At 35.4% G+C, this 461,373-nt stretch carries 402 protein-coding genes, 8 tRNA genes and 1 riboswitch (1 of these 411 only partly in view); of the genes, 192 read left to right on the forward strand and 218 right to left on the reverse strand.

Annotation, left to right across the window (positions count from 1 at the left end; genetic code table 11):
- Positions 1-221: 221 nt before the first annotated feature.
- The 6 genes from ACZ1AQ_RS00005 to ACZ1AQ_RS00030 form a co-directional block, all read right to left on the reverse strand.
- The gene (locus ACZ1AQ_RS00005) at positions 222-1,490 is read right to left on the reverse strand and encodes a DUF2851 family protein (protein WP_489630923.1); all 1,269 of its coding nucleotides are present in this window, start codon (positions 1,488-1,490) and stop codon (positions 222-224) included.
- A 62-nt stretch (positions 1,491-1,552) separates the two neighbouring features.
- Entirely contained in the window at positions 1,553-2,038 is a 486-nt protein-coding gene (locus ACZ1AQ_RS00010) for a 3'-5' exonuclease (RefSeq protein ID WP_489630924.1), read from the reverse strand.
- Position 2,039: 1 nt separating this feature from the next.
- Positions 2,040-3,401 (reverse strand): pyridoxal-phosphate dependent enzyme, encoded by a 1,362-nt coding sequence (locus ACZ1AQ_RS00015; protein WP_489630925.1) that lies wholly within the window; start codon positions 3,399-3,401, stop codon positions 2,040-2,042.
- Between the two features lie 12 nt (positions 3,402-3,413).
- Positions 3,414-5,291, reverse strand: a complete 1,878-nt coding sequence (locus ACZ1AQ_RS00020; protein WP_489630926.1) for a putative porin — start codon at positions 5,289-5,291, stop codon at positions 3,414-3,416.
- A 218-nt stretch (positions 5,292-5,509) separates the two neighbouring features.
- Positions 5,510-7,048 (reverse strand): RagB/SusD family nutrient uptake outer membrane protein, encoded by a 1,539-nt coding sequence (locus ACZ1AQ_RS00025; protein WP_489630927.1) that lies wholly within the window; start codon positions 7,046-7,048, stop codon positions 5,510-5,512.
- Between the two features lie 17 nt (positions 7,049-7,065).
- On the reverse strand, positions 7,066-10,101 hold the full coding sequence (locus ACZ1AQ_RS00030) for a SusC/RagA family TonB-linked outer membrane protein (RefSeq protein ID WP_489630928.1): 3,036 nt from the start codon (positions 10,099-10,101) through the stop codon (positions 7,066-7,068).
- Positions 10,102-10,299: 198 nt separating this feature from the next.
- Between ACZ1AQ_RS00030 and rnhB the strand changes: the two genes are divergently transcribed.
- Positions 10,300-10,959, forward strand: coding sequence for a ribonuclease HII (gene rnhB / locus ACZ1AQ_RS00035; protein WP_489630929.1), 660 nt, complete (start codon positions 10,300-10,302; stop codon positions 10,957-10,959).
- Between the two features lie 28 nt (positions 10,960-10,987).
- Here the strand turns inward: rnhB and lipB are convergent, their stop codons facing one another.
- The 3 genes from lipB to ACZ1AQ_RS00050 form a co-directional block, all read right to left on the reverse strand.
- Entirely contained in the window at positions 10,988-11,695 is a 708-nt protein-coding gene (gene lipB / locus ACZ1AQ_RS00040) for a lipoyl(octanoyl) transferase LipB (protein ID WP_489630930.1), read from the reverse strand.
- Between the two features lie 10 nt (positions 11,696-11,705).
- On the reverse strand, positions 11,706-12,452 hold the full coding sequence (locus tag ACZ1AQ_RS00045) for a hypothetical protein (RefSeq protein WP_489630931.1): 747 nt from the start codon (positions 12,450-12,452) through the stop codon (positions 11,706-11,708).
- A gap of 143 nt (positions 12,453-12,595) precedes the next feature.
- Complete coding sequence (locus ACZ1AQ_RS00050; RefSeq protein ID WP_489630932.1) at positions 12,596-13,336, reverse strand: hypothetical protein; 741 nt, start codon at positions 13,334-13,336, stop codon at positions 12,596-12,598.
- A 177-nt stretch (positions 13,337-13,513) separates the two neighbouring features.
- Here ACZ1AQ_RS00050 and ACZ1AQ_RS00055 point away from each other — a divergent pair, with 177 nt between their 5' ends.
- From ACZ1AQ_RS00055 to lysS, 3 genes are all read left to right on the forward strand, one after another.
- Entirely contained in the window at positions 13,514-14,749 is a 1,236-nt protein-coding gene (locus ACZ1AQ_RS00055) for a hypothetical protein (protein WP_489630933.1), read from the forward strand.
- Between the two features lie 15 nt (positions 14,750-14,764).
- Positions 14,765-15,772: a hypothetical protein gene (locus tag ACZ1AQ_RS00060; RefSeq protein ID WP_489630934.1), complete on the forward strand. Its 1,008-nt coding sequence runs from the start codon at positions 14,765-14,767 to the stop codon at positions 15,770-15,772.
- 150 nt (positions 15,773-15,922) lie between these two features.
- Positions 15,923-17,626, forward strand: a complete 1,704-nt coding sequence (gene lysS / locus ACZ1AQ_RS00065; protein ID WP_489630935.1) for a lysine--tRNA ligase — start codon at positions 15,923-15,925, stop codon at positions 17,624-17,626.
- 67 nt (positions 17,627-17,693) lie between these two features.
- Here the strand turns inward: lysS and ACZ1AQ_RS00070 are convergent, their stop codons facing one another.
- Positions 17,694-18,620, reverse strand: coding sequence for a glycerophosphodiester phosphodiesterase family protein (locus ACZ1AQ_RS00070; RefSeq protein WP_489630936.1), 927 nt, complete (start codon positions 18,618-18,620; stop codon positions 17,694-17,696).
- Between the two features lie 393 nt (positions 18,621-19,013).
- Between ACZ1AQ_RS00070 and ACZ1AQ_RS00075 the strand changes: the two genes are divergently transcribed.
- The 6 genes from ACZ1AQ_RS00075 to ACZ1AQ_RS00100 all read left to right on the forward strand — a co-directional run bounded on the left by ACZ1AQ_RS00075 (position 19,014) and on the right by ACZ1AQ_RS00100 (position 25,284).
- On the forward strand, positions 19,014-21,122 hold the full coding sequence (locus tag ACZ1AQ_RS00075) for a ribonucleoside triphosphate reductase (RefSeq protein WP_489630937.1): 2,109 nt from the start codon (positions 19,014-19,016) through the stop codon (positions 21,120-21,122).
- A gap of 234 nt (positions 21,123-21,356) precedes the next feature.
- Positions 21,357-21,515: an anaerobic ribonucleoside-triphosphate reductase gene (gene nrdD, locus ACZ1AQ_RS00080; RefSeq protein ID WP_157490620.1), complete on the forward strand. Its 159-nt coding sequence runs from the start codon at positions 21,357-21,359 to the stop codon at positions 21,513-21,515.
- Positions 21,499-22,188: an anaerobic ribonucleoside-triphosphate reductase activating protein gene (locus ACZ1AQ_RS00085; RefSeq protein ID WP_489630938.1), complete on the forward strand. Its 690-nt coding sequence runs from the start codon at positions 21,499-21,501 to the stop codon at positions 22,186-22,188. Before nrdD ends, ACZ1AQ_RS00085 begins: the two co-directional genes overlap by 17 nt.
- Before the next feature lie 113 nt (positions 22,189-22,301).
- Complete coding sequence (nadA, locus tag ACZ1AQ_RS00090) at positions 22,302-23,231, forward strand: quinolinate synthase NadA (RefSeq protein ID WP_489630939.1); 930 nt, start codon at positions 22,302-22,304, stop codon at positions 23,229-23,231.
- Positions 23,231-24,766 (forward strand): L-aspartate oxidase, encoded by a 1,536-nt coding sequence (gene nadB, locus ACZ1AQ_RS00095; RefSeq protein ID WP_489630940.1) that lies wholly within the window; start codon positions 23,231-23,233, stop codon positions 24,764-24,766. Before nadA ends, nadB begins: the two co-directional genes overlap by 1 nt.
- A gap of 71 nt (positions 24,767-24,837) precedes the next feature.
- Positions 24,838-25,284 (forward strand): DUF4890 domain-containing protein, encoded by a 447-nt coding sequence (locus tag ACZ1AQ_RS00100; protein ID WP_489630941.1) that lies wholly within the window; start codon positions 24,838-24,840, stop codon positions 25,282-25,284.
- 56 nt (positions 25,285-25,340) lie between these two features.
- On the opposite strand, the gene hemL is transcribed toward ACZ1AQ_RS00100, so the two are convergent.
- The 4 genes from hemL to ACZ1AQ_RS00120 all read right to left on the reverse strand — a co-directional run bounded on the left by hemL (position 25,341) and on the right by ACZ1AQ_RS00120 (position 29,080).
- Positions 25,341-26,627 carry a glutamate-1-semialdehyde 2,1-aminomutase gene (hemL, locus tag ACZ1AQ_RS00105; RefSeq protein ID WP_489630942.1) on the reverse strand — a complete coding sequence of 429 codons (1,287 nt, stop codon included), beginning with the start codon at positions 26,625-26,627 and terminating at the stop codon, positions 25,341-25,343.
- A gap of 303 nt (positions 26,628-26,930) precedes the next feature.
- Entirely contained in the window at positions 26,931-27,740 is an 810-nt protein-coding gene (locus ACZ1AQ_RS00110; protein WP_489630943.1) for a glucosaminidase domain-containing protein, read from the reverse strand.
- Complete coding sequence (locus tag ACZ1AQ_RS00115; RefSeq protein ID WP_489630944.1) at positions 27,737-28,627, reverse strand: 1-aminocyclopropane-1-carboxylate deaminase/D-cysteine desulfhydrase; 891 nt, start codon at positions 28,625-28,627, stop codon at positions 27,737-27,739. The genes ACZ1AQ_RS00110 and ACZ1AQ_RS00115 overlap by 4 nt, the downstream gene beginning before the upstream one ends.
- A 111-nt stretch (positions 28,628-28,738) precedes the next feature.
- Positions 28,739-29,080: a hypothetical protein gene (locus tag ACZ1AQ_RS00120; RefSeq protein ID WP_489630945.1), complete on the reverse strand. Its 342-nt coding sequence runs from the start codon at positions 29,078-29,080 to the stop codon at positions 28,739-28,741.
- A 101-nt stretch (positions 29,081-29,181) separates the two neighbouring features.
- Between ACZ1AQ_RS00120 and ACZ1AQ_RS00125 the strand changes: the two genes are divergently transcribed.
- The 7 genes from ACZ1AQ_RS00125 to ACZ1AQ_RS00155 all read left to right on the forward strand — a co-directional run bounded on the left by ACZ1AQ_RS00125 (position 29,182) and on the right by ACZ1AQ_RS00155 (position 37,420).
- Positions 29,182-29,373 (forward strand): C1orf53 family protein, encoded by a 192-nt coding sequence (locus ACZ1AQ_RS00125; protein ID WP_489630946.1) that lies wholly within the window; start codon positions 29,182-29,184, stop codon positions 29,371-29,373.
- Positions 29,374-30,214: 841 nt separating this feature from the next.
- The gene (gene hutU / locus ACZ1AQ_RS00130; protein ID WP_489630947.1) at positions 30,215-32,200 is read left to right on the forward strand and encodes a urocanate hydratase; all 1,986 of its coding nucleotides are present in this window, start codon (positions 30,215-30,217) and stop codon (positions 32,198-32,200) included.
- 180 nt (positions 32,201-32,380) lie between these two features.
- The gene (locus tag ACZ1AQ_RS00135; protein ID WP_489630948.1) at positions 32,381-32,917 is read left to right on the forward strand and encodes a DUF4136 domain-containing protein; all 537 of its coding nucleotides are present in this window, start codon (positions 32,381-32,383) and stop codon (positions 32,915-32,917) included.
- Positions 32,918-33,227: 310 nt separating this feature from the next.
- The gene (locus ACZ1AQ_RS00140; RefSeq protein WP_489630949.1) at positions 33,228-33,656 is read left to right on the forward strand and encodes a hypothetical protein; all 429 of its coding nucleotides are present in this window, start codon (positions 33,228-33,230) and stop codon (positions 33,654-33,656) included.
- Positions 33,657-33,666: 10 nt separating this feature from the next.
- On the forward strand, positions 33,667-34,911 hold the full coding sequence (gene ilvA / locus ACZ1AQ_RS00145; RefSeq protein ID WP_489630950.1) for a threonine ammonia-lyase IlvA: 1,245 nt from the start codon (positions 33,667-33,669) through the stop codon (positions 34,909-34,911).
- Between the two features lie 68 nt (positions 34,912-34,979).
- The gene (locus ACZ1AQ_RS00150) at positions 34,980-35,375 is read left to right on the forward strand and encodes a group III truncated hemoglobin (protein ID WP_489630951.1); all 396 of its coding nucleotides are present in this window, start codon (positions 34,980-34,982) and stop codon (positions 35,373-35,375) included.
- Between the two features lie 281 nt (positions 35,376-35,656).
- Positions 35,657-37,420, forward strand: coding sequence for an aromatic amino acid hydroxylase (locus tag ACZ1AQ_RS00155; protein WP_489630952.1), 1,764 nt, complete (start codon positions 35,657-35,659; stop codon positions 37,418-37,420).
- Positions 37,421-37,505: 85 nt separating this feature from the next.
- Here the strand turns inward: ACZ1AQ_RS00155 and ACZ1AQ_RS00160 are convergent, their stop codons facing one another.
- The gene (locus ACZ1AQ_RS00160) at positions 37,506-38,126 is read right to left on the reverse strand and encodes a DUF4230 domain-containing protein (protein ID WP_489630953.1); all 621 of its coding nucleotides are present in this window, start codon (positions 38,124-38,126) and stop codon (positions 37,506-37,508) included.
- Positions 38,127-38,128: 2 nt separating this feature from the next.
- Positions 38,129-39,100: a GSCFA domain-containing protein gene (locus tag ACZ1AQ_RS00165; protein ID WP_489630954.1), complete on the reverse strand. Its 972-nt coding sequence runs from the start codon at positions 39,098-39,100 to the stop codon at positions 38,129-38,131.
- A 59-nt stretch (positions 39,101-39,159) separates the two neighbouring features.
- Here ACZ1AQ_RS00165 and ACZ1AQ_RS00170 point away from each other — a divergent pair, with 59 nt between their 5' ends.
- The gene (locus ACZ1AQ_RS00170) at positions 39,160-39,543 is read left to right on the forward strand and encodes a RidA family protein (protein ID WP_489630955.1); all 384 of its coding nucleotides are present in this window, start codon (positions 39,160-39,162) and stop codon (positions 39,541-39,543) included.
- Positions 39,544-39,603: 60 nt separating this feature from the next.
- Here the strand turns inward: ACZ1AQ_RS00170 and alaS are convergent, their stop codons facing one another.
- A complete protein-coding gene (gene alaS, locus ACZ1AQ_RS00175; protein WP_489630956.1) occupies positions 39,604-42,234 on the reverse strand; it encodes an alanine--tRNA ligase in 2,631 nt (876 codons plus the stop codon).
- 197 nt (positions 42,235-42,431) lie between these two features.
- On the opposite strand from alaS, the gene ACZ1AQ_RS00180 reads away from it, so the two are divergent.
- The 6 genes from ACZ1AQ_RS00180 to ACZ1AQ_RS00205 all read left to right on the forward strand — a co-directional run bounded on the left by ACZ1AQ_RS00180 (position 42,432) and on the right by ACZ1AQ_RS00205 (position 48,718).
- Complete coding sequence (locus ACZ1AQ_RS00180; RefSeq protein ID WP_489630957.1) at positions 42,432-43,409, forward strand: M23 family metallopeptidase; 978 nt, start codon at positions 42,432-42,434, stop codon at positions 43,407-43,409.
- An 81-nt stretch (positions 43,410-43,490) separates the two neighbouring features.
- Positions 43,491-43,823: a MerR family transcriptional regulator gene (locus tag ACZ1AQ_RS00185; RefSeq protein WP_489630958.1), complete on the forward strand. Its 333-nt coding sequence runs from the start codon at positions 43,491-43,493 to the stop codon at positions 43,821-43,823.
- 61 nt (positions 43,824-43,884) lie between these two features.
- Entirely contained in the window at positions 43,885-44,472 is a 588-nt protein-coding gene (locus tag ACZ1AQ_RS00190) for a LemA family protein (protein ID WP_489630959.1), read from the forward strand.
- A 59-nt stretch (positions 44,473-44,531) separates the two neighbouring features.
- On the forward strand, positions 44,532-44,969 hold the full coding sequence (locus ACZ1AQ_RS00195; RefSeq protein WP_489630960.1) for a TPM domain-containing protein: 438 nt from the start codon (positions 44,532-44,534) through the stop codon (positions 44,967-44,969).
- 3 nt (positions 44,970-44,972) lie between these two features.
- On the forward strand, positions 44,973-45,785 hold the full coding sequence (locus ACZ1AQ_RS00200; RefSeq protein ID WP_489630961.1) for a TPM domain-containing protein: 813 nt from the start codon (positions 44,973-44,975) through the stop codon (positions 45,783-45,785).
- Positions 45,786-46,159: 374 nt separating this feature from the next.
- The gene (locus tag ACZ1AQ_RS00205; RefSeq protein WP_489630962.1) at positions 46,160-48,718 is read left to right on the forward strand and encodes a TonB-dependent receptor; all 2,559 of its coding nucleotides are present in this window, start codon (positions 46,160-46,162) and stop codon (positions 48,716-48,718) included.
- A gap of 81 nt (positions 48,719-48,799) precedes the next feature.
- Here the strand turns inward: ACZ1AQ_RS00205 and ACZ1AQ_RS00210 are convergent, their stop codons facing one another.
- The gene (locus ACZ1AQ_RS00210) at positions 48,800-49,588 is read right to left on the reverse strand and encodes an SDR family oxidoreductase (protein ID WP_489630963.1); all 789 of its coding nucleotides are present in this window, start codon (positions 49,586-49,588) and stop codon (positions 48,800-48,802) included.
- Between the two features lie 87 nt (positions 49,589-49,675).
- Here ACZ1AQ_RS00210 and ACZ1AQ_RS00215 point away from each other — a divergent pair, with 87 nt between their 5' ends.
- Together ACZ1AQ_RS00215 and ACZ1AQ_RS00220 are read left to right on the forward strand one after the other, a co-directional pair.
- Complete coding sequence (locus ACZ1AQ_RS00215; protein ID WP_489630964.1) at positions 49,676-50,404, forward strand: DUF2490 domain-containing protein; 729 nt, start codon at positions 49,676-49,678, stop codon at positions 50,402-50,404.
- A 93-nt stretch (positions 50,405-50,497) separates the two neighbouring features.
- Complete coding sequence (locus ACZ1AQ_RS00220) at positions 50,498-51,520, forward strand: hypothetical protein (protein WP_489630965.1); 1,023 nt, start codon at positions 50,498-50,500, stop codon at positions 51,518-51,520.
- Between the two features lie 263 nt (positions 51,521-51,783).
- Here ACZ1AQ_RS00220 and der read toward each other — a convergent pair whose 3' ends face one another.
- Complete coding sequence (gene der, locus ACZ1AQ_RS00225) at positions 51,784-53,094, reverse strand: ribosome biogenesis GTPase Der (protein ID WP_489630966.1); 1,311 nt, start codon at positions 53,092-53,094, stop codon at positions 51,784-51,786.
- Positions 53,095-53,233: 139 nt separating this feature from the next.
- Between der and ACZ1AQ_RS00230 the strand changes: the two genes are divergently transcribed.
- Entirely contained in the window at positions 53,234-53,728 is a 495-nt protein-coding gene (locus ACZ1AQ_RS00230; RefSeq protein ID WP_489630967.1) for a hypothetical protein, read from the forward strand.
- A 9-nt stretch (positions 53,729-53,737) separates the two neighbouring features.
- On the opposite strand, the gene ACZ1AQ_RS00235 is transcribed toward ACZ1AQ_RS00230, so the two are convergent.
- Together ACZ1AQ_RS00235 and era are read right to left on the reverse strand one after the other, a co-directional pair.
- Positions 53,738-53,869 carry a hypothetical protein gene (locus tag ACZ1AQ_RS00235; protein ID WP_489630968.1) on the reverse strand — a complete coding sequence of 44 codons (132 nt, stop codon included), beginning with the start codon at positions 53,867-53,869 and terminating at the stop codon, positions 53,738-53,740.
- A gap of 140 nt (positions 53,870-54,009) precedes the next feature.
- Positions 54,010-54,891 carry a GTPase Era gene (gene era, locus ACZ1AQ_RS00240; protein WP_298298337.1) on the reverse strand — a complete coding sequence of 294 codons (882 nt, stop codon included), beginning with the start codon at positions 54,889-54,891 and terminating at the stop codon, positions 54,010-54,012.
- A gap of 150 nt (positions 54,892-55,041) precedes the next feature.
- Here era and ACZ1AQ_RS00245 point away from each other — a divergent pair.
- Positions 55,042-55,114 (forward strand) — tRNA-Met (locus ACZ1AQ_RS00245).
- Between the two features lie 35 nt (positions 55,115-55,149).
- Positions 55,150-55,222, forward strand: a tRNA-Met gene (locus ACZ1AQ_RS00250).
- Between the two features lie 128 nt (positions 55,223-55,350).
- On the opposite strand, the gene ACZ1AQ_RS00255 is transcribed toward ACZ1AQ_RS00250, so the two are convergent.
- On the reverse strand, positions 55,351-56,169 hold the full coding sequence (locus ACZ1AQ_RS00255; protein WP_489630969.1) for a leucine-rich repeat domain-containing protein: 819 nt from the start codon (positions 56,167-56,169) through the stop codon (positions 55,351-55,353).
- A gap of 179 nt (positions 56,170-56,348) precedes the next feature.
- On the opposite strand from ACZ1AQ_RS00255, the gene ACZ1AQ_RS00260 reads away from it, so the two are divergent.
- A complete protein-coding gene (locus ACZ1AQ_RS00260; RefSeq protein ID WP_489630970.1) occupies positions 56,349-56,837 on the forward strand; it encodes a DUF1761 domain-containing protein in 489 nt (162 codons plus the stop codon).
- 148 nt (positions 56,838-56,985) lie between these two features.
- Entirely contained in the window at positions 56,986-58,134 is a 1,149-nt protein-coding gene (locus ACZ1AQ_RS00265) for an 8-amino-7-oxononanoate synthase (protein WP_489630971.1), read from the forward strand.
- A 53-nt stretch (positions 58,135-58,187) separates the two neighbouring features.
- On the opposite strand, the gene ACZ1AQ_RS00270 is transcribed toward ACZ1AQ_RS00265, so the two are convergent.
- The 4 genes from ACZ1AQ_RS00270 to ACZ1AQ_RS00285 form a co-directional block, all read right to left on the reverse strand.
- Positions 58,188-60,131 carry an OmpA family protein gene (locus ACZ1AQ_RS00270; RefSeq protein ID WP_489630972.1) on the reverse strand — a complete coding sequence of 648 codons (1,944 nt, stop codon included), beginning with the start codon at positions 60,129-60,131 and terminating at the stop codon, positions 58,188-58,190.
- Between the two features lie 14 nt (positions 60,132-60,145).
- A complete protein-coding gene (locus ACZ1AQ_RS00275; RefSeq protein ID WP_489630973.1) occupies positions 60,146-61,057 on the reverse strand; it encodes a PorP/SprF family type IX secretion system membrane protein in 912 nt (303 codons plus the stop codon).
- 55 nt (positions 61,058-61,112) lie between these two features.
- Complete coding sequence (locus ACZ1AQ_RS00280; RefSeq protein ID WP_489630974.1) at positions 61,113-68,960, reverse strand: T9SS type B sorting domain-containing protein; 7,848 nt, start codon at positions 68,958-68,960, stop codon at positions 61,113-61,115.
- Between the two features lie 825 nt (positions 68,961-69,785).
- On the reverse strand, positions 69,786-71,699 hold the full coding sequence (locus ACZ1AQ_RS00285) for an ABC-F family ATP-binding cassette domain-containing protein (RefSeq protein WP_489630975.1): 1,914 nt from the start codon (positions 71,697-71,699) through the stop codon (positions 69,786-69,788).
- Between the two features lie 64 nt (positions 71,700-71,763).
- Here ACZ1AQ_RS00285 and ACZ1AQ_RS00290 point away from each other — a divergent pair, with 64 nt between their 5' ends.
- Positions 71,764-72,147, forward strand: a complete 384-nt coding sequence (locus ACZ1AQ_RS00290) for a DUF983 domain-containing protein (protein ID WP_489630976.1) — start codon at positions 71,764-71,766, stop codon at positions 72,145-72,147.
- Between the two features lies 1 nt (position 72,148).
- Here the strand turns inward: ACZ1AQ_RS00290 and ACZ1AQ_RS00295 are convergent, their stop codons facing one another.
- From ACZ1AQ_RS00295 to topA, 7 genes are all read right to left on the reverse strand, one after another.
- Complete coding sequence (locus ACZ1AQ_RS00295; protein ID WP_489631349.1) at positions 72,149-73,201, reverse strand: NAD(P)/FAD-dependent oxidoreductase; 1,053 nt, start codon at positions 73,199-73,201, stop codon at positions 72,149-72,151.
- 75 nt (positions 73,202-73,276) lie between these two features.
- Positions 73,277-74,266 (reverse strand): type IX secretion system ring subunit PorN/GldN, encoded by a 990-nt coding sequence (gene porN / locus ACZ1AQ_RS00300; RefSeq protein WP_489631350.1) that lies wholly within the window; start codon positions 74,264-74,266, stop codon positions 73,277-73,279.
- A 45-nt stretch (positions 74,267-74,311) separates the two neighbouring features.
- Complete coding sequence (gene porM / locus ACZ1AQ_RS00305) at positions 74,312-75,850, reverse strand: type IX secretion system motor protein PorM/GldM (protein ID WP_489630977.1); 1,539 nt, start codon at positions 75,848-75,850, stop codon at positions 74,312-74,314.
- 50 nt (positions 75,851-75,900) lie between these two features.
- Positions 75,901-76,545, reverse strand: a complete 645-nt coding sequence (gene porL, locus ACZ1AQ_RS00310) for a type IX secretion system motor protein PorL/GldL (RefSeq protein ID WP_489630978.1) — start codon at positions 76,543-76,545, stop codon at positions 75,901-75,903.
- Positions 76,546-76,592: 47 nt separating this feature from the next.
- Positions 76,593-77,993, reverse strand: coding sequence for a T9SS ring complex lipoprotein PorK/GldK (porK, locus tag ACZ1AQ_RS00315; protein ID WP_489630979.1), 1,401 nt, complete (start codon positions 77,991-77,993; stop codon positions 76,593-76,595).
- 108 nt (positions 77,994-78,101) lie between these two features.
- Positions 78,102-79,253, reverse strand: a complete 1,152-nt coding sequence (locus tag ACZ1AQ_RS00320; protein WP_489630980.1) for a formimidoylglutamase — start codon at positions 79,251-79,253, stop codon at positions 78,102-78,104.
- 3 nt (positions 79,254-79,256) lie between these two features.
- A complete protein-coding gene (gene topA / locus ACZ1AQ_RS00325) occupies positions 79,257-81,791 on the reverse strand; it encodes a type I DNA topoisomerase (RefSeq protein ID WP_489630981.1) in 2,535 nt (844 codons plus the stop codon).
- A 316-nt stretch (positions 81,792-82,107) separates the two neighbouring features.
- On the opposite strand from topA, the gene miaB reads away from it, so the two are divergent.
- The 8 genes from miaB (at position 82,108) to ACZ1AQ_RS00365 (ending at position 91,545) form a co-directional block, all read left to right on the forward strand.
- Positions 82,108-83,556, forward strand: a complete 1,449-nt coding sequence (gene miaB / locus ACZ1AQ_RS00330; protein ID WP_489630982.1) for a tRNA (N6-isopentenyl adenosine(37)-C2)-methylthiotransferase MiaB — start codon at positions 82,108-82,110, stop codon at positions 83,554-83,556.
- A gap of 89 nt (positions 83,557-83,645) precedes the next feature.
- Positions 83,646-84,899 (forward strand): sigma-54 interaction domain-containing protein, encoded by a 1,254-nt coding sequence (locus ACZ1AQ_RS00335; RefSeq protein WP_489630983.1) that lies wholly within the window; start codon positions 83,646-83,648, stop codon positions 84,897-84,899.
- Between the two features lie 82 nt (positions 84,900-84,981).
- Positions 84,982-85,485, forward strand: a complete 504-nt coding sequence (locus ACZ1AQ_RS00340) for an LptE family protein (RefSeq protein WP_489630984.1) — start codon at positions 84,982-84,984, stop codon at positions 85,483-85,485.
- 27 nt (positions 85,486-85,512) lie between these two features.
- Entirely contained in the window at positions 85,513-86,370 is an 858-nt protein-coding gene (locus ACZ1AQ_RS00345) for a tetratricopeptide repeat protein (RefSeq protein WP_489630985.1), read from the forward strand.
- Positions 86,371-86,373: 3 nt separating this feature from the next.
- Positions 86,374-86,712 (forward strand): preprotein translocase subunit SecG, encoded by a 339-nt coding sequence (secG, locus tag ACZ1AQ_RS00350; RefSeq protein WP_438060636.1) that lies wholly within the window; start codon positions 86,374-86,376, stop codon positions 86,710-86,712.
- Between the two features lie 142 nt (positions 86,713-86,854).
- A complete protein-coding gene (locus ACZ1AQ_RS00355; RefSeq protein ID WP_024982279.1) occupies positions 86,855-87,130 on the forward strand; it encodes a co-chaperone GroES in 276 nt (91 codons plus the stop codon).
- An 81-nt stretch (positions 87,131-87,211) separates the two neighbouring features.
- Entirely contained in the window at positions 87,212-88,843 is a 1,632-nt protein-coding gene (gene groL / locus ACZ1AQ_RS00360; RefSeq protein WP_489630986.1) for a chaperonin GroEL, read from the forward strand.
- A 284-nt stretch (positions 88,844-89,127) separates the two neighbouring features.
- Positions 89,128-91,545: a hypothetical protein gene (locus ACZ1AQ_RS00365; protein WP_489630987.1), complete on the forward strand. Its 2,418-nt coding sequence runs from the start codon at positions 89,128-89,130 to the stop codon at positions 91,543-91,545.
- 165 nt (positions 91,546-91,710) lie between these two features.
- On the opposite strand, the gene ACZ1AQ_RS00370 is transcribed toward ACZ1AQ_RS00365, so the two are convergent.
- The 8 genes from ACZ1AQ_RS00370 to xrtF all read right to left on the reverse strand — a co-directional run bounded on the left by ACZ1AQ_RS00370 (position 91,711) and on the right by xrtF (position 98,811).
- Positions 91,711-92,382 (reverse strand): DedA family protein, encoded by a 672-nt coding sequence (locus ACZ1AQ_RS00370; protein ID WP_489630988.1) that lies wholly within the window; start codon positions 92,380-92,382, stop codon positions 91,711-91,713.
- Between the two features lie 138 nt (positions 92,383-92,520).
- Positions 92,521-92,865: a heavy-metal-associated domain-containing protein gene (locus tag ACZ1AQ_RS00375; RefSeq protein ID WP_489630989.1), complete on the reverse strand. Its 345-nt coding sequence runs from the start codon at positions 92,863-92,865 to the stop codon at positions 92,521-92,523.
- 20 nt (positions 92,866-92,885) lie between these two features.
- The gene (locus ACZ1AQ_RS00380; protein WP_489630990.1) at positions 92,886-94,895 is read right to left on the reverse strand and encodes a TonB-dependent receptor plug domain-containing protein; all 2,010 of its coding nucleotides are present in this window, start codon (positions 94,893-94,895) and stop codon (positions 92,886-92,888) included.
- 228 nt (positions 94,896-95,123) lie between these two features.
- Positions 95,124-95,531 carry an HYC_CC_PP family protein gene (locus tag ACZ1AQ_RS00385; RefSeq protein WP_489630991.1) on the reverse strand — a complete coding sequence of 136 codons (408 nt, stop codon included), beginning with the start codon at positions 95,529-95,531 and terminating at the stop codon, positions 95,124-95,126.
- Between the two features lie 51 nt (positions 95,532-95,582).
- The gene (locus tag ACZ1AQ_RS00390; protein WP_489630992.1) at positions 95,583-96,938 is read right to left on the reverse strand and encodes an MBL fold metallo-hydrolase RNA specificity domain-containing protein; all 1,356 of its coding nucleotides are present in this window, start codon (positions 96,936-96,938) and stop codon (positions 95,583-95,585) included.
- A 24-nt stretch (positions 96,939-96,962) separates the two neighbouring features.
- Positions 96,963-97,790 carry an ATP cone domain-containing protein gene (locus ACZ1AQ_RS00395; RefSeq protein ID WP_489630993.1) on the reverse strand — a complete coding sequence of 276 codons (828 nt, stop codon included), beginning with the start codon at positions 97,788-97,790 and terminating at the stop codon, positions 96,963-96,965.
- Positions 97,791-97,847: 57 nt separating this feature from the next.
- Positions 97,848-98,288 carry an exosortase F system-associated membrane protein gene (locus ACZ1AQ_RS00400; protein WP_489630994.1) on the reverse strand — a complete coding sequence of 147 codons (441 nt, stop codon included), beginning with the start codon at positions 98,286-98,288 and terminating at the stop codon, positions 97,848-97,850.
- Positions 98,263-98,811 carry an exosortase family protein XrtF gene (gene xrtF, locus ACZ1AQ_RS00405; protein WP_489630995.1) on the reverse strand — a complete coding sequence of 183 codons (549 nt, stop codon included), beginning with the start codon at positions 98,809-98,811 and terminating at the stop codon, positions 98,263-98,265. The genes ACZ1AQ_RS00400 and xrtF overlap by 26 nt, the downstream gene beginning before the upstream one ends.
- A 72-nt stretch (positions 98,812-98,883) precedes the next feature.
- On the opposite strand from xrtF, the gene ACZ1AQ_RS00410 reads away from it, so the two are divergent.
- The 9 genes from ACZ1AQ_RS00410 to rpe all read left to right on the forward strand — a co-directional run bounded on the left by ACZ1AQ_RS00410 (position 98,884) and on the right by rpe (position 107,761).
- Entirely contained in the window at positions 98,884-99,339 is a 456-nt protein-coding gene (locus ACZ1AQ_RS00410) for a GAF domain-containing protein (protein ID WP_489630996.1), read from the forward strand.
- Between the two features lie 104 nt (positions 99,340-99,443).
- The gene (gene rpsO / locus ACZ1AQ_RS00415) at positions 99,444-99,713 is read left to right on the forward strand and encodes a 30S ribosomal protein S15 (RefSeq protein ID WP_438060647.1); all 270 of its coding nucleotides are present in this window, start codon (positions 99,444-99,446) and stop codon (positions 99,711-99,713) included.
- A 243-nt stretch (positions 99,714-99,956) separates the two neighbouring features.
- Positions 99,957-102,092 carry a polyribonucleotide nucleotidyltransferase gene (locus tag ACZ1AQ_RS00420; protein ID WP_489630997.1) on the forward strand — a complete coding sequence of 712 codons (2,136 nt, stop codon included), beginning with the start codon at positions 99,957-99,959 and terminating at the stop codon, positions 102,090-102,092.
- Positions 102,093-102,291: 199 nt separating this feature from the next.
- Positions 102,292-102,687 carry a hypothetical protein gene (locus ACZ1AQ_RS00425; RefSeq protein ID WP_489630998.1) on the forward strand — a complete coding sequence of 132 codons (396 nt, stop codon included), beginning with the start codon at positions 102,292-102,294 and terminating at the stop codon, positions 102,685-102,687.
- A gap of 79 nt (positions 102,688-102,766) precedes the next feature.
- Entirely contained in the window at positions 102,767-104,503 is a 1,737-nt protein-coding gene (locus tag ACZ1AQ_RS00430; protein ID WP_489630999.1) for an ATP-binding protein, read from the forward strand.
- 1 nt (position 104,504) lies between these two features.
- Positions 104,505-105,251: a LytR/AlgR family response regulator transcription factor gene (locus tag ACZ1AQ_RS00435; RefSeq protein WP_489631000.1), complete on the forward strand. Its 747-nt coding sequence runs from the start codon at positions 104,505-104,507 to the stop codon at positions 105,249-105,251.
- A 162-nt stretch (positions 105,252-105,413) separates the two neighbouring features.
- Positions 105,414-105,659 (forward strand): hypothetical protein, encoded by a 246-nt coding sequence (locus ACZ1AQ_RS00440; protein ID WP_438063669.1) that lies wholly within the window; start codon positions 105,414-105,416, stop codon positions 105,657-105,659.
- A 173-nt stretch (positions 105,660-105,832) separates the two neighbouring features.
- Positions 105,833-106,696 carry a sigma-70 family RNA polymerase sigma factor gene (locus ACZ1AQ_RS00445; protein ID WP_007804760.1) on the forward strand — a complete coding sequence of 288 codons (864 nt, stop codon included), beginning with the start codon at positions 105,833-105,835 and terminating at the stop codon, positions 106,694-106,696.
- 399 nt (positions 106,697-107,095) lie between these two features.
- Positions 107,096-107,761: a ribulose-phosphate 3-epimerase gene (gene rpe, locus ACZ1AQ_RS00450; RefSeq protein ID WP_489631001.1), complete on the forward strand. Its 666-nt coding sequence runs from the start codon at positions 107,096-107,098 to the stop codon at positions 107,759-107,761.
- Between the two features lie 49 nt (positions 107,762-107,810).
- Here the strand turns inward: rpe and ACZ1AQ_RS00455 are convergent, their stop codons facing one another.
- The 17 genes from ACZ1AQ_RS00455 to ACZ1AQ_RS00535 form a co-directional block, all read right to left on the reverse strand.
- Positions 107,811-108,230, reverse strand: coding sequence for a CBS domain-containing protein (locus ACZ1AQ_RS00455; protein WP_489631002.1), 420 nt, complete (start codon positions 108,228-108,230; stop codon positions 107,811-107,813).
- 165 nt (positions 108,231-108,395) lie between these two features.
- Positions 108,396-109,163: a zinc-dependent peptidase gene (locus ACZ1AQ_RS00460; protein ID WP_489631003.1), complete on the reverse strand. Its 768-nt coding sequence runs from the start codon at positions 109,161-109,163 to the stop codon at positions 108,396-108,398.
- 70 nt (positions 109,164-109,233) lie between these two features.
- Positions 109,234-109,307, reverse strand: a tRNA-Arg gene (locus ACZ1AQ_RS00465).
- Positions 109,308-109,366: 59 nt separating this feature from the next.
- Complete coding sequence (locus ACZ1AQ_RS00470; protein ID WP_489631004.1) at positions 109,367-109,816, reverse strand: GatB/YqeY domain-containing protein; 450 nt, start codon at positions 109,814-109,816, stop codon at positions 109,367-109,369.
- Between the two features lie 202 nt (positions 109,817-110,018).
- Positions 110,019-111,968, reverse strand: a complete 1,950-nt coding sequence (gene ftsZ, locus ACZ1AQ_RS00475; RefSeq protein ID WP_489631005.1) for a cell division protein FtsZ — start codon at positions 111,966-111,968, stop codon at positions 110,019-110,021.
- Between the two features lie 76 nt (positions 111,969-112,044).
- Complete coding sequence (gene ftsA / locus ACZ1AQ_RS00480; protein ID WP_489631006.1) at positions 112,045-113,442, reverse strand: cell division protein FtsA; 1,398 nt, start codon at positions 113,440-113,442, stop codon at positions 112,045-112,047.
- 6 nt (positions 113,443-113,448) lie between these two features.
- Positions 113,449-114,171, reverse strand: coding sequence for a cell division protein FtsQ/DivIB (locus ACZ1AQ_RS00485; protein WP_489631007.1), 723 nt, complete (start codon positions 114,169-114,171; stop codon positions 113,449-113,451).
- Complete coding sequence (gene murC, locus ACZ1AQ_RS00490; RefSeq protein ID WP_489631008.1) at positions 114,158-115,507, reverse strand: UDP-N-acetylmuramate--L-alanine ligase; 1,350 nt, start codon at positions 115,505-115,507, stop codon at positions 114,158-114,160. Before murC ends, ACZ1AQ_RS00485 begins: the two co-directional genes overlap by 14 nt.
- Positions 115,508-115,539: 32 nt before the next feature.
- Complete coding sequence (gene murG / locus ACZ1AQ_RS00495; protein ID WP_489631009.1) at positions 115,540-116,631, reverse strand: undecaprenyldiphospho-muramoylpentapeptide beta-N-acetylglucosaminyltransferase; 1,092 nt, start codon at positions 116,629-116,631, stop codon at positions 115,540-115,542.
- 44 nt (positions 116,632-116,675) lie between these two features.
- Positions 116,676-117,965 carry an FtsW/RodA/SpoVE family cell cycle protein gene (locus ACZ1AQ_RS00500; protein WP_489631010.1) on the reverse strand — a complete coding sequence of 430 codons (1,290 nt, stop codon included), beginning with the start codon at positions 117,963-117,965 and terminating at the stop codon, positions 116,676-116,678.
- Positions 117,966-117,998: 33 nt separating this feature from the next.
- The gene (murD, locus tag ACZ1AQ_RS00505; protein WP_489631011.1) at positions 117,999-119,330 is read right to left on the reverse strand and encodes a UDP-N-acetylmuramoyl-L-alanine--D-glutamate ligase; all 1,332 of its coding nucleotides are present in this window, start codon (positions 119,328-119,330) and stop codon (positions 117,999-118,001) included.
- A 1-nt stretch (position 119,331) separates the two neighbouring features.
- A complete protein-coding gene (gene mraY, locus ACZ1AQ_RS00510; RefSeq protein WP_489631012.1) occupies positions 119,332-120,561 on the reverse strand; it encodes a phospho-N-acetylmuramoyl-pentapeptide-transferase in 1,230 nt (409 codons plus the stop codon).
- A 75-nt stretch (positions 120,562-120,636) separates the two neighbouring features.
- Positions 120,637-122,100: a UDP-N-acetylmuramoyl-L-alanyl-D-glutamate--2,6-diaminopimelate ligase gene (locus ACZ1AQ_RS00515; protein WP_489631013.1), complete on the reverse strand. Its 1,464-nt coding sequence runs from the start codon at positions 122,098-122,100 to the stop codon at positions 120,637-120,639.
- On the reverse strand, positions 122,097-124,103 hold the full coding sequence (locus ACZ1AQ_RS00520; protein WP_489631014.1) for a penicillin-binding protein: 2,007 nt from the start codon (positions 124,101-124,103) through the stop codon (positions 122,097-122,099). Before ACZ1AQ_RS00520 ends, ACZ1AQ_RS00515 begins: the two co-directional genes overlap by 4 nt.
- On the reverse strand, positions 124,094-124,441 hold the full coding sequence (locus ACZ1AQ_RS00525; protein WP_489631015.1) for an FtsL-like putative cell division protein: 348 nt from the start codon (positions 124,439-124,441) through the stop codon (positions 124,094-124,096). The genes ACZ1AQ_RS00520 and ACZ1AQ_RS00525 overlap by 10 nt, the downstream gene beginning before the upstream one ends.
- Before the next feature lie 5 nt (positions 124,442-124,446).
- Positions 124,447-125,343, reverse strand: a complete 897-nt coding sequence (rsmH, locus tag ACZ1AQ_RS00530; RefSeq protein WP_489631016.1) for a 16S rRNA (cytosine(1402)-N(4))-methyltransferase RsmH — start codon at positions 125,341-125,343, stop codon at positions 124,447-124,449.
- Entirely contained in the window at positions 125,330-125,803 is a 474-nt protein-coding gene (locus tag ACZ1AQ_RS00535; protein ID WP_489631017.1) for a division/cell wall cluster transcriptional repressor MraZ, read from the reverse strand. Before ACZ1AQ_RS00535 ends, rsmH begins: the two co-directional genes overlap by 14 nt.
- Positions 125,804-126,172: 369 nt before the next feature.
- Here ACZ1AQ_RS00535 and ACZ1AQ_RS00540 point away from each other — a divergent pair, with 369 nt between their 5' ends.
- Both ACZ1AQ_RS00540 and yihA read left to right on the forward strand, forming a co-directional pair.
- Positions 126,173-126,946 carry an alpha/beta fold hydrolase gene (locus tag ACZ1AQ_RS00540; RefSeq protein WP_489631018.1) on the forward strand — a complete coding sequence of 258 codons (774 nt, stop codon included), beginning with the start codon at positions 126,173-126,175 and terminating at the stop codon, positions 126,944-126,946.
- A gap of 25 nt (positions 126,947-126,971) precedes the next feature.
- Positions 126,972-127,592: a ribosome biogenesis GTP-binding protein YihA/YsxC gene (gene yihA, locus ACZ1AQ_RS00545; protein WP_489631019.1), complete on the forward strand. Its 621-nt coding sequence runs from the start codon at positions 126,972-126,974 to the stop codon at positions 127,590-127,592.
- A gap of 68 nt (positions 127,593-127,660) precedes the next feature.
- Here the strand turns inward: yihA and gldC are convergent, their stop codons facing one another.
- Both gldC and gldB read right to left on the reverse strand, forming a co-directional pair.
- Complete coding sequence (gene gldC, locus ACZ1AQ_RS00550; RefSeq protein WP_489631020.1) at positions 127,661-127,996, reverse strand: gliding motility protein GldC; 336 nt, start codon at positions 127,994-127,996, stop codon at positions 127,661-127,663.
- On the reverse strand, positions 127,996-128,952 hold the full coding sequence (gene gldB, locus ACZ1AQ_RS00555) for a gliding motility lipoprotein GldB (protein ID WP_489631021.1): 957 nt from the start codon (positions 128,950-128,952) through the stop codon (positions 127,996-127,998). Before gldB ends, gldC begins: the two co-directional genes overlap by 1 nt.
- Before the next feature lie 179 nt (positions 128,953-129,131).
- Between gldB and nadE the strand changes: the two genes are divergently transcribed.
- Together nadE and ACZ1AQ_RS00565 are read left to right on the forward strand one after the other, a co-directional pair.
- On the forward strand, positions 129,132-129,932 hold the full coding sequence (gene nadE / locus ACZ1AQ_RS00560; RefSeq protein ID WP_489631022.1) for an NAD(+) synthase: 801 nt from the start codon (positions 129,132-129,134) through the stop codon (positions 129,930-129,932).
- A gap of 90 nt (positions 129,933-130,022) precedes the next feature.
- Positions 130,023-130,652, forward strand: a complete 630-nt coding sequence (locus ACZ1AQ_RS00565; RefSeq protein WP_489631023.1) for a LuxR C-terminal-related transcriptional regulator — start codon at positions 130,023-130,025, stop codon at positions 130,650-130,652.
- Between the two features lie 60 nt (positions 130,653-130,712).
- Here ACZ1AQ_RS00565 and dnaG read toward each other — a convergent pair whose 3' ends face one another.
- From dnaG to rlmN, 6 genes are all read right to left on the reverse strand, one after another.
- Complete coding sequence (gene dnaG / locus ACZ1AQ_RS00570; RefSeq protein WP_489631351.1) at positions 130,713-132,689, reverse strand: DNA primase; 1,977 nt, start codon at positions 132,687-132,689, stop codon at positions 130,713-130,715.
- 412 nt (positions 132,690-133,101) lie between these two features.
- Positions 133,102-134,145 (reverse strand): hypothetical protein, encoded by a 1,044-nt coding sequence (locus tag ACZ1AQ_RS00575; RefSeq protein WP_489631024.1) that lies wholly within the window; start codon positions 134,143-134,145, stop codon positions 133,102-133,104.
- Positions 134,146-134,187: 42 nt separating this feature from the next.
- Positions 134,188-134,856 carry a hypothetical protein gene (locus ACZ1AQ_RS00580; RefSeq protein WP_489631025.1) on the reverse strand — a complete coding sequence of 223 codons (669 nt, stop codon included), beginning with the start codon at positions 134,854-134,856 and terminating at the stop codon, positions 134,188-134,190.
- Positions 134,843-135,403: an RNA polymerase sigma factor gene (locus ACZ1AQ_RS00585; protein ID WP_489631026.1), complete on the reverse strand. Its 561-nt coding sequence runs from the start codon at positions 135,401-135,403 to the stop codon at positions 134,843-134,845. The genes ACZ1AQ_RS00580 and ACZ1AQ_RS00585 overlap by 14 nt, the downstream gene beginning before the upstream one ends.
- Positions 135,404-135,560: 157 nt before the next feature.
- Positions 135,561-136,538 (reverse strand): polyprenyl synthetase family protein, encoded by a 978-nt coding sequence (locus ACZ1AQ_RS00590; RefSeq protein ID WP_438060674.1) that lies wholly within the window; start codon positions 136,536-136,538, stop codon positions 135,561-135,563.
- A gap of 80 nt (positions 136,539-136,618) precedes the next feature.
- Positions 136,619-137,662: a dual-specificity RNA methyltransferase RlmN gene (gene rlmN, locus ACZ1AQ_RS00595; RefSeq protein WP_489631027.1), complete on the reverse strand. Its 1,044-nt coding sequence runs from the start codon at positions 137,660-137,662 to the stop codon at positions 136,619-136,621.
- A gap of 547 nt (positions 137,663-138,209) precedes the next feature.
- Between rlmN and ACZ1AQ_RS00600 the strand changes: the two genes are divergently transcribed.
- From ACZ1AQ_RS00600 to ACZ1AQ_RS00635, 8 genes are all read left to right on the forward strand, one after another.
- A complete protein-coding gene (locus ACZ1AQ_RS00600; protein WP_489631028.1) occupies positions 138,210-138,776 on the forward strand; it encodes a YceI family protein in 567 nt (188 codons plus the stop codon).
- A gap of 12 nt (positions 138,777-138,788) precedes the next feature.
- A complete protein-coding gene (locus ACZ1AQ_RS00605; RefSeq protein ID WP_489631029.1) occupies positions 138,789-140,153 on the forward strand; it encodes a hypothetical protein in 1,365 nt (454 codons plus the stop codon).
- A 6-nt stretch (positions 140,154-140,159) separates the two neighbouring features.
- Positions 140,160-140,711: a hypothetical protein gene (locus ACZ1AQ_RS00610; protein ID WP_489631030.1), complete on the forward strand. Its 552-nt coding sequence runs from the start codon at positions 140,160-140,162 to the stop codon at positions 140,709-140,711.
- 207 nt (positions 140,712-140,918) lie between these two features.
- Entirely contained in the window at positions 140,919-141,671 is a 753-nt protein-coding gene (locus ACZ1AQ_RS00615; RefSeq protein WP_489631031.1) for a LamG-like jellyroll fold domain-containing protein, read from the forward strand.
- 362 nt (positions 141,672-142,033) lie between these two features.
- Positions 142,034-142,600 (forward strand): YceI family protein, encoded by a 567-nt coding sequence (locus ACZ1AQ_RS00620; RefSeq protein WP_489631032.1) that lies wholly within the window; start codon positions 142,034-142,036, stop codon positions 142,598-142,600.
- A 6-nt stretch (positions 142,601-142,606) separates the two neighbouring features.
- Positions 142,607-143,998: a hypothetical protein gene (locus ACZ1AQ_RS00625; RefSeq protein ID WP_489631033.1), complete on the forward strand. Its 1,392-nt coding sequence runs from the start codon at positions 142,607-142,609 to the stop codon at positions 143,996-143,998.
- A gap of 3 nt (positions 143,999-144,001) precedes the next feature.
- The gene (locus ACZ1AQ_RS00630; RefSeq protein WP_489631034.1) at positions 144,002-144,562 is read left to right on the forward strand and encodes a YceI family protein; all 561 of its coding nucleotides are present in this window, start codon (positions 144,002-144,004) and stop codon (positions 144,560-144,562) included.
- A gap of 57 nt (positions 144,563-144,619) precedes the next feature.
- A complete protein-coding gene (locus tag ACZ1AQ_RS00635) occupies positions 144,620-145,261 on the forward strand; it encodes an O-methyltransferase (protein ID WP_489631035.1) in 642 nt (213 codons plus the stop codon).
- 174 nt (positions 145,262-145,435) lie between these two features.
- Here ACZ1AQ_RS00635 and ACZ1AQ_RS00640 read toward each other — a convergent pair whose 3' ends face one another.
- The 3 genes from ACZ1AQ_RS00640 to ACZ1AQ_RS00650 form a co-directional block, all read right to left on the reverse strand.
- On the reverse strand, positions 145,436-146,005 hold the full coding sequence (locus ACZ1AQ_RS00640; protein ID WP_489631036.1) for a phosphatase PAP2 family protein: 570 nt from the start codon (positions 146,003-146,005) through the stop codon (positions 145,436-145,438).
- The gene (locus tag ACZ1AQ_RS00645) at positions 146,005-146,400 is read right to left on the reverse strand and encodes a Sec-independent protein translocase subunit TatA/TatB (protein WP_489631037.1); all 396 of its coding nucleotides are present in this window, start codon (positions 146,398-146,400) and stop codon (positions 146,005-146,007) included. The genes ACZ1AQ_RS00640 and ACZ1AQ_RS00645 overlap by 1 nt, the downstream gene beginning before the upstream one ends.
- 141 nt (positions 146,401-146,541) lie before the next feature.
- Entirely contained in the window at positions 146,542-147,825 is a 1,284-nt protein-coding gene (locus ACZ1AQ_RS00650; protein WP_489631038.1) for an acetyl-CoA hydrolase/transferase family protein, read from the reverse strand.
- A gap of 197 nt (positions 147,826-148,022) precedes the next feature.
- Between ACZ1AQ_RS00650 and ACZ1AQ_RS00655 the strand changes: the two genes are divergently transcribed.
- From ACZ1AQ_RS00655 to ACZ1AQ_RS00700, 10 genes are all read left to right on the forward strand, one after another.
- Positions 148,023-148,667, forward strand: coding sequence for a leucine-rich repeat domain-containing protein (locus ACZ1AQ_RS00655; RefSeq protein ID WP_489631039.1), 645 nt, complete (start codon positions 148,023-148,025; stop codon positions 148,665-148,667).
- Between the two features lie 14 nt (positions 148,668-148,681).
- On the forward strand, positions 148,682-149,470 hold the full coding sequence (locus ACZ1AQ_RS00660) for a DUF2490 domain-containing protein (RefSeq protein ID WP_489631040.1): 789 nt from the start codon (positions 148,682-148,684) through the stop codon (positions 149,468-149,470).
- Positions 149,471-149,477: 7 nt separating this feature from the next.
- The gene (locus ACZ1AQ_RS00665) at positions 149,478-150,155 is read left to right on the forward strand and encodes a TetR/AcrR family transcriptional regulator (protein WP_489631041.1); all 678 of its coding nucleotides are present in this window, start codon (positions 149,478-149,480) and stop codon (positions 150,153-150,155) included.
- Positions 150,155-151,813: a peptidase domain-containing ABC transporter gene (locus ACZ1AQ_RS00670; RefSeq protein WP_489631042.1), complete on the forward strand. Its 1,659-nt coding sequence runs from the start codon at positions 150,155-150,157 to the stop codon at positions 151,811-151,813. The genes ACZ1AQ_RS00665 and ACZ1AQ_RS00670 overlap by 1 nt, the downstream gene beginning before the upstream one ends.
- A gap of 4 nt (positions 151,814-151,817) precedes the next feature.
- Positions 151,818-153,173 (forward strand): HlyD family secretion protein, encoded by a 1,356-nt coding sequence (locus tag ACZ1AQ_RS00675; protein WP_489631043.1) that lies wholly within the window; start codon positions 151,818-151,820, stop codon positions 153,171-153,173.
- The gene (locus ACZ1AQ_RS00680) at positions 153,173-154,573 is read left to right on the forward strand and encodes a TolC family protein (protein ID WP_489631044.1); all 1,401 of its coding nucleotides are present in this window, start codon (positions 153,173-153,175) and stop codon (positions 154,571-154,573) included. The genes ACZ1AQ_RS00675 and ACZ1AQ_RS00680 overlap by 1 nt, the downstream gene beginning before the upstream one ends.
- Positions 154,574-155,245: 672 nt before the next feature.
- The gene (gene map / locus ACZ1AQ_RS00685) at positions 155,246-156,064 is read left to right on the forward strand and encodes a type I methionyl aminopeptidase (RefSeq protein WP_489631045.1); all 819 of its coding nucleotides are present in this window, start codon (positions 155,246-155,248) and stop codon (positions 156,062-156,064) included.
- A gap of 85 nt (positions 156,065-156,149) precedes the next feature.
- Complete coding sequence (locus tag ACZ1AQ_RS00690; protein ID WP_489631046.1) at positions 156,150-156,524, forward strand: GxxExxY protein; 375 nt, start codon at positions 156,150-156,152, stop codon at positions 156,522-156,524.
- Between the two features lie 88 nt (positions 156,525-156,612).
- Complete coding sequence (locus tag ACZ1AQ_RS00695) at positions 156,613-157,377, forward strand: class I SAM-dependent methyltransferase (protein ID WP_489631047.1); 765 nt, start codon at positions 156,613-156,615, stop codon at positions 157,375-157,377.
- A 210-nt stretch (positions 157,378-157,587) separates the two neighbouring features.
- Positions 157,588-160,494 carry a DEAD/DEAH box helicase gene (locus ACZ1AQ_RS00700; protein WP_489631048.1) on the forward strand — a complete coding sequence of 969 codons (2,907 nt, stop codon included), beginning with the start codon at positions 157,588-157,590 and terminating at the stop codon, positions 160,492-160,494.
- A gap of 56 nt (positions 160,495-160,550) precedes the next feature.
- On the opposite strand, the gene ACZ1AQ_RS00705 is transcribed toward ACZ1AQ_RS00700, so the two are convergent.
- A complete protein-coding gene (locus tag ACZ1AQ_RS00705; protein WP_489631049.1) occupies positions 160,551-163,364 on the reverse strand; it encodes a M16 family metallopeptidase in 2,814 nt (937 codons plus the stop codon).
- 171 nt (positions 163,365-163,535) lie between these two features.
- On the opposite strand from ACZ1AQ_RS00705, the gene ACZ1AQ_RS00710 reads away from it, so the two are divergent.
- From ACZ1AQ_RS00710 to pruA, 3 genes are all read left to right on the forward strand, one after another.
- Positions 163,536-164,798, forward strand: a complete 1,263-nt coding sequence (locus tag ACZ1AQ_RS00710; protein WP_489631050.1) for a type IX secretion system plug protein — start codon at positions 163,536-163,538, stop codon at positions 164,796-164,798.
- A 67-nt stretch (positions 164,799-164,865) separates the two neighbouring features.
- A complete protein-coding gene (gene apaG / locus ACZ1AQ_RS00715; protein ID WP_489631051.1) occupies positions 164,866-165,252 on the forward strand; it encodes a Co2+/Mg2+ efflux protein ApaG in 387 nt (128 codons plus the stop codon).
- A 120-nt stretch (positions 165,253-165,372) separates the two neighbouring features.
- Positions 165,373-167,001 carry an L-glutamate gamma-semialdehyde dehydrogenase gene (gene pruA, locus ACZ1AQ_RS00720; protein WP_489631052.1) on the forward strand — a complete coding sequence of 543 codons (1,629 nt, stop codon included), beginning with the start codon at positions 165,373-165,375 and terminating at the stop codon, positions 166,999-167,001.
- Positions 167,002-167,217: 216 nt separating this feature from the next.
- Here the strand turns inward: pruA and rsmG are convergent, their stop codons facing one another.
- On the reverse strand, positions 167,218-167,847 hold the full coding sequence (rsmG, locus tag ACZ1AQ_RS00725) for a 16S rRNA (guanine(527)-N(7))-methyltransferase RsmG (RefSeq protein WP_315141585.1): 630 nt from the start codon (positions 167,845-167,847) through the stop codon (positions 167,218-167,220).
- 109 nt (positions 167,848-167,956) lie between these two features.
- Between rsmG and ACZ1AQ_RS00730 the strand changes: the two genes are divergently transcribed.
- From ACZ1AQ_RS00730 to ACZ1AQ_RS00750, 5 genes are all read left to right on the forward strand, one after another.
- A complete protein-coding gene (locus tag ACZ1AQ_RS00730; RefSeq protein ID WP_489631053.1) occupies positions 167,957-169,051 on the forward strand; it encodes a fatty acid desaturase family protein in 1,095 nt (364 codons plus the stop codon).
- Positions 169,052-169,101: 50 nt separating this feature from the next.
- Complete coding sequence (locus tag ACZ1AQ_RS00735) at positions 169,102-170,289, forward strand: pyridoxal phosphate-dependent aminotransferase (RefSeq protein ID WP_489631054.1); 1,188 nt, start codon at positions 169,102-169,104, stop codon at positions 170,287-170,289.
- 185 nt (positions 170,290-170,474) lie between these two features.
- The gene (locus ACZ1AQ_RS00740) at positions 170,475-172,349 is read left to right on the forward strand and encodes a peptidase U32 family protein (protein WP_489631055.1); all 1,875 of its coding nucleotides are present in this window, start codon (positions 170,475-170,477) and stop codon (positions 172,347-172,349) included.
- 77 nt (positions 172,350-172,426) lie between these two features.
- The gene (locus ACZ1AQ_RS00745; RefSeq protein WP_489631056.1) at positions 172,427-172,747 is read left to right on the forward strand and encodes a DUF6370 family protein; all 321 of its coding nucleotides are present in this window, start codon (positions 172,427-172,429) and stop codon (positions 172,745-172,747) included.
- Complete coding sequence (locus ACZ1AQ_RS00750; protein WP_489631057.1) at positions 172,748-173,323, forward strand: Crp/Fnr family transcriptional regulator; 576 nt, start codon at positions 172,748-172,750, stop codon at positions 173,321-173,323.
- Between the two features lie 461 nt (positions 173,324-173,784).
- Here the strand turns inward: ACZ1AQ_RS00750 and ACZ1AQ_RS00755 are convergent, their stop codons facing one another.
- Together ACZ1AQ_RS00755 and ACZ1AQ_RS00760 are read right to left on the reverse strand one after the other, a co-directional pair.
- A complete protein-coding gene (locus tag ACZ1AQ_RS00755) occupies positions 173,785-174,483 on the reverse strand; it encodes an aspartyl/asparaginyl beta-hydroxylase domain-containing protein (RefSeq protein ID WP_489631058.1) in 699 nt (232 codons plus the stop codon).
- 3 nt (positions 174,484-174,486) lie between these two features.
- Positions 174,487-174,996: a hypothetical protein gene (locus tag ACZ1AQ_RS00760; protein ID WP_489631059.1), complete on the reverse strand. Its 510-nt coding sequence runs from the start codon at positions 174,994-174,996 to the stop codon at positions 174,487-174,489.
- Between the two features lie 448 nt (positions 174,997-175,444).
- On the opposite strand from ACZ1AQ_RS00760, the gene ACZ1AQ_RS00765 reads away from it, so the two are divergent.
- From ACZ1AQ_RS00765 to ACZ1AQ_RS00785, 5 genes are read left to right on the forward strand one after another with little or no spacing between them, the layout of a single operon-like run.
- Entirely contained in the window at positions 175,445-176,161 is a 717-nt protein-coding gene (locus tag ACZ1AQ_RS00765) for a pirin family protein (protein WP_489631060.1), read from the forward strand.
- Positions 176,162-176,208: 47 nt separating this feature from the next.
- Positions 176,209-176,490, forward strand: coding sequence for a GNAT family N-acetyltransferase (locus tag ACZ1AQ_RS00770; protein ID WP_489631061.1), 282 nt, complete (start codon positions 176,209-176,211; stop codon positions 176,488-176,490).
- A 1-nt stretch (position 176,491) separates the two neighbouring features.
- Positions 176,492-176,899 (forward strand): OsmC family protein, encoded by a 408-nt coding sequence (locus ACZ1AQ_RS00775; RefSeq protein ID WP_489631062.1) that lies wholly within the window; start codon positions 176,492-176,494, stop codon positions 176,897-176,899.
- A gap of 5 nt (positions 176,900-176,904) precedes the next feature.
- The gene (locus ACZ1AQ_RS00780) at positions 176,905-177,132 is read left to right on the forward strand and encodes a (4Fe-4S)-binding protein (RefSeq protein WP_489631063.1); all 228 of its coding nucleotides are present in this window, start codon (positions 176,905-176,907) and stop codon (positions 177,130-177,132) included.
- An 11-nt stretch (positions 177,133-177,143) separates the two neighbouring features.
- Entirely contained in the window at positions 177,144-177,668 is a 525-nt protein-coding gene (locus ACZ1AQ_RS00785; protein WP_489631064.1) for an NADPH-dependent FMN reductase, read from the forward strand.
- A gap of 125 nt (positions 177,669-177,793) precedes the next feature.
- On the opposite strand, the gene ACZ1AQ_RS00790 is transcribed toward ACZ1AQ_RS00785, so the two are convergent.
- Both ACZ1AQ_RS00790 and ACZ1AQ_RS00795 read right to left on the reverse strand, forming a co-directional pair.
- The gene (locus ACZ1AQ_RS00790) at positions 177,794-178,351 is read right to left on the reverse strand and encodes a hypothetical protein (RefSeq protein ID WP_489631065.1); all 558 of its coding nucleotides are present in this window, start codon (positions 178,349-178,351) and stop codon (positions 177,794-177,796) included.
- A 160-nt stretch (positions 178,352-178,511) separates the two neighbouring features.
- Entirely contained in the window at positions 178,512-179,063 is a 552-nt protein-coding gene (locus ACZ1AQ_RS00795; RefSeq protein WP_489631066.1) for a sugar O-acetyltransferase, read from the reverse strand.
- 330 nt (positions 179,064-179,393) lie between these two features.
- Between ACZ1AQ_RS00795 and fabD the strand changes: the two genes are divergently transcribed.
- On the forward strand, positions 179,394-180,266 hold the full coding sequence (fabD, locus tag ACZ1AQ_RS00800; RefSeq protein WP_298298439.1) for an ACP S-malonyltransferase: 873 nt from the start codon (positions 179,394-179,396) through the stop codon (positions 180,264-180,266).
- 135 nt (positions 180,267-180,401) lie between these two features.
- Entirely contained in the window at positions 180,402-180,653 is a 252-nt protein-coding gene (locus ACZ1AQ_RS00805; RefSeq protein ID WP_489631067.1) for a hypothetical protein, read from the forward strand.
- A gap of 39 nt (positions 180,654-180,692) precedes the next feature.
- Here the strand turns inward: ACZ1AQ_RS00805 and ACZ1AQ_RS00810 are convergent, their stop codons facing one another.
- From ACZ1AQ_RS00810 to ACZ1AQ_RS00825, 4 genes are all read right to left on the reverse strand, one after another.
- Complete coding sequence (locus tag ACZ1AQ_RS00810; protein WP_489631068.1) at positions 180,693-181,016, reverse strand: hypothetical protein; 324 nt, start codon at positions 181,014-181,016, stop codon at positions 180,693-180,695.
- Positions 181,004-181,198: a hypothetical protein gene (locus ACZ1AQ_RS00815; protein WP_489631069.1), complete on the reverse strand. Its 195-nt coding sequence runs from the start codon at positions 181,196-181,198 to the stop codon at positions 181,004-181,006. The genes ACZ1AQ_RS00810 and ACZ1AQ_RS00815 overlap by 13 nt, the downstream gene beginning before the upstream one ends.
- Positions 181,199-181,317: 119 nt before the next feature.
- Positions 181,318-182,331 (reverse strand): UDP-glucose 4-epimerase GalE, encoded by a 1,014-nt coding sequence (gene galE, locus ACZ1AQ_RS00820; protein WP_489631070.1) that lies wholly within the window; start codon positions 182,329-182,331, stop codon positions 181,318-181,320.
- Between the two features lie 99 nt (positions 182,332-182,430).
- On the reverse strand, positions 182,431-183,561 hold the full coding sequence (locus ACZ1AQ_RS00825) for a DegT/DnrJ/EryC1/StrS family aminotransferase (protein WP_489631071.1): 1,131 nt from the start codon (positions 183,559-183,561) through the stop codon (positions 182,431-182,433).
- A gap of 142 nt (positions 183,562-183,703) precedes the next feature.
- On the opposite strand from ACZ1AQ_RS00825, the gene ACZ1AQ_RS00830 reads away from it, so the two are divergent.
- From ACZ1AQ_RS00830 to ACZ1AQ_RS00845, 4 genes are all read left to right on the forward strand, one after another.
- Positions 183,704-184,936: a 3-deoxy-D-manno-octulosonic acid transferase gene (locus ACZ1AQ_RS00830; RefSeq protein WP_489631072.1), complete on the forward strand. Its 1,233-nt coding sequence runs from the start codon at positions 183,704-183,706 to the stop codon at positions 184,934-184,936.
- Positions 184,933-185,376, forward strand: coding sequence for a GNAT family N-acetyltransferase (locus ACZ1AQ_RS00835; RefSeq protein ID WP_489631073.1), 444 nt, complete (start codon positions 184,933-184,935; stop codon positions 185,374-185,376). The genes ACZ1AQ_RS00830 and ACZ1AQ_RS00835 overlap by 4 nt, the downstream gene beginning before the upstream one ends.
- Before the next feature lie 31 nt (positions 185,377-185,407).
- The gene (locus tag ACZ1AQ_RS00840) at positions 185,408-187,570 is read left to right on the forward strand and encodes a S46 family peptidase (protein WP_489631074.1); all 2,163 of its coding nucleotides are present in this window, start codon (positions 185,408-185,410) and stop codon (positions 187,568-187,570) included.
- A 163-nt stretch (positions 187,571-187,733) separates the two neighbouring features.
- The gene (locus ACZ1AQ_RS00845; RefSeq protein ID WP_489631075.1) at positions 187,734-187,952 is read left to right on the forward strand and encodes a hypothetical protein; all 219 of its coding nucleotides are present in this window, start codon (positions 187,734-187,736) and stop codon (positions 187,950-187,952) included.
- A gap of 113 nt (positions 187,953-188,065) precedes the next feature.
- On the opposite strand, the gene ACZ1AQ_RS00850 is transcribed toward ACZ1AQ_RS00845, so the two are convergent.
- The 4 genes from ACZ1AQ_RS00850 to mutS form a co-directional block, all read right to left on the reverse strand.
- Positions 188,066-188,413, reverse strand: a complete 348-nt coding sequence (locus ACZ1AQ_RS00850; RefSeq protein WP_489631076.1) for a YegP family protein — start codon at positions 188,411-188,413, stop codon at positions 188,066-188,068.
- 113 nt (positions 188,414-188,526) lie between these two features.
- A tRNA-Leu gene (locus ACZ1AQ_RS00855) sits at positions 188,527-188,612 on the reverse strand.
- A 15-nt stretch (positions 188,613-188,627) separates the two neighbouring features.
- A tRNA-Gly gene (locus ACZ1AQ_RS00860) sits at positions 188,628-188,700 on the reverse strand.
- Between the two features lie 143 nt (positions 188,701-188,843).
- Entirely contained in the window at positions 188,844-191,450 is a 2,607-nt protein-coding gene (gene mutS / locus ACZ1AQ_RS00865; RefSeq protein ID WP_489631077.1) for a DNA mismatch repair protein MutS, read from the reverse strand.
- Between the two features lie 150 nt (positions 191,451-191,600).
- Here mutS and ACZ1AQ_RS00870 point away from each other — a divergent pair, with 150 nt between their 5' ends.
- The 3 genes from ACZ1AQ_RS00870 (at position 191,601) to ACZ1AQ_RS00880 (ending at position 194,897) form a co-directional block, all read left to right on the forward strand.
- Positions 191,601-192,041, forward strand: coding sequence for a DUF1573 domain-containing protein (locus ACZ1AQ_RS00870; protein ID WP_489631078.1), 441 nt, complete (start codon positions 191,601-191,603; stop codon positions 192,039-192,041).
- A 68-nt stretch (positions 192,042-192,109) separates the two neighbouring features.
- Positions 192,110-192,640 carry an RNA methyltransferase gene (locus ACZ1AQ_RS00875; RefSeq protein ID WP_489631079.1) on the forward strand — a complete coding sequence of 177 codons (531 nt, stop codon included), beginning with the start codon at positions 192,110-192,112 and terminating at the stop codon, positions 192,638-192,640.
- Between the two features lie 97 nt (positions 192,641-192,737).
- On the forward strand, positions 192,738-194,897 hold the full coding sequence (locus tag ACZ1AQ_RS00880) for an Ig-like domain-containing protein (RefSeq protein ID WP_489631080.1): 2,160 nt from the start codon (positions 192,738-192,740) through the stop codon (positions 194,895-194,897).
- A 153-nt stretch (positions 194,898-195,050) separates the two neighbouring features.
- On the opposite strand, the gene folK is transcribed toward ACZ1AQ_RS00880, so the two are convergent.
- A complete protein-coding gene (gene folK / locus ACZ1AQ_RS00885; protein WP_489631081.1) occupies positions 195,051-196,193 on the reverse strand; it encodes a 2-amino-4-hydroxy-6-hydroxymethyldihydropteridine diphosphokinase in 1,143 nt (380 codons plus the stop codon).
- Between the two features lie 136 nt (positions 196,194-196,329).
- Here folK and sppA point away from each other — a divergent pair, with 136 nt between their 5' ends.
- On the forward strand, positions 196,330-198,090 hold the full coding sequence (sppA, locus tag ACZ1AQ_RS00890) for a signal peptide peptidase SppA (protein WP_489631082.1): 1,761 nt from the start codon (positions 196,330-196,332) through the stop codon (positions 198,088-198,090).
- A 240-nt stretch (positions 198,091-198,330) separates the two neighbouring features.
- Here the strand turns inward: sppA and ACZ1AQ_RS00895 are convergent, their stop codons facing one another.
- Positions 198,331-199,128: a DUF2797 domain-containing protein gene (locus ACZ1AQ_RS00895; protein ID WP_489631083.1), complete on the reverse strand. Its 798-nt coding sequence runs from the start codon at positions 199,126-199,128 to the stop codon at positions 198,331-198,333.
- A 184-nt stretch (positions 199,129-199,312) separates the two neighbouring features.
- Here ACZ1AQ_RS00895 and ACZ1AQ_RS00900 point away from each other — a divergent pair, with 184 nt between their 5' ends.
- Complete coding sequence (locus ACZ1AQ_RS00900) at positions 199,313-200,827, forward strand: GH3 auxin-responsive promoter family protein (protein WP_489631084.1); 1,515 nt, start codon at positions 199,313-199,315, stop codon at positions 200,825-200,827.
- A 305-nt stretch (positions 200,828-201,132) separates the two neighbouring features.
- Positions 201,133-201,354 (forward strand): hypothetical protein, encoded by a 222-nt coding sequence (locus ACZ1AQ_RS00905; protein WP_489631085.1) that lies wholly within the window; start codon positions 201,133-201,135, stop codon positions 201,352-201,354.
- Between the two features lie 85 nt (positions 201,355-201,439).
- Here ACZ1AQ_RS00905 and ACZ1AQ_RS00910 read toward each other — a convergent pair whose 3' ends face one another.
- Together ACZ1AQ_RS00910 and ACZ1AQ_RS00915 are read right to left on the reverse strand one after the other, a co-directional pair.
- Positions 201,440-201,877 (reverse strand): VOC family protein, encoded by a 438-nt coding sequence (locus ACZ1AQ_RS00910; RefSeq protein WP_489631086.1) that lies wholly within the window; start codon positions 201,875-201,877, stop codon positions 201,440-201,442.
- A gap of 8 nt (positions 201,878-201,885) precedes the next feature.
- Positions 201,886-202,326, reverse strand: a complete 441-nt coding sequence (locus tag ACZ1AQ_RS00915) for an SRPBCC domain-containing protein (RefSeq protein ID WP_489631087.1) — start codon at positions 202,324-202,326, stop codon at positions 201,886-201,888.
- 123 nt (positions 202,327-202,449) lie between these two features.
- On the opposite strand from ACZ1AQ_RS00915, the gene ACZ1AQ_RS00920 reads away from it, so the two are divergent.
- Positions 202,450-202,523 (forward strand) — tRNA-Pro (locus ACZ1AQ_RS00920).
- Between the two features lie 64 nt (positions 202,524-202,587).
- Here the strand turns inward: ACZ1AQ_RS00920 and serB are convergent.
- The 9 genes from serB to ACZ1AQ_RS00965 form a co-directional block, all read right to left on the reverse strand.
- Positions 202,588-203,823: a phosphoserine phosphatase SerB gene (serB, locus tag ACZ1AQ_RS00925; protein ID WP_489631088.1), complete on the reverse strand. Its 1,236-nt coding sequence runs from the start codon at positions 203,821-203,823 to the stop codon at positions 202,588-202,590.
- 218 nt (positions 203,824-204,041) lie between these two features.
- A complete protein-coding gene (gene clpX, locus ACZ1AQ_RS00930) occupies positions 204,042-205,274 on the reverse strand; it encodes an ATP-dependent Clp protease ATP-binding subunit ClpX (RefSeq protein WP_159690330.1) in 1,233 nt (410 codons plus the stop codon).
- Between the two features lie 127 nt (positions 205,275-205,401).
- Positions 205,402-206,076 carry an ATP-dependent Clp endopeptidase proteolytic subunit ClpP gene (gene clpP, locus ACZ1AQ_RS00935; protein ID WP_489631089.1) on the reverse strand — a complete coding sequence of 225 codons (675 nt, stop codon included), beginning with the start codon at positions 206,074-206,076 and terminating at the stop codon, positions 205,402-205,404.
- 210 nt (positions 206,077-206,286) lie between these two features.
- Positions 206,287-207,612 carry a trigger factor gene (locus tag ACZ1AQ_RS00940; protein ID WP_489631090.1) on the reverse strand — a complete coding sequence of 442 codons (1,326 nt, stop codon included), beginning with the start codon at positions 207,610-207,612 and terminating at the stop codon, positions 206,287-206,289.
- A 214-nt stretch (positions 207,613-207,826) separates the two neighbouring features.
- A complete protein-coding gene (locus ACZ1AQ_RS00945; RefSeq protein ID WP_489631091.1) occupies positions 207,827-208,543 on the reverse strand; it encodes a hypothetical protein in 717 nt (238 codons plus the stop codon).
- Positions 208,544-208,752: 209 nt separating this feature from the next.
- Entirely contained in the window at positions 208,753-209,601 is an 849-nt protein-coding gene (locus ACZ1AQ_RS00950; RefSeq protein WP_489631092.1) for an MOSC domain-containing protein, read from the reverse strand.
- 174 nt (positions 209,602-209,775) lie between these two features.
- Complete coding sequence (locus ACZ1AQ_RS00955; RefSeq protein WP_489631093.1) at positions 209,776-210,120, reverse strand: phage holin family protein; 345 nt, start codon at positions 210,118-210,120, stop codon at positions 209,776-209,778.
- A gap of 45 nt (positions 210,121-210,165) precedes the next feature.
- Positions 210,166-210,933, reverse strand: a complete 768-nt coding sequence (locus ACZ1AQ_RS00960; RefSeq protein WP_489631094.1) for an alpha/beta fold hydrolase — start codon at positions 210,931-210,933, stop codon at positions 210,166-210,168.
- An 11-nt stretch (positions 210,934-210,944) separates the two neighbouring features.
- Positions 210,945-211,658, reverse strand: coding sequence for a pyridoxine 5'-phosphate synthase (locus ACZ1AQ_RS00965; protein ID WP_489631095.1), 714 nt, complete (start codon positions 211,656-211,658; stop codon positions 210,945-210,947).
- Between the two features lie 114 nt (positions 211,659-211,772).
- Here ACZ1AQ_RS00965 and ACZ1AQ_RS00970 point away from each other — a divergent pair, with 114 nt between their 5' ends.
- The 8 genes from ACZ1AQ_RS00970 (at position 211,773) to murI (ending at position 220,128) form a co-directional block, all read left to right on the forward strand.
- A complete protein-coding gene (locus ACZ1AQ_RS00970) occupies positions 211,773-212,432 on the forward strand; it encodes a CBS domain-containing protein (protein ID WP_489631096.1) in 660 nt (219 codons plus the stop codon).
- A 69-nt stretch (positions 212,433-212,501) separates the two neighbouring features.
- Positions 212,502-213,386, forward strand: coding sequence for an NAD kinase (locus ACZ1AQ_RS00975; RefSeq protein WP_489631097.1), 885 nt, complete (start codon positions 212,502-212,504; stop codon positions 213,384-213,386).
- 167 nt (positions 213,387-213,553) lie between these two features.
- Positions 213,554-214,240, forward strand: a complete 687-nt coding sequence (gene porG / locus ACZ1AQ_RS00980; RefSeq protein ID WP_489631098.1) for a type IX secretion system protein PorG — start codon at positions 213,554-213,556, stop codon at positions 214,238-214,240.
- Between the two features lies 1 nt (position 214,241).
- On the forward strand, positions 214,242-214,982 hold the full coding sequence (gene uppS / locus ACZ1AQ_RS00985) for an undecaprenyl pyrophosphate synthase (protein WP_489631352.1): 741 nt from the start codon (positions 214,242-214,244) through the stop codon (positions 214,980-214,982).
- Entirely contained in the window at positions 214,915-217,671 is a 2,757-nt protein-coding gene (locus ACZ1AQ_RS00990) for a BamA/OMP85 family outer membrane protein (RefSeq protein ID WP_489631099.1), read from the forward strand. The genes uppS and ACZ1AQ_RS00990 overlap by 68 nt, the downstream gene beginning before the upstream one ends.
- Positions 217,672-217,708: 37 nt before the next feature.
- Positions 217,709-218,743, forward strand: a complete 1,035-nt coding sequence (locus ACZ1AQ_RS00995; protein ID WP_489631100.1) for an OmpH/Skp family outer membrane protein — start codon at positions 217,709-217,711, stop codon at positions 218,741-218,743.
- A gap of 20 nt (positions 218,744-218,763) precedes the next feature.
- Complete coding sequence (locus ACZ1AQ_RS01000) at positions 218,764-219,261, forward strand: OmpH/Skp family outer membrane protein (RefSeq protein ID WP_489631101.1); 498 nt, start codon at positions 218,764-218,766, stop codon at positions 219,259-219,261.
- A 90-nt stretch (positions 219,262-219,351) separates the two neighbouring features.
- Positions 219,352-220,128 (forward strand): glutamate racemase, encoded by a 777-nt coding sequence (murI, locus tag ACZ1AQ_RS01005; RefSeq protein ID WP_489631102.1) that lies wholly within the window; start codon positions 219,352-219,354, stop codon positions 220,126-220,128.
- Here murI and bamG read toward each other — a convergent pair.
- Together bamG and ACZ1AQ_RS01015 are read right to left on the reverse strand one after the other, a co-directional pair.
- Positions 220,125-221,360 carry a BamG family beta-barrel-assembly machinery protein gene (gene bamG, locus ACZ1AQ_RS01010; RefSeq protein WP_489631103.1) on the reverse strand — a complete coding sequence of 412 codons (1,236 nt, stop codon included), beginning with the start codon at positions 221,358-221,360 and terminating at the stop codon, positions 220,125-220,127. The genes murI and bamG overlap by 4 nt on opposite strands.
- Positions 221,360-222,694, reverse strand: a complete 1,335-nt coding sequence (locus ACZ1AQ_RS01015) for a DUF4270 family protein (protein ID WP_489631104.1) — start codon at positions 222,692-222,694, stop codon at positions 221,360-221,362. Before ACZ1AQ_RS01015 ends, bamG begins: the two co-directional genes overlap by 1 nt.
- 227 nt (positions 222,695-222,921) lie before the next feature.
- Between ACZ1AQ_RS01015 and ACZ1AQ_RS01020 the strand changes: the two genes are divergently transcribed.
- The 5 genes from ACZ1AQ_RS01020 to ACZ1AQ_RS01040 all read left to right on the forward strand — a co-directional run bounded on the left by ACZ1AQ_RS01020 (position 222,922) and on the right by ACZ1AQ_RS01040 (position 226,913).
- Positions 222,922-223,740, forward strand: a complete 819-nt coding sequence (locus ACZ1AQ_RS01020) for a DUF6268 family outer membrane beta-barrel protein (protein WP_489631105.1) — start codon at positions 222,922-222,924, stop codon at positions 223,738-223,740.
- Between the two features lie 15 nt (positions 223,741-223,755).
- Positions 223,756-224,751, forward strand: a complete 996-nt coding sequence (locus ACZ1AQ_RS01025; protein ID WP_489631106.1) for a Kelch repeat-containing protein — start codon at positions 223,756-223,758, stop codon at positions 224,749-224,751.
- Positions 224,738-225,097, forward strand: a complete 360-nt coding sequence (locus ACZ1AQ_RS01030) for a DUF4907 domain-containing protein (protein WP_489631107.1) — start codon at positions 224,738-224,740, stop codon at positions 225,095-225,097. Before ACZ1AQ_RS01025 ends, ACZ1AQ_RS01030 begins: the two co-directional genes overlap by 14 nt.
- A 295-nt stretch (positions 225,098-225,392) precedes the next feature.
- On the forward strand, positions 225,393-226,181 hold the full coding sequence (locus tag ACZ1AQ_RS01035; RefSeq protein ID WP_489631108.1) for a sensor histidine kinase: 789 nt from the start codon (positions 225,393-225,395) through the stop codon (positions 226,179-226,181).
- A gap of 9 nt (positions 226,182-226,190) precedes the next feature.
- Complete coding sequence (locus tag ACZ1AQ_RS01040; RefSeq protein WP_489631109.1) at positions 226,191-226,913, forward strand: LytR/AlgR family response regulator transcription factor; 723 nt, start codon at positions 226,191-226,193, stop codon at positions 226,911-226,913.
- Here the strand turns inward: ACZ1AQ_RS01040 and ACZ1AQ_RS01045 are convergent.
- Positions 226,908-227,432, reverse strand: coding sequence for a gamma carbonic anhydrase family protein (locus tag ACZ1AQ_RS01045; RefSeq protein ID WP_489631110.1), 525 nt, complete (start codon positions 227,430-227,432; stop codon positions 226,908-226,910). The two genes, ACZ1AQ_RS01040 and ACZ1AQ_RS01045, sit on opposite strands and share 6 nt — an antisense overlap.
- Positions 227,433-227,451: 19 nt before the next feature.
- A complete protein-coding gene (locus ACZ1AQ_RS01050) occupies positions 227,452-228,450 on the reverse strand; it encodes a PorP/SprF family type IX secretion system membrane protein (RefSeq protein WP_489631111.1) in 999 nt (332 codons plus the stop codon).
- A 156-nt stretch (positions 228,451-228,606) separates the two neighbouring features.
- Between ACZ1AQ_RS01050 and ACZ1AQ_RS01055 the strand changes: the two genes are divergently transcribed.
- The 3 genes from ACZ1AQ_RS01055 (at position 228,607) to ACZ1AQ_RS01065 (ending at position 231,003) form a co-directional block, all read left to right on the forward strand.
- Positions 228,607-229,500: a NifU family protein gene (locus ACZ1AQ_RS01055; RefSeq protein WP_489631112.1), complete on the forward strand. Its 894-nt coding sequence runs from the start codon at positions 228,607-228,609 to the stop codon at positions 229,498-229,500.
- Positions 229,501-229,656: 156 nt separating this feature from the next.
- Positions 229,657-230,100, forward strand: a complete 444-nt coding sequence (locus ACZ1AQ_RS01060; protein WP_489631113.1) for a YtxH domain-containing protein — start codon at positions 229,657-229,659, stop codon at positions 230,098-230,100.
- A 78-nt stretch (positions 230,101-230,178) separates the two neighbouring features.
- Positions 230,179-231,003 (forward strand): mechanosensitive ion channel family protein, encoded by an 825-nt coding sequence (locus ACZ1AQ_RS01065; protein WP_489631114.1) that lies wholly within the window; start codon positions 230,179-230,181, stop codon positions 231,001-231,003.
- A 2-nt stretch (positions 231,004-231,005) separates the two neighbouring features.
- Here ACZ1AQ_RS01065 and tsaB read toward each other — a convergent pair whose 3' ends face one another.
- From tsaB to ACZ1AQ_RS01100, 7 genes are all read right to left on the reverse strand, one after another.
- Positions 231,006-231,671 carry a tRNA (adenosine(37)-N6)-threonylcarbamoyltransferase complex dimerization subunit type 1 TsaB gene (gene tsaB / locus ACZ1AQ_RS01070; RefSeq protein WP_489631115.1) on the reverse strand — a complete coding sequence of 222 codons (666 nt, stop codon included), beginning with the start codon at positions 231,669-231,671 and terminating at the stop codon, positions 231,006-231,008.
- A gap of 76 nt (positions 231,672-231,747) precedes the next feature.
- Positions 231,748-233,043, reverse strand: coding sequence for an efflux RND transporter periplasmic adaptor subunit (locus tag ACZ1AQ_RS01075; protein ID WP_489631116.1), 1,296 nt, complete (start codon positions 233,041-233,043; stop codon positions 231,748-231,750).
- 6 nt (positions 233,044-233,049) lie between these two features.
- Complete coding sequence (locus ACZ1AQ_RS01080) at positions 233,050-234,417, reverse strand: TolC family protein (RefSeq protein ID WP_489631117.1); 1,368 nt, start codon at positions 234,415-234,417, stop codon at positions 233,050-233,052.
- 81 nt (positions 234,418-234,498) lie between these two features.
- On the reverse strand, positions 234,499-235,614 hold the full coding sequence (locus ACZ1AQ_RS01085; RefSeq protein WP_489631118.1) for an efflux RND transporter periplasmic adaptor subunit: 1,116 nt from the start codon (positions 235,612-235,614) through the stop codon (positions 234,499-234,501).
- Positions 235,615-235,648: 34 nt separating this feature from the next.
- Complete coding sequence (locus ACZ1AQ_RS01090; protein ID WP_489631119.1) at positions 235,649-236,914, reverse strand: ABC transporter permease; 1,266 nt, start codon at positions 236,912-236,914, stop codon at positions 235,649-235,651.
- A gap of 2 nt (positions 236,915-236,916) precedes the next feature.
- Positions 236,917-238,161, reverse strand: a complete 1,245-nt coding sequence (locus tag ACZ1AQ_RS01095) for an ABC transporter permease (protein WP_489631120.1) — start codon at positions 238,159-238,161, stop codon at positions 236,917-236,919.
- Positions 238,154-238,855 carry an ABC transporter ATP-binding protein gene (locus ACZ1AQ_RS01100; protein WP_489631121.1) on the reverse strand — a complete coding sequence of 234 codons (702 nt, stop codon included), beginning with the start codon at positions 238,853-238,855 and terminating at the stop codon, positions 238,154-238,156. Before ACZ1AQ_RS01100 ends, ACZ1AQ_RS01095 begins: the two co-directional genes overlap by 8 nt.
- A 169-nt stretch (positions 238,856-239,024) precedes the next feature.
- Between ACZ1AQ_RS01100 and ACZ1AQ_RS01105 the strand changes: the two genes are divergently transcribed.
- The gene (locus tag ACZ1AQ_RS01105) at positions 239,025-240,434 is read left to right on the forward strand and encodes a DUF4403 family protein (RefSeq protein WP_489631122.1); all 1,410 of its coding nucleotides are present in this window, start codon (positions 239,025-239,027) and stop codon (positions 240,432-240,434) included.
- A 41-nt stretch (positions 240,435-240,475) separates the two neighbouring features.
- On the opposite strand, the gene ACZ1AQ_RS01110 is transcribed toward ACZ1AQ_RS01105, so the two are convergent.
- The 29 genes from ACZ1AQ_RS01110 to ACZ1AQ_RS01250 all read right to left on the reverse strand — a co-directional run bounded on the left by ACZ1AQ_RS01110 (position 240,476) and on the right by ACZ1AQ_RS01250 (position 284,484).
- The gene (locus ACZ1AQ_RS01110) at positions 240,476-240,736 is read right to left on the reverse strand and encodes a hypothetical protein (protein ID WP_489631123.1); all 261 of its coding nucleotides are present in this window, start codon (positions 240,734-240,736) and stop codon (positions 240,476-240,478) included.
- Complete coding sequence (locus ACZ1AQ_RS01115; protein ID WP_489631124.1) at positions 240,726-241,268, reverse strand: DUF420 domain-containing protein; 543 nt, start codon at positions 241,266-241,268, stop codon at positions 240,726-240,728. The genes ACZ1AQ_RS01110 and ACZ1AQ_RS01115 overlap by 11 nt, the downstream gene beginning before the upstream one ends.
- A gap of 1 nt (position 241,269) precedes the next feature.
- Positions 241,270-241,956, reverse strand: coding sequence for an SCO family protein (locus tag ACZ1AQ_RS01120; protein WP_489631125.1), 687 nt, complete (start codon positions 241,954-241,956; stop codon positions 241,270-241,272).
- A gap of 1 nt (position 241,957) precedes the next feature.
- Positions 241,958-242,599, reverse strand: coding sequence for a hypothetical protein (locus ACZ1AQ_RS01125; RefSeq protein ID WP_489631126.1), 642 nt, complete (start codon positions 242,597-242,599; stop codon positions 241,958-241,960).
- A gap of 76 nt (positions 242,600-242,675) precedes the next feature.
- Positions 242,676-243,026 (reverse strand): cytochrome C oxidase subunit IV family protein, encoded by a 351-nt coding sequence (locus tag ACZ1AQ_RS01130; protein ID WP_159690219.1) that lies wholly within the window; start codon positions 243,024-243,026, stop codon positions 242,676-242,678.
- Between the two features lie 20 nt (positions 243,027-243,046).
- Positions 243,047-244,024, reverse strand: coding sequence for a cytochrome c oxidase subunit 3 (locus ACZ1AQ_RS01135; protein WP_489631127.1), 978 nt, complete (start codon positions 244,022-244,024; stop codon positions 243,047-243,049).
- A 43-nt stretch (positions 244,025-244,067) separates the two neighbouring features.
- The gene (locus tag ACZ1AQ_RS01140) at positions 244,068-244,655 is read right to left on the reverse strand and encodes a cytochrome c oxidase subunit 3 (protein WP_489631128.1); all 588 of its coding nucleotides are present in this window, start codon (positions 244,653-244,655) and stop codon (positions 244,068-244,070) included.
- A 1-nt stretch (position 244,656) separates the two neighbouring features.
- Entirely contained in the window at positions 244,657-245,556 is a 900-nt protein-coding gene (gene cyoE, locus ACZ1AQ_RS01145; RefSeq protein WP_489631353.1) for a heme o synthase, read from the reverse strand.
- A gap of 104 nt (positions 245,557-245,660) precedes the next feature.
- On the reverse strand, positions 245,661-247,766 hold the full coding sequence (locus ACZ1AQ_RS01150; RefSeq protein ID WP_489631129.1) for a gliding motility protein RemB: 2,106 nt from the start codon (positions 247,764-247,766) through the stop codon (positions 245,661-245,663).
- Between the two features lie 16 nt (positions 247,767-247,782).
- On the reverse strand, positions 247,783-248,526 hold the full coding sequence (deoC, locus tag ACZ1AQ_RS01155; protein ID WP_489631130.1) for a deoxyribose-phosphate aldolase: 744 nt from the start codon (positions 248,524-248,526) through the stop codon (positions 247,783-247,785).
- Between the two features lie 187 nt (positions 248,527-248,713).
- Positions 248,714-249,025: a VanZ family protein gene (locus ACZ1AQ_RS01160; protein WP_489631131.1), complete on the reverse strand. Its 312-nt coding sequence runs from the start codon at positions 249,023-249,025 to the stop codon at positions 248,714-248,716.
- 58 nt (positions 249,026-249,083) lie between these two features.
- On the reverse strand, positions 249,084-249,464 hold the full coding sequence (gene gcvH, locus ACZ1AQ_RS01165) for a glycine cleavage system protein GcvH (RefSeq protein WP_489631132.1): 381 nt from the start codon (positions 249,462-249,464) through the stop codon (positions 249,084-249,086).
- 81 nt (positions 249,465-249,545) lie between these two features.
- On the reverse strand, positions 249,546-256,685 hold the full coding sequence (gene sov, locus ACZ1AQ_RS01170) for a T9SS outer membrane translocon Sov/SprA (RefSeq protein WP_489631133.1): 7,140 nt from the start codon (positions 256,683-256,685) through the stop codon (positions 249,546-249,548).
- 23 nt (positions 256,686-256,708) lie between these two features.
- Positions 256,709-257,290 (reverse strand): Holliday junction branch migration protein RuvA, encoded by a 582-nt coding sequence (ruvA, locus tag ACZ1AQ_RS01175; protein ID WP_489631134.1) that lies wholly within the window; start codon positions 257,288-257,290, stop codon positions 256,709-256,711.
- Positions 257,291-257,377: 87 nt separating this feature from the next.
- The gene (locus ACZ1AQ_RS01180; protein ID WP_489631135.1) at positions 257,378-259,663 is read right to left on the reverse strand and encodes an NADP-dependent malic enzyme; all 2,286 of its coding nucleotides are present in this window, start codon (positions 259,661-259,663) and stop codon (positions 257,378-257,380) included.
- Between the two features lie 141 nt (positions 259,664-259,804).
- A complete protein-coding gene (locus ACZ1AQ_RS01185) occupies positions 259,805-260,230 on the reverse strand; it encodes a CBS domain-containing protein (RefSeq protein WP_489631136.1) in 426 nt (141 codons plus the stop codon).
- 149 nt (positions 260,231-260,379) lie between these two features.
- Positions 260,380-262,257 carry a trehalase family glycosidase gene (locus ACZ1AQ_RS01190; protein WP_489631137.1) on the reverse strand — a complete coding sequence of 626 codons (1,878 nt, stop codon included), beginning with the start codon at positions 262,255-262,257 and terminating at the stop codon, positions 260,380-260,382.
- Positions 262,254-263,468, reverse strand: a complete 1,215-nt coding sequence (locus ACZ1AQ_RS01195) for an MFS transporter (protein WP_489631138.1) — start codon at positions 263,466-263,468, stop codon at positions 262,254-262,256. Before ACZ1AQ_RS01195 ends, ACZ1AQ_RS01190 begins: the two co-directional genes overlap by 4 nt.
- A gap of 15 nt (positions 263,469-263,483) precedes the next feature.
- Entirely contained in the window at positions 263,484-264,416 is a 933-nt protein-coding gene (locus tag ACZ1AQ_RS01200; RefSeq protein WP_489631139.1) for a carbohydrate kinase family protein, read from the reverse strand.
- A gap of 2 nt (positions 264,417-264,418) precedes the next feature.
- Positions 264,419-265,597: an amylo-alpha-1,6-glucosidase gene (locus ACZ1AQ_RS01205; RefSeq protein WP_489631140.1), complete on the reverse strand. Its 1,179-nt coding sequence runs from the start codon at positions 265,595-265,597 to the stop codon at positions 264,419-264,421.
- A 141-nt stretch (positions 265,598-265,738) separates the two neighbouring features.
- Positions 265,739-267,049, reverse strand: a complete 1,311-nt coding sequence (locus ACZ1AQ_RS01210; RefSeq protein ID WP_489631141.1) for an MFS transporter — start codon at positions 267,047-267,049, stop codon at positions 265,739-265,741.
- Between the two features lie 338 nt (positions 267,050-267,387).
- Positions 267,388-267,939, reverse strand: a complete 552-nt coding sequence (locus tag ACZ1AQ_RS01215; protein ID WP_489631142.1) for a transposase — start codon at positions 267,937-267,939, stop codon at positions 267,388-267,390.
- Positions 267,940-268,518: 579 nt separating this feature from the next.
- On the reverse strand, positions 268,519-269,430 hold the full coding sequence (locus tag ACZ1AQ_RS01220) for a GyrI-like domain-containing protein (protein WP_489631143.1): 912 nt from the start codon (positions 269,428-269,430) through the stop codon (positions 268,519-268,521).
- Positions 269,431-269,434: 4 nt separating this feature from the next.
- On the reverse strand, positions 269,435-270,787 hold the full coding sequence (locus ACZ1AQ_RS01225) for a vanadium-dependent haloperoxidase (protein WP_489631144.1): 1,353 nt from the start codon (positions 270,785-270,787) through the stop codon (positions 269,435-269,437).
- A 24-nt stretch (positions 270,788-270,811) separates the two neighbouring features.
- Complete coding sequence (locus ACZ1AQ_RS01230; RefSeq protein ID WP_489631145.1) at positions 270,812-274,069, reverse strand: VCBS repeat-containing protein; 3,258 nt, start codon at positions 274,067-274,069, stop codon at positions 270,812-270,814.
- A complete protein-coding gene (locus tag ACZ1AQ_RS01235; protein WP_489631146.1) occupies positions 274,062-277,370 on the reverse strand; it encodes a VCBS repeat-containing protein in 3,309 nt (1,102 codons plus the stop codon). The genes ACZ1AQ_RS01230 and ACZ1AQ_RS01235 overlap by 8 nt, the downstream gene beginning before the upstream one ends.
- A gap of 167 nt (positions 277,371-277,537) precedes the next feature.
- Positions 277,538-279,070, reverse strand: coding sequence for a RagB/SusD family nutrient uptake outer membrane protein (locus tag ACZ1AQ_RS01240; protein ID WP_489631147.1), 1,533 nt, complete (start codon positions 279,068-279,070; stop codon positions 277,538-277,540).
- A gap of 12 nt (positions 279,071-279,082) precedes the next feature.
- Positions 279,083-282,070: a SusC/RagA family TonB-linked outer membrane protein gene (locus tag ACZ1AQ_RS01245; protein ID WP_489631148.1), complete on the reverse strand. Its 2,988-nt coding sequence runs from the start codon at positions 282,068-282,070 to the stop codon at positions 279,083-279,085.
- Positions 282,071-282,477: 407 nt separating this feature from the next.
- A complete protein-coding gene (locus ACZ1AQ_RS01250) occupies positions 282,478-284,484 on the reverse strand; it encodes a kojibiose hydrolase (protein WP_489631149.1) in 2,007 nt (668 codons plus the stop codon).
- Positions 284,485-284,692: 208 nt separating this feature from the next.
- On the opposite strand from ACZ1AQ_RS01250, the gene ACZ1AQ_RS01255 reads away from it, so the two are divergent.
- The 5 genes from ACZ1AQ_RS01255 (at position 284,693) to ACZ1AQ_RS01275 (ending at position 291,686) form a co-directional block, all read left to right on the forward strand.
- A complete protein-coding gene (locus tag ACZ1AQ_RS01255) occupies positions 284,693-285,601 on the forward strand; it encodes a carbohydrate kinase family protein (RefSeq protein WP_489631150.1) in 909 nt (302 codons plus the stop codon).
- Between the two features lie 301 nt (positions 285,602-285,902).
- Positions 285,903-287,660 (forward strand): glycoside hydrolase family 13 protein, encoded by a 1,758-nt coding sequence (locus tag ACZ1AQ_RS01260; RefSeq protein ID WP_489631151.1) that lies wholly within the window; start codon positions 285,903-285,905, stop codon positions 287,658-287,660.
- 12 nt (positions 287,661-287,672) lie between these two features.
- A complete protein-coding gene (locus ACZ1AQ_RS01265; RefSeq protein ID WP_489631152.1) occupies positions 287,673-289,361 on the forward strand; it encodes a glycoside hydrolase family 13 protein in 1,689 nt (562 codons plus the stop codon).
- Between the two features lie 125 nt (positions 289,362-289,486).
- The gene (locus ACZ1AQ_RS01270) at positions 289,487-290,506 is read left to right on the forward strand and encodes a LacI family DNA-binding transcriptional regulator (RefSeq protein ID WP_489631153.1); all 1,020 of its coding nucleotides are present in this window, start codon (positions 289,487-289,489) and stop codon (positions 290,504-290,506) included.
- Positions 290,507-290,660: 154 nt separating this feature from the next.
- Positions 290,661-291,686 (forward strand): LacI family DNA-binding transcriptional regulator, encoded by a 1,026-nt coding sequence (locus ACZ1AQ_RS01275; RefSeq protein ID WP_489631154.1) that lies wholly within the window; start codon positions 290,661-290,663, stop codon positions 291,684-291,686.
- Here the strand turns inward: ACZ1AQ_RS01275 and queG are convergent.
- From queG to ACZ1AQ_RS01325, 10 genes are all read right to left on the reverse strand, one after another.
- Complete coding sequence (gene queG / locus ACZ1AQ_RS01280; RefSeq protein WP_489631155.1) at positions 291,681-292,604, reverse strand: tRNA epoxyqueuosine(34) reductase QueG; 924 nt, start codon at positions 292,602-292,604, stop codon at positions 291,681-291,683. The genes ACZ1AQ_RS01275 and queG overlap by 6 nt on opposite strands.
- 2 nt (positions 292,605-292,606) lie before the next feature.
- Entirely contained in the window at positions 292,607-293,629 is a 1,023-nt protein-coding gene (ruvB, locus tag ACZ1AQ_RS01285; protein WP_489631156.1) for a Holliday junction branch migration DNA helicase RuvB, read from the reverse strand.
- A 75-nt stretch (positions 293,630-293,704) separates the two neighbouring features.
- Positions 293,705-295,501 (reverse strand): cytochrome c oxidase subunit I, encoded by a 1,797-nt coding sequence (locus tag ACZ1AQ_RS01290; protein WP_489631157.1) that lies wholly within the window; start codon positions 295,499-295,501, stop codon positions 293,705-293,707.
- A 28-nt stretch (positions 295,502-295,529) separates the two neighbouring features.
- Entirely contained in the window at positions 295,530-296,687 is a 1,158-nt protein-coding gene (locus ACZ1AQ_RS01295) for a cytochrome c oxidase subunit II (RefSeq protein ID WP_489631158.1), read from the reverse strand.
- 20 nt (positions 296,688-296,707) lie between these two features.
- Positions 296,708-298,075, reverse strand: a complete 1,368-nt coding sequence (locus tag ACZ1AQ_RS01300; RefSeq protein ID WP_489631159.1) for a quinol:cytochrome C oxidoreductase — start codon at positions 298,073-298,075, stop codon at positions 296,708-296,710.
- A 27-nt stretch (positions 298,076-298,102) separates the two neighbouring features.
- Entirely contained in the window at positions 298,103-298,648 is a 546-nt protein-coding gene (locus ACZ1AQ_RS01305; RefSeq protein WP_489631160.1) for a c-type cytochrome, read from the reverse strand.
- Positions 298,649-298,656: 8 nt separating this feature from the next.
- Entirely contained in the window at positions 298,657-299,181 is a 525-nt protein-coding gene (locus ACZ1AQ_RS01310) for a DUF3341 domain-containing protein (protein WP_489631161.1), read from the reverse strand.
- Positions 299,174-300,577 (reverse strand): NrfD/PsrC family molybdoenzyme membrane anchor subunit, encoded by a 1,404-nt coding sequence (gene nrfD / locus ACZ1AQ_RS01315; RefSeq protein WP_489631162.1) that lies wholly within the window; start codon positions 300,575-300,577, stop codon positions 299,174-299,176. The genes ACZ1AQ_RS01310 and nrfD overlap by 8 nt, the downstream gene beginning before the upstream one ends.
- A gap of 35 nt (positions 300,578-300,612) precedes the next feature.
- Entirely contained in the window at positions 300,613-303,663 is a 3,051-nt protein-coding gene (locus tag ACZ1AQ_RS01320) for a TAT-variant-translocated molybdopterin oxidoreductase (protein ID WP_489631163.1), read from the reverse strand.
- Positions 303,664-303,697: 34 nt separating this feature from the next.
- Positions 303,698-305,032, reverse strand: coding sequence for a c-type cytochrome (locus ACZ1AQ_RS01325; protein ID WP_489631164.1), 1,335 nt, complete (start codon positions 305,030-305,032; stop codon positions 303,698-303,700).
- A gap of 215 nt (positions 305,033-305,247) precedes the next feature.
- Between ACZ1AQ_RS01325 and ACZ1AQ_RS01330 the strand changes: the two genes are divergently transcribed.
- Entirely contained in the window at positions 305,248-305,637 is a 390-nt protein-coding gene (locus tag ACZ1AQ_RS01330) for an SPOR domain-containing protein (protein WP_489631165.1), read from the forward strand.
- A gap of 84 nt (positions 305,638-305,721) precedes the next feature.
- Here ACZ1AQ_RS01330 and infB read toward each other — a convergent pair whose 3' ends face one another.
- The 3 genes from infB to rimP are packed head-to-tail and all read right to left on the reverse strand — an operon-like array spanning position 305,722 to position 310,349.
- Positions 305,722-308,565 carry a translation initiation factor IF-2 gene (gene infB, locus ACZ1AQ_RS01335; RefSeq protein ID WP_489631166.1) on the reverse strand — a complete coding sequence of 948 codons (2,844 nt, stop codon included), beginning with the start codon at positions 308,563-308,565 and terminating at the stop codon, positions 305,722-305,724.
- A gap of 52 nt (positions 308,566-308,617) precedes the next feature.
- Positions 308,618-309,871: a transcription termination factor NusA gene (nusA, locus tag ACZ1AQ_RS01340; protein ID WP_489631167.1), complete on the reverse strand. Its 1,254-nt coding sequence runs from the start codon at positions 309,869-309,871 to the stop codon at positions 308,618-308,620.
- A 13-nt stretch (positions 309,872-309,884) separates the two neighbouring features.
- Complete coding sequence (rimP, locus tag ACZ1AQ_RS01345) at positions 309,885-310,349, reverse strand: ribosome assembly cofactor RimP (RefSeq protein ID WP_489631168.1); 465 nt, start codon at positions 310,347-310,349, stop codon at positions 309,885-309,887.
- 186 nt (positions 310,350-310,535) lie between these two features.
- On the opposite strand from rimP, the gene ACZ1AQ_RS01350 reads away from it, so the two are divergent.
- The gene (locus ACZ1AQ_RS01350; protein WP_489631169.1) at positions 310,536-311,360 is read left to right on the forward strand and encodes a universal stress protein; all 825 of its coding nucleotides are present in this window, start codon (positions 310,536-310,538) and stop codon (positions 311,358-311,360) included.
- A gap of 63 nt (positions 311,361-311,423) precedes the next feature.
- On the opposite strand, the gene ACZ1AQ_RS01355 is transcribed toward ACZ1AQ_RS01350, so the two are convergent.
- Positions 311,424-311,494: transfer RNA gene (locus ACZ1AQ_RS01355), tRNA-Gln, on the reverse strand.
- Between the two features lie 237 nt (positions 311,495-311,731).
- Here ACZ1AQ_RS01355 and ACZ1AQ_RS01360 point away from each other — a divergent pair.
- The gene (locus tag ACZ1AQ_RS01360) at positions 311,732-315,013 is read left to right on the forward strand and encodes a glycosyltransferase family 117 protein (protein ID WP_489631170.1); all 3,282 of its coding nucleotides are present in this window, start codon (positions 311,732-311,734) and stop codon (positions 315,011-315,013) included.
- 81 nt (positions 315,014-315,094) lie between these two features.
- Positions 315,095-315,733 carry a polysaccharide deacetylase family protein gene (locus ACZ1AQ_RS01365; protein ID WP_489631171.1) on the forward strand — a complete coding sequence of 213 codons (639 nt, stop codon included), beginning with the start codon at positions 315,095-315,097 and terminating at the stop codon, positions 315,731-315,733.
- A 58-nt stretch (positions 315,734-315,791) separates the two neighbouring features.
- On the opposite strand, the gene ACZ1AQ_RS01370 is transcribed toward ACZ1AQ_RS01365, so the two are convergent.
- Entirely contained in the window at positions 315,792-316,088 is a 297-nt protein-coding gene (locus ACZ1AQ_RS01370; protein WP_159690082.1) for a thioredoxin family protein, read from the reverse strand.
- Positions 316,089-316,159: 71 nt separating this feature from the next.
- Positions 316,160-317,395: a metallophosphoesterase gene (locus tag ACZ1AQ_RS01375; RefSeq protein WP_489631172.1), complete on the reverse strand. Its 1,236-nt coding sequence runs from the start codon at positions 317,393-317,395 to the stop codon at positions 316,160-316,162.
- A gap of 229 nt (positions 317,396-317,624) precedes the next feature.
- Between ACZ1AQ_RS01375 and polA the strand changes: the two genes are divergently transcribed.
- Complete coding sequence (gene polA / locus ACZ1AQ_RS01380) at positions 317,625-320,486, forward strand: DNA polymerase I (protein ID WP_489631173.1); 2,862 nt, start codon at positions 317,625-317,627, stop codon at positions 320,484-320,486.
- Between the two features lie 57 nt (positions 320,487-320,543).
- Here the strand turns inward: polA and ACZ1AQ_RS01385 are convergent, their stop codons facing one another.
- Positions 320,544-321,569: a LacI family DNA-binding transcriptional regulator gene (locus ACZ1AQ_RS01385; protein ID WP_489631174.1), complete on the reverse strand. Its 1,026-nt coding sequence runs from the start codon at positions 321,567-321,569 to the stop codon at positions 320,544-320,546.
- Positions 321,570-321,895: 326 nt separating this feature from the next.
- Between ACZ1AQ_RS01385 and rplM the strand changes: the two genes are divergently transcribed.
- The 4 genes from rplM to tsf all read left to right on the forward strand — a co-directional run bounded on the left by rplM (position 321,896) and on the right by tsf (position 324,620).
- Complete coding sequence (rplM, locus tag ACZ1AQ_RS01390; RefSeq protein WP_489631175.1) at positions 321,896-322,351, forward strand: 50S ribosomal protein L13; 456 nt, start codon at positions 321,896-321,898, stop codon at positions 322,349-322,351.
- Positions 322,351-322,737: a 30S ribosomal protein S9 gene (gene rpsI, locus ACZ1AQ_RS01395; protein ID WP_071184711.1), complete on the forward strand. Its 387-nt coding sequence runs from the start codon at positions 322,351-322,353 to the stop codon at positions 322,735-322,737. The genes rplM and rpsI overlap by 1 nt, the downstream gene beginning before the upstream one ends.
- Before the next feature lie 171 nt (positions 322,738-322,908).
- The gene (gene rpsB / locus ACZ1AQ_RS01400) at positions 322,909-323,670 is read left to right on the forward strand and encodes a 30S ribosomal protein S2 (protein ID WP_489631176.1); all 762 of its coding nucleotides are present in this window, start codon (positions 322,909-322,911) and stop codon (positions 323,668-323,670) included.
- Positions 323,671-323,795: 125 nt separating this feature from the next.
- On the forward strand, positions 323,796-324,620 hold the full coding sequence (gene tsf, locus ACZ1AQ_RS01405) for a translation elongation factor Ts (protein WP_489631177.1): 825 nt from the start codon (positions 323,796-323,798) through the stop codon (positions 324,618-324,620).
- Between the two features lie 157 nt (positions 324,621-324,777).
- On the opposite strand, the gene ACZ1AQ_RS01410 is transcribed toward tsf, so the two are convergent.
- Complete coding sequence (locus tag ACZ1AQ_RS01410; RefSeq protein ID WP_489631178.1) at positions 324,778-326,019, reverse strand: MFS transporter; 1,242 nt, start codon at positions 326,017-326,019, stop codon at positions 324,778-324,780.
- Between the two features lie 204 nt (positions 326,020-326,223).
- On the opposite strand from ACZ1AQ_RS01410, the gene ACZ1AQ_RS01415 reads away from it, so the two are divergent.
- The 12 genes from ACZ1AQ_RS01415 to ACZ1AQ_RS01470 all read left to right on the forward strand — a co-directional run bounded on the left by ACZ1AQ_RS01415 (position 326,224) and on the right by ACZ1AQ_RS01470 (position 336,681).
- The gene (locus tag ACZ1AQ_RS01415; RefSeq protein WP_489631179.1) at positions 326,224-327,282 is read left to right on the forward strand and encodes a Ppx/GppA phosphatase family protein; all 1,059 of its coding nucleotides are present in this window, start codon (positions 326,224-326,226) and stop codon (positions 327,280-327,282) included.
- Between the two features lie 126 nt (positions 327,283-327,408).
- A complete protein-coding gene (locus ACZ1AQ_RS01420; RefSeq protein WP_489631180.1) occupies positions 327,409-328,062 on the forward strand; it encodes a queuosine precursor transporter in 654 nt (217 codons plus the stop codon).
- A 179-nt stretch (positions 328,063-328,241) separates the two neighbouring features.
- A complete protein-coding gene (locus ACZ1AQ_RS01425; RefSeq protein ID WP_489631181.1) occupies positions 328,242-328,796 on the forward strand; it encodes a hypothetical protein in 555 nt (184 codons plus the stop codon).
- Complete coding sequence (locus tag ACZ1AQ_RS01430) at positions 328,793-329,356, forward strand: DNA-3-methyladenine glycosylase I (protein WP_489631182.1); 564 nt, start codon at positions 328,793-328,795, stop codon at positions 329,354-329,356. Before ACZ1AQ_RS01425 ends, ACZ1AQ_RS01430 begins: the two co-directional genes overlap by 4 nt.
- Positions 329,357-329,448: 92 nt before the next feature.
- Positions 329,449-329,544: riboswitch (TPP riboswitch) on the forward strand.
- Between the two features lie 66 nt (positions 329,545-329,610).
- Positions 329,611-329,817, forward strand: a complete 207-nt coding sequence (gene thiS / locus ACZ1AQ_RS01435) for a sulfur carrier protein ThiS (protein WP_489631183.1) — start codon at positions 329,611-329,613, stop codon at positions 329,815-329,817.
- A gap of 174 nt (positions 329,818-329,991) precedes the next feature.
- Complete coding sequence (gene thiC / locus ACZ1AQ_RS01440) at positions 329,992-331,815, forward strand: phosphomethylpyrimidine synthase ThiC (protein ID WP_489631184.1); 1,824 nt, start codon at positions 329,992-329,994, stop codon at positions 331,813-331,815.
- Positions 331,816-331,887: 72 nt separating this feature from the next.
- On the forward strand, positions 331,888-332,478 hold the full coding sequence (locus ACZ1AQ_RS01445) for a thiamine phosphate synthase (protein WP_489631185.1): 591 nt from the start codon (positions 331,888-331,890) through the stop codon (positions 332,476-332,478).
- On the forward strand, positions 332,460-333,212 hold the full coding sequence (locus ACZ1AQ_RS01450; protein ID WP_489631186.1) for a hydroxymethylpyrimidine/phosphomethylpyrimidine kinase: 753 nt from the start codon (positions 332,460-332,462) through the stop codon (positions 333,210-333,212). The genes ACZ1AQ_RS01445 and ACZ1AQ_RS01450 overlap by 19 nt, the downstream gene beginning before the upstream one ends.
- A complete protein-coding gene (locus tag ACZ1AQ_RS01455; protein WP_489631187.1) occupies positions 333,205-333,843 on the forward strand; it encodes a thiamine phosphate synthase in 639 nt (212 codons plus the stop codon). Before ACZ1AQ_RS01450 ends, ACZ1AQ_RS01455 begins: the two co-directional genes overlap by 8 nt.
- Positions 333,830-334,600 (forward strand): thiazole synthase, encoded by a 771-nt coding sequence (locus tag ACZ1AQ_RS01460; protein WP_489631188.1) that lies wholly within the window; start codon positions 333,830-333,832, stop codon positions 334,598-334,600. The genes ACZ1AQ_RS01455 and ACZ1AQ_RS01460 overlap by 14 nt, the downstream gene beginning before the upstream one ends.
- A gap of 107 nt (positions 334,601-334,707) precedes the next feature.
- Entirely contained in the window at positions 334,708-335,829 is a 1,122-nt protein-coding gene (gene thiH, locus ACZ1AQ_RS01465; protein WP_489631189.1) for a 2-iminoacetate synthase ThiH, read from the forward strand.
- A gap of 141 nt (positions 335,830-335,970) precedes the next feature.
- On the forward strand, positions 335,971-336,681 hold the full coding sequence (locus ACZ1AQ_RS01470) for a HesA/MoeB/ThiF family protein (RefSeq protein WP_489631190.1): 711 nt from the start codon (positions 335,971-335,973) through the stop codon (positions 336,679-336,681).
- A gap of 61 nt (positions 336,682-336,742) precedes the next feature.
- Here the strand turns inward: ACZ1AQ_RS01470 and aat are convergent, their stop codons facing one another.
- The 3 genes from aat to ACZ1AQ_RS01485 all read right to left on the reverse strand — a co-directional run bounded on the left by aat (position 336,743) and on the right by ACZ1AQ_RS01485 (position 338,756).
- Positions 336,743-337,381 (reverse strand): leucyl/phenylalanyl-tRNA--protein transferase, encoded by a 639-nt coding sequence (aat, locus tag ACZ1AQ_RS01475; protein ID WP_489631191.1) that lies wholly within the window; start codon positions 337,379-337,381, stop codon positions 336,743-336,745.
- A gap of 106 nt (positions 337,382-337,487) precedes the next feature.
- Complete coding sequence (locus tag ACZ1AQ_RS01480) at positions 337,488-337,868, reverse strand: DUF3127 domain-containing protein (protein ID WP_489631192.1); 381 nt, start codon at positions 337,866-337,868, stop codon at positions 337,488-337,490.
- Positions 337,869-337,880: 12 nt separating this feature from the next.
- Positions 337,881-338,756 carry a flavin reductase gene (locus tag ACZ1AQ_RS01485; RefSeq protein WP_489631193.1) on the reverse strand — a complete coding sequence of 292 codons (876 nt, stop codon included), beginning with the start codon at positions 338,754-338,756 and terminating at the stop codon, positions 337,881-337,883.
- 89 nt (positions 338,757-338,845) lie between these two features.
- Between ACZ1AQ_RS01485 and ACZ1AQ_RS01490 the strand changes: the two genes are divergently transcribed.
- Together ACZ1AQ_RS01490 and ACZ1AQ_RS01495 are read left to right on the forward strand one after the other, a co-directional pair.
- The gene (locus tag ACZ1AQ_RS01490; RefSeq protein ID WP_489631194.1) at positions 338,846-339,991 is read left to right on the forward strand and encodes a sensor histidine kinase; all 1,146 of its coding nucleotides are present in this window, start codon (positions 338,846-338,848) and stop codon (positions 339,989-339,991) included.
- 63 nt (positions 339,992-340,054) lie between these two features.
- Positions 340,055-340,294 (forward strand): GlsB/YeaQ/YmgE family stress response membrane protein, encoded by a 240-nt coding sequence (locus ACZ1AQ_RS01495; RefSeq protein ID WP_489631195.1) that lies wholly within the window; start codon positions 340,055-340,057, stop codon positions 340,292-340,294.
- 67 nt (positions 340,295-340,361) lie between these two features.
- On the opposite strand, the gene ACZ1AQ_RS01500 is transcribed toward ACZ1AQ_RS01495, so the two are convergent.
- The 3 genes from ACZ1AQ_RS01500 to greA all read right to left on the reverse strand — a co-directional run bounded on the left by ACZ1AQ_RS01500 (position 340,362) and on the right by greA (position 342,490).
- A complete protein-coding gene (locus tag ACZ1AQ_RS01500; protein ID WP_489631196.1) occupies positions 340,362-341,444 on the reverse strand; it encodes a transglutaminase domain-containing protein in 1,083 nt (360 codons plus the stop codon).
- 168 nt (positions 341,445-341,612) lie between these two features.
- On the reverse strand, positions 341,613-342,002 hold the full coding sequence (locus ACZ1AQ_RS01505) for an HIT family protein (RefSeq protein WP_489631197.1): 390 nt from the start codon (positions 342,000-342,002) through the stop codon (positions 341,613-341,615).
- Between the two features lie 11 nt (positions 342,003-342,013).
- Entirely contained in the window at positions 342,014-342,490 is a 477-nt protein-coding gene (gene greA / locus ACZ1AQ_RS01510) for a transcription elongation factor GreA (RefSeq protein ID WP_489631198.1), read from the reverse strand.
- A 252-nt stretch (positions 342,491-342,742) separates the two neighbouring features.
- Here greA and ACZ1AQ_RS01515 point away from each other — a divergent pair, with 252 nt between their 5' ends.
- On the forward strand, positions 342,743-343,156 hold the full coding sequence (locus ACZ1AQ_RS01515) for a Rieske (2Fe-2S) protein (RefSeq protein ID WP_489631199.1): 414 nt from the start codon (positions 342,743-342,745) through the stop codon (positions 343,154-343,156).
- A 253-nt stretch (positions 343,157-343,409) separates the two neighbouring features.
- Here the strand turns inward: ACZ1AQ_RS01515 and ACZ1AQ_RS01520 are convergent, their stop codons facing one another.
- The 6 genes from ACZ1AQ_RS01520 to ACZ1AQ_RS01545 form a co-directional block, all read right to left on the reverse strand.
- Positions 343,410-345,572, reverse strand: coding sequence for a TonB-dependent receptor (locus ACZ1AQ_RS01520; RefSeq protein WP_489631200.1), 2,163 nt, complete (start codon positions 345,570-345,572; stop codon positions 343,410-343,412).
- 248 nt (positions 345,573-345,820) lie between these two features.
- A complete protein-coding gene (gene arfB, locus ACZ1AQ_RS01525; protein ID WP_489631201.1) occupies positions 345,821-346,222 on the reverse strand; it encodes an alternative ribosome rescue aminoacyl-tRNA hydrolase ArfB in 402 nt (133 codons plus the stop codon).
- Position 346,223: 1 nt separating this feature from the next.
- Positions 346,224-348,359: a DUF4301 family protein gene (locus ACZ1AQ_RS01530; protein WP_489631202.1), complete on the reverse strand. Its 2,136-nt coding sequence runs from the start codon at positions 348,357-348,359 to the stop codon at positions 346,224-346,226.
- Positions 348,311-348,943 (reverse strand): nicotinamide riboside transporter PnuC, encoded by a 633-nt coding sequence (gene pnuC / locus ACZ1AQ_RS01535; RefSeq protein WP_489631203.1) that lies wholly within the window; start codon positions 348,941-348,943, stop codon positions 348,311-348,313. The genes ACZ1AQ_RS01530 and pnuC overlap by 49 nt, the downstream gene beginning before the upstream one ends.
- A complete protein-coding gene (locus ACZ1AQ_RS01540) occupies positions 348,940-349,683 on the reverse strand; it encodes a phosphoglycerol geranylgeranyltransferase (RefSeq protein ID WP_489631204.1) in 744 nt (247 codons plus the stop codon). Before ACZ1AQ_RS01540 ends, pnuC begins: the two co-directional genes overlap by 4 nt.
- A gap of 57 nt (positions 349,684-349,740) precedes the next feature.
- Positions 349,741-350,385, reverse strand: a complete 645-nt coding sequence (locus ACZ1AQ_RS01545) for a 4'-phosphopantetheinyl transferase family protein (protein WP_489631205.1) — start codon at positions 350,383-350,385, stop codon at positions 349,741-349,743.
- Between the two features lie 296 nt (positions 350,386-350,681).
- Between ACZ1AQ_RS01545 and ahcY the strand changes: the two genes are divergently transcribed.
- The 3 genes from ahcY to ACZ1AQ_RS01560 all read left to right on the forward strand — a co-directional run bounded on the left by ahcY (position 350,682) and on the right by ACZ1AQ_RS01560 (position 355,383).
- The gene (ahcY, locus tag ACZ1AQ_RS01550; RefSeq protein WP_489631206.1) at positions 350,682-351,998 is read left to right on the forward strand and encodes an adenosylhomocysteinase; all 1,317 of its coding nucleotides are present in this window, start codon (positions 350,682-350,684) and stop codon (positions 351,996-351,998) included.
- A gap of 233 nt (positions 351,999-352,231) precedes the next feature.
- A complete protein-coding gene (locus tag ACZ1AQ_RS01555) occupies positions 352,232-352,834 on the forward strand; it encodes a hypothetical protein (RefSeq protein ID WP_489631207.1) in 603 nt (200 codons plus the stop codon).
- Positions 352,835-353,013: 179 nt separating this feature from the next.
- Positions 353,014-355,383, forward strand: a complete 2,370-nt coding sequence (locus ACZ1AQ_RS01560; RefSeq protein ID WP_489631208.1) for a patatin-like phospholipase family protein — start codon at positions 353,014-353,016, stop codon at positions 355,381-355,383.
- Between the two features lie 55 nt (positions 355,384-355,438).
- Here the strand turns inward: ACZ1AQ_RS01560 and rpmA are convergent, their stop codons facing one another.
- Positions 355,439-355,699: a 50S ribosomal protein L27 gene (gene rpmA, locus ACZ1AQ_RS01565; RefSeq protein ID WP_463338220.1), complete on the reverse strand. Its 261-nt coding sequence runs from the start codon at positions 355,697-355,699 to the stop codon at positions 355,439-355,441.
- A gap of 24 nt (positions 355,700-355,723) precedes the next feature.
- Positions 355,724-356,152, reverse strand: a complete 429-nt coding sequence (rplU, locus tag ACZ1AQ_RS01570) for a 50S ribosomal protein L21 (protein WP_024981940.1) — start codon at positions 356,150-356,152, stop codon at positions 355,724-355,726.
- Positions 356,153-356,401: 249 nt separating this feature from the next.
- Between rplU and ACZ1AQ_RS01575 the strand changes: the two genes are divergently transcribed.
- Together ACZ1AQ_RS01575 and ACZ1AQ_RS01580 are read left to right on the forward strand one after the other, a co-directional pair.
- The gene (locus ACZ1AQ_RS01575; protein WP_489631209.1) at positions 356,402-357,724 is read left to right on the forward strand and encodes a M16 family metallopeptidase; all 1,323 of its coding nucleotides are present in this window, start codon (positions 356,402-356,404) and stop codon (positions 357,722-357,724) included.
- Positions 357,725-357,835: 111 nt separating this feature from the next.
- Positions 357,836-359,884, forward strand: coding sequence for a M16 family metallopeptidase (locus ACZ1AQ_RS01580; protein WP_489631210.1), 2,049 nt, complete (start codon positions 357,836-357,838; stop codon positions 359,882-359,884).
- Positions 359,885-360,027: 143 nt separating this feature from the next.
- Here ACZ1AQ_RS01580 and ACZ1AQ_RS01585 read toward each other — a convergent pair whose 3' ends face one another.
- On the reverse strand, positions 360,028-360,894 hold the full coding sequence (locus ACZ1AQ_RS01585; RefSeq protein ID WP_489631211.1) for a DMT family transporter: 867 nt from the start codon (positions 360,892-360,894) through the stop codon (positions 360,028-360,030).
- Positions 360,895-360,999: 105 nt separating this feature from the next.
- Here ACZ1AQ_RS01585 and ACZ1AQ_RS01590 point away from each other — a divergent pair, with 105 nt between their 5' ends.
- Positions 361,000-361,374, forward strand: a complete 375-nt coding sequence (locus ACZ1AQ_RS01590; RefSeq protein WP_489631212.1) for a cation transporter — start codon at positions 361,000-361,002, stop codon at positions 361,372-361,374.
- Positions 361,375-361,574: 200 nt separating this feature from the next.
- On the opposite strand, the gene gldD is transcribed toward ACZ1AQ_RS01590, so the two are convergent.
- Genes gldD through mutY form a run of 3 tightly spaced genes read right to left on the reverse strand, consistent with a single transcriptional unit; the run spans position 361,575 to position 363,682 of the window.
- Complete coding sequence (gene gldD / locus ACZ1AQ_RS01595) at positions 361,575-362,135, reverse strand: gliding motility lipoprotein GldD (protein WP_489631213.1); 561 nt, start codon at positions 362,133-362,135, stop codon at positions 361,575-361,577.
- 21 nt (positions 362,136-362,156) lie between these two features.
- A complete protein-coding gene (locus ACZ1AQ_RS01600) occupies positions 362,157-362,594 on the reverse strand; it encodes a single-stranded DNA-binding protein (RefSeq protein WP_489631214.1) in 438 nt (145 codons plus the stop codon).
- A 44-nt stretch (positions 362,595-362,638) separates the two neighbouring features.
- Positions 362,639-363,682 (reverse strand): A/G-specific adenine glycosylase, encoded by a 1,044-nt coding sequence (gene mutY / locus ACZ1AQ_RS01605; protein ID WP_489631215.1) that lies wholly within the window; start codon positions 363,680-363,682, stop codon positions 362,639-362,641.
- 104 nt (positions 363,683-363,786) lie between these two features.
- Here mutY and ACZ1AQ_RS01610 point away from each other — a divergent pair, with 104 nt between their 5' ends.
- Both ACZ1AQ_RS01610 and ACZ1AQ_RS01615 read left to right on the forward strand, forming a co-directional pair.
- Positions 363,787-364,107 carry an HU family DNA-binding protein gene (locus tag ACZ1AQ_RS01610; protein ID WP_489631354.1) on the forward strand — a complete coding sequence of 107 codons (321 nt, stop codon included), beginning with the start codon at positions 363,787-363,789 and terminating at the stop codon, positions 364,105-364,107.
- Between the two features lie 384 nt (positions 364,108-364,491).
- A complete protein-coding gene (locus ACZ1AQ_RS01615) occupies positions 364,492-366,036 on the forward strand; it encodes an Rne/Rng family ribonuclease (RefSeq protein WP_489631216.1) in 1,545 nt (514 codons plus the stop codon).
- A gap of 232 nt (positions 366,037-366,268) precedes the next feature.
- Here the strand turns inward: ACZ1AQ_RS01615 and ACZ1AQ_RS01620 are convergent, their stop codons facing one another.
- Positions 366,269-366,712, reverse strand: a complete 444-nt coding sequence (locus ACZ1AQ_RS01620; RefSeq protein WP_489631217.1) for a nucleoside deaminase — start codon at positions 366,710-366,712, stop codon at positions 366,269-366,271.
- 87 nt (positions 366,713-366,799) lie between these two features.
- On the opposite strand from ACZ1AQ_RS01620, the gene ACZ1AQ_RS01625 reads away from it, so the two are divergent.
- Together ACZ1AQ_RS01625 and ACZ1AQ_RS01630 are read left to right on the forward strand one after the other, a co-directional pair.
- Complete coding sequence (locus ACZ1AQ_RS01625) at positions 366,800-368,578, forward strand: 1-deoxy-D-xylulose-5-phosphate synthase (protein ID WP_489631218.1); 1,779 nt, start codon at positions 366,800-366,802, stop codon at positions 368,576-368,578.
- A gap of 24 nt (positions 368,579-368,602) precedes the next feature.
- On the forward strand, positions 368,603-369,673 hold the full coding sequence (locus tag ACZ1AQ_RS01630; RefSeq protein WP_489631219.1) for a DUF3078 domain-containing protein: 1,071 nt from the start codon (positions 368,603-368,605) through the stop codon (positions 369,671-369,673).
- Positions 369,674-369,723: 50 nt separating this feature from the next.
- On the opposite strand, the gene ACZ1AQ_RS01635 is transcribed toward ACZ1AQ_RS01630, so the two are convergent.
- The 9 genes from ACZ1AQ_RS01635 to ACZ1AQ_RS01675 all read right to left on the reverse strand — a co-directional run bounded on the left by ACZ1AQ_RS01635 (position 369,724) and on the right by ACZ1AQ_RS01675 (position 380,979).
- Entirely contained in the window at positions 369,724-372,384 is a 2,661-nt protein-coding gene (locus tag ACZ1AQ_RS01635; protein WP_489631220.1) for a T9SS-dependent M36 family metallopeptidase, read from the reverse strand.
- Positions 372,385-372,476: 92 nt separating this feature from the next.
- The gene (locus ACZ1AQ_RS01640) at positions 372,477-373,820 is read right to left on the reverse strand and encodes a deoxyguanosinetriphosphate triphosphohydrolase (RefSeq protein ID WP_489631221.1); all 1,344 of its coding nucleotides are present in this window, start codon (positions 373,818-373,820) and stop codon (positions 372,477-372,479) included.
- A gap of 55 nt (positions 373,821-373,875) precedes the next feature.
- Positions 373,876-374,595 carry an AAA family ATPase gene (locus ACZ1AQ_RS01645; RefSeq protein WP_489631222.1) on the reverse strand — a complete coding sequence of 240 codons (720 nt, stop codon included), beginning with the start codon at positions 374,593-374,595 and terminating at the stop codon, positions 373,876-373,878.
- A 27-nt stretch (positions 374,596-374,622) separates the two neighbouring features.
- Positions 374,623-374,922 (reverse strand): type II toxin-antitoxin system RelE/ParE family toxin, encoded by a 300-nt coding sequence (locus tag ACZ1AQ_RS01650; RefSeq protein WP_159687520.1) that lies wholly within the window; start codon positions 374,920-374,922, stop codon positions 374,623-374,625.
- Positions 374,922-375,128: an addiction module protein gene (locus ACZ1AQ_RS01655; RefSeq protein WP_159687523.1), complete on the reverse strand. Its 207-nt coding sequence runs from the start codon at positions 375,126-375,128 to the stop codon at positions 374,922-374,924. The genes ACZ1AQ_RS01650 and ACZ1AQ_RS01655 overlap by 1 nt, the downstream gene beginning before the upstream one ends.
- Positions 375,129-375,271: 143 nt before the next feature.
- The gene (locus ACZ1AQ_RS01660) at positions 375,272-376,171 is read right to left on the reverse strand and encodes a hypothetical protein (RefSeq protein WP_489631223.1); all 900 of its coding nucleotides are present in this window, start codon (positions 376,169-376,171) and stop codon (positions 375,272-375,274) included.
- A gap of 363 nt (positions 376,172-376,534) precedes the next feature.
- On the reverse strand, positions 376,535-378,958 hold the full coding sequence (locus tag ACZ1AQ_RS01665; RefSeq protein ID WP_489631224.1) for a ribonucleoside-diphosphate reductase subunit alpha: 2,424 nt from the start codon (positions 378,956-378,958) through the stop codon (positions 376,535-376,537).
- 212 nt (positions 378,959-379,170) lie between these two features.
- Positions 379,171-380,148 carry a ribonucleotide-diphosphate reductase subunit beta gene (locus ACZ1AQ_RS01670; RefSeq protein WP_489631225.1) on the reverse strand — a complete coding sequence of 326 codons (978 nt, stop codon included), beginning with the start codon at positions 380,146-380,148 and terminating at the stop codon, positions 379,171-379,173.
- A 264-nt stretch (positions 380,149-380,412) separates the two neighbouring features.
- On the reverse strand, positions 380,413-380,979 hold the full coding sequence (locus ACZ1AQ_RS01675; RefSeq protein ID WP_489631226.1) for a DUF3109 family protein: 567 nt from the start codon (positions 380,977-380,979) through the stop codon (positions 380,413-380,415).
- 257 nt (positions 380,980-381,236) lie between these two features.
- Between ACZ1AQ_RS01675 and ACZ1AQ_RS01680 the strand changes: the two genes are divergently transcribed.
- The 3 genes from ACZ1AQ_RS01680 to ACZ1AQ_RS01690 all read left to right on the forward strand — a co-directional run bounded on the left by ACZ1AQ_RS01680 (position 381,237) and on the right by ACZ1AQ_RS01690 (position 382,749).
- Positions 381,237-381,815: a MarC family protein gene (locus tag ACZ1AQ_RS01680; RefSeq protein ID WP_489631227.1), complete on the forward strand. Its 579-nt coding sequence runs from the start codon at positions 381,237-381,239 to the stop codon at positions 381,813-381,815.
- 94 nt (positions 381,816-381,909) lie between these two features.
- Positions 381,910-382,113, forward strand: coding sequence for a hypothetical protein (locus ACZ1AQ_RS01685; RefSeq protein ID WP_489631355.1), 204 nt, complete (start codon positions 381,910-381,912; stop codon positions 382,111-382,113).
- The gene (locus tag ACZ1AQ_RS01690; RefSeq protein WP_489631228.1) at positions 382,114-382,749 is read left to right on the forward strand and encodes an FAD-dependent oxidoreductase; all 636 of its coding nucleotides are present in this window, start codon (positions 382,114-382,116) and stop codon (positions 382,747-382,749) included.
- A gap of 2 nt (positions 382,750-382,751) precedes the next feature.
- On the opposite strand, the gene ACZ1AQ_RS01695 is transcribed toward ACZ1AQ_RS01690, so the two are convergent.
- The 3 genes from ACZ1AQ_RS01695 to ACZ1AQ_RS01705 are packed head-to-tail and all read right to left on the reverse strand — an operon-like array spanning position 382,752 to position 385,351.
- Positions 382,752-384,323, reverse strand: coding sequence for a S41 family peptidase (locus tag ACZ1AQ_RS01695; RefSeq protein WP_489631229.1), 1,572 nt, complete (start codon positions 384,321-384,323; stop codon positions 382,752-382,754).
- The gene (locus ACZ1AQ_RS01700; RefSeq protein WP_489631230.1) at positions 384,324-384,755 is read right to left on the reverse strand and encodes a deoxycytidylate deaminase; all 432 of its coding nucleotides are present in this window, start codon (positions 384,753-384,755) and stop codon (positions 384,324-384,326) included.
- A 2-nt stretch (positions 384,756-384,757) separates the two neighbouring features.
- A complete protein-coding gene (locus ACZ1AQ_RS01705; RefSeq protein ID WP_159687484.1) occupies positions 384,758-385,351 on the reverse strand; it encodes a HupE/UreJ family protein in 594 nt (197 codons plus the stop codon).
- A gap of 385 nt (positions 385,352-385,736) precedes the next feature.
- On the opposite strand from ACZ1AQ_RS01705, the gene ACZ1AQ_RS01710 reads away from it, so the two are divergent.
- Complete coding sequence (locus tag ACZ1AQ_RS01710; protein ID WP_315173006.1) at positions 385,737-386,168, forward strand: TerB family tellurite resistance protein; 432 nt, start codon at positions 385,737-385,739, stop codon at positions 386,166-386,168.
- A 243-nt stretch (positions 386,169-386,411) separates the two neighbouring features.
- Here ACZ1AQ_RS01710 and fbp read toward each other — a convergent pair whose 3' ends face one another.
- Positions 386,412-387,425 carry a class 1 fructose-bisphosphatase gene (gene fbp, locus ACZ1AQ_RS01715; RefSeq protein ID WP_489631231.1) on the reverse strand — a complete coding sequence of 338 codons (1,014 nt, stop codon included), beginning with the start codon at positions 387,423-387,425 and terminating at the stop codon, positions 386,412-386,414.
- Between the two features lie 170 nt (positions 387,426-387,595).
- Here fbp and ACZ1AQ_RS01720 point away from each other — a divergent pair, with 170 nt between their 5' ends.
- Both ACZ1AQ_RS01720 and ACZ1AQ_RS01725 read left to right on the forward strand, forming a co-directional pair.
- Positions 387,596-388,072, forward strand: coding sequence for a GNAT family N-acetyltransferase (locus ACZ1AQ_RS01720; protein WP_489631232.1), 477 nt, complete (start codon positions 387,596-387,598; stop codon positions 388,070-388,072).
- A gap of 67 nt (positions 388,073-388,139) precedes the next feature.
- Entirely contained in the window at positions 388,140-389,399 is a 1,260-nt protein-coding gene (locus tag ACZ1AQ_RS01725) for an aspartate kinase (RefSeq protein ID WP_438064506.1), read from the forward strand.
- Positions 389,400-389,471: 72 nt separating this feature from the next.
- Here the strand turns inward: ACZ1AQ_RS01725 and ACZ1AQ_RS01730 are convergent, their stop codons facing one another.
- The 3 genes from ACZ1AQ_RS01730 to ACZ1AQ_RS01740 all read right to left on the reverse strand — a co-directional run bounded on the left by ACZ1AQ_RS01730 (position 389,472) and on the right by ACZ1AQ_RS01740 (position 391,155).
- Positions 389,472-389,834, reverse strand: a complete 363-nt coding sequence (locus ACZ1AQ_RS01730) for a DUF2200 domain-containing protein (protein WP_489631233.1) — start codon at positions 389,832-389,834, stop codon at positions 389,472-389,474.
- Entirely contained in the window at positions 389,821-390,438 is a 618-nt protein-coding gene (locus ACZ1AQ_RS01735) for a CPBP family glutamic-type intramembrane protease (protein WP_489631234.1), read from the reverse strand. Before ACZ1AQ_RS01735 ends, ACZ1AQ_RS01730 begins: the two co-directional genes overlap by 14 nt.
- A 339-nt stretch (positions 390,439-390,777) precedes the next feature.
- Positions 390,778-391,155: a VOC family protein gene (locus ACZ1AQ_RS01740; protein ID WP_489631235.1), complete on the reverse strand. Its 378-nt coding sequence runs from the start codon at positions 391,153-391,155 to the stop codon at positions 390,778-390,780.
- Between the two features lie 240 nt (positions 391,156-391,395).
- Between ACZ1AQ_RS01740 and ACZ1AQ_RS01745 the strand changes: the two genes are divergently transcribed.
- From ACZ1AQ_RS01745 to ACZ1AQ_RS01755, 3 genes are all read left to right on the forward strand, one after another.
- A complete protein-coding gene (locus tag ACZ1AQ_RS01745; RefSeq protein WP_489631356.1) occupies positions 391,396-394,827 on the forward strand; it encodes a DUF8818 domain-containing protein in 3,432 nt (1,143 codons plus the stop codon).
- Between the two features lie 481 nt (positions 394,828-395,308).
- Complete coding sequence (locus tag ACZ1AQ_RS01750) at positions 395,309-395,845, forward strand: hypothetical protein (RefSeq protein WP_489631236.1); 537 nt, start codon at positions 395,309-395,311, stop codon at positions 395,843-395,845.
- Positions 395,846-396,006: 161 nt separating this feature from the next.
- On the forward strand, positions 396,007-397,086 hold the full coding sequence (locus tag ACZ1AQ_RS01755) for a glycosyltransferase (RefSeq protein WP_489631237.1): 1,080 nt from the start codon (positions 396,007-396,009) through the stop codon (positions 397,084-397,086).
- Positions 397,087-397,148: 62 nt separating this feature from the next.
- On the opposite strand, the gene phoU is transcribed toward ACZ1AQ_RS01755, so the two are convergent.
- The 8 genes from phoU to ACZ1AQ_RS01795 form a co-directional block, all read right to left on the reverse strand.
- A complete protein-coding gene (phoU, locus tag ACZ1AQ_RS01760; protein ID WP_489631238.1) occupies positions 397,149-397,817 on the reverse strand; it encodes a phosphate signaling complex protein PhoU in 669 nt (222 codons plus the stop codon).
- A gap of 63 nt (positions 397,818-397,880) precedes the next feature.
- Entirely contained in the window at positions 397,881-398,639 is a 759-nt protein-coding gene (pstB, locus tag ACZ1AQ_RS01765) for a phosphate ABC transporter ATP-binding protein PstB (RefSeq protein WP_159687413.1), read from the reverse strand.
- Positions 398,640-398,795: 156 nt separating this feature from the next.
- The gene (pstA, locus tag ACZ1AQ_RS01770; RefSeq protein ID WP_438060865.1) at positions 398,796-399,743 is read right to left on the reverse strand and encodes a phosphate ABC transporter permease PstA; all 948 of its coding nucleotides are present in this window, start codon (positions 399,741-399,743) and stop codon (positions 398,796-398,798) included.
- Positions 399,744-399,746: 3 nt separating this feature from the next.
- Positions 399,747-400,925 carry a phosphate ABC transporter permease subunit PstC gene (pstC, locus tag ACZ1AQ_RS01775; RefSeq protein ID WP_489631239.1) on the reverse strand — a complete coding sequence of 393 codons (1,179 nt, stop codon included), beginning with the start codon at positions 400,923-400,925 and terminating at the stop codon, positions 399,747-399,749.
- Between the two features lie 74 nt (positions 400,926-400,999).
- On the reverse strand, positions 401,000-401,833 hold the full coding sequence (locus tag ACZ1AQ_RS01780) for a phosphate ABC transporter substrate-binding protein (RefSeq protein WP_438064514.1): 834 nt from the start codon (positions 401,831-401,833) through the stop codon (positions 401,000-401,002).
- A gap of 167 nt (positions 401,834-402,000) precedes the next feature.
- Positions 402,001-403,293, reverse strand: coding sequence for a porin (locus ACZ1AQ_RS01785; RefSeq protein WP_489631240.1), 1,293 nt, complete (start codon positions 403,291-403,293; stop codon positions 402,001-402,003).
- Positions 403,294-403,642: 349 nt separating this feature from the next.
- Entirely contained in the window at positions 403,643-404,761 is a 1,119-nt protein-coding gene (locus tag ACZ1AQ_RS01790) for a sensor histidine kinase (RefSeq protein ID WP_489631357.1), read from the reverse strand.
- 169 nt (positions 404,762-404,930) lie between these two features.
- Positions 404,931-405,614: a response regulator transcription factor gene (locus tag ACZ1AQ_RS01795; protein WP_489631241.1), complete on the reverse strand. Its 684-nt coding sequence runs from the start codon at positions 405,612-405,614 to the stop codon at positions 404,931-404,933.
- 324 nt (positions 405,615-405,938) lie between these two features.
- Between ACZ1AQ_RS01795 and ACZ1AQ_RS01800 the strand changes: the two genes are divergently transcribed.
- The 4 genes from ACZ1AQ_RS01800 to ACZ1AQ_RS01815 all read left to right on the forward strand — a co-directional run bounded on the left by ACZ1AQ_RS01800 (position 405,939) and on the right by ACZ1AQ_RS01815 (position 411,637).
- Positions 405,939-408,722 (forward strand): TonB-dependent receptor, encoded by a 2,784-nt coding sequence (locus tag ACZ1AQ_RS01800; protein ID WP_489631242.1) that lies wholly within the window; start codon positions 405,939-405,941, stop codon positions 408,720-408,722.
- A gap of 189 nt (positions 408,723-408,911) precedes the next feature.
- The gene (locus ACZ1AQ_RS01805; RefSeq protein WP_489631243.1) at positions 408,912-410,093 is read left to right on the forward strand and encodes a hypothetical protein; all 1,182 of its coding nucleotides are present in this window, start codon (positions 408,912-408,914) and stop codon (positions 410,091-410,093) included.
- 105 nt (positions 410,094-410,198) lie between these two features.
- On the forward strand, positions 410,199-410,537 hold the full coding sequence (locus ACZ1AQ_RS01810; RefSeq protein ID WP_489631244.1) for a T9SS type A sorting domain-containing protein: 339 nt from the start codon (positions 410,199-410,201) through the stop codon (positions 410,535-410,537).
- 119 nt (positions 410,538-410,656) lie between these two features.
- Entirely contained in the window at positions 410,657-411,637 is a 981-nt protein-coding gene (locus ACZ1AQ_RS01815) for a LuxE/PaaK family acyltransferase (RefSeq protein ID WP_489631245.1), read from the forward strand.
- A gap of 54 nt (positions 411,638-411,691) precedes the next feature.
- Here the strand turns inward: ACZ1AQ_RS01815 and tyrS are convergent, their stop codons facing one another.
- Entirely contained in the window at positions 411,692-412,984 is a 1,293-nt protein-coding gene (gene tyrS, locus ACZ1AQ_RS01820) for a tyrosine--tRNA ligase (protein ID WP_489631246.1), read from the reverse strand.
- An 81-nt stretch (positions 412,985-413,065) separates the two neighbouring features.
- Here tyrS and ACZ1AQ_RS01825 point away from each other — a divergent pair, with 81 nt between their 5' ends.
- Complete coding sequence (locus ACZ1AQ_RS01825; RefSeq protein ID WP_489631247.1) at positions 413,066-414,058, forward strand: NAD-dependent epimerase/dehydratase family protein; 993 nt, start codon at positions 413,066-413,068, stop codon at positions 414,056-414,058.
- A 1-nt stretch (position 414,059) separates the two neighbouring features.
- Here ACZ1AQ_RS01825 and ACZ1AQ_RS01830 read toward each other — a convergent pair whose 3' ends face one another.
- The 3 genes from ACZ1AQ_RS01830 to ACZ1AQ_RS01840 are packed head-to-tail and all read right to left on the reverse strand — an operon-like array spanning position 414,060 to position 416,557.
- Positions 414,060-414,476, reverse strand: a complete 417-nt coding sequence (locus ACZ1AQ_RS01830) for a DUF4296 domain-containing protein (RefSeq protein WP_489631248.1) — start codon at positions 414,474-414,476, stop codon at positions 414,060-414,062.
- Positions 414,477-414,478: 2 nt separating this feature from the next.
- Entirely contained in the window at positions 414,479-415,819 is a 1,341-nt protein-coding gene (locus ACZ1AQ_RS01835; RefSeq protein ID WP_489631249.1) for a dihydroorotase, read from the reverse strand.
- Positions 415,820-415,831: 12 nt separating this feature from the next.
- A complete protein-coding gene (locus tag ACZ1AQ_RS01840; RefSeq protein WP_489631250.1) occupies positions 415,832-416,557 on the reverse strand; it encodes a polyprenol monophosphomannose synthase in 726 nt (241 codons plus the stop codon).
- 103 nt (positions 416,558-416,660) lie between these two features.
- Here ACZ1AQ_RS01840 and ACZ1AQ_RS01845 point away from each other — a divergent pair, with 103 nt between their 5' ends.
- The 3 genes from ACZ1AQ_RS01845 to ACZ1AQ_RS01855 all read left to right on the forward strand — a co-directional run bounded on the left by ACZ1AQ_RS01845 (position 416,661) and on the right by ACZ1AQ_RS01855 (position 418,694).
- Positions 416,661-417,332 (forward strand): DUF4271 domain-containing protein, encoded by a 672-nt coding sequence (locus tag ACZ1AQ_RS01845; RefSeq protein WP_489631251.1) that lies wholly within the window; start codon positions 416,661-416,663, stop codon positions 417,330-417,332.
- A gap of 12 nt (positions 417,333-417,344) precedes the next feature.
- On the forward strand, positions 417,345-418,094 hold the full coding sequence (locus tag ACZ1AQ_RS01850) for a uroporphyrinogen-III synthase (RefSeq protein ID WP_064715680.1): 750 nt from the start codon (positions 417,345-417,347) through the stop codon (positions 418,092-418,094).
- A gap of 129 nt (positions 418,095-418,223) precedes the next feature.
- Positions 418,224-418,694: an Lrp/AsnC family transcriptional regulator gene (locus ACZ1AQ_RS01855; RefSeq protein ID WP_300977672.1), complete on the forward strand. Its 471-nt coding sequence runs from the start codon at positions 418,224-418,226 to the stop codon at positions 418,692-418,694.
- A gap of 113 nt (positions 418,695-418,807) precedes the next feature.
- On the opposite strand, the gene ACZ1AQ_RS01860 is transcribed toward ACZ1AQ_RS01855, so the two are convergent.
- Both ACZ1AQ_RS01860 and ACZ1AQ_RS01865 read right to left on the reverse strand, forming a co-directional pair.
- Complete coding sequence (locus tag ACZ1AQ_RS01860; RefSeq protein WP_300977673.1) at positions 418,808-419,494, reverse strand: zinc metallopeptidase; 687 nt, start codon at positions 419,492-419,494, stop codon at positions 418,808-418,810.
- 163 nt (positions 419,495-419,657) lie between these two features.
- Positions 419,658-422,696: a leucine--tRNA ligase gene (locus tag ACZ1AQ_RS01865; protein WP_489631252.1), complete on the reverse strand. Its 3,039-nt coding sequence runs from the start codon at positions 422,694-422,696 to the stop codon at positions 419,658-419,660.
- A 302-nt stretch (positions 422,697-422,998) separates the two neighbouring features.
- Between ACZ1AQ_RS01865 and ACZ1AQ_RS01870 the strand changes: the two genes are divergently transcribed.
- Genes ACZ1AQ_RS01870 through truB form a run of 4 tightly spaced genes read left to right on the forward strand, consistent with a single transcriptional unit; the run spans position 422,999 to position 425,704 of the window.
- A complete protein-coding gene (locus tag ACZ1AQ_RS01870) occupies positions 422,999-423,874 on the forward strand; it encodes a cell division protein FtsX (RefSeq protein WP_489631253.1) in 876 nt (291 codons plus the stop codon).
- Positions 423,875-423,926: 52 nt separating this feature from the next.
- Positions 423,927-424,169, forward strand: a complete 243-nt coding sequence (locus tag ACZ1AQ_RS01875) for a DUF3098 domain-containing protein (RefSeq protein ID WP_159689881.1) — start codon at positions 423,927-423,929, stop codon at positions 424,167-424,169.
- A gap of 51 nt (positions 424,170-424,220) precedes the next feature.
- Positions 424,221-425,015, forward strand: a complete 795-nt coding sequence (locus ACZ1AQ_RS01880; RefSeq protein WP_489631254.1) for an undecaprenyl-diphosphate phosphatase — start codon at positions 424,221-424,223, stop codon at positions 425,013-425,015.
- Complete coding sequence (gene truB, locus ACZ1AQ_RS01885) at positions 425,015-425,704, forward strand: tRNA pseudouridine(55) synthase TruB (RefSeq protein ID WP_489631255.1); 690 nt, start codon at positions 425,015-425,017, stop codon at positions 425,702-425,704. Before ACZ1AQ_RS01880 ends, truB begins: the two co-directional genes overlap by 1 nt.
- 355 nt (positions 425,705-426,059) lie before the next feature.
- Here truB and ACZ1AQ_RS01890 read toward each other — a convergent pair whose 3' ends face one another.
- On the reverse strand, positions 426,060-426,674 hold the full coding sequence (locus ACZ1AQ_RS01890) for a thioredoxin family protein (protein ID WP_489631256.1): 615 nt from the start codon (positions 426,672-426,674) through the stop codon (positions 426,060-426,062).
- A gap of 89 nt (positions 426,675-426,763) precedes the next feature.
- Here ACZ1AQ_RS01890 and ACZ1AQ_RS01895 point away from each other — a divergent pair, with 89 nt between their 5' ends.
- The 6 genes from ACZ1AQ_RS01895 (at position 426,764) to ACZ1AQ_RS01920 (ending at position 433,844) form a co-directional block, all read left to right on the forward strand.
- Complete coding sequence (locus ACZ1AQ_RS01895) at positions 426,764-427,549, forward strand: patatin-like phospholipase family protein (protein ID WP_489631257.1); 786 nt, start codon at positions 426,764-426,766, stop codon at positions 427,547-427,549.
- 62 nt (positions 427,550-427,611) lie between these two features.
- A complete protein-coding gene (gene pyrH / locus ACZ1AQ_RS01900) occupies positions 427,612-428,319 on the forward strand; it encodes a UMP kinase (RefSeq protein ID WP_342691198.1) in 708 nt (235 codons plus the stop codon).
- Between the two features lie 70 nt (positions 428,320-428,389).
- Positions 428,390-428,953 (forward strand): ribosome recycling factor, encoded by a 564-nt coding sequence (gene frr, locus ACZ1AQ_RS01905; protein WP_489631258.1) that lies wholly within the window; start codon positions 428,390-428,392, stop codon positions 428,951-428,953.
- A gap of 140 nt (positions 428,954-429,093) precedes the next feature.
- Entirely contained in the window at positions 429,094-430,533 is a 1,440-nt protein-coding gene (locus tag ACZ1AQ_RS01910) for a hypothetical protein (RefSeq protein WP_489631259.1), read from the forward strand.
- A 9-nt stretch (positions 430,534-430,542) separates the two neighbouring features.
- The gene (locus ACZ1AQ_RS01915) at positions 430,543-431,157 is read left to right on the forward strand and encodes a hypothetical protein (RefSeq protein WP_489631260.1); all 615 of its coding nucleotides are present in this window, start codon (positions 430,543-430,545) and stop codon (positions 431,155-431,157) included.
- Between the two features lie 188 nt (positions 431,158-431,345).
- Positions 431,346-433,844 (forward strand): DUF5686 family protein, encoded by a 2,499-nt coding sequence (locus ACZ1AQ_RS01920; RefSeq protein WP_489631261.1) that lies wholly within the window; start codon positions 431,346-431,348, stop codon positions 433,842-433,844.
- 255 nt (positions 433,845-434,099) lie between these two features.
- On the opposite strand, the gene ACZ1AQ_RS01925 is transcribed toward ACZ1AQ_RS01920, so the two are convergent.
- Both ACZ1AQ_RS01925 and ACZ1AQ_RS01930 read right to left on the reverse strand, forming a co-directional pair.
- On the reverse strand, positions 434,100-434,429 hold the full coding sequence (locus ACZ1AQ_RS01925) for a DMT family transporter (RefSeq protein WP_159689846.1): 330 nt from the start codon (positions 434,427-434,429) through the stop codon (positions 434,100-434,102).
- Between the two features lies 1 nt (position 434,430).
- Positions 434,431-436,698, reverse strand: coding sequence for a cation:proton antiporter domain-containing protein (locus ACZ1AQ_RS01930; RefSeq protein ID WP_489631262.1), 2,268 nt, complete (start codon positions 436,696-436,698; stop codon positions 434,431-434,433).
- Between the two features lie 198 nt (positions 436,699-436,896).
- Between ACZ1AQ_RS01930 and ACZ1AQ_RS01935 the strand changes: the two genes are divergently transcribed.
- The 4 genes from ACZ1AQ_RS01935 to rpoN all read left to right on the forward strand — a co-directional run bounded on the left by ACZ1AQ_RS01935 (position 436,897) and on the right by rpoN (position 443,085).
- Positions 436,897-439,317 carry an efflux RND transporter permease subunit gene (locus tag ACZ1AQ_RS01935; RefSeq protein WP_489631263.1) on the forward strand — a complete coding sequence of 807 codons (2,421 nt, stop codon included), beginning with the start codon at positions 436,897-436,899 and terminating at the stop codon, positions 439,315-439,317.
- Between the two features lie 11 nt (positions 439,318-439,328).
- Entirely contained in the window at positions 439,329-439,811 is a 483-nt protein-coding gene (locus tag ACZ1AQ_RS01940) for a SixA phosphatase family protein (protein ID WP_489631264.1), read from the forward strand.
- Between the two features lie 269 nt (positions 439,812-440,080).
- Entirely contained in the window at positions 440,081-441,526 is a 1,446-nt protein-coding gene (gene asnS, locus ACZ1AQ_RS01945; protein WP_489631265.1) for an asparagine--tRNA ligase, read from the forward strand.
- A 95-nt stretch (positions 441,527-441,621) separates the two neighbouring features.
- Entirely contained in the window at positions 441,622-443,085 is a 1,464-nt protein-coding gene (gene rpoN, locus ACZ1AQ_RS01950; protein WP_489631266.1) for an RNA polymerase factor sigma-54, read from the forward strand.
- Between the two features lie 43 nt (positions 443,086-443,128).
- On the opposite strand, the gene ACZ1AQ_RS01955 is transcribed toward rpoN, so the two are convergent.
- Entirely contained in the window at positions 443,129-443,722 is a 594-nt protein-coding gene (locus ACZ1AQ_RS01955; RefSeq protein ID WP_064715865.1) for a thymidine kinase, read from the reverse strand.
- Between the two features lie 102 nt (positions 443,723-443,824).
- On the opposite strand from ACZ1AQ_RS01955, the gene ACZ1AQ_RS01960 reads away from it, so the two are divergent.
- From ACZ1AQ_RS01960 to ACZ1AQ_RS01980, 5 genes are all read left to right on the forward strand, one after another.
- Positions 443,825-444,724, forward strand: coding sequence for a DUF8457 domain-containing protein (locus tag ACZ1AQ_RS01960; RefSeq protein ID WP_489631267.1), 900 nt, complete (start codon positions 443,825-443,827; stop codon positions 444,722-444,724).
- Positions 444,725-444,812: 88 nt separating this feature from the next.
- On the forward strand, positions 444,813-445,523 hold the full coding sequence (gene rsmI / locus ACZ1AQ_RS01965; protein ID WP_489631268.1) for a 16S rRNA (cytidine(1402)-2'-O)-methyltransferase: 711 nt from the start codon (positions 444,813-444,815) through the stop codon (positions 445,521-445,523).
- A gap of 13 nt (positions 445,524-445,536) precedes the next feature.
- Positions 445,537-445,887, forward strand: coding sequence for a HopJ type III effector protein (locus tag ACZ1AQ_RS01970; protein ID WP_489631269.1), 351 nt, complete (start codon positions 445,537-445,539; stop codon positions 445,885-445,887).
- A gap of 241 nt (positions 445,888-446,128) precedes the next feature.
- Entirely contained in the window at positions 446,129-447,820 is a 1,692-nt protein-coding gene (recJ, locus tag ACZ1AQ_RS01975) for a single-stranded-DNA-specific exonuclease RecJ (protein ID WP_489631270.1), read from the forward strand.
- A 2-nt stretch (positions 447,821-447,822) separates the two neighbouring features.
- The gene (locus ACZ1AQ_RS01980) at positions 447,823-449,088 is read left to right on the forward strand and encodes an MFS transporter (protein ID WP_489631271.1); all 1,266 of its coding nucleotides are present in this window, start codon (positions 447,823-447,825) and stop codon (positions 449,086-449,088) included.
- 65 nt (positions 449,089-449,153) lie between these two features.
- Here ACZ1AQ_RS01980 and ACZ1AQ_RS01985 read toward each other — a convergent pair whose 3' ends face one another.
- Genes ACZ1AQ_RS01985 through ACZ1AQ_RS02000 form a run of 4 tightly spaced genes read right to left on the reverse strand, consistent with a single transcriptional unit; the run spans position 449,154 to position 451,408 of the window.
- Positions 449,154-449,915, reverse strand: coding sequence for a UDP-2,3-diacylglucosamine diphosphatase (locus ACZ1AQ_RS01985; RefSeq protein ID WP_159689801.1), 762 nt, complete (start codon positions 449,913-449,915; stop codon positions 449,154-449,156).
- 60 nt (positions 449,916-449,975) lie between these two features.
- Positions 449,976-450,428, reverse strand: a complete 453-nt coding sequence (locus ACZ1AQ_RS01990; protein ID WP_489631272.1) for a 6-pyruvoyl trahydropterin synthase family protein — start codon at positions 450,426-450,428, stop codon at positions 449,976-449,978.
- A gap of 33 nt (positions 450,429-450,461) precedes the next feature.
- On the reverse strand, positions 450,462-450,635 hold the full coding sequence (locus ACZ1AQ_RS01995) for a hypothetical protein (RefSeq protein ID WP_315147805.1): 174 nt from the start codon (positions 450,633-450,635) through the stop codon (positions 450,462-450,464).
- A 5-nt stretch (positions 450,636-450,640) separates the two neighbouring features.
- Positions 450,641-451,408 (reverse strand): enoyl-CoA hydratase/isomerase family protein, encoded by a 768-nt coding sequence (locus ACZ1AQ_RS02000; protein WP_489631273.1) that lies wholly within the window; start codon positions 451,406-451,408, stop codon positions 450,641-450,643.
- Between the two features lie 128 nt (positions 451,409-451,536).
- On the opposite strand from ACZ1AQ_RS02000, the gene ACZ1AQ_RS02005 reads away from it, so the two are divergent.
- Positions 451,537-451,610, forward strand: a tRNA-Ala gene (locus tag ACZ1AQ_RS02005).
- Positions 451,611-451,777: 167 nt separating this feature from the next.
- Here ACZ1AQ_RS02005 and ACZ1AQ_RS02010 read toward each other — a convergent pair.
- Both ACZ1AQ_RS02010 and ACZ1AQ_RS02015 read right to left on the reverse strand, forming a co-directional pair.
- Positions 451,778-452,200, reverse strand: coding sequence for a hypothetical protein (locus ACZ1AQ_RS02010; protein WP_489631274.1), 423 nt, complete (start codon positions 452,198-452,200; stop codon positions 451,778-451,780).
- Between the two features lie 322 nt (positions 452,201-452,522).
- Positions 452,523-453,233, reverse strand: coding sequence for a hypothetical protein (locus ACZ1AQ_RS02015; RefSeq protein ID WP_489631275.1), 711 nt, complete (start codon positions 453,231-453,233; stop codon positions 452,523-452,525).
- Between the two features lie 358 nt (positions 453,234-453,591).
- Between ACZ1AQ_RS02015 and ACZ1AQ_RS02020 the strand changes: the two genes are divergently transcribed.
- Positions 453,592-454,245 (forward strand): carbonic anhydrase, encoded by a 654-nt coding sequence (locus ACZ1AQ_RS02020; RefSeq protein WP_489631276.1) that lies wholly within the window; start codon positions 453,592-453,594, stop codon positions 454,243-454,245.
- A gap of 267 nt (positions 454,246-454,512) precedes the next feature.
- Here the strand turns inward: ACZ1AQ_RS02020 and mtgA are convergent, their stop codons facing one another.
- Both mtgA and ACZ1AQ_RS02030 read right to left on the reverse strand, forming a co-directional pair.
- Positions 454,513-455,262, reverse strand: coding sequence for a monofunctional biosynthetic peptidoglycan transglycosylase (mtgA, locus tag ACZ1AQ_RS02025; RefSeq protein WP_489631277.1), 750 nt, complete (start codon positions 455,260-455,262; stop codon positions 454,513-454,515).
- Positions 455,262-456,374: an NAD(P)/FAD-dependent oxidoreductase gene (locus tag ACZ1AQ_RS02030; RefSeq protein WP_489631278.1), complete on the reverse strand. Its 1,113-nt coding sequence runs from the start codon at positions 456,372-456,374 to the stop codon at positions 455,262-455,264. Before ACZ1AQ_RS02030 ends, mtgA begins: the two co-directional genes overlap by 1 nt.
- Positions 456,375-456,762: 388 nt before the next feature.
- On the opposite strand from ACZ1AQ_RS02030, the gene ACZ1AQ_RS02035 reads away from it, so the two are divergent.
- Positions 456,763-458,664 carry a S9 family peptidase gene (locus ACZ1AQ_RS02035; protein ID WP_489631279.1) on the forward strand — a complete coding sequence of 634 codons (1,902 nt, stop codon included), beginning with the start codon at positions 456,763-456,765 and terminating at the stop codon, positions 458,662-458,664.
- A gap of 58 nt (positions 458,665-458,722) precedes the next feature.
- On the opposite strand, the gene accC is transcribed toward ACZ1AQ_RS02035, so the two are convergent.
- The 3 genes from accC to ACZ1AQ_RS02050 all read right to left on the reverse strand — a co-directional run.
- Positions 458,723-460,069 (reverse strand): acetyl-CoA carboxylase biotin carboxylase subunit, encoded by a 1,347-nt coding sequence (accC, locus tag ACZ1AQ_RS02040; protein WP_489631280.1) that lies wholly within the window; start codon positions 460,067-460,069, stop codon positions 458,723-458,725.
- Positions 460,070-460,154: 85 nt separating this feature from the next.
- A complete protein-coding gene (gene accB / locus ACZ1AQ_RS02045; RefSeq protein WP_489631281.1) occupies positions 460,155-460,634 on the reverse strand; it encodes an acetyl-CoA carboxylase biotin carboxyl carrier protein in 480 nt (159 codons plus the stop codon).
- Positions 460,635-460,657: 23 nt separating this feature from the next.
- Positions 460,658-461,373, reverse strand: partial view of a beta-ketoacyl-ACP synthase III gene (locus ACZ1AQ_RS02050; RefSeq protein ID WP_489631282.1) — the 3' portion only. 283 nt of this gene lie beyond the right edge of the window; 716 of the gene's 999 nt are visible here — the last part of the coding sequence; its start codon lies beyond the right edge, outside the window; its stop codon occupies positions 460,658-460,660.

A 461,373-nucleotide genomic window follows, 5' to 3' on the forward strand; every position in this document is an offset into this window, starting at 1 on the left:
TAACTGACAAAGTCCTAATCGGGGCATAAGTAGCTAACTTTGATGGAAGATAAGGTTCACTTTGTCAGTTTGGTTGTTGATTAAAAGTACTCTAAATTTATTTAGCAAATCTAAAGGATGGGAGTGGCATCCTTTGCCTTTTTCCTTTAAAAAGGCAAAGATATAGCGGACAGCGGGAACAATGAATCCAAGAATTCTGATTGTTTATGATCCAAAAAAGACTATTGCTTAAGTAATTCTGAACCAATAGCACAATCGAGACATCTCCTTTTGTTACAATATTCTGATTTTAATTGAAGTAATGTTTGAGCTTCAAAAGCATTTTTGGTGGAAATTCCAATTGATTTAAACTTGTCTAAAATTGCATTCTTTTCTGAATCTAGAGATTGCATCAAAGCGATTAATTCCTCTGTTATTTCTTTTCCATGATTTTTTGCATACGCAAATTGAACTGGGATTATGGTGTTAATCAACAACAAATCGACAAAAGATTTGGAAAGTTTTTTGCTCTTTTTAGGACTGATTTTATCGAATTGAAAGTGAGTTTGCCAATAATCTGAAGCAGCTACAGCAAAGCGTTCATAAAGTAAGGGTAACGAAAATTCGTTGGTGATTTTAGAAAAAAGATTTTTTTCTTGATGGTACAAACTTGCCAATTGAGCCAATCGAATAGTTGGAAAATTATCGGGTCTGTGCTTGAAAAATTGGAGAGGCTCTATGAACACCTTCTCTATCGAGTACTTTTGGAGTAAGTAATAGAAACGAAATTGTAAGTCATTGTAATAAGTGTCTTCTTTTTTTTGATCTAACAAACCTGCCATTCCGAAAAATAGTGCTTCTAGATTTTGCAAATCTGAGGCTTCTTTTCGAATAACCGAAAAAGGAACGGATTGTGCTATTTTGAAAAAAGAAACTCCATTTGTATTGAGTCCAAAATTCTTAGCTAACAAGAAGAATAAAACCGCTTCCCAATCATTATTGGTAGCGAGCAAACTATCGAAAACATACTGAGATTTTCGTTCTAAGCGTTCAAAAAAGAGGCGTTCTTGCCAATTAGTAATTACAAATTGATTGACTTGTTGTATTTGGTTTTCGCAATAAATCCAAGATTTTTGAGCAAGCAAATGTCTGTAAGAAAGCAATAGGTCTCTCTTTACAAAATCTCGAACCTCCACTACAGGAATTTCGACATTATTAGAACCAAACACATCAGAATCGTGTTCCCAAACTACATGCAAAATAACATTATTATAAGCCGCATCACGCTCATGATTATGCAAATACCAATCTGAAGAATTGACATGTATTTCGATATTGCCAGCCCATTTTTGATTACCAATTATGACTTGAGCATTGAAAAAATCAGGACCTGCAGTTTCTAAATAATACCCTGGATGTAGTATTGAAACAGTTTCTCCTTTGACAGTTTGTAACTCAAGAGAAGTTAACTTTTGGTATTTCCAGACATAATGCAAAAAATCTTCTTTCATATAGTTAGACGATTCAAATGAATTGACTACTAATGTATTAAAAAAACATAAATGAAAGAAAATTATTTCAATAAATACAATTTAGCACAAGCTCTAGCATCGGATAATGCTTCATGATGATCTAATGCAATGTTCATTATCCTGCAACAGTCGCTTAATTTTGCAGGTTTAAATCCTTTGGCTTTATAAATTTTTACGGTGCATTCCCATCGGGAGCCAATATTTAAATCCTCATAATTTAAACCGTGCAATGCCATCGTTTTAGACAACACATTTCGGTCAAAACTTTCGTTATGAGCTACTACTACTCTATTTTTAAGGCGCTTTTCAATCTCTGGAAAAACCTCTAAAAACGTTTTAGCATTTGCTGTATCTCTTGGATAAATTCCGTGCACTTGAATGTTGAATGGATTATAAAAATTATTTGGCGGTTGAATCAAAGTAACAAACTCATCTACAATAATTCCATCTTCGACAGTAACAATTCCAACCGAGCAGGGATTATAGGCCGTCGCCGTTTCAAAATCTATTGCAGTGAAGGTGTTCATTTTATTTTATTGATCCAATTATATCGTATTTAGTAATAATATGATGATTTCCATTCCCAAGATCAATCAAAACAGCCGCATTTTCACGAGTGAATAATTTCGACACTTCCTCAATAGGCGTTCCCAATGGTACAATTGGAAATGGAGCTCCCATAATTTCTCTCAAAGGACGATCGGCCGTATTTTTATCAGTAATATAACTTTGAAACAACAACGACTCATCTACAGACCCAACAAATCCAGTAACATCAACCACTGGAATTTGAGAGATTTTATATTTACGCATACGCTCAATTGCATGCGATACTAGCTCTTCTGTTCTTGCAATAACCAAGGGTTTATCTATGTGATCTTTAATTACATCCTCAGCTTTTGTAATTTCATCTTCTAAAAATCCTCTCTCGCGCATCCAATCATCATTGAACATTTTGCCAACATACCTACTTCCTGAATCATGAAACAATACTACAACAACATCTTCTGGTTTAAAGTGTTCTTTAAGTTGCAATAATCCCTTAATAGCAGCTCCTGCAGAATTCCCAACAAAAATCCCTTCCTCTAGCGCAATTTTTCTAGTATAAACTGCCGCATCTTTGTCAGTTACTTTTGTAAAACCATCAATTAGAGAAAAGTCAACATTTTTTGGTAAAATATCTTCTCCAATTCCTTCTGTGATATAAGAATAGATTTCGTTTTCATCAAAAATACCCGTTTCGTGGTATTTTTTAAATACAGAACCATACGTATCAATACCCCAAATTTTGATATTTGGATTTTTTTCTTTCAAATATTTGGCAACACCAGAAATAGTACCTCCTGTACCAACTCCAACCACAAAATGCGTAATTTTCCCATCGGTTTGTTCCCAAATTTCAGGGCCTGTTTGCTCATAGTGCGCAGTAGCATTCGATGGGTTATCATATTGATTCACATACCAAGAATTTGGTGTTTCTTCAGCTAAACGTTTGGAAACAGAATAATAAGAACGTGGATCTGTTGGCTCAACATCTGTTGGACACACCACCACCTTAGCACCAACTGCACGAAGAATATCCATCTTCTCTTTGGACTGTTTGTCTGAAATTACACAAATTAACTTGTAGCCTTTTACAATGGCCACTAAGGCTAATCCCATACCTGTATTTCCAGATGTCCCTTCAATGATTGTACCCCCAGGTTGCAAACGACCATCGGCCTCGGCATCTTCAATCATTTTTATGGCCATTCTGTCTTTAACAGAATTTCCAGGATTAAAAGTTTCTACTTTGGCTAAAACCAAAGCATCTACTCCATTAACAATCTTGTTCAATTTTACCAATGGTGTATTACCAATAGTGCCTAATATATTTTGTGAAAACTTCATTTGTAAAAAAAATTAATTAAAGAAATTCCAAACCAAACCAAAACGAACCGTAAAATCTCTATATGGCGTATTGGGAGCTGAAAAATATTTATTTGAAGAAAAAAGAGAATTAAAATGCTCTGCTTTTAAATAGATGCGCGTTCGTTGAATTTTAGCATTAACAAAAAAATCAAACAACGGAAAGTTTCCGATTTTCTTGTCGTTTTGTACAAAAAATTCTCCGACAACCGGATTGTAGTCATTAGCAAAGTACGATGTGAAATAGTTCAACACAATTCCGGTTTGCAAATACAAGGCTTTATTTTTGAAATAAGCATCTGAGAAATAAAAGGCACTTCTCAGTGTAAAATCAGGCACGTTCAAAATTGCATCAGATTGACTAACTTTTTGATATAAAAAGGTATTATCGAAACCAAACTTTCCAAAATTGAATTCTCGACTTGCTTTTACTGATAAATAATTGATTGTTTTATCATACTGATTAGGCGCAACAATCTGTTGTCTATCTAATTTTTGAGCGGAAGTCGTTATATCTTTAAAAAATAAAAAATCTTTTAAAATCGTATATTGAGCAGAAAAATTAACCCATTGAGTCGTAGCATTTGCAAAAATGCTATTTGTTTTTTCATTCTTAAAATTATTCGACCAATTGTAGTTTACAAAACTTGATTGATACAAATTATAATTATTATTTGGTAATTTATTCTTGTTTTGATATTCAAAAGAAAACTGATTATCCTCGTCTAAGTCGAAAACCATTTTAGCTTCAAGATTAGACAATGATTGATTAGTTATTGACCGGGAATACAAAAATTTACCGTTCCATTTTCCTTTTGAATAATTGTATTGAGCACCAAAACTATTAATCTTCTCACTTATTACACTCGGGATTACGTCTAAACCTAAAATTAAAATTTGGTTGTAATAATAGTTGCTTCTAAAATCATCAATGAAAAAATTAAACCTACCTAGTATTGTATTTTCATATACAGCGCCTACTCGATTATACATTTTATTGAAATGAGTTTGGTCGTTGATATCGCTAGAAGAATAAGCATCTCCAAATCTCATAACAGAAGAGTTTCCTACTGTTGAAGCTACAGTGGCTTGATTGTATTCAAAGAATTTATTCTCATAATTAAATTGATGATTCAACAATAAATTATTGGCTCCCTTTTTCTTATTGACTCTAAATTCGTGATCCAAAAACAAACGCCTTCCTTTCAAAAAAGATTTTGCATCGGTTAAAAAAACCTCTAAACGAGCGCGATTGTCATAGTTTGGATCCTCACCTTCGAAATCAGAAACGGTTGTAATACCTCCATTTTCTCCATTTAAAATATCTTGATACGTAAAATGTGCGTTGGCTATATATCTAAAATCCTTAGTATGATAACTGGTCGTAAATCTGAAATTTCCTGAACTTGATAATTGGTTGATATACCTTCCTAAGGATCGCAAACCACGATAAGCAAAAGAAAAGTTAAGGTTTTCATTAACATTAACAGCGAAGTACGAATCTAAAGATTGTCCTTGCTGAATAGTTGTTTTAAAATAGAGCTCGGTTACAGGAGTAGCCACAGAAGCATATCGAATTTGATTGGCTTCCATAAAATTGAAGTGCTTGGCTTTAAATCCCATTTCTGGAAAAATATCATTTTTAACTAAACCATAATTAAGGGTATTATAAGTTTGCCCCTCATTCGGAAAAGCCAAAAGACCAAAATTATCTTTTCTTAAATAATTATGCGAGTATTCTTTTCTGATTGTCAAAGAAGTATCAATATAAGTGGTATCTCTATCCAAAGTAATAATACGATACAAATCTATTGGGGCAACTTTGGTTTTGGTCGTATCCACAGACTTAGAACTTTCTCTTTGAGCGTTCATCCTTTTTGGGGCTTGGGGGTAAGCATAAAAACAAACAAAAACGAATACTATAAAAATCTTGTTTTTCATTTATAAATGATAAGAAGATGAAAAATTTAGACAAAGGTAGATTAATTAAAAACAATAAAAAAAAAAGCATCTATAGATTGTTGAAATCAATTCAACAAAAAACCGCCTCAAAATTGAGACGGTTGGTAAGTTACAAATAAAAAATTTTATTAGTACCCAGGATTTTGTTGTATAGTTGGGTTTGCATTTAATTCCGATACTGGAATTGGAAGTGCAAACTTAGTACTTGTCAATGGAAGATTTGCCGGATTTCCACCAGGGTAATTAGAAGAACTAGAACTGTAGTCAGCAGGATCTCGATCAATAGCGGCTCCAGCTAAAGTTCCGATACGTTTTAAATCAATAAACCTGTACCCTTCAAAAGCAAACTCCAAACGTCTTTGATCTAAAATACCTTTCCATGCAGCTGTTGCATTAGCGTATACTGGAGCTGGTTGAGCTACAGGAAAACGACCATCTAAAACAGCTTTAACAGCATTAGCTGCACCAACTAAATCTCCAGCAGCAACTCTCGCCTCTGCACGTATAAAATACATCTCAGATAAACGCATAACTTTAAAATCAGAATTCAAATTTCCAACTGAAGCAGATCCAGGATATTTTGCTAAAACCAAAACATCTGTATTTCTATAATCTGCAGAAGTTGCATAATTAGGATCAATTCTAGAAGTAGCACCAACTATTACGTTTCTTCTAACGTCTGTTGGATTAGAATTTAAAATATTAAACAAAGACCTTCCAACTTCATAAAAAGGAGAACCTGATATCAAACTAGTTACTGAAGCATATCCATTACCAATGTTTGTAGCTTGACTTGATTGTTGAAGGGTTCTCTTTAATCTAAATATAACTTCTGTATTAGCTGGCTCTGCATCTGTAACAAAAATACTTGCATAGTTTGTAGCATTAGCCAAAACCAAACCTGAAGTATTAATTACATTATTAGCCCACGTCTCTGCGTTAGAATAATCTCCTTTATAGGAATATGCCCTAGCCTTTAAACCTTTAGCTAAATTTACGCTAGCATAAAGCTTTGCTGTAGCTCCTGTATAAGGGGAAGCTGTACTATTAAACAATGCAATAGCATCATCCAAATCTTTGTGAATTAAAGAATAAAACTCAGCATTAGTACTTCTTAGCTTTGGAGCATCACTTGATGAAATAATTTTATCAGCAAGAACACCTGCCAATGCTGAATCATTTTTTAAATCTGGTGAAAAATAAGCCATAATTCTAAGATGCAATAAGGCTCTTATAGTCAAACCTTCAGCTTTTAAAAAACGCAATTTAGCTAACTCGGCAGTATTTGCTGGATCTGTTGAAGCGATTATCTTATCTGCAAAAGTAATAACACGATTTGCTCTTGATAAAGCGAAATAGGCTTGTGTCCATATCACATCTGGGGAAGTAGAAGATATGTTCAAAAAGAAAACATAATTATCGTTAATCCCTTGTCCACCATTAGCAAAACCAATTCCACACTCATCAGTAAAAACTGATGAAAAAACAACATCCTCACGATTAGCCACTAAACCATATGTAGAATTCATCAGTCGTTGCAAATCAGTTGAACTAGTATAAGCAACATCCTCCGTCAATGAACCTGGTGTAAAAGGCTCAAGCAAATCATTATTACATGAAACAAAAAAAGTTCCTGCCAACAATGATAATATAAATATTTTTTTCATTTTCATAAGATTATAAATTAAAATTTCAAATCAACTCCAAATGTATACTGTCTAGGCGTTGGATACTGACTTTGATCACCAGTTCTTGCACTCTCTGGATCAAAACCTTGCCATTTTGTGATGTTAAATATATTCTCACCCTGCAAAGTAAATGATAAATCCGTTAGAAAAGTGTTTTTCAAAAATTGCTTTGGAACTCTATAACCTATTTGAGCATTTCTTAAACGTACATATGAAGCATCGCGTAAAAATCTGTCTGACAAAGTTTGAGCTGCAAAATTTGTTGCTCTTAAACTTGGTACATCTGTATTTGTATTAGTAGGAGTCCATGCATTTAATAAATCATCAGTAACATTGAAAACGCCTATACGTCCAGAACTATATAGTCCTGATAAGTCAAAATCAAATCTTTTGACTTTTTGAGCATAAGTAAAAGTTGTAGATGCAAAGAAACCTTTATAAGAAAAATCAAAACCAAATCCTCCTTGGTAAACTGGAATATTGTTTACTCCTAATGCTTTTCTGTCAGCACCTGTTGGAGTTTCAGTTGGATTACCTGAAGCATCTTCAAATAGCAAGTTACCATTAACTGGATTAACACCTAAATACTTATACAAATATGGTTCATTAATCATTCCTCCATTCTCAGTGATGAAGTTACCATTTATAATTCGACCACCATTCGCTTTAATTCCAGAAACAGAATTATCATTCATTGAACCGTTTGCTCTTACTGTAAGTGAAAAATCTTCATCTCTAAAAATATCGTAAGCTAAACTTAATTCAATTCCTTTATTCGTAATTGATGCAGCAGAATTTTTAGTAATAGAAGTAGCCCCTGTAACAGGTACAACTGGTTCACTTAAAAACAAATCAACAGTTTTTCTATTATAGTAATCAAAAGATCCTCTCAAAGCACTTTTGAAAAATTCGAAATCTAAACCTGCATTCCACTGTTCAGTTGTTTCCCATCTCAAATCAGGATACCCCAAAGTCAAACCGTATCCAGTACCATTATTATATGCATTATTTGTACCTGGATAAATGTCAGCAAAAGCAGGTGGATTTATACCTGCATAAATAGTACCGTCAACAATTCTTTGATTTCCTGATGTACCTATAGATCCTCTTATTTTCAATACGTTTATAAAATCCAAAGATTTAACAAACTCAAGCTCCTCAAAATTGAAACGACCTCCTACAGACCAAAAGTTATTGTATTGATTATCTTTTACAAAGCGTGAGGAGCCATCAATTCTATATGATGCAACAACACCAATAAGCTTGTTGTAATCATAATCAAAAGTGCCAAAATAAGAAATCAAATCATTTCTTAATTGAGAAGCGGAAACTGTTGGAACATTAAAATCATTTGCAGAAGTATCAGAAACATAACCAGCTCCAGTATTAGGGACAAATAATTTAGGATCTAAACCGTTCTGTCTAAAATTATTAACATGTAATCTTGAATGATTATATTCTGATGCAACCGCAACATTAAATGTATGATTACCAAAAGACTTGTTATAATCTAGTTGATACAGATTATTAAACAAAAACTCTCTCCTTTGATTTATATCTTCAAAACCACCAAATTGCTGTCCAGGATTAAGAAATAAAAGTGTATTAAAAGAAACTGGATGTTGAGATTGGAAAAATCTATTTGACAAAAATTGACCTGAAGTTCTCATACGACCAGTCAAATTTTCAGTAATTTTATAAGATAGCTCAGAAGCAACATCTAACCTCAACTCATCTGTCAAATTATTGTATGTATTAATTTTATCAATCAACATCAAAGGTGTATATAATAACGTACCGTTAGCTTGATATAACGAGAATAACTGATTAGGATTCTTATACTCATCAGGTGAAACATAAGGCGCAGCCTGATAAGCACCTAAAACATAGTTTTGATTAACTCCACCAGTACCTAAACCTGTAGCTTCATTATTTTTTGAATATCCAATAGATGTATTCAATGAGTATTTAAACTTTTCATTACCTGATTTACCGTTTATATTATTTCTCAATGTAAATCTTTGCAATCCCGTAGTTTTCAACAAACCTTCCTGATCTAAATAACTTATTGATGTAAAAGAATTTAAGTTTTTACCATTGTTTTCTATACTTAGATTATGATTAACAGAACTTGCTGGTCTAAAAAAATAATCAACCCAATCAGTATTAATATTATAACTCGCAATTTGAGCATCAGTTAAAGTTGTACCTCTACCAGAACCAAATACTTTTTCTAGAGTTAATAATTGTCTAGAATTTGCAAATGAGTACTTAGGTGTTTGCAATTCGGAAAGACCAATTTGAGAAGAATACTTAAAGATAGTTTTTTCATCACTGAAATTTCCTTTTCTTGTTTTTATCACAATAACACCATTCGAACCTCTTGATCCATATTCCGAGATAGCAGAAGCATCTTTAAGTACATCTAAACTAGCAATATCATTTGGATTGATTGATCTAAAATTATCACTGTTAGATGGAAAACCGTCAATCACATACAATGGATCCGTATTACCATTGATGGTACCAACACCTCTAATAATAACTGTCGATCTAGCACCAGGTTGACCTGTAGTAGCCGTAATATTAACACCAGCTAACTGACCTTGAACCGTATTCAACACGTTAGCATTAGGTCTATTTTCTATTGTTTTAGCAGTTACTGTTGCTGCAGCAGTTACAGCATTCTTTTTAGTCACAGTTCTGTAACCTTGAATGACTACTGTCTCTAAAGTCTTAGCTTCACTTGTCATTGTTGCATTTAAAACATTTGAAGCACCAACAGTAACCCTTAAGGAGTTCATTCCTAAAAATGAAAACACAAGAACATCACCTTGTTTTGCTTTTATGGAATATTTTCCATCAAAACCTGTTTGAGTACCATTTTTTGTACCGCTCACTACTACATTTACTCCTGGTAAAGCACCAGTTTCATCAGTAACAGTACCAGAAATAGTCTTCTCTTGTGCGAAGACTAATTGCATTGACAGCGCCAATAGCAAAGAAAAAATCCATTTGAATTTTGATCTCATATTATTATTGTTTGAATTAGTTATGCAACAAAAATCACAATAAATTCTTAATATACCAAACAAATAACACAATAAATCCATTAACAAATGTTCAGAAAACAATAGCTAAATGTGAAAATTTTAAATAATTCTCAACAAAAAAGTTCTTAACCGAAAAATAATAACGAATAAAACAATATTTTTGCTAAAAAAAATTCAATGCTAAAACCTTTTTTTTTAACGGAAAATTTAGAATCAGGCTGTGATGAGGCCGGCAGGGGATGTTTAGCGGGGCCAGTTACCGCTTGCGCTGTAATCCTTCCTTTACATTTTAACAATTCTTTACTTAATGATAGCAAACAATTAACAGAAAAAACGCGAGAAAAACTTAGAATTGTAATAGAAAATGAGGCCATAACGTATAATGTAACTCATATTGAGCCACTTGAAATTGATGAAATCAATATCTTGAATGCATCCATAAAAGCGATGCAAGAATGCGTGGTAAAATTGGCCCCAAAACCATCAGCTGTGATAATCGATGGCAATGCTCCTTTTATACCCAAAAGAGGGATTATCAAAAAAGGGATTAAAATATTTACTGAGGAAGAAATTCGTTTTTTAAGCACATTACCCAATGAGAGTATCATAAAAGGAGATGGAAAGTACCTAAGTATAGCTGCCGCATCTGTTTTGGCTAAAACATACAGAGACGAATATATGAATCGCATTCATGAAGAATTTCCCATGTATAATTGGAAAAAAAACAAAGGTTACCCCACTCAAGAACATCGCGAAGCCATAAAAAAATATGGTGTAACCAAATATCACAGAATGAGTTTCAGATTATTGCCTGAACAGCTCAGCTTGGATTTATAAACTTAGAATGATGATTCTTTCTATTCATTTAGTACTGTTCCAAAAACTCACAATCAAATAGCGCGGCAAAGTGCTTTAGGATTTTTGCTTTCACTTCATTCTCATCTACAACTTCTACTCCAAGTTCTACATTCAAAGAGGTAACAGCTTTACCTCGAATGCCACATGGAATGATGTTATCAAAATAACCTAAGTCAACATTAACATTTAAAGCAAAACCATGCATAGTTACCCAACGGGAAGCTCGAACTCCCATTGCACAAATTTTTCTCGCAAAAGGAGTACCAACGCCTAACCAAACACCGGTTTCACCCTCGCTTCTACCGCATTCTAAACCATACTCTTGTAACGTAAGAATAATAGCTTCTTCGAGAAAACGTAAATATTTATGAATATCCGAAAAAAAGTTTTCTAAATCTAAAATAGGATATCCCACAATTTGCCCTGGTCCATGATACGTAATATCTCCCCCACGATTGATTTTATAAAAAGTCGCACCCTTTGCTTCTAATTGTTCTTGATTTAAAAGCAAATTACCCATATCGCCACTTTTCCCTAAGGTATATACATGTGGATGTTCTACAAAAAGCAAATAATTAGGTGTAGAAAAATTTGTTTCCTCTCTCCTATTTTGAACTTTCAAATCAACAATTCCTTTGAACAATTCTTCTTGGTATTCCCAAGTTGCCTTATAATCTTTACTGCCTAAATCTTGAAGTTGGATATTTTTATTCATTTTCTATTTTCTAAAATTCTACTTCAATATTCATTTTTTCAGGGGTATCCATATATTCTGAAAAGGGGTATTGAATGGTAATGGTTTTTCTGTCCTCGCTAAACATAGCGGCAGCATTAGAAACTTTCTTAACAGGTTTTGCAAAATGATATTTAACTATATAATTGGAAGAAGCAAAAATCATTTTATTCATTTCGGCTGCTTCCTCATTTGGTACTACTTTTTTCGAGGTATTCAAAGTAGCTGTTCGTTTAAATTTATTCCCTTTAAAACTATAAGATACAACTGCATTGTTATTCGCAAAACCATCCGCAGGAACTCCCGTGCCAAACTCATTAGTTTTATTGACTTTGTTCTGAAGTGAACTCATCGCATTAATTGCAACCATAGCATCTTGTAATTCTGAGACGTTCTTAAAATTAGTTTGCAACGAAAACAAGAACTGTTTTTGGTCTTGATTCATTTGCATACGCATATTGAAATTTTCTAATTTTTTCAGTTGCTGTTGCTCAGAAATAGGCAATTTCGCAATACTGTCCTTATTATCTGCTAAAAGTTGTTTAAATGTAAAGGTCGAATCAATACTCTTTTCATTTTTCAAAGAATCTTTTGGCATCATAGCCATTAGGCTTGAACCATCTAAATCAACATTGAATTTACCGGAGCCATCAGCTTCTATATATATGTTTTCTGTAACTGTACAACTCGTTAATAACAATATCATACTTAAAACCAAAAACTGGAATATCCCTTTCATATCTAATGTTTTTTTACTGTCTAATAGAAACAAAAGCATACCGTGTTTATATATGTAGGTTTTTGTTTTTATTTTTTGTCAAAGATAACAAAAGCCAACAGATACTTTTCCTAGAAAAGATTCTTTCTTGGATTTATTCTTAATTACTTCTCTAATTCGATTGTTACAGAAGTTGAAACTGGATCCATCAAACTTTCAATCAAACCAAACGTTATTTCAACTGATTTTCGATCAGGACTGATTTTGGCATTAGGGTTTGAAACTGATTTTATCATTTTGACAAAATGATAATGCAAGGTTATTTTTTGATGTAAATTCTTCTGAGGCAAACCTGCTTTGATTGCTGAAATTTTCTCTTGTGTTTTTTTTAACTCCTCTTCATCTGTAACAATTACTATTCTTTTAAATTCATTTTCAGTAAAAACAAAAGCTACTTTATAATAATGTTCTTCGGCACTTAGCGCATAATTATGTACCAAATCACTAACATATTCTTCTGTCTTGTATAAATCAGCGATTTGATTTGCTTGCTGAAAATTTTGAGTTAAGGTGGTTCTAAATTCCTTTTCAAAAGAATTCTTCTTAATGTGCACTTTCACGCCTTTGTATGCGTTAAAAACTGCTTTTTCTTGAGGAGTAAGCTTAGAATAAGTCTCTGAATGTTTTGAAATATAATCATCAAACACATAAGTGGTATCTTCAAAGACTTCGTTTTTATTATACTCCTCTCCTGCCAATTGCTGATAATTTTGTTCTATTCGAAGCATTTCGACAGAGATAGTTCCACTACCATCTTCATTGAAATGAATGGTTTCGGTTACTTGACAGCTCGTACACAAAAGCAATCCAAAAAAATACAATAAAAAAAACTTACATCGACTCATATTATCACATCTAATTTTCAAATATAAAGAAAAATCTTATTTTAAAAACTGCCTTTCATATAAAATCACCTTACATTAACAAGTCTAATAAGAATAAAATTAATTAAAAACACTTCTATTAGAAGAAATAATAAAAGAAAAAATAAATTTGTAAACCCTTAATCTTAAACTTTACCTATGAATCCATTCTTAAAAAAAGCTCCGTTTTGCTTTTTGCTAATGGCTATTTTGTCATTATTCACTAATTGCGAAACCGAAGTAAACTACAAAAACTACCAACCCAATTATTTATCAAGTATTGACGCTACCAATTTACCCGCTGGTAACAAACCTATGACCCTATTTGAAGACAATGAAGACCCAACACTAATGTACAACAAAAAAGATCGTTGGTTTCGAGTTAACGAACCCCTTCAAGTCATACTAAAAGGAAAGGATTCTGTACAAGTTTCATTGTATTCGCCAGTTGCTTTGACAGACGTAAATGTTTATGCTAAACTTCCAAATTACGAGAAAAAATTCGTCCTTTTTCATTTTAGTAAAATTCCAGCTTTTCATCGTTCAGTTCATCAAATTCCATTGGTAATTGGCAAAAACGATTACTTATTAGAAAATGGAAAAACGGTAACCATAGACAAAATTGAAGGATTTTCATCAGGATCTATTGAGTTTTCTATCTCTTCAACAGATCCATTATTTGCTAAATTCAAGAAAATAAAATCCAATCATTTAGTGCAATTTCACGATGGTTATCATATCAATGAACCAGGGAAATTTCTTCCAATGAATCCTGTTCTTGCCAAAGAAGCCATAACAATGATTATAAATTACTCCTATGCCTTAAGTCATCCTTTATACTATCAAACCTTTACCAATTTTGATAAATACAAACAAGACCAAGCCACTTTAGCAGGGACTCCCATAAATGGAGCTTTAAATTGGCACGGCAACACTGATGATTTGAATGGAATTTATGATTATTATACCAAGGAAGAAATAGAGAAAATTTACTGGAATTACTTAGATTCAAGAACCGTTTACCTAGCAATGGTAGGAGGCGGAAGTGCTTGGGGAGGAGGACCTTTGGCTTCTCAATGGGAATCTGGGTATATCACAGGTCATTGGTTAGGTGAAATGTCTGTTTGGTCACACGAATATTCTCATCACATTGGATTTAGCCATAGTAGCAATTTAGCCAATAGTGGTGAAGGTGGAGGACAACAAGAAATGCTCACTCACTTTTATAAATATTTGATTTATCTAAACGACCTTCCTTTTATAGATCCTGAAATACTAAAAGGATGGACAAAAACAGCCTACTTAAACAAAAAAGACTATAAAAAACCCGTCTTCAAAATCAGCCCTAACAACCCTTTCTTACTTAAATATAAAGGAGAAGGAAAATGGAATTAATACCACTTACTTACTATGAAAAAAATTTTATTTATAGCTCTATTCTTTGTTTTTACTTGTTGTAGTAAAGATTCTGATGAAGTTTACGAGCCAACCAACTATCAATATTATTACTTAAGTAACGAAGCAACTATCAAAGTCAATCAAATTATTGGAGGAAAAGGCACTTTAGAAGCTAACGCCATCGCTATCGCAAACAATAAATTATACGTTTGCAACGGCGATGTTCTTGAAATATTTGACGCCACAACTTTATCTTATCTTTCAAGTCTCAAAAGCTATACAAAAGGAACTACCACAATTCCGTTCACAAAGTTATCTTCTATTTCTGTTGACAATGACCGTATTTACCTTGGTAGCATTGACTCGAGGGTTTTTGTTTTGGACGAAAAAACACTATCTGGAATCAACACGATTGGAAATGGACAATGGTGGCAAACTTTTGTTCACGTATTTGGACTAAAAGCAAAAGATGGATTCCTTTTTGTCAAAGAAAAGAACAACAGCATCAAAGTTTTCCAAACAGCACAAATTACCGAAACCAGCAATTGGAACTTAGCTCCAATCGCAAAATTAAATACCCTAAAAGGCTACACCGAAATATATTCGATGGATATCGCTAATGGAAATTTAATCGTAGCTGGACAAAATGCCAACGGATTTTTGCATTACAATCTAAAAGACATAGAGAAAAACGCAACCAGCTCGTTGACTGTTCCTATTTTACCAAATACTAAAACATTAACGGACAACTTTCCATTATCTGTGGTTTTTAGCGATGAATGGGCTATAACAACTGAAAAAATAAAAAACACCAACTATATTCGCCTGTATCCAAAAAACGTTTTTTTAGATCAAAATTACACGCCAACCATCAACAATTCGGATATTATGGGAGAAAATGCGTTTAACTCCATTACTAATTGTGCATTGCTAAAAGACCGTTTGTTTGTAGCCGACAACAGCAATCAGGTGATAAGAGTTTTAAAAGTGAACAAAGCAACTATTGCGGAACAAAGATAAAATGTCTTGATTTTTTCAATATGTTTTATTTATAAAAACTCTTCGTTTTAAAATAACAGAAAGACAAATAGCTGTTCCAAAAAATCTAAAATCTAAAATCTGAAGTCTGCATTCTTTTCTTATCTTTGCGGACTTAAAATTCAGAACATAATGGCCTTATCAGAACAAGAAATAATCCGAAGAGAAAAACTACAAAGCCTACGTAATTTAGGAATTAACCCTTACCCTGCACAACTTTTTCCTGTAAATCATACCTCAAAGCAAGTAAAAGAAAGCTTTGAAGAAGGCAAAAAAGTAATAGTAGCAGGACGTTTAATGAGTGTTAGAGATCAAGGAAAAGCTTGTTTTGCTGAATTACAAGATAGCGAAGGACGTATTCAATTGTACGTAAATCGCGATGTTTTATGCCCAGAAGAAGACAAAACATTATACAATCAAATTTTTAAAAAATTAACCGATTTAGGCGATTTTATTGGTATTGAAGGAGAATTGTTTACTACCAAAGTGGGTGCACAATGTATTCGTGTGGATGAATTTACCTTTTTGAGCAAAACCTTGCGTCCTTTACCATTACCAAAAATAGACGAAGAGGGAAAAATTCACGATGCCTTTAACGATGCTGAATTGCGTTACCGTATGCGTTATGTGGATTTGACCGTAAACCAACACGTAAAAGAAACCTTCATCAAGAGAACGAAATTGTTCACTGCAATGAGAACCTTCTTTAACGAAGCTGGGTACTTAGAAGTAGAAACTCCTGTGTTGCAATCCATTCCTGGTGGTGCAGCAGCGAGACCATTTATAACGCATCACAACTCCTTAGACATTCCATTGTATATGCGAATTGCCAATGAATTGTATTTGAAAAGACTAATCGTTGGTGGCTTTGATGGTGTCTACGAATTCTCAAAAAATTTCCGTAACGAAGGTATGGACAGAACTCATAATCCTGAATTTACCGCTATGGAAATTTATGTAGCCTACAAAGACTACAACTGGATGATGGAATTTACAGAGCAATTATTGGAATATTGTGCAACGGCTGTAAACGGAACTAGCGAAGTGACTTTTGGCGAGCACACTATCAATTTCAAAGCGCCTTATGCTCGTGTAACCATGACCGATGCTATCAAACATTTTACAGGTTTTGATATTTCTGGTAAAAGCGAAGCTGAATTGTTTGAAGCAGCCAAAGGAATGGGAATTGAAGTGGATGAAACGATGGGTAAAGGAAAATTGATTGACGAAATTTTTGGTGCTAAATGCGAAGGAAATTATATTCAGCCAACGTTCATTACTGATTATCCAAAAGAGATGTCGCCATTGTGTAAAGAACACCGCGATAATCCTGAATTAACAGAGCGTTTCGAGTTGATGGTTTGCGGAAAAGAAATCGCTAATGCCTACTCAGAATTGAACGACCCAATTGACCAAAGAGAGCGTTTTGAAGACCAAATGCGTTTGGCCGAAAAAGGAGATGATGAGGCGAACGGAACTATTGACGAAGATTTCTTGAGAGCTCTAGAATACGGAATGCCACCAACCTCTGGATTAGGGATTGGAATGGACCGTTTGATGATGTTCTTGACCAATAACGCGTCTATTCAGGAAGTGCTTTTGTTCCCACAAATGCGACCAGAAAAGAAAAAAGCAACCGTAGAGTTAGAAGCTGATGAAAAAGTAATTGTTGCCATTTTACAAGCCAATGATAATCAAATGGAATTTAGTTTACTAAAAATCAAATCCGAATTGAGTGGTAAAAAATGGGACAAAGCTATGAAAAACCTTTCCGCACTTGGAATGACCGAAGTTGTGGTTGATGGTGATGTTAAAGCTTGTCGATTGAAAGAGTAAACTTTTTGTAAGATAAATACAAACCCGATAATATGACCTATTATCGGGTTTGTTGTTTCTATACAAATTACTTTTTTACTACTTCTTTAATATGCTTCGAGCGTAGCTTGTTGTCTTTCGCATATTTCATCAATTGCATACCAACCTCTTTACTCCTATCCGAAGATAAAACAGTAGCACCATTGGTTATTAATTGATAATACAACCCATCCCCATTTGTAGCAGCGCTTTTATCAATATTGCCCATTGTTCCCAAGATGCAAGCGATTGAACGACTATGTAAATAGGCATATACTTCTGGTTTAGGGTCCGAAGTTCCTACAAAGGCGACCATTTTTTCTGCTTTTACACCCAAAGATTCCATACGTTCTACATCCTCTTTTCCTCTTGCAGAAACAGAAATCATCAAATCGGGAGCCAAACGAGCTACTTCTGCTGCTTGATTGGCATTGTAGGTTATGATTACGGAATACGCTTCTGCCTTATTGCGACGCACCGCATCGATTACTTTTCGCATAGGAACTCCTCGTTTTACATCCAACGTGTAAATTACTTTTCCCTTCCCCCATTGCAATACCTCATCCAAGGTTTCTATTTTGTAGGGAGTTGGATTGCCTTGGGTATCTTCTAGATAGAAATCTTGTAATTCTTTGTACGTATAATTGCCAATCAATCCCGTTCCTGTCGTGGTTCTATCTAACTTATCATCGTGCATCATTACCAAAACCGAATCTTTGGATAATGCAATATCGGTTTCGATTATTGCTGGATTATACTGAATGGTATTAGCAAAAGTTGGAGTGCAATTTTCTGGAAAACCTACTGTTGGTCCTCCTCTATGTGCGCTTACCAAAGGATAGGACTTTTTAGAATACGTCAAGAACTTTTGTAATTCTTTTCCACTTTTAAATTGTATTCGGTATTCCTTAGTTTGAGCAAAAATTCCATTTAAGGATAATAAAAATAAAAAAACTAGTATGACATTCTTCTTCATTGCATAGATTTTGAACCAACAAAAATACCTATTCTTATTCGTTGTCGCGTCTCTTTTTTTTAAAGTTAATAAAAGAATAACAAAGTAACTTATCAACAATCTACCGCAAAAAGCAACTAAAAAGACAGAAAAACAAGGCTTCAGGACAGTTAATAAAAGAGCATAAAAAAACGTAAAATATGATAAATATCAGGTCGGTATTTTGCATTTAAACGTAAAATAGTACTACCAAATACAAATTCCACAACTTACATAAACAACTGATTTTAATTTGTTTACAACAAAAAACAAAATTGGTTGGCTACCTCAGAATTAAACTTCTGAAATCTAACTATTTATTAAAAACACGTATTCATTTATAACAACAAACGCAAACTTAAACTTTCAAAAACTATGGAAAAATATGTAATCAAACGAAACGGAGAATACCGACCTTTTGAGGAATTCAAAATCAAAGATGCCATTGAAAAGAGTTTTAACAGTGTTCAATTGGCAATAGACGAGAAAGTAGTAGATAGTGTTTTCGAACAACTTCTTTCCAAAACTACTTGGGCCGTAGAAGAAATTCAGGATTGCATAGAAAAAACCCTTTTTGAAAAACAATATTTTGATGTGATGCGTTCGTTTATGCTCTTTCGACATACCAGAAAGTTACAACGCGAACACATCAACGGACTCAACGAAGACACCACCTATGTAGACAGCACGCAAACTATTGAAGAATACATTGAACAAACCGATTGGAGAATCAATGCCAATGCCAACACCTCCTACTCCAATGCTGGCTTGGTAAACAACGTAGCTGGAAAAATAATTGCCAACTACTGGCTAGACAAAGTCTACAGCAAACAAGAAGGATATGCGCACCGAAATGGCGATATTCACATACACGATTTAGATTGTCTTACGGGCTATTGCGCAGGTTGGAGTTTGAGAGTATTACTCAACGAAGGATTCAATGGAGTTCGCGGACGTGTAGAAAGCAGACCACCCTCGCATTTTAGAGAAGCTCTGGGACAAATGGCTAATTTTCTAGGAATTCTTCAGAGCGAATGGGCCGGCGCACAAGCCTTCAGCTCCTTCGATACCTATTTAGCGCCTTATGTGTTCAAAGACAATTTATCCTTTGATGATGTGCTGAAAGCCGTTCGCAGTTTTGTCTATAACTTAAACGTGCCAGCGCGTTGGGGACAATCACCGTTTACCAATATTACCTTGGACTGGGTCGTTCCCGAAGATTTGAAAACTCAAATTCCAACCCGAAAAGACATTCATTTTTTTGACAAAATAACCAATGAAGACCTATTACTTCGTGCACAAGCGCGTGGAGTGAAAACGTTAACCGAGTTGCGTTACGAGCATTTTCAACCCGAAATGAACCTCATCAATAAAGCGTATTATACTGTAATGACCGAAGGTGATGCCAACGGACAACCTTTCACTTTTCCAATTCCAACCGTAAATATCACCGAGGAGTTTGACTGGAATGGAGAAAACACCGATTTGCTATTCGAAAATACCGCTAAAATTGGGTCGTCGTATTTCCAAAATTTCATTGGAAGCCAATACATTCTTGACGAAAACGGCAACAAAGAAGAAAACCCCAATGCCTACAAACCCAACGCCGTTCGCAGTATGTGCTGTCGCCTCCAACTCGATTTACGCGAATTACTAAAACGCGGTAATGGCCTTTTTGGAAGTGCCGAAATGACCGGAAGCATTGGAGTTGTGACCATCAATATGGCGCGATTGGGCTATTTGTATCAAGGAAATAAAACCGCTTTGCTAGAACAATTAGACCATCTTTTATACCTTTCCAAATCAACTTTAGAGAAAAAAAGAGTCTTTATTCAAGAAATGTACGACCGCGGTTTGTACCCTTACACCAAACGCTATTTGTCGCATTTCAGAAATCATTTTTCTACCATTGGTGTCAACGGAATCAACGAAATGATTGTCAATTTCACTCAAAATCAAGACCAAATCACCTCTAGAACCGGAATCGAACTGGCAGCCGAAATTTTGGAACACATCCGAAACCGAATGAAAGAATTTCAAGAAAGCACCGGAAACCTCTACAATCTTGAAGCCACACCAGCCGAAGGAACTACTTATCGCTTTGCCAAAGAAGACAAAAAACGCTTCACCAACATCTATCAAGCGGGTGAAGGAGACAATATTTATTACACGAATAGTTCTCAAATCCCAGCCGATTTTACCGAAGACCCTTTCGAAGCCCTTTGCCTGCAAGACGAATTACAATGCAAATACACCGGCGGAACCGTATTACATCTTTATATGAGCGAAAAAATCAGCTCATCTGAAGCCTGCAAACAATTTGTCAAAAAAGTAATCTCCAATTTCAAATTGCCCTATGTCACCGTGACTCCCGTATTCAGCGTTTGCCCCGTACACGGCTACCTAAACGGCGAACACGAATACTGCCCAAAATGCGACGAAGCCCTAATTCTCGAAAAAGAAAAAGAAGCACAAGCCTCATAATTTTTAGGAGCAGAAACAAAAGGTTTTTTCAGGAAACACCGTCCCGCTCTCCGCTACAATCTTTGCTGCCGAACCCCGGCAGCAAAGGATTTTCACTACGATCGGGGCTAAAAAGTCACAAATTACCCTTTTGGAAACATCCAAAAACTTTAAACTTTTAAACAACTTCAAACAATTTAAACCCTTAAACAACTTTAAACCTTAAACTTTTAAACAATCTAAAACCCTTAAATAATGAAAACACATCCCATTCTAGAACAACATCCAGAACGCAGAACCAAATGTTTAGTTTACACTCGTGTAATGGGCTATCACCGTCCCGTAGAAAGTTTCAACATTGGCAAAAAAGGAGAACACAAACAACGCACCCATTTCAATGAATGTAAGTGCTAGCACACCCATTTACAGCATAACGCCTTTTACCTTACTAGATTATCCGCATCAGTCAGCTTGCATTCTTTGGTTTGCAGGCTGCAATATGCGGTGCTTATATTGCTACAATCCAGAAATAGTTTTAGGAAAAGGAAAACTCACCTTCCAAGATGCCTTGGATTTTCTCCACACCCGAAAAAATCTCCTAGATGCGGTTGTTTTCAGCGGTGGCGAATGCCTATTGCATAAAAACTGCCTTGAATTCATTGCAACCGTCAAGAAAATGGGCTTTCTAGTAAAAATAGACACCAACGGTTCAAAACCCAAAGTACTTCATACCCTACTCCATCAACAAACTATCGATTATGTTGCCTTAGATTTTAAATCCTTACCCAACACTTTCGAAAAAATCACCCAATCCAATTTGTTCGATACTTTCGAACAATCCCTCGAATTGCTGCTCTCGCATTCTGTCCCTTTTGAAGTGCGCACCACCATCCACTCCGACTTAATTTCTAAAGAAGACCTCACAGCAATGGTTCGTTTTTTGGAACAAAAAGGCTATCAAGGCCAATACTATATTCAGTATTTCGTAAATGAAGCTACAACTCTAGAAAAAATGGGCTTTTCCCAGCGGGAATTAGATTCGGAATCGCTTTCCACAGCCAACATCAAAATTGTGATTCGGAATTAAACTAACCGCTCTTTTTGAAACACTTCTAAACCTGACATTTATCATTGGCAGTCCAATAGGATTAAAATACTTTTACACGCCCTTTATAAAATGACATACTAAAAAAAGGTAAAATGAAAGAACTCAAAGCAAAAATTGTTGCCCTAAAGAAAGAAAAAAATGCAGTCATTTTGGCGCATTATTATCAAGAGCCAGACATACAAGATATTGCTGATTATGTTGGTGATAGCTTGGGTTTGTCACAAGAAGCGACCAAAGTTGATGCACCTATTATTCTTTTTGCAGGGGTTCATTTTATGGCCGAAACAGCCAAAATACTCAATCCTAATAAGAAAGTAATTTTGCCCGACCTCAATGCAGGATGCTCCTTGGCCGACTCTTGTCCGCCAGACTTGTTTAGAGCATTCAAAGCCCAACATCCCAATCATATCGTGATTACTTATGTTAACTGTTCGGCTGAGATAAAAGCGTTGAGCGATATCGTATGTACTTCGGCTAATGCTTTAAAAATTGTTGCATCAGTTCCAAAAGAAACGCCAATTATCTTTGCTCCAGACAAAAACTTAGGCAAATACATTAGTCAAAAAACAGGACGTGAACTATTGCTTTGGGACGGCTCTTGTGTGGTACACGAAGCTTTTTCTCTAGACAAGTTAGTTGAATTATACAAACAAAACCCTGATGCCGAAATCATTGCGCATCCAGAATCAGAAACACATATCCTAAAAACAGCCCATTACATTGGCTCCACTGCTGGAATGATAAGCTATGTAAAAAATAGTCCAAATACTAAGTTCATTGTTGCCACCGAAGCAGGTATTTTGCATAAAATGCAACAAGAAGTACCGCATAAAATCTTGATTCCTGCTCCATCCGAAGAGGACAATACTTGTGCGTGCAGCGAATGCGGTTATATGAAAGTCAACACACTTCAAAAAGTGTACGATTGTTTGCTCCACGAAACTCCCGAAATTATCGTTCCTGAAGACATCAGAGAACGCGCTTTAGTACCTATAGAACGTATGCTTGAACTCTCCAACTAATGACACAAACCAACTATTTAATTATCGGTTCTGGTGTGGCAGGACTAACTTTTGCCCTAAAAATGGCCACGCGCTTTCCAGAAAAAAAAATCACAATCGTTACCAAAGCCAATGCTGAAGAATCGAACACAAAATATGCGCAAGGAGGTATCGCTATTGTAACCAACAAAATTGAAGATTCGTACGAAAAACACATTCAGGATACCCTAATTTGTGGCGATGGCTTGTGCGACGAAGCCGTGGTTCGAAAAGTCATCACCGAAGGGCCAAAACGACTACAAGAATTAATCAATTGGGGCGCACAATTTGACAAAAATGCACAAGGCAATTTCGACTTAGGAAAAGAAGGAGGCCATTCACAAAATCGAGTAGTACACCATAAAGACCAAACGGGTTTTGAAATAGAACGCGCTATTTTACAGCAAGTATATCTCAAAGAAAACATCACCGTGCTCGACCATCATTTTGCTATCGATTTGATTGCTGAAGACAATTGTTGTTTGGGCGTTCAAGTTTTGAATCAAAAAGACAAAACTATTTTTCCTTGTTTTGCTGATTATACCTTGCTAGCCACTGGCGGCATAGGAAATGTATACGGACATACCACCAATCCCATTATTGCGACAGGCGACGGAATTGCTATGGCAAACCGTATTCACGCCACTATCACCGAAATGGAATTTATCCAATTTCATCCTACAGCCTTATTTCATAATGCATCAGGAACTCAGTTTTTAATCTCAGAAGCTGTTCGCGGTTTTGGTGCCTATCTACGCACCAAAAGCGGCCATCGTTTTATGGAAGATTATGACGAAAGAAAAGAATTGGCTTCGAGAGATATTATTTCGCAAAGTATCGATTTTGAATTGAAAAAATCAGGAGACGCATGTGTTTATTTAGATTGTACCCACTTGGATTCGGAAGCATTTATCGCTCATTTCCCAATGATTTATAGACATTGCAAAAGCATTGGTATCGACATCACAAACGACTGGATTCCTGTAGTACCTGCTCAACATTATCTTTGTGGCGGAATTGTAGTCGATGCTAATGGTAAGACTTCTGTAGAGCGCCTTTTTGCTTGCGGTGAATGCTCTAGAACGGGTTTACACGGAGCCAACAGGTTAGCTTCTAACTCCCTACTAGAGGCGTTGGTTTATTCCAATGCAATTTATGATTACCTTTCTGAAAACCCTGACCTAGAAGTAAGCAAAACACCCGTTTACTCCAAAATCTACAAAGACCGCTTGCCTTTGATTACGAATTCTGTTTTGAGTCAAATAAAAAGTGAATTACAACTTTTGATGCGAAGCCATGCAGGAATCGTGAGAAACAATCACGATTTGAAAAAAGCCAAAAAACAGTTAAAACATTGGCTAAAAGAACTCCTAGAACTTGAACAAAATTATCAAGGGAATACCGCTTTTTATGAATTGAAAAATCTGATTACCATAGGAATCCTCATTGTTCAACATTCTATCTTACGAGAGGAAAATCGCGGTGGTTTTTTCAAAATCAAGTACTTAAGATGCTAATTTTTTGTTAACATTAAACCTTTTTCTTTAAACGTCATCTTATCAGTATAAATCAAAAAAACGAAAGTAAGATGAAAAAAGTAATTATGGCTGCCTTATTGGTAGTAAGTTTAAGCAGTGTGGCACAGCAAAGAAGAGAAAGACCCAATCGTGACGAAATGGAAAAATTGACTCCAGAACAACGTCAGGAGAAACATTTAAAAAAAATGACTACGGATTTGAACTTGAATGCTAAACAACAAGAAGAAGTAAAAAAATTATTAGCAGAACAAAGCGCAAAAGTAGCCGAATTTAAAGCCAAAAGAGAAGCCAAAAAAGACGAACAATTACTGGCTTCTGCTAAAGAAAGAAAAGAAATGGCTAAAAAAATGAAAGCCGAAAAAGAAGCCACTGACGCGAAAATGAAGTCGATTTTAACCCCTGAACAATACACCAAATGGGAGAACGACCGTGAAATTAGAAAAGAAAAAATGCTCGAGAAAAGAGAAGAAAGACGAAGACATAAAGGTGATTATTAATAAAAAAAGGGAGTTTCTACAGCAAGAAACTCCCTTTTTTGTTGTACTTCTATTTCTTAAAAAGTCTTCGATACTTTATCAATAGCTTGAATGGTCACATCTAAATCTTCATAAGTCAACGCATCAGTAATAAACCAAGTTTCATAAGCTGATGGTGCAATGTAAATACCTTCTTGCAACAAACCGTGGAAGAATTTTTTAAAGGTTGCATTATCTCCTTTAGCAGCCGATTGAAAATCGACTACAGGCTCCGCATCAAAATGAACAGAAATCATAGAACCTACTCTATTGATGGTAAACACCACACCATTTGCAGTAAGTACTTTACGAATTCCTGCTTCTAAATAAACGGTTTTCTCTTCCAATCGTTGAAATACTGTTCTGTCGTTGTTTAACGATTCCAACATTGCCAATCCAGCCGCCATCGCTAACGGATTTCCTGATAATGTTCCAGCTTGATACACGGGACCTAGTGGCGCCAAGTAATTCATAATTTCTTCACGAGCAGCAAAAGCCCCTACTGGCAATCCGCCACCAATTACTTTTCCAAAACAAACGATATCTGCTTGAATGCCGTACAACTCCTGAACACCACCTGCTGCCAAACGGAAGCCTGTCATTACCTCATCAAAAATCAATAAAATCCCGTTAGCAGAACACAACTCACGTAAACCTTCTAAGAATCCGTTGAGTGGTGGTACGCAACCCATATTTCCCGCAACAGGCTCTACAATAATGGCTGCAATTTCATTTGGATTGGCAGCAATGAGAGCGCTAACATTTTCTAAATCGTTGTAACGAGCCAGCAAAGTATCTTTAGCCGTACCTTCAGTTACTCCAGGACTATTTGGTACTCCAAAAGTACTTAAGCCACTACCCGCTGCAATCAAAAACGAATCGGAATGACCGTGATAACAACCTGCAAACTTGATGATTTTATCTCTTTTGGTAAAGCCACGCGCCAAACGAACGGCACTCATACAAGCTTCTGTCCCCGAATTCACAAAACGAATTTTATCGATATTCGGAACCATATCAACTGCCAAAGCAGCAATTTTGGTTTCCAATTCTGTAGGCATTCCAAAAGAAGTTCCTAATTTGGCACGTTCCGTTAATGCCTCCACGACGGGTTCGTAGGCGTGACCCAAAATCATTGGCCCCCAAGAATTAATGTAATCGATCAATCGGTTACCATCTTCATCATATAAATACGCGCCTTGCGCTCTTTTTACAAAAATTGGAGTACCACCCACGGCTTTAAAAGCTCGTACTGGTGAATTTACGCCTCCTGGAATTACTTTTTCCGCTTCAGCAAAAAGCTGACTGCTTCTTTGGTATATCATATTTTTTTTATTTTTTTAAATTTACTTATCGACTCAACCCTTGATTTGTGATGAATTCATCAAAATATTTTTGTTCAATTTGGTTTTCTTTTGAAAGTGATTCAAACTTAACATCGGACATTCTAATAGGGGAATAAAAGTACCATTTCCACGTAGGTCGATGTTTAATAAAAAAATTCTTTTCGGTAAATTCATCGTGTTCATACACTCCAAAATAAAACCTTACCAACAAGCTTATAATGGTAACTAAGAACACCACAAAAAAAAACTTCTTCATAAACTGTAAAAACTCAGAATTAAAAATTACTTCACAATCAATTTTTGTCCAATCGAAATGGCGTTGTCAGTTAAGTTGTTTTTGCGTTGTAAATCTTCGACCAAAACATTGAATTTTTTGGAAATGGAATACAAGGTATCGCCTTTTTGGACTTCATACAACGTGCCATCACCGTTTACCACTTGGTTGTCTACTCGATTCGAAACGGGATAATTTACCCCACTTTTGCCCAAAACCTGACTATCGTACTGATGCAAATCATAGCGTTCAATGTAGGCAATCAGTTTTTCTGGATACAACGGGTCGGTAGCGTATCCAGCGGCTCGCAATCCCATAGCCCAAGCCACATAATCTCCTTTGGCTAATGAGAAAAGAGAGGCATATCGCTTTTTGGTTGTCAAAAATTTAGAGTGGTCTTTATACGAACCTGCGGGATCTTCGTACTTTCGGAAACATTCTTTTTCTGAATCATCATCTTGGTGTACAACTTCTCCTTCCCAATCATTATGACATTTGATACCAAAGTGATTATTGGAATTGACTGCCAAACTGCTTTTCCCAGCACCCGATTCTAAGATTCCTTGTGCCAAAATTATACTCGCAGGAATGCCGAAATTTTTCATATTGCTCATCGCAATTCCTTTGTATTGTTCTATGTATTGATTGACTACCTCTAATCTTTTAGTGGCAACACCATTAGTAGATGGCGTCTTAGTATAAACGACTGTTTTCTTAGCAGGAGTTGTGTTTCTTTTATGGGTTTGAGTAACCGGTTTAGTACTGTTACAGCTTACCAAAAACAGCAATACCATCAGGCAGAAAATTTGTTTTATCATAGTACTAAAATCGGTTTGTTTTGTTTTTCTAATTTGGCATTCATCCCAGCAATTCCTTGGAGTCCACCGGTGTGAATCATCAGAATTTTGGATTTTGGTGGAAAATAGTTGCGTTTTATTAAATCCATAACGCCAAAAACCATTTTTCCGGTATAAATTGGGTCTAACGGAATACCCGTTTGCGCATAAAACCAATTCATCCATTCGATAAATTCGGTGGTTACTTTACCATAACCTCCAAAATGATAGTCGGTTTGGAGCTCCCAGTTTTTATTTTGGACAAAATTACGAATTTCATCTTGTAAAAAATCCCCTTTTAACGCTGGAAATCCCAAAACTTTTTGATGTGGCAAAGCACTATTGATAAGTCCAGAAATGGTTCCTCCAGTTCCCACGGCGCTACAAACAAAATCAAAATCAGCATCAAGCTCTGTTAGGATTTCTTCACAGCCTTTGACGGCCAAATCGTTCGTACCACCTTCTGGAACCAAATAAAAAGACCCGAATTGTGCTTTTAGTTGTTCGATAAAAGCACTCTCTGTTTTATGACGATAGGCTTCACGGGTGACAAATTCAAAACGCATTCCGCATTCTTGAGCAAAAGACAAGGTAGGATTTTCCGAAATTTTATCGCGTAATTCATCCCCCCGAATCACACCAATAGTTTCAAAACCTTGCTCTTTTCCGGCATAGGCCACAGCAGCGATATGATTGGAAAAAGCGCCACCAAAAGTGAGCAAAACCGAATGCTTTTCGGCTTTGGCTTGGAGTACATTGTATTTTAGTTTTCGGAATTTATTGCCTGAGACAAAAGGATGAAGTAAATCCTCTCTTTTTATCTCAAGAGTAATTCCTTTGGGCAGGTCGTATGTTATTTTTTGATTCAAAGTGTATAGCTTTTATAAAATTAACCGCAAGGTTCGCAAAGATTTACGCAAAGTTCACTAAGCTTTGCGGTCATTGCGCTTTCTTTGCGAACCTTGCGGTTAAATAGGCTTTTAATTTCTTTTTGTGTGCAAATAGTTTAAAAAACTAAAATATTTCCTCGTTTCAAGGTAACTCAAATTGGATTCGTTGGCATAAGCTTCGCGTTCAAAACTCAGGTTCCGATACGCCAAGTTTTTATCTTTGTATTGGCACCATCGAAGCAAAAACTCAAAACTGTACCAAATAAAAAAAGGAACAATCAGCAATTCGAGTTGTTGTCGTAAATGTATTTTTTCGTGATTGAGGAAAATGTGATTCTCTTTGTATCCTGCTTTTTTAAGGAACACAAACGGAAAAGCAGCGAGGCCACTATATCCTTTTGGAATTAAATATTTAGCAACAATAAGAATCATTTCGCTTTAAAATTTATAGATTTGCAACTGTTGAACCCTTTTATTTAAGGAAAACACGATTCGTTCTATTAGCACGAACATCCCCAAAAAACAAGTCGCTTATGTTAGAGCAAATTAATGAAAATAAATTAATCGAGGGTGAAGATTTTTACTTTACTCCCGAAGGCTATAAATGTTTTACCGAAAAACACCACCTAAAAAGAGGGTATTGTTGCAAAAGCGGTTGCCGTCATTGTCCTTATGGCTATGATAAGAAAACGGGAGGGTTTAAGAAGGTAGAAAGTAGAAAGTAGAAAGTAGAAAGCAGAAGGCAGAAGGCAGAAATTAGTGGTCAGTGCTCAGTTTTTTAGTGTTCAGATTTAGGGCGGTGAAAGCAGAAATTACAAAAAAAACAAAAGATTCGCGTTTTCAATGCAGCTGCTACTCCCCTCTCGAAATCGAAGATTCAACGACTCAAAAAAAAGTAAAAAATGGAGTTATAGGGGCTGGGGGTGTGTTTCTTTGGTGATAAAAGTAGAGAGCAAATTATATTAGACTTACCAAAGTTCACTAGTCTCGATGAAATAATTGAACTCAAAATATAAAAAAACGCTAAGAAATGGATGTCCTTTCTTTACAATACAGAATCAAAATATACAAGTCCTACCATCGGTCGGATATTAGGTATCCTTAGTCGGTTTTTTCCAACTGGAGGGTGAGAAAATAGTCCTAAGTAATTTTGGAAGCCATAAGTCCTTGGTCTACGAGTCGCGAGAGGGATAGGAACTGGCTACCGAAGTAGCGTGGATAGCCCGACCGCAATACCGCAAGTGGCCGCATCACGACAACGCTTCATAGGCCACTTGGGGTATTGGGGGCTCGCCCAAATCTTGCTAAAAAGTATCGCAATTAGCCAATTGGGTGAAATTTAAATAAAATAAAAACTTAACCACATAGAACCATAGATTACTAGCAAATCAACATAGATAAAAAAAGAAATAGCACTATTTCTCACAATAGATTAGCTATGTGAATAGTAAAACGTCTCTTGACTTCTTTTAAAAAACTATAAATTCTATGATTCTATGTGGTAAAAATAATTTCACGAAATGGGTATCACTATTATTTTATTTTCGATTGTAAAAACAAAAAAAGATGACATTTAAAGAACAAATCCAACAAGGAATTCCTGATATATTACCACAACCTAAACCGTATGATGCTGCCATAAATCACGCGCCGAAACGCAAAGAGATTTTGACAGCTGAAGAAAAAAAGTTGGCGTTGCGCAATGCGTTGCGTTATTTTGACCCAAAACATCACGCGGAATTAGCCCCTGAATTCTCGGAAGAATTAGCGCAATACGGACGCATTTATATGTACCGTTTTCGTCCTGATTACAAAATGTACGCGCGTCCGATTGACGAATATCCAGGAAAAAGCGAGCAAGCGAAAGCTATTATGTTGATGATTCAAAACAATTTGGATTATGCCGTGGCGCAGCATCCGCACGAATTGATTACGTATGGCGGAAATGGTGCGGTGTTTCAAAATTGGGCACAATACCTTTTGACGATGCAATACTTATCGGAAATGACCGACGAGCAAACGTTGACGATGTACTCGGGCCACCCGATGGGATTGTTTCCGTCGCATAAAGAGGCGCCGAGAGTCGTGGTGACCAACGGAATGGTGATTCCGAATTATTCGGCACCAGACGATTGGGAAAAAATGAATGCCTTGGGCGTTTCGCAATACGGACAAATGACGGCTGGAAGTTATATGTACATTGGTCCACAAGGTATTGTGCACGGCACGACCATCACGGTTTTGAATGGTTTTAGAAAAATTAAAAAGAATCCAAAAGGAAGTTTATTTGTAACGTCTGGATTGGGCGGGATGAGTGGCGCGCAACCCAAAGCGGGAAATATTGCGGGTTGTATCACCGTTTGCGCCGAAGTGAATCCAAAAATCACCCATATTCGTCACAGCCAAGGTTGGATTAATGAAGTGATTGAAGATTTAGACGCTTTAGTGCAACGCGTAGCCTTGGCAAAAACGAATAACGAGACCGTTTCTATTGCTTATTTGGGTAATATCGTAGACGTTTGGGAACGTTTTGACCAAGAAAATATGCATATCGATTTGGGTTCTGACCAAACTTCATTACATAATCCGTGGGCTGGCGGGTATTATCCAGCAGGCATTTCGTTTGAGGAAGCCAATGAAATGATGGCCAACCAACCGGAACTTTTTAAAGAAAAAGTGCAAGAAACTTTACGTCGTCACGCAGCGGCAATCAACAAACATACCGCAAAAGGCACGTATTTCTTTGATTACGGCAACGCCTTTTTACTAGAAGCTTCAAGAGCGGGAGCCGATGTGATGGCCGAAAATCCAACGCTTGGTAGAGAATTCAAATACCCTTCTTACGTGCAAGATATTATGGGACCGATGTGTTTTGATTATGGTTTTGGTCCTTTCCGTTGGGTTTGTACCTCAGGAAAACCAGAAGACTTGGCCAAAACAGATGCTATTGCTTGCGAAGTTTTAGAAAAAATGATGGAAACCTCTCCTGAAGAAATTCAGCAACAAATGCAGGACAACATTCAGTGGATTAAAGGTGCTCAAGAAAATAAATTAGTGGTAGGTTCACAAGCGCGAATTTTATATGCCGATGCCGAAGGACGTACTAAAATCGCCGAAGCATTTAACCAAGCTATTGCCAAAGGCGAAATAGGCTATGTAGTTTTAGGCCGTGACCACCACGATGTTTCGGGAACCGATTCGCCTTATCGAGAAACGTCGAATATCTATGACGGTTCAAGATTTACCGCTGATATGGCCATTCATAATGTGATTGGCGATAGTTTCCGTGGTGCAACTTGGGTATCTATCCACAACGGCGGCGGTGTGGGCTGGGGAGAAGTTATTAATGGCGGCTTTGGTATGGTTCTTGATGGTTCTAAAGAAGCTTCTAAACGTTTGGCATCAATGTTGTTTTGGGATGTCAACAACGGAATTTCTCGCAGAAGCTGGGCGCGTAACGAGGGTGCAATTTTTGCTATCAAACGCGCTATGGAAGTAGAACCTTTACTAAAAGTGACACTTCCGAATGCTGTTGAAGATTATTTACTGTAACATTAAAATTTGCTTTGAAATCTTGACAACAAATTCGTTTTTGAAAAAGTCTAAATGATTTAAAACAAAACATTTTGATAGTTATAATCTAATGTTAAAAAAATCATCTTGAACTAAAAATAGATTATTTTGCAGCATAAAGCGAGAATCATAATAGATAATAACTTAAACAATATCCATATGAAACCTATATCATTATTTGCCTTAGTGCTAGTTGTTTTTTTTAGTTCTTGTAGTTCCGTTAGAGTGTATTCGGATTACGATAAGAATGTAGATTTTACTCCCTACAAAACCTATGCGTATTACAAACCAGGCATTGACAAAGTAGAGATTTCTGATTTGGACAAAAAACGTATTTTGAGAGCCATTGACCAACAAATGACAGCCAAAGGCTTTACCAAAAGCGAAACGCCTGATTTGTTAATCAATATTTTTACCAAATCAAGAGAGGAAGTTAATGTGAACCAATTCAATGCTGGCTGGGGTTACGGCTGGGGCTGGGGTTGGAACCCTTGGATGATGGGTGGCAACCAAACCACCGTTTCAACGTCTACCGAAGGTACTTTGTTTATTGACCTTATCGATGCTAAAAAGAAAGAAATGATTTGGCAAGGTGAAGGAGTAGGCACTTTAACAAAAAATGTCGACAAAAAAGACGAGGTGGTTGCTGAGTTTGTGGGGAAAATTTTAGCACAATATCCTCCGGTAAAAAAATAAATCGTGGTGAACACCATAATTGTTTATATTTGTGGCCTCACATTTTTTATATGAAAAACAATAACACAATTATTAGCAGTATTTCAATTATCATTCGATGAGAATGTGAGGCGCTGTATAGTATTAACAATAACAATATAGAACCTCCCAATTGGGAGGTTTTTTTTTAGATTATGACACAAAACACTAATATTATTAACATCATTATTATTCGTCTTTGTTGACGAGTTAGGATGTTATGCATAAGTATGAAACCTTTCTCGTCACTTGAGAAAGGTTTTTTTTTGAATAAAAATGAACCACAGTTACAATGAAAGAAAAAATAACCCTTACGCTATTTTGCGAAAAAGAAGCCACGCTAATCAGTAAAATTGTCCTTATATTCTCTCGGAAAAAGCTACAAATCGACCATTTTTGGGTTGACTTTTGTGAGCACACTTCACTATACAAAATCAGGATTGACTATTGGGATGACGAAACGAATAGCAAAACCATAGCGGCTATTTTGGAACGAATTATCGAGGTTTTTTGTTGTTACACTCAAAATGAAAAGGAACTAGAAACCCATCAAATCATACTTTTTAAAATTCCAACCATAGGCAGAGAACAAATCACATACTATCCTATTTCTTTTTTATTTCAAGAAAAAGAGCATTGGATTTGTTGTGGCAAAATTATCAATGAGCACTATTACACACTACAAAACACCCTCAAAAAATCAACATTACAATTCAATTAAAATAAAAAAAATGAACTTATTTCAATCCATACAACAAGCACAACAAGAATTAGCCAACGTAGTTCCCGCTACGCCTTTAACTGAAAACCTCAATCTCTCAGAAGAATTTGGGGCTACTATTTTACTTAAAAGAGAAGACCTTCAAGTCGTGCGTTCTTATAAAATTAGAGGCGCATACAACAAAATAAAATCCTTAAACGAAAGCGAAAAAACAAATGGCATTGTGTGCGCCAGCGCTGGCAATCACGCACAAGGGGTGGCGTACTCTTGCCATCTTTTGCAAATACAAGGCAAAATCTATATGCCCAAAACCACACCCAATCAAAAAGTAAAGCAAGTACAACTCTTTGGAAAAAAATGGGTCGAAATTGTTTTAACTGGCGACACCTTCGACGATGCCTATGCCAAAGCTGTTGCCGACGCCAAGTACAACCAAAAAGCATTCATCCACCCTTTTGATGATGAAAAAGTCATTGCGGGCCAAGGTACCGTAGGACTCGAAATTGTTGAACAACACCAACAAACCATCGATTATGTTTTTGTTCCCATTGGAGGTGGCGGTTTAGCTTCTGGCCTGTCAACTGTTTTCAAACACCTTAGCCCCAATACCAAAATTATTGGCGTTGAACCGCTAGGTGCCCCTTCGATGAAAACATCAATTGCCAATCAAGCCAATACACCCTTAGACGCCATAGACAAATTTGTAGATGGAGCCGCCGTAAAACAAGTGGGTGACAAAACCTTTGCCATTTGTCAAAAAAACCTAGACGATATCGTCCTTGTTCCCGAAGGAAAAGTGTGCACCACTATCTTGCGTTTGTACAACGAAGAGGCGATGGTGGTAGAACCCGCAGGTGCTTTGACCATTGCAGCGTTGGATTTTTACAAAGATCAAATCAAAGGAAAAACTGTGGTTTGCGTGGTAAGCGGCAGCAACAACGATATTGAACGCACCGCCGAAATCAAAGAACGCTCTTTACTTTACGAAGGATTAATGCATTATTTTATGATACAGTTTCCGCAACGCCCCGGAGCATTGAAAGAATTTGTCAATACCATTTTAGGACCAGACGATGACATCACCTATTTCCAATTTGCTAAAAAGAATAGTCGAGAAGTAGGCTCTGTGGTAGTAGGTTTAGAAGTGAAAAATCCAAACGACATTGTAGCCATCAAAGACAATATGAAAAAAATGGGATTTGTGTACCAATACCTCAACGAAAAACAGGATTTATTCACCCAACTCATTGGTTAAAAGAAACTAAAAAAACTAACTCCTTTTCCAGTAAAAAAGTACCTTTGCAACCAAATTTTTAAACAGTTATGACTCCTGCTCAAGACATACAAGACCTAAACGACATCAAAAAAATGGTCGATACCTTCTATACCAATGTTCGCCAAGATGCGGTCATCGGCCCCGTTTTCAACGAAAAAATAGGCAATCGCTGGTCAGAACATCTCGAAAAAATGTACCGTTTTTGGCAAACCATTTTGCTCGAAGTCCACACCTATTCAGGAAGTCCGTTTCCCCCGCACAAACAATTGCCGGTAGACAAAACCCATTTCGACCGCTGGATGGCGATTTTCACCAGCACTATCGACGGCTTGTTTACTGGCCCACTAGCCGAAGAAGCTAAGCTAAGAGCCAAAAATATGGCCGAAATGTTCAATTATAAGATTGAGTATTTCAGACAAGCCGAAAGAGATCAAATAAAATAAATCATCTGCATCAATCTGTGATATAAAAATCAGGAGCGAAACAAAAGGCATTATCAGCCATTATGGGTTCCCGCCATCCGCTATAATCTTTGGTACCGAACCCCGGCACCAAAGGATTTCCACTACTGTCGGGGCTAAAGAGGTTTCAATTGGACATTTTTTAAAAAGTAAACCATTGTTAAAATCCTATAAAAACACATGGTTTACTAAAAATCCCCAATAAAAACCTGAAAATAATCATTCGAAATTGTATTTTTACAAAAAACTATACCGATTTCGATATGAATGCAAAAATAGAAAGTAATCCCCTAATCGAGCGATTACCGAAACATTTGAAACAGTTTATCAAACCGCAAGACTACGAAGACTACACGCCCATCAATCAAGCCGTTTGGCGCTATGTGATGCGCAAAAACGTGGACTACCTATCCAAGGTTGCTCACAGTTCCTACCTCGAAGGGTTAAAGAAAACAGGTATCGAAATCGACTCCATTCCGAGTATGTACGGTATGAATCGTATATTATCCGAAATTGGATGGGCCGCCGTGGCTGTAGATGGTTTTATTCCGCCCAACGCTTTTATGGAATTCCAAGCCTATAATGTGTTGGTGATTGCCTCTGATATTCGTCAATTGGAACACATCGAATACACTCCAGCACCTGATATCATCCACGAAGGCGCGGGACATGCACCAATTATTGCCAATCCAGAATATGCCGAATACTTGCGCCGTTTTGGCGAAATTGGTTGCAAAGCCATCTCTTCGCACAAAGATTACGAAATGTATGAAGCCATTCGTTTACTTTCGATTTTAAAAGAAGCCGAGGGAACCCCACAAAGCCAAATAGAAGCTGCTGAAAAAGCAGTAGAAGATTTGCAAAACAATATGGGCGAACTCTCAGAAATGGCTCAAATCCGAAACTTACATTGGTGGACCGTGGAGTACGGTTTGATTGGCACGCTTGAAAACCCAAAAATTTACGGCGCTGGTTTGCTTTCTTCCATTGGTGAAAGCGCTTGGTGTATGACCGATAACGTAAAAAAACTGCCATATACTATAGAAGCAGCACAACAAAGCTTCGATATTACTAAAGTACAACCTCAACTCTATGTAACACCTGATTTTGCTTACTTGAGTTTGGTTTTAGAAGAGTTTGCCAACACCATGGCTTTGAGAACAGGCGGTTTATCTGGCATCAAAAAACTCATCGATTCCAAAGCTTTGGGAACAGTAGAATTGAGTACTGGTTTACAGATTTCTGGTGTTTTTACCAACGTAATCGAACACGAAGGCAAACCGATTTACTTACAAACGACTGGAAAAACAGCTTTGGCCAATCGTGAAAAAGAATTAGTAGGACACGGAACTGCTGCTCACCTTGAAGGTTTTGGTAGCCCCATCGGGAAACTCAAAGGCATCAATCTGGCTATTGAAGATATGAGTCCACGTGACTTAAAAGCATACGACATTTACGAAGGCGAAACCGCCACTTTGGAGTTTGAAGGCAACATCAAAGTCGTTGGCGAAATCATAACTGGGAAACGAAATCTACACGGTGAAATCATCTTGATTTCTTTCAAAAACTGTACAGTTACGCACGGTGAAACAGTTCTTTTCCGTCCAGAATGGGGAACTTATGATATGGCTGTAGGAAAGAAATTAGTTTCGGCTTTTTCTGGCCCTGCGGATGTGAATAGTTTTGATTTGATTGCTCACGTCCCAAGCAGCAAAACCATCAAAGCTTCAACCTCAGAAGAAAGAGATGCCTTAGAAGTTTTGTATCATACTGTTCGAAATATCCGCGAGACAAAAGATACGACGACCTCATTGGCTCCCATTTTTGAAAAATTAAAAGAAGAACATTCTAATGATTGGTTGCTTTGTGTAGAATTGGCTGAACTTTTAAAAGCAAGAAACGAAACACAATTACTTACCGAGATTCTCTCTCATCTAGAAAATCTTAAAACACAGCGTCCTGAAGTTGCCCAATTAATTTCGAATGGTTTGGAATTGATTTTTGAAAAAGAGGAAACTGTTCACTAAAATTTATAAACACGAATTTCACAAATTAGCACGAATTAAATTCTAATGATTCGTGTCAATTCGTAATATTCGTGTTAAAACAAACTTACAACTTCAAATCCTGTTTTAGCTGCCTTTCATTTTCGATGACTTCACCGTTGTATTGTAGTTTCCAGCCCAAAGAATTCGTTAAGATGAGCATTTTAGAGATTTCGCTTACCAAACGATTTTTAGCATTGGTTTTTAAAGTTGACTTCTCTACTTTTTGAGCCATTCTTGTTTTAACCGTTTTATTGATTTTGTTGTAATCCGCTCCTGTGAATTCATTAAGCTTGCTTTGCTCCACATCATAATATTGGATGTCGGGATAAATCGAAATTTCTTCTTTTGGAATGGAAAGAATCGTAATGGTTTTGTTCTTTTCATCAATATCGTATTTCATTTGATGCAAATCATAAGCCACTGTTACTTTGGCATTCACAATCACAATAGCCTTTTTTTCAAAAGAAATCATATCCAAAAAGTACTTATTCGAATTCTTAAACGTGATGACTTCCGAAAAATGTCCTTCGGTCACCACCAATTTCCCCACATTTAGGATTTGTTGCTGAATGAGATTCGTATTGTAATCGAACTCGTCTTCTTTTTCTTTTTTAAAATCGCAGTATTTGAACAACAACAAGCCAATAACTACTATTCCAACTCCAATTAAAATGCGTTTCAACATAACTAAAATTTCATAAATGAATATTGTGCCTCTAATGTAGCTATTTTTTCTTTCAGATTTGCCTCAAACTTTTGATGGCTTTCTGAATTGGGATTAAAAGGACGATGCGCCAAGCCTTTTTGTATGGTTTGAACCAATTCCATTGTAGCTATTGCATTGTCGTCAATTTGAGTGGCTGCAAAACGTTCCCAGATATATTCAATCGCCAACGAACTAGGATGTATCATATCATCGGCGTAAAAACGATAGTCCCTGAGCTCGTCCATCATAATTTCGTAGCTGGGAAAATAGTTTAATGTTTGTTGTTTAGTGTTTGTTGTTGCATAAATTGCAGCAATCAAATGCGCTTTATTTACCTGATTTTCGACAAAACCGTCTTTGAGATGCCGAACGGGTGAAACCGTAAAAATAAAATTACATTTCGGATTTAAAGTGGCAATCAAAGAGACTGTATTCTGAATCGCTTTTTGGATGCTATCAATGGACAACAACTCTTTGCTGAATTGTTTTTGTGGTACTTTATGGCAATTTGCAACAATAGCGTTGGTTTCAATATGCCGATACACCCAAGAAGTACCATAGGTAATAATGATATGCGTCGCTTGCTGTAATTGCTTTTGGGTGTCTAAAAGAATTTGGTTCAGTTTACTCAAGAATACTTCAGAATCAGCGTCACTCAATTCAGAATGAACTTCATAACAATGCCATCTTTCGTTGAAGAAAAAAATATCTTCCTCGGTGAAATAGCGTTGCACCACCGCTCTCTCTATAAGTTTTGCAATAGAAACGGGGTTGAAAATAATCCCAAAAGGATTCACTTGGGTTTGAAATTTATAATAGAGTAATTTATCCCCCATGTTTTCAGCAAAGCAAGAGCCGAGTAGCATTATTTGTGACGAATAAGCTATCGGAGTATTGGTTTCGGGGATAATTATTTTGGTTTTAAGTTGCAAAATGAATCGTTTTGCTGTCAAATTTAAACTAGTTTTGACAAATAAACTATTATTTTTAGCCTTCAATTCAACTCCCAGTTATGGTACATAAAGAATACATTGACCCCAATGAAGGGTTTTCACAAACCGTAGTGGTCACAACAGGTAATTTCAATACCTTATATATTTCAGGCCAAATTGGCTCTGGAAAAGACTTAGAAAGTCAAACAATAGCTACTTTCAAAAATTTAGAAATGCAGCTATCCAAAGCCAATGCTAATTTTAATGATGTTGTCAAAATGACTACTTACATCGTAAATTTTAATCCGGATATTGATTTGCCCATTTTTAGAAAAGTTAGACAAACCTTCTTAGGAAACGAAAAATATCCAGCAAGCACTTTAGTAGGCGTCTCCAAACTAGGAAACAAAGAATGGCTGATAGAGATTGAAGCAATTGCAGTGATTCCTAAAAAAGATTTTTAAAACAAAAAACCCTTTTAGCACTTAACTAAAAGGGTTCTAATTTCTATATTTTTTTGAAAACTACTTCACAAACTCAATAGCTTTTGCTAAAGCTTCAGGAACACCAGCTGCGTTCTTACCTCCAGCCGTAGCGAAGAACGGCTGTCCTCCACCGCCTCCTTGGATGTGTTTTCCTAATTCACGCACTACTTGTCCCGCATTTAAATTTTTATCGGCTACTAATTCTTTAGAAATATAGCAAGTCAACATAGGTTTGTCTTCATTTACAGTTGCTAAAACAATGAAAATATTGTTACCTAAATTTCCTAATTCATACACCAAATCTTTCGCGCCTTCAGCCGTTAAATCTACTTGTTTCGCTAAGAATTTAACACCGTTTATTTCTTGGAAAGCTGCTGCTAATTCGCCTTTCATATTCTTGGCTTTGTCTTTTAGCAAGGCTTCTATTTGTTTTTTCAATTGTACATTTTCATCTTGTAATCCTTGAATAGCTTTGATTGGGTCTTTTGGATTTTTCAGCACTTCTTTCATTTCTCCAAAAGTAATCAATTGCGATTCAAAGAAATCCTTAGCCGCTTCACTGGTGATTGCCTCAATTCTTCGAATACCTGCTGCCACTGCTCCTTCCGAAACAATTTTGAAATGCCAAATTTCAGAAGTATTCGTCACGTGTGTTCCTCCGCATAGCTCAACAGAATCCCCAAACTTAATCATACGTACTAAGTCGCCATATTTTTCGCCAAACAAAGCAATCGCTCCTTCTTCCAGAGCTTGTTCTTTGGCAATTCCACGCTTCTCAATTAATGGCAAACTTTCGCGAATTCTTGCATTAACAAAATTTTCTACTTCTTTCAATTCTTCGTCTGTTACTTTAGAGAAGTGCGAAAAGTCAAAACGTAAAGAAGCCGAACGCACCATAGAACCTTTTTGTTCAATATGTGTACCCAAAACTTTACGCAATCCTTGATGCAACAAGTGGGTTGCGGTATGATTAGAAGATGTCCTTGCTCTTTGCTTTACATCTACAATCGCTTGGAAAGTATCGGTTAAATTACCAGGTAGTGATTTGGCCAAATGAATGGTCTGATTGTTCTCTTTTTTGGTATCGATTATGTAAGTGATGTCTCCATTACTAGCTTCAAGATATCCTTTATCGCCAGTTTGTCCTCCACTTTCCCCATAAAAAGGAGTAGAATTAAAAACTAATTGAAAGATTTCCCCTTCTTTTACACTCTCTACTCTACGGTATTTTGTGATTTTTACTTGGTGTTGCAAACGGTCATAGCCTACAAACTCCTGAATATCATCTTCTACAATTACATTCCAATCACCCGCAGTAACTTTTGAAGCCGCACGTGAACGTTCTTTTTGCAATTGTAATTGTTCTTCAAAAACTTTTTCGTCTAGTTGCAATCCTTTTTCAGATAAAATCAAAGCTGTTAAATCGATTGGAAAACCATACGTATCATACAATTCAAAAGCTTTTTTACCATCAATAACCTTGCTTTGATTGTTTGTAATCACGGCATCTAGCAAAACCAAACCTTGATCTAGCGTACGCAAAAATGAACTTTCTTCCTCACGAATTACGTTAGAACAAAGGGCTTTTTGAGAGCGAATTTCAGGAAAAGAAGCACTCATTTGAGCACTTAACGTATCTACTAATTTATAAATAAAAGGTTCTTTGGTATTCAAGAAAGTAAAACCGTAACGAATAGCACGACGTAAAATTCTACGAATTACATATCCTGCACCTGTGTTGGATGGCAGTTGTCCGTCGGCGATGGCAAAAGCAACTGCACGAACGTGATCTGCAATCACACGAATCGCAATATTTATTTTTTCTTCTTCTTCATTGGAAGCTTTGATGGTATAGGTTGTCCCAGTAATCGTCTCGATTTCTCTGATAATTGGGGTAAACACATCCGTATCATAATTCGATTGAACCCCTTGTAAAACCATACAAAGACGTTCGAATCCCATACCAGTATCAACGTGTTGTGCTGGCAATTTTTCAAGAGAACCATCCGCTTTACGGTTGAATTCCATAAATACATTATTCCAAATCTCCACCACTTGAGGATGATCAGCATTGACTAATTCTTTACCGTCAATTACTGCTTTTTCTTCGGCTGAACGAATATCTACGTGAATTTCGGAACAAGGTCCACAAGGACCTTGGTCTCCCATTTCCCAGAAATTGTCTTTTTTATTTCCTAATAAAATTCGGTCTTCAGCGATTAAAGTTTTCCAAATATCATATGCTTCTTGGTCGAAAGGAACATTTTCTTCAACGCTTCCTTCAAAAACAGTTACATACAATATGTCTTTATCTATTTTATAGACTTCTGTTAGCAATTCCCAAGCCCAATGAATGGCTTCTTTTTTGAAATAATCTCCAAAAGACCAGTTCCCCAACATCTCAAACATTGTGTGGTGATAGGTATCGATACCTACTTCCTCCAAATCATTATGCTTTCCTGAAACACGCAAACATTTTTGAGTATCGGCAATACGTTGGCTTTTTGGCGTTCCTAGACCCAAAAAATACTCTTTGAATTGCGCCATTCCTGAGTTATTAAACATCAGCGTTGGGTCATCTTTAAGAACGATAGGCGCAGAAGGAACAATTAAATGTCCTTTGCTTTCAAAAAAATCTAAAAATTGCTTACGTACGTCTTGTGATTTCATAATGTTAGATGCGAAATTGGTCTTGAATTGTTTAGATAATTTAGAAAACGCAAGAGTTCCCTGTTATTCAATAGACTACAAAGACTACTTTTTCTAAATATTTTATTTATGGTAAAAAAAAGAAGAACATTTGAAACATTTCTTAAATTTGTTCGACTAACTTTTTTACAGGTTGCAAAAATAGGGTATTTTAAAATATGGCGAAAGTAAAATATTATTACGATTCCGAAAAATTAGCGTATCGAAAAATTACCACTAAAAAAAGGAAGAAATTCGGTTTTGCGATCCTGTTTCTAGTGGCATCGGCGCTTTTTGGTTTCCTTTCATTTGTGGCCTTATTGAATGTTCCTTATTTCAAAACTCCCAATGACAGAATTCAAGAAAGGGAAATTGAAAATTTAAAGTTGAATTATGCTATTTTGAATAAAAAACTAGAGCAATTACAAGGAGTAGCAGAACAAATGGCTGAACGAGATAACAATTTGTACAGAACGTATTTCAATACAGCACCCATTTCTGATGAAGAACGAAAATCAGGCTATAAAAACAAAAATAGATATGCCGCCTTACAAGGATTTAACAATTCAGAACTCGTGAGTAGCACAACCCAAAAAATGGATGTTTTGAGTAAACAATTGGCTATTCAATCTAAATCTTTAGATGCTATTTTGAAATTAGCCGAAGCCAAACAAGTCTTTTTGTCCAGTATACCTGCTATTCAGCCTGTGCGAAATGAAAATTTAAAACATGTAGCTTCTGGATTTGGATATCGTACGGACCCCTTCACCAAAGCACGTAAAATGCATGAGGGTATGGATTTTACAGCAAAAACAGGCACACCAATTTTTGCTAGTGGCGACGGAATTGTAGCTCGAGCAGATAACTCAGCTTCTGGATTTGGAAACCATATCGTAATTCGGCATGGTTATGGCTATGAAACCCTCTACGCTCATTTAAGCAAATACAAGTGTAGAGCCGGACAACGTGTCAAAAGAGGTGACATCATTGGCTATGTAGGAAGCACAGGACGTTCTGAAGCTCCACATTTGCATTACGAAGTACACAAAAACGGTAAAGTAGTCAATCCGTTGAATTTTTATTACGGCAATATCTCTGCGGTTGAGTATGTGGCCATATCTAATTTAGCGAATCAAGAAAACCAATCGCTGGATTAATATTTTTAGAAAAGTGATTCGTATTTCGTCAGATAGTGATTAGTTAGATTTACAAAAGAGCATTCAAAAAAACAAGAAATAATGCATATAGAATTAGCACCAGATAAAAGATATTACAGTATTGGCGAAGTAGCCAAAGCCTTTGGCGTTAATGCCTCTTTGATTCGATTCTGGGATAGTGAATTTGATATTTTAAAACCTAAAAAAAATGCTAAGGGTAACCGAATGTTTACTCCAGAAGATATCAAAAACTTACAACTAATTTATCACTTAGTCAAAGAAAGAGGTTTTACTTTAGAAGGAGCCAAAACTCATTTAAAAGAAGGACAAAAGAAAACCTTGGACAAATTTGAAATTATTCGAAAATTAGAAGCCATTAAAGTTCAATTAACCCAAATTAAAAACGAACTTTAAACACATTAGAAAAAAAGTATTAAAATTAATCACTAATAATAAACCTTAAAATTAAATAAACATGAAAAGATTTTTGCCTTGGATTATCGGAGCTGTCGTGATTTTCGGAATATACAGCTGGGTTAAAGGAATTAACAACACGGCTGTTGGTTACGAACAAACCATCAACGAAGCATGGGGTAATGTCAATACTTCTTACCAAAGAAGAAATGATTTGATTGGAAACTTAGTAAATACTGTTAAAGGTGCTGCTGATTTTGAAAAAAGTACATTAACAGCAGTTATCGAGGCCCGTGCAAAAGCTACTTCGGTTACTGTTGACCCAACCAACATCACACCAGAACAATTATCAGCCTTTAATTCGGCTCAATCTGGTGTTTCCTCTTCACTATCTAAATTATTGGTATCTGTAGAGCGCTATCCTGATCTTAAAGCTAATGCTAACTTCTTGAAATTACAAGACGAACTAGCTAGTACTGAAAATCAAATTTTGACTGCTAGAACTCGTTTTAACGAAGCAGTAAAACCTTATAACACACATATCAAAACGTTCCCTAACTCAATTTTTGCTGGAATGTTTGGCTTCAAAGAAAAAGCATATTTCCAAGCTGTTGAAGGGGCTGATAAGCCGGTTGAAGTAAAATTCTAATCCTTTCTAACCCCTCCGAAGGAGGGGCTTTTTTTATACCAAATAAAAAAACTAAACAAATGTCAAAAGTAGAAGACTTTTTAACTAAAGAAGAGGAAAACGCCATAGTGGAAGCCATTCGCGTGGCCGAAAAAAATACTTCGGGCGAGATTAGAGTTCACATAGAAGCTACCACTTCTCTGGATGCTTATGACCGTGCTATGGAGGTTTTTCACGAACTCAATATGGATGCTACCGAATTACAAAACGGTGTACTCATTTATCTTGCAGTGATTGACAAAACCTTTGTGATTTGTGGTGACAAAGGCATAAACGATGTAGTAGCTCCTGATTTTTGGGACTGCACTCGTGATGCTATGGTGAGCCAATTCAAATTAGGAAATTACAAACAAGGCTTGATTGATGGCATTTTAAATGCTGGAGAACAACTTAAAAAATATTTCCCTTGGCAAGAAGGTGACACTAATGAATTGTCAAACGAAATTTCTAAAGGATAATCTATGAAAAATTCCAAATTAAATGCTTCAAATTCCAACGGGATTTTTCGATTACCTCTTTTGCTTATAGCATTCTTAACGTTTCAGTGCAGCTTTGCACAATTTACTATTCCAGAAAAACCTAGTTTTCAAACATCGGTCTACGATTATGCGAATTTATTTAGCGCTGAAGAAAAAGCACAACTGGAAGAAAAATTAGTTCGCTATTCGGATTCGACTACCACCCAGATTGTAGTAATTTCTATTGAAAGTCTGAAGAATGAAAACGTCAATCAATTGGCTACCAATTGGGCACATACTTGGGGAATAGGACAAGCCAAAGAAGATAACGGTGTCATCATTTTGATTGCTAAAAATGATAGAAAAATAGCCATTAATCCTGGTTACGGACTAGAAGACCGACTAACTGCTGGAATTGGAGGAGAAATCATCCGAAATATCATTACGCCAGAATTCAAGGCAGGAAGTTATTACAGAGGAATTGACAAAGGAACTGATGCCCTTTTTGATGTTTTCAAAGGTAAATACAAAGGAGAACGTAAAAAGTCTTCAGGAAAAAGCTTTCCTATTTTACCTTTGATTTTTATTATTGTCGTCCTGATTATTATTTTCTCTAAAAACAAAGGCGGAGGCAATTCTGGAAACCGAGGCGGTGGTGGCCCTAGCCTACTCGATGTCATCATTTTAAGTAACCTTGGCCGTGGCGGCGGAGGCGGATTTGGTGGTTCATCTGGCGGAGGTTTTGGCGGTGGCGGATTCGGAGGTGGATTCGGCGGAGGCGGATTCTCTGGTGGAGGTTCAAGTGGAAGTTGGTAAACAAAACTTCTACTTTAGCATCAAAACACGTTCACAAAAGCATAAAAGAACAGCGTAATGATAGTTCATTGCGCTGTTTTTATTTTAAAACTAAACCAGAACATCTTATTAATCAGCGCTTTGCTTTTAGAAAAAAATATTTTAATAATTCTACTAATTTTATAGAATTAATAATATATATTTGCTCCCGAAAATAATTCAAATCCAAAATAAGACTACAATGAAAACGAATCAAAAGAATGTTTATTCAAGTGAGAAACTAAAAAAGAAGAAACGATTGTCAACGGTTACGATCAATAATTGTATGATGTGTATGTGCTAGTTCAAAAAAAATTATTATTTAATTCTACTACTTACATATAATTTATATACAAATGAAAAATATCTATACAAAAACACTATCAACCCTACTTTTAATTTTACTATTTTCAACTTCCTATAGCCAAAGCCTTTTAGAGGGAGAAGTTAGAAACGATGACAACGCACCTATAGAAGGTGTCAATATATTTATAAAAGGAACTACCAATAGTACGACTTCAGATGTTAATGGAAAGTTTTCCATTCAATCCAAAGCATTACCATTTACCATTATTGTGCAATACGCTGGTTTTAATACCAAAGAGATTAAAATCACAGAATTACCTACTAATGCAAAACCGTTACAAATAAACATCTCTACTGGAGAAGAAAAAGTATTATCTGAGGTAGTGGTTACCTCAAGACGTAGAATAGAAAAAGCCCAAGATATTCCAATTGCCATTTCAGTTGTAACAGGTAAACAAGCGGAACAAGCTGGGGCATTCAACGTGAATCGTCTTAAAGAATTGGTACCTTCTGTTCAATTGTATTCTTCCAATCCAAGAAATACTGGAATTAACATTCGTGGTTTGGGATCTCCATTTGGGTTGACAAATGACGGTATCGATCCTGGAGTTGGATTCTATGTTGATGGCGTTTATTATGCCAGACCAGCAGCAACTACTCTTGATTTTATAGATGTAGATCGAATTGAAGTATTGCGTGGTCCTCAAGGTTCTTTGTTTGGAAAAAACACAACTTCGGGAGCATTTAACATTACGTCTCGCAAACCTAGTTTTACATCAAGTGCTGATTTTGAAGTAAGTTATGGTAACTACCAGTTCATTCAAGCCAAAGCCTCTGTTACGGGAGCTTTGAGTTCAAAAATTGCTGGTAGAATATCATTCTCTGGTACTCAACGTGATGGATTAATCGAAAATATTGTAACAGGAAGAGCTACTAATACACTGAACAATCAAGGAATTAGAGGTCAATTACTGTATACTCCTTCTGATAGAACAAATATATTATTTGCAGCAGATATCACATTGCAGCGTCCTGACGGATATGCACAAGTAGTTGCTGGTGTTGCTCCAACAAAAAGAGCGGCTTACCGCCAATTTGACGCCATAATTGCCGATTTAAATTATAAACTTCCTAGTTTGAATGCTTTTGACCGTAAGATTGACCACGACACCCCTTGGCGCTCAGGACAAGATTTAGGTGGCGCCTCTTTAAATATTGATACAAAAATTGGCACTGGAACACTTACCTCTACAACAGCTTGGAGATTCTGGAATTGGGATCCATCGAATGATAGAGACTTCACAGGTTTACAAGTATTGGCATTATCTCAAAATCCTGCCAGACATACACAATTTACACAAGAAGTACGCTATGCAGGACAAGTAACCTCATCCTTGAGTGGTGTGGTAGGTCTGTTTTTCATTGACCAAGAAGTAAAGGTAAGAGGAAATGAAGAATCTGGAACGGCACAATGGCGATTTGCACAAAGCACCACTAGCGCATTATGGAGAACTCCAGGTCTTTTTGAAGGATATGGTATAAGAACCAACTCGAATGTACGTTCAACAAGTGCTGCTGTATTTACTCAATTGGATTGGGCAATTACCGAGAAATTACACGTACTCCCTGGTTTACGATATAATTATGACAAAAAAGCTGCCGATTACGACCGTAAAACATACGGAGGTCTTCAGACTACAGATCCTGCATTACTTGCACTTAAAAGACTGGTTTATACAGACCAATCATTTACTTCAAGCACTGATGATACCGACTTTTCAGGAAATTTAACTGTTAACTATAAAGTATCCGATAAAATTAACGCGTATGCTACCTATGCAAAAAGCTATAAACCGGTTGGTGTGAATGTAGCAGGACTTCCGACTATTGCTGGACAACCAGCTCTTGATCTTGCAGTAATTAAACCCGAAAGCGTTAACCATTACGAATTCGGTATAAAAACATCACCTATTAAAAATTCAGTTTTAAACTTCACGTACTTTGATACAGAAATTAAAGATTTCCAAACCAATGTGCAAGCTGCTGAATTAGGGGTAAATCGTGGCTATCTAGCCAATGCCGACAAAGTGAGAGTCAAAGGTGTAGAATTAGACGCAAGTTTTTCACTAAACAAACACTTTAGTTTTAACGCTGCTGCTACTTATAGCGATGGTAAATATGTTAAATTCACTAATGCCCCTTTACCACTAGAAGAAACTGGAGCTGCGGTATCGTTTAAAGATGTTTCTGGAACAGACTTGCCAGGGGTTTCAAAATGGGCAGGAAGCCTTGGAGCTGAATACACTAAAAATGCTAAATTCTTCGGAAGCATTGGTAAGTTCTTCATCGCATTGGACAGTTTTGCTCGTTCTGAATTCTCTTCAAGCCCATCGGCATCAAAATATTTAGTAGTACCTGGTTATGCGATATTTAATGGTCGCCTTGGTTTCCGCGTTACTGATGGCTTGTCAGCTTATATCTGGGGTCGTAACTTATTCGATAAAGATTACTACGAACAATTACTTCCTGCTGGTGGAAATTCAGGGCAATATGCAGCAGTTTTAGGTGATCAAAGAACCTATGGTGTTACCCTAAAATATTCATTATAATTTAGTTAAAAAATTCCTTTTACTTTATTTGATTATGAGCCGTCTGAAATTTATGTTTCAGATGGCTCTTTTCATAAATAATTATCTCACTTTGCTTTCTAAAACAAAATAGTGAAGCATTTTGGGGAAAAATCTTTTCAAATAAACCCCTAAAACTTCTTTACCTCCAATATAAGCTTCAAATTTATTGGCTTCAATGACCTTAATCATTTTTGAAGCAAAGACATCCACGGGCATTCCGTTTTGTGTCGCTTCATCATTTGATTTTTGAGATTCTCCGTTTGCTGTTAATGCATTTATTGCTACATTAGTCTGTACGAAGCCTGGACAAATAAGGGTGACTTTGATATTATCTTTTTCATGTTCCATACGTAAAACATCGAAGAACCCATGTAATGCGTGTTTTGCTCCACAATAACCTGAACGATACGGACTTCCGAACTTCCCCATTAAGCTGGTTACCGTTACAAAATGACCTTTCTTTCGTTGTATAAAATGGGGCAAAAGTGCTTTTGTTAAAGCCACAGTTCCCAAATAATCGACGGCTATCAATTTTTTGTCTACTTCAAAATCCGTTTCGGCAATTAAGGAGCGTTGACTGATTCCACCGTTATTAATCAAAATATCAATGGAACCAAAAAATTGCAAGGCTTTAGAAACAGTAGTCTTGGATGCGTCGAAATTAGACAAATCAAAAGGAAGCACCACAACATCAGCGCTATCACACTTTTCCTTTACTTGCCCTAATGCTTCAAGATTTCGCCCAGACAAAATAAGCTTTGCCTGTTTTGAAGCTAAAGCATAGGCTAATGCCTCTCCTATTCCACTTGAAGCGCCTGTTATCCAAATTACTTTTCCAGTTACATTCATAACATTTTGATTTTTTACTAAGATATAAAATAAAACATTTTTTTTGCACTATTCTATTCGTAGACTTACATTTACAAAAAAAATATTTTGAAAAAAAAGTTCCTTATTCTTCTCTTTTTATCCTACTTTTTTTCCTTTTCGCAATCAGAAAAAAACATCGACCACCAAAGCATTCTTTGGACTCGGTATTATAATCTACTAACTTTAAATGACAATTGGTCCATTCATACAGAGTTTGACAATCGTGTTTTCTTGAAGCCAATTGCCGAAAACCTATTTGTCATTAGAATCCAAGGTAGATACAAATGGAATTCAAATATAGAAACTGGAGCTGGTTTCACTTACTTTTCGGTTTATACACAAGACCCAAAACAAGACTTTGATTTTGAAATTCCTGAATATAGAGGACAGCAAGATGTAACGTATAAGTTCAATCTAAAAAAAATAACCCTCAACCAAAGACTACAGGTTGAAGAACGGTTCGTACACAACGCTTCTAAAACAGGACTTATAGATGGCACCACCTTCAGTTGGCGTTTTCGTTACCGATTGCAAGCAGAATATCCGTTTTGGGAAAAAGATAAACAATATCTCAAAGCAATTGTATACGACGAGATTATGCTAAATGCTGGAAAAAGCATCATCTACAACACCTTCGACCAAAATAGAATCTATGCTGCCTTACAATATGGCATCAACAAAAATATCTCTGTGGAACTTGGGTATCTAAAGAGCTTTCAACAACGTCCTAGCGGGGTCGACTATTTCAATAGAGACATCATAAGACTGAGCATTTTTCATAAAATGCATTGGTAAAGAATTTATTAAGTTTTACTTTTTTTCATAAACAAAGTAGTACAAAAATATTTATTCCTTTATATTTGGACTGATTTTAAACGCCCTATATTTATGAAAATGAACCTATTAAAAACTAGCTACTTCGTTATTTTTTTACAAACCTCATTAACCTTTACCGCTTATGCTCAATTTGGCGGACTTAAAGACAAACTTTTAAGTGCTGGATCGGCTGTCGCGTCAAAAGCATTAGGGGTTGACAAGATTCTGAAACAACCTGCTGCCATAACCACATCATTCGAAGATGTAGACAAAACCGGGTCAAAACTTCCTGATTTTAAAGCCAACGAAAAAGCACAACCGCTTTATTTACTTCCCAAAGCTCCTGATGGTGGCTATGTCCTTTGTGAAGGTTTTTATGAAATGACTACCAAAAGCTACTGCTTGATGGCAGGAACTTTTGCCCCTTCTAGTGGAGATGGTTACATGTATGCCCCGACTTTGGGTCCAAAAGAGGAAATTGTAACTACGATTTTAAAAAATGCTGAAAAACACCCCGAAGTAGACCAACACGATATCCAAATGTTGTTATGGGCTATTATTGCTCGAACTAAATTCGCCGATTATAGCGGTCAAATAAAACTGACAGCTATCACTTTACTTTCTCCACAAGACTTATTGAAATTAGAAGGAGGCGCGCTAGGCATATTACCAGGTAACATAATGGAAAAAGCAAAAAGTAAATTACCGGAAGGAATTCAAACTATTTTTGAAGCCGAAAATCAAATTCGAAAATTAGTTGCTTCAGGAAACTACAGCTATGCCGAGATGGAGAAATATGCCATCATTGCAGGTTTTGCACCACCAAGAACCGACGTCCCTAGTGGCATTTGGACCTTACATCCTGATGGATATTATGTCCGCTATTTTCCTTCAGGCTATTCGATTACCAAAGTACAAATCTATGTTCCCAAAGAATTACTCCTAAACTCAAACGGTAAAAGAATTATTTACGACGCTACCAATGATATTGCTTGCCCAGCGAATGTAGGATCGCAACGTTTAGCACAAACCAATGAACCTCTATACCCTGATTACAAGCTTAAATTGAAACTGTTTTGTGCAGGGATTGAGTAAGTCTTATTTATAAAACACATAATCTCAAGAAAATTATAAAGATGAATAAACAAGTAAATAAAAGTTATCCGACTCTAATAGTATACTTATTCTTAGTAATTGCTTCAATTGTTGATTTGATAAATAACTTCAAAGAAACCAACACATTAGAAATAACGAAAATTATCATATTGATTTTAGTATTACTGCTAGGAATTATCTCTTTTAAAAAATAAAAAAAGCCTCCAAAATTCAACTTTGGAGGCTTTTATGTTCAATTTCTTTTACTTCTCTCTAATATAAATATCAATCGGAACACCAGAAAAATCCCATTGCTCTCTAATTTTGTTTTCTAAATAGCGCTTGTAAGGTTCCTTTACGTATTGTGGCAAATTCGCAAAAAATACAAATTGCGGTGTAGCCGTTGGCAACTGCATACAATATTTAATCTTCACATATTTCCCCTTAGTAGCTGGTGGTGGATAGGCCTCGATAACCTTCAACATAAATTCATTAAACTTAGAAGTAGGTATCCTTTGCTGTCTGTTTTCATACACTTTAACAGTAGCTTCCAAAGCTTTCAACAAACGTTGTTTCGTTAAAGCCGAAACAAAAAGAATTGGCACATCTGTAAACGGCATTAATTCCTTTTTTATTTTTTCTTCGTAATCACGAGTAGACATCGTATCCTTTTCTACCAAATCCCATTTGTTTACTAAAATGATTACCCCTTTTCTGTTTTTCTCTGCCAACCAAAAAATACTTTGATCTTGTCCTTCAAAACCACGAGTAGCATCAATCACCAAAATACAAACGTCTGCGTGTTCAATAGCACGAACAGAACGCATTACAGAATAAAATTCTAAGTCTTCTTTTACTTTGGCCTTACGACGAATTCCAGCTGTATCTACTAAATTAAATTCAAATCCAAAACGATCAAATTTAGTATCAATAGCATCACGAGTTGTACCCGCAATATCCGTCACCATAAAACGATCTTGACCAATCAAAGCATTGATAAAACTCGACTTTCCAGCATTAGGACGTCCGACTACAGCAAAACGAGGCAAAACCACTTCTTCTTTTACAGGTTCAGGTTTCACTGGAAAAGCTTCAATCAAAGCATCCAACAAATCACCCGTTCCACTTCCAGAAATACTCGCAAAGGTAAAGTAGTCTCCCAATCCCAAATTATAAAACTCTACTGCGTCTTTCTCACGCATCGCATTATCTACTTTGTTCACAGCCAATAAAACTGGCTTAGTCACTTTACGCAACAACTTAGCCACCGTCTCGTCCATTGGCGTAATTCCCTCTTCTACATCTACCACAAAAACAATCACATCGGCTTCATCTATTGCCAATTCAACTTGTTTGCGGATTTCTCCCTCAAAAACATCATCAGATCCACGAACATATCCACCCGTATCTATCACAGAAAACTCTTTTCCGTTCCACTCGCTTTTACCATAGTTTCTATCTCTGGTTACCCCAGAAACTGAATCTACAATAGCTTCTCTTCTTTGTATCAGCCTATTAAAAAGGGTCGATTTCCCTACATTAGGTCTTCCTACTATCGCAACAATATTATTCATTTTATTCGTATTCAAATAGTTATCCTTAGCGCACACTTTTGCGGTTAAGGCGTGCAAAGGTAGTGTTTAAAACTATGAGAATCAATTTTTTTGATATATTAGCACAACTAAACTATACCAAACCCAATTTCCCAAAACCATGAACCCTGATAACGAAATTAGATTACGCCTACGATTTTACAAAGACATCAACCAAAACGCGGATATTTTACGCTCTAAATTCGAAAAATTCATCTATGAAAAATCGCCAGATTATTATGCCAAAATCAGAGGTTATCATATTTGGCTCAACATCAAAGGAGACAAAAAAAGATATTGGTCACCCCATTTACATCTCGAGTTAGAAAAAAAATCCGAAAACGAAACCCATATCCGTGGACTCTTCGGTCCAGACCCAACTTTATGGACCTTATTTATGTTTCTGCATTTTATGATTGCTGGCACTTTCATCGTATTTTGCGGTATTGCCTACACGCATTATGTCCTCAAAGAATCCACACAATGGGATTTCATCGTACTTTCTATGATGATTTTTGCTTGGTTTCTACTTTATGTTATTGCCCGTCAAATCCGTTCCAACGGCGAAAAACAAATGAACGACTTAGAAAAAGTGTTTTTAAAAATAATTGAATAACCCTACCTATTAGGAGCTAATCCAGCTCTCCATTACAACTCCTCGTTCCAAAAACTGCGGTTCTAATGCGCTTGCAGGAGCTTCCGCTGGTCGCTCTGCAACCACAAGAACCACTAGTTTTTGGTACTCCGGGGTTTCCATTACGATCTGGGCTAAAAAAAAATCAGTAGTCGAAACAAATTCCACTACTGATTTCACATTTATAGTAACTCAATAAAAAATTGAACAACTTCAATTTGCTTTTTACTTCCGACTTCTAATCTCTCACTTCTAACTTATAGTTACTGATTATACCCGAAACGTTTCAACATATTGGCATTGCTTCTCCAATTTTTATTCACTTTCACATACAATTCTATGTGAATTTGTTTGCCGAAAAACGTTTCCAATTCTGCTCTCGATTCCATTCCTACTTTTTTCAAAGCAGCGCCTTTATGACCAATAATGATTCCTTTTTGCGTATCACGTTCTACCATAATCACTGACCGAATTCGAATGATAGCATCCGTTTCTACAAATTCTTCGGTAACAATTTCAACAGCATACGGAATCTCTTTGCTGTAATTCAATAAGATTTTCTCTCTAATAATTTCATTTACAAAAAAACGTTCAGGTTTATCGGTCAATTGATCTTTAGGATAATATGCTGGCGATTCTGGCAACAAGGCAATGATTCTCTGAAACACTTCTGGAACATTAAAATTCTGTAATGCCGAAATTGGGTAAATTTCCGCATTCGGCACTTTGGCGGTCCAAAAAGCGACTTGCTCTTCCAATTGCTCTTGATTTGAATTGTCAATTTTGTTCAACAACAACAAAACTGGAATTTTAGAATGGATAATTTTATTAAAAAAAGCATCATCTTTCAATTCCTGCTCGCCTATTTCTACCATATATACCAAGACATCGGCATCCTCAAAAGCCGATTTTACAAAACCCATCATCGCTTCTTGCATCTCATATGCAGGTTTAATAATCCCCGGTGTATCAGACAAGATCAATTGGAAATCATCTCCATTTACAATTCCTAAAATTCTATGTCTTGTGGTTTGTGCTTTAGAGGTAATAATGGATAATCGCTCCCCAACAAAAGCATTCATAAGCGTTGATTTTCCAACGTTTGGGTTTCCAATTATATTTACAAAACCGGCTTTATGTGTCATTTTAAATTCATTTAATTTCACTTCGCAAAATTCAAAGCAAAAGATATAGGCTACAAAGGTAGCCATATCAACTCAATAGACGAAATAAAACATTTTTTTAAATTTTGGTTGTATTTCTAGAAAAACGTCGTACATTTGCACCCGAAACAACGCGGGATAGAGCAGTAGGCAGCTCGTCGGGCTCATAACCCGAAGGTCACTGGTTCGAGTCCAGTTCCCGCTACTAAGTTAATTTTACTGAGATTACAAAACGCACATCGCGGGATAGAGCAGTAGGCAGCTCGTCGGGCTCATAACCCGAAGGTCACTGGTTCGAGTCCAGTTCCCGCTACTAAGAAAACACCACTTGAAAAAGCTGGTGTTTTTTTTTTGCTAAAAAAATTATCAATAAGAACTCCACAAAAAAACCTGCTTTTAGCAGGTTTTTTATTAACTAAATTTAAAGCGTATTGATACAAATTATATTGTTTCTAGCAAAACAATTTTTCCATTAGAGGTCAACATCGTCATGTTCAAAGCATCTTTATCTACTAAATTTTTAGATACAGGTCCATTGAACTGATTATATGAAATGTTCAATTCTCTTAATTTTTTCAATGATTCTAATTCTTTAGGAATTAAACCTTTCAACTCATTATCAAACAAACTTAATGTTTCTAAGTCTTTCAATTTAACAATATCAGAGCGTAATTCACCATTTAATCGATTCCCACTAAGCAACATAACTCGTAACGTATGAATAGCATACAATGAAACTGGAATTTTACCTTCTATTTCATTATTATAAATAGACAAAATTTGCAAATGACTTAACTTACCTAGTTCATAAGGCAAACTACCTTTTAACTTATTCATATACAATTCTATTTTAACCAATTGAAGTAAATTACCTACGGTAGGCGGAATAACTCCTGAAAATTGGTTACAAGAAAGATTTAATTTTTCTAAAGATACCAGATTACCTATTGTCTTGGGCAGCGACCCTTCTATTTTATTTTTTGGGAGATTTAATTCTTTTAAGAAAACCAAGTTACCAATTGTTACTGGTAAGTTTCCTGATAAATTGTTGTCTTGCAAATTAATTCCAACAACTTTATCATCCTGAAGTGTTACCCCATACCAAGTACTTATTGGAGCAGCCAAATTCCATTTATTTTTCCATTGACCACCATTAGTCGATTGGTACAAATCTAATAAAGCTTCACGTTCTAAAACAGAAACTGATGCAAACGAACTTGCTGAAAAAGACAAAAACAAGAGGTAAAGTACTTTTTTCATGACTGTTAAATAAAACTTAAATTAACGTTCTAAAAATAGCATACTTAAAGATGAAATACAAATAAAATCGATAAAATACACAAATAAAAAAAACTAACATTATTATCTTACAAATAAAAACAGAAAAGGTCAAACCTTTTTTTTGTACATTTGGTTACTAACCTTTAAATGAATGAATTATGGAAATGAATTTTATAGCACTATTTGTAGCGGCTATTATTACACTTTTTGTGGGTTTCATTTGGTATCACCCAAAAGTATTCGGAACCGTTTGGATGAAAGAAGCCGGATTAACTGAAGATCAGCTCAAAACAGGAAACATGCTGAAAATTTTCGGCTTCACTTACCTATTCTCATTGTTTATTGCTTCTATTGAAATGACACTAACAATTCATCAAATGGGTGCACTTGGAATGGTTGGAGGTCCGGCCAAAGTAAATGAGGCTCTCTCCTCTTATACTGCTTTTATGGCAGATTACGGAACTGCTTTTAGGACTTTCAAACACGGAGCTTTACACGGATTGATGTCGGGTATATTTTTTGCTTTCCCAATAGTTGGAATTAATGGGCTTTTCGAAAGAAAATCTTGGAAATACATTTTAATTCACTCTGGATATTGGATTATTACCCTCACTTTGATGGGAGCCATTATTTGTGGCTGGGTTTAACTAGTTTAAAAATGCGTTTCTTAAGTATTACGAAACGCATTTTTTATTAAAATATATTTCACATCATCATCCCACTGGTTTTTTACCTCAAACTCATAACCTATACCTTTTTAGATTAAATTTGTTCTCTGTACCAATTTTAATCTCTTTGAACACATCTCTTTCCTTCGTTATTTATCAATCTGTAAGCGAACTTCCCGAAAATTGGGATGCTATCGCTAAATCAACTATTTTTTTACAAAGAGATTACTTTAAAATTTTAGAACAATCATGTCCTGCAAACATGAAATGTTTTTTTATCGGTGTGTTTCAAAATAACGAATTAGTTGGTGTTGCTATAAGCCAGTATTTAGATTTAAACAAATTAGAATCTTTTGGAGAACGTGATAAGTGCCTAAAAACAGTTATTAGAAATTTTATTTTCAAACGCTTTTCTTCGCATGTTCTATTTCTTGGCAACTGCATGCTAACCGGAGAAAATGCATATACTTTTTTAGACTTTATCCCTTTTGATGAACAAATAAAAGTGCTTTATGAAGCCCGAAATAGCATCGAAAAAATTTTAAAAAAGGAAGGAATTCGAATTCATTTACGAACCACTAAAGATTTTTCCAAAGCCGAAATAAGCAAAATCAATCAAACGTCATTCGGGTCTATTTTTCAATTTTCTACACAACCCAATATGATTTTTTCAATTCCCGAACATTGGAAGAACGAACATGATTATGTAAACGCTCTATCCAAGAAATATAGAGACCAATACAAAAGGGCACGAAAAAAGGCAGAAGGAGTTTTAAAACATAAGTTGTCGCTTACAGAAATAGAACAAAATAATGAGTTAATTTATGATCTATATTATCATGTAGCAAAAAATGCTCCCTTCAACTCTTTCTTCTTGTCTAAAAACCATTTTACTGAACTAAAGAAAATATGGAAAGATAATTTCCTTTTTTATGGTTATTTCATCGATGATAAATTGATTGGTTTTAATACTCTTATCAAAAATGGCGAAGCCATGGACACTTATTTTTTAGGTTATGACGACACCATTCAGCGAGATAAACTATTGTATTTAAACATGCTATATGACATGATTGCTTATTCTATCAAAAAAAAATTCAAGACCATTATTTTTGCTAGAACAGCTCTAGAAATCAAAAGTTCGGTTGGTGCAAAACCAGAAACTATGTATGGACTTATGGAGCATAAAAACCCAATATTTAATTATTTTTTAACCTATTTTTTTTATTATTTAGAACCTAAAACCGTTTGGAAAAAACGAAATCCTTTCAAATAACTTCATAAAAAAGGCTACTCAAAAAGTAGCCCTTCTCGTTTTGAAAAAAATATTTAAAGCGCTGTTATAATAAATTCACTTCTACGGTTCATTTGATGTTGTTCTTCGGTGCAGTTTGAGGCATTGGTAGGTTCGCAACCACAATCGTTGATGAGTTGTGATTCTCCATAACCTCGTCCGGTAAGCCTAGAGGAATCGATTCCTTTTGAGACCAACCAAGCAATTGTTGCTTTTGCTCTTCTATCTGATAAAGCCATATTGTATTTGGCCGTTTGTCTGCAATCGGTATGAGAACGAATGTCTAATTTCATAGTTGGATTTTGAGTCAAAACATCTAATATTTTGGCTAAATCTAAAGCAGCTTCCTTACGAATATTGGATTTATCCAAGTCAAAATAAATCATTTTGATTCCAAAACATTTACCCAAATCATCACCAACTGCAACTCTACAAATACTACTCTCCAACTGAATATCTAGCTTGGTCTCTCCTGTTACTTCAGCGGTTCTAAGCTTTGTCTCTTTGGATGTATAGTCTTTTTTGTTAGCTCTTACAAAGTAGGTTTTTCTACAATTCACATCAAAAGTATAATAGCCTGAAGCGTCAGATGTGGTCTCTGCTATGACTTTGTATTGTTTATTCAAAAGAACTAGCTGTACGCCTGCTAAAGCCTCACCCGTAGCACTATCGGTTACTATTCCTTTTAAAGTTTGTTTGCACTTGTCTTTACTTATGAACTTATAAATATCATCGGACCCCAATCCTCCATCGCGATTGGAAGAGAAAAAACCTTTGTTGGTCTCACTATCTCTATAGTACCCAAAATCATCTTTGGGAGAATTCACCTCTGCCCCATCATTTTCTACTTCGTCAAAACTACCATCGTTGTTGATTTTGGTGGTAAAAATATCCAATCCTCCTAGTCCAGGATGACCGTCTGAGGCAAAATACAATTGATTGTCTTTGGTTACAAATGGAAAAGTCTCTCTACCTTCGGTATTGATTTCTGCTCCTAAATTGATAGGTTCTCCATAAGTTCCGTTGCTATTAATGGCGACTTTATACAAATCAGATTGCCCAATAGTTCCTGGTCTATCTGAGGCAAAATACAACGTTTGTTCGTCGGGACTCAAGGCCGGATGTGCAGTACTGAAATTATTGCTATTGAATGGCAACTCGGTTACATTGGTCCATCTATTGTTGACCAAAGTGGCTTTATAGATTTTAAGCAACGTAACTTTGTTGGCATCTTTTCCTTTTTTACCGTCCAAATAGTTGTTTCTGGTAAAATACATAGTGTTACCATCTTTAGTAAACACTGGTGTAGCTTCATGAAATTTAGAATTAACATTTGCATCATATCGAACGGGATTACTCGGAATAAGTTCGCCATTGACTCCAGCGGCATACAAATTCGTAAAATGTTCGCCTGTCCAAGCGTGTTTGCGCTGACCTACTCCACCCGTGTCTCTTGCTGAAGTAAAAATCAATTTATTATCAACAATGGCGCTTCCATAATCAGAATATTTAGAATTGATTCCAGCATTTTCAATGGTATAGATGCCAACATTAGCTTTGATTTCTTCTAAATAATCGGTGTTGTTTTTCAAGCGTTTGCTTCGGCTATCGTTTGCAGATTTGCTTTCGAATTTAGCCAATATACTTGCTGCTTCTTTTTCTTTTCCGGTGGCTTTTAATGATTGAGCATAACGGTAATAATACTCTGGTGCTAATTCTGGCTGTAGTTGATAGAGCTTTTCATAGGATTGAGCTGCTTTTTCAAAATCAGAATTAAAATAATAGGCATTGCCCAATTTCTCAAACATTTCTACCGATTGATAGCCTTTTGAAGCAAGTCGTTCGTAGGTTTTAATCGCATCAATGTACGCGTAACTGTTGTATTTTTTATCAGCAGCTGCTATCTTGGCTTTTTGAGCAATACCTGAATTACTCAAAAAAGAGGTTATAGCAAGACAAAGAAGTAACTGTCTTTTCATCGTTTATTTTATTTTTAGAAAAACCTTGGGGTTATTACTTTTTCGTTGTTTTTGAAGATTTCATATCGCAAGAAAATTTCGTGCGAACCTGAATTGTAGTTCTCTAAATTGGTGGTTTCTAAATCGTATCCATACCCAATATACATTCCATCTGTAACTTGAAATCCAACCATCGCACTCATGGCAGCGCTCCAACGATAGGCTACTCCAACGACTACTTTTTCTATGAACATAAAGTTGGCCGAAACATCAACTTGCAACGGAGACCCTTCTACTAATTTGGTTAAAAATGCGGGTTTGAATTTGATATCATTCGACAAATCAAACACATAACCTCCAATTAAATAATAGTTTATTTTCTCTTTAAAAATAGCTACTTGATTATCATCGTATCGATTACTTTGAATAAAATTAGGTACTGACAATCCTAGATAGGCTTTATCTGAATGGTAGTAGATTCCTGCTCCGATGTTTGGAGTGAATACGTTTCTGAGATTTTGAAACTGTGAGTCTCCTTGATCTGCGGGATTAAGTTTGTTTACATTCAAGTTAAATAAATTTGCAGTAGCTTTCATTCCAAAAGAAAGTTTGAAATTCTCTGAGGTGGGAATAGTATATGAAAGGTCTGCAGAAATAGTGTTTTCATTTGTGGGACCAATTTTGTCATTTACAAATGAAACTCCTAATCCTAAATTACTGTTATTAATAGGAGTATTTATAGATGCTGCATTAGTAGTAGGCGCTCCATCCAAACCTACCCATTGAGTTCGGTGCAAAGCAAAGATACTCATAGCGCCTCGGCTCCCTGCATAGGCGGGGTTGATATTTATCGTGTTGTACATGTACTGGGTGAATTGTGCATCTTGTTGGCCATAACTCACCGTAGCTAGTAACATGGTAATGAAAGTGATAATTCTTGTTTTCATTGTATATTTTATTTTAGCCTGAGTTTGTGTCTAGCTCAGGCTATTCTTTTTTAGTTTATCTTGATAAGTATAAATAACCCGCTTTTTGGTTGATGGCTCCACTAATTGGTTTTTTATATTTAACCACATAATAGTAGGTTCCGTTAGGTAGAGCATCGGCTTTGTTTACTGTTACACGACCTTCAGACAATCCAACAAAAACTTTTGAAGCATTATCATAGCCCGACACTTCAAACACCAATACTCCCCAGCGGTTGTAGATTTCAACGGTATTCTCTGGATAGTTCTCTATTCTTTCGATTACAAATACTTCGTTTCTTCCGTCATTATTCGGAGAAAAAGCATTGTGTATCAAAATATCACAAGAAGAGGCACTATCATCAAAATCACAAGGGTCTTTTACCACTATAGTAATCGTAGCTGTGGCACAATTGTTTGTATTAACCACATCACAAATTCTATAGGTTAATACATAGGTTCCAACTGGGGTGCCCGCCGGAATTGTTATTTTCCCTTGTGCATCAACTGTGACACCTGCTATTCCATTTGCATCAACAATAGTAATCACTACTTGAGAAGCACTTACCGTTCCGTTATTCAGTCTGTCATTGGCTAAAATATCCAATACTGTTCCTTTAGAAGAATCAATAGGTTGATTTGAGTAATCATCATTAGTAGCCACAATTACTGGTGCAACAACGGTAACGGTTACTGTAGCAGTTTGACAATTTGATGGGTTGGCCTTCTCACATATTTGATAAGTTAACACATAAGTCCCTGCTGGTGTATTGGCCACAACATCTACTGTTCCATCTGTATTTAAACGCAAATTTGGATTAGTGTTTACTGTGGTCAAATTCACATTCGCTAATGCTAATGGAGCACCATTGAAAGTATCGTTGGCAAGCACATTTATTACATTAGTTGTTACTGAAGTTGAACTTACAATCGGACCAACTGGATCGTTATTGGCTACTATTGTAGCAAACAATTTACATTGGATTCCAAAATCTAATTTGTCATCAACGGGATTCACTACAGATAGTTGAGTATTTTTGGTGCTATTTGTAGTAACACCACACACCACAAAACTTTGAACGGCTGCGCTTTTATCTGTAATAGATCTGTTTAAAGGTGTAGGTAAAACTTTTATCAATCCGGTTGCCGATTTGGCTTGGGCTGCAGCTTCTAAATTAGATTCCATTACTAAGCTAACTTGATAATCACCCCAGTTTCCTTGTGGTGCTCTAGACCTCCAGTAACCTTGGATACTCATCGTGATTTGTCTAGAAAAACCATTTGGCCCTGTGATATAAATATTGGGAACATTAGTAGTGCCATTTCCAAGACCTGCTGCATTGATTTCGCCCTCGTTCTCTTTTCCGGTATATTTTCCATCTCCATTGTAATCAATCCATTCCCACTTACTGTAGTCGATATATCCATTAGCATCTGGTATGTTTTGAGTTACTACTCCATCATTATTGGCATCATACCACTCGTCTTGTAAACCATTACTATTGATATCATACCAAACAAAGTTTCCTAAAACTGGTAAATCTGTTTTATCATAATCGAAATTTCTGACTTCATAGATACATTTTTGAATGTTCAAGAATTGAATACTAGGCCCTACATTATACAAATTTTGCGCACTATTTAAATTAACATCTTGAACTTGTATTATATAATCCCCTGGGGTAAATCCTGTAAAATTATAAGAACCATCTGCTTTGGTTAACATCAACAATACTGGACCTGTGGTTTGTTTATCAGGAATTAAAGTCACAGGTACATTTGCCAATGGTCTATTATTTAACAAATCTCTTACAACTCCAGAAATTTTTGTCGTATTACAAATTACCGTTACTGTCACTGTGGCTTGATCACAAACAACAGGTGTGTTTTTAGTACATATTGAATAAACAAAACTATACGTACCTGCTGGTGTTCCTGCTTTCACATCTACAGAACCGTCAGGATTTAGTATCAAACTACCAGTAGCATCAGGAGTGATGATACTTATGTTTACGTTATTGATTGTGGCTGGTGTTAAGTCAATAAAATCATTAGACAATATGGAAATGACATTTTTAGCACCATTACTTCCATCAATCGACCCAACTGTGTCATCGTCAGCAAAAACAACTGGTGGAGCTGGAGCCGGTAAATTCTGTATCTCTATAACAACAGTTGCTTGATCACATAAAACCGGAGTGCTCTTAGTACAAATTTGATACACTATTGTATAAGTACCTATTGGAGTTCCTGGTGCAACATCAATAGAACCATCTGAATTTAAGGTAAAACCAGTTGGAACTGTTACTCCACTTAAACTAACTGTGCTGTAGGTAGCTGGAGTTAATAATACTCCATTAAAAGTATCATTCAATAAAACACTATTAATTGTTTTTCCAAACAAACTTACTACCTGTTGTAAGCCGTCGTCTACAGCGTCGATAGTGTTTACTACTACTGTAGCTACTGCTGTATCGCAATTCGCTGGGGTGGCACCTACTTCACATAATTCATAGGTAATCGTATATGTGCCACTTGGTGTATTTGGAGCAACAGTAAGGTTTCCATTTGCATCAATACGCAATGGACCGGTAGTTACTGGTGTAACATCAGTGTTAGAGGTCGTTACCGCTACACCATTTAGAGTATCATTTGATAATACATTACCTCCTGTTGAGGCGATAGTGTCGTCATTTGCAACGATTGGATTAGCGACTACTACTGTAGCTACTGCTGTATCGCAATTCGCTGGGGTGGCACCTACTTCACATAATTCATAGGTAATCGTATATGTGCCACTTGGTGTATTTGGAGCAACAGTAAGATTTCCATTTGCATCAATACGTAATGGACCGGTAGTTACTGGTGTAACATCAGTGTTAGAGGTCGTTACTACTAAGCCGTTTAGGGTATCATTTGATAACACATTACCTCCTGTTGAGGCGATAGTGTCGTCAATAGCAACGATTGGATTAGCAACTACTACTGTAGCTACTGCTGTATCGCAATTCGCTGGGGTGGCACCTACTTCACATAATTCATATGTAATTGTATACGTGCCACTTGGTGTATTTGGAGCAACAGTAAGATTTCCATTTGCATCAATACGTAATGGACCGGTAGTTACTGGTGTAACATCAGTGTTAGAGGTGGTTACTGCTAAGCCGTTTAGGGTATCATTTGATAACACATTACCTCCTGTTGAGGCGATAGTGTCGTCATTAGCACAAATTAAATTAGAAATAAATATATCAGCTGAAGCTAATGATATACAACCGAAAGAATTCGTCACTGTATAATTGAAAGTTGTACCTACTGCTAAACCTGTAATAGTGATCGAAGTAGTATTTCCGGTGATATTCCCTGGATTGATTATCCAATTACCTGATGGCAATCCACTCAACACAACACTACCAGTTGCAACTGTACAAGTAGGTTGAATAATTAAATCAACCGTAGGAACTGATGGTGTAGCCAATAGTCCACCTCCATTATAAGTGAAACTAGCTGTAGTAGCCGAACAATTAGAAGCATTTGTTGCTGTGATTGTATACGAGGTTCCATCAATACCGCCTGTGATAACACCTGATGCACCAACTATCAATCCTGATGGTGTAGACGTATAGGTCAAGTTAGCATCGTAAACACTCAGTACATTACTAGCCGCTGATGCGCAAGTAGCTGCGGTTACTGTAACCGTAGGAACTGATGGTGTAGCCAATAGTGCACCTCCATTATAAGTGAAACTAGCTGTGGTAGCCGAACAGTTAGAAGCATTTGTTGCTGTGATTGTATATGAGGTTCCATCAATACCACCTGTGATAACACCTGATGCACCAACTATCAATCCTGATGGTGTTGAAGTGTAGGTCAAGTTAGCATCGTAAACACTCAGTACATTGCTAGCCGCTGATGCGCAAGTAGCTGCGGTTACTGTAACCGTAGGAACTGATGGTGTAGCCAATAGTGCACCTCCATTATAAGTGAAACTAGCTGTGGTAGCCGAACAATTAGAAGCATTTGTTGCTGTGATTGTATATGAAGTTCCATCGATACCGCCTGTGATAACACCTGATGCGCCAACTATCAATCCTGATGGTGTGGACGTATAGGTCAAGTTAGCATCGTAAACACTCAGTACATTGCTAGCTGCTGATGCGCAAGTAGCTGCGGTTACTGTAACCGTAGGTACTGATGGTGTAGCCAATAGTGCACCTCCATTATAAGTGAAACTAGCTGTAGTAGCCGAACAGTTAGAAGCATTTGTTGCTGTGATTGTATATGAGGTTCCATCGATACCACCTGTGATAACACCTGATGCGCCAACTATCAATCCTGATGGTGTGGACGTATAGGTCAAGTTAGCATCGTAAACACTCAGTACATTGCTAGCCGCTGATGCGCAAGTAGCTGCGGTTACTGTAACCGTAGGAACTGATGGTGTAGCCAATAGTGCACCTCCATTATAAGTGAAACTAGCTGTAGTAGCCGAACAGTTAGAAGCATTTGTTGCTGTGATTGTATATGAGGTTCCATCGATACCACCTGTGATAACACCTGATGCGCCAACTATCAATCCTGATGGTGTGGACGTATAGGTCAAGTTAGCATCGTAAACACTCAGTACATTGCTAGCTGCTGATGCGCAAGTAGCTGCGGTTACTGTAACCGTAGGAACTGATGGTGTAGCCAATAGTGCACCTCCATTATAAGTGAAACTAGCTGTAGTAGCCGAACAGTTAGAAGCATTTGTTGCTGTGATTGTATATGAGGTTCCATCGATACCACCTGTGATAACGCCTGATGCGCCAACTATCAATCCTGATGGTGTTGACGTATAGGTCAAGTTAGCATCGTAAACACTCAGTACATTACTAGCCGCTGATGCGCAAGTAGCTGCGGTTACTGTAACCGTAGGAACTGATGGTGTAGCCAATAGTCCACCTCCATTATAAGTGAAACTAGCTGTAGTAGCCGAACAATTAGAAGCATTTGTTGCTGTGATTGTATACGAGGTTCCATCAATACCGCCTGTGATAACACCTGATGCACCAACTATCAATCCTGATGGTGTAGACGTATAGGTCAAGTTAGCATCGTAAACACTCAGTACATTGCTAGCCGCTGATGCGCAAGTAGCTGCGGTTACTGTAACCGTAGGAACTGATGGTGTAGCCAATATTCCACCTCCATTATAAGTGAAACTAGCTGTAGTAGCCGAACAATTAGAAGCATTTGTTGCTGTGATTGTATATGAGGTTCCATCGATACCGCCTGTGATAACACCTGATGCGCCAATTATCAATCCTGATGGTGTAGACGTATAGGTCAAGTTAGCATCGTAAACACTCAGTACATTGCTAGCCGCTGATGCGCAAGTGGCTGCGGTTACTGTAACCGTAGGTTGAGCGGGTCTAGGATTAACTGTAATTATGCCAGAAGTAGAGGCTGGAGTACAACCACCAGTAGTGTTTACTGTATAATTGAAGGTTCCAGCAACCGAGGGAATACCGCTAATAGTAACTACATTTCCAGACCAAGCTCCAGAAACACCAGTTGGCAAACCAGAAAAAGTTGCTCCTGTTGCTCCTGTCGTGGCTAAGGTTATATTAGTAATTGGACTATTAATACAAACTGTTTGATTTGATCCTACTGCAATAGTATTCAAAGGCGTAACAGTTACTGTGACAAAAGCAGTTGGATCTGACTCTCCTAATGTTGTGATTGCAATCCTACGGTATCTAGTAGTTACATTTAAACCCGCTGGGACATCGTAGGTTTCCGAAGTCGCTCCAGATATTGCAGTCCAAGTACTAAATGGACTAACTGCACTTTCCCATCTATAGGTTATAGTTCCGACACCTGTCGCAGATGCTGTACTTGTAAATGCGGTTGGATTACCTCCACTACAAATAGTTTGATTTGCTGCAATCGAACCAGGCAAGACAGTAACCCTTACATAAGCCGTCGCTTTATCACAAATTGTTGGAGTTATACCAGTTGAACATAATTCATATTCTATTGAATAAACTCCATTAACTGTCCCAGATTCAACAGTAATAATACCTGCAGCATTAATTTTTAGTGGACCTTGTGTTTTAGGTGTAACAGTTGTATTTGAGCTTGTCACTGCAATTCCGTCCAAGAGATCATTAGCTTTAACAGAAGTTGTTAAAGTAGATCCCGAAATTACTGTTGCAAATGGTGAGGTTAAACTACCATCATTAACTGCATCGATTGGAATACAATTTACTTGATAAGGAGTTGAAGCAACCGATAAACCACAAGCTTTTGTTCCTGCTACCGAATAAGAACCTGTTTCAGTAGGAACATAAGTTTGACTAGTAGCTCCAGGTATTAAAACATCATTCAAATACCATTGATAAGGCGCCAAACCAGGTTCAGCAGTTAATGCCGTTACACAACCCGCGCCATTGAGTGTTGGAGGGCCTTGCTGTGTAGAATTATCATTATATGAGGATAAATAAGAAGCCATTGAAAAACCACCTCCTTGTTGTACCATACTAATACTCATTCGAACCGCAGAAGTAAATACAAGATCTGTAGGATTTGATAATTGGATATTGGTAAAATCAATTAAATAAAAACCAGAAGTCCCAATTTGTCTTCTTGTCCCAGCAATAGTTTCAAGATCAGTACCATTCATGAAAACCTTTTCTGTTGCACTATTTATCAATACATAACCAAAATAAGGTAAATCGTTGTTATTGTAATGTGTGAATTTTTTGGTCTCAACTCTAAATGATCCAGTACAAGAACTAACCGGAGCTACACAAGCCATATCTACCTCACAACCTTCAGCAGTTCCAGAGTATACCATAATTTTCTTATCCGATGAAATAACAGACGCTGAATATCGAACACCGTCTATTCCATGAAAAATGCTTTGAAAGCTACCCGCTGTCGATAAAGTATAGGTGTTAGTAGCAGTAATAGCTCCAGAAGTATCTACAGTATTTACTACAACCGTGGTATTGTCTTCGGTAGCAATGAATATAGTTTGTTCAGGAAAATTAAGGTTGGTACTAGTACCTCTTGAAGTTCCATTACCCCTTACAACTAAATAATTTGTACCTAAAACGCGAATTGGAGGAATTTGATTTAATACAGCATCTCCACAACCAGGTGCTTGATCCCTCCATTGGCCAGAATTCATCACAACTGGTTTTGTAGCAGTTACCAATGAACCAATAGCTGATTGAAAAAGATACGATTGGCCAGCATTTAGGGTAACCAAAGCGGATCCGTTAACCGAAACTACTGTATTGTTATCGATTGCCATAACAGAGTATACTGGAGCCGCTGAAGCCGCAGGAAAACCACTTGGGGCATAGGCAAATAAACCTGTAAAATTAGAACGGTAATATCCTACTCTAAAAGAAGACCCAATTGCCTCATTACCATAACTAGACAAAGAAGAATTCCCTTTTATTTCAGTAGGACGCCCACCATTTATTGCATCACTCTCTACATTCCTAACAGATACTGCTATGGGTGAAGTGCTAGTAAAAATCAAACCTCTATCATTGTATATAGTGTTGATAGCATTGGCTGGTCTAGTAGCAGGAGCTCCAGTTGGTCGAAAAGAAACTGGTGTTCCAGAAGTTACACTTAAAGTCGTTATAGCAGTACCATCACTCTTGGTAACAGTAACACTAGCTGTCCCTGAAGCAGAGGACACAATAAACTCGTTCGCATTTGAAGAATAATCCCAAGGTGCAGCTGCAATATAATGTTTGGTTGAGTACTGAGAAAAAATCGATTGAGTACAAAAAAATAAAAAAAAGAACAAGAAAAGTTTATTTACACTAAAGTTGAATAAACCAAAAGCATTAAAGCAATGTAGAGTAGAGTTTTTTATCATAAATAAACAGTGATTCAAATTTGTTGATAAGTTCTTTTTACAAGTAATTCTAATCGCCTTTTCTAAAAAAAAATAGGAGAAAAAACTAACAAAAGACTTTACTCCAATTAAGAATTTGTACGTAGAATTAGTACTACAAAAAACAACTCGTTTAATTGGCAAAATTAACAGTATTTTAATCATAACATAATAATTATTAGTGTTTTAAGCAAAAAATCGATTAAATGCATGATTAAATCGACGAAATGCATCTTTTGTTTATAATCCTTCAATTATTTTCACTTTTCAAGAGCAAAAAAAATCGACAAAATGAATGTTTTTTATAAAAATATATTTCTTTTCTTGTTAATAACATTTAATAAAACTCATCAAAAAAGACAGTTATAGGTATAAATACGTGTTTATCCAATTAGCCCATCGTAATGATTATAAATCTGTTACAAAAAACCATCCAATAAAAAAGAAGAAGACAACTAAAAACGAAACATACCTGTATCAATACGAGTTAAGAAAGAAATTAACAACTCGACAATACAAAAGCAAAGACACTGGAACCCTTATAAAACAAGGAAAGAAGAAGTAAAAGGTAAAAAAAAAACAAACTCCAAGATTTCATTTCAAAAGCATGAAACTTTTTTTATTTTTTTTTTCACAATACAACAAAAAAACAAGTAGCTTTTTATTTATTGGAAGTGCTTCCAAAAAATGGAAAAAATAGAATACAAGCAACATTTACATGATACAAATAAAAAACCACTAAAGACTATGGAATAAACACCAAGTCTAAAGTGGTAAATAAATGAAATAAGATTGTATTTTTGGATACTACAACTTATCTATTTCCTCTTGAATAATCTCCCAATCGATAAGCAACTGATCTAACTCTTCCTTCTTTTTGTTGTAAGCGATAAAAAAATTGGCATCTTCAATATGTTTGTCATAATTAGAAGCTAACATTTTGTCATCATGCTGAATATCTTGTTCCAATTGTTTTATTTGATTTTCTATTTTGCTCAACTTATTATGTAATGCTTTATTCTTTTTTTGATCCTCATAGGAAGATTTTGATTTAGCATTGTCTTTGGGAGCAACTTGCTTTTCAACATCTTTTTTCTCAACTTCTCGCATATTCTCTAAATTGCGTTGCTCCAAGAAAAAATTAATATCGCCAAGGTATTCTTTAATTTTTTGATCTTTGAATTCATACACTATGTTTGACATTCCTTGCAAAAAATCACGATCATGAGATACTAATAACAAAGTGCCTCCAAATTTTTGCAGAGCGGCTTTCAAAACATTCTTAGATTTAATATCAAGGTGATTCGTAGGCTCATCCATCAAAAGAACATTTATGGGTTGTAATAAAAGCTTACAGAGCGCTAAACGATTACGTTCTCCTCCAGACAGTACTTTAACCTTCTTCTCAACATCATCTCCTCTGAATAAAAAAGCACCTAACATATCACGAACTTTCATTCTATTCGTATCAGTAGCCGCATTTTCCATTGTTTGTAAAAGAGTTAACTCACCATCTAGATATTCTGCTTGATTCTGAGCAAAATAGCCCAATTGAACGTTATGACCTAACTTTATAGATCCTTCATATTTAAACTCATTTACTATTGCTTTAATAAATGTTGATTTCCCTTGTCCATTTTGTCCAACAAACGCAATTTTACTACCTCGTTCGACCAAAAGATTGATATCTTTTAATATAGTCTTATCACCATAGGATTTAGTAACATTTACAGCTTCAATAACTACTTTACCGGGTTCTTTTGAAACAGGAAAAGAGATACTCATTACAGAGTTATCATCTTCATCTACTTCAATTCGTTCCACTTTATCAAGCTTTTTGATGAGTGATTGAGCCATCGAAGCTTTGGAAGCTTTGGCCCTGAACTTTTCAATTAGTTTCTCTGTTTCTTCAATTTTCTTAGCTTGATTCTTTTGAGTTGCTAACTGTTTTTCTCTAATTTCATGACGCAATTCTAAATATTGAGAATAGGGTTTATTAAAATCATAAGCCTTACCTAATGAAATCTCAATAGTTCTATTGGTTACATTATCTAAAAACATTTTATCGTGAGAAACAATGACCACTACCCCAGGAAAGTTTCTTAAAAAACCTTCTAACCAAATAATACTTTCAATGTCTAAGTGATTTGTGGGCTCATCTAGCAGAAGGATATCATTAGATTGTAATAATAACTTAGCTAATTCAATTCGCATTCTCCAACCTCCTGAGAACGTGTCCGTCTGATTGTCAAAAACTTCTCTTTTAAAACCTAAGCCTAAAAGTATTTTTTCTGTATCACCTACATAATTATAACCACCAAGAAGCTCAAAACGATGAGTGTAATCAGCTAAATCTTCAATGATTTGACCATACTCTTCACTCTCATAATCAGTTCTAGTAACCAATTGATGATTAATTTCTTCAAGTTTTTTTTCAACAATTTTGATTTCAGTAAAGGCTTCATAAGCCTCTTCTAGAACCGTACGCCCAGCTTCAAAATCAATATCCTGACGAAGAAAACCCATTCGCACTTCTTTTTCTTGAGCAATACTTCCTGAATCGGGAGCAAAATCACGAGCTAAAATTTTTAGCATAGTAGATTTCCCTGCTCCATTTTTGCCTACAAGTCCAACTCTATCGCCAGCTCCCAGACGAAAAGTAACTTCTTCAAACAAATACGAACCACCAAAAGAAACGGATAAATTGTGTATATTAAGCATAGAATGTGACTAATGTTACATCGGTAGCAATCTAAAATTGTACCTTTGATAAAATTTTTTGCAAATGTTAAAAAAAGGATCCAAACTAAATAGCATTTTAACAGGAACTTGTCCGAAATGCCAGAATGAAAGCATGTACGAGGATTTAAACCCTCTTAATCTAAGTAAAGTACTAAAAATGAATGAAACCTGCAGTCATTGCGGGTTGAGATATCAAATAGAACCTTCTTTCTTTTACGGTTCTATGTATGTGAGTTATGCCTTAAATGTTGCTGTTGGCATTGCTGCCTTTATTATTTCCTATGTTTTTTTGGGAACTTCAATAAAAAATTCATTTTTCGTGATACTGGGGACTTTACTTCTTTTATTTCCATGGATTTTAAGATGGTCAAGGAATATCTATATCAACTTGTTTATCAGTTATGACCCAACAAGTACAAAAAAGTAGATTATTTTCGATACTTCTTTAAAAATCTAACCCAATTAATTTCTGAATCCAAAGGCATTTTATTTTCTATATGATTATACAATGCCTTTGCCATAGATGGACCAAGCATCACTCCCCTTGTTCCAAGTCCATTTAAAATATGTAATTGAGGATGAAGATCATGAGTACCAATAAGTGGCTTACGATCACGTACAGTAGGTCTGACACCTGCAAAATGTTCAATTATCTCAAAATCACAATTAATAATTTCTTGAATACGCTCCAATAACTCCATTCGTCCTGATTCAGTTGGCAAATCTGTTTTATCTTTCCAATTATAAGTCGCACCAACTTTAAACAAATCGCCTCCAAGAGGCAAAATAAAAACACTAGTATTTACTATAACATCTATATTCAGTTCAGGTGCTTTTATAATAAACAACTCCCCTTTAGTACCATCAAGCGGTAAAAAATTAAAAAAAGGATTGTACTGTAAACCAAAGCCTTCTGCAAAAATTAAATGCTTCGCTTTAATTCCATTATACTCGATTCCATCTTCATTAAAAAAAATTTCAGAATACTTAAAATCTTCTTTATAATAGACTCCTGCCTCATGAAGAAAATTACGATAATGTTGTAAAAGAAGCGAAGTATCAACGTAACCCGTTTGTAATACTTCCCCATATCCATAAGGAGCATGAATCCCATTAAAATTAGAAAATTGTAAAGTATTAGATAAAAAGGGAGAAAGGGCTTTTTTATCAGAAGCTATGAACCAATTATTTTGCTCTTCAACAGAAAAGAATTTTCTATATATAGGCATTTTATGATCAAATGTAATAGAAAATTTATCTTTTAAGCTACTATAAAATTCAGCCATATCTTTCAATTGATTCTCAGCTCCCCACACTTCGGAGAAGCGTTTAAGAATAACAGGATTATACAAACCTCCGGCAATACGAGAAGAATTTTGTGAATCATTGTCAAAAACAATAATTTTTTTATTATTGTTCAAGGCTAATTCTGCAAAAGAAATCCCTGCTAAACCAGCACCCACTATTAAAAAATCAATCATATCAATATACATAAGGTTAAAAACAAAAAACTCTTACCATATAGTAAGAGTTTTTTGGAGAATAGACTAATTGTATTAGTAATTCCACATATCTTGTTCGAAATTACGAATCTTCTCTTTAATTCTTTCAGATTCTAAAAGTTGATTTTGAGAGTTATCTTTCATGTAATCTTCAATAGCTCGATCACCGTAGATATTTTCTTCTTTGTAAACAACGGCATTAAATCTTCTTGAATTCAAAATCTGATCATAAGAAATTGGCATGGATGAATTTTTCTCATTAAAAGTTTTAGCTTCATGCAATACCTCTCTCGCTGCTGGGAAAAAGATCCAAAACAATTCAATATAATCTTTTTCTTCACTGTTCATCGTGTAAACATCAGGTGTCACAGGACAAATTCCAAGCAAACGATATTTCAATTCACTCTGACGCTTATCAAAATACCAAAAACCTTTAATCTTGTATTGACTAACATCCTGTGCTGTAAGATCTTGTTTCAAGATATATTCAGCAGGAATTGATTTAGTTGGACCAACGGTTTCGTCAACATAAGTAACGGTTTTCTTCTTACCTGTTCCAGTTACAACTTTTTTCTTAACCACTCTACTTCTATAAGCATCAGGATCTTGATTTATCAATTCTCTACCTGCATCAGTAGTATCAATACGAGATAAAGAACCTTGTATATCTTTTAGCGATTTTTTGGTATTAAAATAACTATCTGTATATACTTCGGTAATCTTACCTGACTTCATTGCTTTTGTTAATACATCGTATAAAGAACGTCTGTCTGGTCCAATGTTAGCAGTATCTATCGGAAAGTATAAAGGAAAATTGATTTTTTCACTTAAATCAATAATTTCCCATGTAGTTTTCCCCATCAAAATATCTCTATCATGAACATAACCGTAAGCTAATGGTCTGTCGTTATCAGAAATAAGTTGTGCTTTAGTCTTTAGTCCAATTTCACTAGGTTTTTTAGCATTCAAAAGATTGGATTGAGAAAATCCAGTCACACTACCTAATACAGTGACAATAGCTATTAAAAAAAATCTTACATTCATCATGGTGTCCTTATAAATATTGAGTAGTTTATTACAAACGTACTATTATTGTATTTCGTAAATTACTGGAGCTGTTCTTGGTAACAAATAACTACCAGCACCCACTAATTTAGTTTTGATTTCAGAAATCGTAACTTGATCTCCTCTTCCAGCTTTAGATAAAGCAGTGATACATTGCGAATTCAAACGGTTTCCTGAAACTACAACAGTTGGTTGACCAGCAATCTTAAAGTTGAATCCTACAACATCTAATCCTACTTCAAAATCAAAATCTACTAATTTAGCTCCAATTGTTGCCACTTGAAGGTTTGATTTAGGTCCTTTTACAACACCCATTTCCCCTCTAATAGTACCAGCTGGACCAGGAATACCTTTAATTCTATATACTTTCTTATCTGATGCAATTTTACCATCAGACATTTTACCAGTAACATTAATAACAACCTCAGTACCTGTACCTGGACTCATGTTGTATTTACCGTTACCCACTTTTGTCAAACCTGGTGCAGAAGCTACAACATCTTTGTCAGAAATACCAGCAAAAGAAATCGACATTGGATTTACAACTCCACGGTATACAACGTTCATTTTATCAGCAGAGATAGTAGCAGAATTTGGTCTTGGAACTACAACATATTTACCCTCAAACTTCAATGGAATAGTTTTACCATCTTCTAAGAATGTAAATTGACCATTAATGTTTTGTTCACCAACACCTCCTGCAGTAAGAGAGATAACAGCTTGACCGTTTTCTAATTTACCAGGTCCTTGAAAAGAAGTAGGTTTAGTATTTTCGTCATAACGTCCCAAAACTACTTTCCCTTTTACATTTTCTCCTTGAAAATAAGCATTCTTTTCTAATACTACAATCGCTTGATAGTTGCTATATGAAGCTGCTTCAACAGCTGCCTTCCCTAATGCTGAGTTATAAACATCAGTCTCAACTTTCTTAACATCATTTTGCCAAGCCGATAATTTTGCTAAAGAAGCAACAGCAGGAAAACCTTTAAAATGATAATTTAAGTATTTAATTTTAACACCCTCTTTATCTTTAACATCTTCTACATTGAATTTATTTTCAACTTCACGAACGATAGAAGCATATTTTTTATCTGTTCCTAAAGCGGCTTTCATATCTGCTTTATACTTTTCGATCTTAGCTATAATATCGTTCCCTTTTTTGGTATATCCTTCACCAATAAACCAATTGTCAATATTGTCACCTTTGTCCATATTTTCATAAGGAAGTTTACCTGTTTCAGAATCAACTGTAAATCCTTTTAAAACATCAGTTTTCAAGGTAGCAACATAAGCATCAAACTCTTTAGTTATGCTTTCTACTTTATGTGCAGTTGCTGCAGCAGCAACGAAATCACCTTTTGCCTCAGCCGCTTTGGTATCAAGAGACAATAATAAAGATTGGTTAGACTGAGTAGAGGCTGTGTTTGCACTCTCAAATTTTTCATTCATTAATCCAAAAGCAGATAAAACTTCTTTGGACATATTCATTGCTAACATTGCGATGAAAACCAAGTACATTAGGTTAATCATCTTCTGTCTAGGGGTCAATTTTCCTCCTGCCATTTTTTCTAAATAATTAGTTTAATAATTTAATAATTGTAGTTTAAAACTAATTATCCTTTGTTGTTCATTGCAGAAAGCATTCCTCCATAAACATTGTTTAAAGAAGCAATATTTGCAGTCATTGAAGCCATTTGTTCTTTCAATTTACTAGCGTTTTCTGCTATTTCTTTGTTAGCCTCAGCGTTTCTTGAAGCACTTTCTAATTGAACTTTATATAAACTATTTAATGATTCCATTTGTGCAGCAGCCATAGATAACTCTTCGCTGTATTTTTTTGTAGATGCAATAGAATCAACTGTTGGAGAAATAGCTTTAGCCGCTCCTTCAAAGTTTTTGATACTATTTCCTAAACTTGACATCAATTCAGAGTCAATTCTAGCTTCTTTCAACATTGCATCTAATTTTTGAGATAAAATTCCTTGAGCATCAACTGGCTCTTCTTTTTTAGCTTTTGGTTTAGCTTGACCATTGGCTAATTCAGGATAAACTAACGTCCAGTCCAATTCGTCTTCAACTGGTTCGAATGCAGATAAAGCAAAAATTAAAGCCTCAGTTACTAGACCGATAGATAACATCAAAGTTCCTGTAAGTGGTCCAATTTCAAAGTGAGTAATTTTGAATAATGCTCCGATAATTACTACTGCCGCTCCCATACCGTAAGCGAAATTCATTGTTTTTTTGCTTAATAATGCCATGATAATTTGATTTTAGGTTAATTAAAAATATTTAGATTTGGTTTAATTTATTTTCTTCCTTTGGTGGTACCTGTAACTTGAGTACCCATATAATCTTGAACGGTTCTGAAACCGATAAAACTTCTTGCTGAGTCTGCGTATTCAAAATCTCTTGTGCTCACTTGCAAGAAGTAGGCAACATCTTTCCATGAACCTCCGCGAACTACTTTACGTTTGTTTGAAGCGTCTGATACATTAGGATTCATAGTCGAAACATATTCAAATCCGTTTGGATCGTAGGCATCATTAGTCCATTCTGCCACGTTACCTGCCATGTTATATAAGTTGTATCCGTTTGGCTCATATGATTTCGCTTCAACTGTATATAAAGCATTATCTGCTGCATAATCTCCACGACTTGGCTTAAAGTTGGCTAAGAAACATCCTCTGTCGTTTTTAGTGTAAGGTCCTCCCCATGGGTAAGTAGCAGATTCTAAGCCACCTCTTGCAGAGTATTCCCATTCCGCTTCAGTAGGTAAACGGAAAGAGTTTACTAAGTCACGCCCTTTTTGTTTTGACTTGATATAGGTGTTTTTATTTTGTGTTCTCCAAGCACAGAATGCTTTGGCTTGGGTCCATTTCACACCCACTACAGGATATTCACCATAAGCTTTGTGCCAGAAATAATCATTATGCATTGGCTCATTATATGAATACGAATAATCTTTAATCCAAACTGTAGTATCAGGATATACGTTGATTTCTTCTGTTCTAACGAAGTCTTTTCTCGAACCCTTTTTAGCTTTTGCTGCTGCTTGGATATCCATCCAAGTGTATTTGTATTTCAATTTATTGACATCAATTGTTCTAAGACCGTTGTAGGATTGGTCTATTGGCAAATACATTGAATCCATTACTTCAGCGTAGTACTCATCAGGATATTTTTTAGTATCTTTAATCAATTTCACTTTGCGATTCAATTTTTTGAAAGCATAAGGATCTTTCTCGCTACCTACACTATAATAATTATCATACATGTATTTATCGTAAGCGGTCATTTTAGCAGGATCTGAATCATTAAATGCAAAATCTCCAATACTTCCTGCATTTTTTCCTTTGCCAGCAGCAGCTTTTTGCCCACTGTCTTCCGCTAGAATTGCTAAACGCATTCTAATTGTTGAATCTTTTACCCATTCTACAAAAGAACGGTATTCACTATTCGTAATTTCGGTTTCGTCCATATAGAATGAACGCACGGTAACGGTTTTAGTTGGTGCATCGTCAATAGCAGCTATATCATGCTCTGATTTACCCATAATAAAAGAACCTCCTGGAACCAATGTCATTCCGTAAGGTTTTTCTGGGTGCCACTTACCTCCTTTAACACCTACTAATTCTCCTTTATCGCTTGATTTACCACAGCTTATTAACAAAGTTAAAAATGCCGTAAACACAATGATTTTCTTCATATAAATTTGGGGGTTAACTATTCATTATTTAAAGTTTGTAAACCTATTTATTATTTTTTAAATAAACAATTTTTACAAGAAACAAATCGATATTTTTTTTAATTACTTTTAAACACTGTTTTTACGCTGTGCTTTCCACCATCGCTCTGGCAATTCTTGGTTACAAGCTGCCAAATACTCTTCATAAGAACAGGGTAACAACGTATTTCTTTTTAATTTATTGTTGCCATTGGTCAAAAAAGGAATCTCTATCCACCATCTGTCCGTTTTGTTGCTTTTATAAAAAACCAACTCCTCTTCTTCTAGTGGAACAATGTATTTGATATAGTTGTCTTTTGTTCCAAATGGATATTCTCCAGAGCGAAATTGATATCCTTCAATAAAATACCAAATTATTTGCGCAATCAAAACGGCTTCCTGAGCTGTATTGTAATGATTAAAAATACCAAACAAAGACACCTTATCACTTATTCCTGCATAGCGAGACAAAGAACAAATCTCCTTTCCATTAAAACCATTCGGCGCGAAAATATTAAAATTTCCCGAATCCGAAGACTTTACAGCAGTTAAATCTAAACTTACTACATCAGCATCTCTAAAAACAGGCTCTGCGAGTGCAATATTATTAGAAATCTCTCCTAATCTGTAGGCATCAAAATATAATTTTTCTATTATATCAATCTCTTCCTGAGAATTATAATACGTTTGATAACCAATATTACAATAGTTAAAAAGATTATTAGGAGTATCTATTACCATTTTAGTCAAGTAGGAACTATTAGACAAGCGATCCGTTTCCTTACCAAAATCAAATCTGTTATCTATTGCTACTAAATTTACCATTTGCTCTAACTCATCGTAAGCTCGATATAATGCATAAGTAAGATCTTGTGAACCTCCAATTACTATTGGAACAATTCCTTTTTTAATCAAACTTGCTACTACTTTTTTGACAGCAAAATAAGTGTCCATAGCCGAATTACCTGGCAAGATATCACCTAAATCCGTAATTCCCATTTTCCAGTTTCCTATGAACAATCCATAAAACGATTTACGAACTGCTCTCAAATCAACTACGGATTTTACATTATCATCCCCTCTATTCTCAAGCACTCCAATCAGTGCAATTTTAACCTCATTTAAATCCGGAAATGAGTCATCGGTATGCAATGAAATACTTCCACCAATATGTTGAGCGGATAATTCGTTTCTAAAATCTACAATTTCGTTATCAATGGGTACAAGAAAATCAAACTCCATGGTTTACTTTTTTTTAGCGACCGTTTTTTTGGTTGTGGCGGTTTTCTTTGTTGCTGCTTTTTTGGCTGGAGCTTTTTTAGCTGGTGTTTTTTTAGCTGGTGTTTTCTTTGCAATCATCTCCTGAACCTCGGCTAGAGTGAGTTTGGATGCATCAACCTCTTTTCCTAATTCAATTTTTATTTTACCTTTAGTAATAACCGAACGTCCCCAGCGTGCTTTTTCAACCAAAATACCTTCCTCTTCCCAATTGTGAATGACTTTATCAATATTCTTTTGTAATTTATCCTCAATTAAAAACTCAATATCTGCTTGAGATAAATTATCAAAATCAAATTTTTTAGAAACATTGATAAAAATGCCATTCCATTTAATAAAAGGACCAAACCTTCCTGTTCCTTTTTGAACACTTTCACCTTTATAAACAGCAATTGGAGCATCGGCCAATGCCTTTTGATCAATAAGTTCCTGAGCTCGTTCCAATGATACATCTAATGGATCCTCACCTCGGGGCAAAGAAATAAATACCGCTCCGTGACGCACATAAGGTCCGAAACGACCATTACTTACCTCAACTTCTTCTCCTTTATATGTACCTAAATTTTTAGGTAATAAAAATAAATTTAATGCTTCTTCTAAGGTAATGCTTCCAATGTTTTGCTCGTTACGCAAACTAGCAAACTTTTTGTCTTCATCTTCAGCATCTCCTATTTGAGCCATTGGACCAAACTTACCTAAACGAACCGAAACAGGTTTTCCTGAGACTGGATCAATTCCTAAAATACGTTCTCCACTTTCTCTATCCGCATTTTCCTCAACATCTTTTACATTAGGATGGAATTTATCGTAGAACTCTTGCATCATTGTAGCCCATTCGATGTTACCCTCAGCAATCTCATCGAAATCTTGCTCCACTTTTGCAGTAAAATTATAATCCAAAATAGAGCCAAAATTTTTCACCAAGAAATCGGTTACTATGGTTCCAATATCCGTAGGTACTAATTTTCCTTTATCAGAACCTGTATTTTCTTTTAATACTTTTTCAGCTATTTTTCCTGCTTGAAGCGTAAGTTGTGTATAATTACGCTCTTGCCCTTCTAGCGTTCCTTTTTCGACATAATTTCTATTAATAATCGTAGAAATTGTTGGAGCATAAGTAGAAGGACGACCAATACCAAGTTCCTCTAATTTCTTCACCAAAGAAGCTTCCGTATATCTTGCAGCAGGTCGAGAATAACGTTCTGTTGCCGTAATGAATGAGTTCGCTAATGGCTCATTTACTTTTAAAGCAGGCAACATCCCTTCTTGCTCTTCCTCATCATCATCATGTCCTTCTAAGTAAACTTTTAGAAAACCTTCAAAAAGCAACACTTCGCCAGAAGCCACAAAAACTTCACTGTGATTATTCGCTTCAATTTTTACGTTGGTACGTTCTAATTCGGCATCACTCATTTGAGAAGCCAAAGTTCGTTTCCAAATCAAATCGTACAAACGCGCTTGGTCTCTATCTACATTTACGGTATGCAAAGACATGTCTGTTGGACGAATCGCCTCGTGTGCTTCTTGTGCTCCTTTGCTTTTATTTGCAAAAGTTCTTGGCTTAGAAAATTCCTTCCCGTATGATTTTATAATTTCGGCTTGAGCCGCTTCCATCGCTTCTTTAGACAAATTAACACTATCCGTTCTCATATAAGTAATCAATCCCGCCTCATATAAACGTTGTGCTAACTGCATCGTGATTCCAACTGGTAAATACAATTTACGAGCCGCTTCTTGTTGTAAAGTTGAAGTAGTAAATGGTGCAGTAGGTGATTTTTTAGTTGGTTTCGTTTCTAAATCTGAAACCTTATATTGGGAGTTGGTATTTTTATTTAAAAAATCTTGTGCTTCTTGTTTCGTGGCAAAATTTTTAGGCAATTTAGCTTTTACTATTTTTCCTGCTTCATTCGTAAACTCAGCAACAACGGAATAACTAGCTGTAGGAACAAAATTTTGAATCTCTCTTTCACGCTCAACAATCAAACGAACTGAAACAGATTGTACGCGTCCCGCAGAAAGTCCTCCTTTGATTTTTCTCCAAAGTACTGGAGACAACTCATACCCTACTAATCGATCTAAAACACGACGAGCCTGCTGAGCATTCACTAAATTATAATCAATCTCACGAGGATTTTCAATAGCTTTTACTATTGCATTCTTGGTGATTTCGTGAAAAACGATACGTTTGGTTTTTTTTGCATCTAATTTTAGTTCCTCTGCCAAATGCCATGAAATAGCCTCTCCCTCACGGTCCTCATCGCTCGCTAACCAAACCGTTTCTGCATTTTTAGAAAGTGTTCTCAATTTACTCACCAAGGCTTTTTTATCCGAAGACACTTCGTACTTGGGTTTAAATCCATTTGCTACATCTACTCCTATTTCTTTTGAAGGCAAGTCGGCAATATGACCGTAACTTGACTCTACTTGAAAATCACTTCCTAGAAATTTTTCGATTGTTTTGGCCTTTGCAGGTGACTCCACTATTACTAAATTCTTTGCCATATCCCGTTTGTTTGTGTCGGCAAAAGTATATGATTTTTTTAAATTTTAAGATTATTACACTTTAAAAGTAAATTTTATAGTTGAATTACATGTTCTTCAAACTATCAAAAGTGCAGTTTCGTGAATATTCAAAAAAACAAAAAAAACTTTTTAGCCAAAATTAAAGAAACATAAAACACTGTCATTCCGCTACTCCATATGCTATACGTATCTTCATTTATAATATTAAAAAAACTCTAAAAACAATGTTAATTCTTAATCTGACATCTTGTCATCTTTGTCAAATTTCGCTTATATTTGCGGTTTTAAAATACCCATGGAAAAGATTATTGAAGAAAGTAAACAAGGCGAAAGTCTTGTTTTAGAAAATAAACCAGAAAACTCAAAAAAACTCTTTATAGAAAGTTATGGCTGCGCTATGAACTTTTCTGATAGTGAAGTTGTTGCCTCGATATTATCTACTAATGGATACAACACCACTCAAAAACTAGAAGAAGCTGATTTAGTTTTAGTAAACACCTGTTCAATTAGAGACAAAGCCGAACAAACTATTCGTAAACGATTAGAAAAATACAATGCCGTTAAACGACGCCTCAACCCTAAAATGAAAGTTGGTGTTTTAGGATGCATGGCGGAACGTTTAAAAAGTCAATTTTTAGAAGAAGAAAAAATTGTTGACTTAGTGGTAGGCCCTGATGCCTATAAAGATTTACCCAATTTATTAAACGAAGTTGAGGAAGGTCGTGATGCTATTAATGTAATCCTATCCAAAGAGGAAACGTATGGCGACATTTCTCCCGTTCGTTTAATGACCAACGGAATTACTGCCTTTGTTTCTATCACTAGAGGTTGTGATAATATGTGTACGTTTTGTGTAGTCCCATTTACTCGTGGTCGCGAACGTAGTCGTGACCCGCAGAGCATTCTGAACGAAATTAAAGATTTATGGAATAATGGCTACAAAGAAGTAACGCTTTTAGGACAAAATGTAGACAGCTATTTATGGTATGGTGGTGGATTGAAAAAGGATTTTGTCAATGCTTCTGAAATGCAAAAAGCAACAGCGGTAGATTTTGACCAATTACTCGAAATGGTAGCTGTAGGATTTCCAAAAATGAGAATTCGTTTTTCAACTTCCAACCCACAAGACATGCACGAAAGCATTTTGCACGTAATAGCAAAATACCCAAATATTTGTAAACATATTCATTTACCTGTTCAATCTGGAAGCAACCGAATTCTAAAAGAAATGAATCGTTTACACACTCGAGAAGAATACATGGCACTTATCGACAAAATCAATGCAATTATACCAAATTGTGCTATTTCACAGGACATGATTGCGGGATTCCCAACCGAAACAGAGCAAGATCATCAAGACACCTTGAGCTTGATGGAATACGTAAAATACAGTTTCGGTTATATGTACAGCTACTCCGAACGACCAGGTACTTTAGCTGGAAGAAAAATGGAAGATGACGTTCCGGAAGAAACAAAAGCAAGAAGACTACAAGAAATTGTTGATTTACAACAAAGCCATGCTCGATACAGAACAGAACAATACATCGGTCAAACTGTAGAGGTCTTAGTTGAAAAAGTTTCTAAAAAATCACCAAACGAATTCTCCGGAAGAAACTCACAAAGCATCACTGTTGTTTTCCCTAAGGAAAATTATAAAATTGGTGATTTTGTAAATGTACTAGTAGAACGAACTACTGGCGCAACACTTATTGGTAAAGCAATTGGGCTTAGCGAGATGAATTAAGAAAAAGTTTAATAGTTTAAAATGGTTTAAAGTCCGTCCCCAAAACAACTTCAAACCATTAAACACTTAAACCTTTAAACAAAACAATTATGGAAACAGTTCAAGCAATAAAACAACGTTTTGAAATTATTGGGAATGATCCCAAACTCAATCGCGCCATCGAAAAAGCCATTCAAGTGGCTCCAACAGATATTTCGGTGCTGGTTTCTGGTGAAAGCGGTGTGGGTAAAGAAAATATTCCAAGAATTATTCATTCTCTTTCCCATAGAAAACACGGCAAATACATTGCTGTAAACTGTGGTGCCATCCCTGAAGGAACTATTGATAGCGAGCTTTTTGGTCACGAGAAAGGCGCTTTTACTGGAGCAACGAATACCAGAGAGGGCTATTTTGAAGTTGCCGATGGCGGAACCATATTTCTAGATGAAGTGGGAGAATTGCCATTAACAACTCAGGTGCGTTTGTTACGTATTCTTGAAAATGGTGAATTTCTAAAAGTAGGTTCATCTCAAGTGCAAAAAACAAACGTTCGAATTGTAGCAGCCACCAATGTCAATCTTTTTGATGCCATTGAAAAAGGAAAATTCAGAGAAGATTTATACTATCGTTTAAGTACGGTAGACATTACTTTGCCGCCACTCCGTGATCGAAAAGACGACATTCATTTATTGTTTAGAAAATTTGCTGCCGATTTTGCTCATAAATATAAAATGCCACCACTAAAACTCGACGACAATGCCGTTCATGTTTTACAAAAATTCCGTTGGAGTGGAAACATCAGACAGCTAAGAAACGTTGCAGAGCAAATTTCCGTTTTAGAAACCAATCGCGATATTAATGCGACTACTTTACAATCGTATCTCCCAATGGAGAGCAGTAACTTGCCTTCTGTCATCAAAGACAAGAAAAGCGAAAGCGATTTTAATACCGAAAGAGAAATTTTATACAAAGTTCTTTTTGATATGAAAAGCGACTTGCATGATTTAAAAAAACTGACGTTAGAATTAATGCAAAACGGAAGTTCAAAAGTGCAAGAGACCAATCAAAACCTAATTCAAAAACTATATGGTTCAAAATCTGATAGTGAAATTGAATTCGAAGAAGAACCGAGAACAGCAGTAATCACCACTCAAAATATTGACACCAATTATCAAGAACCTGAGGAAAACTATCTTTTTGCCGAAACCATTGAAGAAGAAGAAATCCTCAAACTAGAACAAAAAGAAATTGAGTTGATTAAAAAGTCGCTAGAAAAAAACAAAGGAAAAAGAAAAGCTGCTGCCGATGAATTGGGAATTTCAGAACGTACTTTGTATCGAAAAATCAAACAATTCGATTTATAAAAATGAATACAATTCCAAATTACTATATTTGAATAAATTTGGAATTAAAAACTTAAAATGGTGTTCCTTTCACCACAACTTTATGAGAAAATTATTTTTTTTATTTGCAATCATTTACCTTTTCACACTGAATAGCTGTGGCGTATACAACTTTACTGGTTCTGGTAAAATAGATGCAAAAACATTTCAAGTGAATTTTTTCCAAAACAATGCCGAATTGATCGAACCGGGAATAGACAGAACATTCACCTTACAATTACAAGATTTAATTCAGAATCAAACCAATTTGAACTTGGTAAAAAACGGAGGTGATTTAGTTTACGATGGAGAAATTACCGATTATAGAATCAGCCCAATGACAGCAACGGCCGATCAGCGTGCTGCACAAAATCGTTTGAAAATCAGAATTAATGTTCGTTTTACTAATAAAAACAAAGAAACCGATAACTTTGAAAAATCATTTGAGTTTTTCTATGATTATCCTGCCGATCAACAATTAACGGGTTCAACATTAAGTGCTGGTCTAAAAGAAATTTTTGATAGAATTTCACAAGACATTTTTAATGAATCACTTGCTAAGTGGTAAACCAATTAATCCTATCTTGACTATAAAATGAACGTTACTGATTATACCTTTTTGATAAATAAACCCGACACTATTAATAGTGCTTATACGGATGCGCTTGGCAATATTCTGAATGAGTTCCCATACTTTCAAAGTGCAAGAGCTTTACGTTTAAAAGGTCTTTTCAACCAGAATAGTTTCAAATACAATTTTGCCTTAAAGGTTACCGCCGCACACACCACTGATCGTTCTGTTTTATTTGATTTCATTACTTCAGAAAATTTTGAAACACTTCAAAATGACTTCTATGACAAAAAAAATCTAGAGCTCATGAATATGGAAGTGGTAGATAGTGAAATCGTACATCCAAAAACTATTTTGGAACAGCAACAAAAAGCACTAGAATTATCAATACTCACGTCTATAAAAGAAGCAACTAACAATAACGATAAGAATTCTGAAAGCGAACTTACAACTACATCGGTAATCGATCTTGGCAAACCTATCGATTTCACACCCAATGAAAAACATTCCTTTCAAGAATGGCTTCAGTTGTCCAGAGTACAACCTGTGGACAGAAGTAAAGAAAATTCAGCAAAAATCATGGAAGACAATCTTGAGGAAGAAAGAAAGAAAAAAGCAGCATTGATTGACAAATTCATTGAAACCAATCCTAAAATTTCACCAATCAAACCAGGCTCAGCTCCAGCACCACAATTTGAACTCAATACTTCTGACAATACCCACTTAATGACAGAGACTTTGGCAAGAGTTTACTTGGAACAGAAAAAATATCAAAAAGCAATTCAAGCCTATGAAATATTAATTTTGAAATATCCAGAAAAAAGTAGTTTCTTTGCAGACCATATATCAGAAATAAGGATTTTACAAAATAACAATAATTAAACAATGAGCACATTTTCAATTTTTTTAGTTTTAATAACTATAGTTTGTTTTTTACTAATCGTAGTAATTATGGTTCAAAACCCTAAAGGAGGAGGACTTTCATCATCAATAGGAGGTTCACAAATGTTGGGTGGTGTACAAAAAACAACTGACTTCTTAGACAAAAGCACTTGGACTTTAGCAACAATTTTGATTGCTTTGATTTTACTTTCAAGCTTAAGTTTCACTGGTTCTATGAGTGATACCGATTCTAAAATCATCGAAAAAACTGAAACTGCTGCTCCACAAACAGCACCAGTTCAAAATGCACCTGCAACTCCTGCTGCCCCTGCAACAAAATAATAGAAACAACTATATTATAAAAATGCCAGCCTGTCAAAGCTGGCATTTTTTTTAGGAAAAATTGTCAGTTTATTGGGCTTGGCACAATTTCTGAAATCCAAGAAACCAATTAAAAATTAATTCTTAACAAAAAATAAAAACCATGGCATTAAACATTAAACCCCTATCGGATAGAGTTCTTATCGAACCTGTTGCCGCTGAAACAAAAACAGCTTCAGGGATTTTTATTCCTGATACCGCAAAAGAGAAGCCTCAAAAAGGAACTGTAATTGCTGTTGGTAATGGAACCAAAGACCACGCAATGACAGTAAAAGTAGGCGATACCGTACTTTATGGTAAATATGCGGGTACAGAATTAAAATTAGAAGGAACCGATTATTTGATTATGCGCGAGGACGACATTCTTGCAATAATCTAAAAACACGAACAAATTCAATTAGGTATGGACAAGTCGCGACTTGTCCCTTCAATTTATTAATTATTCTAAAAAAATAAAAAAATGGCAAAAGATATTAAATTTGATATTGAAGCACGTGACGGTTTAAAACGTGGGGTAGACGCATTAGCTAATGCAGTAAAAGTAACACTTGGCCCAAAAGGACGTAATGTTATTATTGGAAAAGCTTTTGGAGGACCAAATGTAACGAAAGACGGTGTAACGGTAGCTAAAGAAATCGAATTGAAAGACCCATTAGAAAATATGGGAGCTCAAATGGTAAAAGAAGTAGCTTCAAAAACTAACGACTTAGCTGGTGATGGAACTACAACTGCAACTGTTTTAGCGCAAGCCATCGTAAAAGAAGGCTTAAAAAACGTTGCCGCTGGAGCTAATCCAATGGATTTGAAAAGAGGTATCGATAAAGCCGTTGAAGCTATCGTTGACGACTTAGCCAAACAAGCTAAAGTTGTGGGAAGCGATTCTGAGAAAATCAAACAAATTGCTTCTATTTCTGCTAACAATGACGAAGTTATTGGTGAATTAATCGCTACTGCCTTCGCAAAAGTTGGAAAAGAAGGCGTAATCACTGTTGAGGAAGCCAAAGGAACCGAAACTTTTGTAGATGTAGTAGAAGGGATGCAATTCGACAGAGGCTATTTATCTCCTTACTTCGTAACGAATCCAGAGAAAATGGAAGCTGAATTAGAGAATCCATTCATCCTTTTATACGACAAAAAAGTTTCTTCATTAAAAGAATTATTACCAGTTTTAGAACCGGTAGCACAATCAGGAAAACCTTTATTGATTATTGCAGAAGATGTTGATGGTGAAGCTTTATCAACATTGGTAGTAAACAAATTACGTGGTGCCTTGAAAATTGCTGCTGTAAAAGCTCCTGGTTTTGGAGATAGAAGAAAAGCTATGTTGGAGGATATCGCTATCTTAACAGGAGGAACTGTAATCTCTGAAGAAAGAGGCTATACGCTAGAAAATACTACTATCGATATGTTGGGAACTGCTAACAGAGTAACTATCGACAAAGACAATACTACTATTGTAAACGGTGCTGGGGATACGGAATTGATTAAAAACCGTGTAAATCAAATCAAAGGTCAAATGGAAACTACGACTTCTGATTATGATAAAGAAAAATTACAAGAGCGTTTGGCTAAACTAGCTGGTGGTGTTGCTGTTCTTTATGTAGGTGCTGCTTCTGAAGTAGAAATGAAAGAGAAAAAAGACAGAGTTGACGATGCTTTACACGCTACTCGTGCTGCTGTAGAAGAAGGTATTGTTGCTGGTGGTGGTGTAGCTTTATTAAGAGCAAAAACCGTTCTAAGCACACTAAAAGCAGACAACGCTGATGAAGCTACTGGTATCCAAATCGTTTCTCGCGCAGTAGAAGCTCCATTGAGAACTATTGTAGAAAACGCTGGATTAGAGGGTTCTGTAGTAGTAGCAAAAGTAGCTGAAGCAACTGGAGATTTTGGTTACAATGCCAAAACCGACGAATATACAGATATGCTAAAAGCAGGTATTATCGATCCTAAAAAAGTAACTCGTGTAGCTTTAGAAAACGCAGCTTCTGTTTCTGGAATGATCTTAACCACAGAATGTGCTTTAATCGATATTAAAGAAGAAAATGCTGGAGGCGGAATGCCAATGGGAGGCGGAATGCCAGGAATGATGTAATTTCAAAAACGAAGTACGATATACGAAGTACGAAGTTCAAAATAAAAAGATCCGAAGTTTAAACGCTTCGGATTTTTTGTTTGTATTCAAAAGAAAATAATTCTTGTTAATTTTTTTAAAAAATATTTTTCATTGAAAATCCTAGCAAACAATAAGATATATCTAATTTTAAACAACAAATACAACTAAAAACCAAGCACATAACAGAAGAACCTGATGTAAAAAATAAAAAATTGGCATATACTTTGATAATTGTAAAATCTACAACCTAAAAGCCAAAAATTATGAAAAATTACACTACAATTATCGCACTTATCTACATTCTGGTTTTTCAAAATGCTCGGTCCCAATCCAATACTCCATCATCAATTGACAAAGACTATATTAAAAAATCGCTCGAGAATTATTTTAACTTAGATAGAGAAAACATCCACCTACATCTAAACAAAAATGAATTCTTAACCTCAGAAAACATTTGGTTTAAAGGCTATATCGCCAATAGAAAACAAACTAATGCGACTATAAAGACTACTAATATACGAGTAGCTTTATTGAATGAAAAAGGAGAAAAAATACAAGAGTATCTATTTTACGCCAATAACAATAGCTTTTCAGGAAATATTAATTTGACTACAAAATATCCTACTGGAAAATACTACCTACAAGTGTATACCAATTGGATGAATAATTTCACGGAAGATGAATCCTCCACCTACCCTATTATCATCACAAACATTGAAGAAAACACTAAATTAATTGCTGCTACTAAACCAAATAGTATAAATACTACTATTTTTCCAGAGGGGGGAATGCTAGTTGCCAACACGAAAAACTCCGTTGGTATAAATGTAAGTAATGAAAACGGAAAAGCATTACCCGACACCAAAGCTTGGTTAGTCAACTCCAAAAAAGAAAAACTAATGTTACTTTCCTTAAATGGGTCTGGAAATGGTCGTTTTGATTTTGTTCCTACAACAGAAGATTTTTTTATTTTAGTAGAAAGTGGAAACAAAGTAGTTGAGAAACAATTACCTCAAGCCAGTACTACTGGAATAGCACTTACAGTCAACAACTATTTTTATGATAAGAAAACTATTGTTTCAGCAATGACCAATAGTGAAACTATCGAAAAACTTCAAAACCAAACGCTCTATTTAGTCATTCACAAAGACGATAAATCGAACATACTTGACCTCAAATTATCCAAAAGCAAAATCGAGGATACTTTTGAAATCCCTAACAATATACTGTTTAATGGTGTAAACTATTTTCGAATTATTGACGGTACTGGAAAACAATATGCCGAACGTATGGTCTACAATAATATGCAGACCATAATGAATACTTTTGAATTTAAGGAGATTACTCAAGATAAAAGCATAACAACTTTAACCGCTCAAACGACACAAAACAACTACAATCTAAGCATAGCTGTCCAACCAGAATATAATAGCCCTGAGGTCCCTGCAAGAAATATAATCGGTGACTTGTTATTAAACCCATATTTAACAAAGCCTATAACATTCGAAACGCAATCCATTTCTAATCAAGCTACGCTCAAGGAGAAACACAGCCTTGATTTATTATTACTAAATCAAAACAAACATAAATACGAATGGAAAAACATAGTGGCAAATCCTCCTAAAAAAATGTATGCCAATGAAAATGGATTAACTATAGTTGGAAATATAAATGAATCATTAAAAAATTACGAAGATTATAAAGTACGCATCTATTCCATTAATAACCTTTTAATGGAATTCGCTGACATCAATAAAAATGGCCACTTTGAATTCAATAATTTATTTTTACCTGATTCGATTCCAGTACATTTCACTTTTTACAAAAAAAAGAATCTTGAAGAAATTAATTTAAAATACAACATCAAAATCAAAACAGAAACTAGGCCATTCCGCCATAGCTTTGCACCAAATCAAAATGACGCTCCGGTTATAATAATTGCCAACAGTTTACCACCTTTATTAACAGAAAAAAGAGCGGTAAAATTAAAAGAAGTACTTGCCCAAAAAAGCAGTTTAAAACACCAATATGAATTTGGTGGATTAACTTATAATCAAAACATGCGCAAAGCATACAAAGTAAAACCTTCTGATTTAGGCCGTACGGTTCTTTCCTATTTGAATTCAAATGGCTTTGTTACAAGTAACACAATTCCCGTAATGATTACAGCCAATAGACAAGCAAGAAAACTTTATGATCCAATGCTAATGCAAATAAACCCATCAGATAGACCCACAGGATCCGTTTTAACAAATAGAACACCTGTATACTTAGACAACCTCCCCTTAATGGACTTAGACAGGCTTTTTAATTTTTTCATGGAAGACCTCGATGAAATTTATACTGACAATAGACCTAATATTATTGAAGGTAGCCTTGGTGTAATCAAACTGTATTCAAAAGTCCCCCAAGATAATAGAAAAAGCATAAACTCAGTGATCATTGCCAATGGATATAACCACTCAAGAGCATTTACTCCCGAAGATACTTTAGTTATTGATGACATCAACTATAAAAATCTTAATTGCATCTTCTGGCAAGATTATATAGAAAGCAGCGCTAATGGAATAGTAAATTTTGACATTCCGAATACAGCATCCAAAAAAGTGAAACTTATTATTGAGGGAATAAGTAATGATGGGCAGTTAATATCTACTTCCAAAATAGTGAACTTAAATTAAATATATTTGACTACTTCTAAATTGCATTAATACAAGTATGAATAACTATAAAAAGAATACAAAAGCCAAAAAAGCCTTTATATTTACTAAAAAAACCGAAGCTTTAAGCTTCGGATTTTTTGTTTGTATAAATCAATTAAGGACTAATCTTTACTATGGACTAAATTATTCTGGTCGCTTTTTCAACATTTTCATAAATACTGGAAAAGTAGAAACCAAAATAATCCCAATTACAATATATTCAATGTGCTTTTTCAAGTCGATACCATATTCAAGAAAAACCCCGTACAAATAATGCCCGGCAAAAATCAAAAGAAATGCCCACATAAACGAACTTAAAATATTGAAGAACATAAATTTCTTTTTATCCATAGAAACAATGCCCGCCACTATAGGCGCAAACGTTCTGAAAATAGGTAAAAATCTAGCATAGATAATGGCTTTTCCTCCATACTTTTCAAAGAAATCTTTCGATTGCAATAAATACTTTTTCTTAAACCAAAAAGTATCTTCCTTTTTGAATAAGTAATAACCACTTTTGGCACCAAACCAGTAGCCTACCATATTCCCTAATACTCCAGCAATAGCAACCATAACAGACAAGAACGTTACGTTGATAAAATCACTTTCAACCACGAAAAGATTTTCAACTAAACTACGACTGTAAATTCCTGAAAGAAAAAGCAAACTATCACCTGGAAGAAAAAAACCTGCGAAAAGTCCTGTTTCGGCAAAAACAATAAACAGAACTACATATAACCCAATTTGAACGCCACCGATACTTAATGTGATATAAAACTCAGGATTTAATAATTGGGTCCATTCAAAATTATTCATATTCGGGCTTAAATTTGGATTTATTAGTTGGTGAAAATAGGCATTTTTTAACAAAGGCGCAAAACAAACCCTTATTTTAAAGTTTTATTAACGGTTTAAAAAAACACCCAAAACAAGAGTCTTGGGTGTTCTAAAAAATTATTCTTTTCTCTCATACAAACAACATGAATGCAACTTGTCGTAATCTTCTTTGGTTGCTTTTACCTCATCAGTATCATGACCCACTTTTGCAATTGCCTTTTTAACATCAAGAAGGGAACACTTTTCTTCATTGAGAATTAAAGATAATTGATGCGAAGGAATATCCCAAGTAGCTGACTTCACTCCTTCTACAGAAAGAGCAGCTTTTTGAATGCGTTTTTGACACAGCCCACAATTCCCGTTTACCTCGGTTACATGTTTAGCATTTTTATTCTTTTTTTCTTGTGCTTGAGCAACAAAACCTACTAAAGCAACTAATACAACTAAAACTATTTTTTTCATGATTTCTATTTATTTAAAGTTTATTTTATTTTAAAACGTAGTCCTGCATAATACATTTGGCCAAAGATTGGCGCATATACAATTGAGGCATCAAAAGTAGGTCCAAATGGAGTTTCCTCTCCAAGTATGGCTTTACTTTGCTTGTAATTACCAATGTTTTCTCCTCCCACATATATTTCAAAATTAGAAGAAAACACATGCGTAACTTGAGCATTAATCAAGTTATAAGATGGAGAAAAATCAGGCAAACGATCTTGAGCAGGATTCGAGGCTGTTACTGGCAATTGCTGTTTGCCTAACCAGTTATAAGTTGCATCAAAACGCCATTGTCTTCCTGATTCACTTCGCCCTGTTTCATATTCTAGATTCCCAAAAAAACGATGCTTCGCTTGCAAGGGTCTTTGGTAAACACCTGACAAATATTGTGTCTGAATATCATAATACTTATAAGCAGAACGCAAACTAAAACGATTCGCTAGTTCATAATTGAATTCGATTTGCAAACTCGTCGCATAAGATTTCCCTTTTAGATTATAAAACAAAACCTGCTGTGGCGATTGCATTACATCCACAACCGCTTGATTTTGAAAATCGGTTCTGTACAGATCAAATCCTGCATCACCGTTTCGGCCAAACAATTGAAATTTTTGATTAAAACTCAAACCATAATTCCAAGCAATTTCTGGATTCAAACCATAGATTTTTCCATCGGTATCCAAAATAGAAAAGGTTCTAGAACTAGCAAACAACGATTGATTTTCAGCAAAAATATTCGCCGCGCGTTTTCCTCTTCCTGCCGAAAAACGAAGCACCGATTTCTCCCAAGGATTGTAACGAAGATGCAAACGAGGGGTTACAAAAGTCCCCAATCGATTGTGATTATCGACTCTTCCTCCTAAAACCAAACTAAAATTATCGTCGTTATCATACGTGTATTCAAAAAAAGCACCTACCGAATTATCTACTCTTCCATAATCTGTCAACCCCACAAACTCATTGTAATTATCGTACGCAAAGTTGATTCCTGTTGCAAACTTATGTTTGGTGTTGTTAATGATAGAGTTGAAAATCAAATTCGAATAAAAGCTACTTTGCTTAATATCGTAAACATTCAATCCATAATACGAATTTTGATCGTGTAACGTAAAAGCATTTTGAAAACCTATACTTTGAAACGGCATATCTTTGAAGACATAGCCCACTTTCGTAGCCAAATCCAATCGTTGCGTATTGATTTCAGAACCCCAACGATTAGTAGTACCTCGGTCTCTATCTGGATTAAAATCAACCTCGCCCGATTGTTTTTTATCATTCATATACCTGAAATTGATAAAACTCACAAGACCTTTTTCGGCATCATAATATTGGTAGCGATTCATAACATTGATTTGCTTTGCCAACGGATTATCCATAAAACCATCGTTATTCTGATCCATTTTAGACACACGAGTGTTACCGTGTACAAACAAACTACTACTCCATTTTTGAGACAATTGTGTGTTAAAATGCGTGTTCAACTCAAATCGAGAATCGGTAGAACCGTAGGCATTCAAAAAGAAAGGAATATCGTTGATCGGCTTGATCAATTCGGTGTTTATTTGACCCGAAATGCTCTCATACCCATTCACTACGCTTCCCGCGCCTTTGGTAATTTGAATACTTTCGACCCAAGTTCCCGGAGTAAACGACAGTCCATACGCTTGGGATGCACCACGAACAGAGGGCACATTTTCTTCCGTAATCATCAAGTACGGACTCGTCAAACCTAACATTTTGATTTGCTTCGTGCCCGTCAAAGCATCCGAAAAATTCACATCGATAGACGGATTGGTCTCGAAACTTTCGGCCAAATTACAGCAAGCCGCTTTAAGCAACTCTTTGCTGGTTACCAAGGTAGTGTTGGTGGTAACCGTGAAGGATTTTTGCAATCCTTTTCGCTTTTTGGTCACCTTTACTTCGTCTAGATTTTCTTGTGAAAAAACTGGAAAAGCGAGTAAAATGGCAGCCAAAAGCACTATTTTTTTATACATTGTTTAATCTGATTTATGCCGTCGTTCCAACATATTTTGGGCGTAACCCCATTTAGTCAAGGGGGCAATAAAAGTAACGTGCTATTCGCCCCCTTGCCTAAATGCGGTCGGGCTATACGCGCTACTTCGGTAGCCAGCTGCTATCCCTTACGCAAACCTGTGCACAAGGAAAAATAGGTTCAAACGACAACTGTTTATAAAATTTTCAAGAAATTAAATAAACAAAAATCAGGCGTAAAAAATGTATTGATGGTATAATTGGTAAAGCGGAGGCGCATTGATAGCGACATAAAAATCGTTGACTACCGCTTTTTGAAAATGAAGTGTTCTAGCAAAAACTGGAACATGTTGCACAGGCACTAAGAAAGGAGCCGAAATGTCAAACAGTACAATTTTCACAGTCGCATTATCCGACTTTTTTTCAAAATGCACCACTTTATCTTTACAGCAAGAATCTTTTTCGACAACTGCTGTTTTCTCACAACAACCATCAGGCTCTGTCAAAGATAAAAGTTCAGAATGCAAACTTATCGCAGCAATAGAGTCGCCACAATAATGCACATTAAAAGCCATTCCTATATTGGAAACCAATAATAGGAGTGCCAAAAATAAACTAGTGCTCTTCTTTACATTCATACTGCGAAATTACTCATTGGATTATTGTAACAATCAAAATATTTGTTAAAATTACAAATCAAACGTTTGTCCCATCATTGGAACTACACATTCAAAACCATAAAGTTCTTGTATCTTAATGCGCAATTCATCAGCCGCTTGATTCTCACCGTGTACCAAAAACACTTTCTTAGGTTTGTTTTCTAAAGCCGATAACCAATATAACAAATCCTTTTGATCACCGTGGGCAGACAAGCCTTCAATCTCCACAATATTGGCTTTGACTTCATAATATCTCCCGCGAATCTTAATTTCTTGAGCCCCTTCTAATAATTTTCTTCCACGAGTTCCTTCGGCCTGATACCCAATTATAATTACTGTTGTTTCTGGCAAACCAATATAGCGCTCTAAATAACTTAAAACCCTTCCTCCAGTTATCATTCCACTCGCAGCAATAACTACTTTTGGCTGTTTGTTGTAAATTATTTCGATAGTTTCTTTATAATCTGAAACCATTGTAAACATTTTACACATTCCAACATACTCTTCTTGCGTTAATTTATGCCATTTCGTATTGTGCTCAAAAAGATCTAGCATACTAATTCCCATAGGCGTATCAATAACATAGGGAATCGAAGGAATTCGTCCTTCTTCTTTCAATTGCCACAATAAAAACATCACACTCTGAGCTCTTTCGACTGCAAAACTTGGCAAAATCACCGTTTCACCTTTGGCAATAGTGTTATTGATATACATTTCCAACTCAAGTTTAGGGTCGGTGTCGGGGTGCAATCTGTTTCCATACGTACTTTCCAAAAACAAATAATCCCCTCGTGTTGGTAAGGTAGGTGGAAATAGCAACACATCATTGTCGCGTCCAATATCTCCCGAGAAAACCAAATACTGATTTTCTAAATGCAATTCGATACTACAAGCACCTAGGATATGTCCTGCATTACTAAAAACAGCTTGAATTTCGGCATCCAAAGGAATAACTGTTTTGGGCTGAATCACTCTAAAATGGGAAAACACTTCTTCGGCTTGAGCCACAGTATAAAGTGGTTCAGCGACTTGATGTTTCGAATACTGGCCTTCATTCGCTTTGTTTGCTTCTTCCTCTTGAATTTTGGCGCTATCTAGTAAAATTAATTTGGCTATAGCTGCAGTGGGACTCGTGCAATAAATTTTTCCCTTAAAACCTTGATTGACTAATCTTGGCAACCAGCCACAATGATCCAAATGTCCGTGAGTCAGCAAAACAAAATCAATGGTTGCTGGCAAAACAGGCAAAGGCTCCCAATTCAATTCTCGCAAGGGCTTGATGCCTTGAAACTGTCCACAATCAATCAAAATCCGAATTCCGTTACTTTCTACGAGGGTTTTCGAACCGGTAACAGTTCCTGCCCCTCCAATACATGTAATTTTCATGAGGAATGTTTTTTAAATTAAATGCTAACTACCACACAATTCTCTTGCTTCTTTGAGCACATTTTGTATTCTATTTGAACTCAAACCAATCGTATTCAATACCGATGAATGAATTAAAATATCTTTGACCAACAACAAATCTTCTTGTAATAAATGTTCCTTTTCGGCAAAAGACAACGTAGTCAAACAGGTAATCGGATATAATTTATTCTGGTCCGTTTTGGACTTCAAACAATTATTTTCGGGATAATTCCAACTCAAAAGTTGCAATCCTGAACAATTTGCAAAAGTGATAGCATCTGCCGTAAATCGATTATTGGTTACTATCCAACACGAAGTCAGAGGACTTTTGGAATCAAAAAAAGGATGCGATTTTGTTTTTAAATCATTGAATCTTGACAAAATGTACATCGGTACTTTTACATCCGAAGCCACTTCTCTACCCGCGTGAAACTTACATTCCACCATTCCCATTTCCGAGTCTTTTTGAATCAAAACATCTATTTCGTGCGTGACACATTTGCCTTGTAAAACTAAATTGGTCTTCGTTAGATAGCCTTCCGATTCAAAAAGGCGGGCAATATATTTTTCAAAATAAAAACCAGCTGGACCTAACATTCGTATGGCTTCACGCAAGTTATAACGCGCTGCGTATGCATTTGAATTTTTCTTTAGCAACGCAAAAGCCATTTTGTAAATTTGCTTGGTCGCCATCCCGTCAAAAAGCTGCGTGCTTATGGTAGAAATGATTTGTTGAGCTTGCTCAGGACTAGCTCCAGCCTTTAAAAGTGATTTCAATAATTTATTGGAATTAAAATCAACTATATCTCCTGAATATTTGACTACTTTCATCGCTTTAGTTTGTATATTCTATATGCAGAAATCACACTAAAGGTACGTATAAATTAGCTATTTAAGGCGCTTTTGATAATAAAATCCGGGGATAAAGAGCAATATAAAAATAGGCTGAATCAAAAACCTTCGTACATAAAAAAGAAGCAAATAATTTTGATTCTGAAAGGAAAGAAGACAAAACAAGGTAACTATGAACAAAACAAAAAAAACTACAAATAGCACACTCGAAAACTGAAACATATCCCAGTCTTCAAAAATAACATACAACAAAATCAAGGATAGCAGTGAATTCAATCCGTATCTGAGCAGTAAACCAAAAAACAATTGAATAGGTTCATATTTTGGCAAAGGTTGACCAGCATAATCGCTTTTAAAAAAAGCCAAAAAAGGATCATAAAACAATTGTGTTTCAAATTCACGGATTACTGCAAAAAGAAAAACAAGCAACAATCCAAGAATAATTTTGCCTTTATTTTGAAGTAGATTTTGTAGCATAAATAGAAAAGTAGTTAACCCAGATAAACCATAAGATAAAAACAACACTATAAATAAAAAGAGGAAAAATAACGCCGTGTAAAAGGTGCTCATAGGCTGGAAAACGATACAAGAGTAGGCTCAAAACAGCAATTCTAATCACGTTGAGCAGATAAATCAATACACTACCACCAATCAAAAACAACAAAGTAGTCCTAACCCTTCCTGCAAAAGCAATTACAAAAGAAACAAAAAGTATCACAACACTAATTGCATTACATCCTTCAATTACGGTAGCCACTTCTTTTTGATGCATCAAAATACTGATTTTGATATTTTGATGATACACAACAGCCGAATTGGAATCAAAAACCTGCAACACTTTTTCAACGTGACTAGCCACAAGCCTAGTGATGCCATCCAATTGATTATTTTCATATCCTGACAAATACCACTGATATAAAAAAGTGAGTAGGATAAATGAAAATAAAAAAGCCCCAATGAATTTCAAAAAAGGCTTGTATTGTATCCAATAGTTTTTCAAAATTGATTTTTTTCAAATTTATGTAATTTTTAAGACTCGCATTAGATACTTTTGTATAAAAACAATTATAAAATGACATTTCAAGAATTACAACCAAAGGTAATTGCCATTACAAGCAACGATACTATTACTAGAGACGAGAAATTACTGGCCATTTGCCAACTTTTGAACGAATCGATTGAATACTACAATTGGGTGGGATTTTACTTCGCCAACCACGATACCAAAACCTTGCACTTAGGACCTTATGTAGGAGCCGAAACAGACCACACCGTTATTCCTTTCGGAAAAGGAATTTGCGGACAAGTAGCAGAATCGAATGCCAACTTTGTAGTTCCTGATGTGTCAGCACAAGATAACTACATTGCCTGCAGCTTTACTGTAAAATCAGAAATTGTGGTACCACTATTTGTAAACGGCGTAAACATTGGTCAAATTGATATTGACAGCCACGTTATCGACCCATTCACAGAAGCCGACGAACGATTCTTAGAGTTTGTAAATCAGGAAATTGCGAAGTTATTTTAACGATTTTAGTAATTTGTATTTATAATTGATAATTATTTTATACTTTTGCACCCGTCTTACAAGAGTTGTAAGTCATACATAAAAATCATTTAAATAATATTAGCATGTATTTAACTAAAGAAGTTAAAGCGGAAATTTTCGCTAAACACGGAGGAAAAGCAGAAAATACTGGATCTGCAGAAGGACAAATCGCTTTATTCACACACAGAATTAGCCACCTTACTGAGCACTTGAAAAAAAATCGTCACGATTATAACACTGAGCGTTCTTTGGTACTATTAGTAGGTAAAAGAAGAGCTTTGTTGGATTACTTGAAAAAGAAAGATATCAACAGATACCGTGAGATTATCAAAGTATTGAATATTAGAAAATAATCAATATACAAAAAAGAGGTGCGAAAGTGCCTCTTTTTTTATTCAAAACATACATTGAACAAATTAAACAAAAACAACTGATAATCATCAGAATAAGTAGTCTAATTTCTATAAATGTATAGCGTCTTTTGCTATATTTGCAATAGGTAAAAAAGTTTGGTTTTTCATTGGGTTTTAGGCAATAACTACACACAACAACTACAACACAACTAAAACCCATTGTTTAATCACAAAAAAATAAGTATGATTCCACAAGTTTCAAAAGAAATTATCGATTTAGGAGATGGCAGAAGCATCTCAATCGAAACCGGAAAATTAGCAAAACAAGCTGACGGTTCAGTAGTAGTTAGAATGGGTGATGCCATGTTATTGGCTACAGCCGTATCAGCAAGAACTTCAAATCCAGGTGTAGATTTTTTGCCCCTAACAGTTGATTACCGCGAAAAATTTGCTGCAGCTGGCCGTTTCCCTGGAGGTTTTTTCAAAAGAGAAGCACGTCCAAGCGACAGCGAAGTACTAACTATGAGATTAGTAGACCGTGTATTGCGTCCACTTTTCCCAGACGATTACCACGCAGAAACACAGGTGATGATTCAGTTGATGTCTCATGACGAAAAAGTAATGCCAGACGCTTTAGCAGGTTTAGCCGCCTCTGCAGCATTAGCCGTTTCTGATATTCCATTTTACAACTTGATTTCTGAAGTACGCGTAGCTCGTGTAAACGGAAAATTAGTAATCAACCCAAGTAGAGAAGAATTAGCAAACTCTGACATCGATATGATGATTGGTGCCTCTAAAGATTCTGTTGCTATGGTGGAAGGCGAAATGAAAGAAATTTCAGAAGCCGAAATGGTAGAAGCCATCAAATTTGCTCACGAAGCCATCAAAATCCAAATTGAAGCACAAGAACGTTTAAGAGCTGCGGTTGGTTCTCCAGCCTACAGAACTTACGAAGGCGAAAAAGAAGATGAAGCTATTTATGCAAAAGTAAAAGCAGCTGCGTATGACAAATGCTACGCTATCGCTCAAGAAGCTTCTGGAAAAAGCGAAAGAGGCGAAAAATTTGCAGCTGTAAAAGAAGAAGTAAAATCATTGTTTACCGAAGAAGAATTAGCCGAAAACGGCGATTTAGTTGGTAAATATTTTTATAAAACAAACAAAGAAGCGGTTCGTAATGTAATCCTAGAAAAAGGATTGCGTCTTGACGGAAGAAAAACTACTGAAATCAGACCTATTTGGTGTGAAACAGATTATTTACCTTCTGTTCACGGATCCTCTATCTTTACTCGTGGAGAAACCCAAGCTTTGGCTACAGTAACTTTAGGAACTTCTAGAGAAGCGAACCAAATCGACTCTCCATCAGAACAAGGTGAAGAGAAATTTTATTTACACTACAACTTCCCTCCTTTCTCTACTGGTGAAGCAAAACCACTAAGAGGAACTTCAAGAAGAGAAGTAGGTCACGGAAACTTAGCACAACGTGCGTTGAAAAACATGATTCCTGCTGACTGTCCTTACACTATCCGTGTGGTTTCTGAAGTATTAGAATCTAACGGTTCTTCTTCTATGGCAACCGTTTGCGCTGGTACAATGGCCTTAATGGATGCTGGAGTTCAAATGGTAAAACCAGTTTCTGGAATTGCTATGGGATTGATTACTGACGGAGAAAAATTTGCTGTATTGTCTGATATTTTAGGTGACGAAGATCACTTAGGAGATATGGACTTTAAAGTAACTGGAACTGCTGACGGAATCACAGCTTGCCAAATGGATATTAAAATAGAAGGTTTACGTTACGATATTATGGAGCAAGCCTTAGCGCAAGCACGTGATGGACGTTTGCATATTTTAGGCAAATTGACTGAAACTATTGCTGCACCTAGAGCTGATGTAAAAGCACACGCTCCAAAAATCATTACTAGAACTATTCCTGGTACTTACATTGGCGCCTTAATCGGACCTGGTGGAAAAGTAATTCAAGAATTACAAAAAGCTACAGGAACTACCATCGTAATCAACGAAGTAGACGAGCAAGGAGTTATCGAAATTTTAGGAACAGATCCTGCTGGAATCGAAGCTGTATTAGCAAAAATTGCTTCTATTACTTTCAAACCACAAGTGGGAGAAGCCTATGAAGTGAAAGTAATCAAAATGCTTGACTTTGGTGCTGTGGTAGAATATACTGCTGCTCCAGGAAACGAAGTATTATTACACGTTTCCGAATTAGCTTGGGAAAGAACAGAAAATGTAGCCGATGTAGTAAAAATGGGCGATATTTTCCAAGTGAAATACTTAGGTATTGATCCTAAAACTCGTAAAGAGAAGGTTTCTAAAAAAGCATTAGTACCTAGACCTCCACGCGAAGAGAAAAAAGAATAACAATTCAAATAAAGGTTAGATTCAAAAGCCCCTTATTCATTTTGAGTAAGGGGTTTTTCTTTGGACAAAAAATCGAGTCTAAATCCAAAGTTATTTATGAATTTCACAATAAAAATCAAAAAAAGTTAAACAACTTTACATTTAATTCATATAAAAAAAATATCTTTAACCTTATTAACCTTATAAACCAATATTAGACATGGCATTTACAGTTATTCAAAACACAAAAATTAACACAACACCTTTTACTTTTTCGAGCCCTGCAACCGTAAACTATCCTGTTGCTCCTTTAGTTTCGGCAAAATTCTACACCCCTGAAGGTGGTCCCTTAACCCTAAAAATTAGAGCTACTTTGTATATGAACTCTGAAGATACCGTAGCCCCAACAGTACAAACGCCAACAGAAAATGGAAACGTACTAACTATGAATTACGATTATAATTTCTCGGAAGAAACGCCTGAAACTTGTGATGTGTATTATATAGAAGTAGATTATACTTCGGACACTGTAGGCGATATAACTACGATTATGTCTTATATGGTAGACTTAGATCCAGAGACTTCTAGAGGGACTGAAATAAAAGTAGGAAACTAATTAATATATATGACATCGTTTAATCTAAAAATGATTAAACGATGTTAGTGTTTTGTATTACAACTAATAAATTTCCAAAATGCCAAAAATTAAATTGTTATTTGTTACTGTATTGTTATTTTCTTCTACTTTTCTTTTTTGTCAAACACCGACACAGTCCTCTACAACCTCTTTAAAACTACTACTACTTAAAAAAGCAGAAGAATTCAAAGAAGAAACTAACTTCAATAAAGCTCAATTGTTTTTTATTAAAAACAATTGGGATTCTACTTTAGTCTACTCAATGAAACAACTAACTATCAGCCAAAATAAAGAAATAGCAGATTTTTGTCATTTTTTCAGAGGTTATAGTTTTAGAGAAAAGAACATATTACAACAGGCTAAACTAGAACTCCATTTAATTTCAAAAAAATTTGAACTTTACCCATTAGTAATTAAAAACTTAGGACAAATTTCATTAGAATTAAAAGAACTTAACAAAGCGATCTATTATTTTAAAGAAGCAGAAAAAATACCGATTTCAAGCAAACAAGGTTATAAAATAAGTGTTATTTATGAAAACCTAGGAAGTTGCTATTTGCTCCTCAATCAATTTAAAAAAGCTGAGGAATACTTTTTTAAAAGTCTTGAAGCTCAAAAAAAAGAAAAAGACAGTGCTTCAATCATTAGATTATATATGGATATTGCTAATTTATACTATATTCAATACAAAGACAAACAAGCCATCCCTTACTTTGAAAAAGCATATAGTTTGTCGACAAAAATAAGAGATATTGACACGAAAAGAGTAGCTTCCAAAAACATGGCCGTTGTTGAAGAAAACAGAGGCAATTTCAAACAAGCCCTAGCCTACCGTAAAGAATCTGAAAAATGGAAAGATTCTCTTAACAACCAAAACAAAATATGGGCGGTTGCAGATTTTGAAAAAAAATATGCGGTGGCTCAAAAACAAAAACAAATCTCGGTACTCAAAGTAGAAAATGAATTAAAAAATACACAACGTAATACTATGTTTTTTTCTACCATAGGTTTGCTACTCCTTTTAACTGGCGGTGTGTATGTTTATGGACAAAAGGTAAAAAATGCTAAAATCATTTTAAGTCAAAAAGAAAAACTAGACGAACTCAACGCGACCAAAGACCAACTGTTTTCTATTGTTAGTCACGATTTGCGTTCGTCCGTCAATGCGCTCAAAACCAGCAACACCAAACTCACTAGTTCCCTAGAATCCAAAAACTACGACGAACTCGACAAGCTCCTGCATCAAAACAGTGCGATTGCCAATGGCGCCTATAGCCTATTAGACAATTTGTTGCATTGGGCGTTACTCCAAACCCAACAATTATATTTTCATAAAGATTCGGTACATTTGTTCTCCATTGTACAGCAAATAGAATACAGCTACAAACCCTTACTGTTAGAAAAAACAATTGCCTTTGAAAACGAAGTATCCAAAAACTGTTTTATCTTCGTAGATCTCGATTCGTTAAAAATAATATTGCGCAACTTGTTAGACAATGCTATTAAATTCTCTCCAGAGCACAGCAGCATTCGTTTTTACAACCTAGACACCCCATCCGAGTTCCATCAATTGATTATTGAAGATCAAGGCATCGGGATGCGTCCAGAAACCATAGCCGAGTTATTGCAAGACAACGAACTATTAGCCAAGAAAAGCAATTCAGAAATCATAGGAACAGGACTTGGAATGCAATTATGCAAACAAATGATTAAGAAAAATGGCGGCACATTGGCCATAGAAAGCGAACTCAACAAAGGCACTAAGATGATTTTATCATTCCCAAAAACCGTATAGTATGGATACCATCAACATTCTAATCATAGAAGATACGCCAGAAGAAAGCAACGCCTTGAGCAAAGTACTTTTGGAAAACAACTACAACATCGTTGGGGTAGCAAGAACATTCAAAGAAGCCTTAACACTGTTTTATAGCGAAAAAGTAGATATTGCCATTATAGATGTTTTTTTGGATGGAAAACCCGACGGCATCGCTTTTGCTGAAGCGATTAGCATAGTGCCCAATGCCGTAAAGCCTTTTGTGTTTTTGACCAGTTCACAAGACCGTCAAATCTTCGAAAGAGCCAAACTTACTAAACCGTTTAGTTTCTTAATGAAACCTTTCAATCCATTAGAAATTTTATATGCTATTGAAATGGCGGTAGAAAAATTTTACGCTCAAAACCAAGTCTTTCAAAGCGAAGAACAAGATACTGTAGTAAGCCATGAGTATTTGTTCATCAAGAAAAAAAATGCCTTAAAAAAAGTAGCCCTAAAAGACATTCTCTACATCGAAGTAGAGGAACGGTATTGCAACATCATTACCGAAAAAGAAAAATTTGTGATTATGATTTCGCTTACCAAAATTAGTGGTTTACTCAACCCCAATGAATTCATCAAAACCCATCGCAATTACTTGGTCAATGTAAACAAAATAGAAGAAATCATCCTCGCCGACAATTTAATCATCGTACAAGGCGGACACAAAGTCAACCTAAGCGATACATATAAAGACTTCATTAAGAAAATGAATATTCTCTCCTAAAAAAATACACTGCAAATAAACAAGTCTCCCAAGCGGAGATTTTTTTTTGATGTCAACTCAAAAAGATGCTTTTATAACAAAAAAAGGGAGACTCATAACAATGCCTTTACTAAATCTTTATATCAAAGGTATTTTTACAGCATAATTAACAAAGCAACTAAAATGAGTATAGCAGCAAAAAACCAATTTGAGATGAAACTTTTGAAACAACTTTTAACTGCCAAACTAAATCCGTGGATTGGGATTTTGGTTTCGTTACTGATAATAGTCCCAAGTTTGTATCAAATTCTAGATGATGTAACTGTTTTAAGAAAAGAATATCTTTTTTTAGCTGTAGGATTTCCTTTGTATGTCAAATCTTTGAAAAATCTTTTTGACGAGATGCTAAAAACTCCTGATGACCTATAAATCAAAGAATTAAAACCATAAAAAATTTTCATTTCATCTATAACCAACCCCTTCTTTCATGGTAAAGTTGGGGTATTTTATTTTTTATCGAAAAAAAATGATAATTATGTAACTTTTTTGAAACACTACTCGTATAAATAGTTGTACACTTAAACAATAAGGAGACAAATACCATGAGACAACTTAAAATCACCAAGCAGGTAACCAATCGTGAAACTGCATCATTAGACAAGTACTTACAAGAAATTGGAAAGGTAGATTTAATTACTGCCGATGAAGAAGTAGAATTAGCACAACGTATAAAAGCAGGTGATCAAAGAGCTTTAGAAAAACTTACCAAAGCCAATTTACGTTTCGTAGTATCTGTTGCTAAACAATATCAAAACCAAGGATTAACCCTGCCCGATTTGATCAATGAAGGAAACTTAGGATTGATTAAAGCAGCACAACGTTTTGATGAAACTCGTGGTTTCAAATTCATTTCGTATGCGGTATGGTGGATTCGTCAATCGATTCTTCAAGCCTTAGCAGAACAATCTCGAATCGTTCGTTTGCCATTAAACAAAATTGGCTCTATCAATAAAATCAACAAAATGTACGCCTTATTAGAGCAATCTAATGAGCGTCCACCTTCTGCTGAAGAAATTGCAAAAGAGTTAGACATGACAGTAAATGACGTTAAAGAGTCTATGAAGAACTCTGGTCGTCACTTATCAATGGATGCTCCACTAGTTGAAGGAGAAGATTCTAACCTTTATGACGTTTTACGTTCAGGAGAATCTCCAAATCCAGACAGAGAATTGATTCACGAATCATTGCGTACAGAAATTGAGCGTTCTTTAGAAACGCTTACTCCAAGAGAAGCAGATGTAGTTCGTTTGTATTTTGGTTTAGGTGATCAACACCCAATGACTTTAGAAGAAATTGGTGAAACATTTGACTTAACTCGTGAGCGTGTACGTCAAATTAAAGAAAAAGCTATCCGTAGATTAAAACACACTTCTAGAAGTAAAATCTTAAAAACCTATTTAGGATAACTAATATAAATTTCAATTTTTAAATTCCAAATTCCAATCAAACACTTGGAATTTGGTCATTTTAAGTTTGGAATTTTACCACAAACAACAGTCTGATTAACTGTTCGTTTTTTGATTGATGATTGAAAACTCCGGCTGATTACCGGAGTTTTGTTTTTTGCAGGGCAAACAAAACACCGGTCAGTTCGCTTCGCTCGGGTTTCCAGAGTTTTGTTTTTTGCAGGGCAAACAAAACTCCAGTCAGTTCGCTTCGCTCGGGTTTCCAGAGTTTTGTTTTTTTTTTGCAGGGCAAACAAAGCTAAAAAAATCCACTTTATCACATATTTTAATCTCTATAAATTCTTTGCAAACTTTGCGATTAAAAAAATTATCTTTGCGAAAAAATAACACAACACAACGATGAGTAAAAACACAATTATAGCACCTTCTGTTCTTGCAGCCGATTTTGCTAATTTACAGCGCGATGTAGAGATGATTAATAATAGCCAAGCTGATTGGTTTCATATTGACATTATGGATGGCGTATTTGTACCTAACATTTCGTTTGGCATGCCCGTACTTGAAGCAATTGCAAAACATGCTACCAAAACAATTGATGTACATTTAATGATTGTAGATCCTGACCGCTATATCAAAACGTTTGCTGATTTGGGTGCCAATGTACTAACCGTTCATTATGAAGCGTGCAATCACCTTCATCGTACCTTACAAGCTATAAAAGCAGAAGGAATGCTTGCTGGTGTAGCCATCAACCCGCACACTTCTATTGACTTATTAGAAGATGTAATCAATGATATCGATTTGGTTTGTATTATGAGTGTAAATCCTGGATTTGGCGGACAATCATTTATTGAGAACACATATAATAAAGTGACCAAATTAAAAGATTTAATCATTCAAAAAGGAGCCAACACCATAATTGAAATTGATGGTGGGGTTACGAATAAAAATGCAAGAGCATTAGTAGAGGCCGGAGCCGATGTTTTAGTTGCAGGAAGCTTCGTTTTCAAAGCTGAAAACCCAACAGCTACTATCGAAGATTTGAAACAAATCACTACTATCTAAAAACATAAAAGAGGCTATATCATTTTAAAAGATAGAGCCTCTTTCTTTTTTAATACTGATCAATTAAATATTGAATTAAATCGGTTGTAGTAATTATACCGACAAGCAAATCTCCTTCGCAAACTGGCAAGGCATGAAAATCATTATGAGTCAAAATCTCAGCAGCCGCCTTTATGCTTGTATCTGGCGAAACCGTGGTTACTTTTTTAACCATAACTTGCTCTACAGAAAACATATTATACACTGTAGTATCAATCACTTCTTCATCGTCATCTATTGCATCTGCAAACGAAATACGCAACAAATCAGTATAGCTCAAAATACCTAAAATCTTATTTCCATTAACAACTGGAATATGTCTAATTTTATGATGTTTAAACAAACTTTCAGCTTTGGTCAAATCGTCATTTAAATGCAATTTCACCAAATGTTTGGACATTATTTTTGAAACGGGGACATTACTTTTCATAACCCTAACTTTTAAATATACCCAAATTTAAAGCAAAAAAAAAGCAAGAAACCTGATGATTATCAGTTAGAAAAACAATTATTAGTGTTATTTTATAACAACTTGTTAATTTCGATTTTTTTAGATATTAGGTAAAATAGTTCTCGTTAAAATTAATCATTCGCTTCACATGAGCATACAATTGAGGATGTATCGTCTTAAAGTCATTCGGCTTTCAAAAAAATGTTCTAACAAAACCGAAATAAATTCAAATTGATTTTCATAAGCATATAAACGAAAATAAGCTTTATCGTTAATTTGCTGAATCAATTCAGGAGAAGTATAAATTGCTACTATTTCTGCATATTCATCCTGAAAAATTGCAGCATTTACATCTCTACTTTTCAAACAATGAAAATGCATAACATGGGTAAATTCATGTAACCCCAAATTAATATTATCTATAGCTATTCCATGACCAGACAAAAAATCTTCCCAAGAAAAAACAACAGTCTTCATCCTTGGATTAAATTCTCCCTTTTGATACAGCTCGTTCAGAGTTGAATAATACACCGTTGGATAAATCAAAATTTTTTGAAACAAGTCGCTTAAATAGTTCCTCATGCCAAAAGTCAACATAACATAAGTCCCTGAGATAAGCACAAGTATTTCGTCCGTAATCTCAATTTCATGGCCTATAAATTCATATTTATCGATAAACTTATTTATCCTGTGTTCAAAATAACGCTTCTTACTAGGAGACAATTTATTGTAAAAGGGAAAGTTTTGCGTCAAAATATTTCTCTGCTCATCAGAAATACGAATTGGAAACAAATGCCAGTGAACCACTATAGACTTGTTATAGAAAAACACGTAAATCGGCTCAATTATATTGAAGAAAATAAACCCCAATCCTAATAATACCAATAAAAATTGCAATAAAAATAACTCCATTTATACAATACTTATAGTGATTATCACATAAAAAAAGGACGAGAAACACAACATTCCTCATCCTTTCACGTGACCACGGCAGGGTTCGAACCTGCAACCCTCAGAGTCGAAATCTGATATTCTATCCAGTTGAACTACGCAGTCAATATCTAGAAATTTTAAAATTCCAAACTCCAAGAAAAATGGAATTTGGAATCAAAAAATTAAGATAATAATTTTTTAACTATGGTTGAAATCGTCTTACCATCAGCTTTTCCAGCTAACTCAGCAGATGCCAATCCCATTACTTTTCCCATAGCTGCCATTCCAGAAGCATCATTATCCGCAATAATTTTTGCTACTACTGCTTCTACTTCTTCTTCACTCAATTGAGCTGGTAAAAACTTCTCAATAACAGCTGCCTGCAACAACTCTGGTTCAGCCAAATCAGCTCTTCCTTGTTGTGTGTAAATAGCTGCACTATCTTTTCTTTGTTTCACCAAACGCTGTAATAATTTGATTTCTTCTTCTTCAGCAATTTCTTCTTTTGCTCCACTTTCTGTCTGCGCTAAAAGAATAGCCGATTTTACTGCTCTTAAGGCCTCAAGAGCCAAAGTATCTTTTGCTTTCATGGCGTTTTTTATTTCGTCCATGATACGTACTGATAAACTCATTATATAGTTTGTTTAATTTATTTTTCTTTTTAAATAATACCACTTGCTTGCTTTTTATTTCAAATCCACAAGCAATAAAAGCAATGCAAATTTAGAATATTTAACTGGTATTAACAACTCCTCAAAAGTTTCTAAAATTGAATAAATAATCAAAAAAAAAGCCTGAAATAGGTTTCAGGCTATTCTTTCTTTTATTTCAAAACTAATCTACATTGTCATGCAAATAAGAATTATTAGAACGAAATTGCAAATCATTATTGCTATCTGTACTTACTGAAATCCTTGAATTCTGATGTCCAGCTTGTGCATTAGTCAAATCTACTCCAAGACGTTTGTATGCAGGCTCGCGCTCTAATTCGTCAATTCTAGTCACATTATTATGAAACTTGTAGTTGAATTCTTTTAGTTTTTTTCTTCTCTCCTCTGCTCTAAAACGAAGGGTTTCTTCGATGGTCATGTCCATTGGCGACACAGACTCAGGAACCACTTCATTAGTTTCAATAGGAGCCACTTGTTTCATGGTTATATTCAACTCTGCCGGAATTTCCTCTTGCTTCGTTTGTGGTTTAGATTGTATAAAATCATTCTCCACTTCCATATACTCTTCTAAAGAATATTTAATAATTCCATTATCTGTTAACTCTGTTACAGGTACGAACTGAATTGGTTGAACTACATTGATATCATGCGCCTCATTTGACAATTCATAAACCACCTTTTCTTCTGAAACTGGTGCTGTTGGAGCTACAAAACTTGGCTTAGGAGTTACAGGCAAATCAAAAGAGAAAGCTGTTTGTTTTTGCTCCTCAATGATATTAGCTTGTGGAATTTGAACTTCTTCTTTTGAAGGTAATGAAATGTTAAAATCAAAATCTTCGATTGGAGAAACGATTTCAAAAGTCACGTCTAGATTTTTGATAAATTCAGACATTACAATCAGTTCATCGTTGTTCATTACAGGTTTTTTCACTTCCAAAACAACAGGCGCTTCTTCTTCAATTTCCTCTTCTAGTTCAAACACTACTCGTTCAGCAGTAACATCTGAAGGAGATTCATTCAAATTAAAAGTTGTCACAGGTGTATTAATCAAATTGTGAACACTTCTTTGTTCTTCTTCTAGGGTATGAATGATTTTCTTTGGCTCTGTATTTACAATTTCATTTTGCTGCTCTACGTCGAAACCAGTTGCAATAATTGTTACCGAAATAGCATCACCTAAAGATTCATCTTCGCCGACTCCCATAATGATATTAGCATTATTACCTGCTTCATTTTGGATATGGTCATTAATTTCACCTATCTCATCAATAGTTATTTCGTTAGTTCCAGAAACGATAAGCAACAATACGTTTTTGGCACCTGTAATTTTATTATCGTTCAAAAGAGGAGAATCCAAAGCAGCAATAATTGCCTCTTTAGCTCTATTTTCACCAACTGCCGTTGCAGAACCCATAATAGCTGTTCCACTATTATACAATACTGTTTTAGCATCTCTTAAGTCGATATTTTGAGTATAGTGATGCGTAATTACTTCAGCAATTCCTCTAGAAGCGGTTGCCAAAACTTCATCGGCTTTAGAAAAACCAGCTTTGAAACCTAAATTACCATATACTTCTCTTAATTTATTATTATTGATAACAATTAAAGAATCTACTTGCTTACGTAATTTTTCAATACCAATAATAGCTTGTTCTTGACGAACTTTTCCTTCAAACAAGAAAGGTAAAGTAACGATACCAACCGTTAAAATATCTCTTTCTTTGGCTAATTGAGCAATCACTGGTGCAGCACCTGTTCCTGTTCCACCACCCATTCCTGCAGTAATGAAAACCATTTTGGTATTACTGTCCAACATTTTTTCAATCTCACCGATACTTTCTATCGCGGATTGATGGCCAACATCAGGATTAGCACCTGCGCCAAGTCCTTCGGTTAAGTTTACTCCCAATTGAATTTTGTTGGGTACTGAACTATTTTGTAAAGCTTGTGAATCAGTGTTACAAACTATAAAGTCAACACCATTAATTCCTTGCTTAAACATGTGGTTTATAGCATTACTACCTCCACCACCTACTCCAATAACTTTAATAACATTTGATTGGTTTTTTGGTAAATCAAATGAAATGCTTCCAAATTCTGAGTTGCTTGTCATCTTATTGGGTTTTTGAAATTCTTATTTATATTATTTGCTCTTTCGGTTGGGACAAAAAGGGCTTTTATTATCTTGTTTATTCTGCGTTATCTAAAAATTCTTTGATCTTATCTACATATTTATCTAAAAAAGATCGTCTTATTTTAGTTTCTGTTGACTCTGCACTTGGCACATGTCTTTCTTCTTTCACCTCTAAATCTACGACCACAGGTTTTTCGATTTCAGGTAGTGGTACTGTTTCGACCACACGTTCTCTATAATAAGGTGTTCTTTCTAGAACAGGACTTTTGTCAATTTTGACAGCGCTTTGAGTTTTTTTCTCGATACTATTCATTACTAATCCTACAGCAGTAGCATATAATGGACTTGAAATTTCCTCATCCGAATTACCTGCTAAATGCTCATTTGGATAACCAATTCTGGTATCTATTCCGGTAATGTATTCAACTAATTGCTTGATATGTTTTAATTGAGCACCACCACCTGTTAATACAATTCCCGCTATCAATTTCTTACGTGGGTCTTCGTGACCATATAATTTGATTTCTGCAAAAACTTGTTCAATAATTTCCACAACTCTTGCGTGGATAATTTTAGATAAATTTTTCAAAGAAATCTCTTTAGGCTCTCTACCTCTGATTCCTGGAATAGAAACAATTTCATTGTCCTTGTTTTCCCCTGGCCAAGCAGAACCAAATTTTACTTTCAACAATTCCGCTTGTTTTTCAACAATAGAACATCCTTCTTTGATGTCATCAGTGATAACATTACCTCCAAATGGGATTACAGCTGTATGTCTAATAATTCCATCTTTAAAAATTGCCAAATCTGTAGTTCCACCACCTATGTCAATCAAAGCGACTCCAGCTTCTTTTTCTTCTTGACTCAATACCGCATCAGATGAAGCTAAAGGTTCTAGAGTCAAACCAGACAACTCAATTCCTGAACTTTGAATACACCTTCCCACATTTCGAATAGATGAAGCTTGCCCCACTACAATATGAAAACTACTTTCCAATCTTCCTCCATACATTCCAACAGGTTCTTTGATATCAGATTGACCATCAATTTTAAACTCTTGTGGAAGAACATGTATAATCTCTTCTCCTGGTAACATGGCTAATTTATGAACTTGACTAATCAATAAATCAATATCACAATCACCAATTACTTCTTCTGGATTATTTCGACTGATATAATCACTATGTTGAATGCTTCGAATGTGTTGGCCGGCTATACCAACTACCACATCCTTAATTTTATATCCTGAATTATTCTCTGCTTCAAAAATAGCTTGTTGAATAGATTGGATGGTTTGAGTAATGTTGTTTACAACACCCCTAGCCACACCTAAACTTTTGGATTTTCCAACACCCAAAATTTCTAATTTCCCGTATTCATTTTTTTTGCCAATCATGGCAACTATCTTGGTTGTTCCAATATCTAGACCTACCGCAATATTCTCTTTTTCCATTTTCTATTATTTAGTACACACTACTTGTTCCGCAAATCGAAGATCAATCTTTTTGTATTTTGTGATTGAACTATCTAAAACTACTTTTTGAAAAAACGCTTTATAATTCTTGAATTTCTGTTCTACATTTATCAACTGACCAAAATCAATTTTAAAATTGTAGTTTCTATTCAGCAGTAAAACGCTACCATTTGGCATAACTTGCATTCCAATGATGTTTTTTTTCAAAAAAACATCGTCGTAAATCACACGAAATAGCTTGGCAAATTTTTCCTTATTTTTATAGTTTATTTCCCCCGAAACAAGAAGAACTCGCGCTGAATAATTGCTTGACAAAGGCATTTTATTTCCTTTATAATCAATATAAAAAGACACACCGCCATCACTAATTCTTGCAATTGGTGTCTTTTGTTTTACTACAGCTTTTAGAACACCATCAACACTCACAGACACTTCCGACTTATCAATCATGGGGTGTGAATCGATGGTTTTCTCGAGTTTATTCAAATCTAAGGCATCTCTACCAATAGTTTTGGGGTCGGTTCTATTTTCTATTAACAATTTATTAACCGCTTTTTGTTTAACAAAAAGCTGATTTTCTCCAACAAAAACAACTTCAGCTTTTGTAATTTTTCGATTCAAATTTCTTTTTCCTGTAAAAGAATATAAAAAAATCACAATGCCAAACATTAAAAATAAACGAATGGATGTCCAATTAAACCGTTTCATTTAGTGCTTGTTTTATTGATGGGACCATTTCTCCTAAATCTCCAGCTCCAATAGTGACAATAACTTTGGCGTCAGAAGATTGAATTGAAGCTATTAATTCTTCTTTCGAAACTAATTTTTTATTAGCATTCGTCATTTTATCCATCAACCATTGAGAGGTAATTCCTTCCATTGGTAATTCACGAGCGGGATAAATATCCAACAACAAAACGTCGTCAAAATTAGACAAACTTGCTGCAAAATCATCGGCAAAATCTTTGGTTCTACTGAATAAATGTGGTTGAAAAACCGCTAAGACTTTTTGTTTGGGATACAATTCTCTAACTGCTTGATGTACTGCATTAATTTCCGTTGGATGATGTGCATAATCATCAATATACACCAAATCCGATCGCTTTATTTGATAAGAAAAACGCCTTCTGATTCCTCTAAATGTCGATAAAGCACTAGCAATAGCTTCAGTTGGGGTGCCGTAAGTTTTAGCCATTGCCAATGCCATCAACGCATTCATTAAATTATGCCTTCCTGGTAAACCAAAACGCAAATTAGTAATTGTTTCTGTAGGAGTTTGTACATCAAACACATAACTTGCCTCTTCCACTCTTACATTATACGCTTTGAATTGTGCGTCTTGATCAATAGCACAAACCAATCCTTCTAATGGAAGTCCATGAGCTACAAACAACTTGTTTTTATCTTCAACTTTTTCAGCAAATTCGACAAACGATGCCTCAATAGCCTCACTGGTTCCATAAATATCTAAATGGTCTGCATCCATTGAAGTCACACAAGCAATATTAGGATGCAAATGCAAAAAAGATCTATCAAATTCATCAGCCTCGACTACAGTAACTGTTTTGCCCATGCCGATTAAATTAGAATTATAATTCTCGACAATTCCTCCAATAAATGCTGTAACATCGGCTCCGCTTTCAAACAAGATATGCCCTAAAATACTAGAGGTAGTTGTTTTCCCGTGTGTTCCCGCTACAGCAAAACTAAAAGTGTCTTTTGTAATAATTCCTAATACCTCTGCTCGTTTTTTTACTTCATAGTTTTGAGCTAAGAAATAATTCCATTCCAAATGCGATTTTGGAACGGCTGGCGTAATAATTACCAACGTATTCTCTGGTTTAAAGCTTGAAGGTATAAGGTCTACATTATCTTCAAAATGAATATCAATTCCACTTTCGATAAGTTCGTTTGTCAACATCGACGGTGTTTTATCATAACCGCAAACTTGTTTTCCAATATTTTTGAAATATCGAGCCAAAGCACTCATTCCGATGCCTCCGATACCAACAAAATAGACGTTATGTATTTGATTTAAGTTCATTTTTCGATTTTAAAAATTAACAAAATAGTATTCTATTTTTTCAATAACTTTTCAATTTCATCAACGATTTGGACCGTTGCTTGAGGCAAGGCTAATTTTTTTAAATTATCCCCCAAGAGTTGTTGTTTGCCTTCATCTTTCAACAAAGCCTCTACCACTAAACCAAATTCATCTTCTAGAGCTGATTCTTTAATCATTATGGCTCCTTTTTTATCAACAATGGCTTGTGCATTTTTGGTTTGATGGTCTTCTGCCACATTGGGTGATGGAATAAAAATGACTGGTTTCCCAACAATACACAACTCTGACACTGAGGAAGCGCCTGCTCTAGAAATAACAACATCTGCAGCGGCATAAACTAAATCCATACGTTCGATAAAAGCTACTACTTGTACTTGGGTAGTATTGTATTTGGAATAATCATCTAAATATAATTTCCCGCATTGCCAAATAATTTGCACCTGCTGTGCCAAAAGGTGATCCAATTCTTTCTCTATCAACTGATTGATACGTCTTGCCCCTAAACTCCCTCCTAAAACCAATATTGTTTTCTTATTTGGATTTAGCCTAAAATAAGTAATTGCTTCGTCTCGTTTTGAAGATACATCAATCAAATCTTGACGAACAGGATTACCCGTTAAAATCATTTTCTCTTTTGGAAAAAAACGCTCTAAATTTTCATAGGCCACACAAATTGTTGAGGCTTTTTTACTTAACAATTTATTAGTTATTCCAGGATAGGAATTTTGTTCCTGAATTAAAGTAGGTATGTTCAAACTATTGGCTACATTCAATAGTGGACCACTTGCAAATCCACCTGTACCAATAACTACGTCAGGCTTGAAGCTTTTAAGTATTTTTCTTGACTCCCACAAACTGCTTAACAATTTCAATGGAAATAATGCATTTTGAAGCGTCAATTTTCTTTGCAATCCTGCTATCCAAAGTCCTTTTATAGCATAACCAGCTTGAGGCACTTTTTGCATTTCCATTTTGTCTTTGGCACCTACAAAAAGAAACTCTGCTTCAGGAAATCGCTTCTTTAGCTCATTTGCAATAGCAATTGCTGGATAGATATGACCACCAGTTCCGCCACCACTCAATATGAATCTTAATTTTGACATCTTAAAAATTTTAGAACAAATAAACAATTTACTACTATCAGATACTATCGATTAAGTACAGCATTCATTGGGTTCGCATGATCTTCTATAGAATATTCTTCTTCCATTTCTTGAGCATCAGATTCGAGTTGTGCATCAATCAATTTTTGCAAAACTTCTTCTCGAATTTGTTTTTCTTTCAATTCTTGAGCAATTTCCTCTTCTTTTTTAGTCACACTCAAAATAACACCAAGAGAAAAACAGGTCATCCAAATGGAGCTCCCTCCACTACTAATTAATGGCAATGTTTGACCTGTAACTGGTAATAGCTCTACTGCTACTGCCATATTAATCATAGCCTGAAAAATCATTGGAAATCCTAGAGCAATCACGATTAATTTTCCAAACAAAGTGTTGGCTTTATGGGATGCGATTACAAAACGAAACATCAATAATAAATATAATCCCAATACAGACAAACCACCAATCAATCCCCACTCTTCAACTATAATGGCAAAGATAAAATCAGAGGAGGATTGAGGTAGAAAATTTTTCTGAACACTTTTGCCTGGACCTAAACCATAAAGTCCACCTGAGGCAATAGCTGTTTTAGCTTTTTCGATTTGATAATTATCTTCGTCTGCTTTATCCGAGGTAAATCGTTCAATACGGCTTTCCCAAGTTCCAACTCTACTAAAAAATCTAGAATCTGGAAATGCTTTTGCAATTAACACAAAGAACATAAGCATTACTATTCCGGAGCCAACTATGAAACCAATGTATTTTATTGGATATCTACCTATAAAAACCAACATCAATACCATCGAAAAAATCAAAGCGGTAGTAGAAAAGTTTGAAGGTAAAATAAAGATTAAGGTTATAAAAACAGGCAACCATAATTCGAGCAAAGACGATTTAAAATCTATTGGTGCTTCTCTTTTTTTGGACAAATAACGAGCAACAAACACAAATAACACAATAGCCGCCATTGTTGAAGGCTGAAAGGTAATTTTGATAAAAGGAATCTGAATCCATCTACTCGCATTCGCCCCCGCTATAACAGTACCTTTGACTAATGCATAAGCCAGCATCACCCAAACAACTGGTAAAGCCGCTTTTGAGATTGCTCTAAAATACAGATAAGGAACTTTGTGAACCCAGTAGATAATTAAAAACCCAATACCAATATGAGCAAGATGTTTCAGCAAATACCCTAATGTATTGCCTTTACCTAAACCAATATAAGCTAGATTACTACTCGCACTAAAAACAGGCATAAACGAAAACAAAGCCAATAAGGCCACGAATGACCATATTACCCTATCTCCTTTTAACTTGTTTACTAGTTCCTTCATTGTTTTTTATATTTTTAGCTGATTTAAATTAATTTATAGATTGTAAACTGCTTGTTTAAATTGACGACCACGGTCTTCATAGTTTTCGAATAAATCGAAACTAGCACAAGCTGGGGATAATAAAACAGCATCCCCTTTCTCTGTGTAACGTTGTGCCATTCTTACAGCATCATTCATAGTGTTAACCTCAATCAAATCGTCTACAACATTACCAAAGGCAGCAATAATTTTAGAATTATCAATTCCCAAACAAATAATTGCTTTTACTTTTTCACGTACCAAAGACATTAATTCATTATAATCATTTCCTTTATCAACACCTCCAACAATCCATACTGTTGGTACATTCATACTATCCAAAGCAAAATAGGTTGCATTTACATTAGTTGCTTTTGAATCATTGATGTATTGTACATTTTGAATTTTTAGAACTTTCTCTAACCGATGTTCTACACCTTGAAAATTGGATAAACTTTCACGAATTGTAGCATTTCGAATTTGCATCAATTTTGCTACAGATGTTGCTGCCATTGCGTTTTTCATATTGTGTTTTCCTTCTAATGCAATGTATTCGGTCTCCATTGAAAATTCTTCTTGATTCATTTTAACTTCCATATTGTTGTCTTTTAAAAATGCTCCTAAATCCAGTGTTTGAGAAATAGAAAAAGGTATTAATTGTGCTTTTGTTGTATTGTTTTTTAACCATTCTTGAGTTGCTTCGTCGTCTGCATCATAAATCAAATAATCTGATGCTGTTTGATTCATGGTAATTCGAAACTTCGAAGCAATATAATTTTCATATTTATATTCGTATCGATCTAAATGATCCGGACTAATATTGGTGAGAATAGCAATATGAGGTTTGTAATTGATTATGCCATCTAATTGAAAACTGCTTAATTCTAAAACGTACACATCATAATCCTGCTCTGCCACTTGCCATGCAAAACTCTTTCCAATATTACCACCTAAAGCCACATTTAAACCCGCTGTTTTTAGTAGATGATAAGTAAGCATAGTGGTAGTTGTTTTCCCATTACTCCCAGTAATACCAATAGTTATTGCATTAGTGAAAGGTGCGGTAAATTCGATTTCCGAAATAACCGAAATTCCTTTCTCGATTAATTTCTTTACTATGGGCGCTTTGTCAGGAATACCAGGGCTTTTCATAACCACAGAAGCATTTAGAATCAACTCCTCAGTATGTTGTTCCTCTTCCCAAGGAATTCCATATTTCGTAAGAACGTCCTTATAATTTTGCTTTATTTTACCAAAATCAGAAACAAATACTTCATAACCTTGCTTTTGTCCTAAAATAGCGGTTCCTACTCCACTTTCGCCTCCACCTAAAACAACTAATCTCATCTTATCTTAATTTTAGGGTTACGATAGATAAAATTGCCAACATGATAGCTACAATCCAAAAACGAGTAACAATCTTACTCTCATGATAGCCTTTCTTTTGATAATGATGATGTAAAGGTGACATCAAGAAAATTCGTCGCCCTTCACCAAATCGTTTTTTGGTATACTTAAAATAACTGACTTGTAATACCACCGAAAAGTTTTCGACTAAGAAAATCCCACACAATAACGGAATCAATAATTCTTTTCGTACAGCAATAGCCAAAACCGCAATGATTCCGCCAATGGTTAAACTTCCTGTATCACCCATGAAAACAGATGCTGGATAAGAATTATACCAAAGAAAACCAATAAGTGCTCCTACAAAAGAGAAAATAAAAACTGTCATTTCTCCAGAATGCGGGATATACATAATATTGAGATAATTTGAAAAAATAATATTCCCAGATACGAATGTAAAAATGCCGAGAGCAAAAACAGACACTGCCGATGTTCCTGCTGCTAAGCCATCAATTCCATCTGTTAAATTGGCACCATTTGAAACAGCTGTAATAATAAAAATCACAACTGGAATAAAAATTAACCAAGCCCATTTTTCGTAACCTTCACCTGTCCATGCTAATAACTCAGCATAATCAAACTCATTATTTTTGAAAAAAGGAATGGTAGTAGCCGTAGATTTTTCCTCAATTGGAGCGGGAAGAATAACGGTTTGTGTAGATGATTTAAAAACATCTATTTTGCCAGTATCCGTTCTAACCGTTACTGCTGGACTAAAATAAAGAACTGACCCCACAATTAAGCCCAAACCTACTTGACCAAATACTTTAAAAATACCTTTTAAACCTTGTTTGTCTTTTTTGAAAATCTTGATATAATCGTCTACAAAACCAATGGTTCCCATCCATAAAGTGGTGACGATTAACAAAACGATATAAATATTTTGAAGCCTTGCAAACAAAAACACTGGTACCAAAGTGGCAAAAATAATGATAAGACCACCCATCGTAGGTGTACCCGCTTTTTCATTTTGACCAGCTAGTCCAAGTTCACGAACCGTTTCTCCCACTTGTTGCCTTCTTAAGAAACCAATGATTCGTTTACCATAAATAGTAGAAAGCAACAAAGACAACATGAATGCCAATGCTGATCTAAAGGTGATATACTGAAAAACTCCCGTTCCAGGAATATCCATTGTTTTGTTTAAATATTCAAATAAGTAGTACAGCATATTTTCTGTTTTAAAAATTTAAATTCAAATTTTAATCTCAGTTAAAAAAAATTGAAGAATAAAATTTAATCTTAGTTATTTCTCTAATTGTTCTAATGTTTCTTTTACAATTTTCATATCATCAAAATCATGACGAACTCCTTTGATTTCTTGATAGGTTTCGTGTCCTTTTCCAGCAATGAGAATAATATCATTGGGTTGTGCCAATTGACAAGCGGTTTTAATAGCTTGTTTTCGATCTGTGATAACTAAAACTTTTTTGAAGTTTTGTGGCGCCACTCCAGTTTCCATTTCGGCTATAATTGTTTCTGGCTCTTCATCTCTTGGGTTATCCGAAGTGAGTATGGCTTTGTCACTTTTCTCAGAAGCAATTCCCCCCATGATAGGACGTTTGGCTTTGTCTCTATTTCCACCACAACCTACCACAGTAATCAATTGTTCATTTTGAGTGCGAACATCGCTGATGGTGTTCAAAACATTCTCTAATGCATCTGGCGTATGAGCATAATCAACAATAGCCGTTATATTTTGAGATGAAACTATAAATTGAAACCTACCAGAAACACTTTCTAATTCAGACAACAACCGAAGTACTTCAAGACTTTCTAGACCTAATTCAACTGCTGTTCCGTAAATAGCTAATAAATTATAAGCATTAAATGTACCTATTAACTTCACCCAAACTTCATTATCATTGATTTTTAGCAATAAGCCCGATAATTGATTTTCAAGAATCAAAGCTTTGTAATCTGCATACGTTTTAAGAGCATAAGTACGTTTGATTGCTTGAGTATTTTGCAACATCACAGTCCCATTTTTATCATCTGCATTAGACAACGCAAAGGCTGTTTTGGGTAAAAAATCAAAAAATGACTTTTTCACATCACGGTACTCAGCAAAAGTAGGATGGTAGTCCAAATGATCATGAGAAAGATTGGTAAACACACCTCCAACGAAATGTAATCCTTCGGTTCTTTTTTGATGAATTCCATGCGAGCTTACTTCCATAAAGCAGTATTCAACACCTGCAGTATGCATTGCCTCCAAATAATAATTGATAGTTAAAGAATCAGGAGTAGTGTGTGTAGCTTTAAACTCAGTATCATCAACTAAAATTCTAACCGTTGAAATCAATCCTACTTTGAACCCCGCTTTTTTGAACAATTGGTATAATAGAGAGGCAATAGTAGTCTTACCATTGGTTCCGGTTATTCCAACTAATTTTATTTTTTGAGATGGATTATTGTAAAAATTAGCTGCCATGTATGCTAAAGCTGCATTAGTATCTTTTACTCTAACATACGTCACATTTTGATGCAAAACTTCAGGAAAAATATCACATACAATAGCTGTTGCACCTAATCCTATTGCTTTCTCAATATAATCATGCCCGTCAGAAACAGTCCCTCTGATAGCCACAAATACATCATTTGGCTCTATTTTTCTAGAATCAAAATGCAATTGACGAACCGCTTTATCGGTAGCACCATTAAGTGCGTCAATAGCTACTTTATAGAGTATGTCTTTTAGTGTTTTCATGATAATTCTAATACTATTGTTGCATTTTTTGCTATACTTTGTCCCGCTTGAAGTGATTGCTTTTTAACTTTTCCAATTCCAATAGCTTTCACTTTTAATCCTAAATTTTCTAATAAAGCAACAGCATCCATACCAGCCATTCCTCGAACATTAGGAATTGATTTTAATTTTTTTTGCGCTCTGACATAATAAGAATTATAGTCATTCTCTTGTTTTTGAATTTTTCGATTCAAATTTTTAATCTCATTGGTTGTTGGCGAATCAGTAAATATTTTTTGTGCAATACGCTTAAAAACTGGTCCAGCAACATCGGCTCCGTAATAATTATTATTGGTTGTATTGGGTTTGTGCACCACTACAATACAAGAATATTTTGGATGATCTGCAGGAAAGTAACCTACAAAAGAAGAAGCATAATACTTCTCCGCTCCGCCAGATTTTGCATAATTAACTTGAGCCGTACCCGTTTTTCCTGCCATAGAAAAATCTTTGGAATACAACTTAGATCCGGTTCCTCTTTTAACCACATTTTCCAGAACTGCTTTAAGTTTTTTAATAGTTTCTTGTGAGCAAATTCTAGGATTCAATACCACTTTATCGTATTTTTTAATGGTTTTGTTCCATTCTTTAATTTCAGAAACAAACAAAGGTTTTACCATTTCACCATTATTAGCCACAGCATTGTAATACGCTAAGGTTTGCAAAGGAGTTACCGAAACACCATATCCAAAAGCCATCCAAGGCAATGTTACTCTTGACCATTTAGCATCCGTAGGTTGTGGAATATAAGGCTTACCTTCGCCATTAAACCCTAATCCTAATTTTTTATTCAGGCCATACGAATTAATATGATTTACAAACTGTGTTGGGTTAGATTTATAATTATTGTAAACTGCTTGAACCAATACGGTATTAGAAGAAACTTCAAATCCTCTCGCTAATGAAATTTTCCCATAGCCTCCTTTGTGTGAATCACGAACTGTTCGTCCGAAGTATTTTATCTCTCCACCTTTGCTGTCAAAAACGGCACTAGTATCTATAAGTTTATCTTCTAACAAAGCCATTAAATCTACTAACTTAAAGGTAGAGCCTGGCTCATGAGATTCTCTGACAGCATAGTTCAAACGCTCAGAATACATGCCTGTTTTTTCATTTCTACCTAAATTAGAAATCGCTTTTACATAACCTGTTTGCGTTTCCATAACCACTACACATCCATGGTCTGCTTGATATTCTTCTAATTGCTTCAACAAAGCGTGATGTGCAATATCTTGAATAAAAACATCAATAGTAGAAATCACATCATAGCCGTCTTGTGGTTCAACTTGATTAACATCACTAATTGGCTTCCATTGTCCTTTGGCAATTTTTTGTTTGAGAATACGACCATCTTTACCATTCAAATATTTACTATATGCTCCTTCTACTCCAACTGGATTGATGTGTCCATTTACATCTCTTCCTATATAACCAATTGTTCTTTCGGCAATTTTACCTATAGGATGCTCACGAACTGTTTCTTGTTCTACTATAATACCTCCTTTATAAGGCCCGAGTTTGAATAATGGAAAGCTCTTTATGGCCATATATTCGGTATAACTCAAGTCTCGAGCTACTAAAAAGTACCTGCTTTTGTTTACTCTAGCTCTTCGTAAATCTCGCTCAAAAGTATCCGAAGATTTATTCAAAAGTTTACCCAAAGAATCTGATAATTGCTTTACATTTTTCTCGAAATCATCAGTTTTAGGTGCAACCGCATCAAATCGAATTTCATAATTAGGTATTGACGTTGCCAAAAGGCTTCCATCAGCCGAATAAATATTTCCTTTATTGGCTGGAATAACAAAATTCTTAACCGTTCTTTCTTTGGCTAATTTTCTATAATAGTCCCCTTCTACCCATTGAATATTCGTTAGCTTCACAGCTATAGCCGCGGCCATGATGAAGAGAAAAAACGCCACTAGATAAATACGATATGATATGTTTTTATCTTCTACTGCCATAATTTTTCGAATATACTCGGGTCTTCTTCTTTTTTTACCTTAATTTTTACTGGAGGAACTGTTGACGGATAAATTTGTTTCGCTTCCATTTTTCTAGAAACAGTAGACTCCATCTTTAACTTCATCAATTCCGATCTTTTATCTACAAATTCAGAACGAAGTTCTTTTACCTCATTATTTAACTCATTGATTTCAAAAACCTTTTGCTCAAATCGTTGGGTATTTGCAATCATAAGAATAGCAAGCAATATCAAGAAAACGATAAAACGCCAATTCTTGATGGCGTCATCATGAATCAGATATTTTGCTTTCAATATGGCGTAAACTCCTTGTTTCATGACCATTATTTCTTTTCTGCAATACGCAATTTGGCACTTCGTGCTCTATTATTACTTTTTATTTCTTCATCAGATGGAATAACCAATTTTCCGATGGTTTTGAAAGGCACTGAATAATTACCAAAAAAATCACGTTCAGGTTCCCCTTCAAACATGCCATTTTTCACAAATCGTTTTACTAATCTGTCCTCTAGGGAGTGATAAGAGATTACGCTTAATCTACCTTCAGGATTCAAAATCTCTAAAGATTGTTCTAAAAATTCTTTTAAAACATCCATTTCTTGATTCACTTCGATACGAATGGCTTGATAGATTTGAGCCAAAACTTTATTTCGAACTTTTTCAGGTAAATATTTCGCCAAAATCAGTTTCAACTCTTCGGTTGTTTTAATAGGATGCTTTTCTCTAGCTTCAATAATAGTTCTAGACAAAGCAGGAGCATTTTTTAATTCTCCATAATCCCAAAAAACTCTTCTCAAGTTCGCATCATCATATTCATTAACCACACGATAGGCACTCAAATCATTCTTTTGGCTCATTCGCATATCCAATTCTGCATCAAAACGCGTAGAAAAACCTCTTTCTGCTACATCAAATTGATGAGAAGAAACACCTAAATCGGCTAGAATTCCATCTACTCCTTTTATACCATAGAAACGAAGAAAACGCTTGATAAATCTGAAGTTCTCATTAATTAAAGTAAATCGTTCGTCTTGCAAAGCATTCGCTAAGGCATCTTCATCTTGGTCAAAAGCAAACAATTTCCCATCAGGACCAAGCCTTCTTAATATTTCGGCCGAATGTCCTCCGCCACCAAAAGTAACATCTACATACACCCCATCAGGCTTGATATTCAAACCGTCTACCGTTTCTTTTAGCAATACAGGATTATGATACTCCATTGTCATTATTATTAAGGTTACCCATAACTTCTTCTGCTAAATCAGCAAAATCAAGATCCTCCCCACTTATCGATTTCTCATACAACTCTTTATCCCATATCTCTACTATAGTTACAGCAGATGAAAAAACCACATCTTTAGCAATACTTGCAAAGCCTACTAAATCCTTCGGAATCAACATCCTTCCCAAAGCATCAATCTCTACCACTTTAACACCAGCTGTAAAACGACGAATGAAATCATTATTTTTTTTCACAAAACGATTCAAACCATTTACTTTTTGCATCATCACATTCCATTCTGCCATCGGATACAATTCTAAACATGGCTGAAACACCGAGCGCTTCAAAACAAATCCGTCTTGAAGAGAAACAGCCAATTGCTTTTTCAAAGGAGAAGGCAACATCACCCGTCCTTTAGCATCGACTTTACACTCATATGTACCAATAATTGCGTCCACCTATTTTGCATAAGATTGTATAAAGCAAAAATATATAAAATATTACCACAATTTACCACTTTATACCACTTTGTTGATAAGTTTACCCACCTTAAGCCAAAAAGCCTTAATTTATGGACTATCAATGAATTAGCTCTGCATATTTTTTTTGTAAGAAAGTTAATAGCGATAAAAAAAACACCAAATAATTCTTATAAAAAAAGAAAAAGGTACAAAGCAAAAAAATCAAATTTTAAACATTGAAAAACACTCGTTATTAGACAAGTAAACAAATGAAAAAGAATAAAATCAGTAAAAAGAGACCCCAACAATTTATTTTAATTTAATAAACCCTATATTTGTCGAAATTGAAATTGAGTTACAAATTACATGGAAAAATACTATAAAATAGATGGCAAGTATAGCTATTATGAAGCTGGGAAAGGAACTCCAATCGTAATCCTTCACGGGCTTATGGGAGGATTAAGTAACTTTGATGCTGTAGCAAGTTATTTTTCTGAAAGAGGATATAAAATTATTATTCCCGATTTACCTATCTATACACAAAACATTTTAAAGACTAACGTTAAAAGCTTTGCAGTTTACGTCAAAAATTTTATTACTTACAAAGGTTTAGATCGTGTGATTCTTTTAGGAAACTCCTTAGGAGGACATATCGCTTTGTACCACACCAAAATGTATCCTGAAAAAGTAGCTGGACTTGTGATTACAGGCAGCTCAGGACTTTATGAAAGTGCCATGGGAGATAGTTATCCAAAAAGAGGAGACTACGAATACATCAAGAAAAAAGCACAAGATGTTTTTTATGACCCAGAAATTGCTACACCAGAATTAATAGACGAAGTATTTGCTACTGTAAATGACCGAATCAAATTAATCAAAACCTTAACAATAGCCAAAAGCGCCATACGTCACAATATGGCCAAAGATTTACCAAAAATGCATGTGCAAACTTGTATTATTTGGGGGAAAAATGATAAAGTAACCCCTCCTGAAGTTGCAGAAGAATTCCATAAACTAATGCCAAACTCAAGTTTGTATTGGATCGACAAATGCGGTCATGCAGCTATGATGGAGCATCCAGAGGAGTTTAATCGAATTTTAGAAGATTGGTTAACTCATACACATTTAGCAGCACATTAATCAAGTACGCGTAGAACAATAAAAAATGAAAATCACATCCGCTGAGTTTGTTATTAGTAATTCTGATGTTAGCAAATGTCCAAAAGATTTCTTGCCAGAATATGCTTTTATTGGCCGATCAAACGTGGGAAAATCCTCGCTGATTAACATGCTGACTAATCATAAAAAATTAGCAAAAACTTCGGCAAGACCCGGAAAAACACAGCTTATCAATCATTTTTTAATCAATAACAATTGGTTCTTAGTCGATTTACCTGGTTATGGCTATGCTAAAGTATCAAAGAAAACAAAATCTATATTTCAAGAATTCATTACAGATTATTTTGAATTAAGAGAACAATTAGTATGTGCTTTTGTACTTATTGATATTCGCCATGAAGCCCAAACTATAGATATTGAATTCATGTCGTATATGGGAGAAAGCGAAATTCCATTTTGTATTATTTTTACCAAAGCAGACAAAATAAGTCGCGTAAAGATTGATTCTCATATTGCTGCCTACAAGAAAAAAATGCTAGCAAACAACTGGGCCGAAATGCCCCAGTACTTTGTCACTTCTTCCACAGAATCAACTGGCAAAGAAGAATTATTACAATATATTGACGAAGTCAATCAAGAAGTCTTCAAAAACAATAATATGTTTTAAACTATAAAATAAGAATCCCAAATCTCAATTAATAAAAAATGAGATTTGGGATTTTATCTTTTAAAAGTTTACTTTTTCAATTCTAACTTTTCGGCAAAATATTCACAAAAGTCCATCATGGTATCTGCCATTTTTTCGTCATTGGTAGCTCTCTTGAAGGTTTCTGACATTGCTACCAAAGTTTGATGAAAGAAAATCTTCATTTCATCGACTGGCATGTCCTTGGTCCACAAATCAATTCGCATACTTTCTTTGTGTTTACTATCCCAGATAGAGAGCATGATTGCTTTTGCCTCTTCGCCCGTTACTCCACCATCTTCAGCAGTCCAAAGAAGCTTCTCTGGCACTCTATTCTCATCTAATTCAACTTGAAACTTAATTTCTGAGGTATGTGTACTTGCCATTATTTTTTAGGTTTATATTTTGATTGTTCAAAAATTTCTTTTGATTTCTTGGTCAACAATTCATTAACAGAGACATCATTATTTTTCATATAAGATCGTACAATTTGCCATCCTATCCATGCTCCAACTTGACCAGGTGATTCATTATCTATTTCTAAATAAAATTTAGAAAAAGGAGCAGGGCTCAAAAAACGAGGAACTAACTTAGCATCAACGCTGTACAGCATTTCTTTATCAATAAAATAGCGCCAAATATAACCTTCGTTTTCAGAACACCAAGTTATTTGTTCAGGCGTATATCCCATTCTAACTGCATCTGAATATTCAGGAAGCAACAACTCTTTTATGTACAACTCTTTACCCAAGTAAATCATCTGTGATAAAAAAGTCTTATCTGCATCAGGTATCACTTTACTTTGGATAAAACTAGAAGCAATATCAGGAACAATCTGTGACGATTCGAAATTTTGTTTGATGTACTCAGGAAACTGGTAAAACTTGTGATTTTTTCCCAAATATAACTCCAGAGAAACTATAACCAGACTATCTGCATAAATGGTCTTTGTATTATAATCCATTTCAGAAATCAAAGTAATCACTTTCGGAGTCTTAGTCTTTGGAAAATAAAACTTAATGTGTTTAAATAAGGTTTCTATTTCCTGATGCACCGGTTCAAAATCAGCATATTTTTTTTGCACTTCGCTATACAATTCTCTCCACTGAGGATGTTGCATTTTCTCAATCCAAACAGCATCATCTGTACCCAAAGGAAAGAAATAAGGATATTTTTGCTTCAATTGATTCAAATCTTCAGGTTTTGTCTCAAAAAAAGCTTTGTCAAATCGATCTATTTTTATTTCAACTGGAATTTCTTCCACAGCTTTTTCAACTTTATTTTTTTTATCACAAGAAAGAAAAAAGAAACAAGTAAGTAATGGGACTAGATAGATTTTCATGTATATAAAATTATTTTATGCTTTATTTGGAAGGCCTTTAAATCATACAGTTTATGTATGGGAATCATGGCTCTTTCATATTTATTATTTAATTTAGCTTTTCAATGTTTTTGAAACAAAAATCTATTTTGAAAACATTTTGCAAATATACATCCCTGCTTTTTAAAACGTAAACTATTATGATTAAAAAAACGTCTTTGTCTCCAGAAAAAGTAAACACCCAAATAGTAAAATGGCTTACTGATTATGCCAAAAGTGCCAAGTCGAATGGATTCGTTATTGGAATTTCTGGCGGTATTGATTCAGCCGTAACTTCTACACTATGTGCGCAAACAGGCTTAGAGGTGCTTTGTATAACAATGCCAATACATCAAGCTCCTTCTCATGTTAGCCGTGCGGAAGAACATATCAAACAATTAAAAGAACGATTCCCAAATGTAAAAAGTGCCACTTCAGATTTGACTTCAGTTTTTGAGGCGTTCAAAAAAGTAGTTCCTGAGCATGCAGATAGTGCTAAAATGAACTTATCATTAGCCAATACGAGAGCCCGATTACGAATGAGTACATTATATTACTATGCCGGAATTCATGGACTATTAGTTGCGGGTACTGGAAACAAAGTTGAAGATTTTGGAGTTGGTTTTTATACTAAATACGGAGACGGTGGTGTCGATTTGAGTCCAATTGCCGACTTATTGAAATCCGATGTATATGCTCTTGGTCATTTTTTGAAAGTCCCCAACTCCATCTTAGTTGCAGCTCCAACTGATGGATTATTCGGTGACGATAGGTCAGACGAAGATCAATTGGGCGCTAGCTATGACGAATTGGAATGGGCCATGCTTCAAGACGAATTAGGGAAAACGATTTCGGAATTTGAAGGAAGAGAAAAAGAGGTTTTTGCCACTTACAAACGCCTAAATACTGCTAACCAACACAAAATGAACCCAATACCAGTATGCATTATTGATAAAAAGTAAAAAAAAAATTAACACAACTGGTATTTATTGTATATTTTTTACTACATTTATGCTATCATTTTGATAGACAACTCTTAAAAAATAAATACCATGATTAAAGTTTGTTTAGCAGATAACTATCCTGTAACCCATTTTGGAGTTAAATCGTACTTTAAAGACCACGATGAAATCTCTATTGTAGCCAATGTTGGTAATTTTTCGATGGTTCGAGACATCCTCCAAAACAAGGAAATCGATGTATTGGTAATCGACTTAGAACTAGAAGGATTGGCGAGTATTTTTGAAATTAAGGCGATGTTGAAAAACTTCCCTAAAACGAAGATTATTATTTTTAGTAGTCTTTCGGAACAAATTTATGCTCCCAATGCAATTAAAGCAGGAGTTTCTGGCTATGTTCACAAATCCGAGAAACTTGAAACATTAGGTCAATCTATTGTAAAGGTGCATCAAGGCAAAATTATTGTGAACGAAAATGTTCGTAAAAACATGGCTCTTATTGCCAAACAAAGTAAAAGCGAACGTTTGTATCGTAAATTATCTAACCGAGAAATTGAAGTATTACGCTATTTGAGCGATGGTAAGAAAAACCACGAAATAGCCGACATACTTACTCTAAACGAAAAAACAATTAGTACTTACAAATTGCGATTATTGACCAAATTAAATGTAACCAACTTGGTTGATTTAGTTAATAAAGCTAAAACATTAGAAATTGTATAGTTTCTAAACCTCTTAACTGAGAGACACAAGATAAAAAAGGAAGCCAATGGCTTCCTTTTTTTATATATATGTAGAACGAATTCTCCCTATAGCTCCTGTCAAATTAACCTTGAGTTTGTTGTAATCGTTAATCATTACCTTCAACTCTTCAATATCTGCCTCGGGATTTGAAGAGAATTCATTCATCAAATCCAGAATTAGTTTATTGATTAAATATTCACGAATGGATATGATAGTTTCCGAAGTGTGCTGACTTACTGTTTCTGTTTTTCGCTTCACAAAAATGTTTTGCCCTTCCCAATTATGAAGCACAATTTGTTCTTCTTCCATTAAAATATCGGTAACTTCTTGTGCAAAATCAGGATTTAAATTTTTTAGATAATTATCGATTCCATCCGTTTCATTTTGAAGATAATACGAAATCAGATCATTAAAAATCGCCCTAAAAAGCGGATGAGCAAGCTCAACCTCATCTTCTTGTAAGCTCAAATAAATTCTCTGAAAAACTTTGTACTCCTTTTTTTCAACCACGTGAACGATATCACCATCGGGATTCGCTTTTAAAAGTACATCTTCAAAAATTTCGGTTTTATTCCCGTAGAGTAATAAGATTTCTATGATCTTCCTTTCTAAACGATACAGTACATCTACTTTCTCTGCTTGAACTAGATTCTCATTTTTAACAACTTCAAAAGCTTTTTGCTCTTGTTTTTGTTTTTTACCAGTCTCTGCAATGTCTTTTTGGACTAACTGAGCCAAGGTACTCACCAAAACTTGCTCTGAGATGTCCATAATTCTGGAGCATTCTTGCAAATAAATCTCTCGTTGAATACGGTCTGGAATTTTGGAAATACTCGTGACCATATCTCGAATCAAATCGGCTTTTTTGATGGGATCATTCTTAGCCTCATTCATTAAAAGAGAAGCTTTGAACTGAATAAAGTCTTTCGCATTATTCTCCAAATAAGCTACCAAATCATCATAGGAGGTTTTTTTGGCAAAACTGTCTGGATCATCGCCATCAGGAAAAGTACACACTTTTACGTTCATCCCTTCTTCCAAAATCAAATCAATTCCTCGAATAGAAGCTCGAAGTCCCGCTGCATCACCATCAAAAAGTACGGTAATGTTTTTGGTCAACCTATTGATTAATCGAATTTGGTCGGGTGTTAAAGCCGTACCTGAAGAAGCCACCACATTTTCGATTCCGGCTTGATGAAATTGAATTACATCGGTATACCCTTCAACTAGATAACAATTATTTTGTTTGGCAATGGCTTGTTTGGCTTGAAAAATTCCGTACAAGACTTTGCTCTTATGATAAATTTCGCTCTCGGGAGAGTTTAAATATTTTGCCGCTTTTTTATCATTTGTTAGGATACGTCCACCAAAACCTAAGGTTCTACCCGACATACTTTGGATAGGGAACATCACCCTTCCTTTGAATCGATCAAAAGGACGGTCGTCTTTTGGAATGGTTAAACCTGTGCTTTCTAAATACTGCAACTGGTATCCTTTACCCAAAGCTTCTTTGGTAAAAGCGTCCCAAGTTTCGGGGGAATAGCCCAAACCGAATTTTTTTATGGTTTCGTTGGTGAAGCCTCTTTCCTTGAAATACGAATAACCAATCGCCTTGCCTTCTTCGCTATTTAATAGTGTGGAATGAAAATAATTCTTAGCGAATTCAGACACCAAAAACATACTTTCACGAACATCAGTATTGGCTTTTTCGGCATCGGTTTGTTCTGTTTCTTCTATTTCGATATTGTATTTTTTGGCTAAATATCGAATGGCTTCGGGATAGGTAAAATGCTCGTGCTCCATTAAAAAAGCCACAACATTCCCCCCTTTTCCAGAACTAAAATCTTTCCAAATTTGTTTTACTGGCGACACCATAAAGGAAGGTGAACGTTCGTCTGAGAAGGGACTCAACCCTTTAAAATTACTTCCTGCTCGTTTTAATTGTACAAAATCGCCAATAACCTCCTCTACACGAGCGGTTTCGAAAACGGTATCTATGGTTGCTTTTGAAATCAATTTATAAGGGAATAAAGTTGGCAAAGGTCAAAGATACAAAGTTAATTTTGGATTATTAAACTTAGTCTTGCTTTGAATTGGCTCCAGCTTTAGCTCGAGTTATGGGAATTGATTGCATTGCCTTTAGTCAAAAAAAAGCAGCTAATTTTGGATAAAGTCTTTAAAACTATCCAATTTCACCTCTCCAACTATAGTTTGAGGCAAATAACATCCAAAAAAATACCTGAATAGTTACAAAACATTATTTATCATTCACACGTTACTACAAAATTACTTCCAAGGAAAAAACCTTGCTAATCCTTTAGCCCCGACAGAAGGGAAAAACCTCGTGAGCTGGGGTTCAGCTCACGAGGTTTAGGAATGATGGCGGGAACGATGTTGCCTGAAAAAGCCAGATGATTCGCTCCTAATTTTAATTGAAATCGAAACGGATTCCCATTGAAATATTGTTTTGATCTACTGCATTGCTTGTAAACAATGGATTCAAATCATATTTTACATAGAAACTAGTTTCTTTGTACCCGATGTATGAGCTTAGACCATAAATGAAATTACTGGTATTGAAATCGGATTTGTTTTTTACGTAATATTTCTCGCCGTTTTCACGGAATTCTAATTTTTGTTTGGATTTTAAATTGATTCCTGCATAGCCTCCTACTCCAAATCGTAGGGATTTGTGTGTTCTAAATTGACGCTTGTCGTCGTTCATTGTACTGCCAGAAAAATCAAATTCTAAATGCATAGGAACTACCAAATAGACGTTTCTAAAACGGGATTCTTTCAAGTCTTTGGAATACACTTCCAAGTTAGTTTGGTCTCCGTTAACCACAAAAGTACGGTTATTGGTTGGACGTAAATTATTATACATAACAGACATACCGTATTTGAAATGCAATAAGTTATTCTCTTTTAGGATTCTGGTGTTGTAGGTAGTTCCCCACTCATAAAAATGTGAACCCATGAATTTAAAATCTTTGTCTTGTAATTTGCCATCAACCATAAGGTTGTTCAAACCGGTAGCAAAAACGAATTGACTTGTGGTTCTTTTTTCACCGAATTTCTTTTCTTTCTTTTTCATTCTATTATCAAAATCATCTTTCCAACTAATGACTATCGTACGAGAAGAATCGCTTTCTTTGATTTTTCCGTCTACTTTTAGCTGTACCAATTCGTTCAATTGTTCTTGTTCTTTGGCTACTCGGGCTTCTATATTGATAGCTCTGGCTTCTGCGAGTACTTTCTTTTTCTCGTCGGCTTGTTCTTTGGTGATTTTACCGGCTTGGAGCTGAAGATTTACGGCCTCAATTTCCTCTTTTAGTGCTGCTTTTTCCTCTTTGGTAATTTTTTCAATTCGCGTGGCGATTTCTTTAGCGCGTTTCTCGAAGGATTCTTGCCCAATCATTTTACTGGCTAAAAGACAAAATAGGGCGGCTAGATAAATGGTAAAATTTCTCATGATTACTAGTTTTTAAAAAATTTGATTGATGATTGATTGTTTTTATTCTTGATTGTTTCTGTTGGCCAAAGCCACTTTTACGGTTTGATAATTTTTATTCACTTTGGCAATTACTTTTTCTCTAAAAGAGAGTTCTAATTCTCCGTCTACTTGCGATAATAAAGCAGAAGGATCGACTTGAATTTTTTGCTTTTTTTGGATTACTGTGGGTACTACTTGAACACTTTCATCTATTGCGACAATTGCTTGATGCGTTGTATTATTCTCGGTGATAGTAGTAATTTGATTGTTGATGGTTGTGATTGGATTGTTGATTGAAAGCTCCTGTTGATTTGTTTTTGTAGTTTTTATTGGATTATTGGTAACCTTAGAGACATTCGTTTCTACAGCGGATTTAGGCTGAACACTTATTTCGTTTACTGTTTTAATAGAAGGTTGTGTCGTAACCGAATCTTTATCCTCAGCAGAAGTCACCACGGTTTCTTGAGATGGCACTATCGTACTATTTTCTTTAGATTGATTAAAAAAAAGCGTTCCTACCAATAAAAATCCCATAAAACTTGCTGCCACATACCACCAATTGATTTTTTTCTTTGGTTTTTCTTGGATAGACAACATCGCGTCTAATCGGTCCCAAGCTTGAGCTGAGGGAGCAATTTCTCGATTGGAAAGCTTCTCTTTGGCTTGTTGTTCAAAATTATTTCGTTCCATTTTGCTTATTTTTTAAGCAGTTGATCTGCTGTTGTAACATTTTTCTAGCGTGCGACAATTGTGATTTTGAAGTACCTTCTGAAATACCAAGCAATTGAGCAATTTCCTGATGTTTGTATCCTTCTATCGCATATAAATTAAACACCATTTTATAGCCTTCTGGAAGTGTATCAATTAAGGTTTGAATTTCTTCTACGGAGAATTGATGTCCTATGGCATCAAAACTTTCTTCTACAAAAAACTCGTCTTCGGTGTATTTCATTTTTTTATTAACTCTCAAAAAAGAAATACATTCATTGACCATAATTCTGCGGATCCAACCTTCAAAACTTCCTTTGTGTTCAAAATTTCCTAGATTCACAAAAACCTTCATAAATGCAGTAATCATTACATCTTCGGCTTGATGAATGTCTTTGATATACTGTCTGCAAACCCCTAACATTTTTGAAGAAAATTTTGAATACAGCTGTTGTTGTGCCTGCCTATTGTTTTCAATGGCAAGTTGAATCAATTTTTGTTCTTCTTGATGTAATGGAATTACTTTCATATACTAAAAACGTATGAGTCAGCAGTTATTGTTTTTGTAAAACCGACTTCTATTAGCATAGACGAGACAAGCTGCAAAAAGGTTGCATGCAGTTGTTTTATTTTATTAAAAAAAATAGAAACACCAACAATGACGGCACTTTACAAACAAAAAAAAATTATTTTTTTCTTTCGATTACATAATTAACCATTAAGGTCAAGGCCGATTTATAATCTGAAGTGGGGAAATTTTCAAGAATAGCTAATGCTTCTTGTTGAAAGTCAATCATTTTTTGTTCGGCATAAGAAAGTCCACCATTATTAACTACAAAAGCAATGACTTCTTTTACTCGCTTTTTGTCTTTGTTATGGTTTTTGATGGAATTAATTAACCAACTTTTTTCTTTTGAAGTGCAGGTATTAAGAACATGAATTAAAGGCAAAGTCATTTTTTGCTCTTTGATATCAATTCCTGTAGGTTTTCCGATAGCTTCTTCGGTATAATCGAACAAATCATCTTTAATTTGAAAAGCCATACCTATAAGCTCTCCAAACTTGCGCATTTGTTCTACGACAACTTCATCATCACTTACAGATCTGGCACCCAATGCACAGCACGCTGCAATGAGTGTGGCAGTTTTTTTTCGGATAATTTCGTAGTACACCTCTTCTGTAATATCGAGTCTTCTGGCTTTTTCTATTTGCAATAATTCTCCTTCGCTCATTTCACGAACTGCAACTGATATGATTCTTAACAAATCAAAATCACCGTGATCGATGGATAACAACAAACCTTTAGATAACAAATAATCACCAACTAAAACCGCAATTTTGTTTTTCCATAAGGCATTGATGGAGAAAAAACCTCTTCGACGATTACTATCGTCTACAACATCATCGTGAACTAATGTAGCAGTATGAATCAGTTCAATTACACAAGCACCACGATAAGTACGCTCTTCTACAGTTCCTCCAGAAATCATCTTTGCAGTAAGAAAAACAAACATCGGGCGCATTTGTTTTCCTTTTCTGTTTACTATATAATAAGTAATTCGATTGAGTAAGGCTACTTTTGAAGACATTGATTCATAGAACTTTTTCTCGAAAAGTTCCATTTCATCAAAGATGGGCTGCTTTATTTGTGAGGTGATATTCATTTAGGATTCAAATATAGCACATAAAATAAAAAAAGACATAAATAGTACTAGTTTAAATTTATATGATTAATTTTCAATTGTTAGGCTTCTTTATTTGCCAATTGACCACAGGCAGCATCGATATCTTTTCCTCTACTCCTTCTCACTTTGACTACGACGCCAATAGCTTGTAGACTTTTTATATAGGCTTCTATCGCCTCTTCAGATGCTTGCTGAAACTCGCCATCGTCAATTGGATTGTATTCTATAAGATTGACTTTACAAGGTACATATTTACAAAATTTCACCAGGGCATCAATTGACACTTTATCATCATTGATTCCTTTCCAAACAACATATTCATAAGACACCTTACTTTTTGTTTTTCTGTACCAATATTCTAAAGCCTCTCTCAAATCTTTTAGAGGGAAATTGGCACTAAAAGGCATAATTTTAGCACGAACTGAATCAATTGCAGAATGAAGCGAAACGGCCAATTTAAATTTTACCTCATCATCGGCTAACTTTTTAATCATTTTTGGAATTCCAGAAGTAGAGACCATAATTCTTTTGGGAGACATGCCTAAACCTTCTGGAGAAGTGATCATTTCAATTGCTTTTAAAACATTATTGTAATTCATCAATGGTTCCCCCATTCCCATAAAAACAATATTTGACAAAGGGTGATTGTAATACAACCTACTCTCTTTATCAATAGCAATTACTTGATCATAAATTTCTGCGGGTTCCAAATTCCTCATGCGTTTCAATCTCGCCGTTGCACAAAAATTACAATCCAAACTACAGCCCACTTGACTTGACACACAAGCAGTAGTTCTGGTTTCGGTAGGAATTAAGACCGATTCGACCACCAATCCATCATGCAAACGAACGGCATTTTTGACTGTCCCGTCTTCACTGCGTTGCATGGTATCGACTTTAATATGATTGATTACAAAATTAGATTCTAAAATAGCTCTTGTAGATTTTGACACATTGGTCATATCCTCGAAACTATGGGCGCCTTTCGTCCACAACCACTCATATACTTGATTGCCACGAAAAGCTTTGTCACCATTATTTACAAAAAAGGTGCGCAATTCCTCTTTAGTTAATGCTCTAATATCTTTTTTTACGATTTCCATGCTGCAAATTTATTCAAAATTTAATGTTTTGAATTCAATTTCATTTATTAATAGTAACTCGTTGGTGAAATTCAAAACAAATTGAAAGACTTAACCTGACTTAGGCATTGAAGTGAAGTAAATAATTATTTCCTTAATAGTTCAATAGTATTCTTTCTAGCAAATTCTCAGAATAAAGAAAGATTAAAAAAACTCATTTCCTAATACCTTTTTTGAATAAACAAGTTTTGATCCACAAAAAAAGAATGATTTCGGAATCAAAAAAAAATTGGAATCAAAAAACAACAGATAAAATATAATCAAAATCTGAATAATTTATTTTTGTTTTTGTTCTTATTGAAACTATTTCTAAATAAAAATCCAACGAAATCGATATAATAATGTTAAAATTTTCTTAAAATTAATAAGTCTGACTTTTATCATATTTCACTCCGCACATTGTTGCGAAATTTGCTATATAAATAATACAAAAAGAATAAAGCTGTAAAAAAACACAAAAAAACCTTGTATTATTAAGAATATAACAATAATCATTAAATTCAAAAAGATGAGGCCAACTAAATTTCAATCCGTTTTTTTAACATTTGCTTTACTATTGATTACAACTACTGCCTTTGCTCAAAAAAATTATACACTAGACAATAAGACTAATTTTTCAGTTTTTGGTACTTCGACATTACACGATTGGGAAATGACTTCTGCATCAAAAACAGGTAGTGCAAATCTTACAGTATCTGATTCAAAAGTTGTTGATATCAATTCCATCACTATTGATTTAGCAGTTGAAACAATTAAAAGCGGAAAAAGCGGTATGGATAAAATCGCTTACGAGACGCTAAATGCTAAAAAATTCAAAACCATAAAATATGTTTTGAAATCAGCTACAAAAGTTAACGAAACTACATGGAATTTAACAGGAACCTATACCATTGCAGGAGTTAGCAAAGACTTAAAAACACAAATAAAAGTAGCTGTTGTAAATGGAGTAGTCAACATTCAAGGCTCAAACAAAATTACTTTTGATGAATTTGGCATGAAAGCCCCAACTGCCTTATTAGGTACAATCAAAACAGGAAAAGATCTTACAATAAAATTCAATCTTAATTACAAATAAAACTAACAACAAATGAGAGTAATTTATTTTTTAGCAGCCGCTTTACTTAGCTTAACTGCTGCACAGGCACAAGACCGATTTGGACAAATACAAAACTTAATTCCAAGAGACAAAACAGGTATTAATCAATTTGATGTAAAAAAAGATTCTGTTGAATTCAAAGGGTTGAGTATCGATTTAGGAGCTGCATTTGCTTTGCAATTTCAAGGGGTAAAATCGTTCAACGACCATAATTATGCACCAGGTCAATACCGATTGAATAATCTAGAAAACAACTTCAACTTACCAACTGCTAATATGACTATTGGTGCTCAATTGTATGATGGAGTTCGCGTTAACTTAGATTTGTACTTAGCTGCCAGACACCACAACGAAACTTGGGTAAAAGGAGGTTATTTACAAATTGACAAATTAGACTTTATCAAAAAAGACTTCTTAAAAGATTTCATGAAATATGCTACTATCAAAATTGGTCAAATGGAGAACAACTATGGTGATGCACACTTCAGAAGATCTGATAATGGTAATGCTTTAATGAATCCATTTGTTGGAAATAATATCATGGATGCGTTTACAACTGAAATGGGAGCTGAACTCTACTACAATAGAAATGGCTGGGTGAGTATGATTGGAGTTACCAACTCTAAGTTGAACCAAAATGTTAAAGAAATTGTCCCAGCAGCACCAGGTAGAAATACTACTATTAGTCCAACTATTTTAGCTAAACTAGGCTATGACAAACAATTGAATGACGATTTAAGAGTACGTTTAACAGGATCTTTTTACCATGTTGCTAACTCTAGTGGAAACTTATACTCTTCAGACAGAGCAGGTAGCCGTTTTTATGGTGTGATGACACATGCAGCTAGCAGCTTTCCTGTAAACGGAAATAATGTAGCAATTGCTGACAACTTCGACCCAACTTCAAACTATACAACAGGTCGTTTCAATCCTGCATTTGGAAACTGGGCTACTTCATATATGATTAACCCTTTTGTAAAATACAAAGGTCTTGAAGTATTTGGAACTATTGAAATTGCTTCTGGTGGAAATAAACAAGGTGACGAAACAAAACGTACAGTAAATCAATATGTAGGTGATGTTGTATACCGTTTTGGTACTAACGAAAAATTCTATGTTGGTGCAAAATATAACTTAGTTTCTGGTAAATTAGCCAACACTGATCTAGAAAAAATTAACATCAACCGTTTTGAAGCAGCTGCAGGTTGGTTTATGACTAAAAACATTCTTGCAAAAGTAGAATATGTAAATCAAAACTACAAAAACTTCTCTCAATTCAATGCAAACGGAACACCTAATGATTTATATGGTGGAAAATTCAACGGTGTAATGTTTGAAGCTGTTATCACTTTCTAATACAAAATGCATAACAAAATAATAATAGGTTTATTGGGTGTTGTACTTCTCTTTACATTGGGAAGTGCAGCACCCAATTTTCATTCTTATGATTCTTCCCTTATCATCAACAAAATTGAAATCAATATAACAGGATTATCCACAGTGGGTAAATACAATTGTAGTACAACTTTTTTTAAAAAGGACACTATTGTACTCAACGTTGCCAATAAAAACTGTATTAAAGCCGAAATCCCCATGGTAAAATTTGATTGCGGGAATAGAATCATGACCAAAGATTTACAATCTACGGTAAAAACTACACAATTTCCTTCAAGCTTTGTTTCCATTACCGATATTAAACCCTATGGCAACCATTACAAATGCAATCTCAACTTTTTGATTACCAATAAAACTTTGAGATACAAAGATTTTCTTTTGACCAAAGAGAATAACAAACTACAAGGAAACATTGCTTTGAATTTCTCAGACATTGGACTTGTTCCTCCTGTAAAAATGGGTGGTCTAATCAAAGTTAAAGATCAAATTGCTGTCAATTTTAGTCTTTACAAACTGTAAATAAACCATAAAATCATTCAATAAATAAGAGTAACCACTTACAAAAAGGTGGTTTTTTTATTTGTATTTAATTTTAAAAATCGAAAACAAAAACCTTCAGCAGTTAAACGAGTTTTCTAACCGTTCATCGTAAAAGTTTTAAATCTGAAAAAAAAGCATCTAGTTTAGCCTAAAATTCAACTAAATCTTTTTATTAAATCTTTTGTTATGAAGAAAACTATACTCTTTTCTTTACTATTCACTACCATTTTTAGCATTGCACAAACACCATTGCACGAATTTAATTTTGACGGAAGTCTTGTGAATACAAACAAAAGCTCTTCATTTTTTGGAAATGCTACATTCTGTAAAGATCGTTCTGGAATAGACAAAAAAGCCATTAGATTGACTAATGAAGGACTGATAGCAAATATTGTAAACTTGCCACAAAGCAATGCCCCCAGAACTGTATCTATTTGGATTAAATTCAACGATATAACAAACTCCAATTATATTTGGGGATATGGAGCCGCGGCCAGCAATCAATTTTGTGGCTTAATTCATCAAGGAACTGATTCAGGAGAATCATTACTTAATGTTGCTGCTTGGGGACACAAAAACGATTTTGTAATGACGCTTCCTTTGGCAAAAGGAATTTGGTACAATTACACCTATGTTTATGATGGAAAAAATGCTGCTATTTACAGAAATGGAGTACTAATTGAAAACTATTTAGCACCCAACAGAAACACTACCGGATTGTTCTTTAAACTAGGAAATATTAATTCATTGATTAGCATAAACGCCGACATAGATGAGTTAAAAATATACGATACTGCATTGTCTCACGAAGAAATTATAACGCAATATAACACAGGTGCTTCATTAATAGTTGCAGAAAATCCGAGCTCCTTAAAAAAAGGAAAAGGAACAGTTAAAAATAAACTTCCAATTTCAAAAGCAATTGCACTAAACAAATAATTTAAAAAATATATAAGGAGTAAGTAAAGTCTTTACCAAAGATTTACTTACTCTTTTTTATTTATGTTAATGATTGGTTTCAACATCATCTTGAATCAAACAGAAGAGTAATTTATTAAGAAAAAACTTTTCATAATTGTAAGTTAAATTAATTTTTATAAATTTACACATACACAAGGAGTTGATTTAAAACAGATTACAATACTTGTATATGTTTTAAACTTATTGAATAAAGCTAGTACATTACCATGTTTCTATTTGTCCAATGCATATTCAATCTTTGCCCCAAGTTAGTTTTTGAACATTATTTAATTAAAGAAAAACCATAAATTCTTATTCACTTAAATAGTAACTAATCAAAAATGAACATGAAAACAATCCCTTACTTTATTTTCAATTGCTTATTTATCTGTACTCTTTGGACAGCAAAAGCACAAAAAAGCTATGTGTTAGACACCAAGACTAACTTCACAGTTTTAGGAACTTCTACAATGCATGATTGGGAAATGAGCTCAACGGCAAAAAATGGAACTGCTACTCTAAGTGTAGCTGATGGAAAGTTAAGCGACATCAAAGCCATTACAATTGATTTACCTGTAGAAACTATAAAAAGTGGTAAAAACGGAATGGATAAAATTGCTTATGAAACCCTCAATGCTAAAAAATTCAAAACAATAAAATACGTTTTGAAAGACGCTACCAAAGTAAATGAATCAACATGGAACCTTACTGGTACTTATACTATCAACGGTGTAAGCAAAGAAGTAAAAACTCAAGTAAAATCGAGTATTGCTGGTGGAATTGTTACACTTCAAGGAACCAACAAAATAACATTTGATCAATTTGGAATGAAAGCGCCAACAGCCTTGTTAGGAACCATCAAAACAGGAAAAGATTTAACATTAAAATTTACACTTAATTTTAAATAACCAACTATGAAACTAACAACCACATTAACCGCAACCTTAATTTTTGTCATTGCGGCAAACGCTCAGGACCGTTTTGGACAAATACAAAATTTAATTCCAAGAGACAAAAATGGAATAAACGTATTTGATGTAAAAAAAGACGATGTAGAATACAAAGGCTTAAGTATTGACATTGGTGCTGCTTTTTCTTTACAATTCCAAGGAGTGAAATCTTTTAATGATCATCCAACTGGGTCATTTTTGAATAGCACTGGTGGACAAATTACCAATTACCGCCTAAACAACCTTGAAAACAATTTTAATTTACCAACAGCTAATATGACCATCGGCGCTCAATTATTCGATGGAGTTCGAGTAAATCTTGATTTATACCTTGCCTCGAGACATCATAATGAAACTTGGGTAAAAGGAGGCTATTTGCAAATTGACAAACTAGACTTTATCAAAAAAGATTTCCTTGCCGATGTTATGAAATATACCACCATCAAAATTGGACAAATGGAAAACAACTATGGTGATGCCCACTTTCGAAGATCCGACAATGGGAATTCATTGGTAAATCCATTCGTTGGAAACAATATTATGGATGCTTTTATCACAGAAATGGGGATGGAAATTTATTATAATCGTGGTGGCTTAGTAAGTATGATTGGGGTAACTAACTCTAAATTGAACCAAAATGTTCAAGAAATAATACCCGCTAACCCTACCCCAGCAGCACCGAACCCAAACACTACCATAAGTCCGACGATTTTAGCTAAACTGGGTTATGATAAACAAATTAATGACGATTTAAGACTACGTATCACAGGTTCCTATTATCACACTGCCAATTCTAGCGGTAACTTATACTCATCTGACCGAGCAGGAAGCCGTTTTTATGGAGTTATGAGCCATGCTGCTTATACTGGACCTGCGGGAGCCGTAACCAATAACTTTGACCCTGCAGCCAATAAAGATACGGGACGTTTCAATCCAGGTTTTGGTAACTGGGCTACATCGTATATGATTAATCCGTTTGTAAAGTTTAAAGGGTTTGAGTTCTTTGGTACACTTGAGTTTGCCTCCGGAGGAGATGGAAGAGGTGTTGATGCAAAAAGAACCGTTAATCAATATGTAGGAGATATAGTGTACCGTTTTGGAGGTAATGAAAAATTCTATGTTGGTGCACGTTACAATGTGGTTGATGGAAAATTAAAAAATGCAGATGCTAATGCTATTTCAATCAATCGATTTGAAACTGCAGCAGGATGGTTTATGACTAAAAATATTTTAGCTAAATTTGTGTATGTAAGTCAAAATTATAAAGATTTCTCTCAATTCGTAAGCGGCAATCCAAATGACTTATATGGCGGAAAATTTAACGGAATATTGTTCGAAGCTGTAATCACATTCTAATAAATGCAACAAAAAATATCCCTATTTTTAATTGGTTTGGCACTTATCTTATTAACGGTAAGTGCCAAACCTTTTTATTTTTATCAAAAACTACCCCGAGTAATCCATAAAATTGAGATTAAAATTAAAGGAAATTCGACCGTTGGGAAATACACTTGTGCTACTATTTTGTACAAAAAAGATACCCTAAATGTCGAAGCATTAGAAAAGAACACCATCAAAGCTACCATTCCAATGACTAGCATAGATTGTGGCAATAGGATAATGACCAAAGATTTACAAAGCACTGTAAAAGTCAAAACGTTCCCGAATAGTTATGTAACCATTGGTAATTTAAAATATTATAGTAACAATACTTACAAATGCACTCTGGTTTTTACTTTAACTAATAAAACACTGACTTACAAAGATTTTGTCTTGACCTATTCCAAATCAACTCAGCAAGCAACTGGTATATTACCGCTTACATTTTCTGATTTAGGTTTAAGTCCACCTGTAAAAATGGGCGGAATCATAAAAGTTAAAAATGAGATTGAGGTAAACTTTGATTTGTTTTTCAAATAAAGAATCAACTTAGCGGGCGAATTAATACCTTTGCGGCTAGAACAAAAAAGACTTCAAATGCATTTTTTATCTCAAGATTTAGAGGATTACATTGAGCAACATTCTGAAAAAGAGCCAGCACATTTAGCGGCCTTGAATAAAGAAACGTACCAGAAAATTTTATTACCTAGAATGCTTAGCGGTCATTTTCAAGGAAGAGTTTTGAGTATGCTTTCTAAACTGATTCGTCCAAAGAATATTCTTGAAATTGGAACTTACACTGGCTACTCGGCTTTGTGTTTGTGTGAAGGAATGCAAGAAAATGGACAACTTCACACCATAGACATCAAAGAAGAATTGGTTGATTTTCAGCGAAAACATTTTGACAAATCGGCTTGGGGACATCAAATTGTGCAGCATTTAGGAGAAGGAATTGATATTATCCCTACTATTGATTTGACATTTGACTTAGTTTTTATTGATGCCGATAAGGAAAACTACTTAAACTATTTTGAACTTATTGTTCCGAAAATGAACAAAGGCGGAATCATTTTATCAGACAATGTTTTGTGGAGTGGCAAAGTTGTTGAGCCTTTGCAAAAGAATGATTTGAGCACCAAAGTTTTATTGGAATACAACCAACTCTTAGCCAACGACCCAAGAGTGGAAACCGTTTTGCTTCCTATTCGAGATGGATTGACGGTGAGCAGAGTACTTTAAATCCCTATACGTCTTATCAAAATACAGTTCCTAGCCCAGATGGGAATGAAAATCCTTTTGGGTTGAACGGTATTTTTTCTTGACTAAAAAAAGCGACTGGAAGAAGCTCTTTTTTGGTCTTAGAAAAAAACTGTTTCGGACCAAAAGATTGTAATGTACAGCTGGATTATGCTCCTAATTGGTAATTGGAAAATACTTTTTTTGAAAGATTTGATACCCTTTATAGGTTAAAAAACCAAAGGTGAAACCACAAAAATAACCTGTAAGAATGTCTAGTGGATAGTGCAAACCAAGGTAAATTCGGCTATAGGCAAAAATCAAAGGCCATAAGAAGAGAAGTCCAAAATACTGAAACTTATTTCGCAACACCAAAAACAAGAAGGTAGCCACCGCCATAGAATTGGCCGCGTGACCTGAAAAAAAACTAAAAGAATTTCTGGATTGCACGACGCGAATTAGGCTATTGATGTCTGTATTATTGCAAGGGCGCAAACGTTGAAACGTATTTTTGACCAAATTGGTTGTCTGGTCTGTGAAAGCGATTAAAACTGCAACAAAAAGCAACAAAAACAGGGTTTGCTTGGCTCCTACTTTTTTGTAAATGATGTATAAAAGCAACAAAAACAAGGGTGTCCAGTTGACTTGCTTGGTGATAAATAACCACAAACCATCGAAGGTCTCAGAACCTAAACCATTTAAAAAAACAAATAACTGAATGTCCAATGCTTCTAGCTTGTCTAACATTACATTTGTCTTTTTATGGGTCCTTCGATTTCGTTAACATCTTCAGTGGTGGTGTCTGTTGGTTTTCCTTCTACCGCGTTTGCCGCATTGTTGATTTCGGAAGTGAAATTAGTGGCAAAACTTGTTATAGAATTGGCGGAATCGCCCAATAGATTTTGTTTGGCTTTATCTATTTCGGAATTGATTCCTCCGGTTAAATCGGATAAGGTTTTCTGATCCAATCCGTTAGCCTCCGCTCCTTTTTGAATTTCATTTTTAATATCGTTTGTCGCGTGTTTTAGCTGCGCCATCGCTTTGCCCATAGTGCGAGCAATTTCTGGTACTTTATCAGAACCGAACAACATCAAAACGATAAACATTATAAAAATTAGTTCTCCTCCTCCTATTCCAAACATAAGGTTGATTTTTTATTGCGACAAATATATTAATTTTAATACAGTTGCTTTTTAAATATTTCATAAAAAAGAGGTGCTGTGTCAATGGTCAGAACACCTCTTTCTGAAATACACCTTAATTGCTATCCTTTTATGTAACTGCTAGAATCGTCTTCCTGTATTTAGCAAATCAAAATAGGCTTTATCTATCCATTCTTGATGATCGGGATGTGCGATTTTTATCATTTCCATCGCTCTATCTTTTAGTGTTTTGCCATACAAATCTGCGATTCCGTTTTCGGTGATGATGTATTGCACGTGCGAACGCGTAGAAACTACTCCAGCACCTTGTTTTAAGAAGGGTACTATCCTACTCGCTCCGTTTTTGGTTACCGATGGCAATGCGATAATTGCTTTCCCGCCTTCGCTTAAAGAGGCACCACGAACAAAATCCATTTGACCTCCTACACCAGAATACATACTTCCGCCAATAGAATCAGCACAAACTTGTCCGGTAATATCTACTTCTATAGCCGAATTAATCGCGACCATTTTTGGATTTCGTCGTATTTTGGCGGTATCATTTACATAGGACGATTCTCTTAATTCTATAAATGGATTGTCGTTTACAAAATCATACAGTCGCTTAGAACCTAGCATAAAAGTTGACAATACACGTCCACGTGTCACTCCTTTGTAATTGCAATTGATAACATCTTTCAAAATTAAATCAATCACACCATCGGAAAACATTTCGGTGTGAAGACCTAAATCTTTATGGTTCATCAAATTGGCCAGAGCGGCATTTGGAATCGAACCAATTCCTAGTTGCAGCGTACTTTTGTCATCGATTAAAGAGGCGATATGTGCTCCAATTTTTGCTTCGAGAGGCGATATTACTTCTTCTTCTTTTTCGTGTATTGGACAATCTACATCGACTAAAAAATCTATTTCGGATACGTGCAGGATTCCGTCACCAAAAGTTCTTGGCATGTTTGGATTTACTTGCGCAATAACCGTTTTGGCACTTTCTATAGCTGCAACTGTCGCTTCTACAGAAACTCCTAAGGAACAATAGCCGTGATTGTCTGGTGGTGAAACGTGTATAAAAACTACATCAAGTGGAACTACTTTTTTTCTAAACAAACGTGGCAATTCACTTAAAAAGACTGGAGTGTAAGAACCATTTCCTGCTGTTAGTGTGTGTCGAACATTTTTGGCAATAAAAAAAGAATTCACGTGGAAGCTTTCTGCTAATTCAGGATTGGCATATGGTGCTGGACCTTCGGTATGCAAATGACAAATTTCTACATTTCTCAATTCAGAAGCTCTATCTGTCAAAGCTTTGGTAAGGACATTTGGTGTGGCTCCAGCGGCGTGAATGTAGACTCTGTCATTTGATTGCACCACTTTTACTGCTTCAGGTGCCGTAACATATTTACCCATATTTTTGTGATTTATGCTTATAAAGATAGCTTTTATATCTTTTAATTGAAAAAAAACATCTAAAAACAATTGCTTTTTTAGAATTAATCAAAGCACAATAAAAAGTTAAAATTTCTAATAATTAAAAGTATTACTATTATTTTTGTAAATAAAATAACTTTTTCGTGATACAATTACTCATTAAAAAAATAGTTACTATGAAAACACTGGCTCATTTTGTATTGGTTTTTGTACTTGGATTACAATTAAGTTGGGGACAACAACAGGATTCACTTCAAACTAAAAAGACATATACTAATTGGGAGCAAGCTGTTAAAGATCCCGAAAAAGTATATCGCTTGAATTTAAGCAATCAATCGCTGATTTTGGATTCTCCTGTTTGGGCAAAATTTAAAAATTTGGAATACCTAAACCTGAGCAACGATCATCTCAAAACATTGCCTAAAGGAATCACAAACTTAAAGAAATTGAAGGTTTTAGAAATTAGCGGTAACGATTTTACTAAAGTACCCGATGAGATAAGCAAAATAGAAAGTCTAGAAGAAGTTTATTTAAACGAATTCAAAAACATCAATTTACCTAAGTCAATTGAAGCGTTGGCAAAGCTTCCAAACCTTACAATGCTCCATTTAGAGAATAATAATCTGGAGCGATTACCTAGTGAAATTGCTTTATTGAAAAACTTAGCCCAATTGTATTTGAATCAGAATCGTTTTAAAGAATTTCCTAAAGAAGTTAGGGGATTAAAACATTTAGAACAATTGGATATTAAAAACAACGCTGTCCCAATTTTGATGAGTCCACAAGAAAATATGAATTTTGGATTTAGAATTAATTTTTAACGAAACCCCATTGCATGAAAAACAAATTATTCCTGCTTTTTTTAACCTTTAGCCAGCTAACTTTTGCTCAAAGCTCTCGAATTACAGATAACAATTCGATTGGATGGCTAAATTACATGGGGACATTCAAACTTAATCCAAAAATAAGCCTTCACACAGAATTTCAATGGCGAAGAGATGAATGGATCAAAGACAAACAACAAAACTTACTTCGCCTAGGTGTTAATTATCAAGTAGATCCCAAAGTCCAATTTCGCATAGGCTATGCCTTGGCAGAAACCTATCCGTATGGAGATATTCCAATCAACGGTTTTGGAAAAGATTTTACGGAACACCGAATGTATGAAATGGTTACCCTTACCGACAAAATAAAAATAGTAGAACTGTCACATCGATTCATGCTAGAACAGCGTTGGGTAGGAAGATATTCTACTGCCAATCATACCAAAGAAGACGATTACTTATTCTCGAGCCGGTTGCGATATATGTTCCGAGCACAAGTTCCTCTAAAAGGTAATACCATTGGTGACCATACGCCTTATGCAGCGATTTACGATGAAATTCTGATTGGATTTGGCAATAATGTTAATGAAAACATCTTTGATCAGAATCGTTTTGGGCTGCTTTTGGGGTACAAATTTGATAACACTTTTAGGCTAGAAGCGGGATACATCAATCAAATTTTACAATTGGGTCGCGAGCTAAACGGACGAAACGTAATACAACACAATAACGGATTTATCATTAACACCATATTCAACTTTGATTTACAAAACAAATCTAAAATAATATCGAAATCATAATTACAACATGGATAGTATTTTAAATAACCTAAAAATCCAAGTAAATAGCAAAATCTATGTAAAAGATCCAGAGACTTCTGCTTTGGGAAAAAAAATCATAGAACATAGCATTTTACTCATCAATGAAATTGGCTTTGAAGAGTTTACCTTCAAAAAATTGGGCGAATTAATAGGTTCAAACGAAAGTTCTATTTATCGCTATTTCGAAAACAAACACAAATTATTAGTATATTTATCTTCATGGTATTGGAGCTGGATGGAGTACCGATTGGTTTTTTCGACCAATAATATTACCAATCCTATTGAAAAATTAGTAAAGGCCATACAAATTGTAACTGAAAAAGTTGAAGACGACCAAGCAACAACTCACATCAATGAGAGCATTTTAAACAAAATCATCATCCAAGAGTTTACAAAAACCCTGCACACCAAGGATGTAGATGAAGAAAACAGAGATGGGTTCTTTTTGATTTACAAACGTTTGATTAATAGAATTGTACAAATGGTTCACGAAGTCAATCCTGAATATCCTTTTGCCAAAAGCTTGATTTCATCAATAATGGAAGGAGCTTCACATCAACATTTTTTGATGAATCACTTAAAAACCATCACCGATTGCAACTCAGAAGTAAGCCCATCTGATTTTTATACGCATTTAATAACGACTCTTTTAAAACAAAAATAATGACACCATTACAACGCTATTACAAATTATTGTTACTAGACAAAAAAGATGTCTACCAAATTATATTTTACGCCATTTTTGCTGGTTTAGTGAGTTTATCACTTCCTTTGGGTATTCAGGCTATTATCAATTTTATTCAATCGGGTAGAGTAACCGTTTCCTGGGTAGTCCTCGTAGTATTTGTAGTGATTGGAGTAGCTTTGGTAGGGATTTTATCATTAATGCAACTTCGAATCACCGAAAATTTACAGCAAAAAATCTTTGTTCGTTCTTCTTTTGAGTTTGCAGCACGTTTACCTAGAATCAAATTTGAAGAATTATACGATTCTTATCCTCCTGAGTTAGCCAATCGTTTCTTTGATACGATGACCATTCAAAAAGGGACTTCAAAGTTATTGATTGACTTTTCGGCGGCTTTGTTACAAATCTTGTTTGGTATCATCTTGCTTTCGTTCTATCATCCGTACTTTATTATGCTGGGCTTTTTACTGCTAATATTGCTTTATTTAATCTTTAAATACTCCTATTTCATTGGGCTAGAAAACAGTTTAAAAGTTTCGAAATACAAGTATAAAGTAGCGGGCTGGTTGCAAGAAATGGCGCGCAACAACTATAGTTTTAGAAAAGAACGCAACTATGATTTTGCCTTGCAAAAAAATGACAAATTCGCTAGTGAATACCTACATTACAGAGAATCGCTTTTTAATGTGCTCAAAAGACAGTTTAGTCATTTGATTGTTTTTAAAATCATTATTACTGCTAGTTTACTTTCAATTGGAGGATATTTGGTAATTTCTCAAGAAATGAATATTGGTCAGTTTGTAGCTGCAGAAATCATTATTTTACTAGTAATCAACTCTGTAGAGAAAATTATTTTAGGATTAGAAACGCTTTATGATGTATTGACTGCGGTAGAAAAAATAGGATTAGTTACCGATCTAAATATGGAGGAAGACACCAATTACGAAGCCAATAAATGTTTTCACGCCATTAGTCTTACTGCAGAAGGCTTAGGTATTCAATTTCCTGGAGCATCAAAGAAAATATTAGACAATATTAATCTGAAAATAGATCAAGGAGAGCGTGTTTTTATAGAAGGGAAAAACGGCTCTGGAAAAACAACGCTAATCCGTATTTTGTCTGGGTTACTACAATCCTCAGAGGGTGCTTTGTACATTAATGATGATACTTTCAAAAAGATTAATCTTAAGCAATATCGCTCTCAAATTGGTAACATTATCCATAGCGAAACTCCTTTTGAAGGAACCATCTTGGATAACATTATCTTCAACAACCCAGATTGTTCCGATGAGGATTTGAAGTGGGCTTTGGATGGAGTGCAACTCACCTCATACATCAAGTCACTACCCAAAGGACTAGAAACGCAAATTTTCCCAGAGGGGCAACAACTATCATCATCGAACGCACAAAAAATTCTGTTGGCAAGAAGTATCATTAACAAACCAAAAGTATTGTTTTATGAAGACCCAACGGATGCTATGGACGAAAAAGTAGCCAATGAAATCATTGATTTCATAACATCAGATGCAAACAAATGGACCATAATAATTTCGTCAAAAAATCCGTATTGGAAGACAAAATGCAACAGATTCCTCACTATGGAAAAAGGACAAATCATTTCGGATATAAAAAAATAAAACCATGTTAAATATTTCAGAAGGCAACAAAACCAGCTTAGAATCATTACAGCGCTACAAAACCGTTAAGGATTTAAGTAATAGACCGCATTACAAAATATTGAATAGAATCATCTGGACAGTTTCGATTTTAGCGGTTATCGCACTATTTTTACCTTGGACACAAAATATTTCGGGCTCTGGAGCTGTAACCACATTAAAACCTAACCAAAGACCACAATCTATTCAGAGTGTGATTTCAGGACGAATTGAAAAATGGTACGTACAAGAAGGGGATTATGTAGAGAAAGGCGACACAATTATGTTCATTTCAGAGATCAAAGAAGATTATATGGACCCAAATTTGGTTGCCAATACCAAAAATCAAGTCAATGCCAAAAAACAGGCTTTGCAATCCTATGGCTCAAAAGTAACCACGCTTTCTTCTCAAATACAAAATATAGAAAACGAGAGAAAACTTAAACTAGAGCAAGCCCAAAACAAAATCAAACAAGGTTTGTTGAAAATAAAAAGTGACTCTACTGATTTAGAAGCAGTAAAAACCCAACTCAAAATCGCCAACACACAATTTAATCGTGCAGTACAACTCAACAAAGAAGGCTTAAAACCACTGACCGATGTGGAGGAAAAAAGATTGAAATTACAAGAAGTTGAAGCCAAAATCATAACACAAGAAAATAAACTTCTGACTAGTAAGAATGAATTTATCAATGCCAAAGTTGAGTTAGGTAGAATAAATGCAGAATATGGAGAAAAAATTGCCAAAGCACAAAGCGATCAATTTACTGCATTGAGTAATCAGTTTGATACTGAAGCACAAGTAAACAAATTAGAAAACCAATACGTAAACTACAGCATCCGAAACGGAATGTATTACATCAAAGCGGTACAAAGTGGCTACATCAACCGTGCGATTCAAGCAGGAATTGGCGAAACCATCAAAGAAGGAACACCAATTGCTACCATTATGCCAGCAAAATATGATATTGCTGTAGAAACTTTTGTAAACCCTGTTGACTTGCCACTAATTAGAAAAGGAGAAAAAATCAGGGTTTGGTTTGATGGATGGCCTACTATAGTATTCTCTGGATGGCCTGATATGTCTTATGGAACATTTGGAGGACAAATTGTAGCCATCGAAAATTTCATTAGTGAAAACGGAAAATTCAGAGTATTAATAGCTCCAGACCCTAATGAAGCGCCTTGGCCTAAACAAATAAGAGTAGGCTCGGGTGCAGAAACTATTGCGTTGTTAAACACTGTTCCTGTTTGGTTTGAAATTTGGAGAACCCTCAACGGATTCCCTCCTGATTACTATAAAACAACCGCTAAACAAAAATCATCCAAAGAGAAAAAATAATGAAGAAGTTCCTACTTATTTTCATACTATATGGTACTTTTTTACAAGCTCAGAACACTACTGCTGTTAGCCCAAGTAACGAATTCAGCTATAATGAGTTTTTGGGCTATGTAAAAAAATACCATCCCTTAGTAAAAAATGCCGATTTAGAAATCACCCGTGCTCAAGCCAATTTGATGATGGCTAGAGGTGGATTTGACCCAAAAATAGAAGTCGATTTTGACAAAAAGCAGTTCAAGGATAAAGAGTATTATTCTATTTTGAATAGTAGTTTTAAAATCCCAACTTGGTATGGTATTGAGGTTAAAGCGGGTTTTGACAACAGTGAAGGGATTTATTTAAACCCACAAAATACGCTTCCTAATCAAGGATTAACCTCTTTCGGGATTAGTGTTCCGTTGGGGCAAGGACTTTTGATTAATCAACGAATGGCTGATGTTCGCAAGGCCAAAATGCAAGTACAATTGAGCCAAGCCGAGAGAAAACTTGAAGCCATTGCGGTTTTGTATGATGCTTCGGTAGCGTACTTCAATTGGAAAAGAAACTATGATGAAGTTCAGTTATACAAAGTCTATCAAAAAAATGCACAAATTCGTTTTAAAGGTATCGAATCCTTAATCCAACAAGGAGACAAACCTGCGATTGATAGTGTAGAAGCTGGAATCATTGTAAAAAACAGAACACTAAGTTTGGAGGATTCTGAATTGAAATTAGCCAAAGCCAAATTGGAGCTTTCCAACTATTTATGGTTGGACAACAGTATTCCGCTAGAACTTTCAGATGCGTTGATTCCAGAAAATAAATTGGCCACTACGATTCAGGAAACCTTACGCACGAATGATTTACAAAATCAAGATTTTTCGATAACAAACCATCCAAAAATCAATGCGTTGGAACGCAAAATAGACATGCTCAATGTAGACCGAAAACTCAAAGCGAATGCCTTATTACCTAAAATCGATTTGAGTTATTCGTATTTATCGGAACCCAGTTATATCGACAATTATCAATTTAATGATTACAAAATTGGAGTGAATTTTGCCTTTCCTTTGTTTTTGAGAAAAGAACGAGGAGGATTGAAATTGGCACAATTTAAAGTACAAGAAACACAATATGCTTTGAGTTTAGAAAGAGTGCAATTGACCAACAAAATTACAGCTCAAAAAACAGAAATCACTTCGCTTACCAAACAACGTAGTCTGATTGAAGGCTTAGTTAAAAATAATGAAACAATGCTGCAATCTGAAGAACGATTGTTCTCGTTTGGAGAAAGTTCGTTGTTCTTGATTAACACGCGTGAGAATAATTTGGTTTCGGCTCAACTGGCGGCGATTGCTTTAGAGAATCGTTTTTTGATTTCGAATTCAGAGTTGTTTAAGATTATGGCAAATCCTGATTGATTTTTTTGAGGTTAAAAAACATATAAGTCATAGAAGTTTTGGAGTAAAACTATGGTTGTTTTTTGAACCATATAAGAAATTGAAGAACATATAAGGTTGATTAAAATCCGTTAAATCTGTGTAATCCGTGGCTAATTTAACCGCAAAGGTCGCAAGGGTTTACGCAAGGGGCGCAAAGACTATAGCAACTTACTTTAAAAACATATAAGCCATTGAAGTTTTGGGATAAAGTTATGGGTGTTTTTTGAACCATATAAGAAATTGAAGAACATATAAGGTTGAGTAAAAATCCGTTAAATCTGTTTAATCCGTGGCTAATTTAACCGCAAAGGTCGCAAGGGTTTACGCAAGGGGCGCAAAGACTAAAGCAGCAATTACATCAATTTACCGATTAAACAATTAACGCTTAACCTTAAAAAAGCACTATTGCTGGCTCTTTAGCCCCGATTGCTTCGCCAGTTCGCTATCGCTCGGGTGCAGTGGAAATCCTTTTTTTCTACCTGCCTTTAGGTAGAAAAAAAGATTGTAGCGGAAAGCGGGAACCTTGTTGCCTGAAAATGCCTATTGTTTCGCTCCTAATTTTTCTGATGGAATTTGTTTTGCTTCTGTAAAAAAAGAAGCGATACAATTATTTTAAAAGTCGTACTTTTGCCCACTGAAAATTTAGCTGCTATGATTATTGTAAAATCAAGAGAAGAAATTGAATTAATGCGCGAAAGTGCTTTGATTGTTTCCAAAACGTTAGGAATGATTGCCTCCGAGATTAAAGAAGGAGTGACTACTTTATATTTAGACAAATTGGCCGAAGAATTCATTCGCGACCACGGTGCAGTACCAAGTTTCTTGGGATTGTACGGTTTTCCGAATTCGTTGTGTATGAGCCCAAACTCTCAGGTTGTGCACGGTATCCCGAACAACAAACCGCTAGAAAATGGCGATGTGATTTCAGTGGATTGTGGGGCTTTCAAAAATGGATTTCACGGTGACCACGCTTACTCGTTTGAAATTGGCGAAGTAGCACCTGAAACGAAAAAATTATTACAAGTTACCAAAGAATCGTTGTATGTTGGAATTCGTGAATTTCGATTAGGCAATCGCGTGGAAGATGTAGGAAATGCAATTCAGAAATATACCGAAGCCCACGGTTATGGTGTGGTTCGTGAATTAGTAGGTCACGGTTTAGGGCAAAAAATGCACGAAGACCCCGAAATGCCAAACTACGGCAAAAGAGGTCGCGGTAAACTTTTTGTTGAAGGTATGGTGGTGGCCATCGAACCGATGATTAATATGGGTACCAAAAACATCAAACAACACAAAGACGGCTGGACCATCACTACTGCCGATGGAAAACCAAGTGCTCACTTTGAACACGATGTTGCCATCATTGACGGAAAACCTGAAATTTTATCGACTTTCAAATACATTTACAAAGCACTTGGCATTGAAAGCGATGAAGAAGAAGAGTTTAGAAAAGTGCCTTTAATTATTTAAACACGAATTGCACGAATTAGCACGAATATAAAACTTGTAAATTATAGGAATTATTTCAATTATTATTTTACCAATAATATAAAAAATGCATCAACTATATTTAAAAGAAGAAGCTTATTCAATTATCGGTATTTGTATGGAAGTCCACAAAATTCTGGGAAAGGGGCACAGTGAAAAAGTATATGGAGATGCATTAGAATATGAATTTAGGAAAAACAAAATCCCATATTCTAGAGAATCCAAGTTCAATATCGAATACAAAGAAATCATTTTACCTACTTATTATTTTGCTGATTTTTTGGTGTATGATGAAATAATATTAGAAATTAAAGCAATACAAGAGCTTACAAGTAGCGAAATAAAACAAACACTTAATTATCTTGCTGCCTCAAAAAACAAACTTGGATTATTAGTGAATTTTGGGGAAGATAGCTTAAAATATAAAAGAATAATCCTTTAATAAATCCATTCATTTTTGGATTTCATTTTTTACACCAAATACAATTAGTGTAAATTCGTGAAATTCGTGTTTTAACAATCAATTTTAAATGAAATCTGCTTTTAAACTTATACTCAATACCATTCCGCGTCCCTTATTAATTCGTTTGAGTTATGTGGCGCGACCCATCATTGCTTTTACCTTAAAAGGTGACAAATTTACGGACCCAATTGATGGCAAAAGCTTTAAATCGATGTTGCCTTACGGATACGAAACGCAACGCAACAACGTGCTTTCACCAAGTACGCTTTCGCTAGAAAGACACCGCTTGTTGTGGTTGTACCTCAACGAACAAACGGACTTTTTTACAGCACCCAAAAAAGTTTTGCATTTTGCTCCTGAACAAGCTTTTTACAAATTGTTTCGCAAACAAAAAAACTTGGACTACACTACTACCGATTTGTTTTCGCCTTTGGCAGATGTAAAAGCAGACATTTGTAATTTGCCGTTTGAAGACAATCAATACGATGTGATTTTGTGTAACCACGTTTTGGAGCACATCCCAGACGACACCAAAGCGATGCAGGAATTGTACCGCGTGTTGAAACCTGGTGGAATGGCTATTTTACAAATTCCGCAGGACTTAAATCGTGAAGTGACCTTTGCCGATGACTCGATTACCGACCAAAAAGAACGTGCCAAAATATTTGGACAATACGACCATGTACGCATTTATGGGCGTGACTATTTTGACAAATTAAGAAGCATTGGTTTTACCGTAATCGAAGAGGATTATACCAGCAAAATTGCTCCTGAATTGGTAGAAAAATACTGTTTGGCCAAAGGCGAAATTATCCCAGTTTGTTTTAAATAAATAATTGACACAGATTGCACAGATTTACACAGATTTATATAAGTGCTAGATAGCATTAAAAAAACTTTGTGGCCTTTGCGGTTAAATTTTTGGACATAGATTCAACAAATCTTTATCAATTATCAAATGCTAATCTGTGATTTGATAAGGCGAAGCAAATTTGTATTTACAACAAACCAAAATCAAAAACAATCTTATAAATAATTGTATTTGGAACCCGAAAATCATTTCCAGTTTTGCTTTGATATCAGTTTCGAAGCGAGACTCAATTACTATATTCCTACTGCCTATGTAGTTGGGCATACGGATACCATTACCTATTTAGAAAAAAAAGCCAGTCCAGAAGTCCTTCAAAGTATGGGGATAACGCTTGAGAACTTAAATACTGCTACACAAAAAATAGTGTTGCTTTGTGAAGTACTCCAACCTGAAGCCCTGTTTAAGAAATACCGAACCAAAAGCAAATCGGCCAAAAATATTGAAGATTTACTGAAGGATGAAAAGTTAAAATTAGGTATTGAGCAGTTTATAAAAATAAGCTTAGCGCAATTTTATACGTTAGTACAAGAGAACGATTTCCCTCTTTCATTGAACTTGGGAAAAGAAAAAGATTTTCGCATTAGCCGTATCACCACTCAAAATCCAGCTTTGGGCACCGAACTGCATTTTGACAAACATGACAACGGGATTTCGTACACCTTGCAACTGAAAGATGCTGATACTACATTTTACCCCTCGAATACTAAAATTACACTTTTATTAGACGAGCCGGCTTGGGTTGTGGCACATCATAAACTGTATCAACTACAAGACATCAATTCGAAAAAAATCACGCCTTTTTTGACCAAAAAAGTGGTGGAAATCCCCTCAAAATTAGTGCCCGATTATTTTGAAAAATTCATCAAAGACATAGCCAAAAAAGTAGACATTACGGCTACAGGATTTGAAGTCATTACTCGCGAAACCATACACCATTGTACACTACAATTGGTCTATGATTTTTTCAAAAACAGCTATTATATTGGACTTTTATTTGATTATGACGGCTATGTGTTTGATGCCACCAAACCCAAAAACACGCACTCAGAAATTGACCTGAAGGATTTGAACAACATCCAGTTGGTACAATACAAACGAAGCGAAGCTGAAAATAATTACAGCCAAGCCTTATTGAATTTGGGTTTAAGCAAAAACGAAAACAATGTATTTGGACTTACTCAAAATACAACAAATCAAGACGCTTTCGGAACCATTCAATGGGCTATCGAAAATAAAGAAAAGCTAGAACACTTAGGTTTTTCATTAGAAAATTTAAAAATAGACGGGAAGAAAATCGATAGCAATGCCGTAACGATTACATTCTCCAACACCATTCAAAACGATTGGTTTGACATCAAAATGACGGTGGTTTGTGATGACTTTGAGTTTAATTTCAGCGAGTTGATTCCGAATATAAAAAACAAAAATCGTCTGTTTGCCTTACCCAACGGAAATTACTTTTTGATTCCATCAGAATGGATGACGCGCTACAGTGCGATGTCAAAATTGGCTAAAATGAAAAATGGAAATCTTGCGGTGCTCAAAAGTAATTTTGCGGTTTTTGAAGACATCCCACAACTGAAACAATCCTTACACGTTAAGGAATCCGTTCAATACCAACCTTCTCCTTTGGTTAAAGCCACCTTGCGACCGTATCAAATAGAAGGCGTGCAATGGCTCTTGGAACATTACAACAACGGATTAGGCGCTTGCTTGGCCGATGATATGGGATTGGGAAAAACATTACAAACCTTATCCACACTGGTCGCGGTACAAGAACAACTAGAGGTTGAAAAAGCCGAAAACATTCAGCTCGATTTGTTTGGCAATGAAATTCCTGTAGCCAAAGAATACTTAAAAGCGTTGATTGTGCTTCCCTCCTCTTTGGTGTTCAATTGGTACAATGAAGCTAGAAAATTTACACCACATTTTCGAAGAATTCAGTATGTAGGTCAGGACCGAAAATTACTATCTAAAAAATTAGAAAAATACGACTTGATCTTTACCAGCTATGCCGTAGTGTCCAGAGATCTTTCGATTTTAGAAAAATACCAATTTCGCTATTTGATTTTGGATGAAAGCCAATACATCAAAAACAAAAATTCGAAAATCTTTAAAGCCATTAATCAACTGCAAACCACTCATAAAATCTCATTGAGCGGCACACCTATTGAAAATTCATTAGACGATTTGTGGTCTCAAATGCAATTTATCAATCCGAATATTTTGGGGAGTTATGCTTTTTTTACTGAGCATTACAAATTTCCGATTGAGAAAAAACAAGACGAAAACAGTCTCGCAGAACTCAAAACCTTAGTCAATCCTTTTATTCTAAGACGTACCAAAGAGCAAGTTTTAAAAGACTTACCGGAACTCTGTGAACAAGTTTTCTATTGCGAAATGGAACCTGAACAAGAGAAATTATACGAAGAAGAAAAGTCGAAAGCGAGAAACGCCCTTTTAAAAACCGATGGCTCAGGCATTGACAAAATCAATATTATCAATACGTTGATGCGTTTGAGACAATTGAGCAATCACCCAAAAATGGTCGATGCCACCTCCGAAATGGATTCTGGAAAATATATGGCAGTGACGCGTTATTTGGAAACCTTGGTACAGTCGAATCAAAAAACGATAGTATTCAGCTCGTTTGTATCGAATCTGGAGTTTTATAAAAAATGGAGCCTCGAAAACAAGATTGATTATTGTGAACTCACTGGCGCTACCCCTCAAAAAGAACGCGCCTACCAAGTCCAGAAATTCCAAGAGCAAGAGCGCACAAAATTGTTTTTCATTTCCTTAAAAGCCGGTGGCGTGGGACTCAATATTACCAAAGCTTCTTATGTCTTGTTTTTGGACCCTTGGTGGAATCCCTTTGCCGAAAAGCAAGGTATCGGTCGTGCCCATCGCATTGGACAATTGAACAAAGTAAATGTGGTCCGATTCATTACCAAAAATACAGTAGAGGAAAAAATCATTCGTTTGCAGGAAAACAAAAAACTGCTTTCGGATGCGTTGCTTGATGAACAGCACATCAGCCCAGAACTTGAAGAAAATTTAGATTTTATTTTAACCTAAAAAACCTGCTACTTCATTGAAATAGCAGGTTTTGGTTTTGTGTTCTCTTTTGTGATTTATGATTTGCTTTCAGGCATCAACATCCCAATTACTTTGTCTTTGGTTAAATACTTTTTGGCCACTTCTTGAATGTCTTTTGCAGTTATAGCATTCACTTCGGCTTCGTATTTCAAGGCATTTTCAGGATTGTTGCCATTGATGTATGATCTAGTAAAATTAGTCAACCAAAAACGGTTTTCTTTACTGTCTTTTCTATAATCAGCTAATTCTCCTTCTTTGTATTTCGCTACATCCTTTTCCTCTGGACCATTGGTAATAATCTTTTGTAACTCGTTCAATGCCGATGCGGTAAGCTTCTCTGCATTTTCAGGACCACAAGGGAAATTAATAGTAAAGTTGTAAGATCCATAAGGCACTTTGTTCATACTACCACGAGCTGAAACCCCATATACCCCACTTTCAGATTCACGCAATTGCTCAATCAATTTGATAGTCAATACTTCACCCAGAGCTTCTATCGCTAATGCTTCTTTTGGAGAATATTTTGCCTCACCATAGAACATAATGTTCACATTACTTTTTGGATCGGTTCCTTTGTTTACCACTTTCTTCAAATCACCTTTTAGCATTCGGTAACCTAAGTCTACTGTTTTCTCTTTGGTTGCTGTTGCAGGCAAAGATGCCAAATATTTAGTAGCCAAAGCTTCAATGGTTTTATCATCTACATTTCCAACGAAGAAAAATTCAAAATCGGCTGCATTAGCAAAACGCTCTTTGTATTTGTCATACGCTAGTTTGTAGTCTGTTTCGGCCCATGATTTATCTGTTGGTAAAATTCCATTAAATCTTGGGTTTTCTTTATTCAAATAGGCATAAAATTCTTGTTGGAAGTAATATTGTGGTTGCGAAGCCATATTTTTGAAGAAACTAGCTTGTTTCTGTTTAAAACCTTCAAATGCCTCTTGATCAAAATTCAAATCAGTAAAATAAGCATGCACCATTTGGAACAAATATTCTAAATCTTTTGGAGTAGTATTCCCTCTAAGTCCTTCTGTTGTCCCTCCAATGTATGGATTGACACGTGCAATTTTTCCTGTCATGAATTTGTTGATGTCATTCAATTTCAATCCAGAGAATCCTGCTTCTGCAAGAGCGCCATTGGCAAATTGTACTTTTTTCATCTCATCATTAGAATACAAATTGCTTCCTCCTAAACTCACAGCTTCAAAAAGCACTTCGTCATTTTTGAAATCGGTAGTTTTGTATACTACTTTTACTCCATTAGATAATACTAACGTTTTAGTACCTAAAGTAGCATTAGCTTCTCTTTTTACTACTGTTCCAGCTTTTACCTCTTTTCTTAGCAAACTAGTCGCTACCGCCTTATCTTCATAAGGTTTCAAATCGGCTTCATTTACTTTTAGGGTTTCTAACACTTCTTGTTCTGTAACTTTCTTCAAGTTTTCTTTTTGCGGTCCTGTAAAAACCACCACGCGGTTATCTTCTTTGATGTAATTTTTAATAAAACCATTTACATCTGCCAGAGCAATAGTAGGCAATAGCTTTTTCATAGTTTCAAAAGTCCATTCTATTCCTGGCACTGGCTCTTTTTCAAGGAAATTCAATTGCATTTCTTCAACAAAATTCTCAGAATCTGTTTTAGCTCTGTCGTTGTAATTCTTTTCAATTTGAGCTAAGAAATCAGCTTTGGCTCTATCCAATTCTCCAGAAGTAAATCCAAATTTTTTGGCTCTTTCATTTTCGGTTACCAAGACTTTCAAAGCACTTAATTGCTTATCCTCTGCCGTCATTGCAACAGATTGATAGGCTTTTTTATTTCTAGCATATGTCCCACCATAATAAGAATACCCAAAAGTAAAAGGTGGTGTAGCAGAATTGGTCAATTCCTCCAAACGATTGTTCAATAAAGTAGTAAACAAGCCTTCAACAAGATAACTTCTAAAATCTCCAACTGTTGTAATTTTCTTTGGTGCATCATAATCCTTGTAAACCAATTGCACTTGTGTATTTGAAGCTTCTTTATCACTTTCTACCGCCACAAAAGTTTCTTTGTGATTGGGTACTTCAAATACGTTTCTCGTTTTTTCGTTGGATGGATTTTTATACGCTGAGAAATGTTCTTTAATTTTCTTTTCCATTTCGGCCACATCAATATCACCAACCACAATGACGCTCATCAAATTAGGACGGTACCAATCTTTATAAAAACGAGTTAAGGTTTCGTATTTGAATTTTTCTAAAATTTCCTTTTGTCCAATTGGTAAACGATTGGCATATTTAGAATTGTGCATCATTTTAGGCAGGTAACGTCCCATCATTCTTTTTTGAGCACCTAATCCTAAACGATATTCTTCTAAAACGACACCACGTTCTTTGTCAATTTCTTCAGGAGTTAAGACCGTATTAAATGCCCAGTCCTCTAAAATTTGAAATCCTTTTTCTAATTTTTCTGGATTATCAGAAGGAATTGGAAGAAAATAAACGGTTTCGTCAAAGCTAGTATAAGCGTTTAGGTGCTGACCAAATTTAACGCCAATACTTTGTAAATAATCTACTAATTGATTCTTCGGAAAACGTTTGGTTCCGTTAAAACACATGTGCTCCATAAAGTGAGCTAAACCTTGTTGGTCATCGTCTTCCAAAATAGAACCAGCGTTTACGACCAATCTAAGATCTACTTTCTTTTCTGGTTTGGCATTCTTTTTAATGTAGTAGGTCAACCCATTTTCGAGTTTACCGGTTTTGACATTCGGATCAAATGGAATAGCTTGTCCATAATCCATAGTTTGGGCTAATATTGTTACTGGAAACAATAATATACCCAATGCGAATTGGTTGATTTTTTTCATAAAAAATGTTTTGTTGATAAAGTAAAACTATAGATTTAACGTCAAATCAAAATCATTATTATAAAAAAATTAACAGAAATTACTTCCAAAAAAAACTCGCCAACGATTTAACTACAAAAAAACGTAATAAACAAAGGGGTTTAGTATATTTACAGTACAAAAAAATCAAAAATGCGATATTGTTTTTTAAAAATATTCATAGGATTGCTTAGTTTTTTATATTGCAAAACTATTGAAGCCCAAGCACTTCAAGAAACAATCCCTCCTTATAACATTAAAACTGTTTCCTTCATGGACAATGGTCAAAATGTAATTCCGGTTTTTAAATTAGGGGAATCTTTTGAGTTGAATTTTGATGATTTATTTGGGAATGAAGCCAATTACTACTACGAAATCATTCACTGTGATTACAATTGGGTGCCTTCGGATATTCCTAAACAAGAATACTTGAGAGGTCTTGATAACCAAAGAATTATAGATTATACCAATTCTTTCAACTGTCTTCAATTGTATTCGCATTACCAATTAAGTATTCCCAATCAGTTCACACAACTGGCTTTGAGTGGCAACTATATGATCAAAATTTTAAATGAAGACAGAGAAGTTGTTTTTTCAAGAAAGTTTATCATCTACGAAGACCTAGCCTCAGTTCGATTGCAAATTAAAAGAGGTAGAAATTTGAGCACTATCGAGAGCAAACAAAACCTAGATTTTTCTATAACGTCTAAAAGCCTTACATTTCAAAATCCACTTCAAAATGTCAAAGTTTTATTGCTACAAAATCGACAATTCAACACAGGTATCAAAAACATTATTCCGCAATATACCATTGGCAACGAATTAATTTACAAATACGATACTGAAACTCAGTTTTGGGCAGGTAATGAATTCCGTTTTTTTGACAACAAAGAAATCCGAAACGCCTCGAATAATGTGGCCAAGATAAGTTCAAGTGGTGGTATTTACAATAGTTACTTGTTTACAGACGAAGCCAGAGCAAACTTTCCTTATAGCTTTACCCTTGATGCCAACGGGAACTTTGTAGTCCGAAACTTGAATGCCACTAATCAAAAAATTGAGGCCGATTATGCTTGGGTTTATTTCAGTTTATCTGCTCCTAGTTTCCGATTAGACAAAGACATCTATATTAATGGAATGTTCAACAATTATGCACTGACTTCAGAAAACAAGATGGAATACAATGAGAAAAAAAACATTTATGAAAAAGCATTGCTAATCAAACAAGGTTTTACCAACTACCAATATGTTGTTGCAGATACTAAAGGTAAAATTGACCAAGAAAACAGCATTGATGGTAATTTTTATCAAACTGAAAATGAATACGAAGTTATCGTATATTACAGAGAAAACACACAAAGATATGACCGTGTAATTGGCTTTGTAACACTGAATTCGGTTAATATTACGAACTAAATAAAAAAATATTTTCCAATACATTTTTTTGTAATTTTGTCATTATTAAGCACCTACTTTTCGCAATATGGTTTCACAAATAACAAGAGGCATAAAAATATCGGTTTTAACTAGTTTTGAAGGAACTTATTTCAAAAACTACAAAATTCATTTTGCCTTTAGTTACCAAATAACAATTGAAAATCACAGTAAAGATTCTGTTCAACTTACTTCACGCCACTGGGAAATATTTGATTCCCTCAATTACAATGAAGTGGTAGATGGTGAAGGAGTAATCGGTAAAAAACCCGTTTTGAAACCTGGAGAACAACACACCTACAGCTCTGGTTGCTTATTATCCTCGCCTTATGGCGCTATGAAAGGATATTTCAATATGATTAATTTTACTACTACTAAAAATTTCAAAGTTTTTGTGCCTAATTTTAGATTATGCGCTTCATTTGCTTTGAATTAATTTGACTTTTATTCTTTGATTTAGAGTAAAAATTTCATTTTAACTTTGTACTTTTGCATCAAATTATCGGCAGTTGCCGAATCATCATTATTTTCTGTTCAATTATTTAATATAAAAAATATGCTAAAAGGATTTTTTAACGTACCCAAAGCGGTTAACGAACCTGTAAAAGGTTACGCCCCTAACTCCCCAGAAAAAGCAGCAGTTCTTGCAGCATACAAAGCCATGTGGAATTCAAAAATTGATGTTCCTTTATACATTGGTAGCGAAGAAATCAAAACGGGTAATACTAGAAATATGACCGCGCCACACGATCATCAACATGTGGTAGGAACGTATCATTTAGCCGAAAAAACACATGTTGAAAAAGCCATTGCGAGTGCTCTTGAAGCCAGAACAGCATGGGCAAATATGGCATGGGAACAACGTGCAGCTATCTTCTTAAAAGCTGCCGAGTTGATTGCTGGACCATACAGAGCTAAAATCAATGCTGCAACGATGATTGCGCAATCTAAAAATATTCACCAAGCCGAAATTGATGCATCATGTGAGTTGATTGACTTTTTACGTTTTAACGTAGAGTTCATGACTCAAATCTACGCTGACCAACCTAAATCGACTTCTGATATGTGGAACCGATTGGAATACCGTCCGCTAGAAGGATTCATATACGCGATCACTCCATTCAACTTTACGGCTATCGCTGCCAATCTTCCAGCAAGTGCTGCTATGATGGGTAACGTTGTGGTTTGGAAACCTAGTGACAGCCAAGTATTCTCTGCAAAAATCATCATCGATGTATTCAAAGAAGCAGGAGTTCCTGATGGTGTAATCAATGTGGTTTTTGGAGATGCTTTAATGGTTACTGATACGGTTCTAGCAAGTCGCGATTTCGCAGGAGTTCACTTTACAGGTTCAACACATGTATTTAAAGATATCTGGGCAAAAATCGGAGCCAACATTCACCATTACAAAACCTACCCAAGAATTGTAGGAGAAACTGGTGGTAAAGATTTCGTGGTGGCGCATCCAAGTGCTAATGTAAAACAAGTAGCGACAGGAATTGTTCGTGGGGCATTCGAATTCCAAGGTCAAAAATGTTCTGCAGCTTCAAGAGCTTATGTGCCTCAAAGTATGTGGCCAGCCTTAAAAGAACAATTGATTACCGATGTAAAATCAATGAAAATGGGATCTCCAGAAGATTTCAGCAACTTCATTACAGCCGTAATTCACGAAGGTTCTTTTGACAAATTAGCTAGCTATATTGATCAAGCAAAAAAAGATGCAGATGCTGAAATTATTGTTGGAGGAAATTATGATAAATCCGTTGGGTACTTTATCGAACCTACCATTATCGTAACCAGCAATCCAAAGTACACGACTATGGAAACCGAATTATTCGGTCCTGTAATTACCATCTATGTTTACGAAGATGCCAATTGGACAGAAACCTTAAAATTGGTGGACACCACTTCTGAGTACGCTTTAACAGGAGCTATCTTCAGTCAAGACCGTTACGCCATCGAAGAAGCGACAGTTGCTCTTCAAAATGCAGCGGGTAATTTCTACATCAATGATAAACCAACAGGAGCTGTGGTAGGTATGCAACCGTTTGGTGGCGCTAGAGCTTCAGGAACCAACGACAAAGCGGGTTCTGCCTTGAACTTATTGCGTTGGGTTTCGCCAAGAACCATCAAAGAAACGTTTGTAACACCAGAAGATTACAGATATCCATTTTTAGGAGAATAATTTTCTAAACACAACTATTTAAAAACCCCACATAAATCAAAATTGATTTTTGTGGGGTTTGTTGTTTACTCTATTTTAGGAACAGCATCAAAAGGCATTTTGGCCAGCAAAGTCCCGCTGTCCGCTATATCTTGCTTGCCGAACCCCGTCAAGCAAGGATGCCGCTACCATCGGGGTTAAAAGGACAAATAGGTGTGTTTTTGTAAGCAATAAAAATTACACTACAAACTTCAACGGTAAGTGCACTACTTTTTTGGTTTCGAAAAATTCATCCTCAAAAATGTCGGCTAAATTGTATTCTGTAGCCTTCGGAAAATCCTTCAACTCCTCGGTCAAATCCCCTCCTTTTAAATACAAAATACCATTTTTCAATTCGTGTTTGTGTTGCTTTTTGATTTTGGTTTTTACCCAAGAAACAAAATCTGGCATATTGGTCACCGCACGACTCACAATAAAATCAAAATCACCTTTTACATTTTCGGCACGAATTTGTTCAGCTTTTACATTTTTCAATTCCAAAGCTTCTGCAACTGCTTTGACCACTTTTATCTTTTTGGCGATAACATCAATCAAATAAAAACGTGTTTCGGGAAACAAAATCGCCAAAGGAATTCCAGGAAAACCACCTCCAGTCCCCACATCCAAGACATAAGTTCCTGGCTCAAACTTGTTTATTTTAGCAATTCCTAGCGAATGCAAAACGTGTTTAGTGTACAAAGCATCTATATCTTTTCTAGAAATTACATTAATTTTTTCATTCCAATCGTGGTACAAAAAATCCAACTTTGCAAACTGCTCTTTCTGCACATCCGTTAGATTAGGAAAATACTTTAGAATTTCATCCATAGCCTTAAATTTTTAACAAAAGTACTTATTTTAAGGCGGAAATTTTTAACTCAATAATGTATATTCAAAAATTTATAATAGTTACATTTGCAATTATTTAAAAATTCCTATGAATACTACTGCACCTACTTTTTCAAAGCAAGACAATTTAAAATTTTTCAGAACACTTAACTCTCGGGTAAACAATTACTTCAAAGAAAACAACATACAAAAAACAGGAAACTGGAAATTGCATTTAAAAACCATTATCTTATTTACTGTTTTTTTAGCACCTTATTTTATTATTCTAACACTTGACCTTCCGTTTTGGGCTTATTTACTGCTTACAATCGTTATAGGAATTGGAATGGCTGGAGTAGGAATGAACGTAATGCACGACGGTAATCACGGTTCGTATTCTACTAAAAGTTGGGTCAACAAATTTATGGGTGGTTCTATTTACATCCTAGCAGGAAATGTGTACAACTGGCAAGTGCAACATAACGTTTTACACCATACTTACACGAATATTCCTGGACACGACGAAGACTTAGACGCAGGTAGAATTATTCGTTTTACAAAAGAAGCAAAATGGCATAAATTCCACCGTTTTCAACACTACTATTCTATCTTTTTGTACGGTTTATTGACCTTTAATTGGGCCATTACAACCGATTTCAAACAAATGAAGAATTATTTAAAACGCAAATTATCGTATGGCGAGCCTAAAAGCCCAAAAATTCTTTGGACCACATTAATCATTACCAAAATGATTTATGTATCTATTTGGATTGTTTTGCCAATGGTAATTGGCATCACTTGGTGGAAAGTTTTGATTGGCTTTTTTGTAATGCATTATACTGCAGGACTTATCCTAAGTGTTGTTTTCCAACTAGCTCACGTAGTAGAAGAAACCACCAATCCATTACCAAATGAAAACGGAGAAATCGAAAACACTTGGGCTATTCACCAATTGTTTACTACAACCAATTTTGCTCCAAAAAACGCCATCATAAACTGGTATACAGGAGGATTAAATCACCAAATCGAACACCACATTTTCCCAAACATCAGTCATATTCACTACGGAAAAATTGCAAAAATTGTGAAGGAAACCGCTCAAGAATGCAATCTTCCTTACTATGAATACAAAACGATGCGTAGTGCTGTAATTGCACACTTCAGACACTTGAAAGAATTGGGAATGAAACCAGAATTAGCCTAAACTTACTACTGCTAAATTCAACACGAACTAATTACTATTTACTATATAAAATGAATCCACTTTCAGACAGAATTAACAACCTTGCCACTTCGCAAACTTTAGCGATGGCAGCATTAGCAAGAGAATTAAAAGCACAAGGAAAAGATATTATCAGCTTGAGTTTGGGAGAACCTGACTTTAATACGCCTGACTTTATTAAAGAAGCCGCAAAAAAAGCGATAGACGACAACTACAGCACTTATTCTCCAGTTGATGGTTATCAAGATTTAAAAGAGGCCATTTGTAGAAAATTCAAAAGAGATAATGATTTAGATTATAAACCTTCTCAAATTGTAGTTTCTACAGGTGCTAAACAATCGTTGTACAACATTGCTCAAGTAATGTTAAACGATGGTGACGAAGTAATTTTACCAGCGCCTTACTGGGTTTCTTATTATGAAATCATAAAATTATCAGGTGGTGTTCCTGTAGAAGTTCCTACTTCTGTAGAAACCGATTTCAAAATTACACCAGAACAATTAGAAGCAGCTATCACTCCTAAAACAAAAATGATGTGGTTCTCTTCTCCTTGTAACCCATCAGGTTCAGTGTACAACAGAGAAGAATTGACCGCTTTAGCTAAAGTATTAGAAAAGTATCCAAATATTTATGTGGTAGCTGACGAAATCTACGAGCACATCAATTTTTCAGGAACCTTTTGCAGTATTGGATCTATTCCAGGTATGTTAGAAAAAACCATTACAGTAAACGGTGTTGCAAAAGCATTTGCAATGACAGGTTACCGAATTGGATATATTGGAGCACCAGAATTCATTGCAAAAGCCTGTACAAAAATTCAAGGACAAGTAACTTCGGGAGCTAACTCTGTGGCACAAAGAGCTACTATTACCGCTGTTGATGCTGACCCAAGCGTATTGAACCATATGGTTCAGGCTTTCCACAGCCGTAGAGATTTAGTAGTAGGTTTATTAAAAGAGATTCCTGGTATCAAAATCAATGTTCCAGAAGGTGCTTTCTACGTTTTCCCAGATGTATCTTCTTTCTTCGGAAAAACACTTAGAGGAACTGAAATTAAAGACGCTAACGATGTATCGATGTATCTTTTGGCAGAAGCAAATGTTGCTACAGTAACAGGAGACGCTTTTGGAAATCCAAATTGTATTCGTTTTTCTTACGCTACTAGCGAAGCTTTATTAACCGAAGCTTTGAAAAGAATCAAAGACGCTTTGGCTGGATAAACCAAAGTGCTATTGCTATAATAAGCCTCAAGAATTATTTCTTGAGGCTTTTTTTGCTTCATAAAAATTGAATCGCTATTGTATTAGTTTTTAAAAAAAATCCTCTTGAATTAGAAATCTTAAATATTTTATTAGACCTTTGCAGACTTTTTTTTGCGAACACTCGAAAAGCTAAAGTTGTAATAATGAAGAAGAAAATAGAAATACTAGCGCCCGCCAAAGATTTAATTCACGGTATGGCAGCTATCAATGCAGGTGCCGATGCCGTTTATATTGGCGCTCCTCAGTTTGGCGCCCGTTCAAATGCTCATAATTCACTTGAAGATGTGGCAGCTTTAGTGCAATATGCTCATTTGTATTATGCTCAAGTTTTTGTGGTTATTAATACGATTTTGTACGACAACGAATTGGAAACCTGTCGCCAAATGATTTGGGAATTGTATGAAATTGGCGTTGATGCCTTAATCGTTCAAGATATGGCCATTATGGAAATGGACTTACCTCCTATCGTTTTACACGCAAGTACACAAGCCAATAACCGCGACCCTCATAAAATTAAATTCTTAAAAGATGCGGGAATGAAACGCGTGGTTTTGGCTCGTGAATTGAATTTACACCAAATCAAAGAAATTGCCGAAACATCAGATGTTGAACTAGAATTTTTCGTGACTGGAGCACTTTGTGTGTCTTTCAGCGGAAACTGTTATATGAGTGTGGCCAATGGAGAACGTTCTGCCAATCGTGGTTCGTGTGCCCAAAACTGTCGTTTACCCTACAACCTCATCGATGGCAATGGTGAGACTTTAATCAAAAACAGTCACTTACTTTCGATTAAGGATTTTGATGTTTCAGACCAAATACCAAATTTAATTGAAGCTGGAATTTGCTCTTTCAAAATCGAAGGACGATTGAAAGATATCGTTTATGTAAAAAATAACGTTTCGTATTTACGTCAAAAATTAGACGCTTTCTTAGAAGGAGATGGTTATGACAAATACACCAAAGCTTCTTCTGGAACGTGCACTTATACTTTTGATTCCGCTTTGGATAAAACCTTCAATCGTGGCTATACCGATTATTTTGTAAACGAAAGACACCAGTCCATAGGTTCTTGGGAAAGCCCAAAATCAAAAGGACAATACATTGGAAAACTCATTAAAACTGTTGGAAAGGGCTACGAAATCGAAAATGGCGAATTCCTTAATAATGGTGATGGCCTATGTTTCATCAACGAAAACAACGAAGCAGAAGGACTTTACATCAACAAAGTTGAAAACGGTTTAGCGTATCCTAATGTTTTAAAAGACATCAAACCTGGAACTTTCATTTATCGCAACAACGATGCCGCTTTCATCAAATTGGTAGCTCGAGAAGATAGCGCCGTGCGAAAAATTAGCACTAGTTTATTACTCACCGAAAACGAACAAGGCTTCGAACTAATTGCAACCGATGAAGATGGCTATGTAAGCACCGTTACTTTAGTTCATGCCAAAGAACGCACCAAAAACAACGAATCCTTAGCAGAAAATTTCAAAGCCAATCTGGCCAAAACAGGATTCACACCTTATAAAGCTGATGAAATCAACGTAATTTTTTCAGACAATTGGTTCCTTCCGATTTCTAAAATCAACGAAATGCGAAGAACCGTTCTAGAACAATTGTCAGAAATACGATTGAAAAATTACCATCGCGAAGAGCAACAATTGGTAAAAACAGACCATCCTTTTCCAGAAACCAAATTGGATTTCACCTATAATGTTTCGAACAAGCTAGCACGTAAATTCTACGAACGTCACGGCGTTACCGAAATCGAAAAAGCCTTTGAATTGCAATGGGACCCTGGAAAATCACGTGTAATGACCACGAAATATTGCATCAAATATGAGTTGGAACGCTGTCCAAAATACCATCGCGAAAATATGGACAAAAAGGTAAAAGAACCTTTGGTCTTAAAACAAGGCGAATTGGAATACAAACTGAAATTCAATTGCAAACCCTGCGAAATGGAGATTTGGGAAAAAGATGCCGAATTCGAAATTGAAGAAGATCATTTTCATTAAAAGAGTACGGACAGGTTGCGACCTGTCCTTTTTTATTTCTATTTTTGAAAAAAACTAACACTATTTTTATAGCACTTATGAAAAAAATAATTACTCTTTTTGTAGCATTATTCAGTTTTGTGGTTTCCGCCCAAGAAAAAAAAGAAACGCCTAAGAAACAAATTGTAGAGGCTTCTTGCGGGCAATGCCAATTTGGTATGGAAGGAAAAGAGTGCGATTTAGCCGTTCGCATCAACGGAAAATCTTATTTCGTAGACGGTACGCATATCGACCAACACGGAGATGCGCACGCCAAAGACGGTTTTTGTGCAGCCGTTAGAAAAGCTGAAGTAATTGGTGAAATCGTAGACAATCGCTTTAAGGTAACGTATTTCAAATTGTTACCCGAAAAAAAGTAAATGGCATTAATTCTTCAAAATATTGCCAAACACGTGGCCTTAACCCCCGAGGAAGAGGCCTTATTTTTGTCTAAAACAACTACTCAAAAACACAAAGCCAAATCAGTTTTGTTGCACGCAGGAAAAGTGGCTGATAGTACTTATTTTGTCAATTCAGGGATTTTGAGAAGCTTCAATATCAACGACAACATTATCGAACACGTATTGCATTTTGCCTGTGAAGGCTGGTGGATGGGCGACATGTACAGTTACATTTCTGGAAAACCCGGCAATCTTTTTATCGAAGTCCTAGAAGATGCTGAAATAGTTACCATTACCAAAGAAAACCATCAAGAACTCTATAAAGCCATCCCAAAATTGGAACGCTTTTTCAGAATACTCGCCGAGAATTCTTTAGTGACCCATCAAGAACGCTTAATGGATAATTTGAGCTTGACCGCCGAGGAACGCTTTGAAAAGTTCTGCAAAAAATACCCCACTTTAATTCACAAACTCCCCCAAAAACACATCGCATCTTATATTGGCGTAACACCTGAATTCTTTAGTAAAATGAAGAGTAGGTTATTGAAGAAGTGATTAATATCGAAGTTACCTCATGCAAATCCCAACTAAACATCATAACAATTTAAATTTTATCTTCGTGGTTTAAATTTCATGAAACATAAACTACAAAATATCATTTAAGGAAAGAACTAGGTTAGGTACGAGATGCTATTCAGGCGATCTTTAATTGCTCTAGACCAAGCAAAAAACCAGAAAAAGGGGGTTAGCAAGAGGAATTGATGCAAATAAAACAGAATCGAATTTAAATTAACCATCCAAACCCTCAGCACTCAAAACGGCATCCTTTTCGAAACCCTATTCAATAACATACTAATTTACCCTAAATAAAAAATAGAGCAAACCATCAACTAGAACTTTGGAATACAATTAGAAAATTTGAATTGAATGATCCGAGGTCTCGCTCCATTTTCGGATTGAGTAGTAAGAGAAAATGGTTGGACTATAGCATATTCGATGTGTGCTATAGCAAAGTATTACAGCTCATTTTTCCATTGTACAATTATAGCATTTGCTGCAGGAGTATTTAATTTTTTAAGTTCTTCTATGATTTGTAGTTTTTGAGCTTTGCTTATTACGGGTTCTGGTTTTATAAATTCTTCTGCTGTAGCATGAGCAAAAAACAAAGCATCGGTCCAATCGTTTCGTATGCCGTCAATTACCAAATGAATTCTATCTTGAGTCCCTTTATTCGCTACTGAATGTGTAAAATTGGCGTCAATATACCAACATTCTCCTGCATTCATGTGTAGGCGTTCATTGTCTAAAATAAATTCGACTAACGGATTTGTAACGATAGGAATGTGCATTCTAAAACAGCCATCTTCATATCCCAAACAATGATCTTGATGCGGTTTTATTATTGCGCCAGCACTTAGTTTTAATAATCTGACCGCAGTTTTTTTAAACAAAAGCGAATCTATAACATGAGTAAAATAAGGACATTGTGCTAAAATTTCAGTAGGGAGTAATTCGCTTGTAGTTTGGTCAAAGGCATAAATGGCATCTGATTTCCCATTGACAGACAGTAAGGCCATCGATGTCCAAGAACCGTCATAACCATTCTTGTTGTAATGCTTCACCCAACTGTTGTCTAGTATTTGTTGCAAATCGTTTTGTAACTTACTGACATCAAAGGAAAGCCCAAATTTTATATATCGTATTAATGCGTCCATACTTTAATCTCTTAACCATTTAACCATCGTGGGAAATGGTTTTTTATTTTCTATCTCCGCTTGTTCTTTTGTCAAACAAAGCCCAGTCCATTCTAAAAGAGGCAATCCAATATAATTTTGATTGCTATAATTTTCAATGAGCCAAGACGCCTCATTTTTATAACCGTTGGGATGAAAAACAAATTCTGCAGGAAAATTTAAATGAATAAGAGCAGCATAAGACCATAACATAGCGATAATTTCTTCTCCATCAGCAGGCCAGTTGTCAGCCATTTTGGGAGTACCTATATTGTTTCGGTCCTCGCTAGTAGTTACGGCTAGATGACCTGCTTCGTGCAAAATATCGCCGGGATACAATAATTTATTGAAATCTATTTGAACACAATTGGCTCCCAAAGCCAAACCAGGTAGAAAGGTGGTATCATCTAATTCTTTTTCAACCACGGCTATTCCTATTGAATCCAAAAAGTGGAGTACTTTAATTACTTCGGGGGTGTTTTTTAAATTTGTCATTTGTACTATTACTATTCGGATACTAAATGTAATAAAAAAATCAAAAATGCTTGAGCCTATTTACTAAAAAGCAAATTCGAAATCGTAACTTTTTTAGATATATTCTGGCACTAAAAAAACTTTATATTTGTGTCAATTAAAAATAGTAGCTGCCAAAAAACTACGATCATTCAAAACCTCATACTTTTCGAAGTCATTTCGGGTAGTAAGTCGTTTGGCTAGCAACCCCAATCTCATAAACTCATACTAATTGGGTTCTGGACTATCTTCATAATAAAAAGCTTGAGTTTGGTAGACTTCACAAGTCTAAAATCAATAGCTGTACTTACTTTATAAAACTACAACATTTGATATTTCTGGCTCATTTTTTTTCTTAATCTAGGTTAAGTGACTTTTGCTCGCAACGAGCATACCTTTGTATTGTAGTAATCACTAAATTTATACGAAGATGAAAAAATCAGTTTTACATACCGCAGATTCAAGAGGACACGCAAACCACGGATGGTTGAATGCTTATCACAGTTTTAGCTTTGCTAGTTGGTACAACCCCGATAGAATTCAGTTTGGAATGCTTCGCGTTTTGAACGATGACACCATTGCTGCTGGAATGGGTTTTGGTACGCATCCACACGACAATATGGAAATCATCACCATTCCGCTAGAAGGCGATTTGGCACACAAAGACAGTATGGGCAATGCTGCAACTATCAAAACAGGCGATGTACAAGTAATGAGCGCCGGAACGGGTATTCAACACAGTGAATTTAATCCCAATGCGGACCAACAAACCAAGCTGTTTCAAATTTGGTTGTTCCCAAAATACCGCAATGTAGCACCTCGCTACCAACAAATCACTTTGGACGTTAACGAACAAAAAAACAATTTTGCTCAAATTCTATCGCCAAATCCTGACGATGCTGGGGTGTGGATTCATCAAGACGCTTGGTTTTATTTGTCTGATTTTGATGCCGATTTTTCTAAAAAATTAGCTTTACAAAAAGAAGGTAACGGTTTTTACATTATGACTATTGAGGGCGAAATAGAAGTCAACGGAGAACGATTAAGCAAAAGAGATGCCCTTGGAATTTGGGATACTCCAGAAATTGACATCAAGGCCACAACAGCTGCTAAATTTTTGGTGATGGAAATCCCGATGGAACAATAAATAAAGTAGTCAGTCGTCAGCACATAGTATTCAGTAAAAAATTAATTATGAACGAAGTACAAGTAAAAATCAACGATAAAAAAGGGAGTTTTTTTATTGAAATTGAGGGAAAACAAGAAGCAGAAATGACGTTTGTTTTTGCCGGAGAAGACAAAATCATAATTGACCACACGGGTGTAAATCCAGGCAATGAAGGAAAAGGTTTGGGCAAACAACTGGTTGCTCAAGCAGTGACCTATGCTCGAGAAAACAACATAAAAATCATTCCGCTTTGTCCGTTTGCCAAAAAAGTATTCGACAAAACTCCAGAATTTAGAGACGTGCTTTAAAATGGAAAACTTACTAGAAAAAGACGTTCAAGGAAGTATTGGTGCACAAAAATACTTGTGCACCATTTCTTGGCGTAACGGCGAATTACTAATGGATGAACCCGAAACTATTGGAGGACAAGATTTGGGACCTGACCCCTACTCTACTTTATTGGCTTCGCTGGCGGGTTGTACTCTTTCTACCTTGCGAATGTACATTGACCGCAAAGGTTGGCACATTCCCGCAATTCAGATTGCGTTGAATTTATCACAAAATAACGAGTCCGAATTAGAGACTACCATTTCGAGAACCATCACTTTTTCTGAAATCATTACCGAAGCACAAAAAGAACGCTTACTTTTGATAGCCGAGAAATGTCCCGTTTCTAAACTATTAAAAAACAAAGTCAGTATTAACACTCAACTATAAATACTATGGATGCCAAAGATTTAACCAAAGAGTACAGCAATGGCGAGGTAACCATTGTTTGGAAAAACAGCTTATGCAAACACGCTGCCGAATGTGTAAAGAACAATCCCGACGTATTTAAACCCAAAGAAAAACCGTGGATAGTTCCCGAAAATTCGACTACCGAAGCCATCATCAGTACGGTAAAAAAATGTCCTTCGGGAGCATTGACATACTATATGAATAAAGAATAAAATTATTTATTATGAAAAAAATACTAGCCTTTGGCGCATCCTCTAGCGCGACTTCTATCAACAAACAATTGGCTACCTATGCCGCTCATCAATTTGCCAACGCAACCGTTGAAGTTTTGGATTTGAACGACTACGAAATGCCCATTTTCTCAATAGATAAAGAAACCAAAACCGGAATCCCACAATTAGCTCACGATTTTTTTGCCAAACAAGGCAGTGCAGACCTTATTGTCATTTCGTTTGCGGAACACAATGGCGCCTATTCGACTGCTTTCAAAAATATTTTGGATTGGACTTCCCGCATCAACGGTAAAACCTTTCAACAAAAACCCACGCTTTTGCTAGCTACATCACCCGGACCAAGAGGAGGTGCTTCGGTTTTGGAAATGGCCAAAAACAGATTCCCTTTCCAAGGAGCCGATGTTAAAGGTGCTTTTTCACTGCCGAGTTTTGCTACCAATTTTGATGCAGAAAAAGGAATCACCAACGAAGAATTGAAAGCCCAATTGCTAGAAATTATTGCTTCAATAGAGTGAGAAGTGAAAAGTAAAAAGTGATTAGTGATTTTATTTCGTAATCACTTTTTATTTAAAGAAGATTATGAGTTAAATTCACAAATGCACAGCTAATAACCGAAAACTGACAACTCATAACTGATAACTTACAACACCCTCTCAATCGCTTCTATGGCTTTGTAAAAATCAATGGGTTTTACTTCTTCAAAAAAGTCGATTTCGTGGGTATGAGGCAAGAAATCTGAAATAATACGCACAATAAAATCCTGTGGTTGCTTGAGATACATAAAAGTATAGTCTTCCATATTCACCACGGTGCGTTCGGCCAAATTAGTCGTTTTCACAAATTTATCCGAAGTCAACGAAGACAAACAAAGCAAGTTAGTTTTGGGTTCCGTTAAAATAGGTTTGCCGTTTTCGAACAATTGTCCTTCGTAACCATAAAGCGAAGCATTGGTGATTTCTATTGGCATTCCTAATTGTAATTCGGCTGGCAAATTTTCAGGTTTTCCTACGATGGCGGCAAAGCCGATTAGCACACACAAATCGTGCGGAGGCAAATGCATCATGGCTTTGGCGGTGGTTTCTCTTCCCACACCTGAGATCATGATTTGGTAGTCATTTTGTAAAGATGGAAAGCGTTGCAAGGCATTTTGCACTTTCTCGGCTTCGATTTCCATTGGGGTAAGTAGGATAACTTTCATTTTTTTATTTTTTTTCGGGATGTTGGCTAATCAAGCCCTTTCTTGCCTTCTAGCCCCGGTAGTAGCGGCATCCTTTGTGGCCGGGGTTCGGCCGCAAAGATACAGCGGATGACGGGACTTTGCCTATAAAAAAGCCCTTTCTTTCTGCTCCTAAAAAGGATTACTGTAACTTTCGAATGACCCGCGCGGGATTGCCTACAGCCAGCGAATGAGGCGGAATATTCTTGGTCACCACCGAGCCGGCGCCAATCGTGCAACCGTCGCCAATGGTCACTCCAGGGCAAATCACGGTATTGCCGCCAATCCAGCAATCATCGCCAATCGTGACGGGTTTAGATACCTCGAAAGTGCGTCTCTCTACGATGTCCAAAGGATGCGAGGCAGCATAAATATGCACGCCTGGTCCAAAAAACACGTTGTTACCAATGGTGATTTTCATCGTATCGAGCACCACACAATTGAGGTTGAAATACACATTTTCGCCCGTGTGAATGTTGTACCCATAGTCGCAATGAAACGGCGGTTCTATATACAAACGCTTGTGGGCATTGGGCAGCAATTGCTTGAAAAGCCCGCGTGTTTTGCCGTTTACGATATACTCGGCATTGATTTGTTGGAGCATTTTCTTGGCCCACAATCGCTCTTGCACCAACTGTTTGTCATTGCTAAGATAGGATTCGCCAGCGAGCATTTTTTCTTTTTCAGAAGGCATACCTTTGAAGTTATTGAATTTAAAATTAAAATGATTTGGGCGTGCCCCGAAGTCTCGTTGAAAAAAACGAGACTTCGGGTCGCGCTGTACGTTCCCGCTTTTTTCCCTTCAATTGCCTATGGTTAAACCATAGACAATTGAAGGGAAAAAAGAGCTCCACTGCCATCGCTCACGCAAAAAACGTCCTCGTAAAGATAAACAATCCATCATTTCACTAAAGGTTCAGTAAAGAAATTCAACTTCAAAAGAGCATTTTGCCAAAAAACACTATTTTTGTTACCCAATTGGTTTACGAAACGACCAATTTTTTAAACATTTAAACTAAAAAAAATGAAAGCATACGTTTTTCCAGGTCAAGGCGCACAGTTCACAGGAATGGGCAAAGACTTATATGAGAACTCTCCTCTAGCCAAAGAATTATTCGAAAAAGCCAACGAAATTTTAGGTTTCCGCATTACCGATATTATGTTTGAAGGTACCGCAGAACAACTAAAAGAAACCAAAGTAACACAACCTGCGGTGTTTTTACACTCGGTTATTTTGGCTAAAACTTTAGAAAATTTCGAACCAGAAATGGTGGCTGGACACTCTTTGGGTGAATTTTCTGCCTTGGTAGCCAATGGCGCATTATCTTTTGAAGACGGATTGAAATTAGTTTCTCAAAGAGCTTTGGCAATGCAAAAAGCTTGCGAAATCACTCCTTCTACGATGGCAGCCGTTTTGAACCTAGACGACAAAATAGTAGAAGACATTTGCGCTTCTATTGATGGAGTTGTAGTTGCCGCAAACTATAACTGTCCTGGACAATTGGTGATTTCTGGTGAATACAAAGCCGTAGAATTGGCTTGCGAAAAAATGAAAGAAGCAGGTGCCAAAAGAGCCTTGATTTTACCTGTTGGTGGCGCTTTTCATTCTCCAATGATGGAGCCAGCTAGAGAAGAATTAGCCGCAGCTATCGAAGCGACTACTTTTGCTACTCCAATTTGTCCTGTGTACCAAAACGTAACAGCAAGTGCGGTTTCTGACCCTAACGAAATCAAGAAAAACTTAATCATTCAGTTGACTGCTCCAGTAAAATGGACACAATCCGTGCAACAAATGATTGCCGATGGAGCAACACTATTTACCGAAGTAGGTCCTGGAAAAGTATTGACCGGACTAATTGGAAAAATCAATAAAGAAGCCGCTACTGCAAATGCTTAAAAATTTGAGATAGCAGATTGCAGCATTTAGGTAGCAATTCTTATCAAGAGAATCCTCATAAACGTAAAGTTTGTGGGGATTTTTTGTTTACCTTTAGTTCTCAAAAAAATAACAACCCATAAAACCCAATTGATTATGAGAAAAGTAATTTTAGGATTGGCATTTTTAGCTGTAGTAAGCGTTTCTTGTAAAGAAGAAACCAAAGAAAAATTAGATGAAGCCAAAGAGGCTGTAACCACCGAAGTAGAAGAAAAAATAGATACTGCCACCGTAAAAGTAGAAAAAGCAGTAGATACTCTACAGGCCAAAACGAGTAAAGTCCTCGAAAAAGGCGCTGAAAAACTAGACAAAGCCGCTGACAAAATGAAAGAAGCTGCTAAAAAGTAACAAAAAAGCCGAATCTCAAAGATTCGGCTTTACTTTTATTTACAATTCTTTCGCTTCTTCGCAATGATTATTACTTATTCCTGTAATCAAAATAGCAGTTGCTTTCTTTTCGAAAAAAATGTACCAAGTAGTTCTTTTATTCGATTTGTAAAAAATATAATAGGTGCCTAAATGACTGATATTTTTCGGAGCTATTTTATGTATGTCGAGCTGACATCTTTCAGAGGTAGCATCGTAAATCCTCGAGACATATTCCTCTGCTGATTCTATAAATCCAAAATACTCTTTTTTGTATAAAATCTGAACAAGATTATCCAAATCAGCAATTACTTTTACGGTGAAAATAACTTTTATTTTCCCCACCACGCTCTAATTCTTCTTTTAGCTTCTTCCTTCGCTTCCTCAGGAGTCAACCCCTTAGCGAACTCCGTATCGAAATCAAATGTTGCTCGATCTATTCCTTTCTGCTTCAGCTGCGAAGATTCATAAACCACGGCTGGTTCTTCCACTTTGGGCGATTTTGAGGATGCTTTTTTAGCACTCATTCCTTTAAATTTTTTCCTAACGAATTTACAAATAGTTCTTTAAAGAAAAAAACACCAAATTATCAATGGATACTTTGGTGTTTTTTACTAATGACCTTTTACTGATGACTGAATACTACTTATGAGCGTATTTTTTGTTCCCATTTCCAGGCACTAGCCATTGCTTCATCAAGAGTAGACTCGGCTTTCCAACCCAAAACGGTGTTGGCTTTGTGGGTATTTGCATAGGCTTCTGTAACGTCGCCTTCTCTTCGAGGTACGATTTTGTAAGGTAGTTTTTGACCACTTACACGCTCAAAACTCTGAATCACTTCGAGTACTGAACTTCCTGTACCTGTTCCTAAGTTAAAAGTCTCTACTTTTTCTGTGTTTTTCTTGTCTAACAAGCGTTCTAGCGCAACAACGTGGGCTTTGGCCAAATCCACCACGTGTATATAATCGCGAACCGCTGTACCATCAGGCGTTGGATAATCATCTCCAAAAACCGATAATTCTTGGCGCAATCCAATCGCCGTTTGTGTAATAAAAGGCACTAAATTTTGTGGCACACCAATTGGCAATTCTCCAATTGCGGCACTTGGATGTGCTCCAATAGGATTGAAATAACGTAACAAAATCGCATTGATAGATGACGCTTTTGCGGTATCTCTGATGATTTCTTCTCCTACTTTTTTGGTGTTCCCGTATGGCGACATCGGTTGTTGTACCGGAGCATCTTCGGTAATGGGCATTTTTTCGGCCTGACCGTAAACCGTACAAGAGGAACTAAATATAAAGGAAGCCGCATCTTTTTGCTGCAATTCTTGCAAAAGATATACTAAGGCTGCAATGTTGTTTTCGTAATACAATAAGGGATTCTGAACACTTTCCCCCACAGCTTTGGAGGCTGCAAAATGAATGACTCCAGCAATATCCGAATATTCTTTGAAGAGTGCTTGTACCGATGCTTTGTCGCGCATATCAATATTTTTGAAATGCGGCGCAATTCCTGAAATGCTTTCGATTCCTTTGAGAACATCGATAGACGAATTGTACAAGTTATCGACGATTAGGACTTCGAATCCTTTGCTTTGCAATTCTACTACGGTGTGAGAACCGATGAAGCCTAAGCCTCCTGTAACCAATATTTTCATAACTGTGTGGTTTGGGTTAGCCCTGATGGAAGCGGCATCCTTGCTTGGAGGGGTTCGCCAAGCAAGATACAGCGTACAGCAGGAAATAGCTCCTAAAAACTATCCTAAAAATTCTAAAACACTATCGGTAATAAATTTAATTTGCTCATCATCAAGCTCAGTATGCATAGGTAAAGATAACACTTCTTGCACCAACTGATTCGTAACTGGGAAATCTTCTTCTTTGTAACGTGGATCCAAATAAGCCTTTTGTGCGTGCAACGGAATTGGATAATAAATAGCACATGGAATACCTTTATCCAACAAATGCTGCATTAATCCATTGCGATCTGCATTGATGATGCGCAAGGTATATTGATGAAAAACATGACAATCGCAGCTATCGCAAATACTTGGCGCAATGATATTAGCGTGACCTTGAAAAGCCAAAGTATACTTACGAGCGGCATCTTGACGTGCTTTATTGTATTGATCTAACAACGGTAATTTAGCATTTAGAACTGCCGCTTGAATACTATCCAAACGCGAATTTACGCCCACTACATCGTGATGGTATCTTTCGTACATTCCGTGGTTTACAATACCGCGTAGTGTGTGTGCCAAAGCGTCATCGTTCGTAAAAATTGCACCACCATCGCCATAACAACCTAAGTTTTTAGAAGGAAAAAATGAAGTCGCTCCTACATGACCGATAGTTCCCGCTTTCTTTTTAGTACCATCTGAAAATTTGCAATTCGCCCCAATAGCTTGCGCATTATCTTCGATTACATATAAATTATGCTCCTTGGCCAAAGCCATAATCGCTTCCATATTGGCCGCACGACCAAACAAGTGTACAGGTACAATCGCTTTGGTTTTTGGAGTAATGGCTTTTTTGATGGCTTCTAGAGAAATGTTCATGTTGTGCATTTCTACATCAACCAAAACTGGAGTCAATTGAAGTAAAGCAATAACCTCTACTGTTGCTGCAAACGTAAAATCGGCAGTGATTACCTCGTCTCCGGGCTTTAAACCCAATCCCATCATAGCAATTTGCAAAGCATCGGTACCATTAGCACAAGGAATGACGTGTTTTACTCCCAAATAGGTTTCTAATTCTTTCTGAAAAGTATGTACTTCTGGCCCGTTGATGTAAGTATTCGTATCTAAAACGTTTTGAATTGAGGTGTTTACAACGTCTTTTATTTTATCATATTGACTCTTTAAGTCAACCATTTGGATTTTTTTCATTGAAAATTAATTTAAAGTTTGAAAACAAAGTAGGTTGACCCAAAATGTTTTCGCAAAAAAGAACAACAAAAATAGTTATTTAATCCCTCTTAGACAATGAAAAAACCATAAAGAAACTGTATTTTAGCCAAAATTTATACTCATGTTTTTTCTGTATAATCAAATCGTTTTTATAGCAGGTTTTTTATTGAAAATCGTAGCCCTTTTTAGCCCAAAAATGGCTCTTTTTATAAAGGGTCGAAAGGATGTTTTTAAGACTTTAGAAGAAAAAATTCAATCTAGCGACAAATCCATCTGGTTTCATGCCGCATCTTTAGGCGAATACGAACAAGGGCTGCCAGTTATTGAAAAAATAAAAGAAAAATACCCTTCCCATAAGATTATTGTCACCTTTTTTTCGCCTTCTGGATACGAGGTGCGAAAAAACAACACTGTGGCTGATTGCACAGTTTATTTACCATTGGATACTCAAAAAAACGCGAAACAATTCATCGAGCTAGCGCATCCCGAACTGGTTTTCTTTATCAAATACGAATATTGGCCGAATTACTTAAACGAACTCAAGAAACGACACATCAAAACCTATTTGATTTCGGGAATTCTGAGAGAAAACCAAGCCTTTTTTAAATGGTACGGCGGTTTTTACAGAAAAGCACTAAAGGCTTTTGATTTCTTTTTTGTGCAAAACGAATCTTCGAAACAACTCTTACAAAGCCTTGGTCATCAAAACGTTTTGGTTTCTGGAGACACGCGTTTTGACCGTGTGAGTACCATTTTAGAGAAAGACAACACCCTTGATTTCATAGCCGAATTCAAGAACAACAAAATCACAGTTGTAGTAGGTAGTTCTTGGCCAAAAGACGAAGAAATTATCGCCCAATACATTAACGAATACAGCAACGAAAACGTAAAATTCATTATTGCTCCACACAATATAAAAGCGCAGCAAATCGCCAATTTAAAAGCACTAATTACCAAACCTACGGTCTTATTTTCAGAAAAAGAAAAGCAATCCTTATCTGACCAACACGTTTTTATCATTGACACTATTGGGATTTTAACCAAAATCTACAGTTATGCCGATATTGCTTATGTAGGCGGTGGTTTTGGAAATCCTGGAGTTCATAATATTTTAGAACCCGCTACGTTTGGAATTTCCATCGTTATTGGACCAAATTATTCGCATTTTGCAGAAGCGACAGCTTTAGTCAAACTAAACGGATGCGTTAGTATTGCAAACCACAAAGATTTACTCGAAACTTTTGACGATTTGATTTACAAACCAGAAATTAGATCTCAAAAAGGAGCCATTTGCCGCCAATTTGTCCAACAAAATAAAGGTGCTACCGCTATCATTCTAAATCATATCTTATGATACAGTTTCAACCACTCGAAAAAAAGGATATCGATGCCGTTACCTCACTAATGAGCGAATTTTATGCGATTGACAACTATCCTTTTGACACAACTAAAGCAACTAATTTGTTTGAGGAATTTTTAGCAAACGACCATCTTGGAAAATGCTGGTTAGTAGTATCAGATCAAGGAATTGTTGGTTATTTGATTCTGACTTTTGTTTTTAGCTTTGAATACCAAGGCAAGATTGCTTTTTTAGATGAATTATACATTCAACCCAAAGCACAAGGTCAAGGAATTGGAAAAAGTGCCGTTGCTTTTGCACAAAAACAAAGCGAAGAATTAAGATTGAAACTACTTTATCTAGAAGTCGAAGAACATAATCTTTCGGCTCAGCAATTGTACCTCAAAAGCGGCTTCAGCATTCATCCTAGAAAATTGATGAAACTCAAATTATAATTTTATTACCTTTTTAAATACTATTACTCCTATGAAATTCTTAAAACTATTCTTATTACTTTTTGTGATCCAAACGCAAGCCCAACAAGGCGGAATGTGGATACCTTCTCTCTTGGAAGGAATGAACGAAAAAGAAATGAAAAGTCTAGGTATGAAAATGACCGCCAAAGACATTTACGACACGAACAAATCTAGCTTGAAAGACGCTGTTCCTCAATTTAACGGAGGCTGTACTTCTGAAGTTATTTCACCAAAAGGACTTTTACTGACCAATCACCATTGTGGTTACGGACAAATTCAATCGCATTCTAGTACAGAACACGATTATTTAGCCAATGGCTTTTGGGCCTATAAGATGGAAGACGAATTACCCAATAAAGATTTGGTGGTTACATTTATTGTAAAAATAGAAGACGTGACCAAACAAGTTTTAGAAGGGGTAAACACGCTATCAAATGAAGCCGAAAAGCAAAAGAAAATTCAAGAAAACATAAGTACTTTAAGCAATTCATTTCCTAAAGAAGCTTGGCAAGAAAACAAAATTCGAACGTTTTACGATGGCAATCAATACTTGCTTTTTGTTACCGAAACCTTCAAAGATGTTCGTTTAGTAGGGGCGCCACCAACTTCAATAGGAAAATTTGGATCGGATACCGACAACTGGGTTTGGCCTAGACATACTGGAGATTTTTCACTTTTCAGAATTTATGCTGACAAAAACAATCGTCCAGCCGCTTATTCTAAAGACAACGTTCCTTACACTCCAAAACACTTTTTACCTGTTTCTTTAGATGGAATTGCTGAAGACGACTTTACTTTAGTTTTTGGATATCCAGGAAGAACCAACGAATATTTACCTGCTGTTGCCATCAACCAAATTGCAAACGAACTGAATCCTGCAAAAATAGAAATCAGAGAACAAGCCCTTAAAGTAGCCGATGGTTTTATGAGAAAAGATAATGCTATCAAAATTCAATATGCTTCAAAATATGCTGGAACGGCCAATTATTGGAAAAAATGGCAAGGCGAAACGTTAGGCATCAAAAAATCAAATGCAATTGCCGTAAAAAAAGAAGCCGAAAAGAAGTTTCAAGAAAAGGTTAGCAAAGCCAAAAAAGAAAAGGAATACGGCAGTCTTTTGAGTGATTTCGAAAAAAACTACACCGAAATCGCACCTTACGCTTTGGCAAGAGACTATTTTAACGAAACCGTACAAAGAAATACAGAACTACTTACTGTAGCTTACAAATTCTATCAATTAGAACAACTTTACAACACCAAGGGAGAACAATCTTTTACCGACAGAAAAAACAACCTGTACAACGGATTGGGTGATTTTTATAAAGATTTCAGCGCCAAAGTTGACGAAAAAGTATTCGAGCAACTTATTGCATTATACGCGACAAAAGTACCTAAGCAATTCTTACCGAACACACTCAACAACGTCGATGTTAACCAACTGACAAAAACTATTTATTCTGTCTCCAAACTCACTTCCTATTCTGGCTCAAAAGAACTACTAACTGGCGACACAAAAACGGTGTTAGAAAACATCAACCGTGACCCTGCTTTTGTTCTAGTAAAAAGTATGGCCGATATGTATCTAAAAGAAGTAAATCCTACATACGAGTCTTTAAATTTAAAAATAACAGAATTGCAGCGCAATTACATGAAGGCTCAACTGGAACTTAGCGAAAATTCAAGAATATTCCCAGATGCTAATAGCACCTTGAGAGTAACCTATGGAAAAGTAAAAGGATATGAGCCAAAAGACGGTGTATATTATAACCCAATTACCTACTTGGATGGTGTAATGGAAAAATACATTCCTGGTGACTACGAATTTGACGTTTCTCCAAAATTAATTGACTTGTACAAAAACAAAGATTTTGGAAATTATGCTGAAAACGGGAAAATGCCCGTATGTTTTATTGGTACTAATCATACCACAGGCGGAAATTCAGGAAGTCCAGCGCTAGATGCCAAAGGAAATTTAATTGGATTGAACTTTGATCGTGTTTGGGAAGGCACGATGAGCGACATCTACTACGACCCGAGCATTTGCAGAAATATCATGGTCGATATTCGTTATGTATTATTTATAATAGACAAATACGCAGGGGCAAAAAACTTGATTGAAGAATTACGATTAGTACATCCTAAAAAAACCAAAAAGGGAAACGTTAGTAACTAACTGTTACTATTTTAGAACACCCCTCACATTGGCATACTATTTGATGATTAAACCACCGTGAACAGAGAATATAATTTAAAAAAAATACAAAAAAATATATTGCGTATTAATTTTTTTATATCTTTGCCACGAATTAATAATTAACCTTTATAATAAAATTAAGATGAAAAAAGTATTTTTAAGTTTAGCTGCTGTTGCTGTATTAACTGTTGTATCTTGTAAAAAAGCTGACGCTCCTGCTGAGGAAGCTGTAGCTACTGATTCTGCTGCTGTTGCTGTTGATTCTGCTGCTACTCCAGCTGTTGACTCTGCTGCTACTGTAGTTGATTCTGCTGCTGCACCTGCTGCTGCTCCAGCTGCTGAAGCTCCAGCTGCTAAGTAATTTTTAAATTACAGAAAAAAATCAAGCCATCTACGTGATGGCTTTTTTTATACCAAAAAAAACAAAAGCTCAAGATACATCTTGAGCTTTTGTTTTTTTACTTTATTATAAAATCAATCCGGAAAAACAAAGTTGTTTTCAGAAAAGTCTAAAATTTCAGCTATTGCAGCAGATTTTTTTATCTCCTCAATTCCTTTCAGCAATCGCAACTCTGTTGTATACTTTCTACTAGTAGCCAAATGGCGCTCCCCCAACAACAATCTAAAATAATACTTACCAGCTGCCGACTTTAATTTCACAAAAACTAGCGCCTCAATGGACTGCTGTATCAAAACAATATCCTCCTCCCCTTCAAACTTCAATTCATAGCTTTGACTGGTAAAAATCACCTTCCCTTTACGTGATGTAAAAACAAACTTATAAGTATCATTAAACCGTTTACTAATCACAAAAGCACCCATACATTAATTTATATGTTAAAGATTTCAGAATCAAATTACCCCATCCTAATCAGATTGATGTTAGGATTAGTCATAAATAAAAAAAGCTCCAAACATAGTTTGAAGCTTTTTTGTACTCAGAGCGGGACTTGAACCCGCACGAACATTGCTGTTCACTGGATTTTAAGTCCAGCGTGTCTACCAATTTCACCATCCGAGCATTATATGGTGTTTGAGCGAAAAACGGGGCTCGAACCCGCGACCTCGACCTTGGCAAGGTCGCGCTCTACCAACTGAGCTATTTTCGCGTTTCAAATTCTTAAAAGAACCGCAGTACTTGTTTCGTATTGCGGTGGCAAATTTAGCACAAATATTCAATAAAACAAGCCTTTTTTGGAAAAAAAATTCAATAAAAATATAACTTTCTGATAACCTATTCTTTATACAGTAATTATTTTCGACTGAGCATTCGTTTTATCTCATTCAGCTTCATCAAAGCCTCCATTGGCGTTATCGAATTAATATCTAATTGTAAAATTTCGTCTTTAATCTCCTCCAACAAGGGGTCATCTAGGTTAAAGAAACTCATTTGCATCTCTTCTTTTGCAGTCTTTAATCCATTTAATGCATCACCTGAATGGTCTTTTTCTAGTTTCTTTAATATCTTCTGTGCTTTCAAAATCACCAACTGTGGCATCCCAGCCATTTTAGCCACGTGAATCCCAAAACTATGAGCGGAGCCTCCTTTTACTAGTTTTCGAATAAAAAGCACGTTATCTTTTAATTCTTTTACAGCCACATTATAATTTTGTATGCGCTTCAACGAATCGCTCATTTCATTCAATTCGTGATAATGCGTAGCAAAAAGGGTTTTGGGTTGCGAAGGATGCTCGTGTAAAAACTCAGCAATTGCCCACGCAATAGAAATTCCATCATAGGTACTTGTTCCTCGGCCTATCTCATCCAACAGCACCAAACTTCGATCTGAAATGTTATTCAAAATAGAAGCCGTCTCGTTCATTTCGACCATAAAAGTAGATTCACCCATCGAAATATTATCTGAAGCTCCTACTCTAGTAAAAATTTTATCCACGATACCCATTCTTACGCTATCTGCTGGAACAAAACTTCCCATTTGAGCCAAGAGCACAATCAGAGCCGTTTGTCTCAAAATAGCCGACTTACCCGACATATTAGGCCCCGTAATCATAATCAATTGCTGTGTGTCTCTATCAAGGAAAACATCATTGGCGATGTAAGGTACACCAACAGGCAATTGTTTTTCAATTACTGGATGGCGACCGTTTTTGATATCCAATTCAAAGGTTTCATCCAATTCAGGGCAAACGTATTGGTTTTCGATTGCCAATTGCGTAAAAGAACACAAACAATCCAACTGAGCCACCAAATTGGCATTCATTTGAACTGGTTTTATATACGTTGAAATCCATTGCACTAATTGTTCAAAAATCTCACCTTCGATTTTATGGATTTTCTCCTCGGCACCTAAAATTTTGGTTTCGTATTCTTTTAGCTCTTCGGTAATATAACGTTCCGCATTCACCAAGGTTTGCTTACGAATCCATTCGCTTGGCACTTTATCTTTATGCGTATTTCGAACTTCGATGTAATAGCCAAAAACATTATTAAAAGAAATTTTCAAAGAAGAAATACCCGTACGCTCCGATTCTCTTTTTTCAATTCCTTCTAAAAATTCTTTTCCGGAAGTAGAAATCGCGCGTAACTCATCCAGTTCAGCATGTACACCGAATGCAATTGCATTTCCTTTGGCGATAGCCACTGGAGCATCTTGATTTAATGTAGTTTTTATTTTTTCACGAAGTAAATCACAACTATGCAAACTATCACCAATTACTTTTACGGCTTCTTGCGGACTTTGCAAGGCTATTGTCTTGATTGGCAAGATCGCATCTAAAGACTCTTTCAAATACACCACTTCACGAGGAGATACTTTACCCGCAGCAATCTTTGAAATCAAACGTTCCAAATCGGAAATTTGTTTGATTTGATATTGTATTTGCTTTAAAACTTCTTGGCTTTCTTTTAAATAAGATACTACTTGATGACGACTCTGAATTTTAGCTGCATCTTTCAAGGGCAAAGCCAACCAACGCTTCAATAATCGCCCACCCATAGGCGAAAGTGTTCGGTCGATTACATCTAGCAACGTCACCGCATTAGGATTATAACTATGGTACAACTCTAGATTACGAATGGTAAAACGATCCATCCAAACATAAGCATCTTCTGCAATGCGCTGTATGGCCGTAATATGCTGCACTCTATTGTGCTGTGTTTCGGACAAATAATACAAAATAGCGCCCGAAGCCACGATTCCTTCTTTCAATTCTTCGACACCAAAACCTTTTAAAGAAGTGGTTTGAAAATGCTTCGTTAAGCTTTCAAACGCATAATCCTCTTTGTAAATCCAATCTTCAAGGTAAAAACTATGATAATCGTCTCCGAATGTTTCTCGGAACGTATTTTTATTGTTCTTTGGCACTAAGACCTCACTAGGATTGAAATTTTGCAACAACTTATCGATGTATTCTGCATTTCCTTGCGCAGTAAGAAATTCTCCAGTAGAAACATCTAAAAATGAGATACCAATATTTTTATTGGTAAAATATACCGAAGCCAAAAAATTATTGGTTTTGGACTGCAACACCTCATCGTTCATAGAAACCCCAGGAGTCACCAATTCGGTCACACCTCGTTTTACGATGGTTTTGGTCATTTTGGGATCTTCTAGCTGATCACAAATGGCTACACGAAGTCCAGCTTTAACTAACTTTGGCAAATATGTATTGATAGAATGATGGGGAAAACCCGCTAGCGCAGTCTCAGTATCGGAACCCGCACCTCTCTTGGTCAAAGTAATTCCAAGTATTTTGGAAGCACGAATTGCATCTTCGCCAAACGTTTCATAAAAATCGCCTACACGAAACAACAAACAAGCATCAGGATACTTTCTTTTAATTTCATTATACTGTTTCATCAATGGCGTTTCTTTTACGCCTTTTTCTTTTGCTGCCAAATTAGTTGGAATTAAATTCTGTAAATATGACAGCGAATTTATAGATTTTAAAGCGAATAATGAAGGTTCAAAAATTAAATTTTAAGCGAATTTTAAGCGCTGATTTGTATTTTTTGTATAGATTTGCGTGTACTAAAAAAATTAAATCTTATGAAAAAAATAATTACCTTATTATTAGTTTTAGGACTAGGAATAACTTCTGCTACTGCACAAGAGACTTCAAAAAAAGCTAAAAAAGCAAAAGCAACTGTAGCAAAAGTTGAAGGAGCTGGTATGTTATTCGTAAACGAAACCATCGATTACGGAACAATCGCTCGTAACTCTGACGGGAAACGTGAATTTGTTTTCACCAACAACGGTAATGCGCCATTAATCATTACAAATGCTCAAGGATCTTGTGGTTGCACAGTACCAAGTAGCCCAAAAGAGCCAATTATGCCTGGAGCAAAAGGGGTTATCGGTGTAAAATATGCTACAGATAGAGTTGGTCCTTTTACAAAAACAGTTACTATTACTTCAAATGCGGCTGGTCAACCAACAAAAACTTTGACTATAAAAGGGAACGTTTTACCTGACGAAGTAAAAAGCTAAAAAACATAAATATTACATAAAAAGCTTCCTTCCTTTAGGAAGCTTTTTTTATTAAAATTGCCATTGTAATGAGAAAATTAGAGAATAGCGAACTCGAAAGAAAGTCGGTTGAAGGATTCAAACAATCTAAAAAGACACCTCTAATTCTGGTTCTTGATGATGTGAGAAGTCTTCACAATATTGGATCTGTATTTAGAACTGCTGATGCTTTTTTGGTAGAAAAAATTATACTCTGTGGCATTACTGCTACACCCCCCAACAAAGAGATACACAAAACTGCTTTGGGTGCTACAGAAACAGTAGCTTGGGAACATTATGAAAACGTTTTGGACGCTATTACTAATTTAAAAAAAGACAACGTTATTACTTTAGCGATTGAACAAGTGGAAAGCGCTATTTTTCTTCAAGATTTCAAAGTAGATCCTTCAAAAAAATATGCTTTAGTTTTTGGTAACGAAGTACACGGAGTGGCTCAAGAAGCCGTAGCCCTTTGTGACGGATGCATAGAAATCCCTCAATTGGGCACCAAACATTCCTTAAATATATCAGTAAGTGCTGGCATAGTTGTTTGGGATTTATTCAAACAATATCACTACTAATTTATTTATTGTTTATTATATCACATTCTATAAAGATTAGATTGCAAATTGTTCTTTTCGATTAGTAAATAATTGATTTTAATCTTATTTTTATAGAATGAAACGCCCCATACTACTATCCATTTTTTTTGTCTTTTGCCTATTTCAATTTGGCCCTGCTTATGCAGCGACTCACTCTAGTGAAAAGAAACAAAAAACAACTTATTCCAAACTAGCCTCCATCAAAAAAGCAGTTGCAAATATCGCTCCAACGATTACTGCAACAGGCAATCAAGCTTATTGCTTGCTTACTAGTCTCAATATTGTAACCAATATTAGCATCACCGATCCAGATGACACTAGTACTGAAGCTATTTATATTCAAATATCATCGGGCTATAGTTTTGGTCAAGATCTACTTTTTTTAAACAATGCTTCTACTCATCCTACCATTAAAAGTAGTTGGAATGCCACCGAAGGAAAACTGACCTTGAATAGTCCTATAGGAGTACCTGTTAGTTACACGGATTTTGAAAAAGCAATTAAAGATGTACAATTCTATAATTCATCTTCAACTGCAACAGGAAGTAGAAGTTTTTCGATTAGTATTGGCCAAGCCAATTATTTACCAAGAAATGGACATTATTATGAATACGTTCCTGATCTCGGAATTACTTGGACTAGCGCTAAAGCCGCCGCTGAACTGAGAACGTATTATGGACTTAAAGGCTATCTAGCCACACTAACCGCCGCAGACGAGACTCAATTAGCTGGAAAACAAGCCCCTGGAGCAGGTTGGATTGGCGGAAGTGATGCTGAAACAGAAGGCGTATGGAAATGGGTAACTGGTCCGGAAGCTGGAACCATCTTCTGGAATGGAAACGCCAATGGAACGACTCCCAATTTTGCTTTTTGGAACAACAGCGAACCAAACCAAGCAGGCGATGAAGATTATGCCCACATCACTGCTCCAGGAATAGGAATAGCGGGTTCTTGGAATGATTTGTCAAACACAGGTTCTGCGAGTGGAGATTATCAACCCAAAGGTTATATTGTAGAATATGGCGGTATGCCAGGCGATCCTGTTTTACAACTTTCTGCTAGTACTTCGATTACTATTCCATCAATTCTAAGTACAACACCTGCTACAAAATGTGACCCTGGTAGTTTGACCTTACAGGCTACTGCTTCTATAGGCACCATCAATTGGTACGACCAAAGCTCCGGCGGAAATTTAGTTGGCAGTGGCTCTAGTTTTACCACTCCAATTATAAACGCTACTACCACTTATTATGTAGGGATAACTTCTGGAGGATGCACTACTAATAGAACAGCCGTTGTTGCAACCATAAATTTAATTCCAACCATAACAGCCACCAATTCTCCTGTGAGCAATTGCGGACCATCAGTAGTAACCCTAACAGCTACGCCATCTTCCGGGACAATTAATTGGTATGCAGATGCTACGAGTACAATTACATTAGGAACAGGAACCACTTATGTTACTCCATTTTTGAATGGGAATACTATTTTCTATGCCGAAGCAGTCAATGCGAATTGTACCAACGGGATAAGAGTTCCTGTAGAAGTAAAGATTTATCCGCTTCCAGTGGTTACGGATGAAGAAAAAATCATTTGCCAATCAAATCCGGTAACTCTTGATGCGGGCTTGAGCGGAATGTCTTATTTGTGGTCGACAGGAGCAACTACAGCAACAATTCAAGTGAATGATATTGGTAATTTTTATGTTGATATTACTAGCCCCGCACCTGAGAATTGTACAAGCAGAAAAAACTTTAAGGTTATCAGACAAATTGTACCTGAAATAAAAGCAGTGATTGTCAATGAAACCACCGTAACCATAGAAGTAACGAATACCGCACCTTATTTTGAATACTCTCTGGACAACATTAGTTATCAAAGTTCAAATATCTTTACGAATGCCCCTGCTGGAATTCAGACGGCTTATGTAAGAGACACTAGCTTTTGTAACTCGGACCAAGAACAATTTATCGTTATAGCTCCACCTAAATTTTTTACCCCAAATAATGATGGTTTTAATGATGTATGGTATGTGAAAGATTTTGAGGTTTACCCAAAAGCGACCATTTCTATTTTTGACCAATACGGGAAATTAGTTAGCCAATTATCTCCAACGAATGTGTCTTGGGACGGCACTTTAAACAAGAACCCTTTGCCTTCTACCGATTATTGGTATGTACTGAAACTAGACGATTCTGGGGTTGAGAAAAGAGGTCATTTTTCTTTGAAAAGATAATGCGCTTTGATTCTCTTACTTTGAAGCCAAATGCTAACTCCTAGCCCCGATTGTAGTGGAAATCCTTATGACCCGGGGTTCGGGGCATAAGATTAAAACGGAAAGCGGGAAACCATAATACCTGAAAAGCCTTTTTGTTGTGCTCCAAAAAAATCAAGAAGTGTGGTGTATTTTCTTTTTGATTTCGTTTAAAACAAAAAGGTAATCTGACTGGTTTTTGACAAAATCAAGGTCTGAAACATCGATGATTAACACGTTCAAATCTTTTTGTGATTTGATATAATCAAGATACCCAATGTTGATTTTTTCTAGGTACTCTTCCTGAATATCTTGTTCGTAACTTCGACCTCTTTTCTTTATGTTTTGCAATAAGCGCTGGGTGTTTTGATACAGATAAATGTACAAATCGGGCTTGGGCATTTCTTTATAAATGATAGAAAAAAGAGTATGGTACAAACGGTACTCGTCTTCTGCCAATGTGATTTTTGCAAAAATTAGCGATTTGAAAATATGATAATCGGCTACGACAAAATCTTTGAACAAGTCGAATTGCGCCAAATCATCGGACAGCTGTTGATATCTGTCGGCAAGAAAAGACATTTCGAGAGGAAAAGCATATCGGTTTTGGTCTTTGTAAAACTTTGGCAAAAAGGGATTGTCCGCAAAACGCTCCAATACTGTTTTGGCATTAAAATCTTCGGCGATTTTGTTAGCCAATGTCGTTTTTCCTGCTCCAATATTCCCTTCAAAGGCGATGTAATTGAATTTTTCAAGAGGAATGCTGCTCAACGGCGTAGGGATTGTCGCAACGGCTTGACATATACTTTTATCTGTTGTTTCAAAAATCAAATCTGTGATTGATTTTTTAAGTAAAGGATGTGTCCAATCTGACTGTAAATCACGAAGTGGCCATAAAACAAAATTGCGCTCCTGCATCAACGGATGTGGTATTTTGAGCTTTTCGGTATCGAGTACTAAATCATCATAAGCAATGATATCAATATCGATACTTCTAGCGGCATAGCCAACTGTAGCCGTCCGAACGCGACCTAAACGCTTTTCTATTTTAAGAATTTTGTTTAAAACTTGAGTGGGAGAAGCGTTGGTGTACAAAACTAAGGCGCAGTTGTAAAAAGGTGTACTTTCAAAACCCCAAGCTGGTGATTCATAAACTGGGGAGATTTTTAAAACGGTACCTACCTCAAGATGCAATACATCAATACATTGGATAATGGTTTCTAACCTTTGCCCCTGATTACTACCTAACGACAATACGACTTGATGCTGTGACTTCATAATAGGTACAAATTAAGGAAAAGAAAATTAAAATCACTACTGATAAAGAAGTAGATTATTTTGAAAAAAGAAATTTAAATCTACTTTTGTAACAATACAATTAGGTTATAGACTTATTGATAAAAAATAACTAACTATGAGATTTTTAGGAAATGTTTTGGCTACCGTTATTGGTATTTTTGTTTTTATGATGCTTTCTTTCTTTGGAATCATCCTTATTGGAGTCATTTTTGGAGGCGATTCTGATACTGTTGAAGTTGAAAACAATTCAGTTATAGAACTAAATTTATCTGATATTTCTGATGACTATGCTGGAAAATACTCAGACCCTTGGGTTACGGCTTTTTCTGAAAGAAAAAAAATTGGTTTGACTGATGTTATCAACGCTATAGAAATAGCTGAAACCGACGATGCCATTAAGGGAATTTCTATCCTAAATACCAATTCTAGTTTAGGAATGGCACAAAGTAAAGAGCTTCGTGATGCATTGAACCGTTTTAAAAAATCAGGAAAATTTATTTATTCCTATGCTAATAGTTATTCTCAAAAAGAATATTATTTAAACTCTGTTGCCACTTCAATTTACATCAACCCAATTGGAGAATTAGATTTCAAAGGATTGTCGACTGAGGTTATGTTCTTTAAAGATTTTCAAGAAAAGTCAGGCTTAAAGATGGAAGTGATTCGTCACGGAAAATATAAAAGTGCTGTTGAACCTTTTCTAGAAAACAAAATGAGTGATGCGAATAAGGAACAAACTATGGCATTACTAAACGGAATTTGGACAAACATAGTAGAAGACATTTCGAAAAGTAGAAATATTCCAGTAGAAAAATTAAATACAATTGCAAACGGTCTTTTGGCTAGAACCCCAGAAATGGCCAAAGCGCAAAATCTTATTGACTACATTGCTTATGAAGATGTATACCATAACGCCATAAGAAAGGTATTAAAAGTAGACAAAGACGAGGATTACAACACGGTCTCTATTGCCGATTACACTCAAAAAACAACAACTACTTCTGTGAATATGGATTCCAATGATGCTATTGCAATCGTATATGCTCAAGGAGAAATTGGTAGCGGCGAAGGTGATGTAAACGAAATTGGAGAAGGCTCTATGAGAAGGTCTCTTCAAGAAGCCAGAAAAGATGACGACATCAAAGCAATTGTTTTGCGTATCAACAGCCCTGGTGGAAGTGCCTTAACCTCTGACTTAATCTGGAGAGAAATAGAATTGACAAAAAGAGTAAAACCTGTTGTAGTGTCTATGGGTAATTATGCCGCTTCAGGTGGGTATTATATTGCTTGTAACGCCAATACTATCTTTGCTGAAAAAAATACGATTACAGGCTCAATTGGCGTATTTGGAACACTACCTAACTTCTCTGTTGCTGCGAACCGCTACGGCATCAATACTGAACAAGTTAGAACTCACGAAAACGCATCGAATTATAGTCCGTTTGTACCAATGGACGAAAAGTTTAAAGCTATAACGCTAGAAGGTGTAGAAAATATCTACGCTACCTTTATTGGTCATGTTGCAGAAGGTCGTAAAATGACTACTGCCCAAGTTGATGCTATTGGTCAAGGTCGTGTTTGGACAGGGTCTGAGGCAGTAAAAATTGGACTAGTCGATAAAATTGGCGGCTTGAGAGAAGCAATAGCCGAGGCAGCAAAATTGGCCAAAATCAAATCGTATAGCACGGTGAATTACCCAGAATATGAGAAAAATTTTGAGGATATTTTTGCTAATTTCCCGTTTGCAAAATCAAAAATGGCTTTTATAAAAGAAGAAATTGGCGAGGAAAATTACCAATTGCTGCAAGAAATTAAGCGTATCAAACAACGCAAAGGAATACAGGCTATTCTTCCGATGGAACTAAAAATAGAATAAAAACTTAGCTAGTAAAAAAACCGTTTAAGTAAATGCTTAAACGGTTTTCTTTTTTTAAACAATTTGGTTTCCTGAATGCACTATGCATCCTTTTAGCCCTGATGGGAGGGAAAATCCTTTTTAAAAATTAACCCTTACAGAGTTCAAAACTCTGTAAGGGTTAATTTTTAAAAAGATTGGAAGGACAGCAGGACTATGCATCCAAAAAATCCCAAATCATTCCGCTCCTAAAATTCAAGATTATTGTACTTCTATTTTTACCTCATAGCCTTCGTAGCTTCGAACATTAAAAACGGTTCCGTCTTGAAACAACAAATACTGTCCTTTCACGCCAATGAGTTGCCCTTGATAAAAAGGCGTTTTGTCTAAATTTAAGCTATTCACTTTTGATGGATAAGTTATAACCGGATAATGCATAGCAATAATTTCATTTTTTTCTAAACTAAAATAGTCTCGAACTTCATCGGGAAGCCAAGCTTGAACTTTGACTTTTTCTTGAATTAAATCGACCGTATCAAAAGTATTGGTCAACATTTTTCGCCAATTGGTTTTATCGGCAAAATGACTTTTTAGCGCTACCTCTGTAATTCCTGCCAAATATCTATTAGGAACTTCGACTAGTACTATCGCTTCTTCGGCACCTTGGTCAATCCAACGCGTAGGCATTTGGGTTTTACGCGTTACCCCAACTTTGACCTCGCTTGACAAAGCCAAATAAACGATATGAGGTTGTAATTGCACTTTTTCTTCGTAGGCCAAATCTCTGTCTTCTATTCCTAAATGTGCGGTACTTAATTCGGGTTTCATAATCCAATCGCCCACAGCTGGACTCGAATAAAAACAGTCGTAACAAAAGCCTTGTCGAAATATTTTCTTCTTCTTACCGCAATTCAAGCATTGATAGCCCACAAACTGTATGCTTATCTCTTTGTTTAACAACTGATTGATGTTAAGAAAACTGGATTCGAAAACCAAATAATATTGAATGGGATTTCCTATTTCGGTGGGCATTTTAGAGAGTACTCCTTCGTATATCATTTGGGATGGTGAATTTAGATTAAAATTATACCCAATTAACATGTTTTTGTCCTAGAATATTTAACAACATATGGACTATTTTTTATAAAAAACACTATTTTTGGGATTACCGCAAAGTTAGTATTTGAATCGATATGTTCCAATCTAAAAAACTTCGGTCTAATTTATAAAACACTATAACTTCATGCCTTTATCTATTATCAACTCCATCGCTTCTTGGTTTTTAAAACAACGTATTCATCAAATCGAATTGTTTATAAAATACCCGAATGAGGTTCAAGAAGAAGTATTGATGAATTTACTTCGGGCTTCTGAAAATACGCAGTTAGGAAAGCAATATGATTATGGCTCCATAAAATCGTATGCTGAATTTGCTTCTCGAATTCCGATTTCGAGTTATGAAGATTTAGAGCCTTTGATAGAGAAAACACGCCAAGGCGAACAAAATATACTTTGGGAAACTCCAATAAAATGGTTTGCCAAATCCAGCGGTACTACCAATGCCAAAAGCAAGTTTATACCCGTAAGTCCAGAAGCTTTGGAGGATTGTCATTACAAAGGTGGCAAAGATTTATTGTGTTTATACCTCAACAACAACGAGGATTCGGAGATGTTTTTAGGAAAAAGTCTTCGTCTGGGCGGGAGTTCACAAATCTATGAAAACAACAATACCTTCTTCGGGGACTTATCCGCAATTTTGATTGAAAACATGCCTATTTGGGCAGAATTTAGTAGTACTCCTAGCAATAAAGTTTCTTTGATGAGTGAATGGGAAACCAAAATGAGCGCCATTATCAAAGAAACCATCAACGAAAATGTTACAAGCTTTGCAGGGGTCCCTTCGTGGATGTTGGTGTTAATGAATAAAGTTTTGGAAGAAACAGGCAAATCAAATTTGATAGAATTATGGCCCAATCTAGAAGTCTACTTTCACGGCGGTGTGAGCTTTGATCCCTATCGCGAACAATACCATAAAATTTTACCCAAAAACGACTTCAAATTTTACGAAATATATAATGCCTCCGAAGGTTTTTTTGCCATACAAGACTTAAATTATTCGAGCGATTTGTTGTTGATGCTTGATTACGGTATTTTTTATGAATTTATCCCGATGGATACTTTCGGTACTCCCAACCAAAAAATAGTGCCTTTAGCAGAGGTTGAATTATTCAAAAATTATGCTATGGTTATCACTACTAATGGTGGATTATGGCGCTATTTGATTGGCGACACCGTTCGATTCACTTCATTAAGTCCATATCGTATTCGAGTTACCGGAAGAACAAAACATCATATCAATGTTTTTGGCGAAGAACTAATGGTCGAAAATACAGACCAAGCTTTGGCGAAAGCCTGCCAAGAGACACAATCTGAAATTGTAGATTATACTGTTGCCCCTATTTTTATGGAAGGCAAGCAAAAAGGAGCACACGAATGGATGATTGAGTTTAAAACACCGCCAAAAGACCTAACACTTTTTCATAAAATTTTAGACTCCACACTACAATCCTTAAATTCTGATTACGAAGCCAAACGCTACAATAATATGACACTAAATCCTTTGGTTATTAATGTGGCGAGAGAAAATCTGTTTTATGATTGGCTCAAACAACGAAATAAAGTGGGCGGTCAGAATAAAATTCCGCGTCTTTCCAACCAAAGAGAGTATTTGGAACAATTGAAGGAATTGCAATCTTAAACAAAAACACAAGCTATTTTCTACCTCTTTCTCCGACACACTAGTTTTTGTGTATCGGATACAGTTGCTATTGTTTTTTTTCAAAAAAAACATGCTGTATTGTAACAATTTAGAATGATTGTCGTCTTATGTGTAATCAATCATCAATCAAATCATTAATCAATATGAAAACCCGCAGTTCCTTCCACAAATTCAAAGCCCTTTTTTAGGCTGAATTATTCTTCCCTTTAATTTTTTTATGGCTATTCAAAATTTCTTTTTGAAGGGAATTGTTGTGACTGTATTTTTTCATCAAAATCAATTATATGAAAATAATTTTATCCTTTCTGAGTCTATTTTATATCTCAATTCCCTTTGCTCAGGATGTTAAACCCCAACAAGATTCTATCGGTAGCACAAAAAAAGCTGAAGAAGTAAAAGAAGTAACTGTTTTTGGTAACAAAAAGCAATTTCCAAAAGTGGAACAAGAAAATACCAATATCAATAATAAGGAGAAAGTAAAACAAGGAGGAGGAATTATAAAATAATTTTTGTTTTGATTTAGTAACAAAGCCCTGAGACTACCTCCTAATCTCAGGGCTTTACTATTTTAGCTTGGTGCTGATTTTCTATCTATTCTTCTTTAACTTCATCATAATTTACCATCCAATTCACGCCAAATTTATCAGTACACATTCCGAAATATGCTCCCCAAAAAGTATCGGTCATAGGCATCGTTATACTTCCGTTTGCGGATAAACCATTGAAAAACCTATCGGCTTCTTCACGGCTCACCGTATTGATAGACACTGACATGTTCTGCCCAAAAGTAACTGCACCCGAAGCACTATTACTATCGCTTCCCATTAAAACCGAATGAGCGCCTATAGGTAAAGAAATGTGCATAATTTTGTTACTGTCTTCCTCAGACAACGATGGATTTCCATCACCCGACGGCATATCACTAAATCTTCCTACATAAGGAAACTCTCCTCCAAAAACGGATTGATACAACAAAAAGGCTTCTTCACAATTGCCATTAAAAATTAAATAAGGATTGATTGCTGTCATATAATATGTTATTTAGTTTCTGAAAGTTGTTTTACAATGGCTAAACCTTTAGGAAAAGCATCTTCAAAATACTGCTGATATTGCGCTAAACAGTCCATCGTAGTTTCGAGCAAAACTCCATCGGGTGTCGTTGTTAATCGATAGGTTTCCATAGCCCCTGTCCATACTTGTGTTGCTTCATCTATTGGCATTTCTTGAAAATTTTTCAATTCTCCCAAATGCTTAAAGGCCATATACTCATATTCTTGTTTTGTTTGGATGAGACTATTCATTCCTTCGCCAGAAGGAGATAAAAAATGAATTTTACTTCCCTCTTTCCAATCACTAACAGCATAAGTGCCTTCACAAAAAGCTGACGTCCATTGTCTGTAAGTTGTGTCATCCCATAAAACATCCCAAATTTTTTCTTTTGGGGCTTGAATCAAAATTGAAAAATGTAATGTTTCCATTGTATCTTGTTTTACTTCAACCAATTGATATTATTAAAGTTACTGTTTTAAATTGACTCTCTTTTAAAAAAACACAACTTTTGCTTTGATTTTTTTACAATAGATAGTAATTTCGGCACCTCTCGGGATGTAGCGCAGCCTGGTAGCGTACTAGCATGGGGTGCTAGGGGTCGCTGGTTCGAATCCAGTCATCCCGACTTCTTTAAATCAAAAATCCCATTTACCAAGTGTAAATGGGATTTTGTTTTTTTTATAAAGCGACTATTCCTGCATCATATCGATGTGTCGGTCATGATAGCCTAATAAATACAAGACTCCATCCAATCCTAAACTCGAAATAGAAGTAGAAGCACTTTCTTTTACTTTTGGTTTAGCATGGAAAGCAATTCCTAGTCCAGCTAAATTCAGCATAGGTAAATCATTGGCGCCATCACCAACGGCAATGGTTTGGTTAATATGAATACCTTCTTTTTCAGCAATAGCCTTTAAGTATTCGGCTTTCTTTTGACCGTCTACGATTTCTCCCAAATAATTTCCCGTTAACTTACCATCTTTTATTTCTAATTGATTGGCATACACATAATCAATGCCCAGTTCTTTTTGCAAATATTCTCCAAAATAAGTAAACCCTCCTGATAGAATAGCTGTTTTATATCCATAATACTTCAAGGCCTTCATCAAGCGATGAGCCCCTTTGGTTATTGGAAGATTGATCGCTACATTTTGCAATACTTCTTCGCTCAAGCCTTCTAGAAGCGCCATACGTTTTTTGAAGCTTTCGCTAAAATCAATTTCTCCATTCATAGCCGACTCAGTAATCGCTCTTACTTCTTCCCCTACTCCTGCCAACTCAGCCAGTTCATCAATTACTTCGGTTTGGATTAATGTCGAGTCCATATCAAAACAAACCAAACGACGATTACGACGGTACATATTATCTTCTTGAAAAGAAATATCTACATTCAAATCACGAGATACATCCATAAAACTTGAGGTCATTGCGATTTTGTCCAACAAACTTCCTGTTACGGATAATTGAATACAAGAACGAGGATATTCTTCTTTTTCGACTACAGATGCTCTTCCTGTTAATCGTATAATTGAATCGATATTAAGTTTGTTGTTGGATAAAATTTGAGTCACGGCAGATAATTGAACCGCAGTTAATTTTTCTCCCAACACATTGATGATATAGCGCTGTTTGCGTTGGGCTTTCACCCAATTTTCATAATCCTCAATTGTTACCGGAGTAAACTTTACTTTGATACCCAATTCATAGGCTTTAAACAATAAATCTTTCAAAACTGGACCAGAATTTGAGCCTTTTTCAATTTCGAATAAAATACCTAAAGATAAAGTATCGTGTATATCGGCTTGACCTATATCCAAAATAGTGGCACCATAAGTCGCCAAAATAGAGGTTAAACCAGCGGTTACTCCTAATTTATCCTGCCCAGAAACTTTTAACAAAATTATTTCTTTATCTTCTATTGCCATTTTATGAACTATTTAATGAGTGCCAAAAATCGGGATTCTATTGATTAAAAAAAAGGACTTTGATGTTTTTATCGAAAGTGAAAATAATGTTTTAAACCATCTCATTTTATGAGTAAATTCGAAACAAATGACCTTATTTAAGGTCAAATCATTAACGAAGAAAGCTCAAAAACGAATGTTTTTGAGCTTTCTTTTGCTTTTATTGTAATAGAAATTACTTAAGAAGCAATCTCCAAACGTTTCAATAAGTTTTTATTTAAGGTTTCTTGAGCGTAATCTTTATCGATTGCTAATACTTTATCGTCTGAACTTGGTAATTCATACATAGCATCGGTCAAGACAGCTTCGCATAAAGAACGCAAACCACGTGCTCCTAATTTGTATTCTAATGCTTTATCCACAATAAAATCTAATGCTTCATCCGTAATACTAAACACCACGTCATCCATCAAGAATAACTTTTCATATTGTTTGATTAAAGCATTTTTAGGCTGCGTCAAAATTGCTCTCAAAGTAGCTCTATCCAAAGGGTCCATATGTGTTAAAACAGGTAAACGACCAATGATTTCAGGAATTAGACCAAAATCCTTAATATCTTTTGGAATAATGTACTGCAATAAATTGTCTTTGTCGATATTATCCTCATTTTTTGAAGTAGAATATCCAACCGCTTGACGATTCAAACGTTTAGAAATAATACGTTCAACACCGTCAAAAGCACCACCTGCAATAAACAAAATGTTTTGAGTATTTACTTCAACAAATTTTTGGTCAGGGTGCTTGCGTCCACCTTTTGGCGGTACATTCACCACGGTTCCTTCTAACAATTTCAATAAAGCTTGTTGCACTCCTTCGCCAGAAACGTCGCGAGTTATAGAAGGGTTATCGCTTTTACGAGCAATTTTATCTATTTCGTCAATAAATACAATACCACGCTCAGCTTTGGCTACATCATAATCTGCCGCTTGCAACAAACGAGTCAAGATACTTTCTACGTCTTCTCCAACATAACCTGCTTCTGTCAAAACAGTCGCATCGACAATCGCTAAAGGTACATCCAGCATTTTAGCAATACTTTTGGCTACCAATGTTTTTCCGGTACCTGTTTGCCCCACCATAATGATGTTGCTTTTTTCGATTTCTACATCGTCGTCTAATTGTTGTTGCATTAAACGCTTGTAGTGGTTATACACCGCTACCGACATCACTTTTTTGGTTTGCTCTTGGCCAATAACGTATTGATCCAAAAACGCTCTAATTTCTTTTGGTTTTTTCAAAATCAAATCGCCTACCAACTTAGAGTTGCCGTTTGATTTTAATTCTTCGAGAACAATTCCGTGTGCTTGCTCGATACATTTGTCACAAATATGTGCATCAATACCTGCAATCAATAAATTGGTCTCTGATTTTTTCCTTCCGCAGAAAGAACATTGTAACTGTTGTTTTGCCATCTTTTTTTAGTGGTCAGTGGTCAGTGTTTAGTTATCAGTATCGGTTTTACAATAAACTTGTTAGTATTATAAACACATAACTCATTCTTAAAACTGAATACTAAAAACCTGAACACTGAATACTAATTTAACTTCTTCTTAAAACTTCATCTATCATTCCGTATTCTTTGGCTTCATCAGAAATCATCCAATAATCGCGCTCGCTATCGGCATAAACTTTATCAAAAGGTTGCCCCGAATGGTGCGAAATAATTCTATACAATTCGTCTTTCAATTTCAACATCTCGCGTAAGTTGATTTCCATATCCGAAGCTACACCTTGCGCTCCTCCTGATGGTTGGTGAATCATTACACGTGAATGAGGCAAAGCAGAGCGTTTTCCTGCTGCACCAGCACATAACAAAACAGCTCCCATAGAAGCGGCCATACCTGTGCAAATAGTCGCTACATCAGGTTTGATGTATTGCATAGTATCATAAATTCCTAACCCTGCATACACACTCCCTCCAGGTGAGTTCAAGTAAATTTGAATATCTTTGGATGCATCGGCACTTTCTAAGAATAACAACTGTGCTTGTACAATATTCGCAATTTGATCATCTATACCTGTGCCTAAAAAAATGATTCTATCCATCATTAATCTCGAAAAAACATCCAATTGAGATACATTCAATTGACGTTCTTCAATAATGTATGGAGTCATATTTGTTGGATTCATTGCTGCAACGATTTTATCGTAATACATAGCATTTACTCCTTGGTGCTTTGTAGCAAATTTTTTAAATTCTTTACCGTAGTTCATTTTTTGAAAGTTTAAAAGTTCAACGTTTAAATGTTTAAGGTGTAATCTATAAATCCTTGCATTTAAACAAAAGAGCGTCAAAAAATATTCTTTTGACGCTCAAATATAACTATTTTTTATGGTTTCGGTTTTCTAATGAAATCATAAAGTTCTTATTTTCTTTTCAGAAATAAATCTTCTAATTTCTACTTTCAAACCTCAAACTTTAATTTATTCTCCGTAAGAAGCAGCGATAAACTCTTCGTAAGTAACTTCTTTAGTTGTTGGATTGGCTTTTTCTTTGAACAATTCCAATAATTTAGCAGCAACTACTTGATCAGAAAGTCTTCTTACTTCTTCTTGATTAGATAATACTCTAGCTACAATTCCTTGTACTTCCTCATCCGATGGATTTGTTTGTCCGAATTGCGCCATTTGTTGTTTGATTGCATTGGTAGTAAACGTTTTCAAATCCTCAAAAGTAATTTGAATGTTGCTTTGTGCCATCGCTTTTCCTTCAATCAATTGAAAACGCAATCCTTTTTCTGAACGTGCATATTCAACTTCAGCTTCAGCAGGAGTTAATTTTTTCTCTCCAACAGTTTGTAACCATTTTTTCAAGAATTCAGCTGGCAAATCAAATTTAGTGTTGTCAATCAAAAAGTTTTGAACATCAGCTAATAATTTTTGATCTGCTTGTTGAGCGAATTGTGCCTCAGCATCTTCTTTGATTTTTGCTTTCAACTCTTCTAAAGAAGCAACATTTCCTTCTCCGAATAATTTATCAAACAATTCTTGGTTCAATTCTGCAGGCTCAGAAGCATTGATTGCTTCGATAGTAAAATCTACATCAATGGCTAAGTCATGCACATTATCGTGTCCTACTTTTAGGTAGTCCATCAATTGGTGATCGTCTTCAAATAAACCTTTAGTGTTTACGGTTACAACATCACCAACTTTTTTACCGATAAATAAATCTTGAGTCGCTTTGTCTTTGAAAGTATCTAATGCAATTGTTGTTGGATTGTTGATTCCATTTGCTTCGCTAGAGAAGATTCCAGTTAAGTCACATCCTTCAGCAACCACTTCTTGAGGAATTGCTTTTCCGAATTGTTTTTGAATACGTGCTACTTGCCCATCAATTAATTTATCATCAGCAGTAACGATGTATTTTACGATGTCGTTTTTAGCTTCTAAATCCAATTCAAAGTTAGGCACTAAACCAATTTCGAACTCAAAAGTCAATTCTTCAGCATCCCAGTCTAAATTTTCATTTTCTATAGCCAATGGCGTTCCCAAAAGACTCAATCTTTCTGATTGGATATAACGCTCCAAAGCCAAATCAACTACTTTCTTAACTTCTTCTTTTTTAATTCCTTTGCCGTATTGTTTTGCAACTAAGTCTTTAGGTACTTGTCCTTTTCTAAATCCTTTTACTTGCGCTAAAGGCATTTTTTCATTGATTCTTTTGGCTACTTGACCTTTGTAATCCATGTGTACTACATTCATCACAATTGTTTCAGTCACAGCATCTATCGCTACTCTTTTGATATCCATCTTGTTCTTATTTTTACGTAATAAAATTGGGTGGCAAAATTATAAAATTTTCAGCACCCAAACAAGCTTTTTGTTTCCAAGCTTTCGGTTTGAAAAACAAGCGATTATTTACTTGATAATTGAGCTATTTTGAGTCTTGTTGTGATTCCCTGCAGAAGCTTAATAAAGCTTGCTTTCTAAAAAAATAGTGCCCCTATCCTAAAAAAATAATCACTTAATTATTGAAGTAAACCCTATTCCAAATGGCGTCATTAAAATTTTTTCCTTTCATAAAAAACGCATACATACCAACAGCAAAAACAGATTTAAACATAAATAAAAAAATAATTATTGGCGCCATTGCCACCGTTTTACTTAAATTGCTACCTGGAACAAAAGCACTAAAAAGTAAACTAAGTAAGGCTGTAAAAATCACAAAATTTAGTATGTTTTTAAAAGGAGACACCAACAACTTACGAACAGGATGCAAATCCTCTCCCCATTTATGAATCAAATAGTAATACCCGTTCCCCAAAGGTGCAAACAAAAGCGGATCATCATAGCTAAGCAACTGAAAAGTCTTGGTTGTCGCCATAATTTTAAATCCTTGTAAGGTAGTTTGGTGTAATTTTTCGAGTCTTCGAATCTCCGAAATAGCCTCAGCTGGGAGATTGTCCTTAAAAAAATGACTGTCTAAAAAACGTAAACGATACGCTATACAAATTGTTTTGATTTGGTCAAGATGAAAAATCTTATCGGTTTCGAGTAAATCGATTACAAATTCATTTTGGTTTGTTGAACTTTTCTCTCGAACGGAAGACTCAATCTTATTTCTTTCTTGAGTGTTCTGAGATAAAATTTGCTCTACTTGTAGTAATAAAGTGTCGACATCGATTACTTTTTGACGATTTTGCATCAACTTGTCTTGTACATTTGTCTTCTCTAGTAGCATGTTATTCTGTTTTTGACATTTATACTCTACTCGTTTTTATTTGAATTGAAGATAAAGCATTTGTCAAAAAGAAACAACTAGAATCCTGATTTTAAACTAGTTGAACGATAGTTAAAGTTAAGAAAACAAAAAAGTCTATTCTTTTTTTTAAAGTATTTATAAAAAATACTCCCTGCATCTCGGAAGGGATAAAATTTTAGGGCACTATTTTAAATTCGTTTTTCAACAGTCAAATCATCTCCCACCGATACCTCACCTATGTTTCCTCCAATCACATTTTGACCGAAAATAACATTATTCCCTTTCATGCGATAAGTTGCAAGCGTTTTTAGAGGCTCTTTGCCAGAAACGATACCTTTCTCATAATCAATTGTGGTCATTACACATCGCCCACAAGGTTTGACTCCATAGAAAAGTAAGTTCCCAATTCTAAATACACTCCAAGTATCTTCTTCGTATGGTTTGCCACCGGTAAACACAAAATTTGGACGAAATCGCCTCATCGTAATTGGGCTTTTTAAACGAATATTCAAATCGTCTAGAGAGGACTGTCCGATAATTAAAAATGGGTAGGCGTCTGAAAAAGAAGTAATATCATTGGGTGAGATTTCGAAGCCTTGTTCTACTTTTCGATGACTTTCATCAGGCATATAAACCAAGCGTGTTGAAAATCCTAATATTTGTGAAAACCAAGCAGAAATTGTCGTATCAACTTCGAAAGCTTGTATGGAATCCTCCCAAACAGTAACCGTAAAAAGTTCTTGTTGTTTTGGATAACTCAAAGGAATCTGAACGAACGTTGTTGCTTTTTGAAAACGGACAATCATAGTATCGCCCTCGAGGCTAGGTTGAAATAATGCTAAAATAGGATGCTCCCTTTGAGACAAAAAAGTCCCCTTTTCATCTACCAACAACCACCTGCGATCGTGTTCTAATCCTCGATCAGTAACCTGTGCTCGGGACAATAAAATTCCTCCTAATGATTTGATTGGATATATCCAAAGTTCTGAAAGTTGCAGCATGTATTTTTGATGATGATTTGAAATTTGTATTGACACTGTTTACAAAAAGGTAATTTGTAGCTCCCTAGCCCCGGCAGCAGCGGCATCCTTTGTTGTCTCGTTTTTTTTGACGAGACAACAAAGATATAGCGGATGACGGGACGATGTTGCCCAAAAAAGCTATTTGTTACTGCTCCTAATAAACTATAGAATAGATGATGTTGGTCGCTCCTATTTTTCTTTTATGAATAATTTGTAGGCTATAGATTGTGTAATGGAAAGCAATAAGCTAAAGATTAGTGCGGTCCAAAATGAATCGACTACAAATCCGCCAACGATTTTGGTACATAAAATAATTACCAAACCATTGATAATTAATAAAAACAATCCAAAGGTTACGATGGTAAAAGGAAGGGTTAAAACTACCATTATGGGTTTGATAAAAATATTGATTAACCCCAAGACAAAGGCCACAATTATTGAGGTAACAAAGCTTTCTACGTGTACACCTGTCATGAAATTTGAAATCAGTAACACTAATCCTGCGGTAATTAAAAGTCGTAAGAGTATATTCATTGTGTTTTTATTTTAAATTAAAAATAATAAAAAAGAAACTGTTTTTTAGTTACTTGTTAAAAAATCAATGCAGAATTGATAGAAAAGCGCTGGATTTTCGGCGTGCAGCCAATGCCCTGCATTTGGAATGGTTTGAAGTTGCATGTTGGGGAAATGATACTGAATCTCTTCTATATCTTCGTCCAAAATATAATTAGAATTTCCTCCGCGAATAAAAAGCGTGGGCATCACAGCTACTGCATTCTCGGGCAATGCTTTGCCAATTTGGTCGATTTTTTGATTGAAAACAGCTAAATTGAAGCGAAAGGCTAATTGACCGGGCTCTTGCCAATACAAACTTTTCAATAAAAATTGTCGCGTTCCAAAGTCAGGAATATGAGTAGCCAGAATAGCGTCTACCTCGTTTCGACTTGGTTTTATTGAAAAATCAACTGAATTTAGGCCTCTAAGAATATCTTGATGATGTGGCGCGTAAAATTTAGGACCAATATCTGCAACTATTAGCTTACGAATCAATTCTGGATAAGTCGTAGCCAAAAGCATTGCCACTTTACCTCCCATAGAATGACCAATGATATCGATGTTTGTTAAATTATTAGCTTTACAATAGTCATACACATCCTGCACCATTACCTCATAACTAAAATCTTCTGAGTGAAAACTGCGTCCGTGATTTCGCAAATCCAAAAGATGTACTTGATACCCTTGCTCTACAAACTGAGTTCCTAATGTTTTCCAATTGTCGGACATTCCAAGAAAGCCGTGCATAATAACTAAAGGCTGACCTGAACCTTCTATTTTTGAGTATAGCATATAGACTTTGTTTACTTCAACTTTTGCAAATACATATTAACGACATTATCTAATCCTAGATAAATTGCCTCAGAAATTAGCGCGTGTCCAATAGACACCTCTAACAAACCAGGAATATTTTGTTTAAAAAACTGAATGTTATCCAAGCTTAAATCATGTCCAGCATTGATTCCGAGACCTAATTCATTAGCCAATTCTGCGGATTTTATATAAGGTTCAATTCTTTTTTCATTACCCAAACTATATTGATGCGCAAAAGCTTCGGTATACAATTCTATTCTGTCTGTTCCTGTTTTTTTAGCTCCTTCCACCATAGCTTCGATGGGGTCTACAAAAATAGAAGTTCGAATACCATTGCGTTGAAATTCTTGAATCACCTCTGTTAAATAAGATTCATTGACAATGGTATCCCAGCCAGCAGAAGAAGTAATGGCTCCAATCGCATCTGGAACCAAAGTTACTTGTGTAGGCTTGCATTCTAATACCAAATCGATAAAGTTATGCTGAGGATTTCCTTCTATATTATATTCTGTATACACAATTGATTTCAAATCTCGAGCATCCTGATATCGAATATGACGTTCGTCAGGACGAGGATGAATGGTTATCCCTTGGCCTCCAAACTTTTGAATATCGGTGGCTACTTGTAACAAATTAGGAACGTTACCGCCTCTAGCATTACGCAAAGTAGCTATTTTGTTGATGTTTACACTTAATTTTGTCATGTTTGCTTAAATTAGTAATACAAATACATTATTGCGGAAACAAAAATACAAAGTAAAACCTAGGACTTTTTGCCTTTTTTTGATTATTTTGCATGAAATATTTCGGAACAAACGATGACAGAAATTTTAAATTACATCACCAACGATTATAAAGCTATTGACAGTCAAGAAACCATCGCGGCTGTTCAAGACCGTTTATATGAAATCCCTTTTTCACATTTCCCTGTTGTAGAGGAAGGCGTTTACATTGGATGTATCAATAAAGACGATCTAGAAACTTTTGACGGTGACAAAAAAATAGCAGATTATCGTTTTACGCTAGAGCCTTTTTTTGCAAGAACACAAATGATATGGCTAGATGTTTTGGAAGTTTTTGCTAAAAACCACACTAACTTGGTTCCCGTTTTAGATGAAAACCACACATATAAAGGATATTATGAAATAGAAGACATTATCAAGTTTTTTCATGAGACTCCTTTTTTGAAAGAACAAGGCGGTATACTAGTGGTTCAAAAAGGAATTTTAGATTACTCCATGAGTCAAATTGCACAAATCGTAGAAAGCAATAATGGCAAACTTTTAGGTCTTTTTGTTTCGGAAGCCAATGCAGAATCTGTTCAAGTTACCATTAAAATAAGTTTAGGAGCGATGAATAACATCATACAAACTTTTCGTCGCTACAATTACGAAATCATTTCTGAACATCAAGAAGACAACTACATCAATAATTTAAAAGAACGATCCGATTATTTGGACAAATACCTTAATATATAGTTGTACGAAGTTAGAAAATTACAATCCTTTTTCTAACCACATACATTTTATCGAAAAACCACAAAACACATGAAAGTAGCCCTATACGGACAATATTATTTAGTGAGTACAGAACCCATTATTAAAGATATTTTTGTTTTTTTTAATGAAAATAATGTCGAAATGGTGATTGAAGCTACTTTTCTTGAAATGTTATACGAAAAGAAAATCGTTCGAAAAGAATACAACACCTTTAACTCATACACCGAACTCGACAGTAGTTTCGATATGCTTATAAGTATAGGTGGTGACGGTACGATGCTTAGAGCCGTAACACTAGTTCGGAATTCAGGCATCCCTCTTTTAGGAATTAATGCTGGTCGATTGGGTTTTTTGGCTAATGTCCAAAAAGAAAACATAGCAGCTTTCATGCAATTGGTTTTAGACAAAAAGTATACTTTATCCAAAAGAACATTACTTAGCCTTTCTTGTACACCAGAAAACGAAACCATCCTTGAGTTAGACTTTGCGCTAAATGAAGTAACCGTAAGTCGAAAAGATTCTACCTCAATGATAACTATTGAAACCTATTTGAATGGTGAATTTTTAAATTCTTATTGGGCAGACGGTCTTATTATTGCAACTCCTACAGGAACCACAGGTTATTCTTTGAGTTGTGGAGGCCCCATTTTAACGCCAGATGTAAAAAGCCTTGTGATTACTCCAATTGCTCCACATAACCTTAACGCAAGACCACTTGTTATTTCAGATGACACCGAAATTGTTCTAAGGGTAACAGGACGTGAGGATCAATATTTAGTATCATTAGACTCAAGAATTACCTCCATACAAAACGAATCGGTCTTGACCATAAAAAAAACACCGTTTCAAATTAATATGATCGAAATACAAGATGAAACCTTCTTAAAAACACTTCGAAATAAACTACTTTGGGGAGAGGATCGAAGAAACTAAGTTTTATTTAAAACCTACTTATACGATACCAACAGAATTTGGCGTTTTGACTATTCAAGAACAGTAGCCTTACAAAAACTTGTTTATTTCTCAAAAAAGTAGACATTTGTGCTATTGAGCATTGATTAGTATTGAATATTATTATATTTGCACGCAATTTTATAAGTATGAACAAATTCTTTTATTTGCTTTTAATAGCTTTTTCTTACGGAGTCTCTTATTCTCAAATACACGAGATTGGAGTTCTTGCCGGAGGAAGCAATTATATTGGAGATGTTGGCCCCACTACTTACATCGCTCCCAATAAATTAGCATTTGGTATTTTATACAAATGGAATAAAAGCCCGAGACATGCTTACCGGTTTTCTTACACACAATCGATGCTGCAATCGAATGATTTAGACTCTAAAGAAGGAAGCCGAAATCAACGTGGATACTCCTTTAAAAATAATATCAAAGAATTATCTGCCGGATTAGAATTCAACTTTTTTGATTTTAATCTACATGAATCCAAATTAAAGGTAACACCTTATGTTTTCTCAGGAATTAATTATTTTTTTCATGATGAACTTTATATTAATACTGCTGGAGATACTTTTAAAGAAAAAACAGGAAGTTCGATTGCAATTCCAATGATTGTTGGCGTAAAATCGAATCTATCCCGTAACTTTATCATCGGATTAGAAGTGGGTGCAAGATATACATTTACAGATAATCTAGATGGAAGTCATCCTGAAAGTGCTACTTTACAGCAATTCAGATTTGGAAATATCAATAACACAGATTGGTATGTTTTTTCGGGTATAACATTAACCTATACTTTTGGTGAAAAACCATGCTATTGCGCATACTAATATGGATTTACTACAACAAATAGATACAGAACGATTGCCCAAACACTTAGCTATCATTATGGATGGCAATGGACGTTGGGCAAAAAAACAAGGTCTTCTTAGAGCCTTCGGTCACGAAAGCGGCACCAAATCAGTCAAAAAAATCATCCAAGCTAGTGCTGAATTAGGTATTAAAAACCTAACACTTTATGCCTTCTCCACCGAAAACTGGAACAGACCTAAGTTAGAGGTAGATACTTTAATGAAAGTATTAATTAATGCATTAAAAAAAGAAGTTGATACCCTACAAAATAACAACATCAAACTGAATGCTATTGGCAATCTAGAGTTGTTACCAAAGACAGCTCAGAACCAACTTTTGGAAGTAATTAACCTTACCAAAAAGAATACATTAATGACATTAACTCTAGCCCTAAGCTACGGATCTAGAGAAGAATTAACAAATGCAGTAAGAATAATTAGCGAGAAAGTTAAAAATAATATAATTTCAATTGACGCTATTGACGATTCAATTATAAATGAGCATCTTTACACGCATAATTTACCGGATGTAGACTTAGTAATACGTACCAGCGGAGAACACAGAATAAGCAATTTCCTGCTTTGGCAAATCGCTTATGCTGAATTGTACTTTACCAATGTGTTATGGCCGGATTTTAAAGAACAAGATTTATATGAGGCTATCCTTAGTTATCAAAAGAGAGAACGTAGATTTGGAAAAACAAGTGAACAAATTAAATAAAATTTTAGTGTTGCAAAAAAGTATAAAAATAGCCCTTACCTTAATCCTTTTTGGAAGTTTTTCACAAATAAAAGCGCAAGACCGTGTCCCTTTTGATCAAGGAAAAAAATACATTCTCGCCAATGTTGACGTAACAGGAAAAATAAGTTTTAACAAACAAACAGTAGTAACTTTTTCTGGACTAGAAAAAGGACAACAAATAACTGTACCCGGAGAGGAAATTAGTAGCGCTATCAAAAAATTAGGCAAACTCGGGTTATTTGATGAGATTGCATTTTATGTAAATAAAATTGAAAACGACAGTATATTTTTGGAATTAAACATCCAAGAATTACCCAAATTAAAAGAGGTAAAATTTGTTGGTGTAAAGAAAAACAAAACAGAGGCACTCATCAAAGATAACAACTTGACAAAAGGCAAAATTGTCAATGAAAATTTGATTACAACAACCAAAAATTACATTGAAAACAAATACAAAAAAGACGGATTTTACAACACCAAAGTAGTGATTGTAAACACTCCTGCTGACTCTGCCACTAGCAACCAAGTCAATATGTTAATCAATGTTGACACAGGAACAAAAATAAAAATATCAAGCATTGATTTTATCGGAAACGAAAAATTGTCCGATAAAACCCTGAGAGCTGCAATGAAAGAAACGAAACAGAAAAAAGTAACTCGTATCTTCAAAAAATCTAAATTTATTAAAGCAAAATACAAAGAAGATTTAGAAAAAGTAATTGCCGCATATAAGGAAAAAGGATACAGAGATGCCAGAATTGTATCGGACTCAGTGACTTTCGACAAAGAGCAAAACACCATTAAGATAAAAGTGAATGTTGAAGAAGGGAACAAATATTACTTTGGAAACATTAAATTCCTAGGAAATACCGTTTACTCAGACCAAGGACTTTCTCAAGTATTAGGGATTAAAAAAGGGGAAACTTATAATGGAGTACTTCTTGAAAAACGTATTGCCGATAAAACTAAACCAGACAGTGAGGATATTACCAATTTATACCAAAACAGCGGTTATTTGTTCTCCAACGTTAATGCGGTAGAGGTAAAAACCGTTAATGACACCATCGATTTTGAAATTCGAATCACCGAAGGTCCAATTGCCTATTTTAACAAAATTTCGGTAGTTGGAAATGACAAAACAAATGACCGTGTTATTTATCGCGAATTAAGAACAAAACCCGGCGAAAAATATAGTAAAGAAGAATTGGTTCGTACCATACGTGAGATAGGACAATTAGGCTTTTTTGATCCTGAGGCTATTGATCCTAAATTCAAGAATGTAGATGCTGGAGCAGGGACTGTAGACATTGAATACCATTTGGTAGAAAAAGGAGCGAGCCAAATTGAATTACAAGGAGGTTATGGAGGCGGAGGTTTTATAGGAACCTTGGGACTTTCATTCAACAATTTCTCAGCAAGAAACATGTTCAACAAAGAAGCCTACAAACCACTACCAATGGGTGATGGTCAAAAAGTATCTCTTCGTTTGCAAGCAAGTACTTTTTTCCAAACTTACAGTGTGTCATTCTCTGAGCCTTGGTTTGGAGGGAAAAAACCGGTTTCCTTTAGTTCTTCTTTATCCTATAGTAAACAATTTTTACAAAGTTTCTCAACAGGAAGTGCTAGAGTTGATAGAAGCAAAAGTTTCAACATCCTATCACTATCTGTTGGAATTTCTAAACGTTTGAGCGAACCAGACGATTTCACCTATTTGTCCAATGCCATTAGCTTTCAAAGTTATGACTTGAATAATTATTTCACAGGACTATTTAGCTTCGGTAATGGTTATTCAAACAACTTAGCTTATACGATTGGAATCACACATACCAACAAAGGTTTTAACCCTATTTTCCCAACCTATGGATCGGAATTTAGTTTGTCTGCTAAGTTTACACCTCCTTATTCTCTATTTAACGGAATAGATTATAAAAATTTAGGAGAATTAAAAGAAAACAAATACATATATGACGGAAGCATTGGAGATTCATACGTAGGAAACAACGGAATAGTAGTAAACAAAGGCGACTATGTCGAGGCCATACCAACAACTACGACTCGTCCGAATAGTGTAACTGATTACAAAGACGCTGTTGCCGATCCAGCCAAAGTAGACCAACAAAAATTCAATTGGTTAGAATACTACAAAATAAAATTCAAAGCTGATTGGTATACTAAACTATATGGTAAATTCGTTTTAAGAACTTTGGGCGAATTTGGTTTTATGGGAGCTTACAATCAAGATAGAGGATTAGTACCTTTTGAGCGTTTTTTCTTGGGTGGTGATGGTATGCAAAACTTTGCTATGGACGGAAGAGAAACAATTCAGTTGAGAGGTTATCCAAACAATTCATTAACTCCTCTAGTAAATGGTTCTCAAGATGGAGCAACAGTGTACAATAAATTTTCTATGGAATTACGTTATCCTATAACGTTGAAAGCATCCGCTTCTATTTACGCCTTGGCCTTTTTGGAAGCAGGATCATCTTATGTAAATTTCAAAAATTATAACCCTTTCGCATTGAGTCGTTCGGCCGGTTTTGGTTTACGTGTTTTCATGCCTGCCTTTGGTTTATTAGGAATCGATTTTGGTCACGGATTTGACCCAATCCCTGGACAAACCAAAGCCAATGGTTGGGAAACCCACTTCATCATTGGTCAGCAATTCTAGAATTATTGAAACTAACCATATTCAACACTATAAAGTTATGAGAAAACATATTTTATTTATATTTTTATCCCTTTTTGTAGTTGCAATTGGTTATACTCAATCCAAAGGCCCAAAAATTGGTTACATCGATATGGAGTATATTTTACAAAATGTAAATGGCTATGTTGAAGCAACCAATCAATTAGAAATTAAAGCTCAAACTTGGAAACAAGAAATTGAGGTTAAAAAAAATGAAATAAAAAAATTAAAAGACGCTCTTACCATTGAAAAAGCTTTGCTTACTCGAGAACTAATTGAGGAAAGAGAAACTGAGATTAAATTTCTTGATGCTGAATTGCTTGAACTTCAACAAAAACGTTTTGGAGCCAATGGAGATTATATCGTTCAAAAAAGTTCATTATCAAAACCAGTACAGGATCAAGTTTTTACGGTTGTTCAAGACATTGCAGAACGCTTAAAATTTGATTTTATTTTTGATAAAGCCTCGGATATGACAATGCTTTTTGCTGCAAAAAGATTCGATATTAGCGATCAAGTATTGCGTAAATTAAACAATACAGACAAGCGAGAACAACTCAGCAAAAAACAACTAGAAGCCGAACAAATTAAAGAAAAAATCCAAGAAGCTTTAGATGAAAATCCAGAGTTAAATGAACGACAATTGCAATTAGAAGCTAAAAAAGCTGCAAAAGAAAAAGCATTAGCTGAACGTATTCAATTACAAGAACAGAAAAGAAAAGAATTCGAAGAGAATAGACGTAAGTTAAAAGAAGAAAGAGAAGCTAAAAAAAATGGCACAGTTTCTGCTCCCACTGAAAAAGTAGCTACTGATAAAGCCAATACCGAAAAAACAGCAACAGCAAAAGATGGTGCTACAACAACAAAGACTGACGCCGAAATTGAAAGAGAAAAAATTGCTGCCGAAAGAGCTAAATCAGCTGAAGCCAAAAAACAAGAAATAGCCGATCGTAAAAAAGCATTAGAAGAAAAAAGAAAAAAAATATTAGAAGAAAGAGAAGCACAGAGAAAAGCTAAAGAAGAAGAATTAAAACAAAAAACAAACGGAAATTAATTACTAAATTTTTTAAAACAATGAAACAAATCAAAACTTTATTAATTGCAGCAATGGTAGTATTGGGAGCAAATACAATGAATGCTCAGGCAAAGGTTGCACATGTAAATGTTGCTGAAATTATGACTAAAATGCCAGCTATGCTAGATGCTCAAAAACAACTTGAAAAATTAAGCACTACTTATGATGCCGAATATAAAAAAATGGTAACTGAGTATCAAGATTTATTAAAAAAATACGAAGCTGAAGCAAAAACAGTTACTGATGCCGTGAACGAAACTCGTGGTAAAGAAGTACAAGACATGCAACAACGTATTGTAGCTTACAGAGATAATGCTCAAAAAGAATTACAACAAAAAGAATCTGATATTACTAAGCCATTATACGAAAAAGTAAGAACATCTATCCAAAAAATTGGTAAGGCAAAAGGAATGCAATACATCTTGGATGCTGCTTCACTTTTATTAGCTGACGGTCCAGACTTGACTGCAGATGTAAAAAAAGATTTAGGATTCTAAGAAACAACTACCTATACTTTAACTGCTCCTTTCTTTTGAATGGAGCAGTTTTTTTTTGAACAATTTATTTAAATAAGTAACTTTGTTAACATGAATAATAATCAACCCATTGGCGTTTTTGATTCTGGTATCGGTGGCACTTCTATTTGGAAAGCCATCCATCAATTGCTTCCTAACGAACAAACTATTTATTTGGCCGATAGTAAGAATGCTCCTTATGGACAAAAGTCCAAACAGGAAATCATAGCATTGAGTATGAAAAACACAGAGTTCTTACTAGAAATGGGATGTAAACTAATAGTTGTGGCTTGCAATACGGCAACCACCAATGCCATTAGAGAATTAAGAGCCAAATACGACATTCCTTTTATCGGGATTGAACCAGCTATCAAACCAGCGGCAACACATTCGAAGACACAAACGATTGGAATTCTTGCCACTCAAGGCACTTTAAACAGTGAATTATTCAATAAAACTGTCGAGATGTATCAAGACACCAAAATCATTGAACAAATTGGTCACGGGTTAGTTCAATTAATTGAAAGTGGAAACATTGACTCTCCAGAAATGAATCAATTGCTTACTGAATATCTCACACCAATGATTGCGGCTAATATTGATTATCTTGTTTTAGGCTGTAGCCATTATCCTTACCTTATTCCTCAAATAAAAAAAATACTGCCTCCCCATATTCAAATAATTGATTCTGGCGAAGCAGTTGCGAAACAGACACAAAATGTTTTGAAAGAAAAAGTAGGACTCTCTAACTTGACTGAAAGTCACCCCATTTTCTATACTAATACAGATACGAAAGTCCTTTCGGATATACTGGAAAACAAATATGAAGTTCTTTATAAAGACTTCTAGTTTATTTTTCTTTTTACAAACCAAATGCCATCAAGAGACAAATTCAACGATAGTTTGTGGTAATTTTCCTTGATTAAACCTCCACTAATTTTTGCTCTTTGTCCGTAAGAATAAGAAATATTCAAAGCACTTGAAGTATAATCTATTGGTAATGAAAAACCAATGGATATAGATTTATCTTCAATTTTTTTATTATTCACCTCTAGCGAACCTGTGTCAAAACTAAATCCTCCCGAATACTGTACGCGGTCAAAATAACTGAGTCGTTCTTTAGGTTTTTTGTATAAAAATCCCATAGCAAATCGATTACTATCAACAAAACTACCATACAAATCAGATTGGTTGGTTGAACTCCAAAAACTACGTTCATAATCTAAAGTAAGTTGTAAATTGTTTTTGAATTTAGCACTCACCCCTACTCCCAACTCAAGAGGAAGATAAAAATCATCTTGATTAGAAGCAACACCAGTTTGCAAAGGTGTTGTGACTTCGTTATCAACGGTACTTACTGATTGTACTTTTGAAGCATTAATTTGAGCTGGAAACTTAACCACTCCACCAAAACTAAGAAGCGCCTCTGACTGATATTGCAATCCTATAATGGGCCGAATTCCGTTGTAGTGAATATCTTTATCAATTGTAGTAATTGTTGTCCCTACATAGTAATTTCTGGTATCATTAGTGTTTCCAAATAAAAACGACGTTGTAAGACCCAAAGACCATTTTTTGGATAGTTGATAACCATAAGAAACATCTAAATTATTGAGTCCACCGCTACCTAAAACACTCAAATAATAGCTTTCTATACTATTGTCAATAGGTAATTTTAAACCAGTAATCTTGTAAGAAGAACTAGTATATGGCTTCAATACAATATTAATTCCTGATTTTGAAGTCACTGGAAAAGCGAGACCAATATGTGAAAACTGAACATTATTTCTACTTTCGGAAGTCTCGTTGTCCTTGTACTCCGTTTGGATAACTTTACCTCCCACATCAAACAAAAAGTGGTTAGCTGTCAGAAAACCAAATGAGGCTGGGTTCAAGTTATTAATAAATTTTGATGATGGCAAAGCCAATCCTGAAGAACCTAAGGAAGGAATGGGACCAAAATCGGATTGATAAAGATTTCCAATTCCGTAGATAGAATATGGGGAAGTGGATACACTTTGTGAAAAAGACACAGAGCTAATCAATAGCAATAGTGCAACGTAAATTTTACTGTTTTTCATTAATACGTAATGTAATATATTTTTACTTGGAGCTTACTTTCTTTATTGCTTTGGTCGCCAAAAACCACTCGATTTACTCCTTTATCAAAGCTTGGCAACGCGAGTAATAATGAAGCTTTGGTTTCTGTCAATTTCAAAACTTCTTTTCTTAAAAAATCTCCGATAGGTATTGTGTAACCAATGGATTCATTGAATTCATCTTCCTTAGTATTTAAAATTCCGTACACAGGATTTCCATCATTTCCGTATAATCTAGAGGTGATTCGATTTAGATTATCACTAGTATAGACCTGTAAGGAATCCGCCAACGGGAAGGATTTTGAATACGAATTCTTAACCGGTCGAATAAACAACTCTGCTTTGATAATGGAGCCCTTCGCTGCTATGTACTGAAGTTGTTTCAGATTTGGAAAACTTACTCGGCTCATAACACCAGTCCCAGATTGAGTAAACGATTGATTGAAGATATTGACTGATGGTAAATTATATCTAGAAGTAGGCAAATTTTCGATCAAAGTACCAGTCCGATCGGATTGTATAGCATTGAACTGCTTATTTAAATCAGCAATGGCAAAATCTCTGTACAAAGACTTTTCTTCTATCTTAGATTTAGAATCTGAATAATACATTCGTATCACGCTTGAAGTCCCAAAACCAACCATACAATTTGAACTTGAAGAACCACTTTTGATTACGATACCTTTAAAATAATCAATCAGTTCATTACTATCTGTAATCTCTTTTTTCTGTAACTTCAAGAACAAAGCACTTCCAAAACTATCACTCAACCTTATATTTAAGGAATCTCGTCCTATGGGTCTTGGTCTATAAGCCAATGCTCCTAAGCTTTGACTTTCATACTTTAATTTTGATTTGTTGTAAAAACTCGTAACCGAATTATCTATAGAAACTGGTTTTACTTTTTGGGTCAATTGGTGTACAGACAAATTTTGAACTTTAGTAGTGTCGCCATAATAATATCGATCGTATTTTAAAATCATCGCTATTGAATCGAACACGTAATTAGGGGCATTCGTGTCTGATGAGGCATCTTCAATAGCATAAGAAGTAGGCGTCAATTGAAAATAACTTTCTGAAACAACATTTCCAAAAAGGGGATCTAAATAATTACCTACCAAAATTCGACTCGTATTGGATGTAATTAAAGAATCCAATTGAATCGTAGACAAATCAACCGTTAAGGTATCAAGCAATAAGACTTTATTGGTCACCGACAAATAATCTGACCCAACTATAAATTTCCCTTCATCAACATCAGAATCACAGGAAATCACAACTGCCAAAACAAAAAATACAACTAAAAATCGATACATCTTTTTTTTTCGCAAATATAAAAACCCCCATATAGGCTAGAGTATAACATATACCAACAAGCTTTTCTATACGACAAAAAGGGTGTTTTTTGCTATGAACCACTTTGGATAAATTATTTTTCATTAAACGGACAAATCCACTATTCTATCTAGCAAAACAAGGCACTTATCTATCTCTTTTTTTAATACCACAAATCGAAACTAGATTTGCCCCAATAGATAATGATATGAGATTTTTAAAAATTGCCACGGTTCTTTTTTTGATAAATACGCAAATAAATTCAGCACAAACACTGCTGACTCCTTACTTAAATCTAAAAACTGAGCCAACCAAAAAAACAACAATTACAACTAATGCATTTGGAATTACATTGAAAAAAAATTGGTCAAAGAACAACGAGATTGAAAACAATATGAGCTATACAAAAACGAATATTAATCAAGAATCAAATGCCTATTCGTTCAAGAACGATAGTGAGTATTCAAGTATAGAAAATAGATTAGCATACAGCCGCAAAGTGAATGACCATTTTCAACTACGAGCTAAGGTCATCACAGCCTTTAATTATGACGAAAAAGCAAGCTGGAATGACTTTCTTTTATTAGGAGGAATTCTGATAGATTATAAAATTAATACTCATCACAGTTTGAGTGGAGGAATACTAAGGAGTACGGCATTAGGTGCCCCAAAAATCCTTCCTTCATTTACCTATCATCTTCAAGTAAATGAAAAACTAAAAGTGGCAATTGGTTTTCCAGAAAGTCAAATATCTTATTCAAATAACAGCCGAAATGTATTCTTCTGGAACCATTCCTATGAAGGGAATCAATTCAATACTAACAATAAAACTGGAACGTTTTCTTTTTCACAAATTAATTCGAGCCTCAACTTCGAACGTCAAATCGATGAGAGATGGAAGGCCAATTTCAAGTGTGGATATTCTTTTCAAAAAGACTATAGAACTACCTCTTCACTGGATAATTCAATTTCACTACCCATAAAAGATGGCTATTTACTGGCTATTGGTTTACAATACAAACTTTAATAAATACTTAATTCTATGAATAGCTTTAAAACAAAAACTCTACTAGTAACTGTGATTTGCAGTTTATTTTTTATTGGATGTTCCAACGACGATGACGACGATGAATTGATGGGAAACTGGATAAAAAGATCCGCTTTTGATGGCCCTGCTCGTTCTAGTGCTACATTTTTTGTTATTGACACTTATGCTTTCATCACAACAGGTTACACCGGAGATGCTTACTTAAAAGACCTTTGGGCGTACAATTCTGAAGGTGATTATTGGGAACAAAAGGCAGATTTCCCTGGCGTTGGTAGAAGTTCTGCATCGGCTTTTGATTTGAACGACAAAGGCTATGTAGGTCTTGGTTATGATGGAACGAATCGTTTAAAAGACTTTTATGAATATAATCCCCAAACCAATACTTGGTCACAGAAAGCAGATTTTGCAGGAACTGCCAGATACGGTGCTGTAGGTTTTCAAGTAGGCGGAAAAGCTTATTTTGGGACTGGATATGATGGAAACCATCTAAAGGACTTTTATCAATACAATGCTACCACCGATACTTGGACCTTAGCCAATGGCTTTAGCGGAAATAAAAGACGTAACGCCACTGTTTTTATCATTGACGATAAAGCATATTTAGGAACAGGAATTAATAGTGGCGTTTATCAAACAGATTTTTGGGTTTTTGACCCCAAAACCGAAGTTTGGACAAGAAAAAGAAACCTTGATGATGACGAAGACGATCACGATGATTATACGATTGCAAGAAGTAATGCTTCGAGTTTCTCTATGAATGGATTGGGCTACATTGCGGTTGGCGAAAATGCAAAATCAATTTGGGAATACAATCCAAGCACTGATATTTGGAAAGAAAGGACTTCTCTAGAAGGTTCAGGTAGAACAGATGCTATTGGTTTTTCAATCAATCAAAGAGGTTTTGTATTATTAGGAAAATCAGGAACTTCATATTTTGATGACACTTGGGAATTCAAACCTTTAGAAGAACAAAACGATGATGATAATTAAAAGTTTAACTAAAAACTGCTGGCAAAATGGTCAGCAGTTTTTAAAAATAAAGTATAAAAATGCCATTTCAGCCTTAGTCTTCGCATTGCTTCTGTATGCTTGCAGCCCAAAAAAAGAGTACCAACTCGAAACAATAAAAGTCAATAATGGCTGGGGCTATACTATAACACTTGGTGATAAAACCATCATCAAACAAACCATTATACCGGTAATTAGTGAAGAAAAAAGTTTTGAAACCGAAAAAGATGCCTTAAAATTAGGTACTTTGGTTCTCGATAAATTAAACCACGATATATCACCAACAATCACAAAAAAGGATTTAATATTATTAGCCATAAAAATCTAGCATGAATCTCAATATTTTAAAAAACAACTCCTTAAACAGCTTTCTAGTTCAAGGCTTGATTTGGTGTTTTTTTATAATAGTTTCTTTAGCTCAATTTTATGAAGGGCCCTTTCATATTAACATTGATTTTTATCTTCAATGGTTTACCGGAATACTTTTGTTTTATTTTAACTATACTTATTGTGTGCCACAGCTTTTACTTCAAAAGAAGTACTTCGCCTATTTTTTTATTCTTTTCACTATTATAACCCTTTTCACGAGTATAAGAATCTTATACTTTATCCCTGAATTTCAAATGGATTTTCAAGATAAAGGCATTCAAAATATAGTAAAAATCACTAACGGTCGAGAGATTCCCAGAATGAAGAAGCCACCACTTTTTTTCAAAATCCTTCCCTCATTATTCTATATTCTATTAACTGCAATCAGTACTATTATCAAAATTTTATCAGAGTACTACAGCAATCAACAGAATAAACTCATTGCTGAAGCTCAAAAAAACGCCTCTGACTTAATCTATTTACGCAAACAAACCAATCCCCATTTTTTGTTCAACTCGCTTAATAGTATTTATTCCTTAGCACATAAAAAATCCGATTTGGTGCCTGATGCCATAGTTACACTTTCAGAGCTTATGCGCTATATGCTTTATGAAACCGACAACAAATATGTATTTCTAGAAAATGAAATCAACTATATCAAGAATTATATAGATTTGCAGAAGCTGCGGCTAAATAATATCGAAAACATCACGATAAATGTTCACGGAGATACCAAAAACAAATTTATTGAACCCCTATTATTGATTTCATTTATTGAAAATGCTTTTAAATATGGAACCGACTACAAAGGGGCAGCTTATGTCAAAATAAGGATTTCGATTGTGGACAACGATTTGGATTTTTTCGTGGAAAATAAAATAGAAAAAATTACTATCGACCCTAAAAATTCAGGTATAGGTTTATCTAATATCGAAAGTAGATTAAAGCTTTTGTATCCCAATTCCCACAAGCTAACTATTAGTGAAACGGGAAATAAATACACTGTTCATTTGAGTTTACATCTGGATAAAATTCAAAATTAATTGAAGAAAATGACAAAAATTAAATGCGTAATTATTGATGACGAACCTCTGGGAGTAGAGTTACTTCAAGACTTTGTTTCGAAAATCGACTATTTAGAACTTGTAACCACGTTTTCGAACGCCATTGATGCTTTGGGCAAAATCAATACACTAACAATTGACTTGATTTTTTTGGACATAGAAATGCCTCATTTTAATGGAATTGAATTCATCAATGCATTAGAAAAAAAACCAATGATTATTTTTACAACCGCATATTCTAATTATGCAGTAGAAGGTTTTAATCTTGGTGCAGTTGATTATTTAGTAAAACCCATTCCGTTTCATCGCTTTTTAAAATCTGTTTCACGAGCCCAACAGTTGTTCTTCCCAACTCAAGCACCTTTAAACCAAGTGCCTTTATCACAACCAGAAGTAGAGCACGATTTTATATTTGTTAGAGCGGAATATGAGAATATAAAATTAAACTTTGATGATATTTTATATATTGAAGGGCTAAAGGATTATGTAAAAATTTACACTACCGATAAAAAGTTCACGTTAACACTAACTAGTTTAATAAAATTAGAAGGTTTGCTTTCTTCAAAAGGATTTGCGAGAACTCATCGTTCTTACATCATCAATATCAAACATATCAAATCCATCCAGAAAAACAAAGTGATGATTACTGACAAGCGAATTCCAATTAGTGAAGGCTATAAAAACGAATTCTTTCAGCGTATCAATCTATAATTCGTTTTCCTCTTTAAACCAACTTGAGTACATCACGTAATTATTAGAGATACGTTCGATTTCGCCAGCAAAATCAGATTGATTGATATCTTTTACTTTTTTTGCAGGAACGCCTGCAAAAATTGTTCCCGAAGGCACCACTGTATTTTGAGTAATTACAGAACCCGCAGCCACAATTGCATTGCTCTCAACAACACAATTATCCATTACGATAGCTCCCATTCCAATTAAAACATTGTCATGAATGGTACATCCATGAACAATTGCATTGTGACCAATTGAAACATTGTTCCCAATTACAGTTGGATGCTTTTGATAGGTACAATGTATTACAGCGCCATCCTGAATATTGACTTTATTTCCAATCGAAATCGAATTAACATCTCCTCTTATTACTGCATTGAACCATACACTACAAGATTCACCAAAAGAAACTTCACCAACTATAGTTGCATTTTCAGCAACATAACAATCGTCAGGAATTTGCGGTGATTTTCCATTTACAGATTTAATCAACATAATTTAAAATTTGAAGGAATTAATTAATTGCAGGACAATTACACTCATATTTTTCTCTTTTGCAAAATAGGTTCAACCCTAAAGTAATCTGATGGTAACCTCCATTGTCAAAACGAACGGCACCTGCTACTTGCGAATAAGTATAAGCTATCATAAAGTTGTTATAATTTAAACCAACTATAGGGCTAAAAAATTGTAGTTTTTGTGTAGCAACACTATTATTCTTAAAATATTCAGCGCCATCCAAAGTTCTACGATAAGACAAGCCTCCCCATAAACTTCCAAAATCTAAATTCTTATAAGCTTTCAAGTTAATGTCGATTGTTTTTTCTTGAGTTTTCTCAGTTAACTGAAATAGAACCGATGGCTCCCACAAAACTCGTTCTTTACTACCAAAAACATAACCTGCACTCAACAAATATTTTCTCAAATTATCGCTTTCATAGACACTGTAAATTTCTCGTCTAGTCTCAACAACATTTTTAATTGTAGCATGAGCATAGAAGTTCAAATAATTATAAGAAGCACCAAAATCAAAATTCAAATAAGAATCTCTTTGTACAATCGTTCCATTAATATTAGGGTCAAAATCCCCCGAATTCAAAAACTCCGTTTCATCCAACTGACTTTGAATTACTCCTGCACTCAATCCGAAAGACAATTGATTCAAATCTATTTCATCGCGAGAAAACAACAAATGATAAGCATACGAAACCTTCAAACCTTTTTGAGAATGGTAACCATTTTTGTCATTAAAAACAATAATCCCAGCCCCTGCTCTATCTGATACACGACCATTAAAACTTAAAGTTTGCAGTTGTGGCGCATCTTCTTGTCCAAACCATTGCTTACGCGCCGTTAAACGCACCTTAGCGCAATTGGCAGCGCCAGCCATAGAAGGGTGAATCAGATAATAATTATCGGATAAATAATCAGAATAAACTGGAATACCTTCTTGTGCATTGGCAAAACTTATTACAAAAAGAACAAGACTTAAAAACTTAATTTTTGTATACATTTAGAAATACTATTAATGATATCAATAGACCAGAAACAAGACAAATGAGTGGAGTTCATGCTTATTATTCTTGTTTTTATCAATTAATCTTATAAAAAACCAAATATAGGTATTAGTAGAAAATAACTTTAGTAATTTTGCAAAAAATAATAAGCCATGACAAAAATAACTATAAAAGAAACCCAAAATCCAACAATATTAAAATTCGAATTTCCAGATTTCATCACACAAAATGAAAACTATGAATTCAAGAACATTGACGAAACCAAAAACTCTCCTTTGGCCCAACAATTATTCTATTTGCCATTTGTAAAAACTGTGTATATTTCTGGAAATTTCATTGCCATAGAACGTTTTAGCATTGTTGAATGGGACGATGTAAAAGATGCCGTTGCAGAACAAATCGAGAAATTTGTCAATGATGGAGGAACAATCCTAACGGTTGACGAAAACAAAAGTAAAAAACAACCTATCACCGTATATGGAGAAACGACTCCTAACCCAGCTGCACTGAAATTTGTAGTAAGTAGAATGCTTACCAAAACTCCTGTAGAATACAAAAACATTGACCAAACGTCGTCTTCTCCTTTGGCACAAGAATTATTCAAATTCCCATATGTTAAAGAGGTTTTTATTGACGAGAACTATGTTTCCGTTACAAAATATGAAATCAATGATTGGCAAGAAATAACCTTAGAACTTAGAACATTTATCAAACAATTTATCGAAAACGGAGGTACAGTTATCGACGAATCACAATTGGATATTGCTTTAAAAGACGAAAAGGTAAAAGATGCAAACTTTGACAGCCTTGACGAAACTTCTCAAAAAATTATCAATATCTTAGAAGAATATGTAAAACCTGCCGTAGCAGCCGATGGTGGAAACATTGTTTTTGATTCATATGACGACCAAACTGATACTGTAAAAGTAATGATGCAAGGCGCTTGCAATGGGTGTCCTTCTTCAACTTTCACTTTGAAAAGTGGGATTGAAAATATGCTAAAAAGCATGTTGAATAATGATAACATCAAAGTAGAAGCAGTATAATTTCAGTCTATTTTATTTTAAGCGTCTCCAATGAGGCGCTTTTTTTATTTCAAAAACATCTAAATAGTTAATTTTCAGTTATTTTAAATCCATAAAAGAAAATTTTTCATAATAAATTGTTTATTATTGTATACTAATCTTTAACTATCAAATACCATGGGAGTAACATCATTTTTTAAAAATCTATTTGGTTCAGCCAAAGAATCCGCATCAGAATTAGCCAAAGAAGCTGAATCAACATTTGAAGAAGTAAAAGAAGCCGCAGTACCTCACATCGACAATGCTATTAAGTTTGCCGATGAATCCTTAGAAAAAGTAAAAGAGACCACTGCACCATACCTTGAAAAAGCTGAAAAATTAGCTGATGAAACTATTGATAAAGTAAGTACTGCAGCTGCTCCAGTTATAGAAAAAGCAGAAGAATATGCCAATCAAGCCAAAGAAACCATCAGTGAATACGCAGATAAAGCTGAAACAGTACTTAGCGATCTTGTCGATCAAGTAAAAGAAAAAACTTCAGCAGCAACAGAGAAAGCCACTGAAGATGTTGCTGAAAAAGCAGAGGAAATTAAAAAAGACGTAGATGATGCTACAAAATAACTTTTAAAAAATTGTACTTTTGCATATCATAAAACCTTCTCAACGAGAAGGTTTTTTAAATTAAAAAAAACAGGTATTATGGAAGTAAACCCAAACCAATTAACCAATTACGCAACGCTACTTTGGAATGCTGTTCTTGATTATTCTCCAAAAATCATATCAGCATTTGTAATTTTAATCGTCGGTATTTACGCTATCCGATTCATCACAGGATTGATCAAAAAAGTAATGATAAAGAGAGAGTTAGACCCTACACTCACGAAATTTTTAGCCGATATTCTGATTTGGGCATTGCGAATCCTTTTATTTATTGCTTTTATATCGAAACTAGGCGTAGAAACCTCTTCTTTTGTTGCTATTTTAGGAGCTATGGGATTAGCTGTAGGCTTATCACTTCAAGGCTCTCTTTCAAATTTTGCGGGAGGAATGTTGATTATTCTTTTTAAACCCTTCAAAGTAGGTGATACGATTGAAGCTCAAGGACAAATTGCTACAGTTTTAGAAATACAAATTTTTGTAACCAAACTGGTTACCGCAAACAATCAAACCATTTTTATACCGAATGGCATTTTATCCAACGGAACAATTATCAATTATTCGACACAAGGGCAACGCAGAGCCGACTTGACTATCGCCATTTCATATGAAACGGATATCAAAAAAGCTAAGGAGATTATTGCTGAAGTTATGCGAAGTAACCCAAAAGTCTTGTCTAATCCAACACCTGAAGTTGCCGTAAAAAACCTAACCGATAATGCTATTCAGCTTGCGGTGCGTCCGTGGGCTAAAAATGAGGATTTTGGAGCTGTCTTTTCGGAAACATTAGAAAATTGCAAATTGGCTTTTGATGCTGCTGGTATTACAATACAACCTTATGTTAGGGAATCTTCAATTCAAAACTAAAATTACTTTTTGGTAGTAATCATAAAATCTTTCAAGTAAAAAGGTTCAAAATAAGCGACATCTACGGTGTCGCTTATTTGGTATTTCTCAAAACTCAAAGCACTCATTTCTTTAGCAGAAGGATATTGAATCCCTTCTAAAAAAACAAAATTAGGAGCAGTTAGCACTGTTTTACATTTTTCGTTACAATCTCCAATAAAATAGACAGTTTCCTTGTTATCAGCAAACGATTTTTCGGTAATAACTTCGGCTTGAATGGCTCTTTTCTCTACATAATTTGTATCAAAAATAGCACTGTACACTTCCATTCTTCTGGCATCAATCATTGGAACGATACAACCATCTGTTTGCTTTACTTGTCTAGCTAAAGTTTGCAGCGTATCAATCGCAATCAACGGAATATCCAAAGCATAACACAAACCCTTAGCCGCCGAAACACCTATTCGTAATCCTGTATACGAACCTGGACCTTGACTCACGGCAATAGCACTAAGGTCTTGAAACGCAATTCCCGATTCTTTAATTATTTCTTCTATAAAAACGTGTAAGCGTTCGGCATGAGAATAACCTTCCTCGGACATCTCTTTGCATAACAATGTAGCCCCATCTTTCGCCAAAGACACGGAACAATTCTTAGTAGCTGTTTCAATATTTAATATGTATGCCAAAACGTAAATTGTATAAACTTAAAAAATCACAATCTTTTTTGACGATTGTGATTTTTTAAGTTGTTAGACTATTATTTTATTTCTTTCCTTCTTTTGCATTGTCTGTTTTCAAGGAGACTTTATCTCCTGAATTGAGTTCTTTTGAGACCGTTGTATAGGGCCCTGTAATAACTACATCCCCTTTTTTCAAGCCTGATAAAACCTCTATATTGGTGTCATCTTGAATACCTGTCTTAATGATTCTGATCTTCGCTTTGTTTCCAACTTTTACAAAAACACATTCGAATTTTTTATCGCTTTTTGGTTTAGATTTTTCTTCATTAGGATCCTCTACTTTAATTTCTTTTACCGCAGCGGTATCTGATTTTACAACTACTGAACTAATTGGCACAGTTAAGATATTCGACTTGGTATTAGTAATAATATCAACTGTGGCGGTCATTCCTGGTCTAAAAGGCGAATAAGTGCTTGGCTTACCTTCTAATAAATCTTGATAAGACTCTTTCAAAATTCTAACTTTAACTTTAAAGTTAGTCACTTGATCTGCCGTTAAAGTAGAACTAGCTGAATTTGAAATACTAGTTACAACGCCTTTGAATTGTTTTTTCAAATAAGCATCTACTTCTACATTTGCTTTGTCACCTACTTTTATTTTTACAATGTCATTTTCATTTACATCAACTTCAACCTCCATATTGTTTAAATTGGCCACGCGCAAAATCTCGGTTCCCGCCATTTGTTGCGTTCCCAAAACACGTTCCCCTAATTCTACATTCAATACAGAAATAGTACCGTCAGCAGGAGCATAAATAGTAGTTCTACCTAAGTTGTCTTTGGCTTCAAGTACTGTTGCAGAAGCACTCTGAACGTTGTAATACGCGTTTTGTTTATTGGCTTTAGCTACTTCAAAAGAAGCTATCGCTTTGTCCCAATCTGCTCTAGAAATAATCCCTTTTTCATACAATGATTTGTTTCGGTCATAATTGGCTTTTGCTTCTTTGTATGAGGCTTCGGATTGACTTAAACCCGCTTTAGTACCTGACAAATTGGATATCGTTCTGTTATAACTAGAGGTATACAAATCTGGATTTATTTTAACTAACAAATCACCTTTTTTTACCACTTGTCCTTCTTTTACATTCAAAGCAATGATTTCTCCAGACACTTCAGAAGATATTTTTACTTCAATTTCGGGCTGAATTTTTCCAGTTGCAGAAACCGTTTCTACAATGGTTGATGCAGCCACATTGGCAACTTCAATTTCGGTTCCTTTATCTTTATTACCGATTATTCCTGCTTTCGAGAGTCCCACTAAAGTGCCAATTAGAACAACGGCAACGGCTAAAAGTATATAAATAGTTTTCTTAGACATAATGTATTAGTTTTTTAAGATTGGAATTCCAAAATAGAATTCAAGTATTTTAATTTTAAAAATATAATCGTATTTGGTTCGGATTACTTCAGATTGCGCATTGGTCAACAACGTTTGTGCTTGATTAAAATCGAAGGAATTCATCATCCCCACAGCATAACGTTCTTTGGCGTAATTGAACGCTTCTTGTCTAGACTCCAAAGAAACAATGGCTGATTCGTGTGTTTTTAAAGCACCTTTAGCGTCAGTAAATGCAGTGTATACATTTCTTTGTAGGTCTAATTCTTGTTGTTCTAAAGCAATTTTTGATTTTTCTAAATTGACTTTGTTGCGCTCCACATTATTTTTCACTGACCATCCATTAAAAATTGGAATTGATAATTGTGCACCAAAAGCTTGTCCTTTATTATCTCTAAACTGATCCCAAAAAGGTAACGCTGGTTTAGTAACTGGATTTCCATTTTGATCTAACCCCACTCTATCAGCATAAGCAATCCTTGTATTGTAATTATAAAACCCTTGCAAAGTTGGTTGAAAAGCTCCTTTGGCAATATCTAAATCTTTTTGAGCTACTTCTAAATTTGTTTTAGCTATTTTAAGCTCAGTTCTTGATTCTTTTGCTTTATCATAGATAGCTGTAGCTGGTTGAGCTAGTATATTATTATCGTCTTTGATACTTTCATTATCAACGACATCAAAGTCATAAAACTCCTTCAACTGTAATAATTGAGCCAAACTTAATTTTGAAATTAATAAAGCATTCTCTGCATTAATAACATTTTGCTTGTTAGTAGCTACATTAGCTTTGATATCCAAAACATCTCCTCTTGGAATTGATCCAGCTTTAACAAGTTCTTCTGAACGCGCCAATTGCTTTTCACTAATGGCTAATTGTTCATTTTGGACTTTTAAGTTTTCCTTATTAAACAAAATTTGTAAAAAGGCATTCGCAACATTCAAGGCAACATCTTCTTGCATTTTTAGTAATTGATACTTTGAAGCTACAATAGCTAAATTTGCTCTACGCAATGTATTTTGATTTTGCAAACCTTTATAAATATCAACTCCAAGTGTTGCCCCAAGAGAGGAGAATTGTGTCGTTTGATTTCGCAGTAATCCTGTAGTGATATCTTGGTTCAAACCAATATTCCAAGAGTGAGAAGTATTTGCGTTTAAAGAAGGAATAAAATTTCCAACTGCTCCCTTTTTGTTAATTTCAGCAGTTTTGATATCTAGCTCGGTGTTTTTGATAGAAATATTATTCTCTATGGCATATTTTACACACTCTTCTAAAGTCCAGGTTTTAGTTTGTGCTGTTCCAACAAGGGAAGCGAACAAAAAGAACACTAAACTCAAATAATTATTTTTTTTCATAAATCGGGAATGAAAGTGCAACAAATATACTGCACAAATTTAACATTTTTTCAAAATTAGCAACTAGTTTGCGGGACTTAATTAGGGTTTGGGTTCTTCGGTTAACAATCCTTGATTCCATACTTTTATCTTGTCTGTAGCCTTAATTCCGCTTTTTATCTGAACATAAATTCCATCGCTTACACCCAAAACCAAATCTTTACGAACGAATTTTTGTGGTCCAGTTTGTACTTCAACATAAGGTTTTTGTGTTTTTTTATCAAATTGTACCAAAGCTTCTTTGATAGCCAGAACTTTATCGGCTTTTTCTAAAATAATAGAAGCATTTGCGCTTAAACCTGCTCTAATAAACGTATTATCGCGATTGGTCATTTTGGCTTTGATTTCAAATTGAATCGCGCCATTTTCGGTTTTCCCTTTTGGAGCAATATAATTCAAAACTGCATCGAATTTTTTGTTTTCGATAGCACCAACTGTAATCTCAATAGGCAAATTTTCTTTGATTTTACCCACTTCGGATTCGTCAATTTTTCCAACAAAAATCATTCTTCCTACATCGGCCACACTTGCAATAGTAGTTCCTTCATTGAAATTGTTACTTTCAATAACTTGATTTCCTACTTTCACAGGAACATCTAGCACCATTCCGTTAACGGTTGAACGAATCAAAGTATTCGCATAATTTCCCATTCCAGATGTGGTTCCTGTTTTTACAATATCATTACTCTTTTTGGCTGCAACATAATTCTGTTTTGCTTGCTTATAAGCTACTTGAGCTGCATCAAAATCATTGGCAGAAATCACGCCTTTGTCGAATAATGTTTTTTGTCTTTGGAATAATTTTTCTTGGTTATCCAAATCGATTTTGGCCGTTTGCACTTGATTTTGAGTGTTATTCAAAGTAGAAACATTGGCTACAACTTTAATTTTAGCAATCAAATCACCAGCTTTAATTGTCTCACCAGCTTTGATATACACTTCTTCAATAATTCCAGAAATATTAGGTTTGATTAATACCTCTTCGTCAGGAACGATATTACCTGTAGCGATAGTTGTTTTTACAATGGTTTTTGTTTCGGTTTTATCCGTTTGAAAAACTACTGGTGGTTCTTGATTCTTGGCATACAAGTAATACAATGCACCAAAAAACACTAGTGCAATTACAATTAAAATAGTTATGGTTACTCCTTTTTTCATTTTATGGATTAGTTAATCGTTTTACTTTTATCTTTTATTCTGTTCTTAAAGCATCTACAGGCTTAACTCTAATTGCCGTTTGCGCAGGTATGAATCCGGCCAGTAATCCAGAACCTACCAATATAATTAGGGCAAAAAACACTACCGCTAAATCAACACTTGGATTCGCGAACATCATATCTTCGCTTGGCATAGAATCTAAAATCATATTTAAGACTCCTAAAACTCCTGTCGCCATAGCAATACCAAACATCCCTGCAACAATAGTTAAGAAAATCGCTTCGGTTAAAATTTGAGTTCTAATAGCAGCTGGTGTTGCTCCCAAAGCCCGACGAATCCCTATTTCCTTGGTTCGTTCCTTTACTACGATTAACATAATGTTAGAAATACCGATGACTCCCGAGAGCAGCACTAAAGTTCCAACAAAATAAGCAATGAATCGTAGGATAGAAAACAATCCTTGTACTTTACTAAACTCTGCATACAAATCAAAATTACCAATAGCTCGATCATCAGCTGGATTGATGCTATGTCTTCCTTTCATAAACTCCAAGATTTTCGGTTTCAAATCCGTAATCGAAGCTCCATCATTGGCCGTCAAGGCCATCCACCCAACCATATCACCAAAATTGAAAGCTTGTTGAAAAGTTGTAAAAGGAATAAAGATTTTTTTCTGTTCTTCCTCTCCTCCGCCTCTATTGTTTGACTTTGATTTATAGACTCCAACAATCATAAAATTCACCCCATTAATCTTGATATAGCTTCCAATTACTTCTTCTACAGGCGTATATAGTTCTTTGATTACACCTTGACCAATGACGGCAACTTTCCTTTTTAAATTAATGTCTTGTTGGTTTAAAAATCGGCCTTTCGGAATATCCATTGGCTCTTGTTTAATTAATTCAGGATAATCTCCATAGATGGTATAAGCCGCTGTTTTGGTTCCACGAACCACATTATTTGCTCCCTCAAAACCACCTAACTGATTTCTTGGTGAGACATACAACAAATCTGGAAAGTTCTCTTTAAGCGCAGTAACATCTGCATTTTTAAAATTAAACTTTCGATTAGCAGGCAACCCTTTATAAGGTTTTGAAGCGGTTTGAGACCACATAAACATGGTATTGGTCGCAATACCATCAAATCCTTTTTTTACTCCATTCTCTAATCCATTCCCTGCTGCTAGCAGTATTACCAAAATGAAAATCCCCCAAAAAACACCAAAAGCTGTAAGCACCGTTCGGAACGTATTGGCCGTCAATGCTTCTAAAATCTCATTCCATTTATCTCTATCAAACATAATTATTCGTCTCTAAGTGCTACAATAGGTTTGATTTTGGCGGCATGATAGGCAGGAAAAAAACCTGCCATTGCTCCAGCGAATACTAATAAAATTAAAGTAGTAATAGCCACCCCAAAATCAACTTCTGGATTTAAAAAATAGTCGCTTTTCACATAAGGTCCAACCAGTTCAAGCAATAATAAACTAGAGAGCAACCCCACAAAACCTGCAATTGTGGTAATAAAAATAGACTCATGCAATATCATCCCAACAATAGAAATAGGTGATGCCCCAAGTGCTTTTCGAATTCCAATTTCTTTGGTACGCTCTTTTACAATAATCAACATAATATTACTAACCCCAACTACTCCTGCTATGATGGTACAAATTCCTACCCACCAAAAAAATAGACGGATGTACAAATTCAAATCATAAAATTGCTTAGCATTTTCAATAGAATTATTAATTCCTATGGCACTTTCATCATCTGGAGCAACGGTATTTTTACTTCGCAACATTTGCCCTAATTCTGCCGTAAACTTGGTAGATTGTGCTAATGCTTCTTCATAAGTTGCCATTTTATTCAATGTGAATTGCATATTGCTTATTTTGTCGCCTACACTAAAAGCTTTCTGAGTCGTGGTGATAGGCAAATAAATCCTTGATTCCTCACGTTCTCCTGATGGATCCGTAAACACACCTATAACCTTAAAATTAACATTATTGATTACGATTTCTTCTCCGATAGAATTCTTGTCTTTAAATAAATCCAACTTTACTTTCTGACCAATAGCAGCAACTTTTTCGTTATGCAACAAATCATTATCGTTGATAAAACGTCCGCTAACTATGGTTGCATTTTCTAAAGCTAAATAATCAGGATAAATCCCTCTGAATTGATAATTTCCTGTTTCTTTTCCATAGACAATTACGCCATTCCAATAGGAGTACACAGCAGATCTTCGATCTAACTTATCACTGAATTTAGTAACCGCTAAGTCGTAATCACTATTTCTGAACTGAACTTCTCTTCCTGGATTCAGTCCTTTATATTCTTTGGTTGTAGTACCCGTCCATACTTCAATTATTCCTTCCGCATCACGTTCGAATTGTTTGGCAATTCCGTTTTGCAATCCTTTCCCAGCGCCAAGCAAAATAACCAAAATGAAAATTCCTGAAGCCACAGAAATTCCTGTCAAGAAAGTTCTCAACTTGTTTTTGGCAATAGCCTCAAAAATTTCCTGCCAGCGTTCCGTATTAAACATAAGAAGAAGCTCTTACTTGTTCTACTAATTTATCATCTATAATCAACCCGTCTTTCAAGACTACATTTCGCTTGCACATTGCAGCAATATCTGGCTCGTGAGTTACAATTAGAATAGTTTTCCCTTCATCATTAATGCCTTGAATTAGCTCCATAACCTCATAAGATGTTTTGGTATCTAATGCTCCTGTTGGTTCGTCGGCCAACAATACTTTTGGATTGGAAGCCAAAGCTCTAGCTATTGCAACCCTTTGTTTTTGCCCCCCAGAAAGTTCATTCGGTAAATGATGGGAGTGACTATCAAGACCTACTTTTTTCAAATAAGCCATAGCAATTTCGTTACGTTCTTTTCGTTTTACCCCTTGATAATACAAAGGCATTGCAACATTGTCTAATGCCGTTTTATAATTAATCAAATTAAAGGACTGAAAAACAAACCCTAAAAACTGATTACGGTATCTAGAAGCGATGGTTTCGTTTAATTTTTTTATTGGCACCCCATCGAGAGTATAACTACCCGAATCAGCTTCATCCAAAATTCCCAAAATATTAAGTAATGTTGATTTTCCAGAACCCGAAGACCCCATGATAGCTACCAACTCCCCTTCTTGGATGTTGAAATTAATTCCTTTTAAAACATGTAATGCAGAAGATCCCATTTTATAGGATTTATGTAAATCTTTAATTTCAATCATCTTAAACAATTTTTATCAATACTATTGCTTTTTACTACTAATTTATGATAATAAAAAGTTAAACCTTATACTGCTTTAATCGATAAGACTCTTATGTTTTGAAAATGTTACAAAATATTTGGAATAATATTTGTTTTAGTACTTTTACAAAAAAACAAACTCATAATAGATGTCAAAGTTTATTTTTATCTCTTGCTTTTTAGTGTTTGTGCTCCTAGTAGTAAGTTGTTCAACAGCTAACAAAATTGCCACCTTAAGACCAGAACCTGACGATGCTGTCCCCTTAGTTTATGAAAGCAGTCCTTCGTTTATTAATCTCCCAGTAACAATCAAACTAAAAGACATTGAAAATAAAACCAATGCCGCTCTAAATGGATTGATTTATGAAGACAACATTATTGAAGACGACGACATTGAATTGAAAGTCTGGAAAGAAGCCCCAATAACAATAACCAACGCACACCAAGGTACTACTGAAAAAATAAAGACAGTTTTACCCCTAAAAGTTTGGGTAAAATATCGCATTGGCACCAAAAAATTAGGAGTTGAACTCTACACCTATAAAGAATTCAATTTGAATGGCGTGGTAACTTTGCATAGTGAAGTAAATCTCACCAACTGGCACATGCATACCAAAACTGAATTAAAATCTTTGGACTGGAAAGAAAGCCCAACAATGGTACTATTAGGCAAAAACGTCCCAATAACCTATATCATCAATCCAACTATTAGTTTGTTTAAGTCTAAAATCGAAAGAAAAATTGATGAGTCCATTGAAAAATCAATGGATTTTAAACCCAATGTTTTAGAAGCTTTAGAAAAGATCTGTACACCTTTTGAAATGAGCCAGGCCTATTCGAGTTGGTTGCGAATTACACCCATTGAAGTCTATACTACCAATGCCCGATTAAGAAACGATACTTTCGTTTTAGAAATGGGAATGAAATGCAATATGGAGACCATAATTGGCACAAAACCAACATCAAAATATGACAAAAACAAAATACTCTTAAAACCAGTAGCACAAATCCCACAACAAATCAATACCAATATTGCGGCCGTTTCAACATATTTAGAGGCTTCAAGAATTATGACTAAAAATTTTAACGGTCAAGTTTTTGGTTCTGGAAGTAAAAAAGTTAGTGTTCAAAACGTAAACATTTGGCACAAAAACGACAAAATGGTGATTGCTTTAGACCTATTAGGTAGTGTTAATGGTACCATTTACCTATCAGGTTTTCCTCAATACAATGAAAAAACCAAAGAAATATATTTTGACAAATTAGATTATGTTTTAGACACTAAAAACCGATTGATGCGAACAGCCAATTGGCTTGCACAAGGCATTATTTTACGAAAAATAGAAGCCAATTGCAGGTATTCTATCCAGCCCAATTTAGAAGAAGGCAAAAAAAGCATGATGAGTTACCTCACTAATTATTCACCAATGCCAGGTGTTTTTGTAAATGGAAAAATGGAGGATATCCAATTTCAAAAAATTCAATTAACCAATCAAGCCATCATTGCTTTTATCAATGTAAAAGGGAATGTTAAAGTCACCATAGATGGATTGAAATAACTATAAAAAAGGCTGAATAAATAATTCAGCCTTATATTTTATTATAATTTTTTCTTTTTCATTCGATAAATATAATACCCTAGCGCAGCAACCAAAAGATATGGAATTACCATTAGGTACACAATTCCGTCATTAACCGCTGCCGCTTTTGTAGCATTGCCTTCACTGGTTAATGCAGCTCTACACATAGCACATTGTGCATAAGTTTGAACTTCAAATAGAAAATAACAAATTCCCAAAAGCAGGAATTGTAATTTACTAGTTCTTATTTCTCTCTTTTTATTTCTATCTCTAACTAGCATAATATGGCGCTATCATTAAATAAACGATTACTCCAGTTACTGCAACGTATAACCAAATTGGGAAGGTGATTTTGGCTATTTTCTTGTGCTTATCAAACCTTTCAGCGAGTGCACGAACATAAGTAATAAGTACCAAAGGAATTACAGCTATAGACAAAAGGATATGCGATAAAAGAATAAAGAAATAAACATAGCGTAAAACACCTTCACCACCATAACTAGTAGAATCTGTGGTCATATGGTAAGCAATATACATAACCAAAAAAGCTAATGAACAACCTATTGCAGTTTTCATTAAATTTTCGTGTAAAATTCTATTCCCTTTTTTAATGGCAAGTACTGCCCAAATTAACAGAATAGCTGTTATACCATTGATTGTAGCATAGATTGGAGGTAAAAATCGCAATGGAGCCACTTCTATTCCAAAGTCTTTTAATTTAACTTTAAACAATATAGCAACCGCTACCGGGATTAAAATAGATAATATTACAATCCATTTATTGTATTTCTGCTCAACTGAATTTTGTTCCATTTTATTCTTTTAAAAGTAATTTAATATCTTCTTGAATGTCTTTAACCCCTTTTTTATCCAATCCATCATAGTACAAAATTGGATTACCAAACTCATCATTTCTACAACGAATATGTCCTTTTTTATCAATTAAAGCAAATAAACCAGAATGCTCAAAACCACCACTCACTTTGTTATTGGCAGCAGCATATAGATTAAAACCTTTGTTAGCCAAATCAAAAATAGCCGTTTTGTCTCCGGTTAAAAAATTCCAATTTGAAGATTTAACCCCTAACAACTTAGCATGCGCTTTTAAAACTTCAGGTGTATCTGTTTTTGGATCTATAGTAACTGAAACGATACCAAAATTAGGGTTGCCAAAAAAAGTTTTCTCGATTTGCAACATACTCAAATTCATCTTTGGACAGATGGAAGGACAAGTTGTGAAGAAAAATTCCAAAACATAAACTTTACCAGCATAAGATGCATTATTGATGGTTTTATTGTCTTGATTAGTAAATTCAAAAGACGGCGCTTTGCCAATGTCTACCAAACTTTCTGCAGCAATTCCAGCCCCACTATCTTTATCCAATCGATCTGATTTGACAATTGCATCGCCTTGCACACGATCGATAATTTTAGGAATCGCATAAATGCCAAAGATTAAAACAATAAATGAGATTCCTATATAAGATTTATTTTTAAACATATTACAATTGTTTTGTAGCGTTATTATTCTTTTTCAAAGCCGCTTTGTATTCGTATAAAAGAATTTTAAAATCATCTAACATTTCGTTACTCAACTCTGCTGGATGAAAGGTATTATAACCTTCTTTGTATTCTTCTTTATCTTTTCTTCCTCTCAAATTACGTTCTTTATCTAAAATATAAACGTTAGGTGTACCATAGTTGGCATCTAATTTATCCTTGAGTTGAAGTTGCTTGTAAAAGCTAGCAATTTCTTCTGGAGTTGCGAAAACAAAATTCCATTGTTTTACATCGGTAAAAGCTTTCAAGGCATCCAAAACAGCTTGTGCTTCTTTTTCGGTACCCAGTGGGCAAAGCATAACAAACTGCAAATCTTTAAAGCTGTGGTAACGTTGATAAATCTTTTGATTCAAATTGAATAAATTCCCTCTATTTGCAAGAAGATTTGTTCCAGAAAAACCAAGGACGGTTATTTTTCCATCTAAACGAACCACATCGCCACGCAACGATTTCCAGTTACCAAAGTCAGCAACTTTTGGAGTAATTGTGGGTAATTTGGTAAAACTATTCACTCCGGAAGCAAAAAACAAATAAGCTACAATTGGAAGAATAAACAAGACAAAAAGAACAATATTTTTTTTCATCAGAAGGGTGGTATTGAGAGTGTAAAAATAAAAAAAGCTCCGATATTTCGGAGCTCTTTTCTGAATTAATATTTAGTTAAAAATTCCATTTAATGATAGAATTTTTAAAAACCCCGAATACATAATCACCTTCAGTTAATAGAATAAAAAGTAAATATAAAATTAAAAATATTAGCGGAGCAACTACAGAACTCTGTAAGGATTTTTTTTCTCCTTCCATGTGCATAAATGCCCAAACAATATAATATGCTTTAACAATTGTCAATATATAGAATATCCAATTTAACAAGTTCATTCCAAGAAAATTAGTAAAATGTAATGATTCAGGTTTGATAATACCTAAGATAACCTCAACTGTAGTTACCACTGAAAGCAAACCAAAAACAAACCAAATTCTTTTTGTGTTAGAAACGTGTTCGTGTGACATAATAATAAGTTTCTTTAAAATTAAACAAGATAAAATACGGTAAATACGAATACCCAAACTAAGTCTACAAAGTGCCAGTATAAACCAACTTTCTCTACCATTTCGTAGCTTCTACGTTTTTCGTAGGTACCTAACAATACATTAAAAAAGATAATGATGTTAATTACAACTCCAGAAAACACGTGAAATCCATGAAAGCCTGTAATAAAGAAAAAGAAGTCAGCAAATAATTTACTTCCGTATTCGTTATGCTTTAAGTTAGCACCTTCAATAACCAATTTTGCATCTGCTAATCTAGCTTCAGACTCTGCTCTTGAAAGGACTAATTTCTTTTTGTCTTTTGTGATAGTTTCTGTTCTAACCAATAAATCTGGATTCGCTTTAAAACCCGCTTGCACTTCAGCAACAGAATATGATGGCAAAGCTGGCTCACTCATAAACCATTTCGCTTTGTTACGAGTCAATTGCTCACGTTCTTCCGGTAACGTTTTAGCAAAATCAGCCAAAGCAACACGATTTCCGTCTTTATCAACAAACTGAAGTAAGCTACCTCCTGTAGTTTCTACTGCGCCATACTCTCCTTTAATAAAGTTTTTCCACTCCCAAGCTTGAGACCCCACGAAAATTAAACCTCCAATGATGGTTAAAAACATGTAAAGTGCCACTTTATCTTTTTTCATTTGATGTCCTGCATCAACAGCCAATACCATTGTTACAGAAGAGAAAATCAAGATAAATGTCATTAAGGCTACATAATACATCGGAGCTGATACTCCATGTAAAAATGGAAAGTGAGTAAACACTTCGTCGGCTAAAGGCCAAGTTTCAATAAATTTAAATCTAGAAAATCCATAAGCTGCAAGAAACCCAGAGAAGGTTAAGGCATCTGATACGATAAAAAACCACATCATTAATTTACCATAACTCGCTCCCATTGGCTCATTTCCGCCACTCCATATCTTTTCGTCGTTGTTTGCAGTAGTAACTGTCGCTCCCATAAAAATTAATTCGTTAAAAAGTTTCCAAATTTACATTTTTTTCTTATTTAAAGAAATATAAAAACAAAAATAAATAAACCCACAATAAATCAAGGAAATGCCAGTACATGACACCCAGTTCAATTCCAAGAGATTGTGTTGCGCTATATTTTTGTTTAAAATGATTATAAATAATAATTAGTAAGGAAATTAAGCCTCCAGCCAAGTGAAGCATATGCATAACCGTTACTATATATAGGAATGTTGTAGTAATAGAACTAGCTGGTCCAGTAAAATAATATCCTTTGGCTACAATTTGACCAAAACCAACAAACTGCAATACTACAAATGCAACTCCTAGTACTAATGTAATCAATAACCATTGGGTTGTAGCTTTCTGATTGTCTCGTTGAATAGCTTTCTTAGCTAAATGAAATGTAATACTACTTGCCAAGATGGCAAAAGTACTGATAAAAAAAGCAGGAGGTAATTGAAAATCTTTCAACCAATCAGCTCTTGATTTACTCACCACAAAGGCACTTGTTAATCCAGCAAACATCATGGTCATACTTACCATAGCAAACAACAAAATCAATTTATAGGATCTTGCAGTTCTGGATTGATGCTCGTCTTTTGTCATTGTCATATCCATACTATCTTAAAAATTTATCTACTATATATATTAATTGTAACAAGGTAATATAAGAAACACTTACCAACATCAAGGTTCTCGCAGACTTAGTGGTGCGTAATTGGTATACCTTTACCGCATAAAACAACATCCACAATCCTAACAAAAACACTAAAATAGCCGCAACAGGTGTTAAAAAGAGTGAACCTGTATAGCCAAACATTGGCAGTAGCGAAGCAATAATTAACCAAACAGTATATAAAATAATCTGCAAAGCTGTTCCATTATCTTTTTTTCCAGTTGGCAACATAAAAAAGCCTGCTTTTTCATAATCTTCATACAAAAACCAACCAATGGCCCAAAAATGAGGAAATTGCCAGAAAAACTGAATTAAAAACAACGTTCCAGCTTCTATACCAAATTCTCCAGTTGCAGCAACCCATCCTAACATAAACGGAATTGCACCAGGAAAGGCGCCAACAAAAACAGACAAAGAAGTCATCGTCTTTAGTGGTGTATAAACACTAGTATATAAAAAAATTGAAATCGCACCAAACATGGCTGATTTTGGATTTATACTATATAACAATGTCAATCCTAAAACAGTTAACAGCGTAGCTACAACTACCGCTACTCTTGGCTGCATTCTTCCCGAAGCTACTGGACGATTTTTAGTTCGATCCATTAAAGCATCTAAGTCTTTTTCTATAACTTGATTGTACGCATTAGAAGCACCAACCATACAATACCCTCCGATGGCTAACTTAAGTAATACCCACCAAGTATTGGCTTCGAAATGATCTATCCCCAGAACAAAACCAGCGACGGAAGAAAAAACAACACTTATGGCAAGACCTGCTTTAGTGATGGCTTTAAAATCTAAATAAATGGATTTGAGGGAAACTGTATTTGTCAAAACGATTAAAACTAGTGTTATTTTTATAAAAACTTTTGCAAAAGTAGGTTATCAAAAGGGATTTGACAAAAAACAACTCATAAAAAAAGTTTTCATTAAAAAACGACTTATTAGTAATCAAAATAAAAGTTAAAAATATCAGATCGAACACCCACCGTTACCCAATTCGTACTCTGATTAAAAGTGGCAACCGTATTTTTTGAAGGATCAAAACTTCTATAAATATAACTGGCAAAAAGCTTCAAATTAGTTGCTGGATTTACCAAGTATCCTCCTTGAATATCAGCTATAAATACTTTGGTTTTGTTTCCTTGACCTACTTTCACCCCTGTATCAAAAGGACGCTTTTCATCGTAGTCTTTGTAAATATTACCTCCATAGTTAAAACTATCATCAGCAGTATTAAAATCTAAACCTCTAGTTCCTACAGTAACTTTAGCATCTGCAAAAAGTCTTCCTTGGTTATAGCGAGCAATCGCGATTAACTCTCTAAAATTCCCTCCCCATTGATGTCCTAAACTCTGATTATTGTGTGCGTAATTCGTAATAGGATTACTGTGTGAATACACATAAGGACGCACATGATTATATTCTAACTGCAATAAAAGATTCTTTACTTTGAAAGCATTGTAATACTTCACTCCTACTTGGTATCCGAATTTGTTTTTCCAACTATTATTTCCTCCTTTTACATCTCCCAATGAAAATTCATCTAGCAAAAATTGTCCATACGCATTAATAGATGCATCCCATTTATACTTAAAAGTCAATCCTAACAAAGCATTTCCGCTTCTGGATGACGAGCCAAACTCAACTGCACGATAAAAAATAATAGGATTCACAAAACTCATATCAAAGCCTCTATTATTGTCTTTGGTCCAAACAACCGATTCAAAAAAACCTAAATTCAAACGATTCGAAACATTCCAGCTCAAATAATGATTCGCCATAAACTTAGTAGCATACGTTCGATCTACAGTCACTTCTGGACGCACATCTTTGAGCCACATATACGTATTGGTGTATTTAATTTTCCAAAAATTAGTATTGATTTTGAAATAAGGGTAAGGACTTGCACCATCACTTTCTAATAAAGAACGATACCCATCACCAATAAAATTTCGTCCGTAGCCCAATTGCAAATCAATAAATTTATTTGGCGTAAAAGTAATATTGGCTTCCGCCAAAGGAAAATCATAGGCATCATCTTTGAATCTTTTGGCAATTCCAATTCCAGGAATTATAGCAGGATTTCCTCCCGAAGGCTTAATGGATTCTGCATATTGATTGTAATAATCTGCAAAACGCCCTTGACTTTCAAAAACTGTGGTAGTAAAATTCAATTGTTTCCCCAATCCTCCTCTAAAATTGAGTGCACGAGTATTTACATAAGTATACGAATTCTCGGTTTGAGAAGCTTTACCTAATTGCAAATCAAAAATTGGATTTAGGGTAAACCAATAGTCTTCGCCTTGAATCTCAACAGTGTTTTCATTCCATAATTTTCGCGCCCACCAACCAGAAGCTTTCTTTTTCAACTGCTCATTAACTTCCTTCATATTATAATACTTGGCTACTTCAGCATAAGTATAGGGTTTTGAAGCGGTATGATTGTTACTTCCCACTTGATTCATTTTAGCATCAAACTGCGCATAAAGACTGTGCGAAAAAGGCACATTTAAATGACTTTCATACTCTGGATTGCGGTATTTTTTATAAACAATACTATCTAATTCTGTTAGCTTTGGACTTTTAACATTGAGAATTTCTGCTTTAGCAAGTGCTTCTGCTTCGAACTGTTCTTTTGATTTCAAAGGAATGGCAATTGCAATCGTATATTTAGAATAAGTTGGTTTACCATTATAAGTAGCAGCACTCACTTTGGGCATACTTTCGATAACTCTTTTTGCTTCTGCAGCATATGAATCTACAACTGCGTCAACATACAACACTTTGAATTTTCCCTCTACGGTAACCTCAAACAGCACTTTTACATTACCTTTAAAAGAATCGTTTTGAGGTACTTTAAAGTTAGAATATACAAAATCTTGTACTTGATTGTAAAAACACTTTTCTACTTCTTTTGGTAGAAGATTTTGACAAGCTGTAAAAACAGGAAAACGCTCAACTTCATTAAAAGTCGAAACATTTAGATTTTGGCTATAACACCAGTTTAACCCAAGAAAAAAAAACAGTGCGCTGTAAAGTTTGTACATAGTTTTCTGTTAGGAATTAATATTCTTTTTGATTAATCGCACCATCTACAATAGCTTTTGCACCTGAAGTCCCTATACGTTGTACACCTAACTGAATCATTTCGACAGCATCTGCATAACTACGAACACCTCCTGCAGCTTTTACAGGTAAAGGAGAAGCATTCTCAAGCATTATCTTGATGGTTTCAACCGTTGCACCATTGGGCTTATTGTTAGGTGTTACATAAAACCCCGTTGAGGATTTTACAAAAACAGCAGCATATTGCTCCTCCTTGAAATTCTGTATGACTACATTTTTGATTAAAGCAGAAAGTTGCATTATTTGACCATTATTCAAAGCTGCGACTTCAATAATCCATTTGACTACTTTTTTATGTGCCAATCCCAATTGCGTTCCTTTTAAAATCTCCTCTTTGACTAAAGCAATTTCACCTTTCTTAAAAGCCTCATAGTTGCAAACAAAATCCAAATCATCCGCTCCGTTTGCAATGGCTTGTTCTGCTTCGGCTAGTTTGGTTTCCAAATCAGATTGTCCTTTTGGAAAATCAATCACTGTACCAACTAATAGATTAGAATGTGCTTCCTGAATCATTTTTTTTGCCAAAGCTACTCGATCGGGTCGAATCATTATAAGTTTGAAGTGCTCTCGAATAGCCTCTTCAATAAAGGTTTTTGCTACCAACACATTTTCTGCTTCTGACAAATTAGCTTGTTCGTTGGTTTTTAAATAAGTCGAATCAAGGTAAGCTCTAATATCCATTTTTACAAGGAATTGGAATTGATAAATAAGTCGTACAAAAATACATTATTAATTGAATACACCGGCGTGAAGTCTACTTTTTCTCCGTATCCACCAAACAAAAAACAATAATTTAAGGAGAGAAGCTTTAAAAACGAACACGGGTTGTATTCCAAAAAAAAATCCCATCGAAATGGGACTTTAAAATTTATTGAATTTCTATTTTTTCTTTGAATTGATACAAAAGAGCGATAGCAAAAAGAGCTCCAAATACATTTGCTAGAACATCTGTAATGTCTGCACTTCTGGTCGTTGTAAAATAGCCTTGTACAAACTCAATTAACAATCCGAATAAAAAAGAAAGTAAAAATGAGACATACATTACTTTTGAAAAACTACTCCATTTACCACTTTTGACTAAGGTAATTCCCCAAAAAAAAGTAAAAAGCAAATGCAATACAATATGCACTATTTTATCAATTCCTATAATATTGATGGAAGGGACGTCTGAGGATTTCATTAAACAAACGTAGCACATCAGAGAAGTCCATGCCAGCGCAACAAAGAAAAAAAAATGTTTATGCACCAATTAGTTCTTTATAAGAAGCATCAGAAAGCAATTCTTCCATTTCTGCTGGATTAGCAATTTTTACTTTAATCATCCAACCAGCACCGTAAGGATCAGAATTTACTGTTTCTGGAGCGCTTTCTAAATCATCATTAAATGCGATGATTTCGCCTGAAAGTGGTAAAAATAAATCAGATACAGTTTTCACAGCTTCTACAGTCCCGAAAACAGCATCTTTATCTAAAGTTTGGTCTAAAGTCTCTACTTCTACGTATACAATATCACCTAACTCTTTTTGTGCAAAATGAGTAATTCCTACTGTTGCAATATCTCCTTCGATACTTACCCACTCGTGATCTTTTGTGTACTTTAAATTTGATGGTACGCTCATAATATATAAATGTTGTGTTATTAATAATAAAGCGCAAAGATAACTATCTTGTATTGAATTTTTACATAGAATAAATACAAATTAATTTCCAAAATTGTAACGGAGTGTAAATCCTGAACGAATATTAGTAAGAGGAAAAGTGGTTGAAATTACAGCTTTGGAGAACGAATGATCGTAATAGAAAATAGCCGTTAGATTTTTGCTAAAGGCATAATCTGCCGCCAAACGTAATTGCCAAATATTTTGTCCTGCAGCCAATTGATTGTTGTTATAATCCAAATAGCGTACAATCGTTTGGTTATTTCGATAAGACAAATCGGCCTTAACATTAATATCACTTTTAATAATACCAGTAGGATTATCTGCCAAACGAGACGAGAAAATCACATCCTTGAAACGATATCCTAAGCCTACAATATATTCTACTCCTTTTACTTCGGTCAAAAGGTTGTTATCAAAACTCATTGATAAAGCTCTGTCTTTTTTGATTTCAGTCAATACTTTGAATGAGTTTTTCAATTCAAAATCCAGTCGCACTAGCGGACTAAACTGTTCTACTAAGTTCACGTTGGATATCACAGTAGGATTATAAAAATTACCGTTAGTATCGACCCCATTCGGGTTTTTTGTATATTCAAAGTTAGAACGATAATCATTGATAGAATATGACGCTCGATAATTGTGCAATAATGAAACTCTTTTGAAATTGTTCTTAAAAAAAGTATACCTCATGAAACCATTGTATTTGATAGACCAATTAGGAATAGGGAAATTTCTAAAAATCCCTGTCGACACATCATTGGCATTACCTCCAGTATATGCTGCTAAAAAAGCTGGTAATAATACCGCCTGGCTATTTTTCCCATAACCAATAGGGAATCCATCCGCATCGATATTACCTGGATTATTAATATCTATACCTCTTTGAGTAGCTAGTCTATTTGCCACAATAATTCGATTAGCTCTAAAATCATCAAATGCGGCTGAACCAGTCTCATCACTTTTTGAAAAAGCAGTTTTTATCAATACCGTCGAAATAGAAAACATTCCATAACTGTACGGTGACAATGGAGTATAATTCCCAGAAATCACACTGTATTGTTCGGATGAATTCTCAGAATACGCGCGATCAGCATTCAAGTCTATTTTGAAATCAGGAAACAAATCAATATTGGCAGTAGCCTTTAGTATTTTGTTGGTTACTTGGGTGTAATTTTGATTAAAATCTTGATACGTGGTCAACCAACCTCTTTTGGCAGATTCGTATCGAATATCATCTTGACTTCCAAAAATAAACCCTAGAGAAGGACGTGAGGAACCCAAGAAACCAACACTTGGCGTGAAACCAGGTAATACAGTACCGCTATTGTGAGTATAATTGACTTGAACATTTTTCACGCTGGTCAATACACCTATCAATCCATCCATAAATGGACTTCTTTGTTGCAAAGGCTTAACCACTGTGTTTACTACTTTTTCGCCTGGTTTTGGAGCTACGGCTTTTGGTTTAGCAGCACCAGTAGCTGGTGTTTTTTTGGAAAGCCCAATGTATTTGTAGAACGTTTCCATAGCAAAGGAAGCATTCAAAATTTTAGAGCTAGCATTTTGAATCGTATTCCCTAAATTGTAGTCAACACCTCCGATAGTAACGTTATCAAAAGCATTAGAAGCCCGTTGCCAACTATAATCTCCTTGATAGGTGAAATTCGCTTTTACAAAACCAAATACCGGAATTTTATTCAACGGAATATCATAATTAACAATAACTTGTTGCATGTGCTGATTAGGGTCACCAATATCAAAATAACTATCCCAAATTGTAAAGGAGTCTATTGGAACATCATTTTCATTCAGATAACTTTTGACAATATTATTTGAAGAAGCCGTATAATTTATCTTTAAGGATTTGGTTAAGTTGTAATTAAACCCATATTGATAATTAAACGCAAAATTTCTTCTGTACAAAGGATCCAAACCAATTCCAACTACATCTACTTGGCGGAATTGCTGGCGATTGTATTGTCTAATCACACTACTATTAAAAGTGATATTCGTCGGTAAAAAATTGAAATTGAAATCTTGCAACCATTTCCAATACTCGCTTTTCTTTACAAATGTTTTTTTCTTGAATGGTTCGTAAGGCTTGTTTTGAAAACTGTACGCATAGTTTACCGTAGTATTACTCATCTGGTCGGTATAACTTTCAATCTCATAATCATGACGTTCTACCTCATTGTATGACTGTGAAAACGTAAAATTCTCAGGGTCATACACATGCGGTTTTTGTTCAGGACTTCTTTCTTTTCTTACTCCAATGAAATTAATGCTTGTACGTTTTGTATAATCAACCGCGCGTGTTTCTATATTATCTCTTGCGTCTTTATCAGTGGTTTCTCTGAGTAATTGTTTGAGTTTTATATCTTGATTAAATGGATCATATTCTGGAGTAATTACTTCCTCTCCAATTCCATAATTGAAAGGCAAATTAATTCCCCATTTTTTTGGCAATAGTTGTCCTAAATTCAAATTGGTCACCACACCATATTGTTGAATATCTTCTCGACTACGCTCATTGGGACCTTGTTCTAACGCTCCAAAACCTATGGTTGATTTTCTTCCTGTTAGCGAAAGAGTAGCAAAATCAGCCATATTGGTATCTATATTCAATAAAGCAGCCATGCCCCCTTTGTTATCCATATCGGCCATACGGAGTTCATTAAACCATACTTCTCCAAAAATTGATTGTCTTAATTCATCACTTTTAACCCCTACCATCAGTGTTCGTACCAATCCGAAATTAGGATTCCCTTTGATCCCTATTCGTAATCTATTGGTCTTACCAGATAATGAATTATCCAATTCGTCTTCGAATTTATAAAAAACACCATCCGGAGGTAAAGTTGCTGGATCGATGCTCATTGCCAAAATCTTCAACTTGGTCAACAACTCTAATTTCAAATCCATTTCATTAGCCTCGGGCCAAACAGACGAGGCTCCCACCTTGCAATCTGAAGATGGTGTTGTTACTTGCAAAGGAATTTCTATTTGATAGAAATTCTCTGTGAAATCATTTCCAAAACGGATAAAACCAACCATCTGATTGTCTCGCAAAACAACTTCATTAGGCAAAGATTCTGCATGCAAAAACATTTTCAATTTATTGAACTGTCGCATGTCAATACTAACGTTTTTAAAGACGGCTCTAGAGTCGTTTGGTTCTAAACCATTACCTGAAACACGTAATGCTAAAGATTGTTCGTTTTGATTAATAACTGTATTATTATTATACAATTGCTCTCTAACTACACCTGGAGGCGTTACATAATTAATAGGACAACGCTCGTTGTTTTCTTGAATATTAACAGCTATAACATCTAATGTGGTGTTATCATCGGCTACATTGCTATCATTAAAATCCAACGAATTGGTGTACCTTCTCCACTCGCCACGTACCAAATCTAAAGCCCCAAAACGAAGCGTAATGGGCGACTCAAAATTCGTCATAAACATTCTCATGAATCGGATTGAACGAAAATCTGAAATTCCACCAATGGTATTCTGTGGTTGCGAAACTGGGATTTTAAACTGAATCCATCGTGCTTCAGTTGCTGAACCATCAGGTAAAGTTACCTGTGTATTTCTGATATCGGTAATAAAATTTTCTCCCACATTCATATTGGGTTTCATGTCAATACTGTATTCATAATAAGCATTGACCGTATTCATTGTATTATCTCGATTAACATCTTCTACATCAGGAAAAGTAGTCGAACCTCTATTGGCATCAGAAATATTAACCGCCGAGTTACCATCTGTTCCATTATAATTTTTATAACGATCCAAAACACCTCCGGTAGTATTTGCAAAATAAGTATAATCATCGCCAGCAGGATCTGGTTCTGAGGCATAGTTAGAATATACTGATGCCTCTTGATTGTTTTTCATACCATCTAAACCAACATCTTGATTGGTTCTGTTAGAGGCATTTCCATCAAAAGCATAAATCAAGGATTGAGAAGCTGGAACATCTCCCCAAATAGGTCTTGGATTCACCAAAATTTGATCTGGCCCCAAACCATTTTCATATTGTTTCCTTCCGTCTTTAAGAATGTCTTCTGATATTTCTCCTAAATTAAAATACAACTTACCTGTGTTGAGAGGAGCGGTATTGCCTTTGCCTACATAAGGGTCCAAAACCCAAAACTGAATGTATTCTACGTTTCCTTGCTCAAAATTGGTCGTATTAATAGCTCGCATAATCCCTCCAAAATTATCTTTTGGCGTATTGGCGAAGATGGTCGAATTGTTGTATGGTCCTCTCTCTTGAGGATAATAACTCAAATCAAGCGTATTGACCACTTGAGTCTGTCCTTGTGCAATATCAGTATTGGGATACAATTCTTCGCTAAAAATTCTACGGGTTGAGTTCAAAGAAATGTCGTCGTTTGAAATCCCTGTTGGTTTTTGAGTATAAAACAGCGGATCTATTGTATACCATGATAGCTTGGCTCTTTTGAAACCATAGCTCAAGTCGTTGGCACTTTCGTTAAAATTGTATTGACTTTCGGCATCATTAACAGGAGTTGATGACAAACTCCAAGCAAATGGAGAACGCAAATCAATAGTCGATTGAGAACCCTCAAAATCATCTACATAAATAGTAGATTCACCATCAAAACGATCCGCTTTGGGTGTATCTGGTTTCAAGAATGCAATCTCACCTCTAACTGAAAGATTCGAAGGAACATCGGTATCAATATTAGGCAACTTATTTACCAGACGAGTAAAAAATGGTACTTCGGTTGCAAAATTTCCGTTGAACCCAAAAATAGTATTGTTTACTGATTCTTGTCCATAATTTGATTTTTGAGTAAATGGTCGTTCAGACATTTTTAGGTAAGTACCCCCAATCACAAATTTATCCGAAAATTTATGCTCAACATTCAACCCCATAAAACGTCTGGTTTGCTGCCCAAAAATAGAATTGTTTTCTAATGATACTTCTACTGGAGTATTAGAGGCTAACAAAGATGGATCCAAAATCTGTACGCGCCCCAACTGATAATTTACACTATAATCTACTCCCTCTACCAAACGCCTTCCTGCGGCGGTTACCACAACAGAACCTTGCGGAACATTGAGCGCTCCAATTGGAATGCCATCACCCGCAGATGATTTGTATTTACCTCTAATCAGATACTTGTTTTTATCGATATCTTGTAATGCCCCTGCTTGAGTATTGCGATACATACTTCTGAAAACATACTTCTTTTGATTGGGGTTATAAGTATCAACATCTGCATAATTCTCAAGCGAATTTGGCGTCTTCAATTTAGAAAAAATCAATTCTCCAAATGGCTCTTTGGTAGTAAACATGATTCTACCATTCTGAGCATCGATGGTAGTTCCGGGAAGAAAATCAAAGAAACCATCACCCCCCGCTTGTGGATCATTGTTGAAATTTAATCTGTCCAGATTAAAAACTTTTAATAAAGGAGTTTCAGCAACTTTATTTTCTGGAGTAGGATTTGAGGGAAAAGGAGTTCCTAGAACTTCAGTAATATAATTGATTGGTGAAGGGTCGGCATACAAGATATTCATTCGGAAATCTTCTTGCTTCAATTGATAGCCTCCTGGGACTTGATAGATATTTTTCATCATCAAATTCCATATAGGATCCTTCACATTGGTCAAGTTGCTTTTGAGCATTTTCAAAATTAAACTTTGAGTAATAATCGCCTGAGGCACGTTGTTGTTTCCTCCTACTACATTGGTTGCATCTACACCGTCATTCCCAAATTCTCCCACTTGATAAACTTGGTCACCAATGGTATATTGATACGCTACGGCCAAAACCTCATCATTGCTCAAACGCTGTTGTAATGAAATGAAACCTAATTTTGAATTAAAGGTATACTCATTGGCTGTAAGTTTTCTTGCATTTTCTAACTTAGAATAATCTCTTCCTTCGGTAACGGTGGTGTTAAAACCAGAACTTGAGGTAGCAATTTCTCTAATATTTGAATTTAACAATCCTGTACCTGAGTTGATTTGAGCAGGATCGTAATCATTGTTCGAGTTGTCAGAAGGAGAATTTGCTGGATTATTAAAAATACCTGTTGAAGGATTCAGGACAACCACTTCATTATCGTTCAAACCCGTCAATTGTGATTCTCCTAAATCTTGAAGTGCAATAATATTCCTTAAATTATTCGATGTAGCATTTACTCGATTTTGTTTATTGGTCACCCAAACTTCTATACGCGTAATTTGTACCCTACTATCAATAAAAGGATAGCCTTCTAGGGCTTTGTCATATCGGCTTCTGAAATATTGAGACAAGAAAAAGTGGCGATCATTATCATAATCCAAAGCAAAAAGCTCATAATTTTGAACTGTTCCTCCACCTTCGGCAACTAAACTTTTGGTTTGTGATTTTTGCTCCGAAAAAATTCCGGTAAGCGTTGTTTTTCCAAATTGCAATTGTGTTTTCACCCCAAACAAGCTTTGAGCTCCACGAATTAAGGAACTATTGAGAGGCATACTCACGTTTCCCACTTCTATTTTCTGGATAATATCATCTTCGGAAGGTGTGTATTCTAACTTGATTAAGTTTTGAAAAGCAAAAGTAGATTGGGTGTCATAATTGGCATTCACACCTAATCGAGTTCCCACTTTCCCCATTAAGCTCATACTAATGCGTTGATCAAAATCAAAAGAACTGTTGGCTCTATTTCTGGGAGAAAAAGAAGGGTTATCTTGCTTAGTGTAGCGCACACCAAGATCCATCTCTACAGAACCTGTGGGCTTTACATCAATCGTGTTACTACCAAAAACCGATTCAAAAAAACTTGATTTTACATAAAATCGAGGCAATAAATCCTTTTTGGCGTCTTCTGCCCCCTTCTTTTTACCATCAATGGCATCGGCTTTTTTCTTAAAATAATTGCGTCTTGATTCTTGCAACACTAACTTTTCGTACTCTGCAGGAGTTAGTATTATAGGGAAATTTATAGTAATTCCGTCAATAGAATTTGTATACACATATCGATCCGTTGCAGGATCATAAGTGTAGGATGATAAGATACTTTTAGGGTCTTTAATTTGAAGTTTCCCTACCGTATATCCTTTTTTTACCGTGTCCTGAACCGATGGATTTACTTGACCATACGATACAAAACTGGCACATACAACAAGTAAAAAAATACAAATTTTATGCATGCAATGGGACTCTCTTGGTTCTTTTACAAACTTTTTAAGGCTTTCTTAATAATGGTTTCGACTGTTGCATCAGGTTCGGCTAGAACAATTTTCTCAATAACTTTCTCGCAAGTCTTTCGAACAAAACCTAAAACTTCTAGAGCAGATAACGCTTCATCTTTGTTTGTATTGCTTTGCGTTACTGAAAGTTCATCTAAATCGTATAATTTTACTATTTTTTCTTTCAAATCGAGTATAACTCGCTGTGCTGTTTTGTTTCCAATTCCTTTTATGGATTGAATAGTAGCCACATCGCCTGAAGCAATAGCATTGGTAATTTGTTTCGGATCCAAAGAAGAAAGCATTGTTCTAGCAATACCCGCTCCTATTCCAGAAACCGACAGTAACAATCGAAAAATTTCTCTTTCTGATTTTTCTATAAAACCATACAAAGTATGTGCATCTTCTTTAATTTGAAGATGGGTATATACCTTTACAAAATCATTGTTTGGCAATAATGAATAAGTATGTAATGATATATTAATATGGTACCCTACACCTGCACAATCTATAACGATGTGCGTTGGTGATTTTTCTACTAATTTTCCTTGTAAATGTGCAATCATTTAGTTGTATTATGACCCAAATATAACAAAAAAGTCCAGCATTTGACTGAAAATCATTTGCTAGACTTTTGTTGCTTTGTGTTTTACTTAATTATTCGCTTTTTTCTTTTGTTTTTCTTGAGCATCGATGATAGCAATTGCAGACATATTTACCATTTCCTCAACACTAGCTCCTAACTGAAAAATATGAACTGGTTTGCCCATTCCCAACATAATTGGACCGATGGATTCAACTTTGTTCAATTCCTTCAAGAGTTTATAAGTAATATTAGCCGATTCTAAATTTGGAAACACCAAGGTATTCACTTTTTTATCCGCTAATTTAGAAAAAGGAAATTTAGCTTTCAGCATTTCTGGATTCAAGGCAAAATCTGCTTGTATTTCTCCATCAATACATAAATCTGGATAATTTTCATGCAAATAAGCGACTGCCTCACGAACTTTTCCTGCACTTGGATTAGTTGAAGAACCAAAATTTGAATACGAAACCATTGCAATTACAGGCTCTACTCCAAACATTCTCGCAGTTTTGGCTGTCATTAAGGCAATCTTTGCCAAATCATCTGCTGATGGATTGACATTGATAGCCGTATCTGAGAAAAACATAGGCCCTCGTTTGGTCATCATAATATTGGTAGTAGCAACAATTGATGCGCCTGGTGCTTTATCAACCAATTGTAACATTGGTTTTACTACCGAAGGATAACTTCTCGAATGGCCGCTAACCAATGCATCGGCTTCACCAACATTAACCATCATTGCGGCAAAATAATTACGCTCGCGCATTAATTTTTGAGCATCCAAAAATGAAATTCCCCTTCTTTTTCTGGTTTCCCAATAAGCTGTGGCAAAACGGTCTCTTCTTCCTTCTTCTTCTTTTTCTTTTGGGTCAATAATTGTCACATCAGCATCAAAACCAATCTCAGCCTTTAATTCTAAGATAATTTCTTTATTTCCTAACAAAATCGGGAAACCAATACCTTCGTCGTGAACAATTTGAGCTGCTTTTAGTACATCTAAATGGTCAGCTTCTGCAAAAACAATTGATTTAGGGTCCGATTTGGCTCTAGTTGTAATCATACGAACCAATTTGTTGTCGTGACCTAAACGCTCCAACAATTCATCTTTGTATTTTTCCCAATCGGTAATTGGGTTTTGTGCTACTCCGGATTCCATAGCTGCTTTAGCAACAGCTGGAGCAACTACCGCAATCAATCTTGGGTCGAAAGGTTTTGGAATAATATACTCACGACCAAAAGTTAGTTTGGTAGCTCCGTAAGCCACATTTACTTGTTCTGGAACTGATTCTTTGGCTAAAGATGCCAATGCTCTAACGGCAGCCATTTTCATTGCTTCGTTGATTTTGGTGGCACGAACATCTAGTGCGCCTCTAAAAATATAAGGGAATCCCAATACGTTATTTACTTGATTCGGATAATCCGAACGGCCAGTAGCCATGATAATATCTTTGCGAGTAGCGATGGCTAAATTGTATTCAATCTCAGGATTTGGATTGGCCATGGCGAAAACAATTGGATTTTCGGACATGCTCAAAAGCATTTCTGGTGTCAAAACATCAGCGGTAGATAATCCTAAGAACAAATCACAACCTTTCATCGCTTCTGCTAAACTAATCGGCTCGCAGTCTCTTGCGTATTTTCGTTGCAATTCAGAGATAGAAGGATTGTCTTTTGTCAACAAGCCTTTACTATTAAACATGTATACATTCTCTGGTTTTATTCCTAAAAGCACATACAAATCAGCGCAAGCAATTGCTGCAGAACCCGCACCTGAAACCACCATTTTGATATCTTCGGCTTTTTTCCCAGCTAATTCAAGAGCATTAATCAATGCCGCTGAAGAAATAATTGCTGTTCCGTGCTGGTCATCATGCATCACCGGAATATTCAATTCCTCTACCAATCGTCTTTCGATTTCAAAAGACTCAGGCGCTTTGATATCTTCAAGGTTAATTCCTCCAAAAGTGGGAGCAATATTTTTTACTGTTTCGATGAATTCATCAACATTTTTGGTTCCAATTTCGATATCAAATACATCGATATCCGAAAATATTTTAAATAAAAGGCCTTTACCTTCCATCACCGGTTTTGAGGCTTCGGGCCCAATATCTCCAAGGCCTAAAACCGCAGTACCATTGGTAATAACTGCTACTAAATTTCCTTTTGCGGTGTATTTGTAAACGTTATCTACGTCTTTTGCAATTTCTAAACAAGGCTCAGCAACACCAGGTGAATAAGCCAATGACAAATCTCTTTGTGTGGCATATTTTTTTGTTGGAACTACTTGAATTTTTCCAGGAGTTGGCTTTGCGTGGTATAATAAAGCTTCCTTTCTTTTGTTGTTATTCTCCATTTTTTTAGATTTTATCTGGCTTACAAAGATAAAGTTCTAATTGTAAACTAGTCGTCAAAAATTTAATTTTTATTATAATCTTTGTTATAAAATAAAAAAAGCTGCAAAAGCAGCTCTTAAAAAGTCATAATTCATTTTTTATTACTGTGTTATGTATGAATTTAAATGTGCAATTGTCTCTTTTTGCATTTCGATGATGGCTTTTACCACATCACTAATAGATATTATCCCAACTACCACATCATTTTCAACTACTGGTAAGTGACGCACTCTTTTGGTGCTCATCAACTCCATACAGTACTCTAATTTATCCGAAGGGCTAACGGTAAACACTTCGGTTACCATAATTTCACTAACTAATGCTTTTTTAGAAGATTTAGATTTTAAAACAATTTTTCTCGCATAATCCCTTTCTGATAAAATCCCTTTCAGAACACCTTCTTCAATAATAAGAATGGCGCCTATGTTTTTTTCGCTCATCACTGTTAACGCTTCGTAAACAGTGTTGGTGGAAAGTATAGAATAAACGTCCTTTCCCTTCGTGCTTAATATTTGATTAACAGTCATATAAATTGAATTTAAATAAATATAAAGTTAAAAAAATAAACATTCAAAAAACATAAAAGCTATTTTTTATTATTAGAAGTTATTTACACTTTCTTCATTGGCTAAAAATTGGATGCAAAATCCATAATTTTCGCTTAACCGTAAAAAATTTAAATCCCTTCAAATAATAAAAAGTCAGGATGAATTAGTTCATTCAGTTTATCTTTCCATTTTGAGGCAAGCAAAGCTAAACCGCATTGATAAGACGCATTGACCCATCCAAAACCTTCTTTGGCGATGTAATCAAACTCGGTTCCAACGTTACCATACTCTGCAAATACTTTATGTGAACTAATTTCTAAATCGAATTTTTCTGGAATTGTACCGTTGTACTCTACAGCATTGATGGTAATCAACCACAACCATCTGTACACCATTTCCTGTAATTTAGATTCAAAACCATATTTTTTTAGTCCTTCCCACAATAGCATTTGATGAGGTGCCCAACCAAAAGGATAATCCCATTGACGTTGAGGAGCTTCGGGATTTACATTGGCCACACTTTCAGCTGTACTTCCAGCGATACCGCCTGTCATTACAAACTTAGGCAACGCTTTTTCTACCAATTTTACCGCCTGCTCATGAGAACATAAGCCTGCCCATAACGGGAAAAAAGTGGTTGCTGCTTCAAAAGGAAAGGTCTTCTGAAGTACAAAATCATAATCAAAATACATTCCTTCCGTTTCATTCCAACAATACTTATCTATTAATGCCTTTCGTGTTTTGGCCTTATCGAGCCATTCTTGTGCTGTATACGTTTTATTTTGGGACACAAAAGCACCATCAAAATACGTTGCAATAAAGTAGGCGATATCTATTTCATATTTATACAAAAAGCTATTGATGTCAACCGAATTCAAATTAGCGCACGAATTAATCAATCGGCTGGTGGTATCGTGACCGCTTTCTCGCATACTTCTATCATGTACAAAATACTCATCCAAATCTGCATCGACAATGCTTCGTTCTAAATATTTTTTTTCAAACTCTCTTAAAGAGAGTTGGTATTTTTGGGCAAAAGGTTCCAAAACCTCATCAAAATGTCCTGGTTCTACTTCAAAAGGCATTCCGATACCGTCGGCTTTATATCGGCTCAAGCCTGTTGGTGTTAAACGCTCGCCCATCACCATCCAAACCGAATGGTACTCTAAAATTACAGTCTCTAAATGCCTTGCCAACCAAGCTATAGATGGTTTTTCATAATCTACAATCGCTCGAAGCAACGAAGAATACAAAGGAGGTTGTGTTCTGGTCAGATAATAACTTCTGTTTGCGTTTAAAATTTTACCGTAATGTTCTATTTGATACTTGAAATTGGTTGCAATGGCTTTGGCCAAATCCAATTTGTCATCTATCAATAAACCCAAGCCAATAAAGTAACTATCCCAGCCGTACATTTCGTTGAATCGTCCACCAGGAACTACAAAAGGAACGCCTTTTATCTCTTTTTCATCTTGAGAAGTGGCCAAAGCCAAAAGACCAGGTTTGGTATTTAGCATCTCGACATAGTCTTGTGTATAATTTTCAGGTAAAATCGCCACTTTGAAATTACCCCATTCTTTTTCTAATGCTTCAAAATAGGCAAGACCTTGTGTATCTTTTGCCGATACATAAAGAGTAGGAATGGCATTGGATGTTTTCTCATCTGCCAAAATTTGCTGCAAGCCTTTGCTATCGATTGACCGCGTAAGTTCGTCCCAATAAGACGTTCGGATTTTTCTTGAAATTCGGTCAACGGGTAGTTCCTGAATTCGGTCAAGATTGATTTCACCATAGATAGTACCTTGCTCTCTCAATTCTGCTAATTCTTGCAAAAGATTTGATAAATGATAGGTTCCTTCAATTACGAATTGCTCTTTTGTTCTGAGGTCATTCAAAACAAATCGTTTAGGACCTTTATCGTCTTTCGTTATTTTTTTGTCTTTATCCGTATCTTCTTGCAGCAGTAATTGCTCAAAAACGGCATTGATTTCCACTACTATTTTCATCGGGTCGTCGTTAATTTTTTTAATATAAAAAAGGAAAACAAAAGCAACGCCATCGGAATCAAGGTGTAATAAAAAGCATTTTCGGGACCTTCATTTTTAAACAAATACCCAATAATCCTTGACCCTAAAGTACCTCCCAAAGCCGAAAAAACAACTATCAATCCGGTCATTGAGCTATGCAAACTTTTGGGAAGCGCGCTCAACACGACTGAATTCAACAAAGGATAAATAGGCGCTATGAACAACCCTACTAATGGAAAAGCAAATCCTATCAATGGAATATCGGATAATGAAGTAATCGTTTTGACTTCGAGGCCTACCGCTTTGGGCAAAACAAAAATCACAATCAACATCGCAATGATAATGCAAGCGCTTAAAATCCAAATCCAATTGATTCTTTTGGATAAAAAACCAGCTGCCAATCTTCCTACTGCTAAAGAAATAGCCAGAATACTTGCCATCATAATACTAATATTTTCTGGCAAATGCAGCACTTTGCTATTAAAAGTAGGTAACCAAGACATAATCCCTTGTTCTATCATCACAAACAAAAAAGCACTAATTACAAAAACTATCGTTAGTAATTTAGCCATTAGTTGAAACATTTGCCTAAAATCGTCGAGTAGATTGACTCCGGGAACCTCCACTTGATTTTCTGATTTTGCTAAAAACAAAAAGGCAAATGAAACTCCCGAAATTCCAGCCAACAACCAATACACATTGAGCCAAGCATCAGGATTAGTTTCCGAATTAAAAGCGGGAAATAAAAAATAAGCCAAAGCAATTCCTATCATAAAAACACCTTCTATACTGCTCATTAAACTGTTATGTTCTTGCTGATTTTCGGTCACCGTTCCGATAAGAGAATAAACCGACACCTTAATCAAGGCAAAAGAAACACCAACCGTAGCGAAGAGTAATTTTGCCGTGGCAAAAGAGTTGCCAAAATACATCGTTATACAAGCCACATAAACCAATCCTAGCCCAATAAGCATCGCTCTTTTATAACCAATTCTTGGTAAAAATGAAGCAACCAAGAAAGAGACAATGGCTATAGGTAAATCTTTAAAGGCTTCTAAAATACTTGCTTCTAATTCGTCTACACCATAGTTTCTTTGTGCTTTGAGGATTACGATTCCTACACTATTAAGCAAAATAGCAAAAACAAAGTAATTGAGATACATTGCCCATTTGATAGTCTTCTTTTTCATTTTTGATTCGGTTATTTAAATATTCAAATAGCTTACAATGTCTACATCATTGGGCAATCCTCCGAGGTGTTGTAACTTCAATACTGCTAGTTTTTGGGCGATTGCAAGCGTTTCTTCAAAACTTTTGTGTTGCAATTGTGCATACAAAAAGCCTGTCCAAAAAGCATCTCCAGCTCCCGTAGCATCTTTTATGTCGGTAATTGACAGGGCGGGTTGCGTAATTTTTCCATAACTAGTGTCAGATAAAATCACACCCTCTTTTCCTTTGGTCAAACAAATAGTTGCTGCGCCTAGTTTATGAAAATAATCCAAAATAAAAGACTCCGATTTGGTTTCCCCAAAATAACGACAGCAATCATCTTCGCTCAATTTCACTAAAGGATTCGTTGCTAGATACCTTGCAATTATTGTTTTTGCCTCCTCTCGATTGGGCCAAATGCGTTCCGAGAAATTGAGGTCAATACTGGTTTTAACACCCAACTGAGCCGCACGTTGAGCGCTTTCTATGATGGTGGTTTGCGCTGGATTTTTACTTAATCCAAAGCAAGTGGTGTGAAAAATTTTGGCTTGTTGTAAAAATGCAGTTGGAATTTGGTCGCGCTCAATTAAAAAATCAGCCGTGCGATACGGAATAAAATCTGGTGTTCCTGTTGATTTAGAAACCAAAATTATCGAGGTTGATGTGTCCTGTTTTTGGCTTAATTGCGTTGTTATTACATTGGCTTTTTGCAAACTCTCTATCATAAAATCTCCTAATCCATCAGCGCCGCAACTAGCTACAAGTGCTGACCGCAATCCAAGTTTGGAAGCATTTATGGCGACATTTGTTGGTGAACCGCCCAAAAACCTACCGTAAGAAGTTGTTTCCGCAAGAGTAGCATTGGTTTGTTGTCCAATACAATCTATGAGAATCTCCCCGGCACATAGTATATCTATCGTTTTTTCCAAAATTAAAGTAAGAGTTTAAAATTAGTATGTAAACTTTGATGCAAAAGAACGGCTCCTGCGGCACTCCAAGCGCAAAATGGCACTCCGTTTGGCGCTTTTGTGGCTGTGTTGAAGTTCTCGTAAAAACTAAAATCGGCTAGGGCGTTGGCATCATTTATGGCTTGCAAAAGTTGTGTGGCATTTGCCTTTTCGTTTTTAGACAATAAGGCTAATCCAAAGAAACCATTGACCATTGGCCAACTACCGCCGTTATGAAATTCGTTAGGATAGTTACGGAATTCGTATTTGCAATTGTTTTTGAGTAAATACCAATCGGGGTCGGTTTCGTGAATGGGTGGCCAGAAGGCGGGCAACAATCCCAAAGGACGTTCTTGTTGTAAGGTTGTGGCATAGTCCACGATTGTTTTTTGAAAATTGGCTGGACCAATGTCTAAAAGTAAGGCTAATGAATTGGCAAACCCATCAAACTGACTTTTATAACCAGCTGGGGAAAAGCTACAAGGCAAGTAATTACTAATATCACAAGCCTCGTAAGCTCTTTCGTGGTATTTTTCCCCACCGGACTCAGGACAAAAGTTCTGGATAATGCGTTCTTCTATTTGTTTTATTTTTTCATCAATTGATGCTTCTTCGGCGAAATGATTATAGCTTTTAAGTGCCCAAACTCGGAGTAATTGGTCGTACAATACATACCCATCTGTGATGTATTCGTCGGCCCAATTGCCGGACAAAGGCACATAAACCAATCCGCGATTATTGAATTCCCAAGCGTCTAAAAGTTTAAAGCATTTCTCTATTTTGGCAGCGTGTTTGGCTAGAAAGCATTCATCATTAGTAGCATACGCATACTGACAAACTCCAATAATGAACCAAGTTACAGCATCTACTCGTCCGGCTAATCCGCCGTAACTTACCTCAGCCCCATCGTTGTTGAACTGAACATTGGAAGGAATAGTGCCAATGCTATGCTGAAAAGCGGCCAATGTCTCCAAGGTTTTTTTGAAGGTTGCTATTAAGTTGGCGTCAGCTGAGGCTAAGGCTGCCAATCCGCAAATCACTCCATCTCGCGCCCAAACTCTTTTGTAATTGGAAATGTCTTGGGCGCTGGCCAAAAATCCTTGCTCTGAGGAACATCTTTGGAGTAATTCTATAGCTTTTGAATAAGAAATGTTGCTTGTCATTTGATATAAATTGCGTTGCTTTTTTTTGCGTGAGGGATTGAAGCTAGCTACCGAAGTAGCGCGTAAAGCCCGACCGCTTGTAGCAAAGGGGGCAACTAGCACGCTCCGATAAAAGCCCCCTTTGCTAGAAGTGGTCACGCCCTAATTATCTTTTAAAACGGTTGGTTTACTCTTGATTAATAACGTACAAAGCACACTACATAAGAGCAGTACTCCTGCAAAAGTGATGGCGAGTCGCGCGTCGTTGTGTAAAAAATGTTTGAGGATGTATCCGAAAGTGACGTTTTGAATAATCATTGGAATCACAATCATCATATTGATGATGCCCATATAAACGCCATAACGCTCTTTGGGGATTTCGTGAACGACCATTAAATACGGAATGCCCATCATACTCGCCCACCCGATTCCGAAACCAGTGATGGCGAAAAACAATACATTCTTGTTTTCGATGTGTGGAAAGGCCAAAAATCCTAAGGCTGCCAAGAGTAAACAAAAGGCGTGAACGGCTTTTGGGCTGAATCTTTTGGCAAATCCTACCAATAAAAATGCGGTCAAGAAAGTAACTACATTGTACCAACCGTTGACCAATCCGGTCCAACTAACCGCTTGCTCATAAGCAGCGGGATTGCTTTGTGGCGTGGCTTGCCAAACGGATAAGGCGATGCTTTTGGACGAATTTTGCCAATAACAAAACAGCGCATACCACTGAAACAAATACACCAAAGCCAGTTGCCACATTACGCGAGGCATGTCGCCAATGGCAGAGAAAATTTCTATCAAAGGCTCGAATAAACCTCCATTGTGTGATTTCAAAACTGCCAATTCCTCAGGTGTTGGCGGGATTTCGCTGGTCGTTTTCATACTCCACCAAATCGAACCTATAGAACAAACCGCTCCCAGAAAAAAGGAAGCATATACCCATGTGGGCAACGAACCCGTTTTGCCAATAAAAATCATCGGAAAAATAAAGAGCGATACGTTGGCTAAGGTTTGCCCCAAACCAGTAAAAAAACTTTGCATCTGAAAACCAATCGGTTGTTGTTCTTCGTCTAACTTATCAGCAATGAAAGCACGGTAAGGCTCCATAGCTGTATTGTTTCCCGCGTCCAAAATCCAAAGCAAGCCTGCCGCCATCCACAACGAACTACTGTAAGGAAACAACAGCAAACAAATACTGCAAAGCAAAGCTCCAACAAAGAAATAAGGTTTTCTTCGACCCCAACGCGGGTGCCAAGTGCGGTCACTCATTGCCCCAATCAAGGGCTGAATCAATAATCCAGTGACTGGCCCTGCCAAATTGAGTAACGGGATTTCGTCTGGACTCGCACCCAAAAAATCATAAATGGGATTCACGGCACTTTGTTGCAGTCCAAAACTGTATTGAATGCCAAAAAAGCCAACATTCATATTCCAAATTTGCCAAAAATTGAGTTTTAGCTTTATCGCCATAAGTAATGTATCGGTTTAGGTTAGTTATAATTTGTTCAAGTGGTATTTAGGAGCAGTATTCAAAAGGCTTCTTTGCTGTCATCGTCCCGCCATCCGCTATATCTTTGCTTTTTATAAAGAAAAAAAGCAAAGGATGCCGCTGCTGTCGGGGCTAGTAAGAAAGTTGGTTTACCTCTTGGTCATCACCTCTATCTCGAAATCAAATTATCAAACCTAAATTTAATCGTAATCTATCAATAGCGCACTGATTTAAAATAAAAAACGTTTTCGGAACTACCGAAAACGTTTTCGAACTCATTGATTTTAAGCGAAAATGAGATTAGAAAAACAACTCCAATTTATTCCAAAGCATATTTTTCTACCAAATAATCTTTTCTTTCATTATGCGAAAAAATAAAATTTTCTTTCCCTCCAAATAACAATAAGACTTCCTCCTTTTCTAACTTAGTTTCTTTACATGAAAGCATAGCTTGATAAGAAGAAAATTTAAAAGTTCGAAAGTCTACTTCTAAATGGTGTGTTGGATTCAAATGAACATATATAATTAACTGTCTCAAATAGGTTTCATCATTCAACTTAATCCTCTTAAAATGCTTTTCAAAAAGACTACCCGTTCTGTTAAATTGTTTATTGAATGCCTTGGCATAAGAATTAAAAAAATTAGAAAAAGATTGAGACACATACTCCTCCTCAGCCTTTAACTGAACAACCAAATGAAAATGATTATCCATTAAACAATAAGCTAATATTGAAACTTTGTCTAACAAATATTTTGAAAGTTGTCTTAAAAAGAAATTCTTGTTTTCATCATTCTCGAAAATTACACAACCATTTATTCCTCTGTTGTAAATATGATAGTAACATTCATTTTCTAAAACCTCTAATTTCATATTCTTTTAAAAATTTCAATAGCTTTCATTTTAAAGAAAAGTTTTAAATTATAACATTAAACAGACCTACAAGGTTTAAAAAAAAACTTGCAGGAAATCTGATGTCAAAAAACGCTGGACTTCTCGACCTGCAAGGTTAACAAAACCTTGTAGGTCTTAACTTCCGAACAACTCTCTCAAAATACCTACAAGGTTTCAAAAAAAACCTTGCAGGAAATCCGATGTCAAAAAACGCTAGACTTCTCGACCTGCAAGGTTTCCAAAACCTTGTAGGTCTTAACCTCCGAACAACTCTCTCAAAATACCTACAAGGTTTGAAAAAAACTCTGTAGGAAATCCGATGTCAAAAAACTTTAGACTTCTCGACCTGCAAGGTTTCCAAAACCCTGTAGGTCTTAACTTCCGAACAACTCTCTCAAAATACCTACAAGGTTTAAAAAAAACTCTGTAGGAAATCCGATATCAAAAAACTTTAGACTTCTCGACCTGCAAGGTTTCCAAAACCTTGTAGGTCTTAACTTCCGAACAACTCTCTCAAAATACCTACAAGGTTTAAAAAAAACCTTGCAGGAGATTAAATTACTCTGAAGCGTAAGGCATAATAACTTGAGTTTCCCATTCTAATTCATTACCTCCGTTAAACGGGTTGGCAAGAAAATGCTCCAAGGCTATATTTTTAATTTTCAAATCGTTCTTTTGGGCATAATCCATCAAAGCAAACCAAGCTCTGTCAGACGTTCTAAAATTGCCATAATAAATTGCTTTAAGTCCTTTTAGCGCAGGAATTGTTTTGAATTTTACATTAGTGTCAGCTATCGCTTTTGTTGAAGAGTCAATGGGAAAACAATAATTAAAAACGATGGTTTCCTTATCTAAATCCCAATCTACAATTTCTACATAAGGTCGGTCAACGATTTTAACTTTATGGGTGTATAAAAATCCTGTAATTGTAGCATCATTGCCAATCATAGTTTGTGCTTTTTCTTGCAAGACACTTTTGAGTTGAATATAAGCAACATATACTGGCTTTGAAGTTCCTTCTCCGTCAATTCTGACCTTCAATTTTTTGAGATGCTCGTTTAAACCTTCTCTTAAATCTTTGACTTTCCTAATTTGTTCAGTTTTGAATTTTGTAGGCCAAAAAGGAGCGGTGATTTTGTTGTACCAACTCTTTCCAATTTCATGAATTCCCACACTTACTTTAGACACTGAGTCGTTCAAAGGAGTAATTTTCCAAACATAAGTATAGGAAGTATCTCCAACGGTCATCTGCTGTTTTAGGTAATCAAAATTATTTTTTTCTACTACAGTAAAATGCTCTTTTCGCTTTTGTTTTTGAATAGTTGACCATTCTTGTATGCCTTGAAAAACAGTTCCAGAGGCTGTTTTTACTGTAAATGTTATGGTATAATCCGATGATTTAATGCCAAAATACCATCCCAAAAAAAGAAATAGTGATACACTACAAAAAATACCAATTTTCTTCTTCATCGCTTTACTTGGTCATTTTTAATTTACTGTTGATGTATTGTCCAATCATTTTTCCTTGTGCTACTCCATTCACAATTGCGGCACGATAATGAATTCCGCCATATAACCTACTCATCGAAGCTTCGTCGGCCGCTTGTTTAAAAGAAGTAAACTTTCTTTTGGGCAAACCAAACGGAATCTCAGAATCGTCTACATACGCAAAATTATCTCCGAAAATTGCAGTCAATATCTCGGCAGAACAAGCTGATAAAACAGAATGCCCACTGGTATACTCTGGAAATGGAGGCGTTTGCAATTGCGGCTTCCAGTTTTCGTCTATGTATTGATTGATATAAGTTTCTGGGCGCACTACATTGGTTTTGAACTTTTGGTCCCAACAGCTGATGAACGATTCGAAAACACCAATTGATGTTTTGGTATACACAAAAACCGTTTTATTAAAATCTGTTTTTGCGGTTTTACACGCTATTTTAGCAATATTAATCCAGTGCGCATCGGGAGTATTTTTCTTTTTGGCAAACATCATATGTCCTTGTGTCACGGTAGCATACGGATTGCAATCCCAAAAAGTTGCTATAGCGGACTCCTCTGGAACAATGGTGCTTTTCTTTTGCTCCATAGCCAATAAATCTTTGGTAATTTTGTTTCCAACATCATAAGTCTCTTTGGCTTCTCTATAAAAATCTGAGCTTTTATCGGTAGAAAAAGGAAAAGGCGCTTTGGGTTTAAACTGAGCTGCAGAATCCATAACTAATGTTCTAATTTTTCCCCAATGTGGTTCTACTGCATCCATATAAGCGGGTGGTGTAGGTTGCCAACGTGCCGGTTGATCTACATGAACCGAATACTTAGGCATGGTTCTCGTTTGTTTGTAATTGTCTTTTCCCATCCATTTTGAGATACGTTCAGCTACTTTTAAAGCATACTCTTTCGAAACTTCGAATTCTTTCTTGTTTTCATCACTCCATTTTGCATACAAACTATCGCGATATTTTTCGATTGCTTGTTCTGAAAAAACCAGTTTTTTACTCACTTCCATATGCGCAATCAAAGCCGCCAAAGGCACATTTACTCCACTTTTTGTATCTAAAACAGGAATAGAATCCAAACCTTTTAATTGTCCTTGTAGACTATGATATTCTTTACTGTTCTGCACCATAATTTCATAAGCAGCAATATTAGGGTAAACATATATCCTACTCGCAACAGGTGGCGAAAAAATATCATGAACCATAATTCCGGTTACCGTATCAACAGCAGCACAATAATCATTTGAAGTAATTGTTATTGTTTTTTCGTTTTGACAAGAAACAGCAAAAAAACAAACACTTAGCAGAGTTAGAATTGAAAATTTCATTTGGGTCAATAGTAATTGGGTTTATTATTTTTTGGAACGTAGTTGATATACTTCAGTGGGTTTATTATTGATGGTCACCAACATATATTTTTGGTTATTGACCGTAATTATATCTAAGTGACGTACGGCTTTTTGGGTCAAATCAATTCCAATCGATTCCCCCATTAAAATCGTTTTTTGATCTTGAATCAAAGCGCCAGCGAATCCGTCAAAACGACTTTGATAAGGAGAAACTCCGAAATAATTACCCGCAACAAATACTTCTGGTTTTGAATCGCCTACAAAATCAGTCTGCACAAAACAATTGATTGGAGCTACTTGCATTTTATTAGAAAATGGCACAAAAACAAAATGCCCTTTGTTATTCTTCAAATACCCGGATTTCAAATTATGTACTTCATAAAGCTTGGCTTTTTCTAACATTTGAGGATCAAAAACTTCTTCAAGTGTTTTACCTGCAAAAGATTGATAGCTATTGAATTTCTTCTTTAGCATCCCACTAAATTGTTCTGCTAATTCATCTAAGCCCATTGTGGTGTAATACTTTCCGTTTTTTTCTTTGGCTACAATAGTTTCAAATGAGCCATTACTATCAAAATCATCATAATACATTTTCAACGGAAAGGTTGCTGAAGCTTTAAACTTAGAATTCATTCCCCAATTACCTAGCAAATAATCCTGATCGCCATCATGGTCTATATCAAAAGGGAGGATTGCTTGCCAAAGTCCATTGTTGTTTTCGGCAGCAACTTTTGGGGTGACATTCGTAAATTTGCCTTTTTGATTAGCAAAAAAAGTTGGAGCCATCCATTCTCCAATCACGATTAAATCGGTTTGGCCATCGGCATTAAAATCGGTAAAGACCGCGTCTGTGACCATTCCGATTTTACTGAATGTTTTGGTTTGCTCTAAAGTAAACTTGCCTTTAGTATTCTTTAATAGATAACAATCAGGTGTACTTCCAAAACGATTCGTTTCAGAGTTATTTCCAATAAAAACATCTATGTCTCCGTCTTTGTCATAATCGAAAGCTCTTACTACAGTTGCGTTTTGAGCCAAATGTAATAGCTCTTGTCGCGTTGGAATTGCATTACTGTTATGATACAAACGATCCTCTAAATTTGAAGCATTTTCTCCACCACCAGAAGCGACAAATAAATCATTCTTTTGATCTCCATCAAAATCTGCAATAACTGCCGAAGCATCTTCAAAAACCGCATCTTGATCTAAAGTTGGATAGCTTTTGGCCACAAAACCATTCCCTTTTTGAAGATAAAAGACTGCTTTTTTATCTTTTGAACCACCAAAAAAAACATCATCTTTTCCATCTCCATCCCAATCTCCAATTGCAGTAGCTGGACCTCGATCTGTTCTTTGATATGGAATTAATTTTTGAACGGTAAAATCGATATACTCGTTTTCTTCATGAGTAAAATTGATGCCTAAATTCCCATTTACCTTTTGCAAAACAGGCAATACTTTAGGATGCAGTGATTGATAATTGAATGCTTTTCTATTTTTATTCGCATTTATTGTCAACGTTTGATTGGTTTTCACCTTTTTAACTGTTTGATACGTTTTGTCGGGCCAAATCACAACCAAAGAATCAATAGTATTTATTTTTCCGTAGCCAAAATGAATTATCGGTTCTGAGGAAGATTGAAAACCTCTTGTAGTTTGTAACTCTTTGAATTGCTTTTGTCCTTTGGTATAAGAGATTACTTTGGCACCAATCCCAAAAGTATTTTTGCCTTCAAAACGCAATTTTACTTTTAAAAAATTAGCTTTTTTATCCGTTTTATTTTGATACACTGTGGCCACAGCGTTGGTGTTATTGGTAATGATATCCAAGTCGCCATCATTATCAATATCAGCATATCCGCTTCCGTTAGAAATAATAGAATCGTTTGCAATCCAATCTCTCGAACGGTCTTTAAATGTTAAATCTGTGCTGCCTTGAAACACATAATTAGTTACATTTCCTGCGGGCATTCTTTTTAAAGCTTCTTTATCTAAAAGCTTGGTCGTATTGAGTTTATTCTTGATTTGGTCATTCGAATAATATTTAACGTAATCCAAATCGTTTGGGCGCTTTGGAATTCCATTGGCCACAAAAATATCCTGTTCGCCATCTTGGTCATAATCTGCAAAAAGCGCACTCCAACTCCAATCCGTTGCTGCAATACCACTCAAAAGTGCGGTTTCTGTATAGTGTTTTCCTGCTTGATTGAGTTGTAGCATGTTGCGGGTGTATTGATAATGATAGCCTAATTTCTCAGTACGTACTTTCAACATTTGCACATTATCATCTCCCAAAGATGCTTTTAATACCTTTTCGTCTTCGGGTAACATGTCTAAACTTAAAATGTCTGGAAAACCATCGTGATTAATATCAGCCACATCAACTCCCATTGAGAATCGGCTAGTATGTCCGAAAAACTGTTTCAAACTTTCGGTAAAAGTTCCATCTCCATTATTCAAATAATAATAATCATCTTCATGAAAATCGTTACCAATGTAAATATCAGGATAACCGTCTAGGTTAAAATCCGAAACAGCTATCCCTAGTCCAAAACCATTAGCTCCGCCAAAAATGCCCGCTTTCTCGCTCACATCAACAAACTTTCCGTTGTCGTTTCGGAACAATTTATCACCACATTCATAGCTTCTTTTGTTTCTGATATTGGCATTGCCAAAAGATAGCTCGGAGTGGACCGCATGATTTAACAAATACATATCCAAATCACCATCTAGATCATAATCTAGAAAAGCTGCAGAAGAACTGTAATTATCTAAATCTAAGCCGTACTCGGCAGCACTTTCTGTAAAGGTATTGTCTTTGTTATTAATAAAAAGTTCGTTTTGCCCTTCAAATCCATTAATCCCTACAACGGCACAAACATAGATATCTAGATATCCATCACCATTCACATCGGCCATGACAGTACCAGCTTTCCAATCACTTTGTCCTTCTACTCCGGCTTTTGCTGAAATATCTTCAAATTTATTATTGCCTTTGTTGAGGTACAATTTATTTTTCCCTTGGTTAGAAGTAAAATAAATGTCGACTAAGCCGTCGTTATTGATATCGCCTAATGCAACTCCACCACCATTATAATAATAGAGATAATCTAATATCGAAATATTCTTAGACTCAATTAACTCATTTTTGAAAGTGATATTGCTTTCCGTAGGATCGAGTTTATCAAAAAGTGGTGATTCTTTTTGGGAACATGCCGTCAATAGTATTGAGGCTAGACCAACTTTTAAAAAATTATTCATTGCTTATAAAAAGTTTAGGGGCAGTATTATTAAGAACAGCTAAAACTGCTGTCGTATTGTTTTTGTTCTTGATGACTTGCAAATGTTTGACTTCACCACGCATAAAAAAACCTGATTTTGTGTAGGGTATCCACGAGAATTTTCCTTGTTTACTTCCTAAGAGTACACTACCAAAATTGGCATCTAATCTTGAAAATTGAGGTTTAAAGGGATATTGATTCCCTCCTAGTATCAAGTCTAGTATTCCATCTTTGTTGATATCCAAAGTTGTTATGGCATTGACACTTGAAAACTGTACTTCTTTGGGTAGCACTTGAATTTCGAACTTACCATTCCCTTTGTTGATAGCAATACAACTTTCTTGCATTTTGGCTGTTTTTTGAACTGAATTATTGATTACCTCGGTATCGAAAAGTTCTTGAAACGTCTTTTTAGAGTAATCGGTGTAGCTCAAGTTTTTCTTTTTAATCATCGGAATTTGTTTGGCCAATTCTTGTTTCAAATGCAAGGGTACATCTTTACCATCAATAGTTTGAGTAGTAATTTGCTCTATTGTTCCGTTGTTATCATAATCATTGATAAACAACTTCATAGGTTTTTGTTTGGTAGCTTTATAAGAAGTATTGGTTCCTTTGTTACCCAGAATCAAATCTTTCTTTCCGTCATTATTCAAATCTACGCATTGAACCGTGTTCCAAAATCCACTCCATTCGGTCAAATTCGTTGAAAAAGTAGTCAATCTACGACCTTTGTTTTTGAAAATCACCGGTGTGTTCCATTCTCCAACCAAGATTAAATCTTTTTTAGAATCATTATCAATGTCTTCCCAAACGGCGTTAGTAATCATTCCGTAGGCATTGATTTTAAAAGCTTTTTTATCAATTACATTGGTAAAATTTCCTTTCCCATCATTTTCTAATAATAAATGCTTCGGGTCAATACCATATACTCCAGGCACACTTCTACTTCCTATGAAAACGTCATTATCGCCATCGTTATCAAAATCATAGGGTGCGATTACAGCCACATTATTATTTGTAGTTGGAAGAGTAGTTGTGCTTTTTGTAAAAATTCCTTTTCCGTTATTTAAGTACAATCTGTTTTTGTAATTGGCCTGATCTGTTTTTTCATTTCCTCCAGAGCCTACCAATACATCCATATCTCCGTCGTTGTCTGCATCGAGAAAAGCAGCTGCTGTATCCTCAAAACTAGCATCTGCTTTTAATGCAATTTGTGTTGTGACACCAAAATTCCCATTCCCTTTATTGAGATAAACTTGAGCGGCTTGCCCTTTGGCTCCGCCAATAAATACATCTTCGTTTCCATCTCCATTAATGTCAGCTACAGCATAAGCTGGTCCTTCTTGTGAAATCATTTTAGAAATCAAGCCTTCGTAGTCGAAGTCTATATAATTGTTTTCTTTATGTGCTAAGAATGTAGTTTTCGACTCAGAAAACAAGGGTTTTGAAGCTTTATTTTTAACTACGAAATCAGACTTTGCGTCCAAAATATTTAATTGAATCGTGGTATTGTTCGTTATTTTTTTAATCATTTGCGTTTTCCCGTTAGGCCAAATAACTTGTAAAGAATCGATTTTTTTGTTTCCTACTCCGAATGTCATCGTATAATCTATAGAAGACTGAAAACCGCGAGACGGAATGAGTTCTTGCCTTAAAATTTCGGAACCAGAGAACAATTCTACGATGCTCCCAACTGCAAATTTATTTTGTTGACCTCCTTTTAATTTGACTTTAACGAAATGGTTTTGTTTATTTTTTTCAGCATTGTTCTTGTAAACAAAAGCTTGCATATTGACATTGTTTACGACCAAATCTAAATCGCCATCGTTGTCTAAATCACCGTAGGCTGCACCATTAGAAAAACTAGGTGTATCCAATCCCCAATTTTGTGCTTGGTTCGAAAAAGTAAGATTTGCGTCGTTTTTGAAGGCATAATTAGGAATTGGTGTACTAGGCATTTTGTTGATAATGGTTTCAATTTCTGCTTTTTTACCAGTAATCACCATTTTTTGCATCAATTCATTAGCAAAAAAGTCCATAAAATCTTGGTTAGTCAAGTCATGAAAAATACCATTGCATACGTAAATATCTTTTAACCCATCATTGTCCATATCAAACAACAAGGCTCCCCAGCTCCAATCTGTTTTAGCCACACCTGCGTAATTAGCGATTTCATCAAACTGTTGATTTCCATTATTAACTTGCAAAGTATTTTGCATGTATTGATTATAAAAATCTAAACTTAATTTGCGGGAAAATAAATCGTAATTCTCAAAATTAGTGGTTGTTTTTAGTCGTTCATCTGGCTCAGGCAACATATCGGTCACAAAGATGTCTGCATTTCCATCATTATTGATATCTGCCATATCGGCTCCCATCGAGGATTGACTAATATGTGATGTCCAATCCTGAATTTTCTCAGAAAAAGTTCCGTTTTTATTGTTGATGTACAAATAATCTCTTTCATAAAAATCATTCGAAATATAAATATCAGGGAACAAATCACCATTCACATCACCCACAGTTACTCCAAGACCAAAACCTATCAAGCTTCCGTAAATACCAGCGGCTTCACTCACGTCGACAAACTTTCCGTTGTCGTTGCGTAATAATTTATCGCCACCTCCTTTAAGAATATCGGCTACATCCCAATCTTTGTCTCGTAGTTCTCTTTTATTAGAATAATTCAAGCTACTAACAGGAATAAAGCTATTGTTTAGAATGTAAACATCTAAATCACCATCTTTATCATAATCAAAAAATGCTGCATGTGTTGTAATTCCAGTATCCGCAAGATTATACGCTTCAGCTTTTTCTGTAAAGGTTAAATTCCCGTTATTAATAAAAAGCTCATTGTTTTGTTGACTTCCTTTACTATTTCCAGCATTACAAACATAAATATCTAGCAATCCGTCAGCATTAATATCTACCATTACCACACCTGTTGACCAAACTTTTTTTCCTTCGACACCTGCTTTCAAAGAGATGTCTTCAAACTTAAAATTGCCCTTGTTAAGATAGAGTTTATTTTTACCTAAATTGGAAGTAAAGTATACATCTGAAAGCCCATCATTGTTGATATCTCCAATTGCTACTCCGCCTCCATTATAAAAATTTCGGTACTTAAAAATGTTCATGTCTTCACCATTTTTGACTTCATTAATGAAATCAATTCCGGTTTCTGAGGCAGGCAATTGAGTAAATAAAGTATCCGTTTTAACTTTGGAACAATTCGAGAAAAAAAGTGTTACAATAGCAAATAGAATTAATCGTTGCAACATAATAGTGAGTAGGTTTTAATTGTTTTGTAAGGCCTTTATAGTCACGTAATTTATAGAATTAAAATGTAAAAAAAAAACACCTTACAGAAATACTTTTAAAGAAAAAGAGGGTATTGCTACCCTCTTTAAACTAACACAAAACAAAATTTAATCTAAACCAAAAAGTATTAATAACCAGGGTTTTGCTTAACGTTTGGATTAAACAAGGCATCGGCTGGTATTGGATACAACACGTACTTTGGATCTGAAGTAGTTGGTTTTAACTCTCTTGGTCCTAAGAATTTACCAAAACGAATCATATCGTTTCTTCTCCATCCCTCATACCATAACTCTCTACCTCTTTCGTCATAAATACCATCTAATGTAGCTGGTGTACTTCCTGCCGCTAAGCCTGCTCTAACAGAGATTTGATCTAAAATGGTTTTCGCTACAGCTGCACCTCCAGTACCACCTCTTAAAGCAGCTTCAGCTTTCATCAATAAGGCATCTGAATAACGCATTAATACATAATCATTTTCTGGGGCACCTAAATTAGCATTGTCTGGCTCGTATTTTTGAGTACGTATTCCTGCTGTTTCAATAGCATTACCAGTAACAATCATTGATACTTGAGGCGTAAAAATAAGTGGATTCCCCTTTCTATCTTTTAACGCTACTACACCTCCTGGTTTATACATTTGTCCAACTTGAAAACCAATTGGATTTCCAAAATTAGCGATAATTGAAGGGGTTGAATATTGTCTTCTTGCATCGGAAGCAGAAAACTTATTATAATACTCCGCTACAGTAGCAAAACCATTCCAGCCATCTGGTGTTTGATTGTAATGCATACCCATTCTCCAACGAGACTGAATACCTCCCCCATTACCTAAAACATTTTTAGAAGAGAACAAAATCTCATTAGAAGTATTGTTCGTTGGGGCAAAATTACTCCAATAATTTGTTGCTAAAGAGCTAGATGTGATTGCATCAACATATGCAATTACCTTGTTCATATCAGCAGGATCAAAGGTATAAGGACCAGCTGCATTATCAGCATTAAAAACCGCTTTATTCAAATACAATTTTGCTAATAAAAAGTTGGCTGCATCTTTACTTGCAAAACTCGCATCATTAGGAACTCTTGCAGGCAATTTACTTACAATCGCTTCTAATTCTGAAATTACAAAAGCAGTGGCTTCTTTTCTTGTTCTAAATTTAGGATTATCAGTAACTGGCGAACCTGGCTCTCTGTAAGGAGTTTGCCCAAACAAATCAATAACATGATAATAGTAAAAAGCTCTTAAGAAACGTGCCTGTGTCTTTTGATCATCGGTAGCATTATTATTAATTACTAAATCACAGTTATAAACATTCGTCAGTAAGTTATTATAAGCATTACGAATTTCCTCATTATCTGCACCCCAAGTATGTACGTGAAATTGTCTCCATTTGGCGTTATCATCCCAGTCACCTCCTCGTGTTGGTCCTACTAAACCATCCCCAGACATTTCATCCATGGTAAACATATCACCTTGTCCTTGAAAGCTTCTTAGCCCTTCATAAGCAGATTGCAAAAAGGCTCCTGTATTTACAGTTCCACCTCCAGTATTAGAAGTTTCAAATCCATCTAATACTTCTTCATCTAAATTGGTACAACTTACACCTAAAGTTGCCATACCTACAAAAAAGATGCTTTTTATTATATTTTTACTTTTCATTTTTCTTAAAAATTAAAATGTTACATTAAGACCAACTGCTATACTTCTATCTCTAGGGTAAGACAAATAATCCATACCTGCAGAAGGAACACCGTTAAGTGCTTTATTAGTATCAACCTCAGGATCAAATCCTGAATAACTAGTAATTACGAATACGTTGTTAGCACTTACAAAAAATCTGGCCGAATTAATTTTAAATCTTTCCATCGCTGTTCCTTTGAAAGTATAACCCACAGTAAGATTACCCATTCTCAAGAAATCTCCTTTCTCTAAGTACTTAGTTGATGGAGAGTTTGGATCAGAACCATTTTGTGGAGATGCTGCAACCTCTGGCGTTACGTTACGACCTCCTAACAAAGCACTCTTAAAGAAATAAGCATTCGCTGTGTTATTGTAGATATAATGTCCAAATGCACCATAAAAAGAAGTACTTGCATCAAACGATTTGTATGTAAAATTGGTTGAAAATCCAAGATTTATTTTTGGTAACGGTTGTTTGTCTAAATACTTTTTATCTGCATTTCCTAAACCAGTTTCAGAACCATCAGCTGCTGTGTAAATAGAATTACCTGCGGCATCATATCCTTTAAAATCGTACAAGTAGTAAGTATATAATGGATATCCATCTTTAATAACTTCTGCGTAAGCACCTGACAAACCTTGACCATTAATTCCTCCTGCAAGAAGCTGAACCGAGCCAAAATTTTCCATTGAGTTTTTCAAGAAAGCTGCATTTGCAGAAAAATTCCAACTCATATCATCTGTATCAATAATCTTGTAGCTCAAAGCAACTTCAAACCCACTGTTAATCAGGTTTCCAGGTAAATTAACACTTCTATTTGAACCTGGCCCTGGCTGTGCAGTTGCTTGTGGTACTGGGGCAATTAAATCTTTCGTGTCTCTGTGGAAATAATCAAATGAACCTGTCAAACGATTATTAAACAATGTAAAATCTGTACCAATACCATAAGAAGTCGTAGTTTCCCATCGTAATAAATCATTGGCTCCTGATACTGTTTGAGGTGTACCTCCATTTCCATAAATTGCTTTAGAAAGAGCAGAATTCACGGGAAACTCTTGATTTCCAGTAAGACCATAGTTTCCTCTAATTTTGAAATCATTTACTAATCCCTCGCCAGTATTAACAACTTTGTATGCCGCCCCAACTGCAGGAAAATAACCCCATTTATCATCTGCACCAAGCTTAGTTGAACCATCCGCACGAATTGAACCTGTCACTACCAAATCTTTGTACAAAATAAACTCTGCTTTTGCAAAGTAAGATTGTAATTCTATTTTATTTTTAAAAGAACTCGCTCTAAACTCCTGAGCAATACCTCCTTGGATATTATCAATTAAATTAGTTTGAGCTTCAACATATCCTTGTCCTCTTGCATTATTTCCATTAACATCATAAGAATAGTAAGAAAATCCAAGAACACCATTCATTTGGAAGTTCTCATTAAAGTCTTTATCAAATAACAAGGTATGTTCAAAAGTTTTATTGAATTTATTGATACCCGAAATCTCTGCAAGTCCTCTTTTTAAGACCCCACCATTAGCGGCATCATTTCCTGTTAAATCATCACTAGCAATTCTCATAGTTGGAAGCAATTGACGTTTTCTTACAGAGTTAGAAGTTTCAACTCCAAACAAAAACTTATATTTCAAACTATTTGTTATTTTTAGTGTTGCACTAATATTCGCTAACAATTTATTCGTATTAGTATAATCTTTGTAAGAGTCCAATAATTGAACTGGATTCAAATAATCATCTCCTACATAAGTATATGAACCATCTGGCTGACGTATTGGTAAAGTTGGATTCCAATATAATGCTGTACCGATTAAATTTCCTATGTAACCGGCATTATTACTAATCAATGTGGTTTGATCGTTTAACGCTGCATAAATTACATTGGTATCAACTTTTAAATTTCCATTAAAAAAATTATTATTGTTATTAAAAGCAAGTGTATATTTATCTAGACCTGTATTTTTAACAATACCATCAGTACTAGTTGCACCAATAGATAATCTTGTATTAGAATTTTCTGTACCACTACTAAAGGTTAAATCATGATTTTGTGAAAAACCGTTTCTTAATATAGCATCTTCCCAATTGTATGATCTTGAACCTCTATCTTGTCCGCCTGCAGCAACAAATTCATCTCCACTTAATAATCTAAAATCTCCAGAAATTTTACTAAAACTTACAGATGTTCCATACGTCAACGTTGGCATTTTAGATTTACCTTTTTTAGTTGTTATCACGATAACACCATTCGCTCCTCTAGAACCATAAACAGCTGTAGATGAGGCGTCTTTAAGAATTGATATACTTTCGATATCATTTTGATTTAAAAAATTCAATGGGTTTCTAGCTGAAGAAGAACCTAAACCAGCAATGTCATTACCTCCTGATGAAACTTCACCACCGTCCAAAGGAACACCATCAACAACATACAGAGGGTTATTTCCAGAACGGATAGAGGAATTACCTCTAATCCTTACAGAAATTGCTGCTCCTGGCTCTCCGCTTGATTGAGTAATTTGCACACCAGAAACTTTACCTCTTAATAACTCGGCAGGGTTGGTTGCCGCTACGTTATCAAAATCATCTGATCCTAATTGATCAACAGCTCCAGTTGCATCTTTCTTTTTCACAGTACCATAACCTACTACGATTACTTCTTTTAATTCTGCCGAATCATCTTTTAGAGTAACATTGATTACACTCTTACCCGCAGCACTTACTTCTTGAGTTTTTAAACCGATGTAACTAAATACCAAAATGGCGCCTGAGCTAACGTTTCTTAAGGTATACTTTCCGTCAAAGTCTGTTTGAGCAGAAATACTAGTTCCTTTTACCAATACATTGGCCCCAGGAAGTGGACCACTGGCGTCTGATACTTTTCCTGTGATTTCTTGCGAGTAGGCCATACCTGTGCAAAGAACCGTTAGAAATACCATCAAGCCTTTTAGTAGACTATTTTTCATACGTAATAAATAAGTTGGTTAATAATTTTTAAAAATTGGTTATTGCTTTTTTTATATCAATCAAACTTAAACAAAGTTTTATGAAAATATTAAGAAATAACATAACTAAAACGTTTTCGTTAAACCGAAAACGTTTTCGATTTTAAAATAGATACTTCAAAATTTTAATATTTATTTTAAACAAACCATAAAAAAAACCGACAAAAAAAACATATAATGCTTTTTTTCGGCTTTTTTTAAACAAAACAACTTATAGATTACTCAGTCAAACATTCCATTCATAGATTTTTAGTGATAATTATTCAATAAAAATGTGTTTTTTATAATAAAATCCTAACAACAAAAATTTAATATCAGAAAATCAATTGATTAAAAAACTATAAAGCATCAATCGCAACACAAATAGATTAATTTACGGTAATTGTTTTTTCATCGGTCCCAACGCCAATAATTTTCAAAGATTTCCATTTTTTGGGTAAAATCCCTTTATTAAATTGCAATCCTTTATCGGTTTGTTCAACCCCACCAAAACCATAAATTACCGCTTGAAGCATTGCCCCAGCTCCTGTAGCGAAATAAGGATTATTGCTATTGGCGGATTCCGAAAACACTCCAAAAGGCGGACGACTATTGGGCAGATACGATTTCACAAAATATTCATAGGCTTTATCTTTATCTCCCAATCGGGCATACAAAACTGATAAAACTCCAGAAGCCATTGCTGGACCATCTTTCTTGTCAATTTTATCAGCATAATATTCTAAATCCTTTTTGATTTGCTCTTTTTCCGTTATGATGTGCAACGGATAAGCCAACAAGTTCACATCTGCTTGTTTTATCATTTGCCCTTTGTATCCTTTGTAATTTTGTGTGATTCCATTTTCTTTATGAATCACTAATTTCTCTGAAACCTTAATCCATTCTTCATTCACTTTTTCGTTTAAAATCTTTGCCGCTTTAATCGTGTTTTTCAAACTTTCTATAGCCGAAGCATTGGTAAATGCATTATCATCAACATGCTGAGCGTATTCATCTGCGCCAACTACATTATGAACGGAATAGCTTCCGTCCGCATTTTCTACTGCTCTACTGACCCAAAAATTGGCAGTTTGCTTCAAAACTTCCCATTCATTTCGTAACCAAGATTGGTTTTGGGTCATTGCAAAATAATTCCAAAAAGCAATAGACACATCTGCCGTAATATGCTGCTCGAAAATTCCAGTTAACGCCCAAGTCGGCGTAGCTTCTTCTCCTGTATCATCAGACTCCCAGGGAAACATTGCCCCTTGATAACCATAAATAGTCGCTTTTTGCTTGGCTTTTGCCAAACGATCAGAACGATAATCCAAACACGATTTTGCCATCTCTGGTTGTAAGACTAATAAAGTAGGAAACATCCAAAGTTCCGTATCCCAAAATATATGGCCGTTATACCCTTGAGAGGATAAACCCATTGGCGCTATGCTTTGTCTTGAATCTGGACGAATAAAGGAATACAAATTATACAATGCAAAACGTACACGTTGTTGCGCATCTAAATCTCCTTCTATTTGAATATCTCCCGATTTCCACAAATCGGCCCAAGCTTTTTTGTGTTTGAACAATAATTTATCAATCCCCTCTTGCAAAGCATAAATAGGTTGTCTTTCGGATTCATTCAAAGGGTCTGTAACATCTTTTGAAGTACAAATCCCTCCAGCTATTGCAAATCGATAGGCTTTTCCCTTGCTCAGTTTTTTAGTAAAACCGACTTCATCGCCTTTTGGTTCCAAAGTTTCACTGGTACCATCAAACAAAAAAGTGGTCGATGCTGCCACTTTATACTTACCTGTCAAGGTTTGCGCAGTAGTCCCAAAAACAGGCATTAGATATTGATTGTCTTTCAAGACTCGAAATTGTCTTTTGGCTTGCTTTAATTCTTCAGGAACTGCCATATAATTGGCCGCTGTCATTTCGATGTCTTTTAAAGGTGTAACTTTTACAATCGCCATCGCAGAAAAAGGCAAGGCCCTATTTGCTAGAATGGTATACTCAATAGCAGCCAAATCTTTAAATCGGAACGAAGTCGTACTTGTTCCTTCTTTCATAGCAACTACTTGTTCCCAATTATCAATATTCGAAGCCGAAACTTCTTCCCCATTGATTACTAATCTCAGGTTCAAAAACTCTATTCCTCGAACAATTCTACTGATGCCATTTTCAGGGCTTCCGTCATAAACCCCATTGAGAATAATTTCTTTGGTTCTAAGTGGCGTCGCATCAGTTACAATTCCAATTTGACCATTGGCCATAGCTACACCATAATAATTGTCTCGCGAATTCGCTACCAAATTCCATTCGTCGGATTGGGTCTGAGCATAAGAAAAAGGACCAAAAAGAAAAATAGCAGCGACTGTAATGATTATTGATTTCATATTTTTAATGTTAAAATAATTTCAAATTTAAAGTATTTGCATTCAAAAAAACATATTTTACCACTAAGTCACCGAATTCAGAATCGAAATCGTTTTCGAAAAAATCGAAATCGTTTTCGATTTTTTACTCTAACATAATTTAAAAAATGAATCCTATTTTTATAAACTCGATGCTATTTGCAGTGTGGTAACCTTCAAATGAAAGCTTATGATTCATCAACCCAACACCAAATCCATAGTTTGCTTTGGAGAAATCTTATTCGATATCTTTCCAACGCACAAAAAAATTGGAGGAGCACCCTTAAATGTTGCTCTTAGATTAGCTTCATTAGGTATCAATACGCAAATCATTAGTTGCATTGGAGCAGATTCAAATGGACAAGAAGTAATTGACTACCTTATGCCAACAGGCATTTCAACCAAAACCATCCAAATCAACGGCGCTCACCCAACAGGCGAAGTTTTAGTGCACCTAAACGAAAAAGGTTCAGCTACCTACACCATCAATTATCCCGCTGCTTGGGACAAAATCAAGTATACGCAAGAAGGAGAAACCGCAGTAATTGGAGCAGATGTGCTTGTTTTTGGCAGTTTGGCTTGTCGTGACGCAATTGCTCATCAAAGCCTTCTTAATTATATAGCTTTATCAAAATTCAAGGTGTTTGACGTCAATCTCCGAGCGCCTTTCTACAACAAAGAGTTACTTCTAGAATTAATGCTCGAAGCCGATTGCATCAAATTCAATGATGACGAACTATACGAAATAGCCAATTTCTTGAACTCTCCCTACCATTCGCTAGAACAAAACATTCACTTCATTGCCGAAAAAACCAACACCAACAATATTTGTGTGACCAAAGGCAGCCACGGAGCCGTTTTATTTACCAATAATCAATTGTATTACAACAGCGGATACCAAGCCACAGTAGCCGATACAGTAGGAGCTGGAGACTCCTTTTTGGCTAGCTTACTCAGCGTTTTAATCACCGAGAACAATCCTCAAGCAGCACTAAATTTTGCCTGTGCATTAGGAGCCCTTGTCGCTTCACAAGAAGGAGCCAACCCCAAGATAACCCGAAAAGAAATCGATGAATTTATGCATCCCACAACAAGTTAATGCAATAGAATGAGCAGTAGAAGTAGCAAACAAAGACATTCTTTGCCAGCATCGTCCCGCCATCCGCTATATCTTTGCCTTTTAAAGAAAAAAGGCAAAGGATGCCGCTACTGTCGGGGCTAAAGAGCCACAACTTGCCTTCTTGCAAACAACTTCTAAAAATACAGTCCCTGTTAAGTTTAACTCTCAAAATATAAATTACACTTATGAAATCGCCATTAACAAAAAGTTTGTTGCAAACAAACACCGATAAGTATAAGGCGACACCATATTTGACCGCTAACAAATTATTTTTACACTTATGAAAACCAGTACTTCACTACTCTTAGTGCTTCTACTAATAGGCTATACAAACACAACCAATGCCCAAAAAAAAGAAAACCCTATCGACAAAAAATGGTGGAAAGAAGCCATTATCTATCAACTCTACCCACGTAGTTTTCAAGACAGCAACGGCGATGGTGTAGGCGATTTAAAAGGAATTACACAAAGACTAGACTATCTACAAAGCCTTGGAATTGATGCCATTTGGCTCAATCCTATTTGCGCTTCTCCCAACGATGACAATGGCTATGACATTAGCGACTACAAAGCCATTATGAAAGAAATGGGCACTATGGCCGATTTTGACGAAATGCTGGCTGGAATGAAAAAGCGAAATATCAAACTCATTATGGACCTCGTGGTCAATCATAGTAGCGACGAGCATAAATGGTTTATCGAAGCCAAAAAATCAAGAGACAACAAATACCGAAACTATTATCACTGGTGGCCCGCCGAGAAGGGAACACCTCCAAAACGCTACAGCATTTTTGACGAAAACTCAGATGCTTGGCGCTACGAACCCAACACCAACAGTTATTATCTACATTACTTCAGCCGAAAACAACCCGATTTGAATTGGGAAAACCCACAACTTCGCCAAGAAATGTATGATATTATGAAATTCTGGCTAGACAAAGGCGTGAGTGGTTTTCGCTTAGATGCTTTTCCGTTCATCGCCAAAGACACCAATTGGCCAGTTATGCCTGCTGATTTTACCAACGAACAATTTGTGCGATACTACGGCGCCGACGCAAAGCTCCATAACTATTTGCGCGAGATGAACGAAGTGATTTTGAGTAAATACAAAGATGTCTATACTGTTGGAGAAGGTGGTGTCATTCCGTTCCAAAAAGTAATGGATTTTGTAGATGAAGACCGAAAAGAAATCAATACCCTTTATCACGACGAGATAGCCAATATTTGGGGAAGAGATGCCTATGACGTGGGCGCTTACCAAGTAGGACGCAACAATATTTTAGGTATGAAAGAAATCGTAAACAAATGGGATAAAAAAATGGAATCCAAAGGATGGAATACCGTATATTTCACCAATCACGACCAAAGCCGAGCCGTGAGCCGCTACGGAAATGACAGTCCCGAATTTCGAGAAAAAAGCGCCAAAATGCTCTATACTTTTTTACTAACACAAAGAGCAACTCCCTATATTTACAACGGAGATGAAATCGGAATGACCAATATCCGATTCAAAACAGCAGCTGAATATAATGACCTTCAAACCCGCAATGTTTATAATCAATTAATCAAAATTAGCGATGCCAAAGCGGCTGAATATTTACTCAATCAACAAGAGTTAAGTCGGGATAACAGCCGCACTCCTATGCAATGGAATGCAACAAAAAATGCAGGTTTTACCACTGGAAATCCTTGGCTAACTATCAATAAAAATTACACCACAGTCAATGTTGAAGCCAACACCAAAGACAAAAACTCTATATTGAATTATGCCAAAAAACTAGCCAAAATCAGAAAAGAGAATCCTATTTTTGTGTATGGCAAGTTAGAAATAATTGACCCAGCTAATCCTGATGTTTTTGCTTATACAAGAGAATTAAATGGCAAAAAAATCATTGTTTTGTTGAATTTTACATCAAAAACAACCACGATTAGCGCACCTTTATTAGCCCAAAAAACAACACAATGGATAGGGAATTACCCCACTCCTTTTCAAAAAGAATTACGTCCTTATGAATCCGTAATTTTAAAAGTAAATTAAAAAGCACATTCTATGAGTCTCGATAACAGCACAATAATTTCGCCAACATTAGACACAAAATGGTGGAAAGAAGCCGTGATTTATCAAATTTATCCCAGAAGTTTTAAGGACAGTAATGGGGATGGTATTGGAGATTTACAAGGTATAATTTCAAAATTAGATTATCTAAAAAGTCTAGGAATTGACGCCATTTGGCTCAACCCAATTTTCGAATCACCAAATGATGACAATGGCTATGATGTGAGTGACTATCGCTCAATTCTAGCCGATTTCGGAACTATGGAAGATTTTGACATCCTCCTAAAAGGACTAAAAGAAAGAGGAATTAAACTTATTTTGGACTTGGTATTCAATCATAGTAGCGATGAACACCTTTGGTTTCAAGAGAGCAGAAAATCAAGAAACAATCCGTATCGCGATTATTATTATTGGTGGCCCGCCGAAAAAGGAACGCCTCCTTACCGATGGAGTTGGTTTGACGTTGAAAGCAATGCTTGGAAATATGACGCAACAACCGATGCGTATTATCTGCATTACTTCTCTGTAAAACAACCCGATTTAAATTGGAACAATCCAAAAGTACGAGAGGAATTGTATGCCATTATGCGTTTTTGGCTCGACAAAGGCATCGATGGATTTAGGATGGATGCATTTCAATTCATTTCAAAAGACCCTTCATTTCCAGAACTTCCAAATGCTATTTTAGGTAACATTCCCGAAATTATGAAGTATTACGGAAGAGGTCCACATTTGCACGATTACATTCAAGAAATGCATCGAGAAGTCTTGCAACATTATGATGTGATGACCGTATCTGAAGGAGCTGGAGGCTCTCCAGAAGAAGCGCTACTTTTTGTAGACCCTGACCGAAAAGAACTAAGCATGGCCTATCATTTGGAAGGCGTAGAAATTGGCAGTCACGTTATGCAATACGGCATAGTGAATTACAAAAAACTATATACTCGCTGGGATGATGCCTTCAAAACCAAAGGCTGGCTCTCCATCTTTTTGGCAAATCACGACCAACCCAGAATGGTGAGTAAATTTGGTAATGACAGTAGTGAATTCAGAGCGATTTGTTCCAAAATGCTAACTACATTTGTGTTGACTATGCGAGGTACAGCCTATTATTTTCAAGGCGATGAACTCGGAATGGTCAATATTCGATTCGATTCCATATCCGATTATAATGATATTGATACCATCAACAAATATGAGTTTATCAAAAGTCAGAATGGCGATTTAGAAGGTTTTTTAGAAGAGCAAAAACAAGCTTCTAGAGAAAATTCAAGAACGCCATTTCAGTGGAATGCATCACCCAATGCAGGTTTTACTGAAAGGAAGCCTTGGCTAAAAGTACATCCTAACCATACAACAATCAATGCCGAAAGTCAAGAAAATGATACTGACTCAACCTTAAATTATTTTAGAACGTTGGTACAATTACGAAAAAAAGAGCCCACACTCATTTATGGTAGTTATACTTTATTAGACGAAGAAAATGAGAAAGTTTATGCCTATTTAAGAGAATTAAATGGTCGGAAAATAGTAGTCTTGCTGAACTTTACATCACAGGAAGCCCTTTTTTCAATTCCAATTTCTGCTATAGGAGCAAAAATATTGCTTTCAAATTACAATCAAAAAAGCATTGAAAGCAACAAATTACTACCCTATGAAGCAGCAATCATAGCAATTAAATAATTTTTTTAACATTTTTCCCGTAAAAAAACCAAAACAAATCACATTTTAGAAATCATCTTCTACTAATAAATTGTATGTTTGTTTAAAAGCATTGATTCTTCTAGACAAACCATTCAATTTTTCAAATGAATAATGCAACACTTAAACAAATAGCGGCACAGCTCGGCATTTCCACTACTACGGTATCAAAAGCCCTAAAAAACTATACCGACATTAGTGAAAAAACCAAGAAAGCTGTAATTGATTTGGCCCAAGAGCTAAATTATACCCCAAATAGTTTTGCTGTCAACTTAAGAACTAGTGAATCAAAAACCATTGGAGTTATCATCCCTACCGTTGATTTTCATTTTTTCTCTAAAGTGTTCAAAGGCGTATTGGAAGAAGCTGAAAAAAGAGACTATTTAGTAATTGTGTTGCGTTCAAACGAAAAATTAGAACTAGAAAAAAAACAAATTGATTTATTGCTAAGCAAAAGAGTCGATGGAATCATCATCTCATTATCAAATGAAACCGGTGATTTCGACCACATCAAAAAGGTATTGGCACACAATACTTCATTAGTACTGTTCGATAAAATTGCCAAACTAGTCAATTGCTCCAAAGTGAGCATTAATGATCGCAAAGCGGCTTATGAGGCGGTAGATTATTTAATCAAAAAAGGGAGAAAAAAAATTGCTCATTTTCGAGGATCGTATATGCCTCAAAACGCAATTGATCGTTTTTTGGGATATAAAAAAGCGTTGGAAGACAACGGAATTCCTTACGATGCATCCTTGGTGTATGTATGTGATAATTTTTCTGATTTTGAAGACGGCTATACAGCAACAAAAACAGCTTGTAATGAACACCCCGATTTGGATGCCATTTTCACCGTAACCGATTTGGTAGCTGTAGGTGTGCTCAAAGCCTTGCAAGATTTAGCCATCTCGGTTCCTAAACAAATTGCGGTATTTGGATTTTGTAATTCTTTTGTGAGCGAAATAACCACACCCAAACTCTCTACCGTAGATCAACCCGGTTTTGAAATTGGTAGAAGAGCAGCTGAAATTTTATTTGAAGAAATTCAATTAAAAAAAGAAAAACAGCCCATAACTTTTCAAACTATCGAATTACAGACTTCACTTTTGGAAAGAGGTTCTGCATAAACCAAACAACTAAGTTTTTTAATTAAAAATTGTCAAATTAATCCATAAAAAATTACAAAAAATACTTTACATTAGTATAGGAGTTCAAACGAATTAATTACTTCATATATAACAACATACACAAAATTCTTAAAAGCCAAGCACTAAACGTTACATGAAAGAAATTACTCTTAAAGAAATTGCAAATACCTTAGGTATCTCAATAACTACTGTCTCTAAGGCCTTAAAAAACTATCCTGATGTTAGTGAAAAAACTAAAAAGGCAGTGCTTGATTTGGCTAAAGATTTGCATTATACCCCTAATAGTTTTGCCGTAAATCTTAGAACTAAAGAATCCAAAACTATCGGATTGATAATTCCAGAAGTAATGCATCATTTTTTCTCGAATGTAATTAATGCAATTATCGATGAAGCTGAAAAAAATGGGTATCTGGTAATTATTCTTCAATCGAACGAGTCAATTGAACTAGAAAGAAAACAAGTTGAACTCTTGATTAACAAGCGTGTAGACGGTATAATAATGTCGCTATCGAATGAATCCAATTTTGACGAACACATTAAGGAAATTATTAATAGAAAAATTCCTTTTGTGATGTTTGACAAAATATCAAAATTGGCCAATTGCTCCAAAGTATTAATAGATGATCAAAAAGCAGCTATGAGCGCTACCCAACATCTAATCGATAAAGGATGCAAAAAAATAGCCCACATACGTGGTCCTTTAAACCCTCAAAACGCGATAGATCGTTACATAGGTTATAAAAAAACACTAGATAAGAATCAAATTCCATATGACCCTACTTTAGTTTACACTTGTGAAAATGTAACTTTCCAGGAAGGATTAGACTTTGCAAAACAAATAATCGAAGAACATCCTGATGTAGATGGTGTCTTCGCAGTAACAGATTTGGTGGCAGTAGGGGTATTATCCTACTTTAATGATCACCAAGTAAAAGTACCACAACAAGTAGCTGTAATTGGTTTTAGCAATTGGTTCATGTCTCAGGTTTTGACTCCAAAACTAAGTACTATTGATCAACCCAGTCATGAAATGGGGGTAGCTGCTTTCCACTTATTATTGGAAGAAATGTATGCACACAAAGAAAATCAGGATTTCACCCCAAGAACTGTTATTTTGGAAACTAGTGTGATTGAAAGAGATTCTAGTAAAAAATCATAAAGCATTATCAATATTTCTCATAAGCCCATTCCATTTGGTTCGCTTCATAGGAGAATTTTTAAATACTGCATTAAAAGTTTCAGATGTGATTTCTTCCCAGTCTTTTTTTGACCATTGAAGCATTTCTGGATTTGGATTAAATAAAGGCTCATTGTGGGATTTTGAAAAGCGATTCCAAGGACACACATCTTGGCAAACATCACATCCAAAAATCCAATCGTCAAATTTTCCTTTAAACTCAGAAGGTATTTTATCTTTTAACTCAATCGTAAAATAAGAAATACACTTACTACCATCCACAACGTAAGGTGCTACAATAGCCTGTGTTGGACAAGCATCCAGACAAGCAGTACAAGTACCGCAATGATCTGTTGTAGCCATATCATATTCTAAATCAAGGTCAACAATCAACTCTGCAATAAAATAAAAAGAGCCAACCCTTTGTGTGATTAAATTACTGTTTTTCCCTATCCAACCTAAACCACTTTTTGCAGCCCATGCTTTATCTAGAACTGGAGCTGAATCAACAAAAGCTCGTCCCGAAACTTCACCAATTTCAGTTTGAATAGAAAACAATAACTCTTTTAATTTGTCTTTAATTACAAAATGATAGTCTTGACCGAAGGCATATTTTGAGAGTTTATAAGAATCTGGATTTTGTTCTTGAGAAGGATAATAATTCAACAACAAAGATATTACACTCTTAGCTCCATCAACTAACAAAGTAGGATCAAGTCTTTTGTCAAAATGGTTCTCCATATAACTCATTTGACCATTCATCTGATTAGTCAACCACTTCTCCAATCTTGGGGCTTCATCCACTAAAAAACCAGCTCTAGAAATACCACAAGACAAAAAGCCGAGTCTTTTAGATTCGGCTTTAATAAATTGAGTATATTTTTCTTTGTTATTAATCACAACTAAAACAATCCGCCTTGAACATTTATTCTAACTTTACCCAGATGCTGATATGCTTTTTCAGTTACCTCTCTTCCACGTGGCGTTCTCATAATAAACCCTTCTTGAATTAAGAAAGGCTCATATACCTCTTCAATAGTTTCACTACTTTCAGAAACTGCAGTGGCTAATGTAGTTAAACCAACTGGACCTCCTTTAAACTTATCAATAATGGTGGTAAGAATCTTATTGTCCATTTCATCCAAACCGTGGGCATCAACATTAAGAGCTTTAAGCGCAAAACGAGCTATTTCAATATCAATAGTACCATTACCTTTAATTTGCGCAAAATCACGCACCCTACGCAAAAGAGCATTAGCGATACGCGGAGTTCCTCTACTCCTCCCAGCTATTTCAATAGCAGCTTCCATAGTAATTGGCATCTTAAAAATAGAGGCACTTCTCTCAACAATAGTTGTCAGCAATTCTGTAGAATAATATTGTAAACGTGAAGAAATACCAAAACGAGCGCGCATAGGAGCTGTTAATAAACCAGACCTAGTAGTTGCACCAATTAAAGTGAAAGGATTTAAATTAATTTGAACCGTTCTTGCATTAGGCCCTGATTCAATCATAATATCGATTTTAAAATCCTCCATTGCAGAATAGAGATATTCTTCAACTATCGGACTTAATCGATGGATTTCATCAATAAACAAAACATCCCTTTCTTCTAAATTGGTTAGCAAACCAGCTAAATCTCCGGGCTTATCAAGTACAGGCCCTGATGTTATCTTAATTCCAACCTGCAATTCATTAGCGAGAATATTAGCCAATGTAGTTTTTCCTAAACCAGGTGGACCGTGAAAAAGGGTATGATCTAAAGCTTCATGACGCTGATTGGCAGCAGCAACAAAGACTTTAAGATTTTCTAAAACCTGATCTTGTCCAGCAAAATCATCAAAACAAAGAGGTCTTAATCTTTTTTCAATGTCTAGCTCTTCCGAATTATAATTAGTATTGGTTGGGTCTAAATTTTGATTCATTGGATAAAGATAAAAAAAGGGTTTACAATAAAAAAGCCTTTCACAAGGAAAGGCTTTTAAACTATATACTTAATATTAGTGATGTAAAACTTCTTCACCAACTTTCATAGGAACATTCTGAGGAACAAAATCTTCATCGTGCCCTGGCTTACTGTAATCATAAGGCCATCTATGAACCTCCGGTATCTCACCAGGCCAGTTACCGTGAATATGCTCAACAGGAGCAGTCCATTCAAGTGTGTTAGATTTCCAAGGATTTTGTTCAGCTTTTTTGCCATAAAAAATACTAACAAAGAAATTGTACAAGAATACTAATTGGAACGCACCACCCACTAAAGCAAATGTAGTAATTAAAACATTTACATTTTGTAAATCATCAAAAAGAGGGAAGTTAGTGTTAGTGTAATAACGTCTTGGCAAACCTGCTAATCCAATAAAGTGCATTGGAAAAAATACACCATAAGCACATACAGCAGTTACCCAAAAATGAACGTAACCTAGATTCTTATTCAACATTCTACCAAACATTCTTGGAAACCAGTGGTAAACACCAGCAAACATACCATACAAAGCAGAAATACCCATTACCAAGTGGAAGTGAGCAACCACAAAATACGTATCGTGAACGTTAATATCAAGTGTACTATCCCCAAGAATAATTCCGGTTAAACCTCCTGTAATAAAGGTAGAAACTAAACCAATTGAAAAAAGCATTGCAGGATTCAACTGCAAATTACCTTTCCACAAAGTAGTGATATAATTAAATGCTTTTACTGCTGATGGAATAGCAATCAATAAAGTTGTGAATGTAAACACAGACCCTAAGAAAGGATTCATACCAGAAATAAACATATGGTGACCCCAAACAATAGTAGATAAGAAAGCGATAGCCAAAATAGACATAATCATCGCTCTGTATCCAAAAATTGGTTTACGAGAGTTAGTAGCAATAATTTCTGAAGTAATACCTAAAGCTGGTAACAATACAATGTAAACTTCTGGGTGACCTAAAAACCAAAATAAATGTTCAAAAAGAACTGGTGAACCTCCTTGATAATGCAAAACCTCTCCAGCGATATAAATATCAGACAAGAAGAAAGAAGTTCCAAAACTTCTATCGAAAATCAATAATAAAGCAGCTGATAACAATACTGGGAATGAAATGATACCAATAATAGCCGTAACAAAGAAAGCCCATATAGTAAGAGGCATTCTGGTCATTGACATCCCTTTTGTTCTCAAATTAATAACAGTTACAACATAATTCAAAGACCCCATTAATGAAGAGGCAATGAAAATAGCCATAGATACTAACCAAAGAGTCATCCCTGTACCAGAACCTGGAATAGCTTGTGGTAAAGCACTCAAAGGAGGATAAATCGTCCAACCTGATGATGCAGGTCCTGCTTCAACAAAAAGTGAACAAATCATTACTACACTTGACAAGAAGAACAACCAATATGATATCATGTTCATGAAACCAGAAGCCATATCCCTTGCTCCAATTTGAAGTGGAATCAATAAATTACTAAAAGTTCCACTTAAACCTGCTGTAAGTACAAAGAATACCATTATGGTACCATGGATTGTTACCAAAGCTAAATAAATATCATTCGCCATAACTCCTTCTGGAGCAAATTTGTCACCTAGTAAAATATTAAATATTTTAAAAGACTCCTCTGGCCAAGCCAATTGCATTCTAAAAAGCAATGACATTCCAACACCAATAATTCCCATAACAATACCTGTGATTAAGTATTGTTTAGCAATCATTTTGTGATCAATACTAAAAATATATTTAGTAATGAATGTATCCTTATGGTGGTGTTCGTGTTCGTGATCGTGTGTGTGATCGTGAGCTTCTGCTGACATATATATACTTTTAAATATTCTTAAATAATTATTTCATCGCTACCTTAACAGCAGCAGCTTCTTTTGGTGCACTTAAACTATCTGACTTAGCAGCACCATCAGTAGAGGCAGGTGTTTCTTTAGAAGCTTTGTATTCTTTAACTAAAGCCACTTTATCACTTAACCATTTTTTATAATCTTCAGGAGTATCAACAACAACTTTCATTTGCATGTTATAATGTGAAGCTCCACAGATTTTATTACACAACAAAAGATAATCAAAAGTGTAAGGATCAAGCGCTGTACCGCCCTTAGCAACTAATTCAGTACTTTTCTTAGCACGCAAATCATTAATTCTGGCCACTTTTTCAATCATAAAAGGCAACTCTCTATACTCAGCTGTAGTATAAATAGGTGTAAAAGCAAATTCAGTTACCATACCTGGAACACAGTTCATTTGTGCTCTAAAATGTGGCATGTAAGCAGAGTGCAATACGTCCTGAGAACGCATTTTGAAGTGAACTTTTTTCCCTTTAGGGATGTGAATTTCTGTAGTTAAAAAGTCATCTTGTGCATTTTTGTCTGCTAAATCAACTCCTACTGCATTCACACCATCAATTAAACGTACATTAGCTTTACCTAAAACTTGATCAGCACCAGCATATCTAGCAGTCCATTTAAATTGCTGAGCGTACAATTCAATAACAACTGTATCCTCTTCATCATCAATAAACATAATGTTTGTCCATGCATACAAACCATATAATATCAAACCAGCTAATACAACAGCAGGTATAACACTCCAAACGGCTTCTAATTTATTATTATCAGCAAAGTAAAGAGCTTTTTTGTCCTTATTACCTCTATATTTAAAAGCAAAATAATGAAGTAAAACCTGAGTGATAGCTTGAACAGTGAAAATCAATATCCAAGTAATATTCATTAAATTATCAACGGTACCACCATGCTCTGAAGCAGGTGTATGTAATGGTAAATCACCCCATTTCAACAATGAATATATTGTAAAAATATAGATGAATGCTAAAAAGCCAAACATCAAATATCCTTGTATGTTATTATCATTATCCGTAGCGATTTGAGAATCATCAGATTTTGAACCTACTTGTGTAAGATCAAATATCTTAGTCAATTGCCAAAGTGCAACAGCTAATAAAACTAAAACTATAATTACCAACAAACTTGTCATCTGTTTTTCTGTTTAAAATATTAATAATGGAAGTGCTTACTTTCCTCAATAAAAGGATTTCTCTTTGGCAACAACGGTGCTTTTGTAAGTGCAGTAAATACAACATATATAAACAACCCTAAGAAGAATAGAACCGATGCAATTTCTGGAATTCCAATAAACCATTGATCGCCTACAGTACCCGGCATGATCATATTGAAGAAATCAATATAGTGCCCTAAAAGTATTACTGTACCTGCCATAACCAACACCCATGTGATTCGTTTAAAATCAGTATTGATCAAAATCAAAACTGGAAATAAAAAGTTCATAGCTACAGCACCAAAGAATGGTAAATTAAATTCTTGAATTCTAGTCACAAAATACGTAACCTCTTCTGGAATATTGGCATACCAAATCAACATAAATTGAGAGAACCATAAGTAAGTCCAAAAAACACTGATACCAAACATAAATTTTGCTAGGTCATGTATGTGACTAGTATTTACATGCTCTAAGTAGCCCTTAGATTTCAAATATAAAGTAACCATACAAATTGTAGTGATACCACTTACAAAGAAACTAGCAAAAACATACCATGCAAATAAAGTACTAAACCAATGTGGGTCAATTGACATAATCCAATCCCAAGACATAATAGACTCAGTAACTATGAAGAAAACCAAGAAACCAGCAGATATTTTAAAGTTCTTTTTGTAGAATGAATTATCATCCGATTCATCTTGTGCCAAACAGTTTTTTCTAGAAAAATATCTATAAGCATTCCAACCTAACAAAAAGATGCCAGCTCTAACAATCCAAAAAGGGAAATTTAAATATCCAGATTTAGTTTGTATCAGTTTATCATGAGCTACTACTTCAGGATCTAACCAAACAAATAAATGGTTAAAATGTAAACCACACAATACTAATAAAACAAAGAATATTACTGAACCAAAAGGTAAATAGGCTGTAATTCCTTGCATAACTCTAAAAAGTACTGGAGACCAACCTGCTTGTGCGACTTGTTGAATAGCATAAAATGCAAGAGTCCCTAGTGATAAAAGCATAAAAAATATACAAGCTACATATACAGCAGCCCATGGCTTATTACTTAATTGATGCAAAACATGCTCTAAATGTTCTTTGTGCTCAGCGTCTTCCTTAACACTATGAGCTGCTTTTTCAGCTTTATCAGAATGTGAAGTTGTCGCAGCATGCTCATCATGAGCAACAACTGCAGTAGCATGAGATGCTTCTCCATGAGTTCCGTGTGAATCAGCAGCAAGAAGAGCTTCTACTTCTTGAATATCTTTTGGTGCACTATAAAAACAATAACCTATACCTAACAAGCCTACAGCCATTAGAATAAGAGAAAAAGTTTTTAATCTACTTGAAAATGTATACATATCTATTACGATCAGTTTGTTCAACAATTATAATTCGCTTTTTAGTTTAAGAACATAGTCTACAACTAACCAACGCTCATGGGCACTCAATTGGTTTGCATGTGAACCCATAGAATTCAATCCATAAGTAATTACATGAAATACACTTCCCTCTGTAATTTGACGGTCAGCATAACTAGGTACTCCAAGAAACTTTTCTCTTTCAACTAATTTTCCTTTACCATTTCCAGTAGCACCATGACAACTGATACAATAAATTTCAAAAAGTTCTTTTCCTTTCTCAGAATTTCTTTCTAATGAATCTAAAGGAGACTTTAAATTAGCTTTTGCTAATTCATAACCAGCTGTAGAATTTTCATATTCATACACATCAAAACCTCTTTTGATAGTCCCTTTTGCGGGTAATTGTCCTTCTTTTCCGTCTTTAAATGCTTTAGATTCGGAATATGTTTCGTAACCAACCGATTCATACATGTTTGGAAAATACTGATAGTTTGGTGTCAATTTATCATGACACGATGAAACTAACATAGTAATACCAGCCAAAAGTGTTAATTTATATATACTTCTCATAGCTACAATTAATTCTTATCTATTACATTTACTTCAACTGCTCCTGTACCTTTGAAGAAAGAAATTAATTCTTCTTCATTATCATTTACAGCTACTTCCATTAAAAAATGATCGTCAGTTGTTCTAACATCAGGATTTTCGGCTTGTTTAAAAGGCCATAATCTACTTCTCATATAGAAAGTAATAACCATCAAGTGAGCAGCAAAGAAAACTGTCTCTTCAAACATAATTGGAACAAATGAAGGCATGTTTTCAATATAACTGAAACTTGGTTTACCTCCAATGTCTTGAGGCCAATCTTGAATCATGATATAGTTCATCATCCAAGTAGCGAATGAAATACCACACAAACCATAGATAAAAGCACAAATAGCTAATCTTGTTGGTGCGAGTCCCATTGCTTTATCTAATCCGTGAACCGGAAAAGGTGTAAAAACATCTTCTATATGATAATGCGCTGCACGTGTTTTTTTAACAGCATCCATTAATACATCATCGTCGTTGTATATAGCGTAAATTACTTTATTACTCATGGTGTACGTCTTTATTTGCTTCTCTTTCTCTTTTGTAGTTATCTCCACTTCCTTTTAATATTGTTTTTACTTCAGCCTGAGCGATAACAGGGAAAGTTCTAGAATATAACAAAAACAATACAAAGAAGAATCCAATAGTTCCGATAAAAATACCTATGTCAACAAAGGTCGGTGAAAACATGGTCCAAGAAGATGGTAAATAATCTCTGTGCAAAGAAGTCACAATGATTACAAAACGCTCAAACCACATTCCTATATTTACTACAATAGAAATGACAAATGAGAACATTATACTTGTACGTAATTTTTTAAACCACATAAACTGAGGAGAGAAAACATTACAAGTCATCATTGCCCAATATGCCCACCAGTAAGGCCCTGTAGCTCTATTTAAGAATGCATATTGTTCATACTCAACACCTGAATACCAAGCGATAAACAACTCAGTAATGTATGCAACACCAACGATAGAACCTGTAATCATGATTACAATATTCATTAATTCAATATGCTGAATAGTAATGTAAGATTCTAAATTAGAAACTTTTCTCATGATGATTAACAATGTGTTTACCATTGCAAATCCAGAAAAAACCGCACCGGCAACGAAGTATGGTGGGAAGATGGTAGTATGCCATCCTGGAATTACTGAAGTAGCAAAGTCCATAGATACAATGGTATGTACAGAAAGTACCAAAGGTGTTGCTAGACCAGCAAGAACAAGAGAAACCTCTTCGAAACGTTGCCAATCTTTAGCTCTACCACTCCATCCAAAACTTAAAATAGAATAGATTCTTTTATTAAAAGGAGTAATCGCTCTATCACGTAGCATCGCGAAATCAGGTAAAAGTCCAGTCCACCAGAAAACTAATGAAACCGATAGATACGTAGAAATCGCAAAAACGTCCCAAAGCAACGGTGAGTTAAAGTTTACCCATAATGATCCGAACTGATTTGGAACTGGAAGTACCCAATAAGCTAACCATGGTCGTCCCATGTGGATGATTGGAAATAAACCAGCTTGAATAACTGAAAAAATTGTCATAGCTTCAGCTGAACGGTTAATAGCCATTCTCCATCTTTGACGGAATAATAAAAGTACGGCTGAGATTAATGTTCCAGCGTGACCGATACCTACCCACCAAACGAAGTTAGTGATATCCCAAGCCCATCCAACTGTTTTGTTTAATCCCCAGGTTCCGATACCGGTAGATACTGTGTAAATAATACAACCCAATCCCCAAAGGAAAGCGGTTAATGCGATTGTAAATACAATCCACCAATGCTTATTGGCTTTACCTTCTACAGGCGCAGCTACATCTACAGTTACATCATGATAAGACTTATCACCTATAACTAAGGGTTTTCTAATGGTTGCTTCGTAGTGAGACGACATAATCCTTTATATTGATTCTTAATTAATTTTTTTTACTAGATATTTCTAACTTTAACTTGGTAAACCACATTTGGTTTAGTTCCAACATGCTCTAACAAATGGTAAGATCTTTCGTCAGCAGCCAATTTAGTTACTGCAGCATTCGAATCGTTCACATCACCAAATATCATTGCTCCTGAAGAACAAGCATTTGAACAAGCAGTTTGGAATTCGCCATCTTTGATTTCTCTACCTTCTCTTTTTGCTTTAAGAATAGTTGCTTGTGTCATTTGAATACACATAGAACATTTCTCCATAACTCCACGAGAACGAACGTTAACATCTGGATTCAATACCATTCTACCCAAATCATCATTCATATGATAATCGAATTCACTGTTTTTGTTGTATAAGAACCAGTTAAAACGACGAACTTTATATGGACAGTTATTTGCACAATAACGAGTACCAACGCAACGGTTATAAGCCATTTGGTTTTGACCTTGGCGACCGTGAGAAGTGGCAGCAACTGGACAAACTGTCTCACATGGTGCGTGATTACAGTGTTGACACATTACTGGCTGGAAGGAAACTTGTGGGTTTTCGCTAGCATTCTCCATTTCATTGAAAGTAGACAAAGAACTTGATAAACCAGCTATATTTTCTTTTCTTTCAACATCACCAGCAAAAGTACTTTCAGAAGAATAGTATCTATCAATACGCAACCAGTGCATATCTCTACTTCTTCTTACTTCATCTTTACCAACAACTGGAACATTATTTTCAGCATGACAAGCAATAACACATGCGCCACATCCTGTACAAGCATTTAAATCAATCGAAAGATTAAAATGATGACCTATAGAACGATCAAAAGAATCCCATAATCCAACAGAAGTAGCTTCTACCTCTTTATGATCTAAAGATACTTTCGGCTTTTCATTCCACAATTCAGCCTCCTTAGTATTGAAAATTTCTAAAGTTGTTTCTTTGATAATGTCTCCACGACCCATCAATGTTTTCTGACCTTGAACACAAGCAAATTCATGCTCACCAGAAGCCTTCTCAATAGCAACAATTTGTAAATCGTTAAAATCTTTATATAATGAGTAAGCATTAATACCTACTTGCATTTCTTCTTTTAAAGCAGCTTTACGTCCGTAACCTAAAGCCAACCCTACAGTACCTACAGCTTGACCTGGCTGAACAATAACAGGTACATTCTCTAATGTAACACCATTACCTTTTATAGTTACATAAGATCCATTAAGGCCTCCGTTAGCAACAATTTCATTTGACAAACCATATTTATCAGCATCTGCTTTTGATACAGTTACGTAGTTATCCCAAGAAACCCTTGTAATTGGATCTGGAAACTCTTGCAACCAAGGGTTATTAGCTTGTTGACCATCACCCATACCGGTTTTTGTATACAATAACAACTCAAAACCTTTTGAACTAGATGAACTAGCTAAAGCATTAGCTGCGCCAACATAATTTGCTGTACCAGCTGAAACAGTTGAAATAGCACCTACATAAACACCATCATGTAATACTTTATTCCAAGAAGAACCTGCTATTATACTTGTTGAGACAGATTTTAAATAATCATAATAAGTACCAGGTATACCATTTAATGATAGTAAAACTTCTTGAAACTGTTTTGTATTAAACAATGGACGGATAGTCGGTTGCGTTATGCTATAAGTACCTTCAGTCAAAGTTACATCACCCCAAGACTCTAAATAATGTGGAACTGGAGCTGCAACAGTTGCTAATAAAGCTGTTTCATCTTCTTTGATAGTTAAAGCAACAGATGTTGTAACTTTTTTCAAACCATCAACAAATAATTTACTATCAGCTAAAGTATACGCAGGATTAACACCGCTCATAATTAGGGTATGAACAGCACCAGCATTCATGTCTTTTAATAATTGAGAAACAGCTGCGTTGGAACCTTTTCTAATTAAACGCGCTCCAGAAGTAACAAACGCTTCACTTGCTAAAGCTTGATTAATAGCTAAAACTAACAATTGAGCATTCACATCCTGAATACCAGACACCAAAACACCTTTGGAACCAGCAGATTTTAATTGTTGCGCTGCTTTTGTAACTTCAGATTTGAGTTTATCTTCTAATTTTACTGAAACATTGTTTCCAGTAACAATATTATATATGTGAATTAAAGCTTGTTTTTGATTAGCAACAGTCATTGGCACACGCTTGTCAGCTGCAGCACCAGACAAAGTCATATTAGCTTCAAATTGAAAATGACGAGACATTTTTCCAGCTTTAGGAATTCTTCCTTGCGCATATCCAGCATCAAATCCGCCACCTTGCCAGTCACCTAAGAAATCAGCTCCAACAGAAACTATCAAAGATGATTTGGAAAAATCATAATCTACTAATGCTCTTCTACCATAAACAGCCTGAAAAGCATCTAAGGCTTCAGAAGATGAAACAGCATCATAAACAACATGCTTAGCATTTGGATTTTTAGCTGTAAAATCGGCAATCAATTTTTCTGTTGACGGACTAGCCAAAGTGTTTGTAAGTATAACAACTTGACTACCTTTTGCTTTAGCCTCAGCTATACTTGATTTTAATTTAGAATCAACCTCAGACCATGATACAGATTTGCCAGCAATTTTTGGTTCTTTCAAACGCATATTATCATACAATGATAAAATTGAAGCGTGAACTCTTGCATTTGCAGAAAATTTAGCTCCTGCGATTGTATTATTATCGATTTTAATAGGTCGCCCTTCACGAGTTTTTACCAACAGATTGGCAAAATCAAAACCATCAAAAACAGTTGTAGCATAATAATCTGCTACACCTGGAATGATTTCCTCAGGTTGCAACACATACGGTATTGATTTGTTAACTGGTCCTTCACAGGCAGCCAAAGTTGCAGCTGCTGTACTAAAACCAACGTACTTTAAAAAGTCACGACGTGAAGTAGAAGAAGATAATTTATCACTATTACCCAAAAATTCATCAGTAGGAATTTCTTCAACAAATTCGTTATTCTTAAGCGCCTCAACAATAGAACTATTTCCGTCTAGCTCTTCAACACTTTTCCAGTATTTTTTGTTTGATGACATATTATATATAAATATTAAATCTTAATAATTTCTTTTAATAGTGGCATTTACCACACTCCAAACCTCCCATTTGAGCAGCTGTCAACTTCTCAACACCATACTTCTTAGAAAGTTGTTCGTGAATTTTGGTATAATATTCGTTACCTTCAGTCTTAACATCGGTTTTTCTATGACAATCAACACACCAACCCATAGTCAATGGAGCAAATTGTTTTTGAATCTCATAAGTCTCAACAGGACCGTGGCATGTTTGACATTCAATACCTGCAACTGTAACGTGTTGTGAGTGATTAAAATAAACAAAGTCTGGTAAATTATGAATTCTAACCCATTTAACTGGTTGTGTTTTACCAGTGTAAGATTGCGTCGTTTTATCCCAACCTACAGCTGCATATAGTTTGTTAATTTGCTCATCATAAAAAGCTTTGCTATACTCAGGAGTCGCAGTAGTCTCAGCTACTTCAGAAATATTCTTATGACAATTCATACAAACATTCAAAGAAGGAATACCTGCATTTTTACTAACACGTGCTGCAGAGTGGCAATACTTACAGTTAATTTCATTATCTCCAGCATGAATTTTGTGTGAATAATGAATTGGTTGAATTGGAGCATATTCCTGATCAACACCTACTTGCATTAAGTAACCATATACAAAATATGCACTGCACAATAACAAAAAGATAGCAGAAACCAATACTAAAAATTGATTTTTCACAAAAGCTTTCCAAATAGGCAAAGAAGGTGTTTTTGGTTCCACTTCAATACCATTTGCTTTTGCAACTTTTCTCAATACGTTATTAACCAATAACAAAAGAACAACTAACATTGCCATAACTAGAGCTAAAGCACCAAGTATAACATTATTACTAATTCCTCCTTCTTGATTTTGCTCACCAGAAGCCGGAGCTGCACCAGCAACAGCAGCAGGCGCTTCAACTTTTGGTTCTGAAGTATACGCTATTATATTATCAATATCCTCATTAGATAATTGAGGAAAAGCAGTCATTACCGCTTTATTATTTTCTTCAAACACCTTTACAGCAGCAGCATCTCCTGATTTAATTAAATCAGAGCTATTCTTAACCCACTTGTAAATCCACGCCATTTCATACTTAGAAGCAACACCTCTTAACGCCGGTCCAGTTGCTTTAGCATCTAATTTATGACAAGCCGCACAATTGGCATTAAAAAGCTCTTTCCCTTTTACAGCATCACCTCCAGATGCAGCAGCAGGTGCCGCAGGTGCAGCTGTAGCATCTACAGGAGCAGGATTTTGCGCAAATAAACTCAAGGACACAGTCAGCATTAATGCTATACTCAAACATAATTTCCTTGTAATCGAACTATGGTTACCCATCTTTTTCATATAGTTATAGTAATTATCTACAATATTGTCGTGATTTTATGAAATATAAACTATGACAAAAATCACCTTCTTTAAAATATTCGACAAAAATACACTTTAAGAACTATTCACAAAACCTTAAAATAACCTTAAATACAATTTATATCCATTCTAAATAATAATTGAAAGCATGATATTCCAATTAAATATTACTTTTGCATAAAAACCAATTAGTTATGAAAATTTTACCAGCCAATACTGCCCTAATCGTCGCAATCACAATAACTACATCGATAGCGAAAATGCATGGGCAAAATAAAAATTTAGTAGTAAATCAAGACCCAAAAGTCGAACAACTATTGAATGAAAAAAGAAAAATAAACTCCACATTATCAATAAACGATCGATACAAAATTCAGATTTTTAGTGGAAATAGTGAGCTAGCAAAAAAAACACTAACCGATTTTAAATTGGAGTATAAGAATGTTGATGCAACCATAATTTTTCAGACCCCAAATTACAAAGTATGGGTTGGCAATTACAGAACAAGAATGGAAGCAGAGAGAAATTTTATCGAATTTCAAAAAAGATATAAAAACATCCTTTTGATAAAACCTTCAAAATAAATAGTAAACAAGAAAAATCTATATTATTTACTTAGAAGTATCCATAAAAAAAGCCTCAAATTATTGAGGCTTTTTTGTGTAAAATTATTTCAATTTCTTTTTTATGGCTACTTCATGATAAGCTTCAATAATATCTCGCTCTTCAATGTCGTTAAATCCTTTAATTTGAATACCACAATCATATCCTTTTGCAACTTCTTTCACGTCATCTTTAAAACGTTTTAACGCTAAAAGCTCCCCTTCGAAAACAACTACACCTTCACGGATAATTCTAATTTTGGCATTCTTGGTAATCTTACCATCCATTACCATACTACCAGCAATAGAACCAACTTTAGATATTTTGAATATTTCTCTAATTTCAGCAGTTCCTAAAACTTCTTCTTTCATCTCAGGAGCCAACATACCTTCCATAGCGTCTTTTAAGTCGTCAATTGCGGCATAAATGATAGAGTAGTAACGAATGTCGATTTCTTCCTTATCTGCAAGCTGTCTTGCATTTCCAGCAGGACGAACGTTAAATCCAATAATAATTGCATCCGAGGCAGAAGCAAGCATTACGTCAGTTTCAGTAATAGCCCCAACCCCTTTATGTATAATATTAATTTGAATTTCGTCGGTAGATAATTTAGAGAAGGAATCAGACAAGGCTTCAACAGAACCATCAACATCTCCTTTGAGAATAATATTCAATTCTTTAAATTGACCTAAAGCAATTCTTCTACCAATTTCGTCTAATGTAATATGACGTTGTGTTCTTACTGATTGCTCACGCATTAACTGAGAACGTTTCGCTGCAATTTGTTTAGCTTCTTTTTCATCTTCAAAAACATTAAACTTATCACCAGCTGTTGCTGCACCATCAAGCCCCAAAACAGAGACAGGTGTTGAAGGACCAGCTTCTTTTACCACATGACCACGTTCATCATGCATCGCTTTAATCTTTCCATGATGCTTACCTGCCAACATATAATCTCCCACTCTTAAAGTACCATGTTGTACTAAGATTGTAGAAACATATCCTTTTCCTTTATCCAAAAATGCTTCTACAACAGTTCCTTGCGCAGGCTTGTTTGGATTTGATTTTAAATCTAAAATCTCAGCTTCTAATAATACTTTTTCGAGCAATTCCTTTACTCCAGTACCTAATTTAGCAGATATATCATGAGATTGGATTTTTCCACCCCAGTCTTCAACCAAAAGGTTCATACCAGCTAATCTTTCTTTAACTTTATCTGGATTAGCATTTGGCTTATCAATTTTATTAATAGCAAATATAATCGGCACACCTGCAGCTTGAGCATGAGAAATAGCCTCTTTCGTTTGCGGCATAATGTCATCATCAGCTGCAATTACAATAATTGCGATATCTGTAACTTGAGCTCCACGTGCACGCATAGCAGTAAATGCTTCGTGACCTGGTGTATCTAAGAAAGCAATTTTTTGTCCGTTATCTAAAGTTACCCCATAAGCTCCAATGTGCTGCGTGATACCACCAGATTCTCCAGCGATTACATTTTCTTTACGAATATAATCTAACAAAGATGTTTTACCGTGATCAACGTGACCCATAACCGTAACAATTGGTGCACGAGTTACCAAATCTTCTTCTTTGTCTTCTACTACTTGTATTGCTTCTTCAATATCAACTGTAATAAATTCTACTTCATATCCAAATTCATCACAAACAATTGTCAAGGTTTCCGCATCCAAACGCTGGTTCATAGTAACCATAATTCCAAGAGACATACAAGTACCAATAACTTTAGTAATTGGCACATCCATCATAATTGCAATTTCACCAACAGTTACAAACTCAGTTACCTTGAGTGTTTTACTTCCTTCATCTAATGCTCTTTGCTCATCATCTGATTTCTGACGATGTGTTTCTCTTTTCTCTCTACGGTATTTAGCAGCTTTAGATTTTCCACCTTTTCCTTGTAGCTTCTCAAGAGTCTCACGAATTTGATTTTTCACCTCTTCTTCTGTTGGCTCAACTTTGGCCACAATAGCAGGGCGATTTCCTTTTACAAATCCTGGTCTCGCACTTCTATTTGCATTAAATCCTCCTCCAGAATTAGGAGTAATTTTATTAGGATTTGGAGCGCCTGGTGTTGATGGCGGCTTAGGTGCACCTGGCTTAGGCGCTATTCTTTTACGTTTATTCTTGTTTATATTGTTTGCTCCAGCTACCCCAGGAACACCAGGTTTATTTGGAGTAATTTTTGGGTCTTCTTTTTTCTTTTTTGGCTTATTGAATTGTGACAAATCAATAATTTGACCTGTAAGCGTGGTTCCTGACAACTTTTGGTATTGAGTTGTAATGGTTTCCTCGACTGGCTCATCTGAAACAGGAGCAACAGAAGCTGAAGGCTTTTTTTCAACAACTGGCGTTACCTCTTTTTCTTTACTTTCCGTAATTGATTTAGCCACCGACTGATCTATTGAAGATTTTTCTGAAGAAATTGAATTAGTTTCAGTAACAGGTTCAGCCGCCTTTACTGTTGGAACTTCAGGCTTTTCTACAGCAACATTCGGATTAGAAACTGGAGTAGCTTTTTTTGGATTAAGATCAATTTTACCTACTTGCACAGGACCTGTAACCACAGCTCTTGCTTTGATGATTTCTTGTTGTCTTAAACGTTCTTCGTCTGCTTTGCGTTTGTTTTCGATTTCTTTTTCACGCTCAATGCGTAACGCTTCTTTTTCCTTCCTTTTTTCCTCTCCTACTTCTTTCGACGCCTCTTTATTCCCTTTGTCACCAGCAAACTGACCGCACAAGACATTGTATACATCTTCAGAAATTTTTGTGTTTGGATTAGACTCAATTGCAATTCCTTTATCCTTAAGATAATCCACAGCTCTTTCTAAAGAAATATTCAATTCCCTTAAAACTTTGTTTATTCTTATTATTCTCTCTTCAGACATAAAACCTTTTTATTATTATCTTTTTTTGTTGTGTTGTTAGAAGAATATAGATTTAACTATCGAATTCTTCTTTCAAAATTCTCATTACATCTAAAATTGTTTCTTCTTCTAGATCTGTTCTTCTAACTAAATCGTCTACTTCTTGTTTCAAAATACTTTTTGCAGTATCTAAACCAATTTTTGCAAACTCTTCTATTACCCAATCTTCTATTTCATCTGAAAACTCAGTCAATTCAACATCGTCCTCATCAGCTGTAGCACCAGCAATATCTCCTTCGCGAATTACATCTAATTCATAACCCGTAAGCATACCTGCTAACTTAATATTGTGTCCTCCACGACCGATAGCTTTAGAAACCTCTTCTAATTTCAAAAACACTTCAGCGCGCTTAGTCTCTTCGTTAATTTTAATAGAAGACACTTTTGCAGGGCTCAATGCTCTTGTGATGTACAACTGAATATTATTAGTGTAATTGATTACATCAATATTCTCATTACCTAACTCTCTAACGATTCCGTGGATTCGTGATCCTTTCATTCCAACACAAGCACCTACAGGATCTATTCTATCATCATAAGAATCAACAGCAACCTTGGCTTTCTCTCCAGGAATTCTCACCACATTTTTCACCATTATCAATCCATCAAAAACCTCTGGAATTTCTTGTTCAAACAATTTTTCTAAAAACTTCTCAGAAGTTCTAGACATAATAATTTGCGGCTTATTGCCTTTTAACTCCACACTTTCAATAATTCCTCGAACATTATCGCCTTTTCTGAAGAAATCCGAAGGAATTTGTTTTTCTTTTGGCAATACAATTTCATTTCCTTCATCATCCACCAAAATTACAACTCTTGGACGAACATGATGTACCTCTGCTGTATATATTTCACCAATAATATCTTTAAATTGCTTGTAAAGATTTGTATTATCATGTTCATGAATCTTCGAGATAAGATTTTGACGCAAAGCCAATATGGCACGTCTTCCCAAATCGATTAATTTCACTTCCTCCGAAACTTCTTCTCCAATTTCAAAATCTGCCTCTATTTTTCGTGCTTCAGTCAAAGTAATCTCTTCATTTTCAAAATCCAAGTCTTCATCGGCAACAATCACTCTTCTTCTCCAAATTTCCATATCTCCTTTGTCAGGATTAATGATGATATCGAAATTTTCATCAGACCCATATTTTTTTTTCAAGGCATTTCTAAATACATCTTCTAAAATTGCCATAAGCGTTACACGATCAATAAGCTTATCATCTTTAAACTCTGAAAATGATTCGATTAATGCTAAATTTTCCATGCGAATTCTCTAATTAAAATGTTACTGTAACAATTGCTTCTTTAATATCTGTATAAGGCAACTGAAGTTCTTTTTGAACGGTTTCCTTTCCTTTTCCAACTTTTTTGGGCTCTCTTGCTTTCCAAGACAAAATTATAAAAACATCGTTAGCTTCAACTAATTCTGCTTCAATAATTTCGGTTCCTGTTTTAACAATCAATGTTCTCCCTACATTTTTTTTATACTGACGTATCATTTTTAGTGGTGAACCCACACCCACTGAAGCAACTTCCAAAGAAAAATCTTGTTCTTCACGATCTAAGTTACTTTCAATAGCACGGCTAATATCAATGCAGTCTTGTAATGCCACACCATAATCCCCATCTAGCGAAACGATTATTTTAAATGCATCAGTTATAGTCAAATCAATCAAAAAAACAGATGGTCTTTCTGACAAAGCTTCTTCAACTAGTGCATTTACTTTTTCTTTAAATGTCATATTTTTATAACTATTTTATAAAAAGAGGGGACTAATGTCCCCTCATTACTTAACTTTTAATAAATAACGCTGCAAATATAGTGTTTTTTTACAAATCATTTTATTTGATTGCAGTAAAAAAAAATCTTATCTTTACTATAACCTTTTAAATAAAGGAATTTCTCACAATTAAACCCCAAACTAATCATGAAACGGATTTTAGTCCCAACCGATTTTTCAATTTATGCCGAAAACGCATTAAAAGCCGCTGCCCAATTAGCCAAAAAACACAATGCTGAAATCCAACTCCTTCACATGTTAGAGCTTCCTAACCAAATGAGTGACGCAATTTCTACCGGAAAAAGCATTCCAGAAGTGATGTTTTTTATTCAAAAAGCAAAAGATACATTTGCAGAAATTTTTGATCGCCCATATCTTGACGGCATCGAAGTAACCGAATTCATTCAGTTTGAAAAAGCATTTGACGGAGTACTTAAGTTTACCAAAAAAAACAATGTCGATCTTATCGTGATGGGATCACATGGTGCTTCGGGAGTAGAAGAAATCTTTATTGGCTCAAACACAGAAAAAGTAGTACGCCTTTCTGAAATTCCTGTATTAGTAATCAAAAAAGACGAAGGGGTGTTTGACCCAAAAGAAATTGTATTCGCCTCAGACTTCTCAAACGAAACAAAACAACCTTTTGCAAAACTGAAAGATTTAGCCAATAAATTGGATGCAAAAATCAACTTGGTGACCATATGCACCCCTAATAGTTTCAAAACTACAGCTGTTGCCACTGCAACAATGGAGGCTTTTGCACATGAATTTGACCTGACAAATTTTAGCATCACCATTTATAATGACTCCAATGTAGAAAAAGGAATACTGAACTTTACCAATAAAATCAATGCCGACTTAATTGGAATTTGCACACATGGCAGAACAGGTTTATCACATTTTTTCAACGGAAGTATCACAGAAGATATAGTAAACCACACTCAAAAACCCGTTTTAACTTTTAAACTATAACAAAAAAATGCCTCATGAAAATGAGGCATAAAAAAAAAGCCTCTCGAATGAGAGGCTTTTTTGTTGGTCTACTAGGACTCGAACCTAGAAAGACGGCACCAAAAACCGTAGTGTTACCATTACACCATAGACCATTGCTATTGTTTTGCGAGTGCAAATGTAATACAAAAAATAAGTTTCACAAATTTTTGATGCAATTTTATTTAAAAAAAATGAAAAAAAATTACCGCTCAAAGCGCATAAACACGGAAAATACTAGTTTTCAGAAAATTGCATAAACCTAATACATTTACAGAAAATAGTGTTAATGCTTGTTAGGTTACATAAAAAAACATTTTCTTTGTAATTGAAATTAAAACCTCAAAAAATACATGGATAAGACCACTTTTAACTATAATAAATGGAATACAATTTTAGGATGGATTGCATTTGGGATTGCTTTAATCACTTATTCTCTAACCGTAGAACCCACAATGAGTTTTTGGGATTGTGGAGAATACATTGCAACCGCTGCTAAACTTGAAGTTGGTCACCCGCCTGGAGCCCCTCTTTTTCAAATGATGGGCGCATTCTTTGCCATGTTTGCCACAGACAATCAACATATCGCTCTAATGGTAAACATGCTATCCGTATTTTCAAGTGCATTTACAATACTATTTATGTTTTGGTCAAGCTCGATGATTTTGAAAAAAATTATCGCTCGCGTTTCCGAAATTAACACTAACAACAATATAGTTATTTTAGGAAGTTCTTTTGTAGGTACACTAGCCTATACTTTTTCTGATAGTTTTTGGTACAATGCTGTCGAAGCAGAGGTATATGCAATGGCTTCTTTGCTAATAGCTTTATTATTTTGGTTAGGTTTACGTTGGGAACAAGATATGGACAAACCAAAAGGCAACAAATGGCTCCTTATTATATCATTAGTAATTGGGCTATCATTTGGCGTCCACTTTATGGCATTACTAACTATTCCAGCAATCGGTTTTTTATACTATTTCAAACATTACGAAAAAGTAACCATTAAAAATTTCATTATTGCTAATATTGTCGTAATATCTGTATTGTTATTCATTTTTAAATTACTTCTTCCACTAACCATGGCATTCTTTGGAAAAACAGAAGTTTTCATGGTTAACTCACTTGGATTACCCTTTGATTCAGGGACTATTTTTGTAGCCTTACTTTTTGGATTATTCTTTTACTTTGGTCTAAAATACACACGACAAAAGGGATTGGTTTTCTACAACACCATAATTCTTTGCATTTTATTTATTTTAATTGGTTTCTCAACTTGGATGATGTTGCCTATCCGTGCCAATGCTAATGTTGTAATCAACGAAAATAAACCATCCGACGCCAGAGAAGTATTAGCTTATTACAATCGAGAGCAATATGGAGCAAGCCCCTTGTTTTATGGATCACAATATACGGAAGCCTTTGCTGGACTTGACCCAAACAATCCATACTTAGACAAAGCACCTAATTACGAAAGAGATTACAAAAGCGGAAAATATGTAATTGTAAACAACTTTAAAAATGCAGAACAAAATAGTGATGACAGACACAAAACTATTTTGCCACGTATGAGAAGCGCTGACCATATTGAAAATTACATCAATTTTACAAACCCTCCCGCTTTTAGACTAAATCCTGATTATCCTTATGAAGAAGATTTAGTAAAATATGGTATTGACCCAAGTCAATTAAGCGAGGAAGATTTAAACAAAGCTACTGCACAAGTACGTAACGAAATTGAAAAAATTGTAGCAGAGTTTAGAAGTGCTTATGCACAGAAACAAATTGATAATAGCGGATATATCAAATTCCTAAAAAGCTATGGTGACTATTTAATTGTTGACAAACCAACTACTGTAGATAATTTTAGTTTCATGTTTGAATATCAATTTGGGTATATGTATTGGAGATACTTGATGTGGAATTTTGTTGGAAGACAAAATGACGTTCAAGGAAAATACGACAATCTAGATGGAAACTGGATTAGCGGGATTTCTTTTATGGATTCTATACATCTAGGATCACAAGAAAATCTACCTTCGGACGTATTAAATAATAAAGGAAGAAACACTTATTATTTTTTACCTTTCATTCTTGGCTTAATCGGCTTGATGTATCATGCCAATAAAGACCTAAAAAGTTTTTATGTTCTTTTGACTTTGTTTTTGTTTACAGGTTTTGCACTAAAAATTTACTTAAACGAACGCCCATTTGAACCTCGAGAAAGAGATTACGCTTTAGTGGGATCTTTCTATGTTTTTGCAATTTGGATTGGATTTGGAGTTTACGCTCTTTATGAAAGTTTGCAAAAATATTTAGCCCCAAAAATTGCTGGCCCCATACTTATAGCCGGAAGTTTATTAGCTGCTCCTGTATTAATGGCTTCTCAAAACTGGGACGATCATGATCGTTCGAACAAATACACAGCAGTTGCAATGGCAAAGGCTTACCTAAATTCGTGCGATAAAGATGCTATTTTGTTCACTATTGGAGACAATGATACATTCCCGTTATGGTATGCCCAAGAAATTGAAAAAGTACGAACCGATATCCGAATTGTAAACACTAGTCTTTTTATGACCGATTGGTATATTGATCAAATGAAAAGAAAAGCATACGAATCAGAACCACTACCTATATCTTTTAACCATGAAGACTATGTGGGTGATAAATTAGATTATGTAGCGCATATCCCAAAAATTGAAAACAGATGGGATATCAAAGACATGATTACATTTATTAAAAATCCAAAATCAATTGTAGAAATGGATAATGGTCAGTCTATACATTTTTATCCTACCAACAAAATCAGACTTGCCGTTGACAAAGAAGCCGTTATCAAAAACAAAGTCGTATCACCAAAACAATACGACTCAATAGTCCCCTATATTGATATCGATATAAAAGGTCGTGCCTTATACAAAAACCGATTGATGATGCTTGATTTAATTGCCAACAACAACTGGAAAAGGCCTATTTATTTTAGCGGCGGCGCTTATGACGATGAAGATTTTCTTTGGATGAAAAACTACCTTCAATTAGACGGAATGACTTACAAATTAGTGCCTATCAAAACCGAAATACCAAAAGATGCGAGTCCATTAGAAATGGGAGGAATTGACACTGACAAAATGTATGGAAATGTGATGAAATGGGATTGGGGAAATAGCGAAAGCCTCACTATCTATCATGATCCAGAAACCAGAAAAAACAGTATAACATATCGTTCTTACCTATCAAGATTAATGAATAAATTAATTTTAGAAGGTAAAAAAGACAAAGCAAGAAACATCATTGAACTAGCCATGACCAAAATGCCATTAGACAAATTTGGTTACTATTCACTAGTAGAACCTTTTGCTAAAGGATACTATGACATCAACGAAAAAGCGAAAGCTCAAGATTTATTAACCAAACTAATAGGAAAGTACAAAGAAAACCTCAAATATTATAGTACCTTACCTCCCTCTGATCAATCAGATATCGCCATAGATATTATTACAGATATAGAACGTTATCGCAGTTTATTATTAGTAATGAAAGAAAGCGGAGATATAGATTTTTATAATAAAAACAAAACTCAATTCAATACTTATGTAACTATCTTCGAAAGATTCGGAAGAGAAAAAGAATAATATAAAAAACACTTTTTGATAAATGTAGCATAACTGGTTATGCTACATTTTTTTTATCTTTAAATTAAAAAAAAAGAAAGTATGTCATTCTATTGGATCAAAACTAACTCTCTAATCAAAAAGTATTTTTCCAATTATATTTGGGATGTTCCCAATAAAAACAATTGTATCTATTTAACTTTTGATGATGGGCCCACACCCGAAGTAACAGATTGGGTTCTAAATTTGTTAAACGAAGAAAACATAAAAGCCACATTTTTCTGCATTGGCAAAAACATTCTAACAGCACCAGACCTTTTTAAACAAATAATTGAAGACGGACATGCCATAGGCAATCATACCCATGATCACTATAACGGTTGGAAAAACACCAAAGAAGTTTATTTAGAAAACACCCAAAAATGTGCAGCCGTGATTGCCGCAAAAACCAATAAGCAATCATATCTCTTCAGACCACCCTATGGGAAAATCAAAAAAGAGCAAGCAAAAAAAATTAAAGAGTTAGGATATAAAATTATTATGTGGGATGTACTTAGTGCTGATTTTGATACACGAATCACACCTGAAAAATGTCTAAACAATGTAATTTCTTCTGTTCAGTCAGGAAGTATTATTGTTTTTCATGATAGCTTAAAAGCTTCCAAAAACCTGAAATATTCACTTCCAAAAGCTATAGAATACTTAAAACAAAACGGATTCAGATTTGAAATCTTAAGTTAATGATTCCAAATGTAAATCCGTTAAATTATTTAATATAAGGTTGCCTTGGGTACTAAATCTATATTTGCTCCTGCACCAAACCTATAATTGTATTAGCATCTAATTCCCCAGACTGCCTCCACATCATTACCCCTTCCTTGTAAATCATCAAAGTGGGTAATCCTTTGATTCGTAAAACTTCGGCTAATTCTTGATTTTTATCAACATCAATTCGAATAACCTTGGCCTTATCGCCAAGCGCAGCAGCCACATCTTTTATAACTGGATGCATCGAAACTGAAGATTCGTTCCAATCTGTGTAAAAATCAATTAACACAGGAACTTGTGCATTTATAAGTTCTCCAAATTTTGACATAAAACCAAAATATTTAATTTATAATACTTATTAGAGAGATATTACGATGCAAATATAGCATTTTTAACTAATTACGCTCGATTTTCTCCTTTTTTTAGTTGAATAACAGTTATTTCCGGCATAATACCAACTCTTCCTGGATAAGCATGAAATCCAAAACCTCGGTTAACATAAACGTATCTTCCTAAATTTTCGTATAGACCAGCCCATTGTTTGTAAACATATTGTGCTAAACTCCATTTAAAATAACCCGGAATTTCTATACCAAACTGCATACCATGGGTATGGCCAGAAAGCGTAAGATGAAAATGCTTATCGTCATTTTTCACCACATGTTCCCAATGACTTGGATCATGGCTCATAAGGATTTTGAAATCAGTCCTATTTAAGCCAGCTGATGCTTTGTTCAAATCTCCAGCTTGTTTGAAATTTTGGCCCCAATTTTCTACACCAACTAAAGCAATTTTTTGTCCGTCTTTTTCAATAAAAGTATGCTCATTTAACAAAAGAGTAAAACCTATTTGTCCATACAATTCTTTTATGGCTTCAAAATTTTGAGCTTTTTCTTCTTTTGTTTTCCAAGTAACATACTCTCCATAATCATGGTTACCTAATACTGCATATTTCCCGAAAGGATGTTTTTCTATTTTGTTAAAAGTGGTAATCCAAGGATGCATCTCTTTTGCATGGGTATTAACAATATCACCCGTAAACAATATCAAATCCGTTTTTTGTTGATTGATCAAATCGATTGCATATTCAATTTTATCTGGATTATCGAAACTCCCACTATGCACATCCGAAATTTGAGTAATTGTAAACCCGTCAAAAGCATCAGGTAAATCTGGAAAAAAAACAGCTTGTTTGATTACTTTAAAATTATACTTTCCTTCAAAAATTCCATAAATCAATGATAAGAATGGAATTGCCGCCAAACCTAAACCAAGCTGGCTAACAAATTTTCTCCGAGAGGGCAGAAAAGCAACGTCGTTATCATTATCTACAAAATGATTAATCACACCTATCAAAATTCTAAACACATCTTCTCCTAATAAAATAAGAGTAATCAAAATTTTCGGAACATAAACCAACAACATTAATCCCATTGTGCGAAGACTTGCTTGTGTTTGCCCAACAGAACGATCAAATTGAGTGAAACCATATATTATGTAAATCAGCAATGCAAAACTAAGCACCGCATAAATCCATAAAAAAGTCCTGTTCTTTAGTATTGTTTTGAATGCCTGAAAAGCATACATCTCTATAAGCGCCAAAACCAATAAAAAAACTAAAAAGCGAAAAATCATATTTCAAAAATTTAGCACAAATTAACAAAGAAAGTAGTCGCAACGACTTGTATGAGTCAATTTTTAACTTATGTTTTAGAAAAAACCAGTATACAACTTCTTCAATTATTTAATTTCCAACCTATAGAAGTAATTATTTTGAGCAAAAGCAGGAGTTTGAAGATATGCAATGAACAAAATCAAATTGCTTTGTTTATTTTTACCCTTTCAAATTTTAGATACAAAATACATGTCTACTCAAAAACGACTTTTCCTTTTAGATGCCTACGCACTAATTTTTCGTGGCTACTATGCTTTTATCAAAAATCCTAGAATCAACTCCAAAGGAATGGATACCTCGGCTATTATGGGATTCATGAACTCTTTGATGGATGTTATCCGAAGAGAAAAACCCGATCACTTGGCAGTAGCTTTTGACAAAGGTGGTAGTGATTATCGTTATGAAATGTATCAAGAATATAAAGCCCATCGTGACGAAACGCCCGAAGCAATAAAAATTGCAGTTCCCTACATTCAGGAATTGTTAAAGGCAATGCATATTCCAATTATAGAAAAAGCAGGTTTTGAAGCAGATGACCTTATTGGAACTTTAGCCAAACAAGCTGAAAAAGAAGGTTATCAAGTATTTATGGTTACACCTGATAAGGATTTTGCACAATTGGTATCCGAAAATATTTTTATGTACAAACCTGCTCGAATGGGGAATGACATTGAAATATGGGGAATTCCAGAGGTCTTGGCTAAATTTGAAATTGAACGACCAGAACAAGTGATAGACTTTTTGGGAATGATGGGTGACTCTGCGGATAACATTCCAGGACTCCCAGGAGTTGGAGAAAAAACAGCTAAGAAATTCTTGGCCGAATATGGCACCTTAGAAAACTTGTTGGCCAATACACATCAACTTAAAGGGGCGATGAAAGAAAAAATTGAAGCCAATAAAGAATTAGGAATTTTATCTAAAAAACTAGCCACTATCCTACTCGATTGTCCTGTTACTTTTGATGCTCTAGATTATGAATTGTCTAAACCTGATGTAGAAAAAACGGATGCTTTGTTTCAAGAATTGGAATTCCGTCAAATGAAAACACAATTCGATAAACTCTTTGGCACAGGAAAAGAATATGACGAAATAGATGGAAATGGAGATGGAAATGAAACGAATCCAACAGCTTCAAAAAAGACTGCGTCAAAAAAATCTGCTGAAAACCAAATGGATTTGTTTGGATTCTCTGATGATGAGAATAGCAACGAAAATGGTTTAAATAAGTTTTACCAAACACTCGAAGACACTCCTCATTTCTACCAAATCATTCAAGGAGATTTTCCAGTAAAATTATTACTTCAAAATTTATTACAACAAACTTCTGTATGTTTTGATACTGAAACTACAGGAATCGATGCTTTGAATGCAGAATTAGTTGGTTTATCTTTTTCATGGGAAAAAGGCAAAGGCTTTTACGTTCCTTTTCCAGAAAATCAAGAAGAAGCTCAAGAATTAATTGAAAAATTTATTCCTTTTTTCGAAAATGAAACCATTGAGAAGATTGGTCAAAATATGAAATATGATTTAAAAATTCTATCCAATTATAACATTCAAGTCAAAGGAAAACTGTTTGATACCATGATTGCGCATTATTTGATTAATCCAGATATGCGACACAATATGGATATTTTATCTGAAACCTATCTAAAATACAGCCCAAAATCTATTGAAACCTTAATTGGCAAAAAAGGAAAGAACCAATTATCAATGCGCCAAGTAGAGTTGGAAGCGATTAAAGAATATGCCACCGAAGATGCTGATATCACTTTTCAATTGAAGGAGCATTTTCAACCAATTTTAGAAAAAGTAGGCACCAAAAAGTTGTTTGATGAGATCGAAATTCCATTAGTACAAGTATTGGCTGATATGGAAAAAGAAGGTATCAATTTGGATGTTGATTTCCTAAAAAACATGTCGATTGATATGCAAAAAGAAATCGATACCTTCGAACAGCAAATTTATGAAACAGCGGGTGAGAAATTCAATTTGGCTTCTCCTAAACAATTAGGCGATATATTATTCGATAAGCTAAAAATTGGAGGGGCTAAACAAAAGAAAACCAAAACAGGACAATATGCTACAGGTGAAGAAGTTTTATCTTATTTAGCCAATGAACACCAAATTGTTCGCGATATACTCGAATGGCGTCAAATGGTAAAACTGCAAAGTACTTACATTGATGCCTTACCCAACCAAGTAGATAAAGAAACAGGAAGAGTGCATACCGATTACATGCAAACCGTTGCCGCAACTGGTCGTTTGAGTTCCAACAATCCTAACTTACAAAACATTCCCATTCGTACCGAAAGAGGACGACAAATCAGAAAAGCATTTATTGCACGTGATGAAAATTACACACTACTTTCTGCGGATTATTCCCAGATAGAATTGCGCATTATCGCTGCTTTGTGTGGGGAAGAAAATATGATTAAAGCCTTTCAAAACAAAGAAGACATCCATAAAAGTACGGCCGCCAAAGTATTCAATGTTCCTTTAGAAGAAGTAACCAAAGAACAACGTAGTCATGCTAAAACGGTCAACTTCGGAATAATCTATGGTGTCTCGGCTTTTGGTTTGAGCAATCAAACTAATTTATCTAGAAAAGAAAGTGCTGATTTGATTGAAGCCTATTACAAAACCTATCCAAGATTAAAATCATTCATACAAGAACAGGTTGATTTTGCCAGAGAAAACGGCTATGTAGAAACCATTTCAGGCAGAAGACGTTATTTAAAAGACATCAATTCTGCCAACGCCATTGTTCGTGGTGGTGCAGAACGAAATGCTGTCAATGCACCAATACAAGGTTCCGCAGCCGATATCATCAAAATTGCTATGATTAATATTCATAAAAAACTCACAACTGAAAATTGGCTATCCAAAATGTTATTACAAGTTCATGACGAATTGGTGTTTGACGTACACAATTCGGAACTTGAAAAAATACAACCAATGATCAAACACGAAATGGAAAACGCCTTCAAAATGGCAGTTCCTTTAGAAGTTGAAATTGGATTAGGTAAAAATTGGCTTGAAGCTCATTAGAATAAAAAAGGCTCGTAACTATTTTGTTACGAGCCTTTTTTCTATAATTTTAAGAGATTAGTTTAAACGAGTAGATTCTCTTTCTTTTAGTTTTGTTTTAATTACTTTGGTTTGATAAGGTAAATGATCTTCTTTAGACTCCAGACGATCGATTAATAATTGAGCAGCTACTTCACCAATTTCAACACCATGCTGACTTACTGTGGTCAAACTTGGAGACAAACGTCTTGAAGCAAGGATTCCATCAGCAAAGCCAATAATTGATAACTCCTCAGGAATTCGCAATCCTTTCTTCAAACCAAACTTCAAAGCAGCAACGGATTCATCTTCAGCTAAAGCAAAAACACCGTCAATAGTATTATTGGCATAAATCGCTTCTACTTTTTCATTAAGTCCTTCGCTAGAATCGGTTCTCAAAATAATATTCTCATTGATAGGCAAATTGTTATTTTTTAGCGCTTGTAAATAGCCTTCTAAACGCAATTTACCAATACTCAAATTGTCAATAGTCGAAATAAGAGCGATATTTTTACAACCTGAATCAATTAAATATTGAGTAGAATCTAAAGCCGAATCAAAATCATCCACAATCACTTTATCGCAATCTAATTCATCAGTAGTCCTGTCAAATAAAACAATTGGAGTGCCTTCACTTATAATCTCCTTAAAGTGATTGTACTCGTGTTCTTTTTGTGCTTCTTCTGAAATTGACAACACAAAACCATCAATTGTACCATTGCTAAGCATTTCCAATGTATGAGCTTCTTTTTCTAACGATTCATTAGAAATACACATAATTACGTTATATCCATTTTCGTCAGCAACTTTCTCAATTCCACTAAACACTTTAGCAAAAAAAGAATTCAAAATATTGGGTATAATCACACCAATAGTTTTGGTTTTACGATTTTTAAGATTTAAACCAATAACATTCGGTTTATAATTTTTCAGCTTAGCGTATTCTTTAATCTTGATTTTGGTTTGTTCGCTTATTTCGGGGCTATCATTAAGTGCTTTGGACACTGTAGAGACTGAAACATTCAGTTCTTTGGCAATCTGTTTTAAGGTAGCTTTTGCTTTCATATGATAGAAATGTAATAGGAAATTTTAAAGAAAAAACACAATTTTAAATTATATGCATTAAATAAGCGAAGTTAACGATTATTTTTATTTTATATGCATCCAAACCACCAGATTTTTCGCAAAAAAAAGAAATTCAATGATTTATATTTTAACAGGTAGAATGACAAAAACAGATACGACTAATTACACAAAAAAGAATATACAATTGATATTCAACACTAAAACCCGTGAAAAATAATCATTTAAGCTATTTGTATTTAAAATAATTAATTGTACTTTTGCAACCCCTTTATTGGGGATGGAATGTTTAATTAAAAATTATTATTGTGAACGCATTAAGCTACAAGACAATTTCAGCAACGAAAGCCACTTCAAACAAAGAATGGATTGTTGTTGACGCTGAAGGTCATAACTTAGGACGTCTTGCTTCTAAAGTCGCTATGATTTTGAGAGGAAAGTACAAACCAAGTTATACACCACACGTGGACTGTGGAGATAACGTAATTGTTATTAACGCAGAGAAAATTAACCTAACTGGAAATAAAATGGATGACAAAATCTACATGCGTCATACCGGTTACCCAGGAGGACAAAGAACTTTAACTGCTAAAGTTTTACAAGCTAAAAACCCAGCGTTATTAGTAGAAAAAGCAGTAAAAGGAATGTTACCTAAGAATAAATTAGGAGCAGAACTTTTTAGAAATTTAAATGTTGTTGTAGGACCAGAGCACAAACAAGGCGCTCAAAAACCTAGAACTGTTAACCTAAACGATCTTAAGTAATGGGAGTTATTCACAAAATCGGTAGAAGAAAAACCGCTGTTGCACGTGTTTATGTTTCTGAAGGAACAGGAGTAATCACTGTAAACAAAAAAGAATTTGCAACTTACTTCCCAACAGCTACTTTACAGTACAAAGTATTGCAACCTATGTCTATGACAGAAAACGCATCAAACTTTGACGTAAAAGTAAACGTGTATGGAGGTGGTGTAACTGGTCAAGCTGAAGCTGTAAGAATGGCAATCGCTCGCGCAATGTGCGAAGTAAATGCTGAAAACAGAGGAGTATTGAAACCAGAAGGTTTATTAACAAGAGACCCAAGAATGGTTGAACGTAAAAAATTCGGTCAGAAGAAAGCTCGTAAGAGATTCCAATTCTCTAAACGTTAATATTGCCTGTCTTGTGCAATACGTACAAGACTTCGTTTATTTATTGAATTTAAAAACAATGTTGTTGTTGTCTCGATGCGTCGAGAAATTAGTTTAGCATCTAAATGTAAGTAGCCGATTTATCGCCATTCGTACATTGCTATAATCAACAGAACGTAAACTAGTACAAAAATGTCAAACAAAGTAGAAGTAAAAGAATTACTAGAAGCAGGTGTTCATTTTGGACACATGACTAGAAAATGGGATCCAAATATGGCTCCTTATATTTATATGGAGCGTAATGGAATTCACATTATCAATCTATATAAAACTGCAGCAAAAATTGAAGAGGCTAATGAAGCATTGAAAAAAATCGCTGCATCAGGTAGAAAAATATTATTTGTTGCTACCAAAAAACAAGCTAAAGACATCGTAGCTGAAAAAGCAAAAGCTGCAAATATGCCTTACATCACTGAAAGATGGCCTGGTGGAATGTTAACAAACTTTGTTACTATCCGTAAAGCTGTTAAAAAAATGTCTTCTATCGACAAAATGAAAAAAGACGGAACTTTTAACACCCTTTCTAAAAAAGAGCGTTTGCAAGTAGATCGTCTTCGTGCTAAATTGGAGAAAAACTTAGGTTCAATCGCAGATATGTCAAGATTACCTGCAGCATTGTTCGTAGTAGACATCAAAGCGGAACACATCGCAATAAAAGAAGCTCAAAAATTAAACATTCCAGTTTTTGCAATGGTTGATACTAACTCTGATCCACGTGAAGTAGATTATGTTATCCCTGCAAATGATGATGCTTCTAAATCAATCGAGAAAATTTTATCTTTAGTTACTACTGCTGTAATTGAAGGTCTTTCTGATAGAGGTGCTGAGAAAGAAGTTGAAGCTGCTCCTGCTACCGAAGAAGTAGCTCCTGAAGCTCCAGCAACTGAAGAATAAATCAAATTTTAAATTCCAAAACTTAAATTCCAAAATCCAAAATCAGAGAATTAACTTTCTGATAAAGTTGGAATTTGGGATTTGAGAATTGGAATTTTTACTTTTAACATTTAAATAAAAACATTATGGCAACAATTACTGCTGCAGACGTAAATAAATTAAGAACAATCACAGGTGCAGGTATGATGGACTGCAAAAAAGCCTTGGTTGAAGCAGAAGGAGATTTTGATTTAGCAATCGAAAACTTACGTAAAAAAGGACAAAAAGTAGCGGCTAACCGTTCTGATAGAGAATCTACAGAAGGAGCAGTTATCGCTGCTGTAAACGCTGATAAAACTGCTGGTGTTGTAGTTTCTTTGAACTGCGAAACTGACTTCGTTGGTAAAAACGAATCTTTCGTAAAATTAGCTCAAGATTTAGCTGCTTTAGCATTAAACTTCAATACTAAAGAAGAATTATTAGCTGCTGATTTCAACGGAATTACTGTTGCTGAAAAATTAATTGAGCAAACAGGAGTTATTGGAGAGAAAATCGAAATTGGTGCTTTCGAAAGATTAGAAGGCGCTTTCATCGGTTCTTACATCCACGCTGGTAACAAAATCGCTACATTGACTGCTTTATCTAAAAACATCGAAGGTGCTGAAGAAGTAGCTAAAAACATTTCAATGCAAGCTGCTGCTATGGCTCCAATCGCTCTTAACGAAGAAGGAGTTGATGCAGAAACTATCGCTAAAGAAATCGAAATTGCTAAAGACGTATTACGTCAAGAAGGTAAACCAGAAGCTATGTTAGACAACATCGCTAAAGGTAAATTAGCTCGTTTCTTTAAAGATAATACTTTAGTAAACCAAGATTACATCAAAGATAGCAAACTAAGTGTTGCTGCTTATGCTAAAACTTTAGATAAAGACTTAGTAATTACAGGTTTCAAAAGAGCTGCTTTAGGATAATATAAATATCGATTTACTTCTTGTAAATTCAAACAAAAATCCCAACTTTTCTGAAGTTGGGATTTTTTTTGTTTACAACACATCATTACCTAAATTTTAGATATAAAAAAAACAGCAGTTAAACTGCTGTTTTTTTTATTATAAATATTATAAACTATTATTTTCTATCGTCGCTTTCCACTGGAATCATCGTTGCTTTACTCAACTCCTCTTTCTCAACCATTGCAAACAACTTGAACACCAATAAAGAACCTACAACTCCCAAAACTGACATAAAAACCCAATTGGTTTCATACCCTGAGTTTTGAATAATCTCCATTCCTGTTTTGGCACTCAAAATATGTGCAAAACTGTAACTCATTGTAAAAGCAGCCATGTATTTACCTTCTCTCTGTTCATAAGACCTCTCCATAGCAAATGAATTTGCAAAAGGAAACGTTAACATAACACCACAAGTCATGAAAAGCATCATAGGAATCAACATCCCTTCCCATGGATACAACAAGAATAAAAAGCTTGTCGCCATTAATACTAAACCAATAAAAATAACTCTATGATTATTGATTTTATTTCTACTAACATAGTTCACTATAGGAAGCTCAAAAAGCAAGATTAACAAACCATTTAAGCTCAACAATAAGCCGCTATCAAACTCCGACATGTTAAACTGTTCTTTGTGATACAAAGGCAAAGTAGTGAATATTTGGAAAAATAAAATTCCCGTTATCAAACATATAACCAAATGCAACATAAATGGCCTGTCTTTCATCACTGAAACATTTTTAGGTATAGCTCTATCAGCTGCAGTCTTAATAGGTAATTGTTTTTCTCTTACAAAAACAACAAACACAAGAATTGCCAAAATACAAGTAGCTCCATCAGCATAAAAAATATACTCATATCCTGATTGCATAATAATCAAACCTCCAATAACTGGACCAAAAAGAAAACCAAGATTTACCGCAGCACGAGTCAAAGAGTAAGCACTAGCTCTATTCTCTTTTGTCGTAAACGTTTTAAGACAAACTAACATAGCAGGTCTAAACATATCTGCAATAGTTGTGAGGACAAGAATCCCTACACATAACTCTTCGAAAGTAGTCGCATAATGTAACAAAATAAACACAATACCACTGGCAAATAAACTAAAAACCATAACTTTATAAAAGCCGATTTTATCTGATAATTTACCACTTAACCATGTTCCTACTATCGAACCTATTCCAAAGAAAACCATTACCCAACCAATTTGGCTATAAGTAAAATGCAAATTTTCTTTCATGTACTTTGACAGAAATGGGATTACCATGGTTCCCGCTCTGTTGATAAATGTGATTAAAGTCAAAATCCAAACTTCTCTTGGAAAATCTTTAAAATTGTCGAGGTATTTTTTTATCATAATTATTTTTTTTGGGGCAAAAAATATTTTTATAACAGCAAAAATAGATTTTTTTTTGACCATAGCAACAAAGAAATGTTAAATTATACAGGACATCTTTAAAAAAAAATGTTTTCTTATTTTTGATAAATAAAAATTAAAAAAACTGATAAATTTTTCATTTTTTAGTATAGATTTGCAACTGAACCCCAAATTATAAATGGCATGAAAGAAAAACTTTATTTTATTGTTGCACTTCTTTTATTTTCTTTTTCATCTTATTCACAACTTTATGGCGGAATAGAAATAGGAAGTAAAGGTGTTAAAATGACTGTTCTTGAAGTTGAAAACTTGAAGAAAAACAATTATGATGTTAAAGAGTTTTGGACAGAAAATGTTGGTATAGCAACAGGTATATCAATAGATGGTACCTTGTTCAAAGAAGACATTGAACGTGCTGTAGCTGTAGTTTTATTGAACTACAACAAAATGCTAACAGAATACAAAATTGAAGATAAAAACATTTTCATTGTAGCTTCATCAGGAGTTGGTTTAGCTACTAATACAAGCGAACTTACAGACAAGATAAAAGCACTTACCAAAAAAAATGTTGAAGTTATTTCTTCTTCTTTGGAAGCAAAACTTTTACTTAAAGGATGTATTCCACCAAAAAATTATTTAAACTCTGTAATTGTTGATATCGGTGGTGGTAATACTAAAGGGGGATATGCAAAAGAAATCAACTCGTCTGGAGTATTTTTCCCAATCTCTGCAGATATTGGAACCGTAACTTTGACTGAGTTAATCAACAAAAGATGTAAACAAAAAACTGTTTTCGAGTTTAACGAAGAAATGTTCAATTACTTGCCAACATTACGTGAAACTTTCACAAAAATGTATACTAACAGGCCAGAATCTCAACAAAAAAACAATGTCTATATTTCTGGTGGTGCTGCATGGGCAATGTTTACTTTACTAAATGGAACTGTAGCAGAAGAGAACTTTACGCCTGTGACTTATGATGATATCTTAACCATCAAAGCTATTGCTGAAAACAATTATCAAAGATTCGTTTTGGATGCAGAAAATAATGCTGAAAAGAAAAAAGTATTAAAGACTTACCAACAAAAAAACTTAATTGCAGCATTTAACCTTTTGGAAACTTGTCTTGAAGTAATTCCAGATATGAAAAACAAAAAGATTTATTTTGCAAAACAAGGTCAAATTGCTTGGTTAGTAAGTTATGTATTCGATAATGCTAGAGGAGTAAAACAGATTTACTAAAAAAGCATTTAATCATTATATAAAATCCCATTCGACAAACGAATGGGATTTTTATTTAACAACTGTTCTAATTATAAAACAGAAACCAAATCAAAATAAAATGCTATTTTTGAGAAACTAAAGACTATGTTTCAAACTCGAAAAGATTTTGTTTTTGTTATTCTTGCTGGTATTTTTATTACCAATGCTGTTACTGCCGAATTGATTGGAGGTAAATTAATCCAAATCGGCCCTTTTGTAATGAGTATTGGAATTTTGCCTTGGCCTGTGGTATTCTTGACTACCGATTTAATCAATGAATATTTTGGAGAGAAAGGCGTTCGCAAACTTTCCTTTATTACAGCCTGTCTTATCGCTTATTCATTTCTCATTCTATTACTCGCTATGAGCATTCCCGCTGCTAAGGGAATAAGCCCCGTTAACGACGATCAATTTCAAGCCGTTTTTGGACAAAGTATGTGGATCATTGTGGGAAGTATCATTGCTTTTCTCGTATCACAGCTCATCGATGTAACTGTATTTTGGTTCTTTAAAAACCGTACAGGGGATACTAAGATTTGGCTTAGAACCACAGGCTCAACTCTAGTTTCACAATTGTTTGATTCTTTTATAGTTTTAGGAATTGCTTTTTGGCTTCCTGGAAAAATCAATTTTGAAACCTTTTTAAGTTCTGCATTAACAGGCTATACATTCAAACTATCGATTGCCATACTTCTCACTCCAGTAATTTATGCTGGACACCACTTGATTAAAAAATTCTTATCTAAAGAAATCCAATAAATAATTGATTTTTAGTTTATTTGTATTGTCTACCACAACTATCTCTATTTTTGTATAGGACGGATAACTGATTTTAAATGTTTTTTTAATTATTAAAAATGATCCAGCTTCAGCCTAAATTTTTTTTTCCAATATTCCTTTTGTTTTTGTGTTGTAATAATGCTGAAAATAAAAATGAATTGCCTGAGAAAAAAACTAAGGTTTTAGAAAACATAAAAAATGACAGCCTTAAGACCTCAAGTAAAAAAAACATTTTAACAAATGAGTTTCAAGCTGAAACCAAACAAGATGACGAAAAAAACAAACATATTCATACCGAAATCAATACCTCAGTTCAACATAAAGAAGTTTTAATCATTGAGAAGGAACTAGACTCTCCTTTAAAAAAGTTATTGAAATATGGCGAAATTGGAAAGACATACTCTAAAAAAGAACTTATAGAACACTATAATTTTCCGAAAAAATCTTTAGATTTTGTCAAAAATATAACCTACAAAGGCAACAACACCTTGTATTTTAAGTGGGGTTCTACTTGGTTTATTGAAAAAATTTCTGATGCAAAATTTCAAAATGGCAATCTCACTTTTGATTTTAAAAAAGACCGAACACATATAAAAGGTGGCGCAATAGGTATTAAATATAACAAAAAGATTTACACGGAATTGGTCCTAAAAAATGACAGAGCCTATATTCCTTCTGTAAAGGGTTTTTACTGGGAAATCAAGAAAAAATGACAAAACATTTACAACGCTGTGGCTGGTGTAATTCGAGTGAACTATATCAAAAATACCACGATGAAGAATGGGGAAAACCAATTTATGACGACGCAACTTTATTTGAATTTCTGCTATTAGAAACCTTTCAAGCGGGCCTAAGTTGGATTACGATCTTAAACAAAAGAGACAATTTCCGTAAGGCATTTGACGCTTTTGATTACATCAAAATAGCTCAGTATTCTGATGATAAAATTCAAGATTTATTACAAGATGCAGGTATCATTCGCAACAAATTGAAAGTATATTCCGCGGTTACCAACGCACAAAATTTCATTAAAATCCAAGAAGAATTTGGAAGTTTTTCGCAATACATTTGGGCCTTTGTGGACCATACACCCATTGATAATTGCCCTAAAACCTTAAAAGATGTTCCAGCTACTTCGCCAATTTCAGATGCGATAAGTAAAGATTTGAAAAAAAGGGGATTTAAGTTTGTAGGTTCAACAGTTATCTATGCACATATGCAAGCTACAGGAATGGTAAATGACCATATTGAAAGTTGTTGGACTAGGAATTAAGTTTCAGTATTCTCTTTTTGCAAAATTCAACAACTAAACCTACAAACCATAAACTTTAAACAAAAAGTATAAACTAAAATCTTTATATTTGTTTCACACTTTAGGGGTGTCTACAACTGTAGGCTGAGATTTTACCCTCTGAACCTGATCTAGTTCATACTAGCGTAGGGAAAAGTAAGATGACTTCCTTGTACCATAATTGGGTACAATCGTAGCCATTCCTAAGGTATACTTATATACTAAACTCAAAAGGAATGGAACTAAAAATCAACAACCAAACAAAACAATTCGATGCCGAAAACCTAACGGTTCAAGCGCTCATTGACTTGGAAATTCCAGAAAACCAAAACGGAATTGCCCTAGCCATCAACCAAACTGTCATTCCAAAATCCAATTGGAATACTCATCTCATCAAAGCAACCGACGAAATTCTCATCATCACAGCCTCTCAGGGCGGATGATTTGGGCGTGACACCATTTGCAAAAGGCGCTATTCAACATACCGTTTATAGTGCGCCTTTTACAAATGCGGTCGGGCTATACGCGCTACTTCGGTAGCCAGCTTCTATCCCTCACGCAAAAAACACCAAACACTTTTCAAACAACGAAACAATAAAAAGTAAAAAAATAAAGCTATGAGCAACCAAGACAAGATCTCAAGAACTCCGTTTCCAAACTCCAGAAAAGTATACATTGACGGAGAAATTCATCCCATAAAAGTAGCCATGCGCGAAATTTCATTAGCGGACACTAAACTATCTAATGGTCGAATAGAAAAAAATCCAGCTGTAACAGTTTATGATACTTCAGGCCCTTACACAGATCCTAACATTCAAATTGATGTTCGCAAAGGATTGCCTCGAATCCGCGAACAATGGATTCTGGACCGTAATGATATAGAAGAACTAACCGAAATCTCCTCAGAATACGGAAAATCCCGTTTAAATGATCAAAAATTAGATCACTTGCGCTTCGAATATTTACACAAACCCTTGCGAGCCAAAAAAGGAGCCAATGTTACCCAATTACATTACGCCAAACAAGGTATCATCACTCCCGAAATGGAATACATAGCCATTCGAGAAAACCAACGTATCGAACAACTTAACGAACAAACCAAAACAATGCAATGCCAACACGCTGGAAATAGTTTTGGGGCCAACACACCAAAAACTAAAATTACAGCCGAATTTGTTCGTAGCGAAGTAGCGAGAGGACGTGCTATTATCCCAAATAACATCAACCATCCTGAGAGTGAACCGATGATTGTAGGACGTAATTTTTTAGTAAAAATTAACGCCAATATTGGCAACAGCGCAGTTACCTCATCAATCGAAGAAGAGGTGGAAAAAGCCGTTTGGGCTTGCCGTTGGGGTGCTGATACCATTATGGATTTATCTACAGGAAAAAACATTCACGAAACCAGAGAATGGATTATCCGTAATTCCCCTGTTCCCATCGGTACGGTACCGATTTACCAAGCCTTAGAAAAAGTAAATGGAATAGCAGAAGATTTAACCTGGGAAATTTTTCGTGATACCTTAATCGAACAAGCAGAACAAGGCGTTTCTTATTTCACCATTCACGCTGGTGTTTTATTACGTTACATTCATTTGACCGCTAATCGTGTTACAGGAATTGTCTCTCGTGGCGGTTCGATTATGGCCAAATGGTGCCTATTCCACCATCAAGAAAACTTCCTTTACACTCATTTCGAAGAGATTTGCGAAATCATGAAACAATATGACGTTTCCTTTTCATTAGGTGACGGATTACGTCCAGGTTCTATCGCAGACGCCAACGATGCCGCACAATTCGCCGAATTAGAAACATTAGGCGAACTGACAAAAATTGCATGGAAACACGATGTCCAGGTATTCATTGAAGGCCCAGGTCACGTACCGATGCATATGATTAAAGAAAATATGGACAAGCAATTAGAACATTGTAACGAAGCGCCATTTTACACTTTAGGGCCATTAACGACTGATATTGCTCCAGGTTATGACCATATCACCTCTGCTATTGGAGCTGCTATGATTGGCTGGTACGGCTGTGCTATGCTGTGTTATGTAACGCCAAAGGAACACCTTGGTTTACCCAACAAAAAAGACGTAAAAGACGGTGTGATTACATATAAAATTGCTGCTCACGCTGCGGATTTAGCCAAAGGTCACCCAGGAGCACAATACCGTGACAATGCTTTAAGCAAAGCTCGTTTCGAATTCCGCTGGGAAGACCAATTCAACTTGTCATTAGATCCAGATACTGCTCGTGAATTTCACGATGAAACCTTGCCTGCAGACGGTGCAAAAGTGGCTCACTTCTGCTCGATGTGTGGACCAAAATTCTGCTCTATGAAGATTTCTCAGGAAATTCGTGATGTTGCCGAAGCCGAAAAAGGAATGGCGGCAAAATCTGAAGAATTTATCGAGCACGGAAAAGAAATTTATATTTAAAACTAAGATTTGAGTAGTAAGTATCAAAACTTACACTTAATGCTTAATACTTCAATCTTAATACATTTCAATATGATAGTAATTACAAATCCAGTTGCTAAACCTAAAGAAATCGAAACCATACACGCTCTCTTTGAGAACGGATTGGAGTTACTTCATATTCGGAAACCTGATTTTTCAGAAACAGAAATGAAAACATTTGTATCAAAAATAAAAACAACTTTCAGACACCGATTGGTTTTGCATAGTCATCATCAATTAGCGCAAGAATTTGGAATTAATCGCATTCATTTCACAGAAAAAAACAGAGTCGCAACATCCGAAGAGCATTTAAAGAAGTGGAAAGAAAAAAAATTCAGTCTCTCAACCTCTATTCATAAAATGTCCTATTTTGAAGCGCTTTCAAATGTTTTTGATTACGCATTTTTTGGACCTGTTTTCGAAAGTATTTCTAAACCTAATTATATTTCGAATCTGGATTTCAAAAAAGAATTAGAACAACGAAAAAATAACAAAACCGCATTGATTGCTCTGGGAGGAATTACATCCGAAAATATCAAAACTGCATTAGCATTTGGTTTTGATGATGTAGCTCTTTTAGGCAGTATTTGGAACAACAACCATTCAATAGAAAATTTTAAGCTATGTCACGACCTTTTGTAGTAAGCATTGCAGGCTTCGATCCTTCAGCAGGCGCAGGAGTTTTGGCAGATGTAAAGGCATTCGAGCAACATCAAGTGTATGGCTTTGCTATTAGTACTGCAAATACCATTCAAACCGAAAATGAATTTGTGGCCATACAATGGACGGATTTGGATTTTGTTTTGCAATCTGTCCAAACAATATTTAATTCTTACGATATAAAAGCCGTAAAAATGGGAATTGCACCTTCATTAGAGTATTTGAGAGAAATAATTCTAACTGTAAAAAAGCTTTCGCCAGAGACAAAAATAGTTTGGGATACTGTTTTAAAATCGACTACAGAATTTGATTTTTTAACTATTGAAAACCAAGCTACTTTGATTGAAATACTGAAAGAAATTCATTTAATTACCCCCAATTACGATGAGATTTTACAATTATCTTCTAAAGAAATTAATGCAGAAACTACAGCAATACTACTCTCCAAATACTGTCCCGTTTTACTAAAAGGTGGTCATAAGCCCGATGAAATTGGCATTGATTATTTATACCTAGAGAATGAATTTTTCCGTTTTCGTCCAAAAACTAAAAAAGAAATTTTCGAAAAACATGGTTCGGGCTGTGTTTTGTCATCAGCCATTACAGCAAATCTAGCCATAGGACAAAACCTAAAAACGGCTTGCGAAAATGCAAAAACCTACACAGAGAACTATTTATTGTCAACTCCCTCTAAATTAGGACATCATTATGTATAATAAACTACAATACATCTCTCAAGGAGACACGGTTAAAGAACAATTGTACAATATTCATCAAGCCTTAGATCATGGATGTGATTGGATTCAGTTGCGATTTAAGAATCAAAAAACAAACAAATCTTTTGCATTGGCCGAAGCCGTACATTTTTTGTGTGAAGAATACTTAGCGAACTTTATCGTCAACGATGATGTTCATTTAGCTGAACATATCGCTGCTGATGGCGTTCATCTTGGACTTACTGACATGAGTATTCCTGAAGCCAGAACTATTCTGGGGAATACTAAAATTATTGGCGCAACTGCCAATACACTAGAAGACGTGCTTAGTCATATCAATAATGGCTGTGACTACATTGGTTTAGGTCCTTATCAATTTACCAAAACCAAAGCTAATTTAAGCCCCATTTTAGGATTGGGAGGTTATCAATCGATACTAAATCAATTGAATCCAAAACAAAAAGAAACCCCCATTTATGCTATTGGAGGTATAACGCTAGAAAATGTAGATGATTTAGTAGCTACTGGCATTCACGGTATCGCAGTATCAGGAATCATTACCCATAGCGATCACAAAAGCAAAATAATAACTGAACTTAACGAAAAATTATATAGCCATGTCATTATTTAAAATAGGAGATAAAACATTCGAATCCCGCTTGTTTTTAGGAACAGGAAAATTCGGTTCAAACACCGAAATGGAAGCGTCAATTTTAGCATCAGAAAGCGAATTGGTGACAGTAGCACTAAAACGTATCGATTTAGAAACCGAAACCGATGCTATTTTAGCACATTTAAAGCATCCTAGAATTAATTTATTACCCAACACTTCTGGTGCACGCAATGCAAAAGAAGCCATTTTTGCAGCCCAATTAGCCAGAGAAGCTCTGGAAACCAATTGGCTCAAACTCGAAATCCATCCGGATCCAAGATATCTTTTACCTGATCCCATCGAGACGCTAAAAGCAACAGAAGAACTAGCTAAATTAGGTTTTATTGTTTTACCATACATTCATGCCGATCCTGTTTTGTGTAAACATTTGGAAGACGCTGGAACCTCAGCTGTAATGCCTTTAGGATCTCCCATAGGAAGTAACAAAGGCTTGAAAACAATCGATTTTTTAGAGATTATTATCGAACAAAGTAAGGTTCCCGTAATTATTGACGCAGGAATTGGCGCCCCTTCTGATGCCGCAAAAGCAATGGAAATAGGTGCCGATGCCGTATTAGTCAATACTGCCATAGCTGTAGCGGGAAATCCCAAATTAATGGCCGAAGCTTTTAAGGAAGCTGTTATTTCAGGAAGAAAAGCCTATGAAGCAAAACTGGCTCAACAATACAAACAAGCGGTGGCTTCAAGTCCTTTGACAGCGTTTTTGTATGAATAACTTTCTTAAACACAAAGACACGAAGAAGACACAAAGTTCAAGAAGTCTTTATGGAATTACTGTGAAACTTAATGAACTTTATCATTAAGTCTTCTAAATAAAAAACAATGAACACATTCAAATCTATTTTCGAACAATACAATTGGGACAAGATTCAAGCCAAAATCTATCAGACAACTTCCAAAGAAGTCGAACAAGCTTTAGCCAAAACCAAACGCAATCTCGATGATTTTCTAGCTTTGATTTCGCCTGCGGCCCAGCCTTATTTAGAACAAATGGCGCAAATAAGTCACGAGTTAACCAAAAAGCGTTTTGGCAAAACCATTCAAATGTATGCCCCTTTGTATTTGAGCAACGAATGCCAAAACATTTGTACCTATTGCGGCTTTAGTTTGGACAATAAAATTAAACGAAAAACATTAACCGATAGTGAAATAAAACTAGAAGTTGATGCCCTAAAAAAACTAGGTTTTGACCATGTATTATTGGTAACAGGAGAAGCCAATTATACCGTAAACATCAACTATTTTCTCAATGCAATTGACCAAATCAAAAACGCTTTTTCAAACATTTCTGTAGAAGTACAACCCCTTTCGCAAGAAGAATATGAGCGTTTGCATCAAGCACGAGTCTATTCCGTTTTAGTCTATCAGGAGACGTATCACCAAGAAGTCTACAAAAAATACCACACCAAGGGTAAGAAATCCAATTTTGATTTCAGGCTAGACACACCAGATCGCATTGGCAAAGCAGGCATTCACAAAATTGGTTTAGGCGTTTTGTTAGGCCTCGAAGATTGGCGTACCGATAGTTTTTTCAATGCCTTACATTTAGACTATTTGCAAAAAACCTATTGGCGTACCAAATACTCCGTTTCTTTCCCACGCTTACGACCTGCCGAGGGCATCATCGAACCCAATTTTATTATGGATGACAAAGATTTGACCCAACTCATCTGCGCCTATCGATTATGGAACGAAGATTTAGAAATCTCCATTTCGACCCGAGAAAACGAAAAATTCAGAAACAATAGTATTCCGCTTGGCGTGACGAGTATGAGTGCAGGTTCTAAAACCAACCCCGGAGGCTATGTTGTAGAGCCGCAATCTTTGGAACAATTCGAAATTAGCGATGAACGACCCGTTCATCAAATCGCTCAAATAATACAAGACAAAGGCTATGAACCCGTTTGGAAAGACAACCCCTATTTCGTTCATCAAAAAACATAGTCATAATTTGGACGTGCCCCTACGTAAAAACTTCGGGTCGGGCTATCCGCTATATCTCTTAGGGCGAACCCCGCCCCAAGAGGATGCCGCTCCTATCCCTCACGTACAATTGCTAACAACACCGTTTTTAAACCAAAACACATGAGTATCATACAAGAATTTCTTCGATATAACAGACAAACTATGTTGCCTGAAATAGGTGATGAAGGACAAGAAAAACTCAAAAAAGCCAAAGTATTGGTGATAGGTGCCGGAGGCTTAGGTTGTCCAATTTTGCAATACATCGCTACCGCAGGAGTAGGAACCATAGGAATTATAGATTTTGACAAAATCGAAATCCACAACCTTCATCGGCAAATTTTATACACCGAAAACCAAGTAGGTTCATCAAAAGCATTGATGGCCAAAAAAAAATTAGAAGCGCTGAATCCTTTGATTACAGTAGAAGCTTTTGAAGCGAAACTAACCATTGAAAACGCCTCTGAAACTATCCAAAGATTTGATATCGTTGTGGATGGATCCGATAATTTTGCTACTCGTTATTTAGTAAACGATACTTGTGTTACTTTAGGAAAATCTTTAGTTTACGGTAGCATCTTACAATTCGAAGGACAAATGGCGGTTTTCAATCATAAAGGAAGTAAAAATCTTCGGGATTTATTTCCGGAACCACCTGATCCAAAAACAGTACCCAATTGCAATATAAATGGAGTATTGGGAACTCTTCCAGGAATGATTGGAACGATGATGGCACACGAAACGCTAAAATTGATTATGGATTTACCTACTTTAGAAAATGAATTACTGCTATTTTCTACCCTAAATTGGAGATTCACCAAACTGCGGTTTTAATGAGATTTAGCTTTTCAAAACAATTAGGGTATCGCGTCAAACAAAAGCGTGATGCCTTTCTTTATTTTGATTTCAAAATACTTATAAAATCCTCTCGTTCTATTTCTACACAACCCAAACTGGCTAAATGGTCATTATAGACTTGACAGTCCAAAAGACGGTAGTTATTAATTTTAAGATGGTTTACCAACGCAATAAATGCTACTTTAGAAGCATTAGAAACCAAAGAAAACATACTCTCACCGCAAAAAATATATCCTAAGTCTACACCATACAATCCTCCTACCAATTGATCATCTTGCCAAACCTCAACAGATTTTGCAATACCTAATTCGTGCAATTTACAATAAGCCTCAATCATATCATTTGTAATCCAAGTTCCTGTTTGTCCATCGCGTTTTACTTGTTGGCAATGAGCAATAACCGCTCTAAAATCTTGGTTAAAAGTGACTTTAAAGATATTTCGATTCAAAATGTTCCGCATACTTTTTGACACCACCAAATCCTCTAGAAAAAGTACCATTCTTGGGTTGGGCGACCACCAAATAATCGGTTGATCTTCTTCGAACCAAGGGAAAATTCCACTTGAATAGGCCAACTGCAATCGTTCTGGAGATAAATCGCCACCAATAGCCAATATCCCATCAGCATTTGCTTCAGAAACAGGTGGAAAAAATAAGTCTTTGGATAAATGATACATCTTTTGCTTTCGATACTATAATTACAAATGCCGTCAAAAAAAATTCCAAATTCCAACACACTCTAATGTTTTGGAATTTGGAATATAAAATTTGAAATATACGCTTTTAGAAAGGTAAATCGTCTGCTTCTTCTTCATTAAAATTAGTCGCTGGAGCAAACGTTTCTGCCGCTGGTACTGGTGGTGCTTGAGCAGGTGCTGCCGCTGCAACTGGAGCTTGTTTCTCAATTCTCCATCCAACAATAGTATTAAAGTGTTTTACTTCGCCTTGAGGGCTCACCCATTCTCTCCCTCTTAAATTAATAGAAACTTTAACTGGCTCTCCAACCGCATAATTATTCAACAAATCGGTTTTGTCTTGCTGAAATTCAATCGAAATATGTTGTGGATATTGCTCATCTGTAGTTACTACAACTTCTCTCTTTTTAAAAGAAGCACTTACTTGTTGCACAGGGTTGATTACTTTTACTCTTCCTAAAACTTCCATAATACTTAAAATTTACTTTTTGGCTAATAATAACTTCCAAGCCTCTAATGCTTTTCCGTTAACTAAATACTCTTTTGCTTTTTGAAATTTCTTATCCATATCATCGGCACTGAGGACCGCTTTGACATCGAAATTTTCTTTTACAAATATAGTAATTTCTTCTTCGGTTGGAATTTTTTCTATGTTCCCTAATTTGCCCAAGTCATTCCCATCAAAATAAGGACTTTCTCTAATAAAATCTGGAATAGCATCTACACCAATTCCTAAAGTAGTCAAAGGTTTTTCTACTTCAAAAAGCCCTTGATTAGCTCTTGAATACCAATTTCCTCCTAATCTAGAAACCAAATCAATTTTGTGTTGATCAATAGCGCCATTACTATCCAAAATCGACTCATCGATGTGTAACTTTACTACTTCGCACAAAATTAAATTACCCGCTCCTCCTTCTGTTCCCAGAGGAATAATTTGGGTGACTTTGCATTCAAATTGTACAGGAGACTCTTTTACGCGATAGGGCTTTACGATGGTTGATGAAATAGGTGTGAATCCCGATTTTAAAAATTCATTCACCCCTTCTGGATATTCAGTACTCGATAATGACATTTGTTGCACCATATCATAATTCACTACATTTATAACCACTTCTCGAGTAGCTTCAGCATTTTGCAAGGTATGTTTTGTTGTATTATCCCGAACTCGACGCGCGGGAGAAAAAACCAAAATCGGCGGATTGGCACTGAATACATTAAAAAAACTAAAAGGAGATAAATTAGGTGCTCCTTTACTGTCTATTGTACTTGCAAAAGCAATGGGTCTTGGACCAACTGAACTTTGCAAATAACCTTGTAGCTGAGCGGTAGGAATACTTTTAGGATCTATAGTTACCATAAATTGAAGTTAAAGCGCTATTTTGTTTTCACAAAAGTAAAATACAACCATCATAAATTCGTTATATTTATAGTTAAAAAAAGAAACTTATGCACTTTTCAAATAAAAGAAACACTACTCGATGGATTATTATCGCTTTGTCATTCTGTTTGGTTTCTTTGATTTTATGGAATACTTATACCTTTTTTCAAATTTTTAAAAATGAAGAACGGTTAAAAATGAATCTTTGGGCGCAAGCGCAAAAAACTTTAATCAATGCCGATGAAAACACAGATGTAGATTTGCCACTACTCATATTTAGCAATAACACCTCCATTCCTATTATGCTTACCGAGAAAGACAGCATCATAAATGCCGTCAATATTGATAGCACCGTCATGCAAAGCACTGAAAAATCAAGACTCTTCTTAAGCAAATTAAAAGGAGAAAACGAACCTATCAACATCGTTTATGCCCCAGGAAGAATTCAAAAACTCTATTATGGCAACTCTTCCCTTTTGAATCAATTAAAATATTATCCTATTGCTTTATTGCTTATCATCGTGTTGTTTGCCGCTCTCGTTTATAATTATTACAAAAGCAACAAAATGGCTACCCAAAACAAACTTTGGGCAGGGATGGCAAAGGAAACAGCCCATCAAATTGGCACTCCATTATCCTCATTGATTGGTTGGATTGAACTTTTAAAAACCGAAGACATTGCAGAAAGTACGACTCAAGAAATTGAAAAAGATATAGAGCGTCTGCAAACCATTACAGATCGATTTTCAAAGATTGGCTCCGAACCCAAATTAGAGCAAATGGATATCGTATCCGAAACGCTACTTTCCTATGACTATTTGCAATCTCGCTTTTCGAAACAAATTGAATTTTCTCATTCCGCTCCGCAAAAAAGCATATTGATACCACTAAATGCTACTTTGCATAGTTGGACCATAGAAAATATGGTTAAAAATGCCATTGATGCGATGAAAGGGAAAGGCAAATTACATTTAGCTATTGAAGAAGAAAACGATAATGTTAAAATTACCATCACTGATACAGGAAATGGCATTCCAAAAAATCAATTTAAAAAAATATTTGAACCAGGCTTTACGACCAAAAAGAGAGGATGGGGATTAGGCTTGTCTTTAACCAAACGTATAGTCGAAGATTACCACAAAGGAAAAATCAAAGTATTGCAGTCAGAAGTAGGAAAAGGTACCGCCATGCAACTCATTTATGTAAAAAATTGATTTTCTGCAATTTGCATTGTTATTTTCGTTAATTTTAGTTAATTAATTTTAAATAACAATCTTATGGAATTTTTGTATTTTCTTTTGATCGGTGCCATTTCTGGATGGCTAGGCGGACAACTTTGGAAAGGTAGTGGTTTTGGCTTATTTGGAAATATCATTGTAGGTATTATTGGTAGCGTCATAGGAGGCTGGATAGCAGGAAAATTAGGAATCGGAGGCGGTGGTCTACTTTGGCAAATAATTATTTCCGCTGGAGGAGCTTGGGTACTGCTTTTCATCATCAGTTTATTCAAAAAATAATTTAATAGTTTAAATAAAAAAGGGATTTCAAATTTGAAATCCCTTTTTTATTTAAACTATCCACAAATTAATTTACAGGCAAACCGAACCAAGTTACTTTGCTAAACATTGATTTTCGAGCTAGTTTCCCTTTACTCAGGTACTCATTTACAAATTTTTCCTGTTCTTCAATTTGCAACAATAATTCAGCTAAGTTTTTACGAAAAGCGCTCAAAGTCGCTCTATTGCTATCGTTAAGAGTCCCAATACCATCCAAATCTTTTTGACATTTTAGTGCTTTTGCTTTGGGCGCTGCAATCATTTCTCTAATTGTATCATCCGACAAAGTGGGTTTAAACTTTTTATTTCTGTAAAAAATAAAATCATTGAACATTGCTGTTGCAGCATTACTTTCTTCTACAATCAAATTCAATTTTGCTACAGCTTGATTGTTTCTCCTTCCAGATATTTCGTTCTTTTTATTTTCTAAATAGTCTTTTATTAACTTCGTTGACACACCATTAGCTTCTACTCTAGTAACACATTCAAACAGCTTAACCTCCTCTGTTTTCTGCTTTAACTTCTCTATTTCATCAGCGAAATTAAAAACTGGTTTAGCAGCATTGACTACTATTTTTCCTGAAATAAATTCAGCATTACTAATAGGATAACGGGATAACTGCCATAGATAATCAAAAGGCATATGGGTTTCCAACATTGCTTTTGCTGGTGTTTTAAAATAAAAAGTATTGAACTTTTTGGCAAAAACACCATTGTTTACACTTCCTGCACCCCAAGTAGGGTCAAACAACCACCACTTACCCTCACTCTTAACTGCACACCAAGCGTGAGATAATGCCGCCACTTTCCCAAATTGCTTGGTATATCCTTCAATGATTTCGCTTTCAAAGCCTAACTGGCTCACAATAGCATTAAACAATTCAGCATAATGAATACACACCCCTTTTCTGGTGATTAGTGTTTTCTCAATTTTCTGTTCCGAAGTGTCGCTAAATTCAATATTCTCCATATTGACCACATCATAACTAATATTAGATGCTACCCAAAAAAAAGCAGCTCTAAGTTTCTCGTTTTCTGACTTAAAATTAGTAGTAATATAATCAGCAATACTTTTTGGGTTCTTTGTAGACGATTTCGGAATCTTTGCCATTTTTGCGTCTATGAGAACAAAATTATCTTTCGTTTGTCCAAAGATTAGTAAGGCACAAAAAAAGAGGCAATAAGAAAAAAAGATTTTCATAATCAAAATTGGTATAAAAAAAACACGAACAGCTTTTAAAGGTTGCTATTCGTGTTTAAATATATGAAAAAAAAGATTTTATAAATTTTGTTGAATCTTAGTTGCCAAAGTTTCGAATTCCTCTTTTGTCAAAGCTACTTTATTTTGAAAACGCATCTCGTTCATTTCATTAATCGGAATTAAATGCACGTGCGCGTGAGGTACTTCTAATCCAATTACAGCCATACCTATACGTTCGCAAGGGACTGTTTTTTCTAGTGCAGCGGCTACTTTCTTTGAGAAGCGCATCAAACCAAGATACAATTCCTCATCCATATCAAAAAGTTTGTCAATTTCTTGCTTAGGAATACAAAGTGTATGACCAGCTGCGTTGGGATTAACATCCAAAAAAGCTAGAAATTGCTCGTCTTCTGCTACTTTGTAGCAAGGAATTTCGCCATTTACAATTTTGGTAAAAATACTACTCATCACTATTCCTTTTAGTCGCGAGAAATTTCTATAATTTCAAACTTCAAAACTCCGTTAGGGACAGTAATTTCGGCAACTTCGCCTACTCTTTTACCCAACAAACCTTTCCCAATAGGAGAAGTTACTGATATCTTTCCGGTTTTCAAATCCGCTTCACTTTCAGCTACCAAAGTATACTTCATTTCCATTCCGTTCCCTTGATTCTTAATTTTTACGTTAGAATGCACCAAAACTTTAGACAAATCCAACTGTGATTCATCAATCAATCTAGCATTAGCATACACTTCTTCTAGCTTTGAAATACGCATTTCCAGCAAACCTTGAGCTTCTTTGGCAGCATCATACTCTGCGTTTTCGGACAAATCCCCTTTGTCTCTAGCATCAGCAATGTCCTGCGAAGCTTTCGGACGCATCACTCCTTTTAAGTAATCCAATTCGTCTTTTAACTTTTTTAATCCTTCTGCTGTATAATAAGATACTTTACTCATAACTTTTTGCGTTAATAATTAAGTGGTTTTTTCTTGTCTCCTTGCACATGAAACCAATGCAATACTATTGGTTTTCTTACGTTTCACATTACAATACCTGACTGATATAAAATAGAAAAAATCCCATCAGGACGGGATTTCTTTCCGCAAATATACTATAATTTTTTTTATGCTATAATTAAATGTTAACCTTAACCAATCCAAAGTTAAATAAATTAAATTTGTTTCACTAATCTTTGATGCTATTTTAAAATGATAAAAAAACTGCTTTTCTTATTCGTTATTGTACTTATATCAAGCTGTAGCGACAACGGAGTCACAAACAAAAACCCATACATTCCCAATTACTCCTTTACAGTAGACATCAATACTAGTTTACCCGCCTACTCCAACTTAAAATTCCCGAGTAATGCTATTTTTTACGCAGGAGCAGGAGCTCGAGGACTCATCGTTTTCAATACCGGAAGCGGCTACAACGCATTCGATGCCGCTTGTCCGAATCAAGCACTTAGCAGTTGCTCTACCCTAACTATCAAAGGCATCAACGCCATTTGTCCTTGCGACAGCAAAGAATACAGCTTATTTACTGGCTTAAGCGACCTACAATATCCCCTAAAACAATACCGTATAGAAGTTATCGGAAGCGTGATTAGAGTGTATAATTAAGATTTGGGCGTGCCACCTCACAACAAAGGGGGCAACTCATCTTGCTGGTGAGTCGCCCCCTTTGTCGTGAGCTGTCGGGCTATACGCGCTACTTCGGTAGACATAGCTCCAAATGAAATTCACTGAACTCCTATGAAAATAAATGTATAGTGAAGTAATCCCTCACGCGGGTAAAACTACTTACTCATGCTCTTTGAACAAAAAAATCCAGTGTCATAACAACACTGGATTTTAAAAATAATTAAACTAAAAATTAAAACTTTAAATTCAATCCTGCCAAGAAATTAATTCCTGCTTGTGGATAATAAGAAGGATAGATGTCATACATATACCCGTTGGACACATACTTTTTATCCAAAATATTATTCACTAATCCGCTTAACACAATTTCTTTAAAGATTGTTTTGGGTTTAAAGGTATAACTCACATTGAAGTCATTTACAAAGTAATCCGCTAGTTTTGCAGCGGGCAACTCGATATTGTTCATAAATTGCTCTCCTACAAATTTTTGCAACAAAGACAAATGCAAAGCTTTAATAGGCGAAAATACCAATACATTACCCACAATTACTGAAGGAGAGTAAGCAATATCTGTTGTTCCAAAATTTGTACCTGTGATATTCAAATCCACATTCTTGTTGGCGCTTAAAGTAAAGTTAGGACGCACCATCCATTGTTCAGACAAAGCAATAGTGGCATCAACCTCAAGACCTAAACGATAGCTTTTTTCACTATTTGAACGAATAGGAGCTCCCACATCATCTAATTTTCCAGTCAAAATCAACTGGTTTTTATATGCCATATAGTAGATATTGGTATTCAATTGTATTTTTTCGTTGTTCAAACGCCATCCCAATTCAAAGTCATCTAAGGTTTCAGGTCGAACACCTCCATTTTCATAATCGGTGCGATTCGGTTCGCGGTTGGCTCTCGCATACGAAAAATACATCGTGTTTGCCTCGTCAAACTTAAAATTCAAACCTGCTTTGGGATTAAAAAAGCGAAAAGTATCATTCACCAAGCCCGTTTCTGGACTATCGGCTTTATACTGTACGTGACGGTATTGCAAATCACCATACAAACTCAATTGCTCCGAAACTTGATAATTGGCTTTAGTAAAAAAGTTCCCATCAGTTTTCGTGGCAAAATCTTCATAATAACGATCGCCTAATTCACTTTGAGAAGCGTAGCGCGCCCAAATCACTTTTCCAAAATGTGCCCCTTCATATTTGTTATAGCCCCCTCCCAAAATTAATTGTAAAGCATCATTAGTATAATTGGCAGAAAAAGTAGCACCATAAAAATCATTGTCTAACCATTTTTGGCGTACTAAATCGGTTCTATTAATGGTGGTTCCATTGATAACAATTGGGGTCAAACCATAACTAGAAAATTTAGCATCTTCTTTATAGTTTTCGTAATAACCTTTGCCTTTTGTGTAATGCAAGGCAAAATTAGAACTCCAGTTATCCGACCATCTTTCGTTCCAATGCAATTGTGAATGGTCTTGTTGGTAGTTATCCGTTTCATTATCATAAAAGCGAGTATTTCCTGACTCGTCTGTATACATTCCTGCGGAATTAAATCTGCGATCACTATTCAGCGTTGCCCCATCAATCCCGTTCCAAGCTTGGTATGTTTTTTCTTTTCCACCAAAAACCAAGGCTTTTAGCAAAGTAGTTTTCCCTACATAAGTTCCTTGCAAGAAATACGATTTTAAGTCTGAACTAGCGCGGTCAATATATCCGTCAGATTGTAAAACAGATAAACGTCCTGCGATTTCAAAATGGTCGTTTAGTAAACCTGTACTGAATTTAACCGTGTTCTTCAAAGTATTAAAACTTCCCGCCGAACTAGCAATTTCAGCACTTGCTTCTTTGGTATACGAATCAGTTAGCATATTCAAACTCGCTCCAAAGGCTCCTGAACCATTGGTAGACGTTCCTACACCACGTTGTAACTGAATACTTTCTACCGAAGAAACAAAATCAGGCATGTTCACCCAAAACGTACCGTGACTTTCAGAATCGTTGTACGGAATTCCGTTGATGGTTACGTTTACTCTGGTGGCATCACTACCACGAACGCGTATCCCTGAGTAGCCAATTCCGTTACCAGCATCTGAAGTAGTAACTACAGAAGGCATATAATTCATAAGTGTTGGAATGTCCTGACCTAAATTGCGGAACTGGATTTGTTTTTTGGTCAAATTGCTGAAAGAAACCGGAGTTTTAGAAGTCACCCGTACTGCCGACACCAAAACATCATCCAATTGATTCACTTTGGTGGTGTCTTGTACTTGTGCAAAAGTGACACTAGAGAATAGAAAAAAGAGAATAGAAAAAAGACGTAAAGAAACTGTCTTTGTACTTTGTACCTTATACTTTGTACTTTTTGAATAAAATAGAGTGTTCATCCGTAAATAGTTTTACGAATAAAAGGGGGAATTATTCTTTTGTTTTTAAATTAATAAATGATTTGTTTCTATGACAAGACAATAGCGTGCACTCTAGTATTTTGTCATTTTTTCCCTTGGCAGCATTACCCGCCCAGGTTCTTTGGGTATGATCTCAGCTCGTTATTTTAGAGCACCCCTTTGAGACGGGGCAAATATAAATCATTTGTTTGAAGTTACAAGTCTAAAGTTTAAAGTTTTTGAAACCACTAAAAATCAGGTTTTCTTCTAGATTTTTTTATTTCGGACAAACTCTTTTTATCCTTAATTCGTTTTCTTATGGCCGATTTTGGTATTTTGGTCGCTTTTCTTTCTTTGGCTACAAACAAACCTGCTCGGATTATCGCCAAAAAACGCTTGATCACTATAGCTTTGTTTTTGAGTTGACTTCGGTCTTCATCACAATGTAAAATCAGGAGTTGTTCTGAAGTTAATCTATTGGCTAATTTGTTTTCAAGCACTAGTTTCTCTTCTTCGTTTAAGGCTTGAGACTGTTTCAAATCAAAAGTTAGAACGACTTTAGAAGCTACTTTATTTACATTTTGTCCTCCTGCTCCACTGCTTCTAACCGCTTTAAATTGTAATTCGTCAACTATTTTTTCTGTATCCATTTTACAAAGCTTGATGGAACTGGTGTGCTGGTTTCAGTAAATCGTTTACATTCTTTACTGGATTAAAAGTTACCATAGGCACCTCAACAAAAACTGTAATCCACTTGGCCATGGCTCCATTCCATAGACCTGGTAATTCGTATGATTTTATGGTTTCGGCCCCTAACTTTCTTTCTACGATAAATCCGCTATTATGATCTACAAACTGGCTTAAATCAAACTTTTGATTCTTGTAGTTTTTTATTCCACAAACTAAATCTACAGGATTAAAATGAGTAGCATTATCTAAAATTCGTTGCTGTTCGTCGTTTTTTAAATCCATTTGAGAAGATTCAACAATTTGCAAACTCATTTTTCCTTTGCCATCAACTACCCAAAAAGGACCACCACCAGGTTCTCCTTCATTTTTTACCATGCCACATACGCGAATAGGACGATCTAAAACACGTAGTAATTCTTTTAGTTTATTTTCAAATGTAAATTTTGAAAATCCTTTGGTTAACTCAATACTCAATTCATTTTGAACAAAAGTCACGATTTCGTCCACTTGGGATTCGCCAACTTGCTGTTGATGAATAGCAGCTACATACTTAAAAACCCGTTGTTGCAATGCCAATAAAATCCCAGCCAATCCTTTTTTGTATAAGGAAATAGCGTCTAAATGATTTTGAATTACATTGTCTATGTTCTTAATAAAAACAATATCAGCATCTAAAGCATTAAGGTTTTCAATCAAAGCGCCATGACCACCAGGACGAAATAAAAGTTCATTATTTTGATTCTTCACCAAATGATTATTGGCATCAACTGTAACTGAATCTGTGGATTTGTCTTGATAAGAATAACTTATTTCAATAGTTGTATTAGATTGTTCTTCGATTTTAGCTTTTAACTCTTGCTCTAATTTTTCAAAAAGGGCTTGATGAGCCTCAGTTATAGTAAAATGCAAATAACTTTTTTGTTGTACCGTAGCATAGGCCACACTTTCGTTTAGGTGTTCTTCAAAAGGTGTGGCTACATGATCGACATAGTCATGAAAAGGTAGAACCCCTTTGGGCTTACTGGCAAAATCAAAATAATCTGGATGTAATAAATAGGTAACGAAATAATAATTTTTCTGATCAGCAGACCAAAAATCAAAATCAGAAAAATCAGCTCGAAGTTTTTGATCTATGGCCTTATAAAAAGGAAATTTATCCATTCCAACAATAAACAGTGACAACTCTAAATCGCGTTTTCTATTTACATAAGCATTAATACTTTCGGTATCGTGATGATAATCCTTCAAAAACTCATTCAAGAACTTAAACATACGTGTAGCTGCTCCTGAGGCTGGCACTAATTTTTTCAACTTTAAAGAGGCTTGATTAGCATCAAAAAAAGCAGCTTTTTCAACAAACTCCTCCGTAGACAAATGTATAATTCCATCACCAATTGTTGCAGGTCTATCCAAAATGGTTTTGGCAATACCGTTTTTGTAGATAGTGAGTTGTTCTTGTACTTTAGCTATTGGAATACCGTGCTCGTAAATTTGCACAAAATCCAAAGAGTCGACCCCCACTTTCTTAGCCATACGTAACTCTTCTAGAATAGCTATTGCTTTGTTCAAACGGGTTTCTTTATCACCTGTTAAAGTAATAAATGGTTTTTTGTTATCAATAAGTGACTGTTTGAATACCGAAAAAATAGACTCTCTTCCTTCTGGACTATCTCTCAAACCATCATCTTCCCAAGGCACATCAATATCTGTGAGGAAAAACAGGTCATATTGATGAGTCCGTGCTGCTTTGTCTAACAAGGAATCACAAAAGTTATAATACAGTTCAGAGAATACTTTGGTTACCAACAAATTGGTATCACAAAACAAGAATGTATTAGCGGCAATTGCACTTTCGTTTTCCAATTTGGTTTGACCGTATGCTATGGGCAACATATCATCGATATCACAAATACCACGCCCGCTATCTAATTTTTCTTGTAGATAATCGCGAGCAAATTCTGGTACCCAAACTGTTTGATAGTAATCCGCTAATTGTTTTGCCAAAGTGGTTTTGCCTGTAGATTCAGGTCCAAAAATGGCAATTCGTATTATTTCTGAAGCACCAGCTTCTGTGAACTGTTTAAGATTTTTTTCCATTCTAAATAACCATAAAAGGCAATAATAGTAAAGATAACATATTGTAATGAAGTAAAGGTGTACCCTTTTGCAAAATATAATGGTATTGAAATACAATCTCCAATAATCCAAAATATCCAATTCTCAATCTTTCGTTTGGCCATTAACCACATGCCAACGAAGAAAATAGCCGTCAATAAAGTATCTACATACGAATACCAAGTGGTAAATTTACCAAAATAAAGATAAACTAGTACTACAAATACTACAGTCATTATAAAAATTAAAACAGCATACATCTTTTCTTTGGAATTAACATCCGAAATTGGAAACTCTACTTCATCTCCTTTTTTGCGTGTCCAATGGTACCAACCATAAAGACTCATCACAAAGTAATACATATTGATCATCGAATCGCCTAATAATTCCCATTGCCAAAGCAAATAGGCATAGATTGAAGTACTGACCAAGCCCGTTGGGAACACCAAAATATTGTCTTTTTTGGCAAACCAAACACTGGCTAAACCGAAAAAAATGGCAATTAACTCTAAACTAACCATTACAGTTGAATAGTCTTTATACTGTGCGAAAAAAAAATCAATCATATTTTATGTGTAATTTGTGGTTTATTCTTTTCAAAAAAAGAATAGTTTTTCTCAAAAGCTGTCCCGATTACTACTAAATCAGCACCAAAATCATACGCTTGCTGAATACCAAGCCAATCCGTAATGCCTCCTCCTACAATTAAAGGAATGTTGATGTTTTGAGTTACCTCTTGAATCATTTCTATTGGAACTGCATACTTTGCACCACTTCCTGCCTCAAGATAGATGAGCTGATGTCCGAGCATTTCACCTGCTATGGCAGTATGACAAACGCCTTTGATATCGAAGCGTGACATGGGTTGTGTTTTACTCACTCTAGCCACAGCGGTTTCGTTACCGCTTTCTATTAAAAGATAACCCGTGGGAATAACTTCTAAGGTTGTTTTCTTGAGAATTGGAGCTGCTTTGACTTGATGTTCTATCAAAAAATCAGGGTTGCGACCCGATAACAGGGACAAAAAAAGTATGCCATCGGCGTGAATAGAAATTTGAGAAGGATTGCCAGGAAAAAGCAAAATGGGCAATTGACAAATTTCTTTAATCTTGACTATCAACTCGTCAAGAATGTTGTTTTCTACATGGCTACCACCAATAAAAATATGAGTCGCTGGCGAAGCAATAATTTTTTGAGTCAAAAGAGGCACAGCTTGCAAATCAATTTTATCGGGATCGAGAAGAATAGCTAGAAGCTTGCGTTTCTCTTTTTTTGCTAATAGAATGTCTTGATAAATGTTTTTCATAATAATCATCATACAGCCATTTGCTGAGCCGACACAAAACTACTGAAAGAATACAAACTATTGTTCGTTTTTTTCAAAAGCATAAACTAGAGTAAAAGAATCGAACTCATCAAAACAAATAGTAAACCATTGCTGCTTTTTTTCGAAATCCAAAATGGCGGTGGTTTCTTTTTGGTCTAACTCAAATGGACTGACTTTGATGTGGTTTTTAAAACTAATGCCTTTCTCGTTTCGTATTTTGAAAATGGCTTCTTTGGCACCCCATTTTACGGTTAACTTGCGAATATAATCATCTGTTGAGAAGCTTTGCAGACGAGATAACTCAGCAGTATCGACAAATTTATCGGCGATGCGAAGGATTTTTTCTCGTTGTAATTCGATATCAATCCCGACGGTTTGATTGCTTATGATGATCGCGGCGAATTCGTGAGAATGGGTAATGGAAATATATTTTTTGTCGTTCAAATGTGGCTTGCCTGATGCATCGTAAAACAAATCAAAGTCGGTATATCCAGCTTCGGCTAGTAATTTTCGAACACTCAAAAAGGCACGCTGATGCAGTTGCGACTTCATTCCGTTGAGTCGTTGGGTGCTAATTGTGTTCAAGTGTACTTGTTCGTATAAATCCGAAAACGTCTCGGTGATGTGCCAAACATAGAGTGTGGTTTCTTGAGTATACTGGAGGGTTTTGAATAACGGCATTTGTAAATTGGGTGTCGTTTATAGTTTGGTTTTTGAATACAATTTTCTTGTTGTTTAGCACATTGCCTAGCCCTGATGGGAACGGCATCCTTGTATGGCGGGGTTCGCCATACAAGATATAGTGGACAGCAGGATTAGCTCCTTATAGTTGACCAACTTTGTATGTGCAATTGACAAGGCATTTAAAATTCTAACGCTTAAGGAATTAAACAATTCACAAATCTTATAGAAATTCGTTTATTTCTAAACTTATTACGTAAATTTGCAAAAAATTTCAATATACAAATATACTATAAATGAGTACAGCAACTATGCCTTATGTGGCTTACAAAGTGAAAGACATTTCCTTAGCAGCTTGGGGAAGAAAAGAAATTGAATTAGCAGAAGCTGAAATGCCAGGTTTGATGGCACTTCGTGAAGAATACAAAGACGAACAACCTTTGAAGGGAGCTCGTATTGCAGGATGTTTACATATGACGATTCAAACTGCAGTTTTGATTGAGACTTTGATTGCGCTTGGAGCTGAAGTGACTTGGAGTTCTTGTAACATTTTTTCTACTCAAGATCAGGCTGCTGCTGCTATTGCTGCTGCTGGAATTCAGGTGTATGCTTGGAAAGGTCTTGACGAAGAGTCTTTTGACTGGTGTATTGAGCAAACATTATTCTTTGGTGAAGACAGAAAACCATTGAATATGATTTTGGATGACGGTGGAGATTTGACTAATATGGTTATTGATCGTTACCCAGAATTAGTTCCTGGCATCAAAGGATTGTCTGAAGAAACTACTACTGGTGTTCACAGATTATACGAAAGAGTAAAAGCAGGAACATTACCAATGCCAGCGATCAACGTAAACGACTCGGTTACTAAATCTAAATTTGACAACAAATACGGTTGTAAAGAATCTGCTGTTGATGCCATCCGTCGTGCAACTGATGTGATGTTAGCTGGAAAAAGAATAATCGTTTGTGGATACGGAGACGTAGGAAAAGGAACAGCTGCTTCTTTTAGAGGTGCTGGATCTATTGTAACAGTTACTGAAATTGATCCAATTTGTGCATTACAAGCTGCAATGGACGGTTTTGAAGTTAAAAAATTAGATACTGTTATCGCTACTGCTGATATCATTATCACTACAACTGGAAACAAAGACATCGTTTTGGGTTCTCATTTTGAAAAAATGAAAGACAAAACTATCGTTTGTAACATCGGACACTTTGATAACGAAATTGATATGGCTTGGTTGAACAAAAACCACGGCGCTTCAAAAATCGAAATCAAACCACAAGTTGACAAATATACTATCAACGGTAATGACATTATCATCTTGGCAGAAGGTCGTTTAGTTAACTTAGGTTGCGCTACAGGTCACCCAAGTTTTGTAATGAGTAACTCATTCACCAACCAAACTTTGGCTCAAATCGAATTGTGGAATCATGCCGACAAATACAAAAATGAAGTCTATATGTTACCAAAACATTTAGATGAAAAAGTAGCAAGATTACACTTAGCCAAATTAGGTGTTGAATTAGAGACTTTACGTCCTGATCAAGCAGAATATATTGGAGTAACTGTTGAAGGTCCATTTAAGCCTGAATATTACAGATACTAATTTAGTAATTAGTCCTTAGTGATGAGGGACTAGTAACTAGTTAATAATAGACAAACCCTTACAGGAAACTGAAATACATTCAGTAGTACTGTGAGGGTTTGTTGTTTAATTTAACTTTTTAAACCCAAAATCTCTATTTTAACCAGATTATGTTTTAAAGTAAAACTTAACCTTTAATGTTTATACTATAATATCTGTATATTTATGATCAAAATTAATATGTCCTTAAATAAATGAAAAACTTTTTGTTTGTCCCTATATTATTATTTGTTCTGAAAAATTCAGCTCAGGGAACCGACCGCAGTGAATACCAACAACAACTATACACAGCGGCGATAAACTCATATAAAAATGGAGATAATATAGAAGCAATTAAAACTTTTGCCATTGTTCAGAATATTAATCCAAAAACTGATTTAAGCAAAAAAGCATCACAAAAGTTGGACTCACTAAGAACTATTTTAAGAAACGACAAAATAAATTCATTGATTGGAAACTGGAAATGGATTTTAAAAGAGGGAAATTGGGCTATTAGAGAGGATAACCTAGGAGGTAAAATGATTACCATAACCAAAGATGAAATCCTTTTTTATGAAATTTATAGAACTTCAAAAAAATGGGATTTAATAAAAACTGAAAAAATAAAGTTTTCTGACAACCCTGAGTCCTACTCATTTACCGAGCTACTATATTCAAACAATGAAATTTGGGATTATAGTTATGACTCGGGTACTGGAGAATTAATAGCTACTTATATTGGTGAAAAAATTGGAGATAACTATACAGAACTCGTATGTGGAAATCCAAAATTATTCTATTACAAATTACAAAACTAGAAACCTCAAAATATTAAATCATCTCAATAAAAGACCAAACAAAAATCACTCTACATAAAAAAACTCCAACCATCAAGCTCTCAAAACTTTAACAAAAGAAGAACGTTTGTATCTTATTCTAATTTAGTATTTTAGAAGGCAACAAAAAATGAGTTCGCTAACTTATTGGTCTTCAAAATATGAAACAAAAAAAAGAGCACTTTCTATTCTATTTTTATCCTTTGAACAAGCTTACTTTCAAGTCAAATTGGCTGTCTTTTTTCTTATTGATTGTGTTATTGACAGTACCACAACATCATTTTTCACAGCATAAAAAACCAAAAGTAGCTTTAGTACTAAGCGGCGGCGGAGCAAAAGGAATTGCACATATTCCAGTGATTCAAGCGCTCGATTCGTTGGGCATCGTTCCTGATTTGGTTATAGGAACGAGTATGGGAAGTGTTGTTGGTGGATTATATGCTATGGGCTATTCTGGAGACAGTATTGCCAAAATTGCCAATAGTGCTCATTGGGACGAATTGTTGGGCGGAAAGGTTTCGCTAAACAACGTTAGCGTAGAGGAAATGAGCGAATTCAGTCGCTACTTAATCGACATTGATGTAAAAAATTACAAACCTGTCATTAAATCATCCTTATTAAATGACCAAAATCTTAGAGAATTCATCTCGCTAATCACTTATCCAGCCTATAACGTTTCTAATTTCGACAAATTACCGATTCCATATCGAGCTGTAGCCACTGACATTTTGAATGGAAAAACCGTTATTCTTGGCGAGGGATCTATTGGCTTAGCTATGAGAGCAAGTATGTCTATTCCGGGTGTATTCAAGCCCGTACCTTACCAAAACACCATTTTAGTAGATGGCGGAATGCTGGACAATTTCCCCACTGATATTGCCAAAAATATGGGTGCCGATATCATCATTGGGAGTGATGTAGGAGACGATAAAGTAACTATTGAAAAACTCGAAAATCTTTCGACACTTATTTTTCAATCGACTATGTTAACAAGCAATTTGAAAAATGAAAAGAACAAAAAGTTATGCGATATTTTATTTAGTCATTACCCTAATTTAACTTATTCTACAGGTGACTTTAATGCAAGTGATGAAATTTATAGAGAAGGTAAAATTGCTACCAACCAAAACATCCCCGCCTTGGTAGCATTAGCAGAAAAACTCAAAGCCTTTCCTTCAACAAAACCACAACTACCCATAATCGACCGAGAGTTTGTTTTGGATACAATTATATACAAAGACTTTAGCAACGCTAATCTTGAATTAGTAAAAAAACGTGCTGGTTTAGAAACAAGCAACAAGTATACCATAGAAGACATTGCCCAAGGAATTAGAAAAGCAATGGGAACCAATTTGTTCAATCAAATCAATTATACCACATTTTCAAAAGACAACAAAACCCATTTACAACTCAACGCCTCTGAATACTACAAAAGCCAAATGAAAGCTTCGCTACATTTTGATACTTTTAGAGGTTTTGGCGCAATAATCAATTACACCGGAAGAAATTTATTGGGAGAATCATCACGAATTTTAGTTACTGGTGATATTGCACAACAACCAAGGATAAGATTACAATATCAAAAAATATTAGGTCGAGAAAAAAATTGGTGGTGGCGCTCAGAAGCCTATGGTCAACGTCTTATTCAAGATGTATTTATACAACGTAAAAAAGCAGATAATCTTCAATTTAACGCTTTCCACCTAGACAACCAGATCAATAGAAATATCAATTCTTTAAAAAGTTATTTTGGATTCGGACTCAACTACCATTATACCCATTTACGTCCAAAAACAGACCCTAGCTTTAATACTATTTTCACATTGAGTAGCTACTATCTCAACCAAATAGAAATGAATGCTCACTACTATACTGACAATTTGAACAAAGTATTTTTTGCCACAACAGGAAACAAACTTCAGGTAGCCTTATCCCGTTCCATCCGTCAAGATGTAGACATTAACTTTATTAACAACAGCACTGAAAACTTCAGCGGCAGCCTGAATCCATTTACTAAATTTAACTTTAGCTACGAAAATAGAATTCCGATACAAAATAAAGTGCTCATTATGGAAGCTAGTGCAGGGCTATTGTTTGAGGATAAAACACAATCGAATCAGATTTCAACCGCACAGTTTGGGTATGCATCGAAATACTTCATAGGAGGTTACACACCAAATCCTTTAAAAAACAGTACAACATTTGCAGGTTTACAAGAAAACGAACTCAATGTTAGTCAGTTTGTAAAAGTAAATTTAAGCTTACAAACCAATCTTACCTCCAAAATCTATTTAATCCCACATATTGATGTTGCTGCTGTCGGCTTTCAGGACTTCAATGATTTCAAAAGAAATTTTTATGCACCAAAAGGAAAATGGCAAGATCAAGATGCTACAAGCATATTACTATCTAGTGGCGCAACCATTTCGTACAACACCTTTTTAGGACCTATCATTTTTGACACCTCCTGGGTAAACAATAATAAGCTAAAATTGTTTTTTAGCATAGGATTATTATTCAATCCATCATAAAAAAAGCCTGTCAATTCTTGATTGACAGGCTTTGTAATAATTATAATCGTATTTCTTAAGCTTCAAATGGAAGTACAGAAACGTATGATTTATTATCTTTTTTCTTTTGGAACTTCACAACTCCATCCACTTTTGCATGCAAAGTATGATCTTTACTGATGTAAACGTTTTCACCTGGATTGTGTTTAGAACCTCTTTGTCTTACGATGATGTTCCCAGCGATAGCAGCTTGACCACCAAAAATCTTAACGCCTAAACGTTTTGATTCTGATTCTCTACCATTCTTAGAACTACCGACACCTTTCTTGTGAGCCATGACGTATTGGTTTTAATATTGTTATTATTCTTTTGTATCTTCTTTTTTAGCTTTTGGAGCTTTTTTTACTTTAGGAGCTGGAGCTTCTTCAGTTGTAGCTTCAACAGCTGCTTTTTTTGGAGCTGCTTTTTTAGCTGTTCCACCAGCAGTAATACCTTCAATTACAATTTGAGTAAGATATTGTCTGTGACCATTTCTTTTTTTGTATCCTTTTCTTCTTTTCTTTTTGAAAACGATAACTTTATCTCCTTTTAAGTGTTGTAACACTTTAGCTTCTACTGAAGCACCTTCTATAGCTGGGGCGCCTAAAGTTACATTTCCATTATCATCTAATAAAAGAACTTTGTCAAAAGAAACTTTTGAACCTTCTTCATTAGCCAAACGGTGAACATAAACCTTTAAGTCTTTGCTTACTTTAAATTGTTGCCCTGCTATCTCTACGATTGCATACATACCAAATTGATTTATTGATTTTTAAGGTTGCAAATATACAACTAAATATTAATCCTGCAATCTAATGTCTAAAAAATATTTCAATCCCTATTACCCTCTGATTTTTAAGCCATTTACTCTGTTCAAACCAATGTTAAAATCATGCAAAAACAAGATTATATTCACAATAAAGACTAAAATAAAGTACATTTGATGTAACATTTTTAATAGAACCTAAACTAATGCAACAACAAAATTCTAATAATCTTTATGAAAAAAACAATAATGGCTTTGAGTAGCGTATTGATGCTTGGAGGCGTTGCCTCGGCTCAAAAAGTAGCTTTTGAAGAGTATGATTTAGACAACGGCATGCATGTTATCTTGCATCACGATCCATCAGCACCTGTGGCCATTACTTCGGTAATGTATCACGTAGGAGCAAAAGACGAAAGACCAGATCGTACTGGTTTTGCTCACTTCTTCGAACATTTATTATTTGAAGGAACCCAAAACATCAAACGAGGAGAATGGTTCAAAATTGTAACTGCCAACGGCGGAGTAAACAATGCCAACACAACAGACGACAGAACCTATTATTATGAAGTTTTTCCTTCTAATAATTTGGAATTAGCCCTTTGGATGGAATCCGAAAGATTATTACACCCTGTTATCAACAAAATTGGTGTGGAAACTCAAAACGAAGTAGTGAAAGAGGAAAAAAGAACTCGATACGACAACCAACCTTATGGTAGATTTCAAGCAGTAGTAAAAGAAAACCTATTCAAAAAACACCCTTACCGCTGGACAACAATTGGCTCAATGGAGCACCTAGACGCTGCAACTTTAGAGGAATTTCAAGCATTCAACAAGAAATTCTATATCCCAAACAATGCGGTTCTAGTAGTGGCAGGTGACTTCAAAAAAGACCAAGCCAAAAAATGGATTGAACAATATTTTGGGTCAATCCCAAAAGGAGCACCTATCAAAAGGGAACAATTCATCGAAGAACCTATAAGCGAAACCATAAAAGCTAAATTTGAAGATAACAACATTCAAATTCCAGCTATTGTTGCTGCATATCGAACACCATCTATGAAAACTAGAGATGCCCGTGTATTAGACCTTATCTCTTCTTATTTGAGTGATGGTAAAAGCTCTAAGCTGTACAAAAAAATTGTAGACGACAAAAAAATCGCACTACAAGTAGGCGCATTTAGCAATAGCCAAGAAGATTACGGTATGTACATTTTGTATGGTTTACCAATGGGACAAAATTCCCCAACAGCAATCTTAAAAGAAATTGATGAAGAAATTGTAAAGCTACAAACCGAATTAATTTCCGAGAAAGATTACCAAAAACTGCAAAACAAGTTCGACAACAATTTTGTGAGCTCTAATGCTTCTATTGAAGGAATTGCTGAAAATTTGGCTAGCTACTATTTACTGTATGGTGATGTCAATTTAATCAATACAGAAATCGAAATGATTCACTCTATCACAAGAGAAGAAATTAGAGACGTTGCGAAAAAGTACTTAAACCCTAATCAACGTTTAGTTTTAGATTACGTACCAGCTGCTGAAAAGTCCAAATAACAAGATATGAACATTATGAAATCGCCACTAACAACAGGTTTGTTGCACACAAACACCAATTAAACAAAAGGCGATACCATATATGACCGAAAAAAAATAAATTTTACATATATGAAAAATATAAGCATCCTCTTAACCCTATTCTTTGTAACAGGAATTATGCAAGCGCAAAACAGACCACAACCCAAACCAGGACCAGCCCCTATAGTTCAAATCAAAAAACCACAAAGTTTTGTTTTAAAAAATGGACTAAAAGTTATGGTTGTAGAGAATCACAAACTGCCCCGTGTTTCTTTTACTCTAACATTAGACAACCCTCCTTTTGCAGAGGGCAACAAAAAAGGAGTAGATGATTTGACTAGCAGTTTGGTTGGTAACGGAAGTCAAAAAACTCCAAAAGATGTATTCAATGAAGAAATTGATTTCTTAGGTGCCAACATCAACTTTTCTTCTCAAGGCGCTTCCGCAAGTACACTTTCTAAATATTCTGGACGTGTTTTAGAATTGTTAGCTGAAGGCGCTTTGTTTCCACTTTTCACACAAGAAGAATTCGATAAAGACAAAGCGAAAATGATTGAAGGATTAAAAGCCAATGAAAAAAGTGTAGCTGCAATTTCTAGCCGAGTTGTTGATGTACTAGCTTTTGGCAAAAATCATCCTTCTGGTGAATACGTTTCAGAAGAAACGTTAAAAAACGTAACGCTGGCTGATGTTCAAAGCAACTACGCTGCTCGCTTTGTACCAGAAAACGCTTATTTGGTAATCGTTGGCGATGTAAAATTCAAAGAAACCAAAGCTGCTGTTGAAAAACTATTTGGCGCTTGGGAGAAAAAAACCATTACCAAAGAAAACTATACCGCTAATCCAAACGTAGACAAATTGCAAATCAACGTAGTAGATGTACCAAATGCAGTACAATCCGAAATTTCGTTGGTCAACACCTTGAATCTAAAAATGAATGACCCAGATTTTTTCCCAGCAGTGATTGCTAATCAAATTTTGGGTGGTGATTTCAATTCGTATTTGAATATGAATTTGAGAGAAAAACATGCTTGGACTTACGGCGCACGTTCTGAAATCGGTAGCGGAAAATATGTGACCAAATTTGTAGCTAATTCTGCCGTTCGTAATGCAGTTACTGACAGTGCAGTAGTAGAATTCATCAAAGAAATCAAAAAAATCAGAACCGAAAAAGTTTCTGAGGAAGTCTTGAAAAACGTAAAAGCAGGATATATTGGTCGTTTTGTAATGAATGTGCAAAAACCACAAGCCGTGGCACGCTATGCCTTAAACATCGAAACAGAACAATTGCCAGCCGATTTTTACGAAAAATACATTCAAACCATCAATGCTGTAACACCTGAGGATATTCTACGTGTAGCTAACAAATACTTCTTATTAGATAACACCCGAATTGTAATCGTTGGAAAAGCAAGTGAGATAACACCAGGTTTAGAAAAACTAAAACTACCTTTATTCTTTTTTGACAAATACGGCAATCCAGTAGAAAAACCAGTAACCAAAAAAGAAATTCCAGCTGGAGTTACCGCCAAAAGTGTTTTAGAAAACTACATCAAAGCTATTGGTGGAGACAAGGCTGTAGCTACTGTAAAGACCATTGCAATGACTGGTTCTACAACCATTCCACAAGCACCTTCTCCATTGAGTTTTACCTCAAAAATTGACAACAAAGGAAAGATGACAGTAGAATTAGCAATGGGAGCTATGAGCTTAATGAAACAAGTAATAAACGAAAAAGGGGCCTATGCCATTCAACAAGGACAACGCCGAGATTTTACTGGTAAAGACTTAGATGCGATGAAAGCTAGCGCCACAGTATTTAAAGAAGTATCTTTATTAAAAAAAGCAGACATCACCCTTTCTGGAATCGAAACCATCAATGGTAAAGACGCTTACGGAATCAAAGACGGCAAAACAACTTTCTTCTACGACATGACAACAGGTCTAAAAGTAGCCGAATCAAAAGTTCTAGAGCAAGGAGGTCAAAGTATGACGCAAACCACCAATTATGGCGATTATAGAGACGTAAAAGGCGTAAAAGTTCCTTTCAACATCATCCAAAATGTAGGTTTTGAATTAGACATCAAAATGTCTGATGTAAAAATCAACGAAGGCGTAACCGATGCCGATTTTCAATAATTACAACTTAGATTAAAAAATAAAGACTGCTTTTATCGGCAGTCTTTTTTCGTTTATACTGTTTTGGGCGTGAAATTCACTGAACTCCTATGAAAATTAACATATAGTGAAGTAATCCCTCACGCAAACCCGTTACAAAACATTTATTTTCTGGCCGATAAATACACCCCAACCAAAACAATAAAAGCCCCCAAAAGCTGCACTGGCGTTAACAACTCTTGGTCTAACATTCCCCAAAAAAATGCTACCACAGGAATCAAATACGTAACCGAAGTCGCAAAAACAGGCGACGAAATCTGAATGAGTTTAAAGAAAATGATATTGGCAATACCCGTTCCCAACACTCCCAAAATCAAAATATACAACACCGATTCTTGGACAGCCACTCCGTGCAACATCGAGAAAAAATCTGTGTAGTACAACACTACAAAAGCTGGAAAAAGCAAAACCAAAAAATTACCCGTTGTAATACTCAACGGAGGCAAATCCAATAAATATTTTTTTATCAAATTGACATTTGTAGCATAGCAAATCGAAGCAATCAGTACTAAGAAAGCATAATAATAATTTTGATTAGGATGATGCACCGCGCCATTCCAAATCAACAATGCGCTACCCACTAAGCCAATTAATACTCCAAAAATTTGATTGCGTCTAAAATCCAAACTGAAGAAAAGCGCTCCAATCAACAAAGTGTTCAAAGGCGTTAAGGAATTGAGAATAGAACTTATGGAACTATCTATTTGCGTTTGTGCAATAGCAAACAAATACGCAGGAATAAACGTTCCAAACAAAGAGGTCAAAGCAATGTACTTCCATTGATGATGTGGAATTTTTATCAAACTTCTAAAACCAATCACTAACAAAAACAGCGCTGCAAAAATAATTCGCAACGACCCCAACTGAAAAGCCGTTAAGCCCACCAATCCTTTTTTGATTAATATGAAAGAACTTCCCCATATAAGCGATAAAAGCAGCAAATAGCCCCATTTGATTTGTTTTGACATCATCTAATTTATTTTGGTTCAAAATTGTAATTATTTTGGGAATATCTAGGTGTTTTTTTAATTAATTTTGCCCTAAATACATTTTAAGTTCATCTAAATCAATACCAAATGAATAGTAAAAAAACGATTATAGCTATTGCAATTGCAAGTATCGTTATGATAAGTTGCAAAAAAGAAACTGAAGCAGCAAAACCAGAAGCAGTAACAACTGAAGCTCCTGCGGCTAAAAAACCAATTGCTGCCGCTAATGTACAAACCGCAAGTTTTGCTATCGAAGGAATGACTTGTGCCGTAGGTTGCGCAAAAACCATCGAAAAAAAATTGGCAGAATCTGAAGGGGTAGAAAAAGCTACCGTTGATTTTGATACAAAGTTAGCAACAGTAACTTTTGACAAAACCGTTCAAAACCCAACGTCACTAACTCAAGTAATTGAGGGTGTAGCCGATGGTAAAACCTATAAAGTTGTAAATACTAAGTCATAGGTAGAAAAATCCTTAAGCAAAAAAGCATTCGCGATAAACGAATGCTTTTTTTTATTCTGTTTACGGCCTTATGAAAAACTACACGTTCTAACTAGCCCTGATGGCAGTGGCATCCTTTGCCGCCGGGGTTCGGCGGGAAAGATATAACGAACAGCAGGAGGATTCGTAATTGAAAAACCTAGTGTTGTGCTCCTAAAAAATTACTTCCATTTTAAGGTTTCCATGATGTGCTGCATGTCATTTTTGATGTAACTAGCCGCCGGCATAATAGAGTCGAAATTAGGCTTGGCATAAAAATAAACTGAACCTGTAATGAAATGTCGTGTGCTATCGGTGGCGTAAAACTGCGAATTGGTAGCCGCATTACCGTCTACTTGATAAAACATACCATACACTTTTTTGTCTGGATTTAAGTAGGGTTGTTCAATAATATCATCGGCTTTGATCACGTGTTCAAAAGTTAATTTCTGAGCGTCACGCAATAATTGTTTAATGTTGTTTGACACCGGTTTGTATGTCAAATAAATAGTGGCTTTCATTTTGGGATAGGTGATAGTGTAGCTACAATCTGATTTTCCCTCGACTATCGCAGCATCATTTCTTTCGAAAGTAAAGGGACAGGAATTTTTAAAATCGATGTATTTAGCTTCTGGATAGTCCAATCTCAAATAGCCTGAAGGCTTAGGCAAGACGTCGTCTTTACAACCTGTTACTGCCAACAGCACAAGTCCTATAATAAGTATACTAACTTTTCTTTTCATTTTTTTTACATTACAACTTCCCTAAAATGGCAAGTCGTTTATAGGCAAACCGCCATTTGAGGGGTCAAAGTTAGTGTTTTTTGGTAATTCTTGTGAGTTATTGGCTTTCTGTTCATGTTCCTTTTTGGTGGTCAAAAAAGTAAACTCTGTAACTTGAATTTCGGTGGTGGATTTCATGGTTCCGTCTTCGGCTTGCCATTGTCGTGATTTGATGCGTCCTTCTACATATATTTTATCTCCTTTAGAAAGATACTTTTCGCATATTTCGGCAGCTTTGTTGCGTACCACCAAGTTATGCCATTCTGTTGAAGTGATTTTTTCGTTGGTCGATTTATTGATATAGACTTCGTTTGTTGCTAATTGAAAGCGTCCAATACAATTGCCGCCTTCAAAATAATGCATCTTAATGTCGTCTCCTAGATGCCCTATTAACATCACTTTATTCAATGTTCCGTTCATGATTACAATGGTATTTCTATCAAAGATACATTATTTTTTTAAAATTATTCAGCCCTAGTTGCTTCGATGAAATTGTGAATCACTATTGGAAACGGAAAGGTTTTCACTTCTTCATCGGTTACTCCATCATCTAAAATACAATCAAGGGTTACTTTCCAAAACTTGATATTCAAATGCTGATGTGATAATTTATGTATTATACTAATAGGATTCACCTCTTGAATACGCACTACCGAAGCACCAAAAGAAGTATCTTTCTGAATTAAAGACGCAATGGTTTCGAAACCTTCCTCTTGTTGTGTTTCTATCAAAGGAAACTCATATAAATTGTACCAAATCCCTTTATCGGTTCGCTGTTGAATTTTGGTATTCCCAATAGCATCGTTTACTACTATATAATTAAAGTAACGATGGCTTACTTTTAGCTTTTTGGATTTTACAGGTAGCTCACCTACCTTTCCTTTTTGCAAAGCAACACAACTGCTATTAAAAACACACTCGTTACAATTTGGACTTTTAGGCACACATTGTAATGCTCCAAACTCCATTATGGCTTGATTGAAAAGTGCAGGCTTATCTTTGGGTAGTAATTCGGCTGCCAAAGCAGTAAATTCTTTTTTGGTTTTTCCAGTACTTATATCCGATTCTATTCCGAAATACCGAGACAACACACGAAACACATTGCCATCAACCACAGGTACGGGTTCATTATAAGCAAACGAAGCAATGGCGGCAGCTGTATATGCACCAATACCTTTTAATTGTAAAAGACCTATATAAGTGTCCGGAAAAACACCCCCTAATTCGTTTACTATATATTGAGCTGTTTGATGCAAATTTCTAGCTCTAGAATAATACCCCAATCCTTGCCAAAGTTTAAGCACTTGTTGTTCATCGGCTTGAGCCAAATGTTCAACTGTAGGAAATTGATTTAAAAAAGCATAAAAATAAGGCATTCCTTGAGCCACTCGCGTTTGTTGCAGAATAATTTCTGAGAGCCAAATGGGGTATGGATTTGTGGTATTTCGCCATGGTAAATCACGCTTGTTTTGTAAATACCATATAATTAACGAGTTAGAAAAAGTCATTTTTAAAAATTTGTAAGCAAAAGTAAAAGTTTATGTAATTAAATTTTAACGAATTAGGTTGATTTATTGTTTTTTAAATTCGTATATTTGCAACCTCAAAAAAAATAGTACAACATATTAAACAAGGAAAGAAAATGACGAAAGCAGATATCGTAGCGAAGATTTCAGAAAAATTAGGTCTTGAAAAAGGAGATGTTCAAGCAACAGTTGAGACTTTTATGAATGAAGTTAAAACTTCATTAGAAACTGGAGACAATGTGTATCTAAGAGGTTTTGGAAGCTTTATCGTGAAAACTAGAGCTGAGAAAACAGGAAGAAATATTTCTAAAAATACCACTATTAAAATCCCAGCTCACAACATCCCAGCTTTTAAACCAGCGAAGGTGTTTGTAGAAGGCGTAAAAACGAATAACGAAGCAAAATAAACTATTAATTAATCATAAAATCTTCAGGATATGCCAAGTGGTAAAAAAAGAAAGAGACATAAGGTAGCGACGCACAAACGTAAAAAAAGAGCGAGAGCTAACCGTCATAAAAAGAAAAAGTAGTTTTAAACTACTTTTTTCTTTTTAAAAGTTCATTGAAATTTGAATTTCAGACATTAGATTTCAGACTTCAGATTGCAGCTTAAACTGCATATTGCTCTCTGAAAACTACGACTGAAACTTCATCCGGGTCAAACCTGTTAAATATTGTTTAATCCATCCTTACAATTCAGTTATGAGTTATAAGTTATGAGTTATGAGTTGTAAAACTGAAAACTGAAAACCGAAACTGAAAACTTTAACGTAAGGATAAAAATGTACAGCGTGAATAAAGAATTAATTATTCGTTCTAGTTCTGATGCCGTAGATTTTGCCTTATTAAAAGATGGAAAACTAATTGAATTACACAAGGAACAAGAAACAAGCAACTTTCAAGTTGGGGATATATTTATTGCCAAAATACGAAAACCTGTTGCTGGACTCAATGCTGCTTTTGTTAATGTAGGCTACGAAAAAGACGCCTTTTTACATTATCATGACTTAGGTCCAAACCTTGCTTCTCAATTGAAATTCATAAAACTTGTAAGCGCAGGTAAAATAAAAGATTTCTCCCTAAAAAACTTTCAGTTTGAAAAAGAGATTGATAAAGATGGCACCATCACCAATGTTTTAAATGCCAATCAATCTGTTTTAGTACAAGTAGTCAAAGAACCAATATCAACCAAAGGCCCAAGAATTAGTGCAGAACTATCCTTGGCTGGACGTTTTATCGTTCTTGTCCCTTTTTCGGATCGTGTTTCTATTTCTCAAAAAATAGAAGACAAAAAAGAAAAAGACCGACTCAAAAAACTTGTACAATCCATCAAACCAAAAGGCTTTGGCGTTATTGTTCGCACAGTAGCCGAAGGCAAAAATACAGCCGAATTAGAAAAAGATTTGCAGAACCTGCTCAGCAGATGGACTGCAATGTGTAAGAAATTACCAACTGCTCATCATCCGTCAAAAGTGCTAGGCGAACTCAACAGAGCCTCCTCTATCCTTAGAGACGTGTTTAATGATACCTTCAGCGGTATTCAAATAGATGATGAAGAGTTGTACCAACAAACAAAGGATTACTTGCAAGAAATTGCACCATCCAAACAATCAATTGTAAAGTTTTATCAATCGAAAGACACTCCAATATTCGAGAAATATAATATAGAGAGACAAATCAAGACTTCCTTCGGAAAAACAGTTTCCATGAGCAAAGGAGCTTATTTAATCATCGAACATACAGAAGCCCTGCACGTTATAGACGTTAATAGTGGTAACCGTTCGAACAAAGCCACCAATCAAGAAGACACCGCAATGGAAGTAAACATGATTGCTGCCGCCGAAATCGCAAGACAATTGCGTTTAAGAGATATGGGTGGAATCATAGTAGTTGATTTTATCGATATGGCCAATCCCGAAAATCGCAAAGTCTTATTCGACTTCCTTAGAGAAGAGATGAGCGATGATAAAGCCAAACACAAAATCTTACCTCCTAGTAAATTTGGGTTAGTTCAAATTACTAGACAAAGAGTAAGACCAGAAGTCAATATCAAGACCAGAGAAGAAGATCCTAATAATGAGAATGGTGAAATTGAAGCACCAATCCTAATCATTGACAAAATCACTTCCGATCTTGAAAGACATCTAAAAAACCACAAGAAAGTAGTACTCAATGTACACCCGTTTGTGGCTGCTTACCTCAGTAAAGGTTTTCCATCATTGCGTTCAAGATGGTTTTTTGAACACAAAAAGTGGGTGAAAATTATACCACGTGACGCTTACACGTATTTAGAATACCATTTCTATGACAAAAAAGGAAATGTTATTACAGACTAAAACAAACAAAACCGTCTCGTTTTCATTAACGAGACGGTTTTTTTGTGTCTTTTTTTAGCCACAGATTCACAAATTACAATTGAATCTAATCGTGAATTTTCAGGTTATGTTTTTTTAAAATTCAAAAGGATAATTAGGAGCTATTTCCAGCTATCCACTATATCTTTTCCTGCCTAAAGAAGGCAGTAAAAGGATGCCGTTCCTATCTGGGCTAGGGTTTTAAGGAGTTCAATCACTTTCTTTTCTCAGCAAAAAAACGCTTCATTAAATCTGCAGCTTCTTCTGCTAAAACACCTCGGACTACCGTAGTTTTGGGATGCAATTGAGTACCCATTTTTTCATACCCACGGTGCGTATCACTAGCCCCAAAAACAATTTTAGAAATTTGACTCCAATACAAAGCCCCTGCACACATTTGGCAAGGCTCTAAAGTCACATACAATGTACAATCTTTTAAATATTTTCCACCCAAGAAATTGGCTGCTGCGGTTATGGCTTGCATTTCGGCATGAGCCGTAACATCGTTGAGCAATTCGGTCAAATTATGGGTTCTAGCAATGACTTTCTCGGCCACAACAATAACGGCTCCCACAGGAATTTCACCTTTATCAAAAGCCATTTCAGCTTCTTGCAAAGCTTTCTTCATAAAATATTCGTCTGTGAAAGGATGTATCATAGTCGCCTAACCCACCATGGCGGGGAATAATTAAGTGAATCGCAAAAATATAAAAAACAAAACCGTAAATTCGCTTTTTGATTATAAATGAAATCCAATTTACTCGAACATATCAACAACCCAAAAGATTTACGCTTACTAAGTGAAGCGCAACTCCCTATTCTAGCACAAGAATTACGCGATTTTATAATCAATATTGTGGCAGTAAAAGAAGGGCATTTAGGCGCAAGTCTTGGTGTGGTTGAATTGACCATTGCTTTACATTATGTGTTTGACACTCCAAATGATTTGTTGGTTTGGGATGTAGGTCATCAAGCCTATGGACATAAAATTCTAACCGAAAGAAAAGCTGTTTTTCATACCAACAGACAGCTCAATGGTCTTTCAGGATTTCCAAAAAGAAGCGAGAGTATTTATGACACCTTTGGCGTAGGTCACTCATCGACCTCAATTTCTGCAGCTTTGGGAATGGCTATTGCTTCCAACTTAAATGGAGATTTCGAAAAACAACATATTGCCGTAATTGGTGACGCTTCAATTGCCTCAGGCATGGCCTTTGAAGGACTTAATCATGCTGGAGTGACTGAAGCCAATTTGCTGGTCATTTTAAACGACAATGCCATAGGAATTGACCCTAGTGTTGGCGCCTTAAAAGAGTACCTTACAGCCGTAAAAGAGGGGAAAAACCACCGACAAAACAACATGATAAAATCCCTGAATTTCGACTATTCAGGACCAATTGACGGTCACGACCTTCCTGCTGTTATTAAAGAATTAAAACGCTTAAAAAGCATAAAAGGACCAAAATTCCTTCATGTTATTACCACTAAAGGCAAAGGACTTCAACAAGCTGAAGAAAACCAGGTTCAATACCATGCGCCAGGCAAGTTTAATGCACAGACAGGAGATTTACTTCCTAAATCAGAAGCTAACTTGCCTCCAAAATACCAAGATGTTTTTGGTTTAACTCTTTTAGATTTAGCTCGAAAAAATAAAAAAATCATCGGAATAACACCGGCGATGCCTTCTGGAAGTTCTCTAAAATTTATGATGGATGAAATCCCAGATCGTGCTTTTGATGTGGGTATTGCTGAACAACATGCTGTAACACTAGCCGCCGGAATGGCTTCACAAGGAATGATTGTATATTGTAACATCTATTCGACTTTTTTACAAAGAGCCTACGACCAAGTGATCCATGATGTTGCCTTACAAAACTTACCTGTCATTTTTTGCTTAGACAGGGCAGGATTGGTTGGTGAAGACGGTGCTACACATCATGGAGTATTTGATTTAGCGTATTTAAGATGCATTCCAAATTTAATAATATACGCTCCGTTGAACGAAATAGAACTCCAAAACATTTTATACACTGTTCAATTAGGAATTAACCAACCTATTGCCATACGCTACCCTAGAGGCAGAGGTGAATTCATCAATTGGAAATCACCTTTCAAAAAAATACCGCTAGAAAAAGCCATTTGCATAAAAGAAGGAACTTCTATTGCCGTTCTCTCTACTGGAACCATTGGTAATAATGTAATAAAAGCAATCGAAGAATTAGAGAACAAATCTTATTATGCTCATTATCATTTTGGCTTTGTAAAACCACTTGACGAGACACTTTTACATACTATTTTCAATCAATTTGAAACAATAATTACTGTAGAAGACGGTGTGATAACAGGAGGTTTTGGGACAGCTATACTCGAATTTTCTGCTTCTCATAATTACTATAAAACAATTAGAACACTCGGAATACCTGATACTTTTATTGAACAAGGAACTGTAAACGAATTACAATACGCTTGCAAAATTGACGTTAAAAGCTTGAAAGACTTTTTTTCAAGCCACAAAATCAGTTAATTTGCATTTATTAAAAAGCCAATAATGAAATTTATACCAATACCACTTTTGTTATTATTCTTTAGTTTTTCTTTTCAAAGTTTTGCGCAAGAAACCACAACACTACCAGAAACTACAAACGATTCTATTACTCTTTTAACTCCTACTGCTGGTCCCACTTTTAGGCCTTTCGTTATACCAACTTCTTTACCCCCAATAAAAGCACCTACAATACGAAAAACCTCTGTAAATACCCTAGGGATTTCAAACTGGATAAAAAAGAATAAGCTTGGTTTTGATATCACTCAAATTGCTTTTGTAAACTGGAATGCAGGGGGTACAAGCTCTATTTCTGGATTAGTGAAAGGAAATTTCACTAGAGTCTATACCAGAGAAAATTACAAATGGCAAAATGAATTGATTTTTCGCTATGGTCTTAACAAACAAGATGGAATTGAATTGCGTAAAACAGATGATGCTGTCTTAATTAACTCCACTTTTGGTTATCGAAAAGACACCTTGACCAATTGGTATTACTCTGCAAAATTTAATTTCAATACTCAATTCACTGACGGATACTCTTACCCCAACAAAGAAGTAGCTATTTCTAGAGCTTTTGCTCCTGCGTACTTTTTTATAGGTCTTGGAGCAGAGAAAATTGACAAAAAGAAACATTACTCGTATTACATCTCTCCATTTACCTCAAAAACAACTTTAGTTTTAGATCAAAGATTAGCTAATCAAGGTGCTTTTGGAGTTGATGCTGCCATTTATGACACGAATGGAGTTTTGGTAAAAAATGGTAAACGATCGAGATCAGAGTTGGGTTTTCTTTTTTCAAGCCAAATAAAAAAGGAAATTTTTAAAAACATTCATCTGGATAACAGGTTAAGTTTGTACTCCGATTATATTAATAGATTTGGTAATATTGATATAGATTGGAATCTTCAGTTAGAACTTGTAGTTAATAAATATGTGAAAGCTAATATCGGTTCGCAATTAATTTACGACGATGATATTAAATCTAAAAGTGAAGAAAACGGTGTTCAAATCACCGAAGGACCAAAAGTACAGTTAAAACAAGTTTTAGGAGTAGGTATAGTTTATGAGTTTTAAAAACAAAAAGATCCGTCTTACAACAGATCTTTTTGTTTAAAATAGTTCAATTATTTAATAATTACTTTTTCGACATAATCTAGTCCAACACCCGTTACTTTAATTAGGTACATTCCAGATTGCAAACTACTTAAATCGATTTGTTTTTGATTTTCGAATGGTTGGTTATCAAATTTTATGACTACTCTACCATTTAAATCAAGCACATTTACATTAACGAGTCCACTATATTGATTAATTTTGATCGTAAGCAATCCTTTTGTTGGATTTGGATAAACAGACATAATATTAAGCTTTTCCAAATCATTTACAGCCAAAGTACAATTTGCTCCATTAGCAGGTCTAGTAAAATCTTCAACTTGATCATTCCCTTTATTTCTATCACCTGACGAAGCATTAACCCCCAGCCCTCTTGATGCGAATACCTCCCATATCATACAAAAATCAGCGCCACCTGTAAGTGCTTGATCAGCAGCAATTATCGCATCCCTAGCTTCAACAAAAGTAGGATTACATGGCTGGAGTTTAATACCATCCAAAACAATTTTCATGATTTTATTATTTCCTCCATTCCCATTATATTTATTTGCATCAAACCCATATTTATTGATGTAAGCCCAAGTTAAATCCCATAAAATAGTTGCCCAAACAGACCCTACTCCATGTACAGAAGTTTTTTCTACTCCATCTTCTTGGTACTGAAAATTATTGGTTGCTGCAAAAGTCATTGGATTAACACTTCTATCTGTCGAATAAGGATAGCTTCTAATACCTACACCATCAGTTGGTTCAGAAGATACAAATGTCCCTATCCCTCTTCTAGACCCTGGGCTATCTCCAGATTTAATTTGCATCATTAAGGCAAACCAATCAGACCATCCTTCTCCCATTTGATCGGCATTAGTTAAACAACTAGAGTTATTGCTACCACCTGCTAAACGTGTTGAGATTCCATGTCCATACTCATGTGCAATTATGCCGTTATCAAAGTCGCCATCAGCATTAACAAAAACAACATTAGCATCTTGCTGCAATGTAATATTTACTTTTCCAAATAATATTTCAGTTATAATTTTTTCACCTACTTCTTGAGTAACACTAATTGCAGGTATTTTTATACTTGCATCTGAACCTGACATTGAAATTTCACCATCAACATTGTTCACAACAATTACAGCAGAAGCTCCTGCATCTTGAGCATTTTTTACTTTGACAGCAAAACCACAACTTCCTCTTCTTAAAATAACAATTTTGCCATTCATCGAAGCAGAATTAGAAGGCGGAACACAAGCATCAGAAGTTCCTCCTGTATTATCTAAATAAAGCACCACGTCTGATTGAATAGAATTAGGCGATATTGGTAAATCCACTTTTCCTGGATTAAAATTATTTTGTCTAGCAACATAAGAACCCGCAATTGAGGATGGCGAATTCACTTTAATTGGTTTTATTTGAGGTAATCTATTCCACAAAAACATTTGCATTCTTCCAGGGTTACCGTCTGTAGGCGTTGAAAAATTAGCATTATTCAAACTCATTACTGTTGACATAGATCCATCTTGTGCTTCGGCAATTACATAATCAGCTTGTTTACCACCTTTATCATAATTATTTTCTTGAAAATTGCCATTTAACTCATTAAATCCATACTGATACCACACATCATGCATAATATTGTTCATATAAAACAAATTTGTTGTTGACGCGTCTATATAAGTTGAAGCAGCGACTCCAACTCCTCCATATGGATAATCAAAAATGAGATTTTGTCCTCCATCAGGACTTGTGCCGTTTGCTGAATTATTACCTAAAAAATCTTCTTTAGCCCAAACATTATTTCCTCTTGTTATGGTATATTCTGGACCAACAACTCCATTGGTGTCATGCCAACCAAATGGCGAAGCAGTCGAGTTCTCTACATTAGTTAATAATTTGAAGGGACCATGATTAGGACTTTCAAACTCAAAAGGCAGAACTCGATAAGTACCAGAATTTGAAGCTAAAGCTTGTGGAGTGAAAATCTGTTTGTAACTAATATCAAAAACCGACTTATCAAACTGTTTAGAAGAAACATTTTCAGCTTTGTGATCAAAACTACAAGAGATTACAAAATCATTTTTCTCTAATAAATCCCCATTATTAGCATCAATTCTGACACTCCAAATGTGATCGTGTTTAGGAGTATAAATTGTATAATCCCAAGCTAAAATTAAATCACCATCCAATGCTTGATGATAAACCAAATTAGCAAGAACAGGCTCGGCTATATCTAAACCATTCGAAACCTTGTATTTATTAACAGTTGTTGTTTCAAGTAATACAAACTCTTTGACTGGAACAATTCCTAATTGTGAATAAGCCTTTTTTAAACCCTCGATTACTGACAAATTAGCCTTAGTAGTATTTGCCTTTTTAGAAAGCCCATTTACGACTCTTTGTTGAACTGCAATAACTTCATTATTTTTAATGGAAAAATTTGAAATCGCATTAAAAATCTCAATCCCACCATAGCGCTGAACTACATAACAATTTTTAATTCCAGATGTTGTAGTTCCTCCATCGCTCTGTATTACCCAGTCCGAAAAATCATCTTTTGAAAAAATTGATTTTGATGCAGTTGTATTTAAATATCGTTGAATAATCTCTTTATTTGTTTGAGAAAATCCAAATAAAGAAATCATAAATAAACAAAAAAGTAATGTTTTTTTCATATATGTTAGTCGATTAATAATAGAAACACAAAAATGTAACAAAACTAATTGATATCCAACATTTTTAAAACAAATCAACCCTACAACACTTGTTAATTTTTTGCAGCCGTAAGTGTTTTATAAATCAATAAAGCATTTCCATCCGTCAGTATAGAGATATAATGACAGATGTGCAACAAGCGTTCATAAAGATTTTCTTTTTCAAGATGATGCTTTTCTGGAAGCATTTTTAAAATTAATTGGTCGTAATTGGAAGCCCTACCTTCAAATTTATTATTAAAAGCAACAATAAATTTATCCAAAAGGGTTTGGATAATTTGATAGCCCACCAATTCTTTTTCAATGACTTCTCGACTTTGATAAATATTCTTGACACTAATTTTGATGATATCATCCATTTGTGCTTTGTATTTACTTTTATCCATTAACGCAAAAGGAAAATTACCAGCAAGAATGTGGTTTTCGTTTTCAATAAAGACATTTACGGCATCATTTATTAAACTTCCTATTGCCAAGGCGCGCAAATAGCTAATTCTGTCTTCTTTGGTTTCTAGTGTCTTGTATTTAGAAGAATCAATACTGTCTTTTACTAACTTAATTAAATATTCTAATGCAAAATCTTCCGAAATTAATCCCAAATTAATTCCGTCTTCAAAATCAATAATAGTATAACAAATATCATCGGCAGCTTCGACCAAATAGGCCAATGGGTGTCTTTCGAAGCCAATATCTGGGTTGCTTTTATTGGGAATCATCCCCATTTCTTGAGCTACTTCTTGAAAAAAATCTTTATCGGTTTGAAAAAATCCATATTTTTTATCAGCAATATTTTTGGTAGGCTTTTTTGGCAAACTCTCTTTTGGATATTTCATAAAAGCACCTAAAGTAGCAAATGATAATCGAATTCCACCTTCGACTCCTGGACGAGAACTATTCAATACCGAAAAGCCATTAGCATTACCTTCAAAATCAACCAAATCTTGCCACTGCTTGGGAGTTAATTGATTTTTGTATTGTTGTCCTTTTCCAATTGAAAAATACTCTCCAATAGCTTTTTCTCCAGAATGTCCAAATGGGGGATTTCCAATGTCGTGAGCGAGAGAAGCCGCAGCAACAATGGCTCCAAAATCATTCATTTGATAGCCGTGAATATCCTGTAAGTAGGGATATTTTTCAATTATTTTTTTTCCAACTAATCGTCCTAAAGAACGTCCTACCACAGAAACCTCTAGACTATGCGTTAAACGGGTATGCACAAAATCGGTTTTAGACAATGGAATAACTTGAGTTTTGTCTTGCAAACTTCTAAAAGCAGACGAAAAAATGATGCGATCATAATCTACTTCAAACCCTAAACGAGTTTCATCTTGTTCGATGCGCAAACGCTTTCCTGTGTCGCCTTGACGTTTTAATGATAATAGTTGTTCCCAGTTCATTTTACTTTGTGGATGATTAGTTGTCAAATATACAAATACGATTGGTTTTATATTTCTATTCGGATAAATCCTGAGGATGATTCGCAATAGCGTCTTGAATCACATTATTTTTCACTGATTGTAGTAAATGATTTTTAGCTTCAGCAAAAGTAATGTCGTACAAGCGTTCTATTTTTTGAAATTGTGTGGGATACTTTTGAAGTAAAGAATCATAATATGTATCCAAAACGGCAGCGTTGGGTGCAGTAAACTCGAGTTGCAATTCGAAGCGACGCACTAAGGCCTCGTCTATCATTTGGATTTGATTGGTTGCAGCTATTAATATTGAGCGACTTGGGAAACCATCAATCAACTGAATAATGGAATTGACCACTCGCTTCATCTCGGTATTGTCTTTGTTATCGTAATCCCTTATTTGCCCTAAAGAATCGAATTCGTCAAAAAACAATACGGCACTTTCGTACTGTACTTCTTTAAATAGTCCTTCGATATTTTTGGAAGTTTCTCCTAATTTAGACGAAACAATTCTTGACAAATTAACAATGATCAATTTTTTATCCAATTTTTTAGCAATGGCTTTGGCAGTCATTGTTTTTCCACAACCCGTTTTGCCATAAAGTAACATTTTATTGGCTACAGGTAAATCATATTGTTCGAGTACTTTTCGAAATTGATACTCTTTCAAAAATTGATTGATTTGTTGTGAAACGGCTTCATTAAAGACAACATCTTCAAGGAGGACATTACTTCGGTCCGTAAAATATAATAAACTCAAGGGGATTGGAATGTTAAAAGGTTTAACTTATAAACCAAGTCTTTTTGACCAGTTTTTTGGAGAGCGAGAGGTGTGAAAAACAGCAATAACTATAATCTTATTATCTTTGTATGTATAATGAATTCCATAAGGAAATCTTGAAATAAATCGGATTTTAATATCTTTATATTTCTTTTGGAAAGCTTCTGGGTTTCTCAAAATTGCATCAATTCCTGCTTCAAGGCACAATTCAAAATCATAAGAAAGACCCGTTCTTTGTTCTTCATACCATAAAACAGCGGCCTCAATATCAAATAATGCTTCTTTTGTAAATTGAATATCACGCATTATCTAATCGTTTTCAAATGCGCTTTTACGGCCTCCCATGAATACAATTCAGATTTGCCATCTTCTAAATTTCGAAGTCGTATATCCAACTCTTTTTGTATTTCATCAGAGATTTCTAATTCGTTTTTAGCAATACTATCCCATAATTGTTCTGCAAAAACAATTTTTTCAGCATTACTATATTTTGAAAAATCCTTAATCTCCATTATTAGCTATTTTTTATGATAACAAATTTAAGCAAATAAATGAATGTTTGTAAGGATGGGTATTATTTTAAGATTTGTCAAAATCTAAAAATAAAAAGGAGTGCTCATAAATAACGAACACTCCCTCAAATTAATCTAAAATATTACGCTGCAGAACTAATCAACTCTAACGATACTTTTACTAAAGATTCAAATGTAACCTCACCATCCTCAAACTCAACCATCGTACTTACATTGACGCTAGATCTAATTCTTTCTTTGTTTTTAACATAGAAAGTTTTTGTTACACCATCATAACTAATCACAAATGCGATTTCATCATACTCTCCATGATTGAGAAAAGGAATTTTAGTTTCAGTCGAAAAATTATTAAACAATTCAACTAGGACGCTTTTTATATCCTCACTTTTTGCAGAATTGCTTATTTTTATTACTCTTTCTTCCTTGCTTATATCAATATTCAATGAATCTTCATTCATTTTTGGCATAGAGTGAATTAATCTAAATTCTTTCAGAACGCCAGATTTTAAAAAATTACTAATCAAATATCTAGGAGGAGCATACTTTAATTCTAAATAATAATTTGAGACTCCTTTCGATCTCATAAAAGAATTGAATGCATTTTCAAACACCATTTTAACACCATGATTTTCTTTTTTTTGAAAAATAAAAAAACCATATTTTGAATTTTTAGGAATGTGAAATAGATAGAAGAAATCTTTACTAACCAAATCTCCCTTCAAAATATCATATTTAAGGCTTGAAGTTTTTCTATCCTTGATTTTGCCATACTCGCCTGTATAAGCAGAATCAAAATATCCTGATATAACTCTTTTATCAAAATCTGTATTTTGATTGTTTGCAAGTGAAAATGTCCTATATTTCCCTTGAGCATCGGTATATGATTTAATATTCTTATGTATGTAACTACAGAAGTCATCAATTGTGTCTAACAAATCCTCTTCCTCATTATAAAAACTTAACACCTGTTGCTCTTTTGCTTTATTTAAAAGCTCAAATCTGTAAATATTTAAATTAATCATAGTATTCTTCTTTTTTTTAATTGTTGAAAAAATGTTTATAGTTTACAACACCAGCATCTATAACTCCTAAGGAGTTTTTTGAAGTAAATTTGCTATTGATGTAAAAAAATTAACTTGGAAAGAAGACTCAGATTATATACTTTTGAAGTATTAAATAAGTAGGTGAGGCAACCTCATCGTCTTAATATAACTTAATTTTTAAAAGCTTGCCGGCCATTTAACTTTAAGTTTTCCAAGTTAGGGGTATCATTGATATCCCTTTTTTTATGTCGTTTTTTTCTTACCTCTCTCGATCTAGATTAAACGTTAAACGTAATATTTAAAAGGCTTCAACTTGAATCGAAGCCTTTTTTATGAAAACTTTTAAGACCCACACATTTCACAGTCGTCGGGTCCTGCGTTTTTAGCCAATTCAATCATGGCTCTGTATTCTTCAGGAGTCATTTCCACTGTTTCGATTTCAACCGCTTCAAGAGGTCTTGTTTTGGGTTTACTTTCTGGAATTGCCTCTTGTTTTTTATCATTATTCAAAGTAAACTTGATAGCATCTACTGCTGCTTTGGTTCTCAAATAGTACATTCCTGTTTTCAATCCTGATTGCCAAGCATAGAAATGCATTGAAGTTAATTTTGAATAATTAGCATCTTGCATAAACAAGTTCAAAGATTGAGATTGATCAATGAAATATCCTCTTTGACGTGACATATCGATAATGTCTTTCATCGACATTTCCCAAACTGTTTTGTATAAGTCTTTTAAATCTTGAGGAATAGCATCAATGTTTTGTACCGAACCATTATGTCTCATGATTTCTTGTTTCAAACTTTCATTCCACAAACCACGTTCTACTAAGTCATGCAATAAATGCTTGTTTACAACAATAAACTCTCCAGAAAGTACACGTCTGGTATAAATATTTGAAGTATACGGTTCGAACGCTTCGTTATTCCCTAGTATTTGAGAAGTAGATGCTGTTGGCATTGGCGCTACTAATAGTGAATTGCGAACACCATGTTGCATAACCTCTTTTCTCAAAGCAGCCCAGTCCCATCTTCCGGATAATTCTTCATCTTTCAATCCCCAAAGATTATGTTGGAATTCCCCTTGAGAAATTGGAGAACCTTCGAAGGTAGAATAAGGTCCTTCTTCTTTAGCCATTTCCATAGAAGCGGTAACTGCAGCATAGTAAAGAGTTTCAAAAATTTCTTGATTCAATTTCTTTGCTTCATCACTTGTAAAAGGCATTCTAAGTAAAATAAAGGCATCTGCTAATCCTTGTACTCCCAATCCAACTGGACGGTGACGCATGTTGGAATTTTCAGCTTCTTTAACTGGATAGTAATTTCTATCGATTACTTTATTTAGATTTCGGGTTACACGTTTCGTAACTTTAAACAACAAGTCGTGGTTGAATTTCCCGTTTTCAATGAACATTGGTAAAGAAATAGACGCGAGATTACATACTGCAATTTCATCTTTTGAAGTGTACTCCATAATTTCGGTACACAAGTTTGAGGAGCGAATAGTTCCTAAATTCTTTTGATTAGATTTGCGGTTAGCTGCGTCTTTGTATAGCATATAAGGAGTTCCTGTCTCAATTTGAGATTCTAGAATTTTCTCCCATAATTCTCTTGCTTTAATGGTCTTTCTACCTTTTCCTTTGCTTTCGTATTCCGTATAAAGCGCTTCGAATTCTTCGCCATATACGTCATATAAACCGGGACATTCGTTTGGACACATCAACGTCCAATGTGCATCCTCTTGTACTCGTTTCATGAATAAATCAGAGGTCCACATGGCATAGAATAAGTCTCTCGCACGCATTTCTTCTTTTCCGTGATTTTTCTTTAATTCCAAAAATTCGAAAATATCTGCATGCCAAGTTTCTACATATACTGCAAAACTTCCTTTACGTTTCCCTCCTCCTTGATCTACATAACGAGCCGTATCATTGAATACTCGTAACATAGGAACAATTCCGTTTGAAGTACCATTAGTCCCACGAATATAAGAACCCGTTGCTCGCACGTTGTGAATAGAAAGCCCAATTCCACCTGCAGATTGAGAAATTTTAGCGGTTTGTTTTAATGTGTCATAAATCCCATCAATACTATCGTCTTGCATGGCCAAAAGGAAGCATGAGGACATTTGAGGTTTTGGTGTTCCTGCATTAAATAAAGTTGGTGTAGCGTGAGTAAAGAATTTTTTAGACATTAGATCATAGGTTTCAATAACCGATTCTAAATCGTTCAAATGAATTCCAACAGCTACACGCATCAGCATATGCTGTGGGCGCTCAACAATTTTGCCATTAATCTTTAACAAATACGAACGCTCCAAAGTTTTAAAACCAAAATAATCATAATTAAAATCACGGTTATAAATGATATGAGAATTTAAAAACTCCGCATTTTCCATGATAACTTTATGTACTTCATCAGAAAGCAAGGGTGCTTTTTGACCGTTTCTTGGATTCACATAATGATACATTTCGTTCATAGTTTCAGAGAACGATTTGTTGGTATTTTTATGCAAATTAGAAATAGCAATACGTGCAGCCAATTGTGCGTAATCTGGGTGCGCTATGGTCATAGAAGCAGCAGTTTCGGCCGCCAAATTGTCCAATTCAGAAGTGGATACTCCATCATACAAACCTTCGATTACTCGCATAGCTACTTTTACAGCATCTACTAAATCATTCAAACCATAGCATAGTTTTTTAATTCTATCTGTGATTTTGTCGAACATTACGGGCTCTTTATGGCCATCTCTTTTTACTACGTACATAAGTTTTGGTTTTAAAAAACAGCAAATCCCTTTGCTATTTTAGGGTATTTGTAATAATTGATTTGGGAAACTAATCCCTTGAATATATCGATTCGTAGAGGCAAATGTTTCCTTATCACCATAGAAATATATGCCCAAAAGAAGGACAAAATTTAATAGGTAATAAAAAGAACTAGTTACTTCTAATTACTAAACGATACTACTTAACTTTTTTAAAAATCAGCGTCGAATGAAATCTTCTGCGCATCACTGTCTGTGTTCATTACGCCCGCTTTCTGATATTCTGCTACTTTTTTCTCAAAGAAGTTGGTTTTTCCTTGCAATGAAATCATATCCATGAAATCAAAAGGATTTGTGGTATTGTATTCTCTTTCGCAACCTAACTCAACCAACAAACGGTCGGTTACGAATTCTAAATATTGTGTCATTAATCCTGCATTCATTCCAATCAAACTTACTGGAAGTGATTCAGTGATAAACTCTCTTTCAATATTTAAAGCATCTACTAAAATTTCTCTAATACGCCCTTTCGATACTTTGTTGATCAAATGATGATTGTGCAAATGCACCGCAAAATCACAGTGAACACCTTCATCACGAGAAATCAACTCGTTAGAAAAAGTCAATCCTGGCATTAAGCCACGCTTTTTTAACCAAAAAATAGAACAAAAACTTCCTGAAAAGAAAATCCCTTCAACCGCTGCAAAAGCAATCAATCGCTCTGCAAACGAATCTGATTTAATCCATCTCAAAGCCCAATCTGCTTTTTTCTTGATAGCAGGAAATACTTCAATTGCTGTAAACAACTCATTTTTCTCTACTTCATCTTTTACATAAGTATCAATTAATAAGGAGTAGGTTTCGCTATGAATGTTCTCCATCATAATTTGAAAACCATAGAAAAATTTAGCTTCTGCATATTGTACTTCGTTTACAAAGTTCTCAGCTAAATTCTCATTTACAATTCCATCAGAAGCGGCAAAAAAAGCTAGAATGTGTTTGATGAAATATTTCTCATCTTCATTTAACTTATTATTCCAATCATTTAAGTCTTGAGACAAGTCAATTTCTTCTGCAGTCCAAAAACTAGCTTCCATTTTCTTGTACCATTCCCAAATATCATGATGCTTGATAGGAAAAATCACGAAACGATTTTTATTTTCTTGTAAAATTGGTTCTAATTGTGACATTTTTATTGTTTCTTTTTTTTGATTTTTTAAGAGAATTTTAATCCATCTGGGGATTACAAAGATTGTGAAATATTGTGTGTTTAAAAAGTCAAACTTATTCACAATCGCCCCTAGTTTTTAACAAAGGGTCATTTTCAAAATAACAAACTAAGATTTTTCAACTTACTGATTTGAAGTTGTTTACAAATAACAAACTCAGCTAAAGCGCCGTAAAATATAGGATTTTAAAACTCTTACGCAAGAGAAAAAAGATATTTTTTAGATTTATTTTTTGAGATCATTTGCTACTTTTTCGAGCTCCATATACCAGTCTTCTCCAAACCTTCTAATGAGTGCTTCTTTAACAAATTTATACACCGGAACTTCTAATTCTTTTCCAAGTGAACAGGCATCGTCACAAATATCCCATTTGTCGTAATTTACGGCAGCGAAATCACTAAAATCTTTCACTCTTATTGGATACAAATGGCAAGATACTGGTTTTTTCCAGTCAACTATTCCTTGGTTGTAAGCCTGTTCGATACCGCAAAGTGCTGTGGCTCCATCAAAAATAACATAGGCACAATCTTTATTGTCTATTAATGGTGTTTCTAAATCACCATCCGTTCCTTTTATCCAGATGCCTTGTGCTTCTATTGCTTCGATTCCTTGTTTTCGTAAAAAAGGTTTTACTTTAGGATAGATGTTTTCAAGGATTTTAGTTTCCTCAAGACTCAAAGGTGCACCAGCATCACCGTCAACACAGCAAGCGCCTTTGCAAGCAGATAAATTACATACAAATTCTTTTTCGAGTATATCTTCGGATACGATGGTTTTTCCTAATTGAAACATGAGGGTGTACTAATTTTATTTTGAGGCAAAGTTAATGAAAGTCATGGAGTCTGTTATTTTTTTCTCCTCCTTTAACTATTGGCTAGTGTATAAAGTAAAAACTAGCTTTCGAAAACCCACAATTAGCAACTAGCAAATCAAAAGTAAAACCAAGAAAGTCAGCTTGTTTTTTGATAAAAATTATTAAAATAATCCGATTTATTGCGACAAACTATTAAAAATCTACACAATGTTTTACCTTTGCCAACAAAAAAAGTATGTTAGAATTCAACTTAAGAGAAGTCGCTACTGTAGGAATGGTACTATTTGCCGTGATTGATATCGTGGGTTCTATTCCCATCATTATTAATCTGAGAGCGAAACACGGACATATTGAGTCTGAAAAAGCCTCTTTGGTCGCTGGCTTAATTATGATTGTTTTTCTTTTTATTGGTAAAGAGTTTTTGAGCTTAATTGGAATAGATGTACACTCATTTGCTGTTGCGGGTTCGTTTGTGTTGTTCTTTTTGGCCTTAGAAATGATTCTTGGCATTCATTTGTATAGAGACGAAGAAGCAAATTCGGCTTCTATTGTACCGATTGCTTTTCCTTTAATTGCTGGTGCAGGAACCATGACTACACTACTATCTCTACGTTCTCAATTTCATACGATCAACATTTTGATTGGAATTATTTTAAACATTGTACTGGTTTATATTGTTTTAAAATCTTCTGGAAAAATCGAAAAAATGTTGGGTAAAAATGGACTTGGAGTCGTTCGAAAAACCTTTGGCGTTGTCCTTTTGGCTATTGCTGTTAAATTATTCGCTGCTAATGTTAAAGGTTTGTTTGCCTAAAGTAAAATTTTATAAATTTACCCCCTCGAATACTTTTAATCATCCGCAAGTTTGTATATAACATAGGGTGATTAAAACCATAATTATGAATACCATGAAGATCTTTACTACTGTTTTAATTTTCCTAGCTGTTGCCTTAATTGTTTTTAATATTACTTTATTGGATTTCACAGAGCCATTCAAAGGCAATAGTGGCGTTGCGCTTATTGGTGTCGGAGCCTCTTTTTGCGCTATTTTAATTCTTCTGATTTTTAGAATTTCTAAAAAAATTGAAGAAAAAATGAACGACAACATATAGATGTTTGATGTTCTAATCATTGGCGGTGGCGTTTCAGGAGTATCCTGTGCTTTAGTTTTAGGTTCCGCCCAAAATAAATCTTTTGTCTCCAACAAAAAAATCGGAATTATTACCCACCAAAAAGCTTCTTCCCTACAAGAAGCCCTGTTTAATAACGCCTATGGAATTCCTGCGGGCACTTTAGGTAGTGATTTGTTAAAACAAAGCCTTTCACACTTGAGTTCTTCTTACCCTCACATCATTCAAATTCCTGAAGAAAAAGTAGTAAAAATTGAACGTAATCTTACTTCATCAACTCATTCTTTGGCTTCGGATTCTGAGTTTAAAGTCATTACAAATAAAAATACCTATTTAACCCGAAATATTATTGTGGGTATTGGTTCGGCCAAAACATTTGCTATCGAAGGCTTATTGCAATATGTAGAACCTCATAAAAAAGCATTACCTGAAAAACAACGCATTCAATTGCGAAACACAGACCACAAAGTAGCGGAAGGAATTTATGTAATAGGCACTTTGGCAGGTTGGAGAAGTCAATTAGCCATTGCGGCTGGAAGTGGTGCAGCCGTAGCTACAGATATTCTTACGTTATGGAATGATGGTGTGCAAACACATGCACATGACAGCATTCGTTAATACTATTTCTTTGTCAAAACTTTTTTAACCATCTCGTCTTGTTTTAAAACAATTTGATAAAAATAATCTTCACCAAATAATTGTCGTGCAAATTCGGCCTTGATGAATTGATTCACTACTGTTTTACTTTTTTCTAATGGCAGCAATAATCCATTTTCTTTAAGATAGTTTTGGAATAAATTAAAATACTTTTCGGCATTGTATTGTACTTGAAACTCCTGAAAACTCATCCCTTGAAACACTTCGCGATTCTGATCTAAAGTTTCGAAAACAAAATGCCCCACCATACCCGATTGTTCTAATAAAGAAGCACTTTCCTCTCCTTTTTCGGCACTAATTGGCACAAAAACATCAGGAACGATTCCGCCACCTCCATAGACTAATTTTCCTTTTTTGGTTTTAAATTTCAAAGTATCGGCAACTTTAATGCTGTCTTTATGATACAATTCGCCATTCAAAAAACGATGTTCCGATTCTTTAAAATAATCCGTATTACCTTTAGCATAAGGCTTTTGTATCGAACGTCCTGAAGGAGTATAATACCTAGCCACTGTCAAACGTACAGCAGAACCGTCTTTAAAATCCATTTCGCGTTGTACTAATCCTTTACCAAAAGAACGACGCCCGACTATGGTTCCACGATCGTTGTCTTGTATCGCTCCAGCCAGAATTTCACTTGCAGAAGCACTATTTTCGTTGATCAAAACAAATAATCTGCCGGATTCAAAATTCCCTTTTTCCGTAGCGAAGGTTTTTTCTATTGTTCCGCTTTTACTTTTGGTAAAAACTATCAAGTCGTTATCTTTCAAAAAATGGTCGGCTATCGCAATGGCTTCTTCCATATACCCTCCACCATTGTCACGCAAATCCAAGACCAAGGTTTGAGCACCTTGCTTTTTCAACTGTGCCAATCCCGAATTAAATTCAGCAAAAGTTGTTTCAGAAAAACGGTTAATTTTGATATAACCCACCGTAGGATTCAACATCAAAGACACGTCAACACTTTTCAGTGGAATTACCGCTCTTTTTATTTTGAATTTCAGCTTCTGACGTGTAGTTTTTCGGTAAACGGTCACTTCTATATCAGAACCCACGGCACCTTTTAGTTTTGCAAAAAGACTATCACTAGGCAAATGACGCCCGAATAATTTGGTTTTTCCTGCGTATAGTAATCGGTCACCCGCTTGTATTCCTGCTTTTGCCGAAGGCCCATTAAAAACAGGCTTTATGACCGCAACAGTATCTTTGTACATATAAAAATTGATTCCAATACCTACAAAATCACCTTTCATACTCTCAGCAACCTGCGTTTGAACACTTGGTGGAATATACACAGAATGAGGGTCTAACTTTGCCAAAATATTATCTACTGTTAAATTCACAATAGAATCCGTATTGACATCGTCTACATATTCGTTATTAATGAAATCAATTAATGAATTCAACTTTGATTTGGAAGCATTAGAAGCAACCAAACCAGGGTCTCTCGAAACATTCAGCCATCCGCCAATACCTACGCCAAGCGCTAAAGTAGCGCTCAACAGTATGGGCAAATATTTGTTTTCGAATTTCATTTAGTCGTCTAAATTGGAAATGTGAATTACCTCAACGCCTGCTTTGATTAAAAATTGTATTCCAGAATCATCACGATATCCGTTTTGATACACCACTCTCTTAATTCCGGATTGGTGAATTAACTTACTGCATTCTTTGCAGGGAGAAAGTGTGATGTACAAGGTGGCTCCTTCACAAGATTGTGTCGACCGAGCAACTTTGAGAATAGCATTCGCTTCGGCGTGCAATACATCCCAACGCGTCAATCCTTCGTCATCTTCACAACAATTTTCAAATCCTGAAGGCGTTCCATTGTAACCATCCGAAATAATCATTCGGTCTTTTACAATGATGGCTCCTACTTGCTTGCGTTTGCAATACGACAACAAACTCCATTCTCTCGCAATTCGCAAGTAGGCTTTGTCGTATTTATTTAATTTTATTTCGTTCATTTTTATCGTAACCAAAATTCACTTTCAATAATCATTGGAAGCACTACACCGATTATAAAAGAAGACATGACCAAAGTCCAATCTCTTTTTGAAAATCTAAATACCGTTTGTACAATATAAGACAGTACCAAAACTACAAAAACTACCGCAATCTGCGCCGCTTCTATTCCTAAAGCGAACTCGCACAGCGGTAATAATTTTGAATTGGCTGTTCCGCCTAATATGGTTTTGAAATAGTTAGAAAATCCTAAACCGTGAATGATTCCAAAGAACAAAGTGATAAAAAACACCAGATTAATACTCTCTTTTTTGCTGGACTTCCCAGCGGTAAACAAATTAAACAATGCTGTAATCAAAATCGTAATGGGAATCAACAACTCGACTACATTTACTTTTATGGCAACAATACCATAAACAGATAGGAATAATGCCATAGTATGCCCCAGTGTGAATAAGGTAACTAATAACAAGATGCGCTTCCAATCGTTAAACGAATAAGGAACTGCTAAAGCGATTAAAAATAAAACATGGTCATAAGCATGAATATCTAAAACGTGACGTAAACCGATTTGAAAATAAATCCAAAATTCTGACATAGGTAATTATATAAATTTGATTAAGGGTCTGTAAACTTACGACAATTTTTGAAAAGTAGTGGTTTGAAAACTTGCCACGAATTCACTAATTTTTTTTAAAAATTAAACCATTATAACTTTAAGTCCTTAGATTGGTTTGGAATACTGAAAGTCTGTGAGGTTGAAAAGTAGCATCCACCGCAAATTTAAAGCCTAAGAAAGAAAAAAATAATTTATATCATCAAAACATATTGTACTTCCTGATTTATTAGTGAATTGCTTTGCCAATTCGCTATGCTCGGATTGTGGGGAAATTTTTAAAAGTGAATGCCCTGATTTCAACTAGCCATTGCTTCTTATTTTTAAAAAAATTCGTATCTTTAATACAACCATAAAAACAACTATTATGTCAATTTCAGATTTATTTGATAACGAATTCAAAAGTCGCAACAAAGGTCATTTTTCTGCTATTGTTCGTGTAGCTTTAGCTGACGGAAATGCAACAACCGAAGAACAAGCTTTTTTGGACAAACTGGCTTCTCGCTTGGAAATTTCTGCCGAGGAATACCGCGAAATTTTAAAAAACCCATTAAACTATGACATTAATCCTCCCTATTTGTATGTGGAGCGTTTAGAAAGATTGTATGATTTGGGTCGTATGGTTCACGTTGACCATCATTTAGGTGATAAACAAGAACGACTATTGGTGCGTTTTGGTTTGGCGCTAGGCTTTACTCCAGGAAATGTGGGTTATATTGTCAACAAAGCTTTGACGCTCCTTGATAAAAAAGTAGACTTAGATACTTTTATCTTTGAAATGAAGAATATGAATAAGTAGTGATTAGTCCTTAGTAATTAGTGATTAGTAGCTAGTTCTTAGTAATTAGTCCTTAGTGAAAAATAGTTTAAAACAGAAAACCGGTGGCTTTTTACAGCTACCGGTTTTTTATGCTTACAAAGAAGCGAATTGTTTTTCTTATAGCCCTGATCGCAGCGGCATCCTTTTGGGGCGGGGTTCGCCTCAAAAGATATAGCGGAGAGCAGGAACCCTTGTTTGCTGAAAATGCCTACTGTTTCGCTCCTACTTATTTTTTGCTTTTGCCATAAATTCTTCGGCTTTTTCGACCATATTGTAGCTACCGCAAAAGAAAGGTACACGTTGGTGCAACTCTGTAGGTTGAATTTCCATAATGCGACCAAAACCATCCGAGGCTTTGGCACCAGCTTGCTCAGCAAGGAAAGCCATAGGATTGCATTCGTACAACAAACGCAATTTTCCGTTGGGCGCTTTAGAACTCGTAGGGTACAAATAAATCCCGCCTTTAATCATATTACGGTGAAAATCGGATACCAAGCTTCCGATATAGCGCGAAGTGTAGGGACGATCGCCTTCTTCGAGCTGGCAATATTTGATATAATCTTTGACTCCTTGCGGGAAATGCACATAATTCCCTTCGTTGATAGAATAAATAGTTCCGTCTTTTGGATATTGCATATTAGGGTGCGACAGATAGAATGTCCCGATAGCTGGGTTTAGCGTAAAGCCGTTTACACCATGCCCAGTAGTGTATACCAACATTGTTGATGTTCCGTAAATTACATAACCTGCTGCCACTTGATTGACGCCTGGTTGCAAGAAATCCTCAATAGTTACTGGAGTTCCTATTGGCGTAACGCGACGATACACGGAGAAAATAGTTCCTACCGACACGTTTACATCAATATTAGAAGAGCCATCAAGAGGGTCCATCAATACGACATATTTGTTGTTGTGACTGCTGTCCGAACCTTCGACGGTGATAAAATCGTCGTTTTCTTCGGAGGCGATACCGCATACAATCTCGCGATTGATTAGGGTTTGAATAAATACTTCGTTGGCATAGACGTCTAATTTTTGTTGGTCTTCGCCTTGAATGTTTTGTTCTCCAGCAGCTCCAATAATATCGACTAGACCGGCTTTATTCACTTTGTAGTTTACAACTTTGGCCGCCAGGCGAATGGAGTTGATAATTCGGGATAACTCTCCAGAGGAGTACTGAAATTGGTTTTGTTTTTCGATGATAAATTCACCTAAGGTTTTGTTGCGTTCTTCCATTACGAAATCGTTGTAGTTAGTTTGAAGTCACAAATATCGTTTTTTTTGTGAAAATGAATTGATAATTATTTAGATAGTTTAGCACTATTGTATCTTTGCAATAAAAATGACAAAAAAAATGTATTTTTATCTGTTTTTTTAGTCAATTTAGAACCTAAATATCAAAAAAGATGATAATACGAAAAGGGACCGCTATGGATATGAAGGGTGTTTTGGCACTCATCAAAGAACTTGCTATCTTTGAAAAAGAACCTGAAGCTGTTGTAATTACCGAAGAAGATTTGATAAGAGACGGTTTTGGTGAAAATCCATTGTTCTCTGTCTTTGTAGCCGAAAAAGAACAAGAGATTGTGGGGATTGCTTTGTATTATTATCGCTATTCTACTTGGAAAGGAAAAACCATACATTTAGAAGATTTGGTAGTCAAAGAAAGTATGCGTGGAACGGGTCTTGGTTCTGCATTGTACGCTGCCATAATCGAGCAAGGTAAAATCGATGGCGTGAGAAGAATAGAATGGAATGTATTGGATTGGAACACGCCTGCCATTACTTTCTATGAAAATTCAGGTGCCAAAGTTTTGGACGATTGGAGAGTGGTACAAATGGATCAGAACGGAATTGATGCATTTTTAGAAAAAAGTAAATAACATTTAAGCTAATCTTTCTGCTAAATACACAAAAGCAAGAGATGGTTTTACAATTTAAGTTGATACAATGAGAGTTTTTAAATTTGGAGGTGCATCTGTAAAAGATGCCGAAGGAATAAAAAATGTACACCACGTATTAAAAACCGTTGGGTACGAAGATGTATTATTAGTGGTTTCTGCAATGGGAAAAACCACCAATGCTTTGGAAGAAGTCATCAAGAACTATTTTGATAAATCGCCTGAGTTGAATTCTTCGGTACAAGAAGTAAAAAAGTACCATAACCAAATTGTTTTGGATTTGTTTGAAGATGAAAGTCATCCCGTTTTTGAAGCGGTAAATGCTCAGTTTTCTGACTTAGAATATTTCTTAGCACACAACAAATCGCCGAATTACAATTTTGTCTACGACCAAATCGTGAGTTTTGGAGAATTGATTTCTACTACTATTTTGAGTCATTTTATGAGCTTTATGGGAATTGAGACGCAATGGGTAGATGTACGCAACTTGGTAAAAACCAACTCCAACTATCGTGATGCCGAAGTAGATTGGGATCAAACTAAAAAGAACATCACCAAAACTATTAAATCAAAAAGCCTAAACATCACTCAGGGATTTTTAGGATCGGATGAAAATAACTTTACGACCACTTTGGGAAGAGAAGGCTCGGATTATACTGCGGCTATTTTTGCCTATTGCTTGAACGCCGAAAGCGTAACGATTTGGAAAGATGTTCCTGGCGTAATGAATGCCGACCCAAGGTATTTTGAAAATGCAAGTTTGTTGAATCAGATTTCCTATCGTGAAGCGATTGAACTAGCTTTTTACGGCGCTACGGTAATTCACCCCAAAACCCTACAACCTTTACAAAAAAAGGAAATTCCTTTGTTCGTAAAATCATTTGTAAACCCATTATTAAAAGGAACCGCTGTTGCAAAAGGTCCTGACTTGGAGCCTAAAATGCCTTGTTTTATAGTAAAACGCAATCAGTTGATGATTTCGCTTTCGTCTATTGATTTTTCTTTCATAATGGAGGAAAACATTAGTGAAATCTTTGCTTTGTTCCATAAGTACAAAATCAAAGTGAACTTGATTCAAAACTCGGCGATTAGTTTCTCGGTTTGCGTAGAAGACAAATTTGGCAATTTCGGGGAATTGAATGCTAAACTCTCTAAGAAATTCAAAGTAGAGTTTAACGAAGATGTGACCTTGTACACCATTCGTCATTTTAACGACCAAGCCGCCAAGCTGGTTGAAGAAAATAAGATTGTACTGCTCAAACAAGTCAGTCGTGAAACGATGCAAATCATCACCAAAGAGACTTTATAAAAACAAAAAAGACCATTTTAAAACAATTTTAAAATGGTCTTTTTTTATTCAAATAAATTCTTGACTACTATTCTAACTCCTCAAAATCTTCTCCATAGCTTTTCCTTTGGCTAGTTCATCGACCAATTTATCTAGATAGCGAATTTTCTGCATCAACGGATGTTCGATGTCTTCAACGCGATAGCCACAAATCACTCCAGTAATTTGGCTAGCGTTGGGATGCAATTGAGGCGCTTGGGCAAAAAAAGTTTCAAAATCTACTTTCGTTTCGATTTGATGCTGCAAGGCTTGTGGTGTATACCCTGTTAGCCAACAAATAACGGTATCAAGTTCTTTTTGGGTGCGATTTTTCTTTTGGACTTTGGCTAAATAATGTGGATAAACACTCTCAAAAGTCATAGCAAAAACGCGTTCATAATTTTTAGGATGTGCCATAGTATAGTATTTTATGTAACAGAAAAAAAGTCAAATTAGTCATACAATGCAGCAGTATTCCCCATACAAAACCTTGTTTCAATCTCAAATTAGTAGCAAAATAACCAATCAACATTTGTGGAAGGACAAAGAATGGATAGATTAATAGTAAAGAATAATATATCTTTTCTAAGTTATCAATATGCATCAGACCAAATGCTATTATTGAAACTATCGTTAGGCTTCTTTGTAAACGAATTGAAAACTTGATGTTGTCAATTACAAAAAAATACAGCACTACAACAACCGAAAGCGAAATTCCAACCTTTACCCAAGTGGATAGCAAAAACAAGGCTTCACTATTAACCCGAATTCCTAATGCCAACAGCAACATAAAAAATACACTCAGGCAAATTTCCTTTTTCTTGAAATTCAAAAAAAGGCGAAATAAAATCTCTTCGATAATTGGTACTATTATAACAACAAACCAAAAAGAAATAGTAGCAATCCTATCACTAGATTTACCTATTGCCTCCATTATAGAGGGGAAACCCAATACATCGGTAACTAAATAGTCTAGCGGTCTTAGCAAAAAAAGAGCACTTAATATAATTGCTAAATACATATAGCAATAAGACGACAAAAGGTTTTTGATTTTTGCCTTCCAATCGTAAGACTCGTGACTTTCTTCAGAAGGATTAAAAACAGTAAATAAATTGAAAAACATAAAATGGTTTGAGTATAGAATTACAGATTACTATTGTTGAATTACTACTTGCAATCCTTACCAAATATATCATTAATTCCTACAAAACCAAATTCAAAAATCGAAACAATAGTGCATTTGCAGTTTCCTTTTGACTTTCTTACTATCCATTAACGAAATTCAATCGCCCTATTGCATTAAAAAAATCAATCCAATTTTTAGGATGTGCCATAATTTTGAAGTAGATAAATATAAAAACTAGCCAATTGGCTCCCACAATTCTACTTTATTCCCTTCAGAATCTAAAATGTGAACAAATTTACCATAATCATAAGTTTCAATTGCATCCAAAATTGTCACTCCTTCTTTTCTTAATTCTTCTACCAATAGCTCCAAGTTTTCTACTCGATAATTAATCATAAAATCTTTAGGGGAAGGTTCAAAATAGTTGGTATCTTCTGGAAATGGTGACCACTGAGTTCTACCTTTTTTGGTGCTTTCTTCACTTTCTAGCCATTCAAATGTAGCTCCATAAGGGTTGGTAGCTAAACCAAGATGCTTTTGATACCATTCTGTTACTTTTTGTGGGTCTTTACATTTAAAGAAAACACCACCAATTCCTGTTACTCTTTTCATTTCCTTTATTTTTTAATTATTCTATATGATTCAAAAGCAATTGTTGATTTCCTACTATTCTCAATGAAACACATTATACAAATTGAATAGCATTTGCATTCCCATAAAAATTCTAGAATTCGCTATCCATAAAAATACAAATAAAATCATCTTGATTTAAACCACAATCCAACAACTTATTATTCCTTACCACTATTCACTATTAAATACTACTTTTGAACATTGGACGTTATCGTAGTTATGTGGAATAAAATTGTGTTTCTTGGAGTCTTCTTTTGGCTTTCTGGCGTTTACGCGCAAGAAAATCAATCGTCCTATCGCACTACAAAAATCCGAGTTACTACCGATACCATTTGGTTAGAAAAAACAAGCATCAATCCGAGTTTTTTTAAAATTACAACCGACAAAAAGGAAACGCTTCCCATCACAAACTACAGCGTGAATTTTGAAAAAGGCTATTTGCTGTTACAATCTCTTTCGACACTTACCGCCGAAGAACTAACGGTTCAGTACCTAAAGTACCCCGATTTTTTAACCAAAACTTATCAAGTCTACTCGGATAGTCTAGTGATCAACAACGAGGCATTAAAGGGCACTTTATATCAAATAGCTGATACCAATCCCAAAAAAACAACGCCTTTTGATGGTCTCAACACCTCGGGAAGCATCACGCGAGGAGTAACGGTCGGCAACAATCAAAACGCGGTGCTAAACTCAAATTTGGATCTGCAAATTAGTGGTAAACTCTCCGACAAAGTTAGTATTAGCGCCTCGATTCAAGACAGTAATATTCCGCTACAAGACGGAGGCTATTCGCAAAGATTGGATCAGTTTGATAATATTTTTATGGAATTGTACAGCAAAGATTGGAGAGTCCGCGGAGGCGATTTGTTTTTAGAAAATCGAACATCTCAGCTGATGAATTTCAATAAAAAAGTACAGGGTTTGAGTACTCAATTCGATTGGGGCAACACCGAAAAACAGACCAAAATCGAGGCTGCAGTTGGTTTGGTCCGAGGACAATATGCCAGAAGTGCGTTTACAGGTCAAGAAGGTAATCAAGGACCTTATAAACTCAAAGGTAATAATGAAGAAGCCTACGTATTGATTGTTTCGGGTTCTGAGCGCGTGTATGTCAATGGCAATTTGCTAAAACGTGGAGAGAACAACGATTATGTGATGGATTACAACGCGGGAGAGTTGGTCTTTACACCTTTATTCATCATCACTTCCGAAATGCGAATTGTAGTCGAATACCAATTTACAGATCAAAATTACACCCGAATTGTTGCCTATGGAGGCGGAATGCACGAAAACAAAAACTGGCGTTTTGGTAGTTATTTGTATTCCGAAAGCGACTTGAAAAACCAACCCGTACAACAAAGTTTGTCCAAAGAACAAGTCGCCATTTTACAAAATGCGGGCAATGACCCAAGCAAAATGAATGCGCCATCGGCTTATGAAGATTCCTATTCTGAAAACAAAATCTTGTACGAGAAAAAAAGCGCCAATGGTATTGAATACTTTGAATTTTCAATCAATGACCAAGCCGTTTTGTACAATGTTCGCTTCAGCAAAATAGGGCCAAATCAAGGAAATTATCTCTTGAAAAACACTGGAGCCATTGGCCGAATTTACGAATACGTAGCACCCATAAACGGGATTTTACAAGGAGAATATGAACCAACGATTCCGCTCATTGCTCCCAAAAAAATACAAATCGCTACTTTTTTAGGACAATATCAGCCGAATGAAAAAAGCAGTACTGATTTTGAAATTGGTGTGAGCAACAACGACCAAAACTTATTCTCGAGTCTTGATGACAATCAAAACAAAGGACTAGCCGCAAAACTCAACACCAAACAACGCTTGTTTACCGGAAAATGGAATTTGGATTTCATAGGCAATTACCAATACATAGCCGAAAGTTTCAAAACCGTAGAACGCTTGTTCAATATCGAATTCAATCGCGATTGGAATTTGGGCACCACAACCACTGGTAACCAAAGCTTCTGGACCGCAGGAATCCAAAGCGAATGGAACCCAAACCACAAAGGAGCACTAAAAGGCAATGCGTCTTATCAACTGGAAAAATTAGATTTTACCGATTCTTTTTCTGGGCAAAAACACCGCATTATGGCGCACTTCCAGCTTCCTAATTGGCGTTTTCAAAACCAAACCAGCGTACTCAAAAGTGATAATTTGTTGAATACTTCAAATTTTATTCGCCAACAAACCCAAGTCCGTTTTCACAAAAAGAAAAATTGGGTGGGCGCTACCTTCCGCTTAGAAGACAACCAAGAGAAAATCAAAAGCACCCAAAGCTTCATGCCCATCAGTCAGCGTTTTTCAGAGATAGGAGGATTTGCAGGTCGCGGCGATAGTACCAAAGTTTTCGTGGCTGTGGGCTATTTGCAAAGAGTCAACGATAGTATTCAAAATGGTGTCTTACAACGCGTCAATCATTCGCAAACCTTTAGCTTAAAATCAAAAGTCTTCCAAACTGCCAAAAGCGATTTGTCTGTCTTTGCCAATTATCGCGTCTTGGAATACACCAATAACTCGGCACAAAAAGAGCCTTCACTCAATTCTAGAGTCGTGTACAACGACCGTTTTTGGAAACAATTGGTACAAAGCACCACCGCTTATGAAACCAATTCGGGCTCGATTGCCCAACAAGAATTTACCTTTTTAGAAGTCAATGCGGGGCAAGGTGTCTATGCTTGGAACGATTATAATGGTAACGGCATTCAAGAATTACAAGAATTCGAGATTGCGCCTTATCCCGATTTGGCGAAATACATTCGTGTGTTTTTACCCAACCAAATCTTTATCAAAACCCATCAAAATAAGTTTTCGCAATCCCTAATCATTAACCCAAACCAATGGCAAAACGAAAAAGGACTCAAAAAAATAGCCTCCTATTTTTACAACCAAACCTCGTTTATTATGGACCGAAAAATTAAAAACGAAGGCGGGAACTTCGATTTGAATCCGTTTGGAAGCCCGAAGGACGATATTTTGGGACTCAACTCTGTATTTAGAAACAGCTTATTTTTCAATCGAGGCAAACAAAAACACTCGGTCACTTACACCTATTTGCAAAACAAATCCAAGAGCTTATTGTCCAATGGCTCACAGGAAAACAGCAATGCCTCGCACCAACTGCAATACCAACATTTATTTCAAAAAAGTTGGTTGCTGAACTTCTTTACCAAAACATTGGCGACCGCCGTAGTCTCCGAAAATTATGCCGAGAAAAATTTCAACATCAAAGGCTACCAAATCGCTCCAAAAATCAGCTATTTGTTTTCTAAAAACGCCAGTTGGGAATTATTTTATGAATTCCAACACAAAGAAAACCAACTCGCACAAGCCGAAACCTTGCAACAAAACCGATTGGGAACCGCCTTCAATTATGCGCGCAATGCCAAATTCACCCTCAACGGCGAACTCTCTTTTTATCAAAATCAATTCGATGGCAATGCACAATCGGCCGTGGGTTTCCAAATGCTCGAAGGCTTACAAACCGGACAAAACCTCACTTGGCGTGTGTTATTGCAAAAAAACATCACTCAGTTTCTCGACATTAATTTCAACTACCAAGGCCGAAAAAGCGAAACCAGCGCCGCCATTCATACTGGCAATGTGCAATTAAGAGCTTATTTTTAATCTGAATTGAAAAAGTATTATTAAAACCGTTAGGTGAAATTCAAAACATAATAAAAAATTAACCACATAGAACCATAGATTTACTTTCAATATTTTAAGAACCCATAGAAATAGCTATATTTTTCACATAGATTGACTATGTGAATAGTAAAACGTCTGTTGAGTTCTTTTTAAAAACTAAAAAATTCTATGTTTCTATGTGGTTAAAAAAATAATTGCAGACAACGAATTATTATTTAATAAAAATTAAATAATCAGGAGAGCCAACAAAAGGCTTTTCCAGCCATCAGGGATTCCTGCTATCCACTATATCTCTTGTCTTGTTGTAAGGACAAGACAAGAGGATGCCGTTCCTATCAGGACTAGAAGGGGAATTGAGGCATTCTTGCTAACAGTAACACTAAGATTTTTAGAACTTTATATCCTTTTACCAAAAATAATTAGTAGCTTTAGTATTCCATTAATTTAAAACCCTAAAACTATGAAAAGAATACTGATTTTATGTTTCTTGTTTATCGCGTCCAACACCATTTTCGCTCAAGAAACAGCCACAAAAAAGAAAACGACCAAAGCTAAAACAGAACTTTCGGCTGCCGAAAAAGAAGCCAAACAAAAAGCTGCCAACGAAAAACGAAAAGCAACCATAGCCGCCAAAAAAGAAGCCGAAGCCCAAGCCGCCGAAGCTAAAGCAGCCAAACAACAAGCCGCTAACGAGAAAAGAAAAGCAACTATAGCTGCCAAAAAAGCCGCAGCCGAAAAAGAAACCGCTGAAAAAGAAGCCAAAAAAGCCACTGCAGCAGCCAAAGCCGAAAAAAGTAAGGCCGAAAAAGCAGTAACCGAAAAAACTTCGAAAACCAAAAAAACAGCCGAAGTTAAACTCAAAGAAACTACCGAAAAAGCACCAAAAACTCCAGACAAAGTAACGGGTGAATACAACGGAAAAAAAGTATATACTGGTCCAAGAGGCGGTAGATACTACATCAACAAAAACGGAAATAAAACCTATATCGAAAACTAGTTTTGATGTAAAACACAGTATTTCAAAGGCTTTCTTTTAGAAGAAAGCCTTTTTTTATGTAAACAGTTGTTAAATTAAACTTTTGGTAATGTTGCCTAAACTTAAAAAAATAGGAGTATTGTTACCTTGCCTTGGTATAAATTCTTAATTTTGATTGCGAAATGACTTTGGATTCTAGCTCAAAAACGATACTCATCGCTCCATTAAACTGGGGCTTAGGCCACGCCACACGCTGCATTCCAATTATAAAGGCGCTACAAGAAAACAATTTTACGCCTATCATCGCTTCTGATGGCATAGCGCTCGAATTGTTGAAAAAAGAATTCCCTTATATTCAAACCCTACAACTTCCCTCCTACCAAATAGAATATGCCAAGAATGGTAAAAACTTCAAATGGAAACTCATTCAAAGTTTGCCCAGAATGCTCGAAGCCATCAGAGAAGAGAAGAAATTGGTTCAAAAATGGGTCACCAAATACGAAATAGATGGCATCATTTCGGATAATCGCTTAGGTGTGTTTAGCTCCAAAATACCTTCTGTTTTTATTACCCATCAATTGAATGTAATGACCGGAAACACTACTTGGTTCACCAGCAAATTACATCAAATCATCATAAAAAAATACAAACAATGTTGGGTCCCCGATGTGGCTGGAACACCTAACCTAACAGGTGATTTGGGCCACTTAAACGGAAAACATTTTCCAGTGCGTTACATTGGTCCACTAAGTCGTTTACACAAAAAAGAGAGCCCAAAACTATACGATTTGATGATTATTCTTTCGGGTCCTGAACCCCAAAGAGGCATTCTCGAAGAAAAATTAACCGAAGAGGTAAAACGCTTCAAAGGCAAAGTGGTTTTCATCAAAGGAATCATCGAGAAAACACAAGTTAAGGAAACAGTAGGCGACGTAACTTTTTACAATTTTATGAATACCCGCCAGTTAGAACAAACCTTTAACGAAAGTGAATACGTCCTTTGTCGCTCAGGCTATACTACCATTATGGATTTGGTAAAACTAGGCAAAAAAGCCTTTTTTATTCCCACTCCCGGACAATACGAACAAGAGTATTTGGCAGTCAAACTAGACCAAGAACGCATCGTGCCTTTTTCCAATCAAGAAGATTTTACCATTGAAATGCTGTCAAAAATTGCCGATTACAAAGGCCTTTCAGAAATGGATACCACAATAGATTGGGAGGAACTTTTTGAGGTTTTTCAAACAAATAAAAACAGATAAAGCATATAAGTTAAAGCAAATTGCTCGTCCTTATATGCCTTATTTAGTAATTAGATAAAAAACTACTCTTCTCCTGGAAGGTCAAATTTTTCGTGTTTGATAATTTTGGCGTGAACCATAAAATAAACCGATTCGGCTACATTGGTACAATGCTCTGAAATGCGCTCCAAATGTTTCAACACCATTACCAAATTGGTTCCAGAAACCACCACTTTCGAATTGGATTTCATTTCACTAATAATCTCGTGAATGGTATCGTCTACTTTGTTTTTAATAGCTTTATTCAAAACAAAAATTTCACCAATAGTATTCTCGTCTTTAGAAGTAAAACAAGCATTGGTTTTCGCCATTACCAACTCGATTTCGCGTGCCAAACCTTCAATTTCAAACTTAGCAATCAAATCGTGTTTGTCTTTGATGCTTTTTGTCTTTTTGATGATGCTCATCGACAAATCTCCAATTCGCTCAATCTCGTTACTAATTTGCATCGCCGACATAATAAACCGCAAATCAGAAGCAACAGGTTGCTGCAACGCAAAAATATTTTGACAAATCTCATCGATTTTTACATCCAATTTGTCAATCTTATGTTCCGTTTTTTTAACCTCTTTGCCTTCGATGGGTTCAGACAAAATAGCTTTTACGGCTTCACCAACTTGAGCTTCTGCCAAAATACCTATTTTGGTGATAATGTCTTTTAATTTTTCTAGTTCTATTTCAAAATGTGTCATCCTCTATTTTTTTAGTTAAAACGTTAATCGGTCAAACAAATTGCCGATTAAATAATTAAACAATTAACCAAATCTACCTGTAATATAATCTTCCGTTTGTTTCTTCTCTGGTTTAGTAAAAATATCTTTGGTTTTACCCATTTCTATCAATTCTCCCATATAGAAAAACGCGGTATGGTCACTAGTTCTTGCCGCTTGTTGCATATTGTGCGTCACAATAATGATCGTGTATTGCTCTTTCAATTCGTGAACCAATTCTTCAATTTTTGAAGTAGAAATAGGGTCTAACGCACTAGCAGGTTCATCCATCAAAATAATATCTGGACTTACTGCCAAAGTTCTAGCAATACACAATCGTTGTTGTTGTCCTCCAGAAAGTCCCATAGCCGAATCGTCCAAACGGTCTTTCAACTCCTCCCAAATAGCGGCTTGTCGCAAAGAAGTTTCAACAATCTCGTCTAACTGTGTTTTATCTTTAATCCCATTAATCTTAGGACCATAAGCAATGTTTTCGTAGATAGATTTCGGAAATGGATTCGATTTTTGAAAAACCATTCCAATCTTCTTTCTGATATTAACCACATCTACATTCTTATCATAAATATCAACCCCTTCTACGAGCATCTGTCCCGTAATTTTCACATCCGGAATCAAATCATTCATTCTATTAATACATCTCAAGAAAGTAGATTTCCCGCAACCCGATGGTCCAATCAAAGCCGTCACCTTATTCGCAGGTACTTGCATCGAAATCTCCTTTAATGCCTTTTTTTCGCCATAATATAACGACAAATCATTAACGTGTATTTTTATATCCTTCATAATAGTATCTAAATCAAATTTTTAAAATATAAGTTGGGCGTGACCCCATTTGCAAAAGGCTTCCTTCAGCAACCCGTTAGTTTGCGCCTTTCGCAACTGCGGTCGGGCTATACGCTGTACTTCGGTACATTGCTTCTATCCCTCACGCAAAAAACATTACCCTTTTGCTCTTCTTCTAATTCTAGATCTTATCAATACCGCAACTAAATTCAACGACAAAGTAAGAATTAATAAAACCAAAGTGGTGGCAAACTGAATCGGCATCGTTTTCTCCACATCCGAAGATTGCGTAGACATAATATAAATATGATACCCTAAATTCATAAACTGATCACTCAAAGAACCTGGTAGCGATGCTAAGTAGTAAGCTGCACCGGTAAACAAAATCGGTGCTACCTCTCCAGCACCACGACTCACAGCAAGAATAGTTCCTGTCATAATTCCAGAAACAGAACCTGGCAACACCACATTTTTGATGGTTTCCCATTTTGTAGCACCCAAAGCCAAACTCGCTTCACGCAATTCTCTTGGGATGGTTTTTAACGCTTCTTCTACCGATACAATAATCACCGGAAGGGTTAATAAGGACATTGTCAAACTCGCCCATAGAATGTTAGGTTGCCCCCAACGTAATGCTCCGCCGTTAAAAACGGTATCAGCACCAGTACCCACAAACTGAATAAAAAAGCCCAATCCAAAAAGGCCAAAAATAATCGATGGCACTACCGCTAAGGTACGAATTGAGAAGCGAACCGCAGCAGCAAATTTTGATTTTTCGCTGGCATATTCGGTAAGGTATAAAGCTGTAATAGTTCCAAATGGTACCGCAGCAATCGACATCACTACTACTAGAATAAAAGTACCAATCAAGGCAGGAAATATACCTCCATCAGTCATTCCATTCGTAGGAAAAGAAGAGATAAACTCCCAAGAAAACTTAGATCTTCCTTGATATACTATAATTCCTAAAATGATAAATAAAATCGCAATGATTAGAAGAACCGCTAATTGAGTAATTCCGACAATAGCTTTTCCTTTCAAATCCTCTTTTTTGTTTTCTGTTTTAAAAAAAGGATGTTGCATTTCAGTTGTAGATGTTTCCATAATTTATTTTCCTTGAAATTTTTTGATCAACTTTCCTTTTACATAAAACTCTGCAATGGCATTCAATGCAAAAGAAAAAATAAAAAGTAAGGATCCTATAAAAAACAAAACACTATAATGTGTTTCTCCAAACACCGTTTCGGCCATTTCAGAACCAATAGTAGCGGCAAAAGTACGCACACTCTCAAACGGATTGGCAGATAGTAAAGCGGCATTACCCGTGGCCATCAAGGCAATCATAGTTTCACCAAACACACGTCCTATACCCAATAATAAGGCGGCAAAAATACCTGGCGTTGCCGCTGGTAAAGTCACCAAAAAGGCCGTTTGCGATTTACTAGCTCCTAGAGCCAAACTCGCTTCGGTATACGTTTTAGGCACAGCCGAAAGCGCATCTTCTGCAATAGTATAAATAATTGGAATAGCAGCCAATGCCATCGCTACTCCACCAATAAAGGCATTTAAACGAGAATCATACCCAAAAACATCTTGAAAAAAAGTAGCCAACACCATCAAAGCAAAAAAACCAATCACTACAGATGGAAAAGCAGCTAGCATTTCTATAATAGGTTTAATGATTTCTTTTCTTCTTTTGGAAGCAAAACAGGAAGTGTAAATTGCCGCCAAAATCGCTAAGGGTCCTGCAATAAGCATTGCAATAATTGTCACTTTTAATGTTCCAACTAATAAGGCTATCAATCCAAAACGAGGATTATCCGAAACGGGAACCCATTCTGTAGATACAAAAGTGCTCCAAGTTTTATCCGCTCCTTCTTGATTCGGTGCTGCTGTTTTGGTCACTTCTTCAGTACCCACTGCTAATTCTTCAACAGGCTCACCATAGGTTTCGGGAGCTAAATCTTCAACTGCTGCTGCTTCAGGTGCTTCCAGGTCTTCTACTGGTGCTCCATAGGTTTCGGGCTCTAAATCCTCAGTGGCTCCGCCATAGGTTTCGGGTTGTGCTGTAGTAGTAGCTTGTACTTCAGTTTTAGCAGCTTCTTTACTCGAACTAAAAAGCGGTAAAGATTCTTTGAAAACAAAAATAAAGATTAAGAAAATAATAGCGATGGATAAGAAAGCTACAGTAGAAATTACCTTTTCGGCTAAAAACTCAGACCAACGGAATTGTTTTTTTAGACTTTCTTTGGTAAACTTAGAATTCGAGGGGAAAGAAGAATTCATGATAGGATTTTAGAAATTCAAATTAAAAAAAACTTCCTTCTATGATTTACATGAGAAGGAAGTTTAGCATTTTGTTATTTTACTGGATAATATCCAACTTCAACAATCACCTTCTGTCCTTCGGCACTCAAAATCCAGTCGATGAACTTCTTGGTTTCTCCAGTTGGTTTTTCTTTCAAGTACATAAACAAGTATCTAGAGATTGGATAGGTTTTATTTTTGATCGTCGCCGCTGTTGGTAAAACCCCTTTGCTTTTAGCGTCTTTTTTAACTTTACAATCTTTAACTCCTTCAGCGTATGCTGCACCACCGTAACCAATACCGAATTTATCTTTTTTCACTGCATTGATAATTGCAGCTGTTCCAGGCAAGGTTTGACAAGTAGGAGCAAAGTCAGTTTTTACAACATGCTCTTTAAAGAATTCGAAAGTACCTGAACTACTTTCTCTTCCGTACAATTGAATTTTTGCATCTGGACCACCCACTTGTTTCCAATTAGTAATCTTTCCAGAAAAAATAGCTCCTAATTGATCAATGGTTAATTCATTAACTGGATTAGCTTTGTTTAAGAAAACAGACAAACCATCTTTTGCACAAGCAATCTGAATACTGCTTTTGTTGTATTTAGCTTTTATTTTTTCTAATTCTGCAGGTTTAATTGGACGGCTTGAGTTGGCAATATCTGTAGAACCATTGATCAAAGCAGCAATACCTACACCAGATCCACCACCGGTAACTTGAATGGTAGTTCCAGGATTTTTCTTCATATATATTTCAGCCCACTTTTGAGACAGAATAACCATAGTATCCGATCCTTTTACTGTAATTTTTGTCGCCATAGTAAAAGAAAATCCGATTACCATAACAATTGCTAATGCAGCGGCTAATTTTAATTTTGTTTTATACATTTTTTAAAGTTTATTTAATTTTGAGGCAAAAATAAGGGGTCAATATTAAGTGTATGTTAAGTGAATATTATTCAATCTTTATACTTTGATTGAAATTGTCACTATAATGTAAAATAAAAAGAGACCAAAATTACTGGTCTCTTTTTTCATCTATTTCTTTCCGTTTTTTAGAAATTGAACTGCGCTTGTAAACGCAATACATTTCCTCTTTGTCTGTTGTTTTTTAATGCACTATCCTCGAAAGTTCTGTCGGCAATAACCCATTCAGCAACTAATTCGAAAGCTTTGAAAGGTTGCCATTCTAGTCCTAGCTCATAATCTCTTACCACATAACTACGTGCGTCTTTTTCGAATTTCTTCCCTCCATCATAATATTGAAATTTAGCAAAAGGAAACAAGTATTGTTTTTTAGGCAAATCCCATTTGTAATTCAAAGTAATATACCCTCCTTCTAAATCAGATACCTGCACTGTATTTGTCACTTTATCGTAACGCGGTCCTCTACCAATATTGTACTCGGTTTGGATTCCGAATGGTTTTGGATACAAAACAAAAGTAGCTCCAATACGTTGGTCTGTAGTTTGTAATCTGTTTGGAGTAGTCACCCCAGTTGATAATTCTGTTGTAAATGCCCATTTTCCAGTATATGCCTGTAATCCTGGTTCGATAATTTGATTACCAATTTCAAAAGGGTAAGTAATTCTTGTTATTACATGAAGATTTCTATTGCCTTCTGTTCTATTAGCGGTTTGTCCATTGTAAGCTCCAAAACCAAATACACCATAATCTCCAGAACCTTTATAACCATCTCTTACTAACATCGCAAAACGCTCTCTAATTTTTTCAGGTGCCCAATAGAAGAATACTCCCAAATCACGCTCATTAGCCGCCGCACTATTTATCGCATCGTTACGGTCTAATGATAGACGATTTTGACTCGATTGCAAGTTCTCAAAACCAAATGGAATTTTACTTTGTCCAACTCTAAAACGAAACTCTCTTTTCTTGTCAATAGACAAATCAAAGTAAGCATCACGCAACTGCCCAAAATTATTCACTCCCGAACTAGGTGAACTAGCAAAATCAGGCTGAATGTAGAAATAAACATTTGGATGAATTTGCCCAGAAAATATAATACGCGCACGTCTTATAAAAAATCCATTATTTGCTTTGGCATCTGGAGCTGTAGAGGTAGTCCCCCATGATCTGTCACACTGCTCACAAGAAACTTTATCATTCGTAGAGATTAAACCATTGTAACGCACTTGTACATAACCTCTTATTCCTATATTATCGTACCAATGTTCTTTTTTAGGTTTTTCTTTATCTTCAGCGATTTTTGCTTTGTTTATAGAATCTAAAACATGCATTACCGCTTTTGTAATTTCGTCTTTCTTTACTTCTTGAGCACTTGTTACAAAATAACCTAATGATAACATTGCCACTAAAACTTTTCTCATTTTTTTTTGTATGTTTTATTTGGATGCAAATGTCTAGCTGCAATGTTAAGATAACGTTAACTCAATATTATCAAGGTAATAAATTATCATTAAATATGCGAAACAGGCTTTTTAGAATAGGTTTTACGTACTAATTTAGACTATTTTTTGTTTTTTTACACATATTAAGCAATTGTAAATTAAATGTTTACAAATAAATTTTTAACTCAAAATGATTCATAGAAAAAAACGCTATTTCGGCTATATCACATAAAAAAGGAACGGCTAAATAGGCTAAAATAAAACTACCTTAACTATTTTATTAGGTATTTTATTAAATTTTAGAAAGTAGAAACTGCAACAGCATTCCTTATTTAGACGATAAAGATCTTTTATTATCTTCTTCAGAAGTTTTTTGGTTGGCTTTTTTGTTCTTTGCTTTTTCAAGTGTAAAAGAAAATTCTGAGCCAATACCAAACTCACTTTCCACGTAAATTTTTTCTTTATGAGCTTCGATGATGTGCTTAACTATTGAAAGCCCCAAACCTGAGCCTCCCTCAGAACGAGAACCACTTTTATCTACACGATAAAAACGTTCAAAAAGGCGAGGTATATTTTGTTTTTCAATACCTTCACCATTATCTGTTACACGAATTAAGACCTTCTTGTTTGTCAAATTAACAATGGTAACTTCAGTGGTTCCTCCTACTCTACCATATTTAATAGAGTTTACGATAAGATTCTCTACAACTTGCTGAATTTTGTCTTTATCACCATGAACATAAACCGGCTGAATGTGATAATTTTCAAATGCCAATGTAATTTTCTTTTTATCAGCTTTCATTTCAAGCAAATCAAAAACATTCTGAACCAAATCTACTATGTCAAAATTAGAAAACTCTAAATTCAAATCTCCCGACTCCAATTTGGTAATCATATCCAAATCCTCGACGATATAAATCAATCGCTCTACACCTTTTTCAGCACGTTTTAAATACTTTTTACGAATAGATTTGTCATCCATCGCGCCGTCTAAAAGTGTTTCTATATATCCTTGTACCGTAAACAATGGAGTTTTTAGTTCGTGCGAAACATTGCCTAAAAATTCTCGTCGATACGCCTCACGAACTTGAAGCATTTCAATTTCCAACTTTTTGTCTGTAGCAAATTTTTTAACTTCACGAGTCAGCGTTTCCATATCCGTAGTAATGGGCTGATTGATAAACGAACTAGATTCTAGTAACGCTACATCATCATATATTTTTTTTACCCTGCGATAAATAAATCGTTCAACACGATACTGGATAACTAAAAAAGAAAAAATATAAGTTCCTACAAAAGCAATAATTGCAAACGAAAAAATTATCTTAGCATCCGGTCTAAAAAAAGCCTGAAGTAAAATGGCAGAAGCAATAGCAACAAAAATACTGACATACAAGGCCGATTTTATGGCAAATTTATACGTTTTCTTAAAATTGATTTTTACCATAGTATTTAGTTCCAATGTTATGCTTTTTTAATGTTAAAATTATTTACAAGCAACTAAAGGTACTTGTATTAGCGCAAAATTCACAAATTACAACCAAAAATAGGATGTCATTTGTGAATTTTTTACTCTTTATTATTTTTCAAATAGTAGAAAACGAATACAAAACGTATTACACTTCGAACTTATATCCTACTCCTTTGATGGTTTTAAATAAATCTTCTCCAATTTTTTCTCTAAGTTTACGAATATGAACATCAATCGTTCTACCTCCAACTACCACCTCATTTCCCCAAACTTTGTCCAAAATCTCGTCGCGTTTGAAAACCTTACCTGGTTTTGAAGCTAGCAAATAAAACAACTCAAACTCTTTTCTTGGTAAAGCAATTTCAATATTTTCTTTTATGATTTTGTATTCTTCGCGGTTAATTTCGATTCCTCCTACATTGAGCGTTTCACTATTTTGTGATTCTTCTTTCAATCTGCGTAACAAAGCTTTTACTTTACTCACCAAGAGTTTTGGCTTAATGGGCTTGGTAATGTAATCATCGGCACCTGCATCAAAACCTGCCACTTGTGAGTAATCTTCGCTTCTGGCTGTCAAGAAGGTAATGATTACATTGTTTAATTCTGGGATTTTACGAATATGTTCACAGGCTTCCATTCCGTCCATTTCTGGCATCATGACATCCATAATAATCAAATCTGGCAATTCTTTTTTGGCTTTTGTAACCGCTTCTTTTCCATTGCTTGCAGTTACAATTTGATAGCCTTCCTGCGAAAGATTGTATCCAACAATTTCCAAAATATCTGGTTCATCATCAACCAATAAAATCTTTGTGCTTCTTTTTTTCATAAAAGTAATATTATTTCAACTAGGTCTTTTATGCTATTGCTGTTTCCGTTTTTTGTCGATATAATAAAGATATAGCAATCTCATAAAAAAATAGTCCAAAAACTATTAAAACAAATCAAATTTAGGCTTTTAAATCTATCAAAATCGAAAAACCTATGTAAATGTAGCGATAAACCATCCATTTCTAAAAACAGAATTCGATGACTTAACCTTAATTTAATATGTTAACATTTGCATAATGGTAATAAAATACAATGTTAATATTCGAGTAACATCGAATTTACAGCTTGGTCTTTATTTTGCACCAACAAACAAAGACAACAAATGAAATTACAACTTTTAATCCTAACCTTATTTATAAGTGTACTTGGATTTTCTCAAAACAAAGGAACAATTACTGGTATCGTTACTGACAAAGATGCCAACAATCAATCCCTACCTTTTGCAAATGTGACTTTAAAAGGAACAAAAATTGGAGTAAACACAGACATCGATGGAAAATACTCCATTAGTACTACTCCAGGAAATTATGTTATACAATTTAGTTTCGTAGGTTACGAAACAGTAGAAGTTCCAGTTACTGTTAAAGCAAATGAAACAGTTACCATAAACAAATCTATTGGTTCAGGAAGTTACAAACTAGAAGATGTAGTTGTAAAAGCAACTGCTCCAAATAGAGAAAAAGAAACGGCTATTTTACTAGATCAAAAAAATGCAGTGGTTTTTAAACAAAGTATAGGAGCTCAAGAACTAGCCCGAAAAGGAGTTAGTGATGTAGAAGAAGGCTTGACCAAAATTACGGGTATTACCAAAGTAGAATCTAGAGGTTTATTCGTAAGAGGTCTAGAAGATCGTTACAATAATTTATTGATTAACGAATTACAGGCTCCTTCTAACAGCCCTTTTACTAAAATCATTCCATTAGATTTATTCCCAACAGATATCGTAGGTGTTTTGAATGTTTACAAAACATTCAATCCAAATATCGCAGGTGATTTTGCTGGTGCTACAGTAAATATAGAAACAGTTCAAGCCAAAAGTATAACTAAACTTTCTATTGGTGCCGGCTTTACCACAGAGAATAATGGTTCTGACTTTTTAATTCACAGTGATGCCAACAATACGCAAGGATTTTTTGGATTAAACGGTAGAGACCGTCAACTAAGTCCTGCATTTGGGAGTGTTCCAACAGGTAAAAAACTTACTCCAGATGAGTATAATGCTACTTACAAAAACAACACTTGGAATGTTGACAAAACCTCAAGCCCTTTAAATACAAGTGTAGGTTTTATTCACTCAGAAAAATTCAATCTAGACAATGGTGATAAAATCAACTATACTTTTTCTATCAATGGTGACAACAAATTTGTTATTAGAAAAGGGGTTGACCGTACTTTCATTTTAGGTGCTGGTGATTATGACAACAATTTACAAAGAGAAAGCTATAGCTATCAGACAAATGCCTCTGCATTGGCAGCTGTAAACTATAAAGCCAAACGTTTTGATATTAGTTTAAATTCATTTTACTTGCGTTCAACCGACAGTAAAATAATCGATCAACTTGGCTATACCGCAAACCAATCAAGTAATCCAAACATCTTGATTCGTACCAACCAATTTGATCAATCAGATTACCTAAATACACAATTGTTTGGAAATGTAAAACTTACTTCTGACGAAAAACACACCTTAAAATTGGGAGGATCATTCGTAAGAACTGCATATGAGCAACCTGACCGTAAATTTATCATTGGTGAAAAAGTATCTCCAACAGAAATCAATACTTCTTATGGTGGAAACCATTTAAACAGACAGTATTTAGACATCAACGGAAACTACTATTTCTCTGGATTATTAGAATACAACTATAAGTTTAATGAAGAAGAAAACGGAAAAGCGAATCGTTTGACCGTAGGTTATAATGGTTTTGCTAATGACTTAAAATCAACCTATCGCATCTTCTCAGGTTTACGTTCAGTGAATAAAAACTATACTGCCCCTTTAAATACAATCGATTCCTATATTGTAGATGACATTAATAACGGAATTATTGCCGTTCGTGAAGAATCGAATGCCGATTATAAAGTAAAATTAAACCAAATGGTAAATGCTGGTTACATTAACTACTTACATCATTTTGGCAAAAAATTAGAAGTAAACGCTGGTCTTCGATTAGAAAACTCGGACAGAACTATAAAATACAGAAGTATTGGTCAACTTATTAATGGTCCTTATCAAAACATAAAGGATCAAAAATTAGATTTCTTGCCGGTAGTGAATGCAAAATACGAACTTACTGAAAACAGCAATTTGCGTTTTAACGGTTCGAAAACCATCACAAGACCTGTGACTATGGAGTTATTACCATTACAATACATAAGCCCTGATGGTAAATCGATATTAGGGAATCCAAACATGAAAAATAGTGACAACTACAATATTGACTTCAAATATGAATTGTTCCCTAAAAACAACGAACTAATAGCTGCTGGTTTATTTGCTAAACAAATTCAAAATCCAATTGAGCGCATTTTTATAGCCGGTGCTGGAGGTAGCGGACAGTTGATGACCTACCAAAACTCAAAAGAAGCGTTATTATATGGTGCAGAGATTGAAATGTTATTGCAATTAGAAAGAATTTCCCCTGCTTTAGCTAATTTTTCATTCGGATTAAACACTTCATTAATGAAAACGGATGTAAAAGTAAACTTTGGAAACACTTCTTTAGAAAACAATCCAAGTAGAAAATTACAAGGTGCTTCAGAATGGATTATCAATTCAGATTTGAAATATGATTTTGAATTTAATGAAGTAATGAAGAACTCAATTTCATTAGTGTATGGTGTTTTTGGTCCAAGAATTTTCGCTGTGGGTTCAGCAGGAATGGACAACATCTATGAACAACCATTTCACAAACTAGACTTTGTTTGGTCTAGTAAGTTAACCAAAAATATAGATGCTAAATTTGCTATCGACAACCTGTTAAATCCATTATACAAGATGGAACTAGGAAATGAAAGTCGATTTACCATCAACGAGAGCTCTTTACTTCTAGAGAGTTTCAAAAGAGGAAGAGGATTTTCATTGAATCTTTCTTATACCTTCTAAAACTAAAGCTACCTAAATCGGGTAGCTTTTTTTTTGAAAAATGAAAACCGAAAAAGAAAAAATACTTTACATAAAATTTACCTAAAGTTCAAATTTTAGAAATGGTATTATAATGTTGCGTTAACTTTCTTCTTAGAAGCCATAACTACATTTGTATCAAATAATCACAACAAACAAATAGTAAAAAAAATGAAAAAATTAGTTTTAAGCTTATCAATCGTAGCTTTATTTTTAGGTAGTTGTTCATCTGACAATGAAGAAATCACAACTCAACCAATCCCTACAGGAACTATTACTGGAGACATCACAACTGCAAAAACTTATCCATTAGGAAACTACACTATACAAGGGACTGTAAAAATCAAAAGCGGAGGATCTTTAACTATCGAAGCGGGTTCAACAATCACTGCTACAATTGCTGACGGAACAGCTGATGCTCTTTTAGTAGAAAATGGAGGTAAATTATTCCTAAACGGAACAGCTGCTTTACCAATCGTATTTACTGAAGCTTCTAAAACTCCGGGATCTTGGGGAGGAATTATTATGTTTGGTGACGCTCCAATTGTTGGTGCAAATGGAGTTACAACTGCTACTTCTGAAGACGGTAACAACTTACCTTACGGAGGAACAAACGCTGCACACAATGGTGGCTCTTTAAAATACGTTAGAGTAGAATATGCTGGAAAAAAATTAACGGACAACACTAGTGAAATGAACGGATTCTCATTTTATTCTGTTGGATCAGGAACTGTTCTAGAAAACTTAGTAGCTTACAAAGGAGCTGATGATGGTTTTGAATTTTACGGTGGAACTGTTAGTGCTAAAAATTTAATTTCTTACGGAAACTTTGATGATTCTTTCGACTGGCAAGATGGTTGGAGAGGTGATGCTAATACTAACTGGTATGCATACCAAGTTGCTACAGGAAACTACGGAATGGAAATTGAAGCAAAATCTGTAAACAATGCTTTCGGTCCTAAAATTAGTAATATTACATTAACAAGAGCAGCTGGTACTGTAACTGAAGGTGGAACTTCAGTAAATGAATTTGATGCTATCCAATTCAAAAAAGAAGGAAATGGAGAATATACTAACGTTTTAATCTCAGGTTACACAACTTCTAATGCAACACTTACAGCTACTGCTGTTAGAATCCAAGATAAATCAACAAATGACAACCAAGTGACTGGTGGCAAAATAAAAATGTTGAATGTAAAAATCAATGATGGAACTTCACAATTTGGAGGTGTTGGAACAACTTTTACAGTAGCTTTCCCAACTGGAAACTACACTACAAGTACTACAGCTACAGGAGCTACATTAACAGCTGGTGCATGGGCAATTGTTGATGGAGTTAGCTTGATCAAATAATTTCAGGTTTCTTTCTTTGTACTTTAAAGAATGCCTTTCAAAATTGAAAGGCATTTTTTTATTTATTTAAAATGATTTTTATATCTTTACTATAAATCTAAGCTAATGGTAAAAAACTACTCTTATATTATACTCTTATTGGTTTTGTTTTTCTCTGTGAGGGTTTCAGCTCAGGAAACCAAACAACAACCAAAGACTCAAGAAAACACTTCTATCGAAGGGTTGAGCTTGTATCCTAATCCTGTGAGTAATGGTAAAGTATACATTTCTACCAAAGAGGATTTAGAAAAAGAAATCACCATTTTTGATGTTTTAGGAAAAAAAGTACTCCAAACGCAATTGAGTTCTAGAGAACTTAATGTTTCCTCGCTTTCTCCTGGTGTATACATCATAAAAATCAATGAAAATCAAGCCACAGCAACACGCAAACTAATCATCAGATAACTATAATTAACCACCCAAAAAAAGCTCCAATTTTGTTGGAGCTTTTTTTTGTCTACTCCATTTTGATTATAAACTCAAAAAAGAGCAAAAAAGTATACCTTTGCAAAAAAAATACTGCATTGGTCTCAAATTCTGATCTTTTTTCGATTTCCAACCAAAAGCAATTTGAAAAAATCGCTTTAAAAACGTTTCGTTACCAATACGAAAACAACTTGGTTTATCAAGAATTTTGTGATTTACTACATACTAATGTGCAAAAGGTAAAAACATTGCAACAAATTCCGTTTTTACCCATTCAGTTTTTCAAAAGTCATACAGTTGTGAGCAATAACGAAGCTCCTCAAGCTATTTTTACAAGCAGTGGAACTACAGGTATGACCACAAGTCAACACCTAGTTACTGATGTTTCCCTTTATGAAGAAAGTTATCGTAGAGGATTTTCTCAATTTTATGGCAACATTGAAAATTATGTCGTTTTAGCGCTTTTACCTTCTTATTTAGAACGCGAAGGCTCCTCTTTGATTTATATGGTCGAAGATTTGATTCAGTTATCCAATCAACCCGAAAGTGGCTTTTACCTCAACAATCACGACGAATTAATAGAAAAGTTAATCGAACTGGATAGTCAGGGACAAAATGTGATTTTGATTGGTGTTACCTATGCCTTATTGGACTTGATTGAAAAAAGAAAATTCCAGCTCCAAAACACCATCATTATGGAAACGGGCGGTATGAAAGGCAAGCGCAAAGAAATGATACGCGAAGAATTACACCAACAATTATGCGCTGGTTTTGGTGTTGCTAGCATTCATTCAGAATACGGGATGACCGAATTGCTCTCACAGGCATATTCGCTTGGAGAAGGTATATTTGAATGCCCCTCTTGGATGCAAATCCTCATTCGAGATACCGAAGATGCTTTAAGCTATGTAGCCGAAGGTAAAACCGGCGGAATCAATGTGATTGACTTAGCCAATCGCAATTCCTGCTCCTTTATTGCTACTCAAGATTTGGGTAAAAAATACACTAATGGTACTTTTGAAGTGTTAGGTCGTTTTGACAATTCGGATATTCGTGGGTGTAATTTGATGGTGGTTTAAACAAAAAAGTCCGCAATAAAAATTGCAGACTTTTCTGTGTATAAATTTCGGGTGTTACACCACTCTTATCACAAAATAATTTTTCTTACCACTTTGTAACAAGACAAATCGGTCATTGATTAAATCATTTGCCGTCAATACAAAGTCTTCTTTTACTTTTTCTCTATTTACCGAAATAGAATTAGCAGTCAAAGCTCTTCTCGCTTCACCGTTTGATTTAAAGAAACCTGTTTTTTCATTTAAAACTGTTATGATGTCCAAACCTGCTTCCACTTCATTTTTGGCAATTTCTGCTTGAGGAACACCATCAAAAACTTCTAAGAATGTGGCTTCATCTAATTGTTTTAAGTCATCAGCCGTGGCATTTCCAAACAAAATCCCAGAAGCTTTTATTGCGTTTTCTAAATCTTCCCTAGAATGCACCATAATTGTGATTTCTTCGGCTAATTTCTTTTGTAACAAACGTAAATGAGGTGCTTCTCTATGTTGCAACGTCAACTCATCGATGGCTTCTTTGGTCAAGAACGTAAAAATTTTGATATATTTCTCAGCGTCAACATCAGAAGTATTCAACCAATATTGGTAAAATTTATATGGAGAAGTTCTAGCGGCATCCAACCAGATATTTCCTCCTTCGGATTTTCCAAATTTAGTTCCATCGGCTTTGGTAATCAAAGGACAAGTTAAAGCATAGGCTTTCCCTCCTTCTTTTCTACGAACCAACTCAGTTCCTGTGGTAATATTCCCCCATTGGTCGCTTCCTCCCATTTGCAGCGTACATCCTTTGGCTTTGTATAAATGCAAGAAATCATAGCCTTGCACCAACTGATAGGTAAACTCCGTAAAAGACATTCCCTCGGCTGCTTCCGAAGACAAACGTTTCTTTACCGAATCTTTCGCCATCATATAATTCACTGTAATGTGCTTTCCGATATCGCGAATGAAATCTAGAAACGAAAATTCTTTCATCCAGTCATAGTTGTTCACCAATTCGGCAGCATTGTCAGCATTCGAAGTAAAATCTAAGAAACGAGCCAATTGACCTTTTATCGCTTCTTGATTATGACGTAAAGTGGCTTCGTCTAATAAATTTCTCTCATTTGACTTCCCAGATGGGTCTCCAATCATTCCTGTGGCACCACCAACCAAAGCTAAGGGTTTATGTCCTGCTAATTGAAAATGTTTCAATAACATCACACCCACCAAATGACCAATATGCAATGAATCGGCAGTTGGGTCAATACCCACATATGCCACACGCATTTGCTCCAACAAATGTTCTTCGGTGCCTGGCATAACATCGTGGAGCATTCCTCTCCAAGTCACTTCTTCAATAAAATTCTTCATTTTTTTTCAATTTTGACAAAGATAACAATTTCGATGGCAATGACAATTTGAGTTATGAGTCAAAATAGTATATTTGTCCATATGATATTAGTAACAGGAGGAACCGGCTTAGTTGGCGCACATTTATTACTTCATTTGATAGAAAATGGAGAACACGTTCGAGCAATGTATCGAACAGCATCAAATTGTACTAAAACCAAAGCGCTATTTAGCCATTACCAAAAAGAGCATTTGTTTGGCGCAATTGAATGGGTACCAGGAGATATTTTGGACATTCCTTCTCTTGAGAAGGCATTTCAGGACATTAAACAAGTCTATCATTGTGCTGCCTTGATTTCGTTTGACCCCAAAGACGAAGACGCCATCCGAAAAACGAATATCGAAGGAACCGCTAATATTGTCAATTTTTGTTTGGCAAAAAAAACTGAAAAACTATGTTTTGTCAGTTCGATTGCGGCATTAGGCGACCTAGCCCCTCACGAAACAGAAATCACCGAAACTACTGAATGGAATCCAGAAAAACCGCATAGTGATTATGCTATTTCAAAATACGGTGCCGAAATGGAAGTTTGGCGAGGTCAGCAAGAAGGACTGAAGGTCATTATTGTAAATCCGGGTGTGATTTTAGGTCCAGGTTTTCCATCGCAAGGAAGCGGAACTTTATTTTCGACTATAAAAAAAGGCTTATCTTACTACACTTTGGGTACTACAGCTTTTATCGCTATTCCAGATGTCATAAACAGTATGTACCTCTTGATGAAAAGTGATTGTTGCAACGAAAGATTTACATTAATTGCCGAAAACTTAACTTTCAAAGATATTTTCTTCACTATAGCTGATGCCTTAAAAGTAAAAAGACCGACACGTTATGCCAGTCCTTTACTTACTACTATTGCTTGGAAAATAGATGCTTTTTTAGCATTTTTAAACCTCAAAAAACGTACTTTTAGTCGTGTTACTGCTAAAGCTTCGCATTCTGCAATACCTTACAGCAACCAGAAAATCGTTTCCCAATTAAAGCCAGCTTTCACGAACATAAAAGCTTACATTCAAGAGATTGCGCCTACGTTTTAAGTTATTGCGCTAATTTTTCTGCTCTACTTTTTGAATGAGTTTTTGAATTCAGCTTTAGTTTTTCTTGCTTACGTTTTATAATGGTATCCATTTTATCACTATTAGCTTGCAGTCGCTTCTGCACTTGCTCAAACATAGCTTTATACTCCTCAATAGAAGACGCATAATAAATATTACTCTGCGAAAACTGTGCGCTATCTATTTTATATTTTTTAAAAATGAATTCTTTAGGCGAAATTTTTTGGTACTCCGTTTTAGACATCATTTGGTATTTTGAAGCTTCTAGCAAGGCCAAATCATAAAAAACATTGACCATAACCGCTTTGTCAATCAACTTTTTTGGAGCTTTGACTGTTTCTTCTTTTCGACATCCAACGAATGAAACTAAGAGTGCAAAAAATAGGATTCCTTTTTTCATTTTTATCTATCAAATAATAATCGTTTACCAGCTTTCTTTGGACTTACTTTGAATCCTTGGTACACCAATTGACCGTTTACAAAAGTGTGGGTAATTCTAGATTTGAAAGTATAACCTTCAAAAGGAGACCAACCACATTTGGCTAAAATATTTTCTTTTTTCACACTCCAAGGCAAGCCGGCATTCACAATAGCTAAATCAGCATAATACCCAACTTTAATAAAACCACGTTTCTCGATTTTGAAAAGCGATGCTGGATTGTGACACATTTTTTCCACAATTTTTTCGATGGTTATTTTTCCTTGATGATAAGCTTCAAACATCGCCACTACTGCGTGTTGCACCAATGGTCCGCCAGAAGGGGCTTTGGTATACACTTGACTTTTCTCTTCCAAGGTATGAGGAGCGTGATCTGTAGCAATTACATCAATTCTTCCATCATTTACTGCTTTCCATAAAGCTTCGCGGTCATTGGCTGTTTTAACCGCTGGATTCCATTTGATAAAGTTTCCTTTGGTCTTATAATCTTCGTCTGAGAACCATAAGTGGTGAATACATACTTCCGCAGTAATCATTTTCTCAGCTAAAGGAATTTTATTGGTAAACAAATCCAGTTCCTTGGCAGTAGAGATATGAAAAACGTGTAATCTTGCTCCTGTTTTTTTGGCCAATTCAACGGTTCTTGATGAAGAAAGATAACAAGCTTCTTCTGTACGAATCAAAGGATGGCACTCTACTGGAATGTCATCACCGTATTGCTCTTTGTATTTGGCTAAATTCGATTTCACTGTACTTTCATCTTCACAGTGCACAGCGATTAATAATTTGGTACTTGAAAAGATTTTCTCCAAAGAATCCGTACTGTCTACTAACATATCTCCTGTTGAAGAACCCAAAAAAAGCTTAAGTCCCGCAACATTTCGCGGATTTGTCTTTAATATTTCCTCCAAATTATCGTTGGTTCCACCCATCATAAATGAGTAATTAGCAAAAGAAGACTCCGCTGCAATTTGGTATTTTTGTTCTAATAATTCTTGGGTTACTGCATTAGGAACCGTGTTAGGTTGTTCAATGAATGAAGTTATTCCGCCAGCTACAGCTGCTCTCGATTCAGATTCAATATCCCCTTTATGAGTAAGACCTGGTTCTCTAAAATGCACTTGGTCATCAATTGCACCTGGAATCAAATAGTTTCCTTCGGCATCAATTATTTTACAATCGGATGACTTTGGACTAATCGTTTCGGCAATTTCAACAATTAAATCATTTTCAATTAATAAATCGCCTTCAAAAATGGTTCCCTCATTTACAATCTTAGCATTCTTTATTAAAATCTTATTCATATTTAAATGGTTTTAAAGTCTTCCTATTAACTGGCGCAATCGAAGTGAAATTACTCCAAAAACAGCTTCAATAATAATGGAGTTACTCATCTTGGAAACTCCTTTGGTTCGATCCGTAAAAATAATCGGAACCTCGGCAATATCAAATTTTTTACAGTAGGTTCTGTATTTCATTTCAATTTGAAAAGCATAGCCTACAAACTTTATTCTATCAATATTAATGCGTTCCAATACTTCTCTTTTGTAACAAACAAATCCTGCGGTTGCATCATGAATTTTCATGCCAGTAATCAATCTTACATAAACCGAAGCAAAGTAGGACATCAAAACACGACTCAATGGCCAGTTAACGACATTTACTCCCGTAACATAACGAGAACCAATGGCTAAATCTGCTCCGCCAAAATGACAAGCGTCATATAATCTTTCTAAATCATTTGGATTATGTGAGAAATCAGCATCCATTTCAAAAATGAACTGATACTTGTGTTGTAATGCCCATTTAAATCCATGAACATATGCGGTTCCAAGACCTGATTTTTCTTTTCTTTTTTCTAAAAACAATCTTCCTGGATATTCTTCTTGAAGCAAAACAACCTTATCTGCGGTGTGATCGGGTGAATTATCATCTATGATTAGAACATGAAAAGACTTGTGCTGAGAAAGTGTAGCTCGAATGATTTTTTCGACATTCTCAATTTCGTTATAGGTTGGAATTATAACAATACTATCGTTCATATTTGTAGCAATTTCACGGCAAAAGTAAACTTTTTATAGCATTTGATTCATAATAAATCTATAATAAAAAGATTGAAACAAAAAATTAGTAATTTTGTTGGCTATGATGGATCCCGTACTTCACCCGAGAATAATAGAGAACAAAGACTGGGCAACAGCACTTTTTGTCTTGTCCTTAATCTTAATCGCTTTGACCAAATCGGTCTTTGAAAATCGCTTTAATGATTTTACCAAATTAATTTATTCGGACAAATACATCAAAATGTATCGCGACAGTAGCCATTTGATGAGTGGTTTTACTATTGCATTATTTGTGGTTCAAATCATTTCATTTGCCTTTTTTTTACAACTCTTTTTGAGCTATTATGGGCGAGCTTCTAAATCAGATTGGATGTTATTCATTCAACTATTCACTTTTATCACCTATTTTGTTTTGGCTAAATTCTTGATTGAGAAGATTATTGCTACTGCCTTCAAAATAGAAGAATTCATGGAGCAATTCAATCTCAAAAAAGTCACCTATCGTACTTATATTGGGCTAATTATCTTACCCATAGACTTGATTCTTTATTATTTTGACACCTTTTCAAAAAACATTTTTTTACCAATTTTTACTATCGCATTGATAATAAACATCTTCACTTATTTGCTCACAATAAAAAACTACCAAAGTTTAATTATGGGTAAATTGTTTTATTTTATTTTATATCTTTGCGCACTTGAAATAGCCCCCTATTATTTTATGTATTATTGGTTTACAAAAGGGAATACTTAGACAATATCAACTATGAAAGTGAAAACAATTTTGGTGTCACAGCCAGAACCTAAAGTAGAGAACTCTCCTTACTTTGAGTTGCAACAAAAGCATAAAGTAAAAATTGATTTCAGGCCTTTTATTCATGTAGAAGGAGTCAGCGCAAAAGAAATTCGATTGCAAAAAATCGACTTACACAATTACAGCGCCATTATTTTAACCAGTCGTAATGCGGTAGATCACTTTTTTAGAGTGGCCGAAGAAATGCGATACAAAGTTCCCGAAGATTTAAAATATTTTTGTCAATCAGAAGCCATTGCTTTTTACCTTCAAAAATATGTAGTGTACAGAAAACGTAAAATCTACGTTGGACCAAAAGATTTCGCCGATTTATCTCCGCTAATCAAAAAATACAAAGACGAAAAATTCTTATTACCCGCATCAGATCAATTGAATGCAGATATTCCTGTAACATTGAACGCACTGAAAGTAGATTGGACTCCAGCTACTTTTTACAAAACAGTAATGAGTGACCTATCGGATTTGGCTGATGTTTATTATGATGTTTTGGCTTTTTTCAGTCCAACTGGAATTAAATCATTGTACAAAAACTTCCCTGATTTTGAACAAAACAATACAAGAATTGCTGTTTTTGGAAGCACCACTCAAAAAGAAGCTTTAGATCATGGATTGCGTGTAGATATTATGGCACCAACCCCTGGAACGCCTTCGATGACTATGGCGTTAGAAAAATATATTGCAGAAGCAAACAAAGGAAAATAAAACATTTAAATTCCAAAATATAAAATCCAAATTCCAATTACTAAACGGAATTTGGATTTTTTATATCCTCAAATTTGATTTTAACTTCAAATCTAAACTAAAATCATTATTTTAGTTAAAAATTATAATATGAAGATCAATTCTCTTATAGTTGAAATTGACGGTATTGACAAAGAAATTTTGCGTTACCTTATGGAAGATGCTAGAAAACCCATTTTGCAAATCGCTAATAAAATTGGAATTTCAGGAGCGGCCATTCATCAACGACTGCGCAAATTGGAGCAATCGGGCGTAATTTCTGGGTCAAAATTTACGGTAAGCCATAAAGTATTAGGCTATAACACTATGGCTTTCGTTGGAGTATATCTCGATAAAGCCGCCCGAAATTCAGAAGCGGTAAAAGATTTAAAAAAAATTCCAGAAGTACTCGAATGTCATTACACTACTGGCAATTGGTCTATTTTGATTAAAATCATTTGCCGAGATAACGAACACTTAATGCAACTCTTGAATTCAAAAATCCAGACCATCGAGGGCGTTTCCAGAACTGAAACATTTATTTCGCTAGAGCAACAAATAGAGCGTCAAATACAACTCTAAAAATTTCAAATTCCAAATTCCAAATTCCAAATTCTAAATTCCAAGTAAAATAAAAATTCCAACCTCATGACTTCGAGATTGGAATTTGAATGTTCTGTTTTGGAATTTTTCTTTTACTCCCTTCTACCACCTAAATAGATAGAAACATAGTACAACAAAGTAGCTATGGAACCTAAAGCAGCTACTACATAAGTTCTAGCTGCCCATTTTAAAGAATCTTCGGCTCCATCATACTCGGCACGATTGAGCATATTTTTGTTTTTCAACCAAGCCAAAGCGCGATTACTTGCGTCATATTCTACGGGTAAAGTAACAATAGAAAATAAAGTTGTTGCTGCAAAAATCACAATACCAATCAACAACAAGCTCGGAAAGGTTTTAATCATAAGAATTCCTGCTAACAAAATCCATTGCACAAATCCAGAAGCTACACTTACAATCGGTACCAATTTGGAGCGCATTTGCAACCATTCGTACCCCACAGCATGTTGTACAGCATGACCACATTCGTGCGCCGCAACAGCTGCCGCTGCTGCATTACGCTGATTGTATACCGCCTCACTCAAATTCACAGTTTTATCTACCGGATTATAATGGTCTGTTAATTGCCCAGGAGTCGAAATGACACGAACATCATAAATCCCATTATCTGCGAGCATTTTTTGAGCAATCTCAGCGCCAGACATACCGTTTTGTAATTGCAATTTAGAATAGTGTTCAAATTTACTCTTCAATCTTGAACTTACTAACCAGCTGAAAAGCATAATGGCTCCAGCCAAAATCAAATAACCACTTCCCATATTCTTGTTTTTTAGTTTATATTTTTGTCTCCTATTGCGACAACAATTTACGAACCAAACTCTAAAAATGCCATTTTGACACGAGTTAAATATTCCATAAAAAAAATCCAAACTCCAATCGTGAAATTGGAATTTGGATTTTTTAAAGTTAGAATTTAATAATTTACCCTACCAAGTTGATGATTTTTCCTGGCACAATAATCACTTTATTGGGCGTTCTGCCGTCTAATTGTTTTTGGGTTCTTTCGTCTTGCATTACGATTTCCTCGATTTGTTCTTTGGTTAAATCCAAAGGCAATTTGATGGTAAAACGCATTTTCCCGTTGAAAGAAACTGGATATTCTTTTTCACTTTCAACCAAATGTTGTGGGTCAAAAACTGGAAACGGAACTGTTGCAATAGACCCTTGGTGACCTAACAACGACCATAATTCCTCAGCGATATGAGGCGCATAAGGCGAAATTACAACCGCCAACGGTTCTAAAATGGCACGAGAATGACAGTTTTGTGATGACAATTCGTTGACACAAATCATAAATTGTGACACCGAAGTATTGAAAGAGAATCCTTCAATGTCTTCTGCCACTTTTTTGATGGTTTTGTGTAATGATTTTAAGTTGTCTTTGGTAGGTTCGTCGTTGTTTACAATCAAACCGTTTTCATCAAAATACAAACGCCATAATTTTTTCAAGAAACCAAAAACTCCCGAAATCCCTGCGGTATTCCAAGGTTTGGCTTGCTCTAATGGTCCTAAAAACATTTCGTACAAACGCAACGTATCGGCTCCGTATTCTGCACAAATATCATCGGGAGTTACCACATTGTATTTCGATTTCGACATTTTTTCGACCTCTCTTTTTACAATATAATCTTCTGCTTCATTTAAAAATGGAATCCCTTTATATTGTGGCATCCAACTTCTAAGCCTATCTTTATCAATTACATTTGAAGTACCAACTAGCAAAGAAACATCAACGCTTGCTTTAATTAAATTCTCTGCCGAGTAATAAATTTGAACATTCTTTAATTCAGAAGTATTTACTTTAATCCATTCATCAACCAAAGAATTGCGATTATTTATTTTTATATCATTATATATTTCTTCATTAATAACAAGAGATTTTGGCGCAATAGCAGCATCTAATAAATTACTTACATCATTTAAATCATTCTCGTACAAAAAAGAATTACTTAAAGTTGTTTTTGCTTGCAATAAAACAATAAAAACAAAAGCGCTTTCTCCCAAAATCATCCCTTGATTAATCAATTTCTTGAAGGGTTCTTCGGTTGGAGCAAAACCTTTGTCTTTTAAGAATTTGTTCCAAAAACGAGAGTACAACAAGTGACCCGTCGCGTGTTCGCTTCCGCCAATGTATAAATCTACGCTTTCCCAATATTTCAAAGCCTCGGTAGAAGCAAATTCGGTTTCGTTTTGCGCATCCATATAACGCATCCAATACCAAGAACTTCCTGCCCATCCTGGCATCGTATTCAATTCTAAAGGAAAAATGGTTTGGTTGTCTATCAACTGAGTACTAACCACTGAGCACTGAACACTATCCCAAGCCCAAACTGCTGCATTCCCCAAAGGAGGCAATCCGTCTTCGGTTGGTAAATACTTCTCAACTTCAGGCAAAACGATTGGCAAATGTTTGGCATCAATCATTTGTGGCAAGCCGTTCACATAATATACAGGGAAAGGCTCTCCCCAATAGCGTTGACGCGAGAACACCGCATCACGCAAACGGTAATTGATTTTTCCTTTACCTTGACCTATTGCTTCAAGTTCTGCAATTACTTTCTGAGTTGCTTCTTTATAACCTAAGCCGTTCAAGAAATCAGAATCGATTAATTGAAACCCTTCTTTGGCACCAAAAGCCGCTTCTGAAATGTCTTGGTCAAAAATATTTTTGATGGTTGGCATTCCGTTTTGACCTTTGAAGAAATTTGCAAAAGCATAATCTCTTTCGTCTCCACAAGGTACCGCCATTACGGCTCCAGTTCCGTAACCCGCCAACACATAATCGCCAATCCAAACTGGAATGGGTTCTTTGGTAAACGGATGTTCTGCATAAGCACCCGTGAACACTCCCGAAATGGTTTTCACATCGGCCATACGCTCTCTTTCGGAACGTTTCGCTGTTTTTTCAATATAAGCTTCTACGGCTTCTTTTTGTTCAGTAGTTGTGATTTGAGCCACCAATTCGTGTTCTGGAGCCAAGGTCATAAACGTTACTCCAAAAATAGTATCAGGTCTGGTTGTAAATACGTCAATACTTGCTTCGTGATTTTGCACATTGAAAGTTACCATCGCCCCAACCGATTTTCCAATCCAGTTGCGTTGACTTTCTTTAATACTTTCGCTCCAATCAATTTCGTTTAATCCTTGCAACAAACGCTCTGCATACGCTGAAATTCGCATACTCCATTGCGTCATTTTCTTGCGAATCACAGGATAACCACCACGTTCTGAAACACCATTTACAATTTCGTCATTCGCCAAAACCGTTCCCAATCCAGGACACCAGTTAACTTCGGTTTCTGCTAAATAGGTTAATCGGTACTGCAATAAGATTTTTTGTTGCTCATCGGATGAAAATGCGATCCATTCCTTAGCTGAAAAACTAATGATATTGTCATCGCAAACAGCATTTACAGTAGTATTTCCCTCTTTTTCAAAAATAGCTGTCAAAGTCGAAATATCTTCGGCTTTGTCGGTGTCTTTATTGTACCAAGAATTGAACAATTGGATAAAAATCCATTGCGTATGTTTATAATAATCAGGATTGGAAGTTCTCACTTCTCTGTCCCAATCAAATGAAAATCCAATTTTGTCTAACTGTTTTCGGTAACCTGCAATTGCATTTCCTTCTTTATCAACTCCTCCGTCTATATTTACACGTGTCGTATCTTCTGGACGTTGTCCTGTTTGAATGGCATATTGTTCAGCAGGTAATCCAAAACTATCATAGCCCATTGGATGCAAAACATTAAAACCTTGATGTCTTTTGAAACGCGAATACACATCTGATGCGATGTACCCTAGAGGATGTCCGACGTGTAATCCCGCTCCAGAAGGATAAGGAAACATGTCCAAAACATAATATTTTGGTTTATCAGAGTTGTTTTGCGCTGCAAAAGTCTTGTTGTCAGCCCAATATTGTTGCCATTTGGCTTCGATTTTGTTCGGATTGTATTTCATTCGTTAATTTGTATTGTATTTTAAAGGTCTTATGCTTTCACTTTCGCTCAAGTCATTCCTCAATTTATATTGTTTTTAATGGAGTGGTGCTTTCGCCTACTCAAGTCATTGTTCTGTGAAGATTTTTGGCTGGTGATTTATCCATCTTTTTTATGTTTATAACAACAAACTAAAAACTATCAACCACAAACTAAAAATAAGCCGCAAATTTACATTTATTGTACGAAAGTTGAAAGTTTGGGCGTTATTAACTTCAAATAAAGAATTTGTTTGTTATTTTTACGCCATAATTAAAGTATGCTATGAGTTCTAACTTCGACAAATTTCAAAAACGCAGGTTAATTTCCTCTTATTTTTCGGTAGTATTGAGTGTTTTTTTGGTGTTATTCCTATTGGGAACATTAGGACTATTCATCGTGAATTCTAAAAAATTAGCCGATGATTTTAGAGAAAAAATTGCGATGACTGTTTTCTTCAAAAAAGAAGCTACCGACAGTACTTTTCAGGCATTTGAAAAAGAATTAAAAGCGGCTAAATTTCCGAAACAATTTGTTTATGTTTCCAAAGAAAAAGCAGCGAAAGAACACACAGATATCATTGGAGAAGATTTCCTTACATTCTTGGGAGAAAATCCACTTCAAAACTCCTACGATATCAATCTAAAAGCAGACTATGTGGTTCGTGATAGCATTGCAAGAATTGAAAGTCATTTTCGTAAAAACCCGATGGTTTCTGATATTGTTTATGACAAACAATTGGTAAATCTGGTAAACGACAACATCAAGAAAGTAAGTATGTGGATTTTAATCATCAGTGGTTTCCTAACCGTAATTGCTGTGTTATTGATTAACAGTTCCTTGCGTTTATCCATCCACTCTAATCGTTTTATCATCAAAACAATGCAAATGGTGGGCGCTACTAAATCTTTTATCCGAAAACCTTTTGTCATTAAAAGCATAAAATTAGGAATGATTGGAGCTGGTTTGGCTATCGTGGCTTTGATTTCTTTATTAGTTTATATCGAAACCAACTTCCCTGATTTAGGAATTTTAGAAGACAAATTAATCATTGCTGTGATTCTCTTGGGCGTATTTGGTCTTGGCGTTTTAATCACTTGGTTGAGTACGTACTTTGCTACTCAACGTTTCTTGAACCTAAGAACAGACGATTTATATTAGTATTTCAATATTCAGTCACAACTATTCGATAATTCATTAAGTTGAAATAAAAATGAAAAACAACGAAATAAAAAAAGAATTTCTTTTTGAAAAAACCAACTACATCATCCTATTAATAGGTATTGCAGTAATTGCCCTTGGGTTTCTGTTAATGTCTGGCGGTGGTAGTGATGACCCTGCCGTTTTTAGTGAAGCTATTTTTGACTTTAGAAGAATTCGCTTGGCTCCAACAACGGTTTTGATTGGTTTTGGAATCACTATTTATGCTATTCTTAAAAATCCTAAAAAACAGTAATTAGTCATTAGTGAATAATTACTGGCTTTACTCCATTTTACAAACATAAAAATGAATACACTACAAGCAATCATCCTTGCAATTATTGAGGGAATTACTGAATTTTTGCCTGTTTCTTCGACTGGGCATATGATTATTGCTTCGTCTTTTTTTGGAATCGCAGATCAAGATTTTACCAAATTGTTTACTATCGTAATTCAATTGGGAGCTATTTTATCGGTAGTAATTTTGTATTTCAAAAGGTTTTTCCAATCCTTAGATTTTTATTTTAAACTATTGGTTGCTTTTATTCCAGCGGTAGTTTTGGGATTACTATTGAGTGATTTCATAGACGGATTGCTTGAAAATCCTGTTACCGTAGCAGTTTCATTACTAATTGGTGGTTTTATTTTATTAAAAGTGGACGAGTGGTTCAATCACTCCACCACCGAAAACGAAAAAGAAATCACCTATCAACAAGCCTTTAAAATTGGTTTGTTCCAATGTTTAGCAATGATTCCTGGTGTTTCTAGAAGCGGAGCGAGTATTGTGGGTGGAATGTCGCAAAAATTATCCCGTACTTCTGCTGCTGAATTTTCTTTTTTCTTAGCTGTTCCTACGATGTTGGGTGCTACAGTCAAAAAATGTTACGACTATTACAAAGACGGATTTGTTTTGAGTGACGACCAAATAAACTATTTGATTATTGGTAATATTGTGGCTTTTATAGTGGCCTTATTGGCAATAAAAACCTTCATTGGTTTTTTAACTAAAAACGGTTTCAAAGTTTTTGGTTACTACCGCATACTTGCTGGTATTATCTTACTAATCATCCATTTTTTTATTCATCCTCTGACCATCATTTAATGACACCCGAAGACTACTTAGAAGGTCAAGTCCTTTTGATTGACAAACCTTTGCATTTTACTTCTTTTCAAGCGGTAAATAAGTTAAAATATTTGTTGATTAACAAAGTTGGATTGCCAAAAAAATTCAAGATTGGTCACGCGGGAACTTTAGACCCATTGGCTTCTGGTTTATTATTAATCTGCACTGGTAAATTCACCAAACGTATCACCGAATTACAAGGGCAAGCGAAAGAATATACCGGTACTTTTCATATTGGAGCTACTACTCCGTCCTACGATTTAGAAACCGAAATTGACCAACATTTTCCTACCGAACACATCACTGAGGCATTAATACACGAAACTGTGCAGCAATTTCTGGGAGAAATTGATCAAAAGCCACCTATTTTTTCTGCGATAAAAAAAGACGGCGTACGCTTGTACGAACATGCACGTGCTGGAGAAACTATTGAAATTGCAAGCAGAAAAACCACCATTCACGAATTTGAAATCACCAGAATCGCACTTCCAGAAATCGATTTTAGAGTGGTTTGTAGCAAAGGTACTTACATCCGATCTCTAGCCTTTGATTTTGGAAAAGCATTAGCTTCTGGAGCCCACTTAACTGTCTTGCGTCGCACCAAAATAGGTGATTATGATGTGACTAATGCCGTTACTCCAGCCGTTTTCGAGGAACGTTTAGGATAAAAAAAAACACATGACAATTTCTTTTTCTAGAACTTGCGATGTGTTTTCTTTAAAAATCAAAGTACTTTTAAATCATACTTTAAGCTTTTAACAGCTGGGGCTAGACCGAAGTTAATAATGAATTGTTGTCTTTCCTCCAAACAAGATTGAAGAAAAAAAGTCATAAAACTTTTCAAATAGCTTTTTCATAACGATGTTTTTTAAATTGTGCGACACTATTTTAAACACCAATAAAAAAGTAAATCAAATCAATAGACTTGGATAGCTGCCTCTAATTTACGACATTAATTTTATAATTAGAACTCTGACAAATAAAAAATATTTGTTAAACATTTGAAATAAAAGAACTTATACACTAAACAACCCCTTCGACACATTCTGGCATCAACGATAAAATCTCATTTTGAATACTCAATCCTTTGTCATGTAAGTACCATAATTGAAGTTCAGACTTAGCTGTTTGATCTACCACGCCATGCTCTTTTTTATAATTTGTAATTAATTCGGCGGCTCCTTTAGGTCTAGGTCCCCAATTACTAACGACCTCAGAAGTAGCTTTATCGATGATAATCAATTTAGGAATAGCTCTAGCTCCATTGGTCAAAAAATGTTGCATAAGCTCCTCATTTTCGTCTCGAAAAACAATTTTCAACTCAACTTTATCGGTTTCTAAAGCCATTTTATTTATAACTGGTATAATTTGTGCGGCATCTCCGCACCAGCCTTCAGCCAAAACCAACCAAATGTATTCGTTTTGTAACCCTTTTAGTTGTTCGGCTACGGCGACATCAACTTTTATCGTCTTATCCAAACGATTCATTCTCGTTTCGTTAAGCGAACTGTAATGTGTTAAATCTTCTGATTGTTCTTTACCCGTTGATTTTCCCTCTTTCAACAAATCAGAAACTATTTTTCTATAATTGGTATACGAATGACTATGAAATAATGCTTTTGCAATCGATGTTTTCATTTTATTATTATTTTTAGGCAAAATTAAACATATCCCCTGAATACTATTGTGACAAAAATCACCTATAAAAGAACTAATAACACTATTTGATGATAAATAATTCAAAATCTACAGGTTTAGTCTTATCTGGAGGAGGCTCAAAAGGTATAGCTCATGCTGGGGTTTTACAATTTTTAGAAGAACAAAACATTTTTCCTTCTCAGATTTCGGGTTCAAGTGCTGGTTCTATTGTTGCCGCACTTTATGGAAGCGGAAAATCTCCCAAGGAAATTTTAGCGTTCTTTAAATCAATTTATTTTTTCCATTGGAAACATTTTACCTTTTCGAAAGCTGGATTAATAGATCCAGAATCTTTCAAAGAATATTTTATAGATATCTTCAAAGATAGCGTTTTAGGCGACTTGAAAATCCCCATTCACATTACTGCAACCAATATGGTAAAAGGAAGCTTAACTATTTTTGATCATAATACTAAAACCATCGACGCCATTTTAGCTTCAAGTGCTTTTCCTGGTGTCATTTCGCCCTATGAAATTAATGGTGAATTGTACAGTGATGGCGGAATTTTGAACCATTTCCCAACAGAATTAATTCAAGAGTCCAGTGATTTTTTAATTGGCGTATATGTAAGTCCAATGCAAAAGATTCAGGCCAAAGATTTAACATCAATTAAATCGGTTACGAGCAGAGCCTTTGATTTACTTACCGCAAATTCTAGTTTAAATAAATTCAAAACATGTCATTGGTTGATTGAGCCTGAGGAATTATGTGCCTATAGCACTTTTGAAACGAGCAAAAGTAAAATGGATACTATTTTTAAAATTGGATACGAATCGGCTAAAAAAAGTTACGAAAAACTTAATTTATATATTTAAGTCTCGCTATTTCACAAAAAATAGAATATCGCTATATTTGCACCAAACAATTCAACAGACAAATGAAATACAAAAGAATCCTTCTCAAATTAAGTGGTGAAGCGCTAATGGGCGATTTAAACTACGGAATTGACCCTAAAAGATTAGCCGAATATGCTCACGAAATTAAGAAAGTTCACGCTAAAGGAGTAGAAATTGCCATTGTAATTGGTGGAGGAAACATATTTAGAGGTGTTGCTGGTGCAAGTTCAGGCATGGATCGCGTTCAAGGTGATTATATGGGAATGCTAGCCACTGTGATCAACGGAATGGCGTTACAAGGAGCATTAGAAGATAACGGAATGAAAACCCGTTTAATGACTGCTTTAAAAATGGAATCTATTGCAGAACCTTATATCAAAAGAAGAGCCGATCGTCACTTAGAAAAAGGGCGTATTGTGATTTTTGGAGCTGGAACAGGAAATCCGTATTTTACAACAGATACTGCAGCTGTTTTGAGAGGAATCGAAGTAAGTGCAGATGTTATATTAAAAGGAACACGCGTAGATGGTGTGTATGATTCTGATCCAGAAAAAAATGCTTCTGCTGTAAAATTTGATTATATTTCATTTGAAGACGTATTAAGCAAAGGCTTAAATGTAATGGATACTACCGCTTTTACTTTAAGTCAAGAAAACAAATTGCCAATTGTAGTTTTTGATATGAACAAAGAAGGCAATTTATTGAAAATCTGCGAAGGCGAAAACATAGGAACAGTAGTTAATATATAAGTTTATGGTTAAAGGTTTGTAGTTTATAGTTGACTGCGAACCACCAACAACAAACAACAACATTAAGATTATGACTGAAGAAATTGACTTTATATTAGAGAGTACAGAAGAATCTATGGAAGGTTCTATTGCACATTTAGAAAAATCATTTTTGAATATCCGCGCAGGGAAAGCTTCTCCTGCAATGCTAGGAAGTGTTTTTGTAGATTATTACGGGTCTGCTTCACCACTTTCTCAAGTGTCGAAAATTAGTGTGCCAGATGCGAGAACCATCACTATTCAACCCTTTGAAAAAAGCATGTTGCACCCTATAGAAAAAGCTATTATGATAGCCAATTTAGGGTTTAACCCAATGAACAATGGAGACGTGATCATCATTAGCGTTCCACCTTTGACTGAAGATCGTCGTAGAGAATTGGCCAAACAAGCCAAAGCCGAAGCCGAAGACGCCAAAATTGGAGTTCGTAACGCTCGTAAAGACGCCAATACCGATATCAAAAAATTAGAAAAAGAAGGTACCTCTGAAGACATTTGTAAAAGTGCCGAAGAACAAGTTCAAAACTTAACCAACACTTTCATCAAAAAAATCGATGAATTGCTAGCTGTTAAAGAAGCCGAAATTATGAAAGTATAACTTTCTCAACAAACATATACTAAACCGTCTCCAAAAGTATCTTGGAGACGGTTTTTTTTGTGTCCAAAAATCACTAAATGTGGGTATTGTGAGTGGATAGAGATTGCCTATTTTTACAATCCATTAACTAACCTCTTTTTATGAAAACAAACAAACAAACAAACAAACAAACAAACAAACTAAAAGGTAGTGTTTTAACCCTACTTGTAATGCTATATATAGGATGTATTCAAAGTTGTTCTACTGAAGAAGCTATAAGCGAAAACAAAGTTCTAGTTAAAACAGTCGGCAAAGATGAGGCTATCCAATTCTTGAAAAACAAAACCCGACTTGAAGATGGTTTATCAAAAAAAGCAGCTCTAAATTTCAATTTTGATAAAATAAGCCTTGAAAGATTATCTAATTCTACTGAATTGCTAACAGTGGTACCCGTGATCACAAATGCTAAAAACCAACGAACGCGTGCACTATTACTAAAGGTAGAAAACTCTATTGAAACCATTCTTTACAGAGAATACGCGGATGTTTCTTCTACAAAAAATAATTTTACAGGTATTATCCTTATGACGAAATTGAATGGTGATTTCATTAGAGCCTATAGATTAAAAAATAATGAATACGTTGTAGAGTTAGCACCGACTAAGGGAAATAAAGCTGCAAAAAATATAGTTGCAAGTTCCAACGAAACCGTTGACGGTGGTGAGTTACAAGAAGTAGTTATAGCACCAAAGAAAAAAAGGAATACTTCAAAACAAGTATATTTAACTTTAATGCCATCAGGATCTAGCAATACAACAGAGGAAGGCAACTATGTGTTTATATGGGAAAGTATGGGTGGTGGAGATGGTAGTGCAACATCCGAACAAGAAGAGACCGAACAAGACATTGCAGAAAGAGTAAAAAAGATTGTAGACTCTATTGATGATTCGGAGTTAGACGAATGTCCAAAAGATGTAATGAGCAAATTAAAATACTCAGGTAATCTTGATATTGCATTTGTTTTACAAAGTCTTGGGGCAAGTACAGATTACAAGGTAAATTTTGTTATGAAACCCGCGAGTTCTTATGCTGAAACTCAGAGAATTTCTAAATACAATTATGAAATCAGAGTAGACCGAACCCAATCTACTGATGGGACAAAATTGTTTAAAGCTGCTGTATTACTTCATGAAATTATACATGCACATTTTTTGAGCCTAGTAGATTATTATAACAGCACACCAACTACCTTTTCTCTAAATACTTCCTTTCCTGATTTATTTGAAGCCTATGTAAAAAGTAAATATCCAAATACCACAGATAAGCAAGATGCTCAACACTTAGAAATAGCAAAATACTATGTTGAGGCCATGGCCATGACCTTACAACAATATGATGCAAACTTTAATACAAGCTATCAAGTTTACAAAGATTTGGCTTGGGGTACATTAAAAGACGCTCCAATTTTCAGCAAAACATACTTACCTGGAAGCGAAGAAAGTATAAGGATATCAAATAGATATAAAGCAGAAGCCTTAGGCAGAGCAGTAGACCAAGGAACTCCAAATGAACAAGCTCCAGTAGGTAAACCATGTAATTAAAAATGAAAAATGAAACAAAATATCTTTAGCCTTACCCTCACTTTAATGGTAACTCTTTGCTTTTCATGTAAAGGATGGACACAAACAGTAAATGAGAAAAACAAAGCCCTCAATGATTACTTAGAAACCATTTTTAAGGACCCTACTCAAGTTATATACGTAGCCAAAGAAAAAATAAGTAACAATGAAACTTTAAATATTTTAAGTAAAAAGGATATTATCTTGATAGATATTGACGGAAATGGCACTGGAGACCCCACTTTTATTAAAGAGAAAGACTTCAAAACTTTACGGAAAACATATAAGAACAACTGTAAAACAGGTATTTTAATATGGTGTACTGATAAATATTGGTTAAAAGAGGATTTCAAAAACCACAAAGTTGTTCTAGAAACTGTAAAAACAGAGAAAAGAATACAAGCTATTAATGAAAAATATAACAATTATGAACTCATGGTATATAGTTTTTCGGAACCCATTTATTACCAAAACAAAAAATATTTGATTTTTACAGTTAACATATCAAGTTACTTCAGTTCTAAAACATATACTGCAATCATGAAAAAAAATAAATCAAAATGGATAATGACACATAAAGGAATCGATCCAGATGTAATGAATTAAATGTATTTCTGCTGCTTTCATCAAAAAAATCGATGAATTGCTAGCTGTTATGGCAGCCGAAATTATGAAAGTGTAACTTTCTCAACAAACATATACTAAACCGTCTCCAAAAGTATCATGGAGACGGTTTTTTTGTGCTATTTTTGTCAATCTAATACAAAAATCGCTTGGGTTCAAAATACACGCTTATGAAGCAATTGAGTTGGTTGTTGCTACTTTTTACGTTCTCACTGCAGGCGCAATTCCAATGGAATGGTTTGGTGAAAGACGCGAAGACGAATCAACCTTTGCCTTTTGCGAGCATTACGAGCAACACGGGTGTACAAACCATCTCGGATGTAGATGGAAAATTTCAGCTTTTGAGTCCCAGTACTATTTTGGATTTTACGGTTTCTTATTTGGGTTACACGCCTTTCCAACAAGTCATCACGCCCAACAAAACGTTTTATGTAGTGGCCTTACAAGAAAAATCCAATGATTTGAATGAAGTGTTGATTCCCAAAGAAAATGTGGCTTTGCAAATTATTCGAAAAGCTATAGCGGCCAAATCCGTCAACAATCCGCAGCAAAAAAACAATAGTTTTTCGTTTAAATCCTATAACAAACTCCTTGTTACCGCGAATCCTGACTCGATTAACGGCAAAATTGATTCGGTTTTTGTAGACAAAACGTATGGTAGAGAACTGGTAAAAGTAGATTCGTCTAACTACAAGTTTAAAGAAATTATCAGTAAGCAGCATTTGTTTCAAACGGAGAAAGTATCGCTTTTTCAGTACCAAAATACCCACTTAAAAGAAGTTATTTTAGGAACCAAAATGGCTGGCTTCAAGCAACCGATTTATGAAATCATCGCGTTCAATTTGCAATCTTTTTCGATTTATGAACCCAAATATGAGTTGTTCGAAACCAAATACAATAGTCCTATAGCCGATGACGCACCAGAACATTACAACTACAAACTACTGGATTCGGTAGCCATTGATGGCAGGACAACCTATATGATTTATTTCAAAAACAAGAAAAAGAAAAATGCTGCAGGGCTCGAAGGGGTTTTATATATAGACACGAATTCTTATGCGATTGCTAAGGCCATTATGCGCATAAGAGGAGTATTGGACATCAGCGGGACTCACGAATTTGTGTATTTGCCTGCCGAAAAAATTTGGTTCCCCTCGGCCAAGACGTTCCAAATTGTAAAAGGAAAAAGCGACGATGACATTAAGATTCTTGGCGGAACCATACAGTTTGATGGCGATATTGAAGAAGGATTCAAACCGCGAAAAAAGGAAGCTACCGATATTAGTTATCTGATCTCCAAAAGTTACAATTTCGATATAGCATACAACAAAGCTGTCCAAATCAAACAACCAACGATAGCGATTGACATACAAGAAGACGCTATCAATCGATCGGATGATTTTTGGGAAATGTATAGAAAAGAGAAATTGGATTTACGCAGTCAAAAAACCTATGCTGCTGTAGATAGCATTTCGATAAAAAATGGCATTGAAAGTAAACTGCTGTTTGGCAGAAAAATCATCAATGGCTATGTGCCTATTAGTGTGATTGATTTTGATTTAAGAAAGTTTGTAAGCTTCAACAACTACGAAGGTTTTCGTTTAGGCGTTGGGGGTATTACCAATGACCGCTTTTCTAAAAAATGGAAAATTGAAGGCTATAGCGCTTACGGCACAAAAGACGGGACTTTTAAATACAGTTTAGGCATTGGTACCCGAATCAATAAGTTCTCGAATACTTGGTGGGGCGTTTCGTTTACGGATGATGTACGAGAAATAGCGAGTACCACTTGGACTGTTGACCGAAGAGCATTCAAAATTTACGACCCAAGACCTATCAACATTAGTACTTTTTACCATTATCAAACGTGGAAAACGGGCGTAGAAACCAAGTTTATTCCAAAAACCGAAAGTATATGGGAACTCTCAAACACTTTTGTAGAGCCAAAGTTTAATTATGCCTATAATCTAGACGGCAAACTCTTTACGAAATACAATTTGACTACGGCTATGGTTTCGTTGCGTTGGAATCCATTTAGTGATTATATGCAAACGCCAACGGGAAGAATTGAAACCGAAAAAAGATACCCAAAATTTACGTTTCAGTTTACCAAATCGTTACCAAATGTGGGCAAAAATGATTTTGAGTTTAGTAAAATCGATTTTAAAACCGAATATCAAAAGAACTACTTGAACGGTCAAAAAACGAGTTTACTCTTTGAAGCAGGTTATACTATTGGCGACTTACCTTTGACACATTTGTACAATACTTCGCCGAATAATTTGAATAAAGAAACGATTATTCAGCGTGTGACTTTTGCGGGTAAAAACAGTTTTGAAACGATGTTTTTTAATGAGTTTTTCTCTAGTAAGTTTGCTTATTTTCAGTTCAAGCACAGTTTTAATCGCATTCATTTGTTGAAAAAAGTAAAACCCAACTTGGTCGTGGTGAGCCGAATGGGATGGGGCGATATGGAAAAACCAGAGCAGCACGTTGGCATTAACTACAAAACCCTACGAGATGGTTTTTTTGAATCGGGAATCGAGTTGAACCAAATTTATAACGGCATTGGACTAAGTGGTTTTTACCGTTATGGACCGAACCAATTGGCTAAATTCCAAGATAATATTGCGGTGAAAATTAATTTTATTTTGAATTTGGGATTCTAACTCAGATTTCAAGAAAGTGGTGCTTTGACAATTCACATATGACTTATATTTTACTATTGGTTTTATACGCAAGGTTCGCAAAGGGAAAAACGCAAGGTTCGCAAGTTTTGCGTGAGGGATAGAAGCGGCATCCTCTTGGGGCGGGGTTCGCCCCAAGAGATATAGCGTAGAGCCCGACAGCATAAAACAAAGAGAGCCATTCAATAGTTAGTTGAATGGCTCTCTTTGTTTTATGGTGGCACGCCCAAATTTAACTTAATGCTCGGAAACCATTTTTAATCCTATAATGGAAGCAATGAGGGTAAGCAGGAAGAAAATACGCCAAAAAGTAGCGGGTTCTTTGAAGACTAAGAGTCCGACGAGTACGGTTCCTGCAGCGCCTATTCCTGTCCAAACGGCATAAGCGGTTCCGATGGGGAGGGTTTGTGTGACTTTGTAAACTAAGGACATACTGATGGTGAGACAGGCCAAAAAACCGAGAAACCAGTAGGTGGCTTCGGTACCTTGAGTTTCTTTGGCTTTGCCCAAACAAGTGGTAAATCCTACTTCGAAAAGGCCAGCAATTAGTAACAAAATCCAGTTCATACTATGGTTTTATGATTAATACTGACGGAACGCCGCTCAACCAAACGCTTCTGGAATCCACAAGTGCTTTCCAGCTTTCAAGGCTAATCATCATCAAATCTTGCTCGGCTAGGAATTCTTTTTTGATGATTTTTTCGCCATACAAGGTGATGTTGTTTGGGAATTTATGTTCCAATGAACTTATGGCGCTACCGATTACAAAATTTGATTTGATGTGTCCGTTGACATCCAAGACGACTACTTTGGACTTATTATTATGGATGAGTTTTTGAGCGTAATCAATCAAGAAAGCGTCTTCGGCACTGAAGATGGGGATAAAAATGGTGTTTACTTTTTGTAAATCTTTGTCAATTAAGATTCCCACAGGCATCTTGGCTTTGAGCAAAATTTGGCGGGTTCTTTCGTCAAAAGGAGAATTCGCAAACAAGCCTTCTTTTCCAGTGAATTTATCCATTAATCGCTCTGGATTAATAATTCTAGTCGTAAAACCAATTACTTTTCCGAGCAAAGTTCCTTCAAAAATAGATTTTCCGAGTCCTACTAATAAAAGGTCGTATTCGCCTTGATTGGCGATATCGGTGATTTCTGTTTCGATGTCGACTGTAGCTTTGAAGATGGTGGTCACTTCTTGTTTTAAAATTCTAGATTCCTCTTGAATCGGTAAAAATGCCGCAGTTTCTTTGTCTTCTAAAGCAAAAGGATGCATTTCGTTACTTACGGATAAATGCATAGCCGTTACCGAAGCGTCTTTTTGTTTACGGACTAAACTATTGGCCAAACGCAGCAGTGACCTTCCTTTTTCGTTGTTACCAAAAGAAATCAAAACGCGATATACTTTGGATTGTTCTAGTTCTTCTACCTCAACATCATCTTTGGTCTTGAAAATGAAATTGATTAAGTTAAGAGCTGGTCCAGTCATAAAAGTAGTGACCAATGCCATAATTACCATCATAGTAAATACCGCTGGTGTCAACACTCCCAACTCTAAACCAATGTTTAGTACTATTAATTCCATCAAGCCACGAGTATTCATCAATGCACCGATGGTTAAGCTATCTCTCCAATTTTGCCCCACAAATTTGGCCGCAAAAGCGCTACCAAAAAACTTACCTACTACAGCTACCAAGATGATGAAACCCGTAACTTGCCATAAATAAGGGTCGTTGATTAGACCTATTTCGGTTCGTAAACCTGTGAATACAAAGAACAAAGGCAAAAGTAAAATCACAGATACGTCCTCTACTTTTTCAATAAAAACGATTCTGAATTTAGCCACATCTGGCATAATCACACCTGTCATAAATGCTCCAAAAAGAGCATGTATTCCGATTACTTCTGTTGCATAAGACGCAATAATAAGGGTGACAAAAAAGATAGCTACAACGGGTTTACTTATCGCTTCTTTGGTTGCATACAAATCTCCAATTCGTTTGAGGAACGGTTTGACAATCAAAAGCATAATCAACACAAATCCAACAGCCAAAGAAATTACGTATAGAGAGCTCACAAAAGAGCCCGCTTTTACAATAGCAATTACGGCAGCCAACAAACACCAAGCTGTAATGTCATCGGCGGCGGCACAAGTGATTACGATGGCTCCCAATTTTGTTTTATGAATGCCGCGTTCTTGTACAATTCGAGCTAAAACCGGAAATGCTGTTATACTCATAGCAATTCCCATAAACAAACTAAACGAGAGGAATTTTACTCCATCGGGTGCAAATTGGTCATATACAAAATACGCTAAACCAATTCCGAGTGTAAACGGAAAAATAATACTAGCGTGACTGATTACTACGGCATCGTTGGCTTTATTTTTTAGCACCTTCAAATCTAACTCCATACCAATCACATACATAAAAAGTATCAATCCGATTTGGCTTAAGAATTTTAGATTACCGAGAGATTCTACAGGAAACAAAACTCCCGAAAACTCTGGAAAATAAGTTCCTAATAAAGATGGCCCTAAAGCTATACCTGCAATGATTTCACCAATTACAGACGGTTGTCCAATTTTTTTAAAAATCCAACCAAAGACTCTGGCTACGATAATTATGGTGATGATTTGTGCCAAAAGTATGGCCAAAGGTTCTTGAAAACTATGCTGCATAGATGCGATAAAATCCAACCAGGCATCTTTGGGTCCTACGGTTGTTTTTTTGACATCCGTTCCTTCAAGTAATTTCCCGTTTTGTATAATCCAATACATTAAGGCGGAAAAACCTCCAGTAACAGCTAGATAAAACAGGGTATTTTTGTAATTCTTCATTTATTTATTTTTGGCTATAATGAATTGCTCATTTAACAAAGATGAGAAAATCAAATATAAGAATTATATCAGGAATGAGAATATTAACCAAAATTTAAAGATTTTTCTTTGGACCAAAAAAAAACTACAACCAAACTGTCAATTCCCTACCTTTTTAATCGAGGTTTCGTTACCTTTACAGCTTTTTAACTACTGAAAATGATTAAATGGTTTAGTTTGGGTTTTTGGGAGCTCATTGCCCGTATTGTCCTTAGAAATAGAATTTTAATGCTCTCTATCATTGCAGCGATTACCGTCTTCTTGGCACTGCAATGGAAAAATATTCATTTTACGTTTACCGAAGCGAATATGTTGCCCGATGACAACATTGCGAATGTAGAATACAATGCCTTTTTGGACAAATTTGGAGAAGAGGGGAATTTGATAATTATAGGAGTAAAAGACTCCACTTTTTTTACGCCAAAAGCCTATGCCGCTTGGAGTAAATTGATGAATACCATCAAAAAAAATCAGGAGGCAGACTTAGTCGTTTCGCTCAATGATTTGAAAAAACTACAAAAAAACGAAGCTTTAGAAAAATTCGAATTGGTTCCTTTTGTAGACGAATCGAAAGCTCTCAATCCAAAATATTTGCAAACCATCAAAAAAGAGCTGTTCAATGACCTTCCTTTTTATGAAGGATTATTGTTCAACAAACGGTCTGGAAGTGTTCGCTCGGCGATTTATCTAGACAAAAAAATCGTGAACACAAAAATTCGCAAAACCTTTGTATTAGAAAAATTAATCCCTGCGATAACCACTTTTGAAAAAGAAACCAAAATTGACCTTCGCGTTTCGGGGATGCCTTACATTCGAACGTTGAATGCCAAAACGATTACCGACGAGATTAGTATTTTTATTGGCGCTTCGTTATTGATTACCTCGTTATTGTTTTTCTTCTTTTTCAGAAGTTTCAAAGCGACTTTAATTTCTATTGTAATTGTAATTATCGGTGTAATGTGGTCGTTTGGTTTTCTGGGACTATTCAATTACGAAATTACTATTTTGACGGCTCTAGTTCCTTCATTGATTATTGTGATTGGGATTCCGAATTGTATTTTCCTGACAAATAAGTATCATCAAGAGTTTAAAGTACACCGCAACAAAGCCAAAGCCCTGCAAAGAGTTACCACCAAAATTGGAATGGCTACCTTGATGACCAACTTGACCACAGCCATTGGTTTTGCCACTTTTGTCGCTTCGAACAATAATTTATTGTTGGAATTTGGCGTGGTAACCTCAATCAATATTATGGCTTTGTTTTTCTTGAGTTTAATATTGATTCCAATTTTTCACAGTTACTTGAATCCTCCTAAAGAAAGACACCTGAAACATTTGGACAGAGGTTCCGTGAAAAAATTTATGGATTGGATTCTTAAAACTATCAAAACCAATCGTTTCTCAATTTATGTCGCTTCTGTCGCCTTACTTGTGTTTAGTATTATCGGTATTTATGAGATGCGCATTTCGGGTAGTTTGATTGAAGATATGCCTAAAAAAGAAGCATTCTTTCAAGATATAGTTTTCTTCGAAAAAGAATTTGATGGTGTGATGCCACTCGAAATAATGATTGACACCAAACGTAAAAAAGGAGTGATGAAACTATCTACTCTAAAACGTATGGAAGAACTAGAAACTGCGATTGAGGAAATTCCCGAATTATCAAAACCTATTTCGATTGTGAATTTGGTGAAATATTCCAAACAAGCTTACTACAATGGCAATCCTGATTATTATGAATTGCCAACCTCGCAAGAACAAGCTTTTATCCTTTCGTATGCTAAAAATGCTACTGCCAACAGCAAAGAAAATCTAATGAAAAGCTATGTGGATAGTACTGGACAATATGCCCGAATCACCACGTTTATGCGCGATGAAAACGGAGACCAAATTGCCAAAATCGAAGAAGAAATAAGAAAGAAAGCCGATAAATTGTTTCCGAAAGAACGCTACAATGTTATCATAACTGGTAAAGCTTTGGTATTTCAAAAAGGTACGGGCTACTTGCTTGACAACTTGCTCTCGTCACTGATTTTTGCCTTTTTCTTAACGGCGCTTTTGATTGGATTTATGTTCCGTTCGTTCAAAATGATATTGGTTTCTATCATCCCAAATTTATTGCCTTTATTCTTAACGGCTGGTTTGATGGGCTTTTTGGATATTCCTTTAAAACCTTCGACTATTTTGGTGTTTGGAATTGCTTTTGGACTTTCGGTAGATGATACCCTCCGATTCTTGTCGCAATACCGCGAGGAATTGAAGAAGAACAATTGGAAAATCAAAAAATCAGTGTATGCTACGTTTAACGAATCGGGATTGAGTATGTTTTATACGTCGATTGTGTTGTTTTTTGGATTTTCGGTGTTTATGTTGTCTAGTTTTGGAGGTACGATTGCACTAGGTGGATTGATTTCGTTGACTTTATTATTTGGTATGTTGTCGAATTTGATGTTGCTTCCAGCTTTGGTGCTAACTTTGAATAAAACCTTGGCCAATGAGCAAGAATTTATTGAACCTAAGATTGACATCATCGAACGTTCTGATGAAGAGATTGACTCGCTAACCAACGATAAAAAATAAAATTTACATATATGAAAAAGATTTTATACGTTTTCGTTTTTATGCTCTTAACGTTTGGTGCTTTTGGCCAAACGACGACAATTTACTTGATTCGCCACGCCGAAAAAGTAGACAACTCTAAAAATCCTAATTTGTCTAAAGTAGGTTTGGAACGCGCCGAACATTGGAAAACGATTCTAGCTCAAGTTCCGCTAAAAGCAGTGTACAGTACTGATTTTTTGAGAACAATACAAACCGCTACTCCAACTGCCACTAGTAAAAATTTGGAGATTATAAAATATGACCCCAAAACTCTCGACCTTGAACAACTCAAAAAAGAGCACAAAGGTCAAGCTATTTTGATTGTAGGTCATAGTAATACAACGCCTGATTTGGTGAATAGAATCATCAATCAAAAGGTGTATGCGCCAATTGATGATACTGTTTTTGGAAATTTATACATCATTACGATTAGCGGCAATGAGCTAAGTCATCAATTGTTGCAAGGATTGTAAAACTAGAAACGACTGGTTACCCCTACTGCCCTAGCCCCGATTGTAGTGGAAATCCTTGTGAAAATAAAGACTAATTTTTCTTGACAAAAAAGAGCGACCAGCGGAAGCTCCTTTTTTGTCAAGAAAAATAGTATTTATGGAACAAGATTGTAACGAAAAGCGGGAAATAGCTCCTAAAAAATAAACACAAAACAATTATATTTGCATAACGCTTAAAGCACCGATTTTTGTTTTGAGCGCGTATTTAAATTTAAAAATCTAAAATTAAGATGAAACACACAAAAGTTAAAGACTTATTAAACAGTACAACGATACTTCAGGAGGTTAATGCAAAAGGATGGGTGAGAACGTTTAGAAATAATCAGTTTATTGCGCTGAATGACGGTTCTACTATTAATAATATTCAGTGTGTGGTTGATTTTGAGAATACACCAGATGAAACACTAAAACGCATTACGACTGGCGCTGCTATTTCGGTTATTGGCTCGTTAGTAGAAAGCCAGGGTGCAGGTCAAAAATATGAAATTCAGGTAAGACAATTGGAAATTTTGGGAGACTCAGATGCGGAGAAATTCCCAATGCAACCTAAAAAACACTCTTTGGAATTCTTGCGTGAGAATGCGCATTTGAGAGTAAGAACGAATGCTTTTGGTGCGATTATGCGCGTTCGTTCGGTTTTGGCTCACGCGGTGCACACGTATTTTCAGGAGAAAGGTTTTGTGTATGTGAATACGCCAATTATTACTGGTTCGGATGCTGAAGGTGCGGGTGAAATGTTTAAAGTAACCGCTTTGCCTTTTGACAACACACCAAGAACAGAGGAAGGAAAAGTAGATTACAAAAAAGACTTCTTTGGTAAAGAGACCAACTTGACGGTTTCTGGACAATTAGAAGGCGAAACATTTGCTATGGCGTTGGGTCAGATTTATACTTTTGGTCCTACGTTTAGAGCTGAAAACTCGAATACTTCTCGTCACTTGGCTGAATTTTGGATGATTGAGCCAGAGGTGGCTTTCAATGATTTGGATGACAATATGGATTTGGCTGAGGATTTCATTCAATTTGTGATTAAATATGCTATGGATAAATGTCCAGAGGATTTGAAATTCCTAGAAGGACGTTTGTTAGAAGAAGAAAAATCAAAACCACAAGCCGAAAGAAGCGAAATGACATTGTTGGAGAAATTGAACTTTGTGTTAGAAAACAATTTCAAACGCGTTTCATATACTGAGGCTATCGAAATTTTGAAAAATTCAACTCCGAACAAGAAGAAAAAATTCCAATATATCATTAACGAATGGGGCGCTGATTTACAATCAGAACACGAACGTTACTTGGTGGAAAAACACTTTAAATGTCCAGTGATTTTGTTTGATTATCCAGCCAACATCAAAGCATTTTATATGCGTTTAAATGATAACACAGAACCTGGAAAAGAAACAGTTCGTGCAATGGATATTCTTTTCCCTGGTATTGGAGAAATTGTAGGAGGTTCACAAAGAGAAGAACGCTACGATGTTTTGGTAGAAAAAATGAAAGCCTTAGGCATTGACGAAGAAGAATTATGGTGGTACTTAGATACCAGACGTTTTGGTTCGGCAGTACACTCTGGTTTTGGTCTTGGATTCGAAAGATTGGTATTGTTTGTAACTGGAATGACCAATATTCGTGATGTGATTCCTTTCCCAAGAACACCAATGAATGCGGAATTTTAAAAAAGTTTACTGTAGTTTAAAATGGTTTAAAGTTGTTGCCTACAACACAACAACTTTAAACCTTTAAACCTTAAACCTTTAAACTATTAAAAAAAATGCTAAAGCAATTTTTAAATTTAAAATTATCTCAGAAATTATCTCCACAGCAAATTCAGTTGATGAAGTTAATTCAATTGCCTACGCAAGCATTTGAACAACGTTTGTTAGAAGAAATGAACGAAAATCCAGCTCTTGAAGCCGGTAAGGAAGACGACTACGAGAAAGACGAATTTGAATCTGAAGACTACGACGATTATGATGATGCAGAATCAGATAGAATAGAAGCCGATGACATCAATATCGATGATTATTTAGGCAGTGACGATATCCCAGATTACAAAACCCAAGTCAATAATTATAGCGATGACGATGAAGACCGTGAGACTCCTTTTGCGGCACCCATTAGTTTTCATCAAGATTTAATCAACCAACTCAACACTTTTATCCTTAACGACGAAGATCGTGAAATAGCAGAATTCTTGGTGGGAAGTATTGATGATATGGGTTACATTAGAAGAAGTATCCCAGACATAGTAGATGATTTAGCTTTTACACAAGGAATCTATACCGATGAAAAAAATGTAGAACGCTTGCTTCACGTTATTCACGAATTGGAACCTACAGGAGTTGGCGCTAGAGATTTACAAGAATGCTTGCTTTTGCAACTCAAACACAAAACACCTACAGAGTATATTGAATTAGCGATTGATATTATTGAAAATCAATTTGATGCTTTTACCAAAAAGCATTATGAAAAATTGATGCAAAAATACAGTGTCTCTAACGAACAACTAAAAAAAGCGATATACGAAATTGAGCGATTGAACCCAAAACCAGGAGGTTCTTTTGCAGGTAACAGTAAAGTTACCGAAAATATAGTTCCTGATTTTGCCATCAGAATTGTGGATGGTGAATTGGAATTAACATTGAATGGACGAAACGCTCCGTCATTGCACGTTTCGAAAGATTATCAAGAAATGATGCAGACGTATAAAGAATCGAAAGACAAATCGACCCAACAAAAAGAAGCGGTTCAGTTTATCAAACAAAAATTGGATTCGGCGAAATGGTTTATCGATGCCATTCGTCAACGTCAAGAAACACTTTTTGTGACTATGAATGCGATTATGCATTACCAAGAAGAATTTTTCCTAGACGGTGATGAAACCAAGTTAAAACCAATGATTCTAAAAGACATCGCCGACATGGTGGGACTAGATATTTCGACCATTTCTAGAGTCGCCAATAGCAAATATGTAGAAACACCTTATGGCACCAAATTAGTCAAAGAATTTTTCTCAGAAGCGATGATGAACGACCAAGGCGAGGAAGTTTCAACTTTAGAAATTAAAAAAATTCTAAAAAACACCATCGAAGAAGAAGACAAACACAAACCACTTCCCGATGACCAATTGGCCGAAATTTTAAAAGAAAAAGGCTATCCAATTGCCAGAAGAACCATAGCCAAATATAGAGAACAACTCGATATTCCGGTGGCAAGAATGCGGAAGAAAATGTAATAAAAAAATCCCAACGAGTTGTTGGAATTTTTATAGTGCTATATTATTTTTTGTCTTTATCGTCGTGCATCGCATGATAAAAAGCAGCTCGACTTAAGGGTTCATATTCCTCTGTTTCCCCCAACATAACGAGTTTGTCATTGTCTGTTTTTCTGAAACTGTAATTTGCTAAATTTCCTGTTCGAGTGCACACCGCATGTACTTTGGTCACATACTCCGCAGTAGCCATCAGTGCAGGCATCGGACCAAAAGGATTCCCTTTAAAATCCATATCTAACCCAGCCACAATTACGCGAATTCCTTGATTGGCTAAATCATTACAGACCGTAACAATTTCATCATCGAAAAATTGAGCTTCGTCAATGCCAATAACGTCACATCCTTGCGCCAAAAGTGCAATATTAGCTGCTGCAGGAACGGGTGTAGAACGGATTTCATTTTCGTCGTGCGACACCACCATTTCCTCGTGATAGCGCGTATCGATAGAAGGCTTGAAAATTTCAATTCGTTGTTTGGCAAACTGAGCTCGTTTTAACCTGCGAATGAGTTCTTCTGTTTTACCCGAAAACATGGAGCCACATATGACTTCTATCCAACCAAATTGTTCTTTATGATTTACTGTATTTTCGAGAAACATTTTGTATTTTTCTACCTTTAAAAATGAATAGTTTTTATTACTTTGTAATGGGAACAAATTTATTAAAAAAGACACACCCTACTCACTATAATACCAAAAGTTATGAAAAAAAGATTGGAGGCTGATTTAGTTAGCATTGCGCACAGAATTCTACAACTTAAAAACAAGTCGGATGTGAATGTGCTGTTCTTAGAAACCCAAAAACTATACGAAAAACTGGCGATTTTAAAGTTTGTCGAAGAAAACCTAGGGGATGTCAAACCAACCATAGGTCAGGCAGCAATAGAAGCAGAAATAGAGAAAGCCTTTGATTTACCTGAGATTAAAACCGATGTAACAGCAACAGAAGAAGTGGTCAAAACTGATGATAATACTAAAGATATCAATAGTGAAACTACAGCTACTGTAGATAAAATTTTAGATAGCATTGCACCTGAAGAAAGTATAATAGAAGCGCTAACAAGTGAAACTGAATCTTTAGAAGAAGAACAAAAGAATCCAACATCCTTTGTTCCAATTTTTGAAAAAACTACAACTCCTACAGAAAACACCACTACCAAAGTTGAAGAAGTTACAGCCAAAAAAGAAGTGGTTCAAATCTCTTTTGAAGAGTTATTGGGAGGGAACTATTCCGAAGCGCAATTCGTAAAAGTCGACAGTATTGAAACTACTAAAACGAATACAACCACAGCTTTTGATTTGGCTTTTGACAAAGTAGAAACACTTACCGAAGAAAAAGAAAATAAAGCAAAATCATTGAATGACAAACTAGCCAAAGGAATTTCAATTGACTTGAATGACCGCATAGGTTTTGTAAAACATCTTTTTGGCAATAGCAATGAAGACTATAATCGTGTGTTGAGTCAGTTGAATAGTTTTAATAATTTCTACGAAACCAAAACGTTTATTGACGAAATGGTAAAACCTGATTATAACAACTGGGAAGGAAAAGACGATTACGCGAATCGATTCATGGAAATTGTAGAGAAGAAATTCTTGTAACTGATTCTACTCACTCTATAAATCAATACCCATTTATCAAACACGAACTTCGTTTTATAGCGGATTTCGTGTTTTAACTTTTTAAAATATGTCTAAACTATATATCGTACCCACTCCAATTGGCAACCTCGAAGACATGACGTTTCGAGCGATTCGCATTCTCAAAGAAGCCGATTTGATTTTGGCCGAAGACACCCGAACCAGTGGCAAATTGCTCAAACATTTTGAGATTAGCACTCACATGCACAGCCATCACATGCATAATGAACACAAAACCATCGAAAACATAATTAGTCGATTGCAAGGAGGCGAAACCATCGCTTTGATTTCGGATGCTGGAACACCCGCCATCTCGGACCCTGGTTTTTTGATTACTAGAGCTTGTATTGAAAACGGTATTGCTGTAGAATGCTTACCAGGCGCAACCGCATTTGTACCTGCTTTAGTCAATAGTGGTTTGCCGAATGACAAATTTGTATTTGAAGGTTTCTTACCTGATAAAAAAGGAAGACAAACCCGTTATTTGGCTTTGGCCGAAGAAACGAGAACAATGATTATTTATGTTTCTCCTCATAAATTAGTAAAGACTTTAAGTGAATTTGTTACTTATTTTGGCGAAGACCGCCCCGTTTGTGTATCGAGAGAATTGTCTAAAATGCATGAAGAAAACGTACGCGGAACGGTAAAAGAAGTACTAACTCACTTTGAAAAAACCGCACCTAGAGGAGAAATCGTAGTGGTGGTTGGAGGAAAACCGATAACCAAAGAAACCAAAAAAAGTAAATTTTCAGAAGAATAATAAAATCGAAAATATGAGCCTAACTGCCTTTTTAGAAAAATTAAAAAACACCCCAAACGAGATTACCTTTCAAGAAACTATCGCTGTTATTGAAGCTAATTATGATTTTGAACCAACAGCCTTTGAGAACGGATTGCAACACAATATGGCTAACGAAAATAATGGTTCATGCAAAGTATTTGCCTTTGCGCAACTCCACAACTTAACCGCAGAAACAACACTGGCTTGTTTTGGGGCTTTTTATACTGAAGATGTCTTGAAAAATCCAGATGGCACAGACCATCAAAATATTCGTAATTTTATGAAAACGGGTTGGGATGGCATTGCTTTTTATGGAGAACCTTTGACAATGAAACAACAATAATTGTTGTTTACAGACAACAAAACTAATCCTAAATATAGTCTAAAGACCATTTTAAAATGCCAACAAAAAGGCAATTTGTGGCTCTTTAACCCCGATAGCAGCGGCATCCTTTGTTTTTTTCTTTTAAAAAAACAAAGATATAGCGGATAGCGGGACCCATGTTTCCTGAAAAGCCTTTTGCTTTGGTTCCTAAAAAAATAAATTATACGCCTAATTAACACTATACAAAACCTAAAACAGCATGCGTTGGACACTCAAACCCAAACCAGAAGAAGAAAAAATAAATGAATTAGCAACTGCCTTACAAGTTTCAAAAACAATTGCTACTTTATTACTACAAAGAGGTATCTCTTCATTTGAAGAAGCACGACAATTTTTTCGCCCCTCATTAAACGATTTACATGATCCGTATTTGATGAAAGATATGGATAAAGCGGTGGCAAGACTTGAAAAAGCCATAGCAAACGAGGAAAATATTTTGGTTTTTGGGGATTATGATGTAGATGGAACAACGGCTGTTTCTTTGGTTTCGGGCTATTTGAAAAGTTTTTACCCCAATGTTGCCACGTATATTCCGGATCGTTATGATGAAGGCTACGGTGTGTCGTTTAAAGGAATTGATTTTGCCGATGACAACGGTTTTTCGCTAATAATAGCGCTAGATTGTGGGATAAAATCTATTGACCACGTGGCGTATGCCAAAGAAAAGAATATCGATTTTATTATTGGCGACCATCACCGTCCTGGAGAGCAATTGCCTGATGCCGTTGCGATTTTGGACCCAAAAAGGGCCGATTGTGACTATCCGTACGACGAATTGTGTGGTTGTGGCATTGGTTTTAAACTCATTCAAGCATTGGCAGCTAACCGCAACCAAACCATTGATGATTTGATACCGTATCTTGACTTGGTGGCTACAGCCATTGCAGCTGATATAGTGCCGATGACTGGAGAGAATAGGGTTTTGGCATATTTTGGATTGCAAGTAATTAATAGCGACCCTCGTCCTGGAATTAAGGCGATGACACATCAACTCAAGAAAAAAACACTAGATATTACGGATGTGGTTTTTATAATTGCGCCGAGAATCAACGCTGCGGGCCGCATCAAACACGGCAATCATGCCGTAGAATTGTTGACCGAATTTGATTTTGAACAAGCGCAGCAATTTGCTTCAGAAATTGAAGCGTACAACGCCGAACGCAAAGATTTGGACCAACAAATTACAAAAGAAGCGCTGAACCAAATTGAAGAAAATGGCGAACAAAACCGATTTACTTCGGTAGTTTTTCAAGAAACTTGGCACAAAGGCGTGATTGGAATTGTCGCTTCTCGATTGATAGAAACCTATTATCGTCCTACCTTGGTGTTTACCAAAAGTGGCGATAAATATGCCGCATCTGCCCGCTCGGTAAGAGGATTTGATGTATACAATGCGCTCGAAGCTTGCGGAGAACATTTGGAACAATTTGGAGGGCACATGTATGCTGCAGGAATGACCTTGAAACCCGAAAATTATGAAGCTTTTAAAGAAGCCTTTGAAAAAGTTGTACAAGAGACTATTGCTCCTGAATGGCTAGAACCTGAAATTTCTATAGATGCCATAGTCGATTTTGATGAAATTACCCCTAAATTTACACGCATTTTAAAACAATTTGAGCCTTGTGGTCCTCAAAATATGACGCCCGTTTTTGTATCTAAAAATGTTGTTGATACTGGTTATGGAAAACCTATGGGAAAAGAAGAAGAACATTTGAAACTATTTGTACGCCAAAATAATTCAGAGGGAATTCCTGCCATTGGTTTTGGATTAGGAAAAAAATATGAAATGATAAAAAACAAAAGACCGTTTGAAGCAGCTTATTGTATAGACGAAAACGAATGGAATGACAAAATTGAATTACAATTGCGATTGAAAGACATTAGAATCTAAAAATGAAAACAAAAAACGACCCGTACGCAGCTTTGCGTTATAAAGAATTCAATACTTTTTTATTGTTACGTTTTGCGATGGTTTTTGCCTGGTCCATGCAATTTATCATTATTGAGTGGGAAGTATATAGCTTAACAAAAAATCCTTTATCGTTGGGAATTATTGGCCTAATGGAAATTATTCCAGCGGTAGCTATGGCATTATTTGCGGGTCATATTGTAGATCAAAAAGAGAAGAAAAGTTTGCTCTTTAAATGCATTGCAGGCTTTTCAATCATAAGTATCGGTTTGTTTTTGTTGACTTGGCCTCCTGTCGTTTCAGGTTGGAATATGGATACCGTTTTGTATGCCATTTACTTTATGGTATTTCTAGGAGGAATTGTTCGTTCATTTTTGGGCCCCACCATTTTTTCACTTTTGTCACTAATTGTTCCGAAAAAAGCCTATTCTAATGCTGCTACTTGGAGCTCATCTGTTTGGCAAGTTGGTTCGGTAGTAGGTCCAGCTGTAGCGGGTTTTTCTATCCATTGGATTGGTGTGCATTGGTCGTTATGTATTGTGATCGCTTTTTCTATCTTATCAATAATTGCCTTGACTCAAATTGAATCCAAACCTATTTTAAATAAGAAAATTGGTGAACCCGTTAAAGAAAGTTTGAAAGCGGGTGTACGATTTGTATTCAACAATCCTGCTATCTTATCATCCCTTTCACTTGATATGTTTGCGGTTTTGTTTGGCGGAGCAGTAGCCTTGTTGCCTATTTTTGCCCAAGACATTTTAAAAGTTGGTCCAGAAGGATTTGGCGTTTTGAGAGCTGCACCAGCTGTAGGCGCTTTTATAACGATGTTTGTATCGGCTTATGTGCCTATGAATAAAAATGCTGGGATGAAACTCTTGATTGCTATTTTTGGGTTCGGCGTGTGTATTATCGTCTTTGGACTTTCTACTTTGTATTGGCTTTCAGTAGTTGCGTTGTTCTTTAGTGGTATTTTTGATGGTATCTCTGTGGTGATTCGCCAAACAATTTTACAACTCAAAACACCCGATGATATGCGCGGACGCGTTTCGGCAGTGAACTCCATTTTTGTGGGTTCTTCAAACGAATTGGGTGCTTTTGAAAGTGGTGTTACGGCAAAACTAATGGGAACGGTAACGGCCGTAGTTTTTGGAGGAAGTATGACCTTGCTTACAGTATTGGTCACAGGATTTGTATCGCCTACTTTTAGAAAGCTGGATTTACAAAAGGATTTAGAAGCACACGAAAAATAGAAGTTAAGAAGCTATCAAAAAAAAAATTCTGGGGATTACCAAAACAATCAACAAGTGTTACTTTCCTAATTGGTTCCCTCCCACTTTTTGATTTCAAAAGTAGTTCCATCAAAAACGCCGTATGTAAAATAAGTTATCCAATCGCCTAGATTGACGTATTCGGCGTTTTCTCCAACGGTGTATTTCATTGGTAAATGGCGGTGTCCGAAAACTAAATAATTGTAATGCTTGGTTTCTAATTTTCGTTTGGCATATTGAATTAACCATTCGTTGTCTTCGCCTAAAAAAGTAACATCTTCGGCTCCAGAAATTAATTTGTTTTTAACTGAAAGGTATTGTGCTAGTCCAACACCTAGATCAGGATGCAACCAACGAAACAACCATTTTGAGAATGGATTCGTAAACACTTTTTTCATGCGTTTGTAGCCTAAATCTCCGGGTCCTTTACCGTCTCCGTGTCCTACCAAAAAGGTTTTTCCATGAAAAGTGTATTCTTGATTATCATGAAAAACAGGAATATTCAGTTCTTTTTCAAAGTAATCGTTCATCCATAAATCATGATTCCCGACGAAGAAATAAATTGGAATACCGCTATCGCGAATCTCGGCCAATTTACCTAAAACGCGAACAAATCCTTTGGGAACCACGGTTTTGTATTCGAACCAAAAATCGAATAAATCACCCAATAAAAAAATAGCTTCGGCATCTTTCTTTACTTCGTCAAGCCAAGCTACAAATTTTTGTTCTCTAGGAAAACTCAACTCAGGCGTAGGTGCACCAAAATGCTGATCAGAAGCGAAATATATTTTTTTGGAGATTGAAGTCATGCAATTTAATTTGGAATTTGGTCCAGAAATTTTGGGATGAAATTTGAAAAGTATCTATTTCTATACATTATCGCTAGCAAACCATTCTGCGAAAGAGGATTCTGTTTCTTGTAATTTTAAAGAGAATAAGTTAATTCCCTCTGGTAATCGGCTTTTGATTCGTTCCGCAAAATCAACAATCATGTTCTCGCTGGTAGGCTGATAATCGACCAAAATCACGTGATGTCCACGGTCTTTTAATTCTTTAGCCAATTCAATATGAGGAGTCGTTTGGTTGAAAACGGTAGCGTGGTCAAATTGATCTACTACTTCTTCTTTTACGATTTTTTTCAAATCGGTAAAATCAATCACCATTCCTAATTTTACGTTCGACCGATCGGTTATTGGAGAACCAATTACGGTTACTGATAACTTGTAGCTGTGACCATGTACATTTTTGCATTTCCCATCATAACCATACAAAGCATGACCGGTTTCGAAACTAAATTTTTTGGTGATTCTGATATTACTCATCTGTATTGAATTTGGCAGCAAATTTAAGGAATTTTAGCGGTTTTCGTCTCTTTTTTTTGCTCGGTAATACATCCAATAAGCAAATCCAACCAAAACAACGAAAGGCAAATACGAGCCAATTACCACTCCTATTTCGTAACTCTTATCAGGAGCTTGGGCTATTTTTTTGGCTACATCTACTTTTTGAAGTAAAGAAAAAGAAGTCATTGTTGTTATTTTTTAAATTGAAGTAAAGCGTTTTTGGTAAAATCAGAAAGCACCAATTGTCCTGAAATTGCGGCACGTTCTAGCAACAAAGTTGCCCAATGATCAGTACCTTCCCAAAATACTTTCTTGATTTCGAGTAAGGCTTGCGGATTGTATCCAGCTAGTTGTGTGGCCATTTGTTGCACGGCTTCGTCTAATTCCGGAAGCGTTTCAAAAGTAGCGGCATACAAACCTTGTTGTTGTGCCCACTCGGCCGATTTCCATTCTTGAGCCGCCAAGGTCATTTGGGACATCGCCATTTTGCCTATTTTACGACTCACCGCAGGTTCAATCACAAAAGGGCCAATTCCGATGGCGAGTTCTGATAATTTGATACTTGCCTGACGAGTTGCCAAGGTATAATCACAAGCAGCAGCAATACCAACTCCACCTCCAATGGCTTTGCCTTGAATCCGACCAATAATCACTTTTGGACATGTACGCATCGCATTGATTACATGCGCAAATCCTGAAAAGAAAATCGCTCCTTCTGCTTCTGTACTAACCGCTAAAAGCTCATCAAAAGAGGCACCAGCACAGAAAACCCCTGTACCTTCACTCTGTAGTACCACCACCTGAACTGCATCATTAGTACTTACTTCCTGAATCGCTACTGTGAGTTGCTGCAAAAGGGCTTTAGGAAAAGAATTACTGGCGGGGTGACCAAAGCTAAGTGTGGCAATACCATTGGCAATCGTTGTGGTAAGTGTGCCTGAGGCAATCATTTGTGACATACTTTTTATTTTAGCGTAAAGTTAAAATTATTTCCATAACCCACTTCTTTTTTTAAAGCTAAAGCATTTTTGTGAAGCATAAATTTGTGTATTCACTAATTAAAATACTATATTTGCGACATAGTCATGGGGATGTAGCTCAGTTGGCTAGAGTGCTTGACTGGCAGTCAAGAGGTCGTGGGTTCGAGCCCCATCTTCTCCACAAAAAAGCCTTAAAAACGAATGTTTTTAAGGCTTTTTTATTGATTATCAAGACAAATCAAAAGTGCTAAACTTACTAATCACCAAAGTTGTATACACATTTGCAGTACATTTTTATACTCAAAATAGGATATAAATGATTATGGTATCCTAATTCTAAATAATTAGCTAAAACAACAACTTCGACAATATATTTGTAGCGCTTGGAGTTTTCGGCATTAAACCTAGTAACGTTGCATACTGTTGAGCTTTCAAAACTGTTTTCATTTTTGAAGGAAAAGCACTTTGAATGCCCGACATAACAGAACTATAACCCGCTTTGTTGGAAGCCATCATTGGCAATGCATTTTTCTTTTTATTCAATAGTTCTGTAACAATTGAAGTTACTTGAGGCACTTGTTCTGGCGTCAATTGAAGTTTAGGTTTCAATGTACCCAAAATTTGTGAGCTAATACCACTTACATCAAATGAAGACAATGCAGCTTTGCTCCCAACTGTAGCTGCTTTATTTACATCATTCAAAGAAATCTGTGCTTTTGAAGATAACCCTAAACACATTAATAAGACGAATGTTAAAATTGACTTTTTCATATATGTAAAATTTATTTTTAAGCTGTCATTTGTGGTATGCTTTGCCAATTCGATTTTTGCTTATGGTGTTTGTTTGCAACAAACCGGTTATTATAGCAATTACACAATTAAAATATTGATTTTCAGTTTACTAAAACATAAAAATAACATTTTTTTGTTTGACAATAAAAAAATATTTACTCTAAATTTTCAAATAAACGAGTTTATAGTAGCAATGCAGTCAAGAGGTCATAAGGTAGAATCCTCATCTTATTCACAAAAAAGCCTTAGAAACGAATGTTTTTTAAGGCTTTTTGTTTGTTATAATATATCATTTTTATATTTAATCCTGGTATGATGTCATTATTCCATTCTCAAAATAATAATACTCCCTCTCATACACCCATTGTTCGTGAACCCCCCATTTCCCAACTGTTCTATTAATTTGATTTGGGCTACCTAAAGCAATTAGCAACATATCATCTGTCATTCCAATCCAAACCATTCCTTTTTTTAATTTAGCATAAAGTGCTTGTCCATATTTCTTAATGTTTTTCGCTTCAATAGCGGCATATTCTTTATTCGCTTTTTTAAGTTTATTTTCCTCTTTAATTTTTTCTAATTCTTTTTTTTCTTTAATCCTAACATTAATTAAATCATTTACCTTTTGATTGCGTTTAACCCATAATTCATTAACATATCCACAAACTGAATCAACACATACTCCAAAATATTCATCTTGATAATCCAAAATTAAAACGTTTTTATCCTCTTTAAAAATATAAATTACGTCATCCATTGGAAATGGTCTTTTCCTCAATTTAGCATCTTTAGAAACAATTGCAGTTAATGTCGAATCCTTAACTGCTTCTAAAATTTCTTTAGATTTAATCAAATTAATTTTCTTATCAATTTTAGCAATAGAATCTTTTAAAGAATCAATCATATCAACAAAACCTTTTCTACTCTTCTCAAGTTTAATAATTTCATTACTTAAATCTTGAGCTTTTAGCATAGGAATATAAAGAAGCAACAATATTAATATTTTTCTCATATTTGATTTTCTTTTATCCAAAAATACAACATTGTAACTTACAACCTCCTCACCTAAATTAGTGATATTTTAAATTTCAATTCTAGTAATTTAAAAAGTAAAAATACCTTCTAAAAAACAAAAAGTCCTATCTAGCTCTGATGGCAGCGGCATCCTTAGAATTATTATTCAAAAATTAAGCCTTACTTTCCTTTTTAGACGGTTTTTACAAAATACGGAATCGTTTTCGAAAAAAAAGTGTTAAAAATATTTCGCAAATAATTGATTAACAATGTTTTATATGTTTAATTATGCCCTTACAAAATAGTACATCACAATCAAAATTTGTAAATTAATGCGTAATTAAAATTTAAATCAAATGAAAAATATACTGGTCGGTCTATTAATGCTTTTTATGGCAACAAGTTGTAATGAGACCTTAAAAACTACTACTCCGATTTCTAAAATGGACAAACTTTTATTAGGGAACCAACGTTTTTTAAACAATCAAACGCTGCATCCTAGACAAAATAAAAAAGCAATTTTAGCTACTGAAAATTCACAACATCCGTTTGCTGTAGTGATTACTTGCGCAGACAGCCGAGTAAGCCCTGAGATTATTTTTGACCAAGGGATTGGTGATTTATTTGTGATAAGAAATGCAGGAAATCTGATGTCTGATTATGCTATGGGAAGTGTAGAATATGCTGTTGAACATTTACAAACGAAACTTATAATTGTTTTAGGACATACTGAATGTGGCGCTATAAAAGCTTATGTTGAAAGTGTAAATTCTGAAAAAACTAATATGAAACACGATCATATTGAAACTATAATTAATACCATCAAAAATGAAGAGGAGGAAAAACAAATTTCGAACCCTTCTAAAAACAATATAGAAGAATGCATTAAAGCAAACATCAAACATTCGGCGAATAAAATAGTGATGAATGAATTTATCAATCAAAAGAAAATTGAAGTGGTCTCAATGATTTACGATATTCACAGCGGAAAAGTAAATCGTATTGACTAAACCTTGGCTTTCAGCTACAAGCTAACTCCACCGTATATAAAGTTTTTTACCTTATATTTTGGTGGATTTTTGATTTATAGACTAACCAAAATGACATTGAATACCAAATCAATACTTGCTCTCCTTCTTCTGAAAAACAAAAAGTCCTATCTAGCCCTGATCGCAGCGGCATCCTTTGCTTTTTTCCTTTAAAAAAGCAAAGATATAGCGTAGAGCAGGACGAGGCGTTATGATGAAAAGGAAACGATGTGCTCCTTAGAAAAAAGATTATTTGTAGTGTATCGTACCAACGTGTGCCATTACGCGTACGATTTTGGCTTTTCGATTGTTGATGTAAGAAGAGGAACTTGTGGCTTTGTATTTGCGTGGGTTGGGCAAAATAGCGGCAATTCCTGCGGCTTGCATTTTGGTCAAACTCGACGCGTCTTTTCGGTACCAATATTGGGTAGCAGCATGCGCTCCATACACCCCATCGCCCATTTCGATGCTGTTCAAATAGACTTCCATAATGCGTTTTTTACCCCAAATCATTTCGATTAGTACGGTAAAATAAGCTTCTAATCCTTTGCGCAAGTAACTTCTACCTTGCCACAAAAACACATTTTTGGCGGTTTGCTGCGAAATGGTACTTCCTCCCTTTATTCTTCGGCCTCTTTCGTTGCTTTTGTAGGCTTTTTGCATCGCCAGAAAATCAAATCCATTGTGGGTCAAAAAGGTGCCGTCTTCACTGGCGATTACGGCTTTTTGCAAATTCATTGAAATATTTTCGATGGGTTCCCAGTCGTGACTGAAATGATTCTCTTTTCCGTCGGCTACATTTTCAAAATAACGAATCACCATTAGTGGCGTAAATGGAACAGGAACGAATTTAAACAGTACTACAAAAAAAATAGAAAGTCCAAAAAACCATAGCAGTGCCTTGAAAAGAAAGCGTTTCACTTTACTTCCAAAACTTGATTCTTGTTTCTTAACCGGTTTTTTTGAAGTTGCTTTTTTTGAGGTAATCTTAGTTGCCATTATACTAAATCTGCTAATTCGGTTCCTATTAAACTGCCAATTGCCACGCCCATTCCGCCCATACGAACCCCACAATATACATTTTGGGACAAATTCGTTACTATAGGATTCTTGCTTGCGCCTACTCCCATAATACCGCTCCAACGGTGTGCAATTTCAATGTCTTGATTTGGCAAAATTACTTCTTTTAGCAATTGTTCCAATTTTTTTTGAATAATTTCGGTTTGCCCCATTTCGGTGGTGGTTTCTTCTTCAAAAGCCAAGTTTCGCCCACCGCCTAACAAAATTCGGTCACCAATATTTCTAAAATAATAATACCCGCGATCCAAATGAAAAGTCCCTTTAATGTCCAAATTCGGAATAGGTTCTGTAATCAGCACCTGAGCCCGTGCAGGCTTTACTTGACCTTGTGTGAGTTCGGCAGCAAAACCATTGGTCGCGAACAATAACTTTTGAGTAGTAAAACTAAAATCCCCCAAAGCTAATTCAACACTTGACCCCCTATCCTCAAACCCCGTAACTGTTTGCTGATTCAGAATCAAGATATTCGCCGCTACGGCTTGACGCAACAATTCTTGCATCATATTTCCGGTATCAATTTGTCCTTCGAAAGGATTAAAAATCAAGTATTCTTTTGTCCCTTTAAATCCAAAACGGTCCACTTCCTTGGCAAAAACACCAGCTTTAAAAATAGGATTCAGAATTTCATTGACAAACGCCATTTTATTGACACACTCTGCGTACAAGCTTTCTTCGTGTTCCAAAAACAATTCGTAACCACCAAAAGGTTTGTAATCCAAAACCGCATCAGGAATCCGCTTGCGCAACAATTGCAAACCCGACCAGCGCTTTTGCACCAACGCAATTACCTCTTCTTCGGTATGGTTTTTTAAATCTTCTACAATCTCCGAAAGACTCCCAAAACAGGCAAATCCAGCATTTTTGGTACTCGCCCCTTGTGGCAACATTCCTTTCTCAAGCACCAATATTTTGGCCACTGGAAATCGTTCTCTCAAACGTAATGCGGCGTGCAAACCCACAATTCCACTTCCCACAATCGTATAATCTACCTCGGTAAACCAATTTTTTATTTCCCAATAACTCAAGTGCATCTGTCAAATTTTTTATAAAAATACTATTTTTTAGGAGCTATTTCCAGCTGTCCACTGTATCTTTTCTATTTTAAAGAAAAATAGAAAAGGATGCCGTTCCCATCTGGGCTAAAACTAAGTGCACCACAAGATATTTGATTTACAGAATTAAAATCAGGCCCACCAATAAAATTCAAAATGGAACACGGATTTCGCGGATAAAACGGATTTTACACGGTTCTCAATAAATAGAAACTAATTTAGAATCCGTTCTAATCTGCTTCATCAGTAGCATCCGTGGTAAATTAATTTATTTTACAAGCTATTTTGTTTTTAAAGCGAGCACTGAGACTAGTATCCAAAACAAGTCGATTTAAATGATTATTTTTACCTTTTAAAATTGAAAACAATGAAAAAGATTCTTTTATTAACCCTATCCCTGATGAGTTTGACAACAATGGCTCAAAACACACTGACTCCCGAGCTGCTCTGGAAACTAGGTCGCGTAACACCACTAGGTATTTCAAAAGACGGAAAAAACGTCATTTATAAAGTTAGTACACCCTCTGTGGCTGAAAACAAATCCAACTCTAAGTTGTATTCGCTACCCATCGAAGGCGGAAATGCCACCGAAATTAAAGACACCAAAGGTCTCCTAACCGACAAAAACACCTCGGCTGATGGCAAATATATTGTCTATCACGAGGAAGTAAAAATCGACAAAGTACACGGAAAAGATTTTTATCCCGAACTAGAAAAATCGAATGTACAAATCTACAACGGACTGGGTTATCGCCACTGGGACACTTGGAATGAAGGCAAATTCAACCACGTGTTTTATAAGGAAAACAAAGAAGGTGCCACAGGAATCGATATCCTAAAAGGTGAAAATTTCGATAGCCCACAAAAACCTTTTGGTGGAGACGAAGATTATATTTGGTCACCAGACAGCAAAAGTATTTTGTATGTATGCAAGAAAAAAGCAGGTACGCAATATGCCATTTCTACGAATACCGACATTTACGAATACCAACTCGAATCCGGCAAAACCATCAACCGAACTGACGGCAATTTAGGGTACGATACAGCGCCTCAATTTTCGCCAGCGGGTCACTTGACTTGGTTGCAAATGAAACGGGATGGTTATGAAGCCGATAAAAACGACATCATCGTAGATTTCAAAGGCATCAAAATGAACCTTACCGCCAATTGGGACGGAAGTGTAGACCAATTTATGTGGAGTCCAGATGGAAAAAACATCTACTTTGTAGCTGCCGTAGACGGTACCAAACAATTGTTTGCTGTGAACTTCCCTGGAATGACTAGAATTGCGATAAACGTTCGCCAAATTACCAATGGTGATTTTGATGTGAGCGATATTATTGGTTTTTCGGGCGACCAAGTTTTGGTCACTAGAACCGATATGAATCACGCTGCTGAAATTTTTTCTTATCATCTAAAGAAAAACACGTGGAAACAATTGTCTAATGTGAATACAGCAACATACAACACTTTAGCGTTAAGCAAAACCGAACGTCGCTATGTTACCACAACCGATGGCAAAAAAATGTTGGTTTGGGTAATTTTGCCTCCGAATTTCGATGCAACTAAAAAATACCCGACGTTGCTATACTGCCAAGGTGGACCACAATCGCCTTTAACACAAAGCTATTCCTTCCGTTGGAATTTCTCTCTGATGGCAGCTCAAGGCTATGTGGTAGTAGCACCAAACAGAAGAGGAATGTACGGCCACGGTCAAGAATGGAATGAAAAAATTTCAGGTGACTGGGGAGGTCAAGTGATGGACGATTATTTATCTGCCATTGATGACGTCGCCAAAGAATCATATGTAGACAAGAATCGTTTAGGTTGTGTAGGAGCTAGTTACGGTGGGTATTCTGTATTTTATTTGGCTGGAATTCACAACAACCGTTTCAAAACATTTATTGCTCACGACGGGGTTTTCAATACGCAAAGTATGTTTGGCACCACGGAAGAAGTCTTTTTTAACAACTGGGATTTCGGAGGAGCGTATTGGGAAAAAGATAATAAAATTGCTCAAAAATCATACACTACTTTTAACCCAATCACATTAGTAGACAAATGGAACACCCCTATTTTGATCATACAGGGAGGTATTGATTTTAGAGTACCAATTGGCCAATCGCAAGAAGCCTTTCAGGCGGCACAATTAAGAGGTATAAAAAGTCGCTTTTTGTATTTCCCTGAAGAAAACCATTGGGTATTGAAACCACAAAATGCCCAAGTTTGGCAAAGAGAATTCTATAAATGGTTGAAAGAAACCTTATAGTTACCCACAAAAAAAACCTCGCAATTAGCGAGGTTTTTTTATAGTAATTTTTTCCCATCTATTCTGGATCATTCATTTTAAAAGACTCCATAAAGGCAGTTGTATAATCTCCTGCTATATAACGAGGATCATCCATTAACTGTCTGTGGAAAGGAATAGTAGTTTTGATACCTTCAATTACGAATTCATCCAAAGCTCTACGCATTTTGCTAATCGCTTCTTCACGAGTTTGCGCAGTAGTAATCAACTTGGCAATCATCGAATCGTAATTTGGTGGAATAGTATATCCAGAATATACGTGGGTATCTAAACGAACTCCGTGTCCGCCTGGCATATGCAAGGTTGTGATTTTTCCTGGAGAAGGACGGAAATCATTATAAGGATCTTCCGCATTGATACGACATTCGATAGCGTGTAAATTTGGGAAATAATTTTTTCCCGAAATTGGCACACCTGCCGCAACTAATATTTGCTCACGAATCAAGTCATAATCTACTACTTGTTCTGTGATTGGGTGTTCTACTTGAATACGAGTATTCATTTCCATAAAGTAGAAATTACGGTGCTTGTCTACTAAAAATTCAACTGTACCAGCGCCTTCGTATTTAATGTATTCCGCAGCTTTTACAGCAGCTTCACCCATTTTGGCACGCAATTCATCTGTCATAAACGGAGACGGAGTCTCTTCGGTTAATTTTTGGTGACGACGTTGTACAGAACAATCTCTTTCAGAAAGGTGACACGCTTTACCGTAAGCATCTCCTACTACTTGAATTTCGATATGACGAGGCTCTTCTATAAGTTTCTCCATATACATACCGTCATTTCCAAATGCGGCAGCAGCTTCCATACGAGCACTTTCCCAAGCTTTTTCTAAATCTTCTTCTTTCCAAATGGCACGCATCCCTTTTCCACCACCACCAGCAGTAGCTTTCATCATCACAGGATAACCAATTTCTGCAGCTATTTTTTTAGCTTCTTCAAAAGACTCTAAAATTCCGTCAGAACCAGGTACACAAGGCACTCCTGCTGCTTTCATCGTCGCTTTGGCAGAAGCTTTATCTCCCATACGATCAATCATTTCAGGAGCTGCACCAATAAATTTAATACCATGTTCTTGGCAAATTTTCGAAAACTTAGCGTTTTCAGAAAGGAACCCATATCCTGGGTGAATGGCATCGGCATTAGTAATTTCTGCTGCTGCAATAATATTTGACATTTTAAGGTATGACAAATTACTTGGTGCAGGTCCGATACAAACGGCTTCGTCAGCAAATTTTACGTGTAAACTTTCAGCATCAGCAGTAGAGTAAACCGCTACTGTTTTGATTCCCATTTCTCTACACGTTCTAATAACCCTAAGAGCAATCTCTCCTCTATTTGCTATTAATATTTTTTTAAACATCTTCTTTTTTTTAAAATTACAAATTCCAATCTCCAAATTCCAACATACTTGGATTTAGTGATTTGTCTATTGGAATTTTTAAAAATTATGATGGATCTACTAAGAATAAAGGTTGATCAAACTCTACAGGAGACATATCGTCTACTAAGATTTTTACAATTTTTCCAGAAACTTCTGATTCAATTTCGTTGAAAAGTTTCATTGCTTCAATTACGCAAAGAACATCACCTTTAGCAATTGTGCTTCCAACTTCAGTAAAAACCGGTTTATCTGGAGCTGGTTTTCTGTAGAATGTTCCAATAATTGGAGACTTAATAGTTATGTATTTAGAGTTGTCCTCTTTTGCAGCTGCTTCTGGTGTAGCAACAACTGGTGCAATTTGTGGTATAACTGCAGGTTGGATAGCTGCTTGAGTCGGTAATTGTTGAACATAAGTAGTTTCTGTCACATTACCTTCTAAAGTTGTTCTAATAGTGATTTTCACATCATCCATCTCTAACTTAACCTCAGCAACTCCAGAATTTGCTACAAATTTGATTAGGTTTTGAATTTCTTTTAAATCCATAATTGTTTGTTTTTAGTTTTAATTTATTTTGTGTCGTAGGCCCATTTCAAATAAATAGAACCCCAAGTAAATCCTCCTCCGAAAGCAGCAAATATAATATTATCTCCTTTTTTTAGTTTCTTTTCAAAATCATGAAGCACTAATGGTAAAGTAGCCGATGTTGTGTTCCCATAACGCTCGATATTCACTAAGACCTTTTCGTCTTCAAGGTTCATTCTATTGGCTGTAGCATCGATAATTCTTCTATTGGCTTGGTGAGGTACTAACCAAGCAACATTTTCGTTGGTCAAATTATTTCTTTGCAAAATCAATTCACTTGCATCTGCCATATTGGTTACAGCATATTTAAAAACTGTTTTACCATCTTGAATGATGTTGTGCATATTTTCTTCAACAGTTTGAGCCGATGTTCTAAGTATAGAACCTCCCGCAGGAATTTTCAAGAAATCACGACCTACACCATCACTTCTTAAATATTCATCTTTCAAACCATAGCCTTCATAATTAGGTTCGAACAAAACAGCTCCGGCACCATCACCAAAAATAATACAAGTGGCTCTATCTGTATAATCAATAATAGACGACATTTTATCGGCTCCTATTAGCAATACTTTTTTATATCTTCCTGATTGTATATAGGCTGCAGCTGTAGACATTCCGTATAAAAAACTAGAACAAGCAGCTTGTAAATCATAGGCGAAAGCATTGGTTGCTCCTATCTCTGTTGCCACGTAAACTC

Source organism: Flavobacterium sp. UM26, assembly GCF_057922445.1.

Bases quoted from the DNA above. Each gene is read 5' to 3' on its own strand.
- ACZ1AQ_RS00005 (WP_489630923.1), bottom strand. From the start codon at position 1,490: ATGAAAGAAGATTTTTTGCATTATGTCTGGAAATACCAAAAGTTAACT.
- ACZ1AQ_RS00010 (WP_489630924.1), bottom strand. From the start codon at position 2,038: ATGAACACCTTCACTGCAATAGATTTTGAAACGGCGACGGCCTATAAT.
- ACZ1AQ_RS00015 (WP_489630925.1), bottom strand. From the start codon at position 3,401: ATGAAGTTTTCACAAAATATATTAGGCACTATTGGTAATACACCATTG.
- ACZ1AQ_RS00020 (WP_489630926.1), bottom strand. From the start codon at position 5,291: ATGAACGCTCAAAGAGAAAGTTCTAAGTCTGTGGATACGACCAAAACC.
- ACZ1AQ_RS00025 (WP_489630927.1), bottom strand. From the start codon at position 7,048: ATGAAAAAAATATTTATATTATCATTGTTGGCAGGAACTTTTTTTGTT.
- ACZ1AQ_RS00030 (WP_489630928.1), bottom strand. From the start codon at position 10,101: ATGAGATCAAAATTCAAATGGATTTTTTCTTTGCTATTGGCGCTGTCA.
- rnhB (WP_489630929.1), top strand. From the start codon at position 10,300: ATGCTAAAACCTTTTTTTTTAACGGAAAATTTAGAATCAGGCTGTGAT.
- lipB (WP_489630930.1), bottom strand. From the start codon at position 11,695: ATGAATAAAAATATCCAACTTCAAGATTTAGGCAGTAAAGATTATAAG.
- ACZ1AQ_RS00045 (WP_489630931.1), bottom strand. From the start codon at position 12,452: ATGAAAGGGATATTCCAGTTTTTGGTTTTAAGTATGATATTGTTATTA.
- ACZ1AQ_RS00050 (WP_489630932.1), bottom strand. From the start codon at position 13,336: ATGAGTCGATGTAAGTTTTTTTTATTGTATTTTTTTGGATTGCTTTTG.
- ACZ1AQ_RS00055 (WP_489630933.1), top strand. From the start codon at position 13,514: ATGAATCCATTCTTAAAAAAAGCTCCGTTTTGCTTTTTGCTAATGGCT.
- ACZ1AQ_RS00060 (WP_489630934.1), top strand. From the start codon at position 14,765: ATGAAAAAAATTTTATTTATAGCTCTATTCTTTGTTTTTACTTGTTGT.
- lysS (WP_489630935.1), top strand. From the start codon at position 15,923: ATGGCCTTATCAGAACAAGAAATAATCCGAAGAGAAAAACTACAAAGC.
- ACZ1AQ_RS00070 (WP_489630936.1), bottom strand. From the start codon at position 18,620: ATGAAGAAGAATGTCATACTAGTTTTTTTATTTTTATTATCCTTAAAT.
- ACZ1AQ_RS00075 (WP_489630937.1), top strand. From the start codon at position 19,014: ATGGAAAAATATGTAATCAAACGAAACGGAGAATACCGACCTTTTGAG.
- nrdD (WP_157490620.1), top strand. From the start codon at position 21,357: ATGAAAACACATCCCATTCTAGAACAACATCCAGAACGCAGAACCAAA.
- ACZ1AQ_RS00085 (WP_489630938.1), top strand. From the start codon at position 21,499: ATGAATGTAAGTGCTAGCACACCCATTTACAGCATAACGCCTTTTACC.
- nadA (WP_489630939.1), top strand. From the start codon at position 22,302: ATGAAAGAACTCAAAGCAAAAATTGTTGCCCTAAAGAAAGAAAAAAAT.
- nadB (WP_489630940.1), top strand. From the start codon at position 23,231: ATGACACAAACCAACTATTTAATTATCGGTTCTGGTGTGGCAGGACTA.
- ACZ1AQ_RS00100 (WP_489630941.1), top strand. From the start codon at position 24,838: ATGAAAAAAGTAATTATGGCTGCCTTATTGGTAGTAAGTTTAAGCAGT.
- hemL (WP_489630942.1), bottom strand. From the start codon at position 26,627: ATGATATACCAAAGAAGCAGTCAGCTTTTTGCTGAAGCGGAAAAAGTA.
- ACZ1AQ_RS00110 (WP_489630943.1), bottom strand. From the start codon at position 27,740: ATGATAAAACAAATTTTCTGCCTGATGGTATTGCTGTTTTTGGTAAGC.
- ACZ1AQ_RS00120 (WP_489630945.1), bottom strand. From the start codon at position 29,080: ATGATTCTTATTGTTGCTAAATATTTAATTCCAAAAGGATATAGTGGC.
- ACZ1AQ_RS00125 (WP_489630946.1), top strand. From the start codon at position 29,182: ATGTTAGAGCAAATTAATGAAAATAAATTAATCGAGGGTGAAGATTTT.
- hutU (WP_489630947.1), top strand. From the start codon at position 30,215: ATGACATTTAAAGAACAAATCCAACAAGGAATTCCTGATATATTACCA.
- ACZ1AQ_RS00135 (WP_489630948.1), top strand. From the start codon at position 32,381: ATGAAACCTATATCATTATTTGCCTTAGTGCTAGTTGTTTTTTTTAGT.
- ACZ1AQ_RS00140 (WP_489630949.1), top strand. From the start codon at position 33,228: ATGAAAGAAAAAATAACCCTTACGCTATTTTGCGAAAAAGAAGCCACG.
- ilvA (WP_489630950.1), top strand. From the start codon at position 33,667: ATGAACTTATTTCAATCCATACAACAAGCACAACAAGAATTAGCCAAC.
- ACZ1AQ_RS00150 (WP_489630951.1), top strand. From the start codon at position 34,980: ATGACTCCTGCTCAAGACATACAAGACCTAAACGACATCAAAAAAATG.
- ACZ1AQ_RS00155 (WP_489630952.1), top strand. From the start codon at position 35,657: ATGAATGCAAAAATAGAAAGTAATCCCCTAATCGAGCGATTACCGAAA.
- ACZ1AQ_RS00160 (WP_489630953.1), bottom strand. From the start codon at position 38,126: ATGTTGAAACGCATTTTAATTGGAGTTGGAATAGTAGTTATTGGCTTG.
- ACZ1AQ_RS00170 (WP_489630955.1), top strand. From the start codon at position 39,160: ATGGTACATAAAGAATACATTGACCCCAATGAAGGGTTTTCACAAACC.
- alaS (WP_489630956.1), bottom strand. From the start codon at position 42,234: ATGAAATCACAAGACGTACGTAAGCAATTTTTAGATTTTTTTGAAAGC.
- ACZ1AQ_RS00180 (WP_489630957.1), top strand. From the start codon at position 42,432: ATGGCGAAAGTAAAATATTATTACGATTCCGAAAAATTAGCGTATCGA.
- ACZ1AQ_RS00185 (WP_489630958.1), top strand. From the start codon at position 43,491: ATGCATATAGAATTAGCACCAGATAAAAGATATTACAGTATTGGCGAA.
- ACZ1AQ_RS00190 (WP_489630959.1), top strand. From the start codon at position 43,885: ATGAAAAGATTTTTGCCTTGGATTATCGGAGCTGTCGTGATTTTCGGA.
- ACZ1AQ_RS00195 (WP_489630960.1), top strand. From the start codon at position 44,532: ATGTCAAAAGTAGAAGACTTTTTAACTAAAGAAGAGGAAAACGCCATA.
- ACZ1AQ_RS00200 (WP_489630961.1), top strand. From the start codon at position 44,973: ATGAAAAATTCCAAATTAAATGCTTCAAATTCCAACGGGATTTTTCGA.
- ACZ1AQ_RS00205 (WP_489630962.1), top strand. From the start codon at position 46,160: ATGAAAAATATCTATACAAAAACACTATCAACCCTACTTTTAATTTTA.
- ACZ1AQ_RS00210 (WP_489630963.1), bottom strand. From the start codon at position 49,588: ATGAATGTAACTGGAAAAGTAATTTGGATAACAGGCGCTTCAAGTGGA.
- ACZ1AQ_RS00220 (WP_489630965.1), top strand. From the start codon at position 50,498: ATGAAAATGAACCTATTAAAAACTAGCTACTTCGTTATTTTTTTACAA.
- der (WP_489630966.1), bottom strand. From the start codon at position 53,094: ATGAATAATATTGTTGCGATAGTAGGAAGACCTAATGTAGGGAAATCG.
- ACZ1AQ_RS00230 (WP_489630967.1), top strand. From the start codon at position 53,234: ATGAACCCTGATAACGAAATTAGATTACGCCTACGATTTTACAAAGAC.
- ACZ1AQ_RS00235 (WP_489630968.1), bottom strand. From the start codon at position 53,869: ATGGAAACCCCGGAGTACCAAAAACTAGTGGTTCTTGTGGTTGCAGAG.
- era (WP_298298337.1), bottom strand. From the start codon at position 54,891: ATGACACATAAAGCCGGTTTTGTAAATATAATTGGAAACCCAAACGTT.
- ACZ1AQ_RS00255 (WP_489630969.1), bottom strand. From the start codon at position 56,169: ATGAAAAAAGTACTTTACCTCTTGTTTTTGTCTTTTTCAGCAAGTTCG.
- ACZ1AQ_RS00260 (WP_489630970.1), top strand. From the start codon at position 56,349: ATGGAAATGAATTTTATAGCACTATTTGTAGCGGCTATTATTACACTT.
- ACZ1AQ_RS00270 (WP_489630972.1), bottom strand. From the start codon at position 60,131: ATGAAAAGACAGTTACTTCTTTGTCTTGCTATAACCTCTTTTTTGAGT.
- ACZ1AQ_RS00275 (WP_489630973.1), bottom strand. From the start codon at position 61,057: ATGAAAACAAGAATTATCACTTTCATTACCATGTTACTAGCTACGGTG.
- ACZ1AQ_RS00280 (WP_489630974.1), bottom strand. From the start codon at position 68,960: ATGATAAAAAACTCTACTCTACATTGCTTTAATGCTTTTGGTTTATTC.
- ACZ1AQ_RS00285 (WP_489630975.1), bottom strand. From the start codon at position 71,699: ATGCTTAATATACACAATTTATCCGTTTCTTTTGGTGGTTCGTATTTG.
- ACZ1AQ_RS00290 (WP_489630976.1), top strand. From the start codon at position 71,764: ATGTTAAAAAAAGGATCCAAACTAAATAGCATTTTAACAGGAACTTGT.
- ACZ1AQ_RS00295 (WP_489631349.1), bottom strand. From the start codon at position 73,201: ATGATTGATTTTTTAATAGTGGGTGCTGGTTTAGCAGGGATTTCTTTT.
- porN (WP_489631350.1), bottom strand. From the start codon at position 74,266: ATGAATGTAAGATTTTTTTTAATAGCTATTGTCACTGTATTAGGTAGT.
- porM (WP_489630977.1), bottom strand. From the start codon at position 75,850: ATGGCAGGAGGAAAATTGACCCCTAGACAGAAGATGATTAACCTAATG.
- porL (WP_489630978.1), bottom strand. From the start codon at position 76,545: ATGGCATTATTAAGCAAAAAAACAATGAATTTCGCTTACGGTATGGGA.
- porK (WP_489630979.1), bottom strand. From the start codon at position 77,993: ATGAAGAAAATCATTGTGTTTACGGCATTTTTAACTTTGTTAATAAGC.
- ACZ1AQ_RS00320 (WP_489630980.1), bottom strand. From the start codon at position 79,253: ATGGAGTTTGATTTTCTTGTACCCATTGATAACGAAATTGTAGATTTT.
- topA (WP_489630981.1), bottom strand. From the start codon at position 81,791: ATGGCAAAGAATTTAGTAATAGTGGAGTCACCTGCAAAGGCCAAAACA.
- miaB (WP_489630982.1), top strand. From the start codon at position 82,108: ATGGAAAAGATTATTGAAGAAAGTAAACAAGGCGAAAGTCTTGTTTTA.
- ACZ1AQ_RS00335 (WP_489630983.1), top strand. From the start codon at position 83,646: ATGGAAACAGTTCAAGCAATAAAACAACGTTTTGAAATTATTGGGAAT.
- ACZ1AQ_RS00340 (WP_489630984.1), top strand. From the start codon at position 84,982: ATGAGAAAATTATTTTTTTTATTTGCAATCATTTACCTTTTCACACTG.
- ACZ1AQ_RS00345 (WP_489630985.1), top strand. From the start codon at position 85,513: ATGAACGTTACTGATTATACCTTTTTGATAAATAAACCCGACACTATT.
- secG (WP_438060636.1), top strand. From the start codon at position 86,374: ATGAGCACATTTTCAATTTTTTTAGTTTTAATAACTATAGTTTGTTTT.
- ACZ1AQ_RS00355 (WP_024982279.1), top strand. From the start codon at position 86,855: ATGGCATTAAACATTAAACCCCTATCGGATAGAGTTCTTATCGAACCT.
- groL (WP_489630986.1), top strand. From the start codon at position 87,212: ATGGCAAAAGATATTAAATTTGATATTGAAGCACGTGACGGTTTAAAA.
- ACZ1AQ_RS00365 (WP_489630987.1), top strand. From the start codon at position 89,128: ATGAAAAATTACACTACAATTATCGCACTTATCTACATTCTGGTTTTT.
- ACZ1AQ_RS00370 (WP_489630988.1), bottom strand. From the start codon at position 92,382: ATGAATAATTTTGAATGGACCCAATTATTAAATCCTGAGTTTTATATC.
- ACZ1AQ_RS00375 (WP_489630989.1), bottom strand. From the start codon at position 92,865: ATGAAAAAAATAGTTTTAGTTGTATTAGTTGCTTTAGTAGGTTTTGTT.
- ACZ1AQ_RS00380 (WP_489630990.1), bottom strand. From the start codon at position 94,895: ATGTATAAAAAAATAGTGCTTTTGGCTGCCATTTTACTCGCTTTTCCA.
- ACZ1AQ_RS00385 (WP_489630991.1), bottom strand. From the start codon at position 95,531: ATGAATGTAAAGAAGAGCACTAGTTTATTTTTGGCACTCCTATTATTG.
- ACZ1AQ_RS00390 (WP_489630992.1), bottom strand. From the start codon at position 96,938: ATGAAAATTACATGTATTGGAGGGGCAGGAACTGTTACCGGTTCGAAA.
- ACZ1AQ_RS00395 (WP_489630993.1), bottom strand. From the start codon at position 97,790: ATGAAAGTAGTCAAATATTCAGGAGATATAGTTGATTTTAATTCCAAT.
- ACZ1AQ_RS00400 (WP_489630994.1), bottom strand. From the start codon at position 98,288: ATGCTACAAAATCTACTTCAAAATAAAGGCAAAATTATTCTTGGATTG.
- ACZ1AQ_RS00410 (WP_489630996.1), top strand. From the start codon at position 98,884: ATGACATTTCAAGAATTACAACCAAAGGTAATTGCCATTACAAGCAAC.
- rpsO (WP_438060647.1), top strand. From the start codon at position 99,444: ATGTATTTAACTAAAGAAGTTAAAGCGGAAATTTTCGCTAAACACGGA.
- ACZ1AQ_RS00420 (WP_489630997.1), top strand. From the start codon at position 99,957: ATGATTCCACAAGTTTCAAAAGAAATTATCGATTTAGGAGATGGCAGA.
- ACZ1AQ_RS00425 (WP_489630998.1), top strand. From the start codon at position 102,292: ATGGCATTTACAGTTATTCAAAACACAAAAATTAACACAACACCTTTT.
- ACZ1AQ_RS00430 (WP_489630999.1), top strand. From the start codon at position 102,767: ATGCCAAAAATTAAATTGTTATTTGTTACTGTATTGTTATTTTCTTCT.
- ACZ1AQ_RS00435 (WP_489631000.1), top strand. From the start codon at position 104,505: ATGGATACCATCAACATTCTAATCATAGAAGATACGCCAGAAGAAAGC.
- ACZ1AQ_RS00440 (WP_438063669.1), top strand. From the start codon at position 105,414: ATGAGTATAGCAGCAAAAAACCAATTTGAGATGAAACTTTTGAAACAA.
- ACZ1AQ_RS00445 (WP_007804760.1), top strand. From the start codon at position 105,833: ATGAGACAACTTAAAATCACCAAGCAGGTAACCAATCGTGAAACTGCA.
- rpe (WP_489631001.1), top strand. From the start codon at position 107,096: ATGAGTAAAAACACAATTATAGCACCTTCTGTTCTTGCAGCCGATTTT.
- ACZ1AQ_RS00455 (WP_489631002.1), bottom strand. From the start codon at position 108,230: ATGAAAAGTAATGTCCCCGTTTCAAAAATAATGTCCAAACATTTGGTG.
- ACZ1AQ_RS00460 (WP_489631003.1), bottom strand. From the start codon at position 109,163: ATGGAGTTATTTTTATTGCAATTTTTATTGGTATTATTAGGATTGGGG.
- ACZ1AQ_RS00470 (WP_489631004.1), bottom strand. From the start codon at position 109,816: ATGAGTTTATCAGTACGTATCATGGACGAAATAAAAAACGCCATGAAA.
- ftsZ (WP_489631005.1), bottom strand. From the start codon at position 111,968: ATGACAAGCAACTCAGAATTTGGAAGCATTTCATTTGATTTACCAAAA.
- ftsA (WP_489631006.1), bottom strand. From the start codon at position 113,442: ATGGAAAAAGAGAATATTGCGGTAGGTCTAGATATTGGAACAACCAAG.
- ACZ1AQ_RS00485 (WP_489631007.1), bottom strand. From the start codon at position 114,171: ATGAAACGGTTTAATTGGACATCCATTCGTTTATTTTTAATGTTTGGC.
- murC (WP_489631008.1), bottom strand. From the start codon at position 115,507: ATGAACTTAAATCAAATACATAACGTCTATTTTGTTGGTATCGGAGGC.
- murG (WP_489631009.1), bottom strand. From the start codon at position 116,631: ATGTCAAAATTAAGATTCATATTGAGTGGTGGCGGAACTGGTGGTCAT.
- ACZ1AQ_RS00500 (WP_489631010.1), bottom strand. From the start codon at position 117,965: ATGAAGGAACTAGTAAACAAGTTAAAAGGAGATAGGGTAATATGGTCA.
- murD (WP_489631011.1), bottom strand. From the start codon at position 119,330: ATGAGATTAGTTGTTTTAGGTGGAGGCGAAAGTGGAGTAGGAACCGCT.
- mraY (WP_489631012.1), bottom strand. From the start codon at position 120,561: ATGCTGTACTACTTATTTGAATATTTAAACAAAACAATGGATATTCCT.
- ACZ1AQ_RS00515 (WP_489631013.1), bottom strand. From the start codon at position 122,100: ATGAAAACACTAAAAGACATACTCTATAAAGTAGCTATTGACGCACTT.
- ACZ1AQ_RS00520 (WP_489631014.1), bottom strand. From the start codon at position 124,103: ATGGCAGTAGAAGATAAAAACATATCATATCGTATTTATCTAGTGGCG.
- ACZ1AQ_RS00525 (WP_489631015.1), bottom strand. From the start codon at position 124,441: ATGAAACAAGGAGTTTACGCCATATTGAAAGCAAAATATCTGATTCAT.
- rsmH (WP_489631016.1), bottom strand. From the start codon at position 125,343: ATGGAGTATCATAATCCTGTATTGCTAAAAGAAACGGTAGACGGTTTG.
- ACZ1AQ_RS00540 (WP_489631018.1), top strand. From the start codon at position 126,173: ATGGAAAAATACTATAAAATAGATGGCAAGTATAGCTATTATGAAGCT.
- yihA (WP_489631019.1), top strand. From the start codon at position 126,972: ATGAAAATCACATCCGCTGAGTTTGTTATTAGTAATTCTGATGTTAGC.
- gldC (WP_489631020.1), bottom strand. From the start codon at position 127,996: ATGGCAAGTACACATACCTCAGAAATTAAGTTTCAAGTTGAATTAGAT.
- gldB (WP_489631021.1), bottom strand. From the start codon at position 128,952: ATGAAAATCTATCTAGTCCCATTACTTACTTGTTTCTTTTTTCTTTCT.
- nadE (WP_489631022.1), top strand. From the start codon at position 129,132: ATGATTAAAAAAACGTCTTTGTCTCCAGAAAAAGTAAACACCCAAATA.
- ACZ1AQ_RS00565 (WP_489631023.1), top strand. From the start codon at position 130,023: ATGATTAAAGTTTGTTTAGCAGATAACTATCCTGTAACCCATTTTGGA.
- ACZ1AQ_RS00575 (WP_489631024.1), bottom strand. From the start codon at position 134,145: ATGAGAAATTTTACCATTTATCTAGCCGCCCTATTTTGTCTTTTAGCC.
- ACZ1AQ_RS00580 (WP_489631025.1), bottom strand. From the start codon at position 134,856: ATGGAACGAAATAATTTTGAACAACAAGCCAAAGAGAAGCTTTCCAAT.
- ACZ1AQ_RS00585 (WP_489631026.1), bottom strand. From the start codon at position 135,403: ATGAAAGTAATTCCATTACATCAAGAAGAACAAAAATTGATTCAACTT.
- ACZ1AQ_RS00590 (WP_438060674.1), bottom strand. From the start codon at position 136,538: ATGAATATCACCTCACAAATAAAGCAGCCCATCTTTGATGAAATGGAA.
- rlmN (WP_489631027.1), bottom strand. From the start codon at position 137,662: ATGGAAATCGTAAAAAAAGATATTAGAGCATTAACTAAAGAGGAATTG.
- ACZ1AQ_RS00600 (WP_489631028.1), top strand. From the start codon at position 138,210: ATGAGGCCAACTAAATTTCAATCCGTTTTTTTAACATTTGCTTTACTA.
- ACZ1AQ_RS00605 (WP_489631029.1), top strand. From the start codon at position 138,789: ATGAGAGTAATTTATTTTTTAGCAGCCGCTTTACTTAGCTTAACTGCT.
- ACZ1AQ_RS00610 (WP_489631030.1), top strand. From the start codon at position 140,160: ATGCATAACAAAATAATAATAGGTTTATTGGGTGTTGTACTTCTCTTT.
- ACZ1AQ_RS00615 (WP_489631031.1), top strand. From the start codon at position 140,919: ATGAAGAAAACTATACTCTTTTCTTTACTATTCACTACCATTTTTAGC.
- ACZ1AQ_RS00620 (WP_489631032.1), top strand. From the start codon at position 142,034: ATGAACATGAAAACAATCCCTTACTTTATTTTCAATTGCTTATTTATC.
- ACZ1AQ_RS00625 (WP_489631033.1), top strand. From the start codon at position 142,607: ATGAAACTAACAACCACATTAACCGCAACCTTAATTTTTGTCATTGCG.
- ACZ1AQ_RS00630 (WP_489631034.1), top strand. From the start codon at position 144,002: ATGCAACAAAAAATATCCCTATTTTTAATTGGTTTGGCACTTATCTTA.
- ACZ1AQ_RS00635 (WP_489631035.1), top strand. From the start codon at position 144,620: ATGCATTTTTTATCTCAAGATTTAGAGGATTACATTGAGCAACATTCT.
- ACZ1AQ_RS00640 (WP_489631036.1), bottom strand. From the start codon at position 146,005: ATGTTAGACAAGCTAGAAGCATTGGACATTCAGTTATTTGTTTTTTTA.
- ACZ1AQ_RS00645 (WP_489631037.1), bottom strand. From the start codon at position 146,400: ATGTTTGGAATAGGAGGAGGAGAACTAATTTTTATAATGTTTATCGTT.
- ACZ1AQ_RS00650 (WP_489631038.1), bottom strand. From the start codon at position 147,825: ATGGGTAAATATGTTACGGCACCTGAAGCAGTAAAAGTGGTGCAATCA.
- ACZ1AQ_RS00655 (WP_489631039.1), top strand. From the start codon at position 148,023: ATGAAAACACTGGCTCATTTTGTATTGGTTTTTGTACTTGGATTACAA.
- ACZ1AQ_RS00660 (WP_489631040.1), top strand. From the start codon at position 148,682: ATGAAAAACAAATTATTCCTGCTTTTTTTAACCTTTAGCCAGCTAACT.
- ACZ1AQ_RS00665 (WP_489631041.1), top strand. From the start codon at position 149,478: ATGGATAGTATTTTAAATAACCTAAAAATCCAAGTAAATAGCAAAATC.
- ACZ1AQ_RS00670 (WP_489631042.1), top strand. From the start codon at position 150,155: ATGACACCATTACAACGCTATTACAAATTATTGTTACTAGACAAAAAA.
- ACZ1AQ_RS00675 (WP_489631043.1), top strand. From the start codon at position 151,818: ATGTTAAATATTTCAGAAGGCAACAAAACCAGCTTAGAATCATTACAG.
- ACZ1AQ_RS00680 (WP_489631044.1), top strand. From the start codon at position 153,173: ATGAAGAAGTTCCTACTTATTTTCATACTATATGGTACTTTTTTACAA.
- map (WP_489631045.1), top strand. From the start codon at position 155,246: ATGATTATTGTAAAATCAAGAGAAGAAATTGAATTAATGCGCGAAAGT.
- ACZ1AQ_RS00690 (WP_489631046.1), top strand. From the start codon at position 156,150: ATGCATCAACTATATTTAAAAGAAGAAGCTTATTCAATTATCGGTATT.
- ACZ1AQ_RS00695 (WP_489631047.1), top strand. From the start codon at position 156,613: ATGAAATCTGCTTTTAAACTTATACTCAATACCATTCCGCGTCCCTTA.
- ACZ1AQ_RS00705 (WP_489631049.1), bottom strand. From the start codon at position 163,364: ATGAAAAAAATCAACCAATTCGCATTGGGTATATTATTGTTTCCAGTA.
- ACZ1AQ_RS00710 (WP_489631050.1), top strand. From the start codon at position 163,536: ATGCGATATTGTTTTTTAAAAATATTCATAGGATTGCTTAGTTTTTTA.
- apaG (WP_489631051.1), top strand. From the start codon at position 164,866: ATGGTTTCACAAATAACAAGAGGCATAAAAATATCGGTTTTAACTAGT.
- pruA (WP_489631052.1), top strand. From the start codon at position 165,373: ATGCTAAAAGGATTTTTTAACGTACCCAAAGCGGTTAACGAACCTGTA.
- rsmG (WP_315141585.1), bottom strand. From the start codon at position 167,847: ATGGATGAAATTCTAAAGTATTTTCCTAATCTAACGGATGTGCAGAAA.
- ACZ1AQ_RS00730 (WP_489631053.1), top strand. From the start codon at position 167,957: ATGAATACTACTGCACCTACTTTTTCAAAGCAAGACAATTTAAAATTT.
- ACZ1AQ_RS00735 (WP_489631054.1), top strand. From the start codon at position 169,102: ATGAATCCACTTTCAGACAGAATTAACAACCTTGCCACTTCGCAAACT.
- ACZ1AQ_RS00740 (WP_489631055.1), top strand. From the start codon at position 170,475: ATGAAGAAGAAAATAGAAATACTAGCGCCCGCCAAAGATTTAATTCAC.
- ACZ1AQ_RS00745 (WP_489631056.1), top strand. From the start codon at position 172,427: ATGAAAAAAATAATTACTCTTTTTGTAGCATTATTCAGTTTTGTGGTT.
- ACZ1AQ_RS00750 (WP_489631057.1), top strand. From the start codon at position 172,748: ATGGCATTAATTCTTCAAAATATTGCCAAACACGTGGCCTTAACCCCC.
- ACZ1AQ_RS00755 (WP_489631058.1), bottom strand. From the start codon at position 174,483: ATGGACGCATTAATACGATATATAAAATTTGGGCTTTCCTTTGATGTC.
- ACZ1AQ_RS00760 (WP_489631059.1), bottom strand. From the start codon at position 174,996: ATGACAAATTTAAAAAACACCCCCGAAGTAATTAAAGTACTCCACTTT.
- ACZ1AQ_RS00765 (WP_489631060.1), top strand. From the start codon at position 175,445: ATGAAAAAATCAGTTTTACATACCGCAGATTCAAGAGGACACGCAAAC.
- ACZ1AQ_RS00770 (WP_489631061.1), top strand. From the start codon at position 176,209: ATGAACGAAGTACAAGTAAAAATCAACGATAAAAAAGGGAGTTTTTTT.
- ACZ1AQ_RS00775 (WP_489631062.1), top strand. From the start codon at position 176,492: ATGGAAAACTTACTAGAAAAAGACGTTCAAGGAAGTATTGGTGCACAA.
- ACZ1AQ_RS00780 (WP_489631063.1), top strand. From the start codon at position 176,905: ATGGATGCCAAAGATTTAACCAAAGAGTACAGCAATGGCGAGGTAACC.
- ACZ1AQ_RS00785 (WP_489631064.1), top strand. From the start codon at position 177,144: ATGAAAAAAATACTAGCCTTTGGCGCATCCTCTAGCGCGACTTCTATC.
- ACZ1AQ_RS00790 (WP_489631065.1), bottom strand. From the start codon at position 178,351: ATGAAAGTTATCCTACTTACCCCAATGGAAATCGAAGCCGAGAAAGTG.
- ACZ1AQ_RS00795 (WP_489631066.1), bottom strand. From the start codon at position 179,063: ATGCCTTCTGAAAAAGAAAAAATGCTCGCTGGCGAATCCTATCTTAGC.
- fabD (WP_298298439.1), top strand. From the start codon at position 179,394: ATGAAAGCATACGTTTTTCCAGGTCAAGGCGCACAGTTCACAGGAATG.
- ACZ1AQ_RS00805 (WP_489631067.1), top strand. From the start codon at position 180,402: ATGAGAAAAGTAATTTTAGGATTGGCATTTTTAGCTGTAGTAAGCGTT.
- ACZ1AQ_RS00815 (WP_489631069.1), bottom strand. From the start codon at position 181,198: ATGAGTGCTAAAAAAGCATCCTCAAAATCGCCCAAAGTGGAAGAACCA.
- galE (WP_489631070.1), bottom strand. From the start codon at position 182,331: ATGAAAATATTGGTTACAGGAGGCTTAGGCTTCATCGGTTCTCACACC.
- ACZ1AQ_RS00825 (WP_489631071.1), bottom strand. From the start codon at position 183,561: ATGAAAAAAATCCAAATGGTTGACTTAAAGAGTCAATATGATAAAATA.
- ACZ1AQ_RS00830 (WP_489631072.1), top strand. From the start codon at position 183,704: ATGTTTTTTCTGTATAATCAAATCGTTTTTATAGCAGGTTTTTTATTG.
- ACZ1AQ_RS00835 (WP_489631073.1), top strand. From the start codon at position 184,933: ATGATACAGTTTCAACCACTCGAAAAAAAGGATATCGATGCCGTTACC.
- ACZ1AQ_RS00840 (WP_489631074.1), top strand. From the start codon at position 185,408: ATGAAATTCTTAAAACTATTCTTATTACTTTTTGTGATCCAAACGCAA.
- ACZ1AQ_RS00845 (WP_489631075.1), top strand. From the start codon at position 187,734: ATGAAAAAAGTATTTTTAAGTTTAGCTGCTGTTGCTGTATTAACTGTT.
- ACZ1AQ_RS00850 (WP_489631076.1), bottom strand. From the start codon at position 188,413: ATGGGTGCTTTTGTGATTAGTAAACGGTTTAATGATACTTATAAGTTT.
- ACZ1AQ_RS00870 (WP_489631078.1), top strand. From the start codon at position 191,601: ATGAAAAAAATAATTACCTTATTATTAGTTTTAGGACTAGGAATAACT.
- ACZ1AQ_RS00875 (WP_489631079.1), top strand. From the start codon at position 192,110: ATGAGAAAATTAGAGAATAGCGAACTCGAAAGAAAGTCGGTTGAAGGA.
- ACZ1AQ_RS00880 (WP_489631080.1), top strand. From the start codon at position 192,738: ATGAAACGCCCCATACTACTATCCATTTTTTTTGTCTTTTGCCTATTT.
- folK (WP_489631081.1), bottom strand. From the start codon at position 196,193: ATGAAGTCACAGCATCAAGTCGTATTGTCGTTAGGTAGTAATCAGGGG.
- sppA (WP_489631082.1), top strand. From the start codon at position 196,330: ATGAGATTTTTAGGAAATGTTTTGGCTACCGTTATTGGTATTTTTGTT.
- ACZ1AQ_RS00895 (WP_489631083.1), bottom strand. From the start codon at position 199,128: ATGATATACGAAGGAGTACTCTCTAAAATGCCCACCGAAATAGGAAAT.
- ACZ1AQ_RS00900 (WP_489631084.1), top strand. From the start codon at position 199,313: ATGCCTTTATCTATTATCAACTCCATCGCTTCTTGGTTTTTAAAACAA.
- ACZ1AQ_RS00905 (WP_489631085.1), top strand. From the start codon at position 201,133: ATGAAAATAATTTTATCCTTTCTGAGTCTATTTTATATCTCAATTCCC.
- ACZ1AQ_RS00910 (WP_489631086.1), bottom strand. From the start codon at position 201,877: ATGACAGCAATCAATCCTTATTTAATTTTTAATGGCAATTGTGAAGAA.
- ACZ1AQ_RS00915 (WP_489631087.1), bottom strand. From the start codon at position 202,326: ATGGAAACATTACATTTTTCAATTTTGATTCAAGCCCCAAAAGAAAAA.
- serB (WP_489631088.1), bottom strand. From the start codon at position 203,823: ATGGCAATAGAAGATAAAGAAATAATTTTGTTAAAAGTTTCTGGGCAG.
- clpX (WP_159690330.1), bottom strand. From the start codon at position 205,274: ATGGCAAAACAACAGTTACAATGTTCTTTCTGCGGAAGGAAAAAATCA.
- clpP (WP_489631089.1), bottom strand. From the start codon at position 206,076: ATGAACTACGGTAAAGAATTTAAAAAATTTGCTACAAAGCACCAAGGA.
- ACZ1AQ_RS00940 (WP_489631090.1), bottom strand. From the start codon at position 207,612: ATGGATATCAAAAGAGTAGCGATAGATGCTGTGACTGAAACAATTGTG.
- ACZ1AQ_RS00945 (WP_489631091.1), bottom strand. From the start codon at position 208,543: ATGCTACTAGAGAAGACAAATGTACAAGACAAGTTGATGCAAAATCGT.
- ACZ1AQ_RS00955 (WP_489631093.1), bottom strand. From the start codon at position 210,120: ATGAATATACTCTTACGACTTTTAATTACCGCAGGATTAGTGTTACTG.
- ACZ1AQ_RS00960 (WP_489631094.1), bottom strand. From the start codon at position 210,933: ATGCTATACTCAAAAATAGAAGGTTCAGGTCAGCCTTTAGTTATTATG.
- ACZ1AQ_RS00965 (WP_489631095.1), bottom strand. From the start codon at position 211,658: ATGACAAAATTAAGTGTAAACATCAACAAAATAGCTACTTTGCGTAAT.
- ACZ1AQ_RS00970 (WP_489631096.1), top strand. From the start codon at position 211,773: ATGACAGAAATTTTAAATTACATCACCAACGATTATAAAGCTATTGAC.
- ACZ1AQ_RS00975 (WP_489631097.1), top strand. From the start codon at position 212,502: ATGAAAGTAGCCCTATACGGACAATATTATTTAGTGAGTACAGAACCC.
- porG (WP_489631098.1), top strand. From the start codon at position 213,554: ATGAACAAATTCTTTTATTTGCTTTTAATAGCTTTTTCTTACGGAGTC.
- uppS (WP_489631352.1), top strand. From the start codon at position 214,242: ATGGATTTACTACAACAAATAGATACAGAACGATTGCCCAAACACTTA.
- ACZ1AQ_RS00990 (WP_489631099.1), top strand. From the start codon at position 214,915: ATGAGGCTATCCTTAGTTATCAAAAGAGAGAACGTAGATTTGGAAAAA.
- ACZ1AQ_RS00995 (WP_489631100.1), top strand. From the start codon at position 217,709: ATGAGAAAACATATTTTATTTATATTTTTATCCCTTTTTGTAGTTGCA.
- ACZ1AQ_RS01000 (WP_489631101.1), top strand. From the start codon at position 218,764: ATGAAACAAATCAAAACTTTATTAATTGCAGCAATGGTAGTATTGGGA.
- murI (WP_489631102.1), top strand. From the start codon at position 219,352: ATGAATAATAATCAACCCATTGGCGTTTTTGATTCTGGTATCGGTGGC.
- bamG (WP_489631103.1), bottom strand. From the start codon at position 221,360: ATGAAAAACAGTAAAATTTACGTTGCACTATTGCTATTGATTAGCTCT.
- ACZ1AQ_RS01015 (WP_489631104.1), bottom strand. From the start codon at position 222,694: ATGTATCGATTTTTAGTTGTATTTTTTGTTTTGGCAGTTGTGATTTCC.
- ACZ1AQ_RS01020 (WP_489631105.1), top strand. From the start codon at position 222,922: ATGAGATTTTTAAAAATTGCCACGGTTCTTTTTTTGATAAATACGCAA.
- ACZ1AQ_RS01025 (WP_489631106.1), top strand. From the start codon at position 223,756: ATGAATAGCTTTAAAACAAAAACTCTACTAGTAACTGTGATTTGCAGT.
- ACZ1AQ_RS01030 (WP_489631107.1), top strand. From the start codon at position 224,738: ATGATGATAATTAAAAGTTTAACTAAAAACTGCTGGCAAAATGGTCAG.
- ACZ1AQ_RS01035 (WP_489631108.1), top strand. From the start codon at position 225,393: ATGGATTTTCAAGATAAAGGCATTCAAAATATAGTAAAAATCACTAAC.
- ACZ1AQ_RS01040 (WP_489631109.1), top strand. From the start codon at position 226,191: ATGACAAAAATTAAATGCGTAATTATTGATGACGAACCTCTGGGAGTA.
- ACZ1AQ_RS01045 (WP_489631110.1), bottom strand. From the start codon at position 227,432: ATGTTGATTAAATCTGTAAATGGAAAATCACCGCAAATTCCTGACGAT.
- ACZ1AQ_RS01050 (WP_489631111.1), bottom strand. From the start codon at position 228,450: ATGTATACAAAAATTAAGTTTTTAAGTCTTGTTCTTTTTGTAATAAGT.
- ACZ1AQ_RS01055 (WP_489631112.1), top strand. From the start codon at position 228,607: ATGACAAAAATAACTATAAAAGAAACCCAAAATCCAACAATATTAAAA.
- ACZ1AQ_RS01060 (WP_489631113.1), top strand. From the start codon at position 229,657: ATGGGAGTAACATCATTTTTTAAAAATCTATTTGGTTCAGCCAAAGAA.
- ACZ1AQ_RS01065 (WP_489631114.1), top strand. From the start codon at position 230,179: ATGGAAGTAAACCCAAACCAATTAACCAATTACGCAACGCTACTTTGG.
- ACZ1AQ_RS01075 (WP_489631116.1), bottom strand. From the start codon at position 233,043: ATGTCTAAGAAAACTATTTATATACTTTTAGCCGTTGCCGTTGTTCTA.
- ACZ1AQ_RS01080 (WP_489631117.1), bottom strand. From the start codon at position 234,417: ATGAAAAAAAATAATTATTTGAGTTTAGTGTTCTTTTTGTTCGCTTCC.
- ACZ1AQ_RS01085 (WP_489631118.1), bottom strand. From the start codon at position 235,614: ATGAAAAAAGGAGTAACCATAACTATTTTAATTGTAATTGCACTAGTG.
- ACZ1AQ_RS01090 (WP_489631119.1), bottom strand. From the start codon at position 236,914: ATGTTTGATAGAGATAAATGGAATGAGATTTTAGAAGCATTGACGGCC.
- ACZ1AQ_RS01095 (WP_489631120.1), bottom strand. From the start codon at position 238,161: ATGTTTAATACGGAACGCTGGCAGGAAATTTTTGAGGCTATTGCCAAA.
- ACZ1AQ_RS01100 (WP_489631121.1), bottom strand. From the start codon at position 238,855: ATGATTGAAATTAAAGATTTACATAAATCCTATAAAATGGGATCTTCT.
- ACZ1AQ_RS01105 (WP_489631122.1), top strand. From the start codon at position 239,025: ATGTCAAAGTTTATTTTTATCTCTTGCTTTTTAGTGTTTGTGCTCCTA.
- ACZ1AQ_RS01110 (WP_489631123.1), bottom strand. From the start codon at position 240,736: ATGCTAGTTAGAGATAGAAATAAAAAGAGAGAAATAAGAACTAGTAAA.
- ACZ1AQ_RS01115 (WP_489631124.1), bottom strand. From the start codon at position 241,268: ATGGAACAAAATTCAGTTGAGCAGAAATACAATAAATGGATTGTAATA.
- ACZ1AQ_RS01120 (WP_489631125.1), bottom strand. From the start codon at position 241,956: ATGTTTAAAAATAAATCTTATATAGGAATCTCATTTATTGTTTTAATC.
- ACZ1AQ_RS01125 (WP_489631126.1), bottom strand. From the start codon at position 242,599: ATGAAAAAAAATATTGTTCTTTTTGTCTTGTTTATTCTTCCAATTGTA.
- ACZ1AQ_RS01130 (WP_159690219.1), bottom strand. From the start codon at position 243,026: ATGTCACACGAACACGTTTCTAACACAAAAAGAATTTGGTTTGTTTTT.
- ACZ1AQ_RS01135 (WP_489631127.1), bottom strand. From the start codon at position 244,024: ATGGGAGCGACAGTTACTACTGCAAACAACGACGAAAAGATATGGAGT.
- ACZ1AQ_RS01140 (WP_489631128.1), bottom strand. From the start codon at position 244,655: ATGGATATGACAATGACAAAAGACGAGCATCAATCCAGAACTGCAAGA.
- ACZ1AQ_RS01150 (WP_489631129.1), bottom strand. From the start codon at position 247,766: ATGTACAAACTTTACAGCGCACTGTTTTTTTTTCTTGGGTTAAACTGG.
- deoC (WP_489631130.1), bottom strand. From the start codon at position 248,526: ATGGATATTAGAGCTTACCTTGATTCGACTTATTTAAAAACCAACGAA.
- ACZ1AQ_RS01160 (WP_489631131.1), bottom strand. From the start codon at position 249,025: ATGAAATCCTCAGACGTCCCTTCCATCAATATTATAGGAATTGATAAA.
- gcvH (WP_489631132.1), bottom strand. From the start codon at position 249,464: ATGAGCGTACCATCAAATTTAAAGTACACAAAAGATCACGAGTGGGTA.
- sov (WP_489631133.1), bottom strand. From the start codon at position 256,685: ATGCATAAAATTTGTATTTTTTTACTTGTTGTATGTGCCAGTTTTGTA.
- ruvA (WP_489631134.1), bottom strand. From the start codon at position 257,290: ATGATTGCACATTTACAAGGAAAATTAGTAGAAAAATCACCAACGCAC.
- ACZ1AQ_RS01180 (WP_489631135.1), bottom strand. From the start codon at position 259,663: ATGGAGAATAACAACAAAAGAAAGGAAGCTTTATTATACCACGCAAAG.
- ACZ1AQ_RS01185 (WP_489631136.1), bottom strand. From the start codon at position 260,230: ATGACTGTTAATCAAATATTAAGCACGAAGGGAAAGGACGTTTATTCT.
- ACZ1AQ_RS01190 (WP_489631137.1), bottom strand. From the start codon at position 262,257: ATGAAAATAGTAGTGGAAATCAATGCCGTTTTTGAGCAATTACTGCTG.
- ACZ1AQ_RS01195 (WP_489631138.1), bottom strand. From the start codon at position 263,468: ATGAAAAAGAAGACTATCAAATGGGCAATGTATCTCAATTACTTTGTT.
- ACZ1AQ_RS01205 (WP_489631140.1), bottom strand. From the start codon at position 265,597: ATGACAAGCAACATTTCTTATTCAAAAGCTATAGAATTACTCCAAAGA.
- ACZ1AQ_RS01210 (WP_489631141.1), bottom strand. From the start codon at position 267,049: ATGGCGATAAAGCTAAAACTCAATTTTTGGCAAATTTGGAATATGAAT.
- ACZ1AQ_RS01215 (WP_489631142.1), bottom strand. From the start codon at position 267,939: ATGAAATTAGAGGTTTTAGAAAATGAATGTTACTATCATATTTACAAC.
- ACZ1AQ_RS01220 (WP_489631143.1), bottom strand. From the start codon at position 269,430: ATGAAGAAGAAAATTGGTATTTTTTGTAGTGTATCACTATTTCTTTTT.
- ACZ1AQ_RS01225 (WP_489631144.1), bottom strand. From the start codon at position 270,787: ATGAAATTTTCAATTCTAACTCTGCTAAGTGTTTGTTTTTTTGCTGTT.
- ACZ1AQ_RS01230 (WP_489631145.1), bottom strand. From the start codon at position 274,069: ATGAATAATTTTTTAAAAGTTGGTCTAGCCTCAATACTATTGACGGCA.
- ACZ1AQ_RS01235 (WP_489631146.1), bottom strand. From the start codon at position 277,370: ATGTTGCAACGATTAATTCTATTTGCTATTGTAACACTTTTTTTCTCG.
- ACZ1AQ_RS01240 (WP_489631147.1), bottom strand. From the start codon at position 279,070: ATGAAAAGTAAAAATATAATAAAAAGCATCTTTTTTGTAGGTATGGCA.
- ACZ1AQ_RS01245 (WP_489631148.1), bottom strand. From the start codon at position 282,070: ATGAAAAATAGTCTACTAAAAGGCTTGATGGTATTTCTAACGGTTCTT.
- ACZ1AQ_RS01250 (WP_489631149.1), bottom strand. From the start codon at position 284,484: ATGAAATCAATAATCATTACAGTCGCTGCTATTTTTCTTTTTGGTCCT.
- ACZ1AQ_RS01255 (WP_489631150.1), top strand. From the start codon at position 284,693: ATGATTCATCAACCCAACACCAAATCCATAGTTTGCTTTGGAGAAATC.
- ACZ1AQ_RS01260 (WP_489631151.1), top strand. From the start codon at position 285,903: ATGAAAACCAGTACTTCACTACTCTTAGTGCTTCTACTAATAGGCTAT.
- ACZ1AQ_RS01265 (WP_489631152.1), top strand. From the start codon at position 287,673: ATGAGTCTCGATAACAGCACAATAATTTCGCCAACATTAGACACAAAA.
- ACZ1AQ_RS01270 (WP_489631153.1), top strand. From the start codon at position 289,487: ATGAATAATGCAACACTTAAACAAATAGCGGCACAGCTCGGCATTTCC.
- ACZ1AQ_RS01275 (WP_489631154.1), top strand. From the start codon at position 290,661: ATGAAAGAAATTACTCTTAAAGAAATTGCAAATACCTTAGGTATCTCA.
- ruvB (WP_489631156.1), bottom strand. From the start codon at position 293,629: ATGAATCAAAATTTAGACCCAACCAATACTAATTATAATTCGGAAGAG.
- ACZ1AQ_RS01290 (WP_489631157.1), bottom strand. From the start codon at position 295,501: ATGTCAGCAGAAGCTCACGATCACACACACGATCACGAACACGAACAC.
- ACZ1AQ_RS01295 (WP_489631158.1), bottom strand. From the start codon at position 296,687: ATGACAAGTTTGTTGGTAATTATAGTTTTAGTTTTATTAGCTGTTGCA.
- ACZ1AQ_RS01300 (WP_489631159.1), bottom strand. From the start codon at position 298,075: ATGTATACATTTTCAAGTAGATTAAAAACTTTTTCTCTTATTCTAATG.
- ACZ1AQ_RS01305 (WP_489631160.1), bottom strand. From the start codon at position 298,648: ATGAGAAGTATATATAAATTAACACTTTTGGCTGGTATTACTATGTTA.
- ACZ1AQ_RS01310 (WP_489631161.1), bottom strand. From the start codon at position 299,181: ATGAGTAATAAAGTAATTTACGCTATATACAACGACGATGATGTATTA.
- nrfD (WP_489631162.1), bottom strand. From the start codon at position 300,577: ATGTCGTCTCACTACGAAGCAACCATTAGAAAACCCTTAGTTATAGGT.
- ACZ1AQ_RS01320 (WP_489631163.1), bottom strand. From the start codon at position 303,663: ATGTCATCAAACAAAAAATACTGGAAAAGTGTTGAAGAGCTAGACGGA.
- ACZ1AQ_RS01325 (WP_489631164.1), bottom strand. From the start codon at position 305,032: ATGAAAAAGATGGGTAACCATAGTTCGATTACAAGGAAATTATGTTTG.
- ACZ1AQ_RS01330 (WP_489631165.1), top strand. From the start codon at position 305,248: ATGAAAATTTTACCAGCCAATACTGCCCTAATCGTCGCAATCACAATA.
- infB (WP_489631166.1), bottom strand. From the start codon at position 308,565: ATGTCTGAAGAGAGAATAATAAGAATAAACAAAGTTTTAAGGGAATTG.
- nusA (WP_489631167.1), bottom strand. From the start codon at position 309,871: ATGGAAAATTTAGCATTAATCGAATCATTTTCAGAGTTTAAAGATGAT.
- rimP (WP_489631168.1), bottom strand. From the start codon at position 310,349: ATGACATTTAAAGAAAAAGTAAATGCACTAGTTGAAGAAGCTTTGTCA.
- ACZ1AQ_RS01350 (WP_489631169.1), top strand. From the start codon at position 310,536: ATGAAACGGATTTTAGTCCCAACCGATTTTTCAATTTATGCCGAAAAC.
- ACZ1AQ_RS01360 (WP_489631170.1), top strand. From the start codon at position 311,732: ATGGATAAGACCACTTTTAACTATAATAAATGGAATACAATTTTAGGA.
- ACZ1AQ_RS01365 (WP_489631171.1), top strand. From the start codon at position 315,095: ATGTCATTCTATTGGATCAAAACTAACTCTCTAATCAAAAAGTATTTT.
- ACZ1AQ_RS01370 (WP_159690082.1), bottom strand. From the start codon at position 316,088: ATGTCAAAATTTGGAGAACTTATAAATGCACAAGTTCCTGTGTTAATT.
- ACZ1AQ_RS01375 (WP_489631172.1), bottom strand. From the start codon at position 317,395: ATGATTTTTCGCTTTTTAGTTTTTTTATTGGTTTTGGCGCTTATAGAG.
- polA (WP_489631173.1), top strand. From the start codon at position 317,625: ATGTCTACTCAAAAACGACTTTTCCTTTTAGATGCCTACGCACTAATT.
- ACZ1AQ_RS01385 (WP_489631174.1), bottom strand. From the start codon at position 321,569: ATGAAAGCAAAAGCTACCTTAAAACAGATTGCCAAAGAACTGAATGTT.
- rpsI (WP_071184711.1), top strand. From the start codon at position 322,351: ATGGGAGTTATTCACAAAATCGGTAGAAGAAAAACCGCTGTTGCACGT.
- rpsB (WP_489631176.1), top strand. From the start codon at position 322,909: ATGTCAAACAAAGTAGAAGTAAAAGAATTACTAGAAGCAGGTGTTCAT.
- tsf (WP_489631177.1), top strand. From the start codon at position 323,796: ATGGCAACAATTACTGCTGCAGACGTAAATAAATTAAGAACAATCACA.
- ACZ1AQ_RS01410 (WP_489631178.1), bottom strand. From the start codon at position 326,019: ATGATAAAAAAATACCTCGACAATTTTAAAGATTTTCCAAGAGAAGTT.
- ACZ1AQ_RS01415 (WP_489631179.1), top strand. From the start codon at position 326,224: ATGAAAGAAAAACTTTATTTTATTGTTGCACTTCTTTTATTTTCTTTT.
- ACZ1AQ_RS01420 (WP_489631180.1), top strand. From the start codon at position 327,409: ATGTTTCAAACTCGAAAAGATTTTGTTTTTGTTATTCTTGCTGGTATT.
- ACZ1AQ_RS01430 (WP_489631182.1), top strand. From the start codon at position 328,793: ATGACAAAACATTTACAACGCTGTGGCTGGTGTAATTCGAGTGAACTA.
- thiS (WP_489631183.1), top strand. From the start codon at position 329,611: ATGGAACTAAAAATCAACAACCAAACAAAACAATTCGATGCCGAAAAC.
- thiC (WP_489631184.1), top strand. From the start codon at position 329,992: ATGAGCAACCAAGACAAGATCTCAAGAACTCCGTTTCCAAACTCCAGA.
- ACZ1AQ_RS01445 (WP_489631185.1), top strand. From the start codon at position 331,888: ATGATAGTAATTACAAATCCAGTTGCTAAACCTAAAGAAATCGAAACC.
- ACZ1AQ_RS01450 (WP_489631186.1), top strand. From the start codon at position 332,460: ATGTCACGACCTTTTGTAGTAAGCATTGCAGGCTTCGATCCTTCAGCA.
- ACZ1AQ_RS01455 (WP_489631187.1), top strand. From the start codon at position 333,205: ATGTATAATAAACTACAATACATCTCTCAAGGAGACACGGTTAAAGAA.
- ACZ1AQ_RS01460 (WP_489631188.1), top strand. From the start codon at position 333,830: ATGTCATTATTTAAAATAGGAGATAAAACATTCGAATCCCGCTTGTTT.
- thiH (WP_489631189.1), top strand. From the start codon at position 334,708: ATGAACACATTCAAATCTATTTTCGAACAATACAATTGGGACAAGATT.
- ACZ1AQ_RS01470 (WP_489631190.1), top strand. From the start codon at position 335,971: ATGAGTATCATACAAGAATTTCTTCGATATAACAGACAAACTATGTTG.
- aat (WP_489631191.1), bottom strand. From the start codon at position 337,381: ATGTATCATTTATCCAAAGACTTATTTTTTCCACCTGTTTCTGAAGCA.
- ACZ1AQ_RS01480 (WP_489631192.1), bottom strand. From the start codon at position 337,868: ATGGAAGTTTTAGGAAGAGTAAAAGTAATCAACCCTGTGCAACAAGTA.
- ACZ1AQ_RS01485 (WP_489631193.1), bottom strand. From the start codon at position 338,756: ATGGTAACTATAGATCCTAAAAGTATTCCTACCGCTCAGCTACAAGGT.
- ACZ1AQ_RS01490 (WP_489631194.1), top strand. From the start codon at position 338,846: ATGCACTTTTCAAATAAAAGAAACACTACTCGATGGATTATTATCGCT.
- ACZ1AQ_RS01495 (WP_489631195.1), top strand. From the start codon at position 340,055: ATGGAATTTTTGTATTTTCTTTTGATCGGTGCCATTTCTGGATGGCTA.
- ACZ1AQ_RS01500 (WP_489631196.1), bottom strand. From the start codon at position 341,444: ATGGCAAAGATTCCGAAATCGTCTACAAAGAACCCAAAAAGTATTGCT.
- ACZ1AQ_RS01505 (WP_489631197.1), bottom strand. From the start codon at position 342,002: ATGAGTAGTATTTTTACCAAAATTGTAAATGGCGAAATTCCTTGCTAC.
- greA (WP_489631198.1), bottom strand. From the start codon at position 342,490: ATGAGTAAAGTATCTTATTATACAGCAGAAGGATTAAAAAAGTTAAAA.
- ACZ1AQ_RS01515 (WP_489631199.1), top strand. From the start codon at position 342,743: ATGATAAAAAAACTGCTTTTCTTATTCGTTATTGTACTTATATCAAGC.
- ACZ1AQ_RS01520 (WP_489631200.1), bottom strand. From the start codon at position 345,572: ATGAACACTCTATTTTATTCAAAAAGTACAAAGTATAAGGTACAAAGT.
- arfB (WP_489631201.1), bottom strand. From the start codon at position 346,222: ATGGATACAGAAAAAATAGTTGACGAATTACAATTTAAAGCGGTTAGA.
- ACZ1AQ_RS01530 (WP_489631202.1), bottom strand. From the start codon at position 348,359: ATGGAAAAAAATCTTAAACAGTTCACAGAAGCTGGTGCTTCAGAAATA.
- pnuC (WP_489631203.1), bottom strand. From the start codon at position 348,943: ATGATTGATTTTTTTTTCGCACAGTATAAAGACTATTCAACTGTAATG.
- ACZ1AQ_RS01540 (WP_489631204.1), bottom strand. From the start codon at position 349,683: ATGAAAAACATTTATCAAGACATTCTATTAGCAAAAAAAGAGAAACGC.
- ACZ1AQ_RS01545 (WP_489631205.1), bottom strand. From the start codon at position 350,385: ATGCCGTTATTCAAAACCCTCCAGTATACTCAAGAAACCACACTCTAT.
- ahcY (WP_489631206.1), top strand. From the start codon at position 350,682: ATGAGTACAGCAACTATGCCTTATGTGGCTTACAAAGTGAAAGACATT.
- ACZ1AQ_RS01555 (WP_489631207.1), top strand. From the start codon at position 352,232: ATGAAAAACTTTTTGTTTGTCCCTATATTATTATTTGTTCTGAAAAAT.
- ACZ1AQ_RS01560 (WP_489631208.1), top strand. From the start codon at position 353,014: ATGAAACAAAAAAAAGAGCACTTTCTATTCTATTTTTATCCTTTGAAC.
- rpmA (WP_463338220.1), bottom strand. From the start codon at position 355,699: ATGGCTCACAAGAAAGGTGTCGGTAGTTCTAAGAATGGTAGAGAATCA.
- rplU (WP_024981940.1), bottom strand. From the start codon at position 356,152: ATGTATGCAATCGTAGAGATAGCAGGGCAACAATTTAAAGTAAGCAAA.
- ACZ1AQ_RS01575 (WP_489631209.1), top strand. From the start codon at position 356,402: ATGAAAAAAACAATAATGGCTTTGAGTAGCGTATTGATGCTTGGAGGC.
- ACZ1AQ_RS01580 (WP_489631210.1), top strand. From the start codon at position 357,836: ATGAAAAATATAAGCATCCTCTTAACCCTATTCTTTGTAACAGGAATT.
- ACZ1AQ_RS01585 (WP_489631211.1), bottom strand. From the start codon at position 360,894: ATGATGTCAAAACAAATCAAATGGGGCTATTTGCTGCTTTTATCGCTT.
- ACZ1AQ_RS01590 (WP_489631212.1), top strand. From the start codon at position 361,000: ATGAATAGTAAAAAAACGATTATAGCTATTGCAATTGCAAGTATCGTT.
- gldD (WP_489631213.1), bottom strand. From the start codon at position 362,135: ATGAAAAGAAAAGTTAGTATACTTATTATAGGACTTGTGCTGTTGGCA.
- ACZ1AQ_RS01600 (WP_489631214.1), bottom strand. From the start codon at position 362,594: ATGAACGGAACATTGAATAAAGTGATGTTAATAGGGCATCTAGGAGAC.
- mutY (WP_489631215.1), bottom strand. From the start codon at position 363,682: ATGACTTTTTCTAACTCGTTAATTATATGGTATTTACAAAACAAGCGT.
- ACZ1AQ_RS01620 (WP_489631217.1), bottom strand. From the start codon at position 366,712: ATGATACATCCTTTCACAGACGAATATTTTATGAAGAAAGCTTTGCAA.
- ACZ1AQ_RS01625 (WP_489631218.1), top strand. From the start codon at position 366,800: ATGAAATCCAATTTACTCGAACATATCAACAACCCAAAAGATTTACGC.
- ACZ1AQ_RS01630 (WP_489631219.1), top strand. From the start codon at position 368,603: ATGAAATTTATACCAATACCACTTTTGTTATTATTCTTTAGTTTTTCT.
- ACZ1AQ_RS01635 (WP_489631220.1), bottom strand. From the start codon at position 372,384: ATGAAAAAAACATTACTTTTTTGTTTATTTATGATTTCTTTATTTGGA.
- ACZ1AQ_RS01640 (WP_489631221.1), bottom strand. From the start codon at position 373,820: ATGAACTGGGAACAACTATTATCATTAAAACGTCAAGGCGACACAGGA.
- ACZ1AQ_RS01650 (WP_159687520.1), bottom strand. From the start codon at position 374,922: ATGCGTGATATTCAATTTACAAAAGAAGCATTATTTGATATTGAGGCC.
- ACZ1AQ_RS01655 (WP_159687523.1), bottom strand. From the start codon at position 375,128: ATGGAGATTAAGGATTTTTCAAAATATAGTAATGCTGAAAAAATTGTT.
- ACZ1AQ_RS01660 (WP_489631223.1), bottom strand. From the start codon at position 376,171: ATGATTAATTTAAATATTTACAGATTTGAGCTTTTAAATAAAGCAAAA.
- ACZ1AQ_RS01665 (WP_489631224.1), bottom strand. From the start codon at position 378,958: ATGTACGTAGTAAAAAGAGATGGCCATAAAGAGCCCGTAATGTTCGAC.
- ACZ1AQ_RS01670 (WP_489631225.1), bottom strand. From the start codon at position 380,148: ATGTCACAATTAGAACCAATTTTACAAGAAAATAAAAATCGTTTCGTG.
- ACZ1AQ_RS01675 (WP_489631226.1), bottom strand. From the start codon at position 380,979: ATGTTTCAATTAGGAAAAACCATCGTATCCGAAGATATACTCGAAAAA.
- ACZ1AQ_RS01680 (WP_489631227.1), top strand. From the start codon at position 381,237: ATGTTAGAATTCAACTTAAGAGAAGTCGCTACTGTAGGAATGGTACTA.
- ACZ1AQ_RS01685 (WP_489631355.1), top strand. From the start codon at position 381,910: ATGAAGATCTTTACTACTGTTTTAATTTTCCTAGCTGTTGCCTTAATT.
- ACZ1AQ_RS01690 (WP_489631228.1), top strand. From the start codon at position 382,114: ATGTTTGATGTTCTAATCATTGGCGGTGGCGTTTCAGGAGTATCCTGT.
- ACZ1AQ_RS01695 (WP_489631229.1), bottom strand. From the start codon at position 384,323: ATGAAATTCGAAAACAAATATTTGCCCATACTGTTGAGCGCTACTTTA.
- ACZ1AQ_RS01700 (WP_489631230.1), bottom strand. From the start codon at position 384,755: ATGAACGAAATAAAATTAAATAAATACGACAAAGCCTACTTGCGAATT.
- ACZ1AQ_RS01705 (WP_159687484.1), bottom strand. From the start codon at position 385,351: ATGTCAGAATTTTGGATTTATTTTCAAATCGGTTTACGTCACGTTTTA.
- ACZ1AQ_RS01710 (WP_315173006.1), top strand. From the start codon at position 385,737: ATGTCAATTTCAGATTTATTTGATAACGAATTCAAAAGTCGCAACAAA.
- fbp (WP_489631231.1), bottom strand. From the start codon at position 387,425: ATGGAAGAACGCAACAAAACCTTAGGTGAATTTATCATCGAAAAACAA.
- ACZ1AQ_RS01720 (WP_489631232.1), top strand. From the start codon at position 387,596: ATGATAATACGAAAAGGGACCGCTATGGATATGAAGGGTGTTTTGGCA.
- ACZ1AQ_RS01725 (WP_438064506.1), top strand. From the start codon at position 388,140: ATGAGAGTTTTTAAATTTGGAGGTGCATCTGTAAAAGATGCCGAAGGA.
- ACZ1AQ_RS01730 (WP_489631233.1), bottom strand. From the start codon at position 389,834: ATGGCACATCCTAAAAATTATGAACGCGTTTTTGCTATGACTTTTGAG.
- ACZ1AQ_RS01735 (WP_489631234.1), bottom strand. From the start codon at position 390,438: ATGTATTTAGCAATTATATTAAGTGCTCTTTTTTTGCTAAGACCGCTA.
- ACZ1AQ_RS01740 (WP_489631235.1), bottom strand. From the start codon at position 391,155: ATGAAAAGAGTAACAGGAATTGGTGGTGTTTTCTTTAAATGTAAAGAC.
- ACZ1AQ_RS01745 (WP_489631356.1), top strand. From the start codon at position 391,396: ATGTGGAATAAAATTGTGTTTCTTGGAGTCTTCTTTTGGCTTTCTGGC.
- ACZ1AQ_RS01750 (WP_489631236.1), top strand. From the start codon at position 395,309: ATGAAAAGAATACTGATTTTATGTTTCTTGTTTATCGCGTCCAACACC.
- ACZ1AQ_RS01755 (WP_489631237.1), top strand. From the start codon at position 396,007: ATGACTTTGGATTCTAGCTCAAAAACGATACTCATCGCTCCATTAAAC.
- phoU (WP_489631238.1), bottom strand. From the start codon at position 397,817: ATGACACATTTTGAAATAGAACTAGAAAAATTAAAAGACATTATCACC.
- pstB (WP_159687413.1), bottom strand. From the start codon at position 398,639: ATGAAGGATATAAAAATACACGTTAATGATTTGTCGTTATATTATGGC.
- pstA (WP_438060865.1), bottom strand. From the start codon at position 399,743: ATGGAAACATCTACAACTGAAATGCAACATCCTTTTTTTAAAACAGAA.
- pstC (WP_489631239.1), bottom strand. From the start codon at position 400,925: ATGAATTCTTCTTTCCCCTCGAATTCTAAGTTTACCAAAGAAAGTCTA.
- ACZ1AQ_RS01780 (WP_438064514.1), bottom strand. From the start codon at position 401,833: ATGTATAAAACAAAATTAAAATTAGCCGCTGCATTAGCAATTGTTATG.
- ACZ1AQ_RS01785 (WP_489631240.1), bottom strand. From the start codon at position 403,293: ATGAGAAAAGTTTTAGTGGCAATGTTATCATTAGGTTATTTTGTAACA.
- ACZ1AQ_RS01790 (WP_489631357.1), bottom strand. From the start codon at position 404,761: ATGGTAAAAATCAATTTTAAGAAAACGTATAAATTTGCCATAAAATCG.
- ACZ1AQ_RS01795 (WP_489631241.1), bottom strand. From the start codon at position 405,614: ATGAAAAAAAGAAGCACAAAGATTTTATTGGTTGATGATGAACCAGAT.
- ACZ1AQ_RS01800 (WP_489631242.1), top strand. From the start codon at position 405,939: ATGAAATTACAACTTTTAATCCTAACCTTATTTATAAGTGTACTTGGA.
- ACZ1AQ_RS01805 (WP_489631243.1), top strand. From the start codon at position 408,912: ATGAAAAAATTAGTTTTAAGCTTATCAATCGTAGCTTTATTTTTAGGT.
- ACZ1AQ_RS01810 (WP_489631244.1), top strand. From the start codon at position 410,199: ATGGTAAAAAACTACTCTTATATTATACTCTTATTGGTTTTGTTTTTC.
- tyrS (WP_489631246.1), bottom strand. From the start codon at position 412,984: ATGAAGAATTTTATTGAAGAAGTGACTTGGAGAGGAATGCTCCACGAT.
- ACZ1AQ_RS01825 (WP_489631247.1), top strand. From the start codon at position 413,066: ATGATATTAGTAACAGGAGGAACCGGCTTAGTTGGCGCACATTTATTA.
- ACZ1AQ_RS01830 (WP_489631248.1), bottom strand. From the start codon at position 414,476: ATGAAAAAAGGAATCCTATTTTTTGCACTCTTAGTTTCATTCGTTGGA.
- ACZ1AQ_RS01835 (WP_489631249.1), bottom strand. From the start codon at position 415,819: ATGAATAAGATTTTAATAAAGAATGCTAAGATTGTAAATGAGGGAACC.
- ACZ1AQ_RS01840 (WP_489631250.1), bottom strand. From the start codon at position 416,557: ATGAACGATAGTATTGTTATAATTCCAACCTATAACGAAATTGAGAAT.
- ACZ1AQ_RS01845 (WP_489631251.1), top strand. From the start codon at position 416,661: ATGATGGATCCCGTACTTCACCCGAGAATAATAGAGAACAAAGACTGG.
- ACZ1AQ_RS01850 (WP_064715680.1), top strand. From the start codon at position 417,345: ATGAAAGTGAAAACAATTTTGGTGTCACAGCCAGAACCTAAAGTAGAG.
- ACZ1AQ_RS01855 (WP_300977672.1), top strand. From the start codon at position 418,224: ATGAAGATCAATTCTCTTATAGTTGAAATTGACGGTATTGACAAAGAA.
- ACZ1AQ_RS01860 (WP_300977673.1), bottom strand. From the start codon at position 419,494: ATGGGAAGTGGTTATTTGATTTTGGCTGGAGCCATTATGCTTTTCAGC.
- ACZ1AQ_RS01865 (WP_489631252.1), bottom strand. From the start codon at position 422,696: ATGAAATACAATCCGAACAAAATCGAAGCCAAATGGCAACAATATTGG.
- ACZ1AQ_RS01870 (WP_489631253.1), top strand. From the start codon at position 422,999: ATGAGTTCTAACTTCGACAAATTTCAAAAACGCAGGTTAATTTCCTCT.
- ACZ1AQ_RS01875 (WP_159689881.1), top strand. From the start codon at position 423,927: ATGAAAAACAACGAAATAAAAAAAGAATTTCTTTTTGAAAAAACCAAC.
- ACZ1AQ_RS01880 (WP_489631254.1), top strand. From the start codon at position 424,221: ATGAATACACTACAAGCAATCATCCTTGCAATTATTGAGGGAATTACT.
- truB (WP_489631255.1), top strand. From the start codon at position 425,015: ATGACACCCGAAGACTACTTAGAAGGTCAAGTCCTTTTGATTGACAAA.
- ACZ1AQ_RS01890 (WP_489631256.1), bottom strand. From the start codon at position 426,674: ATGAAAACATCGATTGCAAAAGCATTATTTCATAGTCATTCGTATACC.
- ACZ1AQ_RS01895 (WP_489631257.1), top strand. From the start codon at position 426,764: ATGATAAATAATTCAAAATCTACAGGTTTAGTCTTATCTGGAGGAGGC.
- pyrH (WP_342691198.1), top strand. From the start codon at position 427,612: ATGAAATACAAAAGAATCCTTCTCAAATTAAGTGGTGAAGCGCTAATG.
- frr (WP_489631258.1), top strand. From the start codon at position 428,390: ATGACTGAAGAAATTGACTTTATATTAGAGAGTACAGAAGAATCTATG.
- ACZ1AQ_RS01910 (WP_489631259.1), top strand. From the start codon at position 429,094: ATGAAAACAAACAAACAAACAAACAAACAAACAAACAAACTAAAAGGT.
- ACZ1AQ_RS01915 (WP_489631260.1), top strand. From the start codon at position 430,543: ATGAAACAAAATATCTTTAGCCTTACCCTCACTTTAATGGTAACTCTT.
- ACZ1AQ_RS01920 (WP_489631261.1), top strand. From the start codon at position 431,346: ATGAAGCAATTGAGTTGGTTGTTGCTACTTTTTACGTTCTCACTGCAG.
- ACZ1AQ_RS01925 (WP_159689846.1), bottom strand. From the start codon at position 434,429: ATGAACTGGATTTTGTTACTAATTGCTGGCCTTTTCGAAGTAGGATTT.
- ACZ1AQ_RS01930 (WP_489631262.1), bottom strand. From the start codon at position 436,698: ATGAAGAATTACAAAAATACCCTGTTTTATCTAGCTGTTACTGGAGGT.
- ACZ1AQ_RS01935 (WP_489631263.1), top strand. From the start codon at position 436,897: ATGATTAAATGGTTTAGTTTGGGTTTTTGGGAGCTCATTGCCCGTATT.
- ACZ1AQ_RS01940 (WP_489631264.1), top strand. From the start codon at position 439,329: ATGAAAAAGATTTTATACGTTTTCGTTTTTATGCTCTTAACGTTTGGT.
- asnS (WP_489631265.1), top strand. From the start codon at position 440,081: ATGAAACACACAAAAGTTAAAGACTTATTAAACAGTACAACGATACTT.
- rpoN (WP_489631266.1), top strand. From the start codon at position 441,622: ATGCTAAAGCAATTTTTAAATTTAAAATTATCTCAGAAATTATCTCCA.
- ACZ1AQ_RS01955 (WP_064715865.1), bottom strand. From the start codon at position 443,722: ATGTTTCTCGAAAATACAGTAAATCATAAAGAACAATTTGGTTGGATA.
- ACZ1AQ_RS01960 (WP_489631267.1), top strand. From the start codon at position 443,825: ATGAAAAAAAGATTGGAGGCTGATTTAGTTAGCATTGCGCACAGAATT.
- rsmI (WP_489631268.1), top strand. From the start codon at position 444,813: ATGTCTAAACTATATATCGTACCCACTCCAATTGGCAACCTCGAAGAC.
- ACZ1AQ_RS01970 (WP_489631269.1), top strand. From the start codon at position 445,537: ATGAGCCTAACTGCCTTTTTAGAAAAATTAAAAAACACCCCAAACGAG.
- recJ (WP_489631270.1), top strand. From the start codon at position 446,129: ATGCGTTGGACACTCAAACCCAAACCAGAAGAAGAAAAAATAAATGAA.
- ACZ1AQ_RS01980 (WP_489631271.1), top strand. From the start codon at position 447,823: ATGAAAACAAAAAACGACCCGTACGCAGCTTTGCGTTATAAAGAATTC.
- ACZ1AQ_RS01985 (WP_159689801.1), bottom strand. From the start codon at position 449,915: ATGACTTCAATCTCCAAAAAAATATATTTCGCTTCTGATCAGCATTTT.
- ACZ1AQ_RS01990 (WP_489631272.1), bottom strand. From the start codon at position 450,428: ATGAGTAATATCAGAATCACCAAAAAATTTAGTTTCGAAACCGGTCAT.
- ACZ1AQ_RS01995 (WP_315147805.1), bottom strand. From the start codon at position 450,635: ATGACTTCTTTTTCTTTACTTCAAAAAGTAGATGTAGCCAAAAAAATA.
- ACZ1AQ_RS02000 (WP_489631273.1), bottom strand. From the start codon at position 451,408: ATGTCACAAATGATTGCCTCAGGCACACTTACCACAACGATTGCCAAT.
- ACZ1AQ_RS02010 (WP_489631274.1), bottom strand. From the start codon at position 452,200: ATGAAAAAGTCAATTTTAACATTCGTCTTATTAATGTGTTTAGGGTTA.
- ACZ1AQ_RS02015 (WP_489631275.1), bottom strand. From the start codon at position 453,233: ATGAGAAAAATATTAATATTGTTGCTTCTTTATATTCCTATGCTAAAA.
- ACZ1AQ_RS02020 (WP_489631276.1), top strand. From the start codon at position 453,592: ATGAAAAATATACTGGTCGGTCTATTAATGCTTTTTATGGCAACAAGT.
- mtgA (WP_489631277.1), bottom strand. From the start codon at position 455,262: ATGGCAACTAAGATTACCTCAAAAAAAGCAACTTCAAAAAAACCGGTT.
- ACZ1AQ_RS02030 (WP_489631278.1), bottom strand. From the start codon at position 456,374: ATGCACTTGAGTTATTGGGAAATAAAAAATTGGTTTACCGAGGTAGAT.
- ACZ1AQ_RS02035 (WP_489631279.1), top strand. From the start codon at position 456,763: ATGAAAAAGATTCTTTTATTAACCCTATCCCTGATGAGTTTGACAACA.
- accC (WP_489631280.1), bottom strand. From the start codon at position 460,069: ATGTTTAAAAAAATATTAATAGCAAATAGAGGAGAGATTGCTCTTAGG.
- accB (WP_489631281.1), bottom strand. From the start codon at position 460,634: ATGGATTTAAAAGAAATTCAAAACCTAATCAAATTTGTAGCAAATTCT.